This is a genomic window from Chitinophaga eiseniae (genome assembly GCF_900167135.1).
GTDB classification, from domain to species: Bacteria; Bacteroidota; Bacteroidia; order Chitinophagales; family Chitinophagaceae; genus Chitinophaga; species Chitinophaga eiseniae.
On sequence record NZ_FUWZ01000002.1, the window covers coordinates 173,015 to 584,640 of the forward strand.

320 protein-coding genes, 1 tRNA gene and 1 pseudogene (1 of these 322 cut by a window edge) are annotated in these 411,626 nt (G+C 50.6%); 134 read left to right on the forward strand and 188 right to left on the reverse strand.

All coding sequences use genetic code 11. The features are described 5' to 3' along the window. On the reverse strand, nt 1-1,667 hold the 5' portion of the coding sequence (locus B5D63_RS10270) for a heparinase II/III domain-containing protein (RefSeq protein WP_159455975.1). The gene continues 292 nt to the left of window position 1, outside the view; the window shows 1,667 of its 1,959 coding nt (coding positions 1-1,667); the start codon lies at nt 1,665-1,667; the stop codon falls past the left edge of the window. 294 nt (nt 1,668-1,961) lie between these two features. On the opposite strand from B5D63_RS10270, the gene B5D63_RS10275 reads away from it, so the two are divergent. Then, nucleotides 1,962-3,608, forward strand: coding sequence for a UxaA family hydrolase (locus tag B5D63_RS10275; protein ID WP_078668732.1), 1,647 nt, complete (start codon nt 1,962-1,964; stop codon nt 3,606-3,608). A 186-nt stretch (nt 3,609-3,794) separates the two neighbouring features. Here the strand turns inward: B5D63_RS10275 and B5D63_RS10280 are convergent, their stop codons facing one another. The 5 genes from B5D63_RS10280 to B5D63_RS10300 are packed head-to-tail and all read right to left on the reverse strand — an operon-like array spanning nt 3,795 to nt 9,676. Further along, nucleotides 3,795-5,081, reverse strand: a complete 1,287-nt coding sequence (locus B5D63_RS10280; protein ID WP_078668733.1) for an MFS transporter — start codon at nt 5,079-5,081, stop codon at nt 3,795-3,797. A gap of 35 nt (nt 5,082-5,116) precedes the next feature. Next, entirely contained in the window at nt 5,117-5,779 is a 663-nt protein-coding gene (locus B5D63_RS10285) for a beta/alpha barrel domain-containing protein (RefSeq protein ID WP_078668734.1), read from the reverse strand. A gap of 2 nt (nt 5,780-5,781) precedes the next feature. Next, nucleotides 5,782-6,780: a sugar kinase gene (locus B5D63_RS10290; RefSeq protein ID WP_078668735.1), complete on the reverse strand. Its 999-nt coding sequence runs from the start codon at nt 6,778-6,780 to the stop codon at nt 5,782-5,784. Continuing rightward, nucleotides 6,781-8,175, reverse strand: a complete 1,395-nt coding sequence (gene uxaC, locus B5D63_RS10295; RefSeq protein ID WP_078668736.1) for a glucuronate isomerase — start codon at nt 8,173-8,175, stop codon at nt 6,781-6,783. Nucleotides 8,176-8,185: 10 nt separating this feature from the next. Further along, nucleotides 8,186-9,676 (reverse strand): tagaturonate reductase, encoded by a 1,491-nt coding sequence (locus B5D63_RS10300; protein ID WP_078668737.1) that lies wholly within the window; start codon nt 9,674-9,676, stop codon nt 8,186-8,188. Nucleotides 9,677-9,878: 202 nt separating this feature from the next. Between B5D63_RS10300 and mnmA the strand changes: the two genes are divergently transcribed. Both mnmA and B5D63_RS10310 read left to right on the forward strand, forming a co-directional pair. Then, on the forward strand, nt 9,879-10,991 hold the full coding sequence (mnmA, locus tag B5D63_RS10305) for a tRNA 2-thiouridine(34) synthase MnmA (RefSeq protein WP_078668738.1): 1,113 nt from the start codon (nt 9,879-9,881) through the stop codon (nt 10,989-10,991). Nucleotides 10,992-11,072: 81 nt separating this feature from the next. Further along, entirely contained in the window at nt 11,073-11,615 is a 543-nt protein-coding gene (locus tag B5D63_RS10310) for a GNAT family N-acetyltransferase (protein ID WP_078668739.1), read from the forward strand. Between the two features lie 55 nt (nt 11,616-11,670). On the opposite strand, the gene B5D63_RS10315 is transcribed toward B5D63_RS10310, so the two are convergent. The 3 genes from B5D63_RS10315 to B5D63_RS10325 form a co-directional block, all read right to left on the reverse strand. After that, nucleotides 11,671-12,828, reverse strand: a complete 1,158-nt coding sequence (locus B5D63_RS10315) for an RsmB/NOP family class I SAM-dependent RNA methyltransferase (protein WP_078668740.1) — start codon at nt 12,826-12,828, stop codon at nt 11,671-11,673. Nucleotides 12,829-12,897: 69 nt separating this feature from the next. Then, the gene (gene odhB / locus B5D63_RS10320) at nt 12,898-14,466 is read right to left on the reverse strand and encodes a 2-oxoglutarate dehydrogenase complex dihydrolipoyllysine-residue succinyltransferase (protein ID WP_078668741.1); all 1,569 of its coding nucleotides are present in this window, start codon (nt 14,464-14,466) and stop codon (nt 12,898-12,900) included. A gap of 102 nt (nt 14,467-14,568) precedes the next feature. Continuing rightward, nucleotides 14,569-17,325 carry a 2-oxoglutarate dehydrogenase E1 component gene (locus tag B5D63_RS10325; protein WP_078668742.1) on the reverse strand — a complete coding sequence of 919 codons (2,757 nt, stop codon included), beginning with the start codon at nt 17,323-17,325 and terminating at the stop codon, nt 14,569-14,571. Nucleotides 17,326-17,578: 253 nt separating this feature from the next. On the opposite strand from B5D63_RS10325, the gene rpsT reads away from it, so the two are divergent. Then, complete coding sequence (gene rpsT, locus B5D63_RS10330; RefSeq protein ID WP_078668743.1) at nt 17,579-17,833, forward strand: 30S ribosomal protein S20; 255 nt, start codon at nt 17,579-17,581, stop codon at nt 17,831-17,833. A gap of 89 nt (nt 17,834-17,922) precedes the next feature. Then, nucleotides 17,923-19,653 carry a M14 family metallopeptidase gene (locus B5D63_RS10335; protein ID WP_078668744.1) on the forward strand — a complete coding sequence of 577 codons (1,731 nt, stop codon included), beginning with the start codon at nt 17,923-17,925 and terminating at the stop codon, nt 19,651-19,653. A 574-nt stretch (nt 19,654-20,227) separates the two neighbouring features. Here the strand turns inward: B5D63_RS10335 and B5D63_RS10345 are convergent. The 10 genes from B5D63_RS10345 to B5D63_RS10390 all read right to left on the reverse strand — a co-directional run bounded on the left by B5D63_RS10345 (nt 20,228) and on the right by B5D63_RS10390 (nt 29,858). Next, the gene (locus B5D63_RS10345; RefSeq protein WP_078668746.1) at nt 20,228-21,271 is read right to left on the reverse strand and encodes a beta-ketoacyl synthase chain length factor; all 1,044 of its coding nucleotides are present in this window, start codon (nt 21,269-21,271) and stop codon (nt 20,228-20,230) included. After that, nucleotides 21,261-22,475, reverse strand: a complete 1,215-nt coding sequence (locus tag B5D63_RS10350; RefSeq protein WP_078668747.1) for a beta-ketoacyl-[acyl-carrier-protein] synthase family protein — start codon at nt 22,473-22,475, stop codon at nt 21,261-21,263. Before B5D63_RS10350 ends, B5D63_RS10345 begins: the two co-directional genes overlap by 11 nt. A gap of 13 nt (nt 22,476-22,488) precedes the next feature. Continuing rightward, a complete protein-coding gene (locus B5D63_RS10355; RefSeq protein ID WP_078668748.1) occupies nt 22,489-22,746 on the reverse strand; it encodes a phosphopantetheine-binding protein in 258 nt (85 codons plus the stop codon). 92 nt (nt 22,747-22,838) lie between these two features. Continuing rightward, nucleotides 22,839-24,131 (reverse strand): ABC transporter permease, encoded by a 1,293-nt coding sequence (locus B5D63_RS10360; RefSeq protein WP_078668749.1) that lies wholly within the window; start codon nt 24,129-24,131, stop codon nt 22,839-22,841. A gap of 17 nt (nt 24,132-24,148) precedes the next feature. Continuing rightward, nucleotides 24,149-24,895, reverse strand: a complete 747-nt coding sequence (locus tag B5D63_RS10365; protein WP_235021505.1) for an ABC transporter ATP-binding protein — start codon at nt 24,893-24,895, stop codon at nt 24,149-24,151. 182 nt (nt 24,896-25,077) lie between these two features. After that, nucleotides 25,078-26,076, reverse strand: a complete 999-nt coding sequence (locus B5D63_RS10370) for a BtrH-related acyltransferase DarH (protein ID WP_078668750.1) — start codon at nt 26,074-26,076, stop codon at nt 25,078-25,080. 107 nt (nt 26,077-26,183) lie between these two features. Beyond that, nucleotides 26,184-26,582, reverse strand: a complete 399-nt coding sequence (locus B5D63_RS10375; RefSeq protein WP_078668751.1) for a flexirubin biosynthesis protein DarG — start codon at nt 26,580-26,582, stop codon at nt 26,184-26,186. Between the two features lie 24 nt (nt 26,583-26,606). Continuing rightward, the gene (locus B5D63_RS10380; RefSeq protein ID WP_078668752.1) at nt 26,607-27,743 is read right to left on the reverse strand and encodes a dialkylresorcinol biosynthesis protein DarB; all 1,137 of its coding nucleotides are present in this window, start codon (nt 27,741-27,743) and stop codon (nt 26,607-26,609) included. Between the two features lie 181 nt (nt 27,744-27,924). After that, a complete protein-coding gene (locus tag B5D63_RS10385) occupies nt 27,925-28,845 on the reverse strand; it encodes a hypothetical protein (RefSeq protein WP_078668753.1) in 921 nt (306 codons plus the stop codon). Between the two features lie 284 nt (nt 28,846-29,129). After that, a complete protein-coding gene (locus B5D63_RS10390) occupies nt 29,130-29,858 on the reverse strand; it encodes a head GIN domain-containing protein (RefSeq protein ID WP_078668754.1) in 729 nt (242 codons plus the stop codon). Nucleotides 29,859-29,952: 94 nt separating this feature from the next. On the opposite strand from B5D63_RS10390, the gene guaA reads away from it, so the two are divergent. The 4 genes from guaA (at nt 29,953) to B5D63_RS10410 (ending at nt 35,627) form a co-directional block, all read left to right on the forward strand. Continuing rightward, nucleotides 29,953-31,491 (forward strand): glutamine-hydrolyzing GMP synthase, encoded by a 1,539-nt coding sequence (gene guaA / locus B5D63_RS10395; RefSeq protein WP_078668755.1) that lies wholly within the window; start codon nt 29,953-29,955, stop codon nt 31,489-31,491. 124 nt (nt 31,492-31,615) lie between these two features. Further along, nucleotides 31,616-32,926, forward strand: a complete 1,311-nt coding sequence (locus B5D63_RS10400) for an ABC transporter substrate-binding protein (protein WP_078668756.1) — start codon at nt 31,616-31,618, stop codon at nt 32,924-32,926. 87 nt (nt 32,927-33,013) lie between these two features. Continuing rightward, nucleotides 33,014-34,021, forward strand: coding sequence for a ligase-associated DNA damage response exonuclease (locus B5D63_RS10405; protein ID WP_078668757.1), 1,008 nt, complete (start codon nt 33,014-33,016; stop codon nt 34,019-34,021). Next, nucleotides 33,984-35,627 (forward strand): ATP-dependent DNA ligase, encoded by a 1,644-nt coding sequence (locus B5D63_RS10410; protein ID WP_235021506.1) that lies wholly within the window; start codon nt 33,984-33,986, stop codon nt 35,625-35,627. The genes B5D63_RS10405 and B5D63_RS10410 overlap by 38 nt, the downstream gene beginning before the upstream one ends. Before the next feature lie 2 nt (nt 35,628-35,629). On the opposite strand, the gene B5D63_RS10415 is transcribed toward B5D63_RS10410, so the two are convergent. Next, a complete protein-coding gene (locus B5D63_RS10415) occupies nt 35,630-37,021 on the reverse strand; it encodes an MFS transporter (protein ID WP_078668759.1) in 1,392 nt (463 codons plus the stop codon). A 120-nt stretch (nt 37,022-37,141) separates the two neighbouring features. Between B5D63_RS10415 and B5D63_RS10420 the strand changes: the two genes are divergently transcribed. Together B5D63_RS10420 and B5D63_RS10425 are read left to right on the forward strand one after the other, a co-directional pair. Further along, nucleotides 37,142-37,633: an Lrp/AsnC family transcriptional regulator gene (locus tag B5D63_RS10420; RefSeq protein ID WP_078668760.1), complete on the forward strand. Its 492-nt coding sequence runs from the start codon at nt 37,142-37,144 to the stop codon at nt 37,631-37,633. A 44-nt stretch (nt 37,634-37,677) separates the two neighbouring features. Beyond that, complete coding sequence (locus tag B5D63_RS10425) at nt 37,678-38,283, forward strand: hypothetical protein (RefSeq protein ID WP_078668761.1); 606 nt, start codon at nt 37,678-37,680, stop codon at nt 38,281-38,283. Here B5D63_RS10425 and B5D63_RS10430 read toward each other — a convergent pair. Further along, the gene (locus tag B5D63_RS10430) at nt 38,280-38,864 is read right to left on the reverse strand and encodes a hypothetical protein (protein ID WP_078668762.1); all 585 of its coding nucleotides are present in this window, start codon (nt 38,862-38,864) and stop codon (nt 38,280-38,282) included. The genes B5D63_RS10425 and B5D63_RS10430 overlap by 4 nt on opposite strands. A 201-nt stretch (nt 38,865-39,065) precedes the next feature. Between B5D63_RS10430 and B5D63_RS10435 the strand changes: the two genes are divergently transcribed. Next, nucleotides 39,066-39,650, forward strand: coding sequence for a porin family protein (locus B5D63_RS10435; RefSeq protein ID WP_078668763.1), 585 nt, complete (start codon nt 39,066-39,068; stop codon nt 39,648-39,650). A gap of 205 nt (nt 39,651-39,855) precedes the next feature. After that, complete coding sequence (locus tag B5D63_RS10440) at nt 39,856-40,887, forward strand: S66 peptidase family protein (protein WP_078668764.1); 1,032 nt, start codon at nt 39,856-39,858, stop codon at nt 40,885-40,887. Here B5D63_RS10440 and B5D63_RS10445 read toward each other — a convergent pair whose 3' ends face one another. Beyond that, nucleotides 40,888-42,210, reverse strand: coding sequence for an NCS2 family permease (locus B5D63_RS10445; RefSeq protein WP_078668765.1), 1,323 nt, complete (start codon nt 42,208-42,210; stop codon nt 40,888-40,890). Between the two features lie 51 nt (nt 42,211-42,261). On the opposite strand from B5D63_RS10445, the gene B5D63_RS10450 reads away from it, so the two are divergent. The 3 genes from B5D63_RS10450 to B5D63_RS10460 are packed head-to-tail and all read left to right on the forward strand — an operon-like array spanning nt 42,262 to nt 46,315. Beyond that, nucleotides 42,262-44,712, forward strand: coding sequence for a ligase-associated DNA damage response DEXH box helicase (locus tag B5D63_RS10450; protein WP_078668766.1), 2,451 nt, complete (start codon nt 42,262-42,264; stop codon nt 44,710-44,712). Between the two features lie 19 nt (nt 44,713-44,731). Next, complete coding sequence (gene pdeM / locus B5D63_RS10455) at nt 44,732-45,397, forward strand: ligase-associated DNA damage response endonuclease PdeM (RefSeq protein ID WP_143312866.1); 666 nt, start codon at nt 44,732-44,734, stop codon at nt 45,395-45,397. A gap of 15 nt (nt 45,398-45,412) precedes the next feature. Beyond that, nucleotides 45,413-46,315, forward strand: a complete 903-nt coding sequence (locus B5D63_RS10460; RefSeq protein ID WP_078670265.1) for a histone deacetylase family protein — start codon at nt 45,413-45,415, stop codon at nt 46,313-46,315. A 110-nt stretch (nt 46,316-46,425) separates the two neighbouring features. On the opposite strand, the gene B5D63_RS10465 is transcribed toward B5D63_RS10460, so the two are convergent. Further along, nucleotides 46,426-47,076, reverse strand: a complete 651-nt coding sequence (locus B5D63_RS10465; RefSeq protein ID WP_078668768.1) for an ABC transporter ATP-binding protein — start codon at nt 47,074-47,076, stop codon at nt 46,426-46,428. A gap of 100 nt (nt 47,077-47,176) precedes the next feature. Between B5D63_RS10465 and B5D63_RS10470 the strand changes: the two genes are divergently transcribed. Beyond that, complete coding sequence (locus B5D63_RS10470; RefSeq protein WP_012794455.1) at nt 47,177-47,398, forward strand: DUF2795 domain-containing protein; 222 nt, start codon at nt 47,177-47,179, stop codon at nt 47,396-47,398. 162 nt (nt 47,399-47,560) lie between these two features. On the opposite strand, the gene B5D63_RS10475 is transcribed toward B5D63_RS10470, so the two are convergent. The 5 genes from B5D63_RS10475 to B5D63_RS10495 all read right to left on the reverse strand — a co-directional run bounded on the left by B5D63_RS10475 (nt 47,561) and on the right by B5D63_RS10495 (nt 53,798). Continuing rightward, a complete protein-coding gene (locus B5D63_RS10475; protein ID WP_078668769.1) occupies nt 47,561-48,376 on the reverse strand; it encodes an enoyl-ACP reductase FabI in 816 nt (271 codons plus the stop codon). Nucleotides 48,377-48,491: 115 nt separating this feature from the next. Then, nucleotides 48,492-50,138 (reverse strand): DNA repair protein RecN, encoded by a 1,647-nt coding sequence (gene recN / locus B5D63_RS10480; protein ID WP_078668770.1) that lies wholly within the window; start codon nt 50,136-50,138, stop codon nt 48,492-48,494. Nucleotides 50,139-50,177: 39 nt separating this feature from the next. Continuing rightward, complete coding sequence (locus B5D63_RS10485; protein ID WP_078668771.1) at nt 50,178-51,665, reverse strand: tetratricopeptide repeat protein; 1,488 nt, start codon at nt 51,663-51,665, stop codon at nt 50,178-50,180. Nucleotides 51,666-51,947: 282 nt separating this feature from the next. After that, complete coding sequence (locus tag B5D63_RS10490; RefSeq protein ID WP_078668772.1) at nt 51,948-52,700, reverse strand: zinc ribbon domain-containing protein; 753 nt, start codon at nt 52,698-52,700, stop codon at nt 51,948-51,950. Between the two features lie 3 nt (nt 52,701-52,703). Beyond that, a complete protein-coding gene (locus B5D63_RS10495; RefSeq protein ID WP_078668773.1) occupies nt 52,704-53,798 on the reverse strand; it encodes a Nif3-like dinuclear metal center hexameric protein in 1,095 nt (364 codons plus the stop codon). A gap of 44 nt (nt 53,799-53,842) precedes the next feature. On the opposite strand from B5D63_RS10495, the gene B5D63_RS10500 reads away from it, so the two are divergent. Together B5D63_RS10500 and B5D63_RS10505 are read left to right on the forward strand one after the other, a co-directional pair. Beyond that, on the forward strand, nt 53,843-55,354 hold the full coding sequence (locus tag B5D63_RS10500; protein ID WP_078668774.1) for a carboxypeptidase M32: 1,512 nt from the start codon (nt 53,843-53,845) through the stop codon (nt 55,352-55,354). Between the two features lie 307 nt (nt 55,355-55,661). After that, nucleotides 55,662-56,453, forward strand: a complete 792-nt coding sequence (locus B5D63_RS10505) for a DUF4382 domain-containing protein (RefSeq protein WP_143312867.1) — start codon at nt 55,662-55,664, stop codon at nt 56,451-56,453. A gap of 103 nt (nt 56,454-56,556) precedes the next feature. Here B5D63_RS10505 and B5D63_RS10510 read toward each other — a convergent pair whose 3' ends face one another. Together B5D63_RS10510 and B5D63_RS10515 are read right to left on the reverse strand one after the other, a co-directional pair. Next, a complete protein-coding gene (locus tag B5D63_RS10510; protein WP_078668775.1) occupies nt 56,557-57,243 on the reverse strand; it encodes a rhodanese-like domain-containing protein in 687 nt (228 codons plus the stop codon). Nucleotides 57,244-57,249: 6 nt separating this feature from the next. Next, on the reverse strand, nt 57,250-57,867 hold the full coding sequence (locus tag B5D63_RS10515) for a methyltransferase domain-containing protein (RefSeq protein ID WP_235021507.1): 618 nt from the start codon (nt 57,865-57,867) through the stop codon (nt 57,250-57,252). Between the two features lie 46 nt (nt 57,868-57,913). Between B5D63_RS10515 and B5D63_RS10520 the strand changes: the two genes are divergently transcribed. The 5 genes from B5D63_RS10520 to B5D63_RS10540 all read left to right on the forward strand — a co-directional run bounded on the left by B5D63_RS10520 (nt 57,914) and on the right by B5D63_RS10540 (nt 72,273). After that, nucleotides 57,914-62,749, forward strand: a complete 4,836-nt coding sequence (locus B5D63_RS10520) for a PKD domain-containing protein (protein WP_078668776.1) — start codon at nt 57,914-57,916, stop codon at nt 62,747-62,749. A gap of 130 nt (nt 62,750-62,879) precedes the next feature. After that, a complete protein-coding gene (locus B5D63_RS35880) occupies nt 62,880-67,706 on the forward strand; it encodes a PKD domain-containing protein (protein ID WP_159455977.1) in 4,827 nt (1,608 codons plus the stop codon). Nucleotides 67,707-67,829: 123 nt separating this feature from the next. Beyond that, nucleotides 67,830-70,688 (forward strand): PKD domain-containing protein, encoded by a 2,859-nt coding sequence (locus B5D63_RS10530; RefSeq protein WP_078668778.1) that lies wholly within the window; start codon nt 67,830-67,832, stop codon nt 70,686-70,688. A 15-nt stretch (nt 70,689-70,703) separates the two neighbouring features. Then, complete coding sequence (locus B5D63_RS10535) at nt 70,704-71,735, forward strand: PorP/SprF family type IX secretion system membrane protein (RefSeq protein WP_078668779.1); 1,032 nt, start codon at nt 70,704-70,706, stop codon at nt 71,733-71,735. 295 nt (nt 71,736-72,030) lie between these two features. Continuing rightward, nucleotides 72,031-72,273: a T9SS type A sorting domain-containing protein gene (locus B5D63_RS10540; protein ID WP_168810354.1), complete on the forward strand. Its 243-nt coding sequence runs from the start codon at nt 72,031-72,033 to the stop codon at nt 72,271-72,273. Between the two features lie 84 nt (nt 72,274-72,357). Here B5D63_RS10540 and B5D63_RS10545 read toward each other — a convergent pair whose 3' ends face one another. Then, complete coding sequence (locus B5D63_RS10545) at nt 72,358-73,530, reverse strand: class I SAM-dependent rRNA methyltransferase (RefSeq protein WP_078668781.1); 1,173 nt, start codon at nt 73,528-73,530, stop codon at nt 72,358-72,360. 109 nt (nt 73,531-73,639) lie between these two features. Between B5D63_RS10545 and B5D63_RS10550 the strand changes: the two genes are divergently transcribed. The 3 genes from B5D63_RS10550 (at nt 73,640) to B5D63_RS10560 (ending at nt 76,580) form a co-directional block, all read left to right on the forward strand. Continuing rightward, a complete protein-coding gene (locus tag B5D63_RS10550) occupies nt 73,640-74,233 on the forward strand; it encodes a nucleotide exchange factor GrpE (protein ID WP_235021508.1) in 594 nt (197 codons plus the stop codon). A 110-nt stretch (nt 74,234-74,343) separates the two neighbouring features. Further along, a complete protein-coding gene (gene dnaJ / locus B5D63_RS10555; RefSeq protein ID WP_078668782.1) occupies nt 74,344-75,516 on the forward strand; it encodes a molecular chaperone DnaJ in 1,173 nt (390 codons plus the stop codon). A 122-nt stretch (nt 75,517-75,638) separates the two neighbouring features. After that, nucleotides 75,639-76,580: a class I SAM-dependent methyltransferase gene (locus B5D63_RS10560; protein ID WP_235021509.1), complete on the forward strand. Its 942-nt coding sequence runs from the start codon at nt 75,639-75,641 to the stop codon at nt 76,578-76,580. Between the two features lie 3 nt (nt 76,581-76,583). Here the strand turns inward: B5D63_RS10560 and B5D63_RS10565 are convergent, their stop codons facing one another. The 14 genes from B5D63_RS10565 to tgt all read right to left on the reverse strand — a co-directional run bounded on the left by B5D63_RS10565 (nt 76,584) and on the right by tgt (nt 96,429). Then, nucleotides 76,584-78,329 (reverse strand): YfbK domain-containing protein, encoded by a 1,746-nt coding sequence (locus B5D63_RS10565; RefSeq protein WP_078668783.1) that lies wholly within the window; start codon nt 78,327-78,329, stop codon nt 76,584-76,586. Between the two features lie 218 nt (nt 78,330-78,547). After that, nucleotides 78,548-79,090, reverse strand: coding sequence for a hypoxanthine phosphoribosyltransferase (hpt, locus tag B5D63_RS10570; protein WP_078668784.1), 543 nt, complete (start codon nt 79,088-79,090; stop codon nt 78,548-78,550). A gap of 52 nt (nt 79,091-79,142) precedes the next feature. Further along, nucleotides 79,143-80,615 carry a glucosaminidase domain-containing protein gene (locus B5D63_RS10575; RefSeq protein WP_078668785.1) on the reverse strand — a complete coding sequence of 491 codons (1,473 nt, stop codon included), beginning with the start codon at nt 80,613-80,615 and terminating at the stop codon, nt 79,143-79,145. Between the two features lie 37 nt (nt 80,616-80,652). Then, nucleotides 80,653-81,291, reverse strand: coding sequence for an O-methyltransferase (locus B5D63_RS10580; protein WP_078668786.1), 639 nt, complete (start codon nt 81,289-81,291; stop codon nt 80,653-80,655). 129 nt (nt 81,292-81,420) lie between these two features. Next, on the reverse strand, nt 81,421-82,119 hold the full coding sequence (locus B5D63_RS10585; protein WP_078668787.1) for an LOG family protein: 699 nt from the start codon (nt 82,117-82,119) through the stop codon (nt 81,421-81,423). A 434-nt stretch (nt 82,120-82,553) separates the two neighbouring features. After that, a complete protein-coding gene (locus B5D63_RS10590; RefSeq protein ID WP_078668788.1) occupies nt 82,554-83,684 on the reverse strand; it encodes a TIGR03364 family FAD-dependent oxidoreductase in 1,131 nt (376 codons plus the stop codon). 20 nt (nt 83,685-83,704) lie between these two features. Then, nucleotides 83,705-84,382, reverse strand: a complete 678-nt coding sequence (locus B5D63_RS10595) for a phosphonatase-like hydrolase (RefSeq protein ID WP_078668789.1) — start codon at nt 84,380-84,382, stop codon at nt 83,705-83,707. A 152-nt stretch (nt 84,383-84,534) separates the two neighbouring features. After that, nucleotides 84,535-85,116, reverse strand: coding sequence for a porin family protein (locus B5D63_RS10600; protein ID WP_143312869.1), 582 nt, complete (start codon nt 85,114-85,116; stop codon nt 84,535-84,537). A gap of 67 nt (nt 85,117-85,183) precedes the next feature. Beyond that, nucleotides 85,184-86,209: a PorP/SprF family type IX secretion system membrane protein gene (locus B5D63_RS10605; protein ID WP_078668791.1), complete on the reverse strand. Its 1,026-nt coding sequence runs from the start codon at nt 86,207-86,209 to the stop codon at nt 85,184-85,186. 6 nt (nt 86,210-86,215) lie between these two features. Continuing rightward, on the reverse strand, nt 86,216-89,872 hold the full coding sequence (locus B5D63_RS10610; RefSeq protein ID WP_159455978.1) for a DUF7948 domain-containing protein: 3,657 nt from the start codon (nt 89,870-89,872) through the stop codon (nt 86,216-86,218). Nucleotides 89,873-90,035: 163 nt separating this feature from the next. Beyond that, the gene (recG, locus tag B5D63_RS10615; protein ID WP_317044788.1) at nt 90,036-92,150 is read right to left on the reverse strand and encodes an ATP-dependent DNA helicase RecG; all 2,115 of its coding nucleotides are present in this window, start codon (nt 92,148-92,150) and stop codon (nt 90,036-90,038) included. A 106-nt stretch (nt 92,151-92,256) separates the two neighbouring features. Further along, nucleotides 92,257-93,582 carry a citrate (Si)-synthase, eukaryotic gene (locus tag B5D63_RS10620; protein WP_078668794.1) on the reverse strand — a complete coding sequence of 442 codons (1,326 nt, stop codon included), beginning with the start codon at nt 93,580-93,582 and terminating at the stop codon, nt 92,257-92,259. A 598-nt stretch (nt 93,583-94,180) separates the two neighbouring features. Then, nucleotides 94,181-95,260 (reverse strand): LptF/LptG family permease, encoded by a 1,080-nt coding sequence (locus B5D63_RS10625; protein WP_078668795.1) that lies wholly within the window; start codon nt 95,258-95,260, stop codon nt 94,181-94,183. 38 nt (nt 95,261-95,298) lie between these two features. Then, nucleotides 95,299-96,429: a tRNA guanosine(34) transglycosylase Tgt gene (gene tgt, locus B5D63_RS10630; RefSeq protein WP_078668796.1), complete on the reverse strand. Its 1,131-nt coding sequence runs from the start codon at nt 96,427-96,429 to the stop codon at nt 95,299-95,301. A gap of 269 nt (nt 96,430-96,698) precedes the next feature. On the opposite strand from tgt, the gene B5D63_RS10635 reads away from it, so the two are divergent. The 7 genes from B5D63_RS10635 (at nt 96,699) to B5D63_RS10665 (ending at nt 101,895) form a co-directional block, all read left to right on the forward strand. Continuing rightward, a complete protein-coding gene (locus tag B5D63_RS10635; RefSeq protein ID WP_078668797.1) occupies nt 96,699-97,835 on the forward strand; it encodes a glycosyltransferase in 1,137 nt (378 codons plus the stop codon). Between the two features lie 160 nt (nt 97,836-97,995). Next, on the forward strand, nt 97,996-98,625 hold the full coding sequence (gene rsmG, locus B5D63_RS10640; RefSeq protein WP_078668798.1) for a 16S rRNA (guanine(527)-N(7))-methyltransferase RsmG: 630 nt from the start codon (nt 97,996-97,998) through the stop codon (nt 98,623-98,625). A 93-nt stretch (nt 98,626-98,718) separates the two neighbouring features. Further along, nucleotides 98,719-99,306, forward strand: coding sequence for an RNA polymerase sigma factor (locus B5D63_RS10645; RefSeq protein WP_235021510.1), 588 nt, complete (start codon nt 98,719-98,721; stop codon nt 99,304-99,306). Between the two features lie 19 nt (nt 99,307-99,325). Beyond that, the gene (locus tag B5D63_RS10650) at nt 99,326-99,724 is read left to right on the forward strand and encodes a hypothetical protein (protein ID WP_078668799.1); all 399 of its coding nucleotides are present in this window, start codon (nt 99,326-99,328) and stop codon (nt 99,722-99,724) included. Nucleotides 99,725-99,744: 20 nt separating this feature from the next. Continuing rightward, nucleotides 99,745-99,954, forward strand: a complete 210-nt coding sequence (locus B5D63_RS10655) for a hypothetical protein (RefSeq protein WP_078668800.1) — start codon at nt 99,745-99,747, stop codon at nt 99,952-99,954. A 197-nt stretch (nt 99,955-100,151) separates the two neighbouring features. Continuing rightward, nucleotides 100,152-100,718: a DinB family protein gene (locus B5D63_RS10660; RefSeq protein ID WP_078668801.1), complete on the forward strand. Its 567-nt coding sequence runs from the start codon at nt 100,152-100,154 to the stop codon at nt 100,716-100,718. A 166-nt stretch (nt 100,719-100,884) separates the two neighbouring features. Then, the gene (locus B5D63_RS10665; RefSeq protein WP_078668802.1) at nt 100,885-101,895 is read left to right on the forward strand and encodes a patatin-like phospholipase family protein; all 1,011 of its coding nucleotides are present in this window, start codon (nt 100,885-100,887) and stop codon (nt 101,893-101,895) included. 63 nt (nt 101,896-101,958) lie between these two features. Here B5D63_RS10665 and B5D63_RS10670 read toward each other — a convergent pair whose 3' ends face one another. From B5D63_RS10670 to B5D63_RS10690, 5 genes are all read right to left on the reverse strand, one after another. Beyond that, nucleotides 101,959-103,845 carry a M1 family metallopeptidase gene (locus tag B5D63_RS10670; protein WP_159455979.1) on the reverse strand — a complete coding sequence of 629 codons (1,887 nt, stop codon included), beginning with the start codon at nt 103,843-103,845 and terminating at the stop codon, nt 101,959-101,961. Nucleotides 103,846-103,987: 142 nt separating this feature from the next. Beyond that, nucleotides 103,988-104,656: a 16S rRNA (cytidine(1402)-2'-O)-methyltransferase gene (gene rsmI / locus B5D63_RS10675; RefSeq protein WP_078668803.1), complete on the reverse strand. Its 669-nt coding sequence runs from the start codon at nt 104,654-104,656 to the stop codon at nt 103,988-103,990. A 72-nt stretch (nt 104,657-104,728) separates the two neighbouring features. Then, on the reverse strand, nt 104,729-104,974 hold the full coding sequence (gene purS, locus B5D63_RS10680) for a phosphoribosylformylglycinamidine synthase subunit PurS (protein WP_078668804.1): 246 nt from the start codon (nt 104,972-104,974) through the stop codon (nt 104,729-104,731). Nucleotides 104,975-105,095: 121 nt separating this feature from the next. Continuing rightward, nucleotides 105,096-105,863 (reverse strand): CDP-diacylglycerol--serine O-phosphatidyltransferase, encoded by a 768-nt coding sequence (pssA, locus tag B5D63_RS10685; protein WP_078668805.1) that lies wholly within the window; start codon nt 105,861-105,863, stop codon nt 105,096-105,098. Between the two features lie 117 nt (nt 105,864-105,980). Continuing rightward, nucleotides 105,981-107,270 (reverse strand): aminopeptidase P N-terminal domain-containing protein, encoded by a 1,290-nt coding sequence (locus B5D63_RS10690; protein WP_078668806.1) that lies wholly within the window; start codon nt 107,268-107,270, stop codon nt 105,981-105,983. A 330-nt stretch (nt 107,271-107,600) separates the two neighbouring features. Here B5D63_RS10690 and pckA point away from each other — a divergent pair, with 330 nt between their 5' ends. From pckA to B5D63_RS10710, 4 genes are all read left to right on the forward strand, one after another. Further along, complete coding sequence (pckA, locus tag B5D63_RS10695; RefSeq protein ID WP_078670272.1) at nt 107,601-109,202, forward strand: phosphoenolpyruvate carboxykinase (ATP); 1,602 nt, start codon at nt 107,601-107,603, stop codon at nt 109,200-109,202. 282 nt (nt 109,203-109,484) lie between these two features. Beyond that, nucleotides 109,485-110,372: a bifunctional methylenetetrahydrofolate dehydrogenase/methenyltetrahydrofolate cyclohydrolase FolD gene (gene folD, locus B5D63_RS10700; RefSeq protein WP_078668807.1), complete on the forward strand. Its 888-nt coding sequence runs from the start codon at nt 109,485-109,487 to the stop codon at nt 110,370-110,372. A 36-nt stretch (nt 110,373-110,408) separates the two neighbouring features. Continuing rightward, complete coding sequence (locus B5D63_RS10705; protein ID WP_078668808.1) at nt 110,409-111,035, forward strand: 7-carboxy-7-deazaguanine synthase QueE; 627 nt, start codon at nt 110,409-110,411, stop codon at nt 111,033-111,035. Nucleotides 111,036-111,128: 93 nt separating this feature from the next. Then, nucleotides 111,129-113,018, forward strand: a complete 1,890-nt coding sequence (locus tag B5D63_RS10710) for an OmpA family protein (RefSeq protein WP_159455980.1) — start codon at nt 111,129-111,131, stop codon at nt 113,016-113,018. 210 nt (nt 113,019-113,228) lie between these two features. On the opposite strand, the gene B5D63_RS10715 is transcribed toward B5D63_RS10710, so the two are convergent. Further along, entirely contained in the window at nt 113,229-114,038 is an 810-nt protein-coding gene (locus B5D63_RS10715; RefSeq protein WP_235021511.1) for a 5'-nucleotidase, lipoprotein e(P4) family, read from the reverse strand. Between the two features lie 96 nt (nt 114,039-114,134). Between B5D63_RS10715 and dprA the strand changes: the two genes are divergently transcribed. Together dprA and guaB are read left to right on the forward strand one after the other, a co-directional pair. Next, complete coding sequence (gene dprA / locus B5D63_RS10720; RefSeq protein ID WP_078668811.1) at nt 114,135-115,235, forward strand: DNA-processing protein DprA; 1,101 nt, start codon at nt 114,135-114,137, stop codon at nt 115,233-115,235. Nucleotides 115,236-115,366: 131 nt separating this feature from the next. Further along, nucleotides 115,367-116,839, forward strand: a complete 1,473-nt coding sequence (gene guaB / locus B5D63_RS10725) for an IMP dehydrogenase (protein WP_078668812.1) — start codon at nt 115,367-115,369, stop codon at nt 116,837-116,839. Between the two features lie 74 nt (nt 116,840-116,913). Here the strand turns inward: guaB and B5D63_RS10730 are convergent, their stop codons facing one another. Both B5D63_RS10730 and B5D63_RS10735 read right to left on the reverse strand, forming a co-directional pair. Continuing rightward, a complete protein-coding gene (locus B5D63_RS10730; protein ID WP_078668813.1) occupies nt 116,914-118,314 on the reverse strand; it encodes a SusD/RagB family nutrient-binding outer membrane lipoprotein in 1,401 nt (466 codons plus the stop codon). Nucleotides 118,315-118,337: 23 nt separating this feature from the next. After that, a complete protein-coding gene (locus B5D63_RS10735) occupies nt 118,338-121,391 on the reverse strand; it encodes a SusC/RagA family TonB-linked outer membrane protein (protein ID WP_159455981.1) in 3,054 nt (1,017 codons plus the stop codon). Between the two features lie 679 nt (nt 121,392-122,070). Here B5D63_RS10735 and lnt point away from each other — a divergent pair. The 6 genes from lnt to B5D63_RS35010 all read left to right on the forward strand — a co-directional run bounded on the left by lnt (nt 122,071) and on the right by B5D63_RS35010 (nt 130,432). Next, complete coding sequence (lnt, locus tag B5D63_RS10740; RefSeq protein WP_078668815.1) at nt 122,071-123,732, forward strand: apolipoprotein N-acyltransferase; 1,662 nt, start codon at nt 122,071-122,073, stop codon at nt 123,730-123,732. Then, nucleotides 123,725-124,504, forward strand: coding sequence for an alpha/beta fold hydrolase (locus B5D63_RS10745; RefSeq protein WP_159455982.1), 780 nt, complete (start codon nt 123,725-123,727; stop codon nt 124,502-124,504). Before lnt ends, B5D63_RS10745 begins: the two co-directional genes overlap by 8 nt. Nucleotides 124,505-124,539: 35 nt before the next feature. Beyond that, on the forward strand, nt 124,540-127,185 hold the full coding sequence (locus B5D63_RS10750) for a PKD domain-containing protein (RefSeq protein ID WP_078668817.1): 2,646 nt from the start codon (nt 124,540-124,542) through the stop codon (nt 127,183-127,185). Nucleotides 127,186-127,377: 192 nt separating this feature from the next. Further along, complete coding sequence (locus tag B5D63_RS10755) at nt 127,378-129,267, forward strand: T9SS type B sorting domain-containing protein (protein ID WP_159455983.1); 1,890 nt, start codon at nt 127,378-127,380, stop codon at nt 129,265-129,267. A gap of 98 nt (nt 129,268-129,365) precedes the next feature. Beyond that, nucleotides 129,366-130,121 carry an SDR family NAD(P)-dependent oxidoreductase gene (locus B5D63_RS10760; protein WP_078670273.1) on the forward strand — a complete coding sequence of 252 codons (756 nt, stop codon included), beginning with the start codon at nt 129,366-129,368 and terminating at the stop codon, nt 130,119-130,121. 155 nt (nt 130,122-130,276) lie between these two features. Then, nucleotides 130,277-130,432 carry a hypothetical protein gene (locus B5D63_RS35010; protein ID WP_159455984.1) on the forward strand — a complete coding sequence of 52 codons (156 nt, stop codon included), beginning with the start codon at nt 130,277-130,279 and terminating at the stop codon, nt 130,430-130,432. Between the two features lie 76 nt (nt 130,433-130,508). Here the strand turns inward: B5D63_RS35010 and B5D63_RS10765 are convergent, their stop codons facing one another. From B5D63_RS10765 to ruvA, 5 genes are all read right to left on the reverse strand, one after another. Beyond that, the gene (locus B5D63_RS10765; protein WP_143312870.1) at nt 130,509-131,717 is read right to left on the reverse strand and encodes a sialidase family protein; all 1,209 of its coding nucleotides are present in this window, start codon (nt 131,715-131,717) and stop codon (nt 130,509-130,511) included. A 72-nt stretch (nt 131,718-131,789) separates the two neighbouring features. After that, nucleotides 131,790-134,075, reverse strand: coding sequence for a TonB-dependent receptor (locus tag B5D63_RS10770; RefSeq protein ID WP_078668820.1), 2,286 nt, complete (start codon nt 134,073-134,075; stop codon nt 131,790-131,792). 215 nt (nt 134,076-134,290) lie between these two features. Continuing rightward, nucleotides 134,291-134,659, reverse strand: a complete 369-nt coding sequence (locus B5D63_RS10775; protein WP_078668821.1) for a hypothetical protein — start codon at nt 134,657-134,659, stop codon at nt 134,291-134,293. 173 nt (nt 134,660-134,832) lie between these two features. Next, entirely contained in the window at nt 134,833-142,026 is a 7,194-nt protein-coding gene (sov, locus tag B5D63_RS10780) for a T9SS outer membrane translocon Sov/SprA (RefSeq protein ID WP_235021512.1), read from the reverse strand. 135 nt (nt 142,027-142,161) lie between these two features. After that, complete coding sequence (gene ruvA, locus B5D63_RS10785) at nt 142,162-142,752, reverse strand: Holliday junction branch migration protein RuvA (protein ID WP_078668823.1); 591 nt, start codon at nt 142,750-142,752, stop codon at nt 142,162-142,164. Nucleotides 142,753-142,945: 193 nt separating this feature from the next. On the opposite strand from ruvA, the gene B5D63_RS10790 reads away from it, so the two are divergent. Beyond that, on the forward strand, nt 142,946-143,956 hold the full coding sequence (locus B5D63_RS10790) for a beta-ketoacyl-ACP synthase III (protein WP_078668824.1): 1,011 nt from the start codon (nt 142,946-142,948) through the stop codon (nt 143,954-143,956). Between the two features lie 4 nt (nt 143,957-143,960). Here the strand turns inward: B5D63_RS10790 and B5D63_RS10795 are convergent, their stop codons facing one another. From B5D63_RS10795 to B5D63_RS10815, 5 genes are all read right to left on the reverse strand, one after another. Then, complete coding sequence (locus tag B5D63_RS10795; protein ID WP_078668825.1) at nt 143,961-145,838, reverse strand: sensor histidine kinase; 1,878 nt, start codon at nt 145,836-145,838, stop codon at nt 143,961-143,963. A gap of 25 nt (nt 145,839-145,863) precedes the next feature. Continuing rightward, nucleotides 145,864-147,768 (reverse strand): sensor histidine kinase, encoded by a 1,905-nt coding sequence (locus tag B5D63_RS10800; protein WP_078668826.1) that lies wholly within the window; start codon nt 147,766-147,768, stop codon nt 145,864-145,866. 15 nt (nt 147,769-147,783) lie between these two features. Beyond that, nucleotides 147,784-149,712 carry a sensor histidine kinase gene (locus B5D63_RS10805; RefSeq protein WP_078668827.1) on the reverse strand — a complete coding sequence of 643 codons (1,929 nt, stop codon included), beginning with the start codon at nt 149,710-149,712 and terminating at the stop codon, nt 147,784-147,786. 84 nt (nt 149,713-149,796) lie between these two features. Next, nucleotides 149,797-150,492 (reverse strand): NUDIX hydrolase, encoded by a 696-nt coding sequence (locus tag B5D63_RS10810; RefSeq protein ID WP_078668828.1) that lies wholly within the window; start codon nt 150,490-150,492, stop codon nt 149,797-149,799. 48 nt (nt 150,493-150,540) lie between these two features. Beyond that, nucleotides 150,541-151,032, reverse strand: a complete 492-nt coding sequence (locus B5D63_RS10815; RefSeq protein WP_078668829.1) for a DinB family protein — start codon at nt 151,030-151,032, stop codon at nt 150,541-150,543. Between the two features lie 313 nt (nt 151,033-151,345). On the opposite strand from B5D63_RS10815, the gene B5D63_RS10820 reads away from it, so the two are divergent. Further along, nucleotides 151,346-151,816, forward strand: a complete 471-nt coding sequence (locus B5D63_RS10820) for a GNAT family N-acetyltransferase (protein ID WP_078670274.1) — start codon at nt 151,346-151,348, stop codon at nt 151,814-151,816. Nucleotides 151,817-151,870: 54 nt separating this feature from the next. Beyond that, nucleotides 151,871-152,740: a GNAT family N-acetyltransferase gene (locus B5D63_RS10825; protein ID WP_078668830.1), complete on the forward strand. Its 870-nt coding sequence runs from the start codon at nt 151,871-151,873 to the stop codon at nt 152,738-152,740. Between the two features lie 117 nt (nt 152,741-152,857). Here the strand turns inward: B5D63_RS10825 and fabD are convergent, their stop codons facing one another. The 3 genes from fabD to B5D63_RS10840 all read right to left on the reverse strand — a co-directional run bounded on the left by fabD (nt 152,858) and on the right by B5D63_RS10840 (nt 155,006). Continuing rightward, nucleotides 152,858-153,748, reverse strand: coding sequence for an ACP S-malonyltransferase (fabD, locus tag B5D63_RS10830; RefSeq protein ID WP_078668831.1), 891 nt, complete (start codon nt 153,746-153,748; stop codon nt 152,858-152,860). Between the two features lie 171 nt (nt 153,749-153,919). Further along, entirely contained in the window at nt 153,920-154,507 is a 588-nt protein-coding gene (gene folE, locus B5D63_RS10835; RefSeq protein ID WP_078668832.1) for a GTP cyclohydrolase I FolE, read from the reverse strand. Between the two features lie 85 nt (nt 154,508-154,592). Then, nucleotides 154,593-155,006 carry a 6-pyruvoyl trahydropterin synthase family protein gene (locus B5D63_RS10840; RefSeq protein ID WP_078668833.1) on the reverse strand — a complete coding sequence of 138 codons (414 nt, stop codon included), beginning with the start codon at nt 155,004-155,006 and terminating at the stop codon, nt 154,593-154,595. A 115-nt stretch (nt 155,007-155,121) separates the two neighbouring features. On the opposite strand from B5D63_RS10840, the gene mqnB reads away from it, so the two are divergent. Both mqnB and B5D63_RS10850 read left to right on the forward strand, forming a co-directional pair. Continuing rightward, complete coding sequence (gene mqnB / locus B5D63_RS10845; protein WP_078668834.1) at nt 155,122-155,808, forward strand: futalosine hydrolase; 687 nt, start codon at nt 155,122-155,124, stop codon at nt 155,806-155,808. 21 nt (nt 155,809-155,829) lie between these two features. Beyond that, nucleotides 155,830-156,630 carry a 1,4-dihydroxy-6-naphtoate synthase gene (locus B5D63_RS10850; protein ID WP_078668835.1) on the forward strand — a complete coding sequence of 267 codons (801 nt, stop codon included), beginning with the start codon at nt 155,830-155,832 and terminating at the stop codon, nt 156,628-156,630. 165 nt (nt 156,631-156,795) lie between these two features. Here B5D63_RS10850 and B5D63_RS10855 read toward each other — a convergent pair whose 3' ends face one another. From B5D63_RS10855 to B5D63_RS10895, 9 genes are all read right to left on the reverse strand, one after another. Then, nucleotides 156,796-158,115 (reverse strand): cryptochrome/photolyase family protein, encoded by a 1,320-nt coding sequence (locus B5D63_RS10855; RefSeq protein WP_078668836.1) that lies wholly within the window; start codon nt 158,113-158,115, stop codon nt 156,796-156,798. Continuing rightward, nucleotides 158,102-158,941 (reverse strand): aminotransferase class IV, encoded by an 840-nt coding sequence (locus B5D63_RS10860; RefSeq protein ID WP_078668837.1) that lies wholly within the window; start codon nt 158,939-158,941, stop codon nt 158,102-158,104. The genes B5D63_RS10855 and B5D63_RS10860 overlap by 14 nt, the downstream gene beginning before the upstream one ends. 108 nt (nt 158,942-159,049) lie before the next feature. Then, the gene (locus B5D63_RS10865; RefSeq protein WP_078668838.1) at nt 159,050-159,706 is read right to left on the reverse strand and encodes a 3-oxoacid CoA-transferase subunit B; all 657 of its coding nucleotides are present in this window, start codon (nt 159,704-159,706) and stop codon (nt 159,050-159,052) included. Nucleotides 159,707-159,754: 48 nt separating this feature from the next. Beyond that, nucleotides 159,755-160,447 carry a CoA transferase subunit A gene (locus B5D63_RS10870; RefSeq protein ID WP_078668839.1) on the reverse strand — a complete coding sequence of 231 codons (693 nt, stop codon included), beginning with the start codon at nt 160,445-160,447 and terminating at the stop codon, nt 159,755-159,757. Nucleotides 160,448-160,469: 22 nt separating this feature from the next. Continuing rightward, complete coding sequence (locus tag B5D63_RS10875) at nt 160,470-160,952, reverse strand: DUF4296 domain-containing protein (RefSeq protein WP_078668840.1); 483 nt, start codon at nt 160,950-160,952, stop codon at nt 160,470-160,472. A gap of 42 nt (nt 160,953-160,994) precedes the next feature. Further along, a complete protein-coding gene (porD, locus tag B5D63_RS10880) occupies nt 160,995-161,921 on the reverse strand; it encodes a type IX secretion system protein PorD (protein ID WP_078668841.1) in 927 nt (308 codons plus the stop codon). Beyond that, the gene (gene coaBC, locus B5D63_RS10885; RefSeq protein WP_235021513.1) at nt 161,914-163,137 is read right to left on the reverse strand and encodes a bifunctional phosphopantothenoylcysteine decarboxylase/phosphopantothenate--cysteine ligase CoaBC; all 1,224 of its coding nucleotides are present in this window, start codon (nt 163,135-163,137) and stop codon (nt 161,914-161,916) included. Before coaBC ends, porD begins: the two co-directional genes overlap by 8 nt. Before the next feature lie 95 nt (nt 163,138-163,232). Beyond that, nucleotides 163,233-163,574: a DNA-directed RNA polymerase subunit omega gene (locus B5D63_RS10890; protein WP_078668842.1), complete on the reverse strand. Its 342-nt coding sequence runs from the start codon at nt 163,572-163,574 to the stop codon at nt 163,233-163,235. After that, nucleotides 163,543-164,376, reverse strand: coding sequence for an outer membrane protein assembly factor BamD (locus tag B5D63_RS10895; RefSeq protein ID WP_078668843.1), 834 nt, complete (start codon nt 164,374-164,376; stop codon nt 163,543-163,545). Before B5D63_RS10895 ends, B5D63_RS10890 begins: the two co-directional genes overlap by 32 nt. Before the next feature lie 512 nt (nt 164,377-164,888). Here B5D63_RS10895 and mraZ point away from each other — a divergent pair. The 13 genes from mraZ (at nt 164,889) to ftsZ (ending at nt 181,617) form a co-directional block, all read left to right on the forward strand. Then, nucleotides 164,889-165,356: a division/cell wall cluster transcriptional repressor MraZ gene (mraZ, locus tag B5D63_RS10900; RefSeq protein WP_078668844.1), complete on the forward strand. Its 468-nt coding sequence runs from the start codon at nt 164,889-164,891 to the stop codon at nt 165,354-165,356. Between the two features lie 11 nt (nt 165,357-165,367). Then, complete coding sequence (rsmH, locus tag B5D63_RS10905) at nt 165,368-166,279, forward strand: 16S rRNA (cytosine(1402)-N(4))-methyltransferase RsmH (RefSeq protein ID WP_078668845.1); 912 nt, start codon at nt 165,368-165,370, stop codon at nt 166,277-166,279. A gap of 103 nt (nt 166,280-166,382) precedes the next feature. Beyond that, on the forward strand, nt 166,383-166,766 hold the full coding sequence (locus B5D63_RS10910; protein ID WP_235021514.1) for an FtsL-like putative cell division protein: 384 nt from the start codon (nt 166,383-166,385) through the stop codon (nt 166,764-166,766). 211 nt (nt 166,767-166,977) lie between these two features. Beyond that, nucleotides 166,978-169,083, forward strand: coding sequence for a penicillin-binding protein (locus B5D63_RS10915; protein WP_078668846.1), 2,106 nt, complete (start codon nt 166,978-166,980; stop codon nt 169,081-169,083). Continuing rightward, entirely contained in the window at nt 169,084-170,550 is a 1,467-nt protein-coding gene (locus B5D63_RS10920; protein WP_078668847.1) for a UDP-N-acetylmuramoyl-L-alanyl-D-glutamate--2,6-diaminopimelate ligase, read from the forward strand. It abuts the gene before it with no gap. 92 nt (nt 170,551-170,642) lie between these two features. After that, nucleotides 170,643-171,902 carry a phospho-N-acetylmuramoyl-pentapeptide-transferase gene (mraY, locus tag B5D63_RS10925; protein ID WP_078668848.1) on the forward strand — a complete coding sequence of 420 codons (1,260 nt, stop codon included), beginning with the start codon at nt 170,643-170,645 and terminating at the stop codon, nt 171,900-171,902. Between the two features lie 38 nt (nt 171,903-171,940). Then, nucleotides 171,941-173,281: a UDP-N-acetylmuramoyl-L-alanine--D-glutamate ligase gene (murD, locus tag B5D63_RS10930; RefSeq protein ID WP_078668849.1), complete on the forward strand. Its 1,341-nt coding sequence runs from the start codon at nt 171,941-171,943 to the stop codon at nt 173,279-173,281. 61 nt (nt 173,282-173,342) lie between these two features. Next, nucleotides 173,343-174,542, forward strand: coding sequence for an FtsW/RodA/SpoVE family cell cycle protein (locus B5D63_RS10935; RefSeq protein ID WP_078668850.1), 1,200 nt, complete (start codon nt 173,343-173,345; stop codon nt 174,540-174,542). Between the two features lie 50 nt (nt 174,543-174,592). Then, entirely contained in the window at nt 174,593-175,684 is a 1,092-nt protein-coding gene (gene murG / locus B5D63_RS10940) for an undecaprenyldiphospho-muramoylpentapeptide beta-N-acetylglucosaminyltransferase (RefSeq protein WP_078668851.1), read from the forward strand. A gap of 27 nt (nt 175,685-175,711) precedes the next feature. Next, complete coding sequence (gene murC, locus B5D63_RS10945) at nt 175,712-177,061, forward strand: UDP-N-acetylmuramate--L-alanine ligase (protein ID WP_078668852.1); 1,350 nt, start codon at nt 175,712-175,714, stop codon at nt 177,059-177,061. An 11-nt stretch (nt 177,062-177,072) separates the two neighbouring features. Further along, the gene (locus B5D63_RS10950) at nt 177,073-178,185 is read left to right on the forward strand and encodes a cell division protein FtsQ/DivIB (RefSeq protein WP_078668853.1); all 1,113 of its coding nucleotides are present in this window, start codon (nt 177,073-177,075) and stop codon (nt 178,183-178,185) included. Further along, nucleotides 178,182-179,588: a cell division protein FtsA gene (gene ftsA / locus B5D63_RS10955; protein WP_078668854.1), complete on the forward strand. Its 1,407-nt coding sequence runs from the start codon at nt 178,182-178,184 to the stop codon at nt 179,586-179,588. Before B5D63_RS10950 ends, ftsA begins: the two co-directional genes overlap by 4 nt. 172 nt (nt 179,589-179,760) lie before the next feature. Further along, on the forward strand, nt 179,761-181,617 hold the full coding sequence (gene ftsZ, locus B5D63_RS10960) for a cell division protein FtsZ (protein WP_078668855.1): 1,857 nt from the start codon (nt 179,761-179,763) through the stop codon (nt 181,615-181,617). Between the two features lie 100 nt (nt 181,618-181,717). On the opposite strand, the gene B5D63_RS10965 is transcribed toward ftsZ, so the two are convergent. The 3 genes from B5D63_RS10965 to B5D63_RS10975 all read right to left on the reverse strand — a co-directional run bounded on the left by B5D63_RS10965 (nt 181,718) and on the right by B5D63_RS10975 (nt 187,301). Continuing rightward, nucleotides 181,718-183,475: a DUF4091 domain-containing protein gene (locus B5D63_RS10965; protein WP_078668856.1), complete on the reverse strand. Its 1,758-nt coding sequence runs from the start codon at nt 183,473-183,475 to the stop codon at nt 181,718-181,720. Nucleotides 183,476-183,628: 153 nt separating this feature from the next. After that, nucleotides 183,629-185,578: a KUP/HAK/KT family potassium transporter gene (locus tag B5D63_RS10970; protein ID WP_078668857.1), complete on the reverse strand. Its 1,950-nt coding sequence runs from the start codon at nt 185,576-185,578 to the stop codon at nt 183,629-183,631. Nucleotides 185,579-185,753: 175 nt separating this feature from the next. Beyond that, nucleotides 185,754-187,301, reverse strand: a complete 1,548-nt coding sequence (locus B5D63_RS10975; RefSeq protein ID WP_078668858.1) for an OmpA family protein — start codon at nt 187,299-187,301, stop codon at nt 185,754-185,756. A gap of 313 nt (nt 187,302-187,614) precedes the next feature. Between B5D63_RS10975 and B5D63_RS10980 the strand changes: the two genes are divergently transcribed. After that, on the forward strand, nt 187,615-188,580 hold the full coding sequence (locus B5D63_RS10980) for a polyprenyl synthetase family protein (RefSeq protein WP_078668859.1): 966 nt from the start codon (nt 187,615-187,617) through the stop codon (nt 188,578-188,580). 140 nt (nt 188,581-188,720) lie between these two features. Beyond that, entirely contained in the window at nt 188,721-190,427 is a 1,707-nt protein-coding gene (gene recJ, locus B5D63_RS10985; RefSeq protein WP_078668860.1) for a single-stranded-DNA-specific exonuclease RecJ, read from the forward strand. Between the two features lie 77 nt (nt 190,428-190,504). On the opposite strand, the gene htpG is transcribed toward recJ, so the two are convergent. Further along, on the reverse strand, nt 190,505-192,337 hold the full coding sequence (htpG, locus tag B5D63_RS10990) for a molecular chaperone HtpG (RefSeq protein ID WP_078668861.1): 1,833 nt from the start codon (nt 192,335-192,337) through the stop codon (nt 190,505-190,507). A 268-nt stretch (nt 192,338-192,605) separates the two neighbouring features. Here htpG and B5D63_RS10995 point away from each other — a divergent pair, with 268 nt between their 5' ends. The 13 genes from B5D63_RS10995 (at nt 192,606) to B5D63_RS11055 (ending at nt 209,292) form a co-directional block, all read left to right on the forward strand. Beyond that, complete coding sequence (locus B5D63_RS10995; RefSeq protein ID WP_078668862.1) at nt 192,606-195,893, forward strand: Ig-like domain-containing protein; 3,288 nt, start codon at nt 192,606-192,608, stop codon at nt 195,891-195,893. Between the two features lie 205 nt (nt 195,894-196,098). Further along, nucleotides 196,099-196,449, forward strand: a complete 351-nt coding sequence (gene rpsF, locus B5D63_RS11000) for a 30S ribosomal protein S6 (protein ID WP_211092553.1) — start codon at nt 196,099-196,101, stop codon at nt 196,447-196,449. A gap of 5 nt (nt 196,450-196,454) precedes the next feature. Then, nucleotides 196,455-196,730 (forward strand): 30S ribosomal protein S18, encoded by a 276-nt coding sequence (gene rpsR, locus B5D63_RS11005; RefSeq protein ID WP_078668863.1) that lies wholly within the window; start codon nt 196,455-196,457, stop codon nt 196,728-196,730. A gap of 6 nt (nt 196,731-196,736) precedes the next feature. After that, complete coding sequence (rplI, locus tag B5D63_RS11010; protein ID WP_078668864.1) at nt 196,737-197,183, forward strand: 50S ribosomal protein L9; 447 nt, start codon at nt 196,737-196,739, stop codon at nt 197,181-197,183. A gap of 96 nt (nt 197,184-197,279) precedes the next feature. Continuing rightward, complete coding sequence (locus tag B5D63_RS11015; protein WP_143312871.1) at nt 197,280-198,152, forward strand: hypothetical protein; 873 nt, start codon at nt 197,280-197,282, stop codon at nt 198,150-198,152. A gap of 33 nt (nt 198,153-198,185) precedes the next feature. Next, on the forward strand, nt 198,186-198,812 hold the full coding sequence (locus B5D63_RS11020; RefSeq protein WP_078668866.1) for a rhomboid family intramembrane serine protease: 627 nt from the start codon (nt 198,186-198,188) through the stop codon (nt 198,810-198,812). A 46-nt stretch (nt 198,813-198,858) separates the two neighbouring features. Continuing rightward, nucleotides 198,859-199,611 (forward strand): hypothetical protein, encoded by a 753-nt coding sequence (locus tag B5D63_RS11025; RefSeq protein WP_078668867.1) that lies wholly within the window; start codon nt 198,859-198,861, stop codon nt 199,609-199,611. A gap of 63 nt (nt 199,612-199,674) precedes the next feature. Beyond that, on the forward strand, nt 199,675-200,067 hold the full coding sequence (locus B5D63_RS11030; RefSeq protein WP_143312872.1) for a hypothetical protein: 393 nt from the start codon (nt 199,675-199,677) through the stop codon (nt 200,065-200,067). Nucleotides 200,068-200,128: 61 nt separating this feature from the next. Beyond that, the gene (locus B5D63_RS11035) at nt 200,129-200,695 is read left to right on the forward strand and encodes an RNA polymerase sigma factor (protein WP_078668869.1); all 567 of its coding nucleotides are present in this window, start codon (nt 200,129-200,131) and stop codon (nt 200,693-200,695) included. A gap of 54 nt (nt 200,696-200,749) precedes the next feature. Next, nucleotides 200,750-201,724, forward strand: coding sequence for a FecR family protein (locus B5D63_RS11040; protein WP_078668870.1), 975 nt, complete (start codon nt 200,750-200,752; stop codon nt 201,722-201,724). 221 nt (nt 201,725-201,945) lie between these two features. Beyond that, nucleotides 201,946-205,227: a TonB-dependent receptor gene (locus tag B5D63_RS11045; RefSeq protein ID WP_159455987.1), complete on the forward strand. Its 3,282-nt coding sequence runs from the start codon at nt 201,946-201,948 to the stop codon at nt 205,225-205,227. Between the two features lie 32 nt (nt 205,228-205,259). Continuing rightward, nucleotides 205,260-206,864 carry a RagB/SusD family nutrient uptake outer membrane protein gene (locus tag B5D63_RS11050; RefSeq protein WP_078668872.1) on the forward strand — a complete coding sequence of 535 codons (1,605 nt, stop codon included), beginning with the start codon at nt 205,260-205,262 and terminating at the stop codon, nt 206,862-206,864. A 79-nt stretch (nt 206,865-206,943) separates the two neighbouring features. Beyond that, entirely contained in the window at nt 206,944-209,292 is a 2,349-nt protein-coding gene (locus B5D63_RS11055; protein WP_200816984.1) for a family 20 glycosylhydrolase, read from the forward strand. A gap of 69 nt (nt 209,293-209,361) precedes the next feature. On the opposite strand, the gene B5D63_RS11060 is transcribed toward B5D63_RS11055, so the two are convergent. The 22 genes from B5D63_RS11060 to B5D63_RS11165 all read right to left on the reverse strand — a co-directional run bounded on the left by B5D63_RS11060 (nt 209,362) and on the right by B5D63_RS11165 (nt 230,983). Beyond that, nucleotides 209,362-210,462: a D-TA family PLP-dependent enzyme gene (locus tag B5D63_RS11060; protein ID WP_078668873.1), complete on the reverse strand. Its 1,101-nt coding sequence runs from the start codon at nt 210,460-210,462 to the stop codon at nt 209,362-209,364. Nucleotides 210,463-210,473: 11 nt separating this feature from the next. Further along, nucleotides 210,474-210,935: a RidA family protein gene (locus B5D63_RS11065; protein WP_078668874.1), complete on the reverse strand. Its 462-nt coding sequence runs from the start codon at nt 210,933-210,935 to the stop codon at nt 210,474-210,476. A gap of 19 nt (nt 210,936-210,954) precedes the next feature. Then, nucleotides 210,955-212,268 (reverse strand): gluconate:H+ symporter, encoded by a 1,314-nt coding sequence (locus B5D63_RS11070; RefSeq protein WP_078668875.1) that lies wholly within the window; start codon nt 212,266-212,268, stop codon nt 210,955-210,957. A 49-nt stretch (nt 212,269-212,317) separates the two neighbouring features. Then, nucleotides 212,318-213,595 (reverse strand): ABC transporter permease, encoded by a 1,278-nt coding sequence (locus B5D63_RS11075; protein ID WP_078668876.1) that lies wholly within the window; start codon nt 213,593-213,595, stop codon nt 212,318-212,320. A 155-nt stretch (nt 213,596-213,750) separates the two neighbouring features. Beyond that, a complete protein-coding gene (locus B5D63_RS11080; RefSeq protein WP_078668877.1) occupies nt 213,751-215,124 on the reverse strand; it encodes an NADH-quinone oxidoreductase subunit N in 1,374 nt (457 codons plus the stop codon). A gap of 93 nt (nt 215,125-215,217) precedes the next feature. After that, on the reverse strand, nt 215,218-216,633 hold the full coding sequence (locus B5D63_RS11085) for a complex I subunit 4 family protein (RefSeq protein WP_078668878.1): 1,416 nt from the start codon (nt 216,631-216,633) through the stop codon (nt 215,218-215,220). A gap of 33 nt (nt 216,634-216,666) precedes the next feature. Continuing rightward, nucleotides 216,667-218,562 carry an NADH-quinone oxidoreductase subunit L gene (nuoL, locus tag B5D63_RS11090; protein WP_078668879.1) on the reverse strand — a complete coding sequence of 632 codons (1,896 nt, stop codon included), beginning with the start codon at nt 218,560-218,562 and terminating at the stop codon, nt 216,667-216,669. Between the two features lie 54 nt (nt 218,563-218,616). After that, a complete protein-coding gene (gene nuoK, locus B5D63_RS11095) occupies nt 218,617-218,934 on the reverse strand; it encodes an NADH-quinone oxidoreductase subunit NuoK (RefSeq protein ID WP_073077731.1) in 318 nt (105 codons plus the stop codon). 44 nt (nt 218,935-218,978) lie between these two features. After that, the gene (locus B5D63_RS11100; RefSeq protein WP_078668880.1) at nt 218,979-219,473 is read right to left on the reverse strand and encodes an NADH-quinone oxidoreductase subunit J family protein; all 495 of its coding nucleotides are present in this window, start codon (nt 219,471-219,473) and stop codon (nt 218,979-218,981) included. Nucleotides 219,474-219,528: 55 nt separating this feature from the next. Then, a complete protein-coding gene (gene nuoI / locus B5D63_RS11105) occupies nt 219,529-220,035 on the reverse strand; it encodes an NADH-quinone oxidoreductase subunit NuoI (RefSeq protein WP_078668881.1) in 507 nt (168 codons plus the stop codon). A gap of 55 nt (nt 220,036-220,090) precedes the next feature. Further along, the gene (gene nuoH / locus B5D63_RS11110) at nt 220,091-221,134 is read right to left on the reverse strand and encodes an NADH-quinone oxidoreductase subunit NuoH (RefSeq protein WP_200816985.1); all 1,044 of its coding nucleotides are present in this window, start codon (nt 221,132-221,134) and stop codon (nt 220,091-220,093) included. 36 nt (nt 221,135-221,170) lie between these two features. Then, nucleotides 221,171-222,259, reverse strand: a complete 1,089-nt coding sequence (locus tag B5D63_RS11115) for an NADH-quinone oxidoreductase subunit G (protein WP_078668882.1) — start codon at nt 222,257-222,259, stop codon at nt 221,171-221,173. Nucleotides 222,260-222,320: 61 nt separating this feature from the next. Further along, complete coding sequence (locus tag B5D63_RS11120) at nt 222,321-222,698, reverse strand: GxxExxY protein (protein WP_078668883.1); 378 nt, start codon at nt 222,696-222,698, stop codon at nt 222,321-222,323. 76 nt (nt 222,699-222,774) lie between these two features. Beyond that, nucleotides 222,775-224,139 carry an NADH-quinone oxidoreductase subunit NuoF gene (gene nuoF, locus B5D63_RS11125; protein WP_078668884.1) on the reverse strand — a complete coding sequence of 455 codons (1,365 nt, stop codon included), beginning with the start codon at nt 224,137-224,139 and terminating at the stop codon, nt 222,775-222,777. Between the two features lie 67 nt (nt 224,140-224,206). Beyond that, entirely contained in the window at nt 224,207-224,395 is a 189-nt protein-coding gene (locus tag B5D63_RS11130; RefSeq protein WP_078668885.1) for a hypothetical protein, read from the reverse strand. A gap of 23 nt (nt 224,396-224,418) precedes the next feature. Beyond that, on the reverse strand, nt 224,419-224,916 hold the full coding sequence (locus B5D63_RS11135; RefSeq protein ID WP_078668886.1) for an NADH-quinone oxidoreductase subunit NuoE family protein: 498 nt from the start codon (nt 224,914-224,916) through the stop codon (nt 224,419-224,421). Between the two features lie 81 nt (nt 224,917-224,997). Further along, entirely contained in the window at nt 224,998-226,218 is a 1,221-nt protein-coding gene (locus B5D63_RS11140; RefSeq protein WP_078668887.1) for an NADH-quinone oxidoreductase subunit D, read from the reverse strand. Between the two features lie 12 nt (nt 226,219-226,230). Next, the gene (locus tag B5D63_RS11145; RefSeq protein WP_078668888.1) at nt 226,231-226,746 is read right to left on the reverse strand and encodes an NADH-quinone oxidoreductase subunit C; all 516 of its coding nucleotides are present in this window, start codon (nt 226,744-226,746) and stop codon (nt 226,231-226,233) included. A gap of 42 nt (nt 226,747-226,788) precedes the next feature. Beyond that, nucleotides 226,789-227,352 carry an NADH-quinone oxidoreductase subunit B gene (locus B5D63_RS11150; protein ID WP_078668889.1) on the reverse strand — a complete coding sequence of 188 codons (564 nt, stop codon included), beginning with the start codon at nt 227,350-227,352 and terminating at the stop codon, nt 226,789-226,791. A gap of 25 nt (nt 227,353-227,377) precedes the next feature. Then, nucleotides 227,378-227,773, reverse strand: a complete 396-nt coding sequence (locus tag B5D63_RS11155; protein WP_078668890.1) for an NADH-quinone oxidoreductase subunit A — start codon at nt 227,771-227,773, stop codon at nt 227,378-227,380. Nucleotides 227,774-228,336: 563 nt separating this feature from the next. Next, complete coding sequence (locus tag B5D63_RS11160; RefSeq protein ID WP_078668891.1) at nt 228,337-230,079, reverse strand: tetratricopeptide repeat protein; 1,743 nt, start codon at nt 230,077-230,079, stop codon at nt 228,337-228,339. Nucleotides 230,080-230,116: 37 nt separating this feature from the next. Continuing rightward, entirely contained in the window at nt 230,117-230,983 is an 867-nt protein-coding gene (locus B5D63_RS11165; RefSeq protein WP_159455988.1) for a substrate-binding domain-containing protein, read from the reverse strand. A gap of 613 nt (nt 230,984-231,596) precedes the next feature. Between B5D63_RS11165 and B5D63_RS11170 the strand changes: the two genes are divergently transcribed. Both B5D63_RS11170 and hisS read left to right on the forward strand, forming a co-directional pair. Then, a complete protein-coding gene (locus tag B5D63_RS11170) occupies nt 231,597-232,031 on the forward strand; it encodes a low molecular weight protein-tyrosine-phosphatase (protein ID WP_078668893.1) in 435 nt (144 codons plus the stop codon). Between the two features lie 34 nt (nt 232,032-232,065). Then, nucleotides 232,066-233,415 carry a histidine--tRNA ligase gene (gene hisS / locus B5D63_RS11175; RefSeq protein WP_078668894.1) on the forward strand — a complete coding sequence of 450 codons (1,350 nt, stop codon included), beginning with the start codon at nt 232,066-232,068 and terminating at the stop codon, nt 233,413-233,415. A gap of 72 nt (nt 233,416-233,487) precedes the next feature. Here the strand turns inward: hisS and B5D63_RS11180 are convergent, their stop codons facing one another. The 5 genes from B5D63_RS11180 to B5D63_RS11200 form a co-directional block, all read right to left on the reverse strand. Then, nucleotides 233,488-235,512, reverse strand: a complete 2,025-nt coding sequence (locus B5D63_RS11180; protein WP_078668895.1) for a protein-disulfide reductase DsbD family protein — start codon at nt 235,510-235,512, stop codon at nt 233,488-233,490. A 103-nt stretch (nt 235,513-235,615) separates the two neighbouring features. Beyond that, the gene (locus B5D63_RS11185) at nt 235,616-236,071 is read right to left on the reverse strand and encodes a protein-disulfide reductase DsbD domain-containing protein (protein ID WP_078668896.1); all 456 of its coding nucleotides are present in this window, start codon (nt 236,069-236,071) and stop codon (nt 235,616-235,618) included. Nucleotides 236,072-236,106: 35 nt separating this feature from the next. After that, complete coding sequence (purQ, locus tag B5D63_RS11190) at nt 236,107-236,799, reverse strand: phosphoribosylformylglycinamidine synthase subunit PurQ (protein ID WP_078668897.1); 693 nt, start codon at nt 236,797-236,799, stop codon at nt 236,107-236,109. Between the two features lie 187 nt (nt 236,800-236,986). Then, nucleotides 236,987-237,964, reverse strand: coding sequence for a hypothetical protein (locus B5D63_RS11195; protein WP_078668898.1), 978 nt, complete (start codon nt 237,962-237,964; stop codon nt 236,987-236,989). Nucleotides 237,965-237,979: 15 nt separating this feature from the next. Further along, nucleotides 237,980-239,506, reverse strand: a complete 1,527-nt coding sequence (locus B5D63_RS11200) for a hypothetical protein (RefSeq protein WP_078668899.1) — start codon at nt 239,504-239,506, stop codon at nt 237,980-237,982. 198 nt (nt 239,507-239,704) lie between these two features. Here B5D63_RS11200 and B5D63_RS11205 point away from each other — a divergent pair, with 198 nt between their 5' ends. Then, nucleotides 239,705-240,616 (forward strand): TIGR01777 family oxidoreductase, encoded by a 912-nt coding sequence (locus B5D63_RS11205; protein WP_078668900.1) that lies wholly within the window; start codon nt 239,705-239,707, stop codon nt 240,614-240,616. Here B5D63_RS11205 and B5D63_RS11210 read toward each other — a convergent pair. The 7 genes from B5D63_RS11210 to B5D63_RS11240 form a co-directional block, all read right to left on the reverse strand. Then, nucleotides 240,605-241,846 carry an anthranilate synthase component I family protein gene (locus B5D63_RS11210; protein ID WP_078668901.1) on the reverse strand — a complete coding sequence of 414 codons (1,242 nt, stop codon included), beginning with the start codon at nt 241,844-241,846 and terminating at the stop codon, nt 240,605-240,607. The two genes, B5D63_RS11205 and B5D63_RS11210, sit on opposite strands and share 12 nt — an antisense overlap. A gap of 72 nt (nt 241,847-241,918) precedes the next feature. Continuing rightward, nucleotides 241,919-242,371, reverse strand: a complete 453-nt coding sequence (locus B5D63_RS35015) for a hypothetical protein (RefSeq protein ID WP_078668902.1) — start codon at nt 242,369-242,371, stop codon at nt 241,919-241,921. A 93-nt stretch (nt 242,372-242,464) separates the two neighbouring features. Next, nucleotides 242,465-243,736 (reverse strand): adenylosuccinate synthase, encoded by a 1,272-nt coding sequence (locus B5D63_RS11220; RefSeq protein WP_078668903.1) that lies wholly within the window; start codon nt 243,734-243,736, stop codon nt 242,465-242,467. Between the two features lie 366 nt (nt 243,737-244,102). Beyond that, a complete protein-coding gene (locus tag B5D63_RS11225) occupies nt 244,103-246,352 on the reverse strand; it encodes a RelA/SpoT family protein (protein WP_078668904.1) in 2,250 nt (749 codons plus the stop codon). A 59-nt stretch (nt 246,353-246,411) separates the two neighbouring features. After that, nucleotides 246,412-247,188, reverse strand: coding sequence for a response regulator transcription factor (locus tag B5D63_RS11230; RefSeq protein WP_078668905.1), 777 nt, complete (start codon nt 247,186-247,188; stop codon nt 246,412-246,414). Nucleotides 247,189-247,298: 110 nt separating this feature from the next. Then, entirely contained in the window at nt 247,299-248,738 is a 1,440-nt protein-coding gene (locus tag B5D63_RS11235) for an alpha-L-fucosidase (RefSeq protein ID WP_078668906.1), read from the reverse strand. 2 nt (nt 248,739-248,740) lie between these two features. Then, nucleotides 248,741-251,254, reverse strand: a complete 2,514-nt coding sequence (locus B5D63_RS11240; RefSeq protein ID WP_235021515.1) for a beta-mannosidase — start codon at nt 251,252-251,254, stop codon at nt 248,741-248,743. A 138-nt stretch (nt 251,255-251,392) separates the two neighbouring features. Here B5D63_RS11240 and B5D63_RS35410 point away from each other — a divergent pair, with 138 nt between their 5' ends. Continuing rightward, on the forward strand, nt 251,393-251,563 hold the full coding sequence (locus B5D63_RS35410) for a DUF6728 family protein (RefSeq protein WP_168810107.1): 171 nt from the start codon (nt 251,393-251,395) through the stop codon (nt 251,561-251,563). 5 nt (nt 251,564-251,568) lie between these two features. Here B5D63_RS35410 and lpxB read toward each other — a convergent pair whose 3' ends face one another. The 7 genes from lpxB to metG form a co-directional block, all read right to left on the reverse strand. Beyond that, nucleotides 251,569-252,672, reverse strand: coding sequence for a lipid-A-disaccharide synthase (gene lpxB / locus B5D63_RS11245; protein WP_078668908.1), 1,104 nt, complete (start codon nt 252,670-252,672; stop codon nt 251,569-251,571). Between the two features lie 18 nt (nt 252,673-252,690). Next, nucleotides 252,691-252,993: a hypothetical protein gene (locus B5D63_RS11250; RefSeq protein WP_078668909.1), complete on the reverse strand. Its 303-nt coding sequence runs from the start codon at nt 252,991-252,993 to the stop codon at nt 252,691-252,693. 33 nt (nt 252,994-253,026) lie between these two features. Then, nucleotides 253,027-253,803, reverse strand: coding sequence for a 5'/3'-nucleotidase SurE (surE, locus tag B5D63_RS11255; protein ID WP_078668910.1), 777 nt, complete (start codon nt 253,801-253,803; stop codon nt 253,027-253,029). Nucleotides 253,804-253,888: 85 nt separating this feature from the next. Next, on the reverse strand, nt 253,889-254,674 hold the full coding sequence (locus B5D63_RS11260; RefSeq protein WP_078668911.1) for an ABC transporter permease: 786 nt from the start codon (nt 254,672-254,674) through the stop codon (nt 253,889-253,891). After that, complete coding sequence (locus B5D63_RS11265; protein WP_078668912.1) at nt 254,671-255,564, reverse strand: ABC transporter ATP-binding protein; 894 nt, start codon at nt 255,562-255,564, stop codon at nt 254,671-254,673. Before B5D63_RS11265 ends, B5D63_RS11260 begins: the two co-directional genes overlap by 4 nt. Before the next feature lie 110 nt (nt 255,565-255,674). Continuing rightward, nucleotides 255,675-258,074, reverse strand: a complete 2,400-nt coding sequence (locus B5D63_RS11270) for a 3-hydroxyacyl-CoA dehydrogenase/enoyl-CoA hydratase family protein (protein WP_078668913.1) — start codon at nt 258,072-258,074, stop codon at nt 255,675-255,677. A 230-nt stretch (nt 258,075-258,304) separates the two neighbouring features. Beyond that, a complete protein-coding gene (metG, locus tag B5D63_RS11275; protein WP_078668914.1) occupies nt 258,305-260,410 on the reverse strand; it encodes a methionine--tRNA ligase in 2,106 nt (701 codons plus the stop codon). Nucleotides 260,411-260,538: 128 nt separating this feature from the next. On the opposite strand from metG, the gene B5D63_RS11280 reads away from it, so the two are divergent. Beyond that, nucleotides 260,539-261,450, forward strand: a complete 912-nt coding sequence (locus B5D63_RS11280; RefSeq protein ID WP_078668915.1) for a S66 peptidase family protein — start codon at nt 260,539-260,541, stop codon at nt 261,448-261,450. A 71-nt stretch (nt 261,451-261,521) separates the two neighbouring features. Here B5D63_RS11280 and B5D63_RS11285 read toward each other — a convergent pair whose 3' ends face one another. Together B5D63_RS11285 and B5D63_RS11290 are read right to left on the reverse strand one after the other, a co-directional pair. Next, nucleotides 261,522-262,334: a HesA/MoeB/ThiF family protein gene (locus tag B5D63_RS11285; RefSeq protein ID WP_078668916.1), complete on the reverse strand. Its 813-nt coding sequence runs from the start codon at nt 262,332-262,334 to the stop codon at nt 261,522-261,524. 16 nt (nt 262,335-262,350) lie between these two features. Further along, on the reverse strand, nt 262,351-263,721 hold the full coding sequence (locus B5D63_RS11290) for a sensor histidine kinase (protein ID WP_078668917.1): 1,371 nt from the start codon (nt 263,719-263,721) through the stop codon (nt 262,351-262,353). Nucleotides 263,722-264,178: 457 nt separating this feature from the next. Between B5D63_RS11290 and B5D63_RS11295 the strand changes: the two genes are divergently transcribed. Then, complete coding sequence (locus B5D63_RS11295; protein WP_235021516.1) at nt 264,179-264,736, forward strand: YqgE/AlgH family protein; 558 nt, start codon at nt 264,179-264,181, stop codon at nt 264,734-264,736. A gap of 516 nt (nt 264,737-265,252) precedes the next feature. Here the strand turns inward: B5D63_RS11295 and atpC are convergent. Together atpC and atpD are read right to left on the reverse strand one after the other, a co-directional pair. Further along, on the reverse strand, nt 265,253-265,510 hold the full coding sequence (gene atpC / locus B5D63_RS11300) for an ATP synthase F1 subunit epsilon (protein ID WP_078668919.1): 258 nt from the start codon (nt 265,508-265,510) through the stop codon (nt 265,253-265,255). A 50-nt stretch (nt 265,511-265,560) separates the two neighbouring features. Beyond that, nucleotides 265,561-267,063: a F0F1 ATP synthase subunit beta gene (atpD, locus tag B5D63_RS11305; RefSeq protein ID WP_078668920.1), complete on the reverse strand. Its 1,503-nt coding sequence runs from the start codon at nt 267,061-267,063 to the stop codon at nt 265,561-265,563. A 341-nt stretch (nt 267,064-267,404) separates the two neighbouring features. Here atpD and B5D63_RS11310 point away from each other — a divergent pair, with 341 nt between their 5' ends. Next, complete coding sequence (locus B5D63_RS11310) at nt 267,405-268,634, forward strand: purple acid phosphatase family protein (RefSeq protein WP_200816986.1); 1,230 nt, start codon at nt 267,405-267,407, stop codon at nt 268,632-268,634. A gap of 125 nt (nt 268,635-268,759) precedes the next feature. On the opposite strand, the gene B5D63_RS11315 is transcribed toward B5D63_RS11310, so the two are convergent. Further along, the gene (locus B5D63_RS11315) at nt 268,760-269,608 is read right to left on the reverse strand and encodes a DUF4349 domain-containing protein (RefSeq protein ID WP_078670280.1); all 849 of its coding nucleotides are present in this window, start codon (nt 269,606-269,608) and stop codon (nt 268,760-268,762) included. Between the two features lie 402 nt (nt 269,609-270,010). On the opposite strand from B5D63_RS11315, the gene B5D63_RS34635 reads away from it, so the two are divergent. Then, on the forward strand, nt 270,011-271,423 hold the full coding sequence (locus B5D63_RS34635) for a DUF6600 domain-containing protein (RefSeq protein WP_143312873.1): 1,413 nt from the start codon (nt 270,011-270,013) through the stop codon (nt 271,421-271,423). On the opposite strand, the gene B5D63_RS11325 is transcribed toward B5D63_RS34635, so the two are convergent. Together B5D63_RS11325 and B5D63_RS11330 are read right to left on the reverse strand one after the other, a co-directional pair. Continuing rightward, nucleotides 271,420-271,935 carry a GNAT family N-acetyltransferase gene (locus B5D63_RS11325; RefSeq protein ID WP_078668922.1) on the reverse strand — a complete coding sequence of 172 codons (516 nt, stop codon included), beginning with the start codon at nt 271,933-271,935 and terminating at the stop codon, nt 271,420-271,422. The genes B5D63_RS34635 and B5D63_RS11325 overlap by 4 nt on opposite strands. A 9-nt stretch (nt 271,936-271,944) precedes the next feature. Further along, nucleotides 271,945-272,562: a hypothetical protein gene (locus tag B5D63_RS11330; RefSeq protein WP_078668923.1), complete on the reverse strand. Its 618-nt coding sequence runs from the start codon at nt 272,560-272,562 to the stop codon at nt 271,945-271,947. A 73-nt stretch (nt 272,563-272,635) separates the two neighbouring features. On the opposite strand from B5D63_RS11330, the gene B5D63_RS11335 reads away from it, so the two are divergent. The 8 genes from B5D63_RS11335 to B5D63_RS11370 all read left to right on the forward strand — a co-directional run bounded on the left by B5D63_RS11335 (nt 272,636) and on the right by B5D63_RS11370 (nt 282,897). Then, a complete protein-coding gene (locus tag B5D63_RS11335; RefSeq protein WP_078670281.1) occupies nt 272,636-273,802 on the forward strand; it encodes a hypothetical protein in 1,167 nt (388 codons plus the stop codon). A gap of 228 nt (nt 273,803-274,030) precedes the next feature. Further along, nucleotides 274,031-276,139, forward strand: a complete 2,109-nt coding sequence (locus tag B5D63_RS11340) for a M48 family metallopeptidase (protein ID WP_143312874.1) — start codon at nt 274,031-274,033, stop codon at nt 276,137-276,139. A gap of 83 nt (nt 276,140-276,222) precedes the next feature. After that, entirely contained in the window at nt 276,223-278,265 is a 2,043-nt protein-coding gene (locus B5D63_RS11345; protein WP_078668925.1) for a DNA polymerase III subunit gamma/tau, read from the forward strand. Nucleotides 278,266-278,382: 117 nt separating this feature from the next. Next, complete coding sequence (locus B5D63_RS11350) at nt 278,383-280,014, forward strand: pyruvate dehydrogenase complex dihydrolipoamide acetyltransferase (protein ID WP_078668926.1); 1,632 nt, start codon at nt 278,383-278,385, stop codon at nt 280,012-280,014. Nucleotides 280,015-280,298: 284 nt separating this feature from the next. Beyond that, a complete protein-coding gene (locus tag B5D63_RS11355; RefSeq protein WP_078668927.1) occupies nt 280,299-280,805 on the forward strand; it encodes a GbsR/MarR family transcriptional regulator in 507 nt (168 codons plus the stop codon). A gap of 64 nt (nt 280,806-280,869) precedes the next feature. Further along, nucleotides 280,870-281,817, forward strand: a complete 948-nt coding sequence (locus tag B5D63_RS11360; RefSeq protein WP_078668928.1) for a TIGR01777 family oxidoreductase — start codon at nt 280,870-280,872, stop codon at nt 281,815-281,817. 18 nt (nt 281,818-281,835) lie between these two features. Continuing rightward, entirely contained in the window at nt 281,836-282,213 is a 378-nt protein-coding gene (locus tag B5D63_RS11365) for a CoA-binding protein (RefSeq protein ID WP_078668929.1), read from the forward strand. A 210-nt stretch (nt 282,214-282,423) separates the two neighbouring features. Continuing rightward, the gene (locus tag B5D63_RS11370; RefSeq protein ID WP_078668930.1) at nt 282,424-282,897 is read left to right on the forward strand and encodes a ribonuclease H-like YkuK family protein; all 474 of its coding nucleotides are present in this window, start codon (nt 282,424-282,426) and stop codon (nt 282,895-282,897) included. A 184-nt stretch (nt 282,898-283,081) separates the two neighbouring features. Here the strand turns inward: B5D63_RS11370 and yihA are convergent, their stop codons facing one another. Then, nucleotides 283,082-283,690 (reverse strand): ribosome biogenesis GTP-binding protein YihA/YsxC, encoded by a 609-nt coding sequence (yihA, locus tag B5D63_RS11375; protein ID WP_235021517.1) that lies wholly within the window; start codon nt 283,688-283,690, stop codon nt 283,082-283,084. A gap of 73 nt (nt 283,691-283,763) precedes the next feature. Between yihA and ubiE the strand changes: the two genes are divergently transcribed. The 5 genes from ubiE to B5D63_RS11400 all read left to right on the forward strand — a co-directional run bounded on the left by ubiE (nt 283,764) and on the right by B5D63_RS11400 (nt 289,706). Then, nucleotides 283,764-284,510: a bifunctional demethylmenaquinone methyltransferase/2-methoxy-6-polyprenyl-1,4-benzoquinol methylase UbiE gene (gene ubiE, locus B5D63_RS11380; RefSeq protein WP_078668931.1), complete on the forward strand. Its 747-nt coding sequence runs from the start codon at nt 283,764-283,766 to the stop codon at nt 284,508-284,510. Continuing rightward, complete coding sequence (gene porT / locus B5D63_RS11385) at nt 284,483-285,184, forward strand: type IX secretion/gliding motility protein PorT/SprT (protein ID WP_078668932.1); 702 nt, start codon at nt 284,483-284,485, stop codon at nt 285,182-285,184. Before ubiE ends, porT begins: the two co-directional genes overlap by 28 nt. A gap of 47 nt (nt 285,185-285,231) precedes the next feature. Then, nucleotides 285,232-286,575 (forward strand): dihydroorotase, encoded by a 1,344-nt coding sequence (locus tag B5D63_RS11390; RefSeq protein WP_078668933.1) that lies wholly within the window; start codon nt 285,232-285,234, stop codon nt 286,573-286,575. A gap of 164 nt (nt 286,576-286,739) precedes the next feature. Continuing rightward, nucleotides 286,740-288,068 carry a MutS-related protein gene (locus B5D63_RS11395; RefSeq protein WP_078668934.1) on the forward strand — a complete coding sequence of 443 codons (1,329 nt, stop codon included), beginning with the start codon at nt 286,740-286,742 and terminating at the stop codon, nt 288,066-288,068. Between the two features lie 108 nt (nt 288,069-288,176). Then, nucleotides 288,177-289,706, forward strand: coding sequence for a YifB family Mg chelatase-like AAA ATPase (locus B5D63_RS11400; RefSeq protein ID WP_078668935.1), 1,530 nt, complete (start codon nt 288,177-288,179; stop codon nt 289,704-289,706). Nucleotide 289,707: 1 nt separating this feature from the next. Here the strand turns inward: B5D63_RS11400 and B5D63_RS11405 are convergent, their stop codons facing one another. Then, a complete protein-coding gene (locus tag B5D63_RS11405) occupies nt 289,708-291,834 on the reverse strand; it encodes an elongation factor G (RefSeq protein ID WP_078668936.1) in 2,127 nt (708 codons plus the stop codon). A gap of 153 nt (nt 291,835-291,987) precedes the next feature. Here B5D63_RS11405 and B5D63_RS11410 point away from each other — a divergent pair, with 153 nt between their 5' ends. From B5D63_RS11410 to B5D63_RS11440, 7 genes are all read left to right on the forward strand, one after another. Continuing rightward, entirely contained in the window at nt 291,988-293,766 is a 1,779-nt protein-coding gene (locus B5D63_RS11410; RefSeq protein ID WP_078670283.1) for an ABC transporter ATP-binding protein, read from the forward strand. 44 nt (nt 293,767-293,810) lie between these two features. Further along, nucleotides 293,811-294,245: a DUF983 domain-containing protein gene (locus B5D63_RS11415; RefSeq protein ID WP_078668937.1), complete on the forward strand. Its 435-nt coding sequence runs from the start codon at nt 293,811-293,813 to the stop codon at nt 294,243-294,245. A 441-nt stretch (nt 294,246-294,686) separates the two neighbouring features. Continuing rightward, nucleotides 294,687-295,073: a type VI secretion system tube protein TssD gene (gene tssD, locus B5D63_RS11420; RefSeq protein ID WP_078668938.1), complete on the forward strand. Its 387-nt coding sequence runs from the start codon at nt 294,687-294,689 to the stop codon at nt 295,071-295,073. Between the two features lie 47 nt (nt 295,074-295,120). Beyond that, nucleotides 295,121-296,908 (forward strand): type VI secretion system Vgr family protein, encoded by a 1,788-nt coding sequence (locus B5D63_RS11425; RefSeq protein ID WP_078668939.1) that lies wholly within the window; start codon nt 295,121-295,123, stop codon nt 296,906-296,908. A gap of 1 nt (nt 296,909) precedes the next feature. Continuing rightward, a complete protein-coding gene (locus B5D63_RS11430; protein WP_078668940.1) occupies nt 296,910-300,074 on the forward strand; it encodes a peptidoglycan DD-metalloendopeptidase family protein in 3,165 nt (1,054 codons plus the stop codon). Continuing rightward, nucleotides 300,058-300,498, forward strand: a complete 441-nt coding sequence (locus tag B5D63_RS11435; protein ID WP_078668941.1) for a DUF5991 domain-containing protein — start codon at nt 300,058-300,060, stop codon at nt 300,496-300,498. Before B5D63_RS11430 ends, B5D63_RS11435 begins: the two co-directional genes overlap by 17 nt. Before the next feature lie 26 nt (nt 300,499-300,524). Continuing rightward, nucleotides 300,525-300,962 carry a hypothetical protein gene (locus tag B5D63_RS11440; RefSeq protein WP_143312875.1) on the forward strand — a complete coding sequence of 146 codons (438 nt, stop codon included), beginning with the start codon at nt 300,525-300,527 and terminating at the stop codon, nt 300,960-300,962. A gap of 61 nt (nt 300,963-301,023) precedes the next feature. Here the strand turns inward: B5D63_RS11440 and B5D63_RS11445 are convergent, their stop codons facing one another. From B5D63_RS11445 to B5D63_RS11465, 5 genes are all read right to left on the reverse strand, one after another. Beyond that, nucleotides 301,024-303,474, reverse strand: a complete 2,451-nt coding sequence (locus B5D63_RS11445; RefSeq protein WP_078668943.1) for a TonB-dependent receptor — start codon at nt 303,472-303,474, stop codon at nt 301,024-301,026. Nucleotides 303,475-303,565: 91 nt separating this feature from the next. Then, nucleotides 303,566-303,895, reverse strand: coding sequence for a hypothetical protein (locus B5D63_RS11450; protein WP_078668944.1), 330 nt, complete (start codon nt 303,893-303,895; stop codon nt 303,566-303,568). A 55-nt stretch (nt 303,896-303,950) separates the two neighbouring features. Then, complete coding sequence (locus B5D63_RS11455) at nt 303,951-305,534, reverse strand: DUF1501 domain-containing protein (protein ID WP_078668945.1); 1,584 nt, start codon at nt 305,532-305,534, stop codon at nt 303,951-303,953. 11 nt (nt 305,535-305,545) lie between these two features. Further along, the gene (locus tag B5D63_RS11460) at nt 305,546-307,168 is read right to left on the reverse strand and encodes a DUF1800 domain-containing protein (RefSeq protein WP_078668946.1); all 1,623 of its coding nucleotides are present in this window, start codon (nt 307,166-307,168) and stop codon (nt 305,546-305,548) included. Nucleotides 307,169-307,330: 162 nt separating this feature from the next. Next, nucleotides 307,331-308,509, reverse strand: a complete 1,179-nt coding sequence (locus B5D63_RS11465) for a thiolase family protein (protein ID WP_078668947.1) — start codon at nt 308,507-308,509, stop codon at nt 307,331-307,333. 154 nt (nt 308,510-308,663) lie between these two features. Between B5D63_RS11465 and B5D63_RS11470 the strand changes: the two genes are divergently transcribed. Next, nucleotides 308,664-308,736, forward strand: a tRNA-Lys gene (locus tag B5D63_RS11470). Nucleotides 308,737-308,855: 119 nt separating this feature from the next. Here the strand turns inward: B5D63_RS11470 and B5D63_RS11475 are convergent. The 3 genes from B5D63_RS11475 to B5D63_RS11485 form a co-directional block, all read right to left on the reverse strand. Beyond that, on the reverse strand, nt 308,856-309,344 hold the full coding sequence (locus B5D63_RS11475; RefSeq protein WP_078668948.1) for a hypothetical protein: 489 nt from the start codon (nt 309,342-309,344) through the stop codon (nt 308,856-308,858). 461 nt (nt 309,345-309,805) lie between these two features. After that, entirely contained in the window at nt 309,806-310,075 is a 270-nt protein-coding gene (locus B5D63_RS11480) for a hypothetical protein (protein WP_078668949.1), read from the reverse strand. 16 nt (nt 310,076-310,091) lie between these two features. Next, nucleotides 310,092-312,524, reverse strand: coding sequence for an RHS repeat protein (locus B5D63_RS11485; protein ID WP_078668950.1), 2,433 nt, complete (start codon nt 312,522-312,524; stop codon nt 310,092-310,094). 203 nt (nt 312,525-312,727) lie between these two features. Between B5D63_RS11485 and B5D63_RS11490 the strand changes: the two genes are divergently transcribed. Further along, the gene (locus tag B5D63_RS11490; RefSeq protein ID WP_143312876.1) at nt 312,728-313,423 is read left to right on the forward strand and encodes a DNRLRE domain-containing protein; all 696 of its coding nucleotides are present in this window, start codon (nt 312,728-312,730) and stop codon (nt 313,421-313,423) included. Nucleotides 313,424-313,613: 190 nt separating this feature from the next. On the opposite strand, the gene B5D63_RS35735 is transcribed toward B5D63_RS11490, so the two are convergent. Further along, entirely contained in the window at nt 313,614-313,898 is a 285-nt protein-coding gene (locus B5D63_RS35735; protein WP_078668952.1) for a carbohydrate-binding protein, read from the reverse strand. A 348-nt stretch (nt 313,899-314,246) separates the two neighbouring features. Between B5D63_RS35735 and B5D63_RS35020 the strand changes: the two genes are divergently transcribed. Continuing rightward, on the forward strand, nt 314,247-314,402 hold the full coding sequence (locus B5D63_RS35020; RefSeq protein WP_159455989.1) for a class I lanthipeptide: 156 nt from the start codon (nt 314,247-314,249) through the stop codon (nt 314,400-314,402). Between the two features lie 101 nt (nt 314,403-314,503). Next, nucleotides 314,504-314,656 carry a hypothetical protein gene (locus B5D63_RS35025; protein WP_159455990.1) on the forward strand — a complete coding sequence of 51 codons (153 nt, stop codon included), beginning with the start codon at nt 314,504-314,506 and terminating at the stop codon, nt 314,654-314,656. 60 nt (nt 314,657-314,716) lie between these two features. Here B5D63_RS35025 and B5D63_RS11505 read toward each other — a convergent pair whose 3' ends face one another. The 13 genes from B5D63_RS11505 to B5D63_RS11570 all read right to left on the reverse strand — a co-directional run bounded on the left by B5D63_RS11505 (nt 314,717) and on the right by B5D63_RS11570 (nt 335,143). Next, a complete protein-coding gene (locus B5D63_RS11505; RefSeq protein ID WP_078668954.1) occupies nt 314,717-315,535 on the reverse strand; it encodes a helix-turn-helix domain-containing protein in 819 nt (272 codons plus the stop codon). 71 nt (nt 315,536-315,606) lie between these two features. Beyond that, nucleotides 315,607-316,590 (reverse strand): SDR family NAD(P)-dependent oxidoreductase, encoded by a 984-nt coding sequence (locus tag B5D63_RS11510; protein ID WP_078668955.1) that lies wholly within the window; start codon nt 316,588-316,590, stop codon nt 315,607-315,609. A gap of 166 nt (nt 316,591-316,756) precedes the next feature. Continuing rightward, nucleotides 316,757-318,922, reverse strand: coding sequence for an IPT/TIG domain-containing protein (locus tag B5D63_RS11515; RefSeq protein ID WP_078668956.1), 2,166 nt, complete (start codon nt 318,920-318,922; stop codon nt 316,757-316,759). Nucleotides 318,923-318,934: 12 nt separating this feature from the next. After that, the gene (locus tag B5D63_RS11520; protein ID WP_078668957.1) at nt 318,935-322,210 is read right to left on the reverse strand and encodes a TonB-dependent receptor; all 3,276 of its coding nucleotides are present in this window, start codon (nt 322,208-322,210) and stop codon (nt 318,935-318,937) included. A gap of 21 nt (nt 322,211-322,231) precedes the next feature. Then, nucleotides 322,232-323,245: a fasciclin domain-containing protein gene (locus B5D63_RS11525; protein WP_078670284.1), complete on the reverse strand. Its 1,014-nt coding sequence runs from the start codon at nt 323,243-323,245 to the stop codon at nt 322,232-322,234. Nucleotides 323,246-323,269: 24 nt separating this feature from the next. Then, entirely contained in the window at nt 323,270-324,532 is a 1,263-nt protein-coding gene (locus tag B5D63_RS11530; protein ID WP_143312877.1) for a fasciclin domain-containing protein, read from the reverse strand. Nucleotides 324,533-324,558: 26 nt separating this feature from the next. Beyond that, nucleotides 324,559-325,620: a fasciclin domain-containing protein gene (locus B5D63_RS11535; protein ID WP_078668959.1), complete on the reverse strand. Its 1,062-nt coding sequence runs from the start codon at nt 325,618-325,620 to the stop codon at nt 324,559-324,561. A 24-nt stretch (nt 325,621-325,644) separates the two neighbouring features. Continuing rightward, entirely contained in the window at nt 325,645-326,826 is a 1,182-nt protein-coding gene (locus B5D63_RS11540) for a hypothetical protein (protein ID WP_078668960.1), read from the reverse strand. Between the two features lie 18 nt (nt 326,827-326,844). Beyond that, nucleotides 326,845-328,557, reverse strand: coding sequence for a DUF4397 domain-containing protein (locus B5D63_RS11545; protein ID WP_143312878.1), 1,713 nt, complete (start codon nt 328,555-328,557; stop codon nt 326,845-326,847). A 32-nt stretch (nt 328,558-328,589) separates the two neighbouring features. Next, nucleotides 328,590-332,168 carry a TonB-dependent receptor gene (locus B5D63_RS11550; protein ID WP_200816987.1) on the reverse strand — a complete coding sequence of 1,193 codons (3,579 nt, stop codon included), beginning with the start codon at nt 332,166-332,168 and terminating at the stop codon, nt 328,590-328,592. Nucleotides 332,169-332,354: 186 nt separating this feature from the next. Then, nucleotides 332,355-333,371, reverse strand: a complete 1,017-nt coding sequence (locus B5D63_RS11555) for a FecR family protein (protein ID WP_078668962.1) — start codon at nt 333,369-333,371, stop codon at nt 332,355-332,357. Between the two features lie 108 nt (nt 333,372-333,479). Next, nucleotides 333,480-334,076, reverse strand: a complete 597-nt coding sequence (locus B5D63_RS11560; RefSeq protein ID WP_078668963.1) for an RNA polymerase sigma-70 factor — start codon at nt 334,074-334,076, stop codon at nt 333,480-333,482. 356 nt (nt 334,077-334,432) lie between these two features. Beyond that, nucleotides 334,433-335,143 (reverse strand): hypothetical protein, encoded by a 711-nt coding sequence (locus tag B5D63_RS11570; protein WP_078668965.1) that lies wholly within the window; start codon nt 335,141-335,143, stop codon nt 334,433-334,435. Nucleotides 335,144-335,285: 142 nt separating this feature from the next. On the opposite strand from B5D63_RS11570, the pseudogene B5D63_RS35740 reads away from it, so the two are divergent. Further along, a pseudogene (locus B5D63_RS35740) lies at nt 335,286-335,786 on the forward strand (dihydrofolate reductase family protein); the annotation flags it as partial. Nucleotides 335,787-335,873: 87 nt separating this feature from the next. On the opposite strand, the gene B5D63_RS35745 reads toward B5D63_RS35740, so the two are convergent. Together B5D63_RS35745 and B5D63_RS11585 are read right to left on the reverse strand one after the other, a co-directional pair. After that, nucleotides 335,874-336,422 carry a dihydrofolate reductase family protein gene (locus tag B5D63_RS35745; RefSeq protein WP_078668966.1) on the reverse strand — a complete coding sequence of 183 codons (549 nt, stop codon included), beginning with the start codon at nt 336,420-336,422 and terminating at the stop codon, nt 335,874-335,876. Nucleotides 336,423-336,487: 65 nt separating this feature from the next. Then, nucleotides 336,488-337,261 carry an AraC family transcriptional regulator gene (locus B5D63_RS11585; RefSeq protein ID WP_078668967.1) on the reverse strand — a complete coding sequence of 258 codons (774 nt, stop codon included), beginning with the start codon at nt 337,259-337,261 and terminating at the stop codon, nt 336,488-336,490. A 94-nt stretch (nt 337,262-337,355) separates the two neighbouring features. On the opposite strand from B5D63_RS11585, the gene B5D63_RS11590 reads away from it, so the two are divergent. The 4 genes from B5D63_RS11590 to B5D63_RS11605 all read left to right on the forward strand — a co-directional run bounded on the left by B5D63_RS11590 (nt 337,356) and on the right by B5D63_RS11605 (nt 340,644). Further along, the gene (locus B5D63_RS11590) at nt 337,356-338,453 is read left to right on the forward strand and encodes a calcium:cation antiporter (RefSeq protein WP_078668968.1); all 1,098 of its coding nucleotides are present in this window, start codon (nt 337,356-337,358) and stop codon (nt 338,451-338,453) included. A gap of 9 nt (nt 338,454-338,462) precedes the next feature. Continuing rightward, nucleotides 338,463-339,062: a macro domain-containing protein gene (locus B5D63_RS11595; RefSeq protein ID WP_078668969.1), complete on the forward strand. Its 600-nt coding sequence runs from the start codon at nt 338,463-338,465 to the stop codon at nt 339,060-339,062. A 294-nt stretch (nt 339,063-339,356) separates the two neighbouring features. After that, a complete protein-coding gene (locus tag B5D63_RS11600; protein ID WP_078668970.1) occupies nt 339,357-339,800 on the forward strand; it encodes a dienelactone hydrolase family protein in 444 nt (147 codons plus the stop codon). Between the two features lie 49 nt (nt 339,801-339,849). Further along, complete coding sequence (locus tag B5D63_RS11605) at nt 339,850-340,644, forward strand: YXWGXW repeat-containing protein (RefSeq protein ID WP_078668971.1); 795 nt, start codon at nt 339,850-339,852, stop codon at nt 340,642-340,644. Between the two features lie 45 nt (nt 340,645-340,689). Here B5D63_RS11605 and B5D63_RS11610 read toward each other — a convergent pair whose 3' ends face one another. The 17 genes from B5D63_RS11610 to B5D63_RS11690 all read right to left on the reverse strand — a co-directional run bounded on the left by B5D63_RS11610 (nt 340,690) and on the right by B5D63_RS11690 (nt 363,517). After that, nucleotides 340,690-340,935, reverse strand: a complete 246-nt coding sequence (locus B5D63_RS11610) for a hypothetical protein (RefSeq protein ID WP_078668972.1) — start codon at nt 340,933-340,935, stop codon at nt 340,690-340,692. 26 nt (nt 340,936-340,961) lie between these two features. Continuing rightward, on the reverse strand, nt 340,962-341,600 hold the full coding sequence (locus B5D63_RS11615) for a hypothetical protein (protein WP_078668973.1): 639 nt from the start codon (nt 341,598-341,600) through the stop codon (nt 340,962-340,964). Between the two features lie 17 nt (nt 341,601-341,617). Next, nucleotides 341,618-343,663, reverse strand: a complete 2,046-nt coding sequence (locus B5D63_RS11620; protein ID WP_078668974.1) for a TonB-dependent receptor plug domain-containing protein — start codon at nt 343,661-343,663, stop codon at nt 341,618-341,620. A gap of 106 nt (nt 343,664-343,769) precedes the next feature. Further along, on the reverse strand, nt 343,770-344,477 hold the full coding sequence (locus B5D63_RS11625; RefSeq protein ID WP_078668975.1) for a LytR/AlgR family response regulator transcription factor: 708 nt from the start codon (nt 344,475-344,477) through the stop codon (nt 343,770-343,772). Beyond that, a complete protein-coding gene (locus tag B5D63_RS11630) occupies nt 344,474-345,496 on the reverse strand; it encodes a sensor histidine kinase (RefSeq protein WP_078668976.1) in 1,023 nt (340 codons plus the stop codon). Before B5D63_RS11630 ends, B5D63_RS11625 begins: the two co-directional genes overlap by 4 nt. A 93-nt stretch (nt 345,497-345,589) precedes the next feature. After that, on the reverse strand, nt 345,590-346,423 hold the full coding sequence (locus tag B5D63_RS11635) for a hypothetical protein (protein ID WP_078668977.1): 834 nt from the start codon (nt 346,421-346,423) through the stop codon (nt 345,590-345,592). Nucleotides 346,424-346,467: 44 nt separating this feature from the next. Beyond that, nucleotides 346,468-347,301: a rhomboid family protein gene (locus B5D63_RS11640; protein WP_078668978.1), complete on the reverse strand. Its 834-nt coding sequence runs from the start codon at nt 347,299-347,301 to the stop codon at nt 346,468-346,470. 88 nt (nt 347,302-347,389) lie between these two features. Next, nucleotides 347,390-348,706, reverse strand: coding sequence for a RagB/SusD family nutrient uptake outer membrane protein (locus B5D63_RS11645; RefSeq protein WP_078668979.1), 1,317 nt, complete (start codon nt 348,704-348,706; stop codon nt 347,390-347,392). A gap of 17 nt (nt 348,707-348,723) precedes the next feature. After that, nucleotides 348,724-351,855 (reverse strand): SusC/RagA family TonB-linked outer membrane protein, encoded by a 3,132-nt coding sequence (locus B5D63_RS11650; protein ID WP_200816989.1) that lies wholly within the window; start codon nt 351,853-351,855, stop codon nt 348,724-348,726. Nucleotides 351,856-352,114: 259 nt separating this feature from the next. Then, complete coding sequence (locus B5D63_RS11655; RefSeq protein ID WP_078668980.1) at nt 352,115-352,861, reverse strand: DeoR/GlpR family DNA-binding transcription regulator; 747 nt, start codon at nt 352,859-352,861, stop codon at nt 352,115-352,117. A 226-nt stretch (nt 352,862-353,087) separates the two neighbouring features. After that, a complete protein-coding gene (locus B5D63_RS11660; protein WP_143312880.1) occupies nt 353,088-355,073 on the reverse strand; it encodes an FAD-dependent oxidoreductase in 1,986 nt (661 codons plus the stop codon). Nucleotides 355,074-355,083: 10 nt separating this feature from the next. After that, nucleotides 355,084-356,532, reverse strand: a complete 1,449-nt coding sequence (locus tag B5D63_RS11665) for a RagB/SusD family nutrient uptake outer membrane protein (RefSeq protein ID WP_078668982.1) — start codon at nt 356,530-356,532, stop codon at nt 355,084-355,086. A gap of 23 nt (nt 356,533-356,555) precedes the next feature. Continuing rightward, the gene (locus tag B5D63_RS11670) at nt 356,556-359,825 is read right to left on the reverse strand and encodes a TonB-dependent receptor (protein ID WP_078668983.1); all 3,270 of its coding nucleotides are present in this window, start codon (nt 359,823-359,825) and stop codon (nt 356,556-356,558) included. 242 nt (nt 359,826-360,067) lie between these two features. Continuing rightward, complete coding sequence (locus tag B5D63_RS11675) at nt 360,068-361,237, reverse strand: FecR family protein (protein ID WP_078668984.1); 1,170 nt, start codon at nt 361,235-361,237, stop codon at nt 360,068-360,070. A 75-nt stretch (nt 361,238-361,312) separates the two neighbouring features. Beyond that, nucleotides 361,313-361,909, reverse strand: coding sequence for an RNA polymerase sigma factor (locus tag B5D63_RS11680; protein WP_078668985.1), 597 nt, complete (start codon nt 361,907-361,909; stop codon nt 361,313-361,315). 55 nt (nt 361,910-361,964) lie between these two features. Beyond that, nucleotides 361,965-362,915, reverse strand: coding sequence for a nitrilase family protein (locus B5D63_RS11685; RefSeq protein ID WP_078668986.1), 951 nt, complete (start codon nt 362,913-362,915; stop codon nt 361,965-361,967). A gap of 14 nt (nt 362,916-362,929) precedes the next feature. Further along, entirely contained in the window at nt 362,930-363,517 is a 588-nt protein-coding gene (locus tag B5D63_RS11690) for a YdeI/OmpD-associated family protein (protein ID WP_078668987.1), read from the reverse strand. Between the two features lie 222 nt (nt 363,518-363,739). On the opposite strand from B5D63_RS11690, the gene B5D63_RS11695 reads away from it, so the two are divergent. Next, entirely contained in the window at nt 363,740-364,123 is a 384-nt protein-coding gene (locus B5D63_RS11695; RefSeq protein ID WP_078670287.1) for an SRPBCC domain-containing protein, read from the forward strand. 56 nt (nt 364,124-364,179) lie between these two features. Here the strand turns inward: B5D63_RS11695 and B5D63_RS11700 are convergent, their stop codons facing one another. Together B5D63_RS11700 and B5D63_RS11705 are read right to left on the reverse strand one after the other, a co-directional pair. After that, the gene (locus B5D63_RS11700; RefSeq protein WP_078668988.1) at nt 364,180-364,824 is read right to left on the reverse strand and encodes an SMI1/KNR4 family protein; all 645 of its coding nucleotides are present in this window, start codon (nt 364,822-364,824) and stop codon (nt 364,180-364,182) included. A gap of 35 nt (nt 364,825-364,859) precedes the next feature. Continuing rightward, nucleotides 364,860-365,696 carry a metallophosphoesterase family protein gene (locus tag B5D63_RS11705; RefSeq protein ID WP_078668989.1) on the reverse strand — a complete coding sequence of 279 codons (837 nt, stop codon included), beginning with the start codon at nt 365,694-365,696 and terminating at the stop codon, nt 364,860-364,862. Between the two features lie 507 nt (nt 365,697-366,203). On the opposite strand from B5D63_RS11705, the gene B5D63_RS11710 reads away from it, so the two are divergent. Beyond that, complete coding sequence (locus tag B5D63_RS11710; protein ID WP_078668990.1) at nt 366,204-367,727, forward strand: malate:quinone oxidoreductase; 1,524 nt, start codon at nt 366,204-366,206, stop codon at nt 367,725-367,727. A gap of 81 nt (nt 367,728-367,808) precedes the next feature. Here B5D63_RS11710 and B5D63_RS11715 read toward each other — a convergent pair whose 3' ends face one another. Then, on the reverse strand, nt 367,809-370,955 hold the full coding sequence (locus tag B5D63_RS11715; protein WP_078668991.1) for a PQQ-dependent sugar dehydrogenase: 3,147 nt from the start codon (nt 370,953-370,955) through the stop codon (nt 367,809-367,811). A 581-nt stretch (nt 370,956-371,536) separates the two neighbouring features. Between B5D63_RS11715 and B5D63_RS11720 the strand changes: the two genes are divergently transcribed. From B5D63_RS11720 to B5D63_RS11745, 5 genes are all read left to right on the forward strand, one after another. Next, a complete protein-coding gene (locus B5D63_RS11720; RefSeq protein ID WP_078668992.1) occupies nt 371,537-372,154 on the forward strand; it encodes a DUF6088 family protein in 618 nt (205 codons plus the stop codon). 672 nt (nt 372,155-372,826) lie between these two features. Further along, on the forward strand, nt 372,827-374,197 hold the full coding sequence (locus B5D63_RS11730; RefSeq protein ID WP_078668994.1) for an alpha-L-fucosidase: 1,371 nt from the start codon (nt 372,827-372,829) through the stop codon (nt 374,195-374,197). Between the two features lie 18 nt (nt 374,198-374,215). Next, the gene (locus tag B5D63_RS11735; RefSeq protein WP_078668995.1) at nt 374,216-377,215 is read left to right on the forward strand and encodes a DUF4955 domain-containing protein; all 3,000 of its coding nucleotides are present in this window, start codon (nt 374,216-374,218) and stop codon (nt 377,213-377,215) included. A gap of 35 nt (nt 377,216-377,250) precedes the next feature. Continuing rightward, nucleotides 377,251-380,355 (forward strand): SusC/RagA family TonB-linked outer membrane protein, encoded by a 3,105-nt coding sequence (locus B5D63_RS11740; RefSeq protein ID WP_200816990.1) that lies wholly within the window; start codon nt 377,251-377,253, stop codon nt 380,353-380,355. 19 nt (nt 380,356-380,374) lie between these two features. After that, entirely contained in the window at nt 380,375-382,084 is a 1,710-nt protein-coding gene (locus tag B5D63_RS11745; protein WP_078668996.1) for a RagB/SusD family nutrient uptake outer membrane protein, read from the forward strand. A gap of 77 nt (nt 382,085-382,161) precedes the next feature. Here B5D63_RS11745 and B5D63_RS11750 read toward each other — a convergent pair whose 3' ends face one another. Then, nucleotides 382,162-382,563, reverse strand: a complete 402-nt coding sequence (locus B5D63_RS11750; protein WP_078668997.1) for a DUF1634 domain-containing protein — start codon at nt 382,561-382,563, stop codon at nt 382,162-382,164. Between the two features lie 3 nt (nt 382,564-382,566). Continuing rightward, a complete protein-coding gene (locus B5D63_RS11755; RefSeq protein WP_078668998.1) occupies nt 382,567-383,403 on the reverse strand; it encodes a sulfite exporter TauE/SafE family protein in 837 nt (278 codons plus the stop codon). 139 nt (nt 383,404-383,542) lie between these two features. Here B5D63_RS11755 and B5D63_RS11760 point away from each other — a divergent pair, with 139 nt between their 5' ends. Next, on the forward strand, nt 383,543-384,379 hold the full coding sequence (locus B5D63_RS11760) for a CvfB family protein (protein WP_078668999.1): 837 nt from the start codon (nt 383,543-383,545) through the stop codon (nt 384,377-384,379). On the opposite strand, the gene B5D63_RS11765 is transcribed toward B5D63_RS11760, so the two are convergent. The 10 genes from B5D63_RS11765 to B5D63_RS11810 form a co-directional block, all read right to left on the reverse strand. Further along, a complete protein-coding gene (locus B5D63_RS11765) occupies nt 384,369-385,823 on the reverse strand; it encodes a hybrid sensor histidine kinase/response regulator (protein WP_159455992.1) in 1,455 nt (484 codons plus the stop codon). The genes B5D63_RS11760 and B5D63_RS11765 overlap by 11 nt on opposite strands. A gap of 52 nt (nt 385,824-385,875) precedes the next feature. Further along, nucleotides 385,876-387,297, reverse strand: coding sequence for a DHA2 family efflux MFS transporter permease subunit (locus B5D63_RS11770; protein ID WP_078669001.1), 1,422 nt, complete (start codon nt 387,295-387,297; stop codon nt 385,876-385,878). Then, entirely contained in the window at nt 387,294-387,644 is a 351-nt protein-coding gene (locus B5D63_RS11775) for a damage-inducible protein D (RefSeq protein WP_143312881.1), read from the reverse strand. The genes B5D63_RS11770 and B5D63_RS11775 overlap by 4 nt, the downstream gene beginning before the upstream one ends. Continuing rightward, on the reverse strand, nt 387,637-388,575 hold the full coding sequence (locus B5D63_RS11780; protein ID WP_078669003.1) for a DnaJ C-terminal domain-containing protein: 939 nt from the start codon (nt 388,573-388,575) through the stop codon (nt 387,637-387,639). Before B5D63_RS11780 ends, B5D63_RS11775 begins: the two co-directional genes overlap by 8 nt. 261 nt (nt 388,576-388,836) lie before the next feature. Continuing rightward, nucleotides 388,837-389,880, reverse strand: coding sequence for a glutaminase A (gene glsA, locus B5D63_RS11785; protein ID WP_200816991.1), 1,044 nt, complete (start codon nt 389,878-389,880; stop codon nt 388,837-388,839). Nucleotides 389,881-390,063: 183 nt separating this feature from the next. After that, the gene (locus B5D63_RS11790; protein ID WP_143312882.1) at nt 390,064-390,405 is read right to left on the reverse strand and encodes a DUF6686 family protein; all 342 of its coding nucleotides are present in this window, start codon (nt 390,403-390,405) and stop codon (nt 390,064-390,066) included. A gap of 382 nt (nt 390,406-390,787) precedes the next feature. Next, complete coding sequence (locus tag B5D63_RS11795; RefSeq protein WP_078669006.1) at nt 390,788-391,639, reverse strand: DUF4249 domain-containing protein; 852 nt, start codon at nt 391,637-391,639, stop codon at nt 390,788-390,790. A 12-nt stretch (nt 391,640-391,651) separates the two neighbouring features. Then, complete coding sequence (locus B5D63_RS11800) at nt 391,652-394,204, reverse strand: TonB-dependent receptor (RefSeq protein ID WP_159455993.1); 2,553 nt, start codon at nt 394,202-394,204, stop codon at nt 391,652-391,654. A gap of 228 nt (nt 394,205-394,432) precedes the next feature. Then, nucleotides 394,433-395,428 carry a FecR domain-containing protein gene (locus B5D63_RS11805; protein ID WP_078669008.1) on the reverse strand — a complete coding sequence of 332 codons (996 nt, stop codon included), beginning with the start codon at nt 395,426-395,428 and terminating at the stop codon, nt 394,433-394,435. 99 nt (nt 395,429-395,527) lie between these two features. After that, entirely contained in the window at nt 395,528-396,046 is a 519-nt protein-coding gene (locus tag B5D63_RS11810) for an RNA polymerase sigma-70 factor (RefSeq protein WP_078669009.1), read from the reverse strand. A 264-nt stretch (nt 396,047-396,310) separates the two neighbouring features. Between B5D63_RS11810 and B5D63_RS11815 the strand changes: the two genes are divergently transcribed. Both B5D63_RS11815 and B5D63_RS11820 read left to right on the forward strand, forming a co-directional pair. After that, nucleotides 396,311-397,336, forward strand: coding sequence for a quinone-dependent dihydroorotate dehydrogenase (locus B5D63_RS11815; RefSeq protein ID WP_078669010.1), 1,026 nt, complete (start codon nt 396,311-396,313; stop codon nt 397,334-397,336). Between the two features lie 24 nt (nt 397,337-397,360). Then, a complete protein-coding gene (locus B5D63_RS11820; RefSeq protein WP_078669011.1) occupies nt 397,361-398,140 on the forward strand; it encodes a TerC family protein in 780 nt (259 codons plus the stop codon). 79 nt (nt 398,141-398,219) lie between these two features. Here the strand turns inward: B5D63_RS11820 and B5D63_RS11825 are convergent, their stop codons facing one another. From B5D63_RS11825 to dnaB, 3 genes are all read right to left on the reverse strand, one after another. After that, on the reverse strand, nt 398,220-398,942 hold the full coding sequence (locus B5D63_RS11825) for an RsmE family RNA methyltransferase (RefSeq protein ID WP_078669012.1): 723 nt from the start codon (nt 398,940-398,942) through the stop codon (nt 398,220-398,222). 10 nt (nt 398,943-398,952) lie between these two features. Next, nucleotides 398,953-400,323, reverse strand: a complete 1,371-nt coding sequence (locus B5D63_RS11830) for an MATE family efflux transporter (RefSeq protein WP_078669013.1) — start codon at nt 400,321-400,323, stop codon at nt 398,953-398,955. 132 nt (nt 400,324-400,455) lie between these two features. Continuing rightward, nucleotides 400,456-402,018 carry a replicative DNA helicase gene (gene dnaB, locus B5D63_RS11835; RefSeq protein WP_078669014.1) on the reverse strand — a complete coding sequence of 521 codons (1,563 nt, stop codon included), beginning with the start codon at nt 402,016-402,018 and terminating at the stop codon, nt 400,456-400,458. A 520-nt stretch (nt 402,019-402,538) separates the two neighbouring features. Here dnaB and pheT point away from each other — a divergent pair. From pheT to B5D63_RS11880, 8 genes are all read left to right on the forward strand, one after another. After that, nucleotides 402,539-404,968 (forward strand): phenylalanine--tRNA ligase subunit beta, encoded by a 2,430-nt coding sequence (gene pheT, locus B5D63_RS11845; protein WP_078669016.1) that lies wholly within the window; start codon nt 402,539-402,541, stop codon nt 404,966-404,968. Nucleotides 404,969-405,072: 104 nt separating this feature from the next. Next, on the forward strand, nt 405,073-405,378 hold the full coding sequence (locus B5D63_RS11850) for a hypothetical protein (RefSeq protein WP_078669017.1): 306 nt from the start codon (nt 405,073-405,075) through the stop codon (nt 405,376-405,378). A gap of 19 nt (nt 405,379-405,397) precedes the next feature. After that, nucleotides 405,398-405,691: a cell division protein ZapA gene (locus B5D63_RS11855; RefSeq protein ID WP_078669018.1), complete on the forward strand. Its 294-nt coding sequence runs from the start codon at nt 405,398-405,400 to the stop codon at nt 405,689-405,691. A 172-nt stretch (nt 405,692-405,863) separates the two neighbouring features. Next, nucleotides 405,864-407,429: a ribonuclease Y gene (rny, locus tag B5D63_RS11860; protein ID WP_078669019.1), complete on the forward strand. Its 1,566-nt coding sequence runs from the start codon at nt 405,864-405,866 to the stop codon at nt 407,427-407,429. Nucleotides 407,430-407,561: 132 nt separating this feature from the next. Further along, nucleotides 407,562-408,176 carry a 3-keto-disaccharide hydrolase gene (locus B5D63_RS11865; protein ID WP_078670289.1) on the forward strand — a complete coding sequence of 205 codons (615 nt, stop codon included), beginning with the start codon at nt 407,562-407,564 and terminating at the stop codon, nt 408,174-408,176. A 9-nt stretch (nt 408,177-408,185) separates the two neighbouring features. Then, a complete protein-coding gene (locus B5D63_RS11870) occupies nt 408,186-408,974 on the forward strand; it encodes an SDR family oxidoreductase (RefSeq protein ID WP_078669020.1) in 789 nt (262 codons plus the stop codon). A gap of 570 nt (nt 408,975-409,544) precedes the next feature. Next, entirely contained in the window at nt 409,545-409,910 is a 366-nt protein-coding gene (locus B5D63_RS11875; RefSeq protein ID WP_078669021.1) for a helix-turn-helix domain-containing protein, read from the forward strand. Then, complete coding sequence (locus B5D63_RS11880) at nt 409,907-411,175, forward strand: type II toxin-antitoxin system HipA family toxin (RefSeq protein WP_078669022.1); 1,269 nt, start codon at nt 409,907-409,909, stop codon at nt 411,173-411,175. Before B5D63_RS11875 ends, B5D63_RS11880 begins: the two co-directional genes overlap by 4 nt. Nucleotides 411,176-411,626: the final 451 nt, after the last annotated feature.

Below are 411,626 nucleotides of genomic sequence, written 5' to 3' on the forward strand. Positions count from 1 at the left end.
GTCAGCTTCAGGCGGGAATCTGCCGGCGTAAATACAAAGGAGCGTTTTAATGTCTTTACCATAGCGGCTTGGGGATAGGCCGCGGCAATATCCATGCTGAGCATCTTACTGCCGCCTTTATCGGCATAAGCAACTGCTTTAGCCTGAAACCGGCGTCCATCCTGCTGCTGTACCCCATTCACCGTGGGACAGTTATGCCATTGTGATTGCATATACCACAACCCGTAACGGTCGTTACTAAAAGTCTGTTTTGTATAGGTACCCACGCCTACATCTATAATGGCGGGCTTTCCGTCCATATACAACACAAAATTGCCGATGTCATTGTGGTTGTGGCTTTCTCCATTATGGCCGCCTTTGGCGGCGAAAAACAGGCCGTGGAAGCTGCCCGGAGTGGAACGAAGCGACAGCACCTGCAGATCGGGCAGCCAGTTATCGCTGGTGTAGGGCGCTTTGGGAGTGGTGCTTAAAAATGACTTGCGTCCTTCGAGATCATAAATAAATGTCAGCAACGAATAGGTATTGATACGGGTAGTATCCGGATTGGCCAGGCGGTACAGATAAGCGCCGAACTCCTTCATCTGCTGATCTTTGAAGACCTCGCCATAAAGGTATACGGTGTGCGGCGGCGGTGTGGTGCGGGCAGATGCATCTGCGAAGTTCACAAACCGGCTGCTGTCAATGTGCATTTTGTAAATATAAGTGCCTATGCGGTGTATCAGCTCATTCCTGCTGAGGTCCGCCTTGCCGGCAGAAGCCCAGCGCAGCCAGTTGATAAACTCTATCAGTTTGCCACCGGCATGTCCCCAATAGCTGGGCCCTTCATCACAACCACCATCTTCAGGATAGCTATTCAGAAAAAAGTCAGCGCTGCGGATCGATTTTTCTATCACCTTGTTACGTATATCCCTTTCGTTTATTGCCAGCAGCGCCACCTGCAGAATGTTGGTATTGATCCAGATATTCCAGTTATTCATCGGGCGGCCGTTGAAACCCATCCACCAGAAATCGGTCCGTTCGAGATACGGCGTTACAATACGCCGGTTCAGTTCATAATCAATCCGCCGGCCGATCATGGGAGAAAATTTATCCAGCTTCGTTCCCAGGAGGAACTGCGCCCAGCTGATGGTAGCTGCCGTTTCACCGGCAAACAGATCGATAATGGGTTCTGCCGGATCTGCAAGGCCGGTACCGGCTTTCTGCGCACCAACATGCGCCGGCAACACCCAGGTGCTTTCTTCCATAATAGCCCATAAACCATTAGCGATCTGGGGAATGTATTTACCATTACCGCCAGCCAGCTCACCTACCACCAGGGCAGACAATATCTTACGCCGCTCAAACTGTGCGTTCTCAAAATTGACCCGGTTGCCATTATCACGGAACTGGAGATATAAAGAGGCAGGCAAGGCAGGCCAGGTAAAATTCATCGCCTTGTCCGCATCGGCCAGCATCCTCGCCCGCATAACATCCGGCAATTGCCGGATAACATCCTGCATATGTCTGCGCTGGTTCTCCCGCCAGCTCATATTGCTGAAAGCGGCATTTCCGTTGGCCTCACTCCAGGCGGTGTATAGGTAGTTCCGCGGCCCCTGTTGGGCGGCCGCATGCAGGAAACAACAAACAATGATCATCACTAAAAATCCGGTTACCCGTGGAATAAGCATACAAACAATATTTCGGGTAAGATATAAAATATGTAGCATGTTTTAGCGGAAGCTGGCTGTTTCGCCGGCAGCACCACCAGTTCCGCCATCAAAAACATATCAGGTTATGATTAAAAAATACCAGTCCTAAAACAGGTGTTTTTTTAACTGTCAACCGGTCTGCGGGAAATGATAAATCATTCGTAACTTGCTACCATCAAACGTTACAGCGTGTCAGGCAAATAGTCAAAATCTTATCAAGGATTAACATTATAGTATTAACAGCCGGTAACGTTATTTACTACTTTAGCTTTTATGAACACTTACTTACAAATTCATCCGAATGATAATGTGCTGGTGGCGTTGCAGGATATTCCCGCCGGCACCCATGTTTCATTCAACGGTCAAGACATACAGCTCCAGCAAAATATCTCTGCGAAACATAAATTCCTGATCAACGATATCGACGGCAACGAACCCATTACCATGTACGGGGTACTGGTTGGAAAATCTACCCGCCCGCTGAAAAAAGGGGAAAGCCTCACAACAGAAAACGTTGTACACGATGCAAACGCTTTCCATGAAAAAGACGGCGCCATCCAGTGGCAGGCGCCCGATGTCAGCAAATGGAAGAACGCCACTTTTATGGGCTACCAGCGTGAAGACGGACAGGTGGGTACCCGCAACTACTGGCTCGTGATACCGCTCGTTTTCTGCGAAAACAGGAATGTAGGCGTGATCAAAACAGCGTTCGAAAAAGGGCTGGGATTCTCACCAGCGGAAGTTTATAACGAACAGGTGCAGGACCTCGTTGCCCTGTACAAAAGCGGCAACATTGACGCGGTTAAACAATACGAAGCAGAGAATATAACGGCAACGGATAAACGTAATATTATATTTCCCAATATCGACGGTATCAAGTTTCTCACCCACGAAGGTGGCTGCGGCGGTACCCGGCAGGATTCAGATGCATTATGCGCTCTGCTGGCCGGCTATATCCACCACTCCAACGTGGCGGGAGCTACCATCCTCAGCCTGGGCTGCCAGCATGCACAGGTATCGATCCTGCAGGAAGCCCTGAAAAAACTGAATCCGAAGTTCAACAAACCGGTACTGGTTTACGAGCAACAAAAAAGCGCTTCTGAATTCGCCATGCTGTCAGCCGCCATCAAGGACACCTTCCTGGCGCTGGTAGAAGCGAACAAACAGACGCGTCAGCCCACTCCTCTGTCCAAACTGGTGATCGGTCTGGAATGCGGCGGATCTGACGGTTTCTCCGGTATTTCCGCCAACCCGGCCGTGGGGCATACCTCCGACCTGCTGGTAGCACTGGGCGGCACTTCTATCCTCTCCGAGTTTCCTGAACTGTGCGGCGTAGAACAGGAGCTGATCAACCGTTGCGTGACCGAAGAAATTTCCGACAAATTCATCCGCATCATGCGGGCTTACGAAAACCAGGCCCAGTCAGTGGGTTCAGGTTTTTATATGAACCCTTCCCCCGGCAACATTAAAGACGGCCTCATTACCGACGCCATCAAGTCTGCCGGCGCCGCCAAAAAAGGCGGTACCTCTCCGGTAACTGACGTACTCGACTATACGGAGTACGCGACCAAACCGGGATTGAACCTGTTATGCACACCAGGCAACGATGTGGAGTCTACCTCTGCCGAAGTAGGTTCCGGCGCCAATATCGTACTGTTCACCACCGGCCTCGGCACGCCTACCGGCAACCCGATCGCTCCCGTAGTGAAACTGGCCACCAACACCAGGCTGGCCACCCGGATGAAAGATATCATCGATATCAACACCGGAACTATTATCAGCGGAGAACACAGCATCGCTGAAATGGGCGAACAGATCCTCGAATATGTCATCAAAGCTGCCAGCGGTGAGGTACATACCAAAGCAGAGCAACTGAACCAGGATGACTTTATTCCATGGAAAAGAGGGGTGTCGTTATAACATAACTGTGATATCCGGGATTATTGCTGATTTCGCTGATTCAGGAAGATATAAGCGGATAGCAGTATATAGATCCACCCTACTTGTTTACTTATTTCTGAGCATATCGTAAAAGGAAGGCCGGCAGAATATTCTGCCGGCCTTCCTTCTTTATTCTATTTTAGTTGTGTTAAGTGTTAATGGCCATCATAGTTTCACCTGTTCCATCTTAGGTGCAAAGAAGTGCATTACCGTCCATGCCAGGAGGTAAGCTACGCCACACATCAGGAAAAGGATATTATATCCGATACCGATATTGCCCAGCAGCTTATAATGCTCCAGCATGGTACCGATCACGATGGGGAACAGCGTACCCCCGATGGAGCCGGCCATGCCGCCGATGCCTACCACGGAGCTGACAGCGCGTTTGGGGAACATATCGGAAGCGGTGGTGAAGATGGTGGCAGACCAGGCCTGGTGAGCTGCTGTTGCCAGGCTGATGAGCGCAATGGCCAACCACAGGTTATTGATGTATTGAATCAGCATGATTGGCGCCACACAGAGCGCAAAAATCAGCATAGACACCTTACGGGCTTTAAAAATAGGCCATCCGCTTTTAATCAGGTGGGAAGATAACCATCCCCCGCCGATGCTGCCGAAGCTGGTGACGGAGTAGATGATGATAATAGGGAGACCCAGGTTGGCTTTCAGGTCAACGTGGAAAATGGATTCCAGGTAACCTGGCAACCAGAAGAGGAAAAACCACCAGACCGGGTCGGTCAGCAGTTTACCGAATACAAAAGCCCATGTTTGTCTGATGCCCAGCAGTCTGCCCCATTTTACCGGTTGCGGCGCTGCTTCTTCCTCTTCCTGGTCAGAGTGAATATGATCAAATTCCACCTTGCCCAGCCTTTTCTGACGGGCGGGCACTTCATAGTAAATCCACCACAATATCAGCCATACAAAACCGATGGCGCCGGTCCAGAAGAAAGCATGGCGCCAGCCATGGTTACGGGCCAGCCAGTATACCATCACCGGACCTACAACGGCCGCGATATTGGAACCACTATTGAAAATACCGGTGGCAAAAGCTCTTTCTTTCTTGGGAAACCATTCCGCGGTGGCTTTGATCGCTGCCGGGAAGTTGCCCGCTTCGCTCACCCCTAAAATAGAGCGTACCACACCAAAGCCCAAGGTGGAACGCACCAGGGAATGCGCCATGGCCGACAGGCTCCACACGATGATAGAAATGCTGTATCCGTTTTTGGACCCCATTTTGTCTACCAGGCGTCCAAAAAACAGTAACCCAACGGAATAGGCCGCAGAGAAAATCATGACCAGGTTACTATAATCCTGTTCCGTCCAGTTGAATTCACTGGAAAGGTCGCTTTTCAGCAAACCCAGCACTTGTCTGTCAATATAGTTAATCGTGGTCGCTACAAAGAGAAGTGCACACACACGCCAGCGATACTTACCTAAAGTTGTGGAATTCATTACGGCTGATTTGGAATTTATAAGTTGGCTTTAATTTACGGCTTACTACCGAGAAATGCAAACGTTTGCACGATTTTCTCTTTCAGCGATGCCCAGTCCTTGCTTTCGATCAATGATTTGGCGAGCAGATTGCTGCCCATGCCCACGCATACCACCCCCGCATCAAACCACGCGTCCATGCTCACACGGGTAGGTTCCACACCACCGGTAGGCATAAACTTCAGGTTCGGGAACAGCGGTTTGATGGCTTTTACATAAGCCGGTCCTAATACATTACCGGGAAACAGCTTCACCAGCGGCGCACCGTTTTTTTCAGCCACGGATATTTCGGTAGGCGTCATACAGCCGGGTATCCACAGTATCTGCTGTGAACGGCAGTAAGCGCCGGTTTCCGGATCTGTGACGGGGCACACAATAAAATCGGCGCCCAGTTGTGTATATGCTGCCGCGGCTGTAGCATCTTTAATAGTGCCGATACCGAGGTACAGATCAGGCATTTTGGCCTTTTTCAACGCCAGCAGGCGGGAGAAATTCTGCTGCGCCTGTGCGCCTCTGCTGGTGAACTCAAATACGCGGAGGCCTCCGTCGTAACATGCCTGCAGCACTTCGCAACAAACATCCGCATCGTCGTGGTAAAAAACAGGAATAATACCGCTCTGCTCAAATGCAGCTATAATGGTTTCCGGGTGTGGTGCCATAATTACATCAGTTTTATTATATCCTCGTAAGAGGTAGTGTTAAAATCTCCTTTCACAAAAAACTTGGAATAAGCAGCGGCAGCGGCAAAAGAGATGATGCCCTGATCATCCTTTCCTTCCAGCTGTGCATGAATAAGGCCCGCCATAAAGCAGTCACCGCTGCCTACACGGTCCACCACTTCCTGTGTTTCATACTCTTTTGAAATACTGGTCTGCCTGTTGTGATAATAGAACGTGTAGTATTGTGCGTGGGTAGTGTCTTTGCTGAAACGGAATGTAAAGGCAACCCTTTTACAACGTTTATTCCCCGCCGTTATCTCTGTTGCTACTTTCACCGCTTGTTCCAGGTACGCGGTTTTGGTGTCTGCTTCCAGCGCTGCATTGTCCAGTGTGGTGCCCAGCATGGTATGGGCAGCCCAGATATTGCCCATGACCACGTCGCAATAAGCCACCAGCTCAGGCATTACTTCATGCGGCTGCTTGCCGTATTGCCATAATTTGCTGCGGTAATTGAGGTCGGTGGAGATAGTCATTCCTTTACGGGTAGCGGCTTCCAGCACTTCTTTACAGATCACGGCAGCATCAGGGTTCAACGCAGGGCTGATAGCGCTCCAGTGAAACCATTCGGCATCCCCCAACAACTCGTCCCAGTTGACCGTCCCCGGCGTTATCTGGCTGAAAGAAGAATATTTGCGGTCATACACCACCTCGGCGTGCTTCAGATCACTGCCCTGAGCAAGGTAATAGATACCGATCCGGTCTCCACCCCATAACATCCGGTCAGTGGCAATACCGCGGTCACTCAGTTGTTTCAGTACATCTCTGGAAAAACCGTTTTCCGGCGCCTTACTGATATAAGCCACCGGCGTACCCCAGCGCGCCAGTGCGGCGGCCACATTGGCTTCTGCGCCACCGACAAAAATAGCGGAACTATTGCTCGCCAGGTCGGGTGACAGGCGCAACAATAGTTCCCCGAAAGTGATAACTTTTACAGACTTCATCTAAAAATCAAAATATGCTTTTGCGTTGTAGTAACAAATATCCTGGACCATTTTCCCTAACCATGGAATGTCGTTCGGGAGTTCACCGTTTTCCACATCACGACCAATGAGATTGCACAAAATACGACGAAAATATTCATGACGGGGAAAAGATAGAAAACTCCGGGAATCTGTCAGCATACCTACAAAACGGCTTAGCAGCCCCATATTGCTCAGGGTATTGATTTGTTTCTCCATCCCGTCTTTCTGGTCGAGGAACCACCAGCCGGAGCCAAACTGGATCTTACCGGGTATGGTACCGTCCTGGAAGTTGCCGGCCATCGTGGCAAACACTTCGTTCCAGGCGGGGTTGAGATTATAGATAACGGTCCTGGCCAGTTTGTTTTTCTTATCCAGTGCATCAAAGAAAGCGCTCATAGCAGCTGCCATGCTCCAGTCGCCGATGGAGTCTACACCGGCATCAGCGCCCAGTTGCTGCAGCAGCCGGGAATTGTTGTTGCGGATAGCCCCGGCATGAAATTGCTGGGCCCAGCCCCGCGCGTGGTTCCACTCGCAGATCTGCAGCAGCATGGCGGTTTTAAACTGCTCGCTCTCATAGGGAGTGGCCGCCTGATGGTCACGGGCGTTGAGGAAAATATTGTCCAGCTCCTGTTGTGTATAAGTGGCAAAGGAGAAGGTGGTAATACCGTGGTCGCTCAACCGGCCGCCGGCTTCATGGAAATAAGTATGACGTTGTTGCAGCGCCTCTGTCAGGTCGCGGTAAGAGCGGATCTCGCGGTTGGTAACAACTGCCAGCTTATCCACGAATGCATTGAATACAACCGGTGTGTCCACTGCCATGGCTTTGTCGGGCCGGAAGGTAGGCAGTACGCGGGTACCAAAAGGTTTATGGGCGATGGCCTGGTGATGTTCCAGCGAATCGGTAGGATCATCGGTGGTGCAAACCACTTCTACCTTAAAATGTTGCAGCAGCTGTTGGGTGGAAAGCTTCGGCAGCTTGTCGTTACCCGCTTCCCATATTTTTTCGGCGGTAGCTTCGTTTAACAGGTCGGTGATGCCGAAAGGATTTTTCAGTTCCATATGCGACCAGTGGTACAGCGGGTTACGCATGGTGTACGGTGTTGTTGCTGCCCAGTGGCGGAATTTGGTGAAGTCATCGGCACTGCCGGTGATGTACTGTTCCGCTACCCCGTTGGCCCGCATGGCGCGCCACTTGTAGTGATCGCCGCGCAGCCATATGTCTGTCATGTTTTTAAAGACCTTGTTCTGAGCAATTTCATCGGGAGGCAGATGATTGTGATAATCAATCACCGGCATCGATTGCGCATACTCAAAATATAATCGTTTAGCCGTTTCTGTTTGTAATAAAAAATCTTCCGTCAGAAATCCCTTCATATACTAGTGATTAATTTTTTGGTTGCTGGAGTTGCATCACGTTTTTCACGCCGGTCATCATGGTCTGCAGGTAGCCGGCCACGGTTTCCGCGAACTGCGGAATAACGGCCAGGTCTGATTCCCATAGACGGGTATCGGCGCAAACCTTTTCCGCCAGCTGCTGCGGGGAAGAATATGTTTTCCAGTGGGCAGCAAAAATGGTGATGTTATCATCTGTGATCTGGTATTCCTCTCCGTTCCGGGTACCGAAGTATTTACCGTCTTCCACACGGGAGGGTTTCAGAAACAGTATCATGGCCGCAAAACCGAGGCACATGTATTCCGGTAATGTCTTAAACTGTTCGTAATACCGGGTGAGGGTGCGTACATTGCGGGCATTCATCTTCGAGCTTTCCTGGAAGGTGATGCTGATCAGTTTATGTGCGATGAACGGATTGGCGAAGCGGTCCAGTACGTCCTGCGCGAAGCTGGCCGCCTGCGGGCAGGTTTGTTCGATGGTAGGCAGTATTTCCCGCAGGACCACTTCTTCAAAGAAATGCCGCATAAAATCGTCATTCATGCATTCGTATACCGTGTTCAGTCCCGAGAGGTAAGCCAGCGGTACCGCCGCGGTGTGACTGCCATTGAGCAGGCGCAGTTTCTGTTCGCGGAAAGGCACGATGCTGGGGGTGATGAGCATCCGTTCATCTGCTTTATGAAAGCCCAGGACCGACTGTACGTGGGCATCTCCTTCAATCGCCCATAAGAGGAACGGTTCTACTTCTATCCACAGCTTATCGGTGTAACCGGCTTTCTCCTCCAGTTCCGCGAGGTTACGGGGCTTTCCGGGCACAATCCTGTCTACCAGCGAGTTACAGAAATGATTCTCGTTTTCAACCCATTGCACAAAAGCTGCGGGCATTTCGTTATAGGCGGCCAGTTTTAAAACGATCTCTTTCAATAAACGTCCGTTGTCCACCACAAGTTCGGTAGGCACGATCACAAAACCGGTATTACCGCTGCCGCGGAAGTATTCGTACCGTTCTTTCAGGACGGCCAGCAGTTTACCCGGGAAAGACGCCGGGGCGCTGTCGCCGATTTTCTCCGGTACGTACTGTATGCCCACTTCGGTGGTATTGGAGATGATGGTTTGCAGGGCTGGCTGTCGTACCGCTGCCAGTACTTCCCCCCAATCTGCATTCGATTGCAAAACCCGGCTAATAGAAGAATTGATCAGTACCTGGTCAACGAGTTCCCCCTGGGCGATGCCTTTGATATGCGTGGTATACAGGTTGTCCTGGCCGGAGAATTCGCTGGTACCGCCATCAGTGGATTTCACCACTACAATACGGCCTTCGTAGCAGCCGCTGCGGTTACCTTGGTCCACCAGGTAGTCTACCAGTCCGCGTAACAATACGCCGGTGCCAAACTGCAATATCTTTTCCGGGAAATGAAAGACTTTTTCATCAACGCCGGAATTTGTCTGCTTTAATATATACTCTTTATTTAATGTATGTAGCATCTCGTCTAAATTAGGCTAAATAGATACTTAATCCAATAAATATATAATGTTGGGTTTACAAATTGTAGTGTGTGGACAAATATTAGCTAAAACTGGGTAAAATGCTATTAAAGCCCATAAACGGCTTCAATACAGGCATTTATTCTATCAATAGGCGGTTGCCCGGAAAATCAGTAATTTTGCGTCCTTAAACTATTTTAAAATGAGCAAGCATGGTAAAGTGCTGGTGGCCATGAGCGGCGGTATTGATAGTACCGTTACAGCGCTGATGTTGCATGAGCAGGGCTATGAAGTGGTGGGTATCACCATGAAAACCTGGGATTATGCTTCTGCCGGGGCCAGTAAAAAGGAAACCGGCTGCTGTAATCTCGATTCATTCAATGATGCACGCGCAGCCGCGGTGCATCACGGGTTTCCGCACTTTGTGCTGGACATCCGCGATGAATTCGGGGACTTTGTCATCAATAACTTCGTAGACGAATATATTGCCGGCCGCACCCCCAACCCGTGCGTACTGTGCAATACACATATCAAATGGCGCGCCCTCATGAAACGGGCCGATGCCATGGACTGTGAATTTATTGCTACCGGACACTACGGTCAGATCCGGCGTCACGACAACGGCCGAATGGTTATCAGCAAAGGAATCGACGAAACAAAAGATCAGAGCTACGTATTGTGGGGCATCCAGCAGGACGTCCTCGCCCGTACCATCCTTCCCTTAGGGAAATACCGCAAAACAGAAATCAGGCAGATGGCCTTCGACTTCGGGTACCCAGAACTGGCCAAAAAAGCAGAAAGCTATGAGATCTGCTTCGTGCCCGACAACGACTATCGCGGATTCCTCAAACGGAAAGTAGAAGGTCTGGAAGAAAGAGTCAACGGCGGCAACTTCGTGCTGGCCGACGGCACCATCGTGGGTAAACACAAAGGTTATCCTTTCTATACCATCGGACAAAGAAAAGGTCTCGATATCGCCCTCGGTCGCCCGGTATTTGTGACCGAAATCATCCCGGAAACCAATACCATCGTCCTGGGCAACGAAGACGAACTGCAGAAAAATGAAATGTTCGTCAGCGGTCTCAATATGGGCAAATATGAAACCATCCCGGACGGTATGGAAGCGATCACCAAGATCCGCTACAAAGACCCCGGCGCCCTGAGCCTCCTGCACAACGAAGATGGCAAAGTAAAGGTCAACTTCTTTGAGCACGTAAAAGGTATCGCTCCCGGCCAGTCAGCCGTTTTTTATGAAGGCGATGACGTTATCGGCGGTGGTATCATCCAACGCGGCCCCATTTCGCTGCACCAATAAATCTTATACTACATAAACCATAAAGGGCGGGAACCTATCCCGCCCTTTTTTTGTATTTTAGAGAGACAACCACCTTTTGTCATGCATCCGCTACCCAACATATTCCCCATACTGCACACCGACCGCCTGGAACTCGTTGAACTACAGCCCTGGCATGCCGCCGATCTGCTGGACCTCTTCAGCGACCAGCGCGTCACGCAATACTACCACGTTATGCCGCTGAAAACTGAGCTGGACGCGGAAAGAGTCATCTCCTATTTTCACCAGCGCTTTAAAGATCAACTGGGTATCCGGTGGGGCATCACCCTGCGGGGACAGTCCAGGCTCATCGGCACCATCGGCTTCAACAGTTTTCCGCAATTGCACCGCGGCGTCATCGTCTACGCCCTCGCACATGCCTACTGGGGCCAGGGATACATGACCGAAGCCATCCTCGAACTGGTCCGCTACGGCTTCCGGGAACTGGAACTCAGCCGCATGGAAGCAGAAGTAATGCCCGCCAATATTTCCTCAGAAAAAGTGCTCATCAAAAACGGCTTCCGCCAGGAAGGAACACTCAAGAAATGGATGGAATGGGAAGGGAGACTGTTTGATATTAATATGTGGGCGTTAGTGCGGGAGTGAGTTGACAAAAAATCTATTGTCAAAAAAATTGACAATAGATTTTTTGTCAGAAACATTACGAAAATCTTACAGCAAACATCGTGTCCGCACCTTTGCCATACCCTTCAATAACACCCCCCTCCTGCTGCCGCAGTTCGCTATTCTCTTCAATATACTTCACCACGTCCTCATTCTCCTGCCGGAACACGGAACAGGTAATGTAGATCAGGGAACCGCCCTTCTTCAGGAACGGTATAACGTTATGGGCTATACGCTTTTGCAGTTGCTGATATTTAGTGATCTCTTCGCGTTTAAAGAAACTCACGCTTTCGGGGGTACGGCCCCAGGTACCTGAACCACTGCACGGCGCATCCAGGATGATACCGTCAAACCGTTGTTGTCCCATTGTTTCAGGGAAGCGGTCGGAGGTAAGGTCTGCTACACGGGCCTCATAATTTTTGACACCGGCAGCAGCAAAACGCGTTTGCAAATTATCGAGGATGGAACGCCGTACATCGCTGACCAGCAGCTGCACACCGGGTTGCTGATCTTTGAGCAGGATGGATTTGCCACCGCTGGCGGCGCAGCAGTCCCACCAACGCTGGTGAGGTGCCGGACGGAACAGGGTACCGGTCTGCTGACTGGAAGCATCCTGTATTTCGTACCAGCTTTTTTCAGTCAGCAAGGTCTCTACTTTAGTACCATTGGGTAAGGCCACGGTGGCGCCATTTTCAAAGACTTCGTACGGTACGGCAGCGGTATCGAGCAATCGCCGTACCTTGTCCAGCCGGTTGTTCCGCACGCGGATAAACAATCGCGGCTGCTGCAGAAATGAAAGCCCGAAAGCTTCGGCATCTATCGCCGGGGACAGTTCATCCGACAGCGGAAAAATACGTGTAGCCGTTACCGGTAGTCCGACCAAAGCAGCCTTGTCTGTCAGTGGCAGGCTTATCTGTTCATCCCATTCGGGTTTAAGCGCCTTGAGCAGATCGGAAGAAGTATGTTCACAAAGAAAAGTGCCGGCCACCAGGCGGTCGGTTAGCGATAGCTCCCGGCCCCAGTCGCCAAGGCGGTAATAGTGGTACACCAGCTGTGAAATCCAGCGCCGGTCACGGCTTCCCATATAGGGATGTTCCTTGAAAAAAGCTTTCAGGAAATGATGCAAAGGCAGGCTGCCGGTATAGGCGCCGATAATTTTGGTAGCAGCAGCTACATAATTCTCCCAACGGGTCATACGCAAAGGTATCCTAAAAAAACGGGGCGAAGATTGCTCTTCGCCCCGTTATATTTTTAAAGCTGTTAATTAGAGTTTCAGCAGCGCTTTCAGCGGATCTTTACCGAACAGCAGTTGTTCCGGGTTCTCCAGCATTTCTTTCACTCTTACGAGGAAGCTTACAGACTCGCGGCCATCGATGATACGGTGGTCGTAGCTCAGCGCGATGTACATCATCGGACGGATCACTACCTGGCCGTTAACAGCCATCGGGCGTTCCTGTATTTTGTGCATACCGAGGATAGCGGACTGCGGAATGTTGATGATCGGAGTGCTCATCAGGGAGCCGAATACGCCACCATTGGTGATGGTGAAGGTACCACCGGTCATTTCCGGAATGGTCAGCTTGTTCTCACGGGCTTTGGTGGCCAGTTCCAGCACGGCTTTTTCAATGCCGGCCATGTCCAGGCTTTCTGCGTTGCGGATCACCGGTACCACCAGCCCTTTAGGAGCGGATACCGCGATGGAAACATCGCAGTAATCGTGGTACACCAGCTCTTCACCGTCGATATAGGCGTTCACGGAAGGGAACTCCTGTAACGCGAAGCAGCAGGCTTTGGTGAAGAAGCTCATAAAGCCCAGGTTCACCTCATGTTGCTTTTTAAAGATGTCTTTATATTTAGCACGCAGCGCCATGATGTTGGTCATGTCTACCTCGTTGAAGGTAGTCAGCATAGCGGTGGTGTTTTTAGCTTCCACCAGGCGGCGGGAGACGGTTTTACGCAGGTTGCTCATTTTCTCACGACGTTCGTTGCGGGAGAACATTTCCTGGCCGATAGCCACGCCCGGGTTCTGCAGGGCGGCGTACACATCGTCTTTCATGATTTTGCCGTGGGCGCCGGAACCTTTGATGGTGGCCGGGTCTACCTGTTTGTCGGCAATCACTGCGGCCGCTACGGGCGTAGTGCGGATATCATTCGGGATGCTGGTCACCGGGGCCTGTTGTGCCTGTGGTGCTGCAGCTTTCGCCGGTTGCGCCGCGGGGGCTGCAGCCGGAGCGGCTTTACCTGCCGGACGCGGAGCGCTGGTATCTATTTTGCAGGCTATATCGCCTATTTTTAAAGTATCACCTTCTTTGGCCACCAAAGTCAGTACGCCGGCTTCTTCAGCATTCAGCTCGAAAGTGGCTTTCTCTGATTCCAGCTCGCACAACACTTCATCCCGCTCTACATAGTCGCCTTCTTTTTTGGTCCACTTCACCAGGGTTACTTCGCTGATAGATTCACCTACTGTAGGTACTTTCATTTCAATGACCCCTTTGTTGACAGCCGGTGCCGCGGGCGCTGCTGCTGCTGCCGCCGGAGCAGCCGCTTCTGCCGGAGCTGCCGGTGACGCGGGCGCCGCCGCCTGCGCAGGTGCTGCTGCAGCCGTATCAATCGTACAGGCCACATCACCAATCTTCAGCGTGGCTCCTTCCTGTGCTGCAATTTTCAGAATACCTGCTTTTTCTGCATTCAGTTCAAAGGTGGCCTTCTCTGATTCCATTTCACACAACACCTCGTCCTGCTGCACATAATCTCCGTCTTTTTTCAACCACTTTGCAATTGTTACCTCGCTAATAGATTCTCCTACCGTAGGGACTTTGATTTCGATAACCATATTTTATCAGTTGATGGTGAACCAGTGTTTAGCTGCTGACAATCTTCGTCGCTAATGGCTAACAGCTGAACACTCGTTTCTGTTTATTGTTTGCTGTTTTAGTTAGATGTTAAAAGCAGTGTCAATGATCTGCTGCTGCTCACGGGCATGCACTTTCGCATAACCGGTAGCGGTAGACGCACTTGGATTGCGGCTGATAACACCATAGTTGATCTGCTTCAGGTTCATCTGCAGATACGCTGCAGCGCCCATGTTCAGCGGCTCTTCCTGTACCCAGAAGAAAGTAGCGCCTTTGTATTTCTGTGCAATGGCTTCCAGCTGTTTTACCGGCAGCGGATACAGTTGTTCCAGCCTTACAATGGCCACATCTTTACGATCTTCCTTGATCTGCTTGTCGCTCAGGTCAAAATACATCTTACCGGTGCAGAGCAACACTTTCTTCACCAGGGAAGCATCCGTGATGAACGGATCGTCCAGCACTTCTTTAAACCCGCCCTGGGTGAATTCTTCCATGGTGGAATAAGCACCGGCATGACGCAGGTTCGCTTTGGGAGAGAAGTTGATCAGCGGTTTGCGGAACTGCCAGGTCAACTGACGACGCAGCGCATGGAAGAAGTTAGCTGCAGTGGTGATATTGGTGATCACCATGTTTTCTTCCGCGCAGGTCTGCAGGAAACGCTCCGGACGGGCGTTGGAGTGGTCTGGTCCGCCACCTTCATAACCATGAGGCAGCAACATCACCAGGCCGTTCTGGGTCGTCCATTTCTGTTCAGCACTGCTGATATACTGGTCAATAACAGTCTGCGCTCCGTTCACGAAATCGCCGTACTGTGCTTCCCAGAGTACCAGCGCGTTGGGGTTGGCCATGGCATAACCGTATTCAAAGCCCAGTACGCCGTATTCGCTCAACAGGGAGTTATAGATTCTGAACTTGCCTTGTTTTTCGGAAAGTTCGCTTAAACGGTTGTAAGTCTCGTTGGTATTCTCATCAAACAACACCGCATGACGGTGGGAGAAAGTACCGCGTTTCACGTCTTCTCCGCTCATGCGCACATCTTTACCTTCAATGAGCAGGCTGGCGTAAGCCAGCAGTTCGCCGGTAGCCCAGTCCACTTTACCTTCTTCCTGGTACAGTTTGATTTTATCCTGCAGCAGTTTGCTCACTTTACGCAGCGGTACAAATTTTTCCGGCCATTTCATCAGGGCGTCAAACAGGTGTTTGAAGTCTTCTTCCTTAATGGCGGTCACAGGAGAGCTCTCGAAGTCCTGTGGCGTCGCCTTGCGCAGCGCCTGCCACCATTCTTCCGGTTTCTGTTTGGAGTAAGGCAGCGGATGTTGTTTTACTTCATCCAGACGGGCCTGCAGGTCACCCCAGAAAGCGGTCTCCATTTCTTTGGCCAGCGCCTGCGCCTCGGATTCACCATTGTTAAGCAGGTACTGGGTATATACTTCACGCGGATTCGGATGTTTGTCGATCAGCGCATACAGGCTGGGTTGGGTAAATTTAGGCTCATCCCCTTCGTTGTGGCCATGTTTGCGGTAACAAACCATGTCGATGTAGATGTCCTCATTAAATTCCTGACGGTAGCGGGCAGCCAGCTGGGATACTTTCACCACCGCTTCGGTATCGTCGCCATTGACGTGGAATACCGGAGCCTGTACGATGGAAGCCACACTGGTACAGTAGTCAGAAGAGCGGGCGTCATCAAAATCGGTGGTAAAGCCGATCTGGTTGTTGATCACAAAGTGAATGGTACCACCGGTGTAGTAACCTTTCAGCTTGCTCATCTGCTCCACTTCATAAACGATGCCCTGACCAGCCACGGCGGCGTCGCCATGGATCAGGATAGGCAATATTTTGTCATAGTCGCTGTCATAAATCACATCTGCCTTGCTACGGGAGAAACCGATCACGATCGGGTCTACCACTTCCAGGTGGGAAGGGTTCGGCATCAGCTGCAGGTTCACCGAATTGCCGGAAGGCGTATTCACCTGGGAACGGAAACCGAGGTGATATTTCACGTCGCCGCTGCCCATGGTCATATCCGGAACGGCCAGCCCTTCAAATTCGTTGAAGATCTGCTCGTAGGTTTTGCCGAGAATGTTGGCCAGTACGTTCAGACGGCCGCGGTGTGCCATGCCGATCACAGATTCTTTCACACCGTATTCAGCAGCCACATTGATCATCGCGTCCAGCGCAGGAATGGTGGATTCCCCGCCCTCCAGGCCAAAACGTTTCTGACCGATATATTTGGTATGCAGGAATTTTTCGAAAATAACGCCCTGGTTCAACTTCTGCAACACCCGGCGGCGCTGCTCCAGAGATAGTGGCTGGTTCATAATCGTCTCAAACTCTTTCTCCAGCCATTTGGATTTATCACGGTCGTTGATATAGGTATACTGAATACCAACAGAACCAGCGTAAATCTTTTTCATATGGGCCACAATCTCTTCCAGTGTGGCGTCTTTCAGTCCAACTACAATACCTGCATAGAACCGGGTTTTGAGATCAGCATCTCCCAGTCCATAGCTGGCCAGATCGAGGTTGGCCCCTCTGTCCTTTCTTTCACGGATGGGGTTGGTTTTAGCAATGAGATGGCCCTTTTTGCGGTATGCCTGGATCAGGCGATATACACCCAGTTCCTTGGCCTGTTGGTCACCACTCACCGGCACTGCGTTACCGCCTGCTGCCGGAGCCGCTCCCGCCGCTTTACCATTTGCGTTGGAAACCGCAAAATCAAATCCTTCAAAAAATTTCACCCAATCAGGGTCTACAGAGTTGGGATCTTTGAGGAAATCCTGGTATAACGATTCAATGTAAGCAGGATGTGAGTTAGTGACAAATGAGAAGTCCTTCATTTACAACGAGTTTTGCTGATCTTCAGTTCAAATACTTTTCTGTTGGTGCCCGATATATTAATATATGGGATTGCAAATATCGCACGTTTTTCAATACAGAGGATGGAAAAAATGAGAAAATATCATATGATTTGGGTTGATTGTAAATATGGTGGAAAGCTTTACTTTTACCCCCGGACGGAAAACTTGTTTTTTGTTTGTTTGGTATTTGGAATATCCTTACCTTTGCCGTCCGAAACTTGAAATTTGAAAAATGGCAAATCATAAAGCAACGAAAAAAGACGTACGTCAAAGCAAAAAGCGTAATGAGCGTAACCGTTACTACGGTAAAACTACCCGTAATGCCATCCGTGACCTGAAGGCGATCTCTGACAAAGCGCAAGCTGAGAAAGAATTATCTGATGTGGCATCTATGATTGACAAGCTGGCTAAACGTAACGTTATCCACAAAAACAAAGCTGCAAACCTGAAAAGCAAGCTGGCTAAGAAAATAGCTACCCTGGCTTAGTCCTTTCCGGTAACAAATATTTACAGCTCTTCCTTCACAGGGGAAGGGCTTTTTGTTTTTCCTGTCGCTTTTATATTTTTATGCTACTTATGAGAAAACTACCTGCTATCATAGTCCTTATGCTGATATGGGCCTCCTCGTCTGCCCAAAACTTCATGACCCGCTATGAAAAAACAACAGGCCGCGAAACAGCCACCTATCCGGAGGTCATCCAATACTACCGGCAACTGACCGCCCGTTATCCACAACTGTTGAAGATGATCACCGTAGGTAATACCGACGCCGGTTTCCCTCTTCACCTGGTCATCTGCTCTCCGACAAAAGATTTCGATTTCAGCAGCCTCCACCATAAAAACAAACGCATTTTACTGATTAACAACGGCATACACCCCGGCGAACCGGATGGCATAGACGCCTCCATGATGCTGCTCCGCGATATCGCCCAGGGAAAAACCAAACTGCCGGAAAATATCGTCCTCGCCGTTATCCCCGTCTATAATATTGGTGGCGCACTCAACCGTTCACCTTATTACCGGGTGGACCAGGAGGGTCCGGACACCTTCGGCTCCCGCGGAAATGGCCAAAATCTCGACTTAAACCGCGATTTTATTAAAACTGACTCCAAAAATGCCCGGGCCTTCCAGGAAATATACCACCTCATGGACCCCGACGTATTTATCGATAACCACGTCAGCAACGGCGCCGATTATCAACATATCATCACCCTGCTCTCTACCCAATACAACAAACTGGGTGGCCCCATGGGCGAATTCATGCACAACACCTTCGAACCCGGCCTGTATCAGCTGATGAAAACCAAAGACTACGACCTGGTGCCCTATGTAAATCACTTCGACGAAACACCCGACAGCGGCTGGGTCGAATTCTCCGACCTCCCCCGTTACTCCTCCGGATACACGACCCTCTTCCATACCTTCGGGTTCGTACCGGAAACACATATGCTCAAACCTTATCCCCAGCGCGTAAAAGCTACCTACGCCCTGATGGAAGCCTTCATACAGTTCACCAGCGAACACAGCGCTAAGATCAAACAGCTCCGCGACCAAACCAAACAAAGCGTCATCACGCAAAAAAGTTTTCCCCTCGCCTGGAAGTTTGATATGAACAAATACAGCCTCATCACCTTCAAAGGGTTCGCCTCCGGCCACAATCCCAGCGCCATCTCCGGATTACCACGCCTCTACTATGACCGCAGCAAACCTTATGAAAAAAAGATAAAATTCTATAACTACGCCAACGCGGAAAACTATGTGGATAAACCACAGGCATACATCATCCCTCAAGGCTGGTGGGCAGTCATCGACCAGCTGAAAAATAACCGCGTACAGCTGCAACGCCTGCCCAAAGACACCACCATCTATGTAGAAGTGTATCATATCAGCGATTTCAAAACCTACCCAAGGCCCTACGAAAAACATTATCTGCATACAGACATCAAAGTCAACAGCAGCAAGGATTCCATCCGTTTCCGCGCAGGTGACTACTACGTTCCCATGAACCAGACGGCCAACCGCTTCCTGATGGAAACACTGGAGCCCACCGGCGGCGACTCGTTCTTCGCCTGGAATTTCTTTGACGCCATCCTTGGCCAGAAAGAGGGGTACTCCCCCTATGTTTTTGAAGACACCGCCGCCGAATACCTGAAAAGCCATCCGGAGCTAAAAACATTGCTGGACAAGAGAAAAGCTACAGATACCGCATTCTCCAACAGCGCCGGCGCACAACTGAACTTTATTTATAAAAACTCACCTTACGCAGAACCGGAATACATGCGATATCCCGTGTACAGGGTATTGTAGTCCATACCTGACTGCTTCAAAAGAAAAGGAGATACAGCCGCAAACTGTATCTCCTTTTCTTTTGAAGCCCTCTCAAAGCGTTCAAAAACGCTCATCGGCCCTTTTAACGATCAATTGCAACATGCAAACACCTACGCTGATAATCAAAACACAGTAAGCTACAATGCCTATCATCAAATACAAATTGACATCCTTCCAATGATTGATGACGGCTATATAACTCAATATAATCGCCAAAAAAGCTATCGCATTAAGCCCCCGAAATACCTTACTAATCATATTTAAATAATTAAATATTTAAAATAAACCAACCAAAATATCCTGAAAATGTGTAATAAGCATCAAAAAGCAATTATTTTTCCAAATTACCTTTTTCTTCTATTTAACCTATTCGCTATAAAGACAGTAACAAACATCAACCAGGTGTAGTAGATTTTAATATATTTTTATATAAAATATGATAGTATTTAATGGGGAAATGTCGGGGTCATTGCTGTTGAATTAGCTACACAGCATCGCCCTTTCCCAACCGGGGAAAGTTTTAAGAAATGTTTGCAGATGAATAGAGAGGAAGCTACACCCGTTCCAGCACCATCATGGTATGCTGTTCGCCGTAAAAATGATTGTACAGCAATATCCTGTTGGCAGCGGCAGGGATATCCTTTAACATCGGGAACCACTGAGCAGGGACCTGTTGCCGGTGCAATAGCTGTGCGGCCAGCCACATGCCGAAGGCGCCGGCGGTATCATGTTCGCCGGAGAGATGTTTGAAGGGTAACTGCGGTATGCCTGGGAACAAGGCGTCCGCCTGCTGGTAGAAATGTTCATAACGGCTGTCGCCATTCCGGCCGGTCAGTATCAGGTCAACCCCATCTTTGAATACCGATAAACCCGCCGCTACTTTTTCGGCGGTAGGTTTGTAAAGCATTTTAAAACCGGTCAGCGCCGCTTTGGTATCCGGACCAGGCTTTCCCGTCAGTACGAAGAAAGTAGCGCCTTCACCGGCAATACTGCCGGGTGACAACTGTTCATACAGCTGCCGGCTGTCGGTAGCTGCCGGCTTCCAGAAGCCGATGCGGCTTTTGATGTAGAAATGTTCTGCGGTCATCTCCTCGAAAGCGCCTGTCAGCGTATTGGGAGCGCCTTCTGCCAGCAGCATCATGCTGTCCAGCAATGCGTTTTCAAAAGAAAAACCGCGGTGCACGAAAGTGTTGTTGTAAGCGGTGCCTTTTACCTGTAAGGCGATGAGACCGTTGACAGAGTTATAGGTAGATTGAATAAAAGGCGTAGGGTTCAGGGCTGTTTCCTTGTACTGTTCTATCTCCCGGATAAACTTTTCAGTATCCTGCAGGCTGCCTTTACCGGTACCGGTCACGATCGGTCCGATCGCTTCCACGCCGCTGTCACGGATACTTTGCAGCGCGGTGGTCAGCCCTATCTTCAGCACCCGCGTCATACGACGCAGGCTATTGGCAGGAATGAACGGTTTGTAATCAGGTTCCATACAGGTAAGCAGGTTACTGTCCGTATGCACCAGCGGCGCAGAAAAAACATCCCCTTCAAAAGTAGATTGCGGGGAAATGGCCGCCATTCCTTGTATGTAACACTTAACCTTCATATTTGCTGATCACCAGGGAGGCGTTGTTTCCTCCGAAGCCGAATGAGTTTGAAATAACATTGTTCACGGAAACGCCTTCCATCAGCGCTGTTACCGGCGTGATGTTCAGCTCTTCCATCTTTTCTGTAAAATTGAGATTAGGGAATATCAGTCCCTGCTGAATGGCCAGCACCGCATAGATGGCCTCAATGGCACCTGCTGCCGCCAGCGTGTGCCCGGTGAAAGGTTTGGTGGAACTGAACAGCGGCACATCGTTGCCGAACAGCCGTTCCAGCGCCTTCCCTTCTGACACATCGTTATTGAGCGTGGCAGTACCATGCACATTGATATAGTCCACGTCTTTCAGGGTTCGGCCGCTCATCGCCAGCGCGGCTTTCATGGACTCATAGGCGCCATCGCCTTCCGGTGATGGTGACGTAGGATGAAACGCTTCGTTGGCATTGCAGTAACCGGTGAATTCCGCCAGGATACGGCTGTTGTTGGCCCTGGCAAACGATTCGCTTTCCAGCACCAGATAGGCAGCACCTTCACCAAGGTTCAGACCGGTACGCTGCTGGTCAAACGGCCGGCAGAATTGTTTGTCTACGTTCTTCAGGGAATTGAAACCGTTCAGGGTGAAACGGGTCAGCGCTTCGGTACCGCCGCAAACCGCACGGGGCAGGAAGCCCTGTTTGATCATACGGGCGCCGAACATCAACGCATTGGCGGATGATGAACAGGCAGTACTGATGGTAGCGATATGCTCGCTGAAACCAACGGTGTCAGCTATACGTTGCGTACAGTCTGCACAGTCCAGCGTGTCGATATATTGCAGGAAAGCGCCTTCTTTGGAGGAGTCAACAATATCAAAATAAACCTTTTCGGTATCACACATGCCGCCTACCGTACTGGCATTGATAAAGCCGGTAGGAGCCGTCTGTACGTCGGTAATGCCTGCCTGCCGCAACGCTTCCCGCATGGCGGTCAGCCCCAGCAATGTAGTACGGGTGTACCCTTCCCTGGGAGTGATGCCGGCAAGGGCTGCCAAAGCATCGTTGGGATGCTTTACTTCCGCTACCGGCAATACCTGCTTGTATATGGTATCGATATAACTGGTATAACCAAGACCACTGCGTTGTTGCCTTAATTGTTCCAGGTTCTCAGCCACATTATCACCTATGGCGGTGATCATTCCCATCCCTGTTATAAACACTCTTTCCGCCATGTCAGCTTCTTACTTATGCCGGCTGTTTGGATTGGATGAAATCGGCCATGGATTGCACAGACTGCAGAATCTTGCGCCCTTCGCGCGGATCTTCCACTTTGATATGATATTGCCTTTCCAGTAACACCATCAGCTCCAGAGAGTCGATGCTGTCCAGGCCCAGCCCTTCACCAAATAAAGGAGCATTGTCATCAATATCTTCCGGTTTGGTATCCTGCAGATTTAATGCTTCAATGATCTGCACTTTGAGTTTGCTTTTTAAATCTTCCATAATCAAGTTGTAGGTTTATCCCCGTCTGTACACAGGGATGCCCTTTGTGGGGAGTAAAAATACAGTTTTACTGTTGTTTAGAAAATAGTTTATCAGTTCATTCTTCGTTTTTCCACATATCCGGCAACGGCCAGCATCACCCCGCCCGTCAGCACAAGACGCAACACATTCTTCCACACATAGCTGATATCGCCGTTACGCAGGTAAATATCGTTGATAGCGTCCAGTCCCCAGCTGAGCGGCGATAAGCGGCCTATCACCTGCATGTTGACCGGCATCACTTCCAGCGGTATCCAGATACCGCCGATGGCCGACAGGATGACAATGGAAATAGCGCCAAAGTTCAGGGCCTGGTTGGGCGTCTTAAAAAGCGTGCCTATCAGTATCCCGTAGGCCGTAGCCGCCAGCCCTATCGCTCCTGCCACCAGCAACGTAGCGCCCTGGTCGTGTCCCATCGCCAGCTTAGGCAGGTCCAGCAGTGGCATCGCATAGATGCCGACCAGCATCATCAGGTAAAACTGTAACAGGCAGATACCTACGAAAAAAAGCATCTTCCCGGCCAGGATCAACAGATAAGATCCGGGTATCAGCTTCATTCTCAACAAACTACCGTCTTCCCGCTCGCGGATCATATTACCGGCAATAGGGATCACGATGAAAAACATCGCAAAAATGCTCCAGGCGGGCACATTATGCTGTACCGAGTTAGACACCACGTCCAGCTGCCTGCTGTTGCCGGTGGCATGTTCTTTCAGTCCCACAGCCTGCAAACGGATCGGCAGGGTATCGTTGGGCGTAGCCTGCACCTCCTTGTTACGCAACTGTTGTTTGATCCGGTCCAGCAACATGTCCGTTTCCACCTGGGTCAGGAAATTATCCAGTGCCTGATGTATAGCGCCTTTAAAAGCTTTTTTTGCCGCCGGGTCAAAATAAATGACCACGTTCATGGAATCGGCCCCCTTTTTTACCGGCAGCGACACGCTCATGCCCATCCGTTGCGTGATATCGTTCACAATCCGGTTGGCATTGCTCACGATAGCGGCTGTAGCACCCGCCGGCACAATAATGCTGATTTTATACCGGCCATTGTTAACCAGCTCCCGGGCCTGCTGTTCGGTAACGGGCCGCCCGTCCAGCGTATCGATAATATTAAACTGCCCGCCTGATGCCAGCCCTTCCCGGATATATCTGCCCAGGCGGCCATGATCGTTGTCTACCGTCAGGATATCGAACTTCACATCCTGGTAATCCTTGAAAGGCGCGTCCTGTATCAGGGCCATCACGGTGATCAGGACCATCGGCATGACAAACAGTAGCGTTAACCCTGTTTTATCGCGCAACAGCAGCTGCCATTCTTTTCTTATGGTAGCCAGTAATCTAAGCATAGCTTTTTTTCATTTTGTTAATCCCGCAAGGCATGCCCGGTATAATGTAAAAAAACATCTTCCAGGTTGCGGCATTCGGGCAGCGCACTGATCAGCAGTTCCGGCTTTCCCTGGAGTATCATTTTACCCTCGTCCATGATCACCACCTCGTCGCAAAGCAACTGTGCTTCTTCCAGCAGATGGGAGGTGTACAGGATGCTGGCCCCCTGCTCGTTGTACCGGCGCAGGAATTGCAGGATCATGCTGCGTGACTGTACGTCCACGCCGGCGGTGGGCTCGTCCAGTATCAGCAAATCGGGTTCGTGCAGGATAGCAGCGATGATGTTCGCCCGGCGTTTCATGCCCCCCGAATATTTATGAATTTCTTTGTGCGCGCTTTTTTCCAGGCCAAACACTTCGAGATAATGCATGATCCTGTTGTACAGCACCTTGCCCTTAAACCCGTACAGGTTGCCGAAATAAGTGAGATTTTCCACTGCCGACAACTGGGGATACAGGGCTATCTGTTGCGGCACAATGCCGATAATTTTTTTAATCTGCTCCCGGTGAGCGGCTTCCTGCGGCAGCCCGTGTATCATCACGTTTCCGCTGTCAGCCTTTACCAGGCCGCATAAAATGGAGATGGTAGTCGTTTTGCCGGCGCCGTTAGGCCCCAGCAATCCTCCGATTTTTCCTTCGGGAAAGGCAAAAGTCAACCCTTTGAGCGTGGCTTCCGCCGCGCCTTTATAGGTTTTACACAATTCCTTTACTGCTATACTTGCCATCCTTTATTGGGTTATTTTTTGATTTGGCTATTTTTTGATTTGATTTACGGATGTTGAAATTTTTTGATTTTGAAATTTTAGATAACCTAAAGATCCTCTTACGTTCTTCGCTTTAAATCTCAAAATCAAAAAATTTCAACATCCGTAAATCAAATAACCAAATATCAAAATATTTCAAATTTCTAAATCTTCGCCAGCTTTTTGAAAAAGGTCTCTTCCGCGGCGGCACACTGTATTAACATTTCGCTCAGCTCTTTGTAAGACACGTTGTTGGCTGAACGGCTTTTACATACCCTGCCTGCCGAAAAAGCGAAGTTACGCCATAGATCTCCGGCCTGCGTGAGTTCTGTCGCCAGGCGGCTCAGCTCCGGCTTGTTCAGCAACACGGCCGACTCCTGCAGGAAAGCAGCGTACACAAAACGGAAACCGGCGCCGCCGGTACCGATCTCTTCCTGCATCCGGATCACGTTACCCAGGTACAGTGCGGATTTACGCTCTCCCACCTTCTCCGGATAATCCTTTACCCGGTTGGCCAGGAAACGGATACCCTTTACCCCGAACATGGGGAAGGGGATCTTCAGCATATAGTGGCAGGTCTGTGCAATTCCTTCTTTAATTGGTTTTTCGAAAGACGCTTTTCCGGGGACGTGTACCGGGTAGTACATTTTTCCTTTGGGGGCCGGAAAGCCTTTCGCAAAGCGTGCCTGTGCCAGGCTATCGGGATCTATCTCGGTCACGGTGTCCATCACCGGATCGCTCACCAGGTACTGATCGTCTCTTTTGCCGTATACCACGAGGTTATGGGCATTGAAATGGAAACGGTAGGAAGGCGGAAAATAGGGCAGGTAATAAACGCTGGAAAGCAGCCCTACCGGCGAACCGCCGGCTACTACACGGTCCAGCGCGGCCATCCCTTTTTCAGGGGAGGAGAATTTCGCAGTCTCCATTTTCACCCCCAGCCGCTTACATACCCGTTGAAAAATAGCGCCCGGCCAGATACGGTAAGTCGTGCCAGGCACACCGTTCACTTTCACAAAGGGCAGATGCGCGAAAAAGATGCCGGCGCCAATACCAAATGCCATCGGCTCGCTGATCTTCAGGCCATGATGTCCCAGCAGGTTGGAGATAACACCGCTTTCACAGTGGGCTGTCTGCGTATGACGAAATTGATGGTTGTTCATAATTATTGTGTGTTCACGCAAAGTCGCAAAGCAACAAAGCAGCAAAGATCATTCAACATAATTTCCTTTGCAGCTTTGTTGCTTTGCGACTTTGCGTGATAATACATTTATTTGATATGCAGTAAATCGTCCTTGCTGATTTTAAAGGCGTCCGCATAGCGCTGCAGCATCTTATCGCTCAGGCGCCGGAACACGGCCGGTTTCATATGCCGTTTCACCTGCCACTGGAACTTCCCTACGTAGTTGGCCAGCAGGGCCAGGTCCATCAGGTTTTTTTCCATGTAATAAGCGATGGGGCTGATTTCTCCGGACTGCACCAGCACTTTGGCAGCTGCTACTTTTTCATTGACTTCTTCCCAGGCCTGCGTAAGCGCAATGTTTTCCGGTTCCCACCCTGAACTCTGCACCTGTACGTAGTTACCGGAGTTGTCCACCGCATACATAATCTGTTTGAATGAGCCTTCATGCAGGTTATCACTATCCTGCGGCACTTCGTCTTTTTTCATGACTGCAGTTTTAGAAGTGAATGCCTATACCACCGTGATGTGTGCATAAGCATAGGAAAAACGCGCACTTTCAGGTACCATCATCACTATCTTCTGTCCTTTTTTGAAGCGGCCGGTATTCATCAGCTCTTCCAGCATCAGATAAGGGGAAGCGGTACCCACGTTGCCAACCCACGCCAGGTTGGTGAACCATTTTTCCAGCGGAATAGGAACGCCGAGGCGGGTGATTTCTTCATCGATCTTTAAACGGAAAAACTCGGAAGATAAATGTGGCAGGAAGAAATCAATTTCATCGAGGTTGATGTTATGTCTTTCTACCAGTTCTTTCCACATCTGTGCGCCGGAAGGCACTATGTTCTTACCCAACAGGCGGGTATCTTGTTTGAAAGAGAATACGCTGTGCTGCGCCCATTCATCAGGCGTCATGTCGATCCAGCCTTTGGTGCTGCCGTCCGGATTTTTGATGGAACCGGCGTACATGCAGGTTTCCAGGTCATTGGCGTAGGACAGGATCTCTACCCAGTCTACACGCAGGGACAGGCCTTCTTCATTGGGCTTGTCCTGGAAAAGCGCGGCGCTGGCGCCGTCAGAAAGCATCCAGCGGAGGAAGTCTTTTTCAAAAGCGATGATCGGATTCTCGTCCAGCGCTTTCAGGTTCTCTGCTTCCGGCTGGAACTTCTGCGCCAGCATCCAGGCGGAGAATTTTTCAGAGCCGGTGCTCACCGCATTGGCAGTGTTACCGCAACGGATAGACATCCAGGCATATTTAAAGGCCTGCATGCCTGCTGCACATGCCCCGGTAGCAGCGATCAGTTCCACAGGCTGGCATTTCAGCAGACCGTGTACCATGGCGGCGTGGTTAGGCAGCAATTGGTCAGGCGAGGTAGTACCGCAAGCCAGTAACTGTAATTTGCTGATGGGGAATTTTTCATCAAACAATGCGCTGACTGCGTTGGCGGTCATCTCAGCGTTGGAATGAGTGGAGTTGCCGTCCTGGTCAAGCGAATAGTAACGGTTTTTGATTTTGTTGTTGCCCAAAATCTTCAACCGCGCACGGGAAGGTCTTCCGTCTACCATTCCGAGAATGCTCTCCATTTCATCATTTTCAACAGGCTTGTTGGGTAAAAATTTAGATAGCCTGGTAATATAAACTTCCTTCATTTGAAAATAATTCGTCTTTTAAGGCCGCATGCAATCCCATAGTGACAACCGTTATTGGCCAGCCTTTCTGCGGTGATAAACATGTTTGGTTTTGTATACTTTTAAGCGGACGTAAATTAATAACTCTAAACGGAATTACAATTTTCGCGCCACCCGCGCAGATTTCCGGTACGAAAGCGGGTTAGCGCAAACCTATTCCTTTATAATAATCCACCTCCCGTTTCAACTCGTTCCGCTTGAGGTTGAGCTTGATGAGCGAAGAGAACAGCGTGATCGGTGTGAGTATGAAGATGCCTACCAGCAAAAGTGACCGGTACATCGTCACCCTTCCCTGACGGGCTGCCGCCCCGGGACCGCCTTTGGCGCTGATGAATCTGGCCCAGAAACGGAAAGCACTGATACCGTTATTTTCCAGCAACACAAGGTTAGGCAATAATTCCACCGCATCCAGCGACATCAGCTGCGGATGCAGCGATTCCCATTTTCGTGTCTCCAGCGCCGTAGCAATGGGACCGGCGAAACGGCTGGAAGTGACGATCTCATTTTCCTGCACCCCTGCCTGCGGCAGGAAGCGGGTAGCCTCTTTCTTTCCTTTGAAAGCCCACCGCAGAATGGTGATCAGCGAAACAAGATTGGGTGATTTATCTACCAGTACAATATTTCCTACCAGGTTGGCCCCCATGCGGTGCAGGTAATTTTTTACCCTTTCCTGCGCATTGAGCCACATATTGCGGCCGCCCAGCAGCGTAATCACCGGCTTGCCTTTCAGCAAACGGGCGGCTGCCTCACTTTGCAGGAAAGCGGCTGTCGGCTGGGAGGGAGACAGGAACCAGGGCTGATAGGCCAGCAGTACCAGGTCGAAGTGTGCATTCACGTCCACCTTCAACGGCTGGATGCCACGAGGCGTATCCTGCACAGTTTCGGGCATTGTATCATAAAACTGCTGCTTTCCCCATGGAAAAGGGAAAGGCTGTACAGGAACCAGTTCTTCGTATGTAATGTCCACACTGTTTGCCAGTGGTGCCAACACATGATCAATAATCCTTTTTAATTGGCCTGTCTGGGTATAATATACCACCAGGACCTTCGGTCTTTCGTTCATAAAAGGAATAGGAGTTCAACAATCCAAACTGTAAACATACAAAAAAGGACTATTATTTATGTCATTTAATAATAATTTGACAGTTGCAGGGCTGAGCTTTGGGGAGCGGAGAGACATTTTCAGTTGGCTTGTGCCCCAGCCAGATACTGCCTCAGCCGGCTTGTTATTGCTGCGGCAGTATCTGGACAAAAGGACTTAGATTTTTTTGAAAATCAATGTAAATAACAGCAAAACTGCTTTCGATATGATTTTTGAAATGTTAAAAATTTGTAAATATTGTAAACCTAAATTTTCCTAACAGAGCCAGAACCCGCTACTGAACTGGACACGGACGGATTCCCCTTATATTTCACATCTCCTGAACCAGCAATCTTCGCTTCCAGTTTTACGCTGGCGTGCACACTGGCGTCACCACTGCCCGCAATTTTTACTTCCGCTTCTTCAGACAACAGGCCGTCGCCCAGATAATCCCCGCTACCGGCAATAGAAACATTGACAGTCCTGGTTTCTCCCTGTAAGGACATATTACCGGAACCGGCGATGGAAGCTTTTACTTCCGGCGCATTAACAGTGCCGTTCAGGTTACCGGAGCCGGACAGGCTGATCTTCATTTCTTCCTTGCTGTTAAATTTGTCTACCAGCTTAATATCCCCGGAACCGGCCAGCGACACCTCGTCCACATCCGGCGTAGTCAGGTAGATATTAACACTCTTGCGGGTAGAAATATTGGTATTATGCCGGAAACGCACTTTCAGCCGGCCGCCGTCCTCCACCAGCTCCACCAGCGGCGCAATATTGTCTTCCGCCTCTATCACGGCTTTTTTGGCCGGGCCCTGGGACAGGAACACGTTCATGCTGCCTTCTACCTTGATTTTGTGAAATGATGGGGCGTTTCTTTCCTCTTTAATAACGTTGCCACTGCCTTTTACGCGGTTTTGACCAATACAGGCGCTGAAAAGGCCGGCTATTGCAAGGGTTACTGCCAGGCAGCACAGGGTGATTTTGGTTTGCATAAGTTTAGATTATAAAGAGAAAGATACAACTAGATTTCCTATTTTCTATTTTCAGAATCCGAAATTGAAGGAAGGACTTTATCTTTGCACCACCATGACAGAAAAGATACTTATCCTCGATTTCGGTTCCCAATACACACAGCTGATCGCACGCAGCATCCGGGAACTGAATGTTTATTGCGAAATTAAACCTTGTCTCCAGCCAATTACCTGGGACGATTCCATCAAAGGCGTTATTTTGTCCGGCAGCCCTTTCTCCGTCAACGACGAGAAAGCGCCCACCATCGACATCGCTGCCATCGCCGAAAAAGTACCGGTGCTCGGTATCTGCTACGGCGCCCAGCTGATGGCTAAAAACTTCGGCGGTGAAGTGGCCAAAAGCAACATCCGTGAATACGGCCGCGCTTTTATGGAACACAATGACAAAGAGGAAAAATTATTATACGACATCTCCGGCAAAAGCCAGGTTTGGATGAGCCACTCCGATACCATCAAACGTATCCCGGAAAGCTTCCAGATCATCGCTACCACCGAAAATATCCCGGTAGCTGCCTTCAAAAGCACTACCCTCGCTGCCAACCCCATCTTCGGCCTGCAGTTTCACCCGGAAGTGACCCACTCCCTGGAAGGCAAACAGATCATCCGCAACTTCCTGGTACATATCTGTAACTGTCAGCAGGACTGGACCCCGGCGGCTTTTGTACAGGAAACCATCGAAAAAATTAAAGCCCAGGTAGGCGACAAAAGAGTGGTAATGGCCCTCAGCGGCGGTGTAGACTCTACCGTAGCGGCTGAACTGATCCATAAAGCCATTGGCAAAAATCTCTTCTGCATCTTCGTGGATAACGGCCTGTTACGTAAAAATGAATACGAAACGGTACTCGAGTCTTACAAACACATGGGCCTCAACGTAAAAGGCGTTAACGCAAGAGACCTCTTCTACGGCCAGCTCGACGGTGTTTCCGATCCGGAAAAAAAACGCAAAATCATCGGCCGCCTCTTCATCGAGGTATTCCAGCATGAATCCGCGCAACTGACAGACATCTCTTTCCTCGGACAAGGCACCATCTACCCCGATGTGATCGAGTCCGTATCTGTAAACGGTCCTTCCGTTACCATCAAATCCCACCACAACGTGGGCGGTCTGCCGGAAAAAATGAACATGCAGCTGGTAGAACCCCTGCGCTTCCTCTTTAAAGACGAAGTACGCCGCGTAGGCCGCGAAATCGGTATCAGCGACGTATTCCTCGGACGCCACCCCTTCCCCGGCCCCGGCCTCGCTATCCGTATCCTCGGCGCCATCACGCCGGACAAAGTAACCATGCTCCAGGAAGCAGACGCTATCTATATCGAAGGGCTGCGCGAAGCCGGACTCTATGATAAAGTATGGCAGGCAGGTACCATCCTCCTTCCCGTACAAAGCGTAGGCGTAATGGGCGACGAACGTACTTACGAATTCACCGTAGCCCTCCGGGCGGTAACTTCCACCGACGGCATGACCGCCGACTGGGCCCACCTCCCCTACGAATTCCTGGCTAAAATGTCCAACGACATCATCAACCGGGTAAAAGGCATCAACCGCGTGGTATACGACATCAGCTCCAAACCACCTGCTACGATCGAGTGGGAATAAATTTTCCCTGAAAAATATAACAAGCAAAGGCTCAAGGGATAGACACTATCTTTTTGCGCCTTTGCTTTCTTATTTTACTTTACGTGCACGACCCCGGAATGATTTTTGTAAATTAGCGCCCATTATGAGCCAATTGATATCTGTTAAAAACCTGCTGGCCGGATTGGCGCTGTCGGTACTGTTCACAGCCTGTTCTTCCTCCAGGAAGAGCGCCAGCCGTGTAGACGGGCCCCCGCCTTCTCTGAGCAAACCCACACCGGAAAAGAAACCGGAAAACAAAAAAGAAACTGCCAAAGCAGCTCCCTTCAATGTACCGGCCTTCGCCCGGGAAGTGAAGAAGCCAACGTACAACATCGCGCTCTTTGCACCGCTGTTCCTCGACTCCGCATTTGCCAACTCCAACGATATTCCCGGCCGTACCATGCCCCGCTACGTACTGCCCGGCCTCGAATTCTACGAAGGCGCCCAGCTGGCGCTGGACAGCCTGCAGCAACTGGGTTATAACCTGAAAGTCAATGTGTACGACACCAAAGGCCGTCAAAATGTTTCGTCCCTGATCAACAACAAAACACTCGACGCCACCGACCTCATCATCGGTTCCTTCAGCACACCGGAACTGAAAGAAGTGAGCGATTTCGCCAAAAAGAAAGAAATCAACCTGGTGTCCGGCACGCTGCCCAATGACGCCGGTATCAGCGACAACCCGTTCCTGTTCATTCCCAACAGCACCCTGAGAACACATTGTGAAGCCATTCACAACTACGTACAGGAGGCTTTTTCCAATAAAAACATTGTACTGCTTCGTCGTAATACCCCCTTCGAAAGCCGCCTCGCGGCCGATTTCAAAGCGTCTTACGACAAAATGAACAATCCGAAAAAATCCAGGATCCGCGAAGCCATCTGGAACGAAAGCACCACCCCGGAAGAATTATCCAAATACCTGCTCACCGACAGACCTAACATCATCATTGTCACCGCCTTCGAAGAAAGCGGCGTTAAAAGCATCCTGCGTAAACTCAGCATTGCCAACGCCACCTACCCGATGCAGATATTCGGTATGCCTACCTGGGACGTGCTGAAGCTGAAAGATCCTGAATTCAAAACGCTGCAGGTATTCTACTCTTCCCCTTATTTCAACGATAAAACAGATACCTACAGCCGCTATCTGAGCGAATATTTCCGCAGGACCTACAGAGCGCGCCCCTCCGATATGGCGTATAAAGGCTTTGACCTCACCTACTACTTCGTACGGCTCCTGCACAACAACGGCGTATATTTCAACGGCGCGGTGGAAGCATCGCCCACCGTTATCACCCGCTTTAATTTCCAGCCGGTGTATGCTCGTGAGAATGAGCAAATACCCTCTTACTTCGAGAACAAAAACATCTTCATCATCCAGAAAGGCGACAGCGTGGATGTGAAAATGAATCAATAAAGATTTTTACAGCTGTCCACGGATAGCTTGTTGAGTCGAACACGGCCATGGCAGCAGCCATGGCCTTTTTTTTGTATATTCATGGTAATGGAGCTGCTTCAATTTACCGACAAAGGCATCTGGTGCGCTGCAGGCGATTTTTACATCGATCCCTGGAAACCCGTACAGCGCGCTGTGATCACACACGCGCATTCAGATCACGCCCGCTGGGGCAACCAGTACTATCTCTGCGAACAAACCAGTATCCCGCTGCTCAAACTGCGACTGGGCGCCGATATCAACGTACAGGGCATTCCCTACGAGGAAAGCATTTACTTCAACGGCGTCAAACTCTCCCTGCATCCGGCCGGCCACATGATCGGCTCCGCACAGGTAAGGGTAGAGCTGAACGGGGAAGTATGGGTAGCCAGCGGAGACTACAAACTGGAGGCCGATGGTATTGCTCTTCCCTTTGAACCGGTACGCTGCCACACGTTCATCACAGAGTCTACCTTCGGGCTGCCTATCTATCGCTGGGAACCGCAACAGCAGCTATTTTCCCGCATCACTAACTGGATATACGAAAACCAGCAGGCCGGCAAAACATCCGTCATCACCGCTTACAGCCTCGGCAAAGCGCAGCGCCTGCTCTTCCATCTGCGGGATAAAGTTACCCGCCTGATGGGGCATGGCGCCATCACCAATGTCAACGATCTGTTGATAGCACAGGGTTACCCGTTACCCACCGTAGAAAGAATAACACCCGAAACACCTAAAACCGCTTTTAAAAACGCGGTCATCATAGCGCCGCCTTCGGCGGATGACTCAGCCTGGATGCGCCGTTTTAACCCTTATTCGCTGGGTGTATGCAGCGGCTGGATGCAGGTAAGGGGACATATGCGCCGACGCAACGCCGATGCAGGCTTTGCGCTCTCCGACCATGCAGACTGGAAAGGCCTGCTGGAAGCGGTGGCCGCCACCGGCGCCACACGCATATACGCCACCCACGGCTTCAGCAGCGTATTCGCCCGCTATCTCAGCGAAAAAGGACTCGACGCCAGAGAGGTAAGCACCGCCTATGGTGACGAAGAAACTATTACTAACCCGGAAACATAATACCGTGCAACAGTTCGCCCAACTCGTCCAACTGCTGAGCAACAGCACCAAAACCAACGAAAAACTGGAAGCGCTGAGCCAGTATTTCGCCACCGCCCCGGATAAAGATAAAACCTGGGTACTGGCGCTGTTTTCCGGTCGCAGGCCCAAACGCACGGTCAACAGCACACAGCTGAAAACATGGTGCATGCAGGCCACCGGCCTGCCCGAATGGCTGTTCAACGAATGTTACGGCACCGTAGGCGACCTCGGCGAAACCATCGCCCTCCTGCTGCCGCCACGCAGTCACTCCGCCAGCCATCCCCTGCATTACTGGCTGGAGCAACTGCAGCAGTTGGAGAAAGCCGCTGAACCGGAGAAACAAGCCTTCATCCTGCAAACATGGGACACCCTGGATGACAACGAACGTTTTGTGTTCAACAAACTCATCACCGGTGGCTTCCGCATCGGCGTATCACAGAAAATGATGGTCAACGCGCTCGCTAAAACCTACGATATCCCCGCCGCCACGCTGTCGCACATGATCAGCGGCACCTGGGACCCCGCGGCCGTTACCATAGAAGCGCTCCTGCACCAGAGCACCAGCGGCGCAGACGCGTCCCGCCCCTATCCCTTCTACCTGGCTTACGCCCTCGAAGAAACACCCGCCGGCCTCGGCCCCATCGAAGACTGGCAGGCGGAATGGAAGTGGGACGGCATCCGCGGACAGATGATCAAAAGAGAAGGACAGCTGTTCGTATGGTCCCGCGGAGAAGAACTGATCACTGACAAGTTCCCCGAATTCAGCCTACTGACAGATACGCTCCCCGATGGCACCGTGATAGACGGCGAAATCCTCACCTATGCCGATGGCAGACCACTCCCGTTTCAAACACTGCAAACACGCATTGGCCGGAAAAACGTCACCCGCAAACAACTGCAGGAAGCGCCCGTGGCCTTTCTCAGCTACGACCTGCTGGAGTGGGAAGGCGCTGATATCCGGGAAAAACCATTGATGGAAAGAAGAACATTATTGACGCAACTGGTCCAAAGCCAGCAACAACCGGCGCTGCTGCTATCGCCGGAAGTGGCCGCCGCCTCCTGGGATGAACTGGCGCAGATACGGGGAATGTCGCGCGAGCAGGTCAGCGAAGGACTCATGCTGAAAAAAAGAAGCGCCCCCTACCAGGTAGGCCGCAAGCGGGGCGACTGGTGGAAATGGAAAATAGATCCGTATACCATCGATGCGGTGATGATATACGCCCAGAAAGGGCATGGACGCCGCTCCAACCTCTACACCGATTATACTTTCGCCGTGAAAGACGGCGATCAGCTGGTACCTTTTACCAAAGCCTATTCCGGCCTGACCGACAAAGAAATTGCAGCAGTGGACAACTGGGTTAAACGGCATTCGCTGGAGAAATTCGGTCCTGTAAGAACAGTAGAACCATTGCTGGTATTTGAAATTGCCTTTGAAGGCATTGCCGCTTCCAACCGGCACAAATCAGGCGTAGCCCTGCGCTTTCCCCGTATCAGCCGCTGGCGGCAGGACAAGCCGGTGACAGACATCAACACCCTCGAAGACCTGAAAGCGCTGTTACGGCAAGCCGGTGGACAGACGGAATAACCCTACGATGGTATTTCCGCCAGTTGTCCTTCTGCGACAGCAGACTCACGCCACCAGAAACGATATAGCTGCAAAATAGCACCGGTAGCGATCAATGCCAGCACTACCAGGCCCGCTGCATAACTGTTCCATTGATTCACCACTGCCAGCTGCATCATCAATCCTACCAGCGACAATCCCAGTCCGCCGCCCATAGCATTACAGGTACCGTTGATGCCCGAAGCCAGGCCGTGCTGCGTTTCCGGTACTGCCTGTATGGCCAGAATGGTAATAGCAGGAAAAGTGATCGACATCCCCAATGAGTTGATACACAATACCGCCAGCAACATAAACGGCAAATGCCACGCTGTGAAATAACTCAGCCCAAAAAACAGGATACCGCCCAACATAAAGCAGCTGCCGGCAATACCGGTGCGCGTTACACCCAACCGGTGAAACAGGTGCGGGAGCAGGTATTTGGAAATCAACCCGGACAAAATACTGAAAGGGAATAACAACAGTCCCGCTGTGGAGGAACTGAAGCCCAGCGCTTCCTGCAAGTACAGGGTCAGCAAAAAGACATAGGGAAGAAAAGTGCTGCCCAGCAAGGTGGCGCCGACATTTCCGGTGATTACGCCCTTTAAACGGAACAGGTCAAAGTCAACTAACGGTGACGCATGTACGCGTTCTCTTTTTACAAAATAAACGCCCACTGTCAGCAGCACCGCCAGCAACAGCACGAAGCCAGCCGGATGCGCCGCAATATGGCCGAGATCGTGGATCAGCCAGGCTGTCAGCATCAGCAGCAGGGTAATCAGGATACCACTCAGCAGGTTACTGTCCTGCTTCGCCTCCGGCTGCCGGTCCCGCGGAATAAAGCGGTACGCCAGCAGAATGGCTGCGCCGATGACCGGCACGTTGATAAAGAAAACCCATTGCCACCCCATCCATGCGCTGATAAGCCCACCAATAGCAAGGCCAGTCGCAAAGCCGATGCCCGCCATGGCGCCGAAGATGCCAAACGCCCTGTTTTTTTCTGCCGGTACTGTAAAAGTATGACTGATGATCGCCATCGCCGCCGGTATGGCCAACGCTACGCCCAATCCCTGCAGACCGCGGCAGACCAACAGCCACGCAAACGACATGGAAAAACCCGCTCCCAGCGATGCCAGTACAAACAGGAAGGCGCCGGTGATAAAAATTTTCCGTCTTCCCATGGTATCCGACAGGCGCCCTCCCAGCAACACGAACCCCGCATACATCAGCACATACACTGTCTGCACCCACTGGATAGCGTCAGGCCCAAAATGAAAGTAGGTCTGCATGCCCGGCAACGCCATGTTCAACACCGATACGTCCAATGCTTCAAAAAAAATCGCCATGCAGGCTACCGTCAGGATAATTCGCTTTTCCATAGTATCATTTTCGCCACAAACCTAAAATTTTAGAACACAGATCAATCAATTTTAATATTTTTGGAACAAATACCCATAAAACCAATTATTTAAAGACATTTTTTCCAAAAATTCGCCAAAATGGACCCAAAAAAAGAACAGGTACCACCCGCGCTCACGCTCGATGAAAAGGACATGGGCATCCTCCGGTTGTTGCAACAGGACGCTAAAATGACGATCCGTGATATCGCACGACAGCTCAATCTTAGCACCACGCCGGTGTACGAGCGTATCCGCAAAATGGAACAGGCAGGCGTTATCAGGCAATACGCCGCCATCGTAGATCCCAGGAAAATCAACAAAGGGATGACGGTGCTCGTGTATATCACACTAAAAGAACACAATAAAAAGAACGGTAAAAAATTCATCCAGGAAATCGTTTCTTTCCAGGAGGTGACGGAATGCCTCAATATATCCGGTGAGTTTGACTTTATGATCAAGGTACAGGTAAAAGATATGGACGAGTACCGGGAGTTTTACGTGAACAAATTGGGGGAATTGGATAACCTGAGCCATACCCAAAGCATTTTTGTGATCTCTGTTATAAAAGAAACACATCAGGTCGTATATTAGCAGCGAACAGTGATTGTTGTTTCCAAATTTACACCGCATAACCTATGCTGAAGCTATCCACGGGGTTGTATATACTATTCCTTCTCCAGATCGTTTTGCCGGCAAGCAGCCAGTCTGCTTACTTCGCTCACTCCATTGGAGCGGGACTTTACTCAGGCGACAATCATTTTGCCGGAGGTGTCGTCTATTCACCGCGGTTTAACTTTGGCATCATCTCCAGGCGTTCGGCCTTCGCTATCGGTACACAGCTGGCGCTGGGCGGTAATCTGCGCGCCAGTTACTCCCGCTATTCCGAAGGCAACTCCACGAGTTTTTTTATGGCAGATGTTCCGTTGTTCCTCACCTACAACTATGGCAATTTTGCCACCACACAGTCTGACACGAGGCTGGGACTCTTTACCGGCGCCGGTTACGGCTTTCATAACGGCAGCCGCAATGTGGACAACATTGATGATGACGAAGACGCCAATGACCAGGTGCATGTATCGGGGTTTGCGTTTACCACCGGATGCCGTTTCATGATAGGCCATACTTCACTGGGTCTTCACTTCTCCTATCTTTTCAACAACAACAATTACAATCCTGATATCCCCGGTATCGGCAGCGCCGGGCTTTCCTATAATATACACTCCGGCCGTAAAGGCTTCTAACGCGCCACCGGCAGCAGGTTGTCGAACCCGATGTGATAATCGAGGTAACTACCCGGGGGGTCTCCCGGCGTATGCACCACCACCATGCTGCACAACGCACGGCGGCTGCGGGCATTGGCCGTTTCAAAAGCGATCCCCAGCTTTTCGTCATCATACACTTCGATGCGGCGGGATTTGTTTTTAGCTGCATACACCTTCACCAGTTTCAGGCCGGGATAGGCTTTCCTGATAGCGGTCATGGTACTGCCTGCTCCTACCTTTTCTGCCGTCCGGAAGCGGCGGGAAGTAACCCTGATCTCTTTCACGTATTGTGTATCCTGTGTACGCATAGCGGTAAACACCGCCAGCACTGCAGCCGAATCCACAGCGCCGCCTTTCCTGCGGCCATACCATATCCGCCATGCTTTCATCATAGCAGCGTCGCCAGTATCGGGTTTGCCCAACGATGCCAGCTCGTTGGCCGGCATTTCCAGTTTTACTTGACCAATGGATTCGCCCGGTACAATCTTCCAGGCTTCCTGTTGCGCGTTGACAACAGGTATGATAAACAATAATCCGATTAAAGTGAACAAATAACGCATATACGTAGTATTTGCCTGTACGCCGCAAAAACGTTGCCATGCTCGTTTGCCACAGCCAACTTATCAGTCGCGTTAAAAAAAATTAAAAACCGTTTTCGTAAAGATTTCCTTAACATTTCCACGGCTACTTTTACACCTGTAATGCATTGCTGTCACTACCTACATTCGTCGTATTTATATCAATAAACAAAGAAAAGTAACATGAGAAAAATTCTATTTGTACTGCTGGCAGTAATGTCCGTAGCAGTAGGAGCCTACGCCCAGAAAAAAGTCAGCTATGGCTTAAAAGGAGGACTGAACCTTTCCAATTACAACGCAAAATTCGACTACTTCCGTGCAGGCATATACGCCGGCGTTTTTGCTGAAATCAAATTAAAAGAACGCTGGGCGGTACAACCGGAAATAATGTATTACCGCAACGGCGGCCGCGGGACCTATATGCTGTTTTCCCCGGTCCATAACGCTTCAGAAAGAAAAGAAGATTATATCAGCATCCCTATAATGTTTAAGTATTATGCGCTGCCTAAATTATACCTGGAAGCCGGACCAGAGGTGAACTACGTGGTATCTGCCAAAGAAAAAGCGGACGGCCGTAACTTCAACCTTATTGATAGTTACCAGGACCGCCTGAGCGTCAGCGGCTCTGTAGGCATCGGCTACCAGTTACCAAGAGGCTTCGGCATCAATGCCCGCTATTCTTACAGCGCACCCATAAAAGCACAACATCCATCTTTTCATAACAATACCGGAAAAATTGGCTTTACCTATACTTTTCAGTCTAAATAACCGGCCTTTCTCCATTGTTTTTCTCGCAAAGCACGCAAAGATTTTTGTTTTATATTAAGCACGCAAAGTATGACTGTTATCGATTATCATATAGTGTATTTTTGATCATGGTTAGGTCAATTGATATGATCTACGGTCCTTTGCGTGCTTAATATAAAACAAAAATCTTTGCGTGCTTTGCGGGAAAATATGTTACTTTAATTCCATGAACCGTAAGCACTTTTTATCCGCCCTCGCAACGGCCGGCATCAGTATACCTGCAGCCCAAACGCTCGCGGCAATGGGGGTTGCCGGTACCTCCACCGCCAAAGAACCCCAGGTCCCTCCTTACCTCAAACCCGGGGATATCATTGGCATTACCTGCCCTGCCGGTTATATCAATAAAGAAGAAATTCTACCCTCCCTACGCATCATGGAAAGATGGGGATTCAATATTCGTATAGGCAATACCGTTGGTATGCGTGATTATTCTTTCGGCGGCACAGATGCGGAAAGAACAAAAGACTTACAGGCCATGCTGAATGACCCTAATGTAAAGGCGATCATGTGCGGCCGCGGCGGATACGGAACAGCGCGCATCCTGGACCAGCTGGACTTCTCCCGCTTTCAGCGCCATCCAAAATGGATCATCGGCTTCAGTGACATCACAGCGTTGCATTGTCATGTCAACCGTCACTATGGTATCGCCACCCTCCATTCCAAAATGTGCAACAGTTTCCCGGACGATTTCAACAACGCCGAACCAGTGATACAGGACACCATCATGTCTATTTACCAGGCGCTCACCGGTAAAAAGATGCAGTATACTGCACCGCCGGATGCCAACAATCGCAAAGGCACTGCCCGCGGCGTGCTGATAGGCGGCAACCTGTCGGTGATACAAAGTATATCCGGTACCAATTCAGAAATTGACACCAACGGAAAAATCCTGTTCCTGGAAGAAGTGGGAGAATATCTTTACAACATCGACCGCATGCTGAACACGCTGCAGCGCTCCCATAAACTCGACAATCTCGCCGGGCTTATCATCGGTGGCTTCAACAGGTTAAAACCGGATGATCCCGGTGAAGAATTCGGACGCACGGTATACGATATGGTACAGGAAAAAGTAAAATCCTTTAAGTATCCGGTATGCTACAACTTTCCGGCAGGGCACCAGAAAAACAACTACGCCCTCAAATGCGGCATGATGCATACCCTCAGCGTTACAGACGAAAAGGTGCTGTTAAAGGATTAGTTATTTCACCAGGAAAGTAACGATAAACAAAATGGACAGCACATACATCACAGGGCTGATCTGTTTATATTGTCCCGTCAGCACCTTCAGTAATACGTAAGACAACATGCCGAATACAATCCCTTCGGCAATGCTATAGGTATAAGGCATCATCACAATGGCCAGGAAGGCCGGAAGGGCTTCTGTCACATCATTAAAATCGATTTTCACCACGGCGCCCATCATCAGCATTCCCACAATAATCAGCGCCGGCGCCGTAGCAGCCTGCGGTATCATAGCAAATACCGGCGCAAAAAACAGCGACAGTAAAAACATAAAAGATACCGTCAGCGCCGTGAGGCCGGTCCTGCCGCCCGCCGCTACGCCACTGGCGCTTTCCACGTAAGCCGTCACCACGCTGGTGCCTAAGAGGCCCGCAGCCGTAGTGCCCACCGCATCGGCCATCAGCGCCTGCTTGGCCCGTGGCAGCCGCCCGTTTTCGTCCAGCAGCCCGGCTTTATTGCACAGTCCTATCAATGTGCCCACCGTATCAAAAAGGTTTACCATCAGCAGCGTAAATAAAATCATCACCATATCCAGGCTGAAGATTCTGTCAAATTCCAGTTTAAACGCGATAGGTGCTACAGAGGGTGGCAGGCTTACCAGGTGCCCTTCGGGCAGATGGGTAATGCCTAAGGGGATACCTGCCACGGTAGCCGCCAGGATACCGATCAGCAACGCAGCGTTTACCTTGCGGTACATCAGCACGGCGCTGACGATCAGGCCTATCAGCGCAATCAGCGGCCCGATGCTGGTAACGTTGCCCATTTTCAGGATCACGCCTTCCAGCCGGCCTTCTCCCACGTGATGCATACCGGTTTCTATAATACCGGCGTTGGCCATCCCGATCAATGCGATCAGCAGTCCTATCCCCACAGAAATAGCATGTTTAAGGTTTTCGGGGATACTGTTGATAATCGCTTCCCGGATCCGGAACATCGATAAAATGATAAAGATGATCCCTTCGAGAAAAACGGCCGTCAACGCAAACTGCCAGCTGTAGCCCATACCCGATACAATGGTGTAGGCGAAGAATGCATTCAGTCCCATCCCTGGCGCCACGCCTATCGGCAGGCGCGCATACAGCGCCATCACCAGCGTACCGATGGCGGCAGCCAGTGCCGTGGCGGTGATCAGCGCATTAAAATCCATCCCCGTCGTTGACAGGATATTGGGGTTTACGGCCAGGATATACGCCATGGTGGAAAAGGTGGTCAAACCAGCGAGTACTTCTTTCTTTACCGTAGTATTGTTTTCGGAGAGCCTGAAAAATTTTGCGAGCATGCTGCAAAAATAAGCGATTCACGATTTATCATTTTATGCTAATTTCATTTCATGCAACAACGTTCACGTGGATGGAAAGTGATTACCGGATGGCTGGCTGACAAGGACCTTCAACCCTTCAAGTTCCAGGAAGATGCCTGGGAGGCATACCTGCAGGGCCGGTCAGGGATCGTGAATGCACCTACCGGCTTTGGTAAAACCTTCTCGCTCTTCCTGGGCGCCGTGATCGCCTGGATCGATGCCCATCCGAAAGACTATCAGCAAAAAACAAAGAATGGCCTGCAGCTGCTGTGGGTAACACCGCTCCGTGCGCTGGCCAAAGATCTCGGACGGGCCATGGAAGAGGTATTACGGGAGTTGGACATCCCGTGGGAGGTAGGCATCCGCAGCGGCGATACCCCTGTGGCCACCCGCGCCCGCCAGAAGCTGCAGATGCCGGAAATACTGATCATCACCCCTGAAAGCCTGCACCTGCTGCTGGCCCAGAAGGAGTACCCAACCGTTTTCAGACACCTGCACACCGTGGTGGCAGACGAATGGCATGAGCTGCTGGGCAGTAAACGCGGCGTCATGGTGGAACTGGCATTAAGCCGCCTGCGCGGGTTACAGCCTGCCCTGAAAGTCTGGGGCATCTCTGCTACCATCGGTAATCTCGACGAAGCACTGGAAGTATTGTTGGGCCCTTACCACAATGGAGGTCTTATCGTTCGCGCCAACCTGAAAAAAAATATCGCCCTGCAAAGTGTGATTCCCCATGAGATAGAGAACTATCCGTGGGCCGGTCACCTCGGCATCCGGATGCTGCCACAGGCGCTGCCTATCATCGAAAACAGCCAGACCACGCTGGTCTTTACCAATACCCGCTCCCAGTCGGAAATATGGTACCAGTCGCTGCTCAAACACGAACCCATGCTTGCCGGCGCCCTGGCACTGCACCACGGGTCCATCGATATGGAGCTGCGGATATGGGTGGAAGAAGCGCTGCATAACGGTATCCTCAAAGCGGTGGTGTGCACCGCCAGCCTTGACCTTGGCGTGGATTTCCGGCCGGTAGACACCGTCATACAGGTGGGCAGCCCCAAAGGGGTGGCCCGCTTCCTGCAAAGGGCAGGCCGTAGCGGACACCAGCCGGGCGCTATCAGCCGCATTTTCTTCCTGCCCACCCACGCGCTGGAACTGGTAGAAGCCGCAGCACTCAAAGCCGCAATGGAAGAGGAACTGATCGAGAGCCGCATGCCCGTGCTGCTGGCCTATGATGTATTGCTGCAATACCTGATGACCCTCGCCGTTTCCGACGGTTTCCATGCCCCGCAGATTTACGAGGAAGTCCGTAAAACCTTCTGCTACCAGGATATCACGGAAGACGAATGGCAATGGATACTCGCTTTCCTTACCACCGGCGGCGATGCCCTCGGCAGCTACGACGAGTTCCGCAAACTGGAACGGCAGGGCGACCACTACTACTGCAAAAGCCGTATGCTGGCCATGCGGCACCGCCTGCACATCGGCACTATCGTCAGCGACGCCATGCTCAAAGTGAAATTCATGACCGGCGGATATGTAGGCGTCATCGAAGAAAGCTTTATCTCACGGCTCTCGCCCGGCGACAGTTTCACGCTGGCCGGCCGTAACCTCGAGTTCGTGATGATCAAAGACATGACGGTGCTGGTACGCAAATCAAGCGCCAAAAGGACCATCGTGCCCAGCTACCAGGGCGGACGTATCCCCCTGTCCTCCAACCTCGGCCGTATGCTGCGCATGAAGTTCAACGAAGCGCTCTCCCGCCGTACCAAAGACCCGGAGCTGATAGCGCTGCAGCCGCTGTTCAACCGCCAGGAAGCGCTGTCCCATATCCCGAAGGACAACGAGCTGCTGATCGAAAAAATCACTACCAAAGACGGCTACCATCTTTTTGTATATCCTTTCGAAGGCCGGCTGGTACATGAAGTGATGGCCGCCCTGCTGGCTTATCGCATCAGCCGCATACAACCGATCACGTTCTCCATTGCGATGAACGACTACGGCTTTGAGTTGCTATCGGACCAGCCCATTCCGCTGACCGCGGACAATGCCAAAGCGCTGTTTACCACCGATAATCTGCTGACAGAACTGCAAACCAGTGTAAATGCCACCGAAATGGCCCGCCGCAAGTTCCGCGACATCGCCGTTATTGCCGGCCTCATCTTTCAGGGCTACCCGGGCAAACACAAGGCCAACAGGCACCTGCAGTCATCCGCTTCTTTACTGTTCAACGTATTTAAAGACTACGACCCGCAGAACCTGCTGCTGAAGCAGGCTTTCAACGAAGCATTTTTCTATCAGATGGAAGAGGCCCGTCTGCGGGAAACGCTGGAACGTATCGCGCAAAGCCATATCGTGATCACAGAACCGGATAAGCTGACGCCTTTCTGCTTCCCTATCAAGGTAGACAGTCTGCGGGACACCATGACCAGCGAGAAGCTGGAAGACAGGATTAAAAAATTGATTGCAGTCAACGAATAGAATTAATAATTTGCAGCCCATGCAAAACAAGGACACCGCGGCAGGGGAGATATTCCGGTTTAAACAACAACACTGGCATTTATTGCCGGAGAAAGCGATATACTGGGAAGAGGAGAAAGCACTGGTCCTTTCAGACCTGCACCTGGGGAAATCCGCCCATTTCCGGAAAGCCGGCATTGCCGTTCCCGCAGGCATTATGCAGGAAGACCTGTTCCGGCTGCAACAGCTGATCACCCGTTACCTGCCGGTACGACTGATTATCGTGGGCGATATGTTCCACAGCCGGCACAACAACGAGGTACAGTATTTCAAAATATGGCGTGGCCAGTTTTCTCATATACAGGTAGACCTGGTGCTGGGCAATCATGACATCATGGCCGACGAGATATACAGCCAGCTGGAGGTTAACACCCACGATACCCTCACCGTCCGGGACATCCATTTTATCCACGAGCCCTGCGAAGAAAACAACGGATACCTGTACACGTTCTCCGGCCATCTGCATCCGGCGGTGGTGATGGCAGGTACTGCCAGGCAACGGCTCCGTTTACCCTGTTTTTATTTTGGCCGCCATTGCGGCATTTTACCCGCTTTTGGCGACTTTACCGGCCTCGCCAACCTTGACCCCTATCCGGACGAATCTGTGTTTGTAATCGCCGGAAAATCGATTATACGGACACAATAAGTTTTGCCGATCATCATGAAGATAGCTTACCACGACATATATGCCCATCCGTTACCTGCCGACCACCGTTTTCCGATGGTGAAGTATGAGCTGATACCGGCGCAGCTGCTGCGGGAAGGCGTTATCAGCCATGAGCAATTGTTTGCCCCGGAAGCGGCGGCGGAAGAAGTGATCCTGGCCACCCATACGCTGCCCTGGTGGGAGAAACTACGCGACCAGACGCTGTCTGACAAGGAACAGCGGCATATCGGCTTCCGGCAGTCGCCCCTGCTGACGCAGCGGGAGATCGTCATTGCCCGGGGTACCATCGATATCGCCCTGCATGCGCTGGACCACGGCCTTGGTTTCAACGTGGCCGGCGGCACCCATCATGCTTTCGCCGACCGGGGAGAAGGCTTCTGCCTGCTCAACGACTTCGCTATTACGGCTAACTACCTGCTGCATCAAAAGAAAGTGAAAAAAGTGCTGATTGCGGACCTTGACGTACACCAGGGCAACGGTACCGCAGCCCTTTTTGCCGGCAACGACCAGGTGTTTACCTTCAGCATGCATGGCGCCCACAACTACCCCTTCCATAAGGAAACTTCCGATCTGGACATACCGCTCCCTGACGGCATGACGGACGGTCCTTATCTGCAGCTGCTGGGGGAGGCCCTGCCACGGCTGATAGAGAAAGTAAAGCCTGATATCGTCTGTTACCTGTCTGGCGTGGACGTACTGGAAACGGACCGGTTTGGCAAGCTCAATGTAACCGCTGCCGGTTGTCAGCAGCGGGATGAAATCGTCTTCAGCCTGTTGCACAGGCACGGCATTCCCTGCGCAGTGGCGATGGGGGGTGGTTATTCCACCCGCATCAGCGATATTGTGAACGCTCACTGCAATACCTTCAAAACCGGATTAAATATTTACGGATTTTGATATTTAGATATTTCGGTATTTACCGGCGCTGATGTGGCCCCGTAGTCAGGCAACAAGGCGCAGCTATCCAGGTAACTTTTAAATATCAAAATTCCTAAATATCAAAATCTCTAAATGATTTTCCCGTCTTTCATCAGTAATTGCCGGTCACTCAGCGGCGCCAGCTCTTCGTTATGAGTAACGATAATAAAGGTTTGCTGAAACTGATCTCTCAGTTGAAGGAACATGTTATGCAACTCCCGTGCATTCCGGGAGTCGAGGTTACCCGTAGGTTCATCGGCCATTACCACGTCGGGATTGTTGATGAGGGCGCGGGCTACGGCCACCCTTTGTTGTTCACCGCCGGAGAGCGCACTTGGTTTGTGCTCCAAACGATGCCCCAGGCCGAGGGTTTTCAGCAGAAAGGCCGCTTTTTCCTTCACTTCACTGCTGCGGGTGCCTGCAATAAACCCCGGGACACATACATTTTCCAGTGCGCTGAACTCAGGCAGCAGGTGGTGAAACTGAAAGATAAAGCCAATATGTCGGTTCCGAAAGTCAGCCAGCGCGTTGCCGCTTAAACCCGTCAGATTGACATTATTCAGCCAGACTTCCCCCTGGGTGGGCTGGTCCAGCGTTCCCAGTATATGCAGCAGGGTACTTTTGCCTGCTCCGGACGATCCAACGATGGTTACGATCTCACCTTTACTGACAGTAATATCTACTCCCTTGAGAATCGGTAAGTTGGAATAATTTTTGGTAACATTGCGAGCGGTTAGCATAACCCAAAGAAAAGTAAATAACCGATAAAATAGTAAAAGTTGTTTATTTCAAATTAAATAATACTTTTGCGGAAAATTAAAAAGTAAAAATTTTAATAAGATGTACTGGACATTAGAATTAGCTTCATACCTGGAGGATGCTCCATGGCCAGCTACTAAAGACGAACTTATTGATTACGCCATTCGTTCCGGTGCACCGATCGAAGTAATCGAGAATTTACAGGAGCTGGAGGATGAGGGAGAAATTTATGAGGGGATTGAAGATATCTGGTCTGATTATCCGTCGCAAGACGACTTCTTCTTCAACGAAGACGAGTACTAGACCCTGAGCGTTTTACAGATTGTACTACTCCCGGGCATCCTATGCCTGATAAAAAGTTAAGCCGTTACCGCTGTAGCGGCTTTTTCATTTGATACAAGGCCATTTAAACAATAAAGCCTTTCCCGCTGTGGGAAAGCCTTTATTGTTATAAAACGTTGAGTACTATTCTTTGTCGAGGGCGTCCATGATCGCGTTGGACACGCCGGTGAAGGAGAACCCGCCATCATGGTAGAGGTTCTGCATGGTCACCATCCTGGTCATATCGGAGAACAGGGTCACCAGGTAGTCAGCGCAGTTGTCGGCAGAAGCGTTACCCAGGGGGCTCATTTTTTCTGCATAACCGATGAAGCCACCGAAGCCTTTCACACCGCTGCCGGCAGTAGTCGGCGTAGGGGATTGGGAAACGGTGTTCACCCGTACTTTATTTTTGATGCCGTAGTGGTAACCGAAGCTGCGGGCTACGGATTCCAGCATGGCTTTAGCGTCGGCCATTTCGCTGTAGTCAGGGAATGCCCGTTGTGCAGCGATGTAAGTCAGCGCCACTACAGAGCCCCAATCGTTGATGGCGTCCATCTGATAAGCGGTCTGCAGCACACGGTGCAGGGACAGCGCGGAAATATTGAGGGTTTTCAGCGAAAAGTCATAGTCCAGGTCTGTATAGGATCTTCCTTTACGTACGTTCAGGCTCATGCCTACAGAATGGAGCACAAAATCTATTTTACCGCCAAAATGCTCCATGGATTTGGTAAAAAGATTTTTCAGGTCATCCGTGATGGTTACGTCTGCCGGAATAACAGGGGCCTTGCAGATTTCAGCCAGTTTGTTAATCTCACCCATACGCAGCGCGACAGGTGCATTGGTGAGCACTATTTCAGCGCCTTCTTCCACACAACGGAGCGCAGTTCTCCAGGCCAGTGACTTTTCGTCCAGTGCACCAAAGATGATACCTTTCTTTCCTTTTAATAAGTTATGAGCCATTTGGTCAAAATTAATTTTGGCAAAAATAGTCGTTATAGTTGAAAAAAAAAGTTATTGCTTCCCGTCCATGGCTTTTTAGCATGCAGACCGGGAGGCAATAACGGTTACGGGGGTATTATCTCACCATTTCGCGGGCATTTTCAAGGGCGGCGGCGGTAGGCCGTTCGCCGCTCAGCATCTGCGCGATCTTATCTATCCGCTCGTCCATAGACAGCAGCCTTACGCTGGTGGTCACTTTCTCCGCACGGGCGTCTTTATATACAAAATAATGGGCATCCGCTTTACCTGCGATCTGCGGCTGGTGCGTGATGCAGATGATCTGATGCGCTTTGGCCAGATCTTTCAGTATAACGCCCACCTGCCTGGCGGCTTCCCCGGAAATACCGGTGTCAATCTCGTCGAAAATCAGGGTGGGCAGCGCTACCGACTGTGCCACCAGTGATTTGATGCAGAGCATCAGGCGGCTCAACTCACCACCGGAAGCCACTTTGCCTACCGGAGCAAACTGGTTGCTGCGGTTGGCGTCAAACAGGAATTCGATCGTATCCTGTCCGTAAGGGTTCAGTTGTCCCTGTATAATGTCCACTTTGAGCCGGGCGTTAGGCATGCCTACCTGCGCCAGCAGCGTGTTAACCTTTTTCTCAAAAGGCGCCACCTGCTCCTGTCTTTCGGCGGTAATGGCCGCAGCATCCTTCATCAGGGCCTCATACAACTGCCCCTGTTCCTTTTCCAGCGCTGCCAGCTGCTCATCGAGATTGAGCACGCCGTCCACTTTGACTGTGAGCGCGTCTTTGATGGCCAGCAGCTCATCAGTGGTCTGTACGCCGTGTTTTTTAAAGAGCCGGTATCCCAGTGTCATCCGTTCATTTACCTGTTCAATGCGTTGAGCATCGTAGTGTACCTGATCGTTGATGTTATCCACTTCACCGGCAATATCCTGCAGCTCCAGGTAGGCAGACAGCATTCTTTCTGCTACGGCCGGCATGTCTTTATGGAAGGAGGAGATATGCTGGATAGAAGACTGAAGTTGTTTCAGCTGTTGCAGCATGGGCTGTTCATCTTCCTTTAGCTGGAAAAATACCCGGTTAAGGGTGTTTTTGATCTCTTCCGCGTGTGTCAGCAGCTGCAGCTCATTGTCCAGCTCCTCCACTTCATTGGAACTGAAGTCGGCTTCCAGCAGTTCATCCAGCAGGAACTTGTTGTAGTCCAGCTCCTTGTTGGCCTGGTCGCGGTCATCCTGTAACTGTTTGTATTTTTTCTGCACCTGCAGGTATTGCAGGAACAGGTGATGATATACTTGTAAGGCGGCGGGTTTAGCCAGCGCGTCGATTACTTCCCGCTGGAAGTCGGCGTTGCCCAGTTCGAGGGTATCAAACTGCTGGTGCAGGTCTACCAGGTAGCCTGACAGTTCAGACAGCTGGGATATGTTGACAGGAGTATCATTCACAAACGCCCTGGATTTGCCGGCGGCGCTGATTTCCCGGCGGATGATCAGCGGGTCTTCCAGGTCCAGTTCGTGTTGCTGGAAAAAAGCGGCCACCTGTGATTTTTTCACCTTGAAGATGCCTTCAATCACGCATTTGCCGGTTTTATCGAACAGCACGCCGGGGTCAGCACGTTCTCCCAGGATCATGGACAGGGCGCCCAGCAGGATAGATTTACCGGCGCCGGTTTCCCCGGTAATGACATTAAGATTACCTGAAAAATCCACTTCCAGGTGGTCAATAATGGCGTAGTTTTTAATGATTAGTCGCTGTAACATAAGTCAGGAAATAACTTGAATCACAATTTTCCTCCCTTCTCAACTGCCGTTTACACGTTGTATGCCTGCTTTTGCCCGTTGGTCGAGGGAGTTTTTATAATCGTGGCCTTTCATGTTCAGACATTGCTGATAACACTGAACGGCTTTGGTTTTATCTTTTCTTTTTTCGTAAATATACCCCAATTGCAGGGAAGCTCTGGCTGCATAATATTCCGGCCGGTTAGCCCCTACCTTGATGGTCACTTCGTACATGGTAACAGCCTTGTCGTCCTGCCCGGTTTCATCATAGATACGGCCGAGGCGGTAGGCGTATTCCAGCTTGTCTTCCATTGCAGGGAAATCGGCTGCTTTTTTGGTCAGCAGCAGTTTCAGCGCTTCGTTAAAGAAACCGCCGTCGCTCTGCAGGCGTACTTTCAGCAGGAAAGGATTGGGCCATTTGCCGCCTTCCGCCTCTTTCAGCGCTTGTTTGTCGGCGTCTGTTTCCGTGCCTCCCCGGCTCAGGATCATGTTCCGGTATTTATTGGCCATGGCCTGATTGCCTTCGAGGTAGTAGAACCAGCTTAACCGCTGCAGGCATTCCTTTACATAGAACTTCCCTTTAAACCCGTTGACGAACCTTTCGAGGTACACATGCGCATCGTTGTCCAACCGCGTCAGTTTCAACAATCCGAAAACGTAGTTATAGTATTCTATGTCTGCGTATTCGTTGCTGTCATGCTTTTCCTCCAGTACCCGTATGCCGGTAGCCGCCTTCTGGTTGTTGAGCGACAGGTTGGCCACCATCAGGGCGTACAAGTAGTTGTTTTTGGTATCCAGCTGCTTTCTTTGCAAAAACGCCCAGGTGTCTTCGGGCTTATTCACAATAAAGAGCATCAGATAACAGTAGTAATAATAGGATTCTTCCCTGAACAGTTTAGCCTCCGGTGCATTGCTTTCGATGAAAGCGTTCACATTTTCCATGCCCTGGTGTATACTGCCTTTCATGCCGAGGATATTGGTGATCCATTTATACCCTTCAGGGATGGTGCCGAAAACCGTTTGCATGGCCCCCAGCAGTAAGCGGTTGGGTACGAAGTCCGGAAACCGGCGCTGGTTTTCCTTCAGGGTCATGTAAGCTTTACGGATCTCCCAGGTAGCGTCCCACTTTTCATTGAACTTGATTTTAACCATCGCCCACTGAAACTTGATGGCCGCCTGTGTGTACAGATAGTAGGGAGAATCCGGCGATCCTTCCAGCATCTTGTCCAGCCGGAAGGAGCGCATGCCTCTTTTCCGGGCGTATTCTGCCGGGTCCTCATTGAAAAACAACGGGAAAAAGTCCGCGTAGTTATCCAGAAAGTAAGGTACCAGGTTATCAGGGTTCTCTTTCTTCTCCGCTTCCAACAGCGCCTTTCCGGTGTTCAACCGCAGTTCCATAATGGCTTCATACGCCTGTTCACAGCGGCTGTTGAAATCATACGTCTTCTGTCTTGCATCAACTGTAAATCCTAATCCCAGCAAAAGAATCAAAGAAAAAATAATACGCATAAGGGCAAAATTCCTGGAATAAACTCAAATCTCACACAACAATTTCACAAATCCCAAATTAACAATCCACATTTTTTGAATGTTGCTTGCCCATCCAATTTCCTGCCACAAATTAAAAGAACTGCTACGCAAACTACCTGCGTAAGGGACACAGGGGCAAAGCTAACATATTTAGTAAAACAAAGCTAAATAAATTAGTATATTTTTATAACGATAACGTCTAAACGAAAAAAGGGCATCCATGGATGCCCTTTTTCAATGTTTTCGGTGTGCCTGATCGCATCAGATGGTGACAGTCGCTTCGAGGTCGTTGTCTACCAGGATACGGCCGCAGTGCTCACAAACGATGATCTTTTTGTGCTGACGGATCTCTGCCTGACGTTGAGGAGGGATCGCGTTGTAGCAACCACCGCAGGAATCACGCTCTACTGTTACCACGGCCAGGCCGTTACGATAGTTTTTGCGGATTTTTTCGTAGGCAGTCAGTAAACGGGGGTCTACCTTCGCTTTCGCGTCTTCGCTTTCCTTACGGAAGGCTTTTTCCTCCTTCTCGGTTTCTGCCACGATTTTTTCCAGTTCCCCTTTCTTGTGCTTCAGGTTAGCCTCTTTGTCAGCGATCGCCTTTTTAGCCACTTCCAGGGTGCGGGATTTTTCTTTTATCTCTTCGTTTGCGTCTTTGATATGCTTTTCAGCCAGTTTGATCTCCAGTGACTGCATCTCCATTTCCTTGGTGATCGCCTCAAACTCACGGTTGTTCTTCACATTGTCCTGCTGCTTCTCATACTTCTTGATCAGCGCTTCTGCATCTTTAATAGCAGTTTTCTTGCTGGTAACGAAGTCCTGGATACCTTTGATCTCATTCTCGATATGAGACTGACGTGTATTTAACCCTTCGATCTCATCTTCCAGGTCCTTTACTTCAATCGGCAACTCCCCTTTCAACACCTGGATTTCATCCAGCTTGGAATCAATCTTCTGCAGCTTGAGCACAGATGCTAATTTTTCTTCAACGGAGTATTCTTTTACGGTAGCCATGTATTATAAATAATTTACCGGGTTTGTTTTAATCGTAGATTTAAGAGGCGCAAAATTACGGAATTTTTCAGTCAATATATGATAAAATAATTCCACTGTGAACTGCTCACTCTCGAAATGTCCGACATCTGCTATAACTATTTGATTATCAGCATCAAAAAATTCATGGTATTTAAAATCGGCGGAAATATAGACATCCGCCCCCGCCGCAATGGCCCGCTTCAACAGGAAGCTGCCCGCTCCCCCACACAACGCCACCTTCTTCACCGGACGCCCCCTCAAAGGGGTATACCGTACACAACCAGTCTGAAACTGCTGCTTTACCCACGCCAGGAACGCCTGTTCTTCCATCGCCTCCGGCAGCTCACCCACCAGCCCGGAACCTACGTCCTGGTAAGTATTGTCCAGCGCCACCACTTCATAAGCCACCTCTTCATAGGGATGGCTTGTAAACAGGGCCTTCAGAATCCCGGATTCCAAATATACCGGAAAAATCACTTCCAACTTTATTTCCTTCTCAAAATGTCTTTCCCCCGGTGTTCCCACATACGGATTTGTACCTGCGCCCCCGTTGAAAGTACCCTGCCCTTCCATGTTGAAGCTGCATTCGCTGTAGTTGCCGATGTTTCCGGCCCCGGCAGCAAACAAAGCCGCCCGTACCTTTTCGGCATCCGCTACCGGGACATACGTGTAAAGCTTCTTCAGCAAACCGGTCTTGGGCTGCAACACCCGGCAGCGCTCCAGCCCCAGCCTGTCCGCCATCTGCGCACATACGCCGTTACGCACGTTGTCCAGGTTGGTATGGGCCGCATACACCGCCACATCATGCTTGATAGCCTTGATAGCCACCCGCTCCACATAAGACCGCCCGTTGATCTTCTTCAACCCCCCGAAAACAATAGGGTGATGCGCCACCACCAGGTTGCAGCCCCGCGCGATGGCCTCGTCGATCACCGCCTCTGTGGCATCCAGCGTCAGCAACGCATTGGTCACCTCCCACGACGGGTCGCCGAAAATAAGACCGGCGTTATCGTAACTCTCCTGGTACGGTAAAGGCGCATAAGCCTCCAGTACCTGTATGATCTCTTTTATCTTCATAGTAAAGCAATTGGTATCCTGTACATTTGCAAAAAAATCCAGTTATGACAGGAAGCAAATCTACTGCAGAACAATATACCGGGTACCAGTCAAAGATGCAAAAAATTGCGGACGTAAGAAACGCCATGGCTGTATTGGGCTGGGACCAGGAAACCTACCTGCCTGAAAAAGGCGCCGCCTTCAGAGGCCAGCAGCTGACCACCCTCAGCGGCATCGCCCATGAACTGTTTACCGAAGACGCCCTCGGCGACCTCCTCCGGCAACTGCACCATCACAAAGACCTCGACGCCCTCCAGCAGAAAAATATCGCCCTCTCGCTGGAAGACTACGATAAAAATAAAAAATACCCGGCATCGTTCGTGGCGGACATGTCCAATACCACCAACGAATGCTATCACGCCTGGATCAAAGCCCGCAAAGCCAACGACTACAGCATCTTTGCACCGGCCCTCTCCAAAATGATCGCCCTCAAAAAACAGGAAACCACCATCCTGGGCTATGAAGGTCATCCCTACAATGCGCTGCTCAACGAATACGAGAAAGGCGCTACCACCACCATGCTGGACAGGATCTTCGAAGATGTGAAAAAAGCCCTCTCCCCCCTGCTGGCTAAAATTGAAAGCCGGCCACAGGTGGAAAAAGACTTCCTGCTTCTGCACTATAACCGTGATAAACAGTGGCAGCTGGGCATCGACCTGCTGAAAAACATGGGATACGACCTGCAGGCAGGCCGGCAGGACATCTCCGAACATCCCTTTACCACCAGCTTCAACCCCCATGATGTGAGGGTCACCACCCGCATCGATGAAAACGACTTCGGGAACATGACCTGGAGCTGTATCCATGAAGGCGGCCATGCCCTCTACGAACAAGGACTACCGGCCGAACAATATGGCCTCCCCTGCGGCGAAGCCACCAGCCTCGGCATTCATGAATCACAGTCCCGCCTATGGGAAAACAACGTGGGCCGTAGCCTGAACTTCTGGAAACACCACTACGCCCGCGTTCAACAACTGTTCCCGGAAAACCTGGGCCAAGTGCCGCTGCAAAATTTCTACCAGGCCATCAACCAGGTGAAACCCTCCCTGATCCGCACGGAAGCAGACGAACTGACCTACCATTTCCATATAATGATCCGCTATGAAATCGAAAAAGGCCTCATGGACGGCAGCATCCCGGTCAACGACCTGCGGCAGGTATGGAATGAATATTATCAAAAATACCTGCACGTCAACGTACCTGACGATGCGCAGGGCGTACTGCAGGACATCCACTGGTCGCACGGCAGCTTTGGCTACTTCCCCACCTATTCCCTCGGCAGCTTTTATGCCGCCCAGTTTTTCACCACCGCACAAAAACAGGTCCCCGGGCTGGACGACGCCATCAGCCAAGGCAACTACCATTCCCTCCTCGAATGGTTGCGCACCCATATCCATCCCTTCGGCCGGTTCTATACTTCCAATGAACTGTGCAAAAAAGTAACCGGACAGGACCTGCAATTCAGCTACTTCCTCGACTATGCGGAAAAGAAATACGCAGGCATCTATAACTGGTGATCACGCCCAACAGCGCAATGACTAATAATATCAATCCCCCGGAACGGCGTTGGGACGCCGTTCCGGGGGATTTGTCTTTCTCCGGCACACTAACCTCATTAAAATCAGTCTTCCAGCTCATTTTTCCACATTATTAAACTTCTCCCTTCTTAAGCAGTCACAGTAATTGGCCTGTGATTTGGTATAACCCTTATGAATGTTGGAATGCAAATCATCAGACAGCCGAAAGGATAACATTAGTCCATCTGCCATACTTTATATAAACAACACTATTTGCGAATTCAAAATCTGTCTAAACATTTAAATCATGAAAAACCGAATCCGGGCCTTTATCGTGGCCATGCCTGCACTCGCGCTGTTATTTACCGCCTGCAACAAAAATGATTCTGACAACAGCGGCAAAGCTAAAATGACGGTATATCTTACCGATGCTCCCGCCAATTACGACGCAGTGAATGTAGACATCCAGGATGTTCAGGTGAACGCCTCCAATACAGACAATGGCTGGCAATCCATCCATCTGCTGCGCCCCGGAGTGTACAACCTGCTTCACTTCAGAAACGGTCTCGACACCGTGCTCGCCTCCCAGGAACTCCCTGCCGGCGACATTTCTCAAATCAGACTGATACTTGGTTCCAACAACAGCGTGGTAGTAGATGGCAACACTTATCCGCTCACCACCCCGTCCGCCCAGCAGTCAGGCCTCAAACTCAATGTACACGCTACATTGACCGCCGGCATTGAATACCGCCTGTGGCTCGACTTCGACGCCGCCCGCTCCGTGGTTACCACCGGCAGCAACAAGTACATCCTGAAACCAGTGATCCGTACTTATACACAAGCTACCAGCGGTTCCATCAAGGGTATCGCTTTACCACTGCTCCACGTGTCCGGCGTGTATGCTATTCAGAATGCCGACACCATCGCTGCCGCCAAACCGGATCCGCTGACAGGCGCATTCCTGATCTCAGGCCTGAACGCCGGCGCGTATAACCTGGCTATCGCAGGCGACGGCACTGTAAAAGATTCCCTCGTGGCTAACGTGAACGTGACTACCGGTCAGGTAACTACCGTGACAGCGATAACACTTCTCCCCTGATCAATAACATTAAAAAGCCCCGGGCCAACACCCGGGGCTTCTCATTGAATATTGTTTTACAGTACTCTGTTGCTCCGCTTCTCATTGAATATTATTTACAATACTATTTCACCGCTGCGGACAACTCTTCTGCTGTAGCCACTCCCTGCCTGCGCCACACCTCTTTCCCGTTTTTATACACAATCAATGTAGGCAGTCCTTTAGCGCCAATGGCTTTCATCACATCGGTATCATTGCCACCATCCACTTTCTGCAACCTCACCTGCGGGTGACTTTGCAAAAACGTTTTCAGCACGGGTTCCAGCTGTTTGCACGGCGGACACCATTCGGCGCCTACGTCCGTCAGCACCACACCTTCAGCAACGCTTTTGTTATAAGCATCTATCGTCAGCTGTGGTTTTTTGGCGTTCACGCCGTCCAACGGTAAACCCGCCTGTTTCCACGCATTAACGCCATTTTCCAGTTCCACCACCTTACTGAAACCATTTTCCCGCATCCATTGCGCCGCTTTGGTGCTGCGGCCGCCGCTGAGACAATAGATATACACCGGTTTCTGTTTGTCAAGATACTTCACACGCTCATTAAACTCCGCCTTATTGGTGTAATCTGCCTGCAAAGCATTGGGCAGGTGGCCGGTGCCATATTCCGCTGCCGTACGCACATCAAATACCTGTACGCCAGGTTGTTGAATATCTCTCGCAAAAGCCTTTGCATCTTCCTGCTGCGGCTGTTGTGCCTGTGAAACGCCGCCGGTGCACATCAGCAGGGCAGCCATCAAAAAACGGTACATACTGGATTATTTCGGTAAAAAATTAATAAACAATTCGGTCCCCTGACGGGCAGGGTGGGAATTATAACACAGCTCCATGGTTTTCAATTCAAACAACGGCGCGAACAACTCCCGGTATTCGTTCTCAGTACCCCCAAAAGGCGGGCCATCATGTGAGAAACTTCTGTTAAACAATACACCGGCCAGGTGCCCGCCGGGTTTGATAAGTGTATGCATATGCATTACATAGTCCCGGCGCAGCGACGGCTCCAGCGCGCAAAAGAAAGTTTGTTCCAATACCAGGTCATACCGCCCCTGGTGCCGGAAAAAATCATCCTCTACTATCTGCAAATCAGTACCGGCAAAAGCCTGCCGAAGCTGCGCGGTCAGTACCGGCGCTATGTCCAGCACCGTTACCCGGCGAAACCCCTTTTCCAGCAGATAAGCGGCTTCGTAACTGTTGCCCGCGCCCGGTATCAGGATCTCCAGGTCTTTGTTCTCCAACTGATCGATATACGCCTGCAACGGAGGCGATACCCGCCCCATGTCCCAGCCGGTGTCGCCTGTCAGATAACGGTTATTCCAATATTGAGGGTCAGTTGTCTCCATATTATCATTCTTCTTAAAATCGCTATTTACAAACATAATTGTTATTTTTATACTTTATTTCCCGATTGACCACCTATGCCTGATGAAAAACACTACGACTGCCATCGTTTTGCTACTCCTGCTTGTATTTTCCTGTGACCTGTTCGCGCAAAACGTAGAGATATTACCGGATAAAACTGCTGACTGTCCGCCCTTTACAGTGGCATTCAACTCCCGGCTCGATCCCGGCTACACCAGTATTGAATGGGATTTCAGCATCGGCGCCAAGGTGACCGGCAACCCCACTCCATCGAGGATATTCCCTGACCCCGGCGTGTATAAGGTGACCCTCACGGTGGATTACTCCGGCAAAAAAATAGTCAAAACAGTAGACATCACCGTCTACAAACGGCCGGTCGTGTCTTTCACGGTAGATAAAACCAGCGGCTGTAAACCGCTGACCGTCAATTTCACAGACCATTCCACACCAGGCGACGGTACCATCGAAAGCATCGTCTGGAACTTCGGTGACGGCAGCGCCGACGGCGGTCCTGCCGTTGCCCACCAATTCACTGAAACCGGCGCCTATAACGTCATCAGCCTCGTTACCAACAGCAAAGGATGCCGCAGCAGCAGCGATCCCGTGACCATCACCGCCAAAGAAGCACCGGTGCTGTCTTTCACGGCAGACAAAACACAAAGCTGCGTGGCGCCACTGACCGTCACCTTCACCAATACCAGCACCAACACCACCGGTGATCCTATTGCCTACGCGTGGGACTACGGCGACGGCACTACCGGCACCGACGCCACACATACCTACACCAAAGAAGGCAGCTATACCGTCACCCTTATCCCCACCAGCACCAACAATTGCGCAGCACCTCTGCAGAAAAAGAATTTTGTGGTCATCAAAAAACTCACCCCCGGCTTTGAGTTAAGACAAGGATGCGCAGGCCAACAGGTCTCCCTCATCAGTACTACCACTCCGGTACCGGACAACATAACCTGGACGCTCCCTGATGGCAGTACCTCGTCAGGCGCCAACACCTCTTTCTTTGCCGCTACCGCCGGTGATTACAAAATAAAAATACGGGCTACTATTGGCGCCTGTTCCCAGGAAATTGAACAAACAGTGCACATCAACGCTCCCCCGACAATAAATCCTGTAGGCACGCCTACACGCTCCTGTGCAGTGCCGGTGACCACCAGCTTCAAAGCACAGTCGCAGAACGCCACTTCCTGGCACTGGGATTTCGGCGATGGCGCCACTTCCACAGAAGAGAATCCCACCCATACCTATACCCGTTACGGCACCTATACAGTGACGCTCAGGGCTTCCAACGGCAGCAACTGTACCGAAGTAGTACGAAAAAATGATTACATCACGATCAATCCGCCTACTGTCACCATTTCACCTGCCGGCACAGAAGGCTGTCTCCCGCTCACCATCCCGTTTAACGCTCAGGTCAACAGTGTGGAAGATGTTGCTAAATACGAATGGGATTTTGGAGATGGCACCACCTCCAATCTGCAGAATCCTACCCATATCTTTGACAAACAGGGAACCTTCACCGTAACGCTGAAAATAACGACCGTCAGCGGTTGTACAGCGGAAGCCAAAACTGTCTTCCGCACCGGCACACCGCCGGTGGTAGACTTCACCGCCACCCCGTTGAAATCCTGCGCCATCGACCCGGTACAGTTTACCAACCTCTCTACGCCAACAGGACCCGGTGTTTCCTATATCTGGATTTTTCCGCAGGACAATGGTACCATCACCGGCAAAGACCCCTCTTACAGTTTTAATCACATCGGCCTGCACGATGTGCGCCTGATTGTCAATAACAACGGGTGTATCCGCGAACTGCTCAAACCGAAATACATCCAGATCCTGCCGCCACAGGCCAGATTCTCCGTTGTGCCGGACTGCGATGATCCCTATCACCGGAAATTCACCGATGCCTCTGACTTCGGTCCGGAACCGGTAGCGCAGAAAAAATGGTTCTGGGATTTTGGAGAAGGCGGCGCTACCTCTACACTGCAAAGCCCGGATTTCCGTTATACCACGCTCGGCAGCAAAACCGTAAGGCTCAGGGTAGACAACGGCGTCTGCAAATCCGATACGATCATCAATATCAATATCATCGACGAAAAACCAGTACTGCTGCCCGATGAGCCATGGGTATGTATCGGTAAATCACTGCATGTTAGCCTCGGCCCGTTGATCGCCGGCAATATCAACTCCTATGCGTGGGATTGGGGCGATGGTACACAACAACACTTCGAGGGTTATGAGATAGATCCTTCCAAAGGCAGATCACATATCTACCGGAAATCCGGCACCTATACCATTCAGCTTACTATTGTTGACAAAAACGGATGCCGGCGTACAGCCGCTCCCGTTAAAGTGGATGTCCACGGCGCACTGGCTGATTTCACGGTCACCGGCAGAAGATGTATCAACGATGAACTAACCTTTGCTGATAAGTCCACGATCGACGCAGGTAACAAAATCGTTAACTGGGCATGGGACTTCGGCGACGGCAGTCCCGTAGAAAATAACAGCACCCAGCCGCTCAACAGCAAACATACTTTCACCAGCTTCAAATCCTATACGGTAACACTCACCACCACCGACCAATACGGTTGTATCATCCCGGCACAAAAACCGGTCTATCTCGAAGCGGTCAAAGCCGACTTCTCTCAACCTACCAACGTGGTGTGCAAGGGCAGCCAGTTCTATTTCACCAGCAGGTCTGCCGGCAGCGTAGTGGATTATACCTGGGACTTCGGCGATAACACCACCGGCACCGGTTCCAATCCTGTTAAGGCGTACGCCGCTTCCGGCACCTACGATGTAACGCTGAAAATCACTACACGGGAAGGATGTACAGACCAGATCACCAAAAAACAGGCACTGCGTATACCCGATCCCGTAGCCGATTTTTCTTTCCCGCCCAACCTGGAGCTTTGCCCGCCGGTAACCGTCCCCTTTACCAACAAATCCAGCGACTTCGTAAAGTCACTCTGGGATTTCGGCGATAACAGCACTTCTTCCAAAAATGATCCCGGTAATCACATCTATGTAAGGGCCAAAACCTATAACGTTAAACTGACAGTCTATTCAGAAGGTGATTGTCCGGCTACCAAAACCATCCCGGTCACCATTGAAGGCCCTGACGGCACTTTTACCGCCACTCCGGCCAATGGCTGCGTACCGCTGCCAGTCAGCATTACAGCCGTCGCCAACAAAACCACCAATTTCCAGTGGGATTTTGATGACGGCACCGTATTAAAAACACAAACACCCGCAGCGCCTGCACATACTTATACCAAGCCGGGTATCTATACGCCGAGAGTATCGCTGATCGACGATAAAGGTTGCGCCGTAAAAGCAGAAGGCAACGACAAGATCGTGGTAGACAACGCCGCGGCTGATTTCACCATAGATAACAGCGCCGCCTGCGGAGGCGGTACCGTATTGTTCAAAAACAACAGCACAGCGGTAACCAACGATCTGCTGGGACTGCCGTTTACCAGCAAATGGACGTATACGCCCACCAATACCGGCACAGGTAAAGACGGTTCGTTTAACTATCCACAGCCAGGCACTTACAACGTTACGCTGGAAATCACCAGCAACTACGGCTGTAAGGACCAGAAAACGCTGCCGGTGGTGATACCGCCGCAGCCGCAACCGGTCATCAGTCCAATTCCTGACATATGCGTAACCGGTAAAGTACAGCTACGCGGCAGTGACAATAAAAATCTGCCAGGCGCCAAATGGAAGTGGCAGCTGGGCAACGGCCAGGAGTTTGACCTGCCGGTACCGCCGGAAATGGATTTCAGCACCCTTGGCGTAACGCCGGTCAGACTGACGATCACCAATGCGGACGGCTCCTGCCCTGCAACGGCTGAAACCAACATCATCGTGCATCCGGCGCCCCGCCTGCAGCCAACACCTGCGGAGTCCACCATCTGCAAAGGCGCGTCCCTGCAACTGTCTGCCAATACGGACGCTGCCGCCAAGGTGAGCTGGACGCCCTACAATATCTCCGATGCCGCCAGCCAACATCCTGTTGTAAAACCGGACAATGACGTAGTGTATAATGTACAGGCTACCAGTGAGTTTGGCTGCAAAAGCAACGGCAGCGTAAAAGTCACGGTGATACAGCCTTTCCGGATGTATGCGCTGGACGGCAACATTTGCTCCGGCAAAAGCATGCAAATGCAATCCGGTGGCGCTTACCGTTATAAATGGATACCTGCCGCCGGGCTGAGTAACGCAGACATACCTGACCCCATTGCGAGTCCGGCGACGACCACCACTTACCAGGTAGTAGGATATGACGACATCGGCTGCTTCACCGATACGGTGCTGGCAAAGGTGACCGTGCGGCCTTCCCCTGAAATCAAACTCGGTCCGGACATGGAAGTGGCTGCCGGCAGCGTTATTCCCATGCCCTCCGCAGGCAGCAGCGATATTACGCAGATAGAATGGACGCCCATTACCAACCTGAGCTGTTTCAATTGCCTCACGCCAATGATTACACCGAAAGGCAGCACCACCTATCATGTGACCGTCAGCAACCAATGGGGCTGCATTGCCGGCGACGATATTCATATCAAAACCATCTGCAACGGAGGTAATATCTTCATTCCCAATACCTTTTCACCCAATGGCGATGGTGTGAATGATATTTTCTATATCCGTGGCCGTGGTATGCAGACCGTGCGTGTGTTCCGCATCTACAACCGCTGGGGCCAGGTGATGTTCGAACGTTTCGGTATCAGCGGCGACGATCCCTCCTTCGGCTGGGATGGCCGCTACAAAGGTGCCCTGCTGAACCCTGACGTGTATGTGTACTACGCGGAAGTCATCTGCGACAGCGGGGAGTCCATGATCATGAAAGGCAATGTGACATTAATCAGATAGAAGATTACCGGATAATGGCGTCGCCATTATCCGGTCTTTAAACCATAATAGGGACATAGGCGTTATGTAGGATATATCAGCCAAATCGACACCTACTGCCCCGATGAAAAACACGCGTATTTCCCTATTTGTGCTTCTCAGCATATTTCTCATCCCGCTGGTCCCGGCGGGCGGGCTGGCAGCACAAAACGTGGAAATACAGACAGATAAAACCAGCGGCTGTGCCCCGCTAACGGCGAACTTTAACGGAAAGGTTGATCCCGGCTATACTAATGTGGAATGGGATTTTGGCGTTGGCGCCAGGGTAACCGGCAATCTTTCTCCCTCCAGGATATTTACGGTCGCCGGGACCTATCATGTTACCCTAACGGTTGACTACCCGGCGGCTAAAGTGACCAAATCGGCAGACATCATCGTTTTTAACAACCCCCTGGTTTCGTTTACCCTGGATAACAGCAGCGGCTGCACTCCACTAACAGTTCAATTTAAGGACCAATCCAATCCTGGTCAGGGAACCGCCATAACCAACATACTCTGGAACTTCGGCGACGGCGGCGCTGATCAGGGACCGATCGTCAGCCACCAGTTCACTACGCCCGGCACCTACCGGGTCATCAGCCTCGTTACCAACAGCCAGGGATGTAAAGCCACCAGTAATCCGACAACTGTCACTGTTAAAGAACCGCCGGTATTGTCTTTTACAGCAGATCAAACCAAAAGCTGTTCCACACCGTTTACCGTTACTTTCCGGAATACATCCTCTAATAATTCCGGTACCCCTGTTGCTTACAAATGGGACTATGGCGACGGCACCAACGGCACAGACGATACGCACACTTATACCACGGAAGGCGCCTACACCGTAACACTTATCCCTACAACCCCCAACACCTGCGCAGCTCCCCTGGCAAAAAAGGACTACATCCTGGTTCAGAAAATTGTCCCCGGCTTTTCGACACAAACAAAATGCCCCGGCGAGCCGGTTACGCTGACCAGTACAACAACACCGGCACCGGATAATATTACCTGGATGCTGCCGGATGGCAGTACCGCCACCGGGGGCACCGCTGGATTTATAGCCGGCGCCGCAGGCGACTATACCGTAAAAATGAAGGTAACATTTGGCAGCTGCTCACGGGAACTCACGCAGAACGTCGAAATTGAACCCCGCCCGGTAATAAATCCTGTCGGCTCCCCTGTACATGGCTGTACACCTCCTTTTACAACCATCTTTCAGGCACAGTCGCAATATGCCAACTCATGGCAATGGGATTTTGGCGATGGCACTACGGCTACCACCCAAAAAACATCTCACACCTATACCCGCAGCGGCACTTTCCCCGTAACGCTGACTGCGGCCAACAGTGTCGGGTGTGCTACTACCATCACACTACCTGATTACATCCGCATCGGTCTGCCTGTGCTTACAATCTCTCCTGCAGGCGATTCCGGATGTATTCCCTACCAGGTAAGCTTTACGGCTGCCCTCAGCCCTGCAGAAGCGATCACCAGCTATCAGTGGAATTTTGGCGACGGCGTCACCTCCAATCTGGCAAACCCGTCCCATACCTATACACAACAGGGAATTTATACAGTAGCCCTTCGGGCGAAATCTTCCCTGGGATGTCTGATAGATACCCATGTCATCTTCCGGGTGGGCACCCCGCCAGTGGTTGATTTCACCGCCTCGCCGTCGCTGTCCTGCCCAATGGAGCCGATACAGTTCACTAACCTGTCTGCCCCTAAAGGACCAGGTGTCACCTACCTTTGGGAATTCCTGCAGGATAACAGCACCAGTACAGAAGAAAATCCTGTTCACCGGTTTTCTCAGCCCGGCTTACATGATATTCGCCTGAACGTTAATAACAACGGCTGTATCGGGCGGTTGGTCAAATCACAGTATATCAAAATCAAGCCGCCCAAAGCTGCGTTCTCCACTACGCCCGACTGTAATGACCGCTACCACCGGAAATTTACTGATCATTCCAATTTCGGACCGGAACCTGTACTCAAAAAACAATGGCTATGGAAATTTGGCGAAGGCGCCGCCACCTCCACACAACAAAATCCCGATTTCCGTTATACCACTACCGGTAGAAAAACGGTGACGCTGCTCATAGACGATGGCGTCTGCCAATCAGAAACGTCTGCAGACATTTATATCATCGATGAAAAACCCTTACTGCTACCGGACACCACACAGATATGTCTTGGCCAGACATTGCATGTTGGCATTGGTCCGGTGAATCCCGCCAATATCAGGAACTATGTGTGGGACTGGGGAGACGGGACCATACTGGAACTGGCCGGTACCGACATTGATCCTGCGAAGGGACTGACCCATACCTATCAACGGTCAGGCAGGTATGTTATTCAGCTTACGCTTGAAGACGCCAACACGTGTAAAAAAGTTGCCACACCTGTAACAATCGCAGTACACGGGGCAATGACAAATTTTACGGTGAGCGGAATGCCGTGCAAAAACACCCCGCTGACTTTTAGTGACAAATCCACCGTAGATGCCGGTAATAAGATTATCCACTGGACATGGAACTTCGGCGACGGCAGTCCTGATGAAAGCAACACCACGCAACCGCTCCAAACAACACATCGATACACCGGCTTTAATGCTTATGTTGTTACCCTGACCACCACAGATCATTATGGTTGTCAAACGAAGACACAGCAAATAGTTAATCTGGAAGCTGTCAAAGCAGACTTTTCTGTTCAGTCCGGCATAGCATGCAAAAACAGTCCTGTCGCTTTCACCAGTATTTCAACCGGAGACATTGTCAATTACGCATGGGACTTCGGGGACCATACCACCGGCAGCGATAACAACCCGGTTAAAGCCTACAGCGCTCCCGGCACCTATACGGTATCCCTGAAGGTAACATCGCGGACCGGCTGTACAGACCAGATCAGCAAGCCCGGTGCCTTGCAGGTACCGGACCCTGTGGCGGATTTTTCCTTTCCGCCAATTAAGGAGCTATGCCCGCCGGTAAAAGTGTTATTCACCAATACTTCCAGCAATTTTACAAGCTCGGTGTGGGATTTCGGCGACAACAGCACCTCCAGTCAAAACGATCCGGGGGCACATATCTACGTCCGCGCAAAAACATACAACGTGACACTCACCGTTTATGCCGAAGGCAACTGTTCTTCGAGCAAAACACTTCCATTGACGGTAGAGGGCCCGGACGGATCATTCACTACAACCCCGATAAACGGCTGCATTCCGCTACCCGTGAAGATGGCAGCAACCGCCAACAAAACCGTCACTTATCAATGGGATTTTGATGACGGTATTGTGCAAACCACTAACATACCGGAAGCACCGGCTCATACCTATACCCAGCCGGGTATTTATACACCGCGCGTGTCGCTGATAGACAACAGGGGGTGCGCTGTTAAAGCCGAGGGCGACTTCCGCATCGTGGCAGATAAAATGACCGCCAATTTCACCATAGATAACAGTGCCGCCTGCGGAGGCGGAAAAGTCCTGTTTAAAAACACCAGTACATCCGTTACCGGCGATCTCCTCGGTCTTCCCTACAGCAGCCGATGGACGAACAGCGATGGCAGCACCTCCGGCAACAAGGATGGCACTTTTTCCTATCCGGCCCCGGGCACTTTTCAGGTAACATTGGAAATGACCAGCAGTTATGGCTGTAAGGACCGTAAAACCTCACCGGTATCGATTCCCGCGCAACCACAACCCTCCATTTCTCCTATTCCTGCACTGTGCATTTCCGGTAAAGTACAGCTTCGCGGCGCCGACAACAGCAACATACCAGGCACCCGTTGGAAATGGCAGCTGGGCAATGGACTGGAATTTGATATCCCCGCGCCCCCTGACATAGATGTTAATGCCGTTGGCACTATTCCGGTCACGCTAACAATCGCCAACGCTGACGGGTCGTGCCCTGTGGGCGCAAGCGCCAATATCGTGGTGCATCCGGCCCCCAATCTGCGTCCCGCGCCCGCAGAAGCCACCATCTGCAAGGGTGCGTCCCTGCAACTCTCTTCCAATACCGATGCAACGGCCACCGTCAGTTGGACGCCTTACAATATTTCCAACGCCGCCAGCAAAACACCCGTGGTAAAACCGGATCAGGACTCAGTATACACGGTGAAGGCCATGAGTGAATTTGGTTGCAAAAACGAGGCAACCGTGCGCATCAGGGTCATACAGCCTTTTAAAGTGTTTGCACTGGATGCCGGCATTTGTTACGGAAAAAGCGTGCAAATGCAGGCAGGTGGCGCGTCCCGTTATCAATGGTCTCCTTCGGAAGGGCTGGACCATCCGGAGATGGCCGAGCCCGTTGCCACGCCTTCCCGGACTATCACCTACCGGCTGGTAGGCTTCGATCAGGCCGGATGCTTTACAGACACGGCCTTTGCCAGGGTTGATGTACACCCTGTACCGCAGGTGGAGGCCGGACAGGACATTGTAGGCGCTACCGGCACACAGATCCCCCTCCCCGTCAAAGGAAGCAGCGACATTACTGCAGTTACATGGCAGCCATCTGCCGGCCTGAGTTGCCATGACTGCCTGACGCCCGTTGCAACGCTCAAGTCGTCTGTCACCTATCATGTAAGCGTTATGAACCGGTACGGCTGCATCGCCGGGGATGATGTCCATATAACGACCCTTTGCAACGGGGCCAACATCTTCATCCCCAACACCTTTTCACCCAATGGGGATGGGGTCAACGATGTTTTCTATATCCGCGGACGTGGTTTACAGAGCATACGCATTTTCCGGATTTACAACCGCTGGGGGCAGGTGATGTTCGAACGCGCCAGCCTCTCTACGGATGACGCTTCCACCGGGTGGGACGGACGTTTTAAAGGTGTTTTGCTCAATCCTGACGTATTCATATACTACGCAGAAGTTGTTTGCGATAACGGAGAGTCAACTATTTTGAAAGGAAATATTACGCTGATCCGGTAGCTGGTAAATCAGCATGCCCGGGTCACCGCTATTGGCCGTTTACAATGGCTGTCGAACGGAAAATAAGTCAAAAAAGATTAAATTAATAAATTACATATATAATATTTTTAGTTAATTTGTGGTATGTATCCGTATCCTCTGAAATACCACCAGGTGAAATACCTAAGCATATGGCTGCTTTTGATATTCCTTCTGCCAGGCCACCTTTTGCGGGCCCAGCAGGCCGATTTCTCCTATACTGCGGTACCTGCCAGCATGTGTAACCCGGTCACACTTACATTCAAAAATAACAGCACCGGCAATCCCACAGCCTATAGCTGGGATTTTGGTGATGGCAGGACATCCCACGATGTCAATCCGCAGATCACCTACACGGCATCAGGACCCAAAAAAGTAACACTGGTAGCTACTTTCGCTAACGGCACCAGCACCTACTACCGTACTTTTGAGGTGGGCGCCACCCCACAGGTGTCCTTCAGCGCCGATGTGACCAGCAGCTGTAAGCTCTTCACTGCCAATTTCACCGACGCCACACCCAATGCCATGGCCCATACCTGGGATTTCGGCGATGGCACCGCCCCTGTCACTACCAGCAACGCTTTCATTTCCCACACCTATACGAAAGCGGGCAGATATGATGTCGTGCTGACGGTGACCAACAGCAACGGCTGCCAGTCCACGTTGAAAAAAGCAGCTTACATCACCATCTCCCAGCCGGAAATAGCCATAGACGCGCCGGTCAGTGGTTGCGTACCTTATACCGCCGCCTTCAACGCCACCTCCACCAATGATCTCAATGATCCGGTGGCGGAATGGAAATGGAACTTCGGCGACGGGGCTACGGCCAGCACCACCAGCGGTACTACCACACACGCCTATACGCAAACAGGCACTTACCCGGTGACGGTGACCGTCCGCACCAACGGCGGCTGCGAAATCAGTAAAACGTTCGATAAACAGGTACGCACCGGTAATCCCCCTTCAGACGTGAGTTTCACCGCCACGCCCGGCAGCGCCTGCGTAGGCGAACCGGTACGGTTACTGGCCAATGCCAGGTACGCTGACAGCTACAGCTGGGACTTCGGCGACGGCACCAAAGAAGAAGTGTACGCCAACGACATACGACATAATTTCGTGACTAACGGCAACATCACCATCAATATGAAAGCCGGCAGCAACGGATGTTACACACCGGCCGCCCCGGTAACGGTGAACATCACCGGACCAGTGTCGCAGTTTACAGTAGCCCGCGATTGCAACGACAAAAGCAAATTCATCTTCACCAATACTTCAGTCGGCACTACGCCCACTACCACCTACCAATGGGATTTTGGCGACAATACACCCGTCGTTAGCACCCAAAATGCTACGCACACCTATACCACACCCGACAGGTACACCGTGCGGCTGACAATCAGCGACAACGGCAGCAGCTGTAACCACAGCAGCTTCCAGACCGTTTATTATTTCAAAGCAGATTTCTCCGCAGGCGTAAGCTCCATCTGTCGCGGCAGCAAAGCTACCTATGAGGTGCTGAACGTGCCTATCAACCTGGTGGCGGACTACACCTGGCAGTTTGGCGACGGCTCTACCTATACCACCACTGACCAGCGCTTTGTGAAAACATGGGCCACTGCCGGTATCTTCACCGACCAGCTGACCATCCGCTATAAAGACCCTGCCTACTGCGACGATATCGTTACCAAAACAGATAATATCAATATTCTGGCGCCACAGGCAGATTTCAGCACCGCTACGGCCACCTGTGCCGGGCAGCCCGTTTCTTTCACCAACGCCTCCACACCTTCGCCCAATATTCCGATCGCCGGCTGGCAATGGGACTTCGGCAACGGCAAGGTGTCTTCCGCGCAAACGCCGCCGGCCACTACCTATTCCGCCTCCGGCGGATACCCGGTGAAACTGGTGGTCACCGACGCCCGCAACTGTCAGGACTCCGTAACGAAAGATATCAACATCCATCCAACACCTTTTGTAAGGGCTTCTGCCACCCAGTCTAAAATCTGCGAAGGCAATACCGTTACCCTGCACGCCGTGTCAGATGCCACCGTACAGTGGCTCAACGGCGGCAGCCTTAGCTGCGTATACTGCCCGGACCCGGTGGCATCGCCGGCAACCAACACCCGCTACCTCGTGGAGGCAGCTAACGTATACGGATGTACGACCAGAGATTCTGTAGATATCGCTGTAGTACCCAAAGTCAATCTCACCGTCAGCAAAGATACCTTCGCCTGCTACGGCTCTTCCGTGCAGCTGAAAGCCACCGGCGCCGCCGTCTACAACTGGACACCGGTGACGGGGCTGACAAACAACACCATCGCCAATCCGATCACTACACCAACGGAAGATATCACCTACCAGGTAACAGGCACCAACGACCCGCTGTGTCCCATGAGCGCACCCCTGTCAGTAAAAGTATCCGTGAAACAGGTACCCAGCGTCAGCGCCGGCAACGACCAGACCGTAATGGCCGGAGATGTGGTACGCCTGATGGCCAACGGTAGCGCCGATATCGTGAAATGGCAATGGTCGCCTGCCGACTACCTCGATAACCCAACGTCGCCCTTTACCAATGCCGCTGTCAGAAAGTCCATTTCCTACGCCATTACCGGCACTAACCAGTATGGTTGTACGAAAAGCGCCGTCATGAAGATCGAGCTTGTCTGCAACACCGACCTGATATTTATTCCCAATACTTTCAGTCCCAACGGCGATGGGGTGAACGATATCTTTTACCTGCGCGGCAAAGGCATCAGCCTTGTGAAATCGTTCCGCATCTTCAACCGGCTGGGACAGGAAGTTTTCCACCGGGAAAACATACAGGTGGAAGATATCAATGCCGGCTGGAATGGCACGTTCAACGGGCAGCCGCAGGGAGCAGACGTATACATCTATTTCGTGGAAGCATATTGCGACGCCAACGAATTTTTCCGCCTGAAAGGCAACGTAACATTACTCAGATAATTACAAGTGGTTCATATGAAAACGGTATATAAAGTCTTATTGACAGTCATCTGCTTCAGCTGTAGTGTACAGCTTAAAGCGCAGGACATACACCTGTCACAGTTTTATGAAACGCCGATACTGCGCAACCCTGCGCTGATCGGCATTTTCAATGGAGACGTGCGCTTTCAGGCGGTATACCGAAACCAATGGAACAGTGTGACCATACCTTATCAAACCGGCACTGTCAGCGGCGAAATCAAGTTCCCCGTTGGCAACAGCAACGACTATGTGACCACCGGGCTGCAGCTCACCTATGACCGCGCCGGCACTTCCAAACTGCAGTCCACCCAGATCTTCCCGGCGGTCAATTATCACAAGTCGCTGAACGAGGACAAGACAAGTTTCTTATCCCTCGGCGTCATGGGAGGTTTGGTGCAGCGGCAGTTCGATCCTTCCAACATGACGTTTAACAACCAGTACACCGGCGGCCGTTTCGATCCGGCCGCGCCTACCGGTGAAGAAGGCAAACTGGCCCTGAAAGGATATAGTTATCTTGATGCCGGTGTAGGTCTTAGCTACAACAGCGTGATCGGGGAAGATGTGGCCTACTTTATCGGCGCAGCGCTGTATCATTTCAACCGGGCCAAGATTTCCTTTTATAACGATAAAAACATTGAACTGGCGCCTAAACTGTCTTTCAACGCGGGCATCACTATTCCGCTGGAAGAGCGGGTAAAACTGATTGCACATTATAACCAGCTGCACCAGGGCGGGTATTCAGAGTATATCGGCGGCGCCCTGATCGGTTACGGGCTGATGAACGAAGGGCTGGAATCTACCCGGGCCATCTACGGCGGGCTGTTTTTGCGGTGGAATGATGCGGTGATACCCACCGTAAAAATAGATATGGAAAAATTTGAGGTGGCCATGAGCTATGATGCCAATATTTCGCAGTTGAGAACTGCCAGCCAGAGCTTTGGCGGCTTTGAAGTATCATTGGTTTTCAAGGGTTTCCTTAACAGCCGGAACAGTACTTTGGAGCGTTTGAATTGCCCACGATTCTAAATCATTGATATACAACAATTTAATTCACCAAATAAAAACCGTTAAATTTTATCTAAAAAAGCAGAAAACCTAACAAAATGGCGCATAGTTTGTTATTTTTAGGAGTGAGACATGGAGCTAAGGCGCCGTTATTAACAAACAAAAATTGGGAAATATTTGAATAAAACTTTATTTTTATAATACTATGTGGAAAACCTCTACCCTCATTTTTTTTACTTTCTTCAGCCTCTTATCCCTTGCGGGTAAAGCGCAAAGCGGGTCCCTGCCGAACAATCCGGAGGGGGGTAGGCAAATTGTGAAACTCTATCCCAACCCTGCCACCAATTTTATCAACTTTGAAATTCAACAGCATAATAACGACCGCATATACGATCTTATTGTGTACAATTTTCTCGGAAAAAAAATCGATCAGATAAAAGGCATCAGTAGCCGTACCACTGTCCATCTGGACAACTACTACAACGGTCTTTATATCTTTCAATTGCGCGACCAGCGGGGCAACCTGGTGGAATCCGGAAAATTCAATGTAGTAAAATAGCTTTCAGCTATTGACTTTCCCGCCAGCAGACAATTACATTATCCTAAAGAAAGCCTATACCGAAAGCTACACTACTACTTATCCTCACGCGATCTCTACGATCAAAAATTTCAGGTACGTTGTATTCTCAATATTCCTCAAAATGGGGTGGTCCTTTGCCTGTGTCTGGAAGGTAACCTGACGGAGTCGTTTTTTGGCGTCTTTTGCCGCAGCGTCGATGGTTTCCAGGAAGAGTTCCGGTGACACCAGGTTGGTACAGGAAGCCGTTACCAGGAAACCGCCCTGATTGAGCAGTTTCATGCCCCTGAGGTTAATTTCCTTATAGCCGGTCACCGCTTTCCGGATATTTTCACGGCTTTTGGTGAAAGCCGGCGGATCGAGGATGACCACATCAAACTTGCGGTCCTCCCGGGTGTATTGTTTCAGCTGGTCGAAGGCATTGACCGCCTGGAACTGGCAAACGTCCTGGAGATTGTTGAGCGCAGCGTTGCGGCGCGCGGTTTCCACGGCATGCTCAGAGATATCCAGTCCCAGTACGCTTTTAGCGCCGTAATAACCTGCATGGCAGGAGAAAGTGCCGGTATAGCAGAAAGCTTCCAGTACATTGGCGTCCTTTACGATCTGGCGGATCTCGCGGCGATTGTCCTGCTGGTCGAGGAAATAACCCGTTTTCTGACCGTTCACGATATCCACATGGAACTTCAGCCCGTTTTCGTTGATGATGACATTGGTATCGAAAGGCGCGCTGAGGAAACCTTTTTGTTGCTCCATACCTTCCAGTTCCCTTACCGGCACGTCATTCCGCTCGTAGATCCCTTTGGGTGAAAAGATGCGGTTGAGCGCCTCCACGATGGCGGGCTTCCACTTTTCCATACCCAGCGCCAGGGTTTGCAGCACAAAATAATCGTTGAACTTATCGATCACCAATGCGGGCAGGTCGTCCGCTTCGCCGAAGACGAGGCGGCAGTTTTCCACATATCCCAGTTTCTGCCGGTATTCCCAGCATTTGAGCAGGCGGCGGTAGAAAAATTCGGGGTTTATTTCCTCGCTTTTGTCGCGGGTCAGCAGGCGCACCAGTATCTGCGACTGCGGGTTAATGTACCCTCTGCCGAGAAAAGAGCCCTGATGGGTATGTACATCCACGATATCGCCCGGGACCACGTCCCCTTTGATTTCGCCCACTTCGTTGCCGAAGATCCAGGGGTGGCCCAGTAATACCCTGTTTTGTATCTGTTTCTTTAAAAAAACCTTGGTCATTGACATTATTTCGAGGGGCAAAGGTACAGAGAAGATCTGTCTTTTTGGCGGCCAAACAGGGGTTGGCAAAATAATTGACTAAGCACAATTGCAGATAATCATTACAATTATGACAGAAAAAGACCAAGACATGCAGACAAACGGACAGGCAAACAATGCTGGAGAAAACGAAAAAGGCATGCCTGATTTCAATGCTGAGGAAAATATCAGTGAAACATCTCATATGACTAATGCATTAGAGGTAGAACCTGAAGAGGAACTGATCAAAAAAGATCAGCAACTGAACGAAATGCGGGATAAATACCTTCGTCTGCAGGCTGAGTTTGACAACTTCCGTAAACGCACTGCCAAAGAAAGGCTGGAGCTGCTGCAAACTGCAGGTAAAGAAGTTATCATATCTTTGCTGGACGTACTGGATGATTCAGAACGGGCTGCCAAACAACTGAGCACTGCCAACGATATCACTGCTCTCAAAGACGGGGTAAATCTGGTATTCAACAAGCTGAAAACCACCCTGCAGGCCAAAGGGCTGAAACCTATGGAAAGCCTGCACACCACCTTTGATGCGGACCTCCACGAAGCCATTACTGAGATCCCTGCGCCTACGCCAGACCTTCAGGGTAAAGTGGTAGATGTATTACAGGAAGGCTATTACCTGAATGACAAACTGATCCGTCATGCCAAGGTGATCGTGGGTAAATAAGTGACGTGACGATGTGGCATATACCGCAATGATCGCCTATGCTCGATGTAAAACAATATTTTTTACTGAAAAAAACCGGTGCCCCGCACCGGTTATAAGTGATTTTTATAATGTCTACCAAGAGAGATTATTACGAAATACTGGGTGTTTCCAAGTCCGCCTCCCAGGATGAAATCAAGAAAGCCTACCGTAAGGTAGCCATGCAGTTTCACCCTGACCGCAATCCCAACAATAAAGAGGCGGAAGAAAAGTTCAAAGAAGCAGCCGAAGCCTATGAGGTTTTAAGCGATGCCGACAAACGCGCGCAATATGACCGCTTCGGGCATGCTGGCATGAACGGCGGCCGCAGCGGCGGTTTTGGAGGTGGTGGCATGAACATGGAAGACATCTTCTCCAATTTCGGTGACATTTTCGGTAACGACGATATTTTCGGCAGCTTCTTCGGCGGTGGTGGCCGTGGCGGCGGTGGCGGTGGCCGTCGTGGTCGTGGTACCCGCGGTTCCAACCTGCGCGTGAAAATCCGTCTGACCTATGAGGAAATCGCCAAAGGCGCCAACAAAAAAATCAAAGTAAAGAAATACGTTCCGTGTCAACACTGCGGCGGCCTGGGCGCGAAAGACAAAAATGCGTTCCAGACCTGTAACACCTGCGGTGGCTCCGGTCAGGTAAGAAAAGTTACCCAGACCTTCCTCGGCCAGATGCAGACGGTTACCACCTGCCCTACCTGTCACGGCGAAGGCCAGATCATCACCAGCAAATGCGGCCACTGTAAAGGTGAAGGCCGCATGTACGGCGAAGAAATGGTGAGCATCGACATCCCGGCAGGCGTACAGGAAGGTATGCAGCTGAGCATGAGCGGTAAAGGCAATGCCGGCGAAAGAGGCGGCGCCCCCGGTGACCTCCTCATCCTCATCGAAGAGGAACCACACCCTGAACTGCAGCGCGATGGCCTCAACGTAGCCTACGACCTGCATATCTCCTTCCCCGATGCCGTATACGGCACCCAGGTGGAAGTACCCACCATCGACGGTAAAGCGAAAATCAAAATACCCGCAGGAACACAAAGTGGTAAAATCTTCCGCCTCAAAGGCAAAGGCTTCCCCTCTGTGAACTCCTACGAAAAAGGTGACCAGCTGATACACGTAAACGTTTGGACGCCACAACACGTCAGCGCAGAAGAAAAATCGATGCTCGACAAACTTCAGACCTCCGACAATTTCAAACCTAATCCGGAAAAATCCGAGAAAGGATTCTTCGAAAAAGTCAGGGATATTTTTAGTTGATTTTATTATTTGAATATTTTTTTATTTAGTTATTTAAAGACGAAGACCATAGCGGATTTCCGTTCGCTGTGGTCTTCGTCTTTAAATAACTAAATAACCAAATATCAAAATATCAAAATAAGATGGATTCCAAACTACAGATGTTCGAGAACCGGCTCACCAAAGTATTCCGGCATATTTCCAAACTGGCCAAACGGCAAAACATCACCTGCTACCGGGTGTATGATGATGATATTCCTGAATTTCCCTTCAGCATAGAGATGTATGAAGATCATGTGTACATTGCCGAATATCAACGCCGTCACGGGATGGAAGAAGCCGACCACGAAGCCTGGCTCGATACCTGCCTGGAACTGATCAGTAAAGTGCTGAACGTGCCGCCAGCCAATATTTGGGTAAAACAACGGCAACGGAAAGAAAACCGTCAAAGTCAATACGAAAAACTCAGCGCCGAAAGCCGTGAAATGACGGTGTACGAAGGCGGACTGAAGTTTAAGATCAACCTGTCCGATTATCTCGACACCGGCCTTTTCCTCGACCACCGCACCACCCGGGGCATGGTACGCCATGAAGCGAAAGATAAAAAAGTACTGAACCTCTTTTGCTATACCGGCTCATTCTCCGTGTACGCTGCCGCCGGCGGCGCCTCGGAAGTAACGTCTGTAGACCTCTCCAAGACCTACCTCGCCTGGGCGGAAGAAAATATGAAGCTCAACGGTTTCGACACCGGCAAACATACTTTTGTGCACGCCGACGTGCTGCAATATCTCGATACCCTTAAACTTAACACCTTCGATCTGGTGATCATGGACCCGCCCACTTTCTCCAACAGCAAGCGGATGAAGGATTTCCTCGATATCCAAAGGGACCATGCTGAACTGCTCAACAAAGTACTGCTCGCCACCAAAAAAGACGGCGTGGTGTATTTCAGCAATAACTACCGGCGTTTTATACTGGAGGAAGACAAAATCAATGCAGCCAGTATCAAAGACATCACTAATCAAACATTGCCCTTCGATTTTCAGCAGAAGATGGTGCGTAAATGCTACCGGCTTACCAAATAAGCCTTAGCGTTTCCTCTTACGGACCAGCTTCACCATCTTCAGGAATTCCTGTCGATACCCTTCTTTGTCTTTACCCAGGGCCCTTCGGGCGATGTCTGCGACCATGTCGGTATCACCGCAGCCACGGTAAGCGGAGTTGCGGAGTATCATGCCCAACAACGCCACTGCAGCGGCAAACCGGTAGTCGTCCGGCGCCTTCTCAAAAGCTGTGGCCTCCCCTTTTATGCCGGCTTCCAGCGTATAAAGGGCAGTATTCAGCGGATGACGGTAAGCGATGCTGATGTTGGCCAGCAGACTGTCCGCCGCAGGCACATTGTCACGCGGCACGATCTCATACATGGCCACCGCACAATGCCCGCTTCCTACTATACCACCGCCATGCCTGGACGAAGCAGCCGTATCTGCTTCATACACTTTGTTCTCATAACCGATAAGCCTATACGATTTTACGACGGCCGGGTTAAACGTTACCGTTGTTTGTACATCCCGCGCCACGGTGAAAAGTGTACTGCCAAACTCGCGCGCAAAAATCTTACTGGCCTCTTCCAGGTCATCAATATAGGCAAAGTTGCCATTACCCTTGCTGGACAAGGACTGCAGCTTGGAGTCTTTATAATTCTTCATCCCGAAACCAAGGCAGGTCAGCAACACGCCACTTTCTTTCTTTTCCATGATCAGCTCCTCCATTTCAGCATCACTGGTAAGCCCCACATTGAAGTCCCCGTCTGTAGCCAGGATCACACGGTTGTTACCGTCCGGGATGAACTGCTCCACGGCGATCTGATAGGCCATTTTAATGGCAGCCTCCCCTGCGGTAGCGCCGCCGGCAACGAGATTATCGATGGCATTGAGGATGGTCTCTTTCTGGTCCCCGGCCGTGGCGGGCAGCTTAATGCCGGGCGTACCGGCATAGGCTACGATCGCTACTTTGTCTACCGGCCGCAGGTTGTTGACCAGGATACGGAAAGCTGCCTGCATCAGGGGTAGCTTGTTGGGCACGCCCATGGAGCCGGAAACGTCGACCAGGAAAACGAGATTACTGGGGGGGAGGCTGTCTGTCTGCAAAGCCTTGGCCCGCAACGCTATCTGCAGCAGCTGATGCGCCGGCTCCCAGGGACAGGTTGTATAATGACTGTATACCGCCATGGTCTGGCCTTCCGGTGGCAACGGGTAATTGTAATGGAAGTAGTTCACCATCTCTTCAATCCGGACAGCATCTACCGGCACCGGTTCTTTCAGCCGCAGGAAACGCCGGATATTACTATAGGCCGCCCTGTCCACATCTACTGCAAATACGGACACCGGCTGCACCTGCGTGCGGGCGAACTTGTTTTCATAAGTGGTCCCGTATGTTTCATTGTAAAAAGCGTGTACGCCCATGCCTACGTTGCCGTAGTTGGGGTTGCTGTTCTGCCGTGTGCGGGCGCTGGCTTTTGCCAGGGCGATGGGGTCAGGGGCTTTACGTATAGGCGACAATGTTATCAGCAGCCGGTCAGCGGCTTTCACCTTCAACTGTAACGGGCGATAACCTTCCCGGGTAAACAGCAGTTGAGCGACAGCGGAGGGAATCTCTATTTTGAAAAGCCCGAAGGCGTTCGTCAGTACCCTGGTTGAATCCTCTGCAACCCTGACGGTGACGCCCGCCACAGGGCGATGGGTGATACTGTCTTCTACTGCTCCCGACACCCAGATTGTTTGTGCATGTACACTGCCAGCCCATAACAACAAGAGTAATAGGAATTTTCGCATATGTTAAGGTAATCATTTTCACGCAAAGCCGTCACGCAAAGGCGCAAAGCAGCAAAGCAGCAAAGATATTTTAAGTTTAAATAAGAAAGCAAAGGAGCGGAGATCAAATTTGATCTCCGCTCCTTTGCTTTCTCTGCTCGCTTATATTTTACTTCTTTGCGCCTTTGCTGCTTTGCGCCTTTGCGTGACGGCTTTGCGAGACGCTTTTTGCGAGAATTCTACGCTTCTTCCACCAACTGGTAGATTTCCGGCAGATTGCGGCCCAAACCATCGTAATCGAGGCCATAACCCAGCAGGAATTTATTAGGCACAGAAAAGCCCAGATAGTCGATTTTAATAGGATGTACCATGGCTTCCGGCTTTGTCAGCAGGGAAGCAACCAGCAGTTTTTTAGGTTGCTGATGTTCCAGTTGTGGCAGGAACTGGCTCAATGTTTTACCGGTATCCACAATATCCTCAAGGATCACCACCGTGCGGCCGAAAAGGTCTTCGTCCAGACCGATGGCCTGCACCACGTTACCGGTAGATTTGGTCCCTTTGTAGGAAGCCAGTTTAATAAAGGATATCTCGGCCGGAATGTTGAGATATTTGAACACATCTCCGGCAAACATAAAAGAACCGTTGAGGATCGCGATAAACAGCGGGCGCTCGTCCTTAAGGTCCCGGCTCATGTCTGCAGCCATCTGCTGAATGCGCTGCTGCAGCTCTGTAGCACCGATATAGGGCTGGAATTTCTTGTCATGCACCTGAATAACCGACATAATACTACTTCATTTCCATATTTAACAATGATAAGCAGAAAAGGATCACTGCTTATTTATTCACCAACAGGCGCTGCCCGATTTTGATATCGAACCCCTGCAAATTATTCCATTCCTGTAACTGGGTTACGGACTTATTGTACATTTTGGAGATACCGTACAGTGTTTCTTTGGGCTGTACGTCGTGGTACCTGGCGCCTGTACCGGCAGATGCCGGGGCGGGCTTGTATACCGGGGCCGGTGTAGCCGGGACCGGGGCCGGAGGAGCGGGCCGGTATACTGGTGGCTGTTGGGCCGGCGTAGTGGTTTTAGCGGTACCATTGGAGCCTACTTCTCCTACTTTTTTCAGATCTTCCACCATATCCACGGGAACGCCTCCCTGTTGCGGGCGAGTGCGAGCTGTTTCCGGTGCGGGCGCGGCGCCACCGGTGTTTTTGACCACTTCTTCCTTGACCTTTGAAAAATCTTCCGGCGGTTCCTGGTCTTCTTCTTTCAGGATACGGGTATTTTTCGCCAGCGCAGGCGTGCGGGAAGCAAAACCTTCGAGGGATAGGCGCTGACCGGCAGCGGGTTCTTCTCCTTCATGCATTTTATTGCGGCGGCGCAGCCATCTCAGGCGGATACCCTCTGCCTGTGCGATGTCGTGCATGGTTTCGCCATTGCCTACGCTATGATATTCTTTATTACCGCTTTTAGCTTTCTTCTGCAGGAAGATAAACATGTCTTTCCGGGGAGGATTGTCATTGTCGAGGTCATTGAAGCGAACCAGCTTGCTCAGGCGGATATTGTGTTTGCTGGCCAGCTGGATCAGGGAAGTACCGGCTTTCACAAATATCACGCGGCGGCCGTTGATTTCAAACACTCCTTTGGGATAGTTGCCGGCTGCGGGCTTGTTATAGCCTCCCTGCTGTGGCCGGGTGGCAGGCGGACGGTTATCCGGGCGGTTGTTGTTACCAGCATAAACGGGCGGTTTCTCTTCGTAAGATTCCTGTTCAGGGGCCGCTTTGCCCATCGCAATCAGCGAGTATTGCTGGAGGTTATAATCTTCAATGATCTTGATCAGCTGCTGCGGATAGGTTTTATTGGTGGCATAACCGGCCTGTTTCAGCCCGAAAGCCCAGGATTTATAGTCCTCCTGGTCAAACCGGAAAAGGAACGAGTAACGGGGATTGCTGCGCAGGAAATCGGAGTGATCACGGTAAGAATCCCGGGCGTTGTCGTATACACGGAAACATTCCTGCGCGGCATCGTCATCATAACGGATGGTTTTACCGGTCCAGGTGTTTTTGCATTTGATACCGAAGTGGTTATTGGATTGCAGACAGAGCGTTCCGTTGCCGGACTGGGTTTCCACGATACCCTGTGCGAGTTTGATGGCTGCGGGCACGCCGGTACGGCGCATTTCCTCCATAGCAATGCTCTTATAGGCAGCAATGTATTGCTGGGTGGTGATTTTCTGTGCCTTCAGCAGAGGCATGCAGCCAATAAGAAAACTGACTACCAACAAAAATTTTCTTACTTGCATGTATTGTCGAATTTAATGGGCATGGTGTGGTGCCGGTCTATTTCTTCCTGATCAGGAGGATACCGTCGCGAATGGTGAGTAGTACCTGTTCTGCACGGTCGTCGGCCAGCACTTTCTCACAAAATCTGATCATGGCTTTCGCCTGGCTTCCCTGCTCGTTTTCCGGCTGCAGTACCTGTCCGTGGTACAAGACGTTATCAGCCAGTATAAATCCGCCGGGACGCAGTTTTTCCCAGACCAGGTCATAATAGTGCACATAACCGGCTTTGTCAGCATCAATAAACACTAAATCAAACATCTCATCCAGTGACGTCATCACTTCGGCTGCTTTTCCGATATGCATTTTTATTTTATCTGCATACCCGGATGCCTCAAAATATTGATGGCAAAGGGTTTCCAGTTCTTCGTTGATATCGATGGTATGTAATACCCCGTCATCCGGCAGGCCTGCGGCCAGACAGATGGCAGAATATCCCGTATAGGTGCCCAGCTCCAGTATCCGGCGGGGCCGCAGCATGTGGCTCACCATCTCCAGGAACTTTCCCTGTACATGGCCACTGAGCATATGCGGCAATTCCACTTTCAGGTGTGTTTCCCGGTTCAATTTGTACAACAGCGGACTTTCTGCGCTGGTGTATTTCTCTGCAAATGCCTCAACTGCCGGTAGGAGCTCCATATATAAAATTTCTGCAAAGCTATGAAAAAACCGGTTGCGGCGACACCTATACACATAACGTTGCCCGGCCGGAATTTATTCTTCCGGCTAACGGGCAGGTATATCCGCGCCTGACGGGCGCGGCCGTCATTAAAAGTTAGGTCTGAGTTTATTGGTGGTATAAAATACCCGGAAATATTCCACCACCTCGTCGGCAGTGTCGAAAAGCTTCAGCAGGCCGAGGTCCTGCGGGTTAATGTTGCTTTCTTTTTCCATCATCACGGTACGGATCCATTCCAGCAGACCGCTCCAATATTCGCGGCCTACGAGTACCATCGGGGTTTCTTCCATTTTTTTGGTCTGGATAAGGGTGGCCACTTCAAAAAATTCATCCATGGTGCCAAATCCACCGGGCATCATCACAAAGCCCTGTGAATATTTGGTGAACATTACTTTTCGCACAAAGAAATAATCGAAGTTGAGCCGCTTATCAGGGTCAATAAAGCCATTCGGATTTTGCTCATGCGGCAGCGTAATATTGGCCCCTACCGATTTACCATTTGCCGCCTGTGCACCCTTATTGGCCGCTTCCATCACGCCGGGGCCACCGCCGGTAATGATACCAAATCCTTCTTCTGCCAGCCTGCGCGCAATTTCCTGCGCCAGCTCATAATAGCGGTTGCCCTGCTTGGTGCGGGCAGATCCGAATATAGATATACAGGGTCCTATTTTAGCAAGCGATTCAAAGCCTTCTACGAATTCCGCCATGATCTTGAAGATCTGCCAGCTGGAATGCGCCCTTGTTTCTGTCCAGTCTCTTTCCTTAAGGTGTTTTAAACTACCATTCATGCCGTTGCTGTTTTTTTGTCAAAAAATGCTACCCCCTGCCTACGGGCAGGGACACCCTGTAATTTATAGAATTATTGGCTTTTAGAGATATAAAGAAACAAAAGCAGGTAACTTAAAAGGAACCCGCTTTACATTTAACACGTTATGAACATGCAGCCATGTTGTTAAAACCTGGCTGCAGAAACGTTGCTAAAGTTGGGTGATGCAATATGGTGAATAGGTTACCAGCAAAATAAGGCCATCGTTGTGGCAATAGTTTTCATAACGTTTGATCTGCATTTAATTTATTAATAATTCATGCAAAATCCTAATCATTTTGGGATTTTGTTATTTAGATATTTAGATACCTGGTTTCTGGGGTGTTAGATATATAAAAAAGGGACAACCATTTCGCCTATACGAAATGATCGTCCCTTTTTGTATCGTTAACTGCTTTAAAGAGCGGTGAGTTCTTCTGCAAGGCCGAAAGACAACGTCATACCGGCCCCACTGAGGGCATTCACAATGGTGACGCCCTTTTCCGGCGACATCACCAGCTCTGTGGCGCCGTTGGTCAGTTTGGGATAAATGCCATGCCACTGTTCCTGGATAGTATAGGCAGGCGCCTCGAGGAAAGTATGCATATACTTCAGAATAAGGTCATTGATAAACGCCTTATCAAATGGTTCGAAGTCCGGACCATATTCATGCGAATCACCAATGGTCAGTTCACCCGCCCCATTCTGGGAAATCAGCAGGTGGATGCCCCATTTTACATACTCCGGCATTTCCTGTTCAAAGCGTTGTTTGAGCGGTGTCAGCGCGGCACAATCGCTGAAGGATGCATAGTGCGCGAGGGTGAGACCGGCGCAGAGCGCAGGCCCCAACTGCCAGCCGCCCGGCTGCGGAATGGTGCGCATCATCTGCAGTTTACATTTGGTGAGGGGCGCGGCCGCGTAGGCAGCAGGATACAGCGTCTCAAAATCAGCGCCGCTGCAAACATATACCTGGTCTACTTTCCACTTTTCGTCTTTCGTTTCTATATAAGGCAGGCTGATACCGTTGACGGCTGTATTAAAACGAACGGTCACGTTCATTTTCTCTTCGAGGTGACGTGCAATGGCGGCACTGGCCTGCCGTGGGTTGACAGTCATTTCCGTCGGGCTCCAGAGCGCACCCTGCAAACCTTCGGTTTTGATGGCTTTCGTATACTGACCAATATTTTCCGGTGCTATCATCTGGCAGTCAAATCCATTGGCGGGCGCTGCGGCGGCAAATTCTTCCAACACGGCCAGCTCGTCTTTTTCGTATACCAGGTGCAGGGAGCCTGTTTCCTGGCATTGCAGGCCCGTAGCCGCTGCCAGTTCTTTCCATACGCTGCGGCTATGCATGGCCCGCTGGTACATTTTACCTGCACGCTGACCAATAGGCCATACCAGTCCGAAATTGCGGATGGAAGCACTGATAGCCCTGCTGTTCCTTTCAAATAAAACCACTTTTTTCCCTTTGGATGCCAGCTTGTACGCCATGGCCAATCCTACGATGCCGGCGCCTACTACCGCTACATCCGCTTGTTGTTGTTGCATGATCGCTATTGAGCAAGAATTTATAAAATAGATAACAGTTCATCCAGAGAAGCCACCAGGTGGGTATGCGGACCTTTCTCCAGTTCTTCCCGGCTATAGGCGCCTGTAGTAACGCCCACCACATAACGACAACCCGCGTTGGTACCTTCTTCCAGATCAGAAATGGTATCGCCTACCTTCATTACTTCCCCGATGCTGCGCACTTCCAGCGTTTCCATGATACGATAGATCATATAAGGATATGGGCGGCCATAAGGCACCTCGTCGCTGGTAGCGACAGCGTCTACCAGCCCCTGCTGCTGCCAGCCGGTCCTTTGCAGGATCACGTTGGTAATATCGCGGTCAAAACCCGTGTCCAGCGCTACTTTGATGCCTTTCTGCCGCAAAGCGGCAAACACGGCAGATACCCCCTGCTTCTCCCTCACGGAACCATCATTCGCGTAATGCGCTTTCATATCTTCCACAAACCGGGTGTGCAACCCGCCGATAAAACTGTCGTCCGCATACCGCGGGTCGTTTTTCTGTTGCAGCAGATAACGGATCGCATAAGGTTTGGCATATCCCATTACTTCATTGACTTCTTCCAGGGATACATACACGCCTGCCAGTTGAATGGCCTGTTGCAATACTTTCGCCACATTGGCTTCGTCGTGCAGTGTGGTGCCCGCAATATCAAAAACAGCTAATTTAATCTCCATCGCTTTAAAAATTGATGACACAAAGGTATAAAAGTTGTAAAAATAAGTTTAGCATTTATAAACAAATTTAACAAGGAGGTAACATGAAGAGGAATAAAAAAAACCCGTTCAGCGCTCGCCAAACGGGTGGTATAAAGAATTTTCGGGGGAAATCAGAACCCTAAACCGGCCCCTACGCGGTAAACCAGGTTATTGCGGTACGGAGACCGATTGTCCTGGATCACATCATACATGATAGATATACCGATACCTACCCTGCCACCTACGCTCTGGGTATACCCTGCGCCTACCAGCAGGCTGGGAACACTGTAACTGGTGCTGAAATTACGTTTCGGATCTGTATAGTAGATCGTTGATTTCTGCGTGATATAGTTGTACTCCGGCTGGATATGTACAAACACCATAGGGATAGGGTATACACGCCCCCATATGCCACCGCCGAAGATGGTGTATTTATCCCGCTGTGCGGTATTGCCGTAACCATCATATGTTTTGTACTGGCCGTACTGCGCGTTCACGTTGATACCGGCAGCGATATAATCATTAAAACGGTAACCCACCAGCGGGGAAATATCCACATTCGTATAGTCGCCGAAAACCATACCCAGCGAGCCTCCCAGGATAAGCCTGGAACGATCGAAACCACGGGGTGCACTGGTGTCCGTTTTATAATACTGTGCATTTGCCAGCTGGGCCGTCATAAGAAAGCAGATACCTATTAATAAACGTTTCATACCTGGTGTATTATGTTTAAGTGGTGATAGCATGTTTCCGGCAAAAATAACCATTTACTGTATCTCTTTAGAAAGACGGACAGATAGTAGATCTTTTTGCATTGTTAAACCCTCGGTTGGAGTATAAGCCACTGTATACCAGGCCGATTTCATAGGCGCCTCTCCTGCTGTTGGACACAGCGAGGTTGGAGGTGGTTACATCATAACTGAACTGAAGTTTAATATTACTCAACTGGTACCCCACCATAAACGCCGCAGCATCTTTGGCGCGATAGTAGATACCGCCGGAAACCTGCTTATCGCCGTCACCGGAGAGATTGTAGGCTGCGTTCAACCCTATGACAAACTCACTGACGCCGGCCTGCCGGGAGTAGTAAGCACTGGGGTTGACGATCAGCACATCACTGGTTTTAATGCTCGCATTCAGAAAACCGGTATAACGGCGGGGTACTTTGTTTTCGCCGTCGTAGAAGGTTTCCCGGGGAGTGTTCACATGCTGCACAGCAACGCCGGTATTGATATACAAGTTCTCTGTGGGAAAAAAAGCATAGTTCATCCCCACGTTCAGGTCGAAATAGTTCACACTGGACTGAGTAAATGGTTCCGCTGTGGGCATCCGGGAGTCGAAGAACTTCCCGTTCCACTGGTCCCCGAAAGTCAGTTTGGTAATATCCACGCGTTTGTTGGCAGCGCCGGCCTGAAAGCCCAGTGACAACAGGCTGCTTTCGCCCAGCAGCTGGTGATAGGCAATAGAAGCGTACCCTTTGGTAGAAGAGAGATTCCCGCTACCTGCCACATCACGAAGAACAACGCCCCCCACACCCAGCCATCCGTAGACGAGCCGGTCGCTCAGTAGCTGGAAATCACCATATGCCGACATGGTCCGGTAAGGTACCGGAATACTGGTCCATTGGTCGCGGTAATTGGCCCCTACCCGGAAGTTTCCGTCAGGGATAAAACCGGTATTGGCGGGGTTGGTGGTTAACGGTGAATTGAAATACTGCGTAAAGTGGAGGTCCTGTGCGGACGCACTGATCGCGAGCAACATTCCAATTACCCACCCCACGGTGATGTTAACAATCAGCTTCTTCATGACTCATCATCTTAACAAGGTTACATTTCCTGTCTTATTGGCCTTGGTCCCGTCGGTAAACTCGAGGCTTACCACGTAAGCATATGCATCCATGGGCTGCACCGCTCCTTTAAACCGGCCGTCCCAGCCTATTCTGGGGTCGGAACTTTCAAAAATCAACTGTCCCCAGCGATTAAATATCTTGAGGTTAAACTTCGTCACACCAAATGACTTCACATAAAACACGTCGTTCATGCCGTCATTGTTGGGCGAGAATGCCGTGGGCACGTCAAACAGCGGTACTACGATGGCCGTTACCTGTTTGCAGACAGTATGCGTACATCCTTCCCTGTTGGCAGCCGTCAGACACACGTTGTAAGTACCGGTCTTCAGGTACTGGTGCTGCGGGTTACGAACGGAAGTCGTGTCGCCGTCGCCGAAATTCCACAAGTAATGCAGCGGTTCCTGTCCCTGCGTCAGGTTGGTAAAGGTAACCGGCGTATTTTCCGTGGCCTTGGTGGGCATAAAGTCGAAGTCTGCCACCGGCGGCTCAGCTACCAATACTGTTTTGGTGATACTGTCCTTCTTATTGCAGGTGTTTTCGTCCAGCACCAGCAGTTTCACTTTCCATCTGCCCGGCACCGCGAATTTATGTATCGGGTAAGGCTCGGTGGATTGTTCCCCGTTATCTTCAAAGGTCCACAGGAAACTTTCCCCACCCAGCGTGGTATTGTCCAGCTGTAAATCTGTACCTACGCAAACGGTGTCCGGCATATTGAACCGGGCGGTAACGTTTACGGCCACACGCAACGGCTTGGTGATGGTTTGCGGCGCGTTACAGAAGTTAGTGTCTACCAGGGTAAGGCTTACATTATAGATGCCTGGTGCGGCGAACTTATGATTGTAAGGGAATTTGGATGGTCCTACGTACTCCGGTTTGGAACCATCTCCCAGATCGAAGATAAACGAGCTGTCGCGGAAGGCTCCTGTCGGCGTGGCATTGCTGGTAAAGACATACGCCAGGGCTTCGCAGGGCGGTTGCCGCTGTGCGTCAAAATCAAATTTGGCTTCATTGTTTCCCAGCTTCACATCAATATAGGCGGTATCTGCACCATTACAGCTGGCACGGTCCACTTTTACCAGCATCACCCGGAAGGTGCCTATCTGGTTAAAGGTATGTTTAATGGTATCTTTTCCATTCACCACGGTCCCATCCGGGAAATGCCATTCCCATCTTTCCGCCGGCAGGCGGGTGGTATCCACGAAAGTGATTTCGCTGGGTACGCAGTAATTTGTTCTTCGGCCAAGGGTTTTAATACCGGCTTTCACCCCGTCGAGGTTGAAGGCTATTTTTAAAGCGCCGTAATTGCAGGCAGGGGGTGGCACACTGGAGTAGGCGCCGGGAGTGGTCGGGTAACGTGGTTTGCTGCCGTTCTGGCTTACGTTACACCATGCACAGAGGCCCTGATAGATTACACCGTTGCGGTCAAAGCGGCTGGTGCCGCCATCCACGTGTTCATACAGGCCATTACCGCCAAACCAGCTGCCAAACAACTGCGCGGCCGCATCCCGCTGTAATACAAAGAAGTAAAAATCCATCCCGTCAGTAGAACTCTGGATAGGATTTTTCGCCGGCAAACCAAAAGTACCGGAGTTGGGATAATGCAGGGAGTTGTTGATGCCGCCGCCCCAGCCGGACACGTACACGTTCTCGCAACGGTCCACCAGGAAAGCGGTCGGTGAAATGGAAGGCGTGGAAGCCAGCTGACGCCGCTTGCCAAAAGTAGTGGAATACACAAAGGCGCTCAGGTCCGGTTGCATCTTCACGATGTACTGTAGTGAGTTATCATTGTAATCACCGGCGTTAAGCAGTTTGATGGGCCAGGTACCTTCGGTGGTTCCCATGGCGTATACAAAGCCGTTCCTATCCAGTTGTATACCATACACCTGGTCGGCGGAAGGATCGTTGGAACCCAGGAAGGTGCTCTGTAATATCCTGGAACCGTCGTTGGCAATATGCGTGATAAAACCGTCACACACACCGCCGCGATAGGTAGGGTAAAGGGCGCCGGGGGTAACGGAAAAATTACTGCTGGCGGTACCACCGGCCACGTATAAAGTATTGAGTTTATTGAGGGCGATAACATAAGCCGCATCTTCGGCGGAGCCGCCGAGGTAACTGGACCATACCAGTCCCCTGCACATCGGATTGATCTTCATCACCACACCGTCCTGCGAACCACCGAAGGAACCCTGAAAAACACCCGGCGTTACCGGAAAATCACTGGAACGGGTACAGCTGGCTACATAGATGTATCCTGCATCGTCGATCACTACTTCACTGCGGGCATCGTCACCATAGTTGCGTAGCAACACCCAGTCGCCGCCCGCCCGGTTTTCACGCATATTCACGCCGTCATCAGCGCCGCCGGCCACGATCAGGGAGCCGATCAGACCGCTACCAGTAGCGTTTAGTTTGGTAACTACGATATCCCATCCGCCACGGTTAGTACCTTCTACCTTGTCATACGGATAGTTGGCTGAAGTGGTCCTGCCGGAAATAACAAGATTGCCCTGGGCGTCCACGAAAAGGCTGTGCGGTTGTTCCTGCCCGTCACCGCCGATATAAGTGGCATAAATCAGCCGGGTACCGTTGGGATTGAACTTGGAGATGGCGATGTCAAAAGCGCCGCCGTTGAACGCCGTTTTGTAGGCGCCTGGTGTTGCGGGATAACCGGGGCTGAATACAATACCGCCGCCATAAAAATTGCCGGCATCGTCATAGGTAGCGGTAAATCCCCAGTTGTCGGCCCGGGAACCGGACACGGTGGAAAACACATATACCGGATCTATCACCAGCGGGTAAGCGGGGTCATAATCACCGGAAATTTTAAATCCTACTTTATTACCATTCAGTTTGTAAGATACTTTTACCGACACGCGCTGGTTATTCACATACTGGTAGGCGTAAGGCAGTTGCTCTATAACGTCGCCCACAGTTGTATGTATCAGCAGCTGCCCTTTTTTGATTTCCATGCTGGTGGCGCCGTCGTAGGCCAATTGCACCTTATCCGGGTTGGCGCCGGCCGCTACAATGAGATCATATTTCAATTGGGAAGCATCGGAGTAAACATGTGCGTCGATACCGGGGTACAGCGACTTATACATCAGTCCCTGGTAAGATTTCACATTGGACGCCCATTTGGACCTGTCGTTACCAATCAGATAGTTACTAAGGCTTTCCTGTGGTTTTTCCGGGATGATTTCCGGGTTTTCGTTGGCGCCGATAAAGTTAACCTGATAGGCATGTCCCCGTACATCCGGAAATCTGCGCGGTCTTTCTGTTTCGCCGTTTCCGGCCGTAGCGGCGGCTTTGGCGGCAGTCCCGTTTTTAGGGACGACCACTGCGCCGGAGTCGGCGGCTTCGCCATGCCCGTGCATATATTCAAACAGGTCATGCATATCTTCCTTGCTGTACAGCATAAAAGTGAAGCCTGTTTTTCTCAGCCATATATCGGCGGTACCCACGTCTGACTTATACAGGACCTGAGGGTCCCATTGACCTTTGTTTTCAATAAAGTTCAAGGGAGTGAAATTGGTTGACTGTTGCCCCCGGGCAGTGTAACCGGTAAACAACAGGAGGATCATCATTCCAATAAAGCCGCTCGGGAGGGTAAATTTCAACGGGATAAGATTTATTTTAATGCCAAAAAAACCAATATACATCTATAAACGCAGAAGCCCATTAAATTGTTACGGGCGTAAGATATAATACCGCTGTCCGGACGACATGTTCAGGGAGTATATCAACTATTCAGACGGTATAAATTAATAAACGTTAAAAACGTCAGGAAATTTTACTCCATTGAGATTTCCCGCGCTGAAGCGCCAAATAATCTTTTAAGCCTTGATTTTCAGGGAGGACGAGATCGGGGTCTTCTGACAGTATTTTTTCGGCACTGGCGCGGGCGGCTTCCAGTACGGCCCTGTCCTGCACAATGTCGGCCAGTTTAAAGTCGAGCACCCCGCTTTGGCGGGTGCCTTCGATATCTCCCGGGCCGCGGAGTTCCATGTCTTTTTCGGAGATAATAAAGCCATTGTTGGTTTGCACCATGACATTGATGCGTTCTTTGGATACCTGTCCCAGTTTGGTGCCTGTCATCAGGATGCAGAAAGACTGCTCTGCGCCGCGGCCTACGCGGCCCCGGAGCTGGTGCAGCTGTGAGAGGCCGAAGCGTTCGGTACTTTCAATTACCATTACGGAGGCATTGGGCACGTTAACGCCTACTTCGATAACGGTCGTCGCCACCATGATGTGGGTATCGCCGCTCACGAAGCGCTGCATGTTGGTTTCCCGCATTTCTGCCGGCTGGCGGCCATGCACCATACTGATGTAAAACTGCGGTTCGGGGAAAAATGCTTTTACTTCCTCATAACCTTTCATGAGGTTTTCATAATCCAGTTTTTCACTGTCTTCGATGAGGGGGTATACGATGTAAGCCTGCCGGCCTTTTTTGATTTCGTCTTTGATGAAGTTCATCACCTGCGGGCGCTGGAATTCCGTACGGTGAACGGTGGTAATGGGTTTCCTGCCGGGCGGCATTTCATCGATCACCGACACGTCCAGATCGCCGTAGACGGTCATTGCCAGCGTACGTGGTATAGGCGTCGCCGTCATGACAAGGATATGCGGCGGGATATTGTTTTTTTCCCATAGCCGTGCCCGTTGGGCCACCCCGAAACGGTGCTGTTCGTCTACGATGGCCATACCCAGGTTCCGGAACACGACTTCTTTTTCCAGCAGGGCATGAGTACCTACGAGGAAATGAATGCTGCCATCGGCCACGCCGGCCAGGATTTGTTTACGGGCTTTGCCTTTGATGCTGCCTGTCAGCAGTGCTATTTTGACCGGCATATGCTGCAGCAGTTCGGCCAGTCCTTTATAGTGCTGTTGCGCCAGGATTTCCGTTGGCGCCATCAGGCAGGCCTGGAAACCGTTGTCTTTTGCCAGCAGCATGGTCAGCAGGGCGACCATGGTTTTACCGCTGCCTACATCCCCTTGTAACAGACGGTTCATCTGCCGGCCATGCACGGTGTCCATACGGATTTCCTTCAGTACGCGTTTCTGCGCGCCGGTAAGGTCGAAAGGCAGATGGTTGTTGTAAAATTCATTAAAGGATTCGCCGACGGCGCCAAACACATAACCGTGGGAAAGCTTTTGCCGTTTGATTTTGAGGCGGCATATTCTGATCTGTGCGATGAACAGCTCTTCAAATTTCAGCCGGCGCTGCGCCTGGTGCGCCTCGTCCTCGCTGCCAGGAAGGTGTATCTTGAAATAGGCCATGGACCGAGGCATCAGCCGGTATTGCTGCAACACTTCCACCGGAATATTTTCTCTCACTTCCATGGGCGACATTTGTTCGAGCAGCGCTTTGGTGAGTTTTCCTATAGCCTTTGCCGTTAGTCCGCGTGCTTTTAGTTTTTCGGTGGTGGAATACACCGGTTCCAGGTGTTGCTTTCCTGTCGCAATTTCTTCTGTGAGCAGGTCCATTTCGGGATGCGCCAGCTGCGGTACCCCGTTGAATACAGAGATACGGCCAAACACCAGGTAGGATACATTTTCACGCAGGGATTTCTGCATCCACTGCCAGCCCTGGAACCACACCAGCTCTATGACGCCGGTTTCGTCCTTGAAGGTGGCCACCAGCCGTTTGCCTCTGTTCTCTCCTACTACTTCCATCCGCAGGATACGCCCGCGTATCTGCACAAAATCCTCATAGCCGCTCAGGGAAGCTATCTTGTCTATCTTGGTGCGGTCTACATACCGGAAGGGAAAATACTGTAACAGATCGCCGAACGTATGTATGCCGGCCTCTTTACGCAGCAGTTCCCCTTTCTGCGGTCCTACGCCTTTGAGATATTCTATCGGGTTGGATAATATGGCAGTGAAAGTTGAGATGATGAACCGGTTTTAGTGAGCCACGAAGATAATTTAAAAAGATTAGCGAAGATAAAAGCTGCTAGAGCTTTCATCTTCGCTAATTATGTTTTTCAGTCGGTATGCGGAACTATTCTGCGTCGGCAGTAACTTTTCCTTCTACAAACTGTTTCATCCATTCAGTAGTAACGGATTTAGGTCTTTCGAGGGAGAGACCCAGACCTCTGTCCCAGCAAAGGGAAGCCAGTACGCCCAGTGCGCGGGATACGCCGAACAGTACGGTGTAGAATTCATATTCCACCAGGCCGTAGTGTACCAGCAATGCACCGGAGTGTGCGTCTACGTTAGGCCATGGGTTTTTCACTTTGCCCAGTTCCTGTAAAATCGGCGGTACGGTTTCGTAAACGGTCCACACAATTTTCACCAGTTCATCGTTAGGCAGGTGTTTTTTAGCGAATTCCATCTGTGCAGTGAAGCGCGGATCTGTTTTACGCAGTACGGCGTGACCGTAGCCAGGCACCACTTTACCTTCAGACAGGGTTTTGCGTACATACGCTTCGATCTGCTCTTTGGTAGGCATACCACCACCGAGTTCTTCGCGCATGGCCAGTATCCACTTGATCACTTCCTGGTTGGCCAGACCGTGCAGCGGACCTGCCAGACCGTTCATACCGGCGGCGAAAGAGAGGTAAGCATCGCTGAGGGCGGAGCCTACCAGGTGTGTCGTGTGTGCGCTCACGTTACCACCTTCGTGGTCGGCGTGGATCACCATGTAAAGACGCATCAGTTCTTTGAAGCCTTCATCGGTGTAACCCAGCATGTGCGCAAAGTTACCAGCCCAGTCCAGCATGCCGTTAGGCTGAATATGCTGACCGCCTTTGTATTTGCGGCGATAGATGTAGGCAGCGATACGGGGAAGACGGGCGATGAGGTTCATCGTGTCTTCATACATGTAGCTCCAGTAATCTTTTTTATTGATACCTTCAGCATAGGCCTTTGCAAATGCAGATTCAGTCTGCAGCGCCATGATACCTACGGTGAACATCGTCATCGGGTGGGTAGTAATAGGCAATGCCTCAATAGCATCAAATACATGGTTAGGTACATGAGAACGGCGTCCCCACATGCTGGATAAAGTCTGTACATCTGTTTCATTGGGTAACTCACCAATCAACATCAGGTAAAACAGCCCTTCTGGTAACGGTTCAGCACCACCCGGCGCTTTTGGCAGGTGATCTCTCAGCTCCGGAATGGAATATCCGCGAAAACGAATGCCCTCGTTGGCATCCAGCAGGGAAGTTTCCGTTACAATGCCGGTAATACCGCGCATACCCTGGTAAACCTGCGCCACTGTTACGTCTTCAATTTTTTTTGAGCCGTGGTTCTTTACCAGGTCCTTTACTTCAATGTTAAGTTCATCTGCTTTAACCTTGAATTTTTCTTTTATGTACCCCATTTTACTGCTATTGTTTATAAAATGAAACAAAATCGATCAATTGTCAAAAGTAATGATTTGTTAACGAAGTTACCACCATTTAGCAGTATTTAATGTCAATTTAATAAGCAAAACATCCGTAACAGACAGGGAAAATGATCGGCTACCAAACTATCTAACGCCATTACAAATCAATTATTTATAAATAAAAAATAAACCGTACGGCATCGACGTTAAAGAAATGTAAATTTTTTCAGAATGAATTGAAAATATTGAAAGCATGTTGCTGAAAAATTCATTTTTATTTATCAGATTGGACAATTTTTGTTTACCCGATCAGCATGGGCAGATGTATATAAATAAGGAGGGAAATAAGGGCGCTTTTTTTTCACGCCGGATAAAAAAGACAGCATTAAAGGGCTGGGCTCCGGGGGTATAGCTACAAAACGGGCATCTTTCTCAGGTGAACTTGTCTTTCGGCAACAGCTGCTCTGTGAATGTATGGATAGGCAACAGGCTCCCCGGAAAGGGAGCCTGTTGCGAATTTTATAGATGAGCTGCTATAAAACAGCGATTCAACGACTTGGTTGGGCCTGCCTGAGGAACCGGGGCCTGGTCGTCATTTCGGCGCGCGACGGTACAGGTAAAGCGCCAGTCCCCCGAAAAGCACATTGGGTATCCATACGGCCACAAGCGGGTTCAGATCGGCCTTGGTGCTGAATACTGTAGTAAACTGCATGAGGATGATATAGCTGGCGCTGATCACGATACCTACGGCGAGGTGCAACCCGCTGCCTCCCCGCACCTTTTTGGCGGCGATGATGCCCCCGATAAGGGTCAGGATCACTACTGCGGCGGCGGCGGCAGTCCTGCGGTAATACTCTACCCAATAGGTATTGAGCCCTTCGGAGCCACGAATGGCCTCCCGCTGGATATACTTACGCAGATCGGGCGTGGTCATGGCTTCCTGCAGGTTTTTCACCTCTATCAGGTCTTTGGGGTCCAGCGCTATTTTAAGGATGGAATCCTGGCGGCTGTACCATTTTTCATGCAGCCCGTCCATATGCCTTACAGACACATAGTCCAGCCTCCATGCTTTTTTGGTGGAATCCCAGGAGATGCGGTCAGCCCGCAGCTTAACGGACATCAGCTGTTTGTCCACCTTCGAAAGGGTGAAGTTACTGCCGCTTTTATAGTTGGGATCATAAGTCCCGAAAGATACGTAGGTAAAACTGTCAATACGGCTGGAACGGTCATATTGCGACTGCTGGTTGTCCGGCGTGCGGATACGCGTATTTTCAAAAGTGGTGCGGATACGGTTGGCATTCGGCACCACCCAGTAGTTGGCCAGCCAGAGGATACCGCCAAACAGGAACGCCCCTACCCAGTAAGGGCGCAGGAAACGGCGAAAACTCACGCCGGCGCTCAGGATAGCGATAATCTCCGAGCGGTACGCCATTTTGGAGGTAAAGAAAATAACGGAGATGAATATAAACAGGGGAAACAGCAATGCCGCAATGTGCGGGATAAAACCGAAGTAATAATCCACAATCACATCATGCAGGGATATGTTGTACTTAATGAAATCATCTATTTTCTCTGTAATATCGATCACCACGGAAATGATCAGCAATATCATCAGGGAATAAATAAACGTTCCAATGAGCTTGCGTAAAATGTACCAGTCGATTTTAGTCATGAGCCCAAAGATATTAGTTTATTTTATAGTCTGAACTTTTACAATCGCGTTTTCAGTTGCTGTACCATTCCCGTTTTCCAGGTAGCGAAGGTGCCTGCCAGAATCTGGCGGCGGGCTTCTTTTACCAGCTCCAGGTAAAAAGCGAGGTTGTGGATACTCGCCAATGTCATGCCTAAAATTTCGCCGGCCACAAACAGGTGGCGCAGGTATGCCCGGGAGTAGTCACGGGTGGCAAAACATTCGCTGTTGGCGTCGATAGGGTTAAAATCGGTGGCCCATTTTTTATTGCGGATGTTGATCACCCCGTTCCAGGTAAAGAGCATGCCGTTACGGCCGTTACGGGTGGGCATCACACAGTCGAACATATCCACGCCAAGGGCAATGTTTTCCAGGATGTTCCAGGGGGTGCCTACGCCCATGAGGTAGCGGGGTTTGTCTTTGGGCAGGATCTCGGTCACCAGTCCGCACATCTCATACATCTCATTTTCCGGTTCCCCTACGCTCAAACCGCCGATGGCGTTGCCTGCGGCGCCGCGGGAGGCGATATATTCCGCGGAGGCTTTGCGGAGGTCTTTATAGGTACTGCCCTGTACAATGGGGAACAGCGTTTGTTCGTGGCCATAGGCGGGCTGGGTGTCTTTCAGTCTTTGTATACAGCGGTCCAGCCAGCGGTGCGTCAGGTCCATGGATTTACGGGCGTAACGGTATTCTGACGGGTATGGCGGGCATTCGTCGAACGCCATAATGATATCGGCGCCGATGGTCCGCTGGATGTCCATCACATTTTCCGGGGTGAACAGGTGTTTGGAGCCGTCGATATGGGACTGGAACACCACCCCTTCTTCCTTGATTTTACGGTTGGCCGCCAGGGAGAATACCTGGTATCCGCCGCTGTCGGTCAGGATAGGGCGCTCCCAGCCGTTGAATTTATGCAGGCCGCCGGCCAGTGACAACACTTCCAGTCCCGGGCGCAGGTAAAGATGATAGGTATTGCCCAGAATGATCTGTGCCTGCACATCATCGCGCACCTGTTCCTGGGTAACGGCTTTCACGCTGCCCACTGTGCCTACCGGCATGAAAATCGGCGTTTCTATGGTACCGTGGGCAGTGGTAATCTTACCAGCCCTGGCATTACTGCCACTATCTGTAGTTATCAGTTCAAAATTCACGGCTCTTAATTTCAGCGTGCAAAGATCGGATTATTTGGGCATTTTGTTATTGGGTTATTTGATTATTGGATTTACGGATTTTGAGATTTTGAGATTTTGGGATTTTGGGATTTTGGGATTTTGAGATTTTGGGATTTTGAGAGATGATTGTTCTCCATAAAAATGAAAACAGGGTCTATTCCCAAAATTCCCAAATTCGTAAATCTCAAAATCCGCAAATTTTTTATTTGTTTTACAGATAATAAAAATATTATATTTTTGCCAGCATTATGCTTGACAATCTGGGTGAAATTGCCTTATACTTTTTCGCTACCGTAGCAGGAATTCAGACGATCTATTATCTGTTTGTCTTTTCCCGGGTAGCTTTCTATCGTCGTAAGTTTGACCTGGACCAGGCGCCTGACGGCCCTTTTTCCGTGATCATCTGCGCCAAGGATGAAGAACTTAACCTGCAGAAAAACCTGCCGGGAGTATTACAGCAGCGTTATCATGTGCACCATAAACCGGAATATGAGGTAATAGTGGTCAACGACAACTCTGAAGACGATACCAAATATTATCTCCGCTCCATAGAGCCGGGTTATCCGCACTACCGGCATATTGAAATCAAACAGGCCGCTAAATTCATCCCCGGGAAAAAATATCCGCTGTCTATCGGCCTGAAAGGCGCTCAGTACGACAATGTGCTGCTGACAGATGCCGATTGTAAGCCTGGCAGCACCTACTGGCTAACGCTGATGAGCCAGGGATTTGAGAATGACAAGGAAATTGTGCTGGGGTACGGCGCTTACCATAAAAAACCGGGCTTCCTGAACAAAGTAATCCGGTACGAAACCTTCTTCAGCGCCCTGCAACACCTTTCCTTTGCCATGAGCGGCATGCCTTATATGGGAGTGGGCCGCAACCTGGCTTATAAAAGAGAACTGTTTTTCCGGCACAAGGGCTTCACCAGCCACCAGCACCTCGCCAGCGGCGACGATGATCTGTTCGTCAATTCCGCCGCCAACCGTAAAAACGTAGGGGTGGTGATCGACAAGCAGGCCTTTACCTATTCGGAGCCCAAGCTAAGCTGGAAAAGCTGGTTCAGGCAAAAGACCAGGCACATGTCTACCGGCAAACACTACCGTTTCGGACACAAATTTGTGCTGGGCCTGTTTTCCCTGACGCATTTTCTGTTTTATCCGGCCCTGATCTTCGCGCTGTTTTTTCCGCCACCAATCCTGTGGTACGTACTGGGCATCTTCGCCGGCAAAGTGCTGGTACAGTCCATTATCACCTACTCCGCCATGCGCCGGCTCGACGAGAGCGATCTTTTCAAGTTCAGCTGGCTGATGGACATTTTCATGGTGCTGTATTACATCATTTTCACACCGGCACTGATGTTCAGGTCTAAAAACAAATGGTAATACCATTTGGGAATTTTCTGATTTACGATTTTTTGATTTCTTGTCTGATAAAAGCAAAGACCGAAGCGATTCAATTACGCTCCGGTCTTTTTATATTCCATAATCCGCTAAATCAAAAATCGTAAATCAGAAAATCCCTAAATGATTTTACTTTTGCGCCATGGAAATTGTTTTAAAGTACTTCAGCGATTTTACGCCCGCCCAGTTGCAACAGTTGGAAGCCCTGAAAGGATTGTATGAGGAATGGAACGGGAAGATCAATGTTATTTCCCGGAAAGACATCGACTCCCTGTATGAGCGGCATGTGCTGCATTCCCTGAGCATAGCGGCCATCGCCGATTTCCAGCCGGGCACCCAGATACTGGACCTGGGCACGGGAGGCGGTTTCCCCGGTATTCCGCTGGCCATCTTTTACCCGGAAGTACAGTTCCACCTGGTAGACTCCATCGGCAAAAAAATCAAAGTGGTACAGGGCGTTTCCGAAGCGCTCGGCCTGAAAAACGTTACCAGCGCCCACACCCGTGTGGAAGAAATTAAAAACCGTAAATTCGATATCGTTGTATCAAGGGCGGTAGCCCCGCTGGCCGACCTCTGGCGGTGGAGCAAACCCCTCCTGAAAAAATCGGCCGTGCCCGGCAAGCAGTTCGAAAAAGGGCTGATCTGCCTGAAAGGCGGCGACCTGGCGCAGGAAATCTCCGAAAGCGGCGTTAAACCGCGGCTGCTGGAGCTTTACGAGATTTTTCCGGAAGAAAGCTTTAAGGAAAAATACATCGTGATGGTAAAGAGCTGAGGATAAGCGCCATAGATGCCGGTTTTGTTGCCCCTGATATTTTTTTTCCGAAAAATAAAATATCGATTTCCCTGTTTCGTCTCCCTTAATACGATGAAACAGTTGCTCCTCACAAACAGCATGATGGCCCAAGAGCAAAACGACCGCATACAGGCTACGGTAAAGCAGGAACGCAAGCGTTTACTGCACTTCATCCGGCAGCGTGTCAACAACGCGTCGGATGCGGAGGACATATTGCAGGACGTACTGTATCAATTTACCGAATACCTGCGCCTGGGCAGCCAGATAGACTCCATCACCGGATGGCTGTTTGCCGTGACGCGCAACCGTATCACCGACTGGTTCCGCAAGAAAAAAGAAACGCCTTTCACCGACTTTACGCGCGAAATTGAAGGAGAGGAAGTTCTTTTCCTGCCGGAAATCCTGGCTGATGAAAACCTGCAGGCCGACACCCCGCTGACGCGGAAGATCATATCGGAAGCTATTACACAAGCTATCGACGAACTCCCGCCGGAACAAAAACTGGTCTTCCTGCAACATGAACTGGAAGGGAAATCCTTTAAAGAAATGAGCGAAGAAACAGGCGTCGGCGTAAACACGCTGCTGTCCCGTAAACGCTATGCAGTACTGTATCTGCGGGAACGACTGGCAGAACTTTATCAGGAACTATTCAATAACTAAAATCAAATTATTTTAAGATATGCGACCCATCAAAAAAATAGGATTGGTATTGTTAGGCATCACCTTCTTTGCCCTCGTGATCCTCCTTACACAAGTATTGTGGAACAACCTGATACCGGAGCTTTTCCACGGTCCCGTCATCTCCTACTGGCAAGCCCTCGGCCTGCTCGTACTGGGTAAACTGCTCTTTGGCTGGCATGGCCACAAACCCGGGGGCCCCAAATGGGGCGGCGGATGGGGACGCCAACGCAAAGAATGGAAGGAAAAACTGGCTAACATGACTCCCGAACAACGGGAAAAGATGCGGGAACGCTTCCGTAACTACTGCGATCCCCGCCGGTTCGACTGGCGCGAAGATGAATTTACCAACCCGAAAGACAATCCCCGGGAAAGTAACCAGGACAACAAAGAAGCATAACCCACCTAAATCTCCCCGCTATGATAGGCATCTTCAAAACCAATATCAGAAGTCACCAGGAAAAACAAGCCATGATACAGGCCATCACCTCCAGTTTTACGGTAGCCAGCTGTCACGTGGACCTCGACGACTGCGACAGGGTGCTCAGGATTGGTGACCTCCAGGTAGCTGAAAATATTATTATAGATTTTGTACAGAAACAAGGTTTTCTGTGTGAAGTGCTGGAATAATTAAACTTTTACAGGGAGAAATGATCAAATGATCCAAACAGCCATTCAAAAAGTAAATATTATCACTTTTTATATCTATCATTTTATTGGACAGGTCACAAAACCGGCGTAACTTCAGGGAGAATGCAAATGGCCCGGGTAACAGTTTAGTTTGAAGCGTCCGGTTTTGTGTTTATGAACCCTCTAAATCATTTCCTATGTACCTGAACCAGCATGAGATCCATTCTCAGATAAATAGCAGTTTCGATCATTTTGTTGATTTCGTACAGGCATTACCGGATCAACGCTTTACCGCCACGCCTTATGGCAAATGGTCCGCCGGACAACAGCTTCAGCATCTTATCAAATCGACCAGGCCTGTAGCTACCGCCATGGGTTATCCGAAAATACTGCTGCGCTACTTCGGCGCCAGCCGCCAGCCCTCCCGCTCCTATACAGCGCTGGTGGAAGACTACCGGCAAGTGCTGGCCCACGGAGGCAAATCTACGCTTACCTACCTGCCCGGTGTTATCTATGGCGCACAGCGCCCGGTGCTCATTCAGGCTTTCCTGAAACAAAAGGAAAAACTCCTGGAAAGTCTCGGGAAATGGTCCGAAACAGATCTTGATAAGTATCGCCTGCCCCACCCCCTGCTGGGCAGAATCACTATGCGGGAAATGTTGTATTTCACGGCCTATCATACTGAACACCATCTCGAACAACTGAAATTCCATGAACTACAGCGCCATAACTGGGAAAACCAGTTACAGCAACTCATATTTTAACCGCCTGGCATACTGCTTATTTTGATACCTTATCAGGACCGCGCCGCCGTCCTGATTTTTTTTTACCCGGATTTTGTAATTTGAGAGATGACCACCGATTGTCATTATCATAACCCCTTGCCGGTTTTAGCAGTATTAACCGTACATCATTCTTGAAAAATCCATCATGACGAAAACAGCATTAGTATTGGGAGGAGGCGGCGCCCGTTGCGCCTTCGCCATAGGAGTGGTCAGGTATCTTCAGCAACATCATCCGGACAAGTCATTCGATATCGTTTGCGGCACCAGCACCGGCTCACTGATCGCCCTGCTGACAGCCATCAACGATGCAGCACTGGCAGAAAAGATCTTTACCGCCAACGTCACACAGGACTTCTTTTCCACCAATCACGCTATTCAGCGGCTGGCCAACAACCAGCTTTCGCTGTACAACATTATTCCCCTGCTGCATAAGGTCAACGCCATCGTTACGGAAGAGCGCTTCCGCCAGCTGATGGCCGCTCCCCGCGAATTGTATATTGCCACAAGGAGCCTGCAAACCGGCAGCAACATCTATTTCTCCAACCGGGAATCTAACGGCAACGGATACACGGTAAAAAAACTCAACGATGTACACATGCTGCGGGACGCCATGGTAGCCTCTTTTATGCAACCGGCATTTATGCCGCCCATAGATATTACCGGGGAAGGAGAACCGCTCCAGCAACTCACAGACGGCGGCGGCCCTTTGTATGCTCCTGTAAAACTGGCCATAGACAGGGGCGCCACGGATATCTATGTAGTACTGCACACGCCGGTAGCCCAGGAAGAATATCCCATGCAGTTCAAAAACCTGGTGGACGTACTGGAACGTACCATGGACTGGGGCACCATCAATATGTCTGAAGGAGACATTGCCGTACCTACGGTATACAACCATTCCCTCCGTTACCTGGAAGCGATACAACACAGGCTGCAGGCGGCCGGCGTACCGTCAGACACCATCCGGCAGTGTTTTGATATACCAGAAGCGGCCCCCTTCCGGAAAAAGAAGATATTAAACCTGCATGTGATCAGGCCCGATACGCCGGTAACAGCCGGGATGGGAGGACTGGAATTCATCAACCGCGCCATCAGGAACATGATCACCGACGGGGAAGCGAAAGCCAGACAGGTACTGGGCAGCCAGGAAAATTAAAAAGCGAAGACCGAAGCAGACATTGTCAGCTTCGGTCTTCGCCGGTATCTTACGGTTCCTCTTTTAGGATACTGCTTTATTATTGCTTCTGTCTGTATCCGCCAAACGCTGACTGGGGTCTATCTCCAGTTCTTTAATGTCCGACAGCGGCAGGTCCAGTTCCACCTCGTAGGTCAGGTTGGTCCAGTACCAAACGGGATCGACTACACGCTTTACAGCAGGCTGTTCGTTGGGCTTTTCGCCAAACATCAGCGACAGTGGAATGTAGTGCATCACCTGATTACCATTCTTATCGGTCACCATAAAGTCGACAGGCATTGGGAAAAGCCCTATACGACGCAGGCGCACTACGGTTTTGTTGCCTTTGCTGTATACGCTGTCAATGCCATAATCTATGTGTTTGGTGGAATTGATAAAGTATTGTTTGTACCAGTCCAGCTGAATACCGCTTTGCTTTTCCATCACCCGGATAAAATCGTTGGCGTTCGGATGTTTGAAGCGCCATTCGTTGTAATAGCGCAACAGGCCGGCATCGCGGTTGTCTTTACCGATCACGTACCCCAGCTGCTCCAGGAACACAGCGCCTTTTGAATAAGCTGTAAGGCTGTAGCCGTAGTTGCTGTTGAAGTGGTCGGCATGGGTGGAAGCCGGTTCTTCAAACGGGCTTCTCACAAGCGCGAAATAGCCGTCATAGGAGCCTTCGTGCGGGTTCTTTCCTTTCAGGGAATCGATGGTGTTATGGTAGGTAGCATCTTCTGCGAATGTGGTGAAACCTTCATCCATCCATGGATAGAGGCTTTCGTTGGTAGCCAGCATGCCCTGGTACCAGCTGTGCATCCATTCGTGCAGCGCCAGGTTGTAAAGAGCCGCGATATTACGGTTGCCCTGTATCAGCGTGGCCATAGGGTATTCCATGCCACCGTCGCCGCCTTGTATAAAGGAGTACTGCTGATAGGGATAAGCGCCGTAATGTGTTTTGATATAGTTATAGGCTACCGGGACCATCTTCGCCAGTTGCGGCCACGATTCACGGGTAGCATCGTTTTCTATGTAGAAGAAATGCGCTGTGAAGCCATCCACTTTCTGTGTGATGTGTTTGTAGTCCGGATCTGCCGCCCACACGAAATCGTGCACGTTGGGCGCCACAAAATGCCAGGTCAGGTTATTACCGGCGGGGCGGTTTACTTTGGCGCCCGGTGTTTCGTAGCCATATCCGATCTGGTTAGGGTTCTGAAGGTAACCGGTACCGCCCAGCACGTATTTTTTATCGATGGAGATTTTCACATCATAGTCGCCCCATATGCCGTAGAACTCACGGGCGATATAAGGAGTGGGGTGCCAGCCTTCATAGTCGTATTCGCACATTTTAGGATACCACTGCGACATGGAGAAGTCCACGCCTTCAGCGTTGTGGCGGCCGCTTCTGCGGATCTGCACGGGCACCTGTGCTTCAAATTCCATGTCGAACACGGCTTTTGAATGGGGCAGGATGGGCTTGTCCAGCGGCACTTCCAGGATGGTTTCCACCACTTTAAAGGCCTGTGTTTTACCGTCTCTTTTCAGGGAGATGATTTTCTGGTAGCCTATTTCATCGGGTTTCAGTTTGGAGATGCGGTCGCGCACGCGGCCGTCCCAGTCCTGGCGGGGATGACCGTTTTTGTCTTTTCCGAGCACGATTTTGCCCAGTTCGCGGCTGCGCACGTCCATCATGCTTCCCGGCTGGAATGCGTTCCAATACAGGTGGTAAAAGACTTTCTTCAGTGTGTCCGGGGAGTTGTTGAAATACTCCAGGCGTTGTTTACCGGTCAGTTTGTTGGCGGGAGCGTCCATCGCCACGTCCATTGTATACTTTACCCTTTGTTGCCAGCGGTCTGACTGTGCATTTAGTTGTAACCAGCTGCCCGTCATCATGGTAAGGGCGAGGCAGCTTCCTAATACCCCGTGCTTCATTCAGTTTTAGTTTAGATTCCTGGGCTAAAATAAACAATTCACGATAGGTATCCCGTAAAATCGGCCAAAATATACACCGGGAGGCCTCCGGCCTGTATGGGCGGTTGTTGGGGGAGATAATGCTTTGAATACGGGAGATGGATCAGTCAGCGCCCTGGACGACGACCACGATTTCGCCTTTTACCCCTTTTGCCAGGAAGTAGTCATGTACTTCCTGCAGGGTGCCGCGTTTATTTTCCTCGAACATTTTGGTGAGTTCGCGGCTAACGCAGCATTGACGGTCGGGCCCGAGGTACTGGATCAGATCGGCCAGTGTTTTTACCAGTCGCATGGGCGACTCATAAAAAGCGAAGGTGCGTTCTTCTGTACTGAGTTGGGTGAAAAGGGTATGGCGGCCTTTTTTGAGCGGCAGGAAGCCTTCAAAGATAAAGCGGTTCATGGGAATGCCGCTGTTGACCAGTGCGGGCACAAAAGCGGTGGCGCCGGGGAGGCATTCCACGGGCACGCCGGCACGGATACATTCACGGACCAGCAGGAATCCGGGGTCAGAAACGCCTGGGGTGCCTGCGTCGGTGAGCAGGGCCATGGTTTTGCCGGATTGCAGCTGTTGCAGCAGGTGCTGAACAATCTTGTGTTCGTTATGCTGATGGTAGGGAGTGACCGGTTTGTTGATCTGGTAGTGTTTGAGGAGCACGCCGGAGGTGCGGGTATCCTCCGCCAGCACCAATTCCGCCTCCTCCAGCACTTTTACGGCCCGGTAGGTGATATCGGCGAGATTGCCGATAGGAGATGGAATGAGGTATAATTTCATGTGCTGTAAACAAATTACGGATTACGATTAGCGTGTCAGATGACCGTTAGCCGCAATCCGTAAGTTGATTTTTTATTGTATCTGTACTTCGAAGTATTCCATTACCTGGTTAGCCAACAGTTTCTGGCAGGCACTTTCAGCGATCTGATGTGCTTCTTCCTTGCTGGCGGCTTCAATTTGCAGGGTAATGTGCTTTCCAATCCGTACATCTTGTACCTGGCCCATGCCAAGGTTTTTGAGACCACTCATCACCGCTTTACCTTGCGGGTCCAATAATTCTTTCAGTGGCATCACATTGATATGTGCAGTAAAAGTCATTGTGCTAAAATTTGGCGCAAACCTACGGAAAATAATTACTCTCGCAAAGCAGCGAAGCAGCAAAGTTCGTAAAGCCGCTGCCGGCCTGTACGTGCTTTGCTGCTTTGCTGCTTTGTCAATCTCACGCCGGTGTTACCTTTGGCGGCACCGCCAGCGAGAGTATCACATAACAAATGAATATAAACGGAACGGTTGCATAGTTCAGGAAAGGGATGCTTACCAGCGCCAATACCACCAGCAGCAGCCTTGTCCAGTTGGCCTTCAGGGATTTCTCCTTTACTTTCAGGCTCAGCATGGGGATTTCCGCTACCATCAGGTAACAGAGCGCCACAATAATACCGTAGAGCACCCATACGTTCTGCAACCAGTGGGCGAGGTTATAGGGATTGTACAGGAGTATCATCGGGAAAGAGGCCACCAGTAAGCCTACAGCCGGCGTGGGCACGCCGATGAAGTTTTCAGATTGCCGGGTGTCCAGGTTGAACCTGGCCAGCCGGTAGGCCGCAAAACAGGGCACCAGCAAGGCCGGCGCTACGTTCACCATCGATACTTCAAAAGCGTCGGGCATCTGGTAATAGGCGCTGCGCAGCAGGCGATACAACATCATACCGGGCACCACCCCAAAAGTAACAACATCCGCCAGGGAGTCGAGCTCTTTGCCCATGGGCGACTGTACCTTCAGCAGACGGGCCACCAGCCCGTCAAAGAAATCGAAAACCGCTGCCAGCACCACCAGTGCGGAAGCCCAGTAGACCGGCGCCGGATTGGTCACCGTGTATTCATTGCCGTTAAACTCCACCCGGAATTCCGGCGCATGCAGCACACAAATAATGGCTAATGCGCCGCAAAAGAGGTTGCATAGGGTAATAATGTTAGGAAGTTGTCGCATTCAAATGGCTTTAATACAAATACAAATTACGGATTACGAATTACGAATTTAGGCGTATCTCACATAAAGTATCTCCTTAATTCGTAATTCATAATCCGTAATCCGTAACTGACTTCGTTATTTCATCAGTGCTTCGATCTCCTCGGCAGTGACAGGAATATTTTTGAAAAGGTCCACATTACCGCTGGCAGTGAGCCAGATGTTGTTTTCTATGCGGATGCCCATTTTCTCTTCTTCAATATAGATACCCGGTTCAACGGTCATCACGGCGCCTTCCGGAATGGGTTTGTGGAAAGACGGGCCGAGGTCATGCACGTCTACCCCCAGATGGTGGGAGATGCCGTGATACAGGTATTTACGGTAAGCCGGGGATTCCGGGTCCTGGTTTTTAATGTCCGCTTCGGTGAGCAGGCCCAGTTTCACAAACTCCTTACCGGCTTCCACGCCTACCATTTCGTGGTATTTGGCGATGGTGATGCCCGGACGGAGGATGCCTTTGGCGTAGTTATGCAGGTGCAGACAGGCATTGTATACCTGGCGCTGGCGGTCGGTGAATTTACCATTTACCGGAACGGTACGGGTAAGGTCGGCATTGTAACCACCGTATTCCGCGCCGAAATCCATCAGGATCAGTTCACCATCTTTACATTCCTCGTTGTTGTATATATAATGCAGGGTACGGGCGCGGTCGCCGGAAGCGATGATAGAGCCGTAAGCCTCGCCGGCGGAGCGGTTGCGCAGGAATTCATGCACAATTTCTGCCTGTATTTCATGTTCCCACACGCCAGGTTTGATAAACTTCAACACGCGGCGGAACGCTTTTTCCGTAATATCTACGGCCTCCTGCATTACTTTCACTTCCTCCGGCGTTTTCACCGCACGCAGTTCTTTGAAGATCACTGCCGCCCGGAGATAGTTGTGCAGCGGGTAACGGAGCTTCATCTCCTGCGCGTAGCGGTAGTCTCTTACTGCTATGTGGCTGGATTTGCGGTTGTTTTCGTTGGAATTCAGGTAGATATTGGAAGCGTCGTTCACCCATTGCTGCAGCAAGGCGTCGAGGCTGTCGAGCCATACCACGGTAGAGATACCGGAAACGGCGAAGGCTTCGTCTTTGCGCAGGCGGTGGCCGTCCCATTTCTCTTTCAGTTCATTAGGGCGCACCAGTACCAGCACTTCGCGGTATTTCGGGTCCGGGTTGTCGGGGAACAATACCAGCATGGTATCTTCCTGATCGATACCGGTAAGCCAGTACAGGTCGGAGTTTTGTTTAAACTTATACAACGCATCACCGTTGGTCGGCAATTCATCATTAGAGTTGATAATGGCTATTGACTGTGGCTGCATTTTGGCCACAAAACGCGCGCGGTTTTTAACAAACAGCTGCGAGTCCAAGGGCAAATTCTTCATATCGTCTGTATTTCAAATGAGGCTCCAAACCTAGGGCAAAATTTTGTGATTTCATGAATCCGCCGTGTGATAAATTCAAATTCCGGCAAACTGGTCAAAAAGCGGAGAGAGCTTGTTAAAAACTGATACTCCCTTGCAAATACTTAATGTTATATTCACACATCGGGCTTTTGAAATACTGCAAGGAAACGCGACCAAATTAGAAATCCGTCAACAATACCAGCTAGTACCACTCATTTTTTCTAAATTTTAGTGGTGTAACACCGATAAAATTTGACGATATCAAAAAATGCCTAGTTTTGCTTTTACACCAAAACAATCTTGCTTTTTATGCAAATGAGTAGCGTAAGGAACCCTGTTGCTGACTTACGGGAACTGGGCATAGAGAATGTGTCGAATGTATTCTATCAACTGTCCCCGGAAAAACTGGTGGAACAGACCTTAGCCAAAAAACAAGGCGTACTGGCCGACACAGGAGCACTCGCCGTCAATACCGGCCAATTTACCGGCAGATCACCCAAAGACAAGTTTATCGTAAAAGACGACCTCACAGCTGACACTGTTAACTGGAACGACTTTAACATCCCCGTTTCCGCGGAGGTGTTTGACAATCTGTACAAAAAAATCACCGCCTATTTCGCCGGGAAAGACGTGTGGGTGCGTGACTGCTATGCCTGTGCAGATCAGGACTACCGTGTTAACATCAAGGTGGTAACCGAACTGCCCTGGTCCAGCCTGTTTGCCTATAATATGTTTCTGCGTCCAACGGAAGAAGAGCTGGACTACATGCATACCGACTGGACGGTGATCCAGGCGCCGGGTTTCCTCGCAGACCCTGCCATTGACGGCACCCGGCAGGGTAATTTCAGCATGGTCAGCTTCTCCCGTAAGACCATCATCATCGGCGGCAGCGCATATACCGGCGAAATCAAAAAAGGTATTTTCACGATCCTCAACTATGTACTGCCGCATGACAAACAGGTGCTGAGCATGCACTGCTCCGCCAACCAGGGAGACGACGGCGACACCGCCATTTTCTTCGGCCTGAGCGGAACCGGTAAAACCACTCTCAGCGCTGATCCTGCCCGTAAACTGATCGGAGACGATGAACACGGCTGGACATCCACCGGCGTGTTTAACTTCGAAGGCGGCTGTTATGCCAAATGCATCGACCTGTCTGAAGAAAAAGAACCGCAGATCTTCCGCGCGGTACGCCCCGGCGCCCTGCTGGAGAACATTCAGTTCTTCCCCGGCACCAATACGATTGACTACACCAATTGCGCCATCACGGAAAATACCCGCGTATCTTATCCGCTGACTTACATTGAAAACGCGCTGGAGCCTTCCATCGGAGGTATTCCTAAAAATATATTTTTCCTCACCTGCGACGCCTACGGGGTATTGCCGCCTATTTCCAGGCTTACGCCCGGACAGGCCATGTACCAGTTCATTTCCGGTTATACCGCTAAAGTGGCCGGCACAGAAGCAGGCATCACGGAGCCTAAATCTACCTTCAGCGCCTGCTTTGGCGCGCCTTTCATTCCCCTGCACCCGGCGCAGTACGCCCAGATGCTCGGTGAGAAAATGCGCCTGCACCAGGTAAACGTTTGGCTGATCAATACCGGCTGGACCGGCGGCGCTTACGGCACCGGCAACCGTATCAGGCTGTCCTATACCCGTGCGATGATCTCCGCGGCCCTGAAAGGCCAGCTGGACAACGCCACTTTCCACCCTCACCCGGTATTCGGCGTGGCCATGCCCGACGCCTGCCCCGGTGTTCCGGCTGAAATCCTGGACCCGCGCAATACCTGGACCGACAAAGCAGCCTACGACGAAAAAACGAAAGACCTGGCCACCCAGTTCATCCGCAATTTCGAAAAATATGCTGCCGCTGCAGACGCTGAAATACTCGCTGCCGCTCCAAAAATCTGATGTTCCTTTTGTGATCAAAAATCTTCTCTGCCGCCCGCGGGTGGCAGGGAGATATATGTATGTTTTGCCTTATAATTTCCACTATCGCGCATTCTGACGGGCGCAATGCCCGGGCAAAACAAGCGCCACCCATGTCGCTTGTTTTGCCGGATGCCAGCGAAAGTCCTTCGTGTTAACGGTTAATTCGTCTTCTTTTAATCTGTATTTCCTCCTTCTTTCCCTCTCCCGTCTGTAAATGGAGAATTCGATATTCGTAATTCCTCATTTTCATTACCTTTGCACATGCAAATTTTAGACGGTAAACTAGTTTCTGAGGCTATCAAAGCCCAATTAGCCACCCAGGTGGCTGAATTAAAGGCTGCTGGTAAAAAAGTACCTCATCTCGCAGCTATACTGGTGGGCAACAATCCCGCCAGCGAAACCTACGTAGCTTCCAAAGTGAAATCATGCGCAGAATGCGGCTACAACTCCACCCTGCTGCGTTTTGACGAACAAATTTCCGAAAAACACCTGCTGGACCAGATCATCCTGCTCAACGAAAACGCAGACGTGGACGGTATCCTGGTACAACTGCCTTTACCTAAACACATCAACGAAGAACTGGTGATCAACACCATCGATCCCAGCAAAGACGTAGATGGTTTCCACCCGATGAACGTAGGTAAAATGGTCAGCGGTTTACCGGCTTTCATTCCCGCTACTCCTTATGGCATCATGCTGATGCTGGAGCACTATAACATCCCTACCGCAGGCAAACACGCTGTGGTAATAGGTCGCAGCCATATCGTCGGTACACCGGTGAGCATCCTGCTGAGCCGCAACACCAACCCCGGCAACTGTACCGTTACCCTCACCCACTCCCGCACACAAAATCTGGCTGATATCTGCCGCCAGGCCGATATCATCATCGCCGCCATCGGCAGACCGGACTTTGTGACCGCCGACATGGTGAAGGAAGGCGCTGTAGTAGTGGACGTGGGAATCAACCGCGTGGAAGACGCCACCAAAAAGAGCGGTTTCCGCCTCAAAGGAGACGTGAAATTTGATGAAGTGGCGCCTAAGTGCAGCTTTATCACGCCTGTGCCGGGCGGCGTTGGTCCCATGACCATCGCAGCGCTGCTGAAAAATACCTATCACGCCAACATCGGCCTGAAAGGAAGTATGAACTAAAAGTTCAGGTAAAACCCGAACTTTGTGCCGTAAGTCATGTCAGTTATTACCACAAATATTAAGACCAGCACCCTGCCAGTGATGGAAAGCTTCTACACCCTCCAGGGTGAAGGCTACTATCAGGGCAAGGCAGCCTATTTTATCAGGCTGGGAGGTTGTGATGTAGGTTGCCATTGGTGCGACGTAAAAGAGAGCTGGGACGCTGCCAAACATCCGCAACGGGAGATCGTTGACATTGTGGAAGAGGCCGCTTCTCACCCGGGACGCCTCGCCGTGATCACCGGCGGGGAACCGTTAATGCATCACCTCGACGCACTCACCAAAGCCCTGCATAAAAAAGGGTTCCGTACCCATATGGAAACATCCGGTTCCTCTCCGCTCAGCGGCAGCTGGGACTGGATCACCCTGTCACCCAAAAAATTTAAGGCGCCGCTGCCGGAAGTATGTAGGGTCGCCAGCGAACTGAAGGTGGTCATCTTCAACAAATCCGACTTCGCCTGGGCAGAGAAATACGCCGCCCTGGTCGGTAAGCAGTGTAAGCTATACCTAGCGCCGGAATGGGACCGCAGCGCTGAAATGACGCCACTCATCATCGATTACATCAAAGACCATCCCGAATGGGGCCTGTCTTTACAGGTACACAAATACATCAACGTACCTTAACAGGAGAACGATAAAAACGGGGAAGCCGCTGCAATGAAAGCAGCGGCTTCTTCGTTTTATCTTCTATCTTCGTCACACAAGCCAGATATTCTTATGAAACGTGCGCTGTTATTATCCGCCTGTTTATGGTGCTGCTGCCTGCAGATGCAGGCCCAGACAGTCACCTACGAAACAGCCCCCAGGAAAGCCAAAGCCCTTTTTGACCAGGCGGTAGACGCCGTCCGTATGTACAAAAGCAGGGAGGCCATCGCCCTGCTGCAAAACGCCCTCAAAGCCGCCCCCGGTTTCACCGACGCCTACGGCCAGATGGGCCTCTGCTACATAGACCTGAAAGACTATGCCGCCGCCAAAGAAAGCTTCACCAAACTCAAACAGCTGGACAGCAGTGGCCTGAAACCGGTATTGGTAGCCTATTCCCGCGCCATGGCCGGCACCGGCGATTTTCAGGGCGCCCTGAACACGATCACACAATACCTCGCCACGGCCAAGTCACCCAGCGCCAACGCGGAAAAACTGAAAGCCAATTACACCTTCGCAGTTGCCCAGCACCAACAGGTGCCTTTTCATCCGGAAAACCTGGGAGATCAGATCAACAGCAAAGACCCGGAATATTTCCCCTCCCTTACCATCGACGCCCAAACACTGATTTATACCCGCCGCGTCAACGGCCGTAATGAAGATTTCTTCATCTCCCGCCGCGACAGCAGCGGCTGGCAGCCCGCACAGAATATGGGCCAACCGGTGAACAGCGCTTTCAACGAAGGCGCGCAGAACATTTCACAGGACGGTACCATGCTGGTATTCACCGGCTGCGAATTCCCCGAAGGCAAAGGCAGCTGCGACATCTACTATTCCGAAAAAACAGCCAACGGCTGGACACCGCCCCAGAACATCGGCGCGCCCATTAATACGCGGGACTGGGAGTCACAGCCCTGCCTCTCTGCCGATAAACAAACACTGTATTTCGCCCGCGAAACCACCGATGCCGGCGCTGACCTGTTCATGAGCCGCCGCCTCGAAAACGGCCGCTGGAGCGCCCCCGAAAGACTGGGTCCCAACATCAACACCCGCGGCCGGGAAACCACCCCTTTCATCCATGCCGACGGTCAGACGCTGTACTTTGCATCCAACGGGCATCCCGGCTATGGCGGCCTCGATATCTTCTACTCCCGCCGCCAGCCTGACGGCAGCTGGGGCCCTGCCACCAACCTCGGCTACCCTATCAACACCATCGACGAAGACGCCTCGCTGGTAGTAGAAGCCAACGGCAAAACCGCCTACTTCGCCTCCGACCGATCCGATACCCGCGGCACACTGGACATCTACCGCTTTGAACTGTACCCGGAAGCACGCCCCCTGCAAACGCTCTATGTTAAAGGATATGTGTACGATACCACCACCCATAAAAGACTCACGGCCAATATCGATGTAATAGACCTGCAGGGAGGATACCCGATAGCCGCCGTGAAAACCAACGATAACGGTGATTTCCTGGCGCCGTTGCCCGTAGGCAAAGACTACGCTTTTCACGTCAATAAAAAGGGGTACCTGTTTTACTCCGATAACTTCTCCCTGAAAGATCATCACCCGGGAATACCTTTCGAGAAAAACATCCCCTTACAACCACTGGCTGTCAACGCCAGCATCATTCTGCACAATATCTTCTTCCAGAGCAACCAGTACTCCCTGGAGCCGGCATCGGTGACAGAACTGGACAAACTGGTGAAACTGATGCAGGACAATCCGGCACTTAAAATTGAAATCGCCGGTCATACCGATAACGTGGGTTCCGATAAAGACAATATCGCGCTGTCCACCAATCGTGCGAAAGCGGTCGTGAAATACCTGACAGATAAAGGTATCAACATCAACCGCCTGACCTCCAAAGGTTATGGGGAAACACAACCCATTGCGCCCAACGACACGGAAGAAGGCCGCGCCGCCAACAGGAGAACGGTATTCCGTATTGTGGGCGTGGAGTAGGTTCACGCAAAGCCGTCACGCAAAGGCGCAAAGCAGCAAAGAGCGCAAAGATTTTTTAAGTTTAAATAAGAAAGCAAAGGAGCGGAGATCAAATTTGATCTCCGCTCCTTTGCTTTCTCTGCTCGCTTATTTTATTCTTTGCGCTCTTTGCTGCTTTGCGCCTTTGCGTGACGGCTTTGCGTGACGGCTTTGCGTGAACCTTGCGTAAACCTAATAGTTCCGCAGTTGCGCTTTCATCACGCTGTCTTTTTGCTGAGGCGTGAGTTTATACTGATAGTTATACAACGCCCCTTCCCAGTCGCCGTACATCGGATTAGGCAGCACAATAAACCGGCTACCGAAGCTGGCAGCGGATTGCAGGGCGGCGGCATTTCTTTCTGCTACAGTTTTTTTATCGAAGATAGCGGCGAAATCACTGAGGTTATCACCGAAGAGCATTACAATTTCATATTGCTGCAACACTTGCCGGCGGCGCGGTTCTTTGCCGGAGCCGGCTGTTTTCAACAGCAAGTTTTGATCTACAGCGTCCGGAAAGCCGTAGTGCCGGAGGTTTTCCAGCGTAGCAGCCCTTTCCGCTTCCAACCTATTGGTGATGTAAAATACTTTCACACCTTTGGACGCGGCATATTTAAAGAAAGCAGGGGCGCCCGGCACGGTATCGGCAATCGCTTTGGCGGTCCATTCCATCCAGCTTTTATCGTCATAACTTTTGCCGTTCAGCGCCTGGTGAACAGAATACGGGCTGTTGTCGAGCACCGTTTCATCAATGTCCGTTACCACGGCGAGCGGCAGATGATGAGGTTGTGACAGGTACTGGTCCAGCCGCAAAGCTGCGAGCTGATAAGCCTGCAGGCAAAGGGCTTTGTATTCGCCGGCCTGTTGCTGCCATAAAGCGGCCCATGCGGGGCCATAAGGCGTGAGCTGTGTGGCCGGAGCAGCGGACGTTTGCACGGTGACCGGCGTTGTTGTTTTACAGGCCAGCATTCCCAGCAGCAGTGCGCCTGACCATAACCTTTTCATCATCATAAAAATTACTGTTGTTGACTGCAAAAATAATCTGTTCCGGCAACATGCGTGCTGAAGGGAAAATCGTAATTTAAAAGGAAATTGTTTGTTATGCCCGAGGAGTTGCTATACCAGATAGCCTTAACCCGTATTCCTTTAATTGGCGATGTCATTATCCGTAAGCTGCTGGAGACGTTTGGCAGTGCCGGTGATATTTTCCGCGCGCGGCGGCGCGAGCTGGAGCGTATTGAAACAGTGGGAAGCATCCGGGCCAATGCCATTGGTGCTTTCCGCAATTTCAGCGAAGCGGAGAAAGAAATTCATTTTATGGAAAAGTATGGTATCCGGGCGTTGTTCTGCACGGAGCCGGACTATCCGCAGCGGCTGCATCACTGTTACGACAGTCCATCGCTGTTGTATTACAAGGGCACCGCTTCATTAAACGCTCCGCGAATGGTCAGTGTGGTGGGTACGCGGAAACCGTCGGGCTACGGCCGGCGGATGTGCCGTCAAATTACGGAAGAGCTGGCTGCCGCACAGGTGACGGTGGTGAGCGGACTGGCTTACGGCATCGATATATTAGCCCATGAAACGGCTTTACAGGCCGGTACACCCACGATTGGCGTGCTGGCGCATGGGTTGGACCGTATTTATCCTGCGGCGCATAAAAACACGGCCGTAGCTATGATGACGCAGGGCGGGCTGCTGACCGACTTTATGAGCGGGCATTTGCCCGACAGGCAGAACTTCCCGAAGCGTAACCGCATTGTAGCGGGTATTTGCGATGCCACTATCGTGGTGGAGAGCGGAATGCAGGGCGGATCACTGATTACCGCTGATCTGGCGGGCGGTTACCACCGCGACGTGTTCTGTTTTCCGGGCAGGGCAGATGATCCGCCGTCGGCCGGCTGTAATCATCTTATAAAAAACAACAAAGCGATGTTGATCACCGGAGCGGCGGATGTTTTACAGATGATGGGCTGGGAAGAGCGTTCGCGGCCACTGGTTATACAGCGGGAATTGTTTTTACAATTATCAGACAATGAACAAAAACTCATGCACTTACTGCGGGAGAAGTCGCCCCGGCACGTGGAAGAGTTGTATCTGTTGACCGGCCTTACCGGCAGCGAAGTGGCGGAGGCAGTGTTCAGCATGGAAATGCAAAGCATTCTCAAAAGCTTACCCGGACAGCGTTACGAGCTGGTCATCTGATCATGCTGCGGGGGTTAATAACGTAATATTAACAGTCCTTCAGGGGTGTGTTGGTGGTGAATATTTTATTTATTGGCAAAATAGAGCTACATTTGCGTGCAATTATTTTTTAACTGATTAATAATTGCATCATGCCTGCGGGAAAATCTAAACCCAAATTTGTAGCTGACGGCCTTACCTTTGACGACGTGCTCCTCGTGCCGGCCTACAGCGAAGTTCTGCCTAAAGAAGTAAACATCTCCACGCAACTCACCAAGAACGTACGCCTGAACATACCAATGGTATCAGCGGCTATGGACACTGTGACAGAAGCCAACCTGGCTATCGCGCTGGCGAGAGAAGGGGGTATAGGTATTCTCCACAAAAACATGAGCATCGAAAGACAAGCGGAGATGGTGAGAAGGGTAAAACGTAGCGAAAGCGGTCTTATTATGGACCCCGTTACCCTGAAAGCCGACGCCACTATTGGCCAGGCGCTGAAGCTCATGAAAGAAAACGGCATTGGTGGTATTCCCATTATCAATGACAATAACAAACTGGTTGGTATTCTGACTAACAGGGACCTGCGTTTTGAAAGAAACAAAAAACGCCTGGTAGCTGAAGTAATGACCAGTGAGAAACTCATCACAGCACCAGAAGGCACCGATCTGAAAAAGGCGGAAAAAATCCTTCAGCAATATAAAATAGAAAAGCTGCCGGTTGTTAACAAACAAGGTAAACTGGTTGGCCTGATCACTTATCGCGACATTCTCCAGCTGACCAGCTATCCCAATGCCGTTAAAGATGAATTTGGCCGTCTGTTGGTAGGTGCTGCACTGGGTATTACCCCCGATGTACTGGACCGTGCCCAGGCCCTCATCAATGTAGGTGTGGACGTAGTTTGTCTGGACAGCTCTCATGGTCACTCTATCGCAGTGATCAATACACTCAAGAAATTAAAGAAAGCCTTCCCTAAACTGCAGGTGATCGCCGGTAACGTGGCCACTGCGGAAGGTGCGCTGGCACTCGCACAGGCAGGAGCCGACGCAGTGAAAGTAGGTGTGGGACCTGGTTCTATCTGTACCACCCGTATCGTCACCGGCGCTGGTTTTCCTCAGCTGTCTGCCATCCTGGAAGCATCTGAAGCACTGAAGAAAATGGGCATCCCGGTAATCGCCGATGGTGGTATCCGTTATACCGGCGACATGGTAAAAGCCATCGCTGCCGGCGCCTCCTGCATCATGGCAGGTTCCATCTTCGCCGGTGTGGAAGAAAGCCCCGGAGAAACCATCATCTACGAAGGCCGTAAATTCAAATCCTACCGTGGCATGGGCTCCATCGAAGCCATGCAGGAAGGCAGTAAAGACCGTTACTTCCAGGATGAAGACGATATCAAGAAACTGGTCCCGGAAGGCATCGTAGGCCGCGTACCTTACAAAGGTTACCTGTCTGAAGTGATCCAGCAATTCGTTGGCGGTCTGCGCGCCGGTATGGGCCTCACTGGTTCCAAAGACGTGAAAGCCTTACAGGGAGCACAGTTTGTAAAAATCACCGCTGCCACCGTGAAAGAAAACCACCCGCACGACGTGGTGATCACGAAAGAAGCACCGAACTACAGCCGGTAATGAACGACTTGGCATAAATGAAAAAGACCGAAGCGATTGCTTCGGTCTTTTTCGTTTATACGGTAACGTTACTATTATTTAGCATCCCACCAAACACGGTCGGCAGTGGTCACTTTCTGGTCCGGCTGCGGATTGGCGAGTATCTCATTGGAAGGATAAGGCCATCTTCTCGGAATATAGTTCACGAAAGGGCTTTCCGGCAGCTGCAGTTGCGGATAACCGGTACGTCTCCAGTCGTTGTACGTTTCGATAGAGAGGAAACCCGCCACATATTTTTCGTAGATAATTTCCTTGATACCATTGGCGGCAGTGAGTGCGGGACGGCTGTTGATATACGCCTGTGCGGCGGCGCCATCTACTTTCAGCATGTCCATGTGCGCTTTGATCGCTGCCTGGTAAACAGGCGTGGCAGCGGCGGCGCCGGATTTGATGAAGGTAGCTTCTGCTTTAATGAACAACGCTTCTGTATAAGTAGCGAGGAACAGCGGCGCATCAGCGGCAGCATAGAAACTGTTCACCTGTGAGAGTACCGTCGGGTCCGGGATGGTAGTAGCTCCCGGTACACGGCCGGTATATCCGCCATCAACGTCTTTGGTGGCGATGATGGGCAGCCGCGGGTCGTTATTGTTTTTCAGGAAGTCGATGAAAGTTTTGTTCATCACTACGCCACCGGCGCCCGGCTCTGTGTTTTTAAACCAGGGGCTTTCAGCCTGTGCCCCGCCGGTGTAAGACACCATGGCATTATCGCTGTTGTCTGCGAAAGCGTTGGCCAGTGCAGCCAGTGCAAGATCAGCCTGCGCAGCGGCCGTATGGCCCGGCGCTTTGGTGAGGCGCATGTAAAAACGGGCTTTCAGCATGTAAGCCAGTTTTTTCCATTTCGCCATATTCCCCTGGTAGATGAAGTCATCTGTGCCGGGCACAACAGCGCTTTTCGGTTGACCAGCATAATAGATGGCGCTGTCCAGCAGCACCTGCAGCTGTTGATAAACAGATTCCTGGCTGTCATATTTCGGACGGGAAACTTCCGGCAGCTTCATGGCTTCGCTGGAAGGCACATTGCCCCACACATCTGTAGCAATAGCGAGGTTAAAGGCATACAGCGTTTTACCGATCGCCATGTACTCATTGTGGCCGGCAGCCCTGGCCTGGTTCATCATCAGGCGCAGGTTGTTGAGGATGTTCGGATAAATGTAGAACGTCCAGGTGTTATCCACATCTACCGGGAAAATACGGAAGGTTTCCTGACCGGGAGACGGCTGGTTTTGGGACAGCTGCTGCATCCAATAGGCGGCATTAGATCCGTTGTAACCGCCAACTACCTGTGTGGACACGGTCACCTCCACGGGCGGAAGAATCAGCTTTTCCGATACTTCCATCGGGTTATTAGGGTCCTGGTTCACATCCAGGAATTTTTTACAGCCGCTACCCAACAGCACAGTACCTAAAAATATGGTGGCTATATGTAATCTTCTCATGATTGTTATGCTTTTAAATACTACTAAAAGGTTGCTTTTAAACCGATGATCACGGTATGATTGGAAGGCGCCATAAAGTTGGCAAAACCTTGTCCGTTGCCACTTCCGTTGAGGCTCACTTCCGGATCTGAACCGGTATAGTTTTTATGCAGGATAAAGTTGGTACCGGTAACGTTCAGCGCCAGCGATTTAAAAGGTGTTCCTTTCAGGAGAGCGCCAAAGTTGTATCCCAGTGATACCTGTCTTAATTTCAGGAAAGAACCGTCTTCGATGGAGCTTTCATCTGCAGCAGAATAGATATCGGTATAATAGCTCTGTGTTAATGGTACTGACAGTGTATTCTGTTTTTGAGTGCTTTCTATGATACCCGGGAACACCACATTGGTACCACGGTTTTCGGTCACTTTAGGTGTGCCGTAGAAAAACAGGTAATGGTTGTCCAGGTTGAGGATGTCGCCGCCGTGTTTGTGGTCCAGCACGAAAGAGAAGGTCAGCGCTTTCCAGGTGAGGGTGCTGGTGATACCGCCCAGCCATTTAGGTGTTACGTAACCAATAGCAGCGATATCATCGGCCACCTGCGGATAACCATCATCGCTGAGAAGCATCTGACCGGCATCATTCCGTTTGAAGTGGGTTCCCATAATCACACCGTAAGCCTGATCGGCAAATGCGTAGATACCGGGAGTAGTGAAGCCTGCGAGGAAGATACTATTGAGGCCCGGCGCCAGTCTGGTCACCTTATTGTCAATTTTGGTGAAGTTAACACCGATATCCCAGGTCAGGTTTTTGGTTTTTACCGGTGTAAGGTTCAGCACTACTTCCACCCCTTTGTTGCGCATATCACCGGAGTTCATGCTGGCAGCAGGATAACCGGTAGCGCCGGAAATAGGCGTACTGGTTGTCAGCAGGTCTTCACTTTTTCTGTCGAAATAGCTTATTTCCAATCCTGCCCTGTTCTGGAAGAATTTGGTTTCGAGACCTACTTCAAATTCTTTCACGCTTTCGTTTTTAAGCGGGTAAGCATAGGTGGTAGACTGCAGATAACCGTTCTGTCCCTGGAAGGGGAAGTTAATATTTCCTACAGAGGCTTTTATATAAGGGGTCTGTAAATAGTAAGGTCCTACGTTATCATTACCTACGGCAGAATAAGACACTCTCAGTTTACCGAAGTTCAGGATTTTGTTGTCAGACATACCCAGCGCTTCGGTAAAGATAAAGCCGCCACTCACAGATCCGTAAGGATAGAACTGCTTGTCGGCAGACAGTACGGAAGAACCGTCATAACGACCGGTCACTGCCAGGGTCAGCATTTTTCGCCACTCTACGTTGGCCTGTGCATAGAAGCCTACTTTCCTGGATTTGTACAGGTTGTAGGTAGAGCTTACGTTGCTGGTATTGGCGATAGTATACAGACCAGGTACAGAAAGCGCCACGCCTTCCACATAGTTATTGTTATTGTAGTTGGACAGGATGTTGTTACCGATAAGCAGATCGGTGGTCCAGTCTTCACCGAAGTTCTTCCGGGCCTGGATCATCAGGTCATGGTTGAACTGCTGGTACTGGATATCGCGTTTGTACAATCTGCCGTCAACGGATTTGGAGCCGATGATCCCTACGTTCTCATGATAGTCGGTATTGTTGACATACATATCGGCGCCAAACCTTTCGGTGATGGTCAGCCAGGAGAGTGGAGAATAGGACAGGTTGATCACCGGGATGATACGATTCACTTTATCTGTCAGGCCGGTATTATCCACGAGCCAGTAGGGGTTGTTACGGGCGGCGCGGAACACCTGTTGGGAACCGTCTGGTTTGGTAGACGGAAGCGGATTCCAGGAGATAGGTGCTGAATATACGGTCCACAGCGGGTTGGCCAGGCTGTTACCTTCCAGCAGACGGTTGTTGTCAGAGTGAATATAGTTGAACTGCGTAGTGAGGCGCAGGTTTTTAGCCAGTTCAATGCCATACTTGGCAAACAGTGCATGCCGGGAATAATCGGTGTTGGGCATGGTGCCATCTGTTTTCACAAAAGAGTAGGACACCAGGTAATTGGATTTGTCGCTATAACCGCTGACAGACACGTTGTTATCAGAGGTATGGCCGGTACGGAAGAATTCCTTCACGTTATCTCTTTTAGGAACAGCTACGCCGCCTACTTTCAGCGTATCGATGAGTGGGCCCCAGGAGGTAGAACCTAACTGACCGGCGTTTCCATTTACATATTTACCACCGGAGCCTTGTGCATATTTATCCTGGAAGCTGGGCAGGATGGGATTTTCGAAAGAGTAGCTGGAGCTCACGGAAACGGTAGGTTTACCGGATTTGGCCCCCATGCCATTTTTAGTGGTGATGATGATTGCTCCTTTCGCAGCAGCGGAGCCGTAGAGGGCTGTAGCTGCAGAGCCTTTCAGCACGTTGATGCTTTCGATGATGTTGGGATCGATATCGGCAGCGCGGTTGGAGGTACCGCCGCCGCTGAGGGCGCCGTCCGGGTTACCGGCTTCGCCGTTGTCCATAGGGATACCATCCACTACCACGAGGGCCTGGTTTTCACCAGTGAGAGAGCTGTTGCCGCGGATCACTATCCTGGCGGAGCTTCCGGGCATACCACTGGAGTTGGTGATCTGCACGCCTGCCACTTTACCGGAAAGGGCGTTTACGAGGTTGTTTTGTTTCGCTTCCACGATGGCGGCGCCTTTCACTTCCTGCGTAGCATAGGTGAGGGTGCGTTTATCGCGTTTGATGCCCAACGCAGTTACCACCAGTTCGTTGAGTGACTGGTTGCTGCCTTTGAGCGCTATGGTGAGCGTATTGCCACTGGCGTCTGTTACGACAGTCTGATTGGCATATCCCACAAAGGAGAAAATGAGAGAAGCACCAGCGGGCACTTCCACCTTGAATTGTCCGTCCGGTCCGGAAATAGTGCCTTTTGAGGTGCCTTTAACGAGTACGTTTACACCAGGCAAGGGAGTTCCGTCCTTAGCGTCGGTAACTTTACCGGTAATGGTCCGTGTTTGCGCGTATGCCTGCAGCATACAGATGGTCACGAACAACCAAAGGAATAATCCTTTCTTCATGAGCAATTTAGATTTTGAAAGATGATTTCTGATACCTGATAACAATGGCATAGCCATCTCTTAGTTCGTATAGCCATAAAAGTTATACGTACTAAAAGGTTTTAGTAGACAATAAAATCCTGATCCGGGATACGGTGACAGTAGTGATCCTGGAAATGGTACCAGTTGAAGCCTCTGGCTTAACTGTTCAGATAATTGGTCGTTGTTTTAGATTTAGACGTTGTTTTTTGATTTAGATAATGCAAAAACCTTTTAAGCACAATATGCGGTGCCTGGTCCGGGAGGACGGGCCCATATCGTTGCTTCACGAGTAAGGTCAAGTAACCGGCTGGAAATTCAGACGACCAGCTTTCGTCTTCTTTTTGATTTTTAAACAAGTGCCTCCACTTCGGCTGCGGCCTGCAGCCTGATTTTCCATCGTTCGTTCCTACGGCTCTTCAGTTGACTTTTTATAGCGCGATCCGGACAGTCACGTACTTTCTATGTGATCAGCCCGCCATGTATCAATGAGTGGTCTAAATTATGAAAAAAATGTTAAACTTTCCGAGTGTTAATATATATGATTTTTAATAATTCGTATTCTCAACCTATCAAGAGCTTTTCTTTTTATCTGCGTGATGCTTATAATAAATGTCTGTTTTAATATTGAATTAAATCATTAAAATCTACTTAAAATAGCGTGAGCGCATTCCTTATCTTCGCCCCTGTTTTTGATGTATATCCGATCATGAAATTATCTTTCTTCCTCTGCAGTGTTATCAGCGGCTTGTTACTCTGGCTGGCCTGGCCCACCATGCCCTTTACCCCGCTGGTTTTCGTCGGTTTCATGCCCTTATTGTACCTGACGGAAAAAATACACCACAGGGGAAAATATTTTGGCTGGATATTTTTCTCCCTGCTGATATGGAATGTGGCCACCACCTGGTGGGTGGGCAATACTACCGTGCCGGCCAGTGGTGTATTTGCCAACAGTTTCAACGCGCTGCTGATGAGTGTTCCCTGGGTGGCCTACAAAGGCAGTCGCCGCCGCCTCCCGGAAACCATGTCATACTTTGCCCTGATCGTGTTCTGGCTCACCTTCGAACTGATACACCAGACCTGGGAACTGAGCTGGCCCTGGCTGGTGCTGGGCAACGCCTTTGCCATGCGGCCGGGATGGATACAATGGTACCAGTTCACCGGCGCCTCCGGCGGTACGCTCTGGGTACTGCTGGCCAATATCACCCTTTACCAGGCATGGAAACGGGCACGGATATACGATATGAGCTGGAGCCAGTTGCTGCGCAAAGAAATATGGAAGCCGGCGGCCGTTATCCTGCTGCCCCTGCTGTGCTCCGCTTTCATTCACCCTTCGCCGGACGATCCTGCCAGGAATATCGGTGTGGTAGTAGTACAACCCAACATCGATCCGTATGACGAGAAGTTTACCGCCAGCTCCGCAACGGAGCAGCTGGAAAAATTCATCCGGCTGTCGGAAACAAAGGCGGACAGTAACACCCGGTATTTTGTATGGCCGGAAACAGCGCTGTTCCCCAACGGCGCCTGGGAGCACCAGCTGAACTACCAGCCGGAGGTGCAGGCCATCCGCCGCATGCTGCTGCGGTATCCCAAAGCCAAAGTGATCACCGGCGCCGTGACCATGAAACAGTACCGGGAAACGGAAGAGGCCCCGGTCAGCGCCCGCCGCATGGAAGACGGCACCCCCTGGGAACCGTTTAACACCGCCCTCCAGATCGACACTTCCCAAAACATCCAGGTATATCATAAGTATGAACTGGTGCCAGGCGTAGAGCTGACGCCCTACGTACGGTATCTCTCTTTCATGCAGCAGCTGGCCCTCGATTTTGGGGGCATCTCCGGCAGCTATGGCCGCACCCCTGCCGCCACTATGCTCACCAATCCGGCAGACAGCATCAGCATATTTCCCACCATCTGTTATGAATCTGTTTTCAGCGACTACGTGGCTGCCGGCGTGAAACCCGGCGCCAACCTGCTGATGGTGATCACCAACGACGGCTGGTGGGGCCGCACCGAAGGCCACCGCCAGCATCTTCAGTACGCCCGTATACGCGCCATCGAAACGCGGAAATGGGTAGTCAGAAGCGCCAATACCGGCATTTCCGCCGTGGTAGACCCTGCCGGCAACATTCATCAGCCCCAGCCCTACTGGGAAGAGGCTGTTTTTAAGGCAACTGTAACACCCAGGCAGGAACAAACGTTCTACGTCAGAAATGGCGATCTTCTGTCTAAAGGAGCGGTAATATTTTGTATCTTGTTACTGGTACATGCTTTTATTTCACGATTTATTCCCGGCTTAAGACATGCGGAAAACAATGCATAACGGAACCAGCCAATACGATGATCAGGGCAAAGGACCAGTGGTGGTACTCCTCCACGGCTTCGCCGAGAACGCCGGTCTGTGGGACATCCAGCAGGCTTATCTCAAAGACCGCTTCCGCGTGATCACCCCGGACCTTCCGGGCGCCGGCGGCGTACCGGTGACAACACCGCTGACCATCGAATCCATGGCTGATTACGTATATGCCATCCTGTTAGCCGAAAATGTGGAAAAAGCAACTATTATCGGCCACTCTATGGGCGGCTATGTGGCCCTGGCCTTCGTCGAAAAATATCCGCAGCTGGTGCAGGGACTGGGACTGTTCCACTCCACCGCCACCGCAGATACCGAAGAGAAAAAAGAGGCCCGCCGGAAATCCATCCGGATGATACAACAATATGGCGCTGAAACCTTTGCCAGGCAAACCCTGCCAAATATGTTCAGCCCTGCCTTTAAAACCGCGCAGCCTGACCGGACAGACGCCTATGTTCAAATGGGTATGCAGTGCTCCGAAGCAGCCATGATAGCTTACTATGAAGCTATGATGCACCGCCCCGACCGCACCGCGATCCTCAAAAACACAACGACACCCGTGCTGTTCATCATCGGGAAAGATGATGCAGCCGTACCGACAGACATCATATTGCCGCAGATTACTTTACCCCGGGTAAGCAGCATTCATATTTTTGATCAGGTAGGACATATGGGAATGTGGGAAATATATGAAACTGCCAACGTGGTCTTGCAGCAGTTCGCCGAGTTCTGTCAGCTTTGACATAACTTTTATCAACACAACCAAAATCGCCTGTTTTGAAGAAAATAACCCTTCTCCTGATAGGTTTAGCATACATCCTGCCCATGTATGCCAGCCATATTATCGGCGGCCAGATTTTCTATAAGCTGGTACAATCCAGTCCCGGTACCAATACCTACCAGGTCACCATGAAATTATACCGCATCTGTGAAAGCGGCGACCGGATCGCCGAGATGCCCAAAACCATTATCCTCTCCTCTTTCGATAAAAAAAACAACAGCTTTGTCAGCGATTACCGGATCGACCGGACCAATTTTGAAACCAAACAAGCCACCCAGATAGATCCCTGTATCGTCAACCCGCCCAGGATCTGTTTCCAGGTAGGTACTTACCAAACGACCATTACCCTGCCCAATAACGCAGACGGGTACACGATCGCCTTCCAGAGTTGCTGCCGCGACCCCTTCATGATGAATATCGTGGCGGAACGCATCCCCGGCACCAACGACCGTGGCACCGGCGCCACCTATTTCGCGGAAATACCCGGTACCAACAGCGGCGCCATAGACGCCACCGGCGCAGTAAAAAACTCCGGCCCCGCTTTTACCAAAGAAGAAGCGATCCTGGTATGCGCGGATAAAAAATTCACCTACGACTTCTCCGCCGCGGACGCTGACGGCGACCAGCTGGAATACGAATTCTGTGATGCCTACACCGGCGGCCAGCTGACCGACCAGTCCGGCATCCCTCCCCCGGCGACGAACCCTCCCTATCGTTTTGTGCAGTACATCAGCCCCTTCAGCGGACAATCGCCCCTCGGGCCCAAAGTGACCATCGACCGGAAAACAGGTATTATCAGCGGCACCGCACCGGCGGCCGGTAAATATGTGGTGACCGTATGCGTCAACGAATACCGTAACGGGAAAAAAATAGGTACCCTCCGCAAAGACTTTCACATCACCGTTACTACCTGCGTAAAACAGGTGACGGCCGCTATGCCGGACAAATACGCCGACTGCAGCAGCCTGACCATCACTTTCCTTAACAACAGCACGCTCGGCAAGCCCTACACCTGGGATTTCGGCGACGGGACACCGCAGGTGACCACCACCTCCCCCGACCCGCTTCCGCATACCTACGCCAAAGAAGGTACCTACACTGTAAAACTGTGGGTAGACAAAAGCAGTAACTGCGGCGACAGCGCCCTGGCTACCGTGTACGCCTACCCGAAATTCGACCCTGACTTCCGGGTAGCGGGGTTGTGTACAGAAAAACCGTCCGTGTTTACGCCGGACGTAACCCGGGTAGACCGCGGCATTGTGTCCTATTACAAGTGGAACTTCGGCACCGGTGTCGCCGGCGACACCTCTAATATCCCCTCACCCCGGTTCCAGTATAAACAACCCGGCACCTACAACGTGCAACTGTTCCTCCGCTCTACCGTAGGCTGTGAGAAAACCGTCACCCATCCGCTCACCGTGTACGACCGGCCACCTTTCCGCGCTACCGCAGACACGCTGCTGTGTTACCGCGATAGCCTCCGCATGTGGGCTGCCAGCGACCTGCCGGGCACTTACCAATGGACGCCCGACAACTATAAAATACTGAATCCCAATACGCCTAATCCCATTGTATTCCCGAGGACCGACACTGCATACACCGTTAAGTTCACCGACCAACAGGGATGCACCAACGAAAAAAAGGTACTGGTAGAGGTGCGGGATTCCCTGCTTATACATACGCAGCCTGACAGCACCGTCTGCACCGGCGACGAAATCCATCTGACCGTACAGGCAGATGGCGCTTATGCATATCAGTGGACCAACCTGGGCAACAACCAGGTGGTCAGTAACCTGATCGATGCATTTGTGACGCCTGCTCCGCCGCGGCAGACTTATGAAGTAGTAGCCTCTCTCGGGAAATGTCATACTGCCGATACCGTTAGTCTGAAAGTAGTAAATCCTCCCAAAGCCGTTGCTTATCCGGATACCACCATCTGCTTCGGCACCCCCGTGCTCCTGCGGGCGGAAGGCGGCGCCTACTACCGGTGGTCTCCCTCTTATTACGTCAAAGAGCCCACACATCCCATGACGCTGGCCTACCCGGAAGACACCACACGCTTTACGGTAACGGTAACGGATACACTGGGATGCCCCAAAAAGGTGACAGCCAGCGCCCTGGTACAGGTAGTGCCAAAGGTGCGCGCTTTCGCCGGCAACGATACCATCGTCATGCTCAATGTCCCCTTCCAGTTACAGGCCACAGGCGGCGTACGTTATACGTGGACGCCCGTCACCGGTCTGAACAACCCTAAGGTCCCCAATCCGGTGACCATGATCAACCGCGATGTTACCTATACCGTCACCGCCTATTCACAGGAAGGCTGCACCGGCACAGACGATATCTTCGTCCGTTTTATCGCAGGACCGGAAATCTATATCCCTAATGCTTTTTCGCCGAATGGCGACGGACAGAACGACGTGTTCCGCCCCATACCGGTAGGCATGGTTAAAATGGACTTCTTCCGGGTGTTTGACCGCTGGGGTAAGCTGATGTACGACAATACCGCCTATATGAAAGGATGGGATGGCAGGGTCAATGGACAACCCGCCGCTGTTGGCACCTATGTATGGGTGGTACAGGGACGGGACGTGGACAACAAAACGGTACTCCGGAAAGGCACCGTCACACTCGTCAGATAAAGCTGCTGACAGGTAATCCATTAGGTATTCCGATATTTAATTGCATGTAATCAACTCACCTCAAACCCACTGTAGTAACGGGAAATAATACGTTGCCGGATTGAACCGGGGCTGCTTTTTTTTTGTTAAATTCAGATAGTAGTACCCCGAAACATGAAGAGCACCTTGTTATTGGTTCTCGGCTGTTGTTTAATGTATCTCCATACAGCTGCTTACCACATCATCGGTGGCGAAATTTATTACAAGACAGTAGGCATGAGTGGAGATAATTCCCGCTACCGTTATCTCATCACCCTTAAACTATACCGCGACGCAGACTTTACCTGCGGCGACCGGCAGGGTTGTATTGACCGGTTTGAAAATCCGGTGGTGGCCAATGTGTACACCGCCGGCGGGGAACGGGTGATGTCTTCCGTATATCTTTATATCAGCAAGGTGGCGCCGCTGACAGATACGCTGAAAAACCCCTGTCTCTCCCCGCAGGTGCAGCACCTGGAAGTAGCGTTCTATACGGCCACTATAGAACTGGCGCCCATACCAGGTGGTTATTATGTGGCATCGCAGCGCTGCTGCCGCGGTGAAAAACTGACCAACATCTATGACTCCGAACATGAAGGCTCTACCTACTATACGGTCATCCCGGGCACGGAATCCAGGCCAAACAATAACAGCGCGTACTTCGATAAAGACTCCGCTATCGTGATCTGCAACAAGCTACCCTTTAAGATCAACTACGCCGCTTATGACGAAGATGGCGACAGTCTCACTTATCAGCTCTGCAGCGCGTTGACAGACGGCACTGTCAATAATGAAACCAATTCCACCACGCCGCCACCTTACAATTCCACCGTACGGTATATTCCGCCCTATTCCGGCGCCAACCCTATGGGTGGCAGTCCGGCCATTTCGATAGACAACCGGGGGATGATCACCTGCACGCCCGACAGGGCCGGTAAATTCGTGATCACGGTCTGTGTGAATGAATATGACCGGGTAACAAAGCGTTTGCTGGGCACCCATAGTAAAGACATCCTGCTAACCGTGTTCGACTGTACTACTAAAATTGTGGCCGGTTTCCCTTCTGTGCTCAGCAACTGTGCAGAATCGCCTGCGTTGCAGGTAGCCTTTCCCAACTACAGTGAAGCAGGTTACACTTCTACCTATCACTGGACGTTCGGGGATGGCACCGATACCGTGACAGACACTAAAACCATTTTCTTTCATCAGTATCCTGATACCGGGGTGTACAAAGTAAAACTGGTCGTTAATCCAACGCTCACCTGCCGGGACAGCACCACCGGGGAAGTCCGCAACTACCCCGGGTTACGCGCCGGTTTCACGACCGCCGGGTTCTGCAAGGAAAACCCTATCAGTTTCACCGATACCTCTTCTTACCGTTATGGCCGCATTACCAGCCGCACCTGGGAGTTCGGGATAGCTGACAGCGTACTGGTTACCGGCGATGAACGAAGCATACAGCACAGGTTCGATAAAGGCAACATCTATACAGTTTCCCTGACGCTGCACACGGATAAACAATGCGAGAAAACCGTTACCCAAAACGTACGCATATACGAAGTAATACCCTTCGCCGGTAATGATACCATCCTCGCCAAAGGACAAACGCTGGTGATGCAGGGCAGCGGCGGGGATATTTATTCCTGGCAGCCTTCCGATGGTTTGAGCGATCCTACTGAAGCCCATCCGCTGCTGAACTACAACAAAGACATTGCCTACGTGCTGCGCGTATCCAACCAGCAGGGGTGTACCGGCTACGACACCATCAGCGTAAAATACTACACCGGGCCGGAGATGTATATCCCCAACGCGTTTACTCCCAATGGCGATGGTATCAACGACCGTTTCCGGTTCATTCCTGTGGGCATCGTGCATTATAAGTTCTTCCGGATATTCAACCGGTGGGGACAGGAAGTTTATTCCTCCACTGATTTCAGGAGCGGGTGGGATGGTACGTACAAAGGAATGCCTGCGTCGGTAGACACTTATCTGTGGATACTGCAGGGCACTGATTTCAACGGAAGGGAGATACTCAAAAAAGGAACTGTCACGCTCATCCGCTGACCCACGGAAAAAGCATCGTTTTTAGGTAATATCACGCTAATTTTACAGTATTGTTTCAACAGGCTCTTACCATGGGTGACAGCCATCAATCCGATATTATGGGAATCGTTCTTATCACAGGTGCTACCGCTGGTTTTGGCCAGGCATGCGCAGAAACATTTGCCGCGAAAGGTTATGACGTGATCATCACCGGCCGGCGCAAAGAAAGGCTCGACGCTTTACATACACAGTTATCACAGGAATACGGCGCCAATGTGCTGGCGTTGAATTTCGATGTACGGGATGAGAAGGCCGTATGGGAAACGCTGAGTAATATCCCCGACGAATGGAAAGCCGTGGACATCCTGGTCAATAATGCCGGGCTGGCCGCCGGCCTCAGCACCATCGATGAAGGCGACCCCGACGACTGGAACAATATGATAGACACCAACGTAAAAGGCCTGCTGTATGTGTCCCGGGTAGTAATTCCGTGGATGCGTTCCCGTACCAGCGGCCATATCATCAATATCGGTTCTACCGCCGCCAAACACGTTTACGCTAAGGGCAACGTGTATTGCGCTTCCAAAGCCGCTGTAGATGCCATCTCACAGGGCATGAGGATAGACCTGCTGCCCTACCGGATCAAGGTCACTGCCATTCACCCCGGCGCCGCTGAAACTGAGTTCTCGCTCGTACGTTTTAAAGGCGATGAAGATAAGGCCAAAGACGTGTATAAAGGCTTTATCCCGCTGAGCGCACAGGATGTGGCTGATGTAGTGTATTACTGCACCTCCCTTCCACCGCATGTTTGTATCAATGACCTGGTGCTGACGCCGCTCCAGCAGGCGAACGCGTATTATATTGATAAAAATTAACACGTTTATGTGAGTACATAGTTGAGTCTGTTTATCTATATTTGAAATCACTTATATATCTTTTACATTACCTATATGTAAAGGATTTATACCAATGCCATCAGACTAATCCAAGACGAGATAAGACTATCCTTTAATGTGAAAACCATATCCCTATGCTTACGTTCTTAACTATGTACGTATTGCGCCTGTATTATCCGAGATGGAAAGAACAGTGGCGCCTTTATTTCGGCAAGACCCGCCGGGGCACTTATGGCCGGTGGGCATCCCGCAAAGACTGGAGTGAGGGTTATAGCTGGAGCTATAGCTGAGTAAGAAATTATCGAATGAACAGGGCCGGACAAATGTCCGGCCCTGTTTGTTTTTAAGCATTGGGGTTTTCAAAAATCAGATGGAAACCCGTTCATAAACAATTTCGCCCTTGCGGGTATAAGCCACCAGCACGGTGTTACCATCCAGCGCACCGGCTACCGGATAGGCAGCGTACACACTGTCGGCCGTTAATGCCCTGCTGGTAATGGTTTGCCCTTCGGGCGATTTTATCGCTATCCCTACCCTGCTCCGGAAATTTCCCTGCCATTTCACCGGCTCGTCCCACACAATCACCACCCGGTCGTCCGGGATGGTTACTATCTGCGGGTGCTTGGCCATCGGCGCTTTGCTCAGTGACTCCTTCTGCGTATAGGTTTTACCGTTATCTGTCGACCCGGCATAAAAAACACCCTGGCCGCCGCCCATGGTAAACCACGCGAAATGCAGCCCGTGTTTATTGGCTGTCAGCGCCGGCCCTGTGTGCGGACAGCCATTCACTACCCAGTTGTCTGCACTGATACGTACCGGTTCACTAAAAGACCGGCCACCATCTACCGACACCTGGTGTACCATGTCCCGGATGGAGTCGTTGATAATATCACGGTAGGCCACATGTACATCCCCGTTACCCGCCACATATAAACGGGTACGGCAACACTGGCAAACCGTTTGCGCAATCGGCTTCGCCGCCTGAAAGCCTTTACCTCCGGCAGTCACAGCCCAGTACAGGGTAGACCCTTCCGCTTTAGTGTCCTTACGATTGTCCAGCCAGATAGCGGCCGCTTCGCCATCAGGCAACAAAGCCATATCAAAGTAACGCTGATCATAACCGGCGGCATCTGTCACCAGCGACTGTGCTTCTCCCCAGGTACGGCCACTGTCGGCAGATACCGCATACATCACCTTACCGGCATACTTATTACGCGGATCGTGCTGCTCCACCCCAAACAAGGCGATAACGCCGCCATCCGGCCGGAACAACAGCTTAGGCAGGTTTTCCGCATGTGGGTACACACCAGCCGTCGTTTCAATTTTTACCGGATCGGAAAACGTATAACCGTTATCGTTAGATACCGCATAACACATCATGCCGGTATCTGCAGTACTGTCTTTTTCTACCCAGCTGATCACGGTACGTCCCTCACCGTCTTTGGTAATGTAAGGACACGAAGCATCTTTACCTGCATGGGACAATACCACCGGACCAGCCGGCGGTGTGCCTTTCGGGCTGCAGGCGGTAAAAGCCATCCACCACAAAACCAACAACCATATGATTTTTTTCATAATTATCTCTTTAAAAAACGTCTTTAAACTATCTGCACTTTGTTCCTTTGCTTACTTTGTTTCTTTGCGAGCTCACTTCTTCCCGACAAAGGTATAGGCCACCCCAAAATTGAACGTCTGCCGCGGCCCGATACGATAACTCTTACCATAGGCCGATTTCTCCGCTGTAGTAGCATACAACTGGTCTCCCACATTCATACAGTTCAGCCAGCATTCAAACCCTTTCCACTGATACCCGGTGCGGACATTGAACAAGTCATACCCATTGTACCACGCAGTATTGGCGGCATCCATGTAATAACCACTGATGTGCTGCCATTCACCGCCAATGCGGAACCCTTTCAGGAACGCCGGTTTCCAGGTGACCTCTGTATTGGTGATCCATTTCGGCGCACCGTTCATTTCATTGTTGTTATAGGTTTTTCCATTCTCCGTATAGGCGTCGAAGATATGACGCGCATAAGAGCCGCTGGTGCGTAAAAACAAAGACTTCATCGGCGTGTAGCGCACATTCCATTCTACGCCGCGATGTGTGGTGGCACCGGCATTCTGATTAACATAAGCGCCGTCGGCATCCCGTACGCTGATAATTTCGTTGGTACCTTTCATCTGGTAAACGCTCACATCCACATAACCTTTCTGCCGCGCAAAAGCGAACCAGCCGCCGGCTTCATAGTTGTCATAAGTGGCAGATTTTAATACCGGCACTTTCACGCCCCGGTACAGTTCTGAAATATTAGGCGGAGCAAAACCCCTGCTGTAATTGGCATACAAGCCGCGGTTGTGTTGGAGGTTGTACGTCAGTCCCAGCTTGGGCGTCAGCGCATTAAAGTTGTTCTTTTCGCTGGGAGCGCCCGTAAACGCTGATGGCGGCAGATGATTATTAAAATCATAATCCATCCGGTCGTACCGCAATGCGGCGACCACCCGCATATTTTCTACCGGCGCAAAAGCAAACTGGGTATATACGGCAGTATTCAGCAAACCAACACGATAGCTGGTCAACAAGGAATCGGTGGCTTTATATCCCGTGTAATAACCAGCGGCGTCTTTAGTGATATCGATATAGTTAGCGTGATAGGTAGCGGGGCTGTAATCTGTGCTGATACCAGCTATCAGCGATGCCTGTTTCCAATTGAAATCTTTTTTATGCTGAGCGATCACCCCGTAGCTGTAGAAAGCGTCGCTGTTGATTTCTCCTCTTGCCTTGAGTGTGTTGCGGATGTCCCTGATGGCATAAAAAGGGTTCTGCCCGATGGTGCTGTGCCGGAAGAAAGCGGTAACGCTGGTATGACTGCTGGTATTCCAGACATGGTCCAGGGTGCTGCGAATACGCAATGCTTTTACGTCCCTGTAACTGAATGTCTGGAAGTTACGATAATCTTTGGCAAAGAAATGAGCGCTGTCGAGGCCGCCGGTCTGGTCAGTCTTGTAATTGATCAGCGTGGCGGTAGTGGTCCATTTATTATGTTCGTTCAGCTGTACATCAGTACGGGCAGTCACTGCCAGCTTATGGAAATCGCTGTGGTCCATATAGCCGTTCTGTTGGTTGGCATAATAACCACCGACAAAAAAACCTGCCTTCCCTCTGGTGTCGGAAACACTGAAATCTGTTCGTTTATATCCCCAGTTGCTGGCTTCGAGCTGCACTTTGGCCGTGGGCACCAGTGTAGGCGCTGCCGTAATAAAATTCACGGCGCCGCCTACGGCCTCGCTGCCATACAGGGAGGAGGCAGGGCCACGGATGACTTCAATATTACGAAGGGCCGCCATGTTGACTTCTATCAACGCATTGTGATTAAAATCGCCGACGGTGCGGATGGGAATACCGTCTTCGAGATACAGGAAAAGGCTTTTATAACCGATAGGCTGCCGGATAGCCATGGTATGCTGTTCATTGCCCAGGTCCACCATGTATACGCCGCTCACTTTGTTGAGCACTTTATCCAGCGTGGTGGCTTTGGTTTCCTGCAGCGTCTGCGGAGAAATGGTGCTGATAGCTACAGGCGCTTCCGTACGCCGTTGCTTTTCCCGGGAAGAGGACACAATTACCTCGTTCAGGTTGGTGGAACTGGCTTCCAGGTAGATCACCGGCATTTCCGCCGCCGCTGACGCGGCTATCTTCCGGGTGATATAACCTACATAGGATATCTTCAGGGTGTCGGGGCTTGCTGCCACCGGCAGCTGATATCGTCCCTGTGCGTTACTCATACAGCCTTTCCCGGCTGCTATCAGGTTCACACTTACGCCTGGCAGAGCTTCCCTCGTCCTTGCATCTGCCACGCGCCCGGCCAATTCCTGGGCATGGCCCGCCCGCATCGCCAAACAGGCAATGAGCAGTAAATAAATTTGTTTCATTAGGTCGTCAGTTGGATGCACGTCTTTACAGACATACATCTTGGTTTGTCAGGAAAACATTTACGCATAAAGGCAGAAAGCCGGCTAAAAGCTTTACCGATATCGTAACCCGGGGCTTTACCCACGGGAAGGATGGAAAATGCCTTCAGACAGCCCGATACGGGCATCGTCAGGTTGACTAACTACATCTAACTAAAAAGGCATTCCGGAGATGGTCAAACCAGGGATTGCGGCGGGTGGAAAATAGTGTGGACAGGGGTTTCAAAGAAGGGTTCCGCATAAAATACAATGTGCACCACAGGCGCTGCAGACGGCGCCGTGAGCCGTTCCGGCAGGGCATTCACAAACATTACTTCGTAACGCTCCTTGTTACTGCTGTTGTTCTTGTCCTGGCTGGCATCGCGGTCCAGTTTCTTTTTCAGATAACATTTACCGTTACAATGCATTTCGGGCTTATTGCGGTTTTCGCAAAGCACCTGCGCAATAAAAGACTGTTGCGTCCTGAACTGCAGCACAATAAGGCTTTTGCTGAAAGTCTGCAGCAAGAGGCCCAACGAAATGCATATGATGAGGAAATATTTCACGACACAAACTTATAAAAGAAATGTTAAAGAGATCATGATTTTTATCAGCGTGTTTGTTAAGCGCGATCATCTTTTTGTTAAGCATCGCCCGAAGGGCAAAAAAAATCCCCGGGATAAAAACCCCGGGGATAAAAGGTTAGGCCGGCTTACGGTTAGCCTTATCTGTAAGTTAACTATTGCGACAATACGAACCTGAAGGTGATACCACCCCTGGTGTTGGTGATCGGATAAGCGGTGGAAATAACAGGGATCGTTTGCCTGCGGTCATAGAAGAAACGCAGGTTCAACCGGTTATTCACTACATAGTCGATGGACGGCGCAATGCCCACTACCTTCTGGCCGCTGGTAGGAATGACCAGATCGGCATCCAGGCGGTTGTTGGCGGTCTTATCATCCCGGAAGCTCAGGTCCAGGCGGAAGTTAAGATCGTTCTGAAGACGTTTGCCACCGTTTTTACCCACAGCAAATGGCAGCTGCAGTCCTCTCACCCGATAACCGGCGCCTACCACAATTTCGCTGGAGCGCAGCTCGGTCAACTGGTAATCGATCAAACTGAGGCTGAGAGAGCGGCTCTTCCGGTATTCCAGCCGTGCATTGAGACTGTTGGTAAAGGTGAGGTCCACGCCCAGCAGCGGCGAAAACTGCTCTGTCAGCGTCAGGTTAGGCACCAGGAAGTACGGATAGTAGTTACCGGATACCGTATCCCTGAACGCCGGGTAACCCGCCAGCCGGGGATCTTCATAATACATGGAGGTATTATAGGAGTTCATGGACAATGTACCGACATAACCATGCGTCAGCGTAAAGTTGGTCAGGAAACTGCGGAAAGGCTCCAGTTTGGTCAGACCATTATACGTAACACGCCAGTTCGGTTTCGGCATATAATTTTTAAACGGATTGCTTTTTACGGTATTACCCGGTCCGTTCAACAGGCCGACGTTCTCCGGCGATTTGCCGGTATACGCTGCCAGGAATGCGGGGATCAGCACGTCCTGCGCATACCGCGTATAGCCGTAGGCGTAAGTAGGATCTTTCGGGTCCCCTGAAGGAACGCCCGGGTCTTTGTTGTACGGGTTGGCCGCGCCCAGCCGCTGGGAAATGATATTCCGGTAGGCTTCAAAATTGCGGAACGTTTCCGACACGCCGTTAGCCGTATTGATCCTGCCAAACATCGTTTTAATAGCGATGTAGGAGATTTCAAAACCACCGGCGTCATACGGGCTCAGGTGTTGGAACCCAAGATCAGCACCGGTAGAATCCTGCATACTTTTGAACAGTTCTGTATGTGTTTTGGTAAACGACTTGGTCATGCTCAGATCGATACGCAGATCGTTGAACGGTTCCAGTTGCGCCTGCAGGTCCCACCGTTGGGTGTACTGCTGCTGGAACTGTATGTTCAGCGACGGGTCTTTCGTGATCAGTCCGCGATTCGCAAAATCATCCAGCCATTTTTTGTCGGGTTGTTTGCCCAGCACAAAACCGAGGCCCGGCGCCATCGACTGCCAGTTCATCCCTACCAGCTTAGCACTGTCCAGGTAACCAGGCAAACGGGTACCGGCGTTCTCGTTATAGTTGAAGCCTACCCGTTTCAGGGCCATCAGCGGTTTCAGCACTGCTTTTATCCATGGGGAAATTTCGTCGCCGGACGACTGGTTGTTGTTCTGTTGATTATTCTGCTGGTTGCTGTTATTGTTTTTGTTATTGTTTTTGTTCTGATTGTTGTTATTGTTAGACACCGGTTTGCGGGCATTTACCTGCCGGAGGAACTTGGACTTATTATACAGTTCCACAAACTTGAACTCTGCCGTCAGTGTTTTCTGCATGCTGTTCTCAATGGCGTTACCCAGGTAGAGCGCCAGCCGGGAAGCGCCGGTCCAGCGGTATTCCGTGCTGTAGCCGAAGGCCACGTTGGTCCAGCTCAGGGCCGGGAACTTGGCGGTAGGCAGCGTATAGGTAAAGTTGGCGTTATGCATGTAGTTCACCGAACGGCCGCCTTTGAAGAAGTTACGCCAGATGGTGTCTTTCTTCGCGCCGGTATTGATTCTGCCCGCGGGCTCATCCACGCGGGAGTTATTCACCGCGTTAAACTCGATGTTGATACTGCGGGTGATGTCCCACTTCAGGGTATAATACCGGTCGAACGTGAAGTATTTATCATACGTTTCGGGCAGCTGGTATTTCACATCTCCGCCGACGTTACGGATACGCGACGCGCCGAACTGCCGGATAATATCTGCCCGGAAGCTGATGATAGACGGCACATAGTTGACGTTGAAGTCCCGTATGAGGTCCAGCCAGTGTGTTTTGGTTTTGATCAGTTTTTTGAACGGCTCCAGGTATTTCGGCTGACCGGAATAGTTATACCCGATACCGCCGCGGTGTTTCGTCAGCAAATCACTCTGGATAAGCGGGTTATGCCGGTTGATCTGCGAGAATGAATAGCTGATATCGAAGTTCTCGATATCCCATAGGTGACGTTTACCCTGCCGTGTATTGAGTTTACGGACGTTGGTAAAGTTCAGGCTGGTGATGGAAGTAAAGTCCTGTGCATTCTTGCGCATGGAATCCCTTTCCCACCGGGACCTTGCCAGCGCGAGTTTGTCTTTCAGTTTGATATCAAGATCGTAGGGATCATATTCCGGGTTGCTGACAGCCTGTGAATAGCCGGCGTATACCGGGATAGACATGCCTACGCTCTTCGGCAGCAGTTTACCCAAATCCAGGTTGGCGGCGGCGTCGTATTGCAGGAAGTTATCACGGAAGCGTTCATTCACGCGCTGGTCGATGTTACCGAATCCGGCAGTGTGCATGTTGCCGGACACGGAGATGGTGCCCAGGTCGGCCAGCTGCACGTCTACCCTTGCCAGCGCGGCATAGCCGCCTTTTTCGTCGAAGTCTGACAGCCGCAGTTCATCGAACCATACTTCGGCGCAACGCGGCAGGCCATCGTCTTTCGGGTTCATTACACCGATCATCATGGTGCGGGCGTCGCCCAGGCTGGGGTTACCCACCACAGACATGAAGTTGCCGAATTCATCGGCCACCGGTGTCATGGGATATGCCTGCAGCGGAGAGCAGGAATCGCACATGTTACGTTTCTGTTTCAGCTGGCTCAGGCGCTCCATGATGAGCTGCATATTGTTACCGTCGGGCCAGATCTCGATAGGGGCTTTGGAGTTCCAGGCCGTTACTTTCAGCGGAATGCGGTATTCGTAGTAGTTGCTCACAAAGTCGCTACCAATGCGGATCACGGCTTGTACCTGACCGTCTTTCAATGCGGTGGCGGAACCCACGGCTTCTGCGTGCATGTACATTTCCATTTTCTTGTACTGGCGCAGGTCCATGTTGAGCGTTTTATACAGGGCACGTACTTCACCATCCTGCAGGTTACATACCTGGACGGACAGGGATTGTTCGTTCAGCTGCAGCGTGGTGTTGTTGGTGCTGATGGTATTCTGTCTTACTACTCCCGGCGGCAGCACGTAAGGGATAGGGCTGCGGGAAGAATTCTCTTCAATATTGACAGCAGACGAGTTAAAGGTAGTGGTCTGGTCCAGGGGCACAGGGTCGCCGGGTCTCAGTTCATACATATAACGGCGCCATTGGCTGCGCACCAGCTCCAGTTTGGCAAAACGTACCACCACCGGCTCTGCGAAGTCTGTCATGAACATACGCATAAAGCGGATGGACTTGAAGTCGGGGATGTTACCCACTTTTGCGTTAAACTGGTTCAGCGGAATTTTAAACTGGTACCATGTTTCGTTCGTTTTCTGGCCATTGGGCAGGTCTACCGGCGCCTCTATTTTATCCACGATGAAGTTGGAGCCAACGGCCATACCTGGTTTAAGGTCTACCCGGTACTGGAAGTATTCTTCCGTTTCGTTCATGGTATTGTCCCTGTTCAGATCTTCTGATTCAGGGATGTTGGTCGCCGCGGTGGAGAAAGTGGATTTCGGATCAGACACCGGGGAGTTGCCTTCCGGGTTGCTGTAGTTTTTATAACGTTCCAGGATGCCGGCGCGGGAAGCGTCGTAATCGGCGTTACGATAGTGTTTGTAGTCGTCGTTGGACGGATCTCGCTGGGCCTGCTGGAATACCGGGGAGCCGCCGAAGTTCTGGGCCAGTGTGTCCATATAGCTTCTGTAGAAAGCTGCTTCATCAGTAGATTTCAGACCATCATATCCTACGTCCTGGTAGGCCCGGATGTTGGGATCGTTGTCGAAAGCCTGTGTGATCTGCTGCTGGAACTTAGGCTGGCGGCCCCATTTGGAGGAATCGATTTTATTCGGTTCCTGCCGTGGGTCGGGCATACCGTTTTCGAAGAACTTCTTCGAGTCTTTGAGGATGTCTTCAGAAACGTTGCCCAGGTTGAAGTAGAGGGAGCCCCCATTGCTGCCGGGCGTTTTGATGAAGGGGTCCTGTATCCAGAACTCGATGTATTCGATATTGGCTGTTTCGAAGTCGCTGTTGTCGATGGCGCGCATGATACCGCCCCATCTTGTTCTGGGCCGGGCCAGTTTACCATTGCGGTCCATGGCCAGCGGGCTGCTGGTAAAGTTATACGGGCCTCTTTCGGTTGGATAGTAGGCCAGGTCGAGGGTGCTGAGCTGGCTTTGGCCGAAGTCGGTGGACCTGTTGCGGAACACTTCTTTCTGGTATACGAGCCTTACCCGGGGGTCTGACTGATCATCCAGGGAGATGCCTGCCGGCAGGTTGGGTGATTTCGGCAGCTGGAGCGTTGGCTCCAGGATATACCAGGCCAGTTTAGCCCTGTTCTTACCGTATTCAAGGACGTTGTTGTCTTCCGCTTCCGGGAACAACACCGTACCGGACGAGTTGGTAGCTCCTTTTGGTGTGGAGGCCAGCGCCCAGCTGGTGGCCGGAAATTTCAGGTCATACCCGCTTTTCACCCCTTCGAAGTCATCGATAAAAGCAGTACCCTGCTTGCTGCCGGCCTGGTTGATCAGTTTACTGTGACCGGGGAACAGGCGGGCCACCTCACCGGTGAAAAGGATGCTGGAAGGTGCGGTGGTACTGTAATTGGGCAGTTTATCGAGGAAACGTGTGAGGCCTTTCCATTCGGAAGCGTAGTTCACGTCGAGGCCCACCATCGTGTTTTTGATAGGATCTTCGCCGTAATTCACTTTCTGGTAGTAGGGCCGTTCACTCATGCGGACGATGGTACCGCCGATGCTGAGTTTATCGTTCACCAGGTAATCGAGGCGGGTACCGAAGTAGTTACGGACCTGCTGTCCGAACAAGGCATTGTTTTCAAACTGTACATTGATCGGTACGCCGGAGTTGAGCACCCCGCCATTGATAATTTTGAGCCTGCCGAGGTTATAGTCGATGATGTAATCCACGTTTTCGCGCAGCATCTGGCCACCAGCGGTAACGGTCACGGAGCCGGGCGGGATAGTGATCCCCCCGCCAAGGTTAATTTCCGACGAATTGGCCGATTTATATGAACCGCGGATCACGTAGCGGTTCAGCTGCGGGAACTGCTGTGCCACTACTTTGATGGAGTCGTACAGTACCCGGTACAGGTATTGTTTTTCGAGGGCGACGTCTCCGCCGAATGCTTTTTTCAGACCATCGGCAAATGGTTCCAGCATGGGGAACATGATCTTGCCTGTCAGGGAATTGATCGTGTAACCTTCCACGTAATCAAAAACACCGTCGGGCTGGGGGTCCAGCTGGTTATTAAGCCGGTCCAGGTTTAATACGGTGATGATCGGGGCGCCGGCGTATTCGTTTTTGCCGTCCGGCAGGTAACGTTTATCGCTCGGAGGTCTGCTTTCTGCGCCGGGGTCTTTATAGAACACGTCCATTTTAAAGTCTTCCTTGTTCACCTGGAAGGCGCCGGTGGCGTAGATGTTTTTCATCATCAGCTGCCAGATAGGTAATATCGGACGGGCGGACGTGGCCTTGAGCAATTTCAGGAACAGCACCGGAGAGTTGGCGCTGTTGTTCTGGTCCGGCGGTACGTCCTGGGAGAATTCACCCACCTGGTAGGTACGGCCGTTATAGGTATACTGATAAGCTACCGCCAGTACTTCGTCCGGCTGCAGCTGTTGGTTCAGGGAGATAAAGCCCAGTTGTTTGTTGATGGTATACTCGGTGGAGTCCAGTTTCCGGGCGAAGGTCTTTTCAAATTCCGACACGGGTTTGAGGCCCAAAGCCAGCAACCGGCTCACAACGATGCTGGTGTTACGGCTGGCCGCATCGCGGATCAGGTTCTGATACAAGTCGTTCGTGGCCCTGTCCGGCAGATGGGAGGTGGTGTTTACCCTGATGTTACTGTTATAGGGTTTGTATTCCCCGAGGTCCATCAAACCTACGATGTCGCGGGTTTGGGTGGTGGCCCCTGTTTTATTCGTCACCCACACCTCAATCCGCGTGATGTTGGACAGGGAGCGGATGATGGGGAGGTTGGACATGGCGTAGTTGAAGGTATCGCGGAAGAACTGCGCCAGCAGGAAGTGGCGGTTGTCTTCATACTCGTCGGCCCGGATGTTGTAGTCCTGCACCATGGTGCCGCCTTTGAGCATGAGGTTTTGTTTCTGCGATTTCTGGTTAGACAGTACGCTGGTGACGGTGAGGCGCCCGAACTGCAGTTGTGTTTTCACCCCGAAGAGGGACTGGATGCCGGAGATCAGGGAACTGCGCAGGGGGAAGCTGACGTTACCGGCTTCTATCTTCTTGATAATTTCGTCGTTATAGCCGGTGTATTCGAGTTTCACCTGGTTTTCGAAATCGAAGGTGGACTGGGTGTTATAGTTGGTGATGAGTTTTAGTTTATCCCCTATCCTGCCGGTGACGTTCATGTTGATACCCATATCGAAGTTGAACCCGCCGTTTTTACGGGCTTGTTCCACCAGTACGGGGTTTTTGATATTCTGGCCCTGGTAGCCGAAGGTAAGGTCCAGGCTACCCTGGGGGCGGATATCGACTTTACTGCCGCCGAAGATGCGGTCAAACAGGTTATTACCATTATACAGCAGCGGCCCGTTGCCTCTTTGGTTGAGGTTACCGAGGGCGCTGGCCCTTTTCTGCCAGTAATTTTTTTCGCTTTGCGCTGACTGGAGCTTATAGAACTCGTCGAAGTTCATATAAGTCGGGTTACGGTAGTTCTGGTTGCCGATTTTTTCGGTAACGGTATATTGTTTGGTAACGGGATCGTATTCTACTGTTTTGTTGATATTGGCCGGGTCGTTCAGGTCAATAGCGTTCCTGGACGCCGGATCAGATATACTGGGGCCGCGCCTGTCCTTAAGGGGATATTTCAAGGTATCTTTCTTCCCGGTAGTATCGATTTTGGTATTACCAGTAATTGTGGTGTCCGACTTCCAACTCGTTCTGCTCAAAAAATGAAAATTCCCGGATCGTTCCCTTGCGGCGGTGTCAACAATGATAAAAGATACAATTCCTATTACTGCAAAAGCGCCATAATAAGTCCTTCTTGCCAAGAAAAATAGGTTTTTATAGAGGTCTTGATATAATTATAAACTCTTCAGGGCCTTTTTGATCAGCTCTTCCAAGTTTTGCAATAGTGGTTCGTTCTTCATAACTCTCTGGATTGCCGCATCCGCCATATTCCGGGCTATGCCAAGAGTTACCAGAGCATTTAACGCATCTTCATGAATTGTATTGTTTACAGTGGCAGATAATTGTAGTCCGACTGTATCCTTTTGTTTCTTAACCTTATCTTTTAATTCCAGAATAATTCTTTTGGCTGTTTTGGCTCCTATGCCTTTTACACTTTCCAGCATTTTTTCATTTTCCATCATAATGGCCCGCTGGACGTCTTCCGGTTGAAGAGAAGACAACATCATTCTCGCCGTACTGGCGCCTACTCCCGATACGCTGATCAGCAATAAAAAGAGGTTTTTTTCTGCTTCCTCGAAAAAACCATACAGCGTATGTGCATCCTCTTTGATCTGCAGGAAGGTTAACAATTTGCAGCTGTCCAGGCCCTGTATCCTCGAATAGGTGTTCAGACTGATCTGAACTTCATACCCTACTCCGTGCACATCCATATGAACCAAAGCCGGTGACTTATAAGCCAATTTTCCATCCAAATAAGCGATCATAGAAGGTAAAGGTTCGATAATTTACTTAAACTTACGAAAAAAGAGGAATAATTTATCCCTGTGATAATAACGGCAAAGATGCTAACTTTTAACGGATTGACAAGCCTTTAACGGGTTCATATGGGACTTTTTTAGGAAATATTCGTTTATATCGTATTTTTACGCCTCGATTTAAACACATATTTTAGTTTATATGAATAAAATTACGGCCGCTATTACAGCGGTGGGTGGATATGTTCCTGACTATGTGCTGACCAATCAGGAACTGGAAAAACTGGTAGACACAACAGATGAGTGGATTTTAACCAGAACGGGCATCTCCGAAAGAAGAATTCTCAAAGGAGAAGGGAAAGGTACTTCCGACTTATGTGTACCGATCGCCCTTGAAATCTGCAGAAAGAGAGGCATCACCCCCGAAGATATCGATCTGCTGATCGTTGCCACCGTAACCCCCGACATGACCTTCCCCGCCACAGCCAATGTTGTAACAGATAAAATCGGAGCAAAGAATGCATTCGGTTTCGACATCAGTGCTGCCTGCTCCGGCTTTCTGTATGCACTGGACACCGGCGCACGGTTTATTGAAAGTGGCCGTTATCAGAAAGTAATGGTGATTGGCGCCGACAAAATGAGCGCTATCATGGACTATACAGACAGAACTACCTGCATCATCTTCGGTGACGGCGGCGGCGGCGTACTGCTGGAGCCCAACTACGAAGGATACGGCGTGGTGGACAGCATCCTGAAAAGCGACGGCCATGGCCGCGAATACCTCCACATGAAGGCCGGCGGCTCGGTAAAACCAGCTACCATCGAAACTGTGCAGAACCGTGAACACTTCGTGTACCAGGAAGGTAAAATGGTGTTCAAATACGCTGTTTCCAACATGTCCGAAGCTGCCAACGGCATCCTCGAGCGGAATAACCTCACTGCGGAAAGCATCGCCTGGCTTGTACCGCACCAGGCCAACAAACGTATTATCGCAGCCACTGCGCAGTACATCAACCTGCCCGAAGAAAAGGTCATGATGAACATCCACCGCTACGGCAACACCACTGCGGGGACCATTCCTTTATGCCTGTGGGACTACGAAAAACAGCTGAAAAAAGGCGATAACCTTATCATGGCCGCATTTGGCGGCGGCTTCACCTGGGGCGCCAGCTATATCAAGTGGGCTTACGACGGCGAAAAATACGGCAAGTAATTTTTCACGGTAAAATATACCCGAAGGCCAGGTACGAATGTTCCTGGCCTTCTGCTATAATATAGCCCTGCATCATCTTCATCAGGTCCCGACTGATCACCAGCCCCAATGCCAGTCCGTTGTCCTGCCAGTTTTCCAGTCCGGCCAGCACAAAACGGGTATCTTCTCCTGTCTTTGCCTTTATATGCACTTCCGTTTGCCCCATGGACTGGTCGACGGTTATTTCCAGCATGCTGCCCGTTGTGGCAACGGCCACGGCTATCTGCAACAGCTGTATGTTCACCAGCTTCAGCATTTCCTCGTCCGCCAGTACCGACACGTTTTCCGGAATATAGTTCTTTACCATCAGCCTTTTCTTTTCCAGCTCCGCTTCCAGCGGTCCGAGCGCACTCTGGATCAACGGCAGCAGCCGGCAGCGCACCGGCTCATAATGGTAGCCGGACAATTGCAGCCGCAACCATTTGAGGATATTGTCAAAAACCTCCAGCACCTTTCCGGAAGTAGCACTGATATGCCTGAGCCAGGTGGCCATTTCCGCTTTGGACAGTTTACCCGATTTAAACCTTGCCGCTACCTCTGTCAGATGCACTAATGGCCCCCGGAAATCCCGCGCCAGTATGCTTATCAGCTTATTTTTAAAGGCATCTGTTTCTGTGAGGGCTGCATTCAGTGCGGCTATATCCCGGTAACTCCGCAGCAGGGCTTCATCCTGCTGTTTTAACCGCTGGTAATGCCAATACCGTTCAAAAGCTACCACCAGCAACAACACCAGTACTATCAGCACGCCTACCGCCAGCAACCGGTTATTGTCTGAAGCCGCCAGTTCAGCTGCCAGCACCTGCTGCTGACGTTTATTCTGCTGCGCCAGGTCGGCGACGGCTTTTTCCTTCAGAAAAATTTCGATATAATCAAAGGAATGCGCGTTGGGCTGGTAACGTTTCTCCGCTGCCAGTTGCATGATCTCCCGGCCATACTGCACCATGCGGGCGTTGTCTTTTTTCTGTTTGTAATAATCGTATAGCCGTGCCAGCCAATAAAGGTTTAACTCGATGCTACCCGTTTGCACTCCTAACAGGTACGCTTTTTCCTGGTACCGGGCGGTATCGGGATGGTAGCCCATGCGGGGAAAATCATCCAACCGCCCGTACATGTCCATGGCTACATAAGGCATCCCTGCACGCAATGCGTTATCTGCCAGCCGGTAGATAGCTTCTTCTGCCTGCCTGCCCTGTCCCTGTTGTACCAGGTCGTTCAGCGAATAAGCATCTATATAAAAACTGATTTTGGAGCGCGGGTACTTATTCACCACCTGGCGCGCCCGTTTCAGTGCCCAGTGCACCGAGTCCGCATGCGCACTGTCTTTATAAAAACGCATAACGTAGTTGATTAACAGTATCCCATATACGGAATCCTTGTCCGGTGGCAGCCGGCTGGCCATCTTAAACGCCTGGTAAAAGTAGTTGTTGGCATCTTCCTTCCGGCCGGTGTTGCGATAGTACAGGTAAATATTACTGAGTGTTTTGGCTACCCGGGCGGAATCGCCCAGCTGTTCATGTATTTTGAGAGCCCGGTAAGCGTAGATGCCGGCCACGCCGAAATCCGTTTTCAGGGCGTAGTACCAGCTCATCAGGTCGTTGGCGTCTGCGTGCCCCCTGGCATCGTGCAGCCTGGCTGCCATGTCCCGTACTTTTATAGCGTACTGAAAACTGCTGTCCACGTCTATCACAGCGTACAAGGCGCTTATCCGGCCCAGTACCACGAGGTAGCCGGCGCTGTCACGCTGGCGCGACAGCTCCCGCTGCAGTTCCGGCAGCTGCGGCGTCTGCGCCTGTAGCTGTAAGCCCAACAGGGACAGCAAAGTAATAATGTAACAGTTACGCATATACGTTTTATGGAATACTATGGGATTAAATCGTGTACTCCATCATGAGAAACCCTTCCGCTTCTTCTTCTACGACGAGGCCTCCCTTCATCTTCTGCATAAAGTCCCGGCTGATAATAATACCTAACGCAAAAATATTGTGTTCTTTGTCTTTCAGTTCTTCGAGCAACTTACGGGTGGCGGCGCCGCCATCAGCCATGAACCGCACGGTTGATTTTCCTTTTTCTCCGTAAGACGAGATCAGGAGCAGGGTGCCGGGCCGGGCTGTACTCACGGCCACCTGCAGCAACTGCACATTCACCAGCTGCAGTATCTCCGGGTCTGCAATCACCGTGAGCCGTGGCCCAACGCGGTTTACGATGACCAGCTGCTTGTCCTGTATCTCCGCCTGCAGCGGCTGCAATGCCTCCGCAATGACCGGCAGCAGTTCTGTGGTGACGGGCTTGTAAACGAAACCTGACAGCTGCAGCTTCAGCCACTTCAGGATGTTATTGAACGCATCCAGCGTTTTCCGGGAAGCATTACCGATCTGTTTCAACAGGCTCACCACCTCCGGTTGCGTGAGCGTGCCCGTTTTCAGTTGATCAGCCACCGCGATGATATGATGCAGCGGTGTTCGGAAGTCCGTCGCCAGCATACTGATCAGCCTGTTCTTAAAAACATCGTTCTCCGTCAGGGCTGCGTTGTTTCTGGCCAGCTGCACATAACTGAAGGCCAGCGCGTTCTCCTGCTGTTTCCAGCGCCGGTAGTGCAGGTACCTGCTGGTCAGCAGCGCCAGCAACAGGAATATGATGATCAGCAGTCCTGCCACAATGAGGGAGCGGTTCTTTTTCGCTGCCAGCTCTTTTTCCAGCTCCTGGTGCTGCATCCGGGTAGAGAGAGACAGTGCCGCCAGTTTTTTTTCTTTCAGAAAAAAATCGATATAGGCAGCCTGGGGCAGGCTGTTATGATAGCGGTCCTTCGCGGCCAGCCGCATAATTTCGTTGCCATAGTACACCACCCGCTCCGGCTGCCGATGATGCCGGTAATAATCGTACAACCGTCCCAGCCAGTACAGGTTTAATTCCATGCTGGCCGACTGCCGTGCCACTTCGTACGCCTGTTCCTGGTAACGGGTAGAATCTGCGAAGTAACCAAGGCGTTGAAAATCATATAGCCGGCCATACATGTCCATCGCTACATAGGGCATCCCTTTTTGCCGGGCAAGGTCAGCGAGGGCATAAATCCGTTCCTCTGCCGCTTTGCCCTTGCCTGCCTGCACCATGAGGTCGGCCTCGAATGCCGCAACATAAAAAACAGCCCTGCTGTCGGGATATTTCTTCAGGATGGTGCCGGCCCTCCGCAACACCAGGCGGACAGAGTCTGTTTTAGTACTATCGTCGAAAAAGCGCCAGGCATAGTTGACCAGCATCGTGGCCGCCATAGAATCTTTATCCGGCGGGAGGCGGTTGGCCATATGAAAAGCACGATAGAAATAATTATTGGCTTCCACCGGGTGACCTGAATTTTTATAACAGCCATAGATAATGTTCAGCGAACGGACCATTTGCGCGGAGTCGCCCAGCTGCGCATTGAGCAGCAGCGCCTTATACGCATACTGGATGCCTACATTATAATCTGTTTTAGCCGTATAATACCATCCCAGCATGTTGTTGGCGTCTGCCATGCCTTTAAGGTCGTGTCGCCGGCCGGCGATTTCCAGCACCTGGCGGGCATAATAGAAAGAACTATCGAGGTTGATACTGGCATACAGGGCACCCATCTTGCCCAATACAGATACATAACCGGCGCTGTCATGCTGTTGCGCCAGGTCACGCTGCAAACGGGGCAATATGGCTGCCTGGCCGCTGCTCTCCTGCACCCGCAACAATAAACAGCCCAGTATCGCCAGTGCTGTTACATAACCTTTACGCATCAATACTTTTATCATCCTGACAGTATCCCTTTAAACATCTATTTCCGGTACCCGGTAGAAGAACGTGCTTCCACCTTCTGCGTTATTCTGTGCACCCGCCTCCCCATTCATCTTGTCAATAAAGTCACGGCAGATGATCAATGCCAGGCCCGCTCCTTTACCGGTCCTCTTACTGGCGTAACTTTCACTGTTGTAGGTAAACAGCCCTGGCAGCACCTCCGGGTCTATGCCCGGCCCCTGGTCGCGGAAGAAAACTTTCACAAAATTACCTTCACGTATAGCCGTTATCGTTATCACGCCATTCTCCGGTGAAAACTTGATGGCGTTATGCAGGAAATTACGATGAATAAACTGCAGCATTTCAAAGTCTCCCTGCACGGTTAACCCTTCCGGCACCTGCTGCTGCAGCCGGATATTTTTTTCACGCAGCAGATGCTGTACGTTACGGGCAGACATCTCCAGCATATCGGCCAGCACAAAGGAATGCGGCCGGTATACAAATCCCGACAGCTGCGTGCGCATCCAGCTGAGTATTTCTTCAAAAACAGTCAGGGTGGCGGTAGCGGTTTGTTCCACTTCCATCACCATACCGGTAGCATCTTCGGGGGTGAGAATATCTTCATTGACAAAACCAGTGATATCAATAATGTTATACAACGGCGTCCGGAAATCATGCGCGATCAGCGAGATCAGTTTGTTCTTGAAGTCGTCGTTTTTTTTCAATACCTCGTTGGCGGCGGCGATCTCTGTCTTCACGCGGGCAAGGCGCTGCGAGCGCAGGCGGGAAGAGCGGTAGGAACGTACCAGGAACCAGGTAAGCACCAGCAGCAGCAGGATAATGGCTACCACGAAAATGAACAGGTATTGCGAGTAGCGTTGTGCCAGCCTCGTTTTCTGCAGCGCCGTCTGCTGCAGGTCTGACTGTATTTTCAGGGAGTCCAGTGTCTGGTCCTGCAGCGAATAGGCGATATAGTCCATTTCTCCCTGCTGCATATCATCCTGCTGCTGTTGCATGATATTCAGTGCAATGCGGCTGTAGCGGGCGGCCTGCAGCGTATCTTTCTCCCGCTGGAAATAATGATACAGCTGTGTTACCTGCGGCAGCAACAGACCGATATATCCGCCGGCGACGGCATGGGACACCGCATCCTGGAGATGTACCAGCGAGTCCGGTTCCCCGAGCTGGCTTTTGTACTCCGACAGTTCCATCGAGGCACGCATGGCATAATACTCAAACCCTTCTCTGATGGCGGTATCAAGCACTTGCCGTACCCTTTTTTTTGCGGCTTCAAAACGTTCGGCCAGGTAGTCTTCGTTGGCCAGCAGCAGCCGGATATACAGCAGCTCACGGGTGTCGCGGTAGCGTTCTGCCAGCGTAGTGGCCTCGGACAGTGCAGCAGCAACTGCCTCCCGGGTGCTGCTGTCGGTATAATTGATAGCGTAATAGTTGCCCAGCCCGAGGGCGTGCAGCGAATCTTCTTTCAGGTCCTTCGTCAGCTGCAGCGACTGTGCCACGTAATCATTCGCCGACGCCAGTTTACCGGTAAAATAGTGATAGATGCCAATATTCATCATCACCTGCGATACATTGACAGAATCGCCGGCTTTACGGCTTTCTTCCAGGGCATCATTATAAAAGAGGTAGGAGAGGTAACGATGGGGACGGAGGGCATAATAGTTTCCCAGGTTACGCAGGGCCCGGGCTTTGCCGGAGGGATAACCGATACGTACGGCCATATCTCTTGCCATGGACGCATAACGGCCGCAGCTGTCCAGCTGACAGGCCTGATACACCGCCGCCAGTCTGTTCAGGGCATCTACATAAGTCACGCTGTCGCCTATGTGCGGCAGTTGTGATTTAATCCTGCCGATTTCTTTATGCTGCCCATGCAGCAATGTCGGGAAAACAAACAACAACCAGCACATATGCAACAGCATATATCGTCTGAGGATCATCATAATTCAACCGGAAAAGTAAAAATAATACAGCGAACCCTGCACCGTTGGCAGCTGTTCATTTTGTTCATTTTCACCCGGCACTGACTATATCTCGAACACCAGTCCTTTACGCATCAGCACTTCATACCTCGCGGGGTCAAAACGATACAGGTGTGCGCCTTTTTTGGAAGAGGTCTTATCCTTTTCCTCCAGCTTCTCCATTACATCCAGTGATAGTATTTTCTTTCTGAAGTTACGCTTATCAAGTGTCTTTTGGTATATTTCTTCGTAGAGGCTTCTGAGCTGTGATAAAGTGAATTTCTCCGGCAGCAGTTCAAACCCGATAGGGTGAAAATGTGCATTGTTACGCAGTTGTACCAATGCGTCGTTGATCATTCTGTTGTGGTCGAATATAAGCCCCGGGATTTCATGCAGCTCCAGCCAGTGCGCTCCATGCTCCTGGGCTAACGGACGGTCATGGTCTTTGATGCGGATCAGTGCATAATAGGCTACGGATATTACCCGGGCGCCGGTATCACGGTGTACTTCTCCGTAACAATGCAGCTGGTCCATATAGATATTTTCCAGGCCGGTGGTCAGTTTGAGGACCCTCGCCGCAGCGTCGTCGGTACTCTCTTCCTCCTGAACAAAGCCTCCTACGAGCGACCATTCGCCGGCCATAGGCGCCAGTTTTCGCTTCATCACCAACAACTTCAGCTTGCCTTCGTCGAAACCAAAGATGATACAATCTACTGCCACCAGATGTTTCGGGGCCTGTCCATAAAAAGAAGCTGCATTCATAAAAGGGAATTTTTCCTGCGTATATGAGGTAAAAATAATATAAATCGCCTACTTTTTAGGCTTAAAACGATGGTAGTCAGTAGCAGGAACGCGGTCAACCCCCAGCTGGTGCAACATACGCACCAGCTGCCCGCGGTAAAAAGTACTGTGGTTGCTGTAATCCATCACGGCATCCTGTACCGGCAGCTTCACCTGCTCCCCTTTACGTGGCGTAAAGGCGATGGTATGGTTCAATCTCGCTTCAGTAGCCTGCTTTACCCATTCCTGCAGCCGGAGCGACTGCCGCAGCAACGCTTCGCAGGCTTCCGCAAAAGTACCGCTAAATGAAGCTGTCGGGTCCACCGGTTGTTCCGTCAGCTGCAACCGCTGATACCAGATACTCTCCCGGTGCCACATGTGACAGACCGTTTTAAACAGGGAAGGAAAACTGCCGCCAAGGTCCTGCATGACCTGCTCCGCATTCAGCTTCAACATGACCGCCACCAGCTGTTGGTTAGCCCAGTGGTTATAAGATGCGAACCGCACCAGGATTTCTTTCATGTATAAAAGGTTAATTAATCAAATCCTAATGATTCTCCAACAAATTACAATATTGTTTGTCAATTTACCTGCGGGCGGCGGAAAAAATGATGGTCCACCGCTTCCCGTAATGCAATGGCCAATCCCGGTACGGCCGGCGGCGAAGCCAGCGGCCATCAGAAGGCCGCCCTGTACCCGCTGACAGCGGGTACAGGGCGGCCCCTGCCTTTGGTGCGGATGCCAAACAGATCCCGTAATTTTGATTATTTTGCAGCAGGCGAAACAACCGCCGTCCGGATCAGACAGCCGGTTCGCCTGTATAAACAAACACCACATGGCAGATATAACGTTAAGGATTGCACGAAAAGAAGATTGTCCCCGGTTGATGGAACTCATCCGGGAGCTGGCAGCATATGAAAACGCACCACAGGAAGTAACCGTAAGCCTTGCCCATTTTGAAGAAGCCGGCTTTGGCGCCAGCCCGGTATGGAAGGCTTTTGTGGCCACCACTCCCGATGCGGACGGCAAAGAGCTGATAGTGGGTTTTGCCCTGTTTTACATTCGCTACTCTACCTGGAAAGGTTGCCGCTTGTACATGGAAGACCTCATCGTGACAGAACAATGGCGCGGTAAAGGTATTGGTAAACTGCTGCTGGACCGCATCATCGAAGAAGCGAAAGAAAGGCAATACAGTGGCGTACTCTGGCAGGTACTGGAATGGAACGAACCGGCCATCAACTTTTACAAAAAGTATGCAGCGAAGTTCGACGCAGAGTGGGTGAACGTCAGCGTGGAGTTATCCTAAACTTCCCGTTTATAATATTCTCATCCGGTATGTCATCAATCATCATTAATATTGATGACATACATTTTTACCATGATTTTTCTTCACGATTTCAGAGACCTCCGGGGAGAATCCACCGAAACCCTCAGCCATACGTTCAACGACGCATTCAGCGACTATATCGTACCGATGCACCTCACCCCTTCCATCCTTGAACAGAAGATGAAAGCTGAAAACCTCCGGCGCGAATGGTCGATCGGCGCTTTTAACGGCAACGATCTTGGTGCGTTTATCCTTCACGGCACTAACCATGACACGCATCCCACCGTACTGTATAATGGCGGCACCGGCGTAACGCCCGCCTATCGCGGACAACACCTGATACAAAAAATGTATCAGCAATTCATCCCGCATTATCAACGGGCCGGCATCCGGAAAATATTGCTGGAAGTGATCACTTCCAATCTACCTGCTATTAAAGCCTATACGAACAGCGGTTTTCATAAACTGCGCACATTCCACTGCTACAAAGGCACCGCCACCATTACTGCCACCAATCCCGATGTCACCATCCGGGAAACAGCGCAGCCGGATTGGGCCTTGTTCAATACATTCATGGATATGGAACCCGCCTGGAGCAACAATGCAGCCAGCATAGAAAGGGAGCATCCGGTTACCGCCACCTGGGAAGCCCTGCTGGACGGACAGTCAGCAGGTTATATCACCGTGCATAAAGACAGCCGTCGCATCCGCAACATCGGCGTACATCCCGGTTTCCGCCGCCGTGGCATTGCCAGTACGCTGCTGCAGCATGTAGCTGCCGCACTGGATGGCCCCATGAGCATTATCAACATAGATGAAAAAAATCCGGAGATAAGTGCTTTCCTGGAGAAGTCGGGACTCGGGCACTATCTGTCACAATATGAAATGGCCATAGAGATTTAGAGATTTTTTGATTTACGGATTTTGGAATATAAAAAATGCAGCGGAGATCACACTATAGCGTGATCTCCGCTGCATTTTAAATTTCTAAATATCAAAATCAGGAAATGCGCAAATCGGTTAGCTGATGCCATTCACCGTCACTTCTTTGGCAATTTTTTGCACCAGTCCCTGTAACACTTTACCCGGGCCCACTTCGGTGAATTCAGTCGCACCATCGGCTACCATGGCCAGTACGGACTGGCTCCATTTTACCGGGCCGGTGAGCTGGTCGATCAGGTTTTGTTTGATCTGTGCCGGTGCTGTCACTGCAGCGGCCACCACGTTTTGGTATACCGGGCAGGCAGGTGTATTGAAGGCCGCTTTTTCGATAGCAGCTTTCAGTTCTTCACGGGCAGATTCCATCAGCGGAGAGTGGAAGGCACCACCTACCGGCAGGATCATGGCTCTTTTAGCACCGGCAGCTTTTAATTCAGCACAGGCAGTCTCCACCGCTTTGAGGGTACCGGAAATCACCAGTTGGCCGGGGCTGTTATAGTTGGCCGGCACCACCACTTCATTGGTTTCAGCGGCTACCTTAACGCAGATTTCTTCTACCCTGGCATCCTCCATACCGAGGATCACAGCCATGGTAGAGGGTTGCTGCTCGCATGCTTTCTGCATGGCATTAGCCCTGATGGCAACCAGGCGCAGCGCTTCTTCGAAAGACAATACGCCGTTGGCAACGAGTGCGGAAAATTCTCCCAGGGAGTGCCCTGCTACCATGTCCGGTTGGGAATGTTCTGTGGTCAGAAAGGCAATCACAGCATGCAGGAACACTGCCGGCTGCGTTACCTTGGTTTGTTTCAGGTCTTCCTCTGTGCCGGTAAACATTACATCGGAGATGCGGAATCCCAGGATTTCGTTGGCTTTCTCAAACAGTTCCTTTGCTTTCTCATTGGTCTCATACAGGTTCTTACCCATACCCGGAAATTGCGATGCCTGCCCGGGAAATACATATGCATGCTTCATGGTTGCTATATTGTAGTGTTTATATCAGATAAAAAATAATTCAAATATACAATCAATTAGAATTTAACAAAGAATTATTACAGATGCTGCAAAGCTGCATCAAAAAGCACTAAAAACAAAAAATGGTTTAACCAGTTACTGGCTAAACCATTTTTGGAATGTCCGGGGGACTTATTTTTTAATCAGTTTCATGAACTCACTCCTGGTGGTACCATCCTGGAACTGGCCGCTGAAAGCGGAAGTGGTGGTAATGGAGTTTTGTTTGGACACGCCGCGCATCATCATACAGAGGTGCTGCGCTTCGATCACCACTGCTACGCCCTGTGGCTGCAGCGTCTCCTGGATAGCGTCCAGGATCTGGTGGGTCATGCGTTCCTGTACCTGTAGCCGGCGGGCATATACGTCCACCACGCGGGCCAGTTTGCTCAGACCGGTGATATAGCCGTTGGGAATATACGCCACATGCGCTTTGCCGAAGAAAGGCAGCATATGATGCTCGCACATGGAATACAGCTCTATATCTTTTACGATCACCATTTCACTGTACGCCTCTGTAAATTTGGCGCCGTTCAGGATCTCCCGTGCATCGAGCTGATACCCCTGCGTGAGGTACTGCATGGCTTTCGCCATCCTTTCAGGTGTTTTCAGCAATCCTTCCCTTTCAGCATCTTCTCCCAGCAGCTCGAGGCATTCTTTATAGTTCTTTACAAGACCGGACGTGATCTTTTCATCGTAACTTTCAACCTTATTATACGCCATTCTTATATGATTTTATTCGAATTCCAAATGCTTATCCCGCACCTGCCAATACTCCACAAAGTCATACTATTAGGCGTGGACAATATTATTTGCCGCCGTAATATTCCACGTATATACGGGGAGTTTCATACAGCTTAATGCAATGCAACTGTACCTCGGCAGGTAAATGCGGGGTCAACTGGTCCCAGATGGCAATCGCCAGATTTTCGGCCGATGTAAACTTACCCGCCATAAAATCCACGTCCAGATTGAGGTTACGATGGTCTATCTTCTCGATAACAGCATCCCGGATAATCACACCCAAAGTCTTTGCATTGAACACAAAGCCGGTTTCCGGGTCAGGGTTCCCTTTTATGGTTACATGCAATTCGTAGTTATGACCATGCCAGTTGTCATTGGCACATTTTCCAAATACTTCCTCGTTCTTTTCTTTGCTCCATGCCGGGTTAGACAACTTATGCGCTGCATTAAAGTTCTCTACTCGCGTTAAATAAATCATTATTGCAAAAAATTTTCGCAAAAATACCACTATTCTCTGAGTAGTCCCAAGTTTATCCTTATTCCTGTCAATTGTTTTACACTGCCAGCGATCATTTTTGCCGTACTTTTACCGCATGAAATTATTGGTTACCGCTGCGACCATACTGGAAGTCCAGCCTTTTTTGCAATTCCTGGACCGTGAAAGCCAAAAAGTATCTGCCCACCAATACCGCCTGGCCAACTGCGACATTCAATTGCTGATTGCCGGTATCGGCATGATGCATTACGCCTACAGCCTGGGCCGCCACCTCGCCACCAACCGCCCCGATATGGCCCTGCAAGCAGGTATTGCCGGCTCTTTCCGCCATGATTGGCCGCTCGGCTCCCTCGTGATGGTAGAACGCGAATATCTCGCCGACCTCGGCGCGGAAGATCATGATCAGTTTAAAGATTTATTTGATATACAACTCTGGCAGGCCTCCCAGCCTCCGTTCACCGGAAACGCCCTGGTGAACACCTTCGCCGGCCTGCCTTACCTGCCCCACCTGCCCAAAGCCACCGGCGTCAGCGTGAATATGGTCAGCGGCAGTATCCCCACCATCACCCGGCTGGAAAGCAAATACATGCCCGACGTGGAAAGCATGGAAGGCGCCGCCTTCCATTATGCCTGCCTCTCGGAAAATATTCCCTTCCTCCAGCTCCGCAGTATCTCCAACTATGTGGAAATACGGGACAAGAGCAAGTGGAATATACCGCTGGCCGTGAAACAGTTGAACGAAGAACTGGTTTCAACGGTCAACTCCCTGGCAGGCTTATGTTAATAAATAAAATTTTCTAAGTATATGCACTTATCATTAGGTTTCTCACCCTGCCCGAACGATACTTTTATCTTCGATGCCATAGTTAATAACAAGATCGATACGCAAGGACTGACATTTGATACGCAGCTGGAAGATGTGGAAACGCTCAACCGCTGGGCGCTTGAAGGGAAGTTGCCTGTCACCAAGCTGAGTTTTGCCGTATACCTGAAAGTAAGGGACAAATATGACCTGCTCAACAGCGGCAGCGCCCTGGGCCGTGGCTGCGGTCCCCTGCTCATCGCAAAGAAAGATATCCCCCGGGAAGAAATCAAAAATCTGACAATAGCCATCCCCGGTGAAAATACCACTGCCAACCTCCTCTTTTCCATCGCTTTCCCGGAAGCGACCCATAAAAAAGTAATGGTGTTTTCCGATATCGAGAACGCTGTGCTCAACGGCGATGTGGACGCAGGCGTGATCATCCACGAAAACCGCTTCACCTATCAGCTCAAAGGCCTCGTGAAACTCATGGACATGGGCGAATACTGGGAATCCACCACCGGCAACCCGATCCCCCTCGGCGGTATCTTCATCCGTAAAGATATTCCTGCCGAAACACGGGCACAGGTAGATGCCCTGATCCATAAAAGCCTGCAGCATGCCTACAGTGAATATCCGCAGCTGTCTGACTACATCAAGTCACACGCACAGGAAATGGATGAACAGGTGATGCGCCAGCATATAGACCTGTATGTCAACGATTTCAGTCTCGACCTTGGCCAAGAAGGCCACGCAGCAGTAGATGCCCTGATGACAGCCGCCGAAAAAATTGCTTCACGCTAAGACATCACGCAAAGGCGCTAAGCAGCAAAGACGCAAAGATTTATAAAGACAATAAGAAAGCAAAGGAGCGAAGATCAAATCGAATTGATCTTCGCTCCTTTGCTTTCTTTGTTTTCTTATCTTATTTCTTTGCGTCTTTGCTGCTTAGCGCCTTTGCGTGATGTCTTAGCGGGAAAGCGCCTTTCCATACACTTCCAGCGCTCTTTTCCTCGCCACATCATGTTCCACCATCGGAGCCGGATAAGAAAACTCATCCAGCTCCGGCACCCAGCGCCGGATGTATTGCAGCTGTTTATCAAATTTCTGCGTCTGCAACGACGGATTAAACACGCGGAAATAAGGCGCCGCATCACAACCGCAACCTGCCGCCCATTGCCAGTTGCCATTGTTGGAAGCGAGATCGTAATCCAGCAATTTAGCAGCGAAGTAAGCTTCTCCCCATCGCCAGTCGATCAACAGATGTTTGGTCAGAAAACTCGCGGTGATCATTCTTACCCGGTTATGCATAAAGCCGGTGGTATTCAGTTCCCGCATCCCTGCATCCACGATAGGATAACCCGTCTGCCCCTGGCACCAGCGTTCAAAATCCTTTTCATTGTTCCGCCATGCAATACGATCATATTCCTTCTTAAACGAAGCGTGTGTTACCTCCGGGAAATGCCACAGGATCATCTGGAAAAACTCCCGCCAGATCAACTCTTTCAGGAATGTATCATTATCCTTCAGCGCTGTTTTTACCAGCTCCCGGATACTGAGTGTGCCAAACCGCAAATGTATCCCCAAACGGGAAGTACCTTGTATGGCAGGAATATCGCGGGTTTCCTCATAGTGACGGATGATTTTTTCCGGGATGTCTGCCGGCGGAAAATCTGTTTGTTCAGCGACGAACCCCATCGTTTTCAGTGAAGGTATTTTCAATGGTGCCTGCCGGTGCCAGTTACCGGTGTACTTCTCCACCGGGTACGGCTTGTAATAAAAGGGCGTTAGGGTGGCCAGCCATCTTTTACTATAAGGCGTAAAAATCGTATATGGGTCACCGTTATCCTTCAATACCTCTTTCTTTTCAAAGATGACCTGGTCTTTATAACTATGAAAAGATATGTTCTGCGATTTCAGCCGCTTCGCGATGGCCGTATCACGTTCACGGGCGTACGGTTCATAGTCATGGTTCGTAAATACTTTACGCACATCATAGCGGGAGGTCCAGTGATCAAAGGCAGCTTCGGGTGTTCCGAAAAAAACATCCAGCGTGGCGCCCGCGGCTGTCAGTTGCTGCTGCATCGCTTCAAGCGTCTGATGAATGAAATGTACACGGCGGTCTGTTTTATCTTCCAGATCGCCGAGGATGGCTGTATCAAACACAAACACCGGTACTACCGGGTGTTCGTCTTTTAAAGCATGATATAAAGCCGCCTGGTCGTGCAGCCGCAGGTCGCGACGAAACCAGCAGAGGTTAATAACAGGTTTTATACTAGACTTTGCCATCGAATAATACTTCGTGTAAAATGGCAGCCGTGGCATTGCCATAGCTGCTGTCCCGGAAGAGACCGACCCAACGTATGCCTTGTATGGCGTTTGTCAGGAATATCTCATCTGCATTTTCCAGATCTTCCACGGTGAGTGGTTTCTCTTCCATTTTAAAAGGAAGTTCTGACCTCAGGAGATGTTTGCGCATCACCCCGCATACACCGCCTTCTGTCAATGGTGGTGTGTAGATGGTTTTATGATGCACCATACAAACGTTAGCGATGGTACTGTCTGCCACACGGCCGTACTGATTGAGCAACAGCACTTCATTGAAGCCGTGTTGTTTGGCGTACATGGCGCCCATCACATACGGGAGACAATTGTTGGATTTTATGGAAGAGAATTTATCACTGGTTTTCCTGGCGTCCGGGAAGATGTCCAGCACCAGGCCATTTTCATTCAGTTCCAATACGGTGCTGCTCAGTTCCGATGCCTGTATAAGATACGAAGGCATGTTATTGACCGGCTCATATAATCCGCCATCCGCACGGAATACAGCGAACCGCACCCGTGCCATGTCGGTCAGGTTATTCTTATGGCACAGGTCCGCTATCTGCCGGAGAAAAAAGGTTTTGGTAAAATGGGCCGGGATGTCGAAATGGAGGAGATTAAGGCTGGCCAGCAGGCGTTCGAAATGCAGATCGCCCAATACCACTTCCCCCCGCTGTACCCGCATCGTCTCGAAGCAGCCGTCTCCATATCGGAAGGAACGGTTATCCGCCGTAAAAATCGGGTCACCGGAAGGAAAATATTTACCATTATAACAGAGAAAACCAACTTGCACCTCGATCTGTATTTAGCAAGTTGTAAGTTACCCAATTATTTTGTCATTTCAGCGACCTCTTTTCGGGGACTTACCGCGGCCATAGCGGTATGCCGCCGTCGTTATTATTTATACCACCACAACGGGGATATCTCCTTCTACGATCAATCTGCCGGCAGTTTTAGCCTTGATTTCTTCCACACTTACATCCGGAGCGCGTTCCAACAGGCGGAATCCGTGGGGCGTAACTTCCATCACAGCGAGATCGGTGACGATCTTCTTCACACACTTGACGCCGGTAAGCGGTAACGTACAGGCGGAGAGCAGTTTACTTTCGCCTTTGGGATTGGTGTGCATCATGGCCACAATGATGTTCTGCGCGGAGGCAACAAGGTCCATCGCGCCCCCCATGCCCTTCACCATTTTACCCGGTATTTTCCAGTTGGCGATGTCTCCGTTGTCGGCCACTTCCATGGCGCCCAGCACGGTGAGGTCTACCTTACCGGCACGGATCATACCGAAACTTTCGGCAGAATCGAAAAAGCTGCCGCCGGGCAGGAGCGTCACGGTTTCTTTACCGGCGTTGATGAGGTCCGGATCTATATCATCGGCAGACGGGTATGGTCCCATACCGAGCATACCGTTTTCGGACTGCAGCATGATAGAGATACCGGCGGGAATGTAATTGGCAACCAGTGTGGGGATACCGATCCCCAGGTTGACATACATCCCGTCTTTTAATTCCTTTGCTATTCTTTTGGCGATACCAAATTTATCGAGAGGCATAACATACTGATTTTGGAAAGTGGAATAAATGACGTGCAGGCGTAAGGGTTACATCTGTATCGTCCTGCGTTCTATCCGTTTTTCATAACCGGCGCCCGCAAAGATGCGATGCACGTAGATGCCCGGCACATGGATGTGGTCAGGGTCCAGTTCACCGGGCTGTACCAGCTCTTCCACTTCCGCGATGGTGATATTACCGGCTTTGGCCATGGAAGTGCTGAAATTGCGGGTTGTTTTGCGGAACACCAGGTTGCCCATGGTATCGCCTTTCCAGGCTTTTACGATAGAGAAATCGGCGTGCAGCGCCATCTCCATGAGATAGTGTTTGCCGTTGAATTCACGGGTTTCTTTGCCCACGGCCACTTCTGTGCCGTAACCGGCGGGGGTGAAAAAGGCGGGGATGCCCATACCGGCCATCTGTATGCGGGTGGCGAGGGTGCCCTGCGGGATCAGGTCTACTTCCAGTTCACCGGCCAGCAACTGTCTTTCAAATTCTGCGTTTTCGCCGACATAGGAAGACATCATCTTACGGATCTGGCGGGTTTTCAGCAACAGGCCCAGTCCGAAGTCATCGACCCCGGCGTTGTTGGAAATACAGGTCAGTTCTTTTATGCCCTTTCTGACCAGCGCTGCGATACAATTCTCCGGAATACCACACAAACCAAATCCCCCCAGCATTACCACCGCGCCATCCCGGATGTCCTGTATGGCTTCGTCTGCATTTGCTACTACTTTGTTCATGTTTTGGTGTTTTATGTTGATCTTATGGCTGTCGCTTGATAAAGGGGCGTACCGTATCAGAAGCGGGTAACAGGAAAGCTTTGTCGGCATTGGGGAAAAAGCTTTTCATGCGGAATTTCACCGGTGCATTTTCTTCTACCGGGTTGCCCAGTTTATTTTTTCTGTTGGCGATATCCGCCTGCACTTTTTCAAACACGTCTTTCATACGGTCCGGGTGACTTTCATACCAGTTATAGCTGGCCATGAAGTCTTTCACCGACACCTGGTGCAGGTCCAGTATCTGTTTGTAGTAGATTTTTACGTTCTCCTGTCTGACGGAGTCCGTTACGGCGCCCGCTGTCAGCGCGCTCACTTCGTTGCCATAGGCGTCTGCCAGGGTCATGTCTACCAGGATCTTACTCATCTTATTCTTCTGGATATACTCCTTGGGGACATTGCCCGGGTCGCCACAAGCTGCCATTAAAAATATAAATCCTGTTACGAGCGCTTTAAAACGGTTATTCATTCTTTTCTAAAAAATTGTATTGCCGGAGCTGTTCACCGGCTGTTATTTCATCTGCTGATATTTCTGCGCGTTGGGCACGTCCATCTGGGCCAGCAGTTCGGCGGCCCTCATTTTTTCCTGTGGCATGGCCTTGGAAAATATCTTTTGCAGTTCATCGGCTTTGGCGGAGTAAAATGTCTGCATCAACATCGAGTTGGGTATGTCCTGATGAATGGCATACAGCAGGTTGAGGCAGTTCATAATCGACGCGCGACCCCTGTTCACGTCTTCGTACATAACGTCCAGACCGTTACGGTGGTACTGGTACATCACATCATGGAAGTTGAGGAACTTGGCATTCAGGAGGTTGTCCTGCAGCCAGTAGCGGTTACGGTTTCCTTCGTACGCTTTCCATCCGGAGATGTCCTTTCCGTCCGGTGCGTTATTAACGATATTCAGTGCTTTTTTGAAATAGGCATCGCCACCGCGGGGAGAGAAGGAATCATAATCGAGTCCGAGGATGATATTCACATAATAGGCCATGATGGCGGTGAGATTGGACGCCATCGGGTCGTTGCCTACCACGCGGGTGTCGCTGAATTCCAGCTGTTGGAATTCCACGTAACGGAAAGCCACGTTATTGTCCTGCGTATTCAGCAGGCTCGTCACGTAGCTGCTGTTAAATACCGGGCGGGTGGCCTGTATGGTGAGGGACGCCTTGTACATATTTTCCCCGATGGCACCGGTGATATTAAGCAGGAAGTTACACTCGATCCTTTCCGCCGGCGTAAACGCATCGTCTGTCCAGTGGCGGTTGTTCAGGAATTCCCTGAGGGCGGTCTGCAGCGTGGTAAACACTTTCCGGTCCACACCCTGGACCTGGTTGGCCACAACGGTCACATTAGCCCTGATCTCCTGCGCCTGCAGGCAGTTGGCCATGAAAACGAATATACCTGCCAGCAGCAGGGCGAAGCGGAAACAGTTACGCATGTTGCAGTTCAATTATGGCGGAAACAATATCCCGGGCTACTTCCTGTTTGGATTTGAGGGGGATGTCACGTTCTTTTCCCTTGTTGTCGAACAGGGTCACCTTATTGGTATCGTGGTTGAATCCTGCGCCCGGATCGGCGAGGGAGTTCATCACGATCATATCCAGATTTTTGTCGCGCAGTTTTTTCAGTGCGTACTCCCTTTCGTTGTTGGTTTCCAGGGAGAAGCCCACCAGCAGTTGCTGCGGACCTTTATTATTACCCAGTGTGCGGAGGATGTCGTGTGTTTTTTCGAGGGCGATACTGAATTTGTCCTCTCCTTTTTTGATTTTCTTATCCGCCACCTGGGTGGGACGGTAGTCTGCCACGGCAGCGGCGGCCACTACAATGTCGGACAGCGGGTATACGGCGATCACGCTGCGGAACATGTCTTCGGCAGACTGTACCGGGATGATCTGGATACCGCTGTGGTGAGTGGTCTGGTTGGTAGGTCCCAGCACCAGTTTCACCTGGGCGCCGGCATCGGCGAGGGCTTCGGCGATGGCGATGCCCATTTTACCGCTGGAATGGTTACTGATATATCTGACAGGGTCGATATGTTCGATGGTGGGGCCGGCGGTCACGACGGCTATTTTGCCGTTGAGCGGTTTGCGGGCGCCGGCGGCCACGCTGAAGTGGCGGCGCAGCAGGGCGACGATATTTTCCGGTTCCGCCATGCGTCCTTCACCGACGAGGCCGCTGGCAAGTTCTCCGGCGGTGACCGGTATCTGGGTATGGCCATATTCCCGGAGGCGGGCCACATTGGCACGGGTGGCGGGATGTTTCCACATGTCTTCGTCCATGGCCGGTGCGTAGAGTACCGGGCAGGTGGCGGAGAGATAGGTGGCCATCAGGAGGTTATCGCACAGGCCGTTGGCCATTTTGGCGATGGTATTGGCGGAGGCCGGGGCAATCAGCATGACGTCGGCCCAGCGGCCCAGCATGACGTGGTTGTTCCAGCTGTTATGGTCGCTGATATGGAGGGGAACTTCGTGTTTGGAGAGGGTGGCGAGGGTCAGCGGCGTGATAAAGTCGGCCGCTGCGGGTGTCATGACCACCTTTACGGACGCACCTTCCTTCACGAGCAGACGGGTGAGGGTGGCGGCTTTATAGGCGGCGATGCTGCCGGAGACGCCTAACAGGATTTTCTTTCCTTGTAATATTTTGATATCGTCCATAGATATAAAAAAAGCGGCAGAATTGAATCTGCCGCCATGAAATTAATGTTTTTATTTTTCGCAATCACGCACCTCACAAAATAATGTGTGGCGGCTTAGCTGAACAGGTCGTCGTCGTTCTTGCGGAAATAAATTTTATTGTCCAGGAATTCCTGCGTGGCCTGGATAGCAGGATTTGCCAGCCTTTCATAAAAGCGGGAAATCTCGATCTGCTCCTTGTTTTCGTGTACTTCTTCGAGGTTGTCAGTATGGCTGGCAAACTCTTCCAGCTTGGAATGGAGCTCCTCTTTCACGGAAATATTGATCTGATTGGCGCGTTTGGCTATCACGGCAATAGACTCATATAAATTACCGGTCCTGTTCTTAATATCGGTAGTATTTTTGGTTTCTACCCAGGGATTAAGACTACTGGTTAGACTTCTCTTTATTTTGCTCATTTTCCAGTGATTTAATGTTGTTTTGCGCTAAGGTATAAAATTTTTCGGCATCCGCCTTCAATTTGCTGTTGGGATAGTGGTCTGCGAAGTCCATGTATTCGGTGACCACTGTCTCATAGCGTTCCTTTTGTTTTTCTTCTATGCTGTTTTTAGCATAGTTGTAGTAGGCGCGGATGGCCATTATCTTGTAGCTGTCGCTTTTGTCAGAGTCGGGGTAGCTGCGCATCAGGTTTTTGAAGGCGATGCCCGCCGCTTTGTAAAAGCCCAGGTTGTAGTACAGTTCGGCGCTGTTGAACTCCTTGAGTTCCAGCTTCCTGCGGCAGAGTTCGATCACCAGGTTGGCTTCCGGTACTTTTTCCGCCTGCGGGTAGTTGTTGATGAAAGTCTGCATCTGGGCGATGGCCTTCATGGTATTGGTCTGGTCCAGTGACACCTTGGGGGATTGTTTGTAATAGCAGTAAGCCTGCATATAGTCAATTTCCACCGCTCTGGGGCTGTTGGGGAATACATCGAGGTAGTTTTTGAAGTGAAAAGCTGCCTGAACATAATCCTTCACGTAGTAGGAACAGTATGCGTAGTTGTAATACAGGCCTTCGAATTTTTCAGTGCCTTTGTACACCTGTAAAAGGTCCTGATAAAGTGTCTGCGCCGTGTTGTATTTTTTCTTCTGGTATAATTTGTCAGCATACGCCAGCTTCTTTTCGAAGTTGTTGCTTTTTTCGATTCTTCTCAGTTCGTTATTACAGGAAGAAGCGACCACGATCAGCGCAAGGACACTGGTATACAATAAAAATTTCCGCATAAAAGAGTGGCAAAATTAAGAATTAAATGTAAATGTAAGGCGAAGAGATTTTCATTGCTGTTAAAATTTTGCAAAAGAGGCCGTCAAATCGCTGAATCCGGGCATTTTACCGAAGAAATGATTCCTTTTGCCGCTTACCTGCCGAAAATAAAAAACCAGCTGACAATGTCAAAAAAAATCTGGAACAAAAGTGTCGGATTATAATTAAATACCATTTATAAAAGCGGTTTCATCCCGCCGGCTGAAAAAAAGCAGCAGTTGTTTTATACCCTTCAATGTCAATACTGGTGTGTTTTTCACAGGTTATAAACACGATATTAACACTACCCAAAGCCTTATCCACACAATCCCGCTTCCCGGGCGCAAAAAAGGGGGATAAAGACAGTCCAAACCCTCTCTGTTGCGGTATATGCTCTTGTGGAAAAAATTTATAAAGTATTTTTTCGTTAAAAAGTGGGAAAAAGTGTTATTTTGTGTTAGAAAATGGTTTTTCAAGTATTTTGCCCCATGGTATGACAGGTTTTCTAGGCGAATATGAGGCTACGCTGGACGCAAAAGGACGTTTTCTGCTACCTGCCGGATTCAAAAAGCAGTTGTCAGAGACCGCCGGGGGCCAGTTTGTCATCAACCGAGGCTTTGAAAAATGTTTGTCATTGTATCCCATGAACGAGTGGCAGCCCATTTTCGAACGTATCAGCAAGCTGAACGATTTTGACCCGAAAGTGCGGGAATTTAGGCGCTACTTCCTCAACGGAGCCACCATTCTGGAACTGGATAGCGCGGGAAGACTGCTGGTACCGAAAAACCTGCTGTCGTACGCAAATATGGAAAAAGACATTGTGCTGGCAGCAGCATCCAATAAAATCGAGATCTGGGATAAAGGTAAATACCAGGAGTTCTTTGAAAATTTCTCACCAGGGGCCTTCAGTGATCTGGCTCAACAGGTAATGGGAGGAGGAGACAACAACATATCAATTTAAACTGGAGCAATATGGGCGAACAACAATATCACCTACCCGTTCTGCTGCAGGAGACAACGGAGCTGTTACACATTAACCCCGAAGGGACCTATGTGGACGCCACGTTTGGAGGCGGAGGACATTCCCGGGCCATACTGGAGAAACTGGGCGAAAAAGGACAACTGATCGTATTTGATCAGGATGAGGATGCATACAATAACAGGATCATCGATGACCGCGTAACATTTGTACAACAAAATTTCCGGCACCTGCAACGTTTTCTGAAATTACACAAAGCGGAACAGGTAGACGGCATACTGGCGGACCTGGGCGTGTCTTCACACCAGTTCGATACCGCCGACAGAGGATTCAGCATCCGGTTTAACGGCGACATGGACATGCGGATGGATACCCGGACAACCCTCACTGCGGCCCAGATTCTGGCCACCTGGGGCGAAGCCCGGTTACAACTCCTCTTCCAGGAATACGGAGAAGTGACCAACGCCAAAACCCTGGCACAAACCATTGTACGGCAAAGAAAAACACACCCCATGCGCACCATCGCGGAATTTAAATCCGTGATCCAGCCCATCGTAAAAGGCAACCCGCAGAAATACCTCGCACAGGTGTTTCAGGCACTCCGGATAGCCGTCAACGATGAACTGGGCGCCCTAAAAGATTTGCTTACCCAATCCGCCAATGCGCTGAAACCGGGAGGCAGGCTCGCCATCATCACCTTCCACTCGCTGGAAGACAGACTGGTAAAGAATTTTATGAAGACAGGCAGTTTCGAGGAAGCACCGGAAGATCCGTTTGGAAAGGAAACACCCCCTAAATTGTTCAGATTAATCACAAAAAAACCGGTGACCGCCAGCGATGCAGAATTAAAGCTTAACAGCAGATCGAGAAGCGCAAAACTGCGGGTGGCCGAAAAAACAGCATGATACTGCCGTACGCCGTATCATCCAGCTCCTATCCTATCCTATACACATCTGTTGTGATTTGCTTTCAGTTTTATATTGTCAATTTATTAAAAAGGCATAGCGCGTGTTGCAGGAAGAAGTTATAGAAACAAACCAGGAAGAAGAACCCGCCGGTACCGAAAGTACACCGGCAAAAGAACCGAAAAGGGAATGGCGGCTGCGTATCAACTACAGAGCGTTGGTACAAAACCTCCCCTATATCGGTTTCCTCGCCGTGCTGGCACTGGTCTATATCGCTAACAGCCACCTCGCCGAAAAAAAAATACGCCGCATTAATCAGCTTGGCAAAGAAATAAAAGAACTTAAGTGGGAATATATCAACGTGAAGAGTGAGCTCATGTTTCGCAGTAAAATGAGTGAAGTCAGCAAATCTGTAGAGCAACTGGGCCTCAAACAACTCAGTTCCCCTCCACAGAAAATAGTGCTGAAAAAGGAAAACGAAAAATGACATGAATACTGGTACCTGATGCTGCCCGCCTGAAACTATTACAGGACGGGGATGCTGGTAAAATAAAATGGCAAGCATCACCTATAAATCGCAGCCAGTGTCAGGTATCTTTTTATAGCTCTAGGCCCATAGCTTTTAGCCTTAGTCGCTTTCCCGGCAACTAAAACCCTGGAAGTTATCCGCTAAAAGCATAAAGCTAAACAGCTGGAACGTGGACGTAAAAAAAGACATATTGTGGCGTGTGTATCTGTGCCTGATCGGCATGGCGCTCTTCGGCGTCGCCATCCTGGTCAAGGTCTTTTACATCCAGAACGTGAAAGGCAACTACTGGCGCAATATGGCCGACAGTCTGCATACCGGCTACGTAGCCCTCGACGCGGAAAGAGGCACCATCTATTCGGAGGAAGGCAGAATGCTGTCTACCTCCATCCCGTATTTTGACATACGGATCGACTTCGCCGCCGATGGCCTGCGGGATAAAAAAGGGAAAGTGTTCCGGGAAAATCTCGACTCCCTCTCCCTCTGCCTCTCCCAGATGTTCGGCGACCGCAGCAAAGCAGGATACGCACAAATGCTGCAGGAAGGTTACAAAACAAAGGACCGCTATTTTCTCCTGAAAAGAAACGTACCCTTTAACCAGTACCAGCAAATGCGCGCCTTCCCCATGTTCCGGCTCGGCAAAAACAAAGGCGGCATGATCGCGGAAAGCAAAAGCAAACGCATCAACCCCTTTAAACTCCTGGCCAACAGGACCATCGGGCTGCCCCGCGAAAACTCGCAAAGCGTAGGCCTGGAAAGGACCTATAACGAATACCTGAAAGGGGTGACGGGCAAAAGGCTCATGCGCCGCATCGCAGGCGGAACATACGTTCCCGTGGAAGGATATGACATCGAACCGGAAAACGGCCGCGATATCGTTACCACCCTCGACGTGAACATGCAGGACATCGTGGAAACAGCCCTCATGAACATGATGGTGCAAAACGAAGCCGCCCACGGTACCTGTATCCTTATGGAAGTGAAGACAGGTAAAATCAAAGCAATCGCCAACCTGGGCAGACAACCCGACGGCAGCTACTGGGAAGACATGAACTACGCACTGCAGGTAGGTGAACCAGGTTCCACCTTTAAACTGGCCACCGTCATCTCTGTGCTGGAAGATAAATTCGCCACCATGAACACGATGGTCAACATGGACGGCGGACGCTGGCAGGTAGGACGCAGAACGGTATTCGATTCCGAACCGCATCCCGGCCCCCAGAACGTGACCATCAAACACGCATTTGAGCTCAGCTCAAATGTGGCAATGGCTAAACTGGCCGTCCAACACTATGGCAGACAGCCCAACAAGTTCGTGGCACACCTGAAAAGACTCAGGATGGACCAGAACACGGGCATCGACTTAGTGGGGGAAGGCCATCCGGTGATTAAAACCACCAGCTCCAAAACATGGAGCAACACTTCACTACCCTGGATGGCATTCGGGTATGAAGTGCTGATAAGCCCGCTGCAGACCTGTATGCTGTACAATGCAGTGGCCAACAACGGTAAAATGATGAAACCCTACCTCGTCAATTCCGTACAGGAATATGGCCAGGTAGTTAAACAGTTTGAGCCTACCGTACTGCTGGACAGCATCTGCTCCAACAGTACCCTGAAACAGGTACAGGCCATGCTCGAAGGAGTGGCAATAGACGGCACCGCCAGGAAACTGCGCAACCCCTATTACAACTTCGCAGCTAAAACCGGTACCGCCCTGGTGGCCAACGGCAGCCGCGGTTATGCCGACAAGATCTACCAATCCTCATTTGCAGGGTACTTCCCTGCCAATGACCCGCAGTACACCTGCGTAGTGGTGATCAAAAACAAACCGCACGCCCTGCGCTTTTACGGCGCAAATGTGGCAGGGCCTGTATTCCGCGAAGTGGCTGATAAACTCTATGCCATCGCTGTGGAAAAACAGAAACCCATGCAGGCAAACGTACAACTGGACACCCTCCTGGCCCTGAAAAACGGGAAAGGCGGCGAATGGAAACAGATACTCAATACCCTGCAGATGCCCATAAACGGCACCATCGCCGGCAACAGCTGGGTAAGCCCCAGCGTGAGCAACAGGAAGGTCACCTTCCAGTCACTCACCCAGGCGAAAGGCGCCGTGCCCAATGTAACAGGCATGGGGCTTAAAGATGCGCTGTACCTGCTCGAAAACGCAGGACTGCGCGTAGTCATAAAAGGCGCCGGTAAAGTGAAAACACAATCACTGCCCGGCGGCACTAAAATAGGAACCGAACAAACGATCGTAATAGAACTGAGCTAGATGAAGACGCTGCGCGACATATTATACAATGTAGGCATCAGGGCCGTACACGGGAATACCGACATCCCCGTGAACGCACCCGCCATTGATTCCAGGTCCGTCGGACCCGGCGATGCCTTCATTGCCGTGAAAGGAGTACATACCGATGGCCATCAGTATATCGATAAAGCCATCGCACAAGGCGCCGCGGCCATCATCTGCGAAACCCTGCCGGAAATACTCCTCGACACGGTCACCTATGTACAGGCGGATAACAGCGCCACGGCAAGTGGTATCATGGCAGGCAACTTCTATGATAACCCTTCCCACAAACTGCAGCTGGTAGGCGTTACCGGCACCAACGGTAAAACCACCATCGCCACCATCCTGTTCCGTTTGTTCTCCCAGCTGGGCTACCACTGCGGACTGCTGTCCACCGTGCAAAACCAGATAGGCGATACCGTTATACCATCTACCCATACCACCCCGGACCCCATCAGCCTCAACGCACTGCTGGCCCGGATGGTGGAAGAAGGATGCCTGTACGCCTTCATGGAAGTAAGCTCCCACGCCATCCATCAGCAACGGATCGCGGGACTGAAATTCGCCGGAGGCATCTTCAGCAATATCACCCACGACCACCTGGACTATCACAAAACATTTGATGAATACATCCGGGTTAAAAAATCGTTCTTTGACAGCCTGCCGGCTTCGGCCTTTGTCCTCACCAACCTCGATGATAAAAGAGGCATGGTGATGCTGCAAAACACCAAAGCCCGCAAAGCCACCTATAGCCTGCGTACACTGGCCGATTTCAAAGGAAAAATCCTGGAGAACAACCTCACCGGGCTGATCATGCAGGTAGGCGACACAGAAGTGCACTTCCGCCTGATCGGTGAGTTCAACGCCTATAACCTGCTGGCAGTATACGGCGCAGCCGTATTACTCGGACAGGACAAAGCCACGGTACTGCGCGCCCTCAGCAATACACAAGGCGCGGAAGGCCGCTTCGAGTATATCGTGTCTGCACATGACCAGATCATCGCAATCGTGGACTACGCCCACACCCCCGATGCCCTGAAAAATGTGCTGGCCACCATCAAAAACCTGCGCAAAGGACATGAACAGGTGATCACGGTAGTAGGCTGCGGCGGCGACCGCGATACGGCGAAAAGGCCCGTCATGGCGGCAGTAGCCACAGACAGCAGCGACCGGGTGATCTTCACCTCCGATAATCCCCGCTCCGAAGATCCGGACGCGATTATCCGCGAAATGGAAGCCGGCGTGCCGGTACACCAGAAAAAAAGAGTGATCTCCATTACCGACCGCAGGGAAGCGATCAAAACCGCTGTCACCCTCGCCGGAAAAGAAGACATCATCCTCGTGGCCGGAAAAGGACACGAAAAATACCAGGAAATCAAAGGGGTGAAACATCCCTTCGATGATAAACAAGTGCTGGAAGAAGTAATGAGGCTGCTCGACAAATAATTTAAACGGAACGAAACTAAATACTTAATAACTCAATGACTTAACAGCCCCCCATCCAAATGAGGCGGACGGGAAGGCTCCGACTAAAACATATGTTATATTATTTTTTAAATTACCTGAAAACAGAATTCAAGATCAGCATCATCGGTGGTGGTATGTTCCAGTTTATCACCTTCCGTGTAACGATGGCCCTGCTGCTGTCGCTGGTCATCTCCCTGTTGTTGGGTAAACGTATCATCAAATTCCTGCAGCGCAAACAAATCGGTGAAACGATCCGCGAGCTGGGCCTTCAGGGTGAAAACACCAAGAAGGGCACCCCCACCATGGGCGGCCTCATTATCCTCGCGGCCATCATCATCCCCACCCTGCTGTTTGCGCAGGTGGCCAACGTGTACATCTGGCTGGTGCTTCTCTGTACCGTATGGTTAGGCCTCATCGGTTTCGTAGACGACTATATCAAAGTATTCAAAAAGAACAAGGAAGGGCTGGCGGGCCGCTTTAAAATACTCGGACAGATAGGACTGGGCCTCATCGTAGGCACCACCCTCTACTTCAATAACGATGTGGTGGTATCACGCGAGCTGATGAACACCCAGAAACTGGCGCCCTACGAAAGACGCCTCACCAATCACCCTGAAAGAGTGACCCGCGACGGACAACGGTTTGCCGATGTAAAAACACCCATCACCACCATCCCGTTTGTCAAGAACCACGAATTCAACTACGCCAAACTGATCTCGTGGATCCCCGGCGCAGAGAAATACACGTTCATCGTCTACATCCTGATCGTCATCTTTATCATTACCGCCGTGTCCAACGGCGCAAACATAACGGACGGACTGGACGGGCTGGCCACAGGGGTGTCGGGTATCATAGGAATATGTCTCGGCATTTTTGCTTATGTATCAGGTAACATCCAGTTTGCGGAGTACCTCAATATCATGTACATCCCCAACCTTGGTGAACTGTCCATCTTCATTGCTGCCTTTGTAGGCGCCTGCGTGGGCTTCCTCTGGTACAACGCCTACCCCGCACAGGTGTTCATGGGCGATACCGGCAGCCTGGCGCTGGGGGGTATCATCGCAGCACTGGCGTTTATCGTACGCAAAGAACTGCTGATACCTATCTTCTGTGGCGTATTCCTCGTAGAGCTCCTGTCAGTAATGCTGCAGGTGTCCTACTTCAAATACACCAAGAAAAAATACGGTGAAGGCCGGCGCATCCTGAAAATGTCGCCCCTGCATCACCACTATCAGAAACTCGGTTATCACGAAAGTAAAATTTCCGTACGCTTCTGGATCATCACCATCATGTGTGTGGTATTTACGATCGCAACACTGAAAATGAGATAACAAAAAAAACAAAAAACTAACAACGAAGTATATACGAAATGGCGCATAAACTCATCATATTAGGAGCAGGAGAAAGCGGGATAGGAGCAGCCTTGCTGGGCAAACAGCAGGGGTATGATGTTTTTGTGTCCGAAGGCGGCACTATCAAAGACAACTATAAACAGGAACTGGCGGTAAACCATATTCCTTTCGAAGAAGGCCATCACTCCTGGGATGTTATACTGGGCGCAGACGAGATCGTCAAAAGTCCGGGTATCCCCGAAAAAACAGAGCTGATGAAAAAAGTACGCGAAAAAGGCGTAGTTGTCATCTCCGAAATTGAACTGGCCTACCGTTTTTCAAAAGGTAAAAAGATTATTGCCATCACCGGCAGCAACGGCAAAAGCACCACCACCGCCCTCACCTACCACCTTTTCAAAACGGCAGGACTGGACGTGGCCATGGTCGGCAATATTGGCGTTAGTTATGCCAGGCAGGTAGCAACCGCACCAGCGGAGTATTATGTGATTGAAATCAGCAGCTTTCAGCTGGATGACATCGTGGAATTCAAGCCCAACGTGGCCATCCTGCTCAACATTACGCCTGATCACCTGGACCGGTACGACTACAAAATGGAAAATTATGTAGCCTCCAAGTTCAGGATCGCGATGAACCAGACAAAAGAAGACTATTTCGTCTACTGTATGGATGATCCGGAGATCATGCAGCATTTGGCGCAGCAACCCATTTATTCAACATTAATACCTTTTACCATCATGAAACCACTGAAAGAAGGCGGATCTATCGCCAACGAGCAGTTGCAAATACTGGTTGACGGAGAGCCGGTCATCATGTCGATGTATGACCTGGCGCTAAAAGGGAAACACAATCTGTATAATTCGATGGCAGCAGCAATTGCAGGCAGAACCATGGATATTAGAAAGGAAAAAATCCGCGAAAGCCTGGCTTCTTTCAAAAGCCTCGAACACCGGATGGAATATGTGACAACCGTAAAAGGCGTGGATTTTATCAATGATAGCAAAGCTACCAATGTAAACTCCGTGTGGTTCGCCCTCGAAAGCATCGAAAAGCCCATTGTACTGATCATGGGCGGTGTGGACAAAGGCAACGACTACTCCGCTATCCGCGACCTGGTGAAAGAAAAAGTAAAAGCCATTATTTGTATGGGTGTGGACAACACACCGATCATTGATGCGTTATCAAAAGATACACCTGTCATGATCAGCACATCCGGCATGATGGACGCGGTACGCGAAGCCTACGCCCACGCTACCAAAGGAGACGTGGTCATGCTCTCCCCCGCCTGCGCCAGCTTCGACCTGTTTAAAAATTACGAAGACAGGGGCCGGAAATTCAAAGAAGCGGTGAAAGCATTGTAAACACCGGATTGCAGGTAAAAGGGTTGAATAACGGAAACGAAAAAACGAAATTATTAACAATATGAACGGATTGCTCTATAGAACAAAAGGCGATAAGGTCATCTGGACGATAGTTATCTTTCTATCGCTGGTGAGCCTGCTGGCTGTGTATAGCGCAACCGGCTCGCTCGCCTACCGCGAACGGGGCGGCCATACGGAGTATTATCTCCTGAAGCAGCTCGTCGTACTCGGCATGGGCCTGGTGATCATCTACTTTGCACACCGGGTAAACTATACCATTTACTCGCGCGTGGCACAGGTAGGCTTCCTGGTATCGATACCGCTGCTCATTTATACGCTGGCATTCGGTTCGCATATCAACGACGCCAGCAGATGGATACGGCTGCCGATCATCAATCTGACATTCCAGACATCGGACGTAGCCAAACTGGCCATCTTCATGTATGTCAGCCGCCAGTTGTCCAGAAGGCAGCATGTGATCAACGATTTTAAGAAAGGGTTTCTGCCCATCATCATACCAGTAGGCATTATCTGCGTACTCATTATGCCGGCCAATATGAGCACGGCTTTGCTGTTAATGGCCAGCTGTATGCTGCTCTGTTTCATTGGCAGGGTGCCGGTAAGGTTCCTCGCCGGCATGGTGGCAGCGGGAGCGCTGGCGATCGTACTGATGTTTGCCATCGCGAAAATCTCCGGTATGGAGATGCGTACCAAAACCTGGGAAAAGCGGTTGGACAGCTTCGTGAACGACGACCATACAGAAGTGCCCTACCAGGTGCAGCAGGCCAACATCGCCATCGCGGGCGGCGGTATACTCGGGAAAGGCCCCGGCAACAGTACACAACGTAACTTTCTGCCGCATGCCTACTCCGACTATATCTACGCTACCATCATCGAAGAATACGGACTGATGGGCGCTTTCCTGATACTGGCGGCTTACATGCTGCTGCTGCTGCGCTGCATCCGGATCTACAAAAAATGTCCGTATGCGTTTGGCGCCTTCCTGGCGCTGGGACTCAGCGTAACACTGGTGATACAGGCGCTGACCAACATGGCGGTAAACGTACAGCTGTTCCCCGTAACAGGGTTGCCGCTGCCGCTGGTCAGCATGGGTGGATCTTCCGTCCTCTTCACCAGTATGGCCATCGGTATTATCCTGAGCGTGGCCCGCAATGTGGAGGAAATGGAAGGAAAACAGGCAGAAAAAGAAAGACTGGAACGCGTCATGGCGGCCAATGCAGAAAACGCTGCGGTGGCTTAATGCGTATCTATATAAAAAAAGAGACAGACAATCAATCGTAACTGAAGGACATGCAACGCAAAGTGATTATAGCAGGTGGCGGCACGGGAGGACATATCTTCCCGGCGATAGCGATTGCCAATGCGTTGAAAAAAATCCAGCCGGATATTGACATCCTCTTTGTGGGCGCCGTCGGTAAAATGGAAATGGAAAAAGTACCGCAGGCGGGCTATCCCATCAAAGGACTGGAAATAGCCGGTTTTAACCGCAGCAATATTTTTAAAAACATACTGCTGCCTTTCAAAATCTGGAAAAGTCTCCGGCAGGCTAAAAACATCCTCGCCGAATTCAAACCGGATGCAGTCGTGGGTGTTGGCGGTTATGCCAGCTTCCCCATGCTGAGAAGGGCACAGAAAAATGGTATTCCGACGCTCATACAGGAACAGAATTCCTTTGCAGGCAAAACCAACAAAATACTGGGTAAAAAAGCAAAGAAAATCTGCGTGGCTTATGATGGCATGGACAAATTTTTCCCGGCAGACAAGATTGTTTTCACCGGCAATCCTGTCAGGAACAACATCACCCAATCCGCCGTCACCAAAGAAGACGCCCTGCAACACTTTGGACTGAGCAGTCAGAAACAAACCATCTTCGCGGTAGGCGGCAGCCTGGGCGCCAAATCGATCAACGAAGCGTTGCAGCCGTTGCTGCCCACGCTGGTGCAGAAAGACCTGCAGCTGATCTGGCAAACCGGCAAACCGTACTACGAAACCGCGAAAGCGGCGGCAGCGCCCTACAGCAGCCATATCAAAGTACACGAGTTCATCAACGTGATGGACTTTGCCTACAAAGCTGCAGATGTGGTGCTCTCCCGCGCAGGCGCACTGGCCATCGCAGAACTCTGCGTGGTGAAAAAGCCGGTCATCTTTGTGCCGTACCCTTTTGCAGCGGAAGACCATCAGACTTCCAACGCCATGAACCTGGTGAACAAAAAGGCGGGGCTGATGATCAAAAACGACGAAGTGGGCGCACAGCTCTCCGGCGTGTTGTTCAGCCTTCTGCAAAACAGGGCGCTGATGGAACAACTGGAGAAAAATATCGGCGAACTGGGCAATCCCAACGCGGATATGGTGATCGCAAAAGAAGTAATGAGCATTTTTTGATTTAGATATTAGGGATTAAGGATTCATATGGATTTGAACAACATACAACGGGTTTATTTCATCGGCATCGGCGGTATCGGCATGAGCGCCATCGCCCGCTTCTTCAATGAGAAAGGAGTGGCAGTCAGCGGCTATGACCGTACCTCCACCCCGCTCACAAAGCAGCTGGAAGCCGAAGGTATGCAGATCCATTATACAGACGATATTAACGCAGCAGACCGGGAAGCTAACCTGGTCGTATATACGCCGGCCATCCCGGCCACCCATGAAGAACTGAAATGGTACCGGGACAATGGCTTTGAAGTAGTGAAACGCAGCGATGTACTACAGGAAATCACCCGTTCGCTCTTCGCTATTACCGTAGCAGGCACCCATGGTAAAACCACCGTTTCCACCATGATCGCGCATCTGCTGACGGACAGCGGTTATGGTTGCAACGCTTTTCTCGGTGGCATCAGTGTGAACTACGACAGGAATTTCTGGAGCAGCGACAAGGCGGTAGCGGTGATCGAAGCAGATGAATACGATCGCTCTTTTCTGAAATTAAGTCCGGATATCGCTGTCCTGACTGCCATGGATGCAGACCACCTGGACATTTACGGCACACCGGAAGCTATGGAAGAAGCATTTATCACATATACGCACAATATAAAGCCCAATGGCACGCTGATTGCTAAGTTCGGCCTGCATCGCGGAAATGAGCTGAAGGCAGACAACAAACTGCTGTACAGTTTACAAAACGATGCCGCCAATGCATACGCTGCCAACATCCGGATGATCAACGGCGGATATGAGTTTGATGTGATGCAGCAAGACTGGATGATCGACAATATCCGGATGCATATTGGCGGTATGCACAATGTGGAAAACGCAGTAGCGGCTATTACCGTAGCACATCTGCTGGGCATCGACGCAGCAAAGATCAGAGCGGCGGTAGAAAGTTTCAAAGGCATCAAAAGGCGCTTTGAATATGTGATCAAAAACGATCACCAGGTGTATATCGATGACTACGCCCATCACCCGGAAGAACTGCGCGCGCTGATCACCAGTGCAAAGGCATTGTTCCCCGGCAGGCGCTGCACCGTGATATTCCAGCCGCACCTGTTCACCCGCACCCGTGACCTGGCGGAGGGTTTCGCAGAAAGCCTCTCCCTGGCGGACGAAGTGATACTGCTGCCTATCTACCCGGCGAGGGAGCTGCCTATCGAAGGGGTGACCAGCGATATCCTGGCAGCGAAGATCACCGTACCGGTGCAGATCATGCAAAAAGAAGAAGTACTGGACTGGCTGAAGAAAACACCCGTCCCGTTATTGATAACAGCCGGAGCAGGCGACATTGACCAGTTAAAAGGACCGATCAGTCAACTGCTTCACTAAAAAGAAAAATTTTGGCTAAAACCACGACGATATTAAAAAGACTGGGCGCGCTGCTCCTCTGGGTGACAGCGGTGACGGGCTTTATTATCCTCCTGGTGGCGGCCAATAACGACAAGGAATCAGGTGTCTGTAAAGGTATTCAGGTGAAGTTTGAAGGGAAGGACGATAACTTCTTCATTGAAGCCAAGGATATCCGGTCATTGTTGACGAAAGACAAGGCGCTGAACCCGGTGGGCAAGCCGATCCGGGATATCAACATCCGTACCCTGGAAGCAGTGGCAGACCAGGACCCCTGGGTGAAAAATGCAGAGATCTATTTCAACAGCAAACAGGAACTGCATATAAAAGTAACACAGCGGGAACCGGTAGCCAGAGTGTTTACCTTTTCGGGCAACAGCTTTTACCTCGACGAAGCAGCAGAGCGTATACCGGTATCCTCCCGGTACGCCGCCAGGGTACCGGTGTTTACCGGCTTTCCCACAGACGCGGACAAGCTGCAACGGACAGACAGCCTGCTGGCCGCACAGATAGTGGACATGGGCCGTTTTATCGGCAAAGACGCTTTCTGGATGGCGCAGGTAGAACAGCTGATGATCACCACCGACCGTAAGTTTGAGTTCATTCCCAAACTGGGCGACCAGGTGATCGTGTTCGGAGAAGGCGCCGATATTGAAAAAAAATTCACCAAACTGCTGGCTTTTTACAAGGAAGGACTGAATAAGGTAGGTTGGAATAATTATTCGCGCATCAACATCGCTTTTGAGAATGAAGTCGTATGTACGCGTAAGGATGGTGTACCACCGCTACAACCGGCGATACCCAAAGATACGGTCAGACAGCTGGTAGCAGACGAGCCGCCCATTGCAGAGAGTGAAGACAGCGCGGAGAAAACAACGGCAGTCAAACCACCGGAACATCCAACGGTGGCCGCCAAACCAGCCGAAAAACCGGCAGCCAGAACAGTGGTAAAACCTGCGGCTGCCCACAAAGACAAAGCAACGGCAAAAGCGCCCGCGAAAAAAACAAAAACGGAAAAAGCGACGCCGCCGAAGCAACAACCTAAAGCAGTGTATAAGCCAGGGAATAAATCTGTTAACACATCAAAAAAACAAACAACGCCATGAATCAGGAAGCTCCCATCATTGTAGGTCTCGATATCGGAACTACGAAGATTGCTGCCATAGCAGGACGGAAGAATGAATACGGGAAACTGGAAATCCTGGGATTCGGTAAAGCTACATCGTTTGGTGTGCAGCACGGTATGGTGCTGAACATTGACCAGACGATTAAAGCTATCAGGCAAGCCCTGGAAAACTGTTATGCTTCCAGCCCCCACCTGGAAATCAATGAAGTATATGTCGGCATCGCCGGTCATCATATCAAAAGTTTGCAAACCCGTGGCGATATCGTCCGCAATGATGTTGAGGCGGAAATATCCCAGAAAGATATCGACCAGCTGATCAACGATCAATATAAAACCGTTATCCCTGCGAGCGATCAGATCATCGATGTGATCCCGCAACAATATATTGTGGACAGCCTGCAGAACATCACCTATCCCATCGGTATGTCCGGAGTGAAGGTGGGTGCAAACTTCCATATTATCACCGGCGACAAGAACGCCATCCGCAATATTAACCGCAGCGTGGAGAAGTCCGGCCTTAAGATCCGCGACCTCGTGCTGCAGCCGCTGGCATCTGCCGCAGCAGTTATGTGCGATATGGACTTCGAAGCAGGAGTAGCCATTGTAGACATTGGTGGTGGTACCACCGACCTGGCGGTGTTCTACGAAGGCATCCTCAAGCACACAGCCGTTATTCCCTATGGTGGCGAGAACATTACCAACGATATCAAAAACGGTCTCGGTGTGCTGAAAACACAGGCCGAACAGATGAAGGTACAATTCGGTTATGCACTGGCCGATGAAGCGAAAAGCAACGCCTATATCACTATTCCCGGTTTACGCGGACAGAGCCCCAAAGAAATCTCCGTGAAAAACCTGGCGCATATTATTCAGGCCCGTATGAGTGAAATACTCGATTTCGTAGTATATCACCTCAAACAAATCGGTATGGACAATAAGATGCTGAATGGTGGTATTATCCTCACCGGTGGCGGTTCCCAGCTGAAACACCTGATCCAGCTGACCGAGTACACTACCGGCGCCAGCGCACGCATCGGTTTCCCCAACGAACACCTGGCCAGCGGCCTGTTCGACGAAGAATTGACCAAACCCATGTACGCCACCTGCGTAGGATTGATCCTCAAAGGCTACAACGATTATGAAAATGATCGTAAAACACTGGAAGAAAATTACATAAAAATTAATACCAGTTACCTCGCGAAAGAACAAGCCGCTCAGTCGGTAGCCCAACAGGAAGAAGAATGGGTAGAAGAAACACCCAGCACCCAGGAAATCCAGGACAGAAAAGCCAAAGAAAGGAACGCTTCCCTGAAGAATTTCCTGGATAAAATGAAAACGAAGATCATTGACATGTTTACAGAAGAAGAAGACGCAAAACTGTAAATGTGAAATGGCGCAATTGTTGTGAACTGCAAACGTTTATTATATAAGAACAAAGAACGATAATTAATAATGATAGGACAAATGAACCATATTAACGGCAAAGAATACACGCTTATAACACCGAACAAGTTCATTATTAATTATCCGTACTAACCCATAAAAGTATAGAGTCATGATACATTTTGATCTTCCTAAGGAAAAATCTTCTATCATCAAGGTCATCGGCATTGGTGGCGGTGGAAGTAATGCGGTGAATCATATGTATAGCCAGCGCATTGAAGGGGTGAATTTTATTATCTGCAATACTGATGCTCAGGCTATTGCCAACAGTCCTGTGCCCAACAAAATCCAGTTGGGACCACACCTCACACAGGGCCTTGGTGCCGGCGCCAATCCCGAAATTGGTAAGCAGGCAACGGAAGAATCCTTTGAAGAAATCAAAAAAATACTGGAGGTGAATACCAAAATGGCCTTCATCACTGCCGGTATGGGCGGTGGCACCGGTACCGGTGGCGCTCCTATCATCGCGCGGATATGCAAGGAACTGGGCATTCTGACCGTCGGTATTGTTACCACCCCGTTTTCTTATGAAGGAAAAAAGAGAATGCTGCAGGCCGATGAAGGCGTACAACGCCTGAAAGAGTATGTAGATACCCTGCTGATCATCTCCAACGATAAATTAAGACAGAAATTCGGTGACCTGAAGTTCAAGGCCGCTTTTGAAAAAGCGGACAACGTACTGGCTACCGCCGCTAAATGTATCACAGACGTTATCAACTCCACCGGTCAGATCAACGTGGACTTTGCCGATGTGTGCACCGTTATGCGTAACGGTGGCGTGGCTATCCTCGGTGCTTCTATCGCGGAAGGTGAAAACCGCGCACAACGTGCCATCGAAGACGCACTGACCTCTCCGTTGCTGAACGACAACGATATCCGTGGCGCCAAATGGATCCTCATCAATATATCTTCTTCTGAAGGTGAATTTGAACACACCCTCGATGAAATGGATATTATCCAGGCCTACGTTCAAAGCCAGGCCGGTGAGGATTGCGACGTGATCCTCGGTGTGGGCTACGACCAGACGCTGGACCGTAAACTGGGTGTTACCATCATCGCTACCGGTTTCGAACAGAAACCCATCCAGCAGATGAAAATGACCCCTTCCACCCCGGAACGCACCGAACCTAAAATCGTAATGCAGCTGGGTAAAGACGGTGATGAGAAAAAAATGAACTTACAACAGTCACAGGGTGTCCTGTTCCAGGAGCCACAGGACCTGATGGCCCCCCGCCTGATGGAACCCGTAGTGTCCCACCCTGAACCTGTTACCGGATACACCCCTCCGCAACCGCAGCAACAGGCGCCTATCGCACCTGCACGGCAGAACTATGTACTGAACATACAACAGGTGCCTGCTCAGCAACCGCAGCCAGCTCCGGAACCACAACCGGTACCACAGCCTGTTCAGCAACCTGTTCAGCAACACATGCCGCAGCCGCAGCAACAACCACATGTGCCACAACAACAGCAGCACGTGCAGCAGCATATGCCGCCGCAACAGCAACATGTGCAGCAACCGGCCCAGCCTAATGTGAATATCATACAGCCGCAGGGCAGCAGCGGCGCAGGTGGTTACCTGAACCGTCCCACCAATATCTATGTGGAACCAGGTACGCCCGTAACACCGGAAATGAAAATGGTGTACAGGGAAGAAGAACCCGGTAATCCGCTGCCTCCGGAAGTGCCCATGCAACAGACTTCCTACGAAGAACTGGAAGAACAAAAGCGTAAACAGGCTGAAAGAGTCGCTAAACTGCGCAGCATCAGCTTCAACGTGAAGAACATGGACAACAACGCGGAAATTGAGAACGTTCCGGCTTACCTGCGCCGCAATGTAACCCTGGATAACGGTGCCGGCTCCGCCGAGCACTTCTATTCCAATTACACGGTGAGCGATCCGGGCCAGAACAATCACACTGAAATAAATACTATCAATACATTTTTAGATGGGAAAAAGCCCGATTGATGAACATAGAGATATTCCATTCGGACATTTGATTGTTTTTTAGTTGTGTTAAAAAGAAAATCCTCCGGTTCCCCGGAGGATTTTTCTTTTATATGGTATCTTATAAGGTATTCAGCGTCTCCTGCGCTTTCCTCACCAGATTGCCCGCCGGCGTGGTTTTCGGCGCATTGATATCGAATGGCGCCAACAGCTGATTCAGTTTGTTCAATCCTTCGCGGTTATTGGCTTTGGTGAACTCCTCTCGCAGGATGCGGACCTTCTCATAATCCTGAACGCCTTCTACCAGGCGCTCGAACCGGATAGACGACCGCGGTCCGGGATATACGAAATAGGTATCGCCCGCTGCCCATGCGCGGAAACGGCTATCCTGCAGCGGTGCTTTCACCCAGCAGTTAAAGGCCCAGCGCAGATATCCGGTGTATCCTTTATAGGCGGCATGCCAGCCCATAAAAGCGGATTCTCCCGGAGGCGAAAAAGTAAAGGTATTAGGGAAGCCCTCTGTGCAACAGGTGTAGAAGGTAGTAGGCCACCCTTTTTTCAGTCTTGCCTGCAGCACTTCATCGGGGAACGGCTCCTTGGAAGCCACACAGAAATCATAAATATCCTTGTCCAGCGGCGCGTGATAGCTGCCCGCCAGTGACAGTTTAAAGTCTTTGTCCGCCTTACGGATCAGCGCCAGCGCATGTTGCATATCCGCCATCGGGCGTTCGTCCATGGCGATGGTCGTGATATTGAACCAGCCTTTGGCTTTCAGGTGTTTCACAAAGTCATTGAGCATAGGCTGCCAGTGGGCCGCATACTCCGGGGAGCCCGGTTTGGCGATCAGCAGCGTGTCTTTGCCTTTGGCTTCATCATAGTAATAGAACTTCAGGTTCCAGGGAATCATGCTGTAGCAGTTGATTTCCTTTTTAATACCCAGTCCCATCATATATTCCACCCATTTGTCGAAGATGGTATAGTCATAAGACCAGGTACCATTTTTCTTTTTGGTCCATTTGATCATCGTCCCGTACACATCTTCTGTCTGGCTGTTCCACGGGTCGTAAATGAGCGTGGCAGTGATGCATTTCTGACCGGCGTTCGCCAGCATCTGCATATAGGGCTTCATTGCCTTAAAATGCGCGTCGCTCCAGGGTTTTACGTTATACATACGGGCCACCGCGTCAGGGCTCTGCCAGAGGTCCAGATGGAATTTCCAGTCCTTCGGAGCGGGCAAGGTATGGTGCAGCACTTCTATTTCGTAGGGAAGGCTGCTCACTGCGCCACCGGCGTTGATTTTCACGGTGCCTTTGTACACGCCGGGCGTGGTGCCGGCAGGTACCTGTATGCTCAGCCATACAGGCTGCGTTTGATGGGCAGCAATGTCTTTGGTGCGTTGAATGTCAATACCATCCGCCACCAGGGAGGAGTCGAAATTCTCCGGTTTGCGGTAGCCGCAGCCGCTGCCGTCCTTGTTCAGTTCATCGGTCATCACATATCTTACAAAACCGGTGGTAATGGCACTGGCAGGAATAGTAGCGCCTTTACTGCCTTGCAGGGCGCTGGTGGTTACGCTCACTTTGTTAAGCGGACGGGTGGTCCAGATCAGGAACTGGGTATGTACCCGCTCTCCTCTCCAGGCTTTGGCATTCCAGGAGGCTGCCAGGTTTTGCTGATCAGGCGCATTTCTTTTTTCATAACGAACGTCAGTGGAACCGAAAGCGACGTGGAGCTGGTCGCCTTTCACTGCTTCCCAGGAAGCTTTGTTGACCGGTCTGGGATCAGGTTTCTCCTGATAATCGCCGGCCGGACCGCTTTGGGCCCATACGTTTTGTTGCAGTGCCAGTAATACCAGCACGCCAAAAAATTTGTTCACCATACAATAATTTAGAAATTTTGATATTTAGAGATTGGGTTATTTCGCTTACCAGCCCAAACCCAGTACAAAATCCATGTCTTCCAAGATCTTAAAAAAAACCGGGATTTTCGAGTTCTAAATATTCAAATATCAAAATATCAAAATTCCTAAATATTAGTGGTGAACAATTCGTTTTAACTGCAGGTTGGTGACAGGAGCCACTACCAGCGGGTATTTTTCGATGGTCACGTAACTGGAATCCAGTCCAAAGCCCCTTTCTTCCGACAGGCTGATTTTTTTCAGGAAGAAATACATCTTCATGACCATTCTTTCATATAATGGCAGGTCATTATCATGCGAGAGGAATTTCTCCATGACAATAAACTGGAAGTCGCCCACCACGTTGTTTTTACTGAGCGATTCATAACGGCTGGTGATGTTCACCTCCTTATTTCTCACCATATCTTCTACCACCATTCTGAACATCAGGTTGATCCTTTGTTCCACTTTAAAGCCCAGTCTGAATTCCACCCGGATGACTTCGTTAGGGATGATGGTTTGAACGGAGTATTCGCTAAGGTAGGGTTCATCTACCACATCCACATGTACAAACCAGTATATATCGGCTCTTTTCGGCTTTTTATTGAGGATAGAGTAGATGATTTTGTGTTCTATTTCTTTGGGGTTGTCGGCGCTGCTCATATACACCAGGTGAGTGGCGTATTTGGGAATAGAGGTGTCGTTGCTCAGTTCCTGGATAATGGGCAGATAGTCTTCCAGCCGTACGAATTCCACGTATCGGTTCTTGATCTTGCGGGATTTGAACCAAACGATCATAACGAGGAAGAGGGCTCCTGCCACGACCACGGTTACATAGCCGCCGTGCATAAACTTTACGAGGTTGGCAAAGAGGAACGAGAACTCGATGGAGAGGTATACGACGAGGTAGAGTAGTATCCAGCCCGTCCACACCCTTCGGGTATAGAGGTAGAAAGCAAACAGACAGGATGTCATCAGCATACAGATGGTGATGGACAGGCCGTAGGCCGCTTCCATATGGGAAGATTCCTGGAAGAGGATCACGATGGCCGCGCAGCCGACGAACAGCATGGTGTTGATACCAGGGATATAGAGCTGTCCGCGCATTTCCGTGGGATAGTTTACCCGCATTTTAGGCCAGAGGTTGAGCCGCATGGCTTCCGCGATGAGGGTAAAGGAGCCGGATATCAGCGCCTGGCTGGCGATGATAGAGGCCATGGTAGCGATCAGCACCCCGAAGATGATAAACCATTCCGGCATGATCATAAAGAAGGGGTTCTGGTCTTTCGGCAGGATTTGTCCTTTCTGGCTCAGGAGCCATGCGCCCTGGCCGAGGTAGTTCAGTATCAGGCAGGATTTCACGAAGATCCAGGATACACGGATATTTCCACGGCCGCAGTGGCCCAGGTCGGAATAGAGGGCTTCTGCCCCGGTGGTACAAAGGAATACCGCGCCGAGGATCAGGAATCCTTTCGGGTAGGTTGTCAGCAGTTCGATGGCATAGTGCGGACTGAAGGCCCGGAAGATGCTCAGATCGTCTGTGACATGAGAGATGCCGAGGATGCCCAGCATAGAGAACCACAATACCATGATGGGACCGAACATGCGCCCGATAGACACGGTCCCGAACTGTTGCATGATGAACAGGCCGGTGATGATGGTCAATACGATTTTAACAATGGTGAGTTGGCTTAGGTCTTTAAATACCTCAAGGGTACGCAGACCTTCGATGGCCGAAGTCACGGTGATAGGTGGGGTAATGATCCCATCTGCCAGGAGGGCAGCGCCGCCGATCATGCCAAAAACAACCGCCCATTTGGCATGCCGCCTGACAAGGGCGTAGAGAGAGAAGATACCACCTTCCCCTTTGTTATCTGCCCGGAGGGTAAGAATAACGTATTTAACGGTGGTTTGTAAGGTCAGTGTCCAGATAATACAGGATATACCGCCGATAACGAGTAGGTCGCTGATGGGGTTACCGCCAACAATGGCTTTAAAAACATAGAGCGGAGAAGTTCCGATGTCGCCGTAGATGATACCCAGCGCTACTACTAAACCTGCCAGGGAGACCCTGTTAATGTTCATGCCCACGTAAAAAAAATTTTTAAAAAAGCCTCCAAAATTAGGAGTAAATATTGAGATCAGCAATAAAAAGGTGACAGAGGAAGAGGCTGTTTGGGGTTAGTTGACATTAAAAAAGCCTCTCCCGGAGTAATGGGAGAGGCTTTTTTAATTATTTCATCTTAGTGAGATGGACTGATTAGTTAGCAGGAGCTAAGTCAACAGTACCGGATTCACCAGGAGTGTTTTGTTTGATGAAACGACCGCGGTCGATGCCTTGTTTGTCAGCCAGGTAGTCGATCACAGCGTCAACACGACGGCTGCTCAGGTCAACACCACCTTTTTTACCTTTTGCACCAGCGTGGCCAGTAACCAGCACGTTGCAGGAAGGGTTAGCTTTCAGGGTAGAGGCAACAGAAGCCAGGATAGCTTCCTGATCGCGACCAACTTTGGTAGAAGAACCTTTGAAGGAAACGCTAGGCAGTACCAGGGTAGCGCAAGAAGTTTCTACTCTGTTCTTGCAGCACTCAGGATCCGGGCATTTACCAACACCGTCAGCGTCAACTGGCTGGCAGTAAGTCGGAGTGATCAGTTGTTTGTCTTTGTAATCAGGAACGCCGTCACCATCTGTATCTTTAGCTACACCGTGAGAATCAACTGGTGCACCTGCAGGAGTGTTAGGTTCGCGGTCGAACTGATCAGTTACGCCATCACCGTCAGCATCAGGCAGCACCGGAGTAGGCAGTTTCATGTGGCGAGGGTTGCTCAGCTCGCTGTAAGCGTATTCCAGCGGGTTGATCCACCAGAGCGGCTGTACGCGTTTAGAAGCGTTACCCAGGTTGAAGTTCAGACGCAGGCTGGTGTAAGAGTAGAAGTCTTTTGTAGAACCGCCGGGACCAGGATAACCATCCAGGTAAGCGTCAAAAGGCATGGTGATTTTCTCTTCAATACCGATGTTGAAGCGTTTGGAAACTTTAAACGCTACACCAGTACCCAGATCCAGTGCGTGACGGATCAGCTGGTTGTCATCGTTACGACCGATGGAGATTCTGTTACCCTGAGAAGGAGCATTTTGCTCATATTTTTTGTCTCTCAGGTTGTTCAGTTGTTTTCTGATGTCGCTACGTTTAGCACCGAAGTTGATGGAGCTGTAGTCGTAACCGTTACCGTTAGCATCCAGTGCGTCTACGTCAACGTCAGCAGCTACGATGGAGTAACCGGCCAGTACGTACCAGTTTACTTTAGGTTCTGCTCTGTAGAACAGGATGTTGCTCAGAGAAGCGATCACATCCAAAGACAACTGGTGGTTCTGAGAACGGTAGTTAGGAACGATCATACCACCGTTTCTTGCAGCGGTAGCAGCCCATGGGTTGCCAGCAGAAGCAAAGGTAGGACGCAGTTTATAGTCCTGGCCTTTGTCGATGGAACCGATGTACTCAGCTCTCAGTGAGAACGTATGACCCAGTGCTTTTCTCAGGGAGATACCACCACCGAATCCAGGCTGAGGAGGAACGGTTCCGCTGATCAGGTGTAAACCACCATGAAGACCCAGTTCCCACATATCCCTTGGTTTAGCAGGGAAATTAGATTGATGGTTCAGGAAGTTATTTTGTTGTACCAACCGCTTGCCTGACACTTTGGAAGAATCCAATGCATCATAGCCGGTTGGTTGAACCTGTGCAAAACCGGTAGATGCTGATAGTAAACCCACAGCGCCTGCCAGTAATAAGTACTTTTTGCTTGCCATAATTGTGTTTTATTTAAAAACTGTTAAAAATTTACTAATAACCCGTTTTTTACCTAGCAAAGGTAAATATCATAAATGAATATACAAATTTTTCTTGCAATATTATTTTCATTGATAAGTGCTTCAATATTAGAGCTTAACTGAAAGTATTTATATACCTTATTTCTGCGTTAAGTTAAAGTATTGTTTAGCCCTTGTTAAAGGATTCCTTCCCCTGTGTTAAAGGAATGTTATACTTCATATACAAATTCAAGGCCAAAATGTTAAAATTTCCCATTTAAAACCTAGCTTAGCAATCCTTTTATTTTTATACATGGACGATATCAAGCAACTGATAGGTAAGGAATTACAGGATTTTGAGGACAAATTCGCGGATTCAGTAAAAAGTCACGTACCGCTACTGGACCGCATCATGCACTACATTGTGAAGCGGAAAGGGAAGCAGATCCGACCGATGTTCGTACTGCTGTCTGCCCGGCTTTTCAGCAAGGAAATCGGGGAAAGCACCTACCGGGCCGCCGCCCTGGTGGAACTGCTGCATACTGCCACCCTGGTGCACGATGACGTAGTGGATGATGCCAATCAGCGCCGGGGACTTTTTTCCATCAACGCATTATGGAAAAATAAAATAGCTGTCCTGGTGGGCGACTATTTATTATCCAAAGGATTACTGCTGTCATTAAATAATAATGACTTCCGGTCTTTACAGATCCTTTCCGAGGCGGTAAAGGAAATGAGCGAAGGGGAACTGCTGCAGATCGAGAAAACCCGGAAACTGAACATCAAGGAAGATATCTATTTTGAAATCATCCGGCGCAAAACAGCCTCCCTCCTGGCTTCTGCCTGCGCCGCGGGCGCATGGAGCTCCAGCAATGACGACCATGCCACGGAACAAATGCGGCTGTTTGGGGAAAAAGTGGGCATCGCCTTCCAGATCAAGGACGACCTGTTTGACTACGGGTCTGCCAAAATCGGGAAACCCACCGGCATTGATATCCGCGAAAAGAAAATGACGCTGCCGCTGATTTATACACTCGAACACGCGGCACCGGACACCCGCCGCAGGATCATCAACATCGTTAAAAATCACAATACCGAAAAAGACCGCGTGGAAGAAGTCATCCAACTGGTAAAAGCTTCCGGCGGCATCGACTACACCAAACAAAAAATGCTGCAATACCGTGATGAGGCGCTCGCCATCCTTCATAAACTCCCCCAGAGCGATATCCGGGACGGCCTGGAATCGTTGGTAAGGTTTACGACGGACCGAACATTTTAGAAGAAAAAATTAAAAATGTAAAATAATAAATGTAAACTGTAGCTGTAATACAGGTTGCACGCAAACCAACAGCTGTTGCCACTTACTTTGTTATTTTACATTTTTCACTTTTAAAACGGTTCCTCTTACCTGAAAACATAATGCAAAAACGCTGGACAGTCAAAGCATATCAACCAAACCAGGAAAAAGCACTTCAATCCTCGCTCCGCATACATCCTTTGCTGTGCCGGCTGCTCGTACAACGGCATGTACACACTTATGAGGCTGCCCGCCAGTTTTTTCGCCCCACGCTCGACGACCTTCATGATCCCTGGCTGATGAAGGACATGGACAAAGCCATCTCCCGCATTGAACTGGCATTTTTCCGCCATGAAAAAATACTGATCTACGGAGATTATGATGTGGACGGCTGTACAGCTGTAGCCACTGTGTACGCTTTTCTACACAAACTCTACAATAATATCGAGTTTTATATCCCGCACCGGTACCGGGAAGGGTATGGCATTTCCGCGGAAGGCATCGCCTACGCGCGCGACAACGATTTTAGCCTCGTTATCGCGCTGGACTGTGGCATTAAATCCGTGGAACTGATCGCAACGGCCAAAGAGATGGGGATTGACTTCATCATCTGCGACCACCACCTGCCCGACGCCATCGTCCCGCCGGCGGTAGCCATCCTCAACCCGAAACAATACGACTGCCCCTATCCTTATAAAGAACTGAGCGGCTGCGGCATCGGTTATAAACTGATCTGCGCCTTCGCCCAGAAAAGAGGCATCCCGATGGAAGAGGCCAACCAGTTCCTGGACCTGGTAGCCACCAGCATTGCGGCCGACATTGTGCCCATGACCGGGGAAAACAGGGTGCTGGCATTTCACGGACTGAAAAAAGTCAACAGCAGCCCATTGCCCGGCATCCAGGCACTGATCACCCTCAGCGAACTGAAAGAACAGCTCACCATCTCCAACCTCGTGTTTGTGATTGCCCCGCGCGTGAATGCGGCCGGGCGGATGGACGACGCCCGCAAGGCGGTAAACCTGTTCATCGAAAATGACGTGGAAAAAGCGGCAGCCATTGCAGCTGTCCTGCATGCCGACAACTTCGACCGCAAGGAAATAGACAATACGATCACCCAGGAAGCGGTGTCCCTGCTGCAAAACGACGAATCCGTGGGCCGTAGAAAATCTACGGTATTGTACCAGGCGCACTGGCACAAGGGCGTGGTAGGCATCGTAGCCTCCCGGCTGATCGACAAATATTACTACCGCCCCACCATCATTCTCACCCAATCCAACGATGTGGTGGCCGGCTCAGCCCGGTCGGTGAACGGCTTTAACGTATATGAAGCGATCCATCAGTGTAAAGACCTGCTGGTGAACTACGGCGGCCATTTTTATGCAGCTGGTATGACACTGAAACCGGAGAACGTAGCCGCCTTCCAGCAACGCTTTGAAGAAGTGGTGGCCAACAGTATCCGGCCCGACCAACTCGTTCCGGAAATAGTTATCGATACGGAGATTTACTTCACTGACATCACACCGGCATTCTATAATATTCTCAAACAGTTTGAGCCACTGGGACCCGACAACCTTCGCCCTGTTTTCCTGGCCAGGAATATTACCGACACCGGTTATTCCAAACTGGTGAAAGAAGAGCATATCAAATTCTCCGTGAGGCAGGGCCGCAGCGGTCCTACCCTTTCGGGCATCGGGTTTTATATGGCCGACAAGTTTCCTATCATCAACAGCAAAAAACCGTTTGATATTGTATTTAATATTGACGAAAACGAATGGAACGGTCAAACCACCCTGCAGCTGAAAGTCATTGACATCAGGGCTTCCAATTAAGAACAGGAGTTATACCTATATAATATAAACAAGAAACCCCGGGCGCAAACCCGGGGTTTCTTTTATGCGGAGGTTTCCTATTTTTTTGCACCTGCCATCAGTTCCACGCTTCTGTTGACAAAGGCGGTCAGGTCTGCCCCGGTCAGCAGGTTCTGGGACAGCAACGCCAGGTCGGCCAGGTTTTTCACCTGTTTTTCCTGCAACGCATTGTCTTTTTCGTCGAGGATGTTCAGGTATACCGGGTGATTGGCATTGACCGTCATATTGATTTCGTCGGGCATGGCTGCATACCAGCTCATACCGCCGCCGCCCATGCTGGCCATGTCTTTCATACGGCGCATGAATTCAGGGCGGGTAACGATTACCGGTTGTGCTTCAGCATTCAGGCCTTTCAGTTCCACTTTGATGTTCGGCTGCGTTACCTGCGCAGTGAAGATTTCCTTCAGTTTACCTTCCTGATCTTCTGTCAGTACGGTGTTATTGTTCTCATCTTTATCAATCAGGTTATCGGCGATGTCAGCGTCCACCCGGGTAAACTGTATGTTCTCCCACTTCGGTTCGATGTTGCTGATGAAGGCGGCATCCACCAGGGTCTCCATTTTTATTACGATAAACCCTTTGTTTTTAGCAGCTTGCACATAGCTGTCCTGTTGCACCGGGTTGGTAGCGTACAGCACCACCAGTTTGCCTTCTTTATTGGTTTGCAGTGCCTCCGCAGCGGCTTTATATTCTTCACGGGTGTAAAAAGTGCCACCATCCACGTTTTCGAGCACGAGGAACTTGTTGGCTTTGTCCATGAATTTATCATCGGTCATCATGCCGTATTTTACGAACAGGCCGATGGATTCCCATTTCTCTTCAAAACCTTTGCGGTCGTTACGGAACATTTCGTCCAGTTTGTCCGCTACTTTTTTGGTGATGTGGGCGTTGATTTTTTTCACGTTGGGGTCGCCCTGGAGGTAGCTGCGGCTTACGTTCAGCGGGATATCCGGGCTGTCGATCACACCATGCAGCAGCATCAGGAATTCCGGTACGATGTCTTTTACTTCATCGGTCACGTATACCTGGTTGGAGTACAGGTTGATTTTATCTTTCTGTATTTCGTAGCTCTTCGTGATTTTCGGGAAGTAGAGGATACCGGTGAGGCTGAACGGATAGTCTACGTTCAGGTGGATCCAGAACAGCGGTGGTTCTGCAAAGGGATATAATTCTTTGTAGAAATTCTGGTAGTCTTCCGTTGTCAGTTCGCTGGGCTTTTTCGTCCATGCGGGGTTGGTGTTGTTGATCTGCTGATCTTCGAATTTAACCGGTACCGGCAGGAATTTACAGAACTTGGTGAGGATGGAACGGATGCGGCCTTCGTCCAGGAATTCTTCACTTTCCTCGTTGATATGCATCACGATTTCAGTGCCTCTTTCTTCTTTGGTTACTTCCTCCAGTTCATATTCCGGGCTGCCGTCGCATTCCCAGCGTACAGCTGCTGCGCCGTCTTTCCATGATTTGCTGAAGATTTCCACCTTGCTGCTCACCATGAAAGAAGAGTAAAAGCCGAGGCCGAAATGGCCGATGATGTTGGTCCCGCTCTCCTGGCCTTTGTATTTTTTCAGAAACTCTTCCGCCCCGGAAAAAGCTACCTGGTTGATGTATTTATCTACTTCTTCAGCAGTCATACCAATGCCATGATCGGCAATGGTGATCGTCTTTTTTTCTTTGTCCAGTCTTACTTCAATGTCAATATTGCCCAGTTCGCCCTTGTATTCGCCGACGCTGGCCAGGGTCCTCAGTTTCTGCGTAGCATCCACCGCGTTGCTTACCAGCTCGCGGATAAAGATTTCGTGGTCTGAGTAGAGGAATTTTTTGATGATGGGGAAAATGTTCTCTGTTTGAACACGTATTGCTCCTTTTTGCATTGATTATCTGATTTTTTCTGCTCACTTTTTTCAAACGATATGCCAGTCGGGTGCAGGCTGACAAGATGTCAATCATCGTATGAAATTTTACCCGATATACAACCATATTCACTACAGCAACAATAACATTCAATAAAAAACCAATATTATTAATCTCCTTTAATTAACATATAAATCATATAAAAACATTTTCAGGCGGCGGCAATTTAGTAGATTTAGATAACCAAAATACTGAATCTGACCCCCTTTTTAATCTTAATTCTAATCTATGAGTAGACCTTTACGTTATCTTTTTCTTTTACTGGCCTTTATTTACAGTGGCGGCGCGGCAGCGCAGACGCAGCCACAGCCGCGACCGTTGCCCTACCAGGAGAATTTCGACGCGCTGTCGGCCGCTTCCACCGTATATCCTGACGGGTGGCAGGGCTGGACACTGAGCGGTTCTCCCGGCAGTAATTTCAACACGGCGGCGCCATCGGCAGACAAGGCGCTGACGTCCAATGGCAGCGCCTCCGGTACGGCCAACGGCGTATACAACTACAGCGGCAAGCTCGGGTTCCTGAACAGCGGTTCCGTGGACAACTCACTGGTACTGGCGATAAACACCGGCGGACAGGTGAATGTCACTGTCAGTTATGACGCGATGACTATCAGGAATCCATACGATGGTAACAGCAATACCCGTATTAATGAAATGGGGCTGCAGTATCGTATAGGCGCCGCCGGTAGTTTCATTAACGTCAGCGGCACGACGTACCAGAACAATACCGTTACCCAGACAGGGTCTGGCATTACACAACCACAGCAGCCGCTGGCCATCAGCATCGTTTTACCCGCTGAATGCAACAATCAACCGCTGGTGCAGCTGCGCTGGGTAAACCGGCAGATCAGCGGCGCCGGCTCCCGGCCGTCCTTTGCGGTAGACAACATCGTTGTGGCCGGCGCCGGCGCAGATGTCACACCACCTGTGGTCACCAGCCTCGCACCTGCGAACCAGTCGGCCGACGTATCCCCGGCCACGCCCCTGCAAATCATCTTCAGCGAAACGGTGGCAGCCAACGAGGGCCGTCTTTACCTGCATAACAGCAGCAGCGGTCAAACCGACACGTTTGCCATTGGTCACCCTGCCCTTGCCATCAGCAATCATCAGCTCACGCTGAATAAAATACTGCATCCCTACAGCAGTTACTATGTCACTATTGACAGTGCCCTGGTGAAAGACCTCTCCGGCAATGACTTTGCCGGTATGGCCGACAGTACGCAATGGCGTTTCAGCACCGGCGCACAACAGCTGAATTTCGACTTTAACAACTGCGCGCCTGCCGGCAGCACTATGCTGAGCGGCGGCTTTAGCCAATACAGCGTCACCGGCGCACAGACATGGGCCTGCACCACTTTCGGACAAAATAACAGTAACGGTGTGCAGATCAATGGTTTCAGCGGAGGCGCCCAGGACAATGAAGACTGGTTGATATCACCGGCTTTTGACCTGACGGGTTTCCAGGTGCCGCTGCTTCATTTCAGCAGTCGCACCGCCTTTACCGGTCCGGCCCTTGTGCTGAAAGTATCTACCGATTACAGCGGCAGCGGCGATCCCCGCAGCGCCACCTGGCATACGCTGAACGGCCGCTTCCCCGCTACCGGCAGCGACGTATGGACCAGCAGCAACGGCATTAACCTTGCCGGTCACAAAGCAGCCAGTGTTTACATTGCTTTTGTATACACGTCCTCTCCCGCCTTGCAGGCAGCCCGCTGGACCATCGACGACTTCGGACTGAAAGACACCACGGCAACGCCTGCGCCCACCCTCACCAGCAGTCCGGCCGCCATTGATTTCGACTATGTAAAATCCGGTCAGGCGTCCGTTCCGCAACAGGTCAGCTATTGGGCCAACGACTTCACCGGCGATCTGCACATCAGTGCGCCGGCTGGTTTCCGGTTGTCTGCCGACAGCAATACTTACAGCACCCAGCTGACCATCCCGCAGACGACGCTCAACGCGGGTCCGCAGCAGCTATGGGTAAAATTCGTTCCCACCGCCGCCAACACGACGTACAACGGTACACTGTCCTTCAGCGCGCCCGGCTTCAGCGACAACCATATCCGTTTGAGCGGCACTTCCCTGCGCTCCCTGAAAGTGGTGAACTGGAATATTGAATGGTTTGGCAGCCCGGCGCAGAACCCGGCCAATGACAGTTTACAGCAGGCCAACGTGACCCGCATCATGCAATACCTCGACGCTGATGTTTTTGCGCTGGCGGAAGTGGTGGATACCGCCCGTTTCCGGGCTGTCGTGAGCCAGTTGCCAGGCTATAGTTATGTCATGTCCGATTTTAGTTCCTATGCCGATAGTCTCACTGATGTGGACTATGCGCTGGCGCAAAAACTGGCTTTTGTGTATAAGACATCCGTTATCCGCAAGATCCGCACCTATGGCGTATTACGCCAGGGCGGCAGCAGCACGGCTTATTACAACTGGTCGTCCGGCCGCTTTCCTTACCTGATGGAGGCGACCGCCAAACTGGATAATGATTCCGCCCGGATCAACTTTATATTACTGCACGCCAAGGCCAATACCGGCACCAAACCTGAAAAACTGGTTTCCTGGGACCGCCGGAAGAACGGGGCCAAAGAGCTAAAAGACACGCTGGATGCGCAGTATCCTTACAATAACCTGATCGTGCTGGGCGATTTCAACGATGACCTGGCCCGGACCATCACCACAGAAAGGGCTCCGGACACTACGACCTCTTATATTGATTTTATGAATGACACCCTGCATTACAAGCCGTTGACCTTACCGCTGAGCCTTGCAGGGGAACGTTCCACCGCCAGCTTCTCTTCGGTGATCGATAATGTGATCGGGTCTGACGAGACCGGCGTAGCCTACCTGCCCGGCTCCGCGAGGGTACTGCAGCAGGTGCAGCAGCTGGTGAGCAGTTACAGTTCCACCACCACCGACCACTATCCGGTATTAAGCCGTTACGATCTGCGGATACTGGGCAATCCGTTGCCGCTGAACAGTTTCGAAGCCAAAGCCGATGGCGGCAAGGTGCAGCTTACCTGGAATACGCCTTATGAAATCAATAGCGGCACCTTTGTGATAGAGCGTTCCCGCAACCTGGTACATTTTACGCCGGTAGACACCCTGGCCGCCTATGGCACTACCGGGGAAGCACATGCCTACCTGTGGTATGACGATGCCCCCTGGCCGGGTATAGCCCAATACCGGTTAAAATACACAGGACTGGACGGTACCGTTAAATACAGCCCCGCGAAAACAGTGTGGCTGACAGGCAAGGACCTGTGGTGGCGGTTCTGGTGGTGTATCCTGGGCCATCAGCTGCAGTACTGGATTGACTGGGGCAAGAACGGACCGGCAGCGATACAGCTGATCGATATGCAAGGCAGAGTTCGCCATCAGGAACAGACCACGCTGATCAAGGGTAAAAACACCCGGTCGCTGGATGTGAGCCGGTTGCCGGCAGGTGTCTATTTTCTGCGGGTACAGTCCGGCCTGGACGTGCAGGTAACGAAAGTGATGGTAAACCCGTAATATTTTTCAGACAGCCTGTTGAAAACAGCCGTTCCGGTAGTACCGGAACGGCTGTTTTATTATTGACTTACAATATTTTATACATTAAGAAGGAGAAAAGACAAGATATTTAGGGATTAAAAGTCAGCAGCACGCGGAAATTATCAATAGTTCTGTATCTTTGCACTCCAATTTTTTTTATTTAAAACCATTTAAACAGGGAATTATGAACTACGAATTGATGGTGATCTTTACCCCTGTGCTTTCTGAGGACGAATACAAAGCGGCTCAGAAAAAATTCGCTGACCTCGTTAAAGAGAACGGCGGAAATGTAACGCACGAAAATCCCTGGGGATTAAGATCACTGGCGTATCCTATCCGGAAAAAGACTACAGGCATGTACCTGGTTCTGGAATACAGTGCGCCATCCGACCTCAATGAGAAGCTGAAAATCCAGCTTAACCGTGATGAAAATGTATTACGCCACATGATCACTGCGCTCGACAAACACGCTGTTGAGTACAACAACCGCAAAAGACATGGTGTAAATGCAGAATCTAAAACCACTGAAGCTTAATTATTATGGCAGTTAAACCAAAAAAACAAGAAATTAAGTACTTAACAGCCGTAAAAACTGAGAAACGTCAGAAGAAATACTGCCGTTTCAAGAAAATGGGCATCAGGTACGTAGATTACAAAGACGGTGAGTTTTTGAAGAAATTTTTGAACGACCAGGGTAAAATGTTACCCCGCCGTATCACAGGTAACTCCCTGAAATTTCAGCGTAAAGTAGCCCAGGCTATTAAGAAAGCTCGTCAAATGGCTTTATTGCCTTATGTTACTGACCTTTTAAAGTAAGAAGTTATGCAAATTATCTTAATACAAGACGTAGATAACCTGGGTCAGAAGAATGAACTGGTTAACGTAAAGAATGGTTACGCCAGGAACTTCCTGATTCCGCAGAAATTCGCGGTAGAAGCAAGTCCTTCCAACATGAAGCAACTGCAGGAACGCCTGAAAGTGCAGAAAGTGAAAGAAGAGAAACTGCTGGCTGAAATCGCGAAAGTGGTGGAAGTACTGAAAGCTTCTCCTGTTAAAATCGGCGCTAAAACCGGTACTTCCGGTAAAATCTTCGGTAGCGTTACCGGTGTTCAGATTGCCCGTGCGATCAAAGAACAGAAAGGTTACGAAATTGACCGTCGCCGCATCCACATCCTGGATGATGTAAAAGAATTAGGTACTTACAAAGCACGCCTGGATTTCGGTAAAGGCAACGAAACCGAAATGGAGTTTGAAGTAGTGGCTGAGTAGTATTTTCCGGACACCCGGAATAAAATATTTCCCGGACTGGTGACAGTCCGGGATTTTTTTTGTTACTTTCATACATCACCTATTTCCGCCATTTGTATGACAAAGTATCTCTACTGTTTGCTGATACCCATCCTCTTCACTGCCTGCAGTACCCACCGGGCTAAAAAAGCACCCGTGCGGCTGACCGCCATCACCATACATGGTGACAGTATCCCGCAGTATACTTTTCAATACGATTCGACCGGACATCTCCTTAAACTGGTGAAACATTACAGCCGCCAGGACACCAACGTCACCACCTTTTTCTACGACAGCTTCCACCGCCTTACCGGTATGGAATCGGCCATGGAAAGCCATCAACAGAAAACACTGGTACAAACCGCCACTGTAAAGGCATGGGATGCGCTGGGCAATATCACGGAAGTACAATATTTCGCGGCAGACAGTACCCCTTTACGTACCGCCCGCCTCGCCTGGAAAAAAGGAATGCCCTCCGCTCTGAAGTACATCGACTCATCGCAGGCTATGAGCTGGAACTATACCGACGGCAACCCCGACTGGAAAAGCATCTGTACAGACACTTTTACCGGTCAGCATCAGGATACCGGTTTTTATGTGCGCTCCGCCCGGTATGAATGGGACGATACCATCAACCCGCTGCGGCCGCTGGCCAACCAGCTGGTGCTGGGCCCCGGGATCGCGCCGGTACTGGAACCAACACCGATGCCCAACCTGGCCACCTTCCTGCTACCGGTAAGTACCAACAATCCTACGCTGATCAAAATGGACGAACAACAAACGGCCGTTTACAAAAGCACCTCCCAGCAATATTATCGTAACACCACCGTGCAGTTCTTCTACGCCTATAGAGATGGCTATCCGCAAAGAGCCCGTGTACACCTGCATTGTGAAGGATACACCAAACTCGGGTCAGATACCCAGGTGAATCTCGACTACATCTACCAATAAACCCATTCACGAATTATCCGTACCTTTTAACGGATGTACCAACGCACCAGATTCAGACAAATGCCCGTCACCCTGCTGATGATAACCGCCAATATACTGGTGTATATGCTGACTGTTATGGCCGGTATGGATCTCTGGTGGGGCAACGGGGAACAGTTGCTGCACCGGGGCGCCAACTACTGGCCGCTCACCATTGGTCATGGCGAATACTGGCGACTGCTGACCAGCATGTTTCTGCACGCCGGCTGGTGGCATTTGCTGACCAATATGCTGGGGCTTTTTATTGCCGGCGTTTTCCTGGAGCCTGTCATCCGGCCCTTCCGCTTTATCATCGCTTACCTGGTTACCGGGCTGGTAGCCGATTATGCCAGTGTGTTATTTCACCGCAACATGGTAGGCGTAGGAGCATCCGGCGCCATCTTCGGCATCTACGGCGTATTTTTCGCGCTGCTTACCACCCGTCTCTTCCCGCCCATGGCCCGCCATAATTTTCTCGGTTATATCAGCCTGTTTATCCTGCTGAACCTTCTTGTGGCTGGTTTCTCCCAGGACATTGACAATGCCGCCCATCTGACAGGGTTTCTCAGCGGTATGCTGACAGGCTATGTTTTCTACTTTACCCTCACACCAGCCGACGGCCTACGTTTACCCCGCAGGTGATTTGCCTTTGATAAATACCTACATTTGTATTCCTAAATTCCGTACTATGATAAAGAAGATCCTATTCCTGATGGTGTTTGTTCACTTTATGTACGCGTGTAACAACACTGGTAAACCATCAGGCGCAGACAGCACGCAGACAGCCGGCGACACGACAGCACCTGAAACGGCTATCAGCGTTACGCCTGAATATATCGACACCGTGAAAGCAGGTGAGAAAAAGTTTCTTGTCTACTTTATTGACAAAACTACCTATGAGCAATATCCTGCCTATGAACCTTCCGGAGATACTTCAGAAACCAACGCCCTGTCTAAAGTAACCAACGTAAAACGGAATGGCCCTCAGCTGATCTTTCAGCTCGCCAACGGCAGTCAGAAAATACGGACCGACAATCCGGAAGACGATGGCGAAGATTATGCCCGTTACCGCTACGCCGGCTATTATCCGGAACTGCAAAGACATGGCCTGTTCATTACCTACTATGAAGCCGACGGCTTTGAACTGCTGAATCCCGAGAATGGCGATACCCTGTACACCTGGACAGCGCCCGTTCCTTCTCCCGATAAAAAGTACTTTATCTGCCCCAGCATGGACATAGAGGCCGGTTTCAACCCCAATGGTTTCCAACTGTTTGAAATCAACAACAAGGATATCAAACTGGTAGGCGAAGCCGGTATAAACGACTACGGCCTGGATGATGTTCGGTGGGTAGACAATAAAACATTGATCGCAATTTACCAGACTCATGAAGATATTATGAAAGACCATCACCGTTATGTGAAACTGGTGATGCAGTAGCGGAGCGTTGTTACGGCCTATTTAGTATATTTAATGACCGTAACCAAAATCGATCCACTGCGTATGAAAAAGTTACTCCTCCTCCTGATGTTGGCAGCTGTTGTTTGCAGCCACGTAAATGCCGCTGCCAACTTTATACTGCCACAGGCACCCACCATGAACGTGGAAGGAACTGCCAACTCCATCGTCTCCAAACTGGACAAATCTCTCCTGCTGACAGACAAACAAAAACCAAGGCTGCTCACCATTGTTACCACTTACCTGCAACAGAAAGTAAATATTCAACCCCTGCAGCAAACCAACAAAAAGGCTTATACCACAAAGCTCAACAGCATGCAGAACGGCCTGCACAACAAACTGAAACCGTTGCTCACCCTTACACAATACACCGAATTTATGGGACTAAAACCCAAAACATTTGATGAGACAAATGTTTTATCACAATTGTATTACTAAGCGTAGTTCCCCCTCCATAAAGCCAACGAACTTTGTTATGTTTGTACGAAAAGTAACCTAATTGGAGGATTGGTCAGATAAAGCGCTGGTGTCTGCATTACAGCAGAATCAAGAAGATGCCTTCCGTATCCTGTACGATCGGCATTGGGATTTGCTTTACAGCCGGGCCTTCAAAAAAATACAAGCCACTTCAGATATCTCCGACCTGCTCCAGGAGATTTTTGCCCATCTCTGGAAAAGCCGCCATACGCTTGTTCTGAAGTCTACCCTGGTAAACTACCTGCTAACAGCGCTGGACTACAAAATCATTGATTATTACCGCGCCCGCGCCGTACGGGTCAACTACTATCAGCAATACCTGGAAACACCGGATGAACCGCATCACCCGGTAACTGACACCGTCCAGTTCCGCGAACTGGAATCCCTTGTGCAACAGGAAGTACAGGCCATGCCTGCTAAAATGCAGGAAGTTTTTCTGCTAAGCCGCGATAAAGGCATGAGCGCCGCACAAATTGCCAGTCAACTCGCCATTTCCGAACAAACTGTCAGAAACCAGATCAGTAACGCACTTGCCCGCCTTCGAAATAAGCTGGCCAATACCTATCTTTTTCCCCGGAGCGAAAAATAATTTTTCGTCACCTGGTATATCCTTCCCTTTCGGCCGACTCTTTAAGTACGAGTTATGGAAAACAATGCGCTCAACAACGACCGGCTGCTGTTGTTGCTGGAAAAATACAGCAAAAACCAGTGTTCCGAAGCAGAACTAGCACAGATCAAAGAATGGTATGAGCAACTGGATGTATCCGGAGAGAAATCCGATGCCTTGCCGGGAAGCCCGGAAGCCGCCGCACTGAAAGCAGCCGGCTGGCAGGCCATTGCTCCGGCGCCACCGGTACGCAAGCCAATCTACCTGCGACCGTGGTTCAAAGCCGCCGCCGTCGTGGCCCTGATAGCAGGCAGCGCATGGGGCGCCATCTACCACTATCAGCACCGGTCTACCTTCCTCAGTGCCGACGCGAGCATTGTACAACATCGCCTGCCGGACGGCACCTCCGTATGGCTCAATAAAAAGAGTAAACTGACCTGTTATCCCGGAGATGACAGGACCGTTTCCCTGGAAGGAGAAGCATTTTTTGATGTAGCGAAAAATCCGGGGCAGCCCTTTGTTATCCATACCGCACGTATGGACATCACCGTACTGGGAACTTCATTCAACGTAAAAGCATATAAAAACGACGTATCAGACGAAACATTGCTGGTGAGCGGCGCGGTGGAAATCACCCTGCGGGAACAAACGTCTTCCAAAATACGCTTGCGGCCAAACGAAAAAATCATCCTGTACACATCATCATCCAAACAGCATCCGACATCGTTCTATGAACTGAAAAACAGTGTAGCCAACCACGACAGCACGCTCAATGAAACTTTATGGAAAGAAAACAAGCTGGTATTTAGTCACGAAACATTTGAACAAATCGCTGTAAAGATGGAACGCTGGTATGGTGTAAACATCCATATCCAGGACCCATCGTTAAAAAAGCTGCTATTCACCGCCATCTTTGAGAATGAAACAGTGGACCAAACGCTGACAGCACTGCAGCTGTCCGCCCCCTTCCATTACCAGATAAACCAGCGAGACATTTTTATCACCAAGTAAACACCACTTATGACCTGATTACCACAGTGAACAAACTAAAAGGGGAAATGCGGACACATCTCCCCCACATCTGATCAACAGTTGCAGGGCTCCTCTCTTGGCGGACAGGGACCTGTTACTTTTTTATTGACCAAAAGTTTTCTAAATGTATGAAAAAATCAAGGAGTTTTTTTCATGAGGGGACCTCATATCCTTTCCTGATCCTTAAAACGATCATTCTGATGAAATTATCGTTCTTTATAACACTGATCACCTGTTTACAGGTATCTGCCGCCGCCTACTCACAGCGCTCCAAAGTAACGCTGAACGTATCTGATGTAAGGCTCATGAAGCTGCTGAAGTTAGTAGAGAAAAAAACCAACTGTCGCTTTGTATACAATGATGACGCCATCTCACCTGACCTTACCGTATCCGTCAATGTAAATGACGAACCGGTGGAAACTGTTTTATCCACCGTACTGAACAATACCGGCCTTACATTCCGTTTGTTGAAAAATGACCTCATCGTAATAGCGCCTGTCAACACCGTTATACAGGAATTAACGGTACAGGGAAAAGTTACCGACAAGAATGGTACACCTTTAATCGGCGTCAGCATTAAAGTGGACAAAACCGGGAAAGGTACCATCAGCAATGAAAAAGGCGAATTTAAACTGGAAACGCCCGGTACTGCCAACCTTGTTTTTACCTATATCGGCTATCAGCAGCTCATACTTCCGGTAAATAACCGCACCACCGTAGATGCCGTGTTGGCTGAAGACACCAAAGGGCTCAGTGAAGTGATCGTGGTCGGTTACGGCGTACAGAAAAAAGCCAGCCTTACCGGCTCGGTAGCTACCGTCAGCGGTAAAGATATCCGTTCCGCGCCGGTGGCCAACCTATCCAACGCACTGGCAGGACGCGCACCCGGCATCATTGCCCGGCAGAACAGCGGAGAACCCGGTAATGACGGCGCCTCCCTCAGCATCAGAGGTAAAAGCACCTTCGGCTACAACAGCATGCTCGTGATCGTAGACGGTATACAACGCAGCTTCAGTGAGCTGAACCCCGCCGATATCGAAACCATCAGCATTCTGAAAGATGCCTCTTCCGCCGCCATCTATGGCTCCAGGGCGGCCAACGGCGTTATGCTCATCACCACCAAACGCGGTACCAGCGGTGCTCCTACCATCTCCTACAACGGATACGTAGGATATCAGCAACCCGGCATCCGGATGAAACAGCTGAATGGGGTACAATATGCAGAAATGTACAACGCAGGACTGGCAGCCAACGGCCAGCCGGCCCGCTATTCCGAAGAAGACATCAACACCATCCGCAACAACCCCGATCCCTTAAAAGGCCTCGCCAATACCGACTGGTGGAAAAGCACGATGAACAATACCGCTATGCAAACACAGCACGACCTGAGCGTAAGAGGCGGCAACGACAAAGCCAAATACTATGTCTCGATCGGTTACCTGGACCAGAATTCCCTGTATAAGTCCACCAACTACAAACGGTATAACATCCGCTCCAATGTAGATGCCAATATCGGCAAACACCTGGTGGCCTCCGTAGACCTCGCAGGACGCCTTGAACGCAGAACAGGCCCCGGTGTGGACGCAGGCACCATCTTCAACGCTATCATACGTGCCTCTCCGCTCGACGCCAACTATTATCCCAATGGCCTGCCAGGCGGCACCACCGGCGGACGCAGCCCTATGCTGGACGCGACAGAAAGCGGTCACCGGCAACAGGACTGGAATACCTTCCAGAGTAACTTTGCGCTGAAATATACTATTCCCGGCGTGGAAGGTCTCTCTGTAAAGGGCGTAGCAGCTTTTGACAAGAGAATGTTTTATGAAAAACAGTTCTCCACACCGTATTCCTACTATAAGTACAATGCCTCCACAAAGGACTATGATAAAATCACCCGCGCCGGTAACATCAACCTGACACAAAACTCCGAGCAACAGGCAGGCATCACCACACAAGCGATCGTCAACTATATCCGTTCTTTCGGCAAACACGATGTAGATGGTACGCTCCTGTACGAAACCTACAATTACCGTATGGATAAAATGCAGGCCTATCGTGAACAGTTCGACAGCCCGCTGCTCGACGAATTATTCGCCGGTTCCAAAAGCGGTTTAAACAACGACGGTACGGCAGATGTCTATTCCCGTGCAGGCGTGGCCGGCCGCTTCAACTATGCCTACGCCCACAAATATCTGCTCACCGCTACTTTCCGTTATGATGGCTCGCTGAGCTTCGCCAGCGACAAGCGCTGGGGCTTCTTCCCGGGCGTGTCTGCCGGCTGGGTAGTGTCGGAAGAAAATTTCTTTAAAAACAATGTACGCACCATCGACTATCTGAAAATAAAAGCTTCTTATGGTCAACTGGGCAATGACAGCGTACGTGCCTTTCAATACCTGCCTTCTTACTATGCAGGTTCCGGCGGTGGTACCAACTCTGTATACATCATCGATGGCAAACCTTACAACGGCATTTTCTCCGCAGGGTACCCCAATCAGAACATCGGCTGGGAGATTGCCACTACTACTGATATCGGGTTTGAAACTTCTCTGTGGAACCGCCTGTTGACACTGGATGCCGGCTACTTCTACAAACGCACCAGCAATATCCTGCGTCCCAGGACAGCCTCTGTGCCCGGTACTTTCGGAGAGCAACTTCCCTATCAGAATGTGGGCATTGTAGACAACCAGGGCTTCGAAGTGGAAATAGGCCATGAGAACCGTATCGGCAAGGTAAACTACAACGCACGCGGCACCTTTACCTTCGCCCGTAATAAAGTAATTTTCATGGACGAAGCAGCCAACATCCAGGCGTCGTTACGGCAAACAGGACGGCCGTTTGACCAGTACACCGGCCTTGTTGCCATGGGACTTTTCCAGAGTGAAGAAGAAATTAAAAACGCCCCCAAACAATACAATTTCCAACCTAAGCCCGGTGACATCCGTTATGCCGACATCAACGGCGACGGCGTCATCAACGATCTGGACCGCACGATCATCGGCCGCAGCAAAATGCCGGAAGTTGTGTACGGGCTTAACCTCGGCGCTTCCTGGAATGGCTTCGATATCAGCATGCTGTGGCAGGGCGCTACCAACTTCAACACTTACATCGGTGCAGAACTGGCTTATCCCTTTTTCAATATCTCCAATCCTATGACTTACATGCTGGACTACTGGACGCCTGATAACCGCGGCGCGGAGTTTCCACGGCCTGTGATCAACGGTAATGCCAATAACCTGAAAGGATCTTCCTTCTGGCTGCGCGATGCCAGCTATCTCAAACTACGCAGCCTCAACATTGGATACACCCTTCCCGCAGGATGGCTGAAACAGGCGCGCATACAACAGGCACGTATATACGTAGCTGGCGCCAATCTGCTGACTTTCTCCAGGCTGAAAGGACTCGATCCCGAAGTGCCTTCCGAGACACGCGGGTATTATCCGCAGCAGCGCAGCGTAAACATTGGCGTAAACCTGACTTTATAATTTATCGGTTAACCGAAAACAAGGAAAGAGACATGAAAAAGATATATATCCACCTGGTACTTTGGACATGCATAACAGGATTATTTTCCTGTTCAAAAATGGACCAGTCACCGGTAAACAGCCTCTCAGACGAAATCATCTGGAAGGACCCCAAACTGGTGCAACTTTATATAGCAGATATTTATAAAAACCTGCCGATCGGTTTTGATGTTTCGCCGGACGGCACTTCCTCCCTCGCCTGTATCACAGATGAAGCGAGGGGCAGCTATGGCTGGCTGGAAGCCAATCTGCTGCAGATCAACGGCAAATATACGTCCATCAACGCGCCACTAAACATCTGGAGCGACACCTACAAAAGCATCCGCAAAACCAACGTCTTTTTTCAACAGATAGGGAACGTCCCTAACTTGTCAGAAAGCGACAGAAATAATCTTATCGGGCAGGTTAAATTCCTGCGCGCTTTTTACTATTTCGAGCTGGTGAAACGTTATGGCGGCGTACCGCTGATCACACAACCACAGACGCTGACAGAAGACCTGATGGTAAAACGTACAGACACCACCACGATATACAATTTCATTGCAACGGAACTGGATGACGCAGCCGGCAAACTACCTGCCAGCGCCAGAGCAGGCCTGGCTTCCCGGTGGACTGCCCTCGCCCTGAAAAGCCGTGCCATGCTGTATGCCCGCAGGTGGGACGCCTCCGCCAAAGCGTCCAAAGAGATCATCGACAACGGCGGCTTTAGCCTTGTGTCGAACTACGCTTCGCTGTTCAATACCAAACAGCAGGCATCGTCCGAAAGTATTTTTGAGATACAGTACCTCGACCCCAGCCGCGTGCACAATTACGATGCCATGAACGTACCGTATTTTGACAATCCCGGCGACTACACCAGTCTTACCCAACCGACACAGGAAATGGTAGATGACTATGAAATGCAGGCTACCGGTAAAGCCATTACAGACCCGGCATCCGGCTATAATCCGCAGCAGCCGTATAAAGGCCGTGATCCGCGGTTTTATGCCACTATCCTGTATGAAGGCGCTCCGTGGAAAGGTCGCGTGATCCAGACACGTGTAGGCGGTACCGATGAAATTGTAGGCCGTAATACCACCAATGACAATACAAAAACCGGTTACTATATCCGCAAATATCTCGACGAAACACTGGCCCTGGATAAAATCTGGAGCAGCACCCAAAGCTGGATAGAATTCCGGTTAGGCGAGATCTTCCTGAATTATGCAGAAGCCATGAACAACCTGAACGACCCGGCTACCGCCAAAACATACGTGGACCTCGTGCGTACACGCGCTAAGATGCCGGCGGTGGCTGCAGGACAGGGACAGGCGCAGATGAGTAATATCATCATGCATGAAAGAAAAATAGAACTGGCTTACGAGAACCACCGTTACTGGGACCTCCGCCGCTGGCGTACCGCCGTGAGCGTGTTGAATGGTAAAACATTTCACGGCATGCGTATCACCCTCAACAACGGTGTATACCAGTATGAAGTCGTAGAAGCCGATCTGGGCGCCTCTTCTCCAAGAGTGTTCACAGACGCTTATTACCTGCTTCCGATCCCAAAAACGGAGCTGGAAAAAAACAAGGAGCTTACACAAAACGAACCCTGGTAAACATCTTCCGGATTTATTAACTTCACGCTATCAAAAAGCCCTTTGCCGTGTGCAAAGGGCTTTATAAATGACAGGAACAATGAAATATCAATGCCTCGCCGTATTGTCGGGCTTCCTGTGGCACTCTGCCACCGCCCAGCACATCGCAGATTCCGCCACTTTTGCCCGGGCAGCTGCTTCGGTAAAAAAAATACCCCCTATCACTAATACTACACGGCAGCTGCCCCTACCGGCGGCGCCAGCCGGCTATTCGTTACAGCTGAAGGGGACAGACCGGTTACCGGTTATAGACCGGGAAGGACATATTACCACGCCGCTCGTGGATGTGCCGGTCAGCCTTTATTTTGTGCTGCAACGCCATCAGGACAGCGCCACCATGGATGTGCCCAACATTACCGTGACAGTGCCTGGAAAATATGCCGCCCGTACAGGTAATCCGACGCCTTTTGTGATCCCCGCGCTGCGAGAATGGTATGGCGGGAAAGGAAACTATACCCTGCCCGGTAAACCGGCACTGGTGATAGATCCCCGGGACACCGCGGCGCTGCTGCCCGGCGTAACTGTCTTCAAGGCAGATCTACAGCAGCTGACCGGTATTCCACAGATCAGTATCCGTACAGGTCAGCCCCGTAAAGGCGATATCTATTTCAGCTTAAGGTCCGCAGACCAGGCACTGGGAAAAGAAGGCTATCAACTGGAGATTGCGGAAGATATCCGTATCCGGGCCATGCATCCGCAGGGCGCTTTCTGGGCCACCCGCACCCTGTTACAGCTACTGGAACAGGACCGGCAACATCGTCATATCCCGCAAGGTATCACGCGCGACTATCCCAAATATGCCGTCCGTGGCTTTGTGCTGGACGCAGGCCGCAAATTCTTCTCCATGGATTTTCTCCGGCACTATGTAAAATTCATGGCCTACTACAAGATGAACGACTTCCACATCCATCTCAACGACAACGGCTTTAAACAATTTTTCGGCAACAACTGGGACAGTACCTATGCAGCATTCAGACTGGAAAACAGCACCTTTCCCGGTCTTACCGCGAAAGACGGCAGCTATTCCAAGAAAGCCTTCATCGCCTTGCAGGACCTTGCTGACAGCTGCGCCGTAAAAATTATCCCGGAGATCGATGTGCCGGCGCACTCACTGGCTTTCACGAAAGTCGTTCCGCAAACCGCCAGCCTCTCCTATGGAAGAGACCATCTCAATCTTGACAGCGCTTCCTACGATATGATCGACAAGGTTTTCCGGGAATACCTGCAAGGGCCGGAACCTGTGTTTAAAGGCGACGAAGTACACATCGGCACCGATGAGTACGCAAAGAAAGAAGCAGAGAAATTCAGGGCATTCACAGACCATTACATCCGTTATGTAGAAAGCTTCGGTAAAAAAGTGCGGATGTGGGGTTCCCTCACCCACGCACAGGGTTCTACACCTGTAAAATCAGCCGGTGTTACCATGAACGCGTGGTACAACGGCTATGCCGAGCCGGCAGACATGATGCGCCAGGGATATGATCTCATCAGCACGCCCGACGGATGGTTATACATCGTTCCGGCAGCTGGGTACTATCACGACTATCTCAACGTCGCAAAAATATACCAGCAATGGGAGCCTAATATGATTGGAGATGCAGTATTCCCGATGGGGCATCCGCAGATAAAAGGCGGCGCTTTCGCAGTATGGAACGATCACCCGGGCAACGGTATCACTGAACAGGACGTGCATGATCGTGTATTCCCTTCCATGCAGGTACTGGCAGAAAAAATGTGGAACGGCCATACATCGCAGAGCGACTATCAACAGTTTGCCGCCCACAGCCGGTTGATCGGAGAAGGGCCCGGGCTCAATATGCGGGCTAAAATAACCAGCCGCGACTCCCTTGCCCTGCAATATGATTTTTCAGACAACAGGATCAACGATATCAGCGGCAACAAGAGAGCAGCGCTTCAACAACACCAGGTGGGCATCTCACCCCGGAAAACACTGGTACTGCAGGGTGGCAGCAGCTATATAAAAACACCGTTAACCGAAGTGGGTTATCCTTACAGTGTTGAATTTGATATTCAGCCAGCTGCTGATAACCAGCCGGGAGCCGTACTCTTTTCCTCTCCACATGCGGTGGTGACATACCAGGATGGCAAAATAGCCTTCTCCCGTGAAGGCTATCATTACCACTTCAATTACAGGTTCCACGCAGACAGCATGACCCACGTAAGGATCAGCGGCAATAACAAAGGCACCTCCCTGTTTATCAACGGCCGGTTAGCAGAAAAACTGGAAGGCGCTATGCGATCATTCCCCGGCACGAAAGACAGGAATATGATCATTCAGACGCTCGTATTTCCTTTACAAACGATCGGCGATAGCGCGAACGCTTTCAAAGGTGAAATCGATAACCTCAAAGTGATACAACATCCGTAATATTTTTTTAGTAATAAAAAAAGTCCGTCAATACAAAATTGACGGACTTTTTTATGGTATTTCGTGATATCAGTGCTCAATCATCCTGTCCCTGGCGATCACCTTCCACGTACCGGTACACACATGGTCTTCCACAACATAGGCGCGTTCGTATAATGCCACTGTCGGACAAATATGTAACGGTACGCCGTAGAATTCCGTACCCACGGGATAAGCAGCGGTATCTGCCACTTTCAGCACCAGGTGTTCTTCGCTCTGGGATACCGGTTGCGCTTCCGGCGCATTGATGAAATGCACCCTTGGCTGCGGGCTTTCGGCCGCCACCGATTTATGTCCCAGGTCGAGGCACAACAGCTGGTCGTCGATAACAGAAACGACCCTCGATAGTACCAGCGCCGCCCATTGGAAGGGTTGTTCCGGCAGATTTTTACCATAGCCCCAGTCCCAGAAAACAAAAGTACCCGGACTGCATTCTATGACCGGTCTCGCGGCATGTATAGGAAAGGTAGGGGAACCGCCGGCGACGATGACCGGCTCCGGCAGCCCACATGCCACGATGGCGTGTTGCAATACCGGCACGGGGCCGTATGCTTCATCACAACGCTTTTTCCGTGTAGCCATGTCCGTATCATGCAGATGTCCGTCATAAGCGTGTATGCCTACCGGTTGTATGCCCGGCAAAGTATACAGGTACCGGTACAAGTCGAGCGCTCCTTCCGGTTTAATCCCGGTACGGTTCATACCCACATTCAGATCGAGGTATACCTTCAGTCGCTTTCCGGCCGCGGCAAACAGGCTGCTGATAGCTTCGGCGGCAGTTTTGTTATCTGTCAGGCAGGCGAAATCCGTGTCCGGATACTGTTGCACCAGTTCCAGCAGACGCGCCGCTTTAGGCCCTACCGGCTGATAGGCCAGCAATACGTCTTTGGCTTTTACCATGCCCAGCATTTCCGCTTCCGCGATAGTGGCGCACTTATATTTCTGTATGCCAGCCGCCTGCATCATTTGCGCCACTTCGGCGATCTTATGTGTTTTTACGTGTATCCGTAACCGCTGTACATCATCGATCATGTTTTTTACCAGACCGATATTTTCCCCGATCCTGTCTTTATATACCAGCAACGCGGGAGAATCCACCTGCGCCGGTGTTTTAAGTTGATACCATTCCATAGGTTATATCATTAATACAATTCGAATAAGGCTTCTATTTCCACCGGTATATTATCCGGCAGCGAGCCGAAACCAACGGCGCTGCGTACGCCCACGCCGTTCTCCTGTCCCCATACCGCTGCAAACAATTCGCTGCAGCCATTGATAATATAAGGGTGCCGCTCAAACTCCGGTACGCAGTTGACCATCCCCAGTACTTTGATGACCCTTTTGATCTTATCCAGGCTGCCCAGGTTTGTTACGAGCGTTGACAGGATGGCCAATCCTACCTGACGGGCGGCCAGTTTACCTTCCTCCGGTGTAAGGTCTCTGCCGATGCGGCCCATGATCAGGCTGCCATCGTCCTGCACGGTGCCATGCCCTGAAACGTACACGTGTTTTCCGTTTATCAGCAATGGTTTATAAACGCCCAGCGGTGCAGGCGCTGGTGGCAGCGAGAGGCCCAGTGCTTTAAAGTTCTCCGTCGGTGTCATTTTCGTTTATTGGTTTACGTTAGACAATCATACTCAGCAATAAACTACCGATAAGTCCTGTTACCGAAACGATGGTTTCCATTACTGACCATGTTTTGATCGTATCTTTCACTGACAAGTTAAAGTATTCTTTGAACATCCAGAACCCGGCGTCGTTGACGTGTGAAAACATCAGGCTGCCGGCGCCGGTAGCCAGCACCATCAGGTTGGGGTTTACCCCCGAACTGGCGATCAGCGGCGCCACGATGCCGGCCGTCGTTAAACCGGCTACTGTAGCCGATCCGATACAAACGCGGATAATCGCCGCAATGCCCCATGCCAGCAACAGCGGATGCATATGCATATTCCGCAGCGTCTCAGCAATATAGTCACTCACCTTACTGTCATGCAGCAGCTGCGTGAGCGCACCGGAACCGCCAATGATCAGGATGATCACGGCCACATCTTTCACTGCATCATCCATCAGCCCCAACATCTTTTTGGAAGGCATGCCCCGTCGGGTACCCAGCAGGTACATCCCGTTTAACACCGCCAGCAACATCACGATCAGCGGATCTCCCAGCCAGGTGACGATCTTATAGGGCAATTCACCGGCTGGCAGCCATAACTTCAGCAGGGCGGTCACCGCCAGCAACAATACCGGCAACATGGCAGCAAACATACTCGGGAACATGCCCGGCAGCTCCGCTTCCGGCAGGGGCGGCGCCACGAACATTTTTCCGGGTTCGCTGGCATACCTTTTCAGGTACCGCGAAAACACCGGTCCGGCCAGGATAATGGCCGGTATCGCCAGCAAAATACCATAGAGCAGCGTAAGGCCCATGCTGGCATGAAACTGCTGTACCAGCGCGGTAGGCGAAGGATGCGGCGGCAGATAACCATGGGTAACGGACAACGCCGCCAGCATAGGGATGCCCAGGTACACCGTCGGTAAACGGGTTTGCGCCGCCACCGTAAAGATCAGCGGCACCATTAATACAAATCCGATGTTGTAAAACAGCGGTATCCCCACAATGAAACCGGTCAGCATCAGCGACCACTGAATATAACGGGGACCCAACAAACGCATCAGTCCACCTGCGATCCGTTGCGCAGCACCGCTTTCAGCCACCAGTTTACCCAACATGGCGCCGAAAACAATGACCACGATCAGCGAACCTAAGGTTTTACCGATACCGGTTTGTATGGACTGGGTAATGGCTCCTATGTCCATGCGTAGCGCGAGGCCCATCAGCAGGGAAACAATCAGGAAAGACACGAAGGTATTTATCTTACACCAGGTAACCAGTACCACCAATAGGAGAATAGCAGCAATAACGATCAATAAAGGCATATGCTCTTTCTTTTGGAAAGAACAAGATAACAAATTGATTCCGGGAATTCTACTCGTAACGCAAAGCGATAATGGGGTCCAGTTTAGAGGCCTTGTAGGCGGGATAGATACCGGAAACCAGTCCTACGGCGGCGCAGAGGCCGACACCGGTTAAAATCCATGCCCAGGGCACAACAAAAGAAGATTTCAGTAACATGGACACAATATTGCCCAGCAGCATACCTGCCAGGGCGCCGAAGAGGCCGCCCATGGTACTGATGATGATGGCTTCGTAGAGAAATTGTTTGCGGATGGTTTTGCTGGTAGCACCCAAAGCTTTGGTGACCCCTATCTCACGGGTCCTTTCAGCCACCGACACCAGCATGATGTTCATCAGTCCTATCGCAGAACCGAAAAGCGTGATCGCAGCGATAGCTACGGCGAACAGGTTCACCGTGCCCAAACTCTGGAACAACATCTCTGCGATACTATCGCTCTTGCTGAGGGTAAAGTTATCTTCATCGTTCAGCGCCAGCTGCCGCACTACCCGGAAGGTGCCAATGGCTTCGCCCTGCGCGGCTTCCATCTGTTTAATATCTTTCACGGACACGCCTATCTGATAAGAAGCGTTGGGCCGGTTAAAAATTCTTCGTGTATTGTTGACCGTGGTAATCACCACGTTGTCCGCGCTCATCAGGTTGCTGCTGCCTTTGCTTTCCAGCACGCCGATCACGCGATAACGCACATCTCCCACACGGATGGTGTTATTTACCACATTTTTCATTTTTTTCCCGAACAGCTTCTCTGCCACGTCTTTGCCCAGGATAGCCACGTTACGCCCGGACGATACGTCCAGTGCGTTAAAATTGCGGCCGTCTCGGATAGTATAGCTGGAGATATCGAGATAGTTCTCGTCTCCGCCGATAACGGTCACGTTGGGGTTCGTCTTCTTGTCGTCTTTATATACCGTGGCGATGCCGGTGGCCCTGAAATTAACGCTCACCGTGGCAGGAAAATGGTACCGGTCTTTAAACTGCATCGCCTCCTGGTAAGAAATGGTTTTATTGCTGATGGATTTCCGGACCTTTTTTACGTTTTTATTGCCTTTGGAGGCCTTGTCGCCGTCATTCCCGATATGTACCTGCATATCGCGGTTTCTCAGGGAAAAGCTGTTGGCCCCCATGCTGGCGAAGCTGGAGTAAATACTGTTTTTCATGCTGTCGATGGCGGTCAGAATGCCCACCAGTACTGTGATGCCCACAGCAATAATAGAAACAGTAAGACCGGTGCGCAGCCTGTTGCCGCTCACGGAACGATAAGCAAGGGAAAATATATCTAAAAACCGCATGTAATAAAGTTAATGGAAGTTCAGACAGACACAAAATAAAAAGTGAAGGAACGTGGACTATGCCGTTTGAACGGTCACGGGGGGGGCTAAAAATGACAAAGGAAACGGAGGTGACCGTTTCCTTTGTCTATGCAAAAAATTGTCTTGTAACGATTTTACAGGCAGCCAATCAGCAGGTTGGGGAACAGGCCCAGTGCCAGCACCAGGATAATGGTCAGCACCAGCGCTGCTTTGAAACCGCCGGACACCGGTTCTACTTCCGGATCACCCTGTTTGAAATACATCGCCATGATCACGCGGAAGTAGTAGTACACGCTGATCGCGGCACACAATACACCTACAATCACCAGCCAGAGGAGATGACCATGCTGGATAGCGGCAGACAGTACGAAGTATTTGGCAAAGAAACCCGCTGTTACCGGGATACCTGCCAGGGAGAACAGGAAGATGGTCGTTGCCAGCGCCAGCAGCGGCTGTTTACGGGCAAGACCGTTAAATCCTTCGAAAGTGTAGTCCTTCAGTTTCAGCAGTACGGCAAATACACCAATGGTCGCAAGGCTATAGGCAGCTGCATACAGGACAATGCCCTGTGTGGCAAACTGGTTGATCGCAATCACGGCAAACAGCATAAAGCCCGCCTGTGCGATACTGGAGTAAGCCAGCATCCGTTTTACGCTCTGCTGGAACACTGCGCTGAAGTTGCCCAGGATAAGGGTGGCAGCGGTGATGATAGACAGTATCAGCGTCCAGTGATGGCTGATAGCGCCACCAGCGAATGCCACATGGAACATACGCAGGAAAGCGACAAAACCGCCGGCTTTCACTACCGTAGCCATGAAAGAAGTAAACACGGTAGGTGAACCATCATATACGTCAGGCGTCCAGAAGTGGAACGGTACTGCAGACACTTTGAAGGCGAGGGCAAAAGCCATCAGGATAATACCGCACAGCGCCAGGGGGTGTACAGGATCCGCACCCAGTCCCAGCTCGGTAATATTGAAGGTACCGGCGGCGCCATAAATCAGGGCAATGCCCATCAGCAGGATGCCGGTAGAGAAAGAACCCATCAGGAAGTACTTCAGGGACGCCTCATTGCTTTTCAGGCTTTTGCGATCAGCACCCGCCAGCACATACTGCGGGATAGACATGATCTCAATCGCCAGGAACAACATCAGCAGGTTGCTGAAGGAGGAGGCCAGCGAAACGCCCGCCAGTATAAAGAAGATCAGGGCAAAGTAATCTCCCACATGCTCACCTACTTTTTCAAACTCACTCCCCGATAACAGGAAATATATCAGGGTTGCACCTAAAGCCACTGCATTAAACAACACACTGAACTTTGATACTTCAATCATACCAAACTGGATATAGCCGCCCAGCTGCACGGTTGGGTACAGCGCCAGGTTGGCGATAAATGATATGATGATGGCCGCGATGGCGAAAAATTTAATATGCTGCTTATTGCGTACAAATAAACCGACAAACATCAGAAAAACGCCCGATAAAGCAGTAGAAATTAGTGCATTCATATTGTTTCGTTACAAAACCCATTTAAAATTTTCTCATTTGGATATTTTGATATTTAGTCATTTCAAATGGCTAAATATCAAAATAACTAAATATTAAAATGCCTTGCTTACCAGATCCAGCATCGGCTGCGGATAAACACCCAATACGAAGATGATGATCACTACCAGGCTCAGTGCTACCGTTTCACCGGGTTGCAGGTCTGTAGTGGTATCTGTCAGGGTATTGCCTTCACCGAAAATCACTTTCTGAATCATGTTCAACGTATAAACTGCCGCGAGGATGATACCCAGTCCGGCGAAAGCCATGAACCAGTGATTATACTGGAACAGGCCGCTGAACATCAGGAACTCACCGATAAAGCCGTTGGTAAGCGGTAAACCGATGTTCGCCAGGCTGATGATCACGAGGAAGATAGCCATCCGGGGCGCCTTGCGGGCCATACCACCCAGCTGGTCCATATTCTTGATGCCCAGGCGGTTCTGTATCACTTCCACGATGATCCACAAGCCGATAATGTTGATACCGTGGTTGAACATCTGGAGTAATACCCCCTGGGTCCCTTGTTCATTATGCGCAAAAATAGCGGCGCTCATCAGGCCGATGTGTGCAATGGAAGAATAAGCGATCAGTCGTTTCAGATCACTCTGTACCATGGCAATGCAGGAAGCGTAGATGATACCGATGATAGACAGCACGATGGCCACATCGGTCCACATGGAGGCGCCTTCCGGCAGCACCGGTACCAGCCAGCGCAGTACGCCGAACAGGCCCATTTTCACCATCACCCCGGAAAGGATCATGGTCACCGGTGTAGGCGATTGTTCGTAAGTGTCCGGCTGCCAGGTATGGAACGGGAACACCGGCATCTTGATGGCGAAAGCCACGAAGAACAGCCAGAACAGCCATTTCTGGTCACCCATGCTCAGCTGCAGGCTGGTGAAGGATGTCCAGCTAAAGGAATGGTCCGGTGTCTGGAAATACAGGTAGATGATACCTACCAGCATTAACAGGGAACCGAGAAAGGTATAAACGAAGAACTTAAACGTAACGGGTATACGTTTTTCGCCGCCCCACATGGAACAGAGAAAATATACCGGTATCAGCGCCAGTTCCCAGAATACATAAAACTGCAGGGCGTCGAAGGCGGTAAAAACACCTACCAGGCCTGCCTGAGAGAGCAACATCAGTCCGTAAAAGCTGTTAGGCCTTTCGATGTCGCGGTTATAAATGGTGATGAAAACCAGCAGGAAGGCGATCGCTGTCAATAAACACAGCATCGTGCCCATACCATCCAGGCCCACCCTGAACTGGCTGCCCAGCTGTGGTATCCAGTTGGTAACAAAAGAAAGTTTCTTCGGATCGGCCTGCAGTGTGCATACGGTTCCGATGGCTGTGGCTACCGACGCCAGGGATGCAATCATGCCCAGCACCTTTGGCCCGGACCCCTTCAGGCCGAATGCGATCAGGCCCGCTATGAAAGGAATCAGTATTAATAAAACTGTCAACATAATTTATCTGCGCTTGTAACTTCCGCTATTGGTTTATAATAAGAATCCGATCACAAATAATACGATCATACCGATCACCATGGCAAAAATGTAGAACCCTACCTGACCGCTCTGGATAAGGCGGATCTGCTGGCTGCTCCACTGAACGCTGCGGCCAACACCATTTACCAGTTTATCGATACCTGCTTTTTCAACAGTGTCACGGAAGAAACGGGAAAGCTCCTGCAACGGTTTTACGATAATAGCATCATACAGCTCATCGATGTACCATTTGTTCTCCAGCACTTTCGCCAGACCCGCATTCTCTTTGCCGGTATCTTCATATGCCGCGAATTTCTGACGGGCAATCAGGATAAAGACAATCACCAGTACGCTGCTCAGGCCCATCAGCATCCATTCTGTGCCGTGAGACAGATGATGTTCTGTCACAAAAGGCGCAGAAGGAGCAAACACTGGTGACAGGTATTCTGCCAGCAGGTTTTTACCAAATACTTCCGGCAGGCCCACATAACCGCCGAACACAGACAGCACCGCCAGGATGATCAGCGGGATAGTGATCGGGGAAGGGCTCTCGTGCAGGTGGTGTTCCTGTTCGTGGGTACCACGGAACTTTCCGGAGAAAGTGATGTAGTACAGGCGGAACATATAGAAAGCGGTCATCAGCGCGCCAATCAGTCCCAGTGCATACAGTACCGGATTGTGGGCATAAGCGCTGGCCAGGATTTCATCTTTGGAGAAAAAACCGGATAAACCAGGGATACCGGCAATGGCCAGGCATCCTACGAGGAATGTCCAGTTGGTGGCAGGCATGTATTTTTTCAGCCCGCCCATTTTACGGATATCCTGCTCACCGCCCATCGCGTGGATCACGGAGCCGGAACCGAGGAACAGCAGCGCTTTAAAGAAAGCGTGCGTCATCACGTGGAAAACGGCGGCGGAGTAAGCGCCAACGCCCAGCGCGAGGAACATATATCCCAGCTGGCTCACGGTGGAGTAAGCCAGTACTTTTTTAATATCGTTTTGTTTCAGTGCAATAGAAGCGGCAAACAGGGCGGTAGCAACACCGATCACCGCTACCACCATCTGGATGGACGGGGACAACGTATAAATCACGTTGCTGCGGGCGATCATATAGATACCGGCGGTCACCATCGTCGCCGCGTGGATCAGGGCAGATACCGGGGTGGGACCGGCCATCGCGTCGGGCAGCCAGGTGTACAGGGGTATCTGTGCAGATTTACCCATGGCGCCAACAAACAGCAGCATGGCAATAGCCGCCAGCGTGGGGTTGTTCATGCCCAGCGGCGCCGCCTTGGCAAATACATCGGGGAAAGTAACCGTACCAAACTGCATGATCATGAAGAAGATACCGAGCAGGAAACCCAGGTCCCCGATACGGTTCATCACGAATGCTTTCTTGGCGGCATTATTATAACTGGTGTTTTTAAACCAGAATCCGATCAGCAGGTAAGAACAGAGACCAACGCCTTCCCATCCGATGAACATCATCACATAGTTAGCGCCGAGCACCAGTATCAGCATGGAAAATACGAAGAGGTTGAGGTAAGCGAAGTATCTCGCAAAACTCTCATCGCTTTCGTCATGCATGTAAGAAGTGGAGTAAATGTGGATGAGGGTGCCCACACCGGTGATAATCAGAAGGAACAACGCACTCAGTTGATCTACCTGGAATGCGAAAGGAATATGCAGGCTGCCAACGGAAATGAAGTTAAACAGGTGAACCACCTGCGCCTGAAATCCCGGGGCTTTTACTTCAAAAAATGCTAATAAGCTCACCACAAAGGAAGCCAGTACAGTACCGCTTCCGATAAATCCTACCAGGGACTTGGATAAAAATCTGCGTCCCAAACCATTCACCAGGAACCCTAATAATGGTAAAAATGGTACCAGCCAAACTAGTTTAATCATTTATCAATTCTATTTACGACGTCGAAACAATTAATAATTAAAGAGGATGAATTATTAATTTTTCAGCCTGTTAAGAATGTTTATATCTACCGAGTGTGTATTTCTGTAGACCATTGTAATGATAGCCAGGCCCACCGCTACTTCCGCAGCAGCCACCACCATAATAAAGAATACAAACAATTGCGCTGATCCCGCATCCACTTTTCCGGCATCCGCCCACATTTTGGAAAATGCTACCAGCAGCAGGTTGACGGCGTTCAGCATCAGCTCTATGCACATAAAAATGATGATGGCGTTACGGCGCATCAGCACCCCCATCACACCAATGCAGAACAGGGCGATACTCAGGAATATGTAATATTGAACAGGCATAAAAATGAATTACGAATTACGAATGACGGATAAAATCCGTCTGTTTAGTCTTTTTTACCGATAACAACGGCACCTACCATCGCGCTGAGGAACAGGATACTGCTCACTTCAAACGGCACCACATATTGCGTGAATAACATCTGGCCCAGATTTTTGATCAGCCCGATCTCATTGGCTTCTGTACCTATCGCCGGCATGCTGGCGTCGCGCAGGGCAGCCACCAGTACCACCAGCAAAGCGCCGCCGCTGATTGCGCCGGCATATTTCAGCCAGTTGCGCTTCTGGGGCTCCAGCTCCGCGTTCAGGTTCATCAGCATCATCACATAAAGGAACAATACCATGATAGCGCCGGCATATACGATGATATGCACTACCGCCAGGAACTGGGCGTTCAGCATAATGTAATGACCTGCAATGGTAAAGAAGGTTACGATCAGACACAATACGCTCGTCACGGGATTCTTACTCAATACCACACCCAGCGCCGACACCAGGGCGATGACTGAAAGCACCATGAAAATTATTTGTTGTATACTCATTCCCATCTCTGCTATGTTTGACTATGTATTTTTAGCTAATGCGTACTGTGAATAATTATTTGGACGATTGTTTCGGATCAGGGATCAGCAGGTCCGGTTTGCCATAGATGAAGCCTTTACGCTGATAGTTAGACGGCGCGAAGGTTTCAGACATGTAGATCGCATCTTTGGGGCAAGCTTCTTCGCAGAACCCGCAGAAAATACAACGCAGCATGTTGATCTCATACCGGGCAGCATATTTCTCTTCACGGTACAGATGCTCCTCTCCGGGTTTCCTTTCTGCCGCCTCCATGGTGATGGCTTCTGCAGGGCAGGCCACCGCGCACAGACCACAGGCAGTACATCTTTCACGGCCTTCCTCGTCCCGGTTCAATACGTGTAATCCACGGAACACCGGGCTGAATTGACGGCGCTGCTCAGGGAAGCTGACAGTAGCTTTCCGTTTGAAGATATGTTTGAAGGTGATGCCCATGCCTTTGGCGATGGCAGGAACATACATCTTTTCCAGGAAGGTTAATGGACTGCGGTCCACCGGTTTGGCCCTGTTTGTTAATGCTTGCATAATAAATGCTTTATTTCGTCCACACCTGTGGTGTGTATAAATTATTTGATAAAAATTAGTGTTGACGGAACAGTACAATTGCACCGGTAATCAGCATATTGGCCAATGCCAGCGGAATCATCACTCTCCAGCCCAGGCGCATCAGCTGATCATAACGGAACCTCGGAACCGTCCACCGTACCCACATAAAGAAGAATATAAACACCAGTATCTTCACGAACAGCGCCAGGAAGCCCAGGATGGTGAGCAGGTTGGGGCTAACGCCCAGACTGTCCATACCCGGGAAAGCGTATCCGCCGAAGTACATGGTGGCCATCAGCGCAGAGCTGACAAACATATTGATATATTCCGCAAAAAGATAAAAGCCCAGTTTCATGGAAGAATATTCCAGGTGGTAACCGCCGTTCAGCTCGTTCTCTGCTTCCGGCAGGTCAAAAGGAGCGCGGTTGGTTTCAGCAAAAGCGGTCACCAGGAAGATAAAGAATCCCAGCGGCTGGTACACGACGTTCCAGTAGTCGTGGCGCTGTTGTTCCACGATCTCTTTCAGGCTCAGCGTGCCGGTGAGCATCAGCAATGCGATCAGCGCGAGGCCCATCGGCAGCTCATAGGAGATGATCTGGGAAGCGGCCCTTACGGATGCCAGCAGGGAGTATTTGTTGTTGGAAGCCCAGCCTCCGATCATGATACCATATACGCCTACGCTCAATACCCCGAAGATGAACAGGATACCGATATTGACATCGGCCACCTGCAGGGACACGGTACGGCCGGCGATGGTCAGCGTATCGCCCCAGGGAATTACGGCGCTGGTCATACAAGCCACCAACATGGCGATAGACGGGCCGAGGATAAAGAGGAACCGGTTGGAGTTGGTAGGAATGATCTCTTCCTTGAAGAAGAGTTTACCACCATCGGCCAGCGGTTGCAGCAGGCCCATCGGGCCGGCGCGGTTCGGGCCAAGACGGTCCTGGATCCAGGCAGCCACCTTTCTTTCGCCCCAGGTAGAGTACATGGCCACTACGAGTGACAGCACCAATACTGCGGATATCAGCAGTATTTTTTCAAGAATAAAAAACCAGTCTATGCTTAATAACGTCATTTTCCAATTACGAATTACGAATTACGAATACGATGCTTACTTATTAAAATCGTCCGAATGGGCAGGACCGTCGATCCTGGAGAGATCAATTTCCGGCCGGTTCACCTCGCTTGTGGTGTGGATATCGAACAGCAGTTTAGGCTGTCTTCCGTCCAGTACTTCCACCAGCGGGTCTTTCGGTTTAACGGTATTCACGTAATGGCCCTGGGAAATAACACTGTGACGGTCTATTTTGCGGGGGCCTTCGATGATCCAGTCTGATTTTTCTTTTTTATCGAAACGGCAGGTATCGCAGATAAAGTTTTCCACTTCGCCGTATTTGTCTTTACGGGCAGTAACGCGGAACACTTCATCGCCACGCATCCACAGCACGGTTTTACCGCAGCATTTCGGGTCGTTGCAGTCACGGTGGGCGTCTACCGGTTTCAGGAACCATACGCGGTTTTTGAACCGGAAGGTTTTATCGGTGAGGGCGCCTACCGGGCAAACGTCGATCACGTTGCCGATAAAGTTATTGTCGAGGGACTGATGGATATAGGTGCTGATCTCAGAAGCGTCTCCACGGCCGAGTATGCCGTGTTCGCGTTTTTCTGTGAGCTGATCGGCTGTAAATACGCAGCGGTAGCAGAGGATGCAGCGGGTCATGTGCAGCTGTATCTTGTCGCCGATGTCGATTTTTTCGAAAGTTCTGCGTTTGAATTCGTAGCGGGTAGCTTCAGCGCCGTGTTCATAGCTCAGGTTCTGCAGGTCGCATTCACCGGCCTGATCGCAAACGGGGCAATCGAGCGGGTGGTTGAGCAGCAGGAATTCCACCACGCCTTTACGGGCTTCCTGTACTTCCGGAGAAGTAATGTTGGCCACTTCCATGCCGTCCATTACAGTGGTACGGCAGCTGGCCACCAGTTTAGGCATCGGGCGCGGGTCGGCCTCGGAGCCTTTGGTTACTTTCACCAGGCAGGTACGGCATTTACCACCGCTGCCCTGCAGCTTGGAGTAGTAGCACATAGCCGGCGGTACCACATCCCCTCCTATCGTCCGGGCCGCATTCAGTATCGTAGTACCAGGTTCGACCTCCACGGAGATGTTATCGATCTTAACCTTGAATAATTTTTTTTCCTCCGCCATCTTGATATATTTTTTGCTCGCAAAGCTTTTTAAGAGAGCTAAGAAGCAAAGTTTAAGTTTTTTACAGTTTATTAACTATTCTGTGTATTCCTGTTTTTATTAATGTTACATTGAAATTGATCAATAATCCCAGTTTAAATCCGGTCAACTTCAGATATGTCAATACTTGTTTGTAATGGACATCCTTTAGTTCCTCTATTGATTTTATTTCAACGATCACTTTGTTTTCGACTATCAGGTCCGCCCTAAATGCCTTTTCCAGCACTAAGCCATCATGAACCAGCTTTATATCCTCCTGTCTTGAAAAACATATCTTTCGTTTACCCAATTCGAAACTCAGAAGTTCTTCATAAACCGACTCGTACAAACCGGGGCCAAATTTTACATGTATACTATAACATGCGTCCACAATCTCCCGGGAGATTTCATTTTCTGTCAATGGATGAAATATTAGTGGGTTAACAATATCAGAAACAATCTTCGCGTCTTGGCTCTCTTATAATTCTCTGCGTGAACTACACAGCGGCTGGTGCCGGTGCAGGCAACGGATCGGCGTAGTGGGCCAGGCCGAAATTGCGTGTCAGCGCTTCGTCCGGGTGTGTCACATGCCATTCGAACTCGTCGCGGAAGTGACGGATGGCAGCAGCCACAGGCCATGCGGCGGCGTCGCCGAGCGGGCAGATGGTATTGCCTTCAATTTTCCGCTGGATATCCCACAACAGGTCGATATCACTCATTTTACCTTTTCCGTATTCGATGTTGTGCAGCACTTTTTTCATCCAGCCGGTACCTTCACGGCACGGGCTGCACTGGCCGCAGCTTTCGTGGTGGTAGAAACGGGCGAAGGTGAGGGTATTGCGCACAATACACTGGTCTTCGTCCATCACGATAAAACCACCGGAGCCCAGCATGGAGCCGGTAGCGAAACCACCATCGTTGAGGCTTTCGTAGGTCATCATACGGGTTTCGCCCTTCGCTGTTTTCAGCAGCAGGTTGGCGGGCAGCACCGGTACGGAAGAACCGCCCGGGATACAGGCCTTCAGGCGTTTACCCCCTTTGATGCCTCCGCAGTATTCGTCAGAGTAAATAAATTCTTCTACAGAGATGTTCATTTCGATCTCGTAAACGCCGGGTTTGTTGATGTTACCACAGGCGGAGATCAGTTTGGTGCCGGTGGATTTGCCGATACCGAATTTGATGTATTCATCGCCGCCGATATTAACGATGGGCACTACGGCAGCAATGGTCTCCACGTTGTTGACTACCGTAGGACATCCCCACAGCCCTTTTACAGCCGGGAATGGCGGTTTGATACGGGGGTTGCCGCGTTTACCTTCCAGCGATTCCAGCAGGGCTGTTTCCTCACCGCAGATATAGGCGCCGGCGCCGCGTTGTACAAATATTTCGAGATCGTAACCGGTACCCAGGATGTTTTTACCCAGCCAGCCTTTGTTTTTGGCTTCGGCGATGGCCTGTTCCAGGATGTCCGGTATCCAGGCGTATTCGCCGCGGATATAGATATAGGCTCTGTTAGCGCCCAGGGCGAAGCTGGAGATCAGCAGGCCTTCCACCAGCAGGTGAGGGATGAACTCCATCAGGTAGCGGTCTTTGAATGTGCCCGGTTCTGATTCGTCCGCATTGCAAACGAGGTAACGCGGAACACCTTCCGGTTTGGCGATGAAGCTCCATTTCAGGCCGGTAGGGAAACCCGCGCCACCACGGCCTCTCAGGCCGCTCTTCTTTACTTCTTCCACTACAGCTTCGGGGCCCATGGATTTCAGGGCTTTCTCCGCCGCAGCATAACCGCCGTTAGCCCGGTAAGTGTCATAATACCGGATACCTTCTATGTGTGCTTTGTCTAACAGTAATTTGCGTCCCATTGTCTTCCTTATGGTTTAATGGTGATAGGTAAACCAGCACCATCAACAGATTTGTATGATATATCTTTTATGCCTTGCGTATCCGGTGCTGCGCCACCCGTTCTGCCAGCCGGAAAAACAGGTACCCGGAAGCCACGCCGCAGATAAAGGAGAGGAACCAGTTGTTCACCCGCCACAGTCCTGCCAGTGCTGCTATCAGCAATCCTGCTTCGATGATGGTCTGCCGGTGCTGATAGATGAATAACCCGATACGCATGACTATATTCTTTTGCTGATGCATCAATTAGCTTTGGCCCTGCATTCCGCGATGATCTCATCTACTTTGGCAGGGGTCAGGTGTTCGCGGAAATGTTTACCCAATTGCATCATGGGCGCATAACCACAGGCACCGAGGCACTCTACCGTTTTAAGGGTGAACATGCCGTCAGGCGTAGTTTCACCTACACCGATACCCAGTTTATTCTTAATATAGTCAATGATCTGATCCGAACCACTTACCATGCAGGGACCTGTCTGGCATACTTCAAACAGGTATTTGCCCACCGGCTTCAGGTTGAACATGCTGTAGAAAGTGGCCACTTCGTATACCTCGATGGACGTTATCTGCAGTAAGCCTGCCACGTAGTCCATGGTTTCTGCACTCAGCCAACCGCCAAATTCTTCCTGTGCCAGATGCAGCACAGGTATCAGCGCACTCTTCTGCTTCCCTTCCGGGTAGCGTGCGATGATCTCTTTTACTTTATTCAGTTTCTCTTCAGAAAATTGAACCACAGCCATTAAAAAATTATGTTTAAGTAAGCTTTTTTATTCTTTAGACGCTCTCATAAAAACAAATAGTACCCGCAGGGGCAGGTACTACTACGCATCCAGTTCACCGGCAATCAGGTTAAGGCTGCTCATACACACGATAGCGTCGCTTAACATGGAGCCTTTAATCAGTTCAGGGTAAGCCTGGTAGTAGATAAAGCAGGGACGGCGGAAGTGCAACCGGTAGGGGCTGCGGCCACCATCGCTGATCAGGTAAAAGCCCAGTTCACCGTTGGCCCCTTCTACGGAGTGGTACACTTCGCCGGGCAGTATTTCTGTTTCACCCATCACAATTTTAAAGTGATAGATGAGTGCTTCCATTTTAGTATAAACGTCTTTTTTCTCAGGCAGGTAATAAGCCGGAACGTCTGCATGGTATACATCGTCCGGTAAACCTTTCAGCTTCTCCATGGCCTGGCGGATGATGCTGATGCTTTCCCACATTTCTGCGTTACGCACCTGGTAACGGTCGTAACAGTCGCCGGTAGTACCTACCGGTATGGAGAAGTCGAAGTCCTGGTAAGAGCAGTATGGATTGGCGATGCGCACGTCGTAGTCCACCCCGGCGGCTCTCAGGTTAGGACCGGTGAAGCCGTAGCTCATGGCTCTTTCCGCGCTGATGGCGCCTACGCCCTGCGTACGTTCCATAAAGATGCGGTTACGGGTCAGCAGGGTTTCAAATTCTGTCAGGGCAGCCGGGTATTCTTTCAGGAAACGTTCAATTTTCTCAAAAGCAGCCGGGGTGAAATTTCTTTCAAAACCGCCGATACGGCCTATGTTGGTCGTCAGCCGGGAACCGCAGATCTCTTCGTAAATTTCGTATATCAGTTCACGGTAGGTCATGAGGTATACGAAACCGGTCAATGCACCGGTATCCACACCCATTACCGCGCTACAGATCAGGTGGTCCGCAATACGGGCCAGCTCCATGATGATCACCCGCAGGTAGTCAACACGCTTGGGCATTTCCAGTCCCAGCAGCTTTTCCACTGTCATGATCCAGCCCATGTTGTTGATGGGGGCAGAGCAGTAGTTCAGCCGGTCCGTGAGCGGCGTGACCTGGTAATACGGACGGCGTTCTGCGATCTTCTCAAAAGCGCGGTGGATGTATCCTACAGTGGATACGGCGCTCACTACTCTTTCACCGTCTATTTCCAGGATATTCTGGAATACGCCGTGCGTAGCCGGGTGGGTAGGACCCAGGTTCAGCGTGGTCGTATTTTTCTCTATGGAGCCTTCCGGCAGTTTTATATGTTGTTTCTGGTCTAACATAGCCTATTTGAATTAAAAGTGACCGCCCCTTCCAAACATTTCGTCGTCTTTGTCTGTACGCATGGGATCTTCCAGCGGGAATTCCTTGCGCATGGGGAAATAAGTCATTTCATCCACGTTGAGGATACGGATCAGGTTAGGATGCCCTACAAAATCCACCCCGAAGAAATCATAGGTTTCACGCTCCATCCAGTTGGCAGATTCATACAGGCTGGTAGCGGTAAATACTTTCGGTGAAGCCACCGGCGTATATACTTTAAGGCGCAGCCTTACATTGTCCACGAAGTTGTGCAGGTGGTATACCACGCACAACTCCTCTCCTTTCCTTTCGGGATAATGCACGGCTGTGATGTCTGTCAGAAAACGAAAACGCAATTCCTCATCATCAAACAGGAATTGCATTACTTTCAGGTTATAATCTTTCTGTGCGGTGAAGGTGAGCATTCCAAACGGCTCTTCAAAACCGGTCAGTACATCCCCGAACTTCTCCGTCAGGCGTTGTTGTATGCGTTCGTTTGTTAAAGACATTAACAATAAGTGATTTACGAGTTACAAGTTACCATTCACACCCTATTTGATGCCGTAGGACTCCATCAGTTCTTTATAACGGTCGGAGTTACGGCGACGCAGGCTTTCATTGCCCACCAGCTGTTGTATTTTCATGAATCCGTCGATAATGCCTTCCGGCCTGGGAGGGCATCCCGGAACATACACATCTACCGGAATCACCTGGTCAATTCCTTGTAAAACAGAATAAGTATCAAAAATACCACCGCTGCAGGCACAGGCACCTACAGCCATTACCCAGCGCGGCTCTGCCATCTGCAGGTATACCTGGCGCACGATAGGGCCCATTTTTTTGGAAATAGTGCCCATCACCATCAGCAGATCGCACTGACGGGGGGTAAATGCCATACGTTCCGCACCGAAGCGCGCCAGATCGTAGGTGGCGGCCATCGTAGCCATAAATTCAATACCACAGCAGGAGGTAGCGAATGGCAAAGGCCAGATGGAGTTTTTACGCGCCAGGCCGATGGCCTTATCAAATGAGGTGGCATAAAACCCTTCACCGGAATATCCCTCAGGGATTTCCACCATCTTCACATTGGTATTATATTGAACCGGACGAGCCATTGGATTAAGATTTAAAGGTTTAAGATTAGTCTTCCCACTTCAGGGCACCCTTCTTCACGATGTAGATAAACCCACACAGGAAGAAGCCCACAAACATCAGCACCGCGACGAATCCTTCCCAACCCAGAGACCTGAAGTTAACAGCGTACGGGTAGAAAAAGATCACTTCCACATCAAATAACACGAAGAGAATAGCCGTCAGAAAGTACTTGATCGCCACAGGCTGCCTCGCATTCCCGCGCTGCTCGATGCCGCTCTCGAAGTTAATAAGCTTATCACTTGTTTTACGCTTGGGACCCAGAAAGTGAGTGGCTAGCATGGTGATCCCAACGAAACCTAAAGCAGCAAGTAATTGCAGTACTATAGGGAAATAGCTAAAAGGAGTAGTCGTTGCTGACAAAAATACAGTATCTGTATACATAAGCTTCCCGATAAAACATTGTCCGAATGCGCAAAAATACTGTAACTAAACCAAATATCAAATCTATTTAAAGGTTAAAATATTATCTTTTTTTGCCAACCGGAAACCAGGGAAACCATTCCCGCGATCCCGGGTTCACCCACCGGAAACCAAGCATATAAAGCCTTTTTGTGTTTTTTACACAATCAATCGCCCAATAGAATACTGATTAATAATTAGATATAACAATTAACCTACATGTAAATACATTTTTTGCATCGCAGTCTACCGGTCATTTTGTCAATATTTTACCGTTGACCGGTATTTTCAGGTGGATGATAAGCCGGACTGCTTTCCATCCAACGCCGTCGAGAGACTTACAACACTCCACTATTACTGCTTTTACCGGCACATCGGCCGAAAGCCCTCTTCCACCGCCCTATCAACTATTACGATGCAAATACGCAGCAAGAGCAAGCAAAGTGCCAATCTGACAGCAGAGCAAAGGGATTAATTTCCGGCACGCCCATAAAAAAACCCCGGACCAAAACGGCCCGGGGCTTTTTATATGACAAGCAGTTATATTATTTTTTATTGGCAGCTGGTTTAGCAGCTGGTTTTTCGCGGCTGGCCATGTTTTCTCTTACCTGTTTAACGGTAATGTTGTTCGGATCGATAGCAGACAGTTTATCAGCCCAGATCTGAACATTGGCTTTATCCTCCTTGAAGTAGTAGTACAACAGCTCGTAAGTGTAAGCGAAGCTCAACGTGCTTTTATTCTTATCTGTACCCAGCGGCTCAGTGATTTCTATGTATTTATCATAGAAAGGTTTAGCAATGCCGGATTGTGCCTGGGGATCTTTAGCGAAGTTGGCACGGCCTCTCCAATAGTAGCCGGTACCCAATTCAGGTTTCTCTTCGATCACTTTCTGGAAGGCAATGTCTGATTTATTGATCAGCGCGGTGTCGTAAGGAGATACGTTCACCCCGGCGTAGTAGTAGTTGATACCTACGTTGAAATAGTCGATAGCGCCCAGTTGTTCCTTATTGGCCAGACGCAGCTCGTTGGCTTTGTCGTACCAGTCACCGGCCTGCTCATATTTCCTGGCAGTTTTTAATGCCTCAGCAATTTGAATGTAAGTGTCCGGATCTTTAACGGTGGTGGAAGAGGCGAATTTTTCCAGGTAAGCCAACGCTTTGTCAGTATATTGTTCCTGAGTAGCGGAGTCAGAAGATTTAAGACGGAGGTAGATAGTGCTCAGCAATTTGTAGTCACTGGAATCCAGTTTGCTTTCGCCTACAGACTGCGCATAATCATCCATTATTTTTTTCGCGTTCAGGGAATCTCCTTTTTGCAGGTAAGCGTCACCAACCAGCAGGCTGAACTTGTTTTTGTATATTTCGTTGGCACCGGCCATTGCAGCCTGACCTTTAGCGATAGCGCCATCGTAGTCTTTTTTGAAGAAAGCTACAGAAGCGGCCAGGTATTCGTTTTTGGTTTTATCTGCAGGATCGGCGATCGCCATGTATTTTTCCAGGTATTCAGCCGCTTTTTCCCAGGAGAGCTGGTCTTTTTTCGGCGTAGTGTAGAACAGGAACAGCTCATTGAAAGCAGGAGCATAGTTCGGGTCCATGTTGGTTGCTTTGGTCCAGTCAGCTACCGCTTCTGCTTTCAGTCTCGCGTTGTAGTTTACGAGGCCTTGTTTCATTACGGCTTCAGCGCTGTTGGCGTCCAGTTCCAGTGCTTTTTCGTAAGCAGCGATAGCTTTACCGCCGTTTTCACCGCCGAGGTAGCGATAGGCGTCACCTTGTTCGATATAGTCAGCCGGAGTGGCAGTGTACATTTCCCTTTTCCTGCGGCCTTCGTTGTTCAGCAGCTTGTCCATTACGGTGAGCGCATAGGCGCGGTCACCCCCTTTCACTTCTGTGTTAGCGTCGGCAATGGCGCGTGCAACGTCGCCGTCACGGCCCTGGGTAGCGGCGGTAGCAGCTTCGAACTTCGCTTTGGCAGCGGCAGCATCACCTTTGATCAGATCGATACGACCCATGCCGGCCTGCAGTAAAGCAGAAGTCGGCACTGCCTGCAAACCCTTCTGGAAGGTGGCAGTAGCGCCGGCTACATCTTCCATGGCGAGTTGTGCTATACCCATGTAGTAATAAGCTTTGTCTTCAGTTGGTTTCGCAGCAATTACTTTTTCAAAAGTCTGTTTGGCGGACAGGTTTTTACCATAATACAGGTCTTTCAATCCATCCTGCACAGATTGAGCCATTACACTGCCGGAGGCGGCGCACAGCAATGCTACGAGTAAACTTTTCCGTCTGTTCATTTGCAATCTGGTTTTAGTTTTAGTTGTGTTTTTTTGACTATTTAAGGTTGGCTTCCCTGAAAACTACATTCAATCTCGCCGGGAATAAGCGGAACTGCTTGATCACAAGCTGTCCTTCATAACTACCAAGGAAGGTAGCAAATCCCGAGCCTAAGCCATGGTAAGGCTCTTTCAGACAAAAGTAGAAGCCACGTTTTAGTGGATAAGATCCGATACCAATGTAAGCCTGATAAGGCAATACAAATTCCGAACCATTATCCGCTCTCAGCTTTACAACGGACACTTTATTGGTGAATGCGAGGGCCAGTGAATCACTGGGATCAGAGATCCAGCTCACGCCTATCACGCCGATTGCGTCCTTGTTCTTGGCGACGTAATCTATCACTTCCGGGTTAGTCTTGGCTGCCATGGTGTTGGCTGGCAAAGGTTTACCTTTATTAATGGAATCCTGGATATAACGTACGGTGCTTGAGTTGGCATTATCAAACACCAGTTGCCATTTTCTTTCTTTGTTGGTGCCGTCCATGATACCCCGCACCTGGTCCATTGTCAGAATGGAATCAGGATTGGCGTGATTCACCACCAGCGCCAGCGCATCCCACGCCAGCAACAGGCTCTGTGGTGTGATCTTTATCTTCTTGAAATAATCACGTTCGGCTGCATTGAAATCGCGGGTCACGATGACCATGCGTGCACTATCATTTATAAGATCTTTAAAACACTCCGCTTCCGGCTTGTAAGAAGGAACGATATGTGCCTTCGGATACAACGACTCGAAAACCTTGATCTCCGAATCCAGCAACGGCTTGTACGTTTCATCCACGCTGATGCGTATTTCGCCTTCTGTGCCGGTATCCAGTTTCTTCGCATTCGGATTGTTGCGGCAGGCCGCCAGTAATGTCAAGGCTGTTAAATATACAGCATACTTTTTAGTAATCCTGAAAAACATATCTTCCCCTCCTTTAGTTCCTGTTAAAAAATAACTTACGAATACCGTTATATACCCTGAAAATACCATATAGCATCAACACAATGCCTATGACCATCATCCATTGCGGGGATATGCGGAATTCACCCAGCCCAAGCCTTTGCGCGAAAATCGCGAAAAGCCCGAAAAGGATAAAGAAGATACCTCTTATCAGTTCACCCATAGGCCTGTACCGGTTTTCCCGTAGCCTGTTTGTTTGTTCGTCTTGCATTTCCATCTTGCGAATTACAATTATACAAAAAAATATTTTTTAAACTTGAATTGGGAATTTTAGAGGAATGTTAAAAAAAAGCTGCAAAACCCTTACCGGATGGCCACTGAAGCGCAATTTGAGGCATTTTTTCAACATGTTGTAATTTTTTGATTTAAAATTTAATCATTTCCCGGTGTTTATAGTTAACATAAGCATTACCTGTATCGAAGCAAAAACAGCCGGGCCGACTGCTTTTGTTGACTAAAAGATGCAAATAGATGAACATTTCCATAATAACTTGTAGGTTTGCGGCCTGATACGCAATTCTCTGAAACGATGAAAATACTGATGGTATGCCTCGGTAATATCTGCCGCTCTCCCCTTGCGGAAGGTATTATGCGGCATCTTGCTAAAGAAAAGGGGCTGGACTGGCAAATAGACTCGGCAGGTACGGGCAACTGGCATATCGGCCATTCGCCGGACCACCGCGCCATCCGGGAAGCCCGCCGTCAGGGCGTGGATATCTCCGGCCTCGCCGCCAGGCAATTTGAAGCCGCCGATTTCGACCGGTTTGACCGTATTTACGTGATGGACCATAACAACCATCGCGACGTGCTGAAAAAAGCCCGTAATGAAGCGGATAAGGCCAAAGTACGACATCTGCTGGCGGATGATCAGGACGTACCGGACCCCTGGTTCGACGACGCCCTCTTCACCCCTGTATATCAACTGATCTATGATGCGTGTAAAAACATCACCGATCAGGAATAATCACCACCACCCTTAATACTAATTTTTTTTCAAGATGATAAAACCCGGTATTCCCAACGGAACCCGCGACTTTGGCCCTGTTGTAGTCAGAAAACGCAACTATATTTTCCGGACCATCCGCGAAACATTCGAAGTATTCGGCTTCCAGCCGCTCGAAACACCCGCTATGGAGAACCTCTCCACCCTCACCGGCAAATACGGCGAGGAAGGCGATAAACTCATGTTTAAAATACTCAATAACGGAGATATATTCCCTAAAGCACAAGCAGCTACCGACACCAAATCCCTGGTAGCCGCCGTCACCGAAAAAGCCCTCCGTTATGACCTCACCATCCCCTTCGCCCGGTATGTGGTGATGAACCAGAACGACCTGGCCCTGCCCTTCAAACGCTACCAGATGCAGCCGGTATGGCGCGCCGACAAACCCCAGCGCGGCCGCTACCGCGAATTCTACCAGTGCGATGCCGATGTGGTGGGCAGCAACTCCCTCCTCAACGAAGTGGAGCTACTCCTCATCTACGATACGGTACTCACCAAACTGGGACTGCAAGGCTATGAACTGCGCATCAACAACCGCAAGATCCTCAGCGGCCTCGCGGAAGTAATCGGTAAACCCGAACTGCTCACCGACATCACCATCTCCATCGATAAACTGGATAAAATCGGAGCGGAAGGCGTACGCAAAGAACTGGCCGCCAGAGGCCTCACCGACGCGGACATCGCCACCATCGAAACTTTCCTGGCCATCAGCGGCACCAGCGAGGAAAAACTGGCGCAACTCAAAACCCTGCTCCAGTCCTCCCCCACCGCCCTCAAAGGCATCGAGGAACTGTCCTACGTACTCAACTCCGGCTTCGGCTCCTTTAATACCACACCGGAAATAGACGTTACCCTGGCCCGCGGCCTCAACTACTACACCGGTATGATCGTGGAAGTAAAGGCCCCGCCCACCGTAAAAATGGGCAGCATCGGCGGCGGCGGACGTTACGACGACCTCACCGGCCTCTTTGGCCTGAAAGGCATCTCCGGCGTAGGCATCTCCTTCGGCGTAGACCGCATCTATGATGTACTGGAAGAACTGCAGCTCTTCCCGCAGGAAGCACAACAGTCCACCAAAGTACTGTTCCTGAACCTCGGCGATGAAAGCGCCCGCACCTGCTTCAGCTACATGATGCAGCTCCGCGCCAAAGGCATCGCAGCGGAACTGTTCCACGAAAACGCCAAGATGGACAAACAGCTTAAATACGCCAACAAAAGAGGCATCCCCTACGTAGTGATCCCCGGCGAAGCGGAACTGCAGGAAGGCCTGGTAAGCGTAAAAAACTTCAGCACGGGCCAGCAGGAGAAAATCAAACTGGACGCATTAGCCAGCTATAACTTCTGATAACCGGCATCTACCGGCATAAAAAAAGCGGAGATCAATGATCTCCGCTTTTTTATTTATCAGCAGGTTCGCTTATTGCTGTCTTTTGGCAAATTCCGCTTTTGCTTTTTCCAGGTACTCGATAAAGGCATTGGCATCTTCTTTCGGATCATATCCGTAGCCTTTGTTCACCAGGGCATTACCTTCCAGATCTACCGGAATATAGTACGGCTGGGAATTACGCTTGAAGTGGGTAGCCTCGAGGTCCAGGTTTTTCTGACCAATGTTTTTGATCCTGGTGCCATCGAATTTAGAGACATATTGCTCCGCTTCCGGCAGGGAAGTCTTTTCGTCAGTGTACAAAGACGCTACGATAAAATCATTGCGCAGGACCTTCATCACCGCCGGGTTGGACAACACTGATTTCTCGAATTTACGGCAGTTCACACAAGTGTGACCGGTAAAGTCGAGCATCAGCGGCTTGTTGGCCGCTTTGGCCGCTGCCAGGGCTTCTTCATAATCGAAGAACACGTTTTCCACACCCGGAATTTCAGAGTGCAGGATGTCTACCAGCTTTTTCGGTTTGATGGTATTGGCATGACCGCCGGTGTTACCACCGCCGCCACCGCTTTCCAGCGATACCTGTATGTCTGTCAGCGATTTGCTCAGGTTGAAATCCTGCGAGCCTTCATGCGGCAGGAAGCCACTGATGCCTTTGAGCGGAGCGCCCCACATACCCGGGACCATATAAATCACGAAGGTAAAGGTGGCAATCGCAAAGCAGAGGCGGGTCACCGACAGGAACGGTACGTCGCTGTCGTGGCTGAACTTCAGCTTACCGATCAGGTAGAGCGTCAGCAGCGCGAAGATCGCGATCCACAGGGCGAGGAATATTTCACGGTCCAGCAGGTTCCAGTGATAAGCCATGTCCACATTGGACAGGAACTTGAGGGCCAGCGCCAGTTCCACGAAGCCAAGGGTCACTTTCACCGCGTTGAGCCATCCGCCGGATTTGCCGATCTTATTCAGCAGGCTGGGGAATAACGCAAAGAGGGAGAAAGGAATGGCCAGTGCCAGCGAGAAGCCGAACATACCCACCAGCGGGCCGGAGTTGCCGCCTTTCGCCGCCAGTACCAACAGGTTGCCCAGGATAGGACCGGTACAGGAGAAAGATACGATAGCCAGCGTAAGGGCCATGAAGAAAATGCCCAGGAAGCTGCCCATGCCTGCCCTTGAGTCAGACACGTTGGCCCAGGAGCTGGGCAGAGATATCTCAAACGCGCCGAGGAACGAAAAGGCAAACAACAGGAAGATCACAAAGAAAATCATGTTGGCGATGCCATTGCTCGCAAGCGAGTTGAGTGCACTGGCGCCAAATATCTTGGTGATCAGGAAGCCCAGCAGGGTATAAATCACGATAATGGACAAGGAATAGAGGAAGGCGTTTTTAATGCCCTGCGCCCTTGTTCCGCTGCGTTTGGTGAAGAAGCTCACGGTGATGGGGATCATGGAGAACACGCAGGGCGTGATCAGCGCAATGAAACCGCCACCAAAGCTGGCGAGGAAGATCCACATCAGCGACTTATTGGATGCATCGTCTTCCGCTACGTCGTTGGGGGAAGTGGTACCATCAGCAGCAGGTGCTACCGCGTTGCCGGCAGCAGGCGCCACTTCCAGGTCAAAAGCAGCCTCTTCCGGAAGAACTTCTTCTCCCTTCAGCACCATGTAGGTGATGTTACCTTTGATTTTACCGTTAGCGGGCGCGCCTTTCAATTCGGCCGTCAGCGTTACTTCGTTTTCAAAGTATTTGATCTCGAGGTTGTCGAACAGCGGCTCTTTGCGCTGTTGGAGCTGACCTTTTTCAGTAATGTTGCCCAGCGTGAGTTTGGTGCTGCTGTCGGGAACAATGCGGGTATTCGGGTCGTCGTTGCCCATGGTAGTGGAAAACAACAGCGCTCCTTTCTCTATCGTTGCCCTGGCATGGAGTACGTATTCCTGATCGTTTTTCTTTTCGGCGGAGAACTCCCATTTAACAGGCTTAGGGCTCTGGTCTTGTGCGTCGGCACGGAAGGCGAACAGCAGGAAGACCGGTATCAGCAATGAAAGCAAATGCTTCATATAGTCAATAGGCTTTAAAGAATATACAGTAGGTTAAACGACAACGAGTCCCCCTGGAGGAACTCGTTCATCGTATAGACATATTTTTGGTGATGGTGCGCAATTATTTTCCTCCCACGCTTACCGCAAATTCCACTTCTTTCGGAGGCAGGCACTGGTGGTCGTCGCATACCATGAACTCTACAGAACCTTTTACTTTGGTAGCTGCTTTACCTTTCACGGTGACAGTCTGTACGAAGTTGACGGTGTTTTCGTAGTATTTCAGTTCAGAGTTAAAGTTTTTATCGAAAGACTTGTGCAGTTTACCGTTTTCTTTCACTTTACCGTCGGCGGCTACCAGCGGGTTTTTAGCGAATTTGAAGCTGGTAGGTACCGGGCCTTCGCCTGCTTCCTGTGCGTACAGGTGCCAGCCGCTTTCGATGGTGGCCGTAGCGTGCACTTCGTAAGTCGTGGCATTTACCTTTTTGGAGGTAAAGCTCCATTTAACCGGATTCTCAATCTGTGCGCTTGCCAGGATGGGCAGGGCGAACAGGGCCAGTGCTGTGAGTAATTTTTTCATGCTTTTTCTTTTTAATTGGTTGGTTGGTTGATTGATTAATTGTTGTTGATCAGGCTTTGGAATATGAGCTGCCCGTCGGTGTTCCCCAGCGCTGTGCTGGTAGCTCTTTCCGGGTGAGGCATCATCCCAAAGACATTTCTTTCTTTATTGCAGATGCCAGCGATGTTACGGATGGCACCGTTATAATTAGCTGAGTCAATAATGTTGCCAAACTCATCGCAGTAACGGAAGAGGATCTGTTTGTTTTTCTCCAGCTCGTCCAGGGTAGCGTCGTCCGCATAGTAACGGCCTTCACCATGGGCGATCGGGATCATCAGCGGGCGGCCGGTCACGTCTTTTGTGATGGAAGCCACGTTGTTTTCACTTTTCAGGAAAATGTTTTTGCAGATGAACTGCTGGTTCTGGTTACGCAGCAACACGCCTGGCAGCAGTCCTGCTTCGCACAGCACCTGGAAACCGTTACATACACCGATCACACGACCACCTTTGTTGGCAAATTCGATCACGCTCTGCATCATAGGGCTGAACCTGGCGATGGCGCCGCAACGCAGGTAGTCACCATAGGAAAAACCACCCGGTAATACAATACAATCTGTTGTGCTGAATGCGCTCAGGTCTTTATCCTTGTGCCACAGCTCTATTACTTCCTGCCCAAGGTCATTGCGCAGGGAATCAATCATGTCATGATCACAGTTAGAGCCCGGAAAGGTGACAACGCCAAATTTCATCTGAAAATGTTTTGTGTTTATATGTAAATAATATTTTATAAATAGATTTTCCAACCATTCACATGATATTAAACCATTATATCAAGGGGAGCAGGAAAGGACAAAATTACTTCTACATTCGCAATTTTCCATTGCCGCTCATCCTGATTTAACAAAATACTGGCGGTCAATTACTTAAAAAAGCGGTTTAGCTGAAATACTGCATAACGATCATATACCCCAGCACAATGAAGTGAATAACGTTGGCGAAGGTTTCGTTGGTGACAGACCAGAACACGTTGCCGGCAAACATGGCCACCGGCAGCACGGCCAGCACCCAGTACGCGGGAGAAAAATGTACATTGAAGAAAGGCACCAGCATGGCGACCAATACGTATACAATCAGCACCGCCCATATTTTACGGCCCTGGATCAGCATTTTCATCAGCGGACGCTGCAACAGCAGCCAGCCCAGCACAAAGAACAACAGGCAGGCGATCATAGCGCCCCATACTTTATAATCAGTGATCAGCGGCAGCGACAATCCTATATTGGGGATCTGCCGCAGCAGCGTCATCTGGTTGGTCAGAAACAGGTAAGTGCCCATCAGGTAGATAGGGCAGATGAGTCCGAGAATGGCAATGATCCATTCCGCCAGCCGGAACGCCCGCATAATCAGCATGCTCACCAACAGCAACAGGCAGAAAATAATGGACGGGAAATAAATCAGTCCGCACATCCCCAAGGCAAAGCCGATATTAAACACCACATCGCGGGCGGAAGTCCGTGTGTACAGCTCCGTTATACTGGAAAATACCCACAGCATGATCATATTCACCAGCAGGGCGGGAGAAAAAACGTTCCAGCTCTGTAAGAGGGAGGTGAACAGCAGGTAGCACATGGCCGGTAAGTACGTAGGCTTCGGAAACAGCCGGTGATGGTTGATGATTTTGGTCAGCAGCAATGACTGCAACAGCATCAGCATAACCGCCAGTGCGGTAAATACGAAAGGACTGCCGCCGGTCAGCACCTGCAGCCATTTGACCAGCAGGCTATACAAAAGGCCTTCAGACCCGTCCGCCATATATGCGGAAGGATGTATCAGATAGTAAAACTTAACCAGTAATGTGTATATCAGCAACAGCAATACCGTAAGCGGATTGCCTGAACGGAAAAATCGTATCACAGTGCAAAGGTGTGATTAAAAGTCAATTTTAGCAAAGCAAATATAGTTTCTATATACACACGGCACCAACACTGTCCGGGCGCTGATCTGTTTTCCGTACCGGGGCATCCAGGTAAAACCCTTGTCCAGGTTGCGTAGGGTAGGCATGCGGGTTACTTTTCCGCCAGGCGCCAGGCTGGCGTCTGTCAGCAGGTAATTACGCCTGTCCAGCTCATTATACAGGAAACGCAGTTCACTGCCGATGTTTACCATCAGGTAAGACAGGTACAGGTCTGCATTGTCGTCGTACTGGCTTTTGCGGACAAAGTTGTTCCACTGCATGTTGCCTTCTTCATCGAAAGACAGGACCGCCACGTTATCGTAGTGATAGCGTACGCCCTGGGAGTTGTTCCAGTACCAGGGGTTATAATACAGCGGGGAATAAGGAGAATAGTAGTAAGGGGAATAATACATCCCGCCGTAGGGAGCGCCGTACATATAGTTCCAGCGGTTCCATGGCTGATAGCGGGAAGAAGTATAAAATGATTCCGCGGTCAGCAGGAAGCCGCCATTGGCGGTATTGATGACCTTACGGATGAAATAGTCATTAAAGGCGCTCGCGGTATTGGATTCGCCGCGGGCATTCATCTTCAGCTCATTGGAAAACACGACAGATTTTTCATAAAGCGGTTTATTGTTCTGATAGTCGAATTTATACAGGTACATGCCTTCCACATTGCCCCGCTTCTGCTTATAATAGAAGGCAGTGATCAGGGCGGTATGCCGGCTGTTGTCCAGTTTCATTTTTACTTCATCGAGCAGCTGGCCTTTAAACGACAGGGGAGCCATCTCAAAGCTGTCTACCAGCGCGCGTTTCATCACCATATTACCACTCACCACATAATCGCGGTTAGAGGTACGTTCGAGCTTATTGAACACCAGGTCGCCGTCATTGGTGAGGTTAAAGTTGCTGAGAAACTGCTTCCTGCCGGCCATGGGCAGCGACAGGCGGCTGTTGTTGACCAGCGTCATGGCGCTGTCGTACAGGAAAGTATAGAACACGTTATTGTCTTCCTTGTCCTGGTTGATTTTATACACGAGGATGCGGCGCTTGTCTTCAGACACCTCCACAGAATATACTTTGTTTTCCTTGGAGTACATGCCGATGCGGGTAGAGTCGATCAGTACGGGGGCGTCGCTGAAGCGTGCTTCGGGCGACATGGTGGCGCAGAAGCTGAATACGGCATCTTTACGCTGGAACTGGTAGATCATCAGCACCTTATCGGGGTAGGCCACAAAGTCCATGCTGATGACTTTCCTGGGAAGAAAGTCCAGTTTCACCCGGTCCTTCAGTTGCATATCAGCATCATAAACAGACACGGAGTAGTCGCCCCGGTCGGTTTTATAGACGAGTATATTGCCACCCACCTTACCGATGATTTCAAATTCGGTACTTTTGTAATCATCTTTTTCTGGTTCGGAATAGGAGATTTTCTGCGCTACTGCTGCGCTGCCGGCGAAGAGCAGCATCAGTAACAGTTGAATGCGGTATAGCGTATGCATACTCTGATGTAGTTTCAAATAATGCTGATGATGAAAATGGTAGATGACGTGAACAGCCGCGTCATTTCCAAACTTACATTAAAAATCAGAAATTAATACAGCAATTTACACGATGTAAACCGCGTCTTTACTTAAATACCAAAAGGCGGGATTTATTGTGTATTTTTAATAAAATATTTTTAAAGCAAGATATACCTGATGGAGACCGTTATGATAACCGGTGGTACGGGACTGGTGGGAACGGCACTAACCCGGCTGCTGCTGGAGCGCGGCTATAAAGTGATCATCCTTACCAGACATCCGGAGAAGGGCACCAATACAGCGGTCCGCTATGCCGCCTGGGACGTGGACAATCAAACGCTGGATGTAAACGCCCTGCAGGAGGCCGATTATATTGTCCATCTGGCAGGCGCCAACGTTGGAGAAAAACGGTGGACAGCAGGCCGGAAACAGGAGATCCTCGAGAGCCGCACCAAAAGCAGTGAACTGATTGTGAAATCCCTGCAAACCCATCCCAATAAAATCAGAAAAGTAATCAGCGCTTCTGCAACCGGTTATTACGGGGAAACGAAAGATCACGCTTTCACCGAAACAGACCCGGCTGCCACCGACTTCCTGGGCAGCACCACCCTCGCCTGGGAGCAGAGCATCGCGCCGGTAAAGACACTAGACAAGAAGCTGGTGATTTTCCGTACCGGGATAGCACTGAGCCGGGAAGGCGGCGCCCTCAAAGAATTCTACAAGCCCCTGAAGTTTGGTTTTGCCACAGTGCTGGGGTCCGGCGATCAGTACATCAGCTGGATTCATATACAGGACCTTGTACGGCTGTATTTCAACGCCATCGTCAACGACCAGCTGGAAGGCGTCTATAACGCCGTAGCGCCGCGACCGGTGCGGCATAAAGAGCTGATGCTCGCCATGGCCCGTGCTGCCAAAGGCAACAGTTTCATTACCAGCTACGTGCCGGCCTTCGCCCTGAAACTGGCGCTGGGGGAAATGAGCATCGAAGTATTAAAAAGTGTGAATGCGTCGTCACAAAAGATCCAGAACACGGGGTTTCAGTTCTCCTATCCTACTATCGGGGAAGCGATGGCACAGCTATTCAAATAACCGCACCATAGCCGCAGCTTTCAGCAGGCATTCTTCCCATTCCAGTTCCGGATCGCTGTAGAAGGTGACCGCGGAGCCGGTCTGGAAGGACAGGTATTGCCGGGTGGCGTTGTAGATAATACTGCGGATCACTACATTGAAGTCAAAGTCACCTTCCGGCGTAATGTACCCTACGGCGCCGGAGTAGAGCCCACGGCGGCTTTGTTCATATTCTTCTATCAGCTGCATCACGCGGATTTTGGGCGCGCCGGTCATGGACCCCATGGGAAACGTGTGTTTCAGAATGTCTGTCAACCGTGTGCCGGGGGCTGTTTCCGCCGCCACGGTAGAGATCATCTGATGTACCTGTGCAAAGGAATAAATACCACACAGTTCCTTTACGTGTACGCTGCCCCGCAAGGCAGTATGTGACAGGTCGTTACGAACCAGGTCCACCACCATAATGTTTTCCGCCCGCTCTTTGGGGTTGCTGCGCAGCGCTTCCTGCAGCGCCTGGTCCCGGGCCGGGTCAGCGTCTTTTTTGCTGGTGCCTTTAATGGGTTGGGAGATGACCCTGCGGCCTGTCTTCTGAAGATATCTTTCGGGGCTGGAGCTGATCAGGTAACGGTCCTGCAAACGATAGTAGGCCGCAAACGGGGCGGGGGACAATGTATTGAGCTGCGAGAACAACGCGGGCGGATACACGCTGGCATCTTCCATGAAATTTTCGCGGCAGAAGTTCACCTCGTAACAATCACCGCGGAGGATATGGGCCTGCAGCCCTTTTACGGCGCTGATATAACGGGCGTGATCGAGGCGTGCCTGTAAAGCGGTGAGCCGCGGGGCGGAAGGCGCAATAACGGTAACGGGCATACGAATACATTCCTGGTACACCCGCATAGCATCTTCGTGTGAGAAATGGAGGCCACCGATACGGGCGGTATTGTTTTCCAGGAAGATAACGACCCGGGGCTGAAAGAAGTGCAGGTCCGGAAAACCGGCACCGTCGGGGTTATCGGAGCGGAGACCGGGGGCTGTTTCGTTTTTCAGGTCGTAGGCCAGATGACCGAAAAGCCAGTCGCGGTGGGTGGAATAGAACTGTTCCAGCGCGGGAAAGGCGTTACCGGCGGGCGCTATCAGCGTTTGCAGCGCATCTGCTGCCAGCAGTGTTTCAAAACGATGATAAGCAGAGGGATAGTTATTATTATCCAATAAACAACAAATGTTGAACTGGTTGGCCCAATTCAACATTTGTTGTTTAAATACTTTCTGATCGTTGACCGGAAAAGTGTGAAATATTCTGATACTAATCGCTTTTAATCCTTAAAAATCGTCGTCGTCGTCGTCAAAGCGGTCATTGAACAGGTCCATGTCCTTGAAGTCGTCGTCCAGGCCCAGATCGTCGTCGTCATCGGATTTTTTGCTGCCACCTGCAGGGCGGCCGCGTTTACCTTTTGACTTAGGCATGTCAAACTCTTCAAAGTCCGGATCATAGTCATCGTCCTCGCCCTTTTCCCACGCGTCATCCATATCATCCATATCATCATCATCCTCGTCATCTTCTTCATCGTCATCGCTTTTGCGTTTGGATTTGGAAGCTGACTTATCTGATTTCTTTGAGGGTTTCTTGGATGTAGTTTCCTCTTCATCCTCGTCGTCCTCATCATCTTCATCCACCTCTTTCTCAGGCTTGGCCGCAGCTTTAGGAGCGTCTTTTGCAGTCTTAGGAGAAGTAGTTTTTTTCGTCTCTTTCTCTTTATCAGATTTTGATTTCATAATAGGTTCACTTATTTCTTTGCCGTAAAGTTTTAACAGTTTTTTTGATTAGCCAAATTTTTTTTGCCGTTTTTTTTCCTTAATTTTTGTGGTTTAGCGCTCCAGTATCTGGTCCCGTCCCGGCCCGTTGGAAACGTATTTCACGGGAACGCCCAGATAATTATCTACTGCTTCCACAAAAGTTTTCATCTCTGAAGGTAACTCGTTGAACTGCTTGCAGGTAGCAGTCTTATCGCTCCATCCTTTGAAGGATTCCCATACCGGTTTCACCTCCAGTCCGTTGAGTTGGAAAGGCAATTGTTTAGTCTGTTGGCCATTGATGTCGTAGGCGGTGCAGGCGAGCACTTCGTCAAATTCGTCGAGTACGTCGCTTTTGGTCATTACCAGTTGGGTAACGCCACTCAGCATACAGGTATAGTTCAGGGCTACCAGGTCGATCCAGCCACAGCGGCGGGGACGGCCGGTTACGGCGCCAAATTCATGACCGGCGGCACGCAGCTGTTCACCGGTTTCGTCATGCAGTTCTGTCGGGAAAGGACCGCTGCCTACACGGGTGCAATAAGCTTTGGTAACGCCAATCACTTCCTTGATCCATTGCGGGGCAATGCCCAGTCCGGTACATACGCCGGCAGAGATAGTGTTGGAGGAAGTAACAAACGGATAGGTGCCGAAGTCCACGTCCAGCATGCTTCCCTGTGCGCCTTCCGCCAGTACTTTTTTTCCGGCTTTCAGTTTTTCGTTCAGGAAGTATTCGCCGCTGACGATGTTCATCTGCTGCAGGAAAGGTATTGCCTCGAAGAACTCTTTTTCCCAGGCTTCGATGTCCGCGTCCAGTCCTTCCACATTGTATTGGGACAGCATCTGCAGGTGTTTCTGCTTCAGCTTTTCGTACAGCGTTTTAAAATCAGCAGAGATCACATCTCCCACACGCAGACCGTTTCTGCCGGTTTTGTCCATATAAGCGGGACCGATACCTTTCAGGGTAGAGCCGATTTTATCGTGCCCTTTGGAGATCTCGGAAGCTTTATCCAGCGCACGGTGCGTAGGAACAATAATATGCGTTTTTTCCGCGATAAACAGGTTTTTTGTCAGGTCGATGCCCAGAGCAGCGATATCTTCGCTTTCTTTCTTGAAAGCTACAGGGTCCAACACCACGCCATTACCGATCAGGTTAATGGTTTTGTCATGGAACACACCGGAAGGAATGGTGCGTAAAACTACTTTCTGACCGTTTACATACAGCGTATGGCCAGCATTTGGTCCACCCTGGAAACGGGCAATCACGTCGTACCTGCCGGCAAAATAGTCCACAATTTTACCTTTGCCTTCGTCGCCCCATTGCAGGCCTAACAAAACGTCTACCATAATGATTTAATTAATTATCGGAGGTTGCTTTTAAAAGAAGTGGCAAAATTACGCTGAAATACCACAAAATCAAATTTCTCTCACAAAGAGCGCGGAGTTAGACGGGGATTGTAAGCCCGCAAAGGCCTGCGTTATTATCTTACCCCTAAAGGCAACGCTGCTGGCACGCCAAGCCGTTCACGCAAAGGCGCTAAGCAGCAAAGACGCAAAGAAATACAAAGGGTACAAAGAGAGCAAAGAACACAGAGAACACAAAGGGCGGAAAGGGTAGAAAGAGCGAAGGAGCCAGGAAAATATTAAAAATTATTATATTATTCCCTTTGCTCCTTTGCTGCTTAGCGCCTTTGCGTGACGGCATTTGCCTGCCTATAACTGTGATTCTTCGAGTCGGTGTACGGACTGGATGCCATCCAGTTTCTTCAGCCGGTCTACCAGCTCATCCAGTTCTTCCTTATCATGTACGTATACCTTGATGAGGCCTTCAAACAGCCCTTCCTTGGATTCGATGCTGAGCGCGGAGATATTGACTTTCAGTTCACCGGAAATAATATTGGTGATTTTGTGGATAACGCCCACATCGTCCATACCAATGATCCGTAACCCGGTAAGGAAGGAGATTTCCCTGTTCTTCACCCATTTGGTTTTCACCACGCGATGGCCATAGTTGGCCAGCAGCTGGGCGGCATTGGGACAGTTGGTCCGGTGTATCTTCAGGCCTTCGCTGGCGGTGATGAAGCCGAACACGTCATCGCCCGGAATGGGGCGGCAGCAATTGGCCAGCTTGTAGGCGATCTTGTCGGAACTTTCGCCGAAAATGATCAGTTCCGCATCTTTCTTGCTCGGGATCTGGTGTTTGACGTGTTCTTCCGGCACATGTTCCGGCTGTTTGACCGGCTTGGGCTGTTCCAGTTTATCCCCGAGCAGGGAGAACTGTTTCAGCTCTTTCAGGTCGATATTTTTGACCGCGATCTGGTAATACAGATCCAGCGGCGACGGTTGTTTATAGAACTGTACCAGCTCGTTGATGTTATGCTGGCTGGCGGTGATCTTCATATGGTCCAGCTTACGCTCCAGCGCAGCCTTCCCATCCATGGCCACCTTCCTTTTTTCTTCCTTCAGGGCATCTTTGATCTTGGACTTGGCTTTGGCTGTCAGCACAAAGTTAAGCCAGTCTTCCGAAGGTTTCTGTTTATTGGAAGTAATGATTTCCACCTGGTCCCCGCTGCGCAGCTTATGGCTGAGCGGTACCAGTTTATAGTTGACCTTGGCGCCGATACATTTGTTGCCCACGGCGCTGTGGATGGCGTAGGCGAAGTCCAGCGCGGTAGAGTTGACCGGCAATATTTTCAGGTCGCCTTTCGGCGTATAGACATAGATCTCTTCGGTAAAGAGATTGCTTTTGAAATCGGCAAGGAAGTCGAGGGTATTGGAGTCCGGGTTGCTGAGGATTTCCCGTATCTGGGTGAACCACTGGTCGAACTTGGATTCCTGTTGCGGGTTCTGGGCGCCTTCCTTGTAACGCCAGTGAGCGGCCACCCCTTTTTCGGCGTAGTCGTTCATGCGTTTGGAGCGGATCTGCACTTCCACCCATTTACCCTGCGGGCCCATTACGGTTACGTGCAGGGCTTCATATCCGTTGGATTTGGGGTTGCTGAGCCAGTCGCGTGTACGTTCCGGGCTGGGGTGGTAGAAGTCGGTAATGATGGAATATACTTTCCAGCAGTCGGCTTTTTCCTTGTCTATCGGGGAGTCGAGGATGATACGGATCGCAAACAGGTCGTACACCTCTTCAAAGGCTACGCCTTTTGTTTTGATTTTGTTGTGGATGGAGTGGATGGATTTCGGGCGGCCGAAGATCTCGAAGTTAAACCCTTCCTCCTGCAACACTTCCTTGATAGGCTTGATGAATTCGTTGATATAGCGGGTACGTTCACGTTTGGTTTCCTTGAGGCGCCGGGCAATTTCACGGTAGGTCTGCTGCTCCGTGTATTTCATAGCCAGGTCTTCCATCTCGGACTTGATATTGTACAATCCGAGGCGGTGTGCCAGCGGAGCGTAGATAAACACCGTCTCAGAGGCTATTTTCAGTTGTTTTTCCCGGCTCATGCTGTCGAGGGTACGCATATTATGCAACCTGTCGGCCAGTTTGATCAGGATCACCCTTGGGTCGTCTGCCAGGGTGAGGAGTATTTTCTTGAAGTTTTCCGCCTGTGCGGTGCTGGTGCTGGAGTCGATGACGGTGGATATTTTGGTAAGGCCGTCCACGATGTGGGCGATTTCATTACCGAATTCGCGGGCTACGTCTTCGAGGGTCACCTCCGTGTCTTCCACGGTATCATGTAACAAGGCGCAGATAGCTGAGCGTACGCCCAGGCCGATTTCTTCCACGCATATCTGTGCCACGGCGAGAGGATGCAGGATATAGGGTTCGCCTGATTTACGGCGCATTTCCTTATGGGCATCCGCTGCCATTTCAAAAGCAGTGCGTACCAGCTCCCTGTCGCCTTTTTTCAGACGGGGTTTAAGCGCTCTCAGCAAGGCGCGGTAATGCCGGACGATTTCTTTTTTCTCCTGCTCTTCGTCTAGATTATATTTTTGAACTGCCGCTGTTTCCATTGGGCCTAAAGTTACGATTTAATATAATCTGAAAGAAACAGGGGGTCAAAAGGCCACAGCTATTGTTTTGTCTGGGGATTGATGGGGATGGTGATCTTTTGCAGAAGGAGGTCTTTAGGGACATTCAGGCGCATGCCTACGTTGAAGATCGTTTCCAGGTTAAGCCGGGGCTCCCGTTTCATCTGTCTGCGGATCTTTCCGATAAACACATCCATACTGCGGCTGGAGGTGACGTCGTCGCGCCCCCAGAGCTTCATCAGCAGTTCATCTTTTTTGATAATGACATTGGGGCGGTTGAAGAAGTAACGCAGCAGTTTGGCCTCTGTCGGGGAAAACGTGGCCACATAGGCTTTTTCACTGTCTTTGGGATACACTTTCATTTTGCGGTAGTTGAACGTATGTTCGCCCACCACATGGCCGATCAGCAGTTCTGTTTTGGGGGGCCGGGTCCACTTGAGGAAGGCTTTCACCCTTCTCTGCAGTTCCAGGAGACTGAAGGGCTTTACGATGTAACCGTCCGCTCCCAGCTTGAAACCGTCCAGCCTGTCGGCGTCCATGGTTTTTTCGGCAGACAGGAAGAAGATGGGTACCAGCGTGTTTTTGCTGCGCACCTCCCGGGCCAGCTGGAAACCGTTTTTTCTGGGCATAACAATGTCCAGCAGCAGCATGTCGTACCGTCTGCGCTGGAATTCTTCCCAGGCATCCTCACCGTCCACACAGTGCTCCACCTGATAACCGATGCTCTCCAGGTTTTTTTTGACGATTTCTCCCAGTACCTTATCATCCTCAGCCAGCAAAATCCGGGGATTCTTATTCACTTGGGTTTGCATGTTCATAGTCAACCTTTTTGGACATATCTACCTATAAAACAAAAAACAGGCGGCCTTGGGTTATTGGCTGCCTGTTTTTATTATTCACTATAAATTAACACTAATTCACATCATTTTCACATTTTTTCCACAGCCCCTATCCGGATCGCTACGGCATAATTCCAGGCTTGCTGCCGAAGCTTTTCAGGGATATGTACGGTAACTGTCTCCCCTTCGGTTTTCCACATCAGTTTACCGGAAGCGCCCAGCAGCTGCAAAGAGGCTCCCTTAGCCGGCTTCAGGCCTTTAAAAACAATAGTGGCCGGCAACCGCTCCTGCTCGTCCAGCAGGTAAATGGCATATACACTGCCGTCTTTTTTCCGGGTGAAACATACTTTACCGTCTTTATACGGCGCTACCGCCCGGGTGCCGTATATAGCAGCGCCATTTACCTTCATCCAGTCGCCGATCCCCTTCATGGTAGTATACGCCTCCTTATGCAGCTCACCATCGGGACCAGGGCCCACATTCAACAGGTAGTTGCCGCCCTTGGCCACGATATCCACCAGGTTGTGGATAAGCTTACCAACCGGCTTGTATTTGTCATCCGGCACATAGGACCAGGAATTAGCCATGGTCATGCAGGTCTCCCAAGGATACGCCAGTGGCTTTTCCGGGATCTGCTGCTCCGGCGTGCGGTAGTTCTCATACGGGCCATGCACGCTGCGATCTACCACGATCAGCCCCGGCTGGTGACTGCGGGCCATTTTGGTGATACGTCCCATATCAATGTCCTGGTCCTGCGGCAGGGTTTTGCTCCATGACAAAGACTCCCTGGTCTGCTGCTTCAACGGCCTTACCCAGCCGCCATCCAGCCAGAGGATCTCCAGCTTGCCATAACCGGTCATCAACTCCTCTATCTGGTTATAGGTGTACTGTTTGAACTGGTTCCATCTCTCCGGGTATTTCTTAACATCGTAGTTCACATTACGGTCACGCGGCGGGAAATAGTTCCACCAGTAAGCATCAGAATGCCAGTCAGGCTTGGAGAAATAAGCCCCGGCATGAATACCTTCTTTACGGAACGCTTCAAACACTTCCTTCGCAATGTTGGCACGCGGATTTTTACTGAAAGCTACGTCCGGCGCGGTCACCCGGTAATCAGTCTGTTTGGTGTCGAACATACAGTAGCCGTCATGGTGCTTCGTCGTGAATACCAGGTATTTCATACCGGCTTCCCTCGCGGCCTTCGCCCACTTTTCGGGTGCGAACCCGGTAGGGTTAAAGGTTTTACCCAACGCCTGGTATTTTTGCAGGTATTCGAAATAAGACATTTTGGGATATTTACGCCCTATCCATTCTTCATCTTCCGGGCAAATACTCCAGGACTCCACTACGCCCCACTGGGAATAAGGTCCCCAGTGAATGATCATCCCGAACTTCCAGTCCTGCCACGCTTCCAGTTTCTGCACCACCACCGGGTCTGTTTCCGGTACATACGGCGGTTCTTCCGTTTGCGCGCTGGCCGCATTTACCGCGAGCCACGCGCAACCCAATGCCATCCATAATTTTCTCATAGTCAATTTTTATAAGTATCTACCAAAGAGGTAATTGTCAGTGCCGCTTTGATGTCTACCGGATTACGCCTGGTGTATATCCTGACGGTGCGGGTTTCACCCGGCAGCAGATCGAAGTAGTTTTCTTCAAAACGCTCTTCCGGCATTGCATTGTTCAACTGTAAATAAACATTCCTCGCGAACTTGTCCGTCCGGATGGTCATCAGCACACTACCATCCTGGGCTGCCTGTTTTCCGAAAGTGACGGCTACCGATGGTTTCTCCAGCGGCATCTCCTTCGCCGGAGCAAAATAAATGATATTACGTTTGATAATCTTATTGTCAATTCGCAGTTGTGCATAGCATATTACCTCAGCAGGATTTCTCCCTTTCAGGATAGCTGTCGTGTCCACACTAAAAATTTTCCGGCTGGTATTGGCAGCGATGTTTATACCAGACAATGTTTTTTTCCAGAGAGGATTCCCGGCAAGATCCATCACCGTCAGCTCCACATCCGCCTTCTTGTTGCGGGTTTCATCGGACACGGCCCACAGGTGCAGCTGTTTGTCTTCAACAACACCAGAGAGCAGTAAAGGGGTAAATGCGTCTTTTACGTAATACTGCAGCGCCTTCCAGCGGCCGTAGTAATCTCGCCCCGACCAGGACGGCCCGGGCCAGCAGTCATTCAGCTGCCAGTACAAAGTGCCCATGCAATACGGCATAGCCCTGCGATGTGCTTCTATGGCTGTTTTCATTCCTTCTGCCTGCAACACCTGGCTCAGATACACAAAAGAAGGGAAGTCTTTCGGCGCCTGGTAATAATGCAGCATATAGGTACGGATAGCCGTATTGCCTTTGGCGGGGCTCTTCTGGTGCGACTGCATCACGTTGGAATAGATGTCATAATCCGCTTTAGTGGCAAAACTATCGATGGTGGCCATTTCCGGGAAGGACTGAAAACCGTATTCGCTCATAAACCGCGGAATGTGCGTGTTATATGCTTCAAACCATTCCATCCCATGCCATACGCCCCAGTAGTGGTTATCACCTTTGGTGAAATCTTCCTTTTTACCCCAGTTGCTGATGGGGGACGAGTGAAAATAAAAACGACCGGGGTCATTTTCCTTTACCGCCGCCGGCAGTACGGTTTTAAACAACTGATCGTATCCTTGCTGCAACTGGCTCCATTGTTCGTCCGTGTAAGCGTAGCCACTCTGCCAGCCCCAGTTTTTGATCGCCACTGCTACTTCGTTGTTACCACACCACAGGGCCAACGACGGGTGATTACGCAATCTCCTGATATTGTATGCTGCTTCCGCTTTCACGTTGTTCAGGAAAGCTGTATCTGACGGATATAACGTACAGGCGAACATAAAGTCCTGCCATACAAGGATACCACTGGCATCTGCCAGATCATAAAAAAGATCGTCTTCATAAATACCGCCACCCCATACGCGCACCATATTAAAGTGACTGGCGCGCATATCTTCAAACAGTTTTGTATAGGTAGCTGTTGTAACCCTTGGCAGGAAATTGTCCTGCGGGATGTAGTTGGCTCCTTTCATGAAAACCGGACGTCCGTTGATTTTCACATAAAAACTTTCGCCAAGGCTATCTGGTTGATTCACCACTTCTATTGTTCGCAATCCTACCAATTGTTTGTTTTTATCGATAGCCACTGCATTATCCAACAACTCCGCAGTCGCGGCATAACGGGTTTGTTCGCCCTGCCCTGCCGGCCACCACAGCTGCGGCTGCCGGATCTGTACCGGCACCTGTATAGTATTGCGGCCCTGTTTCAGGACTACTTTAGTGTTGGTGGTGGTCAGTTTACTGGCATTGTTCACCTGCGTAGTTAACCGGAGGTTATACGTACCGGCCGCCACTGCTTCTACCGTCGCTACGGCGTTAAGCGTAGCGCTGGCAGCCGTCAGTTGCTGCTGTTGCCACCATACGTCGCGGATCACGGCCTTATTCCATTTTTTCACTAGCACCGGTTTCCAGATACCGGCGGTGACGAGGCGCGGGCCCCAGTCCCAGCCGTAGTGGTAGGGCGCTTTACGGGCATAGATGCTCAGGGGGATATCGCTCGCGTCGTTCCCGGCAGGATAGATCACCTGGTCTTTCAGGAACTGCGGCATGTCGTGTTTAATGGGGCTGTCAAAGTGCACCCGTACTTCGTTGTCACCTTCGCGCAGCCAGCGTTTTACGTTGACCACCTGTTCCACGAACATATTCGCGGATTGCAGCACCAACTGGCCATTCACATATACCGATGCGTAGGTGTCCAATCCTTTGAAATCCAGCTCCACCACATCGTATTGCAGATCGGCGGCAGACAGTTTCCATTTTTTCCGGTATTCCCAGTCCTTCTTGTCCACCCACTGCACCGCTTTTTCGTTGGTGCCTACAAACGGATCGGGTATCAGTTGCAACGCCAGCAGATCGGTATGCACGGTGCCAGGCACGGTGGCCGGGCGCCATACGCCTTCATCCACACGGGAGAATTCCCATCCGGCAACCAGTGTGTCTGTCACGGTTCCCGCAGCATAAATCGATTTAGTAAAACAGGTTAAAAAAAAGATCGATACCAGCCATCGACCCCATCTCGTGTATTTCATATCTTGATATTTCAGCCAGCTTCAAAAATAGCATTGATTTACGATCTTTGGTAGATGAAACGTTTCTGGCAACAAATATTAAGATACTTCTATATTGGCAAAGGGGACCCTAACGCGCCTAAAACACGTTATGTAGCGATGATGCACGGCATGAACCGTATCTCTATCATCGTTTTTCTGATTGCGCTGATTATATTGATTGTCAGGCTGATAAGAAAGCACTAAATCAATTACGAATTAGCGTAGTTGACAATTATGGCTGCAGCTCTTCTGCTGGCGTCCTTTTCGCCGAGTTTATGCCACAGTTCCGCGTAGTCGGCTTTCAGTTGCCGGCGGGCTTTATCGTCTTTCAACAGGCTGGTGAGTTCTTTCAGCAGATTGTTTTCTGTCAGGTCGTGCTGGATCAGCTCTTTTACCACCAGGCGGTCCATGATCAGGTTGACCAGCGAGATGTATTTTACCTTGATCAGTCTTTTGGCGAAGAAATAAGAGATGGGATTGCCTTTATAGCACACTACTTCCGGCACGCCGAAGAGGGCTGTTTCCAGGGTGGCTGTGCCTGAGGTTACGAGGGCTGCCTCGGCCTGGCGCAGCAGCTTATAGGTTTTACCTTTCACCATAGACACATTGGGGTGTTGTCCGGTGAGGCTTTCCAGGAAGTGGTCGTCAAGGCTGGGCGCCTGCGCCACCACAAACTGGTATTCGGGGAAATGTTTGGCCATGGTGAGCATGATCGGCAGTTTCACGCTGACTTCCTGTTTGCGGCTGCCTGGCAGCACGGCGATAATGGGTTTGTCAGCCAGCGGCGCATCGGCCGGTTCTTCTTTGGCGGCCTTGATCACCTCTACCAGCGGGTGGCCTACATATTCCGTTTCATAATTCCATTTACGGTAAAAATCCTGCTCAAAAGGCAGTATGCACAACATCTTGTCCACATCGCGTTTGAGCTTTTTTACGCGGTTTTCTTTCCAGGCCCATACCTGCGGAGAGATATAGTACACAATTTTAATCCTTTGCTGCCTGGCCCATTCGGCAATACGCATGTTAAAGCCGGGGTAGTCTACGAGTACCAGCACATCGGGTTTAAAGGCAGCGATATCTTTTTTACAGGTCTCCATATTACGCAGGATCGTGCGAAGGTTCATGATCACTTCCACAAAGCCCATGAAAGCCAGCTCCCGGTAATGTTTTACCACATTCACGCCGGCGGCTTCCATCATATCGCCTCCCCATCCGCGTATATCCGCAGCTGCGTCCAGCTGCTTCATCTGCTTCACCAGGTTACTGCCATGCAAATCCCCTGATGCCTCTCCTGCAATAATGTAATATTTCAATCTGGTGTTTATTAAAAATTATCTGATCAGTTTAAGTAACAGGATGACAATAGCATACAGCATTGTCACCAGGAAGATTCCCTTGGCGGTAACATCTTTCCGGGTCCTGGTATACAGAAAAAAGACGAGTCCGTTCAGCAACAGGCAGATACTCACAATTTTGGGAAGCATTTGCCGGTTGTCTTTCAGGATACTGAAAAACTGTCCCAGCCCTATGTTATTATGGGGTCTGATGAGGAAAAAATAATAGAGGAAAAATGCTACCAGCGGAGTTATCAGCCCCAGTACAATTCCTAACGAAAGATTGTCTTTTTTCAACATAAGGTTATAATAGTGGCAAAAGTGCCTTGGTTCTTAGAGATCCTTCCAGGATTCTTCCAGCTGTTTCTTCAGCTTGTAGTTGGTCAGGTCAAACTGTACCGGTACTACAGAGGCATAGTTGTTTTCCAGCGCCCATACGTCCGTATCTTCTCCTACGTCCCTGTTTTTGAACTCGCCGGTGAGCCAGTAGTATTTTTTACCGTGCGGATCGCGGCGTTCGTCGAATTCCTCTACCCATTTGGCGTCTGCCTGGCGGCAAAGGCGCAGTCCTTTAAAATCCTTTTTATCTGCTATCGGTATATTCACGTTGAACAGGCTTCCGGCGGGCAGATCGGAACGCAGCATACGTTCTGTTACCTCGCGGGCTACGCTGGCCGGCAGCGAGAAGTCAGCATCATAGCTATACTCCAGGAAAGAAAAGCCTGCAGAAGGGATACCTTCGATAGCCGCTTCCATGGCTGCTGACATGGTGCCGGAATAAATGACATTGATAGAGTGGTTGGCGCCATGGTTGATGCCGCTTACACAGATGTCCGGTTTGCGGTGCAGTATTTTATCTCTCGCCAGTTTCACACAATCCACCGGTGTACCGGAACATTGCCATGCTTCTGTATCTTCAAAAATATCTACCTGGTTCAACCGCAAAGGCACGCCGATGGTGATCGCGTGCCCCATGCCCGACTGCGGGCTGTCCGGCGCCACTACCACTACCTTTCCCAACGGCCGTACTGCCTCAATCAAAGCCCGTATGCCCGGTGCCGTTATACCATCGTCATTCGTCACTAATATGATGCGCTCCTGTTTTTCCATATTTCACGTTTTTTGCTTTGCTTCACAAATTTACGCTCTCTCACAAACATTTCGCTTTAAAAGAATGTGAAATATATAGCTTTTTTTACAAATCCGACTTTAATACTTTCCTGAAAACCAGGTAGATGATGAGTACGATATAGCCCAGCAGAAAGAGCAGATAAACGCTGTCATCGTATCGTTCAGACAAGTTGGCCACCATTTTTCCCACCAGCGGAAAAGGCAGCAGCTCGTCACCGGTTTGCAGGGGTAACAGCCCGCCAACGGGACCGGCATATCTTTTCAGCAGCAGTACCAGCGTTTGTTCCAGCATCATGATATATCCCAGGAAAATAGCCATGGCGAAGCCGGCTCTTTTCACCAGTACGGCCACCAGTAAGGCCAGGCAGAGTTCCAGCACCACCTGCAGCCAGTAGTACCACATGTAACTGAAGCCTTCGAGGCTGAAGCTGTTGCTGCCGTACACCAGTCCGCATACAAAGGCGGTGAGCACGGCCGTCAGCAGCGCCGCGAGCGACAGCAGTACTACCCATATCAGTTTGGCGTACACAAACTGCCGGCGTTCCCACCCGTCGATGATGTTTTGCCGGTTGGTACGGAAAGTATATTCATTGGTGACCAGAATGATGAGCATCAGTCCGAGCAGCGCTGTCATGTAACTGCTGATGTTGGCCACCGTTTGCCATACGACCGGGAATCCGAAGGGGGACTGGCCCAGCATTTTGGCCGCCTGCTCCAGGTCGCGGCTGGCCATGACCTGTGCCGGCACATAGTTGCCTGCCGGTATCATAACGACCGCCACAAGCAGCATTATCCAGAAAGTGCGGTAGTTCTTTACTTTCAGCCATTCGGTATAGAGTAGTTGTTTCATGCGGGATCGTTGGTTATTTCCAGAAATGCTTTTTCGAGGCTCTTTTTGCGGAGTTGCAGGTGTTGCAGCCAGATGCCCTGCTGCGCCAGATAGCTGTTGACCTGCGCCGGTTCCGGTGTTGCATTAAATACTGCCGTTACCACGCTGCCGTTCAGCTGTACGCTGGTACAGCCCGGATAGGCCAGCAGCGCTGTTTTAAGCGCTTCGTTATCCGCAGCGGCCAGCTCCAGGTAGTCATGGCGGCTGATCACCACGTCTACACTGCCGGAACGCAGCAGCCTGCCGTTGCGCAGGATGGCCACATGGGTACATACTTTCTCCACCTCATCGAGGAGATGGCTGGCGAGGATAATGGTTTTACCGGCGCCGGCCAGGTGCCGCACCAGTTCCCTTACTTCCGCAATACCGGCGGGGTCCAGCCCGTTGGTAGGTTCATCCAGTATCAACACTTCCGGATCGCCCAGCAGCACCGCTGCGATGGCCAGCCGTTGTTTCATCCCGAGGGAATAAGTCTTGAAAGCGGCATGTTGCCGGGTGGCGAGGCCACATACTTCCAATACCCGGCCGATGTCTTTTTTATCCCGTTGTTTGATGGCGGCGGCTATCTCGAGGTTACGGTACCCGCTGAGATAGTGATAAAAGTTGGGGGTCTCCAGCAAAGTCCCTATCTGCCGGCGCTGGCGGGCAGCGGCGGGCTGATCGAACAGGGTAAAGCTGCCCGTGTCGGCTTTCAGGACATCGGTGACGATGCCCAGCAGGGTGGTTTTACCACTGCCGTTCGGGCCGAGGACGCCGTAGACGGCCCCTTGCGGCACATCGAACGATACGCCGGACAAAGCCTGTACGGCGCCGAATTTCTTTGAAATGTTTTGTAAGGAGAGGATAGACACAGCTGGCTTTGGTGTTTTAACATGATAAAAAAAGAAAAGGGAAACACAGTGAAAGATCTTATGGCGAAATCTCCCCTGTATTTCCCTTTATGTTGATAAGACGGGAATTATCAGTTACGTACCGGTTTACCTGTTTTGATCACGCTTTGCAGGCGTTCCAGTGTCTTGCGTTCACCGCAGAGGCTCAGGAAGGCTTCCCGTTCCAGGTCCAGCAGGTATTGTTCGCTCACGAAAGACGGTTCTGTCAGGTCTCCGCCACACATCACGTACGCCAGTTTATTGGCCACTTTCTGATCGTGCTCGGAGATGTAATTACCAAAGCGCATGGCATATACGCCGGCGAGCAGCGCGCCCAGCGCGCTGCGGCCCATTACTTTGATGTCGGTCCTTTCCACCGGTTTGGTATAACCTTCGTCTGCCAGCGTTATCACGCTGCGTTTGGCGTCGGCTATCAGGCGGGAGGCGTTCATGGTCACCTCATCGTGTCCTTTGCGGAGCACGCCCATATCGAAGCCTTCAAAACCGGAGGTGGCCACTTTGGCGGTGGCAACGGTCATGAAGTAATCTTTCAGTGGTTCTTCCTCGATGCGGCCTTCTTTGAATTCGAGGCTGGCGCGGAGGGTCATTTCTTTGGTGCCGCCGCCACCGGGGATAAGGCCTACGCCCAGCTCCACGAGGCCGATGTACGTTTCTGCGGCAGCCTGTACTTTATCAGCGTGCAGCGCCATTTCGCAGCCGCCGCCGAGGGTCAGCGCATGTGGCGCTACCACTACCGGGATGGAAGAATAACGCAGGCGCATGGTAGAGCGCTGGAAGAGGCGTACCGCCATGTCCAGCTCATCATATTCCTGTTCCGCTGCCAGCATGAAGATCATGCCTACGTTGGCGCCGGCGGAGAAGTTGGTGCCTTCGTTGCCTACCACGAGTCCGCGGAAGTCTTTCTCTGCGCGGTCTACCGCTTTATTGAGTCCTTCCAGTACTTCACCGCCGATGGTGTTCATCTTGGTTTTCCAGTCGAAGCATACCACACCGTCGCCGATGTCTATCAGTTTGCAGGCGCTGTTTTTCCAGACGATGTTGTTGGAGAAGTTTTCCAGTATGATGAATTCGCCTTCGCCCGGTACAGTTTTGTACGCCTGGGTAGCGATATCGTAGTAGAATTTTTTGCCGTTTTCCGCTTTGTAGAAGCTTTTGATGCCTTTGCCCAGCATGTCTTTTACCCATTGTGCTACGGTGAGGCTTTTTTCTTCTATCAGTTTTACGGACGCTTCCACTCCCAGCAGGTCCCAGCTTTCGAAGGGACCTATCTCCCATCCGAAGCCGGCTTTCATGGCGTCATCCACTTTGTAGATATCATCGGCTATTTCCGGGATGCGGTGGGACACGTAAGCGAAGAGGCGGGCGTGAAACTGTTGATAGAACTGTCCGGCTTTATCTGTGGCGGCTGCCAGCATGCGGATACGTTGTTTCAGGTCTTCCACCGGTTTGGCGGCATCGATGCTGGCGAACTTAGGTTTCTGTTTAGGCCCGTATTCCATCGTTTGCAGGTTGAGCGTAAGAATTTCCTTACCGCTCTCTCCTTTTGTTTTTTTGTAGAAGCCTTGTCCTGTTTTATCGCCCAACCAGTTGTTTTCCACTACTTTCTGCAGGAAAGGAGGGATATCGAAGATGGCTGCTTCTTCATCGTTGGGGCAGTTTTCCTTTACGCCTTTGGCCACTTTCACGAGGGTGTCGATCCCTACCACGTCAGCGGTGCGGAAGGTGGCTGATTTGGGACGCCCGATCACCGGGCCTGTCAGCGCATCCACTTCGTCGATGCCCAGTCCCATTTCCTGCATGATATGGAAGATGGCCATGATGGAATATACCCCTACCCTGTTGGCGATAAACGCTGGCGTGTCTTTACAGAGCACGGTGGTTTTGCCGAGGTACAGGTCACCGTAGTGCATCAGGAAATCGATCACAGCGGGGTCTGTATGCGGTGTGGGTATAATTTCGAGCAGGCGCAGGTACCGTGGCGGGTTAAAGAAGTGGGTACCGCAGAAATGTTTTTTAAAGTCTTCGCTGCGGCCGTCCGTCATCAGGTGGATGGGGATACCGGAGGTGTTGGAAGTGATGAGGGTGCCGGGTTTGCGGAATTGCTCCACCTGTTCGAACACGGTTTTTTTGATGTCCAGGTTTTCTACCACCACTTCAATGATCCAGTCCACATCGGCTATCCGTTTCATATCGTCGGTGAAGTTGCCGGTTTTGATGCGTTTGATCACATCTTTGGTATATACCGGCGAGGGGTTTGATTTTATGGCAGCTTGCAGCGCATCGTTCACAATCCGGTTCTTCACGGCGGGGCTCTCCGGCGAGAGGTTCTTTTTCTTTTCAGCATCATTCAGCTCTTTCGGCGCTATATCCAGCAGTAAAACCTGTACGCCGATACCTGCAAAGTGGCAGGCAATTCTTGATCCCATTACTCCCGAGCCGAGGACGGCTACTTTGTTGATGTGTCTTTGCATAGCTTTAGCCTTTTATGATCCTTGAATTTAGGATTTTTTTTCACGCAAAGGCACCGGCGGCTCGCAAAGACGCAAAGTTTTTTGCTGATAGTTTAAGAACGCAAAGGAGCGAAGACCACCTTTCAGATCGTATTTGTCTGAGTATGACGGAGATCGTACATACATCACAGGATCTGAAAGGTGGTCTTCGCTCCTTTGCGTTCTTTGCTTACTTATAATCCTTTGCGTGATCAGCTGACGCCGCTGCCGGGAGCGACTGTTTCTGCCGGGTTCACAAATACCAGTTTACCGTTGTCTTCCGCCATGAGGATCATGCCCTGGCTTTCGATACCGCGCATTTTGCGGGGGGCCAGGTTGGCCACCAGTGTCACCTGTTTGCCGATGATGTCAGCAGGGTTAAAGTGCATGGCTATACCGGAAACGACTGTACGTTGTTCTGTACCGATGTCTACCAGCAGTTTGAGCAGTTTATCTGCTTTTTCCACTTTTTCGGCCTGTATGATGGTGCCTACGCGCAGGTCCAGTTTGGCGAAATCATCGTACTGTATCTCTGCTTTGGCAGGTGCGGCAGGTTGTGCAGCGGCGGCGGCCGGTTTCACGAGGCCAGCGTGCAGTTTCTCTACCTGTGCGGCGATGGTGTCGTCTTCAATTTTCTTGAACAGCAGCTCCGGTTCGCGCAGGGAGTAACCTACGCTCACCAGTTTGGCGCTGCCGGCGTTTTCCCATTCCAGCATACGGTCTACCACTTTCAGGAGATGACAGATCTTCCGGGAAGTGAAAGGCATAAACGGATGGGTGAAGATGGCCAGGTTGGCCATCAGCTGCAGGCAGATATGCAGACAGTTGTCTATTTTAGCCTGTAATGCCGGGATGTCGGCCTCGGTATAGTCACCTGCAGGTTTACCGGCTTTGATATTTTCGATGGCTTTGGCCAATATCCATGGCTCTTTCTTCTGCATGTACTGGTTGCCTTTGGAAGAAAGTTCCATTACTTCCGCGAGGGCTTCGCGGAAACGGTAGGCTTCCAGGCTGGCTTCCACGCTTTCTTTCGTTGCCTGGAATACGGCGAGCATTTCCTTGTCTGTATCATCTGCCGCTTCTTCATGCAAGCGGGGCACTTTACCGCCGCATAGTTTATGCGTGAGCACCATGGTGCGGTTCACGAAGTTGCCCAGGTTGGCTACCAGTTCGCTGTTATTGCGGGTCTGGAAGTCTTTCCAGGTAAAGTCGTTGTCTTTTGTTTCCGGGGCGGTGGCGCACAGCACGTAACGGAGCACGTCCTGCTGGTCGGGGAAATCTTTGATATAGTCGTGTACCCACACCGCCCAGTTGCGGGAGGTAGATACTTTTTCACCTTCGATGTTGAGGAACTCGTTGGCCGGCACGTTTTCCGGCAGTACGAATCCGCCGTGGGCCTTGAGCATGGCGGGGAAGATGATACAGTGGAACACGATATTGTCTTTCCCGATGAAATGCACCAGTTTGGTGTCTTCCTTGCACCAGTAATCGGCCCAGTCAGGTGTCAGCTCTTTGGTGGCGGAGATATAGCCGATAGGGGCGTCGAACCATACGTACAGCACTTTGCCTTCTGCGTCGGGCAGGGGTACTTTGATGCCCCAGTTGCTGTCACGCGTCATGGCGCGGCTTTGCAGACCGGCGTCCAGCCAGCTTTTGCACTGGCCGTATACGTTATTTTTCCAGTCCTTATGGCCTTCCAGCAGCCATTCTTTCAGCCATGGCTCATAGTTCTGGAGGGGCATGTACCAGTGTTTGGTCGCTTTTTTGACCGGCACGGCGTTGCTGAGGGCCGAGTGCGGGTTGATCAGTTCATCCGGGCTCAGGGAAGTGCCGCAGCGTTCGCACTGGTCACCATAGGCTTTATCGTTGCCACATTTGGGGCAGGTACCCACAATATAGCGGTCGGCCAGGAAAACCTGTTTTTCCGGGTCGAAGTACTGTTCTGATTCTTTTTCTTCAAAGAGGCCGTCATTGTACATCTTCAGGAAAAAGTCGGACGCAGTGGTATGGTGTATGGGAGCGCTGGTGCGTGCGAAAATATCGAAAGAGATGCCCATGGCGGCGAAGCTGTCGCCGATGATTTTGTGGTAACGGTCTACAACGTCCTGCGGGGTTACGTTTTCCTTCATCGCTTTGATGGTGATAGGCACCCCGTGTTCGTCAGAACCGCAAATAAATTTCACATCTGCCTTTTTAGCGCGCAGATAACGCACGTAAATATCTGCGGGCAGGTAGCACCCAGCCAGGTGTCCAATATGGACGGGGCCATTGGCATAAGGTAAGGCCGCAGTTATTAGATATCTGTTAAAATTTCCCATACTATCTTAAAGAATGCTTAAATAAATTTCTTTTCTCGTTTTTGTTTTTGGAATCACCAAACAATTTATCACCTTAGTTAGCGAATAGTAAAAGTATTCACTAATCTGCAAAGGTAAACAAAAGAACAATGGTAAAAATTCCGCCATATCTGAAAAAAGGCGATCTGATAGGAGTCATGTGCCCCAGCAGTAAAATGGAGTTGCAAGCGGCTGAATATGCTGCCGGCGTGATTTCCTCCTGGGGCTACCGGGTGCACCTGGGCATCACGGTGGGTACCAGCTTTCATAATTTCTCTGCGCCGGACGAGCTTCGGTTGGAAGAGCTGCAGGATATGCTGGATGATCCCGAAATAAAGGCGATCGTGTTCGGACGCGGCGGCTACGGTATGGTGTGTATTCTTGACAAGCTCGATTTTACCCGTTTCCGCAAACATCCCAAATGGCTCTGTGGCTACAGCGATGTGACCACCCTGCACGCCCATATCCACCAGCGTTACGGCATCCCCACCATCCACTCGCTGATGTGCAGTGGCATCACGCCGGAAACAGCCGGGGATGAATACGTCAGCAGCCTGGCAGCCGTGCTGAAGGGCAAGTCCTACCGCTATACTACGGCCTCGCATACACTGAACCGCGAAGGCAGCGCCTCCGGCCTGCTGGTAGGCGGCAACCTCTCCCTGCTGGCCAATGCTTCCGGCAGCAAATCGCAGATCGATACCAAAGATAAAATTCTCCTGCTCGAAGATATCGGAGAATACCGCTATAATATCGACAGGATGATGTATAACCTCAAACGTGCCGGCTGGCTCGACAAACTCGCCGGCCTGGTGGTAGGCGCTTTTACCGATGGCAGGGAAACCACAACGCCTTTCGGTCAGACCGAATACGAGATCATCCACAATATGGTAAAAGAATATGACTACCCGGTATGTTTCGGCTTCCCGTCCGGGCATCAGCAGGAGAACTACTCGCTGAAACTGGGCATGAAACACGAACTGAAGGTAGGTGAGTTGCGCAGCTCTCTGAAACTACACATTTAATACCTCTGGCTATAAATTATAAATAAGAAAGCACCCGATGTGGGTGCTTTCTTATTTATGGTTATCACAATTTAGTCTTCGACATCCGGCACAATCTCCAGTCCGTATTCGTCTGCCGTGAGAATGCCGGCGGTGCGGGTGTTTTCCAGCACTTCGGCGTTGACGGCGAGCTCGTGTACGGTGGTGAGGTTATGGAGATAATCGATGCCGTATAATTTACCGGCGAGGCCGCCGGGCACTTCTATCAGGTATTTGATCACTTCGAGCACGATATGCATGCCGGTGGCGCCGTGGGTGGCGCCCAGGGCGCCGGCGTCGAAGTTGCGGTATTCTTCTGTGAGCGGCAGGGCGCAGCGGTAGGTGGCGGACCGGCTGCCGTCGGGCAGCAGTATATTAAAACCGCCATACCAGGCCTGCCAGTTGTGTACTTCACCGATCACCAGCGGGAGGTCGTGTTTCACGCAGGCGTCATTGAGCAGGAGATGTGTTGGCTGGTGCTGGGTGCAATCGATCACCAGATCGAAGCCGGGCAGCAGCAGCGCGATATTTTCCGGTTTAGCCTGCACCAGCATCGGGTAATGTTTGGTGTATGGGTTGACCGCCCATAACCGGCTGGCAGCCATTTTCGCTTTATGTTTACGGATATCCTGCATCTGATACACCGGCTGCCGGTGCATGTCTTCATCATTGATCACGCCATAGTCGGCAATGCCGATCACGCCAACACCGCTGGCGCTGAGGTATTGCAGCACAGGGCTGCCGAGGCCACCGGCGCCGACCACCAGTACACGGGCGTTTTTCAGTTTATCCTGCATGTCGATGCCGATGCCCGGCACAGCGATGGGATATTTAAAATGCTGCAGTTCTTTTTCACTTAATGTCATACGCTGGATCTTTTATCTATTCCTGTGGGAACTCGAGGGTGAACTTACTGCCTTTCCCTACGGTACTTTCCACTTTTATTTTTCCCTTGTGGGCGTCTACGATGGCCTTTACATAGGTGAGGCCGAGGCCGAAACCTTTTACGTTGTGCACGTTTCCTGTGTGGGCGCGGTAGAATTTTTCAAAGATACGGGAAATAGTATCCCGGCTCATACCGATACCGTTGTCTGTGATAATGATAAACAGGCTTTTGCGCGTATTATAGGTTTGTATTTTGACTTCCAGGTTCTCGTTGGAATATTTGATGGCGTTGTCCAGCAGATTAAACACCACATTGGAGAAATGCACATCGTCCGCCATGATCACCGGGTTAATGGCATCCAGCTGCAGGTCTACCACGCCGTTTTTGGATTCCAGCTGCAGCTGCAGGTTGTCGGTGGTATTACGGATGACCTCATGCACGTCCATTGCCTGCAGTTTGAGGCCTATCTCATCTTTTTCCAGAAGGGCCGACTGCAGGATGCTTTCCACCTGTTTGTTCATCCTTTTGTTTTCTTCTTTGATGATACCGGAGAAGTAGCGGATTTTATCGGTGTTGTTCATCACTTTTTCATTCCCGATAGCATCGATGGCCAGGGAAATGGTGGCCAGGGGTGTTTTCAGCTCGTGGGTCATGTTATTGATAAAATCCGATTTTATTTCCGACAGTTTTTTCTGGTTCAGCAGGGTGCGGATGGTCAGGGCAAATGCGGTGATGATGATGATGGTAAAGAGGATGCTGCCGGTGATCATCATGCCCAGCTGCCGGGCGATGGAATCGTCTACCGTTGGCATGATGATCATGAGCGTCTCAGTCTGCGGGCCGAGGTTATTCAGTTCATCCAGCATGATATAGGTGATGTGGTACCGTTTCCTTTCGCTGACGCTGTCTTCCATATTCTGGCGGTAGGCCGTTTCAAAATTGGCCGAGTGTACCCTGGGCTGGGAACCGATTCCCTGAATGGGGGTGAGGATGGCGAACTCAAAACGGGCCGAATCGAGGTGATTACTCCTCATTTTATCCTGGATGAGCTTCCTTAGTTTCTGCGGATTGGTGTATACTTCACTCATCGGCGGGAGGTATACTTCGCCCCTGGTCACGTCGAGACCGAAACCTTTTACGGTGGTGGCCGGCTCTCTTTTCTCGAAACGGAACATGGCGTATGTCTGCCGGGCCGCCAGCATATCATTCTGTACTTCGCTGATCATTTTGGTGGATTGTTCCACCCGTTGTTCTTTTTTGATAGCAATGGCACTTTTGATCCAGCTTACCTGGATGTAGATAATGCCCAGCAGGGACAGCGTGATCAGGATGACGATTACAGGAAAAATTTTCTTTAGTGGTATCATGAAATTCTGCTCAGGCCTTAAATATACTTAACCTGATATATTAAACCTTGTTAAAAAAGATATTTGCTATAGCAACTATGATACAAAATTAAATAGTTACAAACGCTGCGAGGCGTCTTAACATCAATACAATATTACTTTAACGTAATTTTAACGGGGGATGTCTGATTTTATTAATGCGACTTTCCTTACCTTTGCTTTACAGAATTGGTACTAAATTTGATTAGTAACAATTATAACAAAGTAAATTAAACTTTCTACATACATCGACGTGGATTCGTTCCATAAGCGATTTAGATTTTGGTTGATAAAATGGTAAGGAGGTTATCTAGCCTCCTTTTTTTATTTCCTTCTTTTTCAATGAGTTTTGTTATCCTTCCTAACCACTCTTTTTTTCCTTTTTATTTCTTTCCTGCTTTGTAATCAATTAATTAAATTTGGTTAGAGATCAAAACGTATGCATATGGTTAGTCTGGCGCCCGGTATTTTGCTTATAGCCGATCCGTTTCTGAAAGATCCCAATTTTGCCCGCACGGTGATTTTTGTGTGTGAAAATGATGAAAAGGGCAGTTTTGGCTTCGTTATCAACAGGTTATTTGACCAGACGCTGGACAGTTTGATCCCTGACGTCATTTATCCAGGCATCCCGGTTTATTACGGGGGGCCGGTACAGGTAGACACCATTCATTTTCTGCATCAGCTGCCCGACCAGATCCAGGGAGGGGTGCAGGTGGTGCCGGGAGTGTACTGGGGCGGCCGGTTTGACGATGTGGTGGAATTGCTGAACCAGGGTGCGCTGGATTTGCAGAAGATCAAATTTTTCATTGGTTATTCCGGCTGGACAACCGGCCAACTGGAGGAAGAGCTGCGGGAGAAGTCGTGGATCCCTTCCGAGAGCACGCCGTCGCTGGTATTTGAATCGCGGGAGCAGCAAATATGGCAGCAGGCGTTGAGAAATCTTGGCAGTAATTTCGCCATGATGGCAAATTTTCCTATCGATCCTTCACTAAATTAAATTTTCTAATAATTTGAAAGCGAAGCAGATGTGCTTCGGGAGAGGCTATTTGTGCAAAAATGAATAAAAAGGAATGACTTTTTTTGCAACAAATTAAATATCTTGCTAAAGTAATAACACAAAATAACCCGTTATAGTTCAGGTAAGGAACAACCGATAGAATACACCTATGAAGGCTACCTATGAAAAACATTGCACCTTCACAGAAAGACGCCCGAATTTACCTGAGACAACGATAGGAAGAATTATATCAACAGTTAATAAGCGCATTATTCATTAGGTAATATACACAGCCTGTGAAAGGGCTGCTCATGGATGTACGTGCATAACCGCGGTCCGACAGTAATGTGGGCCCTGCGGGGACGTATTGTACGGAAGTGAGGATTAGCGGAAATCCCGGGGGGTATTCATACCTGGCTGACGGGTCTTCTAAGATTGGAATAGTTAGGACAAAACGAAGGCCGGGTAATCTTACCCGGCCTGTCCGTTAAATGATATATAACTACTGGTAGTAGGTTATTTTTCTACTGCCACCGCACCTTCTACGAGCACAGTAGCCTTGTTGCGCAGCACTTCCACGAAGCCGCCGGTGATAGTAAAGAATTCGCTGTGGCTTTTATCCTTCAGCACTTTCATTTTACCATTTCCGAGCGCTGCGATTAAGGGCGCATGTTTATCCAGTATTTCAAAAGAACCATCAATGCCGGGCAGTTGTACGCCGTACACTTCGCCTGCATATAATTTTCTTTCTGGTGTTAATACTTCTAATAGCATGTTATGATCGTGAATGGTGATTGGTAAATGGTCCCGGGGGACCATTCGGATTAGTTATTAGCTGCTTCCAGTAATTTCTTACCTTTTTCGATAGCCTGATCGATAGAACCTACAAGGTTGAAGGCTGCTTCAGGATATTCGTCCACTTCACCGTCCATGATCATGTTAAAGCCACGGATGGTTTCTTCGATCGGTACCAGTACACCTTTCAGACCGGTAAACTGTTCTGCCACGTGGAAAGGTTGTGACAGGAAACGTTGTACACGGCGGGCGCGGGATACCGTCAGTTTATCTTCGTCGCTCAGCTCGTCCAGGCCGAGGATGGCGATGATGTCCTGTAATTCTTTATAGCGCTGCAGGATTTGTTTCACACGTTGCGCACAGTTGTAGTGTGCTTCACCCACGATCGCCGGGGTGAGGATACGGGAAGTAGAATCCAGCGGGCTTACTGCCGGGTAGATACCAAGGTCGGAGATTTTACGGTCCAATACGGTGGTAGCGTCCAGGTGGGAGAAGGTAGTTGCCGGAGCAGGGTCGGTCAAGTCATCCGCAGGTACATATACCGCCTGTACGGAGGTAATGGAACCGTTTTTGGTAGAAGTGATACGTTCCTGCATCAGACCCATCTCAGTGGCAAGGGTTGGCTGGTAACCCACCGCAGAAGGCATACGGCCTAACAGCGCGGATACTTCGGAACCTGCCTGGGTGAAACGGAAGATGTTGTCTACGAAGAACAGGATATCACGGCCGCCACCTGCAGAGCCGTCACCATCACGGAAGTATTCCGCCAGGGTCAGACCGGACAGGGCCACACGCGCACGGGCTCCGGGAGGTTCGTTCATCTGACCGAACACAAAGGTTGCCTGTGACTGTTTCAGTAATTCTTTATCTACAGCGGTTACGTCCCAGTTTCCATGTTCCATGGATTCTATGAACTTAGGGCCATATTTTACGATGTTGGCTTCAATCATTTCACGCATCAGGTCATTACCTTCACGGGTACGCTCACCCACGCCGGCAAATACGGACAGACCTTCATAACCTTTTGCAATGTTGTTGATCAGCTCCTGGATCAATACGGTTTTACCTACACCCGCACCACCGAACAGACCGATTTTACCACCTTTTGCGTAAGGCTCGATCAGGTCAATTACTTTAATACCGGTGAACAGTACTTCGGTATCGGTAGCCAGGTCCTCAAATTTAGGCGGCTGGCGGTGAATGGGGTAACCGTTGTCAGTTGCGATATCACCCAGACCGTCGATAGCCTCACCTACCACATTGAACAAACGTCCTTTCACCTGGTCACCAATTGGCATTTTGATAGGTGCACCTTTGTCCACTACGGCCATTCCGCGAACCATACCATCAGTGGAGTCCATTGCCACGCAACGTACACTGTCCTCACCCAGGTGCTGTTGTACTTCTAATACTACTTTCTGACCATTTTCGCGGGTAATTTCCAATGCGTTGTAGATTTCGGGCAATTTGTCATCAAAGTGCACGTCCACCACGGGACCGATAATTTGTTTGATCTTACCTGTGTTAGGCATATTTTTAAAGAGGTTTATAAAATACTAAAAAGTTATTTCCTCAAAAACGATTACCAGAATCGTTTCTAAAATTTGGCGCAAAGGTAATAGTAAATGGGGGAAAATCAAAAAGCTATTGAGGAAAAAAAACCTTTTTAGGCCTCAATTTACAGGTTGTTTTCAGTTATCAACAGCCAAATTCGCGGCCAGACAACGCGGAATGTGTCAAATATAGATTTTTCAATATTTATAACTTCTCGCCCCTTTCTGCTCTGTTCCCTCCTCCGTTCATATAAAAATAATGCCCTTTTCTTTTATTGCTAACTATTTTTAGCGATTCCTCACATATATCTGACTATAATATGAAGAAAATGAACAATGAACTGTCACGCCGCAGCTTCCTGGGCAACCTGTCCAAAGCAGGTCTGCTCGGCGTCACAGGCCTGGCACCCCTCGCTGCCGGCGCCACCCGTAAAAGGGATACCACTACCACCACTGATGAGCCCGCCCACGCCTTCCTGTGCAAACCGTACCTGCAAATGCCCGCCCCCGATACCATCACGGTCATGTGGCTCACCTCCCGCCCCTGCTACAGCTGGGTGGAATACGGTACCGACGGCCAGCTCAACCAGAAAGCCCACAGCATAACGAAAGGACTGGTGGATGCCAACAACCAGCTCCACCGGATAGCACTATCCCACCTCGAACCCGGAAAACAATACAGTTACCGCGTGCTCTCCAGGGAAATCACCGATTTTCAGCCCTACAAACTTACCTACGGCAACACCCTCACCAGCGACACCTACACCTTCACTGCGCCCAACACGCAGGCGAAAGAAGTGTCCTGGCTCATGCTCAACGATATACACGACCGTCCCAAGTCCATCCCCCACCTGATGGGCCTCAACGGCAACGATCCTTACGATTTTGTGTTCTTCAACGGCGATATGTTTGATTATCAGTCCAACGAACAACAGATCATTGACCACCTGCTCTCCCCCTGCGGCGACACCTTTTCCACACAGAAACCTTTCATGTACGTGAGAGGTAACCACGAAACACGCGGCAAATACGCCCGTGAATGGCATCAGTACTTTGACAACCCGGGGCATGGCAGCTACTTTTCCTTTACCTGGGGCCCCGTACACGCCATCGTGCTCGACACGGGGGAAGACAAGGAAGACAGCGCCCCTGTATACGCCGGCATCGCCGACTTCGACGGCTACCGCGAAGAACAGGCACGCTGGCTGGAAAAACAACTGCAAAGCCCGGCCTATAAAAAGGCAAAACATAAAGTGGTACTGATGCACATCCCCCACTACCATGGCGGCGACTGGCACGGCGCGTCCCACTGCCGCCAGCTCTTTGGCCCGCTGTTCAATAAATACAAAATAGACCTGCTGGTATGCGGCCATACACACACCTATGGCGTGCACGCGCCTGTCTCCGGGCAGCATAACTACCCGCTGATCATCGGCGGAGGCCCGCAGGAAGGCAAACGCACGCTGATTAAAATAAAAGCCGATCAAAAGCAGCTCACCCTCACTATGCTGCGCGACGACGGAACGAAAGTCGGCGAGTACACCATTTAAGGATTGGGGGATTTACAATTTTTGGATGGATAAAAAAGAAGACCGTAGCGGGTTATAATCGCTCCGGTCTTCTTTTTTATCCATCCAAAAATTCCAAAATCGCACATCAAAAAATCCTAAAACAACTATGATGTTTTTATCATGGTCAGTACTTTCAGCAGCAGCCAGGCGCCCAGCGATGCCAGGCACAGACCGGCCATCAGCAACACATAATATTTCACGGTCCATTCGAGCGCTGTCTTAACTCTCGAATAAAACGGAATGCCCCGTTCCGCCGCACCTTCATACATGCTGAACTGTATGGTGCAAAACTCGTTTTCCACATCGAAGTTGCCCAGTTCCACGCCCAGCTCCTGTAGCTGCCGCTCCACTTCTGCAATTTTTTCGTGCAGCAATATACGTTCGTCAATCTTGCCGGGCTGAGAAGTCAGGCTGTTCAGCGACGCCAGGTTTTTCTCCATAGACACCTTGCTGGCATTGAGTTTCCGATACTCATTCGTTTTATCCACTTTGGTAATGCTGGTAGATTTGATGGTCCCGATTCTCTGGATAGCATAGTAGCAGGAATCAAATTTTTCCGGTGATACGCCAATCATCAACCGGAGATCGCGATTGCCCTTGTTGCCCGATTCCTGCTGGTACTGGATGATCGCGCCAAACTGACGGATGGTGCCATGCAGTTGCTTTTCATCTTCCGTAAAACTGGTGGAACGAGAGTTTACGTACGCTACTTTTTCATACTTCTGACTGGAGGCTGCCGGAACCGGGGCCACATCTCCTTTCAGCTGGATTTTTTTCTCAGAGGCATAGTTTTTTTGCTGTACCTGCGAGAGGAAACTCTCTTGCTGACCAACACTTTCGTTCGTGTAGGAGTACGTATAGCCATATAACAGGCGGAGCAGGAACATTACCACGAATAAAAGGACCAGCCAGGTAAAAATTCGTTTATACTTCAACGTTGGTAAAACGGACATGGGCATATAGGTTTTTGGGTAAGAAAAAAGCATTCAAAATTATGACAAAGGGGGGTTGGCAGTTAAACAAAATCTCACATGATGAAAATCATTCACACAGCAATAATACGCAATTCCTAAAACATTGGATCAGTACGACTTAGATTTAGGTAAATAAATTGGAATCATTTTTGCCTGATAGCAGTTGTAACGCTCTATCTGCAGCGAAAAGCGTTATAAAAATTTTAACAATTTTGTTTAACATTTCGCCTTAATGACTAACTGCATTTAGACCGCGTTTGAAACACCACACGATACTAGTAGCAGATCATTGAAGTATAAACCGGAACACGCAAAAACAAGCCATAGAATCTCCGCAAAGTCTAATAACAGCGAAACCAATCAGGACTAAAAAACAGGAGTATGAACAGATTAATTAAAAACACAGGATTATCTCTTTTACTTATATCCTTCTTTCTGGGTAGTTGCGCCAGCACATATTCAGCCTACAGCCCGGGACCACAGGTACAGGTGGGGGCTTCCATCTCTTTTTATGATGAATTGAGTCCCTACGGCCGGTGGATGAATTATCCCGGCTACAACCAGGTTTGGATACCTAACGCAGGAGCGGACTTCCGTCCTTACTACACCGGAGGGCACTGGGTTTACACCGATTATGGATGGACCTGGATGTCTGACTATTCCTGGGGATGGGCAGCTTTCCACTACGGCCGCTGGATGTTTGACGGCATGTATGGATGGATGTGGATACCCGGCAACGAATGGGGACCGGCATGGGTTGATTGGAGAAGTGGAGGAGATTATTACGGATGGGCGCCAATGGGGCCTTCTTCCTACCATATGCCGACTTCCTACTGGGCGTTTGTTCCCAGAAGATATATTGGCAGCCGGCAGATCAACAATTATTATATCAACAACAGCCGGAACACCACCATCATCAACAATACCACCATTATCAACAATAACTATGGTAATGGCAGGATATCCAGAGGTCCTAACGTAAGGGAAGTGGAACGGTATACCGGCAGCAATGTAAGACCTGTAAGAGTGGCTAATAGCGACAGACCCGGTGCCGGCAGGATACAAAACAACCAGTTGCAGATTTTCCGTCCGGATGCATCTTCCCTTAACAGGGGTGACGCCGGTAGGCCCAGCCGCGTAGTAAACGGCAACAACGGCAACATCAACAACGGTAACAACGGCAATAACAATAATAGCGGCCGCGTTTCCCGCGAACCGAACTATAACAACGGGAATAACAATAATAACAACACCAATAACCGCGGCGGTGTTCAGCCGGGATACGATCGTCCGTCCAGAGTACCGAATAACAATCAGCAACAGATACAACAGCAACAAATACAGCAACAACAGCAACAGCAACGGATACAACGGGACCAGCAGATACAGCGCGACCAGCAGATAAGGCAACAGCAGCAAATGGAACAACAGCAAAGGGCGCAGCGCGAACAACAACAGCAACAGATCCGTCAGCAACAGCAGGAACAACAGCAACAACAGCAAAGGATACAACGCGAACAGCAGATGCAACGCGATCAGCAGATGAGACAACAGCAACAACAAAGGGAACAACAGCAAAGGGCGCAGCGTGAACAGCAACAGCAGCAGATGCGCCAGCAGCAACAACAGCAACAACAGATGGAAAGAATACAACGTCAGCAACAGCAGCAACAACAGCAAATGCAAAGACAACAGCAACAACAACAGCAGCAGTCCCGTCCATCCCGCGGCGGAGAATCCGGTGGCGGTAATGGCGGCGGCAGTGGCAATGGAGAAAGGGTAAGAAGAGGTTAACCGATGTTGTAAACGAAACGATAAATCTGATTTCTTATTTTCAGGAAGGTTTCACCGTCATGGGTGGAACCTTTCTGCATTAAGCGCAGTTCCAGCGGCTGGTGTCCGTTGTGGTAGGGAGGCTGGTAATAGGGCTGATCAAAAGCCTGGTAACCCAGTCTTTCATAAAAAACGATACGACGTTTTGCTTGTTCCGTCAGTGGTGGCTCCACCTCCAAAACCAACGGGGCGAAACGTTTTTCCAGTTCTTCCATGATATGGGTTCCGATGCCGCCGCCGCGGGCAGACGCATGTACTGCCAGGTATTCCACAAAAGTATAATCCGGTAAAGGCCAGTAGCAAACAAATCCGGCAAAAGCGCCTTCTTTTTCCAGCCGCAGCATTTTCAGCTTGCCGCTGTCCAGCAGCGACAATACCACCGGCCAGTCCCGCCTTTCCTCATAGGGGAAAGCTTCTTCATACAGTTCTTTGATGGCCTCACCGGGGATAGCTACCTGTTGTAATGTGATCATGCGCCAAAGTTAAGGATTCTTCGGCGGGGAGGGCACGCACTCAAACGGGTCAGGGTTTCCGGCCGGCGCGGGTTTGCCGGCGGCCCAGCAGAAGTTCATCGCCTGACTGGTAACGCTCACCAGCTTTACGCTTACTTTGCTGCCTTTGCGGCTGTTGGAGGCAGCTACGCTTCGCTCACCTTTTTCGGGGATATTATTGATAGTGTATTGTTCCGTTTTAAACACCTCGCCGTTACTGCGCATATACTGCACCGTTACCACTGCATTATCGATCGGGTATTCTGTTTGATTGCGGACGGTGATACTGAGGTTTTTGATGCCGCCCAGGAAGCCGGTGCGGTAGTCGCTGTTGGTAACCGTGATAAACTGCTGCCAGTTGCGGCGGTAATAGGCCCGTCTTTCCACAAACTGCCCTGCCACCCGCTGCTGAACGTCCTGGTGGTCGTCGATCTGACGGCTTACATTATTACTTTGTTCCAGGCTTTTGCGCAGGTCGCGGTTTTCATTCCACAGTCGCTGGTTTTCCGTCAGTACTCTCCGTACTTCCGTTTGCTGCCGGCAATAGCCCAATGCGAGGATAATGGTGAATATACAGAGGATCAGAGGGACGATATAGTTTCGCTTCATAAGATATCAGCAGAAAAAATAATGCCAACGGCTGTTTTTCTTATTTTTGCGCAAATTTGCACAAATAGTATCCATGGAATTGATTTTAGTTGACAACGCCCAAAAAGCGGCGGAGTTTCTAGCAGTACACATCAGGCTAAACAAGGACGTACCTGGATGGATCAGACCACTGGACAAGGATATTGAAGCTGTTTTTGACCCTCAGAAGAACAAAGCGTTCCGATTCGGGGAGTGTGTACGGTGGATCATAAAAGACCAGCAGGGTAACCTGATCGGCAGAGTGGCCGCATTTGTAAATAAGAAGTACACCAATAAAGGGGACAAGGTGAAAGTGGGCGGTATGGGCTTCTTTGACTGTATCGACGACCAGGAGGCAGCCAACCTCTTATTCAACACCGCCAAACAATGGTTGCAGGAAAGGGGAATGGGCGCTATGGACGGGCCTATCAACTTCGGGGAGCGTAACAACTGGTGGGGGCTGCTGACGGAAGGTTATCATGAGCCCTTATACGCCATGAATTTCAACCCTGCCTATTATATCCGGCTGTTTGAAAATTATGGCTTCCGGCTGTTCTTTAACCAGATATGTTATGGTATGGGCTCCCGTGGGGAGCTGGCGGACAAGTTCTATTCCCGCCATGCCGCTATTAGCCAGGACCCGGATTTCTCCGCGCGGCATATTAAAAAGAACCAGCTGGAGAAGTTCGCCCAGGATTTCAGCATCGTCTACAACAAGGCCTGGGCCCAGCATGCAGGCGGCAAAGAAATGAACAAAGGACAGGTGCTGAGCCTTTTTAACCAGATGAAACCATTGATGGATGAGAAGATCGCCTGGTTTGCCTATTACAAAGACGAGCCGATAGCCATATGGCTTAACCTGCCGGACCTGAACCAGTATATCAAACACATGAAGGGAAAAATGAACTGGTGGGGTAAGCTGATTTTTGTCTGGATGAAGCTGACCAGGCAGTGTCACAAGATGGTAGGCATCATTTTCGGCGTTGTTCCTGAGTTCCAGGGCAAGGGGGTAGATGCCTATCTTATCGTGGAGGGCGCTAAAGTGATACAACCCAGAAGCATGCCTTATGAATCCTATGAAATGCAGTGGATTGGCGATTTTAATCCCCGTATGCTGAATGTGGCGGCCAGCCTGGGCGCCACCCCGTCGAGGAGGCTGACCACCTACCGCTATATGTTTGACCCTAATGTCCCGGTAGAAAGACATCCGATACTGGAATAATACGCTAAACGATATCGCCCGGCGCCATCTGGCAGCCGGGCTTTTTATTTCCGGAAACCTTTTCATGACAACTTCACACCTCCATTTCGCTTCCCTTCCGCCACAGCACGGCCTTCAGCGGCATCATACCAATATCCGGCACTACCGTTGGCCGTAATAAATCCCTGAATATTGGTTATATTTAAATCCCTTTTACAGCGGCTATCGTATTTAACCTGATGTTTTGTTATGACCAACTTATATCCTGCAAGTCCAGGGATTAATGATCCCGCGGTCTTTCAACCCACGGCAGCGTTTAGGCTACAGATAGTAAAAGTGATTGGTTTTATATTGCTCTTTTTTCTGTTGTACGTATTGGTATTATTAACAGCCGTAGCGCTGGGCGCAGCCTTTGTTACAGCCGGTATAGCCCTTACCGGATATCATCCCGGTATCTTTACCTTTATTGCCGGCCCTGTATTGATCATACTGGGCGGACTGATGATATTTTTGCTGGTACGGTTTCTCTTTTACCGGCGGGCGCCGGTAAACCCTTACCGTGCCCCTATTGATGCTGATGATCATCCCCGGTTATTTGATTTTATTTCGAAGCTGGTGCAGGAAACCCGTATCCGTTTTCCGGAGAAAGTGTTTGTGGTGCCGGAAGTAAATGTTTCCGTCTTTTACAACTCCAGCTTTTTCAATTTGTTATGGCCTGGCCGGATGAACCTGGAAATCGGGCTGGGGCTGGTGAACTGTGTCAATATCAGCGAGTTTAAAATGGTGCTGACACAGGAATTTGCGCATTTCTCCAGGCGCAGTATGAAATTCGGCAGCTATGCCTATATGTGGAACAAGGTCTTGTATAATATGCTGTACGAAAACGACAGCTGGAACGACCTCGCCATGCGATGGAGCCACAATGGCGGACTGACGGGATTTTTCGCCCATGTGACCACCATGGTGGTCAACAGCATCCGGTTCTTACTCCGTAAACTTTACCGGCTTATCAACCGGCAATATCTTGAGCTGAGCCGGGAGATGGAATTCCAGGCAGATGCGCTGGCCGTGTCGCTGGCAGGCACCGAAGCTGCTGTGAGCGGCGGCCGCCGGGTGGAAATGGGCACCTATTGCCTGGACCACTGCATGCATAAGCTGTCTGACCTGGAAACAGACGGGCAGCGGTTCAGGAACATCTTCCATGTTCACCGCGCCGTCATCGATTATTATGTCCGGCAGAACCACCTGGAAACCGACACGGCGGGGCTGCCACTGATACCTGATAGCTATTTCCACACTTTTCTGAAAAGCCGGGTACAGCTGCGGGAACAATGGACCACCCACCCTACGCGGGAAGACCGCGAGCAACGCTATCTCGCTGCCGGTATCCGTTGTGAGCAGGTTACCGCCAGCGCGTGGCAGTTATTCAATAACCCTGAACTGTTACAGGAACAAAGCACCCGTCAGGTATACGATGTGCTGTCACCGGGATGTAGCGGCGACACCATCAGCCCTGCCGAGTTCGTAGCCGCGCTCACCCACCGGCACCGCCTGTACGAATACCCTGCCGCTTTTCATGATTATTATGATAACCGGGCGTTTACCGCTGTTAATACGGAAGATGAGCGGGCACTGTCTGCCACCGGTGTTACCGATATGGCGCAGCTGTATCATCCGGACGTGGTATGGCGGATCAGGAGCTATTACCGGGACAAACAGGACGTAGAAACATTGCAGGCCATCGCTACGGGGCAGTTTCAGACCCGTGTCTTTGAGTTTGACGGGCAGCCGCAGAAAGCTTCCGATGCCCGGGAGCTGGCCCGGCGACTGGCCGGACAGGTAGCCGAAGAGCAACGCTGGCTACAGCAGCACGACCAGCAGGCGTATTCCTATCATTACCGGCGGGCGTTGGCCAGGGGGCCGGAGGCTGTCCGGCTGCTGACGACCCGGTATCAGCAGATATTGATGCACCAGGAGTTCGCCAACCGGTTGAACGACCAGGTGATCAGGGTGATCCATGCTATCAGCCAGGTTTTCAATGCCGGGCATGACGCCATTGCCATGCTGGAGCCGTGGATGGAAGAGTTGCGGGCCGAATGCTGGCGGTTCCGCCGGTTGTTGCATGAGGTGACCAGTTCTCCCGGATATACCAGTTGCCTTTCTCCGGAGGTGTATGACAAAGTGCAGCGGTTTGCCGCGCAGGATTGTATTTTTATGCAGGACCAGGTGCCGGATTATGTGGCCTTGCAGGAGTTGCACGAAATCATTTCCACCGTGATGGAACAGTATAACAACAGCAATATCCTGCTCCGGAAATCCTTCCTGGAGTTTTTGCTGACCATGGAGCCGGAAGGCTGAGTTGAAAGCCGCGCTGATGGCTTCCATTTTTCTCTTACTGAATTTGTGCGTATTTTCGACGCTCGCGAAAGCGTTGCAGTCATATGGAGAATTTTATCGTTTCAGCCCGTAAATACCGTCCGCAGAACTTTTCAACAGTTGTAGGACAAGCACATATCACCACCACGCTCAAGAATGCCATCCGCAATAATCAGCTGGCGCACGCTTTCCTGTTCTGCGGGCCACGCGGCGTAGGGAAGACCACCTGTGCCCGTATTCTGGCTAAAACCATTAACTGTGAGAATCTCCAGCCTGATGGGGAAGCCTGTAATGAATGTCATTCCTGTAAATCCTTCAACGAGGGCAGCTCTTTCAACATTCATGAGCTGGATGCCGCTTCCAACAACTCGGTAGACGATATCCGGACGCTGGTGGAGCAGGTACGTTTTTCTCCGCAGGCAGGCAAATACAAGATCTATATTATAGATGAGGTGCACATGCTGAGTTCCTCTGCCTTCAATGCGTTCCTGAAAACGCTGGAGGAGCCGCCTTCCTATGCGATCTTTATCCTGGCCACCACGGAGAAACACAAGATATTACCGACCATCCTGAGCCGGTGCCAGATATTTGATTTCAAGCGTATTACCATACAGGATACGGTAGACCACCTGAAAGAGATCTGTGAGAAAGAGCATATCCAGGCTGATGCCGATGCGCTGCATCTGGTAGCCCAGAAGACGGACGGCTGCATGCGCGACTCGCTGAGCACGCTGGACAAGATCGTCAGCTTTACCAGCGGGCATCTTACCTATCAGAATACGCTGGAGCACCTGAACATCCTGGATTACGATTATTTCTTCCGGATCATGGACGCTGTACTACAGCAGGACGTGTCCACGGCCCTGTTAATATTTGATGAAATTTTACAGAAAGGGTTTGAGGGGGACAACTTCCTGAACGGCTGGGCCGAATTCCTGCGCAACCTGTTGCTCAGTAAAGAGGAGAAAGCTTTACACCTGGTAGAAGTGTCCGGCAACCTGAAAGACCGTTATAAACAATTATCCGGCAAAATCAGTCCGGCCTACCTGATTACCGCCCTTCACCTGCTCAATGATACGGAGATCAACTACCGGTTGGCCCGTAACAAGCGCCTGCATGTGGAGATGGCGCTGATCAAGCTTTGTTACCTGCAGCAGGCTGTCAGCCTGGTGAGCGATGAGCATAACGGGGAGGTGTTAAAAAAAAAGCTGGTAGCTGACGGTACGCCGCCACAGCGGTTAAGGGCCCCCGGCCCGCAGCCCGCTGCTTCCAAACCGGCTACTACTGCCAGTATAGCGGCCCAGTCACCCGAAACTGCGCGACTGACCGTAGACAGTACGCCCGTTGCTACCGCTCAGACACAGCCGCAGACGCAGACACAGACACAGACGCAAGCACAGGCACAGGCACCAGCCGCGGCCAATCCCGGCCAGACCGCCAGTCCAGCCGCTACCGGAATGAATACCGGAGCGCCCGCGGGGCATTCAGCCGACAGTACTTCCATCGCCCATAACCCGGCCGCACCTGCCCGTCCTGCTCCGGCAGCCACCAGTGCCACGCCCGTGACCCCGCAAAATACGCAGACGACAGCTTATGCCACCGGCAGCCAGCCGGGTGCCGCTACAGCTGCTGCCAAACCAGCCACGCCCGCCAGTAAGCTGACCGGACTGGCAGCGATGAAAGAGGCGCTGGCCGCCAAACAGCAAACCAGTGCGCAGGTACAGAGTATTCCGCTAACAGCCGGCGCCCTGGAGGTTTATTGGGAGGAGTTCATTGACCGGTTCCGCCAGGCCAACAAGATGACAGTGGTGAGCAACCTGGCACTGGCCGTATTGAAGTTGCTGGGCGCTACCGAGATCGGCATTGTGAGCCGCAATATTGTGCAGCACCGGTTCATGGAAGAGGAGAAAATGGCGATTTCCGAGTTTTTCAAGCAGAAATTCAATAATCCGACCCTTGTGCTGACCCTCCAGCTGGACGAGAGCCAGCAGGTACAGGACCTGGGCCCTGCGCCACTTTCCAGCAGGGAACAGTTCCAGCATATGTCAGAGAAATATCCGCTGGTAAAAGAGTTAAAAGACCGGCTTAATATGGAGCTTGATTTTTAATTGCGTTCCACTTATTATATCTTAACGATCATTAGACATTTTTAAACCGATTAGCATTCCTTCTTTGCGTTTTTGCGCAAAAACATGTAGGTTTGAGCAAAATTTTTAATAAACACTATGGCAGAAGTTATCAGAATGCCCCTCCTGAGTGATACGATGACGGAAGGGGTGATTGCGGAATGGCATAAAAAGGTGGGCGATCAAGTAAAGGCAGACGATGTTATTGCTGAAGTGGAGACAGACAAGGCGACGATGGAAGTAATAGGCTACGTAGAGGGCACGTTACTGTACATTGGTGTGGAAAAAGGCAAGGCAGCCAAAGTGAATGGTATTATCGCCATTGTTGGTAAACCAGGCGAAGATTATAAGCCTTTGCTGGAGGGAAATTCCGGCGATACCGCTGCGGCACCTGCCCAGCAAGCCGCTGCACCGGCACCACAAGCTGCACCGGCCGCCGCCGCGCCTGCTGCTGATGATGCTGCATTAAAAGAAGCACTGAAAAATGCGTCTGTTATCCGTATGCCCCTGCTGAGCGATACGATGACAGAAGGAAAGATAGTTGCCTGGAATAAAAAAGTAGGCGACGTAGTAAAAAGCGATGACGTACTGGCAGAAGTAGAGACCGACAAAGCTACCATGGAAGTGATAGGTTATGCGGACGGTACACTGCTGTATGTTGGCGTAAAAGAAGGAGAAGCCGCCAAGGTAAACGGCATTATCGCTATCGTGGGCAAGCCGGGCACTAATGTGGACGCGATCCTGGCGGGCGAGAACGCCGCTCCTGCCAAAGCAGCGCCTGCTGAAGCTGCTGCTCCCGCTGCCACCAGCGCAGCTGCATCTGCCGAAGCGCCTGCTGCCGCCACTTCTTCCGATGGCCGCGTGAAAGCGTCCCCGCTGGCACGTAAACTGGCTGCTGAAAAAGGAATCGATATCAACCAGGTTGCCGGTTCCGGCGACAATGGCCGTATCGTGAAAAAAGATGTGGACAACTTCGTACCGGCCGCTGCTCCTGCTGCCAAAACCGGTGCTGCTGCTCCGTCCGCCCCTGCTTTCGTACCTGCCGGCCAGGAAGGTTACACCGATACGCCGCTTTCACAGATGCGTAAGGTGATTGCCAAACGCCTGAGCGAAAGTAAATTTACAGCACCTCACTTCTACCTGAAAATAGATGTGAATATGGATAAAGCCATGGATGCCCGTAAAGCAATTAACGAGGTATCTCCGGTGAAAATCTCCTTTAATGATATGGTGATCAAGGCCTGCGCCCTGGCACTGCGTCAGCATCCGGATGTGAACAGCAGCTGGATGGGTGACTTTATCCGCCACAACCAGCACGTACATATCGGTTCCGCCGTAGCCATCGAAGACGGCCTGATTGTACCGGTGATCCGTTTTGCAGACCAGAAAACACTGAGCCAGATCGCCGGTGAAGCCAAAGGCCTGTACGACAAAGCTAAAAACAAAAAACTGCAACCTCAGGACTTCAGCGGTAACACCTTCACCGTTTCCAACCTGGGTATGCTGGGCATCGACGAGTTCACCGCCATCATCAACCCACCGGATTCCGCTATCCTCGCTGTAGGTGGCATCAAAGAAACCGCTATCGTTGAAAAAGGCCAGGTGAAAATCGCCAATATCATGAAACTGACCCTCAGCTGCGACCACAGAAGCGTGGACGGAGCCGTAGGCGCCCGTTTCCTGGCTACCCTGAAGACTTACCTGGAAAATCCGGTAACCATGCTGGTGTAGTACCTGATACGAACTTGTTTATTATGAATATAAATGAAGACCGGAGCGGATGCCCCGGTCTTTGTTTTTTAGGGAATAGAGCCGGAGAATGGCCGGAGAAGTGTTACGGATTCCTGGCGTCGGTCTTTCTTTTTTAGGGGAATGGAGCCCCGGGGCTTATACCTGGGGTTACTATGTTATTCAGGCTATTTTCCCCGTTACACCACTTCCCATATTTTGTTTCATAAACTTTTGAAAGTTCAAAAACTTGGTGTATTTTTGAGGCACAACAAATCAGAACCTACATGAATTTAGTGGATGCAAAAGCGCAGTTTATTCAAACCTGGGGATCACTGGGAGCACAATGGGGTATCAACCGCACCATGGCCCAGATCCATGCGTTATTGCTGGTGATGCCTGACCCGTTGAGCGCCGATGATATTATGGCGGAGCTGAATATCTCCCGCGGTAATACCAATATGAACGTGCGGGAGCTGATTAACTGGGGACTGGTGGAGCGCGTACTGATCCCGGGAGAGCGCAAGGAGTTCTTCGTGGCGGAAAAAGATATCTGGAAAGTAGCCACTTATATCGCCCGGGAAAGGAAAAAACGGGAGCTGGACCCAATCATGAAAGTACTGATGCAGCTGCAACAGGCTGAAGGTGATCCCAAAGACAGAGAACTGAAAGCTTTCAAGGACTCCATTTCCAATATCAATAAGTTTGCCCAGCAAACAGATAAAACCATTAGTGCTTTCATTAAATCGGAAGAGAACTGGTTTTACAGCAGCCTGCTTAAGCTTATCAAGTAGGCTTATTTTTTTGCCATTATATTTCAATATTTCCTGAAAGTTCTGAACTATAAAACAATAAAAAATGAAAAACAAGCGCATTATCATAGCCGGAGGCACGGGTTTCATCGGGCATGGACTTGTGGAATATTTCGGGGCAGACAACGACATCGTAATCCTGACGCGCCAGCCGCAGCCTGGCAACGGGCGGGTACAGTATATAGCGTGGGACGGCCGTACCCGGGGCGACTGGGCCGCTGCGCTGGAAGGCGCTGATTTGCTGATCAATCTGACGGGCAGGAGTGTCAACTGCCGCTACAACGAAACCAACCGGCAGGCCATTTTTAACAGTCGTACAGATGCCACCCGTGTCCTGGGCGAAGTAGTGCAAACGCTGGAGAAGCCGCCGCAGCTGTGGGTTAACGCGGCCAGCGCCACCATTTACCGTCATGCAGAAGACCGTCCGATGGACGAATTTACCGGGGAAATAGCCAATGACTTTTCCGTGCAGGTATGTAAGCGCTGGGAAACCACCTTTAACGAAATAACGTTGCCGCATACACGGAAAATCATTCTGCGTATAGGCGTTACCCTTGGGTGGCAGCCCGGCGGCGTGATGCATCCCTACCTGAATCTGGTGAAGTTCGGGCTGGGCGGGTATCAGGGCAGCGGCCGGCAGATGTTTACCTGGGTGCACATCAATGATGTATGCCGCATGATCCGCTGGTTGTACGACAACGACAGCACCAGCGGCGTATACAACTGTACCGCCCCTCATCCGGTGCCTAACCGCACCTTTATGCGACTGCTCCGTAAAACGGCCGGCCATCTGTTTGGGCTGCCGGCGCCGGCGCCCCTGCTGAGCATCGGTGCTGCGCTTATCGGCACGGAAACTGAGCTGCTGCTCAAAAGCAGGTGGGTATTGCCCACCCGTGCCCTGCAGGAGGGCTTTGTTTTTCAGTTTCCCGTTCTGGAAACGGCCTTCCCCGACATCCTGGCCCATATGCCCCGAAGCGCTTACCACTTGTTTTGAAATTCGTACCTTAGGTATATGGAAACCACCAACGATAAGAAACTGACCGTCGTGCTGGGCGCATCACCCAACCCGGAACGATACAGCTACCTGGCGGTGAACCGGCTGACCGCTCACGGCCACCCGGTGGTCGCTATCGGTAAAAGAGCCGCTACTATCGGAGCAGTACCGGTCATCACAACACATCCTCCACTGGAAAATGTAGACACCGTGACTTTGTACATGAACCCGCTCCTGCAGAAGGAATACTACGACTATATCCTGCAGCTGCGGCCCCGGCGCATTATATTCAATCCCGGAACTGAAAACGATGAACTGGAGGAACTGGCGCGGCAGCATGATATCAGGCCGCAGGAAGCCTGCACCCTCGTGTTGTTGAGCACCGGACAGTATTAATCCGCAGGCACACATCTCCCGAAAAAAAATTAGTAAAAAGCTGTTGGCAAATAACTGGCAGCTTTTCGTATATTCGATAAATATATGTTTGCCGTTTAACCCCCAATGGACTGATTCCATCTTGTTGACCCAAATAGCTTGGCATTACTTCATCTGGCTGGCAATATCCTATCTGACACAATTGCATGTTCACGCTTTAATATATATTTTATGCAATGGAGAAGATTTAATGGAGAGGTTATCCACCTTCCGGTAAAGGAAGAAGTGCGGCAGGCCATCATCCGGGAAACCGCCCGGGGTTATCGCCTGAAGGTATGCATAGGCACGGATTCCCAGGTAAAAGGACTGGATACTGAATTCGCTACGGTGATTGTCTTCCTCCGGGAAGGTCATGGCGGATTTATGTTTATCCACAATGAAAAAACCAAGGATTGTTATTCCATCAAGGAACGTATGCTGGTGGAAGTGGCCAAAAGTATTGAGATTGCGTATGAACTGTGCGACCTGTTTACTGAATATGACGTAGACATGGAAGTACACGCCGATATCAATACCAATCCACAGTTCAAAAGCAATCTGGCCCTTCGGGAAGCGATGGGCTATATCCTTGGAATGGGCTTCGCTTTCAAAGCAAAGCCGGAGGCCTTCGCCAGCAGCAGCTGCGCCAATAAAATTGTAAATTAAGCAAGGTCCTCCTCCTGAAAGTAAATTGTATCTGCCTCAAATTTTTGACGTGTCCCGCACGTCGGGTGATTGTCTCCCCCTAACCCAGCCGTTTTCCGGCGATCTGTTTTCCAACCCATCTTTCCTCTGATAGCTAACGTTATGGCATAAACGTCTGACCCGGAATGATCGGTTGTTGTGCTGTTCAGGCAATGGCCCGGAATTGCGCATTCAACTCTTCGATGTAGCCCAGGATCGCGTCGCGACCGGATTTTTTAACGGTAGAGGTAACGAAGTGAGGAGGCAGGAATTCCCAGGTTTCCCGCATTTTATTGAGGAACGATTTTACGTTGCGGCTTACTTCCGCCTGCGTGCTTTTATCCGCTTTGGTGAACACGAGGCTGAAAGGTACGTTCCATTCTCCCAGCTGGTTGATAAAATCAATGTCGATTTTCTGCGGGCTGTGGCGGCTGTCTATCAATATAAAGATGGTCACCAGGTTGGTCCTTTTGCGCAGGTAGTCTTCAATCATCCGTTCCCATTGTTTGCGCTGCGACATGCTTCTTTTAGCGAAGCCGTATCCGGGCAGGTCTACCAGGTACCACTCTTTGTTGACGATAAAATGGTTGATCATCACCGTTTTTCCGGGCGTACCGGATGTTTTGGCCAGCTTTTCATTGTTGGCCAGTATATTGATCAGCGAGGACTTTCCCACGTTGGACCGGCCGATGAAAGCATATTCCGGCATGTTCGGCGTGGGGCATTTTTCCCAGTCGGGGCTGCTGATCAGATATTCTGCAGATTTAATAACCATGATATTGTTTTGTTCCATTAAAAATCCCGCATCTTCCTGTTTGCATTCCTTCAGATGACTTAACTTTGCGGCCATGTCAGCGAATACACACGTCCAGAAGATCGTACCCTTTGAAGGGTCAAAATTAAGCAAGAAGGAGCAGATAGCCTCCATGTTTGATGATATTGCTTACCGGTATGATTTCCTTAACCATTTTATGTCGCTGGGTATTGATGTGATCTGGCGCCGTAAAGCCCTGAAATACCTGAAAAGCCTGCAACCTAAAAAAATGCTGGACGTGGCCACCGGAACCGGTGATTTTGCGGTGATGGCCAATAAAAAGCTGCATCCGGAGCATATTACCGGCATCGATATCTCCGAGGGGATGCTGTCCCACGGGCGGGAAAAAATCAGGAAACTGGGGCTGGAGCATAAAATCACCCTGCAATTGGGCGATAGTGAGACAATAAGTTTTGCGGACGAGACGTTTGATGCCATAACAGTGGCTTTTGGCGTCCGCAATTTCGAAAACCTCGAAAAAGGGTTGGCCGAAATGCGCCGGGTGCTGAAACCAGGCGGAAAACTGGTGATCCTGGAATTTTCGAACCCGACAGTTTTTCCCATTAAACAATTATATAATTCGTATTTTCGTTTTATCGTACCGCTGATCGGGAAATTTGTAGCCAAAAGCAAAGCGGCCTACAGTTATCTGCCAGAATCCGTGAAAGTGTTCCCGCAGGGCGAAGAAATGCGAACCATATTACTTAACACAGGATTCCCGGCCGTTACATGCAAAACGCTCACTTTCGGCATATGTTCTATCTACTGCGCTACGCGCTGATATCCCTGTTGATCCTGTTTGTGCTGCCGGCAACAGCACAGACCAACCTGAATATGATAGACCACGATGCAAAACCCTATTATTTCGGCATTACCCTGGCCGCCAACCAGTCCTTTTTTAAACTGAAGCACTCCACCGCCTTCCTGGCCGATGACTCGACCATGATCGCGGAGCCGTTGAAAACAATGGGGTTTAACCTCGGATTGCTGGCCAATGCCCGCCTGTCGGAGCATTTTGACCTCCGTTTTAATCCGCAGCTGCTTTTTGCGTCCAAAAACCTCTATTACCGCGATACCTATCCCAAACCGGAGAACACCGAAAAAAAGATAGAATCCATCCTGCTGAGCTTTCCCCTGCAGCTGAAGTTCAAATCAGACCGTATCGGCAATATGCGGGTGTATGTGATCGGCGGCCTGAAGTACGATTACGACCTGGCTTCCAACGCACGAGCCCGCCGCGCGGAAAACCTGATCAAAATACAGAAAAGCGACTATGGTTATGAGGCAGGCGCCGGGTTTGAGTTTTATTTCGAAAGTTTCATCTTTTCTCCCGAATTCAAGATCAGCAACGGTTTCGGCAACGTGCTGGTAAAAGATCCGAACCTCCGTTACGCCAATGTGATTGACAAACTGCAATCCCGGATGATCGTATTTTCCATTCACCTCGAAGGATAACCATTTTACTTCTTCTCATAAGCACGGTGTGAATTATCTTTGTAACCATGCAACAATATCTCATCAGGAATATCGCTGTGGTCAACGAAGGAAAGACCACCGTACAGGATGTATGGATTAAAGACAGCCGCATCGCCAAAATGGGCCCCCACCTCACTGTGAGCGGCAATTACGAAGAAATCAACGGCGAAGGCAAATACCTTCTTCCCGGTGTGATCGATGACCAGGTGCACTTCCGGGAACCGGGGCTCACCGAAAAAGCCACCATTTACACAGAAGCCCGCGCTGCCGTGGCCGGCGGCACTACCAGCTTCATGGAAATGCCCAATACCAAACCCGCCGCCCTCACCCAGGAGCTGCTGGAAGACAAATACGATATCGGCCGGCAACATTCCCTGGCCAACTACTCCTTCTTCATGGGCGTATCCAACGATAATGCGGAAGAGGTACTGAAAACCAACGCCAAAAAAGACCGTGTATGCGGTATTAAAATATTCATGGGTTCCTCCACCGGTAATATGCTGGTAGATAACTTCCTGACGCTGGAAAAAATATTTTCCGAAACGGAAATGCTCATCGCCACCCACTGTGAAGATGAAAAAATCATCCGCGCTAATATGGAGGCCTTCAAACAGGAAAAAGGCGATCATCTCACTGCCGCTGATCATCCGCTGATCCGCAATGTAGAAGCCTGCTTTGAATCATCCTGGACAGCCGTGCAGTTTGCCAAAAAGCACGATTCCCGCCTGCATATCCTCCATATCTCCACTGCCAAAGAGCTGCAACTGTTCACCAACATGATGCCGCTGGCTCAGAAACGTATCACGGCAGAAGTATGCGTACACCACCTGCACTTCACCGCAGACGACTATAAACTGTACAGTAACCTGATAAAATGTAATCCCGCCATTAAAGCGCCGGAGAACAAAACCGCACTGTGGCAGGGCCTTCTCGACGACCGGCTGGACGTGATCGCCACCGACCACGCCCCGCATACCTGGACCGAGAAACAACAGCCCTATCAGCAGGCGCCGTCAGGCGTTCCCCTGGTACAACACAGCCTGTTGCTGATGCTGGAATACGTAAAAAAAGGCGCACTCAGCATTGAGAAAGTAGCAGAAAAAATGAGCCATGCTCCCGCTATCTGCTTCCGCATCAAGGAAAGAGGTTTCCTGCGGGAGGGATACTTCGCCGATTGCGTGATCGTGGATATGCAGGACAAAACACCGGTAGCCAAAGAAAATATCTACTACAAATGCGGCTGGAGCCCGTTTGAAGGCCATACTTTCCCGGCTGCCATCACGCATACCTTCGTCAGCGGCCACCTCGCCTACGCCAACGGTCAGTTCAATGAGACCACCAAAGGCCATCGTCTTCATTTCGAAATTTAAACATCCTGATATTCAGCATTTATTCCAAGGTTGCCTGGCTTTCATTTTGAGGCCTTGCTTCCTTGGAATAAATTTTTAAATGACTAAATATCAAAATTTATAAATTGGTGTGGAAAATTCTGATGATTGCATCTTCCCCTATATATTAACCAAAATAATATTGCATGCAGCTGGACAAAACATCCTATTATGACCTTTCCATCTTCAACCGCGATGAAGAGTTTTCTTTGTTCCACCGGTTGGACTTTACCACCACTGCAGGCGGAAGAGACTATCTGCGCCAGCTTTTCAGCTCACCACTACAGGACATTACCGCTATTGAACAACGGCAGAAAGCCCTCCGGTATATTCTCGAACTGGAAGGCAGCTGGCCCTCCATTATCTCCAATGGCACCATTGTAGTAGTGGAAAACTACATGGAGGCCCAGATAGAACCCATTTCCAATACAGAGGGGGTCGCATTGCGGCTGCAGGCTGTCATCAATAAAACGCTGTATGCGCCGGACTTCGGCTTCATCAAATTTTCCTTTACCCAGCTTGTCAACCTGCTTCGCGGCTTCCGCACCTTTGTGGACGTCTTCAATTCCGATCATGCTCCCAAGACCTTGAAAATATTACTGGACAGGGCGCAACACCTGTTACACAAAAAAGATTTCAGCGATATACTGGAAGTGGACGCAGCAGGTAAAATGAATTATGTGGAGATTCTCCGGTACGATAATTATATCCGGAAAAAACACAGAAAAGTAGTGGAAGAGCTGGTGACCCTTTATCATCAGCTGGACGCCTATTATGCCATGGCCAAGGCCATGAAACACTACAAGCTGCAGTTCCCGGTCTTTACCAGTGGTACAAGGCCTGTAATAAAAGCCCGGCAGCTGTATCATATCATTTTACAGGACCCTGTGGCCTATGACGTGACGCTGGATGAAAACAATCACTTCATGTTCCTCACCGGCGCCAATATGGCGGGGAAGACCACCTTCATCAGGGCGGTGGGCATCGCTGTTTTCATGGCACATATCGGCATGGGCGTGCCCGCGCAAGAAATGGAACTCAATTTCTTCCACGGCATCGTCAGCAATATCCAGGTGCAGGATAATATCTTCAAAGGAGAAAGTTATTTCTACAGCGAAGTACAACGCATCAAAAACACGATCCTTCAAATCAACAACGGTAAGAACTGGCTGGTGCTGATCGATGAAATGTTTAAAGGCACCAATGTGGAAGATGCCAAAAACTGCTCCCTGGCCGTTATCCGCGGATTGCTGCGCAGTTCCAACTGTCTTTTTATCCTCTCCACCCACCTCTATGAAGTAGTGGAAGAACTACGGGACGAGTCCAAAATATTGTTTAAATACTTTGAGTCGGAAGTGATCGACGACGATCTTCACTTTACTTACCTGTTGAAAGATGGTATTGCCAAAGAGAAAATCGGTTACCTGATCCTCCGGCGGGAAAAAGTACTGGACCTGCTGGCCCAGATCCACTGATCAGGGGATGAAGCCGGCGAATAGCGGCGAACGGGCGATGACAGCGAATTAAACCGGCTTGGGAAAGCCGGTAATTTGTTATATTAGTAGCTGTTAACCCACATCCATATGATTGTTAAAACCTTCGGCAGCGCCATTCGCGGCGTAGATGCCATTACCATCACCATAGAAGTGAATGTATCACAGCAGGGGAACCGTTTTTACATGGTCGGGCTGCCGGACAGCGCTGTCAAGGAGAGTGAGCGGCGGATTGAGTCGGCCATCAGTCATCTTGGTTTCCGGATGCCGCGTACCCGGACGGTCGTTAATATGGCGCCTGCGGCCATCCGTAAGGCCGGTGCGGCTTACGACCTGCCTATTGCCATCGGGATACTGGGTGCTTCGGGGAAGATACCCGCCGATGCTTTTGGACGTTACCTGCTGATGGGGGAGTTATCGCTGGACGGCAGTGTGCTGCCGGTGCGCGGCGCTTTGTCCATGGCTATACAGGCGCAGCAGGAAGGCTTCAAGGGGCTTGTGCTGCCGGCGGTCAACGCCCTGGAGGCGGCCATGGTGAGGCCCCTGGAAGTGTATGGCGTATCTCACCTGTCGGAAGTGATGCAATTTTTCAGTCAGCCAGGGAGCCTGAAACCGGTGCCTGCAGTGCCACCTGAGCGGTCGTGCGTCACTTTTGATCTTGACTTCAGCGACGTAAAGGGGCAGCATAACATTAAGCGGGCCCTGGAGATAGCCGCTGCCGGCGGGCATAATGCTATTCTTATCGGGCCGCCCGGGGCAGGCAAAACGATGCTGGCCCAGCGCCTGCCGACCATCCTGCCGCCGCTGACGCTGCAGGAAGCGCTGGAGACGACGAAGATCCATTCCGTGGCGGGCAAGCTGCCGCAGCATGCGTCGCTGGTGGCGAAGCGGCCTTTCCGTTCGCCTCATCATACCATCAGTGACACCGCGCTGGTAGGCGGGGGCAGCCAGCCGCAGCCGGGGGAGATTTCGCTGGCGCATCATGGCGTTTTATTCCTTGATGAGCTGCCGGAGTTCAAGCGGCAGGTGCTGGAAGTGATGCGGCAGCCGCTGGAAGAGCGGCGGGTAACGATTTCGCGGGCCCGCTCCGCCATTGATTTCCCGGCTGGCTTTATGTTGCTGGCCTCGATGAATCCCTGCCCCTGTGGTTATTTCAACCATCCTGAGAAAGCCTGTAGCTGTTCACCCGGCATGGTGCAAAAATATCTCAACAGGGTATCGGGGCCTTTGCTGGACCGTATTGACCTGCATGTAGAAGTGACGCCGGTAGCTTTCAGTGACCTGACCGGCCACCGGGAAGAAGAAAAAAGCGCGTTTATACGTGACCGTGTGATCGCCGCGAGAGAAGTGCAGGCTGCGCGATATGCCGGGATAGCGGGTATTTATTGCAATGCGCAGGTAAACAGTCAGCAGCTGAGGGAATATTGCACCCTTCCGGATAATTGTCACCAGTTACTGAAAAATGCTATTCAGCAACTGAAGTTGTCAGCCCGGGCGTATGACCGGATACTGAAGGTAAGCCGCACCATTGCCGATCTGGCGGGGAGTGACAGTATAGGGACCGCACACATGGCAGAGGCGATACAATACAGAAGCCTTGACCGGGAAGGCTGGAGGTGAGCTACACCACTTCTTCTTTCTGGTATTCATCACTGAGTTTCTTTTGTATTTCCGGGGGAACCGGCGCGTATTCAGCGAACTCGGAATGGATCTTCGCCTTACCCTGCGTAACGTTGCGCAACGCGGCGAACAGCTTATCCAGTTCCGCCTGGGGTGTGCGGGCTTTGATCACCTGGTACCCATTCAGTGTATCCATGCCGGTTATAACGCTGCGGCGGCTTTGTAATTCGCTCATAATGTCTCCCATCATGGTATCGGGGGCGGTGGCCTCCACATCGAACACCGGCTCCAGCAGTTGCGGGGCCGCCTGGTGGAAAGCGTCGCGGAAGGCCATCATACCGGCTATTTTAAAAGAGATATCGTTGCTGTCTACCGGGTGCATTTTACCATCGTATACGCTTACCCGTATGTCGCGGACATAGGAACCGGTGAGTGGGCCTTCCTGCATTTTTTCCATGACTCCTTTCAGGATGGAAGGCAGGAAGCGGCTGTCGATAGCGCCGCCCACGATGCAGTTATTGAACACCAGTTTACCGCCCCATTGCAGCGGTACTTCTTCCGTTTCCCGCACGGGGTATTCTTTCAGGGGGGGCATTCCTTCAAACCAGGGTTCTATTTTCATATATACTTCCCCGAACTGGCCGGCGCCGCCGGACTGTTTTTTATGGCGGTAGGAGGCCAGAGCGGGTTTGCGGATGGTTTCGCGGTAGGGTATTTTAGCCGGCAGGTAGGCTACCTGCATTTTATAGATGTTTTCCAGGCGCCATTTGGTGACCAGCAGGTGCAGGTCGCCCTGGCCGTGGAGGATCACCTGTTTCAGTTCCCGGTTGAACTCCACCAGCAGGGTGGGATCTTCCATGTGTAATTCCGCCAGTACTTCACTGAGTTTTTCGTCGTCGGCCTTGTTTTTAGCTTCGATGGCCACGCGGACTTTAGGGGTGGGGAACTGTATGGGATCTATCTGGATGGCTTTGTTTTTATCGGAGAGGGTCTGGTTGGTGAAGGTATTTTTCAGTTTGAGGGTACAACCAATGTCACCGGCTTTGAGGGATTCAATGTTATTGCGGTTTTTGCCGTCGGCGATGAATATCTGGCTGATGCGTTCGGAGCTGTTGGTTTCCTCGTTGAACAGCTCCATGCCTGGTTTTATTTCGCCGGACATCACCTTAAAGAAAGAGAGACGTCCGACATGTGGCTCCTGCAGTGTTTTAAAGATGAAGAGGCAGGGAGGGCCGGCCGGGTCGCAGGGAACTTCCCTGCCATCGTTAGCCATTTCTGCGGGCATTTCGGCGGCGGCGGGGGCTACATTGTCGATAAAGCCCATGAGGCGGCCGCTGCCCATATCATTTTTGGCCGACAGGCAGAAAACGGGGAAGACCTGATGTTTGAGCATCCCGATTTTGATGCCCTGGCGAAGTTCATCCTCATCGAGGCTGCCTTTTTCGAAGTATTGCTCCATGAGGGTGTCGTCATTTTCCGCTGCTTTTTCCACCAGTGCGTTGTGGAGCGCTTCCGCTCTTTCCTTTTCGCTGTCGGGGATGGGGAGTTTTTCCGGTTTACCGCCTTTTTCCGGGAAGCGGTAGAGGGTCATTTTCAGCAGGTCGATGATCGCGTTGAAGCCGGGTCCCTGGTTGACCGGGTACTGCATGACAGTAACAGCGTTGCCCAGGATGCGGGTGGCGTCTTCCACGGTTTTGTTGAAGTTGGCCTGTTCCGTGTCCAGCTGGTTGACCGCCAGGATGGTGGGTTTCCGGTATTTATCCACATAATCCCAGATGAGTTCAGTGCCTACTTCGACGCCATACTGGGCATTGAGGAGGAGTACTGCGGTGTCGCATACACGGATAGAGGCGATGACTTCGCCGATAAAGTCTTCCAGGCCAGGGGTGTCTATGATATTGATTTTGTAGTCTTTCCATTCGGAGTGCATGGTGGTGGCATAGACAGAGTTACCGCGTTCGTGTTCAATTTCATGGTAATCAGAGATCGTATTGTTCTCTTCTACTGTTCCGCGCTTGCTGATGATACCGGCTTCAAACAGCATTGTTTCGGAGAGGGTGGTTTTGCCGCTTTTGGGAGCGCCCAACAGTACGATGTTTTTGATATGTTTTTCATCATACGTCTTCATATGTGGAGATTTAATCAGGTAATCGATTATCACCGTTGCCAAACAAAGAGCTATTACTATTAAGTTACTGATTTTTGGTCAAAAAATGACCTTTTGATTACCCTTAATATGTTGCAACATGCAGTAACTTTGTGCACCTGTAAAGAACATATTATGAAACTATTGCTACATTATCTGAAGAAATATAAATGGCTGGTAGTATTAGCTATGGCGCTGGCAAGTATTAACCAGCTTTTTTCGTTATTAGACCCGATGATATTCGGGTGGATCATTGACCGGTTTGCCTCTCATCCGCACACCACCGTAAAGGGAGGAAGTATTTTGCGGCCGGAGGGGCAGTATTTGTCCGGTGTGCTGTGGCTGATCGCCGCGGCTGTCGGCGTGGCCATGGTATCGCGGATTGCGAAAGCGTTCCAGGATTATTTTGTGAACGTGATCGTGCAGAAATTCGGCGCCCAGGTATATACCGACGGGCTGAAACACTCGCTGCGGCTGCCTTATCAGCAGTTTGAAGACCAGCGCAGCGGCGAAACGCTGGCTATCCTGCAAAAAGTACGGACAGACTGTGAGAAGTTCATTACATCGTTTGTGAACGTGCTGTTTGTATCGATGATCGGTGTGGTGTTTGTGATGGTTTACGCCACCATGGTGCACTGGACCTTACCGTTCGTATATCTTATCGGCTGTGTGTTGCTCGCCATTTTGATGAGTGTGCTGAGCCGTAAGATCAAGGTGATCCAAAAAACGATCGTCAAGGAGACCACTGCTTTGGCCGGTTCCACCACAGAATCGTTGCGTAACATAGAGCTGGTGAAGAGCCTGGGGCTTACCCACCAGGAGATCCGCCGGCTGAACAGCACGACCATCAAGATCCTGATGCTGGAGCTGAAGAAGGTACGCAGCATCCGCAGTATCAGCTTTGTGCAGGGGACTTTTGTGAACCTGATGCGGCAAAGCATCCTGTTTTTACTGTTGTTTTACATCTATCGTGATTATGTGTCTATCGGGCAGCTGATGACACTTCAGTTGTATTCCTTCTTTATTTTCGGGCCGTTGCAGGAGCTGGGGAACATTATCCTTAACTACAGGGAGGCGCAGGTATCGCTGCTGAACTTCCAGAGCATCCTGAATACGCCTGTGGAAGAGACGCCGGCGCACCCGGTAAAGATCAATCATATTGACGATCTTACTTTCCGGCAGGTGGGCTTCAAACATCTCACGGCCGCCACCAAGGCGCTGGACCAGGTGAGCTTTTCCGCGCAGCTGGGGGAGACTATTGCTTTCGTGGGACCTTCCGGCTCCGGCAAAACCACGCTGGTAAAGCTGTTGGTAGGGTTGTACAAGCCGAATGAAGGGCATATCCTGTACAATGGCGTAGATGCCAATGAAGCGGACATGGACGATCTGCGGCACCAGGTAGGCTTTGTAACGCAGGACACGCAGTTGTTTGCCGGTACTATCCGGGAGAACCTGTTGTTCGTGAACCCCGGCGCGTCGGACGCAGAGATTATGGACGCTTTGAGCAAGGCAGCCTGTTATTCGCTGCTGGCGCGGGCGGACAAAGGCCTGGAGACTGTAATCGGCGAAGGCGGCATTAAGATCTCCGGAGGGGAAAAACAGCGGTTATCTATTGCCCGGGCGTTATTACGTAAGCCTCGTTTACTGGTGTTTGATGAGGCCACTTCCGCGCTGGACTCCATTACAGAAGAGGAGATTACCAAAACAGTCCGCCAGGTGACCGCCAGCAAGCAGCATATCACCGTGATGATCGCCCACCGGTTGAGCACGATCATGCATGCAGACCGTATTTACGTGCTGGAAAAAGGCCATATCGTAGAAACGGGCAGGCACGAAGAACTGTTGGAAGAGAAGGGATTATACTACGCCATGTGGCGCCAGCAGATAGGCGAGCGCAAGCTGGAGACCGTCTAGTGAATTAAAAAACTTATTTTTGCACCGAATCAGTGTAAAAAAATATGGAACACAAACGCCCGAACTATTTCGTCAGCCTGTTAACGATGAAATGTCCCAAATGCCGGAGAGGAGATATGTACAAAGACAAGAATCCGTTTCATCTTAGTTTCTCCAAAATTTTCAATATGCACGACAACTGTCCGGTATGTGGCCAGAAGTTTGAGCTGGAGACGGGTTTCTGGTTTGGGACGGGGTACGTGAGTTATGCGCTTTCCGTGGCGTTTAGTGTGTTCAATCTTATCTGGTATGCCATATTTTTTGGTATTACCTGGAGAGACAACAGTATTTTCATCTGGCTGGCCGTCAACGGCGTTTTGCTGGTGTTGATACAGCCCTGGCTGATGCGTATTTCGCGGGTTATCTACCTGTATTTTTTTGTGTATTATGACGAAAGTACAGCGGGTATAAATGCGCCGGAGCGGCAACATCATCATTAAGGAATGATCATCATTGAAAAAATATGGGGCTGTGAAAACAGCCCCTTTCTTTTTCAACCAAAATCTGAACCAATGGTGGTCAGAAAATCTTTACCAGCAAAAACCAATAATAAAATAACCAGAGGGAAAACTGCTTAGCCTCCAGGGCGGGAAGATCGAACTCACATCTTACAAAGCAAGGCGAAGCTACAAAATCCCCCAACACAAAAGCTATAATTTTATATAAATGGTAAATCTTCTGCGATGAACAGAAAAAAATCGTCGCTGAAAAAGTTCCGTAAACAGAATATTTGTAACTTCAGTATGAACAGGGACGATTTGTTTTTCCTGATCAACCCTGTTGACGCAGCTGCCCCATTTCCTTAGGAAACTCCTATCAAACCCGCTACCAGTCTTCATCTTATATACTTGTTGTTTATTCACCAATAAATCAGCAATTATATGTCTTTTAAAGCGACCTTATTGTTGGAAGGAGCCACCATGAATGTGCTGGAATGTCATTTTACCTTTTCGCAGGAAACGGACGAAACCGGCAAGCCTTCCCACCGGCCCCGAGGGGGCACTATTCGTATTATTATCGAGTCTGACGGCAGCAGCCGTCTTTTCGACTGGATGATTTCCAATACCGGCACTAAAAGCGGCACCATTACTTTTTGGCGGCGTGATGTGATGTCCCGTATGAAAGAGCTGCGGTTTTCCGATGCGTATTGTGTCCGGTACGGGGAACATTTTGATGCCGGCGGGCAAACCCCCATGCAGGTACGGCTAAAGTTATCCGCCCGGGAGCTGGCGTTAAACCAGAGTGTTTATCACAATCCCTGGCCCTGATCCTAATTCGTATATACATTACAGTTAACCCGAAAAACCGATTGTTTATGCCCTTAAATACGTGCACCAGAATAACCATAGACGGAAAAACGTTTCCTCATTTCCGGGAGCTGCAGATACGGCAGCGGATAGACGGACATCATACATTTGAGATACACATTGACCAGGGGTGGCTGAGCAGCTTATGGCCGGAGATTTCCGGCAACGGACAGGACCTGCTGGGGAAGGACGTATTTGTGGAGGTATCCGCAGCCGCCATGCCGCAAACAGGGACCTTGCATTTTAAGGGGTTGATCACGGCCATTCATACCGGGAAAAAGGGCGACGCCACGCAGGGGTTTTGTGTGCTGAAAGGTACCGATCCCGGCATTGTTTTGGACGGGGCGCCACAGTTACGGGTATATGAAGCGCAGACGCTGTCCCATATTGCGCGGCATTGCCTGAAAGCGGCGGCAGCGCATATTGATTTGCAGATAGCACCGGGCAATCCGGCTCCTCATGCTTACCTGGTCCAGTACAGGGAAAGTAACTTTGCTTTCCTGCAGCGGCTGGCCGCCCGCTTTGGAGAATGGTATTTCTACAATGGCCAGCAGATGATATTCGGGGCTTATGCTCCTGCTAAAATCAGCCTGTCACATCCGGGAGAGCTGGTACATTTTGATATCGGGCTGCAACTGACATCCGGCGACCGGCGCTTTACCGCTTATGACTATGAGGCAGGGGCTGCTATCAGCAGCACTTCTCCCCGGCCGACGGGCATTTCCGGCACAGGGCCGCTCACGGCACGGGCCAGGCAGGCCAGCAGGCAGCTTTATCATGAAGAAGGTTTTGACAAGGCAACATCCCAACAGCAGGCGGGCATTGCCTTACAGGCACAGCTGCATGAAAGGCGACAGCTGGCGGCAGCAGTGCAGCTTACCGGGCGCAGCGAGCATCCCGGCATCCGGGTGGGCGACATCATCGAAGCTGCCGCCTCTCTTGCTTCGCCGGACCTGGAAGGCACTTTTACCGTCACCCGTATTGACCATCACTGCCAGGGAGACGGGGCTTATCATAACCAGTTTACCTGTACGCCTACCGATTGCTGCATTCCTTCCGGCCATAGCGGCATAGCGCCGCTATGCGAAGCGCAGAGCGCTATTGTGACCGATAATCATGATCCTGAAGGAATGGGGCGCATCCGGATACGTTATCACTGGCAGCAACAGGGCAGCTCTCCCTGGATACGCCTGATAACACCGCATGGCGGCGCCGGCAAAGGCTTTCATTTTATTCCCGAAAAAGGAGAAGAGGTATGGGTGGACTTCGAAGGCGGTAATCCGGAGCTGCCTTTTGCCGTAGGCACCGCCTATAACGGTAAAGACAATACGAAGTTCAGCGATGCCGGCAACAACCTGAAGATCATCAGGACACGCAGCGGGCATACCATACAGTTGGATGACAGCAACGGCGCGGAACAACTGCAGATCCACGACCGCAATGGTAATATGATACTCCTGGATACGCATCATGGTAATATTACCATCGCCTCACCGGGACAGTTGCTGCTGAAAGCCAACCATATCAGCATTGAAGCAGCGGACCAGCTGGATATGCATGCAGGTGGTAATCTTACACAAGGCGCCGGTGAAAATATCAGTCTGTATGCCGGGAATCATCATACCGTTTTGGCGACCCATATTACCCAGCAGGCGCAGGACAATTTTACGCGCAGCTCCCGCAAGCTGGAAGAGCAGGCAGAAAGCATCCTGCTCAACAGCATCCGTCAGGATCTGACGCTGATGTCCGCAGGAACGATTGCTATCAACAGTGTTGAAAAAATAAAACTATCCTGATATGACACCATCCTGTAGTACGGCCAGACATCTGGTATGTGAAGGCGCTCTCTGCAGCTGCGATAAAGCTGCAGCACCGGCGCCTGTAAAGGTGGTGTCGCATCACCGGTATTATGTTCACAGCAGCAGCGGTACAGACAAGCCTGTTGTGACCACACGCGAGAATGATCACCGTGCATTGCATTTCAGCAGCTGTCTTGCCGGCGGCCAACCGGCGCCCTGTGTGCCGCAGCTGTTATGGCAGATACCCATCGGCCAACAGCGCATTGCCCTGGCCAACGGCGCCTATCCCCTGCCGGATAATGCGACAGCGCAATGTCTCCGGGGAGGCCGGTTACATCTCCTGACGCATGGACAACTCCCCGCCGGCACCGACGATCCACCCGGCCTGTGCAGCACCGATAATCAGCCACCGGCAGATAAACTGTCGATCAACTTTTCTCCGTCTGCCCCACGCATTACCCGCATCAAAGGGCCGGCGAAAATCCGTCAGCTCCACAATGGGTCCTGGGAAGTGACCTTCGATCGCCCTCCCGCCGGGGAAGATATCAGCTTGTTGCACTGGGTGCTTGAGAATGATCAGGGTGCGCAGGAGGCAGACCTCCATGGAGAGATGTTTTTTCATCATCGTTTTATGCACGATGGACAATTCACCCTGCGCGTTTTTGGCGGAGAAGATTCAGATGTCCTGCTGACGCAAACGATACAGGTAACGCCTACCGGCATCATCTGCTCACCGCATACCGCAAGGCCCGGAGAACGTATTCGTTTTACCGTAGCGGAAGCCGAAGCGACCGACAGCTTCCGTTGGGACCGGACAGATGAAAAAGGATTTCGCAGCGAAGCCAGGAACACCGGCCCCGAAACCGAATACACCTTTGAACAACCCGGCCATTATGTAGTCCGTGCCGTCACCGGTGACGAAGTATGGCAGCAGTCAGTCACCATCTGCAACAACCGGGTCCGGCATATTCATGCAGACCGCCCACCTGTCAGCGGTGCGGTTGTAACATTCAGTATCAGCGAAACTACCTTTCCGGATATCACGCCGAGAGAACAACTCAAACTGCACTGGAAACTCGAAGGTCCGGAAAACACGCATTGTGCAGGGGAAAGTACTTTCCGGCACCTGTTTACCCATTGCGGGCATTATACGCTGTACGCGTACCTCTATGACCTGCAACAGGAAGCAGCGCTGCGTTTTGAAGTAAAAAATGCGGCGGTATCTGCTGCCCAATGGACAACACCCAACGGGTATGTCATCCGCCAGGCAGGGTATGACCAGGATATCTGTTTATACTTTGAACACAGCGGTCTTGAAAAGAGAAAGGTATTACTGGAGGTATATGCCCGGCAAGCGTTACACAGCACACTGGTGCATTCCCGTTCGCTGCTGGTACCACCGGACACTAAAGTCTCGTATCCCCTGCCTGTCAGCAGCCTCCGGCTCCCCGCAGGATGGGATAACGGGCAGCTTCACCTCGACTTCCAGCTAAAACCGACAGACAGGATTCCCATCGAACAACAGGCGCATCCCCGGTTGTTGCTGCATCGCAGATCATGTATCGTAAAGGCTTACTTCACCGATCCACAAGACCAGCGAATGTATTTTATCACCGACCATCATCAACAAATGGCGCTGAAAATATATGCCGTCAACCTCGCCGGTCAACAGCTGCGCATCACTATCCTGCGGCGCAACGGTTCCCCGCCGCTACAGCGGCCGCTCATACCGTACCCTGTAGCCGCCATGAAACCGCTGCTGGAAAAGGATACGACTGTCAGCACACAACAGGTAATGATCGATAAAACAGGGACTGCACTGCTCCCTGTCCCGTTGGAATCATTGTCGGCAGTAAGCCTGATCTACGCGTTGATAACGCTTCCTGGTTTCAACGCCGTGTATTCTCAGCAGTTATTGGTGTATCCCGGGCAGCAGCTCCGGCTGTCACCCGGCACAAAGGCACGGTCCACTGCCGTCATAGAACGAATAAACCTTCCATCGGAGCAACCGGCGTGCCAGTCGCTGGTATGGGGCAGTAAAGTAAGCTGTGCGTTCCGGAAAAAAGTGATCCGTATCGCGAAGAAGCTGCACGCAGATCCTAATCACCTGATGACGTGTATGGCGTTTGAGACCGGAGCGTCGTTTCTGCCGCATTTGCTGAGTGGGCATAAGCCGTGGAACACGCCGGCAGCGGAAAAGTTGACAGAAGGGGTATTGGGGAGACATGCGGTGGGGTTGGTGCAGTTTACGCAGAAAGGAATCAATCAGATGAACAGCCGGTGGAAGCTTGGTATTACAAAGAAAAAACTGGCCAATATGTCAGCGGAGGAACAATTAGATTATGTCTATCACTACCTGCGGGAGTTCAAGGGGAGACTGAATTCGCTGGAAGATTTTTACATGACCATTCTTAAACCGGACGGTGTAGGAAAGCGAGAGGATTATGTGGTGTTTAGTGAGGAACATGATAGACAAACACAGAGAAGTTGGTATGAAAAGAACAAAGGTCTTGATAGGAACAAAGATGGCATCGTAAGTAAGAAGGAGGTTCATGTTATAATTCACAAAAAGTATACAGAAGGACTCAGCTATAAAAATGGATGCAATGACAACTGTCCAATGTTGTCAGTCATTGGTGCGAATGATAACAAATGGCACCATCCTTTAAAAAACATGCAACTAAGAGGTTGGTACAATCAATGGGCACCTGAAAGAAGCAAATTTGGATTCATCTCTGAACGTAAGAGTGGTAAACATCAAGGATTAGATCTTTATGCTCCGGAAGGCACTCCTGTTTATGCATGTGTCAACGGATTTATTGTATCATCGTACCATTCAAACTCATACGGGAACGCTCTTCTTTTAAGCGGAGAATATGACAACAATAGCTACTACTTTTTTTTCGCCCACTTAAAGGATTTATCAAAATACCAAGTCGGCGAAAGTGTAAAAGCGGGAGATATCATTGGTTTCAGTGGAAAGACCGGTAATGCTGCCAGTCTCAGACCGGAACAAGAACACCTTCACTTTGAAGTACGAACAAGAGAGCATGTGGGCAAAGGATTTGATGGCCGAATCGACCCCCTTCTGATTATAAGAGAACTCAATAAAACCGAAATTATCAACCCTCAAGAAAATCATCAATATGCAAAATCTATTTAAAAAGACAGCATGGCTGATAATGCTGAAACTTATTTCTGGTTGCAATCATCAAACTTCTGCGGGCGGAATTTCGGCATGGCCCAGTCATTACAGCCTAAGTACTTCTACCGATGAAATAATGAACGGTATTAATGTAGGAACCGATTATGAAATCAATATCTCAAACGACAGCTGTCTCTTCAATGCTGATGGCATCCAATATGCATTTAACGCACAATGCGCACTCAGAATTAGTAAAGACACGCTACTAGGCTATTTCTGCTATGACACCCGTGGTATTGAGCAGTATTGGAACCCAGAGGTTCCCCTCTTCAAAATCTTCAGAAAAGACACCAACTACTACATCATTTCCAGTGCTATTCTGGAAGATACGACGAAAACCTATCTGGTAAAACATACCCAGGAAAGCGAAAAAATTCGATAGCTTTATATTCAAATTAACCTTGAATTGTGAATAAAGCTATTATCCTTTTATCGTTTTCTGTACTAGTATTATCGTTAATGGCCTGTACCCAGTCGGAGCAGCCGGGCAACCGTGGTATTGGCGGTATCTTTTCATCCAAAGCCGGTAAGCCGGTGGCGTTTAAGCTGCAGTCGGGGCATCCTGACAGCAGCAGTGCTTCCTATGCGCTGTCAGGGATCACCGTGTCCTTCGAACAGACAGCTGATGCGTCGCAAACGATCAGTATCAAAAAAGACGCAAAGAGGCTCGTCAATTATATCCGCGCGACAGACACTGCAGAGAAGACACTGCCCACGCCCTATATGACGATCAATGGAAAAGATACCGTTATTACATTTAACATCCGGCAGGATGCTTTCCGCTTCAAAATAAAGGATAACAAGGCCACCTATACGAAAACGAAAGATTCCACAGCCAGGCAGTAGATGACAAAAGAAAGGCCGGCCCGCAGGCCAGCCTTCTATGACTGAATAATCCGGACAAAACCTATTTAAAATCAATAGGAATAGCCAGTTTAACACTAAAATTACGACCTACGTTAAAGACCCCGTTGCGGCCCGTCACCTCATTCACCGGTGCGTATTTCAAACGGCTCAGGTGATTCTGGTAGGCGACGTCGCCGATGTTGTTCACTGCGAAGTGGAGGGAGAACAGGGTCTTGTTGTGTTTATTCACGAACTCTGACCCCAGACCTGCATTCAGCAGCGTATAGCTTCCTGTGGGTGTCTCGGTTTGATAAGCCGAAAACACGTCGTTCTGAGCAAAATTCATATCCATCTGTACACCTACGTAAGCATTCCGTAGCGGACCACCTACTTTTTTGAACTTGCCTTTCAGCTCGGACAACCATCTGGCGGCCGGAATACTCGGCAGGTTTTTAGTGGAATCGGTAGCATTGAGCGCGGTACCTCTCACATAAGAAAGCGTGTTCTCGAAGTGCAGCCAGTCGATGGGATGCGGGTGTATATCCAGCATCAGCTCACCGCCATAAAGGTTAGCGTTGGCTTGCTGGTATTTGAAGGCAGCGAATCCTTCGGCGTTATCATCTGCGGGAATGGAGTCCGTGCCGGCAGCATTCACCAGCTTACGGGAGAAGATGAAGTTGTTGATGTGGTTATAGAACACATTAGCCGTCAGGGAAACGTGCTGGGTATTGAATTCAACACCGCCGTCGATCTGTGTGCTCACTTCAGGTTTCAGCTCCTGGTTGCCATATTCGTATTTGATGGTGCCTTCATGCACACCGTTGGCAGCCAGCTCGGAGATATTGGGAGCACGGAAGCCACGGGCGGCATTCAGTTTCAGCACCACCCGGTCACTGACTTCATAGCTAAGTCCCACGCTGCCGGACACATTGGAGAAATTGCGGCTGAAAGCGTCAAACTTAGCTTCGCCGGATGCTGCCGGCTTACCATCAGCATCAAGGAGGAGCGATTTAGAGCGCAGGGAGCGGCTGTCGAAACGTACGCCGCCACTCAGGGTGAGCTTATTGAAGGTCTTGCTGGTGACCGCGAATGCGCCGATATCAAACAGGTTGTACGCGGGTATAAGGAACTCTTCTCCTGAAATTTCATTTTTCTGCTGCATACCGTTAACGCCAACCGTTGTCTGCCAACCGTTCATTTCAGGGAGATAATATTTGGCCGCGTAGTTGAAGGTCTGCAGCTTCAGCCAGAGCTCCGGTTCATCGGGATGCAGCGGATCGCCGAATTCACGACGGTTATTCCACTGGTAGCCCAGCGTTAATCCAATACGGCCGCCGTTATGGAGATACAGGCTATTGTCCCATACCAGCTTCTGATGGTTGATTTGTTGTTTGGGCACCGTCATGCTATAAGACTTGTTATCGCTGTCGGTAACAGGTACCTCTTCCGCATTACCGTTATCGTTAATGGGCTTGATAAACCTGCCTTCTTCGTTACGCTCCCCTTCTACCAGACCGAGGTGCTGGTTAAAGGAAGTGAAGCTCAGGCGGGAAAAACCCCATTGTTTGTTGATACCGATATTAGCGCCGTAGTTGGTGTTGTTGAAACGGGAATTAAACACGTACCCGTCGTATTTATTTTTATAGTCGTGCGCCTGTTTCTGGGTGATGTAGGCGCCCCAGCTGAACCCGTTGTTATTGCCGGCGATATCAGCATGGTAGGCCATCAGCCCATTGTTGGTCTGATAGTTGGCTTCCACATTGCCTTTTATCTTGCCTTGCGGCAGTGGGGCCGGCGGAACAATGTTTACTACCCCGGCGAGTGCATCCGAACCATATACGAGAGAGGCCGGGCCTTTGAGTATTTCTATTTTGCTGACGTTGTAGTCGTCTACTTCGATGCCGTGTTCATCGCCCCATTGCTGGCCTTCCTGGCGGGTACCGTCGCTGACTACCACTACGCGGTTATAGCCGAGGCCACGGATGAAAGGCTTGGAGATAGCCGGACCGGTAGAGAGCTGACTTACACCGGGCACTTTGGCAATCGCATCAATGATATTGGTAGAAATGCTCTGGTCCAGCACATCGCGGCGGATGATACTGATGGGCGTAGGTGTCTTTTTCACGGAAGTGGCCAGGTTGGCGCCGGTGATCACCACTTCATTTTTTTCGATCAACGTCTCTGTCAGCTCAAAATCCTTGGTGGTAGTACCGTTGACGTTCACAGTCTCCGTATAGGCGGCGTAGCCCATGGAGTGTACTTCCACAATATATTTTCCTTTCGGCAGATTTTTGATAGTATAATTTCCCTGTGCATCGGCGGCGGCGCCTACATGCAGGTCCGGCAGATACACCGTAGCGCCGGGGATGACGGTATGAGTAACTTTATCAGTCACTTTCCCGGTGAGCACATTAGAGAAAGTGCCGTCTTCGGGAGTGATGGCATAGGCGGCAGGTTGCAGCAACAGCAACGCCCCCATTAATCCGAGTATAAATACACGCAAATAATGCATACGTAAGTAATAAAAAATAATAAAACAGTGAATACCAACAACCGGTTATTGCCGATGGCAATAGCAGCTATTTTTGATGTGAAGCTGAAAATCAGGCAACCTCAGCAGGAGGTGCCCGCGGGGAGAGAGCACGATGGGTAATATAGCTGGTTTCAGGCAGCTGCCGTGGTTGAAACACCCATATCACCGGTCGTACCGGCGCTATAAAGGTAGTAGTGTACTGATCAAACGGCTCCACCCCTATCTGCAGAAAATCGCAGTGGCGGTGCTCTGCTGAAAACATGGCATCACCGGCGGTGGCATGCGTGTCCTGCGTGTCGTGGTGGCCGGTGAAGATGTGTATAAACTCCCGTGGGAGCGTATTCAGCGTGAATACTCCCAGCAGAATGAGTGCTAATATTTTCTGTAAATGTTTGTACACCGACGCAAAGGTAATAAACTTTACTCATTTGCAACAACGATGCATTTATATCGCACTATTTAACTTTCAGCATCGGCCGTACCTGCTGTACAGCGCCATTCTGGAAGCGGGCATAATAAACCCCGTTGGCCAGGTATTCCGCATCAAAAGTGAAAGTATAAGTGCCGGGTGTGTGGACTTTATTCACCGGCACGCTCACCAGCCGTCCCATAGTGTCGAAAATCTGTATCATGGTATTGCCGCTGCCGGTGATATAGGTGATGGTGGTTGCGCTGGTGAAGGGGTTAGGACTGTTGGTAATCAGCTTTTTATTGTCTGTATCCAGGTCAGGCAGACCGGTAATAACGCCGCAAGCCACACCGCTGATCAGTGGCAGCCGCTGATAGTCCTTCTGGAGGATTCGGTTCAGATCGGTCTGATCTACACAGAACCACTGTTCCAGGATGGAAGCGTACACAGAGCGGAAATCATACTGCATGGGCACGTTGTCTGCCACGCTGGTATTATCGGGGATGGCCGGGGAATTACCCAGCACGCCCTGATTGACGTAATCGCCGAATACGATCATGGGTGCAGCGGCGCCATGGTCCGTTCCCATGCTGAAATTAGATTTGATACGGCGTCCGAATTCAGAGAAGGTCATGCCCACGACACGGCGGGAAGCTCTCAGGCCTTTCAGGTCGTCCATAAAAGCTTTGATGGCATCCGACACGCCACCGAGTAATTTAGCATGGCCGCCTGTGGTAGTATCGCCCGACTCCGCCTGGCTGGCATGGGTATCGAAACCGCCCGTGCTCACCATGTACATGCGGGTTTTCAGTCCGCCGGCCACCAGGCGGGCTACGATCTTCAGCTGATCCGCGAGGCTGTTATTGGCCGGGTAAGGTCCCTGGGAAGTAACTTTAGCGGCTGCTGATTTGATCGATTTCTCATAACTATTGGTCTGTTTGGCGATCATCCGTATATACTCCAGCTCCTTACCGGCTTTGGTATTGGGAACGGGATCTATGATGCCGTCTATCAGGTTATAGAAATCAGTGGCACTGGTAATAGCCATGCCTCTGCTGGCATCTGCTCCCTGAAACGCCGGGGACACGATAGAACCGATCTGTATGGCCAACGGGTCCGGGTTGTCGGCATTGGGGTAGTTATCCTGCGGTCCGGGATATTGGGAATCGAGGTAACGGCCGCCCCATCCACTGGTCAGTATCTCGTTGGAGTCAGACCCTGTGAGCCAGATGTCTGTTGCACGGAAGTGGGAGAAATTGGGGGAAGGATAACCCACGCTTTGGATGATGCTCACCTTTCCTTCGTTATATAACTGCTGCACACCTTTCATGGCAGGGTGCAGACCGGATTTCAGGTAGTTGTCGAGCCGCAGTACTTTTCCTTCCGGGATAGCAATATTTGTCCTGGCTGATTGATATTTTCCATAGATATCCAGTGGGATGACCATGTTGAGCCCATCATTTCCGCCGGTAAGCTGAATCATGACCAGCACGTGGTCATTATCCGAAGCAGCGCCGCTTAATGCCGCCAGCATCGGCGAGGTACCGAAAGCTTTGATAGAAAAGCCGTTGATGATGGTGGGCAATATCGCGGCCGGGGCGGTATATTTCAGGAAATCTCTTCTTTTCATAGAAAGGTTTTTCAGGACAACTGATATTCTGAAAGGTTCATGATGTATTTGTAAAGGGCTTGCAGGTGGTTGGTCACCTCTTTGGTGTTGGCAGCGTCGCCGGGATTGGATTTGTAAGTGTTCCAGGCGCTGGTCCAGTAGCCGTTGGTACTTTGTCCGGCCAGCAGGATGGTGTCTTTCAGGAACGCTTTCACTTTATCGGACACGCCTACACGATAGAGGATATCCAGCGAATCGTTGACGAGTGCTACCGGGTCGCCGGGATTGGACAGCTTGTCAGCAAAGGCCAGCGGATCGATCTTCACATTTTTATAGCCGGCAGCGATCATGCCATCGCTCAACTGGTTTCTTCTGGGCAGCGTGGCTGTATTGATCCACAATTCATGAAAAGCCGGTTCCTGGTAATAGGCGTCCCAGCCGGCTACCAGCGGCGGATCTCCCAGGTTCTGGAGCATGGCGCCCATAGCGTTATGCAGGTCGCCCCAGCGTTGGTATTGGGTGGTATAGTCTGTAGGGAATGTCACTCCGAATTCGCGGCACATGCCGATGCAGAAGTCCACCGGGCTCTTTATCAGGCAGGCCATATTGAGCGGATCAAAGAAATGCTCGCTGGTAAACAGCGCATTGAGCGTGACTTTAATATCAAAGCCACTGCTACGGAAGATGTCTGCCAAAGGCAGGATCACATTCGTTTCCGTGGCCGCATCTATATCGTAGTATACAAAAAAACGATAGAGTTTTCGGCAGATGAATTTAGCCACTTCGGGTTGTGCGAAAATGATATCCAGCAGTGTATCCAGCTCTTTAGCGCCTTCAGGGCCGGTTTGCCCGGATATGACCTTATTACCGTAGAAACCAGAGAATTCTTTATTACCGATATCGTGCTGAGTGGTATTAAAAGTGCTGACGATGGCGGTACGGTCTACCCGAAAGCCGGTAAGCACACGGGCCGTCGCTCTTACGTCGTCTTCTGTATAGTGCGAATCGGGGCCTTTACCGACGGTAAACAGTTCGTGTAACTCGCGGGCGTAGTTCTCATCAGCGGCGCCTTTGGAATTCAGGTAACCGTTGAGATACACCAGCATACAGGGATCCAGGGTAACCGCTTTGGTCAGTGCTTTAAAATTGCCCAGCGCATATTGCCGGAGCGTCAGGTTGTACTGGTAGATGAAGCGGCTATCGTTTACCATGCTGGTTTCTGTCACGAAGTGGTTGTGCCAGAAGAGCACCATTTTCTCGTGTATGCTTGCCTGTTGGTTAAGCATTTGCCCTACCCACCACGCTTTATAGGAAGCGATTCTTTTTCTTTCCAGCATTTCGTCGCCCATGGCGGCTCTTACCCAGGTGGCGCCGGGTGTTACGCCGGTACTGTCGGCACCGTAGTTATTCACCGGTGGTGTGGGATCTGCCTGCGCGGTAAGCAGGATGTCCACTACCTGCTGCATGCCAAGGCCGTTGAGGGCTTTGATATTTTCCGGCGACGCACCGAAGGTGGTCCGTTTGAGCAGGTGGATAAGCTGTTGGGTGCCCCAGGCGCCGGTGTAAGGGGTCAATCCGGTTGCCGTACGGGCAACAGCTTTGCTGTTCCGCGTATTGCGGGCAGGCGATAAGGTCAGGAATTGTCTGCGATCCATAAAGCGATATGGTTGAGATAGCGGGATGGCCTTTAATTCCGCCAAATTAATAAAAAATTTAATTCAACGGGATTAATTTATCATAAATCAGGGGGTGATATCAAACAAAAGCCGCAGGAAAATCTTCCTGCGGCATTGAGCTATAATGTATTACGAAAAAAATCAGGTAATATTTTCGATGATGCCGGCGATGCCCTGGCCACCACCTACGCAGGCAGTCACGATGCCGTATTTCTTATTCAGCCTTTTCATGTCGTTAAGGATCTGCACTGTGAGTTTGGCGCCGGTACAGCCCAACGGATGCCCGAGGGCGATAGCGCCACCGTTGATGTTCACGATATCGGGGTTAATACCCAGTTCGCGGATCACCGCGATGGACTGGGAAGCGAAAGCTTCGTTCAGTTCCACCAGGTCGATGTCCTGCAGGGTTTTACCTGCACGTTGCAGCACTTTAGGCACGGCAGCTACCGGTCCTACCCCCATGATACGGGGATGTACGCCGGCAGAAACGCAGGCTACCAAACGACCGATGGGCTTCAGCCCCAGTTCATTCACCATTCTCTCGCTCATCACGATCACGAAAGCGGCGCCGTCGGACGTTTGCGAGGAGTTGCCCGCCGTAACAGAGCCACCCGCAGCAAACACCGGTTTCAGTTTACCCAGCGCTTCGAGGGAAGTATCTCCACGGGGTCCTTCGTCGGTGTCTACAGTGAAGGTCCGTTTTTGTTTTTTGCCTTTTTCGTCCACGTATACTTCATCCACATTGATGGGCAGTATACCGGATTTGAAATAGCCTTCTTTGATAGCGTTCAACGCTTTCTGATGGGATTTAAAAGAGAACTCATCCTGGTCCTGGCGGCTCACTTTAAATTCATTGGCCACTGCTTCAGCGGTGAGTCCCATGCCGATATAATAGTCAGGGGTGGTGCTGGCCACGGTGTAGTTGGGCACGGTTTTCCAGCCGGCCACTGGCACCAGGCTCATACTTTCCGTACCACCGGCGATGATACAGTCGGCCATCCCTGTCTGTATTTTAGCTGTTGCGATAGCAATTGTTTCCAGGCCGGAGGCGCAATAGCGGTTCACCGTCATCCCTGGTACATCGATCCCGAGTGCACGCACGGAGATCATGCGGCCTATCTGCAGTCCCTGTTCCGCTTCCGGAACGGCGTTGCCCACGATAAGGTCATCTACCCGCTTAGGGTCGAGCTGTGGTACGGATTGCAGCAATCCGGTAATCACATCTACGGCCAGATCATCGGGTCTGTAAAAACGAAATCCTCCCCTTTTGGACTTACCTACCGCAGTGCGGTAGCCGGCTACTATGTACGCTTCTTGCATGAAAAACAATTTTATAATAAGCTAACGGTTAGATTATCAACATAATGGATAATTATCCACATTTTTACCTTGTAACCAAATTTAATTAAATTAAGGACACAAATATGCGAGAGAACCGTTAAATTTGTCGCTACCCGTTTTTCGGGGAGCTATTGACTCTGTAGCTCAGTTGGTAGAGCAGCTGACTCTTAATCAGCGGGCCTAGGGTTCGAGTCCCTACAGGGTCACTAAAAATTGAACGCCTTGCAGTTAACCTGCAAGGCGTTTTTATGTGTGCTAAATTACTCCATTTATAGCTCGAAATTAACCCGAACAACTAAGCAACTTAATTACTTTTGGACAGACTTTATGGTAAAACTTCCCTACTGAAGCCATTAAACCAAATCACAAAACCGCGCTTTTCTATAGTCAAAGACTCAATAATATTGTTATAAACCAACTGCAAACCACCTTCGATTACGAAATCAATCTGATCGCAATCTGGTTCAAAAACAATCACCCATCTCTCCTCGTGCTGAGTTAATGTCGTTAGTAAAGCAAACAAATCAGCATCTTTCTTTTTTATCTCCTGCCCTTCGTTTATCAACCGCTGCGCCAGCTCATCAACCCCTTCCATTACAGCAATACACTGCCAGCCTTCACTCTTAAGGCTCTCAGGCAACAATGGTATAATATATTGAGTAACGGGAGACTTTACCAGTTTAAATTGATGGACATATGCCTCTTCAGGACCTTGTGGATACTTCTCTCCCTGCCATTCAAACTCAGGCACCTCAAATTTAATAGATGGTATTATTGATTCAACTGGTAACAAAATTTCGAAAGCGATATCCATATTACATTTGCTTTACTAAGGAAAAGGTATTGCTGGTTTTAATACATTCCAAGTCCTCCCATTATAGAAAAAGACATGTTGATGAGGAAAAGGATGAGCTATAGCGCGGCCGTGTGTTGTCCATTCAACTCGACTCCAGGATACAATCTCATCTCCTCACTCCTCTCAAAATGTCTAAAATCATGGAAAACTTAATCTTTAATCGAAATTGATACACTTTATGTAATCCTACCCTCACTAATAATTATCTTCTTGATAAAGCTGTTCTTTATAAATGGACGCTTCTCTCATACAATTTCCCGCTTTTAAACATTTTTAAATGGGTATCCAATCTAATTTTCTCAATCGCCTTACATAAATATTTAGTCTCCTGCCTTATTCGTAACATTCTTGTATTCCTTTCCTAATCATTTTTCTGCTGCACTCGCAACTAACTTTCACCCGTGCAGCAACAGCTATAATTATCCCAAAGGTTCCATTTTATCCCAAAACGCTTGTATATCCTCTCTATTATGAAGATAGACATTGGGGGTATTTTGAAGGTCTATTCCTTCAATAAATAAAATTGATTCCCACAATATTTCTTCATTGCCCTCTGGATAATATACCAGTTTGTTACCGTCGGCTTCTTGTCTTAGGTTATATGCCCATAACGATGCGTCTTCTCTGGAGATTTTGCCATTTAATAAATCTTTCAATATTTGTTTTATATCTTCAATTCTTATTTCCATATACAAATCTTTTAACTTACCATTTTTTTATAAAATTTCCAGACTTATCAAACATAAAATGAACTTTAACTCCTCCTGTTTCAGGCCTAACAATTCTTATTCTGTCAGCACCATCAAGGGTTTCCATCCAAGTTCGAGTTCCGCCTGTAGCAGGATTCCATTCTCTTACAACTCGTCTACCTATCATTTCACCAGGTGTGCTTGCAGGGGTAACATTACCATAATATCTAAATCGACCATTTTGCAATTCCTTAAACCCAGCTTGTCCATATTTCTCGAGCTGACTAAGGTGTTTCGAAAATTTTGCAGCTTCACTGGCCAAATGAGCAGATGAATTTATTCCTCCAGCGGCACCAAGTTCCTGATTTAAATTGATATTAACCTCTAAATTAGTCAAAGCTTTCGATGCTCCCGAAGCTCCAGCTGCTCCTGCATCTTCGGCACTTGACATAAGTACCATCGTCCCATCTCGATAGATAGTGTGTGCCGGCCTGTAAATATTTCCTTCGACAAATTCAGGAAAAGTCATACTTCCTCCCTCACCTAAACCGGCTGTAGCTAGTCGAGGATTATTCGATGAATAAACAGGATCAATTCCCTTGCCATTGGAAGACAATCCTATAGAAGAGCCTCCTCCGATCTTGATGTTAGGACGTCCTAAAAGATCTAAACCTGTTTTTCCCTTGAGGGCTCCGGAAATTGTACCCATAGCGCCTCCAGTTGCAGCACCAAATGCCGCAGCTTGTACAATATCACTCGCTTTAAACGAATCACCAAAATATAGCATATTACCGCCGCCTTCTACAGCTTTGGCATAAGCACTCCCGACTGCCCCACTAATTGCCCCTCCTATAAATGTAGACGCAGCCTGTGTTCCTCCGAAAGCGGCAAGCGAAGCTCCACCTGTAGCCGCTCCCAGGGCTCCGGCCGCTGCACCTATACCGAAAGCCACCAACCCATCCTGCCAGGAATGAATTTTATCTGCATGACTTATCAAGTTTAATGTTCCGCCAATAAGGGCTCCGGCTACAATGTGCCAGAATCTTCCATCTGGATCTCTAACAGTGATAAACCGGTTTCCCATTGCCATATATGGGCTCCAATCCTGGCGAGCCGGATCAGGAGAAAACCAACGACCCAGCTGCGGATCATAATAGCGGGCTTCAAAGTCATACCAGTCCAGCCCTGTTCCATCGCTAAACTCATTACGCTGTAACTCCTTGCCTTGGAACAGTACTCTGTTAGGTTCGATGCCTGCCACTGCCCGGTAACTGATCCCATCCATTACAAGTCCACCGGGATAATAATGGGTCTCTTCCAGCACCGGCCCATTACTCACGGCTAAAACGAGGTTATCGAAATAAACATCCTGTTGTGTTTCATTACTGGTATAGACGTAGAGAAAACCACTTCTTTTAATGATCATTTTATCCGAACCCAACGTTTGCAATTGGTCTGGTTCTTCTTTTACCTGTCTTACGCCACTATTGTCGTCAACCATATTGAATTGATCGTCAAATAGTGCATAGTTCAGGTAAGCCCTCGGTTTATCCGGATGAGCAGGATCGGCATCCCGCTGCTTTAAACGTTGATATTCATTGTTATAAAAATTGGCATTCAGAGGTCCACTTGTAGCAGAAGATATGTTATGGGCATCTACACTAGTTGCTGCGCTGCCACCAAAACTTTGCAACAGCGAAGCCACCATATCTTCAGGAGAAGGTGCATTATCTGCCGGTCTGGTACCAACCGACTTATAAAATGCTTTAACCCCGATGTTCACCGTATCCCCAGCTATTACTCTTAATACGAGAGAAGGACCTACCTTTTGGCCACCAGCCTTTGCATTTAGTTTCGCGACAAAACTGTTTTTTCCGGAACTTTCATCTGATGGATAACCTACCGGCTTATCCGTTCTTGTGTTGTCAACATTACTGAACAATAAGTTTTCTTTTGGAGCAGCGTCTTTTTCCATGGTAGCTGCGTAAGTAAAGACAGACGATTGCTCCGTTAAAATCAAGCGAGTATTATCCAAATGATCAGTTACAAAATAGTCATAAACATAACCTACAGGATTATTGGCTACATATGTGGCCCTGATACGTCCGGACGCATGCGGAATAAATTCCAGAGAGTCATTTCTGTAGACCAGTTCGCCCACATAATCAGTCCTGATGGTCCGTACAGGATTGGAAGTACTGTCAACAACTATTTTAGATAACTTGCCACCATCTGCACCGTAATAGTAGGTAATAGTCCCTTTTCCCAAAACGGAAATTTTTTCGGGAAGATTCAGGTTGTTATAGATAATGCTGCCAATTCCTTTATTGGCGTCGGAAAGCAGGTTTCCATTCTTATCATAACTATAATCAGATAAATTATTGTTAATGTTAGCTGTATTGTTAGCTGCCGGCTCTTTAAAATCTCCTAATACAGAGGCCGCATACACATCTCAACAACTCAAAATAACCTGAATCAACAACAACCCGGAAATTCATTTAAAGCCCTGTTATACAATTATCACGCATCACCACTACGATGCCTGCGTAGGACATCAATTCCCTCTTCGTTTACCCATTTTATCACTCACTAAACCTTTACTGTATAAAGATCTCTCATCTTTTCCTTCCCCTTATCGTTTCATCTGTATTCATGATGACCAGCTGCCGTAAAGACCTGGCAACAGCTACCGATCCGCAGCGGCATCCGCAAGCGCTCAACGCGGATACTAAAGGCGGACAAAAAACCATTACCCTCGGTATCGGTGACGGCCTCCAGAGAGGTGCCGGCACCCAGGACGACGCGGCCGTCTACAACAAACCGGATTGGGTAAACGTCAACTTTAGTTCTTCCATAGATTTCCTCGCCCTTTCGTGGACATTCCAGGGTACACCGGGCACCGGCCGGCAGTTCTTCCGGTTCAATGGTCTTAACACCATTCCCGCAGGCACTACGATTGTTTCAGCCACACTTACACTGACCGGCGTGACAAGCAGCGCGGCCGCGCCGCAAGGCAATTCCTACTATCCAGGGTCGCCTTATAATTCCTATGGCACTAATCCTGCCTGGATAAAACGTGTAACCGGCCCCTGGAAAGCCAGCACTATTACCTGGAATAACCAGCCCACTACCACGACTACTAACGCCGTAGCTGTCCCAGCTTCCACCTCACAGTGGAATTACAGTGTAACCCTTAACGTTACCGCGCTGGTACAGGACATCATCAACAGCGGGCAGAATAACGGCTTCAGCATGCAACTGCAGACAGAAGCTTACTACCGCAGCCTGATTTTCACAGGGCCGTGCCACCAATGTCAGCGGTCGTCCGAAACTGGTGATCACCTATGAGATATAGTTATCATCGCTGTACAAAGATCAGCTCCTGACGACAGCCTGAATAGTATAAGGGGTTCACTTCACACGACAATGCCCTGTCCCCGGCAAAGTCCGGGCCAGGGCATTGTAAAAAGTCACCGGCCATAACAGTCATCATAAAAATCTGCTTAGTACCATTATTGCCAATAGTGCAAGATGATCGTCATATACTACATGCTCCCAAATCCGTCCAGGGCGAATCATCTCCGGTCCTGGGTGTCTCATTCTGAGTCCAATATTTAGCCACCCATTTATGTCCCTGATAAACAACCAAATATCCCCCTGTATAGGTAGTGGTGGAAGACCACGGCATAATGCCCTTACAATCCACACCACGATAGATGGCCTTCATATCAGGATAACGATACCGGGAATCGGAGGAATTAGCGGAAATCATGGCTCCGCAAAGGATAGGAATAAACAAAAGCGTCTTGGAGAATACATGCATACAGGTTAATTTTTTAGAAGTAAACACTAACCTAATCTACAAATGGAGCCTGCAACGTGACCTCACCTCCACCACACCGGCAGGAACATCATATTATCCGATTTTTTTAAGTACAAAAACCGTCAATGTTACAACATTGAAAAAATTTCTCCTAAATTAGACCGGCACGACCTTTTTCTTTCAAATTCCTCAAAATATTAAACCTATGCAGGTCACAACCCACTTGCTGATTTCCTCCCACTATATATACTCATAGTATTCCACCTTCTTATGCTGAACATCCGCTCCATGGCATTGCTCCGCGGCTAAAGACAGGAGAGGAACATCTGTTTAATGTAATCCGCAATTATGAAAAAGAAAACGTTTCCGAAAAAACTGCAGCTGGCAAAAATGAAAATCGCCATCCTGAATCCTAACCAGCTCAAACAGAAAGAATTTATCTGCGAGACCTCTTATGCAGAAACGACTTGCCGTAACTGCGTGGAAACTATCCTTTGCCTCTAACAGGTAAAGACGGACCGTCACACTTCAATGCTGAACATCCACTCCACGGCATTGCCTCCCCGGCTAAAGACAGGAGGGGACTATTCATGTAATCCACATTTATGAAAAAGAACACCTTTCCCAAAAAACTCCAGCTGGCAAAAGTAAAAATCTCTGCATTGAATGTTACGCCTCCGAAACAAGGCTTCATCTGCCTGACTTCTTTCGACCAGACTACCTGCCCTGGCTGCCGTCGGACAATAGACTGCGTATAATTTAAAAAAACAACCATGCCAAAGGCCACAACCGCTGGCATGGTTCTTTTCCCTCAACCTTTACGCTTTATACTGTCTGCTCAACAGCTCCGTAGGGGTGTATCCAAAGTGCTTTTTAAAAGCAAAAGAGAAATGGGAAAGGTTTTCAAAACCCACCTCATAACAAACATCCACCGGCCTGGCATTTTTTTCTGCCAGCTGATAGTGCGCCAGTTCCAACCGCTTTTGTGTAAGCCACCGTTGCGGCGTTGAATGAAAGGACTTCTGAAAATCCCGTTTAAAAGTTGTCAGGCTACGCCCTGTAAGATATCCGAATTTTTCCAACGGCAGATTGAACATGAAGTTCTTTTCCATATAACTCACCAAATCGATCTTTCCGGGCTCATCGAAATTCGCCAGTATATTATCCACGTCCTTATCAATCGTACGTAAAATACTAATGGCTTCCGTTATCTTCAGCGAGGCAATGTCCTGCGGAAGCTCCTTCATATCAAAATAAGGAATCAAAGAAGACAAGCAGCTTTCCAATAAAGGATGATTATTATAGGAAAGGATTTTCCGGGCTGTTTGCATCTGAGGCTGTATGTCCAGCTTTGCATAATATTCGCGCAATCTGGCTGTTGAAAGATGCATCACCACTGTCTTATGCGGCTGTCCGTTTTTAGGATAATTAATAATCGTCGCCAATTGGTTTCGTGGAATCAGGAAAATATCACCCTGCTTAAAAAAGTACGTAGCTTCAGCCTGTACGATCTTCGTCTCACCGGATATAAACCACACCAGCATATGCTGGTCAAACATGATGTCTGACTTAAAAAAGCTGTCCTCATAGCAGGAAAGCTTTATATCTTCTGTGATATATTGGGCTATATACTTCATGGTCGGAAAAAATGATCTGTGTAAACAACGAAACCGCTTCACCAATCAAAAATAACATTATAATTCTGTTCCTATAAACGGATCGGGATGTTAAATGTAATTCCTGTCAGTTCTTCACTCATTGCCCATAGCCGTTTTGCATTATCCTCATCCAATGAATACGGTTTCACGCTCGTGGATGCTGCAATATCCCCGTCTTCGCAATACACGCCGCCGATATTGTTTAACAAGGGGCTCGTAGCACACCAAATGGTGGTAGCAGCGCCCTGCGGCACCGTCTTCAAAGAAGCGGCCACTTCGGGCAACAAATTCCCTTCCGCATCACAAAAACCCATTTTTTGAAACAACTCCGGCGGCGCCTCTCTGCCCAATTCTGTTCCTCCGATGGAGCCGGGGTTTACTGCGTATACCCTTACGTTTGATGAGCGGGCACGGTTATCCATTTCAAGGGAGAACAAATTGACAGCGGTCTTGGACTGTCCATATCCCAGCAGCGTCTCATACTCCCGACTCAGGAAATGAGGGTCTTCAAAGCTGAAATCACCAAACTGGTGCCCGCCTGAAGAAAGATTAACCACCCTGGCCCCACCCGCTTTCTGCAATGCAGTCCACAGCCTCGCCGTAAGCTGAAATAAAGACAGATAGTTGACAACCAGTTGTGATTCATATCCGCGCTTATCTCTCCGCAACGGCACCCACATTATACCGGCGTTATTGATCAACAGATGCAGCGGCCTTCCGGACGCCAGGAAGGTGGTGGCAAAGTCATCAACAGAATCAGGGTTCATCAGGTCCATGGAAACTAATTCCACATTACCAACACCCTGTAAGTTTCTTTTTGCCTTTTCAACATCACGGGCAGGTACAATGACCGTTGCTCCCGCAGCTGCAAGCACCCTGGTGGTCTCAAGGCCAATACCGGTATTTCCTCCGGTTACGATGGCTATTTTGCCGCTGAGATCGACACCGCCGATAACATCACTTGTTGTAGACTTCGCGTTAAATCCTGAACCCAAAGGAATTTGCAGCGCTCCCTGATAATTGTTCTGTTTCATATTGTAGTTGTTTTGTTGAAACAAAAGTAGCACACCTGAAATCCACTGACTTTGTTCAGAAGTCCGATTTTACTTTGTTTAAAAGTCCAGCTATAATAACAGTATTTAACAGCAAAAAGGGCTGCCCTTCCGGAACAGCCCTACCCTTTCTCAAATGCAAGCACCCTTACTTAAGCACAATTTTTCTGATGGCTCTGTTATTCGGATCAGAGATATAAATAGTTCCGTCCTTGTCGATAGCCAGGTCCGCTATCAGACCGATCTTCGCCTTATCCAGACTGCCATCTTCAAAGCCTTTTGACAACTTCACCGCCGTACTTACCTGCCCGGTGGACAAGTCCAGTTTACGCAACGCATAGTTATGAGCGTCTGCGATCAGCAGGTTTTGTTCATGGTCCAGCAACAGTGAAGAGATAGTACCTCCAAACAACGCAGAAGATACAGGCCCGTCCTGGTAACCAACGGACGATCCTACCCAGGTAAGCTTATTGTTACCCAACTGTTGCCAGTAGAAGGTAGGCTCATACTTGTCTCCCACTACGAACAGATCATTGTTGTTACTAATGGCAATTCTGATTTCTTCTGCCGTCCGTGGGAACACATTTTCCGATATACCATTGGGATATACCCTGAACACACCTCTGTACAGCTGCGTATAGTAGAGGTTACCCTTTTTATCTCTCGTCAGCGAACCGACGTCATTCGGCAAACCACTTTTCAGTGTCGTCACCTCACCCTGCGGCGTGATCTTACGGAGAGCGCCACCATTATTAGATACCTCCGAAACATAGATATTATCGTTTTCATCCAGCACCAAACCGTATATATTTCCCAAACGGGCATTTCTGCCATTACCGTCGGCTACACCACGTTCATTAGGTTCTCCCGCAAAAATAGACACGTCACCAGCAGGTGTCACTTTGGAGATATAGTTTTCACGGGTGTTAGACACAAATACGTTACCCTGTCTATCTACCACCAGCGGACCAATGAAAGCTCCCATCTGATTGGTCAGTGTGAACAAACCGGAACGGCTGAACGGAACAGGGCTTTCCGCTACCAGTGCAGCACGTTTCACTTTTACAGGACCGGTGGTCAGGTTGGCCGGCGTCATCACTTCCAGCGTGGTCGCTGTCGCGTTGAGTATCTGCGCTACTACGCCGTTGAACGTCACTTCGTTTTCGGCAGGGTTTACGCTGAAACCGGTACCCGTGATCACTACTTTAGTGCCGGCCAAACCACTGGCAGGTTCCATTTTAAGAATACCCAGATTTTGTTCTGTAAACTCCGGCCCTTTCACCGGCTGATCATTCACGCTTACCATGACCGTTCCTTTGCCCATACCTGCCGGTAACACTACCGTAAGACGCAGATTGGTCGCTTCTTTTACCACTGCCTTCACATTGTTGATCGTCACTACGTTTTCATCTGCCACAGTGCTGAAATCTTTCCCATCAATGATCATCTCAGCCCCGGCCGGACCACTGAGTGGGCTCACCAGCCGCAGCGAAGGCGGGGGGACTACTGTAAACGACGGACCTACAATTTTCTGTCCGTTGATGGTAACTGCCAGCGGGCCGCTGGTCAGTCCTTCCGGCGCTATGGCCACCAGCTTGCCAACAGCCACTTCTGCTACGACAGCTTTCTTACCGTTGAACTCCACCACGTTATCAGCAGCCACCGCAGCGAAGCCCTCACCGCTAATGGTTACACGGGTACCCTGGCCACCGGTCAACGGTTTAATACTGCTGATCGTCTGAAACTGGAAAGGCTGCCCCACAGATACCATCCCGTCTACCTTCACCGTCACTGGTCCGCTTCCGGCGCCTTCCGGCACGGTAGCTACCAGGGAGGTATCGCTGGCACTCACCACGGTAGCGGACTTCCCGTTGATCAGCACCTCAACAGGCGATTTCAGGCTGCTGAAACCGGCGCCGCTGATACGTATCTGCGTACCCGCGGTACCGTTAGGCGGAAATATTTTCTGCACGCTTAACTTCTGGTAGGTATACTCACCTACCGTCAGTGACTTGCTTCCGTTGGAAAAGGTAACGGTGCCGCTCTGCCCTTTTTCCGGCGCACGCACCACCAGCAAAGTATCCGTGGTACTCAACACTTCTGCATCGGTACCGTTAAAGGATATGCTGGCTTTTCCGTCAGAGAAGCCGCTGCCGGTAATAGTTACCAGCGTACCTGCATTGCCGCTGTTAGGATAATAACTTTTGACCTCGAACGGGACTACCGCCGCTATTTTATCTTTTTTGCAGGCCTGTATAATACCCATGAGGCATAACAGCAATCCCGCCACTAAATATGTTGTGAGCTTTTGCATATCGTCTGTTGTTTAAAAGGTGTAACGCAGTCCCAGCTGCACCTGGTAACGGGAACCGAAATAATCAATGGAATAGGGCGTACCGGGGTCCGAGAAAGTGTATACCGGTATGCCGCCCTTGTTTTGCTCCGGCGGGAACAGGGTAGGCGTTAAACCAACACTGGCGGTAGAGTTAAAGGTATTGGGAGAGAAATAACTGATACCCCAGTTGCGGTTCAGCATATTGGTCAGGTTCACCACATCCGCCGTGAAAGTGATAAAATGTGTTTTCAGCTTACGCAGGTGGAACTCCTGCGCAAAGTGCAGGTCTGCCTGCACGTTCCACGGTGTGCGGCCCATATTTCTTTCGGTAAAATTCCCCCTTCTGCTGCTCAGGTATTTATTGCCGTCAACGTAACGGTTAAACGCTTCGGCTTGTTCAGCGGCCGTAATCTGTTGTCCGTTGCTGGTATAATCCCTGAAGAAACGGACCGCCTCTTCTGTCTGCGGGATATACGCCAGGCTCACCTGCTGCGGCAATCCCTGTACGCTGTTGTTCACAACGCCGTAGGTGAACGGGCTGCCCGACTGCGCACTGAAGAACAGGCTGAGCGTGCTCACCCACGTTTCATTCCACGCCTTGCGATAGCTGGCATTCACCACAAAACGGTGACGGATGTCGAAGTTGGAATAAGCCAGTGGTGCATTGTTCGGGCTCAACGCCTGGTTCAGCTGCCAGTTGGATTCCATGGAGTTACGGATACCATTGAAGGCGTCCTTGCTCTGACCGTAGGTATATGCGCCTGACAGATATAAACCGCTGGTGAAGTTTTTGCTGGCGGTACCGGTGATGCTGTAGCGGAAACCTTTATTGGTGTTGCTCAACAGGTAAGCATTGGAGAAACGGGGATCAATATTGCCGGAATAAACAGGCTGCTGGCGGTCTTTATCGTAAGCGTAATATTTCGGGTTGTCAGTGATATTTACCTGCTGGAAGAAGACCTCTTTTATACTCTTGGTGACCATACCTTCTATTCCAAACTTCCACTGACTGGCAGTAGTTCTGTCGATCGCCAGGCTGGCACGCAGGATCTTCGGCATCACAAAATCGTTGTCGATCAGGTCTACCTGTGTTTTACCGGCGTTAGGGTTGTTGATGACTGTACCGTTCTTTTCAATGAAGTCGGCAATACCGTTTTTGCCCGGCTTGATGGCGTCGCTGCCGGGAGCGAAAGGCTTCTGGTCCGCCTTCTGGTCAAAGGAGCCGTAGTTCACGCCGTTGTTATAATAAGCGTAGGCCAGCCATGCAAAAGGAATGCGGCCGGTAAACATACCCACACCGCCACGAACGATCAGGCGCTGATCTCCCAGCCAATCGTAACGGAAGCCTAAGCGCGGAGATATCTGCACCTTTCCGAAATACCGGTTCTCAATACGGTTCAGCGGCGTATAGTGGTATGTAGATCCGAAGTAAGGATCAGCGATCGCATTGGTCACTTTATCACTCAGCTCCGGTTTGGTGGGCAGATGCGTATAATCGGCACGCAGCCCGGGTGTCACGGTCAGCTTGTCCGTTACCCGGATCGCGTCCTGGACGTACACGCTATACAGGTTTACATTGAACACAGCGCCGGGGTTGCTCATAATATAGTCACGACTGTTATTGGTGTAATTGTAGCTTCCTCTTACGCGGTAAGGCGTATTACGCAGATAGTCGTCGATGCTCAGGTAGTCTACGCGGCCGTTCCAGGCGTTCACGAAGCCGTAGTCGATATGATACAGCTCATTGTGTGTCCCCATTAGTACGGTATGTTTGCCTTTGGTCCAGGTGAGATTGTTGGTGATCTCGATGGTACGCTGTTTCATATTGAATACAGACGCCTCCCTGTCAGTACCCAGGTAGATAGTGGTACCTGGCGTGCGGCCCATGATCTGTACCTGCGGCAACGTAGGATCGCTGAGCGGATCGCGGTAGTCGTGCACGGTAGTAAAACCGGCGACAAAACTGTTGGACCAGGCGTTATTGAAACGACTTTTCAGTTCAGCAACGGTACTGCTCTGGTTGTTCGTTTGTTTGAAAGCCATGCTGCCAAAGCGAAAATCCTGCTGGTCGCGGTCCAGGCTGATAGCGCTGGAAGTAATGGTATTATTACGGACAGACACCTGGTGTTTATCGTTGATGTTCCAGTCTATACGATTGAAGAATTTATTGGACTCGGAAGAGGAGTTGTACAGCCCCGCAGTGCCCGGGTCGAAGATATCTCCGTAGCGTTTGATCGTCGCCTGGCGGATATCGTCGGCATCTTTCTCGCTGAGGATACGGGCCGTTTCTTCCTTACCGGCCAGCAGTTGCGCAGGATCTGTTCTGCGGGTGATTTCTTCATTGGTAAAAAAGAATAGTTTGCTTTTGATGATCGGGAAACCGAGCCGTATACCTGCCTGGTAGTCTTTAAAGTCACTGTTCATTTTGTCACCGTTGCCGGCTTTGTTTTTACCGATCATGGCAGCGGTGCGGCCGAAGCCGTATACCGAACCGGTGAGGGTATTGGTACCACTGCGGGTGACGGCATTCACACTACCGCCGGTGAAGTTACCGATCTTCACGTCGAAGGGGGCGAGATATACCTGCATGTCTTCGATCGCGTCGAGGGAAACGGGGTTGGTGCGGGTGCTGCTGCCGGGCTGGCCGGAAGTGCCGCTTTGTCCGCCCATAGATGGACTGAAGCCAATCGCATCGTTGTTGATGGCGCCGTCGATGGTAACGTTGTTGTAACGGAAGTTGGAGCCGCCGAAACTATTGTCTTTACTGCCTTGTGGCACCATGCGGGTAATATCCTGTATACTGCGGCTCACCGTCGGCATATTGTTGATCTGGCTACGGCTGATGTTCTGGCCGGCGCCGTAGTTATTGGCTTTAGGCCCTGCCTTTGCGCCTTTCACCACCACTTCGGAAAGCTGCTTGCGGTCATCGTTCAGCACTATATTCAACAGCTGCGGTTCTCCCAGGCGCACGGTCACGTTCTGGTATTTTTGCGGCGCCATGCCCATCATGGTCACGGTAACAGTGTATGGGCCGCCGATACGCATACCCAATATGTGGTAACGGCCGCCTGCGTCGGATATCACCGGGTAGCGGGTACCGGAAGGTTCGTGCAGTGCGATGACGGTCGCTCCCGGCAAAGCCTGCCCCTGGCCGTCTTGTACCTTCCCCGTCAGGCCGCCGGAGGTTTCCTGCGCCTTGCCGGCCAGAGACGCCAACAGCAGCAGCAGGAAAGAATATATTGTTACAATTAGTTTTTTTGTGTTCATCACTTAAGATTATAACTGATTCTACTTTGTGATTTTTAATACATGGTCGGTTATGTGTAGTACGCCGTTACCGGTAATGCCATTCTGCTTTACCAGCTTTACGGGAGCATCGTTGCCCGGCCCTTGCAGTGTAATACCATTGTAAAGGCCCGGCGACAGCGGGTCCGGCGTAAGCTGCACTTTCACAATGTTGTCATCGAGCATGTTCTGTGTAGTGGCAGCACTACTACCGGTACTCAGGATATAGTCATACACAAACCGGCGGTCGGCCGCAATGTGATAACGCAACAGTGCGGCCAGTACCCCGGGATCGGCTGCTTCGATCTGCTCCAGCGTTTTATAGCCGTAGGCTGTCATGGCAGCGTTGTTTGCAGCATACACGGTATAGGGACCTTTGCCTTTCAGCAAAGCGGATAAACCGGAACGTTGTAAGGCATGACTGAAGAGGCTCAGACCGGGTTCTGCCGAAATAGCTTCCGTCACCGTTTCATAGAGATATGGCTCCAGCATACGGTCAATGACCTGCAGCGTGCCATTGCTCGCTTTCATGCCAACTGCCAGCACCCGGCTGCCGTTTACCGTCAGCACAGTGTCCTTATCTTTCACCCAGCGGGTCACATACAGTTTACCGCCATTGTAGGTGCGTATCTCCTGGTTAAACAGGAAAGGCATTTTATTCAGGTCGTAGTTCCCGTTGAGAATATGATACCCCGTGATCCTGGTCATCAGGGAGATACCGGCGGTACCAACACTGAGCGTAGTGGGGTATCCCGCTTCAGTAAAAGCCGCATCGGACGGCGCCAGCACCGTCAGCGGCCCGGCACTGGTCAGCAACGGCTGCATACTGCTGCGGTCCGCCGCCGCTTTGAACTTGCTGAGGTTAAAGTTGTCAATCACCACCTCCATGAGGCGGTCGTTAGCTTTGGGCGCATCAGTATCGTCTTTCTTACAGGCGCCTGCCATCAGCAAAGACAAACCAATGACCACCAGCCGGCGGGAGAAATATTGTCTGGATAAGGTAGTATTTGTAGTCATCATGAATCTTTAACGGATCAACTGTTAATTCACCTTGAAATTATCCGGCAGCAGAAGCCTGTCCACGATATGCAGCGGGCCTTCGAAGGTGTTGATATCTCTTGCGATGATAGTAGCCGGCGGGGTATTGGCATTTCTTAGCTTTACCTTGATGCTATTACCCTCACGCATAAACTGCAACGGCATTTTATAACCGGCAGTAGTTGTATTCCCCAGTGATATCCAATAATCTCCGATCAGTTTATCATCAAGATCATTAGAATAAAATACAGTATGCGCAGAAGGAATAAAACCGCTATTGTCAATGGGAGCATAAGACCGGCCCCAGTTATGATAGTCCAGTATACTGTCCGTAGGAATTAAACCAGTCATGGTGTAAGACTCCCAGTCCAGCTCAGGGATAAAGCGGCTGTTGATTTTCGTGACCTGGTCTATATCCTGGATACCTGCCTGATGGAAAGCCTCATCGGTAGGAGCCAGATAAGCGTTAAAAACAACTGCGCCAGAGGCGGGGTCCACGCCCCAAAAATAGCCGGCGTAGCGCACAAAAGACCCCCAGGTATATTCCATCCAGCTGGCCTCATTCATATCGTTGATGGCCAGCAGCATGGTAAAGCGGCCATCTTCCTCCAGTATTTCCCGGACATGTTTTTCAGGTTTTTGTAATAACCTGTTCACCGGCCAGATGATACCATTCCTCGCGGCCACCGGTGGATGTTTTCCGCAAAGCTGGCCATCGACGATCAGCTGACTGTCTTTCGCCATCGCCATAAAGTGGCGGTAGGTATAGGCATAAGGACGGCCCACGCCCGATCCCGAACCATTGCGGTACTCCTGTAAATTTGGATTCTCGAGCATCGTCATCCTGGGAGAACTGAGTTTTTGCGTCTGAAGGGTTAATGGTTCCAGTTTTTCATTGAGCATATGAAATCTCATCAGTTGATTCAGCTCCTCCGGGGAACGTTTGCCGATTTCGGTTTCGTCCAGTCCCGCAGCCTTCATGGCGGCATCGTCAACCGCCAGCACGGTAACGGATGCCCTGGCACCCAATGCCAACAGGTCTTTTTCCATATCACTACGCTGCCAGGCAGCATAAAACAATTTGTAAGGAGACGATTTCAGGACTGTCGGGATATCGGTGCTGGCACTGTCTTTATAGGGAACAGTTTCACCCTCCGGTTCCGGCATGAACATTTCCTTTCTGCAACCGGTTTGCAACAATCCCATGCTAAAGAACACCCCGCAGAGGATCATTGCTTGTATTGTTCTGTATATTTTATTTTTCATGATGATTATGTCGTTAACTGTTGACCTTATTTTATGGCCTGTTCGGGTTTCAACAGCAAGCCATCCAGCTGATGCACCACGCCGTTGTCAGTATTATAATCCACGATTCCTTTCCGTTCCACCGGCACGGCATTCAGTGGCTGGTGGTTTCTGTCTTCCCGGATGGAACAGGCATACCTGATTTTCAGAACACCGTTTTCTGTAACGTCCAGGCTGGCAATCTCCAGCAGGTAGGTATCATCCTTTATATTAAGTCTCAGCGGGTCGCTGGTGCCGGTCATGGTTTTAAAGGCGCGGATATCAGAGAAGAAATAGTGCTGTTTGTGTATGATGTAGCTTCCAAACAGGCGGGCCATGATGTATTTGTCAGGGCTTAACGCTGCGATAGCCTGTTCATCCAGGCCATTGGCCTTGAGTGCGGCATTGGTGGGCGCCAGGATCGTCCAGGGGCCACCGCTTTTGAGCTGTTCCCAGAAGCCGAAGCGTTTCAGTGCACCTACAAACAGGCTAAATTCTTCATGCTGCGAAAGCAGGTCCTGTACGGTCCCCGGCTGATCTTTTATCACCTGTTGCAGCACCTGCAATACACCGTTGGTGACCACCACGTCTTTTACTTCTGTCAGGCAACCATGGAAGTAAATGGCGTTGCGGTTACCGGCTGCGCCGTAAGGGTTGGTGGACATTGTTACCAGCAACTCCCGTGTGCCGATTGTTTTAAACCGTACGTCCACACTATTAGGCGCCAGGTTGCTTTCGCGTAACGTCTGGGGCAGCACATGCAGTTGCACCAGCTCCTTTACTTTGTCGACCGGCATTTTGGCCAGATCGGCTGCGCTCAGGATACCTATCTCATTAAAAGCCTTATTGTTGGGTGCCAGTATGGTAAAAGGTCCGGGGCCGTTCAGTTCAGCCGACATGCCGGCCCTTTCGATGGCTGCATAGAAGAGGCTCAGGTCATAGTTGTTCCGGATAAAATCCGCAGCCGGACGATAGTTTTTCGTCTCTTGCTCAAAATCCAGTTTATCATGTTTACAGGAAGTAAACATCATCCCGGTCAGCGCTAAGAATATGATAATATAATGTTTCATAGCTTGATGATTTAGGGCCTCCGCTTAGTATATCGGCGTCGGATATTTACGTTGTACGGTAGTTAAATAAGCGGTGCCGTTTACTATTTCGATGGTGTTCACGGTAGCAAACGACTGCGGGTTGTTTGTTCCGGAGTGAATATTGACAATCATATTGGGACGGCTGCAGATGTAGCGCTCGAAGCTCGCGCGGGTACCGTTTCCGTAGCAGGAAATCACGGCGTAGTTACCATCCACCACTTCACCATTATTATCGTTATAAGGGTTGTTAAGCGGGTTTAGTCCCGGCGACAGCAGGCTGAATCGCTGCCATGCCGTAGTCCGGATGCCATCGGCGGCATTGTCCGCAAACAACGGAAAGCTGAAGTAGCTATTCACGGCGTTGGACGTATTATTGCGGCGCAGTGTCGTCAGGAACCTGAAATTATATCCCGGTACCGGATTCGTCAATCCGTCTCCGGTATGGAGTGTCATCCAGACATTCGCTTCGTCCTTTATTCCATACTGCAGCATGCCGGCGTCTACATTCCTTGGTTTCTTCGTTTTGTCCGCCGCTTCATATCCTTCTGCGCTCATGTTATAGAAGTTCACATACACCAGCGAATCAGACAGCGACAGCTTGTGGAAAATTTCGCGGCGTAACAGCATACCGTTTTCCTTGGTCCTGAAATTTTTCTGCAGGATGTGCAGGGTGTACACCTCACGGCTGTCCAGTTGGAGAACGGTGTCCAGCAAGACTTTCTTTTTCAGCCGGTCTTCCAGGCTAAAAAACGGTATCCCGCTTACGGGGCGGTACATAAACATCACCCGATGCTGACCAGAAGGTATCTGCGCCCAGCTGGAGAGGTCAAAACCATTGAGTATGGGCCCTACCAGCACGTCTTCCTTACCGGGGTACTCCGGGTTGCGGAAGGAGTTACTGCTACCTATATGCGAAGGGTATGGCGGTGCATAGGCGCTGCGCTGGTCCAGAAAATCACCGATAATAGCTGCGCTGACGGGCATACCGGAAGCATCTGTCTGCGGATCGATGAGCATCGTCAGAAACGGCTGTTCTTCGTCTTTGTTTTCCAGCGCTACGGTATAGTTGAGATTGTTGAACACACGGAGGTACGCCGGGTCATCAATCTTCTTATGTTCTATCTTGGCGCAGCTATATAAAGCCAGCGCCAGTCCTGCTATAATAATGGAGAATGTTTGTTTCATGCTTTTAACAGTTTAGGGCTACCGGTTATGTTTAACAATGATCATCTTCGCCCTGGATGCTTCCGGGGCGCCGGCGCCATCTCTTCCTATGAGCGCTATTGAGTAATAGCCGGGCTCCTGGTTCGGTATAATGCCCCGTACATACATTTCTTTCCGCGCTACCAGGTCGCTACTTTTTACGACCGGTACCTGTGTGAGCCATGAGCCGGGAAATACACCGGGGTTTGACCGGAACGCCATAATATGGTAAGCATCGTCTACCAGGCCAACAACCGTATTGGTGGCATCTTCCGGAACAATGCCCGGCTGCAGTCCGCGGGTAACGCCATATCTGCCGAACGACTGGCCATTGGGCGATGTGAAATTTACATTGGGTATATCCGGGCAGAAATTATAGAAGCGGAAGTGGATCGGATGTTTATACTGTACCCGCAGGAAAGAGCCGTCCTGCCCGTCGCCGCCGGGTACAAAAACACCGCCGCTCAGGTTGTTGGCAGCCATTGCGATCTGCGGTACTCCTTTGGCATCGCCGTATACCCACGCGGTATAGTTGCCGCCGGGGCTTACCATCTTTTGCGTGGAAGCCAGCACTTTACCGGAGGCGTCGGTCGCTTCAATGGTGGTCATGGCCGCCACGATGTTCGTATACCCGCCGGCGGTACCGTAGCTGATGTTGCCACCAGCCTGCGTGCCGTTCACTTTCAGCCGCAGGGAAGCAGCGCCGGGGAAAGCATTCACCGCCTGCAGACGGCCGTAGTTCACATTGGCCGGATCGGCAATATCCGCTATGATCTGAAAAGCATTCTGGGTAAAATTAGATTCATCATGGCCACCGGGAATCGAATAGGGCAATACCTGTGGTGTAATGACGATGGTATATATCCCTCCCGGCTGATAAGTACGTATAGGCGCATAAGTTAGCCCTGTAACAATAGGCTGCACAGAACCCAGCGTAATGGTAGAGGTAGCCCTGTCTATCATGGCCACGTTTTCCTCGCGGGCGCCGCCGGAAGCTGTCACCTGCGTACCGCTGGCTGTCAGCACCCTGAACTGGTAAGTACCATAAGGCACTTCCACATATTCAGACCAGTGGCCGGGCGTAATATTGGATGTGGTGGCGCTGACCGGCGTTCCGTCAGCAAAAGCCAGCGACATCGGCCCGTCTACCAGCTCCTGTGCGCCATCAGGACGTTTGATCCCGGAAGCCAGGTTCACAATACGGATTTTGAAATGGTCCGGCCGGGAAGGTGCTTCTACGGACCGGGGGACCTTGTTCACCTCCGGAATATTACCTGTCAGCAGGAAAGGACCACGGATAATATAATAATCAACGGGGTTATTGTAGTCGTCTTTCACATCCAGTTCCACCGGTCTTTCACCCACCGTCAGCTCTTTGGTTTCTATTTTCAGATGTGCGTTCCCGTTATCCCGAAACAGGTCCCGCGGCAGCGTCCAGGTGGTACCGAGACGTCCTTTGTCAGGGAAATATTTCGTAGCGGGATACCGCCACTTGTCGTCAAGATAGGACAGCACCACGTAGTTCGTCAGCGTGTCATTGTTGGCGACCACCTGGTTATGCGTGCTCAGGTTCACGATCCGGACGCCGGAATTACCCCGGACATCCTGAACGATCCTGTTGTCGTACAGGTGGTCCATTTTATCTTTATTGCAGGATGACATAAAACCGGCGCCTGCCAGCAACATCCCTGCTATAATGGAAATACGTTTCATTTTCATTTTTTTATTCCGGATAACCGTTACCGTTAGAACAAATTGTAAGTAAAGCCCAGCATGATTTCGCTACCGCGTTTGAAGCTGCGGTTAACGTATTTATTACCATACCACAGGCCGCCGGTGCCCGGCGCCGCATATACGGTTTCTATCGCCGGGTTCAGGATATTTTTCGCATATCCTTTGAACAGCAAACGTTTGGTAACACGCTGCGTGAAGACGAAATCCAGCACCGGCACAGGACGCGTGTAGAGGTCCGGCTCTCCGGTCAGGTTGATCTGCACCAGCCGCTCGCCCACCATATTGAAAGTGGCGGTCAGGTCGGTGCCGGAACGGCCGTTCTTATAGTTGAGCCAGGCGTTTACCGAATAAGGCGCCTGTTCAAACAACGGACTGTACTCGGGTGTATGGCGGTCGAGGGATTTGTTGGCTTTATACCGCTCTGTTGATTTCTTAATGAGGCTTTGCGCCAGCAACAGGTTGGAACCGATGTTGAAATTCTTCAGCGGCGCATACAGTCGGCCCAGGTCTTTTACCACTTCCAGCTCCAGGCCCCATACCTTACCTTCGTTCGGATCGTTCTGGAACTGGATGGTGGGATATTCCGGATATTTCGCAGCAAGACCGTCTGTTTTGAGGCTGAACACTTTCACCAGCTGGTGCTGTATCCGCTTTCCAAACAAAGACACAGACAGCACTTCTCCCGGGTGGGGGAACCACTCCCACCTGAAATCGAGGTTTTCCGTTTGTTGATTGATCAGGTTCGGATTACCTACCACCAATCCCATCTGGAAGGCGTCAAATTCGAAAACGTTGGTGATTTCACGCAGCTCCGGCCTTGCCAGGGTGGTGTTGTAACCTACACGGAAATTCATGCTTTCCAGCGGCGTATAGGTCAGGTTAAAGGAATAAAAAGGTTTATAGCCCGTCTTGTAGGCGGTATTGGGATTGATGAGCACCACAGGCACTTTCGTGCCATCCTGACCGGGAGCGGTAAGCGATGGATCGAGATAAACATCGGAAGTATCTACGGAAGACTGAATATTGGTTTTCTCAAAACGTACCCCGCCGGTAAGACGCAGATTGGCGGGCAACCGCAGGTCCATCATCCCGTAGAAGGCGTTGGTTTCAAAGAAACCGGTGTAGTTATTGGGAGATTTCTGACTGTTATACAGAAACCCGCCAACAGGATTGGCGCCTTCGCCGGTGCTTCCGCCGGGGATTTTAATACCGATCATCTCCGGGCTAACGAGGCGGTTCAGGTTGCCTTCCACAGCGTACAGCGGATAGGCGCCATAGGTAGAGAAATTAGAACCCGGCAGGAAGAACATGTTTTCCCGGAAGCGACGGTCACGGTTCAGGTAGTTCACACCGGTTTTAAATTCCTGTTTTTTGCCAAACAATGGGAAAGGCAGCGTTACATCGGCTTTATAGTTGTAATTGGTTTCTTTCAGCCTGCGCCAGCGGCGGCCATTGGGCTCGGCCTGAATGATGCCGTAGGTACCGTAACCATTCACATAGCCGGAGTTGAGCGCGTACAGATGGTTTGTAAAGACGTAGTCACCTGAGCCGGGGAAAGAACCTACGGCAGGTTTATAATAGTATCCTCCGTTACGCGGTGCATAGTCTGTCAGCGTCACAAAACGATAGTCGGGATCATTCTGTGAGGAGTTGGAAGTAGCGACGTTGTAGCTCAGGCGAGGGCTGTATTCGCCTTTCATGAACTTATGCTCTCCCTGCAGGTTGAAGGTATGCAGGGTACGGTATGTCTGTTTCAGCGAGTAGATAGTGCTGCTCACTTCTCCCGGCAGGCCGGTGTACTGGTATTGCCCGTACATGTTGACGGCCTGTGCCTCGCTGCCCCAGCTGCCGAGGTACTGCATACTGATTTCATGACGGGGGTTGAACTTGTACGTCAACCCCGTCAATGCTCCATAGTTGATTGTTTGTGTTCCGGTGTTCTCTTTATAGGTTTGGTATTTACCCATGAACAGGTTGTTCGGGGTAATATAGTTGGGTATGTTACGTGGGCTGTACACGTCTTTGTTACCGGTGATCACACCCTGGTAAACGCTGAACTGTGTCAGGTCTCCACCGTAGATGTCGGTGGTACGGCTATAGTAGTTGGCGCCGGCTATGACACCCAGCGTATGTTTTCCAAACAGTTTAAAGCTGTTGCCATAGGTCGCCGAATACAGCTGGTTCAGCGGCGCTTTGCGGTAATTGGTGGTAAGCACCGGATCGAAGCTGTGCATGAGGTTATTGATGCGGGTAGCCTCCTGCTGTAAGGCAGGGCTGTTGGGGCTGTTGGCAATCAGTTGTTGTATCTGGGATAAGCCGCCGGGATATTGTTTGGACAGGTTCAGGAATTCGGCAGACAGGTCTTTTTTATTCACCCTGGTACCGAAAAATCCCATATCGCTGTTGTAGAAGCTGTTCACGCGGCCATTAGGACCGATATTGGAATTAAAGCCGGTTTGTGCGATGATGTTAAATATCGCGCTGTCGGGAACGGATTTTGTTTTCAGTTCGACGATGCCCGCTGCCGCGTCGGCAGGTTTGTCGGGCGTAACCGTCTTGAAGATGGTGATATTATCCAGGAGAGATGCCGGTACCAGGTCGAGCGGGATGGTACTTCTGTCCGGATCGGAAGAAGCCAGGCGAACGCCGTTGAGCTGACCGATCACGCTACGGTCGCCCAGGCCGCGGATGGCAACGTACTTGTCGTCCGTGATGGTGACGCCGGACACTTTCTGCAGCGCCTGGGTGGTGGTGATACTGCCGGTACGTTCTATCTGTGCGGCGGATATGGCGTCCTGCACGATGGCGGCATTTTTTCGGTCCTGCAATACCGCGATTTCTGTATTGAGTTTACGGCGTGCGTTGACGGTCACCTCGCTGAGTTGTTTACTGGAAACGGCCAGGGCGATGATCATCGTACCACCGGCGGCAGTAGCTTTCACTTCTCTCGTTTCATAGCCGATATAGCTGACCACGAGCGTAACGCCACTTTGTGCCGCGGTAAGGTTGAAAACCCCGTTGATATCGGTGGAGGCGCCTACCGAAGTGCCTTTCACCCGTACAGATACGCCGGGGATGGCCTCTTTTGTTTTGCTGTCGATCACCTTGCCGCTGATCTTTACAGGCACCGGTTGTTGAGCGATCACCACATAACCTTCCACCAGTTTATATTCCAGCCCGGTGTTTTCGAGGATACCATGCAGGGCGTCCTGGATACGGATAGCGGGACTGCTGAGGGTCACCTTTTTATGGGTTTTCTCCAGCAGTTCTTCCGGTAACATAAATTTAACTTCGCCCTGCTTTTCGATGGCAAGCAAAGCCTCCTTCAGGGCTGCCTTGTTCAACTGCAGGTTTATTTTCCGGGTCAGATCCTGGCTCTTTACATTCGCGGCCAAAAGCAACCCAGCTGCGGTGAGTTGCAATACCAGCACAATAAATGAACATCTCATCAGGAAATAAATTATGGGCCTTATTCCCTCGCTTTGTCCCAACGGAGCGCCGGTATCCTTTTTATCCGGGCGGGCCCGCTGGCAGGCGAAGGTGGGATGCATGCTAAATCTTAAAGGATTTCTTTTTAATCCTTTTTCCATACTTTTGAATGTTACTGGTTAGTCCCGGTTTTCCGGGAAATCTGGTATCCTTTTTCAGGGTGCCTGTTCGTCGTCCAAAACTTATCAGGCATCATGAAATCATCTTTTAAGACGTTCCCGTGTATTTGTCAGATACCGGGAACGTTTTTTTAGTTGTGTACTGTTAGGGCATGTGATTGTTTTCTGTTAATGAATAGTAATCTGACGATTATTGATTTTGTAGGTAAACCTGCTGCCAGTGCTCAGCACACGGAGGGTTTCTTCCATTGGCCGGTTAGCTGACAGTGTAACAGTTATCCGCTTTTGTGCGGTCACAGGTTGTTTAAAACGGATGCTCACATTATACCAGCGTTCCAGTACTGCTGCCACTTCCTGAAGCGTGTTATTGTTAAACGCCAGGCGGGCATTTTTCCAGCCGGCAATATCTGCCACAGGCATTTCTGCGATGGCTGTCTGCTGCGCTACCGGGTCCCAGGTGACCTGCTGACCAGGGGCGAGCACGGTCACGCCGTTGCCTGCGTGCTCTACCTGTACTTTACCGGTGGCTACGGCAACTGTCAGTGGCGTTCCCTTGAAAGCATTGATCTTAAAAGAGGTGCCCAATACTCTTGTCTGCACGGTACCGGTATGCACAATAAAAGGATGCGTCGGATCTTCACTGATTTCAAAAAAAGCTTCCCCTGTGAGCGTGATCTCCCGGGTAGGACCGTTGAAGACTTCGGGATATTCCAGTTTACTGTCTGCCCCGAGGTGTATGACCGATCCGTCTGCCAGCGTGATCACAGCCCGCCGTCCTTTCGGATTTTGTTTCTCCAGGTTGGCCAGCGTGATTGCATTGGTTTTATACTGCTTCCGGTATTGATGTACGCCAATGGTCCCCAGCGCAGATACCAGCAGCGTCCATATAGCGGCGCGGCGCAGGAAAGCGAGGCGCTTCGGCCGCAGGACCACAGGCTCCTGCTCCGGCTGCATCGCAGCTATCCGTTGCCGTAGTGTTGTTTTCCACTCCTCCGCCTGCTGATCATCCACCCTTATCTGCTCCATCAGCAGCATGTCTGCCGTCAGCCGCTCTGTTAACACCTCGTCCAGTAACTGCTGCCCCTCCCGCTGCTGCATAAAAGCCGCTATCCGCAGCTTTTCTTCCGCAGTGCAGCGGTGGTCCAGGTATTTGTTCATTAATGCTTTCGTGATCGTATTTGCCATGTTGATTGTTGAGAACGATGGTCCGCCCAATTATATAGGGGAGAAAAAAAAGGGCAGGGGCTAATGGGGTGATCACAGGTAACAATTACATAACATTGGCGGACAGCCTTATCGCGTCCACCAGTAAATCAGTACCGCCATGGTAACGTCCGTATAGTCTTTCAGGTGATGCCGGAAATGGGTCAGGGAAGCTTTGATATGGTTCTTTACGGTAAACAGGGAAAGATTCAGTTCTTTGGCAATTTCCGCATGAGAGCGGTGTTCGTGCCGGCTCATTCTAAACACGCGCTGGCGCTGCGGGCTCAGCTCATCCAATTTATCCAGATATACCTGGGTTAGCTCGTGGCAATCCATCTGGTTGTCTGCCGCCGGGGAGACCAGCGTTTCATCGTCGTAAGCCTGTTCTATAGGGAGTATCGCCAATGACTTTTTGGTCATGGCTTTGATAACGGCATTTTTCATGGCACGGAACAAGTAGGGCGCCAGTTGCACGTCCGGGTCCAGCTGCTGCCTTTTTTCCCATACCCACAGCATCAGGTCCATCATCGTTTCTTCAGCAACACCCTTGTCCTGCAAATAGTTCAGGGCATAGTTATATAACCTTCTGGAATACCGGTCGAACAATACTTCAAACGCCTTTACATTATTGAGCCTGCATTGTTCCAACAGTGAATAATCTGATAAGTCGTGTAGCACTTCGCTCATAGATTCATTCCAATTTTTCCAGTCGCAAACATAAGGGCAAAAAAACAGCAGCGATATTATCTAAACATTAACTTTTGTTTTTGCTTTACGGCGGTGGAAAAGTACGCATCATTCTCCGCGCAAACTGTTGATGGGATTCACCAGGGCAACCCGGACACTTTGGATACTGATGGTCAGTCCGGCGATCAGCACTGCTATAAGTCCTGACAAAGCAAATATTACCCATGACATAGAGATCCTGTAGCTAAAGGTTTCCAGCCTGGTTGCCTCGCCGGCATTGTAACAAAAATATACGACCGGAAAAAGTAAATAGACAGCCATAAAAAAGCCGCTTCGTAAGCGGCTTTTTATCGTCATTACTTTGTGACCGGTTTTCCCTGTTCATCAAACGTTTCTATCTTCGTTTGATTTTGTTTGTCCACGTAGATTTTAATTCTCACTTTTCCTTTACTGTCGCGGATAAACAGGCCTACTTCATCTTTCCAGGTGCGACCTACAAAGAGTCTTTCAGTGCCGTACTTTCCTTCAGCCACCAGCTGTTTCATCACCGCTTCATATACCTTCTCATCTTTCAGTGTCTTCAGGGAGTCATGTACCTGATTTTGGCGGGTGAGGGTGAAATCATCCGGGCGGTCCCAGATTTTCAGGCCATAGGTACGGGCCTTGCTTCCTTCCAGGTCTTGCATGTATTGCAGTTGCATGATCTGGTCGTTCCGGTATTGGTCTACCGAATACACCATCCCTGCTCCGTCTTTTTTGTCAGCGTCGTACACCAGGCCTCCACATTCATCACCGGCGCTGTTGAAGAAAATAAGCCCCGGCTGCCGTTTCCTGGGCGCCAGTTCTTTGCCTTCCGACATGCCCGGGTGTTGTCTTTCGCCGTTGGCGATCACCATTTTCAGGGTACCGTCTTTTTCCACCACGTTGATTCTTTCCACATCTATTTCCTGGAAGCGTTGTTTTCCAAAGTCAGTCCGGAACGCCATAAAGAAGAACGCTATCAGTACTGTCGTGAGGATGAGGGAATAGGCTTTTAAGAAGCGGACTTCCCGTTGTAATTTCTCCATAAGCTATCAGATTTTAAGTTGGCTGCAAAAATAGTTATTTAGCGACCAGTTTTTTTGCGGATTATTTGCCCCGCTAATTTGTCACATCTGCCCCCGTGCGCTCCCGGAAAATGAAGATAGGTTTGTAAAAAATATCCTGGTCATGAGAAAACTGATCTTAGAGATGCAGCTGTCGGTTGACGGTTTTGCTGCTGCTGTCAATGGGAGCGGCAGCTGGATGGTGTGGAATTATGGAGAAGCATGGACCTGGGACCCTGCCCTTCAGGCTTACCATACCGCTTTGATAGCTACCGCAGACGACGTGCTGCTCAGCAGGAAAATGGCCGAAGAGGGCTTTATCGGCCACTGGGAAAGGATGGCGGCTAACACCGCCAATCCGCAATCCGTATTTGCCGGGCATATCCGGGATGCCCGCAAGGTAGTATTTACGCACACCCTGGACCGGGTGGACTGGCCCAATACCGTGCTGGCGACAGGTGATCTTATCGAAGAGGTGAACGCGCTGAAGCGGCAGCAGGGGAAAAACCTGATCGTTTTCGGGGGCGTATCTTTCGTTGCTGCGCTCATCTCGGCAGGGTTGATCGACGAGTACCATCTCATCATCAATCCTGCGGTTATCGGCAGGGGAATGCCCATTTTCGACAAAGTGAAGGCGGTCCTGGGGCTGTCGCTGGTTGTCGCTGGTGAGTGCTGCGACGTACCCTTCTGGCATCACGGTGCTGCATTACCGTTATGCCGGCTGGTAACAGAGCAGCAGTACGCCTTTATCCAGCTGGCGGGTAGCGGTGAGCTGCAAGCCTGCCTGGATACCGTCGGCAAAGAAACGCTTGCCGGCGCCCATGACAACCGGATGTACCAGCAACTGGTATTCATCGACCAGGCCTGCTTTGGTCAGCGACCGTACCAGTTCTCCGCTGCCTTCTATCTGTATCTCCCTACCAGGTTGTTGTTTCAGCCGGGTGATTTCCTGTTCAATATTCTCCCGGATAATGGTAGAATTCTCCCAGGAGGCTTCCTTTAGGGTAGCAGACACCACGTATTTTTGCACGCTGTTCAATTTATCAGCGATGCCCATTTCGTTATTTTTCAGGGAAGACCAGTAAGGTGCCAGCATCTCATAAGTTTTACGCCCAAAGAGGATGGCGTCCGCTGACAGGATACCTTCGCGGATGAGGTCTTGCCGGGCCTGGCTGTCATAAGGATTAAACCACTGCCCCATGCTTTCAGCATCAAAAATACCATCTAATGTCATCCAGGTAGAAACGATTAACTTTCTCATACGTTGTTTTTTGACACAAAGTAACGACACCGCTACCCCGTGATATAGAACAAACCCGACAATCTTCAGGAGGAAAAGTCTGTGGCCGCTTTCTGGTACTCCAGCGGCGTATGGCCTGTAAAGTCGCGGAAAGCCCTTATCAGATGGCTCTGGTCCGCATATCCGTGCTGGAAGGCCACACCGGCCATGTCAGTAAAACCGTTGCCGCTCAGTTGCCGCAACGCCGCATCAAACTGGCAAATACGGCCATATGTTTTGGGGGATACTCCTACATGCATTTCAAACAGCCGTTGTAAAGTACGTTCGGTCATGTACAGCTCCTGCTGCACCTTCATCATAGGCAGCGCGCCGCCATGTTGCTGTATCAGCCGCGTGGCATACATCACCGGCTGGCTGATTTCCAGTTTACCGGGGGATATCAACCGCAACAGATAACTGTCCATCAACACCAGTCTTTGCTCCAATGACGGTGCATTCAGCAGCTGCTCCTGAAGGTGCATCCCGCGCGCCGGTTCAGACAAGCTAAGGTCTGCACTCAGGTCTGTCATCTCCCGGGCGCTCCAGCCAAATAATGTTTTCAGCGTATGCGGATGCAGGAAATAGGCAATCAGTGTTACCGATGCCGACACGGGCAGCAAAATGGGGCGTATGTTCTGCCCATATAGGACAAGATGATCTGTCTTAAGATGGCTGGCTGTCAGCTGAAAAACAATACTGGGACAACCTTTTGCAATCAACGGCAGAAAAGTATCGACAGACAGCCGTTCACTTTCCAATACCATGATATGGCTTACATAATTCGCCAGCGAAGGAAGCGGTGTGATCAGTTGCGTTCTCATTTTACAACATCTGTTCTGTAAGTTAAACTTTATCCTTCACCTGCAGAAGGCATTTTTTAATGAACTAATTAAATATTTTTTTGTAATTACGTATATGCCATACAAACACATACTATACAAACGCTGGAATATCGCTTTACCCATCTGGAGTCTCTTAAGCCCGTTGATCGGGTTGTTTATCCTTATGCTGGCAGGCAGCACAGACAATACATTTTTTTCGCTGGTGATGGCTGTTTCCCTGATCAGTATCGTACTCTCAGCGGTGCACCATGCTGAAGTAGTGGCCCACCGTGTGGGTGAACCGTACGGGACGCTGATCCTGGCGCTGGCCATCACGGTCATAGAAGTGTCGCTGATCGTTTCCCTGATGCTGAGCGAAGGTGCCGAAGGCTCTACACTGGCCCGTGACACTGTGTTTGCCGCTATTATGATCCTGTTGACCGGCATCATCGGCCTTTGCCTGCTGGTAGGAGGCTATCGGTACAAAGAGCAGGTATTTATCAAACAAGGCACCAATGCGGCCCTTATCACCCTATCGGCCATCACGATACTGACATTGGTATTGCCCAACTATACCACCACCACGCCCGGACCGGTATATTCCAACAGTCAGCTGCTGTTTGTGGCGATTATCTCTCTTGTGCTGTATGGCGGATTTGTTTCCGTACAAACCGGCCGTCACCGAGATTATTTCCTCCCGGAAAACGAGGCTGAGAGCCATTCCGCTCCTCCCAGCAACCTGACCACCACCATCAGTATGTTGTTCCTGCTGATTTCTCTTGCGCTGGTGGTATTGTTGTCCAAGAAATTATCCCCCGCCATTGAATCGATGGTGGTCAGCATGGGTGCTCCGAAAAGCCTGGTGGGTATTATCATTGCGGCGGTGATCCTTTTACCGGAGGGGCTGGCAGCGCTCAGGGCGGCGCGACGCAACAGGCTGCAGACAAGCCTGAACCTGGCCCTGGGCTCTGCACTGGCCAGCATCGGCCTCACCATCCCCGCCGTAGCGATTGTGACCGTCTTCGCTGGTTTCAGCGTCACCCTCGGCATAGATACCAAATCTACCTTATTGTTGATATTATCACTGTTTACCATCAGCATATCCTTTAACGCCGGCCGCACCAATATCCTGCAGGGCGTTGTGCTGCTGGTGATCATGGCTACTTACCTGTTTACGACGATTGTACCGTAATTTTATACCATGAAATACATACTTGCCGACACTAACCCCAAGCTCATAACCGCCTGGCAGGAATTTTTCGCCGGAATACCAGCAGTGAGCATTACAGAAGGAGATATTACCCGTCTGAAAGCCGATGCCATTGTAAGTCCTGCCAATTCGTTTGGTTTCATGGACGGGTCACTCGACTATGCATTATCAGAAAGACTGGGATGGGACCTCGAAAAGCGCCTCCAGCAGCAGATCAAACAGCTACCTGAAGGCGAACTGCTCATAGGTACCGCACTCACACTGGAAACCGGCGACCCGGACATTCCATGGCTGATTTCGGCGCCAACGATGCGAATTCCCACCAACTTCAATATCGATACGTCTATCAACGCTTATCTGGCCATGAAGGCAATCCTGCTCCATGCCCATCGGCACCCGGAAATACATTCTGTTGCCATCCCCGGACTATGTACCGGCGTCGGGCGCATGCAGCCCATAATCTGCGCAAGGCAGATGTTCACCGCCTTTGAAGAAATTGTTCTGGGAAAAAAGCAAGACTTCAAAAACTTCGCAGAAGCCCAGAAGTACCACTGGAATATCAATCCCCAAGGCATGATCTGGACACACTAAACCCTACGCCGGCACAACTATCGCGGGCGTACCACCACGGTACCGATTACACGCAGACATTCAGGCTAATTAAGATTTTCCTGATTGCGCATTTTTTTTTCCCGATTCCATAAATACGCAGCAAAAGCGGGTGTTACCTTCATGCCCGGGAGATACACCACATCTCTCTTGCTTACAACGAGCAATAAATTTTCGTACGAGTAAAGGCCGGCCATTTTTGGCTGGCCCCATTCATGGCAGCGGATATTATATTATATTGTTACCCGGAAGTATTTATTATTCTTATCTAGCCACATGATATCCTACATCCGATGTAACCTGGCGGTAATCTCCTTTCTGCTGCAACAACCATGGATCAGCCCCAGCCCCCTGGTGGTGGCAGGCCATTCAGAAGGCAGCACCATTGCAGCTAAAATGGCCAGCCGCAGCGCACGTATTTCACCCCTGATTTACTCCGGCGGAAACCCACAAGGACGCATGCTCACATTGATAACACGGGAACGGGCACACGAAACGGATAGTACCAGGGGCGCCGGCGTACCTTACCTGGACCTCTTCCGTACCGAGATGATCCGGCTGCATAAGAAGAATTTTTACTACCGCGAATACATCGGCACAGAACATAACTATTTCCCGTTAAAACCCAACGGGGAACCGGACTACGACCGTTTCAACCGGGACAGGGTGGCGGAAGACTGGCGCCAGTGGCTACTCACCCAGCCCCCACTCCCCCATTAAACTTACCTGCCTCCCGGCCGTCCAAGTAAGTGAACCTAACAGACAGGTCATGAAAAAGTTTGTAGTGATATTAGGCATCCTGTTAGCCATGACCGCAGTCATACCGCAAGCAGAAGCACAGGTAAGCATCGGCGTATCCGTGGGCATCGCGCCACCACCAATACCGGTCTATACACAACCACCCTGCCCCGGCGACGGGTACATGTGGGTACCCGGCTACTGGGCCTACAACACCCGCTACTACTGGGTACCAGGCGTATGGGTAAGAGCCCCTTATGTGGGCGCACTCTGGACACCTGGCTACTGGGGCTTCATCGGAGGCGTATACCGCTGGCATCCCGGCTCCTGGGGACCACACATCGGCTACTACGGCGGTATTAACTACGGCTGCGGTTATTACGGCACCGGCTTTACAGGCGGCATGTGGAGAGGCAACTCCTTCCACTACAACACGGCCATTACCCGGGTAAACACGACAGTGGTGCATAATACCTACATCAACAGAAGCGTTGTCAACAACAATGTAAACCGTACCAGTTACACCCGCAACATAGTCAGCAATAACCGCGGAAACATCACCCGGACGGTCAGTAATAATAACCGCAACACTACGGTGAACAACCATAGAAACAATTTCACGAACAATAATTCTACCCACGCTTCCCGCAGCGCCTGGAATGGCAACCACCAGGCAGGCATGAACAGGCCGGTGGCCATGAGAAGGTCACAAGGCAGCTTTATGCGTCCGTCTGCCCGTTCAGGAGGAAACTTTCATCAAGGCGGCGGCGGACATTCCGGAGGAGGTGGAGGACATTTTGGTGGCGGCGGGCATGGCCGGCACTAGTACTAACGGTTATAGATAATCTAAAAAAAGGGGCTGACCGGTTGGTCAGCCCTCCTTTTCGATCTTCGCCTGTTCACAACCCCGCCATCCACCGTGCCCGTCACGATGAAAGGCAGCCCGCATCAACAGGATATTTACACCGATAAAGAGTACAATAACAAGTATGGCAGCCACCTTGGAGATACGCGCCAGCGCGGGCCGCTTCGAAAAACCACCAAAGATGTAACCGATAATAAATACCATACTCGCCGCAAATAATATCCTGAAAAGGATAAGAAAAGGAAATAACATAACATGATTTTTTTAACGATGAATAATCACCTGAACTTGGCCAGCAACGCTTCGTTTTCCACCTTGCCCCAATGAGGTGCTGTTCCGGATTTATCTTTTGCCAGCAGTCCCAGGCTTTTCTCTGCCAGTTCCTTTGCCAATGGCTTGTCGCCGCCCCACATTTTAGGCGTATAGTATTTCACCCACGCCCGTACGAACAAAGCCCTCGGATTTTCCGGTTGCAGCTGAAGTGCCTGCTGCAGGTATTTTTCCGACAGCATACCGTACTTACGGCCATACGTCATCGGATTGATAAACACTTTAGTGCGGTTTACCATACTGGCCACCGTCAGCACTTCAGACAGCTCCTGTCGTTGTTTGGCACTGTCCAGCAGCGCCTGTGCACGGCCTATCTGCTCTTCGCCTTTCACACTATATGGCTCTATCTTGTCACCATCATCCTGGTAAAGAAAACCGATCTTCGCATTGCAATACGCCGCATAGTACCAGGGCAGCCACGAGTCGGGTTGTTGTGCAGACAGCGCAGTAAACGTTTTTTCCAGCGCTTCGTAGTCTTTTACAGAAGCGGCATTGTCCAGCTTATGCACCGCTTCGTCCAGCGTTTGCGCCATCGCGGAGACGGCACAGGCCAGCAGCAGCATAAAGAAGAGAATTGTTTTTTTCATAATGAGCGGGTTTGTGGTTATAAATTATTGTTGAGAAAATCATCTGTGCGGTCTATACCAAGGCTCATGAAGAAGCCGACAAAAAAGGTCCTGTTGGCCGGCAGTGAGACCGCCATTTTATGCTGACCATCATAGCTGTAGTTGTAACCAAATACCTGTTTGGTGCCCAGCAGATTATTCACCCCCACGGCAAAACCGGAGAAATCTTTATGCTTCCAGCGCGGAAACAATGTCATCAAATGGGAAATATGCAGGTTCACGATACTATAGGGCTTTGTAGTGCCCTGGTCTGCCAACTGCCAGCCATCGCTGTAGCGGATGTTGTAATACGGTCTGCCTGCTGCCAGAGCATAGGACACGTTCACGCCCGTTGACAGGTCCGGGAAAAATTTCTTCACAGCGATGGTCATGGTATGCGGCGCGGCAAAAGGTGGCCGCAGCGACATCGGGTAGTTCAGGTAATCCCTCCTGGTGTCCAGGTAGGTATAGGTAATCCAGTAGTCCAGGTTCTTAAAAGTCTTTTTATCGCGGTAAAATAATTCGAGGCCTTTCGCGTAGCCGTTACCGGTAGACACGCTTTTAACATCGGGCGGCAGCAGCCTGATCAGGTCCTGATACTGCTTGTAATAAGCTTCCACACGGAGAAAACGGTTATGTGCCCTTCTCGTATAATTCACCACATAATGGGCAGCCCGGGAAAGAGACAGGTCGCGGTTACGATACAGAAATTCGTTTTGCGGTTCCTGGTAAAAGAGACCGTAGGCAAAGTTGAGCTGGCTCTCGTCGCTCAACCGCCATGCCAGGCTGGCCCTTGGTGACAGCGACCACTTCGCCAGCAGGGAAGTATGTTCCAACCGCAGCCCCACCCTGGCCGCGAGGCCGCTGGTCAGATAGATGTCACTTTCTGCGAAAACAGCTGAGAGCTGGTCTGTCTGGGCAACGGCGCTGTCGCGATACACGCCGGCGTCTTTCGTATAAAAATGTTCTGCACCTATACGCACCGCCTGCTCACCAGCGAGAAAACGGGTAAACACCACACGGGTCTGCGCAAAGTTTGACCGGATATCGCTGGTGTTATTTTTTAAAGTAGGCGGCACCTCCGGCAGGGTGGCGGGCTTCTCCGCAGCATCCACCAGGCTGACGGTACGCTTATCTTTGTTGTTGCTGTAAGCCAGCCCTGTTTCCATCTTCCAGTCCTTACCCAGCATAGTACGATAGCTCATATTGGTGTAGATATTACCGCCCTTTACCAGGTATCCGGAACGCAGCGCCGCACTGTCAACATCCTGGTTATACATGCCTACGGCGCTTTTATTCCATACAGCATATACCTTGAACATACCGCTGCGGCCTGTCTTTACGCGGTAGTTGGCATTCCCTTCCAGGTATGAAGGCCCCTGAAAATAATCAGGCACATGGGGCACCAGCGCATTGTACAGCGTCTGGTTGGAATAGTTAAGCCCCAGTCCGAAACTGCTGCGGTTGTCTTTTCCCAGGTGCTGCAGTCCCGCGCCCTGGTTGGCGGGAAACAGGTAGAAGCTGGCAGAGGATTTTTCGGGCAGGTCCACGCTTTCCAATATCAGCGCGCTGCTCATGGCCTGTCCGTATAATGCGGAGTAACCACCGGAGCTGAACAGGATGCCTTTAAACAGGAAAGGGTTGATACGGGCGCCTTGCGGAATGCCCGGCACGGAAGGATAGTTGGGATATTTGAACAACGTGCCGTCGATAAACTGTTTGGTTTCATCACTGGTACCGCCTCTCACAAAAAGCCCTTCTGTTTCCCCGATCTGTTGGACACCCGGCAGGGAGCGCAACGATTGCGTCAGATCACCATTACTGCCTGCCACGGTGACGGCATCCATGGGGGTAAGCGAGGCGCCTTTAGCTTTATCGCTGGCTTCGAAAGCGCCCGCACTCACCGTCACCAGTTTCAGATTTTTAGGCGTACCACGTGGCACGGTGTCGGATAAGGCTTTCCCCGTACTGTCTTTCAGCGTCTGCTGTGCATGAGCGTTCCCCATCAGGGCCGGTAAAAAAATCCATATCAGGTACTTTGTCATCGCCGGAAGTATTATTTACTCACAAAGCTAGTGAGCAGCACGACCGGGATGTTGAGGTGTAGACATTACGGGAAGGTGTGGCGACAAGATGGCAAAGCTGTCCAGGTTAATGGGAAGGACCTTGCACCAGCCGGGTGACATTCTCCTTGAAGAAATCACTGACAGGTATTTCCTTCTCCCCAATACAAACGAGATCGCGTTTAACGGCGGTGATCTTCTTCACCGCTACCAGGTAGGATTTATGCGTACGTACAAAGTCATCTGCAGGTAGCTTCTCTGCGACGGCTTTCATGGTCATGCGGGTAAGCACCGGTCTGGGTGTGGAAGAGAGATGAATTTTGATGTAGTCTTTCAGCCCTTCGATGTATTCAATATCGGCCACCACAATTTTCACCTGCACATATTCCACGTTCACGAAAAAGTCGGTAATGGCACGGGCAGGTGCTGGCGGCTGCTGCAGCCGGAACAGTTCGGCCGCCCGCTGGCAGGCCTTCAGGAAACGTTCAAAGCTAAAGGGTTTCAGCAGGTAGTCTGCCACCTGAAGATTATAGCCTTCCAGCGCATATTGCTCGTAGGCAGTCACCAGGACCACAAGAGGTGGCCGTTGCAGTGACTGCAACAGCTGCAGCCCGCTGAGACGGGGCATCTGTATATCGAGAAACATCAGGTCCACCTGTTCCCGCTGCATCACTTCCATGGCTTCCATCGCATTTTTGCAGGTGGCCACCAGCTGCAGGAAAGGGACCTGCCGGATACTGTCTTCCAGTAACTCCCGTACCAGCTGTTCGTCGTCTACTGCGATGCAACGTATCATATAAGCTTCAGCGTTAGGTGAACAAGAAACCGGTTGTTGTCGTTGTTAACGGTCAGTGTATAATGATGGTGATATAACAATTCCAGTCTGGAGGTGACATTGGCCAGCCCGATGCCGGAGCTGTCGTCTTTACTGATGTCCTGTACCTGGTCTACATGATTCTCTACTATAAAGGTAAGCACATCTTCCTGAACGGACAGTTGTATCCTGATGGTGGGCTTATCTCCCCCGGTGCCGTGTTTAAAAGCGTTTTCCACAAATGGGATCAGCAGCATCGGCTCTATCAGGTAATGCGCCAGCGAACCCGGAGCGGGCATGTCACTGCGGATGTCCACATCACTGCCGAAACGCAGCTCCTGCAGGGCGATGTAACTGTTGAGATAGGTCACTTCTTTCTGCAGCGACACTTTGGCGCCGCCGGTGTTGTACAACATGTAGCGCATCAGCTCCGACAGCATGATAAGGGAAGTCTCCAGCTGGTCCGATTTCTTCCGGGCCAGCGACACCATATTGGTGAGCACGTTGAACAAAAAATGCGGGCTGATCTGCGACCGTAGAAATTTCAGTTCAGTAGATAATTGCTCGGCCTGTTTTTCCTTCTGCCGGCGTTCTTCGTATATGCGGTCCAGTATTTTACGGTACAGCAGGCTGATCACCAGCACGGCGACGGAAGGCCCGAAGACAAAGCGGTAAGCAGCTTTATTCTGCAACAACCCGGGAAACCAGGTGGCCATGATATGGTACTTTAACTGGAAGGAGATAAACAGCAGCAACAAAGCGGCAGGAACATACAACCACCAGTAACGACGGTTGAGCAGCCGCGGGCACAGGTAAAAAGCATTGCCATAAAAGAGCCCCATATGGATCACGCCGGCGATGGTAAAAAATATGCCAGGCATAGGACCAATACTGTATTGGTTTTCCGGAGACGACACCACATAAGGCAATAACAGCAGCACACCCCAGATCAACGTATGCAGTGCGATATTGATATATTTGGATGAGAGGAATGTTTTCATGTGCCGTATAAATATACTGCAAAGCACGCTGCTCGGGAGCAGTTTATCCACGAAGAAGCGACAACACGGCAAAATGCGCCGACAACACGGCTTCTAACGGTAAGAGATGTAGGTCGTTTGTCCCGTTACACTGCCACCGTTAGTGGTCATTTTTACCGGGTAACCAGCCGCATTATACTCATAGGTATATTGTTGCACCAGCTCTACCATGTTATCAAGCTTCATCTGCACTTTGATGACGTTGTTCGGAGAAACACTGGTGGCAAAATGCTGTAACGCGGGCAGCATAAAACCATATTTTTTGTACATGGCGTAAAAAGGGCTGGGGTGATTGTCGTACTGGAAAGTCATGACTGTTATCAGCTCAAACGGCGCTCCCGGCCTTGATATAGGGTTAGGCTGACTTGCTACGATCTTAATAACATTGCCTTTTCCGTCATATTCATATTTGAGGGAGGTGTAAAAGGCGGTGTTCCAGCGGCCGGGCACAAGGGAAACGGAACTTAAATAACCGGTAGACAGGTTATAATCATAATTGCTCAGGACAGTACCGCTGGCAAACCACTCATTTTTAATGCTGCCATCCAGCCCTTTGACATAGGTGTACAAGGAGTCGGCGATGCTGCCCGCACACAGACCATTAACCCACATGAACCTGGTTTTGTAGACATACCCGGTAATCAGTTTGTTCAGTGTGTCCCGGTGTGCAATCCGGCTTCCCACGATGCGGCCTTTATCATCATAGGTAAATCTTTCATTGCCGATCGCCACCAGCCGGTCGCTCTCGTAGATAAAGGCGGGGACATCGGAGATAGCCGCTATGTTAACATCGTTGTAATTGTATGACGGATCCTTACCGGTATTATCTTTACGGCAGGCGGACAAAGCCAGCACTACCAGGCACAGTACAGTAACAGATGGTTTCATATGCACAGGTTTCGTTTAGGCATGGCAATATAGAATTTCTTCTGTCAGTGTTCTGAATAATTTTGCAGTTTTTGTTTCTCTTCGGCCGACAGGCTGTTGATGCCCTTGCGGTGGATCTTGTCCAGTATAGCATCTATTTCCTGCTGCTGCGCGGCCCGTTGCTGGTTGTAACGATCTTCTATATTCAGGTAACGTTGCGGGCCGCGCGTATTGCCGGTCAGCACAATATGCGGTTTCCGCACCAGCAGGTACATAAACACCAGGCAGGGCGCTACCACCGCCAACACCGGCAGGTAATGCTGTTTCACGGCCTGCGGCTCCAGGCACACGGCAAAGAGCAACCCGATAAAAGCGCCGCCGAGGTGCGCTTCGTGCCCTACATTGTCATTATTGCTTCTGATCCGGAAGATGGTGAACAACATATACAACACGCCGTATATCCATGCGGGTATGTACAACGGAATACCAAAGAAGCCTATGTCCATGCCGGGGAACAGGGCTATGCAGGCGAAGATGATACCACATACGGCGCCGGACGCGCCTACTGCGCTGTAATCACCCTGCTGCCGGTGGATGAACAGGGACAACAGGTTGCCCCCCACCAGGCTGCTCAGATAGATAATGACGAAGTTTTTAATGCCCAGCACCGCTTCCACGTCTGCACTGAAAAAGCAAAGCGATAACATGTTAAAAAGCAGGTGGGTCCATCCTACATGCAGGAAGCCGGAAGAGATCAGCCGGTAATATTCTTTGTGGACCAGTATTTCATCCACGATAAAAGCGTATTTGTAATAAAAACCAGTGTCTTTAAATCCCCTGTAAGACACCACCAGGTTCAGGATAACGATCACCAGGGCAACAGCGCCGATTTCTGTCATGGCTATAGGACATTTAGGGTACAGGATGTAAATATGAACGGCAGCCGGAGATACCCTCCGGCTGCCGTTAGTAAAGATAAAAAACTTATTAAAAAGTTGGATCGGCCGGTGTATTCGGATTGTCATTCCTTTCCACAAAAGGATAAGGGAAATAATTCCGTTTCCTTTCGGTCGTCGGACGGGCAAAACGGCGCTGGTCTTCTATCTCCTGTCCGGACATAAACATCTCGATGCGGCGGTGCTTATAAATCTGCGTCAGCAGGTCCGGAATGGTGGCTACCGCCACCGGCAGCAGGTTGGCGCCTACTCCAAAAGGATCATCCGCAGGCTTTTTAGTCACTACCTTGTTCAGCTCCACCAGCCCTTGCGCCAGCCTGTTGGTACGGGCATAACATTCCGCTTTGATCAGCATTATTTCCCCGGGCAAAAAGATGGGAATAGGCTGGATATTGGATTTAAAGAATCCATTTATGACAAATTTCAACCCCGTTGCCTGCCTTGTCATGTAGAAGGGTATTCTGGCGTCTGTAGGCGTGGGTTCCAGCGCTACAGGCAGTCCCATCGTAGAATCCACTACCTGGTAAATATTGCTGGTAGAAGAGACCAGGGTGAAAATAGGATTGGCTACCTGGGGATTAAAATTAAAAGTGCTGACACCGGCCGCGGTAAGGTCTACTTTACCGGCAGCATCCAGCGCGGCGGTATAGTCGCCGGCATACAACGCGTAACGGGCTTTGAGCGCATACAGGGTATTGACAATATTCACCCCTTTGGGTAAAAACGGTGTAATGCTGGTGCTGATCGGATTAGCTGCAATGGTATTCAATGCATTGTCGATGGTACGCACCGCCCGCACATAACCTTGTTTTCCCGGGATAAAATGCACATCGTCGCTCACCGCATCGGGCTTGCCGATGGTATCTGGTACCTGCTCCCAGAAATTAGCCTGTACTCCCAGCGCCAGCGCTTTGAAAATAGATGTATAGGCTATCAGGCCGCTGGCGTAACCTTTGTCGGTCACCACCGTATTAGTGGCGCGCAGTATATTTTCCGCGTCGAAGAGGATTTTGTTGGTGTATCCCCACATACCAGTCACGATCACGTTGTTGTTCAGCACCGTATTGCCGCCAGTACCCAGCTGTCCTTCATCGGCATTACCCGGATTGGTGACAAACGTCTCCCCGCTTAGCAGGCTGCCGGCGGTAGTGGTGGTGTAAATAAGGCCGGTCCTATCCTTGACAAAGTTGGCCTGCAACCCTACTGCCGTATTAGTAATCGCCTGGGGTGAACTGAAGGCCTGGTCCTGGGATGGCCCGGAAGGGTCCTGGTAATCTTTTTTACAGGCCGCCGCAGACAACAGTAACGTGGCCATGGTCATGTATGTATAGAAAGTAGTTCGTTTCATGATTTGTCTTTTTAGCATTAGAATTTAGCGCGGACGGTCAGGTTATAAGTGCGCGGAACAGGAACTGCGCCGAAGTCAATGCCCCGTAAAAGCGTGCTCTGCCCAGCGGCGTTCACTTCAGGGTCATATCCTTTGTAGTTGTCCCATGAGATGAGGTTCCGGCCACCCAGGCTCACGGTCAGGTTATTCAATCCTTTGAATACCTTTCCGAAATCATAGCTGAGAGACACTTCACGCAGTTTCACGAAGCTGCCGTCGTCGATCCTGAATTCCTGGATGTTGTACACACCGGCGATCCAGCCCCTGGGCAGCTGGCCCAGGTCTTCCTGCTCGGCAATCTTACCGTTGTCAACACCCTGGCGGGTCCTGAAGTCGGCGTTAAAAACATCCACGCCCTGTACGGCATCCAGTTGTATATGCAGCCCCAGTTTTTTGTATTGCAGATCGGTGGTGAAAGTACCGGTCCAGTCGGGATTAGGATCACCGATTTTCCTGTTGAGCGCCGGAGCGGAAGCCAGCGGCAGGCCGGTGGCCGGGTCACGCTGCGCCTGGTAGTCGAACGGGCCTTTCTGCGTACCTCTTTCCGTAACAGGAATGCCGGCCGGCGTAGTGAGAATATTGCCATTGGCATCGCGGGCATAGAAGGTGCCGTAGAAGAAGCCGATAGGATAACCGGCGGCGATAGCCACGGGCGCACCCCCTACGGTATTCAACAGCACCAGCGACTGCCCGATGTTTATCGCTTCGTTGCGGTTACGGTTGAAGATGGCCGTCAGGCTCCAGGAGAAATCTTTCGTCTTTACCGGAATGGCATTGAGCACCACTTCTATACCGTTATTGCGCAGTGAACCGATGTTGCTGCGTATGAAATTATAGCCGTTGGTTTGCGCCACCGCACGGTCAATCAGCAGGTCTTCCACCTTTTTACGGTAGTAGTTCACACTCAGCCCGATGCGGTCGTTCAGGAAAGACAGGTCTGTACCGAATTCCAGCTCTTTCTGCTTTTCAGGTTTCACATCAGGATCGGTGTAGGTGAGCGGTCCCTGGAACCCGGAGGCGCCCACAAAAGCGTTGGCAACGTAGGTGTTATAGCGGGCGTACGGAGAAATACCGGTGAGGTTGCCTGATTCGCCGTAGGCGGCGCGCAGCTTGAACAGCGTCCACCATTTGGCTACGGAAGATTTAGCCCAGAAATCGGTACCGGACAATACATAACTGCCGCTCAGCTTAGTATACAGCAGGTTACGTTCGTTTTTGCCGAATACAGAAGAACCGTCCACACGCAGGGCGCCGGTAAGGAACAACTGGTTGCGGTACTTAAAGTTCTGCTGGATATATTCACCGGAGATAGAGAACTCAGAACGCTGGTCGGCACCGGGAATAGCGGTAGTGGCTTTATCCGCCGTTTGTACGAAAGGCGGCATGCCCCGTCCCTGTTGCAGGGAATAATGCTGCCGCTGATATTGTACGGAGTATCCTACCTGCGTTACAGATTCCAGGTTGTTGCTGATACGGGCGTTGTAAGTGGCGTTCGCATCGTGGTTGATCAGGAAAGAGGTATTGGTGCCGGCGCTGGCGTAGCCATTCTGCGCGGGGTCGAGTGAGGTGCCGCCGCCATAGAAGCCGGTACTTACGTTATAGGCGTAGGGCGGAACGAAAGTAGTACCGTCCTGGTAGTAGTTATCGATACCTACATGATAGTCCAGTGTCAGGTTTTTGATCGGGTTCGCCTTCAGGCCCAGACCGGCAATAACACGGCCCACCTGTTGCTGCTGACGGAAGTCTTCGATGATGGACACCGGGTTCACACGCCCCAGGTTACCTACTTTCATCAGGTTGCCCACGGCATCCCGTTGCTGTATATCGTAGTAGTTGCCCAGGATGGTCACGGAGTTCATCGGCGAGTAGAAAGTATTACCGTCAGGTTTTTCCTTCGACTTACTGTAAACATAGTTGACCGTCGCGTTCATGGTGAGCCATTTGGTCACCTCCTGGTCGAGGTTCACCCGGAAACTGAAGCGGTTGAAATCCGTGTTCTTGATGATACCCTGGTTATAGAAGTAGCTCGCAGAAGCGTAGTATTTGGTTTTATCTTTTCCGCCGGCAATAGACACGTTATTGTCGGTACCTACTCCGGTACGGAAAATATAATCCTGGTAGTCGTACCGCTGCACAGGGAATTTGCTCACCACTGCCGGTGTCAGGATGTTCTGGGTGGAATCGTTCGGATTCCCGCCAAACTTGGTAGGAGCGCGGTTGACATCCAGTTTTTTACGCAGCTCATTAATGGAGATGCCGGTGGAGAAGTTGATCACCGGGGCGCCGGTGCTGCCTCTTTTGGTGAAGATCTGCACTACGCCGGCGTTGGCGCGTGATCCGTAGATAGCGGCGGCAGCGGCGCCATTCAGCACTTCCACGCGTTCTATATCGTCCGGGTTGATATCGGCCATACGGTTCTGGCCAACGTTACCAACGAAGTTATTACCACCCTGGGTACTGGCGCCATAGTTAGGATCGGCATTGGTAACACGGGTGGAGGAGTTATCGACGATCACACCATCTACGATGTACAGTGGTTCAGTAGAACCGCCGATGGTGCTGATACCTCTCAGTTTTACAGAGATACCGCCGGAAGGGTCTCCCGAGTTCTGGGTAATCTGCGCACCGGCCGTTTTACCCTGCAAAGCAGCTAATACGTTGCCGGTGGCGCCTTTGTTCAGGTCCTCCGCTTTCACGGAGCTGATGTAGCTGCCCAGCTGGCGGCGGGTGGTACCCTGGGAAGTACCCGTCACCACGATCTCATCCAGATTGGATACCGAAACACCCATGGTCACGTCCCGGGTGATGTTGGAGGTACCAATCGTGACAGGTATTTCCTGGGAGGTAAAACCTACACCGGTAACAGCCAGCACATAGTTGCCCGCCGGCACATTGACCATAAAGCTGTACAGCCCGTCTACTGTGGTATTGGCGCCGGCTTTACTGTTTTTGAGCGTAACGGTAATTCCAGGTAAAGGGGTTCCGGTTTCGTCTGTTACCTTACCGGATATTTTCACCTGCGCGCTGACGGTGGCTGCCAGGCAGGTCATCAACAGTAAAAGCAGCACACGGCCACCTCCTGTCAATCGCATAAATACACGCGTGATCATAAGTGATTTTTAAATGTTGGTTACTGTTGTTGGAAGCCCTTAAAACAGTCGCATAACAACTGTTGAATGGTTGATTGCCTTATTGAATCCTCTTATTTGTGCCTGTTGTAAAAGCTAAGGCCGGAACGGTGTCATACTGCCTGCACCGGCCATTCCCGAAATTTGTTTTCCACAACGATCTCTTCACACATTGGTTGTCCTGTAAAACAGCCCGGGTGGGCTATTTGTTGATGAACGTGTTAAATAACAGATAGGATACCTATAAAATCCTGATTCCTTTGCTGCTGTATGGCTGCAACTTCTTCGATTTTGGCTGCAACTCGGTGATTAATATATCGATGTCTTCTACATTACATACTTTCAGGTGCTCTGCGGTATTCACCTTCTCCGATATACACATGGCCACCACTTTTCTCGCGGTACCGGCCATCGCTTTTTTCACCTGCACCACCTCCCAGTCGTTGTCCGTAAGTCCCGCCTGCACATCAATGGCGTTGACGCCCAGGAAACACAGGTCCGCCCGGATATCCCTTATTTTGGCGATCGCCTCTCCGCCAACGGTGATCTTCGAGTTTTTAGCCAGCTTGTCGCCGATCACAATGACTTCTATATTGGGATGATTGGCATATTCAAAAGCTGCCGGTAAACTCACGGTGATAAAGGTGGCCCGCAGCTCCGGCGGTAATATCCGCGCCAGCTGCAGAATGGTAGTGCCGCCGGTGGTCAGTACAAACATACCGTCATGGATCAGCCCTACCGCCTTCTGGGCAATGATGCGTTTCTCCTCAATGGCATATACATCCTGCGCTACCGCTCCCTGATGAAATGAGTTGGACAAGCCGCCACCATGTACTTTGAGGATTTTTCCTTCCTGTGCCAGCGCCGCCAGGTCCCGGCGGATCGTATCCTCCGAAACCCCCATCTGCTCGCTCAGATGCGACGACAATACCTTGTTATGGAGGTTGACCTGATGTAAGATATATGCCTGACGTTCCTTTTTCAGCATAGGAAGTATTATTCTGCTTTAAATTCGGCAAAAAAACGCATTCAAACAAATATAAAAATGCAGTTTCATGCATATTTCTGCATAAAACGTCGGACTATCGCGTAATATTTCCTTTTAAAATTTTTTTTTTCGGGAGATGACCACCTGCTGCCGATGACCATTTTTTCAAAAAAAAGACCGTCCGGCATCATGCCGGACGGTCTGTCTCAAAATCTGAAATGATAATCTACCGGGCGATAAACAACAGCGCATCTGCCACCACTGCACCATCGGCCTGCTCGTTGCTAATCTCTACGTAAGCTTTCTTCCCCTTCGGTAAACGGAAAGTACCCAGCGACACCCATTCGCCGGAAGTCTGTCCCTCTACTTTAACCGCCCCTGTCTCTATCTTCACCGGCTTCAGCACCTTTCCGTCAAAAACCCGCACATGGGTCACCGTCGCCTGGCCGGCCAGCTTGGGCAGATAGCTGTAAATATGGTACTCGCCTTCCCGTTGTATTTCCGGTGCAAAACGTGCAGACTTCGGCATACCGCCCTTGCTGTCATCCATGTACAGGGAAGGACCGTAGCAGCCATGGGTTTCTTTTTTCCAGTCGCCTTTCAACGTTACATGGGCCGCATCATCATTATCCACCAGTATCTCCGGCGTGCTGTTATCGGCCAGCGGATTGGCTGCCAGCAGCTGCTGTACCTTCTTCACGGCCACCTGCTGCACCGGCACCTTGCTGTCGATAGCCACCACCGCCGCGGTTGCGGCAGATTGCGCCAGCACCATAAACACCGGCTCCATCCGGATAGATCCATACGCGATATGGGAAGCGGATAAACAAACCGGCACCAGCAGGTTGGCACACTCGCCCGTCTTAGGCACCAGCGACCGGTAAGACACCGGGTAAGGACCAAACCCGCCAATCTGTACATCTCCCTCGTTCTTCACCATACCATTCACCACTATCCGCTGACAGTTATGCGAATCCATGGTATAGGCCGCCATGCCCACACCGTCGGTCACGGTAGCACGCCCCTGGCAATTGGCCTGCGTCATCACATACTCGCCCACCATACGGCGCACTTCGCGGACATACAGCTGCGGCGACCAGTGACCGTTGGCCACATATTCATCCTTAGGATACCCCCACTGCAGCATCTCCCGGCGCAAAAGCTCCGGCATCCGCGGATCATGGCCGATAAAATATAACAAGCCCTTATTATACAACTCATGCTGCCGAATGATCTCTTTCCTTGTCTTTGCATCCGCCTCCGGATAATCGTAGTTCATCCCGATCATATCGGTAGAGAAAGGGCCGTTATTGTTAATGTCCGTTTTACCGTTCGGCATCAGGTCAAACTTCAGAAACGCCCGCAGGCTTTTGGCCGGTGCTTTCTCCAGTACGCGCAGCAGCAGCTCGTACCGGGAAGCGTCATAACCTTCCGGCTGCGTAACAGGGACCATGTTCTCCGGACGATTGGTAAGACAGATGCGGAAATTATACGCCTGCACATACTTGTCGCCGCTGCCCTGCGCTGCCATCGGCGTAGGACTAACGCCCCACAACAGCCCGCTTTCCGGTTTTCCCGGCGTCTTGTAGGGATCGATCCCATCGGGGAACTGGTGCTTGTCCTTCAGCTGCACACCGTTGTAGGTCTCCTGGTAGGTACTGTTCGCCTCACGGCCTACGGTATACGAAACACCGGCTTTTGCCATCAGATCGCCTTCATAGGAACAGTCGATAAACATACGGGCCTTCACCACTACGGGGGTAGCGCCTTCCAGCGTAATCTCCCTGATGTAGCCGTTCTCTTTTTTTACGCTGCTCAGGGGATGATCATACCAGATTTCCACTTTCGCGTTTTTCAGATAACCGTCAAATGTCTGTGCAGCTACATGCGGCTCAAAAATCCATTGCTCAAACTTACCATAGTGCGCACCGATACGACGGTAGAAGTCACGGGCCAGTCCGGTGATCGCGTATTTATTACCGATATCCGTATAGCCCAGGCCACCGGTGGTCAGTCCGCCGAGATGTCTGCCCGGCTCTATCAGCAATACGGTCTTATTCAGCTTTTTGGCGGTATATGCCGCCATGATACCGGCAGAAGTGCCACCATACACACAAATATCCACTTCTTTGGGCGTACCGGCCTGTGCGGCGACCGGTATGGTCAACGGGCAACAAATGGCCAACAGCCACCATTTAATTTGTCTGATCATAGTTGTCATTTTAATAACCGGGATTTTGGTCTTTTATTGGGTCAATTGCTTTGTTATAGTTGTATTCAGTGGTAGGAATCGGCCACAGTAGATGCCTGTCGGCCATCGTAATGCCTTTCATGGCTTTGATCACGCTCTTGGCAATGCCCAGCCGTTTCAGGTCCAGCCAGTGCTTACCCTCTCCACAGTCTTCATAAGCGCGCTCCTGCACTACCCGGTCCACAAAGGCCTGTAAGCTGCCGTAGTCCGCCATTTTAAAATCCACGGCAGCATCTGCCACCATCGGGTTCTTACCGTAAGCACGGCGGTGTATCATGTTCAGTTTCTCCAGCGCATCGGTGGTAGGGCCGTTGTTAACGCGGCTGTCGCACTCTGCGTAAAACAGCAGCAGATCAGCGTAGCGGTACATGGGGTAATCATTACCGGCTGCAGTGGTGGTGGTGCGGTCACTGAATTTTTTATTGAGAATGGTACCGGGCCCCAGGCCAAACGTTTGTACGTACCAGTTATAATCGTACCGGAGATCGTTCTTGTCCCAGTTCTTTGCAAAAGTATTGTTGACAGCATCGCTGTACAAAGTGTAATAACCACCCGGAGGATAATAACCGGCACCTGGATAATGCGCATACATAGGATACTGAAACCCTTGTCCGGATGGCTGCCGGGAGAACTTCAGATAAAAGATCTCTTCGGGCGTGGTGATAATATCCGGACCAAACAGTTTATCAAAATCGGCAGATACCATCACATTTACCAATGAGAACTTACCGGACTGTATCACTTCCAGCGCTTTGTCCCGCGCTTTCTGATAATCATTCACGTTCATATACACGTCCGTCAGTACGGTCTTGGCAGCCCATTTGGACGGTGCTCCCACCAGCCGGCCGGCGTCCGGCAGATGAGCCTCGGCAAACAGCAGGTCTTCCGTAATCAGCTGATACACCGCTTCCCTGCTGCTTCTCGGTACGTTCAGTGAATCCATGTTATGCTCCTTCCGGATAGGCACACCGGCCCAGTTACGCACCAGGTGGAAATACAGCAACGCCCGCATGAACCGGGCTTCTGCCAGGAATTTGTTTTTATCTTCTTCACTGAGATTTTTACCGGCAGGCGTTTTCTGGATCACAATGTTGGCGTTGCGGATCGCTTCGTAAAACGCAGCCCACATACCAGCGATACGGGTAATATTGGTATTATCCAGACCGGCGTAATCATTCAGCGGCGCGTGGCTGCCACGGCCATACATATATTCCGTATAAATTTCCTGCTGCACCTGATACAGCGCGCCCATGGTGCCTCCTGCACGAATAGGCGTATAGATGGCGTTCAGGCCGGCCTGCACTTCGGCGGCGTTATTATAAAACTGTTCTGCTGCGATTGACTGCGGCTTTTCATCCAGCAGTTTTGCGCAGGAAGTGAACAACAGCACAGACAATATGACAAGGATACTATATTTCATAAAAAAGATTGAATGTTGGAAAATCAAAAACCGCATCTGATACCAAACGTCACCGACTTATTGGTAGGATAGGTGGCATAATCAATTCCCTGGTTTACGGAACTCTGCGCACCGGCCGCCATCAGTGAGCCAAAGGCGTTCACCTCCGGATCATACCAGGAATAACGGGTGAAGGTGATCAGGTTTTGTCCGCTCACATATACCTGGGCTTTTTTAAACCATTTCACGTGCATTTTTTCCAGCGGCAGATTATACGCCAGCTGTATATTTTTAAAGCGCAGATAAGAACCGTCTTCCACAAAGCGGGTAGACATGTTGGCTGACAGCGTGCGGGTGATCTTCGGATATTTCGCCTGTGTGTTTTCCGGTGTCCAGTGATCATAAGCTACGTCGGCAGGCAGGTTCAACCCCATACCCAAATCCAGTGTAGCGGCCTTATTAAGATTAAAGATGTCATTCCCCTGGGAACCTTGTATGAAGACAGACAACTCAAAGCCTTTATAGCTGGTCACGGAATTCAGGCCATAGGTAAAATCAGGATTCGGATTGCCGATGTAGGTTTTATCATCCGCACTGATTTTACCGTCTTTGTTGAGATCGGCATATTGCAGGTTTCCTTTGTCGGTATAACCGGTTTCCACATACCCGTAGAAGATGCCAAAGGGTTGTCCTTCCCGCAGCAGGTTCACATAATCATTCAGCGAACCGGTGTAAAAGGTGTTACCGAAAATATCCTGTCCGTCGTACAGTTTCACGATTTTATTGCGGTTAAAGGAGATATTGGCGTTCACGTCCCAGGTAACCGCTTTCTTCATCACCGCCACGTCAACTGCAAACTCCATCCCTTTATTTTCCATCTCGCCCACATTTTGCAGGGTAGTGCGGTATCCCATGGAAGCGGGCAACTGCACGGTATTCAGCAGGTTTTTGGTCCTTTTGTGATAGAAGTCGGCGGTAAGGCGCACCTTGTCCTGAAAGAAGGCTACGTCTGCGCCAAAGTCTGCCTGGTAAGTGGTTTCCCATTTAAGGTTACCGGGCAGTACAATATCGGGGGCCATGGAGGTATACAGCGCATCGCCGAAGATGGTATTGCCGGACTTCAGTTGATTCATGGTTTGGTAGGGACTTACCGCAGCGCTGCCGGTAGCGCCGTAGCTGGCCCTTACCTTCAGATCAGATACAACGCGGGAACCTTTCAGAAAAGGCTCGTCGATGGCCCTCCAGGCGATGGCGGCGGAAGGAAAGGTACTCCATTTGTTGCCCGGAGAATAACGGGAAGAGCCATCCCGGCGTACGCTGACGGTAAACAGATATTTGTCCATCAAAGTGTAATTCACCCTTGCGAGATAAGACAGCAGTACCCACTTCTGGTAGCTGCTGGCCGGAACACCGGGTGTACCGGCGCTGCCAAGGGAACCGGTTTTTGTCACATCGCTGAGAAATCCTATACCGGAGCCGTCCATGGAGGTACGTACATAGTCCTGGTAAGTAAAACCAGCGGTGACGTTGATACCATGCACACCGATTTTTTTATTGTAGTATAGTACGTTCTCGTTGAGCAGGCTGGTGGACTGGACCGTTCTTACTGTCGCGGAACCAACGGAGTTCGTGGAGGGTTCGATGTTCGCGTAGTAGTCCGACCGGTCGTTCAGGTTGTCTATACCGCCGGAAATACGGATGGACAAGTCTTTCCACGGCTTGATGGTTAGTGCGGCATTGGAAAATACGCGGTCCCCCTTGAGGCGGTCCGATATCTCATAAATGGGTATCATCGGATTGATGATGGCATTGGAGATAAAGGGATAGGCGGTAGTGAGGCGGCGGTAACCTCCGTTGGGCAGATAGGGCGTCAGCGTGGGCGGCGCCATCAGCATGGCAGAAATCAGATCGCTGCCACGGTTGCCGAGGCCGGAATTCTGACTACGTGTATCCATGCGTGTTAACGTGGCATTATAAGATACGCTGAATATTTTACTGATATCATGCTCCACGCTGCCGCGGATAGAATATCGTTTGTAATTGCTGTTGCGAACGATGCCGTCCTGCAGGAACATGCCCCCGGAGAGGGAGAAGCGTGTTTTGTCGGTACCGCCGCTCACGGTGGCGCTGGTATTGTAGATGGGGGCGTTGTGCATCACCAGGGATTGCCAGTCGGTACCCGGGCGAAGACCAAACGAATCAATCTGTTCTTTCGTGAAATACGGTGCCAGCCCGTCATTGGCGGCTTGTTCGTTGTACAGCGTGGCATATTGCTGTGCGTTCATCAGCTTCATCTTTTTAGAGACCGACTGAATGGTGTATCCTGCGGTAACTTCCACGTTGGTCGCTTCTTTTTTCCGGCCGCTTTTGGTGGTGATGATCACGATGCCGTTTGCCCCGCGGGAGCCGTAGATGGCCGTAGAAGACGCATCTTTAAGGATTTCCATGGAGGCGATGTCGGAAGGCTGCAAAAAGGTGGGATTGCCATTGTATGGGAAGCCGTCGATCACATACAGCGGTTCGTTGCCACCCATGATGGAATTAATACCGCGGATGCGGACGCTGATGGCGCCGCCGGGGGCGCCGTTGTTCTGCATCACGCGTACGCCCGGAGCGCGGCCGCTCAGGGCCTGCATGATGTTGGTATTGGGCTGTGCGGTGATATCGGCGGATTTGATTTGTGATACGGAGCCGGTAAGGTCGCTTTTTTTAGCGATACCGTAGCCGATCACCACCACTTCGTTGGCTTTGTTCACGTCGGCTTCGAGGCGTATCTGCAGCGGTTGTTTGCCGGCGGCAAGCACCTCCTGTGGTTTGTATCCGATATAGGATATCACGAGAACGGCTGTACGGGGAGCCATCAGTTTGAAGGCGCCTTCGGCGTCTGTCTGAGTACCGGTCTTGCTGCCTTTGACCACTACAGTGGCGCCCGGCAACGGTTCTCCCGTGGTGGCGGTCACGCGGCCGGTAACCGGCTGTTGTTCCTGCAGCGGGGTAGCCGGTGGAGTGTTCTTTTTACTATCGGCCGGTTCAATCACGATATTCTGGCCAACGATGCTCCAGGTGAGGGACTGCTGCCGGAGGCACAGCTCCAGCACTTTCTCCAGCGAGGCGGATTTCACTTCTACGGTTACACGCCGGGCATTATCCAGCAGGCGGTGATCGAAAAAAAAGACATACCCCGTTTGTTTTTCGATGGCACGGAAAACTTTTTCGAGCGGCGCATTTTTCTCGGACAGGGAAACGTTCTGAGCGTAGCTCTTGGCGCTGACCTGTATACAAGCGAATAGTACAATAATGGCTGATAGTTTCATGGCCAGTAGCATTTTGGCGATATACCGTGGTTGATAGGCCGGTCGCCTGCAAATAGAACTAAATTGCATACTTTTGAATTGTTTGGGTAATAAAAGCCCTGTCCCGGTATAAAAGCCGGAAGCGAGAGTCGTGGAACGATTTTCATGGGTTACCCAAACGACCGCCGGGAGTGCTGGAACACTTCCGGTTTCTTTTTTGGGCCCCTGCCGTGTTAATTAATCATTTTTCATAACGGTTGTTTTCATGGTATGACGATGATCTTCTTTTTTTCTATTCTGAAATGGATATTGCTTAGCTCGAGTATCTTCAGGACTTCTTCTATGCTGCTGTTACGGGATATTTTCCCACCAAATTCCCGGTCGGGGATATTGCCTTCATAGGCGATGTCTACATCGTACCAGCGGGCTATCTGTCGCATCACGCCGGGTAATTTCTCGTGGTTGAACCGGAAGTAACCGTTCTTCCATGCCACAATCTCTTCCAGGTCTACGTCATTGACCACCGACACCTGGCCGGCCTGGTCCATGCGGAGCTGCTGCCCTGGGCGCAGGGCGGTGCCGCCGCCGCCGGTATGTACTTTTACGGCGCCTTCCAGCAGGGTGGTCCGTACTGCGGTCTCCTCCGTATAGGCCATTACGTTAAAATGCGTGCCCAGCACCTGTACGTCCATATGGCCGGCTTTTACGTGGAAAGGTTTTCCCGGCATCTTCGCTACCTCGAAATAGGCTTCCCCGGTAAGTTCCACGGTCCTGTCGGCCCCGGAGAAGACGGTCGGATAACGCAGCGTAGAGGCGGCGTTGATCCACACGTTGGTGCCGTCCGGCAGGGTCACGCGGAACTGGCCGCCACGGGGGATGGCCAGCGTATTGTATTGTACCGCGCCGGAGTGATGGTCGCCGCCGGCTTCATAGGCCAGCTGGCCGTTATTGACCTGCACTATCTGCACATTGCCTTGTTGCGCCAGTGCACCATTGGCGGTACTATCGAGGGTGATGGTGCTGCCGTCTGCCAGTATGAGCGTTGCTTTGTTGCTGCCTGGCACCACGTGATGCACCGGGCTGTTGATGCCGCCTGCCACTGGCTGCTGCGGCCGGAAGCGCCAGAATGCGGCGACAACGACGATCACCGCCACTATAGCGGCGACAGCCGCCGGATACAGCCAGCGGCGCCGCCGGGCGATGGGCACCACCGGCGTATCGGCAGGGCGGATAGAAGCATAGATTTGTTCCATCCGTTCGGCATTAGCCTGACCGTGTTTCGTTTTATCCTGCAAAAGGGCTACCAGGGCTTCTTCCCATGCGTCCTGCCCATGGCCTTGCCGCAGGGTTTCCCAGAGCTGCGCGGTTTCTTCTTCGCTCAGCGCATCGTTGAGATATCGTGCTATCAGGGTTGATAAAGGTGTTGGTTCCATAGCCAGTATGCGACGTTGTAATGGTAAAGACGCACTAATGGAACAAAAGGAGGTGCTGCGGAAAAAATTTTTTTTTCAGGTATAGCGGGTAAGGGTGGCGATGGCCAGCACGAGCAGGCCGGGATAGTGTTCCAATATTTTCCGGAGGGTGGCCAGCGCCTGTACGATATAACTTTTAACGGTAATACGGGACAGTCCCATGGCGTGGGCTATTTCTTCATGTCCCATGCCATCGAAGCGGCTCATACGGAAAGCTTTCTGCTGCTGGGGAGGCAGGCGTCGGATGGCGGCATGGATGGCATTTTCCAGTTCCCTGAATTCGGCCCTGGCTTCGGCGCCGCTATGGGTGTTTTCATGGTGGTAGTCCTGCAGGTACTGCCGGTAGGCATCCTGGGAGGCAAGTTTGCGCAGCCGGCTGTAGAGCAGGTTACGGGCCATGATAAAGAAGTAGGCGTCCAGCTTCTCTACCTGTGCCAGCTGCGCACGTTTTTCCCAGAGGGTCACAAATACCTCCTGGGCAATATCTTCTGCGATATCCGGAGAACGGGAGAGCAGCAGGGCGGAGGAATACACCGCATCCCAGTGACGAACGAACAGCTCACGGTATGCGGCCGCGTCTCCGTCGGCCAAACGCTTTAGTAGTTCGGTCTCACTATGTGGAATTGGATGCATCGTTGGCCAACCCGGCTGCCTCTGTTCTGACCGGATTTTTTAAAAATAGTAAAACTTATTTATTGTCCAGCCATACTACCTTTTGTTCGGAGGTATGTTGTTGACCAATCACATCGCGGTACAGCCCGGGACGGCGGGCTTTACGGTAGCGATAACCACCGGCCTGCTGCAGCTTTTCAGGCGTCAGCGTGGCAATAGCGAAGCCGTCGCCCAGCTGGCGGCATTCTGCCAGGATATCCCCGAACGGGTCAAGGACCATGGAGCAACCGTTTTTAAGCTGGTCGTCGTCCATACCGATGGGGTTGGAGAACACGACGTATATGCCGTTGTCGTAAGCACGGGCGGGCAACCATTTCATGAGCCAGCCGCGGCCTTTGAGACTGTCAAACTCCAGGCGCAGGGAGGTAGGATCGGCTTCGCGGTTGTGCCACAGGGCAGGATCTACAAAGCCGGCGCCGGGGCGGGAAGAGGGCGTACACATGGTCACATGCGGCATAAAGAGGATATCGGCCCCCAGCAAAGCGGTAGCTCTTACGTTTTCAATGACGTTGTTATCATAGCAGATGAGGATGCCGCATTTCCATCCCAGCAGGTCAAACACCACGTATTCATCGCCGGGCGTCAGGTGCGGGTTAATAAACGGATGCAGCTTGCGGTATTTGGCCACCAGTCCGTTTTTATCCACGCAGACATAAGCTTTATACAGTTTATCGGCCGCATCTTTTTCAAAGAGGCCGGCCAGAACGGCGATATTATGTTCGCGGGCGATGGCCGTCAGCCGCTGGATACTGGGCCCGTCCGGAATGAACTCTGCCAGGTCCAGCATCTGTTCTTTCGACAGGTGGCGGGCAAAGGTGTACCCGGTAACGGAGCATTCATGAAAAGCGATGGCCTGTGCGCCATCAGCGGCGGCCTTCGCCGCCAGGTCGTTTATCTGTTGGAGATTATACGCTTTATCTCCGCTTTTGTTCTCGAATTGTGCGGTGGCTACTTTTAATTTTTCCATGGTTTCGTATATTCTTAATAGTTATATCTTTTGATTTTTGTGCCGGCAGCGCTGTCCCGTATCAGCTCGGCCAGCCGCTTCTCCCTGGTGGCAGCTTGTTTACCTGTCATCACCCAATGCGCGGTCTGCTTACGATACCCCGGCGCCATTTTCTGGTAAAAAGCCCAGGCTTTTTCGTTGGCCCGGAATTGTTGTTCAAATTCTTCAGAGAGCTGCTCCGACGCTTTCAATTCATAGGTGTATACAGCGGAACGCTCCAATTCCCGTTTATTGAAAGCAGCGAGGCCCGCCGGCATCATCCGGCCCTCCCGGGTAAGGTCTTCCACCTTCTTGATATTGATAGCGCTCCAGATGCTTTTGGGTTTGCGGGGCGTAAAGCGGATCGTATAACTTTCTTCATTGATGGATTTACGGACCCCGTCTATCCAACCATAACAAATGGCTTCGTCCACCGACTCAGACCACGACATACACTTTTTACCGGTACCGGTCTTGTAGTATCCAACCAGCAGTTCTGCTGCTTTATGATGATTTTTATCCAGCCATTTGCGGAAGGCGGCTCCTGTCTCGAAAAACACAGGTTCATTTGGATATTTGGTCATTTGGTTATTGAGTTATTGGATTTATAGATTTTGAAATTTACGGATTTACGGATTTACGAATTTCGGGGATTTGATCACTGTGTTTAGTTAAATTTTTGTTGAAAAAGTTAGTCAAATTATTCCACATAAAAGCAATATCACCAATCCCCGAAATTCGTAAATCCGTAAATTTCAAAATCCATAAATCAAAATGGGCTAGTTTTGGGCAAGCAGAAAACTGATATGAAAGATTTCAAGAAATATTTTAGCATCCCGGCTCCCCCGGAAGAAGTATATGCGGCGCTGACCAATCCGGCCACCATTCAGCTATGGACGGGCGAAGTAGCAGAAATGTCTACCGAGCCGGGATCGGAGTTCGCCCTGTGGGAAGAAAGCATTGTGGGCAAGAACCTTGAATTTGAGCCGGGAAAGAAGATTGTGCAGCAATGGTATTTCGGGGAAGATGAAGAAGCGCCGTCCATTGTGACGATCATCCTGCATACCGGTAAAAAAGGCACCGATGTGGAGTTGCGGCATACCAATATTCCGGACGAAGCTTTTGAAGACATCACTACCGGCTGGCAGGAAGCCTATTTTGGGTCCCTGATAGATTTCTATAAGGAATAACAGGTTGATGCGCCCACAGCCCAATAGTCGCCCAGGGCCTAAGCCCTGGGAAACATTTAATCATTTGTCTGATAAGGGAAGCTGCTGTCCAGCCAGTCAAAACCGATCTCCGCTTCCAGTATGTCGCGCAACTCATCTTCCGTGATGACGCCCTTTGCGTATATGCCGGCTACGATTTCCTGCTGGCGGGGCGATAGATAGGGCGCATGTGTACGCAGAAAATTGGCGGCATTGACCGCCTGATCGCCTTCCGAGATCGGGCCCGGATATTCAGGGTTTTGTTCCACCACTGCTTCCAGCATCCGTGCGAAAATAAAATCCTGTAGGTTTTTGGCCATGATCACGGCCTCGTTGGAATCGTGATATACCAGTACGATCGGCACGTCGTCCCCGTCTTTCAGGTTATAATAAAAGGCGTACCAGTCGCCCGCGCCGGTGTAACCCAGCGGAACAAACCGGTGGCTCTTGTCGGCAAACAGCATACCTGCTGCCACTTCTCCGGAAATATCTTTCTGGTCGATGATTTCAAAATCGATGGCAAACAGTAAAAAGGGCGGATGGTCTTTTGCGCGGAGGAATTCGCGGGAATACCATCCCGGTCCCAGTTGCCCCCAGGACAACATCCCGTCCCTGTCCAGTTGTTTATACAATGCAGGATATTCAAACTGATGTTCCTGCTCAATTGTCTCCAGTGTCGTCATCTTTCGCTATCGTTTTTGGCAGGGAAAGATACGGCTTATTTGCGCACGCCTGCACGTTTAAAGGTCTGCTCTCCCTGTTTCTGGTAGGGATTCATCACAAATGACAACAGGCTGCCATCCTGTTTGAGCTCCACCACGCGGAAACCATGGTATTCCACGCCCCAGCTGCCGCCTACGTGGCCGTCCCAGAGGAAAGGTATTTTTTCATCGAGCATTTTCACGCTGTCTTCCTGGTGGTCGTGCCCGTTAAATACTGCGCGGATATTGGGATATTGTTTGATGAGTGCCTGGAATTCCGGTGCGTCGATACCGTGTTTGGTCCACTTTACCGGGGTGATATGGACGAAGATGAAGATGTTGGCCGCCTTTTTATGTTGCTCCAGCTTTTCACGGAACCAGGCTACGTCCGGACTGAGGTAATTTCCATTGATATCGGCGGTGTCTCCCAGCAGGATCACATTATCGCCCATCACTACGTCGTGGTTGAGCGGAAAACCCCATGCCTGTTGCCATGCTTCCGGCGTCACATGGTCGTGGTTGCCGCGGGTGGCGTATACGTGGGAGTGGATCTGTTTGAAGAGGGTGGCCGCAGGTGTCATGAAAGACGGATCGTTGTGGACCACGTCTCCGTTGAGTACGAAGAACGCGCAGGGATTGTTTTTTTCGTAGATGCGGAAAGCTTTTTCCAGGTCATGGTAATATTGCTCCCAGGCTGTTCCCGGTTCTCCATAGTGCCAGTCGGAGCCGATGGCAAAGCGGAATACCGTTTTATTCTTAAAGTCTTTGCTGGTGGCTGCGGTGACGATCTTGCCACAGGCCTGGATAACGATGGCGGCGGATACGCCGCGGAAGAATTCGCGTCTGTTCATCATACATTAAAATTAGTCGTTCCGGCAGGAATCGACGGCTACACATTATATATTAACAGAAAGATCAAATTACGGACGACAGACCAGGAATGATACATATGCTATATTTTTATGGCGCTAGATAACTATGCGGGCGCCATTATCTCCCCCCTATAATCATCTAAAAACGGGCAGTTTATCATTCATCATTCGTCATCCATCATTCGTCCAGCCACATAGCCATGCCCGTTAAAAAAATATCAGGTCCGTACAAGATAATATCAATCTCCCAAAAGCCATAATCATATGTAAGATTTCACCATACATTATATTATAACTACATGATAATCAAATAAATACAAACAAAATATCCATCGATTGCAATTAACTGTTTTCGCCAGAGACTGGTCAACTTTCAATTTATTCAGAAAGAATTGTAATCAGATTGTTAATATTACCCTTAATCCTTCATTTTCTTACCCGCGCTAAATGATTTGATTGTAACTTTGCACCTCGAATAAAAATGGGGTTATGTTTAGAAGCAAGCGTACGTCTGAAACAGGTCCGGATGTGGTTTTAATCGGCGCAGGAATCATGAGCGCCACCCTGGGTACACTCCTGAAAGAGCTGCAGCCAGAATTGACCATCGAAATCTATGAGCGACTGGATATGGCAGCTGCAGAGAGTTCCGATGCGTGGAACAATGCAGGTACCGGTCACTCTGCTTTTTGTGAGCTGAACTACACGCCGCAGAAGCAGGATGGTTCAGTAGACATTAAAAAAGCCGTGAATATCGCCGAGCAGTTTGAAGTGTCCCGGCAGTTCTGGGCTTACCTGGTAGAAAACAACATTATTTCGAATCCGCAAGCGTTTATCCAGCGTATCCCTCATATGAGTTTTGTTTGGGGAGAAGAGAACGTGGATTACCTGAAGAAGCGTTACAAAGCTTTGCAACAATGCCATCTGTTTAAGAAGATGGAGTACTCCGAAGATAAAGAACAGCTGAAAGCCTGGATGCCGCTGGTGATGGAAGGTCGCGACCCGGCTCAGAAAGTGGCTGCCACGCACATGGAAATAGGCACCGATGTGAACTTCGGCGCGCTGAGCCGCGCACTGTTCAACCACCTGGAGCAGCTGGATGGCGTTACCATTCATTTTAATCACGATGTGCGTGATCTGAAAAGGATGGAAGATGGCAGCTGGCAGATCAAGGTAAAAAACCGCGAGACCCGCGAAAAAAATGTCCTTAAAACAGACTTCGTTTTCATTGGCGCCGGCGGCGGTTCCCTGCCCCTGCTCGAAAAATCTGATATCCCTGAAGGCAAAGGCTTCGGCGGTTTCCCGGTAAGCGGCCAGTGGCTGCGCTGCACCAACCCTGACATCATTGCCCAACATCAGGCGAAAGTATATGGCAAAGCCTCTGTAGGTGCGCCTCCCATGTCAGTGCCTCACCTCGACACCCGTATGATCGATGGAGAAAGAGCACTGCTGTTTGGCCCTTACGCCGGCTTCTCCACCAAATTCCTGAAAAACGGTTCCTTCCTCGACCTGCCTAAATCCATCAGCCTGGACAACATCCACCCGATGGTATCCGCCGGCCTCGATAATATTCCGCTGACCAAATACCTCATCGCACAGGTACGTCAGAAGCCGGAAGACAGGCTGGACGCACTTCGCGAATACTTCCCCGAAGCACGCATGGAGGACTGGAAACTGGAGATTGCCGGTCAGCGTGTACAGGTGATCAAAAAAGATCCTGAACATGGCGGCATCCTCGAATTCGGTACCGAAGTTGTCAGTGCTGCCGACGGCTCTATTGCCGCCCTTCTTGGCGCTTCTCCCGGTGCTTCTACCGCAGTGTCTATCATGCTCAACCTGCTGAAACGTTGCTTTAAAGACTACGTGGAAACAGAAGCATGGCAGTTGAAACTGAAAAAGATGATCCCTTCTTACGGTCAGTCACTGCTCAACCACCCGCAACTGTGCGAAGAGCTGCGCAGCTGGACCACTGAAGTACTGGAACTGAAAGCCATGGAGGCGGTAGACCAGGACTAATAAGCGATTATAACCTGTATTATATAAGGAAGCCCCTGCGAAAACGCGGGGGCTTTTCTGTTAAGCGTTATGGATTATCTGTTATCTGTCAGTATGCATGCCATTGCTGCCTACGATCACCCGTTTCACCATCACTTTGCCATTGTGCACCAGTTTAAGGAAATACATCCCTGCCGGCAGTCCTGATACGGAGATGGTCTTCGTATGGGTACCTTCGGCCAGCTGGCCATTCACCGGCAGCTGTACCAGTTTACCGCCCAGATCATATACGCCCAGTGTGGTACGTCCGTCGGACGGCAGTTGGAAGGTCACTGTCACCACGGAGCTGGCCGGGTTTGGATAAGCGTTCATCACCGCCAGCCCGGTTTCTTTGGCGGCGAGGGCTGTCCCTGTTTTAAATTTCACTTCCGAGTAGCTGTTCCACGCGTTGACGTTATTGCCATGCCCCAGAATTCGTACATGCCTGGCCGTTACAGCCGGGAAATTGAATGATTCAAAGCCGGCGGAGGTGCCGCTGCTTTGCAGGCCCGTTGCTACGCTGGTCCAGGAGGTACCGTCGGTGCTCACCTGTATATCGAACGAAGCGCGGCGGGTATCTCCTTTATAGAAGGCGATATCTACACCATTTATCGTGGTGTTGCTGCTGCCAAGGCAGAACCAGATAGACTGTTCACCGGAGGCTGACCAGCGGGTGTTCAGGTCGCTGTCGATGGCGTTGGCGGCTACGTTGCCATCGTCTCCGCTGGCTTGTGCGGGAACGCATACGGGGCCCGGACCGCTGCTATCGCCGATGACAGCCAGTTGCGGCGGGTTGGCGGCGGCTTCTTTTGAATTGAGGAAGATACGCGGATCGTGTGCCTGCTGGCTCTTCATGACGAAGGCAATTTTCTTCCTGCCGGCGGCCAGTTCGTTCTGTACGTAGCTGGTCACGTCCCAGGTGTAGTAGCGTGCCGTATCGTTCGTGAGCACGGTAGATGCCAGCAGGGTGCTGCCTGATGCCGGTTTATTATTCCAGGTAATGGTTTTCTCCGTCCAGGTGGTGTTGCTCAGCGGGTAAACACCTACCGGAACGCTGGTAGCCACGGTACCGTCTACACGTCCGTACAGCCGCAATACCACGGAAGACACGCTGCTGGCCGCATTCGTAAGGTCGAAGGTCAGGTAGGCTTCCCGCCCATTGTTGAGCTGGCCAGCCGGTGCAATCTTGGTAATGAGGAATGTGGAGTCGCTTACGCCCCAGGTGGTGCCGGCATTGGTACCGTCGCGGACGTAGGCGTCCTGCGTGGGTTTCAGCAGTGTGGCAGCCGGAGCGGCTTTAAACACGGCCGTGTAGGTAGTGTCGTTGTCGGCAACAGTAATGTTCTGTACCCGGTTGCCTCCGTGTGCCCAATGGTCAAAGATATAGGTGACACCATTGAGCACTTGTGGAGACGGGGCTTCCATAGGCCGCACCATGCCCGATAAAGCAGGGGTACTATACGGGGTGGTAAAGGGAATGTCATTGAGCCTGATCTGCAGGCCTGCGGGTTGTGTCTGCAGGGAAAGATGGGAAGTTACCGGGAACAGTTCCACGTAGGTGGTGTCCTGCTCACCGCGGCTGTCTCTAACGGAGAGGTATATACGATACCAGATATCTGTTTCCGTGTGTCCTTCAGCGGAGATGACGAATTTGCCGTTTTTCACGCTGTCCGGCGTCTGTGGTCCCGGATGTACGTGGTTGGCATGATGGAAGTCCACCCACCAGTGGAAAGCGCTGGCCGGCAGCGTGCCGTCTTCCGCATCGGTACCGGTGCCTGCAAAACTAACGGTATCGCCTGCACGGAATTTTGCATTATTCAGCGGTGCGGTGATGGTGGCTACCGGGAGGGTGTTTGGGGCGGAGACCGTCAGCCGGGCGTTGTTGCTGGTAGTACTGCCGGCGCTGTTGGAGATCACTACGCTGTAGAGGCCAGTATCTGCCGGTTGCACATTGGCGATGGCATAGGAAGCCGCAGTAGCTCCGCTGATATTGCTGCCATTTTTACGCCACTGGTAGGTGGGCGCAGGATTGGCGACGGCCGTCACGCTGAAGACAGCGGTTTGTCCCTGTGGTACGGTGACCGGCTGCGGTTGTGTGGTGATCACCGGCGGCTGTGTGCCGGTATACACAATTTTATACAGTGCGTTGTTATTGCGGCTCAGATAGTACAGGTTACCGTCGGGGCCTTGTTTGAGGTAGGTCATCCCGCCGCCCAGGCCGGTAGCAAAAGCCGTGCGGGTAGGAGAAGCGGGGTTGATATAGTTGATCCAGCCGCCGCAGTAATCGAGGAAAAAGTATTTCCCGTTGTAGGTAGCCGGATAGTTACTGATGGCGCCGTTGAAGAAAGTACCACCGTTGATGGCACAACCCTGGCCGTCTGGTGGGGAGCCGTCGCGGTTGGTGCTATAGCGGTACAGCGGATTGGTGAAGCCGGAGCAGCCGCTGGTGCAGTTACCTTCCTGGGTGGGCCATCCGAAGTTACGGCCGCCGGTGGTGCCGTCGTTAATTTCTTCCCAGGTGGATTCACCTACATCGTTGATGAAGATTTTGCCTGTCACGGGGTCTATGGAGTTGGTGAAAGGATTCCGTAACCCGTACGCCCATACGCGGCTGCGTTGGGCGCCGCCGCTGAAAGGGTTGCCCGACGGCACGGAACCGTCGGTGTTGATGCGCAGCACCTTGCCCATGTAGCTGTCAAGATTGCTGGCATTGTTACCTACCTTATTATCTCCTACAGAAACATACAGTTTGTTGTCGTTGCCGAAAGAGAGGCCACCGCCGTTGTGGTAGATAGCGCTGAGGGTGGGCAGGTCCAGGATGGCCGTTTCGGAGCCGGCCACGTCGCCGTTCATCGTAAAGCGGCTGACGCGGTTATGCGGGCCGGAGGTATGAGTGTAGTACAGGTAGATGTAGTGGTTGGTGGCGAAGGCAGGGTCTACCGCGATGCCGATAAGACCACGTTCCCCGCTGCTGTTGACCGACAGTGAAACAGCTGGTGTTGACAGGAGGGCGCCGTTTTTTATCACCCGCAACTGTCCTGTTTCCTGGCAGACCAGTATGCGGCCGTCAGGCAGGAAGGCCAGGGAAGTGGCACTGCTGATGCCGTTCACCACCTGTACCCGCTGGAAATTGGCCGGCAGGGATTGCGACAGGACGGTCGAGACGGACAACAGCAATAACAAGAGTATTGCGTATTTTTTTTTCATCATCAAAAAACTTTAAAGGTGGATAATGAGGGTGCAGAAAACATAGGTCGCCCATTAGCGTATAACCGTAACTGTTATACACTTTAAAATGATTTCAGGAGCAGACGGGCGCAGTCTTGCTCATGACGTTGATGGCATTAAGAGGATGTCATAAAGCGTTAGTTTTTTACGATCAATAAAAGGGTACGGTGGAAACGGGTTTTCAACAACACTTGGCTACAGGGTAGTTTCCGGGATTATCTCAGGTACGAGGCTGCAAATGGTCTATGGTTTCCAAAGTGTTTTTGGCGATTCAGATCCTGGCTGTAGTTCTAAATTATGCAAACGATTGCAGATTTCAAAATAGTTTTTGTGGCGATGAGTAAAAAAGGAGCGTCGGGATTAATCATCAGGACTTAAAGGAGGTTCTTTTTTACGGAATGGCATCTAAAAACCCGGATATCAATATATCATATTAATAATAAATAATATTTATTCTAATAATTTGATAATCAAATTATTAGAATAATGAAATGTAACCTTTTTTCAAATTTTAGTTAAATTTTCTTTTGATGAATTGTCAGTTTTAAAGTATTTTCATTGCAATGAAAAAAGTCCATACACAAATCGCTGATCAGATAGCCAGAAAAAAACCGGGGGCGCTTATTTTCCCTACGGACTTTCGGGGTATTGGCACCGGGGCAGCCATAAAACAAGCGTTGTTCCGGATGGCACGTAGTGGTACTATCAAGCGCTTGGCACATGGCATTTATTACACGCCGAAAATCGACAGCATACTGGGAGAATTAACCCCTGGAGCTGAAGATGTGGTCAGGATGATCGCCAAAAAGGAAAAAATCCGCATCGTCCCCTCCGGCGCTAATGCCTTGAATCTGCTTGGCCTAAGCACACAGGTACCCACCAAACTGGTATATCTGACTGACGGTCCTCCCAGAAAATTAAAGATTAGAAAACTAGAGGTCAGACTTAAAGCTACCTCCCGGAAACGAGTGTCCAGAACAGGAAAGATTAGCTCCCTGGTAATACTCGCACTGGAGGAAACAGCACTGCACCAGGTGGATGATGCCACTAAAAATAAAATCAAAAAACTGCTGGAGCAGGAAGATCCCAAAAAACTAAAACACGACCTGTCGTTGGCCCCGGCTAAAGTCAATGACTTTATTGTTAACTTATTCAAGCCTTTTACTATTATGAAAAAATGACCGGATGGCTTTCTCTGCCCAGAGAACAACAAAAAGCTGTATTAATGGAAGCTGCGCGAAGAAGCGGAATATCGGCTAATGCTATCGAAAAAGACTGGTGGGTAACCCTGACACTAAAGGCAATCTTTCAATTGCCCTACGCTAACTGTTTCGTATTTAAAGGAGGCACCTCCCTTAGTAAAGGATGGAGGTTGATAGAAAAGAGATTTCTTTCATTCCTTCGGCACACATGCTGGATTCGTACCAGAATGATTATCAATATATGACAACACACATGCTTCATGGAGAAATACCTGATTTTGCAGTAGTACTTGATGGGCTCGCAACAATATTGGAAAAGTTCAGAAATACTTCGTGACGCTATTCTTTTCCAGCCTCACCAACATTGCGAAAAAACCATAACAAAAAGTGAAAATCAGCTTACTCACCAGGTGATTTATTTCCGACCTTTATAAGCGTAAAACAAACACCATAAAATCAAACAAAAGCGCTCAGCGCTTATTTTTTGCAATAAAAATGCAAACGATTGCAGTAAAACGAACGGAAAAGATATATTGTCAGTAGTTGTGATCCGCTAAAAGCTTTATACATCAACCATTCATCCGGCACCAGACGCCCGGCCATTCACCAAAATCGATCATTTTCATCACCTATAACAACTAACATCACGTAATGAAAAAACTATTCCTCTCTTTGCTGGCGATCTGCTGCGCTGCACAAGCGATCTTCGCACAAACAGCGCACGACGAACATATGAAATGGTGGCGGGAAGCCCGTTTCGGTATGTTTATCCACTGGGGCGTATATGCGCAGCTGGCGGGAAGCTGGCAGGGACGGCCCATAGGCCGCGGCGGCGAATGGATCATGAACCGCGGTAAAATATCAGTGGCGGACTACCAGCAGGTGGCCCAATCCTTCAACCCGGTAAAATATAATGCAGACGCATGGGTAAAAGCAGCGAAAGACGCAGGCATGAAATATATCGTCATCACAGCCAAACACCACGATGGCTTCGCTATGTTCAAATCTGCCGCCAGTAAATGGAACATCGCAGATGCCACCCCTTACGGTAAAGACGTGCTTCAGCCACTGGCGGCCGCCTGTAAAAAATATGGCCTTAAACTGGGCTTCTATTACTCCCAGGCACAGGACTGGAACAACCCCGGCGGCGCTGCCGCACGCAAGGTAACTTCCGAAGGCTGGGCCAATCCCGACTCCGCTAAAATAGACGCCTATACAAAGGACAATACCGGCCATTGGGACCCGGCGCAAACCAGCGCTTCCATGGGTGAATACATAGATAAAGTAGCGGTGCCACAGGTGAAAGAGCTGCTCACCAACTACGGCGACGTAGCTGTATTATGGTGGGACACGCCAACCAACATGACCGACGAATATGCAAAGAAACTGCAGGCCGTGCTGTCACTCCAGCCTAATATCATCACCAATGACAGGCTTAAAAGACCCAACTTTCCGGGCGACTATAAAACACCGGAACAGAAAATTCCTTCACAGGCAGAACTGGATGGCCGCGACTGGGAAACCTGCATGACCATGAATGGCACCTGGGGTTTTAAAAGCTACGACCACAAATGGAAAAGCACGGAAACACTCATCAGGAACCTCGTAGATATCGCCTCCAAAAACGGGAACTATCTCCTGAACGTAGGACCAGACGCACTGGGTCAGTTTCCACAGCCCAGCATCGACGGACTGAAAGGCATCGGCCAGTGGATGAAAGTCAACGGGGAAGCTATTTACGCCACCAACGGCAGCCCCTTCGGCGCATTCCCCTGGGGACGCTGCACCAAAAAAGTGAAAGGCAGCAACACCACGCTCTACTTCCATGTATTTAACTGGCCCACTGATGGCAAACTGGTCATCCCCGGTCTGAAAAACAGCATCAACAGCACCCGGCTGCTCGCCGGCGGCAAAAAACTCAACACTACCTCCACAGCGGAAGGACTCGTTATTAACGTACCTGCTCAGGCTCCTGATACGATTGCGACTGTCATCAAAGTAGAAACAACCGGAACTTTATAAAAAAACAGGTGGCAACCGATGAGAACCGGACGCCGCCTGTCTCTCTATTTCCACAGCGTTATGAAAAATTTCCTGTTACTACAGCTTTTCTGTTGGCTGTTGATAGCCTCTATGGGCATTGCCATGGATAAAAAAACCGTTGATATCACCCGCTTTGGCGCGGTGGGCGACGGCAAAACACTGAATACAACCGCTATTCAGCAAGCTATTGACGCCTGCTCCGCCAACGGCGGAGGGAAAGTACGCGTACCCGCAGGCACATGGCTTACCGGCACACTGCTGCTAAAAAACAACGTACTGCTTCTGGTGGAAGAAAACGCCACCCTGCTCGGTAGCCCGGATATCAAAGATTATCAGATCGTAGACGGCTTTAAAGACGGTCTCGGTCAACAAATGGGCTATGCCCTGATCGGCGCCGTGGACGTAAACAATACCGGCATCACCGGCAAAGGTACCATCGATGGCCAGGGTAAACTGGTAAGAGCTTCCGGCGGCCACGAAAGACGGCCCTTCTTGGTACGCTTTGTCCGTTGCAGGCAGGTACAGGTATCTGACATACACCTGCAAAGTCCCACCGCCTGGACCATGCATTTTTTCCATTGCACAAACATCTTAACGGAAAAAGTCACCATCAGAAGCCGCGGACTGGGTAATAACGACGGTATCGATATCGACTGCTGCGAAAAAGTGGTGATCCGACACTGTGATATCGACAGCGGCGACGACGCTATCTGCTTTAAAACCACCAGTCCCTATCCCTGCCGCGATGTGACCGTCAGCAATATTAAAATCAACACAGGTGAAGGCGCCATTAAATTCGGGACGGAATCGGCTGGCAACTTTGAAAATATAAACGTCAGCCATATCGATGTGGCATTCGCCCGCGAAGGTGGTATCAAGCTTTTTTCTGTAGATGGCGCACACCTTCGTAACATCAACATCAGCGATGTAAAAATGGACAGGGTGAACATGCCCATCATTATCCGCCTCGGCTCCAGACTGAAGACTTTCCGCGAAGGCGACGCCCGACAGGAAGTCGGCAGCATCGGCAACATCAGCATCAAAAACGTAACCGTTAAACACGGCACCTGGACCGGCATGCTCATCAGCGGTATCCCCGGCCACTATATCGACGGCATCACGCTCGACAACATCCACATCAACATCCCCGGTGAAGGGACTGCTGCAGATGCGCAGGTAAACCTGGAAGAGCGGGAGCGCGACTATCCCGAAATAAAAATGTTTGGCAAACAGATACCAGCCTACGCCCTGTATGTCCGCCACGCTAAAAATATCCGATTCCATCGTATCACCTATACCAGCGATCTGCCCGAAGCGCGGCCGGCGGTAATTGCCCGTGACATCGACCAGGTACAGCTCACCAGCTGGTCCCTTCCTGGCAACACCGGTAAAGAGCCGCTGGTGCGCATCGCAGACTCCAAAATGGTGGAAATGAAAGCCATCAGACATCCCGCATCCGGACCGTTCCTGAAACTGGAAGGCTCCGCCCGGAATATTACAGTCGATGGCGCCGTAGCCGCCGCACCACCCATCGCTCCACTATGGAAAGAATTTGTGGCCGCCCGGAAAAATAATACCGTCCCCACATTACCCGACTTCTCCTATGCCGGTTATCATTTTTCAGAACAACCGTTACCCGAACTGACCGGTAAGAAAAAGTTTGATGTGACACAATTTGGCGCCGTTCCTAACGACGACCGGTACGACGACGAAGCCATCCAACGTACAGTAGATGCAGCAGCAGCCAATCCCGGCGGAGGCATCGTCTTTTTCCCAAAAGGGAAATACCTGCTGGCTCCCGATGAAGACAACAAAAAACAGATCCTTATCACCGGCAGTAACATTATCCTGCAAGGCAGCGGCAGTCAGGAAGGCGGCACAGAAATCTACCAGGATAAAAAGAGAATCAACAGCCGGCAATTTCTTTTCCGCCCGGCGCAAAATCAGCAACAAAAACTGACCACCATTACTGCCAATGCATCCCGTGAAACATTCTCCGTAGAAGTGGCCGACGCATCCCAACTCCAGCCCGGACAGGACGTCATCATCAGGCACCGCAGCGAAGCCTATACGAAATGGTACTTCGCCCCGCTACCGTTGAAACCCCAGTGGACACGCCTTTTCGGCGATAACGGCGGCATGCAGGTACAGGAAATACACACCATCGAAAAAATAAATGGACATACCGTCACCTTTAAAAATCCTCTGCACCTGGACATCCATCTCGTAGATAATAAACCATTTGAACTGGTCACCTATAACAGCCTCGAAGAATGCGGCATCACCGGTATACGCTTTTCCAGCAACTGGAAAAATTATCCGGAAGACTTCGTGCATCACAAAAATGAAGTCCACGACTACGCCTGGGAGGCTGTAGGAATGGAATATGTAAAAAACAGCTGGATACGCGACTGCGTGTTTTCAGACTGGAACGAAGGTATCAACATCCGCGCCGGCTATCAGGTTACTGTACAGAATGTGACCTTCCTCGGAAAAAAAGGTCATGCTTCCGTACATGCCCGTACCGGCTACGGCGTGCTGATCAAACAATGTTATTTCAACGGCGCCCAGCATCACGGCCCCGGCACCGGCTACAGCGCCGCAGGGACCGTCATCACGCAATGCGCGCTCGGCACCGACCAGAATTTTGATAGCCACTCCGGACAACCTTATGCCACTTTGTTTGATGATATCCGCGGCGGCGTATACTACAACCTGGGCGGACCGGAACCCGGTCATCCGCATCATGGCAAACAACTCGTGCTGTGGAACTTCTGTCATAGCTCCGCTAAAGACCAACATTACAATTTCTGGGATATGGAACGCCGCAGGAACTATACCATCGCAACACCGATACTGGCAGGCTTTCAGGCTGATTCAAAAGTAACCGTCGAACATGCAGGCATTAATGAGCTGCCCGGACAATCCGTCGCACCCGCATCCCTTTTTGAAGCACAACTGGCATTAAGGCTTTATGGCAAGGACATTACCAACTAACCTATAATCCATTTTATCAACAAAAACTAAGCGTTATGAAATTTCTGATCCCAGGATGGCAGGGCTACCCCCTGCGCCTGTTTTCTCTCATGATGTGCTGGTTATTGTCTGTTTGCGTATATACCTCCCCGTTATATGCACAGAACAAAACCATCACTATCAAAGGCCGCGTAACTTCCCAAACAGGAGAGCCTCTGCCCGGCGCCAACGTCGTGGTAAAAGGTACCACCCGCGGCGTTACCACCAACGTAGACGGCACTTTTAAATTAGACGTGCCTGCAAACGTTTCCATAAAAATCACCTATACCGGCTTCATCTCCCGGGAACTGAAAGTGGAAAACACAGACATGAACAACGTCAGCATCTCCCTGGCAACAGACAAAGGAGAACTGAATGAAGTGGTAGTGGTAGGTTATGGTACGCAGAAACGCGCTGATGTCACCGGCTCCATCACCTCCATCAACGCACAGGCACTCCGCGATATCCCCGCCGCCAACCTCACCTCCATCCTCAAAGGACAAGGCGCCGGTATCGATATCCAAAAAAGTGGCGGCAACAGCAAACCCGGGGCAAAACCCACCATCCTCATCCGTGGCACCCGCTCCCTCAAAGCAGGCAACTCACCGCTGTTTGTGGTAGACGGCATCCCGTTCAACGGTGATATCAACGACCTGAACCCGGATGATATCACCTCGGTAGATGTGCTGAAAGACGCTTCCTCCACCGCTATCTATGGCTCCCGCGGCGCCAACGGCGTTATCCTCGTCACCACAAAACGCGGAAAAAGCGGTAAAGCTGTCGTCACTTACAGCGGTTACGCCGGTTTCGTAAAACCCTCCGGCAAATACGACCTTATGAACGCCCGGCAATACGCCGACCTGAAGAAATGGGCCTACTGGAACGGTACCCAGGACCAGCCGCTCAAATACAGCGGCCCCGATGATCCGCAAATCCTCATCGACGGCTTCGACGCAGAAGAAAGACGACAACTCGCCAAAGGCAACAGCACCGACTGGCAAGACCTGATCTATAAAACAGGTATCATGACCAACCACCAGGTCGGCATCTCCGGCGGCAACGAAAAAACACAATTCGCCGCCTCCGCGGGCTATTACAAGGAAACAGGCGTTTATCCCGGCCAGGCCTTCGAACGCTTTACCGTGAAAGTAAGCGTAGACCATCAGATCAATAATACCTTCAAAATAGGCGTCAGCTCGCTCAATAACTTCTCTACCACCACCGGCGAAGGCGTAAACCCCATGGGACAAGCCCTGAGGGCCAGCCCCATGGCGCCCGCATACGACAGCAACGGCGTCGTGATCAATGACTTCCTCGCCGGCAGCCAGAAACAGATATGGAACCCGCTCGCCGATTTCCTCCCCGGCGCCACCGTAGAGAAAAGAAAACGGAACGGTACCTTCACCACCGCCTACCTGGACGTGAACATCCTCCCCGGACTCAAATACCGGTTCAACGGCGGTGCGGAAATAAAAAGCGATAACTACGGCAATTTCTACAGCAGCAAAACCACCGATAACCTCGGCAGCCTCAACACCAGCGCAAACAGGTACGGTTCCGACGTAAACTACACGCTGGAAAACCTGCTGACCTACGATAAACACTTCGGTAAACACCACGTCAACTTCACCGGACTATATAGCCTGCAGGAATCCCGCAGCCAGTCCAACAGCTACAATAACAACACCCTGCTGTCCGACGAGCTGCAATACTTCAACGCCACCTACGGACTCAACCTCGCCGGCAGCGGTTCCGAAAGCAAATGGGACATCGTTTCCTACATGGGACGCCTCAACTACAGCTTTAAAGACCGCTACCTGCTCACCCTCACCGCCCGCAGCGACGGCAGTTCCCGCCTCGCACCCGGCAACAAGTTCAAAGGGTTTCCCTCCGCCGCAGCAGGCTGGATCGTCAGCAATGAAGATTTTATGCGGGAATCCCGGGTGTTCTCCAACCTGAAGCTCCGCGCCAGCTACGGCCGCACCGGCAACACCGCCATCAATCCCTATCAGACGCTCGGCGCACTGAAAGGTATTAATTACAACTACGGCTCTACCAACGTTACCGGCGTATTTATCAATACCGCACCCAATGCAGGATTGCAATGGGAATACACTACCACCGCCAACTTCGCGGTAGATTTCGGATTGTTTAACAACCGTATCACCGGTAGCGCGGAAGTGTATTCCGCACAAACCAGCAACCTGCTGCTACCACTCCACCTGCCCGGCACCTCCGGCATCCCCGGCGACGTGCTGGTCAACGTAGGCAAAACACAAAACAAAGGGGTCGATATTCATCTCTCTACAGTCAATATACAAGGTAAGGGCAACGGTGACTTCACCTGGACGTCCGACCTCAACTTCTTCATCAACAGGGGCAAAATCACGGAGCTGTACAACGGCATCCAGCAGGACATCTCCAATGGCTGGTTTGTGGGGCAGCCTATCGGCGCCTTCTACGACTATCAGCGCGTCGGCATCTGGCAGAATAACAAGTCAGACTCGCTCCTCGCACAACGGTACGGACAGAAAATAACCGGCAACTCCTCCGTAATTGGCACCATCCGCGTGAAAGACGTCAACAACGACAGCACTTTCAGCGACGCCGACAAAACCATTGTTGGCTCCCCGCAAGCCAAATGGGAAGGAGGCATGACCAACCGCTTCAGCTACAAAGGCTTTGACCTTACCGTGGTGATGTATGCCCGCATCGGTAGCACGCTCAACAGCAAACTGTATGGCGGCGGCTTTGCCAACACTTTCCAGGGTAACTACAATAACCTGAATGTGCCCTACTGGACACCTTACAACGGAGAAAATCATTTCCCCAAACCCAACCAGTCCAGGACACAGACCCAATACAACGCTACCCTGGGTTACTTCAACGGCAGCTACCTGAAAATAAGGACGCTGAGCCTGGGCTACAACGTCCCCGGTTCTTTTGTACAAAAGCTGAAAGCCCGGTCCCTGCGGGTATACGTAACTGCTCAGGACCCTTTCATCTTCTTCTCCGATTACCGCAACAAGTACCATGGCGTAGATCCGGAATCTGCCGGCAATATCAACGCAGATACCCCCGCCACCTGGTCCATGCTCTTCGGTGTAAACCTTACTTTATAAACCTTCAAAATTGTGTGTGATGAAAAAGATATGGTTCGCTGCAGGCATACTCACCGCCGCTTCTCTCCTGGGAGGCTGCAGCAAAATGTTGAATGAAACACCCCGGGCCGTGCTGGTACCGGATTTCTATAAAACGTCACAGGGCGTAAACGCCGCACTGGACGCCTCATATGCAGGTACCCGCACCGTCTGGGGCTGCGAAGATTATTTCTCCATGACCACACCCGGCACAGACGAATTTAAAAGGGGCAATGACGGTAACCAGAACTTCATGACCTACGATCCGGGCCTGCTGCCCAGCGATGGCAAGTTCAAAGCACAATGGAACAATATTTACACGTATATCAACACCTGTAACGCGGTGATCCAGTTCGCTCCCGAGGCCACCGGCATTTCCGAAGATATCCGTAAAAAAGCCATCGCAGAAGCGAAATTCCTGCGGGCCAACTATTACTTTGTGCTGGTGCAGCTTTGGGGAGATGTGACCCTCTCCACTTCCTTCATCTCCGGGCCTGTTACCTCGGCCGACCGCCATCCGCTCGCCAAAGTATACGACGCCATCATCACCGATCTGAAAGAAGCTATTCCCAACCTGGCGCCCGGCCCCAAAGGCATAGACCCCGGCCGCGCCAACGCCGCCGCCGCCAAACATGTGCTGGCCAAAGTTTACCTGACCCGCGCCGGCAGCAAAGCCGCCAAACCTACCGACTACCAGGACGCCGCAGCAACAGCGATAGACCTGCTCACGAATGCACCGTCACTCGGACTGAACCTGCTCCCTGATTTCGGCAGCGTATTCTCCGAAGGCAACGAAAACAACGCAGAAGTGCTGTGGACCGTACAACATACCGCCAGCCTGGCTTACAACGGTTCTCCCAACCAGGATAACCGCACGCCGGACAACATGCTGGTACATCTTTTCGTACCACAATACGAAAAAATCGACGGCATGGGCCGTAACATCAAAGATGGCCGTCCCTACATCCGTACCGTGCCCACCAAATGGCTGACAGACACTGTTTTTGCGGAAAGGAAAAACGATACCCGCTTTAACAAGAGCTTCCAGACAGTATGGTTCTGCAACAACGCCAGCAGCATCCCCGTATGGCCTAATCCGCTGCCGCCGGGCGCTCCGGCCGGCGCCGCTCCCGGTCGGCCGAAAATGAAGCTGGGCGATACCTGCATCTACATGCCGCAGGGAACTTTCTCCAATGCACAGATAGCTGCGGCTCCTTACACACTGATACCGTCCAGCAAATACTCCATCAAAATGTCACCGGCCCTGTCCAAATATGTTGATACCAAACGTTCTGATATGAACGCGCCCTCCATCCGGCCCCTGATCGCTTACCGCCTTGCAGAAACATACCTGGTGGCGGCCGAAGCGCTGATGCAGAGCGGGCGTACCGCCGAAGCAGTACCGTATGTGAACGCCGTCAGGGAAAGGGCCGCTTTCCCCACCGGCGATAAAACCCAAATGGATATCACCGCTGCCGACCTTAACATCGACTTCATCCTCGATGAACGCTCCCGTGAACTGGCCGGCGAAAACGTGCGCTGGCTGGACCTCGTAAGGACCGGCACCTTGCTCACCCGCTTACAGAAACATTGCGACGACAACGCCAGGATCAACTTCAAATCGCCCAAACACTGGCTGCGCCCTATTCCGCAGGACCAGATAGACGCCACCACCACCGGCACGCCTTATCCGCAGAACCCCGGCTGGTAACTGTCAGCAATCGTTGTATTCACAAAAAAGGGTTAGTGCAGTTGCACTAACCCTTTCGTCTATACGAAATTGATTTTCTACAATCGTTCCAATCCCCCTACCATGCTGAAAGTGATCACACCCAGTACAATGAGGGTAATCACCACATAGAGGTAATCCTTCTCCAGTAAAAAAGCAAAAACGGAAAGGCCTATACGGATAATAGGCGTGGCAATCAGCAGTACGATCCCCAGCTGGATCACATTCATGCCCTTGCCTTCCATAATACCCGTGAAGATACCCGGCAGGTTGTCAAGCCCCTGCCGCACACCGGCAAAAGTACCGTAGTTGGGGGCTTCATGTCCGTGACGGTACAGGTATACCACCCCGCCCAGGAATACGATGATGCTGGAAGTGATAACACCCACCCGGAGTTGTTTACCGATCAGCTGCTGTATATCTTTATCAGCCCAGAAATGTTTCGATAATAAGCGCTTCATGTACTACAGTTTTCCGTTGAGACCATTATAAATCATCTGAAGCGCCAGGAAAGTGATTACTACGCCAAAGACTATACGTAACCATTTGGTATTGGCTTTCACCAGCAGGCGCGAGCCCCCGAAAGCGCCCAGCAACACGCCCAGCACAACCGGCATACAGAGGCCGGGGCTGACATAACCACGTTGCAGGTATACCACGGCGCTGGCAGCGGCGGTAACACCGATCATGAAATTGCTGGTCGTAGTGGACACTTTAAACGGAATCCGCATGATGTTGTCCATCGCCAGCACCTTCAGTGCGCCGGAACCGATACCCAGCAAGCCGGACATCACACCGGCGAAGGTCATCATAAAATAACCGCCTGGTACATGCCGTACTTTGTAAGACACCACTTCCCCTCCGGAAGGATAGGTCCCGTTCAGCCTCAGGTCACGCGCCAGTTTACTGACATCGTCGTCAGAAATGGCCTCCGACTTTTTGCGAAAAGACATCAGCGCTGAAAAGATCAGCACGCAGCCAAAGATAATAGCCACCACATTGGTAGGGATGAAGACCGCTATCAGCGCTCCCACCACGGCCCCCGTGGTAGTGGCGATCTCCAGGAACATGCCCAGCCGGATGTTGGTGATCCCTTCCTTGACATAAGCAGAAGCAGAACCGGAAGAGGTGGCAATAGACGCGATCAGGGCGGTACCAATCGCATAGCGGATGTCAACGTGGAAACCGAGTGTCAGCAGCGGAATGATCACCACACCGCCTCCCAGCCCGGTAAGCGACCCCAATAGCCCCGCCAGAAAGGCCCCGGCGAGCAGGATCAATGTAAATGATAAAATCGTCATAAGATGGTTGGTTGGTTTAGATCGACAATTACAGGCAAAAAACAGCCTTCAATGGCCAATGTTGCAAAAGTAAGCAGAATATGATTCCCACAATCCGTAATCTATAAGTAACTTGCAGCCGAATACTTAATTTCTCTATATGATAAAGGTGGGTGCGTATAACCTGTTAAGGGTTAAAAAAGAAGCCGATTTCGGCGTATATCTGGAAGGTGTGGACCAGGAGATACTGCTGCCATTGCGGTTTGTGCCTAAAGGCACCAAAATAGGCGATGAACTGGAAGTTTTCCTGTACCATGATTCTGAAAACAGGCTGATCGCCACTACCCAGAAGCCTTATGGCATCGCCGGCGATATCGTGAACCTGAAAGCCGTCAGCACCACCAAACAGGGCGCTTTCCTGGACTGGGGCCTGATGAAAGACCTCTTCGTGCCACAGTCGCAACAGCTGACCCGCATGGTGCCCGGACAGGAATACCTCGTTAAAATATATATCGACGAACTGACCGGCCGCCTCGCCGCCACAGAGAAGATAGACCGCTTCCTCAGCAATGAAAACCTGACCGTAAAGGAAATGGACCCGGTCACCCTGGTGGTGTACCGCCGTACCGACATCGGCTATGTGGTGATCATTAACAACCAGCACACCGGTATCCTCCACCACAACGAACTGTTCCGCACGGTGGAAGTCGGCGATAAACTCAAAGGCTTCGTCCGCAGCATCCGGGAAGACAAAATAGACGTAGTGCTGGGCCAGCCAGGCTACAAGCGCGTGGAAGACGAAGGAGAGAAAATACTCCGCCTGCTGCAGGAAAACAACGGCTACCTGCCGTATCACGATAAATCCACCCCGGAAGAAATACAGGAGTTCTTCGGTATGAGCAAAAAAACGTTCAAAATGACGATCGGCAACCTGTATAAACAACGGAAGATCATCTTCACACAAACAGGTATTAAAGAGGCGGACGCTACGGAGTAACCGCCTTCACGATCGGGAAACTGATCAGAAACGCTGTGCCTTCTCCCGGACGGCTATCTACGTGGATCGTTCCTTTATGGTTAAGGATGATGTTCTGGGTAGCCGTCAGCCCAAGGCCGGTACCTTTGGTCTTACTGGTAAAAAACGGTTCAAACAGTTTCGCCAGGTTCTCCTGCGGAATGCCACTACCGGTATCGCTTATACGAACAAACACCTTGTCCTGTTCATGCCAGCTCTCTACCTCCAGCGTACCATCACCCGCTTTCATAGCCTCAATGCCGTTGATAATAATGTTCAGCAGGGCGATGATCAGCTTATCTTCATCGGCCATCACCTGCTGGTCCGGCTCCCGTAGTTTTTTAATCACCCGGATATCATTCAGCTGCATACGGTCCGCCGCCAGATGAATGGTCTTTTCTATCAGCACGTTGAGGCCCTGCGGCAGCATATTCAGTTCAGACATACGGGTAGACTCCAGCAGCTCTGTCACCAGCTGGTTGATACGGTGACAGTTCCGCTCCATGATATCGAGATATAACTGGGAATCGGCCGTCTGCGGCATTTCAGATGTTTTTAGTTCAGATACGGCCAGCAGAATGTTCGTCAGCGGATTACGCACCTCATGCGCGATCAGGCGGGCTATTCTCCCCGTAATAGCAAACTTCTCCTGTTGCTGCTTTTCCTGTTCCTTTCTTTTACGCTCTGTAATATCCTGGATGATACAGAGATACAGCTGCTTCTTCTCATCCAGCAACGATGCGTTCACTACCACATCCAGCTGCTGCCCCTGATAGGTGCGGAACCTGAACTCCTGACTTACCACGCCCTCCTCGTTGCATAGCTGATCTACAAATGCCTGTATCTGGCTTTCATCTGCAAACAGCGCACCGAGGTGACTCTTATACAGTGAAGTTTCTTCATAGCGCAGCAACCGGATGGCTGCCGGATTGGCCGCCACAATACGATGCTCGCAATCGGCCAACAGAATAGCGTCGTTGGACTTTTCAAAAATGCTGAAATATCTTTTTTCACTTTTCTCAATCACGTTGAGATGCGTGAATTTATCCAGTGTATAACGAATCGCACGTTCCAATCCCACTGCGGTAATTTCGCTTTTTACGAGATAATCCGCGGCACCGGCCTGCATGGCTTCTTTATCGATGTGATAATCTCCCTTACCGGTAAAAAGAATAACCGGGGCTTTATAACCCAGGTTGCGGAAATGATGCAACACATCAATACCGGTATGTGCGCCCAAACGATAGTCAACCAGGTACAGATCGTGCCCCCGGGTTTCGATAATAGCCAGCGCTTCACTGTAGGAAGACGCCCACTGTAAAACATACTCGTTGGGCGAAATGTCCTGCAGTAAAGCGTTCACCAGGAAAAAATCATCCTCGTCGTCATCGATCATCAAAATGTGTTTCTTGCTGTTAATAGCCATAGATGATGGTATAGTTCCACTTTTTCCTTCAAAAAATATGTGCCAATATACATCAGGTATCGATATGCGCATCAACATCTTTCAGCACTACGTTCCTGCGGGGAAGGAACCAGGCAGGTACGAGGGTTACCAGCAGGATGATCAGGGAAATATGAAACCCTTGCCGCAGTGCCAGGTGGTGCGCCCGCATGGAGGTTGCACCGGCCAGCACATGGTTGTTGTAAGCCGTCTGGGTAATAATAGCAAGCACAGCAATTCCAATCGCCCCGCCTACCTGTTGCATCAGGGTGCTCAGGGAAGAAGCCATGGTAACCTCTGACGGCCGTACCGAACTGAGGGTAGCGGCATTCAGCGGCGCCAGCAGCAGGCCCATACCAAGCCCCCTCACCGTCATGGCAGTGATCACCGACCAAATGTTGCTGCCACGGTCCAGCACAGCGAAAAGATACATGGAAGCCGCCAGCAGCATAATTCCCAGCATGGATATTTCCCGGGAGCCGTGTTTATCAGACCACTTGCCGGCAAACGGCATCAGGGCAGCCATGAAAACGGAATTGGGCAGTATCAGCAGCCCCGATGCGCCTTCTGAATAACCCATTTGTTCCTGCAACAGGAAAGGCATCAGAAACAGCCCGCCAAACAAGGCAGCCGCCCGGGAAATGGTGACCAGTATACAACTGACGAAAGAATAGTTTTTAAACAACTGAAGGTCGATAATCGGCGCCTGCTGGCGGCGGTCCAGCAGGATAAAAAATAGCAGCGCCACCACCGCTATCCCCAGGGTCACCAGTATTTCGGGAGAAGTGATACCCAGCACCTCGGCGCGGGCCACCCCATATTGCAGACACACCAGGAAGATGGTCAGGAAGGTAAAACCCAAAAGGTCGAAAGGAAGTTTTAACTTAGGCTGGCTGCGCAGCACATTCAGGTATCTGAAAGACAACAACACCGTAATGACGCCTATCGGCAGATTGATATAGAAAATAGAAGGCCATCCGAACTGCTCTGTCAGGATACCACCCAGTGTAGGCCCGATGGCCGGCCCTACCAGGTTGCCCAGTCCCCACCAGCCTAAAACAGCGCCGCGTACCCTGGCGGGAAACACATAGGAGATAATGGCCATGGAAGTGGGCGCCATGGCGCCGCCGCCTAACGCCTGTACCACGCGGCCTACCAGCAAAGACGGCAGGGTGGTGGACAACGCGCACAATAACGATCCGAACGTAAACAGGGAAATAGCGCCGATATAAAGATTAAAAAAGCCGATGCGGTTTTTCAGCCAGTTGGTAAGGGGCATGAGCACGGAGAAACTCAGCATGTATACAGTGATCACCCATTCTATTTCGCTGAGTGTACAATTGAATTGTTTACTCATAACGGGCAGGGATATATTAACAATGCTGGAGTCTATCCCCGCCATGGTGGTACCCATGATGATCACAATCAGAATACCGGTCCTGTTGACGTCTCTCATACGCGGTCTTTCATCATAAAGATAAGCTGAGCTTTAGCGACCAGCGGATTTAGCGGATTGCAGTTGATCATCAACAAATAGGTGGCCAGTTCCGACAGTTGCCAGTCTGTTTCCATTTCTCCACCGTCTTTAAAACAATATATTTTGTGAAAGTTATAGCTGACAGGTATCTGCAGGGAGGCACAGGCATGCATGGCCCTGTCCAGTGGCTCCTGTATCATAGCAGGATTATCATATCCCAGCTCCTGCATGATTTCGCTGGCGGTATACAACAGGGGCGGATTTTTCAGTTGTGAAATTCTCTCAGTGGCAATCACTTCTTCCAGGTAATCAAAAAGTTTAAGCATGACCATTCTCATTTAGTTGTGAAAGTTGCTGAAACAGTTCTTTTTCCTTGTCGGAAAGATTCTTGGGAATATGCACGATCGCTTTAATGTACAGATCGCCGGCAGCGCCTTTATGGTCATATGCCGGCATGCCTTTACCTTTTAAGCGGAATACCTTGCCGCTGTCTGTGCCTGCGGGGATGTTCATGCTCAGCGAAGCGGCAGGCGTAGGTACGGTCAGTTTACCGCCCAAAATGGCCGTATACAGGGGCAACGGCACTTCGGTATGAATATCCTGTCCTTTCAGTTCGTATGACGGGTGGGCGCCCAGCTGGATAGTGATCAGCAGGTCTCCGGGCGGGCCTCCCTGGCGTCCGGGCGAGCCTTTTCCCTTGAGGCGGATCACCTGGCCTTCCTGCAGCCCGGGCTTCAGTTTGATGTTCAGCCGGCTGCCGTTTACCTCCACCTGCCTGGTGGCGCCGTTGTAGGCATCTTCCAGCGATACCTCCATGGTGGCCTGTGCATCCCGCCCGTGGGCCGGACCCTGCTGCCGCCGGCCGCCGCCGGAAAAACGGTTACCGAACAACTGCTCAAAGAAATCGGAAAATCCACCCTCTCCGCCAAACATGTCTTCCATATTGCCGGAATAGGTGTATCCACCGCTTTGTCTGCTACCGCCGTACTGCGACCAGTCGAAATCTTCCGGACGGCCGCCGTGCTGCTCGTAATACTTGTAGTTTTCTCCGAACTGATCGTATTTCTTGCGCTTCTCTTCGTCGCTTAGCACTTCATACGCTTCATTTATCTCCTTGAACTTTTCCTCAGCGGCTTTGTCCCCCTGGTTCTTATCAGGATGATATTTTACCGCGAGTTTCCTGTACGCCTTTTTGATCTGTTCTGCTGTTGCTGTCTTCTCTACACCAAGTATCTTGTAGTAATCTTTTACGTCCATAAGTATACAACATGTGATGATTGAAACTTGTTCAGGAGTTAAGAATGGCCACAAGAAATATACCGGAAAAAAATGACATTTTACAGGGAAGTGCCAGCCTTTGTTCCTGCTGCCACCAACGCGGCGGCGGCCCGTGCAGCCACCACGGTAACGGCAATACGCAATTTCCCGCGGCCATCATCCGCTGGCTATTGCCTTGAACAGTGCTGCAGGGTATGATACGTTGTCTGCGGGGGATAATCGCGCCGCAATCACCGGGCTTCAGCCCTGGGGCAGCAGTAAATTCAGCTTCAGTTCATCGATAATGTACTGCAGTGTTTTCTGCGCCTTTACACTGTTGCCCGATTTGTCCAGTGGCGGGGCAAACACCGCAATAGCCATCTTACCGGGAGCCACGGCGATCATACCGCCGCCTACGCCGCTCTTCGCAGGCACACCGGCATGGTATATCCATGAACCGGTGTTATCGTATAGCCCTTCTGTAAGCATGGTAGCCAGGATGCGCGGACAGAGCGCAGCATCGATCACTTTCTCGCGGGTGACGGGGTTTATGCCGCTATTGGCGAGCGTACCGGCCATGATGGCCAGGTCACGCGTACTGGAACCGTAGGAACAGGCACGGGTGTACAGGTCTACCGCCTCGCTGACATCGTCATAAAAACGGCCATAAGAATACAACAACCACGCTATAGCCCTGTTATGCAGATTGGTGGCTGTCTCAGAAGCATACAGCTGCTGGATGACCGATAAGCGCCGGGAAGCAAACCTGGCCATCATATCATCGATCATCATCCATTTGGCCGCACTGCTAGGCGCCCTGATAAAACTGTTGGTCGCCATGGCGCCGGCATTCACAAGCGGATTGACCGCCCGCTGCGGGTCCAGCTCCACCGCCATCACAGAGTTGAAGGGCATCCCGGTAGCGTTAACGCCGATACTGTCTTCCACCGCCCTGGCGCCCCGCTGCTGCAAGGCCAGCGCCAGTACAAATACTTTCGAAATAGACTCAATACCGAATTCATATTTACTGTCGCCCAGCTCCAGCACTTTCCCGTCGGCCGTACAAATAGCGATGCCATACAGCTCGGGGTCTACATTTGCCAGGTAGGGAATGTAACTGGCGTTAGCACCGCCACTGCTGCTTTTGAACTGGTGATAGGCCTGCTGCATGACTTCGCGGATGCGCTTTTCGGAAGGCATCGTCTTTTTCTGCGCGTCACTGTACCCCCAGCAGCACAACATGCCTGCCAGCAAGCATAATAATTTTCTTTGGGTGAAAGATGTCAGCACTTCATGTAGCGGCATGATAACGGATTTTGGGTTTGCGGCGTACCTGCATCAGCCCGGATGGCTGATCTGCGCGCTATTAGAACATCCCCAAAACGGATAAAGTTCAAACATGGCCGTTATTTTTCTGTAGTGGCGCCATAGAAAGGCCACCCGGCAACAAAAAGACCAGGGTCAACACAGGGAAAACAAAAGGAACCATCAATCCTCCGAAGAACAGGGAGAAGCCGCGTCCAGTATAGCATAAGCCTCCAGCAACGCCTGCACTTCCAGGACCATCCTGGCCAGGCTTCTCACCTCCGCCGGCGTAAGCAGCATCATCACATGATCTGCAGGTAAAGGCAGACAGATACTTTTCTCATGCTCCTGGTAAAGCGGGTCGCTGTTATCAGATAAACGGACTACCATATCAGCGAAACAAAAAAATTCTTCCGGGGCCAGGTTAACAACACTGGTACCAAAGGCCATCTGAATGCCTTTGCAATGAGCGCAGCGAATAACATATCCATTGCCGCCATGATATAAAGTCTGATAATTACACATAAGCTTTTTGCGGTTAGTGCCTCCAGCGACCGGGGAACCGGCCGCTGTCAGGACTTTTATTCATCACTCGTTATGGAAAAATGAGGTTACAAACAACAGATACCTTTCTCTTCTCTATTATGTATAGCAAATACGCCGAAGCATCTTGTCATACCAAAAGTACACCGCCGCATACAACTAGTGCTGACGGATCAGGAAAACGATTTACGCAAAAAGGAAAGTTTCATTAACATTTTTTTAGCACCCGCAAAAAAAGCGCCCGCTGTAAACACAGCGGGCGCAGGGGTTTCATAGGGTGTAATATTGAAACTATTGCAGGACAAACCTACATCATAAAATAAGAATGCATTTATCGGATCAGGAAAAAAAATAAGTTTCCTATTTATTCTGTCGTAAACACGATCCTCTTTGCATTGATGCCGGCCACAATGCCGTAACCGTTCACCACATTGGTATATACCGTCGCCGGCTCAGTGATCAGCACGCCGCCGTTCCCTATCTGCGCATCCGACGTGCGGAAATATTTGTAGCCGCCGCATGTAAGCTCGCTGACTTCCACCATCATGCGCGTGGCGTTAATGGGATATTCCGTTTCCAGTACAAAGTTGACCGTTTTACCGTCAAAGCGCGCATCATCCATGATCAGGCTGGCATAGTGGGCATTGGTGATAACGTCTATCAGGTTGTTGTTGAAAGCCGGGTCCAGCCGGAAATTACGCATCGTATCAGGCCGGTCGCCGGGACCGCATGTAAATACACGCACTTTGTAATAATCCCGCGCACCCGGCCGGTCTTTCAGGGTGAAAACAACCCGTGTGCTGCTCCGCTGCGCGGCCGCACCGGAAATCTCCGGCGCCGGTGGCAGCGTATCCTTTGCAGTAACCGGCGTAAGTCCGGGAGCTGATGCATTTATCGTATATTCGTTACCGTTAGATATCTTCTCTTTGGAAACGAAGTAAGTACGTCCTTTGATGGTTTGTTGTTGTACAGCGCTCATAGCGATGCCGTTCTGCAACAGCGTCACCTGTGCATCGCGGATTTCCGCGAAACCGCTTTCATCATACACATTGGCCGGTACACTGCGGGTAATACGGATATACGCCACACTGTCCGGTTGCAGGAGACTGTTGACCACAATCTTGTCACCCTCATATTTCAGCTGTATATTCACGCGCTCTTCGCAGGCGGACAGTAAGGTCATTAACAGTATACCATATACGAAAAAAGATCTCATACACTGTGTTTTTTAGAATTTGATCGAATAGGTAATGCTGGGCAGGATAGGCATCACCGTTACCTTTGACAGGTAACGCTGCTTCTCCTCTTCGTCCCGTTTCATATAATAGAGGAATGGGTTCTTCTGGTTGTACACATTATACACGCTCAGGTTCCAGCTCTTGCGCCAACGCTTTTTCTGTTTGGAATACGTGATCCCCACATCCAGGCGGTGTACATCTGCTGCACGATAGTTGTAACGCCCGTCATAACGGTCCAGCGCCACGTCTCCGCCGTTGCCCGGGTCCCAGGGAGAAGGTGTGCCCACGCCCTGGTAGCTGGATACCGGCAGTGTCAACGGCGCACCGGTGGTATAATGCCAGGAAGCCGAGGCTTCCCACCGCTTACCGATCCGCTGGGTCAATACGATTTCCACATCGTGGCGGTGATCGTATTTATAAGGGAAGATGCGCCCCCTGTTGATATCCGGAAACTGCCGTGTACTCCACGCCAGCGTATAGCCGATCCAGCCGGTGGTGGAACCTTTTTGTTTTTTGATCATCGCCTCGCCGCCATAACTCCAGCCTTTACCGATCACCACATTCTCATCCCAACGCTCCAGGTTTTCGGTGATCGCCGTGTTATTGTTCGAGTATTCGATCATGTTATACATGGTCTTATAATATCCTTCCAGCGTGAATTCAAAAGCATTGTTCATACTGGTTTTCGCGATACCTGCCGCTACCTGCCGGGAATACATGGGCGCCACCCGTTGGGTGGAAGGTACCCACACATCTGTCGGCAGGGAAGTCCCCGCGCTGGACAGCAGATGAATATACTGGTTCATATGCGTATAAGACGCTTTCACCGCCCAGTTGCGCGGCAACATATATCGTAGTCCTACCCTTGGCTGCAGGGAATGATAAAAACGGCCTTCCACCAGGAAGCCGGAAGTATGCACGCCCAGGTTGGCATACAGGTTTTCCGTCAGCCGCCAGTCGTCTTCCAGGTACAATAACATCTCGGTACCACGTATATCCAGCCCGTTCTTACCGGTGTCCAGCGGCACCACGGGAATGGCCCCTTTGTCGGACATATCCATCAGCCCCGGTTTAAAATAATGTGCGGTAACCGCTGTACCAAAACGGAACGAGTGATTGGGCGAGGGGCGGAAATCAAAATCTACTTTCAGTCCCAGGTTTTTCATCCGCGAAAAATATTTCCCATACAGGTCAGAAGCCTGTCCGGTGGCGGGCATTTTGGATTTGAAGTTATATTCCGTCCGGAAAGCGTACTGGGAGTAGTTAAGGCTGACATTGGAAAAAAGGCGGGTACTGTAAATATGGTTCCAGCGCAGCCCGCCGATGGTATTACCCCATCCCAGCTGGAAACGGCTGCTTTCTGTGACACGCCCTGCGGCATCCGGCAATGCGGTATCCGGTACCGATTTAATCCGCAGGTTATCTTCCCCCTTATACAGGCTCAGGTAAATGCGATCTTTCGCCGAAAAAATATGGTTGATTTTTGCATTTACATCATAGAAATACGCGAGCAGGGCGCCGCCTCTCCCGAAATCACCATCCGTCCGCAGCGTGGCATTGTATAGCAGGTCGGGATACGACCGGCGGGCAGAAACGATAAAGGATGTTTTATCTTTTATGATTGGTCCTTCCACGTTAAACTTGGCGGAGATCATCCCGATAGCCACGTCGCCGTGGTAGTGCCGCATATCACCGTCTTTCAGAGAAATATCCACCACGGATGACAGGCGCCCGCCGAAGCGCGCCGGGAAAGCGCCTTTATAGAGGTCTGCTGATTTTACCACTTCCGCGTTGAGCAGGGAGTATACCCCGAAGAAATGGGAGAAGTTAAACACCGGTGTGCCGTCCATAAGGATGAGGTTCTGGTCAGGGCTGCCGCCTCTCACATGCAGGCCGCCGGCGCCATCCATACCACCGCCTACGCCGGGCATGGATTGCAGGGTACGCATCACGTCCGCTTCTCCCAGCAGTTTGGGCATAGACTGTACTACTGCCAGCGGCAGATGTACCCGGCTCATCTGGGTCTGGTCCTGCAGTTTGGTTTTATCGGTAGCGCTTACCACCACTTCCTGCAGGCTGGCCAGCGGCTGCAGGGGTACCAGCAGTATCCTGTTGGCCTGCCCTTCCACCGGCAGCAGCGCAGGCTCATAGCCAACATAAGATACAATCAGACTGTTGGTATCTTTTACCGTAGTCAGGCTGAAAAAACCGTATTGATTGGTAGTAGTTCCCTGTTTGAGTGTGGGGGCATAGATAGTGGCGCCGGGAAGCTTTTCACCGCTGACCGCATCCTGTACGTAACCGCTGATAGTGCGGGTGGAGCGTTTCACCTGTTGCAATACCAGCTGGTCTCCCACGCGGGTAAAACGGATATCTTCAGGCGCAAACAGCTGCTCCAGCAGGCTTTTGAGCCGCTGTTGGTATGCTGTGACGGTAACTTTCCGGGACAAGTCAACAAGTTCTCTGCTATATGAAAAGTGGATACCATACTCTTTCTCCAGTATTTCACATACCGCCTTCAGAGGCTGGTCCTTTACTACCACTGTGACTCTTGTTTGCCAATCCCACCCTGAAACTTTTAACGGGGAACATAACAATAAACATAAGATCCCCGTCAGCAGTTTGCCGGCTAACGACATAATTTTAATGAATGACTTTGTTATCGGGATATAAGGAAGACATCACCTGCAACAAATGATGAATAGCGAACCCACAGGGAGATCTGCTACAGAAAATCTCCCGGCAAGTTCGCTAAATGCCATAGGTAGTGCCTACTTTAATTTATATTGTCTTTCACTTGTTTTCTCCCACGATGCATTGAGCGTCATCGCCAGTGCGTTCATTACCTCGTCTATACTTTCACCATTAAAGGTAGTGCTGACGGTCAGTTTCAACAGCGCGGTATTTTCCAGTTCCACTTTTACGTCATACACCTCTGTGATGGTTTGCAGTACTTCCTCCAATGGGGTATCGTGAAAAGCAAGTGATTTTTTCTCTATATCAGCTATGTGTGTCGCAATACGGAAAGCGGGGCGGAGACTATCATGCCGCAGCAGCATGCCTTGTGTAAGCACTACGCTGTCTGCCTTGTCATGATCGATCACCATCACTTTACCGCTTGCCACATGCACCGAAACGGCTTGCCGGCCGGGCATATAATGTACGGTAAAGCGGGTGCCCAGCACCTTTATTTCTGTATGGCCCAGCAACACCACAAACGGCTGGCCGGCGTTTCCGGCCACATCGAAGGTAGCCACCCCCTGCAGGCTCACGGTCCGGTTACTGTTATTATAGCCTTTGGCCAGTTCCAGCCTGGAATCCGTCATCAGCTGCACACTGCTGCCGTCCGGCAGTTGAGCGGTGGTCGGTCCGGCAAAGACAGCTGAAGGCTGTTTTCCTGTCAGGAACCACCATCCGGCACCCAGGGCTATCAGTAATACCGCCGCCACTTTCAGCAAGGTATAAATAAAACCGGACTTGCGGGCAGGTACTTTCTGCACCTGTTTCGGTACGGCATACGCCCGTTGTGGCGTCACATTCATTTTAGCATACAACTGCTGCCAGGAGTGATCTGTTTCCACCGGCACCGTTACCGCCTGATCAGCGGCCGTTTGCAGCACTTTACCCAACGACGCCAGTAATCTGGCATTGCCGGTATCGTCCTGCAACCAGGCTTCCACCCAGGCACGCTCCTCCATATCCGCTTCATTCAGCAGATACTTGCAAAGCAAGGTATACAGTGCCTCATCAGAATAGCTTGATGTCATGCGCAGTTGTACGTTTTTTATCAGGTCTGCCTTAGTCGGCTGCCCATATAAGTAGACGCATGGAAAATTGTGCTTCCCCTATGCGCCCTCTATAATTTTTTAAAAAAATAAGCCAGTTAACAACGGCAGGTATTCCTTCAGTTCCTGGTGCAGGATACGAAGGGCCTTGCCCATGTGGTTCTCGACTGTCTTTACGGAGATGTCAAGGGTGGCCGCAATTTCGGCATATTTCATCTGTTGCTGGCGGCTCAGGACAAATACCTCCCGGCATCTTTCCGGCAGCCTGTCCAGCGCCTGCTGGTAAAGCCTTTCCAGTTCGCGGGCCTGGTCGGTGGCCTCTGTGGCTGTTTCCCGTATAGTACTGTAGTGGGTCTCCCTGTCCACCCTGACCGTTTCCTTACGCCACTGGCTGATAGCGGTATTCCGGATGGCAGAAAACAGATATGCTTTCACCGGCCCGGTGATAGTGATACTATCCCGCTTTTCCCAGAGTCTCAAAAACACTTGCTGTACGACCTCCTCTGCCGCATGGGAATCTCCCATATAGTGAGTGGCAAAGGCGACGCATTGCGCATGATTTTCCCGGAACAATGATTCGAATGACTGGAGTTCCAACATGATGAGGCACAAATATAACTATGATTTACATGATTTCTACTGATTCGCCTGCGGAGTAAATATGAATTATGCCAATTTTTTGTTATATTTTTTATAAAAAGATTTTTTGGGGGATACCGCCAGTGGGTATGATCCCCGGTAAACAGTGATATAAAAATCCACACAGAACAGTAGAGACAAAACAACCCTGTAAAAATATCTGTATCTGCTGAATCAGGCTAATCAGTAGAAATCATATAAATCCTGATTATCTTTGACCCCGCAATGTATCAACTAATTAAAAAACTGCTATTCCGCGTTCAGCCGGAAAAGATCCACCACGTTGTGATGCGTGGAATGAAAACAATTTATGCGCTCCCTTTCGGTAAAAATGTACTACGGGCCTTTTGCGACGTTAAAACGAAAGGATTGGAGCGGGAACTGTTTGGCCTCCGTTTTTCCAACCCGGTAGGACTGGCCGCCGGGTTTGACAAAGACGCCAAATACATTGATGAACTGGCCTGCCTGGGATTCGGTTTCGTGGAAATCGGCACCGTGACCCCGCTGGCACAACCCGGCAATGACCAGCCCCGCCTCTTCCGCCTGCCGGCAGACCAGGCCCTGATCAACCGTATGGGCTTCAACAACGAAGGCGCCGCGGCCGCAGCCAAAAGATTGCGCCGGAGAAAATCCAATATCATCGTCGGTGGCAACATCGGTAAAAATAAAAATACCCCCAACGAAGAAGCCGTAAGCGACTACGAAAAATGTTTTCATGCGCTCTATGACGTGGCCGACTATTTCGTGGTAAATGTCAGCTCTCCCAATACCCCTAACCTGAGAGCCTTACAGGAGAAAGAACCGCTGAAACAGCTGCTGCATCATCTGCAACTGCTCAATGCACAGAAACTGAAACAGAAACCCATCCTCCTGAAGATAGCACCCGATCTGACAAACGAGCAACTGGACGATATTATCGAGATTGTACAGGAGACGAAACTGGCTGGCATTGTGGCCACCAACACCACCATCAGCCGGGAAGGACTGGCCACTCCGGCGGCCACCATCGCGGAGATCGGCGCCGGCGGCCTTAGCGGCCTCCCGGTAAGGGAGAAATCCACCGCCGTGATTAAGTACATCCATCAGCGCAGCCAGGGCAGCATTCCTATCATCGCCGCCGGTGGCATCTTCACCGCAGCCGATGCACAGGAAAAACTGGACGCAGGCGCTTCGCTGGTACAGGTATATACCGGCTTCATCTACGAAGGACCTGCCATCGTAAGGAAAATTTGCGCCGGCCTGGGCAGATAATGCAGCATTTCAACTACAACCTATATGGAACAATTCCTGACAGCTGAATCTATCATCAGCCTTCTGACACTGATACTCATGGAAGTGGTATTAGGCATCGACAATGTGATCTTCGTTTCTATTGTCATGAACCGCCTGCCCCCGGAAAAAAGACCGGCGGCACGCCGCATCTGGATGTTTACCGGCATCGCAGTACGTATTATCCTCCTCCTTTGCATCGGTTACATCGTGAAGGCCGTAGACCCGCTGTTCCATATCGGCAGCCACGGCTTCAGCCTGCGCGACCTGATCATGCTGGGCGGCGGCCTCTTCCTGCTCGTCAAAACAACCCTGGAAATCCACCACAAACTGGAAGGTGAGGAAACGACCGGTCAAACCCAGAACGGCAACAAACCTGTCGCCTCCATGCTCAATGTGGTAGGACAAATCATCCTGATCGACACCGTGTTCTCCTTCGATAGCATCATCACCGCCGTAGGCATCGCCAAACAAGTGCCTATTATGATCATCGCCGTCATCATCGCCATGATCGTAATGTTCCTGTTTGCTCCCCGCATCAGTGACTTCATCCACAAACACCCCACGCTCAAAATGCTGGCCCTTTCCTTCCTCGTAATGGTAGGCGCCATCCTCATCGTGGAAGGCTGGAATGCAGAGAAAGCACACGAACTGCACTTGAAAAACTATGTCTACTTCGCCATGGCCTTCTCTTTCGGCGTGGAAATGCTGAACATGCGCATGCGGAAAGGCACTGCTCAACCAGTAGAACTTAAAGAACCTACCCTGAAAGACAAACAGCGCTAACATCAACGGATAAACGATAAAAAGGACGGCCCGGAACACTATGTTCCAGGCCGTCCTTTTTGATATAACATCGCCTCCGCTATTCGGATGCATCGATATTTAACATATTCATTACCGTTACAGAAACCATTCCCGCCGTCTCCGTTCTCAGCCTGTTGCTGCCCAGCGACACCGGCTCAAACCCCTTATCCAGCGCCAGCTGTATCTCTTCCGGCGTAAAATCACCCTCCGGCCCGATCAGGATAACAGTATCTTTCCCGGGTTGAAAATGATGTATCAGTTCCCGCTTTTGTCCGGGCAAACAGTGAGCGATCAGCCGCTGCGGATCGGTATTGGTGCTCACCAGCCTGTCAAACGGCTGCGGCTCCAGCAGCTGCGGCAGATAAAACTGCTGCGACTGCAGCATGGCCGATACCAGGATATTCTGCAGTCTTTCGGCTTTGATCTTTTCCTTTTCCGTACGATGGCTTACCAGTGGAATAATTGTAGTGATCCCTATTTCCGCGGCCTTTTCCAGGAACCACTCTATCCGGGAGGCATTTTTAGTAAATGAAATCGCTATACGAAGCGCCGGCGCCGGCGCCGGCAACGTATCGCAGGCGGTAATCCGTACCCCGCAGCGCTTGCGGTTATCATCCGTGATCACCGCATGAAACCGGCGCCCGCGGCCATCAGCCAGCAGCACCTCATCGCCGTTTTCATGCCGTAGCACCTGTATACAGTACTTGGAAGTATCCTCGTTCATCGTGTAAGCTGCAGCATCTGCAGCAATATCCGGCGCGTAAAAAATAGGCTTGTCCATGGGGCGCAAATTATTGGATTATTTTGTCATTACCCGCATTGGCCAGCTTGCGGCTTTTGATATGGAACCTGAAAAACAACAGCACGGATGCGGTCAGCAGCCCCAGTAACAACGCCCACCATACGCCTTCCACACCATACCCCAGCTGAATACCCAGCACGTACCCCAGCGGGATACCAATGCCCCAGTAAGCCAACAGCGTGATGAGCGTAGGCATCCGCACGTCGCCAAGACCGCGGAGAATGCCCAGTCCCACTACCTGCGTACCGTCAAACAACTGGAAGAAAGCGGCGATCACCAGCAGCCCGGCAGCGATAGGTATCACCTGCGGATCATTGATATACATGGCTGGCAACAGGTTTTTAAGCAGCATAAATATCAGCGCGGTCGTGCCCATCAGCACCAGCACCATATGGTAACTGGCGATAGCGGAATGACGCAGGGACTGGTAGTCTTTTTTCCCGAAGTTGTTACCGCTTTTGATACCGGCGGCAGCAGAGATACCGCTGGCCATCATGTAGGTCATGGCCGCCAGGCTGAGTGCGATCTGGTGAGCCGCCAGCTCAGCAGCGCCCATCCAGCCCACGATCACCGCCGCGCCACTGAAGGCGCTGATCTCAAAAATATATTGCAGCGCCACCGGCGTACCGATGCCCAGGATCTTTTTAACGGAAGCCCATTCCAGGTGCCGGAACCCGAACGATTGCAGGTAAGGCTTGAAGCGGGGGGACTTCAATACATAAAAAGCCATGGTGATGCCCATGATCAGTCGGTCAGTAAAAGTGGCGATACCTACGCCTATCACCCCCAGGCGTGGCATCCCGAAAAGACCGTACACCAGGGTGATACCGATGATGATATTGATCACATTACCGATAATGCTGATGTTCATCGCCTGCCGGGTGAAGCCCAGCCCTTCCGCAAACTGTTTGAATGACAGGAACAGCATCAGCGGGATAAAGGAGAAACCGAGGTAGCGGAGGAAAGGACGCGCCTGTTCCGCCACATCCGCTTCCTGTTTGAGTAATTCCAGGTGGCTGCTGCCGAAATAAATGACGGCAGACAACAGGAAACCTACGACCATATTGATGATCAGGCTGTGGCTCAACAGGTGGCCGATGGCTTTTTTATTACCGCGGCCGTTTTCCTGCGCAATCAGCGGGGTGAGCCCGTAAGACATGCCGATGCCGGTCACCATAAAAATGTTGAACAGGCTATTGCCCAGGGATACCGCCGCCAGAGGCACTTTACCGGTATGACCGATAATGATGCTGTCTGACAGGGCCACCAGCGTGTGGCCCAACTGGGAGATAACAACAGGATAGGCTAAATGGAAATTGTCCTTGTAATAAGGCTGGTATTTTAAATAAAGCTGTTTCATTGATTCGTCTGATTAATTATTTATTGACTGCTAACAGGGTAATTTTTTCCGGTAGTGATAAATTTATCCGGTACCAACAAAAAGGCCGGCGATCTGGTGATGCCGGCCTTTAAGCAAATATCGTTACAGGTGCTAAAACGGTGCATCTTCAAAACCTTCGTCAAAGTTCATGTCATTCATTTTTGAGCCCTTCTGTATATACAGCTTCGCCTCATCGTTGCCGCCCTGCGGGCGGGAAATGCCTGCGAACGGACTACCTCCCCCTCCGGGGTTTTCCAGGCTGCCATCATCTTCGAAGCGCTGGAATTCCAGTACAGCTCTTAATTTGATGGTGTCCAGCTGACCGTTACGGTGTTTCGCAATACGGACGTGCGTTTCACCTTTGTTGGATTCGCCCATTTCGTTGGCGTTGATCTCGTAGTATTCGGGGCGGTACAGGAACATTACCATGTCGGCATCCTGTTCGATCGCACCGGATTCACGGAGGTCACTCAGCTGAGGCATTTTATTACCGTCCTTACGTTTTTCCACATCACGGCTCAACTGGGAGAGGGCGATCACCGGTACCTGCAGCTCTTTTGCGAGGCCTTTCAGGTCACGGGAGATTTTACTGATCTCCTGCTCACGGTTGGAACCCCTGCCGTCGCCGCTACCGCTCATCAGCTGGAGGTAGTCGATGATGATCACCCCTACGCCGTGGTTGTGTACCAATCGTCGGCATTTGGCTCTCAGCTCGAAGATATTGAGCGCCGGGGTATCGTCGATGAAGATGGGTGCTTTCGCCAGGCGTTCGATACCGTGGGTCATCAGCTTCTTCATTTCATATTCTTCCAGTTTACCACGGGAGATTTTTTCCAGTTTGATTTCCGATTCCGCCGAGAGGATACGTTGTACGATCTGGCCGGAGGACATCTCCAGGGAAAATACGGCCGCCCCTTTCGGGAAGCGGGGATGGAGGGCCGCGTTACGGGCGAGGTTAAGGGCGAAAGCCGTTTTACCTACGGAAGGACGGGCCGCGATGATGATAAGGTCGGTAGACTGCCAGCCGTAAGTCACTTTATCGAGTGACGGGAAGCCGGAGGGCACACCGGTGATATCATCGCCTTTATTACGGAGGTCTTCGATACGCTTCATGGTGTTTACCAGTACGCGGTCGATGGAGTCGTAGTTTTTACGAAGGTGGTTATTGGTGATCTCGAAGAGTTTGGATTCGGCGCTGTCGAGCAGGTCGAACACGTCGGCAGTATCTTCGTAAGATTCGGTAAGGATCTCTCCGGAAATGCGGATCAGCTCCCGCTGAATAAATTTCTGCAGGATGATACGGGCGTGTGCTTCGATGTTGGCCGAAGACACCACCGCATTGGTGAGTTTCATCACGGTAAATGGTCCGCCTACCGCCTCCAGCGAGCCCATGGACTTGAGCTCTTCTGTCACGGTGAGAATGTCTACCGGCATCGATTTCGACGCCAGACGGGTCATGGCGGAAAAAATCAGCTGGTGTGCTTCCACATAAAAACACTCGCCTTTCAATATCTCTACAACAATATCAAAAGCACCCTTTTCCAGCATGATGGCTCCCAAAACAGCTTCTTCCAATTCTTTAGCCTGTGGTGGTACCTTGCCGTACACCAAGGACGACACTTCAATGGCCGGTTTTCTGCGAACATTGCGGTCCTTCTTAAGATTGAGATCCATTTATGGTCAGAGTATTAAAAAAAGTTAATAAAAGGTTACAGTCAATGGGCCTTTCCGGTATTTATTTGCATTATTCCTGTATCCGGCAGCATTTGCCGCTTTAAGAAATTGTAAATTTTTCTCGAGCCGTACAAACTAAGGTAAAGGCATTTTTTTAATTAACCTTTTTTATTTGACGACTAAATTTATTAAGCCTCATGCACAGTTTATCCACCATTAACAAGTGGGTTATCCACCACGCATTATAGGTTATCCACCAAAAACCGAAAAAACCACATGCAAAGGTCTGATTATTCACACACATTGTGTAAAAAAGATTTTCACATCAGCTGCCAGGGCTACCGGCAGGCGTCCGGAATAGTGGCCAGGCAGGGATATGCGGGAAAATGCGGGCAGGGAAACCGCTGTTCATCCCTTCTCCGGGATATTTTTTCCCGGCAATGCGGCTGTAAAGGGGTAATTCGCAATTCGTAATTTGTAATTCTTTAACTTTACGCTTCTTTATAAACCAAGCAGACAAATGACGATTTCATACAACTGGCTTTGTGAGTATTTACCGGTCAAACCTACACCGGAGGAACTGTCCACCATCCTGACAAGAATAGGCCTGGAAGTTGAGAGCCTTGATAAGTTCGAGGCGGTAAAGGGCAGCCTTGCCGGCTTGGTGATTGGTGAAGTACTGACCGCCGAGAAGCACCCCAATGCTGACAAACTGAAACTGACCACTGTCAACACCGGCAATGGCGAACCGCTGCACATTGTGTGCGGTGCGCCCAACGTAGCGGCAGGACAGAAAGTGGTGGTAGCGCCTATCGGCACCACCATCTATCCCCTGGGCGGCGAGCCCCTGACCATGAAAAAGGCGAAGATCCGCGGCGAAGAAAGCCAGGGTATGATCTGTGCAGAAGACGAAATCGGCCTGGGCAACAGCCACGCCGGTATTATGGTACTGGATGCCTCCCTGCAGCCTGGCACACCGGCTGCCGATGTATTTAAACCGGCGCAGGACTGGACCTACGAAATAGGTCTCACCCCCAACCGTATGGATGCCATGAGCCATATCGGCGTAGCGAAAGACGTATGCGCTTTCCTCAACAACCTGGAACATACCCACAAATACCAGGTGCAGCTGCCGGAAATCAAAGCCCTGCCAGCAGCAGCGGCACAACTTCCGATCAGCGTCACCCTCGAAAATACCGATGCCTGCCCGCGCTACAGCGGCATCAGCATCACCGGCGTTACCGTGGCCCCTTCTCCGGAATGGCTGAAGAACCACCTGCTGACCATCGGCGTACGCTCGATCAATAATATTGTGGATATCACCAACTTCGTGCTGCACGAAACCGGTCAACCGCTCCACGCCTTCGACGCAAGCGCTGTCAAAGGCAATGCGGTGGTGGTGAAAAACCTCCCGCAGGATACCGTTTTCGTAACCCTCGATGAAAAAGAAAGAAAGCTGGACGCTACCGATCTGATGATCTGCAACGGCGCTGGTGAAGGGATGAGTATTGCCGGCGTTTTCGGCGGATTGCACTCCGGCGTAAGCGACAGCACCAAAGACATTTTCCTGGAGAGCGCTTTGTTTGCTCCCGGCGGTATCCGGACCACCTCTTTCCGGCACGGCCTCCGCACCGATGCTGCTACCCGCTTTGAAAAAGGCGTGGATATCTCCAATACGGTCTTCGCCCTGCAACGCGCAGCGGCATTGATCTGCGAGCTGGCCGGCGGTAAAGCCGCGTCCGATATCGTGGACGTATATCCGGCACCAAAAGTGAAAACACAGGTGGAAACCACCTACGCTTATATCCACAAACTCAGTGGCAGCCGATATGCGCCGGAAAAAATCAAAAATATCCTGCGCAGCCTCGGCTTCGATATGATCGCAGAAACCGCCGAAAGCCTGCGGGTAGCTGTTCCCTTCAGCAAACCGGACATCAGCCTGCCGGCAGACCTGGTAGAGGAAGTAATGCGGATAGACGGCCTGGACAATATCGAAATCCCGTCCCATGTCACCATCTCCCCCTCCCTGTCTGCCCATCCCGATGAGGAAGGTATCCGGGAAAAAGTGGCCAACTACCTCGCCGGCAATGGTTTCAATGAAATTTTCACCAACTCCATCACCAACAGCAAATACTATACGCCGGAAGTACTGGAGCGCGCCGTGAAAATGATGAACAGCCTCACCGTGGAACTGGACATCATGCGCCCTTCCATGCTGGAAACCGGCCTGGAAAGCATTTCCTACAACCTGAACCGTAAGAATGAAGACCTGTTCTTCTTCGAATTCGGCAAAACTTACCAGGTACTCGAAAAGGGCTATGCAGAGAACAACCACCTCGTTTTATACCTGACCGGTAAAAGAACGGCGGAAACCTGGATGCAAAAAACCAGTCCGGTTGACTTCTACGATCTGAAAGGGTTTGTACTGAACGTACTGAAACAACTGGGTTATCAGCAGTTTCAATGGGTGGAAGGTACCGACACCAGCCTGCAGCCGGCCTGGGAAATCAAAGTAAAAAACCAGGTGGTAGCTACCCTGGGAGGCGTTACCACACAGAAACTGAAGCAGTTCGACATTAAACAACCGGTATGGTATGCCACTTTTAATTGGGATAAAATACTCGGACTGTTACAAAAAAGTGATAACTTTTACAGGGAAATCCCCCGCTTCCCCGCCGTTAGGAGAGACCTGGCCCTGGTGCTGGATAAACAGATGCGGTTTGCAGCCGTTGAGGCCGCTGCTCGTGCTGTAAAATCACAGCTGCTGCAGGACATCAATCTCTTCGACGTGTTCGAAAGCGAGAAGCTGGGAGCCAATAAAAAATCATATGCAGTAAGCTTTACCTTCCTGGATACCCAGAAAACCCTGACCGACAAAGAAATCGACGGGGTGATGGACAAGCTGGTAAAGACTTTTGAAACGCAGCTGCAAGCGGAAATACGGAGATAATTTTCGATTTTCGATTTTTTGATTTACAGATTTGAGCGATTGATCAACTTCTTTAATCCCGAAATCCGTAAATCAAAAAATCGAAAATATATCAATTGTTTAAAATGGTATTAGAGCAATATATTCAACGGGTAGAAGAAAAGCTACAACTGCTGGTGAAGAGACTTCACCAGGTGCAGTCGGAGAATACGTTGCTAAAAGACGAAATCAACCAACAACAACAGACACTGCAACAGCAACAGCTGGCCATACAGGCAATGGAAGACAAACTGCATCTGTCGAGGATAGCAGCTACCGCCCATGGGGGCGCCACAGCAACAGAAGACGCAGCCTTTAAAAAGGAGATCCGCAACAAGATCAATGAGTATATCAAAGAGATTGACCGGTGTATCGCCTTGTTAAACGGCTGACATAAAATAATTTCAACATATGGAACAACTCATTCCCATCAATATCGTTGTATCTGACCGCTCTTACCGGATAAAAATACGGCCGGAAGAGGAGGAAGAGGTACGTCGTATTATGAAGGAAGTGAATGAGAAGATCGTTGATTTTAAGACTGCCTATGCTGGTAAAGACCAGCAGGACTATATTGCTATGGCCCTCATTATGTACGCGACCCACCCGGGCACCAGCGGCGGCAAGGCTCAGGCCGTCACTGCTCCCTTTCTGCAGGAGAAACTGGAAAAGCTGGAAGAAATCATCAACCAGGCATTGGGTTAAATTCACTTTACCCATTGTTAAACAATGACTTAGCTAATTCGCTAATTATCACGTATTAAACACGCTTTACTGCTATTTTTTTGTATTTTCGCGGGTCAGTTCTCGCCCCTGTCGCGTTTTAGCAGTGACTTGGGTATGAGGATACTACATAAATCAAGTATAAATAATTCATATGGATGTTACACTTTATACGACAATAGCTGCAGTAGTGGCATTGATCTTAGGAATAGTGCTAGGTAAGGTGATATTTGCCAAGAACACACAGCAAAAAATTGACGACGCCGAACAACAGGCTAAAAAAATCGTCGCAGATGCACAGGTAAGCGCTGAAAATCTTAAAAAGGACAGGTTACTCGAAGCAAAAGAGAAATTCCTGCATTTGAAGAGTGAGCATGAGAAAGAGGTTACCCAGCGCAACCAGAAAATAGCGGAGTCTGAAAACCGTATCAAACAGAAAGAGCAGTCCCTCAATCAGAAAAATGAGCAGCTCCAGAAGCACATCAACGAAAACGAGGCCATCAAGGAAACGCTGAACCGCCAGATGGAACTGGTAACGATCAAGCGCACCGAACTGGAAAAACACCAGGAAGAGCATATCCGCCGCCTGGAAAAAGTAGCCGGCCTGACGGCTGAAGAAGCCAAACACCAGCTGGTGGAAAGCCTGAAAGAAGAAGCCCGCAGCCAGGCGCTGTCCCACATTCAGGAAATCATCGAAGATGCCAAGCTGAAAGCCAACAAAGAAGCCAAGAAAATTATCATACAGTCCATCCAGCGTACTGCTGCGGAGCAGACCATCGAAAACACCATTACCGTGTTTACCCTGGAAAGCGACGAAATCAAAGGCCAGATCATCGGCCGTGAAGGACGTAATATCCGCGCCATTGAGGCCGCTACCGGCGTTGACCTCATCGTGGACGACACCCCTGAGGCCATCGTACTCTCCTCTTTCGACCCGCTGCGCCGTGAAATCGCCCGCCTGTCTCTCCAACGCCTGGTACAGGACGGCCGTATCCACCCTGCCCGTATCGAGGAAGTGGTAGAAAAAACCAAGAAACAACTGGAAGAACAGGTAATGGACATCGGTGAAAGAACCGTGATAGAACTGGGTATCCATGGCCTGCATAAAGAACTGGTACGTCTCGTAGGTAAAATGCGTTTCCGCTCCTCCTACGGTCAGAACCTGCTGATGCACTCCAAAGAAACAGCGAACCTCTGCGCCGTAATGGCCGCCGAACTGGGCCTCAACCCCAAACTGGCCAAACGCGCCGGCCTGCTGCACGACATCGGTAAAGTACCGGACGAAGAAACTGAACTGAGCCACGCCCTCCTCGGCGCCAAACTGGCCGAAAAATACGGCGAACATGCCGCTGTGGTAAACGCTATCGGCGCCCACCACGATGAAATGGAAATGCAATACGTGATTTCTCCGATCGTTCAGGCCTGTGACGCCATCAGTGGCGCCCGTCCCGGCGCCCGCCGCGAAATCATGCAGAGCTACCTGCAACGTATCAAAGACCTGGAAAACCTCGCCCTCGCTCACGACGGTGTGGAAAAAGCCTATGCTATCCAGGCCGGCAGGGAACTGCGTATCATTGTGGAAAGTGATAAGGTGTCCGACAACGATGCCGACCGCCTGTCCTTCGAAATCGCCAATAAGATCCAGACTGAGATGCAATATCCCGGCCAGATCAAGGTGACGGTTATCCGGGAAAAACGTGCAGTGAACATCGCCCGTTAATCATTTCTCATTTAGATATCTGGAATTTTGATATTATATTGGAGTCCTCCGGCCAACACCGGGGGACTTTTTTTATCCGGTGAACAACGGAACCACGTTTATAATACTCATCTCAAAAATCCAATGATCTATATGAAGCGGTCTTTTTTAAAATTTGTATTGGGCGCCGCCCTTGTACTCGGCACCAGCAGCACTTTTGCACAGAAAGCCCAGTCCCTGTTCAATGGTAAAAACCTGGACGGCTGGAAAATACACGGTACTGAAAAATGGTATGTAGAAAAAGGTGAATTAATCTGCGAAAGCGGTCCGGATAAAGAATACGGCTACCTTGCCACGGATAATAAATATCAAAATTTCGAGCTCACCCTTCAGTTCAAACAGGAAGCCGACGGTAACAGCGGCGTATTCTTCCACTCCTCTCTCGAAGGCACCAAAGTTGCCGGCTGGCAGGCAGAAGTAGCGCCTCCTAACATGCATACCGGCGGTATCTATGAATCTTATGGCCGCGGATGGCTCATCAAACCGGAAGCGGAAAAAGAAAAATACCTGAAAATGGGCGAATGGAATACCATGAAGATCCGGGTAAACGGCGATCAGGTGACGACCTGGCTCAATGGCCATGAAATGATCACCCTGAAAGACGAAAAAATCGGCGCCATCGACGGACAGATTGCCCTGCAAATACATTCCGGCGGCGGTATCAAGGTAAAATGGAAAAATATTAAACTGGTTCCCCTGAAGGGATAATACAACCTTATGTCCTACCAAGACCAGGTGATCTTTATTACAGGCGCCAGCTCCGGTATAGGCCGGCAGCTGGCGCTTTTGTTAGCACAGGAAAAAGCCCGGCTGGTCCTCGCCGCCAGGCATACAGACACATTGGAGACCATACAGCGGGAATGCCTGCAACACACCCCTTTCTGCGATATCCTGACCATGGACATCACCGTCGCCGAACAGGTGGAAGCCGGCGCGCAAAAAGCCTGGCAACTGCATGGCCGGATCGACGTGCTGATCAACAATGCCGGTGTTACCCAACGCTCTAAGCTTATAGACACGCAGGTATCCGCCATCCGGCAGCTGATGGAGGTCAACTTTTTCGGTCCCATGATGCTCACAAAAGCCCTGCTGCCTTACTTTCAGCAGCAGCAGCACGGCCAGATCGTCGTGATCAGCAGTATGGCCGGACTAATGGGCTATCCCTGGCGCTCCGGCTATAACGCTGCCAAACACGCCCTGCAAGGCTACTTTGAAACCCTGCAAACGGAGCAACCCATCCCTCAGTTACATACCACGATCGTTAGCCCCGGCCGTATCCACACACCCATCACCTACGCCGCCATCACGGCCGACGGCTCACCCTTCGGCAAAATGGACCCCGGCCAGGCACATGGCATCCCGGTGGAAAAATGCGCCCGCCGCATCATTACAGGGATGCGTAAACGAAAAAAACAGGTACTGATTGCCCGGGAAGAACGGATCCTGCTATGGTTCAAACGCTTCTTTCCCCCGTTGTTTTATTTTGTTGCCCGGAAAGGGAATTGATATCGCGCCAGGTACGCCCCCAAAGTAAAGATTGCATTTAGTAAAGCAACCATCCCAGGAATCAAGGCGACTATCGGCAATACGCCGGATTGACAGTAAACAAATGACTTTCACAGGTCAACGAGGAAGATCACCGAGCTAAAAATGTCAAAAATCATCAAAAATGCGTTATTTGTTAAAAACCGCCTTTTACTAAATGCAGTTACCGTCCAATAGATATGACATTTTGCCTCCCCTAAAAAAGTTCATATCGACGAAGCGTGCATGGCTCGTTCAAACGCTTGTTACTGTTGGTACATCGCTCCTTGTACCTTCCCAGGTTATTTTACTACGCAGGAAAAGGTGTTGATACGCAGGCAGAAGTGGCTAAATAGGGATTAAATTATTTGTTCGATATTTCAAACATTTTAATTAAATATGTCTGAAATATCAATCATTAATTTTTTTTATTCAGACTAAGACCATTCGAATGCATAACTTTTTCAAATGATGTTAATCAACATTCGAAAGCGAATAATTGTTTGCTATTTCAATCAAAAGTATTAATTTTGTTTAAAATATCAAACAAAATTGAATTCCAAGAAAGTCATATTATTGCCTACTAATGCGAAGTTACTTGAAGAGCTAGGCCAGAATCTGCGTTTAGCAAGAAAGCGCAGGAAGCTTACAGCAGAACAAGTAGCCGAGAGGTCTGGTATTGCCCGATCTACTTTATGGAATATTGAAAGAGGTGACCCAGGGGTAGCGATTGGATCTTATATGCAAGTACTTTTTGTATTAGGACTTGAGAAAGACATTAATAAAGTGGCTTCAGATGATTTATTGGGTAGAAAGTTAGAGGACGCAAAGTATTTACATGCTAAATTGGCGCCCGCTAGAAAAGCTTCTGGTATGAAGAGCGGGATAATGAAGCCTAATAGAATGAAAAAGTCATGAGAGCTGCAAAGAATATATGGGTGTATGCAGACTGGATTGGCATCAATGGGCCACGTCTTATGGGACAATTGAGGGCGGATGTTGGGCGAGAAGGCGATATATTTTCTTTTACCTATGATGAACAATGGTTGAAAGAAGGACCGGCTTTAAGTCTTGATCCTGATTTGGGATTGTATAATGGCCCCCAATTCACAAGAGAAGAAAAGTCTAGCTTTGGTATTTTTACTGATTCTGCACCCGACAGATGGGGCAGGGTTCTAATGGAAAGAAAGGAAAGTTATAATGCCAGATTGGAGAAACGAGCGCCTAAAAAGCTTTTTGAAAGTGATTATTTGCTCGGAGTAGCAGACTTCCCAAGAATGGGCGGAATACGCTTTAAGTTAGATCCGGATGGTCCATTTTTGGACAGTAGTTTTGAACGTGCCGCACCTCCAATACATAATATTCGAACATTAGAGGCTGCAAGTCTAGAAATAGAGCAAGACAATGCCCGCGAAAATCCAAGATTTGGAGAATGGATGAGAATATTATTGGCTCCTGGTACCTCTCTTGGGGGAGCTAGGCCCAAAGCAAGTATAACTGACACCAATGGGCATTTATGGATTGCAAAATTCCCCAGCCGGTTTGATGAGTATGATATTGGAATTTGGGAGGCTGTAGTAATGCAGCTGGCAAATGGTGCTGGTATAAATATAGCAGTCGGGAGGGCTGAGCAATACACAGCACGGCATCATACCTATCTTACAAAACGCTTTGACCGTACAGAGGAGGGGAGAATACATTTTGCCTCTGCAATGACGTTATTAGGATTGACTGATGGTGCAGATGGAAACGACGGCATTTCTTACCAACATATTGCCGAGTTCATCATGAAGTCCGGGGCGAATCCAAATGAAAACATGAAAGAACTCTGGAAAAGAATGGTTTTTAACATTTGTGTCTCCAATACTGATGATCATTTACGTAATCATGGTTTTTTGTTAACATCAGGGGGTTGGGTTTTATCTCCTGCTTATGATATTAATCCAGTATTATATTCTGAGCATCTAAAGCTAAATATTTCTGAGGATAGCGGTATTCTAAGTTTAGACTTGGCGTTACAAGAAGCAAGCGCTTTCAGATTAAGTAACCAAGAAGCCAAAACCTTAATGGATGAAATAATTCAATCTGTCAGTACTTGGCAACAAGTAGCGGAGACAATGGGTATTTCCAGAGGAGACATCGAATACATGGAAAGCGCCTTTGACCTTAGCGCAAAAAAATGATTATCCCAAAGGGAGTTGATACGGGTGCTTTGCCGGTTTCGCCTGAAAAGGAGTTTCGATACCGCTGCCTAAGCCGTAAACCAATGAAGCATCCATCGATGTCTGAATGACAGAAAAAAAAACAATAGGGTGTTCCTGAAACCCAACCTCCCGATAGAAATGTCGAAAATCATCAAACAATGTCCATTTTTTCGAAAAACGCGAATACAGACACTACCCAATCATATGACATTTTGACAAAAAAGACATTGGACATCGCGAAGCGCATAAAAAAGCCTGCGAAAGCCGACCTCTCGAAAAGCCTGCGAAAAAGCAGGCTGTTATATTAGTCTTTTTTCTCTGTATCTTCGTCAGTTGCACTTTCATCCTCATCCTCATCCTCATCCTCATCCTCATCCTCATCCTCATCCTCATCCTCATCCTCATCCTCATCCTCATCCTCATCCTCATC

Excerpts from the sequence above, each read along its gene's own strand:
- B5D63_RS10530 (WP_078668778.1), top strand. The coding sequence starts at position 67,830 with ATGTATCCGTATCCTCTGAAATACCACCAGGTGAAATACCTAAGCATA.
- hisS (WP_078668894.1), top strand. The coding sequence starts at position 232,066 with ATGATAAAACCCGGTATTCCCAACGGAACCCGCGACTTTGGCCCTGTT.
- ruvA (WP_078668823.1), bottom strand. The coding sequence starts at position 142,752 with ATGATCGCTTATTTGGATGGAAAATTGGCTTATAAGTCACCGGCTTTG.
- B5D63_RS11460 (WP_078668946.1), bottom strand. The coding sequence starts at position 307,168 with ATGGATCGCAGACAATTCCTGACCTTATCGCCTGCCCGCAATACGCGG.
- B5D63_RS11310 (WP_200816986.1), top strand. The coding sequence starts at position 267,405 with ATGAAGAAAATGAACAATGAACTGTCACGCCGCAGCTTCCTGGGCAAC.
- B5D63_RS10280 (WP_078668733.1), bottom strand. The coding sequence starts at position 5,081 with ATGAATTCCACAACTTTAGGTAAGTATCGCTGGCGTGTGTGTGCACTT.
- atpD (WP_078668920.1), bottom strand. The coding sequence starts at position 267,063 with ATGCCTAACACAGGTAAGATCAAACAAATTATCGGTCCCGTGGTGGAC.
- B5D63_RS10430 (WP_078668762.1), bottom strand. The coding sequence starts at position 38,864 with ATGCGTTATTTGTTCACTTTAATCGGATTATTGTTTATCATACCTGTT.
- B5D63_RS10620 (WP_078668794.1), bottom strand. The coding sequence starts at position 93,582 with ATGGGGTACATAAAAGAAAAATTCAAGGTTAAAGCAGATGAACTTAAC.
- B5D63_RS10585 (WP_078668787.1), bottom strand. The coding sequence starts at position 82,119 with ATGAATGGTAGTTTAAAACACCTTAAGGAAAGAGACTGGACAGAAACA.
- B5D63_RS11335 (WP_078670281.1), top strand. The coding sequence starts at position 272,636 with ATGGAATTGATTTTAGTTGACAACGCCCAAAAAGCGGCGGAGTTTCTA.
- B5D63_RS11880 (WP_078669022.1), top strand. The coding sequence starts at position 409,907 with ATGAGAGCTGCAAAGAATATATGGGTGTATGCAGACTGGATTGGCATC.
- B5D63_RS10865 (WP_078668838.1), bottom strand. The coding sequence starts at position 159,706 with ATGCCTCTCGATAAATTTGGTATCGCCAAAAGAATAGCAAAGGAATTA.
- B5D63_RS11435 (WP_078668941.1), top strand. The coding sequence starts at position 300,058 with ATGCAAAATCTATTTAAAAAGACAGCATGGCTGATAATGCTGAAACTT.
- pheT (WP_078669016.1), top strand. The coding sequence starts at position 402,539 with ATGACGATTTCATACAACTGGCTTTGTGAGTATTTACCGGTCAAACCT.
- B5D63_RS10375 (WP_078668751.1), bottom strand. The coding sequence starts at position 26,582 with ATGAAAAAAGACGAAGTGCCGCAGGATAGTGATAACCTGCATGAAGGC.
- B5D63_RS10920 (WP_078668847.1), top strand. The coding sequence starts at position 169,084 with ATGAAGACGCTGCGCGACATATTATACAATGTAGGCATCAGGGCCGTA.
- B5D63_RS35025 (WP_159455990.1), top strand. The coding sequence starts at position 314,504 with ATGAAAAAGAACACCTTTCCCAAAAAACTCCAGCTGGCAAAAGTAAAA.
- B5D63_RS10450 (WP_078668766.1), top strand. The coding sequence starts at position 42,262 with ATGCAACAACGTTCACGTGGATGGAAAGTGATTACCGGATGGCTGGCT.
- B5D63_RS11695 (WP_078670287.1), top strand. The coding sequence starts at position 363,740 with ATGAAAGATTTCAAGAAATATTTTAGCATCCCGGCTCCCCCGGAAGAA.
- B5D63_RS11635 (WP_078668977.1), bottom strand. The coding sequence starts at position 346,423 with ATGAAACCATCTGTTACTGTACTGTGCCTGGTAGTGCTGGCTTTGTCC.
- B5D63_RS11210 (WP_078668901.1), bottom strand. The coding sequence starts at position 241,846 with ATGTTGAATTGGGCCAACCAGTTCAACATTTGTTGTTTATTGGATAAT.
- B5D63_RS11510 (WP_078668955.1), bottom strand. The coding sequence starts at position 316,590 with ATGAAACAGAACAATTATCAGGGAGCGCTGCAAATTCCTTTGGGTTCA.
- nuoH (WP_200816985.1), bottom strand. The coding sequence starts at position 221,134 with ATGACGTTATTAAGCATAGACTGGTTTTTTATTCTTGAAAAAATACTG.
- B5D63_RS11670 (WP_078668983.1), bottom strand. The coding sequence starts at position 359,825 with ATGAAACTATCAGCCATTATTGTACTATTCGCTTGTATACAGGTCAGC.
- B5D63_RS10995 (WP_078668862.1), top strand. The coding sequence starts at position 192,606 with ATGAGTAGACCTTTACGTTATCTTTTTCTTTTACTGGCCTTTATTTAC.
- B5D63_RS10805 (WP_078668827.1), bottom strand. The coding sequence starts at position 149,712 with ATGATGATCCTCAGACGATATATGCTGTTGCATATGTGCTGGTTGTTG.
- murC (WP_078668852.1), top strand. The coding sequence starts at position 175,712 with ATGGATTTGAACAACATACAACGGGTTTATTTCATCGGCATCGGCGGT.
- B5D63_RS11820 (WP_078669011.1), top strand. The coding sequence starts at position 397,361 with ATGGAACAATTCCTGACAGCTGAATCTATCATCAGCCTTCTGACACTG.
- B5D63_RS11415 (WP_078668937.1), top strand. The coding sequence starts at position 293,811 with ATGGAACACAAACGCCCGAACTATTTCGTCAGCCTGTTAACGATGAAA.
- B5D63_RS11100 (WP_078668880.1), bottom strand. The coding sequence starts at position 219,473 with ATGAGTATACAACAAATAATTTTCATGGTGCTTTCAGTCATCGCCCTG.
- B5D63_RS11050 (WP_078668872.1), top strand. The coding sequence starts at position 205,260 with ATGAAAAAGATATATATCCACCTGGTACTTTGGACATGCATAACAGGA.
- porD (WP_078668841.1), bottom strand. The coding sequence starts at position 161,921 with ATGCGTAACTGTTTCCGCTTCGCCCTGCTGCTGGCAGGTATATTCGTT.
- B5D63_RS11675 (WP_078668984.1), bottom strand. The coding sequence starts at position 361,237 with ATGGAACCAACACCTTTATCAACCCTGATAGCACGATATCTCAACGAT.
- rpsT (WP_078668743.1), top strand. The coding sequence starts at position 17,579 with ATGGCAAATCATAAAGCAACGAAAAAAGACGTACGTCAAAGCAAAAAG.
- B5D63_RS11345 (WP_078668925.1), top strand. The coding sequence starts at position 276,223 with ATGGAGAATTTTATCGTTTCAGCCCGTAAATACCGTCCGCAGAACTTT.
- B5D63_RS10325 (WP_078668742.1), bottom strand. The coding sequence starts at position 17,325 with ATGAAGGACTTCTCATTTGTCACTAACTCACATCCTGCTTACATTGAA.
- B5D63_RS11130 (WP_078668885.1), bottom strand. The coding sequence starts at position 224,395 with ATGCGTATCGGGTTATTCATCTATCAGCACCGGCAGACCATCATCGAA.
- glsA (WP_200816991.1), bottom strand. The coding sequence starts at position 389,880 with ATGCCGCTACATGAAGTGCTGACATCTTTCACCCAAAGAAAATTATTA.
- B5D63_RS11295 (WP_235021516.1), top strand. The coding sequence starts at position 264,179 with ATGCATATGGTTAGTCTGGCGCCCGGTATTTTGCTTATAGCCGATCCG.
- fabD (WP_078668831.1), bottom strand. The coding sequence starts at position 153,748 with ATGAAGCATGCATATGTATTTCCCGGGCAGGCATCGCAATTTCCGGGT.
- B5D63_RS10755 (WP_159455983.1), top strand. The coding sequence starts at position 127,378 with ATGTATCTCCATACAGCTGCTTACCACATCATCGGTGGCGAAATTTAT.
- B5D63_RS10425 (WP_078668761.1), top strand. The coding sequence starts at position 37,678 with ATGCTGAAGCTATCCACGGGGTTGTATATACTATTCCTTCTCCAGATC.
- B5D63_RS11730 (WP_078668994.1), top strand. The coding sequence starts at position 372,827 with ATGAAAAAACTATTCCTCTCTTTGCTGGCGATCTGCTGCGCTGCACAA.
- B5D63_RS11075 (WP_078668876.1), bottom strand. The coding sequence starts at position 213,595 with ATGCGGTTTTTAGATATATTTTCCCTTGCTTATCGTTCCGTGAGCGGC.
- B5D63_RS10870 (WP_078668839.1), bottom strand. The coding sequence starts at position 160,447 with ATGAACAAAGTAGTAGCAAATGCAGACGAAGCCATACAGGACATCCGG.
- B5D63_RS11705 (WP_078668989.1), bottom strand. The coding sequence starts at position 365,696 with ATGATGAACAGACGCGAATTCTTCCGCGGCGTATCCGCCGCCATCGTT.
- B5D63_RS10595 (WP_078668789.1), bottom strand. The coding sequence starts at position 84,382 with ATGGAGATTAAATTAGCTGTTTTTGATATTGCGGGCACCACACTGCAC.
- B5D63_RS11400 (WP_078668935.1), top strand. The coding sequence starts at position 288,177 with ATGATTGTTAAAACCTTCGGCAGCGCCATTCGCGGCGTAGATGCCATT.
- B5D63_RS11750 (WP_078668997.1), bottom strand. The coding sequence starts at position 382,563 with ATGAAGCGCTTATTATCGAAACATTTCTGGGCTGATAAAGATATACAG.
- B5D63_RS11790 (WP_143312882.1), bottom strand. The coding sequence starts at position 390,405 with ATGTGTAATTATCAGACTTTATATCATGGCGGCAATGGATATGTTATT.
- folE (WP_078668832.1), bottom strand. The coding sequence starts at position 154,507 with ATGGCGTATAATAAGGTTGAAAGTTACGATGAAAAGATCACGTCCGGT.
- B5D63_RS10470 (WP_012794455.1), top strand. The coding sequence starts at position 47,177 with ATGTACTGGACATTAGAATTAGCTTCATACCTGGAGGATGCTCCATGG.
- atpC (WP_078668919.1), bottom strand. The coding sequence starts at position 265,510 with ATGCTATTAGAAGTATTAACACCAGAAAGAAAATTATATGCAGGCGAA.
- B5D63_RS10485 (WP_078668771.1), bottom strand. The coding sequence starts at position 51,665 with ATGCGTATTATTTTTTCTTTGATTCTTTTGCTGGGATTAGGATTTACA.
- B5D63_RS10385 (WP_078668753.1), bottom strand. The coding sequence starts at position 28,845 with ATGAACGAAAGACCGAAGGTCCTGGTGGTATATTATACCCAGACAGGC.
- B5D63_RS11235 (WP_078668906.1), bottom strand. The coding sequence starts at position 248,738 with ATGAGAAAATTATGGATGGCATTGGGTTGCGCGTGGCTCGCGGTAAAT.
- B5D63_RS11285 (WP_078668916.1), bottom strand. The coding sequence starts at position 262,334 with ATGACATTAAGTGAAAAAGAACTGCAGCATTTTAAATATCCCATCGCT.
- B5D63_RS34635 (WP_143312873.1), top strand. The coding sequence starts at position 270,011 with ATGAACAGATTAATTAAAAACACAGGATTATCTCTTTTACTTATATCC.
- B5D63_RS10300 (WP_078668737.1), bottom strand. The coding sequence starts at position 9,676 with ATGCTACATACATTAAATAAAGAGTATATATTAAAGCAGACAAATTCC.
- B5D63_RS10820 (WP_078670274.1), top strand. The coding sequence starts at position 151,346 with ATGGCAGATATAACGTTAAGGATTGCACGAAAAGAAGATTGTCCCCGG.
- B5D63_RS11855 (WP_078669018.1), top strand. The coding sequence starts at position 405,398 with ATGGAACAACTCATTCCCATCAATATCGTTGTATCTGACCGCTCTTAC.
- B5D63_RS11535 (WP_078668959.1), bottom strand. The coding sequence starts at position 325,620 with ATGAAACATTATATTATCATATTCTTAGCGCTGACCGGGATGATGTTT.
- B5D63_RS11315 (WP_078670280.1), bottom strand. The coding sequence starts at position 269,608 with ATGTCCGTTTTACCAACGTTGAAGTATAAACGAATTTTTACCTGGCTG.
- metG (WP_078668914.1), bottom strand. The coding sequence starts at position 260,410 with ATGGGAAATTTTAACAGATATCTAATAACTGCGGCCTTACCTTATGCC.
- B5D63_RS11430 (WP_078668940.1), top strand. The coding sequence starts at position 296,910 with ATGACACCATCCTGTAGTACGGCCAGACATCTGGTATGTGAAGGCGCT.
- B5D63_RS10495 (WP_078668773.1), bottom strand. The coding sequence starts at position 53,798 with ATGAAGATAAAAGAGATCATACAGGTACTGGAGGCTTATGCGCCTTTA.
- B5D63_RS10670 (WP_159455979.1), bottom strand. The coding sequence starts at position 103,845 with ATGAAGCACGGGGTATTAGGAAGCTGCCTCGCCCTTACCATGATGACG.
- B5D63_RS11805 (WP_078669008.1), bottom strand. The coding sequence starts at position 395,428 with ATGACATCAAGCTATTCTGATGAGGCACTGTATACCTTGCTTTGCAAG.
- B5D63_RS11685 (WP_078668986.1), bottom strand. The coding sequence starts at position 362,915 with ATGGAAAAATTAAAAGTAGCCACCGCACAATTCGAGAACAAAAGCGGA.
- B5D63_RS11365 (WP_078668929.1), top strand. The coding sequence starts at position 281,836 with ATGGAAACCACCAACGATAAGAAACTGACCGTCGTGCTGGGCGCATCA.
- pckA (WP_078670272.1), top strand. The coding sequence starts at position 107,601 with ATGCAAATGAGTAGCGTAAGGAACCCTGTTGCTGACTTACGGGAACTG.
- B5D63_RS10440 (WP_078668764.1), top strand. The coding sequence starts at position 39,856 with ATGAACCGTAAGCACTTTTTATCCGCCCTCGCAACGGCCGGCATCAGT.
- guaB (WP_078668812.1), top strand. The coding sequence starts at position 115,367 with ATGCCTGCGGGAAAATCTAAACCCAAATTTGTAGCTGACGGCCTTACC.
- B5D63_RS11795 (WP_078669006.1), bottom strand. The coding sequence starts at position 391,639 with ATGAGATCTTTTTTCGTATATGGTATACTGTTAATGACCTTACTGTCC.
- B5D63_RS11650 (WP_200816989.1), bottom strand. The coding sequence starts at position 351,855 with ATGATCACGCGTGTATTTATGCGATTGACAGGAGGTGGCCGTGTGCTG.
- B5D63_RS11610 (WP_078668972.1), bottom strand. The coding sequence starts at position 340,935 with ATGTTATTTCCTTTTCTTATCCTTTTCAGGATATTATTTGCGGCGAGT.
- B5D63_RS11150 (WP_078668889.1), bottom strand. The coding sequence starts at position 227,352 with ATGGCTCGTCCGGTTCAATATAATACCAATGTGAAGATGGTGGAAATC.
- B5D63_RS11515 (WP_078668956.1), bottom strand. The coding sequence starts at position 318,922 with ATGCAAAAGCTCACAACATATTTAGTGGCGGGATTGCTGTTATGCCTC.
- B5D63_RS10290 (WP_078668735.1), bottom strand. The coding sequence starts at position 6,780 with ATGAAGTCTGTAAAAGTTATCACTTTCGGGGAACTATTGTTGCGCCTG.
- mqnB (WP_078668834.1), top strand. The coding sequence starts at position 155,122 with ATGAAATTATTGGTTACCGCTGCGACCATACTGGAAGTCCAGCCTTTT.
- B5D63_RS11780 (WP_078669003.1), bottom strand. The coding sequence starts at position 388,575 with ATGGACGTAAAAGATTACTACAAGATACTTGGTGTAGAGAAGACAGCA.
- B5D63_RS11425 (WP_078668939.1), top strand. The coding sequence starts at position 295,121 with ATGCCCTTAAATACGTGCACCAGAATAACCATAGACGGAAAAACGTTT.
- B5D63_RS11525 (WP_078670284.1), bottom strand. The coding sequence starts at position 323,245 with ATGACTACAAATACTACCTTATCCAGACAATATTTCTCCCGCCGGCTG.
- B5D63_RS11745 (WP_078668996.1), top strand. The coding sequence starts at position 380,375 with ATGAAAAAGATATGGTTCGCTGCAGGCATACTCACCGCCGCTTCTCTC.
- B5D63_RS10400 (WP_078668756.1), top strand. The coding sequence starts at position 31,616 with ATGAGCCAATTGATATCTGTTAAAAACCTGCTGGCCGGATTGGCGCTG.
- B5D63_RS11735 (WP_078668995.1), top strand. The coding sequence starts at position 374,216 with ATGAGAACCGGACGCCGCCTGTCTCTCTATTTCCACAGCGTTATGAAA.
- B5D63_RS11455 (WP_078668945.1), bottom strand. The coding sequence starts at position 305,534 with ATGAAAAGAAGAGATTTCCTGAAATATACCGCCCCGGCCGCGATATTG.
- B5D63_RS10390 (WP_078668754.1), bottom strand. The coding sequence starts at position 29,858 with ATGCAAACCAAAATCACCCTGTGCTGCCTGGCAGTAACCCTTGCAATA.
- purQ (WP_078668897.1), bottom strand. The coding sequence starts at position 236,799 with ATGAAATTTGGCGTTGTCACCTTTCCGGGCTCTAACTGTGATCATGAC.
- B5D63_RS10795 (WP_078668825.1), bottom strand. The coding sequence starts at position 145,838 with ATGCGTAACTGTTACATTATTACTTTGCTGTCCCTGTTGGGCTTACAG.
- B5D63_RS11280 (WP_078668915.1), top strand. The coding sequence starts at position 260,539 with ATGGTAAAAATTCCGCCATATCTGAAAAAAGGCGATCTGATAGGAGTC.
- B5D63_RS11085 (WP_078668878.1), bottom strand. The coding sequence starts at position 216,633 with ATGTTGACAGTTTTATTAATACTGATTCCTTTCATAGCGGGCCTGATC.
- B5D63_RS10730 (WP_078668813.1), bottom strand. The coding sequence starts at position 118,314 with ATGAGAAGATTACATATAGCCACCATATTTTTAGGTACTGTGCTGTTG.
- B5D63_RS10275 (WP_078668732.1), top strand. The coding sequence starts at position 1,962 with ATGAACACTTACTTACAAATTCATCCGAATGATAATGTGCTGGTGGCG.
- B5D63_RS10515 (WP_235021507.1), bottom strand. The coding sequence starts at position 57,867 with ATGTTTGTAAATAGCGATTTTAAGAAGAATGATAATATGGAGACAACT.
- B5D63_RS10800 (WP_078668826.1), bottom strand. The coding sequence starts at position 147,768 with ATGATAAAAGTATTGATGCGTAAAGGTTATGTAACAGCACTGGCGATA.
- recJ (WP_078668860.1), top strand. The coding sequence starts at position 188,721 with ATGCAAAAACGCTGGACAGTCAAAGCATATCAACCAAACCAGGAAAAA.
- surE (WP_078668910.1), bottom strand. The coding sequence starts at position 253,803 with ATGGAAAAACAGGAGCGCATCATATTAGTGACGAATGACGATGGTATA.
- murG (WP_078668851.1), top strand. The coding sequence starts at position 174,593 with ATGCAACGCAAAGTGATTATAGCAGGTGGCGGCACGGGAGGACATATC.
- B5D63_RS11520 (WP_078668957.1), bottom strand. The coding sequence starts at position 322,210 with ATGAACACAAAAAAACTAATTGTAACAATATATTCTTTCCTGCTGCTG.
- B5D63_RS10810 (WP_078668828.1), bottom strand. The coding sequence starts at position 150,492 with ATGAATGCAGCTTCTTTTTATGGACAGGCCCCGAAACATCTGGTGGCA.
- B5D63_RS11660 (WP_143312880.1), bottom strand. The coding sequence starts at position 355,073 with ATGATCAGACAAATTAAATGGTGGCTGTTGGCCATTTGTTGCCCGTTG.
- B5D63_RS11585 (WP_078668967.1), bottom strand. The coding sequence starts at position 337,261 with ATGAGAACGCAACTGATCACACCGCTTCCTTCGCTGGCGAATTATGTA.
- B5D63_RS10650 (WP_078668799.1), top strand. The coding sequence starts at position 99,326 with ATGCGACCCATCAAAAAAATAGGATTGGTATTGTTAGGCATCACCTTC.
- ubiE (WP_078668931.1), top strand. The coding sequence starts at position 283,764 with ATGTCAGCGAATACACACGTCCAGAAGATCGTACCCTTTGAAGGGTCA.
- tssD (WP_078668938.1), top strand. The coding sequence starts at position 294,687 with ATGTCTTTTAAAGCGACCTTATTGTTGGAAGGAGCCACCATGAATGTG.
- B5D63_RS10590 (WP_078668788.1), bottom strand. The coding sequence starts at position 83,684 with ATGCAACAACAACAAGCGGATGTAGCGGTAGTAGGCGCCGGCATCGTA.
- B5D63_RS10645 (WP_235021510.1), top strand. The coding sequence starts at position 98,719 with ATGAAACAGTTGCTCCTCACAAACAGCATGATGGCCCAAGAGCAAAAC.
- B5D63_RS10975 (WP_078668858.1), bottom strand. The coding sequence starts at position 187,301 with ATGGCAAGCAAAAAGTACTTATTACTGGCAGGCGCTGTGGGTTTACTA.
- B5D63_RS10380 (WP_078668752.1), bottom strand. The coding sequence starts at position 27,743 with ATGAAGGAAGTTTATATTACCAGGCTATCTAAATTTTTACCCAACAAG.
- B5D63_RS10850 (WP_078668835.1), top strand. The coding sequence starts at position 155,830 with ATGCACTTATCATTAGGTTTCTCACCCTGCCCGAACGATACTTTTATC.
- B5D63_RS10790 (WP_078668824.1), top strand. The coding sequence starts at position 142,946 with ATGAATAAAATTACGGCCGCTATTACAGCGGTGGGTGGATATGTTCCT.
- B5D63_RS11595 (WP_078668969.1), top strand. The coding sequence starts at position 338,463 with ATGAAATACATACTTGCCGACACTAACCCCAAGCTCATAACCGCCTGG.
- B5D63_RS11395 (WP_078668934.1), top strand. The coding sequence starts at position 286,740 with ATGCAGCTGGACAAAACATCCTATTATGACCTTTCCATCTTCAACCGC.
- B5D63_RS10475 (WP_078668769.1), bottom strand. The coding sequence starts at position 48,376 with ATGGCTCATAACTTATTAAAAGGAAAGAAAGGTATCATCTTTGGTGCA.
- B5D63_RS10565 (WP_078668783.1), bottom strand. The coding sequence starts at position 78,329 with ATGCGAAAATTCCTATTACTCTTGTTGTTATGGGCTGGCAGTGTACAT.
- B5D63_RS10760 (WP_078670273.1), top strand. The coding sequence starts at position 129,366 with ATGGGAATCGTTCTTATCACAGGTGCTACCGCTGGTTTTGGCCAGGCA.
- B5D63_RS11480 (WP_078668949.1), bottom strand. The coding sequence starts at position 310,075 with ATGGAAATAAGAATTGAAGATATAAAACAAATATTGAAAGATTTATTA.
- B5D63_RS10460 (WP_078670265.1), top strand. The coding sequence starts at position 45,413 with ATGAAGATAGCTTACCACGACATATATGCCCATCCGTTACCTGCCGAC.
- yihA (WP_235021517.1), bottom strand. The coding sequence starts at position 283,690 with ATGGTTATTAAATCTGCAGAATATCTGATCAGCAGCCCCGACTGGGAA.
- B5D63_RS11810 (WP_078669009.1), bottom strand. The coding sequence starts at position 396,046 with ATGTTGGAACTCCAGTCATTCGAATCATTGTTCCGGGAAAATCATGCG.
- dprA (WP_078668811.1), top strand. The coding sequence starts at position 114,135 with ATGCCCGAGGAGTTGCTATACCAGATAGCCTTAACCCGTATTCCTTTA.
- B5D63_RS11040 (WP_078668870.1), top strand. The coding sequence starts at position 200,750 with ATGGAAAACAATGCGCTCAACAACGACCGGCTGCTGTTGTTGCTGGAA.
- B5D63_RS11030 (WP_143312872.1), top strand. The coding sequence starts at position 199,675 with ATGAAAAAGTTACTCCTCCTCCTGATGTTGGCAGCTGTTGTTTGCAGC.
- B5D63_RS10710 (WP_159455980.1), top strand. The coding sequence starts at position 111,129 with ATGAAACGTGCGCTGTTATTATCCGCCTGTTTATGGTGCTGCTGCCTG.
- B5D63_RS11330 (WP_078668923.1), bottom strand. The coding sequence starts at position 272,562 with ATGAAGCGAAACTATATCGTCCCTCTGATCCTCTGTATATTCACCATT.
- B5D63_RS11065 (WP_078668874.1), bottom strand. The coding sequence starts at position 210,935 with ATGACACCGACGGAGAACTTTAAAGCACTGGGCCTCTCGCTGCCACCA.
- ftsZ (WP_078668855.1), top strand. The coding sequence starts at position 179,761 with ATGATACATTTTGATCTTCCTAAGGAAAAATCTTCTATCATCAAGGTC.
- B5D63_RS10370 (WP_078668750.1), bottom strand. The coding sequence starts at position 26,076 with ATGAACAACCATCAATTTCGTCATACGCAGACAGCCCACTGTGAAAGC.
- B5D63_RS11630 (WP_078668976.1), bottom strand. The coding sequence starts at position 345,496 with ATGAAAACATTCCTCTCATCCAAATATATCAATATCGCACTGCATACG.
- murD (WP_078668849.1), top strand. The coding sequence starts at position 171,941 with ATGGCGCATAAACTCATCATATTAGGAGCAGGAGAAAGCGGGATAGGA.
- B5D63_RS11760 (WP_078668999.1), top strand. The coding sequence starts at position 383,543 with ATGATAAAGGTGGGTGCGTATAACCTGTTAAGGGTTAAAAAAGAAGCC.
- B5D63_RS11140 (WP_078668887.1), bottom strand. The coding sequence starts at position 226,218 with ATGTTAGACCAGAAACAACATATAAAACTGCCGGAAGGCTCCATAGAG.
- B5D63_RS10310 (WP_078668739.1), top strand. The coding sequence starts at position 11,073 with ATGCATCCGCTACCCAACATATTCCCCATACTGCACACCGACCGCCTG.
- rpsF (WP_211092553.1), top strand. The coding sequence starts at position 196,099 with ATGAACTACGAATTGATGGTGATCTTTACCCCTGTGCTTTCTGAGGAC.
- B5D63_RS11180 (WP_078668895.1), bottom strand. The coding sequence starts at position 235,512 with ATGAAGCATTTGCTTTCATTGCTGATACCGGTCTTCCTGCTGTTCGCC.
- rsmI (WP_078668803.1), bottom strand. The coding sequence starts at position 104,656 with ATGAAATTATACCTCATTCCATCTCCTATCGGCAATCTCGCCGATATC.
- B5D63_RS11680 (WP_078668985.1), bottom strand. The coding sequence starts at position 361,909 with ATGCATCCAATTCCACATAGTGAGACCGAACTACTAAAGCGTTTGGCC.
- B5D63_RS10490 (WP_078668772.1), bottom strand. The coding sequence starts at position 52,700 with ATGGCTACCGTAAAAGAATACTCCGTTGAAGAAAAATTAGCATCTGTG.
- B5D63_RS10575 (WP_078668785.1), bottom strand. The coding sequence starts at position 80,615 with ATGCAAGTAAGAAAATTTTTGTTGGTAGTCAGTTTTCTTATTGGCTGC.
- B5D63_RS11620 (WP_078668974.1), bottom strand. The coding sequence starts at position 343,663 with ATGACAAAGTACCTGATATGGATTTTTTTACCGGCCCTGATGGGGAAC.
- B5D63_RS11555 (WP_078668962.1), bottom strand. The coding sequence starts at position 333,371 with ATGGCAAATACGATCACGAAAGCATTAATGAACAAATACCTGGACCAC.
- B5D63_RS10875 (WP_078668840.1), bottom strand. The coding sequence starts at position 160,952 with ATGAATAACCGTTTTAAAGCGCTCGTAACAGGATTTATATTTTTAATG.
- B5D63_RS35410 (WP_168810107.1), top strand. The coding sequence starts at position 251,393 with ATGAAACGTTTCTGGCAACAAATATTAAGATACTTCTATATTGGCAAA.
- B5D63_RS11080 (WP_078668877.1), bottom strand. The coding sequence starts at position 215,124 with ATGAATGCACTAATTTCTACTGCTTTATCGGGCGTTTTTCTGATGTTT.
- rny (WP_078669019.1), top strand. The coding sequence starts at position 405,864 with ATGGATGTTACACTTTATACGACAATAGCTGCAGTAGTGGCATTGATC.
- htpG (WP_078668861.1), bottom strand. The coding sequence starts at position 192,337 with ATGCAAAAAGGAGCAATACGTGTTCAAACAGAGAACATTTTCCCCATC.
- B5D63_RS11545 (WP_143312878.1), bottom strand. The coding sequence starts at position 328,557 with ATGAAACGTATTTCCATTATAGCAGGGATGTTGCTGGCAGGCGCCGGT.
- B5D63_RS11225 (WP_078668904.1), bottom strand. The coding sequence starts at position 246,352 with ATGGAAACAGCGGCAGTTCAAAAATATAATCTAGACGAAGAGCAGGAG.
- rplI (WP_078668864.1), top strand. The coding sequence starts at position 196,737 with ATGCAAATTATCTTAATACAAGACGTAGATAACCTGGGTCAGAAGAAT.
- B5D63_RS35020 (WP_159455989.1), top strand. The coding sequence starts at position 314,247 with ATGAAAAAGAAAACGTTTCCGAAAAAACTGCAGCTGGCAAAAATGAAA.
- B5D63_RS11155 (WP_078668890.1), bottom strand. The coding sequence starts at position 227,773 with ATGTATACAGATACTGTATTTTTGTCAGCAACGACTACTCCTTTTAGC.
- B5D63_RS10545 (WP_078668781.1), bottom strand. The coding sequence starts at position 73,530 with ATGACCAAGGTTTTTTTAAAGAAACAGATACAAAACAGGGTATTACTG.
- dnaB (WP_078669014.1), bottom strand. The coding sequence starts at position 402,018 with ATGGATCTCAATCTTAAGAAGGACCGCAATGTTCGCAGAAAACCGGCC.
- B5D63_RS11755 (WP_078668998.1), bottom strand. The coding sequence starts at position 383,403 with ATGACGATTTTATCATTTACATTGATCCTGCTCGCCGGGGCCTTTCTG.
- B5D63_RS11205 (WP_078668900.1), top strand. The coding sequence starts at position 239,705 with ATGGAGACCGTTATGATAACCGGTGGTACGGGACTGGTGGGAACGGCA.
- B5D63_RS11560 (WP_078668963.1), bottom strand. The coding sequence starts at position 334,076 with ATGAGCGAAGTGCTACACGACTTATCAGATTATTCACTGTTGGAACAA.
- B5D63_RS11405 (WP_078668936.1), bottom strand. The coding sequence starts at position 291,834 with ATGAAGACGTATGATGAAAAACATATCAAAAACATCGTACTGTTGGGC.
- B5D63_RS10350 (WP_078668747.1), bottom strand. The coding sequence starts at position 22,475 with ATGGCGGAAAGAGTGTTTATAACAGGGATGGGAATGATCACCGCCATA.
- rsmG (WP_078668798.1), top strand. The coding sequence starts at position 97,996 with ATGGAAATTGTTTTAAAGTACTTCAGCGATTTTACGCCCGCCCAGTTG.
- B5D63_RS10840 (WP_078668833.1), bottom strand. The coding sequence starts at position 155,006 with ATGATTTATTTAACGCGAGTAGAGAACTTTAATGCAGCGCATAAGTTG.
- B5D63_RS10890 (WP_078668842.1), bottom strand. The coding sequence starts at position 163,574 with ATGAGCAAAATAAAGAGAAGTCTAACCAGTAGTCTTAATCCCTGGGTA.
- nuoL (WP_078668879.1), bottom strand. The coding sequence starts at position 218,562 with ATGATTAAACTAGTTTGGCTGGTACCATTTTTACCATTATTAGGGTTC.
- B5D63_RS11200 (WP_078668899.1), bottom strand. The coding sequence starts at position 239,506 with ATGCATACGCTATACCGCATTCAACTGTTACTGATGCTGCTCTTCGCC.
- B5D63_RS11025 (WP_078668867.1), top strand. The coding sequence starts at position 198,859 with ATGATAAAGAAGATCCTATTCCTGATGGTGTTTGTTCACTTTATGTAC.
- B5D63_RS10360 (WP_078668749.1), bottom strand. The coding sequence starts at position 24,131 with ATGCTTAGATTACTGGCTACCATAAGAAAAGAATGGCAGCTGCTGTTG.
- coaBC (WP_235021513.1), bottom strand. The coding sequence starts at position 163,137 with ATGGACGATATCAAAATATTACAAGGAAAGAAAATCCTGTTAGGCGTC.
- B5D63_RS11690 (WP_078668987.1), bottom strand. The coding sequence starts at position 363,517 with ATGACCAAATATCCAAATGAACCTGTGTTTTTCGAGACAGGAGCCGCC.
- B5D63_RS10855 (WP_078668836.1), bottom strand. The coding sequence starts at position 158,115 with ATGGCAAAGTCTAGTATAAAACCTGTTATTAACCTCTGCTGGTTTCGT.
- B5D63_RS11550 (WP_200816987.1), bottom strand. The coding sequence starts at position 332,168 with ATGGAAAAAGGATTAAAAAGAAATCCTTTAAGATTTAGCATGCATCCC.
- B5D63_RS10690 (WP_078668806.1), bottom strand. The coding sequence starts at position 107,270 with ATGAAGAATTTGCCCTTGGACTCGCAGCTGTTTGTTAAAAACCGCGCG.
- uxaC (WP_078668736.1), bottom strand. The coding sequence starts at position 8,175 with ATGAAGGGATTTCTGACGGAAGATTTTTTATTACAAACAGAAACGGCT.
- B5D63_RS11640 (WP_078668978.1), bottom strand. The coding sequence starts at position 347,301 with ATGACAGAAATCGGCGCTGTTGCCCTGGTGATCGTTATCCTGAACCTG.
- B5D63_RS10445 (WP_078668765.1), bottom strand. The coding sequence starts at position 42,210 with ATGCTCGCAAAATTTTTCAGGCTCTCCGAAAACAATACTACGGTAAAG.
- B5D63_RS11355 (WP_078668927.1), top strand. The coding sequence starts at position 280,299 with ATGAATTTAGTGGATGCAAAAGCGCAGTTTATTCAAACCTGGGGATCA.
- B5D63_RS11060 (WP_078668873.1), bottom strand. The coding sequence starts at position 210,462 with ATGGAATGGTATCAACTTAAAACACCGGCGCAGGTGGATTCTCCCGCG.
- B5D63_RS11850 (WP_078669017.1), top strand. The coding sequence starts at position 405,073 with ATGGTATTAGAGCAATATATTCAACGGGTAGAAGAAAAGCTACAACTG.
- B5D63_RS11220 (WP_078668903.1), bottom strand. The coding sequence starts at position 243,736 with ATGGTAGACGTTTTGTTAGGCCTGCAATGGGGCGACGAAGGCAAAGGT.
- B5D63_RS11020 (WP_078668866.1), top strand. The coding sequence starts at position 198,186 with ATGTACCAACGCACCAGATTCAGACAAATGCCCGTCACCCTGCTGATG.
- B5D63_RS11830 (WP_078669013.1), bottom strand. The coding sequence starts at position 400,323 with ATGAAACAGCTTTATTTAAAATACCAGCCTTATTACAAGGACAATTTC.
- B5D63_RS10420 (WP_078668760.1), top strand. The coding sequence starts at position 37,142 with ATGGACCCAAAAAAAGAACAGGTACCACCCGCGCTCACGCTCGATGAA.
- B5D63_RS35745 (WP_078668966.1), bottom strand. The coding sequence starts at position 336,422 with ATGAGAAAGTTAATCGTTTCTACCTGGATGACATTAGATGGTATTTTT.
- B5D63_RS11370 (WP_078668930.1), top strand. The coding sequence starts at position 282,424 with ATGCAATGGAGAAGATTTAATGGAGAGGTTATCCACCTTCCGGTAAAG.
- B5D63_RS11740 (WP_200816990.1), top strand. The coding sequence starts at position 377,251 with ATGAAATTTCTGATCCCAGGATGGCAGGGCTACCCCCTGCGCCTGTTT.
- B5D63_RS10825 (WP_078668830.1), top strand. The coding sequence starts at position 151,871 with ATGACATACATTTTTACCATGATTTTTCTTCACGATTTCAGAGACCTC.
- B5D63_RS11615 (WP_078668973.1), bottom strand. The coding sequence starts at position 341,600 with ATGAAAAAAACAATTCTCTTCTTTATGCTGCTGCTGGCCTGTGCCGTC.
- B5D63_RS10765 (WP_143312870.1), bottom strand. The coding sequence starts at position 131,717 with ATGAAAAAAATCATATGGTTGTTGGTTTTGTGGTGGATGGCTTTTACC.
- B5D63_RS11070 (WP_078668875.1), bottom strand. The coding sequence starts at position 212,268 with ATGCCTTTATTGATCGTTATTGCTGCTATTCTCCTATTGGTGGTACTG.
- folD (WP_078668807.1), top strand. The coding sequence starts at position 109,485 with ATGCAAATTTTAGACGGTAAACTAGTTTCTGAGGCTATCAAAGCCCAA.
- B5D63_RS11115 (WP_078668882.1), bottom strand. The coding sequence starts at position 222,259 with ATGGCGGAGGAAAAAAAATTATTCAAGGTTAAGATCGATAACATCTCC.
- B5D63_RS11715 (WP_078668991.1), bottom strand. The coding sequence starts at position 370,955 with ATGATGAAAAAAAAATACGCAATACTCTTGTTATTGCTGTTGTCCGTC.
- B5D63_RS10935 (WP_078668850.1), top strand. The coding sequence starts at position 173,343 with ATGAACGGATTGCTCTATAGAACAAAAGGCGATAAGGTCATCTGGACG.
- B5D63_RS10465 (WP_078668768.1), bottom strand. The coding sequence starts at position 47,076 with ATGCTAACCGCTCGCAATGTTACCAAAAATTATTCCAACTTACCGATT.
- B5D63_RS10580 (WP_078668786.1), bottom strand. The coding sequence starts at position 81,291 with ATGGAGCTCCTACCGGCAGTTGAGGCATTTGCAGAGAAATACACCAGC.
- B5D63_RS11540 (WP_078668960.1), bottom strand. The coding sequence starts at position 326,826 with ATGAAACAAACATTCTCCATTATTATAGCAGGACTGGCGCTGGCTTTA.
- B5D63_RS11720 (WP_078668992.1), top strand. The coding sequence starts at position 371,537 with ATGAAAAAAGTCCATACACAAATCGCTGATCAGATAGCCAGAAAAAAA.
- B5D63_RS11445 (WP_078668943.1), bottom strand. The coding sequence starts at position 303,474 with ATGCATTATTTGCGTGTATTTATACTCGGATTAATGGGGGCGTTGCTG.
- B5D63_RS10745 (WP_159455982.1), top strand. The coding sequence starts at position 123,725 with ATGCATAACGGAACCAGCCAATACGATGATCAGGGCAAAGGACCAGTG.
- B5D63_RS10520 (WP_078668776.1), top strand. The coding sequence starts at position 57,914 with ATGAAAAACACTACGACTGCCATCGTTTTGCTACTCCTGCTTGTATTT.
- B5D63_RS10980 (WP_078668859.1), top strand. The coding sequence starts at position 187,615 with ATGGACGATATCAAGCAACTGATAGGTAAGGAATTACAGGATTTTGAG.
- B5D63_RS10815 (WP_078668829.1), bottom strand. The coding sequence starts at position 151,032 with ATGAAAGAAATCCTGGTGCGGTTCGCATCTTATAACCACTGGGCTAAC.
- B5D63_RS10895 (WP_078668843.1), bottom strand. The coding sequence starts at position 164,376 with ATGCGGAAATTTTTATTGTATACCAGTGTCCTTGCGCTGATCGTGGTC.
- B5D63_RS10285 (WP_078668734.1), bottom strand. The coding sequence starts at position 5,779 with ATGGCACCACACCCGGAAACCATTATAGCTGCATTTGAGCAGAGCGGT.
- B5D63_RS11870 (WP_078669020.1), top strand. The coding sequence starts at position 408,186 with ATGTCCTACCAAGACCAGGTGATCTTTATTACAGGCGCCAGCTCCGGT.
- B5D63_RS35010 (WP_159455984.1), top strand. The coding sequence starts at position 130,277 with ATGCTTACGTTCTTAACTATGTACGTATTGCGCCTGTATTATCCGAGA.
- B5D63_RS11135 (WP_078668886.1), bottom strand. The coding sequence starts at position 224,916 with ATGGCTGTGGTTCAATTTTCTGAAGAGAAACTGAATAAAGTAAAAGAG.
- B5D63_RS10715 (WP_235021511.1), bottom strand. The coding sequence starts at position 114,038 with ATGAAAAGGTTATGGTCAGGCGCACTGCTGCTGGGAATGCTGGCCTGT.
- B5D63_RS11775 (WP_143312881.1), bottom strand. The coding sequence starts at position 387,644 with ATGCTTAAACTTTTTGATTACCTGGAAGAAGTGATTGCCACTGAGAGA.
- B5D63_RS11340 (WP_143312874.1), top strand. The coding sequence starts at position 274,031 with ATGACCAACTTATATCCTGCAAGTCCAGGGATTAATGATCCCGCGGTC.
- B5D63_RS11590 (WP_078668968.1), top strand. The coding sequence starts at position 337,356 with ATGCCATACAAACACATACTATACAAACGCTGGAATATCGCTTTACCC.
- B5D63_RS11015 (WP_143312871.1), top strand. The coding sequence starts at position 197,280 with ATGACAAAGTATCTCTACTGTTTGCTGATACCCATCCTCTTCACTGCC.
- B5D63_RS11260 (WP_078668911.1), bottom strand. The coding sequence starts at position 254,674 with ATGAAACAACTACTCTATACCGAATGGCTGAAAGTAAAGAACTACCGC.
- B5D63_RS10345 (WP_078668746.1), bottom strand. The coding sequence starts at position 21,271 with ATGAAGGTTAAGTGTTACATACAAGGAATGGCGGCCATTTCCCCGCAA.
- B5D63_RS10365 (WP_235021505.1), bottom strand. The coding sequence starts at position 24,895 with ATGGCAAGTATAGCAGTAAAGGAATTGTGTAAAACCTATAAAGGCGCG.
- mraZ (WP_078668844.1), top strand. The coding sequence starts at position 164,889 with ATGACAGGTTTTCTAGGCGAATATGAGGCTACGCTGGACGCAAAAGGA.
- B5D63_RS10655 (WP_078668800.1), top strand. The coding sequence starts at position 99,745 with ATGATAGGCATCTTCAAAACCAATATCAGAAGTCACCAGGAAAAACAA.
- B5D63_RS11055 (WP_200816984.1), top strand. The coding sequence starts at position 206,944 with ATGAAATATCAATGCCTCGCCGTATTGTCGGGCTTCCTGTGGCACTCT.
- nuoI (WP_078668881.1), bottom strand. The coding sequence starts at position 220,035 with ATGCAAGCATTAACAAACAGGGCCAAACCGGTGGACCGCAGTCCATTA.
- B5D63_RS11625 (WP_078668975.1), bottom strand. The coding sequence starts at position 344,477 with ATGATACGTTGCATCGCAGTAGACGACGAACAGCTGGTACGGGAGTTA.
- B5D63_RS10550 (WP_235021508.1), top strand. The coding sequence starts at position 73,640 with ATGACAGAAAAAGACCAAGACATGCAGACAAACGGACAGGCAAACAAT.
- purS (WP_078668804.1), bottom strand. The coding sequence starts at position 104,974 with ATGACTTTTACTGCACATATCAATGTGATGCCACTGAAAGAATTATTG.
- B5D63_RS10435 (WP_078668763.1), top strand. The coding sequence starts at position 39,066 with ATGAGAAAAATTCTATTTGTACTGCTGGCAGTAATGTCCGTAGCAGTA.
- B5D63_RS10635 (WP_078668797.1), top strand. The coding sequence starts at position 96,699 with ATGCTTGACAATCTGGGTGAAATTGCCTTATACTTTTTCGCTACCGTA.
- B5D63_RS11505 (WP_078668954.1), bottom strand. The coding sequence starts at position 315,535 with ATGAAGTATATAGCCCAATATATCACAGAAGATATAAAGCTTTCCTGC.
- B5D63_RS11270 (WP_078668913.1), bottom strand. The coding sequence starts at position 258,074 with ATGCAAAGACACATCAACAAAGTAGCCGTCCTCGGCTCGGGAGTAATG.
- ftsA (WP_078668854.1), top strand. The coding sequence starts at position 178,182 with ATGAATCAGGAAGCTCCCATCATTGTAGGTCTCGATATCGGAACTACG.
- B5D63_RS11185 (WP_078668896.1), bottom strand. The coding sequence starts at position 236,071 with ATGAAAAAATTACTCACAGCACTGGCCCTGTTCGCCCTGCCCATCCTG.
- B5D63_RS11145 (WP_078668888.1), bottom strand. The coding sequence starts at position 226,746 with ATGTCTTTAACAAACGAACGCATACAACAACGCCTGACGGAGAAGTTC.
- B5D63_RS11645 (WP_078668979.1), bottom strand. The coding sequence starts at position 348,706 with ATGAAACGAACTACTTTCTATACATACATGACCATGGCCACGTTACTG.
- pssA (WP_078668805.1), bottom strand. The coding sequence starts at position 105,863 with ATGCGACAACTTCCTAACATTATTACCCTATGCAACCTCTTTTGCGGC.
- B5D63_RS11360 (WP_078668928.1), top strand. The coding sequence starts at position 280,870 with ATGAAAAACAAGCGCATTATCATAGCCGGAGGCACGGGTTTCATCGGG.
- mraY (WP_078668848.1), top strand. The coding sequence starts at position 170,643 with ATGTTATATTATTTTTTAAATTACCTGAAAACAGAATTCAAGATCAGC.
- B5D63_RS10970 (WP_078668857.1), bottom strand. The coding sequence starts at position 185,578 with ATGAACATTAACAGGGTCTCCCTGGCAGGTTTAGTAGTAGCGCTGGGT.
- B5D63_RS11665 (WP_078668982.1), bottom strand. The coding sequence starts at position 356,532 with ATGAAATATAGTATCCTTGTCATATTGTCTGTGCTGTTGTTCACTTCC.
- dnaJ (WP_078668782.1), top strand. The coding sequence starts at position 74,344 with ATGTCTACCAAGAGAGATTATTACGAAATACTGGGTGTTTCCAAGTCC.
- B5D63_RS11465 (WP_078668947.1), bottom strand. The coding sequence starts at position 308,509 with ATGCAAGAAGCGTACATAGTAGCCGGCTACCGCACTGCGGTAGGTAAG.
- B5D63_RS10415 (WP_078668759.1), bottom strand. The coding sequence starts at position 37,021 with ATGGAAAAGCGAATTATCCTGACGGTAGCCTGCATGGCGATTTTTTTT.
- odhB (WP_078668741.1), bottom strand. The coding sequence starts at position 14,466 with ATGGTTATCGAAATCAAAGTCCCTACGGTAGGAGAATCTATTAGCGAG.
- B5D63_RS11570 (WP_078668965.1), bottom strand. The coding sequence starts at position 335,143 with ATGGAGAAATTACAACGGGAAGTCCGCTTCTTAAAAGCCTATTCCCTC.
- B5D63_RS35735 (WP_078668952.1), bottom strand. The coding sequence starts at position 313,898 with ATGCATGTATTCTCCAAGACGCTTTTGTTTATTCCTATCCTTTGCGGA.
- rsmH (WP_078668845.1), top strand. The coding sequence starts at position 165,368 with ATGGGCGAACAACAATATCACCTACCCGTTCTGCTGCAGGAGACAACG.
- B5D63_RS11530 (WP_143312877.1), bottom strand. The coding sequence starts at position 324,532 with ATGAAAAATAAAATATACAGAACAATACAAGCAATGATCCTCTGCGGG.
- B5D63_RS11350 (WP_078668926.1), top strand. The coding sequence starts at position 278,383 with ATGGCAGAAGTTATCAGAATGCCCCTCCTGAGTGATACGATGACGGAA.
- B5D63_RS11825 (WP_078669012.1), bottom strand. The coding sequence starts at position 398,942 with ATGGACAAGCCTATTTTTTACGCGCCGGATATTGCTGCAGATGCTGCA.
- B5D63_RS11765 (WP_159455992.1), bottom strand. The coding sequence starts at position 385,823 with ATGGCTATTAACAGCAAGAAACACATTTTGATGATCGATGACGACGAG.
- B5D63_RS10665 (WP_078668802.1), top strand. The coding sequence starts at position 100,885 with ATGACGAAAACAGCATTAGTATTGGGAGGAGGCGGCGCCCGTTGCGCC.
- B5D63_RS10965 (WP_078668856.1), bottom strand. The coding sequence starts at position 183,475 with ATGGTGAACAAATTTTTTGGCGTGCTGGTATTACTGGCACTGCAACAA.
- B5D63_RS10405 (WP_078668757.1), top strand. The coding sequence starts at position 33,014 with ATGGAGCTGCTTCAATTTACCGACAAAGGCATCTGGTGCGCTGCAGGC.
- B5D63_RS10660 (WP_078668801.1), top strand. The coding sequence starts at position 100,152 with ATGTACCTGAACCAGCATGAGATCCATTCTCAGATAAATAGCAGTTTC.
- B5D63_RS11410 (WP_078670283.1), top strand. The coding sequence starts at position 291,988 with ATGAAACTATTGCTACATTATCTGAAGAAATATAAATGGCTGGTAGTA.
- B5D63_RS10410 (WP_235021506.1), top strand. The coding sequence starts at position 33,984 with ATGGTGACGAAGAAACTATTACTAACCCGGAAACATAATACCGTGCAA.
- B5D63_RS11250 (WP_078668909.1), bottom strand. The coding sequence starts at position 252,993 with ATGTTGAAAAAAGACAATCTTTCGTTAGGAATTGTACTGGGGCTGATA.
- recN (WP_078668770.1), bottom strand. The coding sequence starts at position 50,138 with ATGTTACAGCGACTAATCATTAAAAACTACGCCATTATTGACCACCTG.
- B5D63_RS11815 (WP_078669010.1), top strand. The coding sequence starts at position 396,311 with ATGTATCAACTAATTAAAAAACTGCTATTCCGCGTTCAGCCGGAAAAG.
- B5D63_RS10735 (WP_159455981.1), bottom strand. The coding sequence starts at position 121,391 with ATGAAGAAAGGATTATTCCTTTGGTTGTTCGTGACCATCTGTATGCTG.
- B5D63_RS11700 (WP_078668988.1), bottom strand. The coding sequence starts at position 364,824 with ATGACGACACTGGAGACAATTGAGCAGGAACATCAGTTTGAATATCCT.
- B5D63_RS11865 (WP_078670289.1), top strand. The coding sequence starts at position 407,562 with ATGAAGCGGTCTTTTTTAAAATTTGTATTGGGCGCCGCCCTTGTACTC.
- B5D63_RS11490 (WP_143312876.1), top strand. The coding sequence starts at position 312,728 with ATGATGACCAGCTGCCGTAAAGACCTGGCAACAGCTACCGATCCGCAG.
- porT (WP_078668932.1), top strand. The coding sequence starts at position 284,483 with ATGTTCTATCTACTGCGCTACGCGCTGATATCCCTGTTGATCCTGTTT.
- B5D63_RS11160 (WP_078668891.1), bottom strand. The coding sequence starts at position 230,079 with ATGAACAGACGGAAAAGTTTACTCGTAGCATTGCTGTGCGCCGCCTCC.
- mnmA (WP_078668738.1), top strand. The coding sequence starts at position 9,879 with ATGAGCAAGCATGGTAAAGTGCTGGTGGCCATGAGCGGCGGTATTGAT.
- hpt (WP_078668784.1), bottom strand. The coding sequence starts at position 79,090 with ATGTCGGTTATTCAGGTGCATGACAAGAAATTCCAGCCCTATATCGGT.
- B5D63_RS11390 (WP_078668933.1), top strand. The coding sequence starts at position 285,232 with ATGCAACAATATCTCATCAGGAATATCGCTGTGGTCAACGAAGGAAAG.
- B5D63_RS10600 (WP_143312869.1), bottom strand. The coding sequence starts at position 85,116 with ATGAAACGTTTATTAATAGGTATCTGCTTTCTTATGACGGCCCAGCTG.
- B5D63_RS11605 (WP_078668971.1), top strand. The coding sequence starts at position 339,850 with ATGAAAAAGTTTGTAGTGATATTAGGCATCCTGTTAGCCATGACCGCA.
- rpsR (WP_078668863.1), top strand. The coding sequence starts at position 196,455 with ATGGCAGTTAAACCAAAAAAACAAGAAATTAAGTACTTAACAGCCGTA.
- B5D63_RS11600 (WP_078668970.1), top strand. The coding sequence starts at position 339,357 with ATGATATCCTACATCCGATGTAACCTGGCGGTAATCTCCTTTCTGCTG.
- B5D63_RS11655 (WP_078668980.1), bottom strand. The coding sequence starts at position 352,861 with ATGCTGAAAAAGGAACGTCAGGCATATATCTTACATCAGGTCAACCTC.
- B5D63_RS10535 (WP_078668779.1), top strand. The coding sequence starts at position 70,704 with ATGAAAACGGTATATAAAGTCTTATTGACAGTCATCTGCTTCAGCTGT.
- B5D63_RS10770 (WP_078668820.1), bottom strand. The coding sequence starts at position 134,075 with ATGAAACAAATTTATTTACTGCTCATTGCCTGTTTGGCGATGCGGGCG.
- B5D63_RS10355 (WP_078668748.1), bottom strand. The coding sequence starts at position 22,746 with ATGGAAGATTTAAAAAGCAAACTCAAAGTGCAGATCATTGAAGCATTA.
- B5D63_RS35015 (WP_078668902.1), bottom strand. The coding sequence starts at position 242,371 with ATGAAATCAAAATCTGATAAAGAGAAAGAGACGAAAAAAACTACTTCT.
- nuoF (WP_078668884.1), bottom strand. The coding sequence starts at position 224,139 with ATGGGACGCAAATTACTGTTAGACAAAGCACACATAGAAGGTATCCGG.
- B5D63_RS11475 (WP_078668948.1), bottom strand. The coding sequence starts at position 309,344 with ATGGATATCGCTTTCGAAATTTTGTTACCAGTTGAATCAATAATACCA.
- B5D63_RS11230 (WP_078668905.1), bottom strand. The coding sequence starts at position 247,188 with ATGAACATGCAAACCCAAGTGAATAAGAATCCCCGGATTTTGCTGGCT.
- B5D63_RS11290 (WP_078668917.1), bottom strand. The coding sequence starts at position 263,721 with ATGATACCACTAAAGAAAATTTTTCCTGTAATCGTCATCCTGATCACG.
- B5D63_RS10560 (WP_235021509.1), top strand. The coding sequence starts at position 75,639 with ATGGATTCCAAACTACAGATGTTCGAGAACCGGCTCACCAAAGTATTC.
- nuoK (WP_073077731.1), bottom strand. The coding sequence starts at position 218,934 with ATGCCTGTTCAATATTACATATTCCTGAGTATCGCCCTGTTCTGCATT.
- B5D63_RS11170 (WP_078668893.1), top strand. The coding sequence starts at position 231,597 with ATGAAAATACTGATGGTATGCCTCGGTAATATCTGCCGCTCTCCCCTT.
- B5D63_RS10505 (WP_143312867.1), top strand. The coding sequence starts at position 55,662 with ATGAAAAACCGAATCCGGGCCTTTATCGTGGCCATGCCTGCACTCGCG.
- B5D63_RS10315 (WP_078668740.1), bottom strand. The coding sequence starts at position 12,828 with ATGACCCGTTGGGAGAATTATGTAGCTGCTGCTACCAAAATTATCGGC.
- B5D63_RS11325 (WP_078668922.1), bottom strand. The coding sequence starts at position 271,935 with ATGATCACATTACAACAGGTAGCTATCCCCGGTGAGGCCATCAAAGAA.
- pdeM (WP_143312866.1), top strand. The coding sequence starts at position 44,732 with ATGCAAAACAAGGACACCGCGGCAGGGGAGATATTCCGGTTTAAACAA.
- B5D63_RS10605 (WP_078668791.1), bottom strand. The coding sequence starts at position 86,209 with ATGAAGAAGCTGATTGTTAACATCACCGTGGGGTGGGTAATTGGAATG.
- B5D63_RS10705 (WP_078668808.1), top strand. The coding sequence starts at position 110,409 with ATGTCAGTTATTACCACAAATATTAAGACCAGCACCCTGCCAGTGATG.
- guaA (WP_078668755.1), top strand. The coding sequence starts at position 29,953 with ATGACAGAAAAGATACTTATCCTCGATTTCGGTTCCCAATACACACAG.
- B5D63_RS10500 (WP_078668774.1), top strand. The coding sequence starts at position 53,843 with ATGACAGGAAGCAAATCTACTGCAGAACAATATACCGGGTACCAGTCA.
- B5D63_RS10625 (WP_078668795.1), bottom strand. The coding sequence starts at position 95,260 with ATGACTAAAATCGACTGGTACATTTTACGCAAGCTCATTGGAACGTTT.
- B5D63_RS10335 (WP_078668744.1), top strand. The coding sequence starts at position 17,923 with ATGAGAAAACTACCTGCTATCATAGTCCTTATGCTGATATGGGCCTCC.
- B5D63_RS11770 (WP_078669001.1), bottom strand. The coding sequence starts at position 387,297 with ATGAGAGACGTCAACAGGACCGGTATTCTGATTGTGATCATCATGGGT.
- B5D63_RS11710 (WP_078668990.1), top strand. The coding sequence starts at position 366,204 with ATGTTTAGAAGCAAGCGTACGTCTGAAACAGGTCCGGATGTGGTTTTA.
- B5D63_RS10510 (WP_078668775.1), bottom strand. The coding sequence starts at position 57,243 with ATGTACCGTTTTTTGATGGCTGCCCTGCTGATGTGCACCGGCGGCGTT.
- B5D63_RS11045 (WP_159455987.1), top strand. The coding sequence starts at position 201,946 with ATGAAATTATCGTTCTTTATAACACTGATCACCTGTTTACAGGTATCT.